Consider the following 461,373-nt stretch of genomic DNA (forward strand, 5'->3'; position numbering starts at 1 on the left):
TTGCCATATGGCTGCAGCCATTCAGACAAAGGGTTGTCAGCAGGAGATAAATACGCATCACAACAGGCTCCATAAAAAAAGCCCTGTCGTCGGCAGGGCCTGAGCGTTACAAAATGCGGCTGATAAGGCGGTCAATACGGATGCGGCGTAAGCGTCGAATAAGTTTTCGGACTTTCACCGGATAATCAGCAATGCTCTGAAGATCGCGATAATGCTGAACCACAGTCGTATGAGTGCGAATAAGCTCCAACTCACGCTCGCGTTTTGCGGCTAATTCATGCTGCGGATCGTGGATCAGGATGGCATTTTCCAGGTCCAGACGCCATGCGCGAGGGTTCAGGTTATTGCCGGTCAGCAGCATCCACTCGTCATCAACCCACATGCCTTTGAGATGGTAGCTGTTATCTTCATCTTTCCAGAGACGAACAATCAGCTGATCAGTATTCACGTAATACTGTAAACGGCTCAGGAAACGACGCAGGTTGATCTCGTAAAGATAAGGTAACGCGCCGATGATTTTGAAGGGCTGATCTTCCGGAATGAAGAAGTCGTTTGCCGTTTTATCACCAACGATGATCTCCACTTTTTTACCATTGCGCAGCAGTTGAATGATATTACGCACCAGCACAGCAGGAAGGTTGAAGTACGGCGTACAGATCGTGAGCTTCTGTTCCGCGCATGGCATCAAATGGAAGATTGTTTTGTTCAGCAGGCTTGATTTGCCTAACCCTACCAGAGGCGTAACGGATAACTCTTCGTTATTAGCGTTACCCTGGAAATGATAGACCGCGTCGCGTAATTCCTGACGGAAAGAGCGGACATCATTTTTAATTTCCGGGCTTTTGGGACGATGAAGATCGTCAAGACGGTTAACTCCGCGACCGTGTACCAGATTCTTATCAACCCAGTTAAACATAATGTCCGCCATCTGAGGATTGCGAATCAGGTGGTAGCGGTCGTAGCGGTATTTATCAAGCTGATGCAGGTAAACATCATTAATGCTCGCGCCACTATAAAGGACGCTGTCATCGATGATGAACCCTTTGAAATGCAGTACGCCGAGCGCTTCACGGGTATTTACCGGGACGCCGTAAACCGGAATATCGACACCAGGGTTCTCCTGAGCCGTGCGGCAATACCAGTCAGCATTTGTGTTTGAGGCGGCAGCGCCGATGCGGCCACGCTGTGCACGGTGCCAGTCAACCAGCACGCGAACATCCAGTTCCGGACGCTGACGTTTAGCTTCATAGAGCGCATTCAGAATTGCACGCCCACCTTCATCTTGTTCAAGATACAGTGCCACAATGCAAATGCGTCGCGTGGCGCTGGCAATCTTTTCCAGAAGCGTCTCCCGAAAATGCGCGGGGGCGTAAAAGAACTCTACATCATCAACTGACTGAGAAATCTTCGGTAGTTGAGCAAGGTGTTGTTGATGTTTATTACGCTTAAATTTTGACAACATCACAGTGCGTTTCTTCTCTGTTCATTGAAGGGTTGTCTGTACCATGCAAACAACATAAGCGGACAATGATACCACCAGTGCCGTCCAAAGTGGTTAACATTTCCAGTAGCTTACTCTTGTTTATCCGATGATGTCAGGTTGAGAGACAGGGAAACGATGCCTTCATCCAACTGGATATCAACGTCAAAACCGAGTTTTCGCGCCAGGGTTACCATGCCCCGATTGTTTGGCATAGTAATGCCATTCAGGCGCAATAATCCGTGATCGCGCGTATAACTGATGAGTTTCTCCAGCAGTCGTCTGCCCAGACCAAGACCTTTGAGATCGGAACGCACCAGCACCGCAAACTCCGCATCCACGTTATCCGGGTCAGAAATCGCGCGCGTCACGCCGAGGATTTCGTCCCCCTGATCTGAACGACGAACGGCCACAAACGCCATTTCACGATCGTAGTCGATCTGGGTCATATTGGCTAAATCATCGTGAGTAAATTCATTGATTTCGCTGAAGTAGCGATAGTAAAGATCTTCTTTGGTGACCTGCGAGATAAACATCCGCAGCTGCGGTTCATCTTCCGGCAGGATAGGGCGAAACAGCGCCCGTTCGCCATTTTTCATCTCAACCCATTCTTCAAGACGCAGAGGATAAGGACGGATGGCAAGGCGACTTTCCCTGTCCCCTTCGAAAGGCGCAATATCCAGCGTAACGTCCAGTGCCGTAAACTCATTGCCGGAAGCGAGCAGCGGGTGAATATCCAGTCGCTTTATCTCGGCGCAATCAATTATCAGGTTAGAAACCTGCACCAGGAACTGGCTTAACCCGGCAATATCGAGCGGGCGCAGGGCGCTACGGCCACGGATCTTTTTACTCTTGATAGCCTGGATAATCAGATAGCGCGCCAGGTTCATGTTAAGCGGGGGCAGCGCTACAACCGCCTGTTCCTCAGGCTGCCATTCGACGCCGCCTTCACCGAGCATGATGAGCGGGCCAAAGACCGGATCATGTTCTACAACCACCCGGAGTTCCTGCGCGCCTGCACGGTTCGCCATGCTTTGCACCAGTAACCCGTGGATTCTGGCCTGTGGCCAGGTCATTTTGACGCGATCGATAATAGCGTCAGCCGCTTGCTGTACTTCAGCTGCAGTACGCAGATACAGCATCACGCCCTGAACATCCGACTTATGCGGGATATCCGGCGAACGAAGTTTCAGCGCAACCGGATAGCCAATTTGCTCTGCGATATGAACCGCCTCGGCGCTGTCGCTGGCAATCCAGGTCGGAAGCGTTTGCATCCCATAGCACCCAAGAATGGGTTGTACCTCGTGCGTATCCAGCGAGGTTGCGCCTTCTTCAATTGCCTGCTGCAACAGTCTGTGCACATCCACTGACCTGGCTGTCAGGTTACCGGGTAGGGCAGGCGTTTCACGCAGCTGTTTCTGGTTACGGCGGTACTCCACCATATGCATAAACGCGGTAATGGTGCCCTCCGGCGTACGGTATGTCGGTAGTCCGGCTTCACTGAACAGGCGGCGAGCCTCCTGCGAGGAAAATTCACCGCACCAGTTGGTTAACAGTGTTACATATTTACCGCGAGGATGGTTGCGTACTGCCTCAATGAGCGCGCGCGCGCTTTCACTGCCTGGCGCAACCGCGCTGGGCGAATGGATGATCATCAGCGCATCGAAATCCTGGCTGTCCAGCAAAATGGAAATTGCCTTAATGTAGCGCTCGCTGCTTGCATCATCGCGCAAATCGAGCGGGTTGCCGGGAGAAACGCTGGTCGGTAGCGCCTCACGCAGACGCTGGAGTGTCTCCTCACCCAATGTCGCCAGTTTCCCGTTGCGTAACCACAGCTCATCCAGCGCCAGTGCGGCGGGAGCGGCACCGTTACTTACAATCATTAACTTCTCGCCGCGTAACGGGCGCATATGGCTTAACGTCTCGACGGCGGAAAAGAGCTCATGGGTATCCTGTACACGCAGTAAACCAGCACGCTGTATCGCCGCATCCCAGGCAGGGTCCATGCCCGAATGGGAGTGCAACAGACGCTGTGCCGCAGGGCTGCGGCCGCTTTTAATGACCAGAATAGGTTTATTGCGGGATGCACTACGTGCGGCTGTCACAAAACGGCGCGCATCACTTAAATGCTCAAGGTAGAGCAGGATAGCGCTGGTTTTGCTGTCACGAGCCAGAAAATCCAGCAGCTCATCAACGTCGATATCCAGGCTGTCACCCAGGGCGATAAAGTAGGAAAATCCCATCTCACGCTGTTGTGCCCAGTCGAGGATCGTATTTGATACCGCTGCTGACTGAGAAATAAAAGCGAGTTTGCCTTTGCTGATCGGCACCGGGGAGAAACTGGCATTCAGCCCTTGCCAGGGAGCAAGCAGCCCCAGGCTGTTTGGGCCAAGGATGCGCATTTGATAACGACTGGCGCAGGCAAGAAGCTCAGGCTGCTGTTCAGGCGGAGACGAGAGAATAATGCAGGTTTTGCATCCTTTCTGACCAAGCGACTCCAGTAATTCCAGATTTCGTTTCGCATGCGTACACAAGACGGCGAGATCCGGCACGAAAGGCAGGCTTTGTACGTCTGGCCATGCCAGCACGCCCAGCACGGCCTTGTAAGCGGGCGTAACGGGTAGCACAGGGCCATTAAATCCACCCGCCAGCAGGTTACGCATCATCAGATAACCTGCGCGATCCGGTTTCATTGAGGCACCGATAACGGCAATGGATTTAGGGCGTAGTAGCGCTTCTAACCCTCGCTGGCTCATGCAGACCTCCTGTGGATGCAAGCGACCTGATGATTTTAAACGCTTTCTGCCTCTGCTGCTGTGACGCTGCCCTTATGAACGGTTTTTCCCGCCAGGTAGCGCTCGCGAAAACAGGAAAAATGCGCCCCCAGTGCGCGGGCCGCCGCAGTATCTCCTGCCAGATCCAGCAATGCAATCGCCACTTCCGCGGTGCAATATTGCCCGTCAGCATGGGCTTCACGCAGGCGATAGGCCGAAACGCGCGAGAGATCGACGGAAATGACCGGAAGGGCGTCGAGGTAAGGGCTTTTGCGGAACATTTTTCTGGCTTCGGTCCAGGTGCCGTCCAGCATAATAAACAATGGCGGTTTACCTGACGGCGGCGCAGAAAGGACCTGACGATTTTCACCGGCATAGGAGGCAGGAAAAACGACCATCGGTTGATAAGCCGGGTTTGCGACTAAATCGAGCAATGCCTGAGGTGGCTCCGTGCGTGACCACTGGAACGCGGCGGTATCTGGCAGAATATCGGCGATAAGACGCCCCGTGTTGCTGGGTTTCATCGGCTCGGTATCGAACATGACCAAACAAAAACGGCTCTCCGCTGTACTCGGGGCAAGCGTCTCGCAGAGGCAGACCTTAAGCGGCAGCAGACAGCGTTGACAGCGGCGAATACGATTGCCACGGGCAAGAAACGGGCGCGTAGAGCGTGCAAGGCGTTCGGCGCGTAATTGAAGAACAGCGTTATCAGTCATGGGCGAAATACAGAGAAAACCCTATTTTCGCAGAGGCAGGTACGGGGCACAAGGTGTGCCCCACGATTGTTACAATGACTCGTTTAACCAGCTTTCAAAAGGCGCTTTTGGCACCGCGCCGTTGAGCATGTCGATAACCTCGCCATTTTTAAAAATCATAATGGTCGGGATACTGCGAATACGAAAACGTGCGCTCAGCTCGCGTTCGGCTTCGGTGTTCACCTTAACGAAGCGCATTTTTCCGCTGCGCTCTTCTGCCACATCTTCAAAAATTGGTGCGAAGTTGCGGCAAGGGCCACACCAGGGTGCCCAGAAATCAACAACCACCGGAAGATCGTCCTTGAGGAGTTTGTCCAGCGTAGCACCCGTCGCATTAATCACATCGCCATCAAATAATTCATGGCCACAACGCCCGCATTTCGCTCCATCATCCATCCGATCGTCCGGGATGCGATTAAGAGCCTGACAGTTGGCACATACGGTATTCATAACTAACCTCTGATAGAGCCGTGGGACAGCGGCAGAATGCCGGTAATGTTTCTGATATGTTACATATTATCGGCGAGCTTGTTTGAAACGACAATGCGTTTTATTCAATGAGAACAATAGTCACAGGCTTTTGTACGAAATTATGGCTATGAGCTTGCACATCGGGTAATCTGCGCGCTTCGCGCAGCGCTGGTGGAGAAAAGCATGAACGACGAAATGAAAAACAAAAGCGGCAAGGTCAAAGTGATGTATGTCCGCAGTGATGATGACTCTGATAAACGCACCCAAAATCCGCGTACCGGAAAAGGTGGCGGGCGTCCGGCGTCTTCTCGTGCAGACGGTGGCCGTCGCCCCGCCCGCGATGACAGAAATAACCGCGGTGATGACCGCAAACGTGATGACCGTAAGCGTGACGATCGCAAACGCGACGATTTCTCACGAGACGGAATGTCTCCGTGGCGTACCGTTTCTCGCGCACCTGGCGATGAGACGCCGGAGAAACCCGATCACGGCGGGATCAGCGGTAAAAGTTTTATCGACCCGGAAGTTCTGCGCCGTCAGCGTGCAGAAGAGACCCGCGTGTATGGTGAGAACGCTTGCCAGGCCCTGTTCCAGAGTCGCCCGGAGTGTATCGTTCGCGCATGGTTTATCCAGAGCGTCACTCCGCGCTTTAAAGAAGCGCTGCGGTGGATGGCCGCGAACCGCAAAGCCTACCACGTGGTTGATGATGCCGAGCTGACGAAAGCCTCCGGTACGGAACACCACGGCGGCGTCTGCTTCCTGATCAAAAAACGTAACGGGACTACCGTTCAGCAGTGGGTGAGCCAGGCGGATGCTGATGACTGTGTGCTGGCGCTGGAAGACGTGGGTAACCCGCATAACCTGGGCGCGATGATGCGTAGCTGCGCGCACTTTGGCGTGAAAGGTGTACTGCTGCAGGATGCCGCGCTGCTGGAATCCGGTGCTGCGATCCGTACTGCGGAAGGTGGAGCCGAGCATGTCCAGCCGATCACGGGCGACAGCGTGCTGGATGCCATTGAGCAGTTCCGTAAAGCGGGCTATTCCATTGTGACCACCTCCAGCCATGCCGGTACGCCGCTGTTTAAAGCGACGCTGCCACGTAAAATGGTGCTGGTATTAGGTCAGGAACGCGATGGTCTGTCAGATGCGGCGCTCTCCAGTGCGGATCTGAGCGTCTCTATCGACGGGACAGGCAACGTTGAAAGCCTGAATGTATCCGTTGCGACCGGCGTACTGCTGGCGGAATGGTGGCGACAGAATAAAGCATAATTTATGTGCATCTGTATGCCCGGTTCTCCGGGCATACAAAAATTACTCGCTTTCTGCCGGTAGCACAGGCATCCAGTCAATCGGCGTTTCGCCGCGTTTTTCCAGCCATTCATTCGCCAGAACAAAATGGTTACAGCCAAAGAAACCGCGATGTGCAGACAGTGGCGATGGGTGTGGCGCTTTCAGTACGTGGTGGCGCTGACGGTCAATAATCGCCCCTTTCTTCTGCGCATGCGATCCCCACAGCAAAAACACCACGCCTTCGCGATGCGCATTGATAAGGCTGATAACTTTATCCGTAAACGTTTCCCATCCCAGGCTGGCGTGGGAGTGCGCCTGCCCGGCGCGAACGGTCAGAACGGTGTTCAGTAACAGCACACCCTGGCGCGCCCAGCTTTCAAGATAACCGTGGTTCGGACGAGTAAATCCGGGCAAGGAATTTTCCAGCTCTTTATACATGTTCAAGAGAGAAGGAGGAATGGCAATGCCCGGACGCACTGAGAATGCCAGACCGTGCGCCTGGCCGGGGCCGTGGTAGGGATCTTGTCCCAGGATAACCACTTTCACATCACCCAGTTCGGTATAACGAAATGCGTTGAAAACATCTTTCTGTGGCGGGTAGATCGTCTGGCCAGACTGCCGCTCGGCAGCAACCGTGCTAAGCGTATTGATAAAGTAAGGCTGCTGTTTTTCGTCGGCCAGCACATCGTGCCATGTTAAAGGTGTCGTCATCTCGCTCTCCTGCGAATCTCATCTGCGCCTAGCTTAACCGTTAAATCCCGATGAGCAAAATTCCGTCCGGAAATTTTGTCTAACCTCTTAAATTTTATTTGAAAAGATACAGCCTTGTTTGAGCTGGCTTATGATCAAAATTGATCTAAAACAATAAAATCAAACCACAATGTTTGTGTGGTTGGTGTTTTTGTTGATTTAAGTCAATAAAGCGCCGGGGTGTGAATGATATATATACACGCAAGAAACAATGGTTTTACCAATTGGCCGCGAGAGGCCGACACCCGTTAATGTAGCCTAAGGGAGGCAACACATGATTACAGGTATCCAGATTACTAAAGCTGCAAATGACGATCTGCTCAACTCTTTCTGGCTGCTGGACAGCGAGAAAAACGAAGCGCGCTGTGTTGTAGCGAAAGCAGGTTTTGCTGAAGATGAAATCGTTCCGGTGAGCAAACTGGGCGAAATCGAATATCGTGAAATCCCAATGGAAGTGAAACCGGAAGTGCGCGTGGAAGGGGGTCAGCACCTGAACGTAAACGTCCTGCGCCGCGAAACGCTGATGGATGCCGTTGAGCACCCAGAAAAATACCCGCAGCTGACCATTCGTGTTTCTGGCTATGCGGTTCGCTTCAACTCTCTGACCCCGGAACAGCAGCGCGACGTTATCGCGCGTACGTTTACTGAAAGCCTGTAAGGGTTTTTAGCCACGGGGGTGGAATAAAAAAGCCGGGGAATTCCCCGGCTTTTTTTTACTCTTCAGTTTTCGTCTCTGGTGCCGCTGAACTTGGCTTACGACGCTTACCAATATTTTTGGTATCGCGGTGGCGCTGCTTCACGCGCGGCTTCTCTTTTTCTTTCTCTTTTCTCTCAGCGCGTTTCGCGAGTGCTTTTTTAGACGGTTTGCCCGTCATTTTTTCACTCGGTGCACGCGTGGTCGGGCGCAGGCCATCAATAATGCGGGACTTCAGCGGCTCGTCAACATAGCGGCCAATTTTCTGTAACAGCAGGTGGTCGTGGGCTTCCACCAGAGAAATCGCTGTGCCTTTGCGTCCGGCACGGCCAGTACGACCAATGCGGTGCAGGTAGGTATCTCCACTGCGCGGCATATCGAAGTTAATCACGTGGCTTACGTCGGGAATGTCGATCCCACGCGCCGCGACGTCTGTTGCAACCAGAACATTCACCCGACCATCGGTCAGACGCTTAATGCCTTCGGTACGCTTAACCTGCGCCATCTCGCCTTCGAGGTAGCAGTTGTTGATCCCGGCGTTACGCAGCATCTCAGCCAGCTCGTGCACACGCTCACGCTTACGCACAAACACGATGGTGCGGGTCGCGTCTTCCTGCTTCAGCAGGTGCTTGAGCAACTCAACCTTGTGTTCAAGGTTATCTGCACGGTAGTACCACTGGTGGATCTTTTTACGCTCACGCGTTGACGGCGTGGCGGAGACTTCCGCCGGATCTTCCAGCAGACGCTCAGCAAAGTCTTTGATCGCATCCCCTTCCAGGGTTGCAGAGAACAGCATCGTCTGGTTACGCCAGCGCGTTTCACCGGCAATATGTTCAATATCCTGTGCGAAGCCCATGTCCAGCATGCGGTCGGCTTCGTCGAGGATCAGCGTTTCAACCGCGCGGCAGTCGAAGTTCTCTTCTTTAATGTACTGCAGCAGGCGGCCCGTCGTTGCAACGACGATGTCCTGGTTTTCGCTGAACACTTCGGCGTGGTTCATATACGCAACACCGCCTGTTATGGTGGCGATATCCAGATGAGTATTCGCCGCCAGTTCGCGTGCGTGCTCGGCAACCTGCATTGCCAGCTCACGCGTCGGCGTCAGGATCAAAATGCGTGGTGGGCCTGATTTTTTACGTGGAAAATCGAGCAGATGCTGCAACACAGGCAGCAAGTAGGCTGCTGTTTTCCCCGTGCCGGTTGGCGCAGAACCGAGCACATCGCGGCCCTCAAGCGCAGGCGGAATGGCCGCGGCCTGAATGGCGGTCGGGCGTGTAAAGCCTTTGCTCTCAAGTGCTTTGAGCAGGCTTTCATCGAGTTCAAGTTCGGAAAAAGTCGTTACAGTCATGTTCTACCTCTGTGTGGGGCGCTGATTATAGACGTTACGGCTGTAATCTTCATCTGTTTGTATGGATATCGCTTTGCGACCACTTCGCTTTCCCCTATGCTACTCCAGTTTCACTTAGAAGGTTGCCCCGACATGTCTCAACTCAAAGCGCAATTGCGCCGCGATGGTTTCACCTTTAAACAGTTCTTTATTGCTCACGATCGCTGTGCGATGAAAGTCGGCACAGACGGTATTTTACTGGGTGCATGGGCACCTGTCGCAGGTGTTAAGCGAATTCTTGATATTGGCACCGGCAGCGGTCTGCTGGCGTTGATGCTGGCGCAACGCACGGAAGCGCATGTCACGATTGATGCGGTCGAGCTGGATGTGCAGGCGGCAGGGCAGGCGAGTGAAAATGCAGCCGAATCCCCGTGGGCGGACCGCGTCAGGGTAGCATGTGCCGATATACTGGAGTGGGCACCAGAGCAGACGGCGCGTTACGATCTTATCGTCAGTAACCCACCTTATTATGAACCCGGCGTGGAGTGCGGTACGCCGGAGCGTGAGCAGGCCCGTTATACCGGTTCGCTCGATCATAAGGCGCTGTTAACCAGTGCGGCAGAGTTAATTTCAGAAGAAGGTTTTTTCTGCGTTGTCCTGCCGGAAAGTACCGGTAATAACTTTATTGATCGCGCACGAGAGATCGGCTGGAATTTACGTTTGCGTACCGATATTTCAGATACCGAAGGGCGTTTGCCGCACCGTGTTTTGCTGGCACTCTCCCCGAAAGAGGGGGAATGTTTCAATGACAGGATGGTGATCCGTGGGCCAGACCAGCGTTACTCTGAAGATTACACTGCTCTGACCCAGGCGTTTTATCTGTTTATGTGAACCAGCGGGGACAATACCGACGGGCCGGATTCGGCCAGCTGGTCAGGGTAGTCCAGCGTATAGTGCAGACCACGGCTCTCTTTACGCATCATCGCACAGCGAACAATCAGCTCGGCAACCTGCACCAGGTTGCGCAGCTCCAGCAGGTTATTGGAAACGCGGAAGTTTGCGTAATATTCATCAATCTCCTGCTGCAGCATTGTAATTCGGCGTAACGCGCGCTCAAGCCGCTTTGTCGTCCGTACAATCCCCACGTAGTCCCACATGAAAAGTCTCAGCTCATGCCAGTTGTGCTGGATAACCACCAGTTCGTCCGGATTCTCCACGCGGCTCTCATCCCAGGCAGGCAAACTTTCTGTTTTGCGGGCATAAGGCATGCGTTTACTAATATCTTCCGCAGCAGACCACCCGTATACCAGACACTCCAGCAGGGAATTCGATGCCATGCGGTTAGCGCCGTGTAATCCGGTATAACTCACCTCACCGATGGCATACAGGCCATCCACGTCGGTACGGCCATAATCGTCAACCATCACGCCGCCACAGGTATAATGCGCGGCTGGTACAATGGGGACCGGATCGCGAGTCAGATCAATTCCCAGGCTCAGCAATTTTTCGTAAATCATCGGGAAATGCTGGCGAATAAACTCAGCCGGTTTATGGCTGATATCCAGATACATGCAGTCCACGCCAAGACGTTTCATCTCATGATCGATAGCACGGGCAACGATATCGCGCGGCGCAAGTTCGCCTCTGGCGTCAAAGTCCGGCATAAAGCGGGAACCGTCAGGGCGTTTCAGATAAGCGCCTTCTCCACGCAGGGCCTCGGTGAGTAAGAAGTTACGCGCCTGAGGATGGAACAGTGCCGTCGGGTGGAACTGATTAAACTCCAGATTTGCCACGCGACAACCGGCGCGCCAGGCCATTGCGATACCATCACCGGAGGCAATGTCCGGGTTCGTGGTGTACTGGTACACCTTGGAGGCTCCACCTGTAGCCAACACAACCGCGTTTGCCCGGCAGGTTTCCACCTTCTCTTTATTACGATTCCACACCCACGCCCCCACCACGCGGCGTGTTCCGGGCAGGCCAATTTTATCGGAGATAATCAGATCAACCGCATTACTGCGTTCAAGTACCCGAATATTGGGATGGCTCATCGCTTTACTGACCAGCGTGGTTTCAACCGCTTTTCCGGTGGCATCGGCAGCGTGCAGGATGCGGCGATGGCTGTGTCCACCTTCACGGGTAAGGTGATAACTTTCTTCACCGTTGGGTTGAACCTGCGTATCGAATAACACACCCTGGTCGATAAGCCACTGGACGCAGTGTCGGGCATTACTGGCGACGAATTCTGCGGCATGTTCATCCACGATCCCGGCACCGGCAATCAGGGTATCTTCAACGTGTGAGGCAATGCTGTCTGTTTCATCAAACACGGCGGCAATACCGCCTTGTGCATAGAAGGTAGAACCTTCGCTCATTGGCCCTTTACTCAGCACGATCACGTTCTGGTGTTCGGCCAGGCGCAGGGCAAGGGAGAGGCCAGCAGCACCGCTGCCGATGATCAGTACATCACAATGAAGTTCTGGCGTTGTGTTCATGATGTTTGTTTAATTTACTAAACAGTGTTTGCTCAGAATAGCATTATGACGGGAGATATCGCACGTTTTTTTTAAATGGAGTTATGGTGGCTAAACTCAACGCGAGAGGTAAATAAGAGGTAAATGAACGAAAATATTTTGCGAAGCAGATCGTTAGCTTCAGATTTTGTGGTGAAATAAAGGCTGTGTTGCGTTACTCTTCTGACGGTAAAAAGGCTGATTCTTGCCAGAAAGTGCTTACGTATCGTGAACAGACTTATAATGAGAGAAAATGAACGGTCTGCGGCGCGATGAACAAAAACAAAGGCGTGACGGAACTTATTGAAGAACAGACACTCTAAGTCGATGCTTGCTCAAGGTGCAGTGTTTTTAGAGTGGCGTTTCGATAACGCGTGGAATTTAGGTTTGGGGAGACATTACCTCGGATGAGCGAGCAGTTAACGGACCAGGTCCTGGTTGAACGGGTCCAGAAGGGGGATCAGAAAGCCTTTAACCTACTGGTGGTGCGCTACCAGCATAAGGTGGCAAGTCTGGTTTCCCGCTATGTACCGTCAGGAGATGTTCCTGATGTCGTACAAGAGTCTTTTATTAAGGCCTATCGTGCGCTGGATTCATTCCGGGGAGATAGTGCTTTTTATACCTGGCTGTATCGTATTGCAGTGAATACAGCAAAGAATTATCTGGTTGCTCAGGGCCGTCGTCCGCCTTCAAGTGATGTGGACGCTATCGACGCCGAAAACTTTGAAAGTGGCGGTGCGTTGAAAGAAATTTCGAACCCTGAGAACTTAATGTTGTCAGAAGAACTGAGACAAATCGTTTTTCGCACGATCGAGTCACTCCCGGAAGATTTACGCATGGCAATTACGCTTCGGGAGCTTGATGGTCTGAGCTATGAAGAGATAGCCGCTATCATGGATTGCCCGGTCGGTACGGTACGTTCACGAATATTCCGTGCGCGAGAAGCTATTGATAATAAAGTTCAACCGCTTATCAGGCGTTGACGATAGCGGGATACTGGAAAAGGTATTAGGCATGCAGAAAGAAAAACTTTCCGCTTTAATGGATGGGGAAACGCTGGATAGTGAGCTGCTCAATGAGCTGTCTCATTCTCCCGAAATGCAAGAGACCTGGGAGAGCTATCATCTCATCCGTGACACCCTGCGCGGTGATACCAGCGAGGTTCTCCATTTCGATATCTCAGCACGCGTGATGGCGGCTATTGAGAACGAGCCTGTTCATCAGACCACTCCGCTGATTCCTGAAGCTCAGCCCGCGCCTCATCAGTGGCAGAAAATGCCGTTCTGGAAAAAGGTGCGTCCGTGGGCCAGCCAGCTTACCCAAATGGGTGTCGCTGCCTGTGTATCGCTTGCAGTTATCGTTGGCGTCCAGCACTATAACACTCAGTCTGAAGCCAATCAGCAGCCTGAAGCGCCGGTGTTTAATACACTGCCGATGATGGGCAAAGCCAGCCCGGTAAGCCTGGGCGTTCCGGCAGATGCCTCCGCAAGTGGCGGACAGCAACAGCAGGTACAGGAGCAGCGCCGTCGCATCAATGCGATGTTGCAGGATTATGAGTTGCAGCGTCGTCTGCACTCCGAACAGCTTCAGTTTGAGCAGGCACAAACCCAGCAGGCTGCTGTGCAGGTGCCTGGAAACCAAACTTTAGGAACGCAATCGCAGTAATGAAGCAACTTTGGTTCGCCATGTCTTTGATGGCGGGTAGCCTGTTCTTCTCTGCCAACGCCTCGGCTGATGTTTCATCCGGGGCGTTGTTGCAGCAAATGAATCTGGCCAGCCAGTCACTCAATTACGAGTTGGCATTTATCAGCATCAATAAGCAGGGTGTCGAGTCGTTACGCTATCGCCATGCCCGTCTTGATAACCAGCCACTCGCCCAGCTTTTACAGATGGATGGTCCGCGTCGTGAAGTGGTTCAGCGTGGCAACGAAATTAGCTACTTCGAGCCAGGCCTGGAGCCTTTCACGCTGAATGGCGACTATATCGTTGATTCCCTGCCGTCGCTCATCTATACCGACTTTAAGCGCCTTGCACCTTACTATGATTTTATCTCCGTGGGACGCACGCGTATTGCGGACAGACTGTGTGAAGTGATCCGCGTAGTCGCCCGCGACGGCACGCGTTACAGCTATATTGTCTGGATTGATGCGGAGACCCGTCTGCCAATGCGCGTTGACCTGCTCGATCGCGACGGTGAGACGCTGGAACAATTCCGCGTAATCTCCTTCAGCGTTAACAACCAGGTGGGTAACAGCATGCAGAATCTGGCCAAAGCCAGCCTGCCTCCACTGCTTTCCGTACCTGCCGGTGATTCTGTGAATTTCAGTTGGGTGCCTTCCTGGATACCGCAAGGTTTTAGCGAAGTCTCCAGCAGTCGTCGCCAGCTACCGACCATCGAAACGCCTGTTGAATCACGTCTCTATTCCGATGGTCTGTTCAGTTTCTCGGTGAACATTAACCGCGCAACGGCGAACAGTTCTGAACAAATGCTCCGTACCGGACGCCGGACGGTCAGCACTACGGTACGTGACAACGCTGAGATCACCATTGTCGGTGAGTTACCGCCACAAACGGCGAAGCGTATTTCTGACAGCATTAAATTCAGGGCCGCACAATGATTAAAGAGTGGGCCACGGTGGTATCGTGGCAGGATGGCATTGCGCTTGTCAGTTGCGATGTTAAAGCATCATGCAATAGCTGCGCGTCCAGAGCGGGTTGCGGTAGCCGCGTGTTGAACAAGCTGGGGCCACAAACCTCGCACACGATCTCTGTCCCAAGCGAGCAACCGCTGGTGGAAGGGCAGAAAGTCGAGCTGGGGATTGCGGAAGGTAGCCTGCTCAGTTCCGCCATGCTGGTTTATCTCTCTCCGCTGGTGGGCCTGTTTGTGATGGGCGGCGTGTTCCAGATGCTGTTCGGCACCGATGTAGCTGCTATGTGCGGTGCTGCATTGGGGGGTACAGGCGGATTTTGGCTCGCCAAAGGCCTCTCTCCGAAGCTGGCCGCCCGTGAAGAGTGGCAGCCTGTTATCCTTAGCGTTGCGCTGGCACCAGACCAGCTTCGTGTAGAAACGCTCTCTTCTGAGGCCCGGTGATCCACCGGGCTTTATCATTATTTACATCTCAAAAATGAAAACGCCGTTTCTTCACGCTATACCTGGCTCTAAGTGCATTTCCAGGTGACGGAGATGTAGTGTAGAATGCTGCGTTTTCGCACTGAAAAACGTCAGGCTAAGAACAGCGGCCTCCAGGAATTCGTAAGGCATAATTATTTAACTATATGAAGAACATACGTAACTTTTCGATCATTGCTCACATTGACCACGGTAAGTCGACGCTGTCTGACCGTATTATCCAGATTTGCGGTGGCCTGTCTGATCGTGAAATGGCAGCCCAGGTACTGGACTCCATGGACCTGGAACGCGAACGCGGTATCACCATTAAAGCGCAGAGCGTGACGCTCGATTATAAAGCCTCTGATGGTGAAACCTACCAACTGAACTTTATCGACACCCCAGGCCACGTTGACTTCTCCTATGAGGTTTCACGCTCGCTGGCGGCCTGTGAAGGCGCGCTGCTGGTGGTCGATGCCGGGCAGGGCGTAGAAGCCCAGACTCTGGCGAACTGCTACACCGCGATGGAAATGGATCTTGAGGTTGTGCCGGTTCTCAACAAAATCGACCTGCCTGCCGCCGATCCTGAGCGCGTTGCGGAAGAGATTGAAGACATCGTCGGCATTGATGCGACCGATGCGGTGCGCTGCTCGGCGAAAACCGGCGTGGGCGTGCCGGATGTACTGGAACGTCTGGTGCGTGATATTCCGCCACCGGAAGGTGACCCTGATGCGCCGCTGCAGGCGCTGATCATCGACTCCTGGTTCGATAACTACCTGGGCGTTGTCTCGCTGGTGCGTATTAAAAACGGCACCATGCGTAAAGGCGACAAAATTAAAGTGATGAGTACCGGCCAGGTCTACAACGCTGACCGCCTCGGTATCTTCACGCCAAAACAGGTCGACCGTACCGAGCTGAAATGTGGTGAAGTAGGTTGGCTGGTCTGCGCCATTAAAGACATCCTCGGCGCGCCGGTGGGCGATACGCTGACGCTGGCCCGTAACCCGGCAGACAAAGCGCTGCCAGGCTTCAAAAAAGTGAAGCCGCAGGTATACGCCGGTCTGTTCCCGGTTAGCTCCGACGACTACGAAAACTTCCGTGATGCGCTTGGCAAACTGAGCCTTAACGATGCTTCCCTGTTCTATGAGCCAGAAAGCTCAACGGCGCTGGGCTTCGGCTTCCGCTGTGGCTTCCTCGGCCTGCTGCACATGGAGATCATTCAGGAACGTCTGGAGCGTGAATACGATCTGGATCTGATCACCACGGCACCAACCGTAGTGTATGAAGTTGAAACCACCTCGAAAGAAGTGATCTACGTCGATAGCCCGTCCAAGCTGCCGCCGCTGAACAATATTCAGGAGCTGCGTGAGCCAATAGCAGAGTGTCACATGCTGCTGCCGCAGGAGTTCCTCGGCAACGTCATTACGCTGTGTATTGAGAAACGTGGCGTACAGACCAACATGGTTTACCACGGTAACCAGGTGGCGCTGACCTACGAAATCCCGATGGCGGAAGTGGTACTCGACTTCTTCGACCGTCTGAAGTCGACCTCTCGTGGCTATGCGTCACTGGATTACAACTTCAAACGCTTCCAGGCTTCCAACATGGTGCGTGTGGATGTGCTGATTAACGGCGAGCGTGTCGATGCGCTGGCGCTGATTACGCACAACGACAACGCGCCGTACCGTGGTCGTGAACTGGTTGAGAAGATGAAAGAGCTGATCCCGCGTCAGCAGTTCGACATTGCGATTCAGGCGGCCATCGGTAACCATATTATCGCCCGTTCTACCGTGAAACAGCTGCGTAAAAACGTTCTGGCTAAATGCTATGGCGGTGACGTGAGCCGTAAGAAAAAGCTGCTGCAGAAGCAGAAAGAAGGTAAGAAGCGTATGAAGCAGGTCGGTAACGTTGAGCTGCCGCAGGAAGCATTCCTTGCCATTCTTCATGTTGGTAAAGACGGCAAATAACCCTTAAGGAGTTGGCATGGCGAACATGTTTGCCCTGATCCTGGTCATTGCTACCCTGGTGACAGGGCTGTTGTGGTGTCTGGATAAGTTTATTTTCGCTCCAAAACGTCGTGAACGTCAGGCAGCCGCGCAGGCCGCCACGGGCGATGGGCTTGACGCGAAAACCCTGAAGAAAGTCGGCCCGAAACCGGGCTGGCTGGAGACCGGGGCATCGGTATTTCCGGTGCTGGCGATTGTTCTGGTCGTTCGTTCGTTTATTTACGAACCGTTCCAGATCCCGTCAGGTTCAATGATGCCAACGCTGCTGATTGGCGATTTTATTCTGGTCGAGAAGTTTGCCTATGGCATTAAAGATCCGATCTACCAGAAAACGCTGATCGAAACGGGTCATCCGAAACGTGGCGACATCGTGGTGTTTAAATATCCGGAAGATCCGCGCCTGGACTACATCAAGCGCGCGGTGGGTCTGCCGGGTGATAAAGTCACCTACGATCCGGTTGCCAAAGAAGTGACCGTCCAGCCGGGCTGCAGCTCCGGTACGGCGTGCGAAAATGCACTGCCAATTACTTACTCTGACGTTGAGCCGAGTGATTTTGTGCAGACTTTTGCCCGTCGTAACGGCGGCGAAGCGACCAGCGGTTTCTTCCAGGTTCCGAAAGGCGAGACCAAAGAGAACGGTATTCGCCTGGTGGAGCGCAAAGAGACGCTGGGCGACGTAACGCACCGTATTCTGACTGTGCCTGTCGCGCAGGATCAACTGGGCATGTATTACCAGCAGCCGGGCCAGCAGCTGGCAACCTGGATTGTGCCGCCGGGACACTACTTCATGATGGGTGATAACCGCGATAACTCCGCGGACAGCCGTTACTGGGGCTTTGTGCCGGAAGCCAATCTGGTGGGTAAAGCCACTGCAATCTGGATGAGTTTTGAGAAACAGGAAGGCGAATGGCCGACCGGTGTACGCCTGAATCGTATTGGCGGAATCCATTAATTCTCAATAATTGAACGCGTAGCCGCAGTTATTTGCGGCTACGTGAATTATTTCGGCGATAAATCTCTTTGGACTAACGACATCCCCTGTCGTTGTGTATAGAATATTCCCCCGAAGTTTAAGGTTGGCCCTGCAAAGGTGCCACGGCACACGAAACCGCGTTGGTTTTCTCAGGTCGGTTTCGTGTGCTGCATTTTTGACGCATTTATTTATTGGTATCGCATGAACCCCATCGTAATTAATCGGCTTCAACGGAAGCTGGGCTACACTTTTCATCATCAGGAGTTGTTGCAACAGGCATTAACCCATCGCAGTGCCAGCAGCAAACATAATGAGCGTCTCGAGTTTTTAGGCGACTCTATTTTAAGTTTCGTGATTGCAAATGCGCTTTATCATCGTTTCCCACGCGTGGACGAAGGTGACATGAGCCGTATGCGCGCCACGCTGGTGCGGGGTAACACCCTTGCGGAAATCGCACGCGAATTTGAGCTGGGTGAATGTCTGCGTCTCGGGCCGGGTGAACTGAAAAGCGGTGGCTTCCGCCGTGAATCTATTCTTGCCGATACGGTCGAAGCCTTAATCGGTGGCGTTTTCCTGGACAGCGATATCCAGACCGTAGAAAAACTGATCCTGAACTGGTATCAGAGCCGTCTGGACGAAATCAGTCCGGGCGATAAACAAAAAGATCCGAAAACGCGTTTGCAGGAATATTTGCAGGGTCGTCATCTCCCGCTGCCATCTTATCTGGTGGTGCAGGTACGTGGCGAAGCGCACGATCAGGAATTTACCATCCATTGCCAGGTCAGTGGCCTGAGTGAACCGGTGGTTGGCACAGGTTCAAGCCGTCGTAAGGCGGAACAGGCTGCCGCCGAACAGGCGTTAAAAATGCTGGAGCTGGAATGAGCGAAGAAAAAACCTATTGCGGATTTATTGCCATCGTCGGACGTCCGAACGTTGGTAAATCCACCCTGTTGAATAACCTGCTTGGGCAGAAGATTTCAATCACCTCGCGTAAGGCGCAGACCACGCGTCACCGTATCGTGGGCATCCATACTGAGGGCGCGTATCAGGCAATTTACGTCGATACCCCAGGCCTGCATATGGAAGAAAAACGTGCGATAAACCGCCTGATGAACAAAGCGGCGAGCAGCTCCATTGGCGATGTCGAGCTGGTCATTTTCGTTGTGGAAGGCACCCGCTGGACGGCTGACGATGAAATGGTGCTGAACAAGCTGCGCGATGGTAAAGCACCGGTGATCCTCGCGGTCAACAAAGTGGACAACGTGCAGGAAAAAGCCGACCTGCTGCCGCACCTGCAGTGGCTGGGTAGCCAGATGAACTTCCTCGATATCGTCCCGCTGTCAGCCGAGACCGGTCTGAACGTCGACACCATCGCGGGCATCGTGCGCAAGCATCTGCCGGAAGCAATTCACCACTTCCCGGAAGATTACATCACCGATCGCTCCCAGCGCTTTATGGCCTCTGAAATCATCCGTGAAAAGCTGATGCGTTTCCTGGGGGCTGAACTGCCTTACTCTGTGACCGTTGAAATCGAACGTTTCCAGACCAACGAGCGTGGTGGCTACGACATCAACGGCCTGATCCTCGTTGAGCGCGAAGGGCAGAAGAAGATGGTCATTGGTAACAAAGGTACCAAGATCAAAACCATCGGTATCGAAGCCCGTAAAGACATGCAGGAGATGTTCGAAGCGCCGGTCCACCTGGAGCTGTGGGTGAAAGTGAAATCCGGCTGGGCCGATGACGAGCGCGCCCTGCGCAGTCTCGGTTATGTAGACGACCTCTGAGTTAACGCTACGTGGAGGGATGGCAACGCGCCTTTGTCCTGCACAGCCGTCCGTGGAGCGAAACCAGCCTCATGCTGGATGTCTTCACGGAAGAGTCGGGTCGCGTGCGCCTTGTTGCGAAGGGCGCACGTTCCAAACGTTCCAACCTGAAAGGTGCTTTACAGCCTTTCACGCCGCTGCTGGTACGCTTTGGCGGGCGAGGGGAAGTCAAAACCCTGCGCAGTGCTGAAGCCGTCTCTCTGGCGCTTCCTCTTTCCGGCATCACGCTTTACAGCGGTTTGTATGTCAATGAGCTCATCTCGCGCGTTCTTGAACATGAGACTCGCTTCTCTGAACTTTTCTTTGATTACCTGCACTGTATCCAGGCGCTTGCTGGCGCAACCGGCACGCCCGAACCAGCCCTGCGCCGGTTCGAGCTGGCATTGCTCGGCCATTTAGGATACGGCGTTGATTTCCTGCACTGTGCGGGGAGCGGAGATGAGGTGGAAGACACCATGACTTACCGCTACCGGGAAGAAAAAGGGTTTATTGCCAGCGTCGTCATCGATAACAACACCTTTACCGGGCGTCAGCTCAGGGCGCTGTATGAACGTGAATTCCCCGATCCTGATACTTTGCGCGCGGCAAAACGCTTTACCCGAATTGCGCTCAAGCCGTATCTTGGTGGTAAGCCCTTAAAGAGCCGCGAATTATTCAGGCAGTTTATGCCGAAGCGTTAGATTACTGTATTAAAAGAAAACCGAGGATTGTCATGGCTGAATTACTGTTAGGCGTCAACATTGATCACATTGCCACGCTGCGTAATGCGCGCGGCACGGCGTATCCTGATCCGGTTCAGGCGGCATTTATTGCCGAGCAGGCAGGTGCCGACGGCATTACCGTTCATCTGCGTGAAGATCGCCGCCACATTACTGACCGCGACGTGCGTATTTTGCGTCAGACGCTGGATACGCGCATGAATCTGGAGATGGCGGTCACCGAAGAGATGCTGACGATTGCCTGTGAGACGAAGCCACATTTCTGCTGCCTGGTGCCGGAAAAACGCCAGGAAGTGACCACTGAAGGCGGTCTGGATGTGGCTGGTCAACGCGACAAAATGCGTGATGCCTGCAAACGCCTGGCAGATGCGGGCATTCTGGTTTCTCTGTTCATTGACGCTGATTTCGAACAGATTAAAGCGGCGGCCGACGTGGGCGCACCGTACATCGAAATCCACACCGGCTGCTATGCCGATGCTGAAAACGATGCGGTTCAGGCCAAAGAGCTGGAACGTATCGCCAAAGCGGCCACCTACGCGGCAAGCCTGGGTCTCAAAGTGAATGCCGGTCACGGCCTGACGTACCACAACGTCAAAGCCATCGCCGCGCTGCCGGAAATGCATGAGCTGAACATCGGCCACGCCATCATTGGCCGTGCGGTGATGAGCGGCCTGAAAGAGGCCGTATCAGAGATGAAACGCCTGATGCTGGAAGCGCGTCAATAATGGCTATTCTGGGCTTAGGCACCGATATCGTTGAAATAGCCCGCATTGAAGCGGTGATCGCCCGCAGCGGCGATCGCCTGGCGAGACGCGTGCTGAGCGATAACGAATGGGCCATCTGGGAAGCACACCAGCAGCCGGTACGTTTTCTGGCAAAGCGTTTTGCGGTAAAAGAGGCGGCGGCCAAAGCCTTCGGGACGGGGATTCGTAACGGTCTGGCGTTTAACCAGTTTGAAGTGTTTAACGATGAACTGGGTAAACCACGCCTGCGCTTATGGGGCGAGGCGCTAAAGCTGGCAGAGAAACTCGGCGTGAATCACATGCATGTGACGCTTGCGGATGAACGCCACTACGCCTGCGCGACGGTGATCATCGAGAGTTAAAGTTTGTCTGCGTGATGCATCAGGACAAACTTGTCCCACAACTGCTCTTCGCTTTCGACGTGTGCCGGATCTTTCAGGATCGTATTGGGGATGGGGCACACTTTCTGGCAGGTCGGCGTCTCATAGTGGCCGATGCACTCGGTGCAGCGGTCGCTGTTAATCTCATAAATGCTGTCGCCCATCGAAATGGCCTGGTTAGGGCATTCGGGTTCGCACATATCGCAATTGATGCATTTTTTGGTGATTAACAGCGCCATCAGTAAATTCTCAGAAACATCACAAACAGGGCGGCATTATACGCTCATTCGTTGCTCAAACCAGTTTTTTTACCAGCTCTTCACTGTGACGAATGCGCTCCGGCGCATGCTCCAGATCCTGTTGCACCAGTGCCATAAACAGCAGATCGGTCAGCATCATTTGCGCACTGGTGGACGAGATTGCCGCACTGCGCGTGGCCTGCTCTTCAGCGATGGTATACAGGCACCGCGTTGCCCGCTGCTGCAGCGCGTTGGGTGTAAAACCGGTGATCGCCAGAATTTTACCGCCGACGCGCAGGGCTTCGTCGGTGGCCATATTGATCTCACGGCGTTCGCCGGAATAGGAGATCGCCAGCAGCAGATCGTCAGCAGTCATCGCCTGCACGGTCGCCAGCAGGGCGTGCATGTCCTGCTCAACGATCGCGTTGTAACCGATTTTCGTCAGCTTCCAGCCAAAATTACGCGCCACCAGCCCGGATGCGCCAATCCCGGTTAATACAATGCGCCGTGCAGTGCGGAGCATCGCCACGCTTTCCAGTAATTTCTCTTCGGTATTCACATCAAGCGTGGCGTGCATCGCCGCCACGTTCTCTTTGATGAGTTTTTCGCCCACCAGACGCATCGGGTCATCGCCGCGGATTTGGTTATGTACCGGCATTGATTGCGGATTGGGATTGCTCGCCAGCGCTTCGCTAATCGCCAGCTTCAGTGCCGGAAAGCCCTTAAACCCAATCTTCTGGGCAAATTTCACCACGCTGGACTGGCTAACGCCAGCTTCGCTTGCCAGCTGCTGAGAACTGAGATGGCGCGCACGATCGGGTTGGGCGAGCAAAAAGTCAGCCAGCTTCTTGTCGCTCTGAGCAAAGCCCGCGTAACGCTGGCGAATGCGGATTAAACAGTTCATACGGTCTCCTGGCGAAAATGTGATTGCCCGCGCAAATACGAATTTTGCTCGCCTGAATGAATTTTATATTCCATTATAGTGTGATTATTATGAATTAAAAATTCTTGAGGTACAAAAAATGAATCTTGGCTCACTTGTTTCTGAAACGCGTAACCCGCAAACCATGGATCTGGATGCTCTCTCCACGCTGGAGCTGGTTAACCGTTTTAATCAACAGGATACGCTGGTCGCGCAGGCAGTGAAAGAGACATTGCCAGAGGTTGCGAAGGCAGTCGATGCCGCCGCCGCCGCACTGAAGGCCGGTGGTCGCATTATTTACATGGGCGCGGGAACCAGCGGACGTCTTGGTGTTCTGGATGCGTCCGAATGTCCGCCGACCTTTGGCGTGCCGCACGGCCTGGTGGTCGGGCTGATTGCCGGTGGTCCTGGCGCGCTGCTGAAAGCGGTAGAAGGGGCGGAAGATAACAAACAGCTCGGCGAAGATGACCTGAAAGCGCTGAACCTGACCGCACAGGATCTGGTTGTCGGGCTGGCGGCATCCGGGCGCACGCCATACGTCATCGGCGGCCTGGAATACGCTAACCAGACCGGCTGCACAACCGTCGCCATCTCCTGTAACCCTGGCTCACCAATAGCGCAGGTGGCCGCTATTGCTATCTCCCCGGTCGTTGGGCCAGAAGCGCTCACCGGCTCCACGCGCCTGAAATCCGGGACTGCGCAAAAGCTGGTGCTCAACATGATCTCAACAGGCGCGATGGTGAAGTTTGGCAAGGTTTACCAGAACCTGATGGTGGATATGCAAGCGACCAACATCAAGCTGGTGGACAGGGCGTGCCGTATGGTGATGGAAGCGACAGGCGCGAGTCGTGAAGAGGCGGAAGCGGTCCTGAAACAAACCGATCACGACGTTAAACCGGCCATTCTGATGATATTAAGCGGGCTGGACGCTGCGGCTGCAAGAGCCAGACTCGATGCACATCAAGGGTTCTTGCGGGCTGCTTTAGAAAACTAGAAGAGGCGAGTATGGAAAAAACAGCAGCGCTCGCCAGCGATATCCTGCAGGGGATCGGTGGAGAAGAGAATATTCAGCGTCTGGAAAACTGCATGACGCGTGTGCGCGTTGAGGTGCATGACGACGACCGGCTTGACCTGTCGCGTCTTAAGCAACTCTCCGGTGTGAGCGGGTACGTCAAACAGGGGCAACAGCACCAGTTGATTGTCGGGCCAGGCAAGGCGGCGAAGGTCGTCGATGCCATGCGTGCGCTAATGGGCGGTGAAGCCACCGTATCGCTTAATGATGCCCAACGCACCAAAGCCGAGGCTAAAGCCAAATACAAAGCCCCGATGAGCGATGCGCTGCGACAGCTGGCGAATGTCTTTATTCCTCTGATCCCGGCGTTTATTGCCTCTGGTTTGATTACCGGGATTATCAATATCCTCAGGCGGCCGGATATCGTGGGGGATTTTGCCACGCATTATCCGAACCTGCTGGGTATTCTCGGGATCTTCGGCAGCGCTGTTTTTGCCATCATGAACATTCTGGTGGGGGTAAACACGGCGAAAGTGTTTGGTGGTTCACTGGCGATGGGCGGCGTGATGGCGGGCATTCTTTCCAGTCCGCAGCTGGCGCAAATTACGCTCTTCGGTGAGGCGCTACAGCCTGGTCGTGGTGGCGTCATCGCGGTGCTGCTGGTGGTCATCCTGATGTGCTGGGTTGAGAAAAAGCTGCGTGCCATGCTGCCTGGCTCGATTGAGCTTATCCTTAATCCGCTGCTCACGACGCTTATTACTGGCAGCGTGGCGATTGTTGCCCTGCAACCGCTGGGCGGTTGGATCTCGGAGTCGATTGCCCACGGAGCCTCTCTGGCAATCGATCGCGGTGGATTACTGGTCGGGGCGGTGCTGTCGGGGACGTTCCTGCCGCTGGTATTGACCGGGCTGCACCAGGGGATGGTGCCCATCCACGTCGAGCTGGTACAGGCGCATGGTTACAATGCCCTGCTGCCGATCCTGTCGATGGCGGGTGTGGGGCAGGTCGGTGCGGCCATTGCGGTATTGATGAAAACCCGCAACGCACGTCTGAAAAAGGTGATTAAAGGGGCGTTGCCGGTCGGATTGCTCGGCATTGGCGAACCGTTGATTTTCGGTGTCACGCTGCCGCTCGGTAAACCATTCCTGGCTGCGTGTCTGGGCGGTGCAGTAGGCGGCGCGCTCATCAGCTACTGGAAAGTTGCAACGGTCATCACCTTTGGCATTTCGGGTTTGCCGCTGGCATTAACCATCGTAACCGGAAAAGTCATGCTCTATCTGTTAGGCTATCTGGTAGCGGTGATCGCCGGGTTCCTGTTTACCTGGCTGGCAGGATTCAACGACCCAGAGGAGTAAGGTTTGGCAAATCACGAGCGTCGCGTTGTCTTTTTTGACCTGGATGGAACGCTGCATCAGCAGGATATGTTTGGTACGTTTATGCGCTACCTGTTGCGGCGTCAGCCTCTGAATGCGTTGCTCGTATTACCGCTCTTACCCGTGATTGGCATTGCGCTGCTGGTGAAAGGCCGTGCAGCGCGATGGCCCATGAGCTTGCTGCTGTGGGGATGTACCTTTGGTCACAGCGAAACACGGCTTAAACAGCTCGAACAGGATTTTGCTCACTGGTTTCGCGGTCATGTCGCCGCGTTTCCCGTGGTGCAGGAACGCCTCACCAGTTATCTCGATGCGAATGATGCTGATATCTGGTTGATTACCGGCTCGCCGCAGCCGTTGGTGGAGCAGGTCTATTTTGATACGCCGTGGTTGCCGCGCGTCAATCTCATCGCCACACAGACCGCGCGAGCCTATGGCGGCTGGGTACTGACCATGCGCTGTCTGGGCCACGAAAAAGTGGTGCAACTGGAGAAACGGATCGGCACACCGCTGCGTCTTTATAGCGGCTACAGCGACAGCAAGCAGGACAACCCGCTGCTCTATTTTTGCCAGCACCGCTGGCGCGTCACGCCGCTGGGTGAACTTCAGCAACTCGAATAGTCTTATCTGTAGTGGCTGTGTATAATGCCGCCCGCTTTTCGACTGGAGTGCCAACCCTTGTCCAACCCTGAACTCAATCATGAATACTGGATGCGCCACGCGCTCACGCTTGCTCAACGCGCCTGGGATGAGGGTGAAGTGCCCGTGGGCGCGGTGCTGGTCCATAACAATCAGGTGATTGGGGAAGGGTGGAATCGTCCGATTGGCCGTCACGACCCTACCGCACATGCTGAAATCATGGCGTTACGTCAGGGCGGGCTGGTGCTGCAAAACTATCGCCTGCTCGATACCACGCTGTATGTCACGCTGGAACCCTGCGTGATGTGCTCAGGCGCGATGGTGCACAGCCGGATTGGTACGCTGGTCTTTGGTGCGCGGGATGAAAAAACCGGTGCGGCAGGCTCACTGCTGGACGTGCTCGGTCATCCGGGCATGAATCACCAGGTGAAAACTATCGGCGGGGTACTTGCACCAGAGTGTTCGGGTCTATTGAGTGACTTCTTTCGAATGCGCCGGCAGCAGAAAAAGCAACAAAAGGCAGAATTGAAGCTGCAGGACGATTAACCTCTTCGGGAGCCACCACCGGGTAGCTCTGCGCCAGCTGTTTTGCCTCAGCCGCCTTTTTTTCCTTCTCCAGCAGATATCCGACCAGGCTAATCTGATATTTACGAATATTCTCCACGTAGGCGTAGGCTTCATGCCCGCGCGCATAGCCGTAGGTCAGTTTGTTGTACCACGGCTTCTGGCTCAACAGTGGCAGGCGCTGTTTTACGTCTGACCAGCTGTCCGGGTTGCCTTTCGTCTTTGCGGTCAATGCGCGCGCATCCAGCATATGCGCATAACCCAGGTTGTAAGCCGCCAGCGCAAACCAAATCCGTTCTTCTTCCGGCACCGTTTCCGGGACTTTTGCCATCATATCCTGCAGATATTGAGCGCCACCGCTGATGCTTTGCTCCGCATCGGTTCGGTCGTTAACGCCCAGACTCAGCGCGGTATTTTTGGTCAACATCATCAATCCACGCACGCCAGTGGGCGACGTGGCCTGGGTGTCCCAGTGCGATTCCTGATACGAGATAGCCGCCAGCAGCCGCCAGTCAATCTGTCGGGCGTATTTCTCGAACAAGGGCTGAAGGTCAGGCAGTACGCTATCTACCGCGCGCAGGAAGCTGCGGGTATCGACGTAATCGAAGTCGTCACCGTGGCCGAGATATTTCTCTTCCAGACGCGCCAGCGTGCCGTCTTCATTGATGGTGTTAAAGAAATCGAGCATCGCCGCAGAGACGGTCTGATCGTTATCTGACTGGGTAAACCAGGTGACCGGTTGTTCATCGGTGACATCCAGCGCCACGGCGATTTCAGGGTGAACACGCTGAAAAAGACTAATCGCCACCGAATCGGCAATGGTGTAGGGCAGCTTCTTGTCCTTCACCTGCTCCAGCAACGCGTTGGTGCCGAGTCTGGGATCTACCGTCCAACTGAGATCCGGGTATTTCTTCTCCTTCAACTCGCGCAGGTCGTCAATCACCACATGGCCAGGGGCGATGGTTAATTGCTGATCGGTAATTGCGGCAAGCGAGCGCGGGCGCAGGCTCCCGACGCGATACACCAGTTGCTGCGAAACGGAGTAATAGGTCGGGCCTGGTTGATAGTTCTTGCTCCGTTCGCTGTTGTACACCAGCCCGGCGGCAAGAATATCGGCATCGTTATTATCCAGGTCATCAAACAACTGGCTGATGTTCTGACGCACGGTTACTTTTAGCTTCACGCCGAGGTAGTCGGCAAACTGCTGGGCCAGTTCATAATCCAGACCGATGGTTTTGCCGTTAATATCACTGTAGATAAGCGGGGAGCTGAGGGTACTGACACGCAACTCCCCCCGCTCCTGAATGGCGGCGATACGGTTTTCGGCTTTGCCGAACCAGGGGATTGAAGGCCAGAGGGCCACTGCCAACAGCAACGTAACAATGCCGATGAGCAGATAATTAATCTTTAATTTTTTCAATTAGTTAATTCTCTGCGACGCCGGTTGCCTCAGTGTGCTGTAGCCATGATAAGAATAAGGTTTGCCATTGAATGAGCGGCATTTTGCGCAAACTTGCGCCAGTTGGCAACCAATTAGAGAGACAGGTCACATCTATTGTTAAAGGTAAACGTCGATTTTATTTCGACGCAAACGGTTTCGTCGGCGCTCAGGATTCTCTATAATGACGCCCGTTTTCCCCCCTTGCGCACACTGTAAGCGCCCCGGCGCTTCGAAGACGAGAGACTTATGATGGAAATTCTGCGTGGTTCGCCTGCACTGTCTGCCTTCCGTATTAACAAACTGCTGGCACGTTTTCAGGCTGCCGACCTTCCGGTAAGCAATATTTACGCTGAGTATGTCCATTTTGCTGACCTGAATGCTCCCCTGAATGCAGAGGAACGCGTACAGCTGGAGCGCCTGCTCAAATACGGCCCAAGCCTGAGCAGCCATACGCCGACCGGTAAACTGATTCTTGCCACGCCTCGCCCTGGCACCATCTCCCCCTGGTCTTCCAAAGCCACCGACATTGCCCATAACTGCGGTCTGAACCAGATTAACCGTCTGGAGCGCGGCGTGGCGTACTACGTGGAAGCCTCCACGCTGACCGAAGAACAGTGGCAGGCCGTTGCGGCTGAACTGCACGATCGCATGATGGAGAGCGTGTTTGCCTCTCTGGACGATGCGCAGAAACTCTTCTCTCACCACCAGCCTGCGCCGGTACAGAGCGTGGACCTGCTGGGGCAGGGCCGTCAGGCGCTGATTGACGCCAACCTGCGTCTCGGCCTGGCACTCGCAGAAGATGAAATCGACTACCTTCAGGACGCGTTCGTTAAGCTCAACCGTAACCCGAACGACATCGAGCTTTATATGTTCGCGCAGGCCAACTCCGAGCACTGCCGTCATAAGATTTTCAACGCCGACTGGATCATCGACGGTGAACAGCAGCCGAAGTCGCTGTTCAAAATGATCAAAAACACCATGGAACAAACCCCTGACCACGTGTTGTCTGCCTATAAAGACAATGCCGCGGTGATGGAAGGTTCTGAGGTGGGCCGCTTCTTCGCCGATCGCGAAGCAGGGCGCTATGACTTCCACCAGGAGCCTGCGCATATCCTGATGAAGGTTGAAACCCACAACCACCCGACGGCGATCTCCCCGTGGCCGGGGGCGGCGACCGGTTCCGGTGGTGAAATCCGTGACGAAGGGGCAACCGGGCGTGGCGCGAAACCGAAAGCGGGTCTGGTGGGTTTCTCGGTATCCAACCTGCGTATTCCTGGTTTTGAACAGCCGTGGGAAGAGGATTTCGGTAAGCCAGAACGCATTGTGACTGCGCTGGATATTATGACCGAAGGCCCGCTGGGCGGCGCAGCGTTCAACAACGAATTTGGTCGCCCTGCGCTGAACGGTTACTTCCGTACCTACGAAGAGAAAGTGGACAGCCACAACGGCGAAGAGCTGCGCGGCTACCACAAACCGATCATGCTCGCGGGTGGGATCGGCAACATCCGTGCCGATCACGTGCAGAAAGGCGAGATCGTCGTCGGCGCGAAGCTGATCGTACTGGGTGGCCCGGCGATGAATATCGGTCTGGGCGGCGGTGCCGCTTCCTCTATGGCGTCCGGCCAGTCTGACGCGGATCTCGATTTTGCTTCCGTTCAGCGCGACAACCCCGAGATGGAACGTCGTTGCCAGGAAGTGATTGACCGCTGCTGGCAACTGGGCGATGCCAACCCGATCCTTTTCATCCACGACGTGGGCGCGGGTGGCCTGTCCAACGCCATGCCGGAGCTGGTGAGCGACGGTGGCCGTGGCGGTCGTTTCAATCTGCGCGACATCCTGAGCGATGAGCCAGGCATGAGCCCGCTGGAAATCTGGTGTAACGAATCTCAGGAGCGCTACGTGCTGGCGGTTGCTGCGGATCAGCTTCCGCTGTTTGACGAGCTGTGCCGCCGCGAGCGCGCGCCGTATGCCGTCATCGGTGAAGCCACCGAAGAACAACACCTCTCCTTAAGCGACACTCACTTCGACAACCAGCCGATCGATCTGCCGCTGGACGTCCTGCTGGGCAAAACGCCGAAGATGACCCGCGACGTGCAAACCCGTAAAGCGGCGGGTAAAGCGCTGGATCGCCAGGGCATTACCGTTGCGGAAGCCGTTAATCGCGTACTGCACCTGCCTGCGGTGGCAGAGAAAACTTTCCTCGTGACCATCGGCGACCGGACCGTGACTGGTATGGTATCGCGCGATCAGATGGTTGGCCCGTGGCAGATCCCGGTGGCTAACTGCGCCGTGACCACTGCGAGCCTCGACAGCTACTATGGCGAAGCGATGGCGCTGGGCGAACGTACTCCGGTAGCGCTGCTGGACTTCGCGGCCTCTGCCCGTCTGGCGGTGGGTGAAGCGCTGACCAACATTGCCGCGACGCAGATTGGCGATATCAAACGTATCAAACTTTCCGCCAACTGGATGGCCGCAGCCGGGCATCCTGGTGAAGATGCGGGCCTGTACGAAGCCGTCAAAGCGGTGGGTGAAGAATTGTGTCCTGCGCTTGGCCTGACCATTCCGGTGGGCAAAGACTCCATGTCGATGAAAACCCGCTGGCAGGAAGGTAACGAGCAGCGCGAAATGACCTCTCCGCTATCGCTGGTGATCACCGCGTTTGCGCGTGTGGAAGACGTGCGTCACACCATCACGCCACAGCTTGCGACCGAAGATAACGCCCTGCTGCTGATTGACCTGGGTAAAGGCAACAATGCGCTTGGTGCCACCGCACTGGCGCAGGTTTACCGTCAACTGGGCGACAAACCAGCAGACGTGCGCGACGTGGCGCAGTTGAAAGGCTTCTACGATGCGATTCAGGCTCTGGTGGCGCAGCGTAAGCTGCTGGCCTACCATGACCGTTCTGACGGCGGTCTGCTGGTCACGCTGGCAGAGATGGCCTTCACTGGCCACTGTGGTGTGGAAGCGAACATTGCCAGCCTGGGCGACGATCGTCTGGCGGCGCTGTTTAACGAAGAGCTGGGCGCAGTGATTCAGGTGCGTGCGGCAGATCGCGATGCGGTTGAAGCGATCCTTGCGAAGCATGGTCTGGCTGACTGCGTTCACTATCTGGGTAAAGCCGTTCAGGGCGATCGCTTCATGATTGAAGCAGACGGCCACGCGGTGTTCAGCGAAAGCCGCACCACGCTGCGTATGTGGTGGGCAGAAACCACCTGGCAGATGCAGCGCCTGCGTGATAACCCGGAATGTGCCGATCAGGAGCACGATGCGAAGGCCAACGATAACGATCCTGGCCTGAACGTGAAGCTCTCCTTCGACATCAACGAAGATATCGCTGCACCGTACATTGCGACCGGTGCGCGTCCGAAAGTGGCCGTACTGCGTGAGCAGGGCGTTAACTCTCACGTTGAGATGGCGGCCGCCTTCCACCGTGCGGGCTTTGATGCCATTGACGTTCACATGAGCGACCTGCTGGCAGGGCGTACCGGTCTGGGCGATTTCCAGGCGCTGGTGGCCTGCGGTGGTTTCTCTTACGGCGACGTGCTGGGCGCGGGTGAAGGCTGGGCGAAATCCATTCTGTTTAACAGCCGCGTGCGCGACGAGTTCGAAACCTTCTTCCATCGCCCACAAACCCTGGCGCTGGGCGTGTGTAACGGCTGCCAGATGATGTCTAACCTGCGTGAGCTGATCCCTGGCAGTGAAGCCTGGCCGCGCTTTGTGCGTAACCAGTCTGACCGCTTTGAAGCACGTTTCAGCCTGGTGGAAGTGACGCAAAGCCCGTCTCTGCTGCTGCAGGGCATGGTGGGTTCTCAAATGCCAATCGCCGTTTCCCACGGTGAAGGGCAGGTTGAAGTACGTGATGCAGCGCATCTGGCGCAGCTTGAAAGCAAAGGTCTGGTGGCGCTGCGCTTTGTTGATAACTTCGGCAAGGTCACGGAAACCTATCCGGCTAACCCGAACGGTTCGGTGAACGGTATCACTGCGGTGACCAGCGAAAGCGGTCGTGCAACCATCATGATGCCGCACCCGGAACGTGTGTTCCGTACCGTAAGCAACTCCTGGCACCCGGAAAACTGGGGCGAGGACAGCCCGTGGATGCGCATTTTCCGCAACGCGCGTAAACAACTGGGTTAAGTTGTAGCACCATAACCCTTGTAGGCCCGGTAAGCGTGAGCGCCACCGGGCTTTTTTGTGCCTGTCGCAAAATCGCGACAATCCTCTGGTTTGGGTGTCTCTAAAAGGAGACATTTAACTTATTGATTTATATATGGCAGGACAGGTTCCCGTTAAGGTGTTGCTTAACAGCGACACTTAGCCTGAAAATCATTCAGCGCACAATTAATAGGTTAAACCAGTAAAAGTATTATATTTCAATGTGTTAATATTGTGTTTTGCATTTTGGCACGCCTGTTGCATAATATTAACCAGTGGCTCATTCACCTTCTTATGTCAGCCCCTTCGGGACGTGCTACATAAACTTCGAATGACGCACAAAAAGGTGCCTGCCGTCCAACTACTGATCATAGCGATGCTTTATCAGGCCAGGGCGAAACGTCGAGTTAGGCACCGCCTCATTCCACAACAAAGCCGGGTTTTTACCCGGCTTTGTTGTATCTGAAGGGCAGACTCAGTTACGCTCTCATCTCACCTACATTAAGAGAGTAATGTGTTGAAACGCTGGCCTGTTTTTCCTCGCTCCCTGCGACAGCTTGTTATGATGGCATTCCTGCTCATCCTGCTGCCTTTGCTGGTACTGGCATGGCAGGCATGGCAAAGCCTGAATGCGCTCAGTGCTCAGGCGGCACTGACTAACCGCACCACGCTCATTGACGCCAGACGTAGTGAAGCGATGACCAACGCTGCGCTGGAGATGGAGCGTAGCTATCGCCAGTATTGCGTACTGGATGACCGCACGCTGGAGAAGGTGTACCAGAACCAGCGTAAGCGCTACAGCGAAATGCTTGATGCCCATGCCGGCGTTTTGCCGGACGATAAACTGTATCAGGCGCTGCGTCAGGATCTGAACGATCTGGCTCAGCTTCAGTGTAAAAATAGCGGCCCGGATGCGGCGGCCGCCGCCCGTCTTGAAGCCTTTGCAAATGCCAATACGGAAATGGTTCAGTCGACACGCACGGTGATTTTCTCTCGTGGGCAACAGCTACAGCAGGAAATAGCCGAGCGCGGCCAGTTCTTTGGCTGGCAGGCGCTGGTGCTGTTTCTGGTCAGTCTGGCGCTGGTGCTGCTGTTTACCCGCATGATCATCGGCCCGGTGAAGGGCATTCAGCGGATGATTAATCGTCTGGGCGAGGGGAAGTCCCTCGGTGACACGGTGGTGTTCAAAGGCCCGCGCGAGCTGCGTTCTGTCGGCCAGCGCATTATCTGGCTTTCCGAGCGTCTGGCATGGCTGGAGTCACAGCGTCATCAGTTCCTGCGTCATATCTCCCACGAACTCAAAACGCCGCTCGCCAGTATGCGCGAAGGCACGGAACTGCTGGCAGATGAAGTGGCGGGGCCGCTGACGTCTGAACAAAAAGAGATTGTTGACATTCTGGATGCCAGCAGCCGCAATTTGCAAAAGCTGATCGAGCAACTGCTTGATTACAACCGTAAGCTGGCGGATGGTGCGGTAGTGCTGGAAAAGGTGGAGATTGAGCCGCTGGTGGATATGGTGATCTCCGCCCATAGCCTGCCAGCAAGAGCTAAAATGATGCATACCGACGTGGAACTTAATGAGCCCGCTTGTCTTGCAGAACCGATGCTGTTGATGAGCGTTCTGGATAATCTTTATTCCAATGCGGTGCACTATGGTACTGAATCCGGTAACATTTATATCCGAAGTTATACGAATGGTTCTCGGGTGTTTATTGACGTTGCAAATACGGGCACCCCGATTCCGGATGATGAAAAAGCGATGATTTTTGAGCCTTTTTTCCAGGGCAGTCATCAGCGAAAAGGTGCGGTAAAAGGAAGTGGTCTGGGGCTGAGCATTGCCCGCGACTGCATACGACGCATGCAGGGTGAGCTTAACATCACCCGTGACGATCGTTCGGATGTGTGCTTTCGTATCGAACTGCCTCTTGAGCCGGAAAAATCAATAAAATGAATCTATGTCTGGTGAGTATGTCACACGTCTTTTTCCGCGCAGTGCGCGCGGTGTTTTCCAGCAATAACGTACGCCTGAGCCTGTCATGCTTACTTCTGGCAGGGTGTGTTACCCATGCGCCCAGGAGTGCAATCAGCGAAAAACAAGAAGAAAAATGGCCTGAAAATCAGCTGGCGGATTTTCTTACCACCCCCTGTGAGGGTATCTGGCATTTATCAGGACATGAGGTAGAAACCAACCCGCTGTTCTGGCTGCGTGGCATCGATTGCGCGCAACGTCTGGCTCCCGTTGAGGCCAGGGCGCAGGCAACGATGTGGGGAGAGGATACCTGGCAGGATACCTTTAAACGCGCCATTTTGCTGGCCGATGCCAAAATCACCCCGGTTGAACGTCGTACAAATACCACGCGTCTGGACACGTTCAGTACAAACATTCCTGCGCAGGTGCGCCCGGTGTATCAACTCTGGCGGGACGGCCAGGCGTTACAGTTGCAGCTCTCCGAAGAACGCTCCCGTTACAGCAAGCTGCAGCAGTCAGCCGACAGCGAACTGGCCACGCTTCGTCAGCAGCAGGAGTATCTGCGCACCCAGCTTGATACCACAACGCGCAAACTTGAAAACCTGACCGATATTGAAAGACAGCTCTCGACACGTAAACCGGCAGGCAATTATCTTCCTGACGGATCGAAAGGCAATCCTGCCACGACGCCGGACAGCGAGACGCAGAAACAAGAGGATGTGAAGCCATGACAAGCCGCAAACCTGCTCACCTCTTACTGGTGGATGACGATCCCGGATTGCTCAAACTGTTAGGGATGCGCCTGGTCAGCGAAGGCTACAGTGTGGTGACCGCCGAAAGCGGGCAGGAAGGGCTGAAAGTGCTTTCCCGCGAGAAGATCGACCTCGTGATCAGCGACTTGCGGATGGACGAAATGGACGGGATGCAGCTGTTCACGGAGATCCAGAAACAGCAGCCTGGCATGCCGGTGATTATCCTGACGGCTCACGGGTCGATCCCGGATGCAGTCGCCGCAACCCAGCAGGGGGTTTTCAGCTTCCTGACCAAGCCGGTCGATAAAGACGCACTCTATAAGGCGATTGATAGCGCACTTGAACATGCTGCGCCTTCCGGTGATGACGCGTGGCGTGAATCTATTGTTACCCGCAGCCCGATAATGCTACGTCTGCTTGAGCAGGCGCGGATGGTTGCGCAATCTGACGTCAGCGTGTTGATTAACGGCCAGAGCGGGACCGGGAAAGAAATTCTCGCTCAGGCGATCCACAACGCCAGCCCGCGCAGCAAAAATGCGTTTATCGCCATTAACTGCGGCGCACTGCCGGAGCAATTGCTGGAGTCAGAACTGTTTGGTCATGCCCGCGGTGCCTTTACCGGCGCGGTGAGCAGCCGGGAAGGGCTGTTCCAGGCGGCGGAAGGCGGCACGCTGTTCCTGGACGAGATTGGCGACATGCCTGCGCCGTTGCAGGTCAAACTGCTACGCGTTCTGCAGGAGCGAAAAGTGCGCCCGCTTGGCAGCAACCGAGATATCGATATTAACGTGCGTATTATTTCCGCCACCCATCGTGATTTACCGAAGGTGATGGCACGCAACGAGTTCCGCGAAGATCTCTACTACCGTCTGAACGTCGTAAACCTGAAAATCCCGGCGCTGGCCGAGCGCGCGGAAGATATCCCGCTGCTGGCGAATCATCTGCTGCGCCAGTCCGCGGATCGTCACAAACCGTTTGTGCGTGCGTTTTCCACCGATGCGATGAAACGGCTGATGACGGCAAGCTGGCCGGGCAACGTGCGCCAGCTGGTGAACGTCATTGAGCAGTGCGTGGCCCTGACCTCGTCGCCAGTTATCAGCGATGCGCTGGTGGAGCAGGCGCTGGAAGGGGAAAACACGGCTTTACCCACCTTTGCCGAAGCGCGAAACCAGTTCGAACTTAACTATCTGCGCAAGCTATTGCAGATCACCAAAGGCAACGTGACGCACGCGGCGCGTATGGCCGGACGCAACCGTACCGAGTTTTACAAACTGCTGTCACGCCATGAGCTGGAAGCAAACGATTTTAAAGAGTAATGCCGTATGGTACTGTGAGCAACCGATTACGAAGCAGCTTACTGGCAAGAGTTTAAGGACCCACCATGAAAAAAATTGATGCGATTATTAAACCTTTCAAACTGGATGATGTACGTGAAGCGCTGGCAGAAGTCGGGATCACCGGGATGACAGTGACGGAAGTGAAAGGTTTTGGTCGTCAGAAGGGCCACACTGAACTTTACCGTGGCGCAGAGTACATGGTGGACTTTCTGCCGAAAGTGAAAATTGAAATCGTGGTGAGCGACGATATCGTGGATACCTGCGTCGATACCATTATCCGCACGGCGCAGACGGGTAAAATTGGCGACGGTAAAATCTTCGTCTTTGACGTGGCGCGCGTGATCCGTATCCGTACCGGCGAAGAAGACGACGCTGCGATTTAACATTCAGGCCGGGTGGCGCTGCGCTTACCCGGCCTGAAAAACCCTTCGTAGGTCCGTGCAAGCGAAGCGCCGCCGGGCGATTACAGCACCTTATGCGGGCCGAAACATTCGTAATGAATGTGGTCCTTATTTACGCCCAGCTCAACCAGCTGCTTCGCGGCATACTGCATAAACGCCACCGGTCCACAAACGTAGAACTGCATCTCCGGCGCGCTGAACGCCCCTTCATGCTGGCTTAAATTCATCAGACCTTCGCTGTCAAAACGAACCGCTGCGCGGTCGGCTTCGGTTGGCTGACGATACCAGGTATGCGCTGTAAAGCGTGGCAGACCTGCCGCCAGCGTTTTCACCTCATCCGCAAACGCGTGAACATCACCGTTTTCAGCAGCGTGGAACCAGTTTACCTGCGCGCTGTGGTTTGATTTTGCCAGCGTATCCAGCATCGCCAGCATTGGCGTTTGACCGACACCGGCGGAGATCAGCGTGACTGGCGTATTCGCTTCGACAGCCATGAAGAAGTCACCCGCTGGTGCAGCCAGATGCACCACATCACCCACGCTGGCCTCGTTATGCAGCCAGGTAGAGACCTGACCGCCGTCCTCGCGTTTCACCGCAATGCGATAGCCTTTACCGTTTGGCTTGCGGGTCAGGGAATACTGACGGATCTCCTGGTGCGGGAATCCTTCCGGCTTCAGCCACACACCCAGATACTGACCAGGCTGATAATCTGCGACGGGCTGACCGTCGACCGGCTCAAACTCAAAGCTGGTAATCAGCGCGCTGCGTGGCGTTTTCTCAACGATACGGAATGCGCGAGTGCCTTCCCAGCCGCCATTCTTGCTGGCGTTCTCGCTGTAGATCTGCGCTTCACGGTTGATAAATACGTTGGCCAGCACGCCGTAGGCTTTACCCCAGGCGTCCAGCACCTCCTGACCAGGGCTGAACATCTCATCCAGCGTCGCGAGCAGGTGGCCGCCCACAATGTTGTACTGCTCAGGCTTTATCTGGAAGCTGGTATGTTTTTGCGCAATTTTTTCTACCGCAGGCAGCAGCGCCGCCAGGTTTTCAATATTGCTGGCATAGGCCGCGATAGCGTTGAACAGGGCTTCGCGCTGATCGCCGTTACGCTGGTTGCTCATGTTGAAAATCTCTTTGAGCTCCGGGTTATGCGTGAACATGCGATCGTAAAAGTGGGCGGTGAGTTTTGGACCCGTTTCAACCAGCAGGGGGATAGTGGCTTTCACGGTAGCGATGGTTTGAGCGTCTAACATAGCAGCTTCCTTCAGATGTTACTTTAATGATGTATTTTAAATGCATCTTATAAAAAATACCCCTGTGTTGTAAATGGTTCTTTGCATCGTGAAAAATATGCATCACAAACCTGAAAAGAAATCCGTTGAAAAGGGCGAGTGCTTTATTCCTCAAACCCTTGCGTGGCGCGTAGGTAAACGTTTGCGTAAAATCGTTTGTCAAGACCTGTTATCGCAGAACTAATCAGTTATACTGTTGCGCGTTGTCCAACAGGACTGCCTTTTCAGGGCAAAATTTTATTGTTAGCTGAGTCAGGAGATGCGGATGTTAAAGCGTGAAATGAACATTGCCGATTATGATGCCGAACTGTGGCAGGCTATGGAGCAGGAAAAAGTACGTCAGGAAGAGCACATTGAACTGATCGCCTCCGAGAACTACACCAGCCCGCGCGTGATGCAGGCGCAGGGTTCTCAGCTGACCAACAAATATGCTGAAGGTTATCCGGGCAAGCGCTACTACGGCGGTTGCGAATATGTTGATATCGTTGAACAGTTGGCGATTGACCGCGCAAAAGAACTGTTTGGCGCTGACTACGCTAACGTGCAGCCGCACTCTGGCTCTCAGGCTAACTTTGCGGTCTACACCGCGCTGTTGCAGCCGGGCGATACCGTTCTGGGTATGAACCTGGCGCAGGGTGGCCACCTGACGCACGGCTCCCCGGTCAACTTCTCCGGCAAACTGTATAACATCATCCCTTACGGTATTGATGAGTCAGGTAAAATTGACTACGAAGATATGGCGAAGCAGGCCAAAGAGCACAAGCCGAAGATGATCATCGGTGGTTTCTCTGCTTACTCCGGTATCGTTGACTGGGCAAAAATGCGTGAAATCGCAGACAGCATCGGTGCGTATCTGTTCGTTGATATGGCGCACGTTGCGGGCCTGATTGCCGCAGGCGTTTACCCGAACCCGGTTCCACACGCTCACGTTGTGACCACCACCACCCACAAAACCCTGGCGGGTCCACGCGGTGGTCTGATCCTGGCGAAAGGCGGTGATGAAGAGCTGTACAAAAAACTGAACTCCGCCGTGTTCCCAAGCGCGCAGGGCGGCCCGCTGATGCACGTTATCGCGGCAAAAGCTGTGGCGCTGAAAGAAGCGATGGAGCCAGAGTTCAAGGTTTACCAGCAGCAGGTTGCCAAAAACGCCAAAGCGATGGTGGACGTGTTCCTGAACCGTGGCTACAAAGTGGTGTCTGGCGGTACTGAAAACCACCTGTTCCTGCTGGATCTGGTTGATAAAAACCTGACCGGTAAAGAAGCTGACGCTGCCCTGGGCCGCGCCAACATCACCGTGAACAAAAACAGCGTGCCAAACGATCCGAAGAGCCCGTTCGTGACCTCCGGTATCCGTATCGGTTCTCCGGCTGTGACTCGCCGCGGCTTCAAAGAAGCGGAAGTGAAAGAGCTGGCAGGCTGGATGTGTGACGTTCTGGACAACATCAATGACGAAGCGGTTATTGAGCAGGTCAAAGGTAAAGTGCTGGATATCTGCGCACGCTTCCCGGTATACGCTTAATTCCTCTGCTTTGCAGGAATAAAAAAGGCCGCGCTTGCGGCCTTTTTTATGGGCTAACGTCGGTCAAGCGATAGTGCCCCCGGCCCGACAATTGCCAGCAATAGAAATGCACCGGCAATACTGACATTTTTATAGAAGTTAATCATATTCGGCACGACTGCATCACCGGTCATATCCCAGTAATGGTGCCCTATCACTGCGGTTCCCAGAGTATAAAAAATGAAGAGCACGGCAAGAGGGCGGGTGAAAAAGCCGAGGATGATCAGAATCGCGGCGGGCACCTCCATCACCACTGCAATAATGGCGGCCAGCGTGGGCACAGGCGCGCCAAGCGACGCCATGTACTGTACGGTGCCGCTAAAGCCCGTCAGTTTCGGATAACCAAAAATAATAAACAGGACCACGATGGCGATGCGGGCAATTAACAACAGGAAAGCACGAGAGGAGCCGAAATCAAAATAACGTAGCGTGTTCATAGCAGGCTCTTTTTTGGGTGGGATCTGCTTTAAAACTAATACACAAACCGGCAGCCTGCCATTCAGCTTTTCTTCATAAAAATGCGCGTCATGATTCGCTTAGCTGTGATTCCACATATAAATAACCAATCCCCAGAATTTGCTGTGCGCGGCTGAGTTGCCCAAAACTGATATGCGTTGCTTTGATCCCTGGACCATCGTTTTTGTCGAAAGGGTTAAACCCGGTCTGCTGCGTGATGGCATTAAGCCACCTTTCACCAAATGCACAGCTGCGCCCGTAAAGCCATATCTGATTAATATTCAGGATATTCAGAAAATTATACAGACTCAGACCGATCGCATTTGCCGCATTTTCTACCCATGCCTGAACCCGAATATCTCCCTGATGCCAGGCGTGGATCAGCGCACGGGTGGTGAGTTGATCCGGTGAGAAATCAGCGCCAGGCTGTGTTTTCAACCAGACGCGAGCCTGCTTTTTCAGGGCGCTCAGCGAGGCAATGGTTTCAAGGCAACCGTATCGACCACAGTCACAGGCGATACCGTCCGGGTTTACAATGGTGTGGCCAATCTGCCCGCTCCCGTAAAGGTTACCGCGATAAATCTGATCGTTAATCACAAAAGATGAGCCAATGCCGTAGTCGACGTTGATGACGCAAAAATCCTGATCCGCCCCACGATTTTGCCACTTTTCTGCCAGCGCCAGCATCACGCAGTCATTATCTATCCTGACCTGGATTTTTAACTGCTCTTCCAGCAAGTATTTCATTTCCACCGGGGCTTTCCACTGTGCCTGCGGCATGGTTTGCGAGACGCCGGTGACCGGGTCGACCTGCCCGTGTACGCCCAGCGCCAGGTTAATGTGCTGCTCCGGATAGCGTTTGTTGTACTGCCGCCAGCAGTTTGCTATCGCACTGAGCAGCGCCTGCGGGTCGGGGGCGTGGATGGCGATATGCTGAAGTTCGCCCACTGCCAGCAGGCGGGCATCCGCAAGCTGGCACTCAATGCTGGTGGGGGAGACGGTCATGCAGAGCGTCCATGCGCCCTGCTCGGGGATCTGATAGCTGCCACTGTTGAGACCGCGCGCGCTCAATTTTTTTGCTGAATGGCTGATTCGCCCCTCATCAAGCAGCTCTTCAAGAATGTTGCTCACCGCCGGGATCGAAAGCCCCGTTAGCTGCGCCAGGCGCGATTTACTCAGCTGTTTTTCACGCCACAGATGCGACAGAAAGATCACCTTATTGGCCTGACGAACCCGTGCGTTATTTAAACCTGGTCGCAACATATACTTAACTCCCTTAACTGTATTGCGTGAACGGTGCGCATTTTAACAGCAAATTCACGCTATAAACTCGATGCATTCCAGTTTTTACTCTATTTCATTTAGTGGAGAGCGGCATGCACGGCTTAGTTAAGGTATGGCAAGAAACGGTAACACTTCCTACGTGGACGACAGGCGCTGAAGATCCTAATCCCATGTTTCTGGAGAAGCGTGTCTATCAGGGCTCTTCAGGTGCGGTCTACCCTTACGGCGTCATTGACACGCTGACCGGGGAGCGCGAAATGCGCGACTACCAGGCGGTATGGCTGGAGAATGATTTCATTCGCGTGATGCTACTACCCGAACTGGGTGGTCGTATTCATCGCGCTTACGATAAAGTGAAGCAGCGCGATTTCGTTTATTACAACGAAGTGGTTAAACCCGCACTGGTGGGGCTGCTCGGGCCGTGGATCTCCGGCGGAATTGAATTTAACTGGCCGCAGCACCATCGCCCGACCACCTTTAAGCCCGTTGATTTTACCCTTCAGGCGGGTGAAAACGGCGCGCAAACCGTCTGGTTGGGCGAGGTGGAGCCGATGCGCGGATTGCAGGTCATGACCGGGTTTACGCTTTACCCCGACCGCGCGCTTATCGAAATCACCGGTAAAGTCTTTAACGGCAACGCGACCCCGCGCCATTTCCTGTGGTGGGCTAATCCGGCAGTGAAAGGCGGTGATGCGCATCAGAGCGTCTTCCCGCCGGATGTCACGGCGGTGTTCGATCATGGCAAACGTGATGTCTCCGCTTTCCCTATTGCCACTGGCACCTACTACAAGGTGGACTACTCGGCTGGGGTCGATATTTCGCGTTACAGGAATGTACCCGTTCCCACCTCCTACATGGCAGAGAAATCGGAATACGATTTTGTCGGGGCCTACCATCATGATGAACGAGGCGGTTTGCTGCACGTTGCCGATCACCACGTTTCGCCGGGCAAAAAGCAGTGGAGCTGGGGTTACGATGATTTTGGTCAGGCGTGGGATCGCAACCTGACCGACGACAATGGCCCCTATATCGAACTGATGACCGGCGTGTTCACCGATAACCAGCCGGATTTTACCTGGCTCGCCCCGTTAGAGGAGAAGGTCTTCGTTCAGAACTTCCTTCCCTACAGCGAGCTGGGGATGGTGCAAAACGCCAGCACTCAGCTGGCAATGAAGCTGGTAAGAGCGTCGCAACAGCTGCAACTGGGGATCTACGCCATCGCGCCGCTGGACAACATTCTGGTTCAGGTGAGTACCGACCAGCAGCCGATCTTTGAAACCTCTCTGACGCTGTCGCCGGGGGAGAGCTGGCAACAACACTTGCCGGATAGCTATCCGCAGCGCTTAACCATGACGGTTAAGACCGCTGAGGGCCGGACGTTGCTGCACTACCAGGAGCATGAGGCGCAGGAAACGGTGTTACCCGATCCTGCTCGTGCCCCGGCAATGCCGGAAGAGATCGCTAACGCGGATGAGCTCTATTTTATTGGTCAGCATCTGGAACAGTACAACCATGCAAGCCGTTTTGCGGCGGACTATTACCGCCGTGCGGTAGAGCTCGATCCACACGATTATCGCAACAACGTTGCTCTGGGCACGCTGGCGTTTAACGCCGCCGACTGGACGCAGGCGGAACAGTGCGCCCGCGCCGCGCTGATGCGTGCTCATCAGCTGAATAAAAATCCGCGTGACGGTGAGGCCAGTATGCTGCTGGCCGCGTCGCTTGAGCGGCAGGGAGATGAGGCGGGCGCATGGGACAACTTCTTTAAAGCCTCCTGGAGCGGCAACTGTCGTGATGCTGCATTCTGGGCGCTGGCGCGTCTGGCGATGAAACGAGGCGATGCCAAAGAGGCGCTTGAAAAAGTTAGCGTTAGCCTGCAGGTGAACGGGACCAACCATCTGGCAATGGGGCTTAAGGCACTGGCTCTCTCCGAGTGTGGTCAACAGGAAGAGGCGCTCGACTTTATCACTCAAAGTCTGACGCATTACCCATTGAGCTATCCGCTGCACTGCGCCCGCTGGCTTATCGCACAGGATACCGCTTCAGAGGAGGCGCTGCTGCAGGTCACCGGGCGTCGTGGGATCAACGCCAGCATGCTGGCCGGGTGGCTGGTCTCTCTGGGACGCAAAGAGGCTGCCCTGAAAGCACTGAAATTGCTGGGCTGCCAGGAGACCATTCCGTTGTTATGGCAAGCGTCACTCACCGATCAGGCCGACACGCGTCAGGCCTTGCTGAGCACAGCGCAGCGTTGCCACGTCCGGCATGTCCGTTTCCCCAATACGCTTGATGAACTTCAGATGCTGGAAACCCTTAAAGATGATGCGTTTGCGGGGTATCTGCTCGGCTGTTTCTGGTACAGCAAACGGCGGTATAGCGAGGCCGTTTCATGCTGGCATAAGACCATAGCGCAACTGCCGGACTATGCCCCTGCGTACCGACTGCTCGGGATCTACGCCTGGAATAAACAGCACGACGCGGCGACCGGAATGGCCTGCCTGCAACGGGCTGTTGACGCAGAGCCGGAGAATGCGCGTTTTCTCTTTGAACTGGATTATCTCAGGAAGCTAACGGCCACGGCGGCCAGCGAGCGCCTGAGCGTGCTTGACGCTCGCCAGCAGGTCGTTCTGCGCCGTGATGATCTCACGGCGGAGCTGTTGAGCCTGTGGAATAGCCAGGGAAATTATGCCGCCGCCGCGAACATTTTGCAGACCCGGCAGTTCCATCCCTGGGAAGGGGGGGAGGGTAAGGTCACTGGTCAATACCTGCTCAACCAAATGCACCGGGCGTTAGAGGCCATCGTGGAGAATAACATCACTACGGCCACGCGCCTGCTGGAGGAGGCGCTCCATTATCCGCACAACCTGGGAGAAGGGCGTCTGCCGGGACAGACGGATAATGACATTCGCTATCTACTGGGTTTCTGTGCGGCGCAGAAAGGCGAATTGCAGCAGGCACAACTGCACTTCCAGCACGCATCGCGCGGCGGCGTGACGCTGGACGCGGGTCGCTATTATAACGATCAGCCCGCTGACTATCTCTTCTGGCAGGGTATGGCGCTTCGTGCTGGCGGTCGCGCGACCGAGGCAGAACAGCACTTCCGCCGCTTCCTGGAATGGGTTGAGCATCACCGCAACGCTATTCCCGAAGCCGATTTCTTTGCCGTATCGCTTCCGGATCTGGTGGTTCTTGATACGCCTGCGACGCTGCAGCACCAGCAGCACTGCCTGTTTATTGAGGCGCTGGGGCATTTGGGGCTGGGCGACGCCCTGGCAAGTCAAAGGGCGATGCAGCAACTTCTGACAATAAATCCTGCTCATGATAAAGCGCATCTCATTTTACACGCGCAGCGATGCGGCATCTTTGCCTGAGCCTGAACCGGGCGGGATTTTCCGCCCAAATCCTACTGTTCCCTGCGTTTCCCTTATAGAGGAATCAACATGAATAACGCGCAGACACATCTCAAAATGGGCTACGTCTGGACGATCTGTCTGGTGGCGGCCTGCGGTGGATTATTATTTGGTTACGACTGGGTAGTGATTGGCGGCGCGAAGCCGTTTTATGAAGCGTATTTCTCGATTACCGATCCTGCGCAGTCAGGCTGGGCGATGAGTTCTGCCCTGGCCGGGTGCGTCTTCGGTGCGCTGATTTCGGGCTGGTGTGCCGATCGTTACGGGCGAAAAATCCCACTTATTCTCTCAGCCATTCTTTTCAGCGCCTCGGCGCTGGGGACGGCGCTGGCAAGCAATTTCGATATGTTCGTTATCTACCGCATTGTTGGTGGGGTGGGGATTGGTCTGGCGTCGGCGTTGAGTCCACTCTATATCGCTGAAGTCAGCCCGGCGGAAAAGCGCGGACGCTTCGTTGCCGTGAACCAACTGACCATCGTGATTGGGGTTCTGGCGGCACAGCTGGTTAATCTGATGATTGCCGATCCTGTTGCCAGCGGCGCGACGCAGAACACCATCCTCAACACCTGGAATGGTCAGATGGGCTGGCGATGGATGTTTGGCGCAGAGCTACTGCCCGCCGTGGTCTTCCTGGTGCTGATGTTCCTGGTTCCTGAATCGCCGCGCTGGCTGATGAAAGCAGGCAAACCAGAGCGTGCCCGCGACACCCTTGAACGTATTGGCTCGGCTTCCTATGCCAGTCAGACCCTGAAGGAGATAGCCCAGACGCTGGTGAAAGACAACAATAAGGTCTCTTACTCAGCATTACTGGCCCCGCAGATTAAGCCCATCGTCATCATTGGGATGGTGCTGGCGGTATTCCAGCAATGGTGTGGAATCAACGTTATCTTCAACTACGCGCAGGAGATATTTGCCTCCGCCGGATTTGATATCAACGGAACGCTGAAATCGATCGTAGCCACCGGCATTATTAACCTGGTATTTACCGTCGCGGCATTACCGCTGGTGGATAAACTTGGCCGCCGCAAGCTGATGCTGCTGGGCGCGAGTGGCCTCACAGTTATCTACGTGCTGATTGCTACAGCCTATGCGCTGGGGATCATGGGCTGGCCGGTACTGGTACTGGTGCTCGCCGCTATTGCCATTTATGCCCTGACGCTGGCACCAGTGACCTGGGTGCTTCTCTCCGAGATTTTCCCCAACCGCGTGCGCGGCATGGCTATTTCGCTCGGGACCCTGGCGCTGTGGATCGCCTGTTTCCTGCTGACCTATACCTTCCCGCTGCTGAATGCCGGGCTGGGTGCGGCGGGCAGCTTCCTGCTGTACGGCATCATCTGCGCGATGGGCTTTATCTACATTCTGCGAAATGTACCGGAAACAAAAGGTGTCACTTTGGAAGCACTTGAAACTCAGCTGGCACAACGGCACGGTGTGGCGCACGGTGCTAAGCAAGAGCAGGCCCATTGATGGTGCAGGCTTTTACTCTGGAAAACGCGCATCTTCGGATGCGTGTTGATCCACATGGCGGAGCGATTGAGCAGCTGTTCTCGACGCGCTTTAGCCTTCCTGTTCTGCAGGCTCCGGACAACCAGCCATCGCTGTTCCCGATGCTGCCTCTGGCAAACCGGGTCGCCGGAAATCGATTTTTGCTGCAAGGGCGAGAGGTGGCGTTACCCCAAAGTCCACGTGATGCCACTTTTTATCTGCATGGCGACGGATGGTTCAAACAATGGCAGGTTACTTCCCGTTCCGCCACCGGATGCGTACTGCAGTTACGCAGCGTTGATCCCTGCGGGTTTAATTACCTGGCGCAATTGCATTATCAGCTTCTCGATAATGCGCTTCATGCCAGCCTGACGCTCACCCATTGTGGTCCTGAGCCGATGTTATACGGGCTGGGATTCCACCCCTGGTTCTTTTTTGAAACCGGAAACAGCGTGCAGTTCAGCGCCAGCGGCTACTGGCCGGAAGGGGAAAACCATTTACCGCTAGCGTGGCAAGGGAAATTACCGGCTCACGCCAGTTTTCATGCTCCCCAGTTTGGACGTGATGCGTGGCTGAATGTCTGTTATTCCGGCTGGAGCGGGCGGGCACACTTACGAAATAATGAGATGAAAATCACACTTTCGTCGCAAACTCCCTGGTTGATGCTGTTCAGAATGTCGGGTCAGCCATTCCTCTGTCTGGAGCCGCAAAGCCACCCGGTGAACGCCCACCACATGCCGGGACAACCTGGTTTAGTGATGCTTTCTCAGGGAGATAAAACGCATTTTTCGATGACAATTAGGGTCAATTCATCGGCAGAAAAATGTTAATTTATTGTTAATTTGAGACTTGCGTCACCCAACGTTTACCGCCAGACTATCGCCTCCATATCGGGAGGGATTCATGGTCTTGCATTCCACGCGCTGGCTGGCGCTCAGCTATTTCACCTACTTTTTTAGCTACGGTATTTTTCTGCCTTTCTGGAGCGTCTGGCTCAAAGGGGTTGGCCTGACGCCGGAAACCATCGGCGTGCTGCTGGGTGCAGGACTTGTGGCGCGCTTCCTGGGCAGCCTGCTCATCGCACCACGCGTCAGCGATCCTTCCTTATTGATTAAAGCCGTGCGTATTCTGGCGCTGCTGACCCTGGTCTTTGTCGCCTGCTTCTGGGTGAGCCATCAGTTTGCCTGGCTGATGGTCGTCATGGTCGGCTTCAACCTGTTCTTCTCGCCGCTGGTTCCGTTGACGGACGCACTGGCGAACACGTGGCAAAAGCAGATTACGATGGATTATGGCCGCGTGCGCCTGTGGGGATCGATTGCCTTTGTCATCGGTTCTGCGCTGGTGGGGAAACTGGTCAGTCTCTACGATTATCATGCCATCCTTGCGCTACTGAGTATCGGGATTGCTTCCATGCTGCTGGGGATGTTGCTACGACCATCGGTGATGCCGCAGGGCGAAAGCCGCCATCACGAAAGCGCAGGCTGGCCAGCATGGCGTTCTCTGGTGGCGCAAAGCTGGCGTTTTCTGGCGTGCGTCTGCCTGCTGCAGGGAGCACATGCGGCGTATTATGGTTTTAGCGCGATTTACTGGCAGGGGGCGGGATACTCCGCCTCTGCAGTCGGTTACCTGTGGTCGCTTGGCGTGGTCGCTGAGGTCATCATCTTCGCGCTGAGCAAAAAGCTGTTCCGCCGCTTTGGTGCGCGCGATTTGTTACTGCTTTCCGCCGTGTGTGGCGTGGTGCGCTGGGGCATTATGGGCTGGACCACTGAACTCCCGTGGCTGATCGTGGCGCAAATCCTCCACTGCGGCACCTTCACCGTGTGTCACCTGGCGGCGATGCGTTATATCTCGGCGCGTGAAGGGGGAGAGGTGATCCGCCTGCAGGCGGTTTATTCCGCCGTCGCGATGGGTGGCAGTATTGCGGTAATGACGGTTTTTGCGGGCTTCCTCTACCAGCACCTGGGCCACGGTGTGTTCTGGGTAATGGCACTGGTTGCGCTTCCGGCAATGATCGTTCGCCCTAAAGTAGCCGCCCGCGCGTAACTACGTTTCCAGCATCGCGCGGATATGTTCCTGCTGCTGCGCATTCAGTGTCTCAACGGCGTGAATGAGCGGCGGCGAGAACAGGGGCAAAATGGTGGCGTATGGCGTAATGACCAGCGCAGCCTCGCGCGGAGCCCCTTCTTTCTGGAAGGTCTCCAGCGTCAGATAGCGGATGTTGAGCGGCAGTAGCGTCAGTTCCCGTAGCTGCTGCTCAATCAACGCTTCACACGCTTTGTCTTCTCCCGTCAGTAACACCACCTGCTTTTCATGCAGGTCGGTTTCCTGCATTAGCCAGGCACCAAAAATCACGGCCACCAGGCTCATCTCTTCGTCAGAGAAACGCAGCCCAAACTCCGCTTCCAGTTCAAATAGCGCCTCTTTCGAGGTGCGCAACAGTCGCGGATAGAGGCGATGGATCTCTTCCGGCAGGCTGTTGTCGATGCCGATGTCAAACAGCGAGCGGTCCAGCGCCTGAGCGAGATGGATATATAGCTGATCGGTCAGCCCTTGCTCATCGCTAAAGTTCATCCCCGTTTGCGCCCGAAAGCGGGCAACCATGCGCACAATGGCCCGGCGCAAGCGCTGATCCTGCTGGTGTTTATCCAGCACAGGGTCGGGCGTGCGCAGCATCATAAACAGGATGGCCAGAAACAGTTGTTCATCGGCGTGGGGAGCCTGCGGGACGCGCCGCTTCCAGTGGCGCACGATTTCCTGTGCCGTAAAATATTCGCCCCTCGACTGCGCCCAGTTGCGCTGAACGTGGGTAAATTGCGGCGTATTGCCCTGATGGTGTTGGAGCAGACAATATTGCAGATACAGCTGTAAGAACAGGATGTCGCGACACTCAAACTGGCGCTGAAGTTTGCGCGAGCAGAAGTTGATCAACGCCCTCAGGTTGGTATCGTCATAAAGCGTGCGCGCAATACCGTACCGTTTAAGCGCGGTTTTTAACGCGGGGGTAAACTGATGCGAAACAAACTGCGGGCACAGCCGGAGCGCTCTGCGCAGCCAGTGCAGCAGGCATAAGCGCTGATTGAGGGCCGAGCCTTCAATTCGGTAGCAACCGTCGGGGTGCGTAACGATGTCGAGCCGGTGATAGCGCTGGATTTCATCGCGCGTCTCGGCTATATCTTGCCGTGCCATGGCGTCGTCCACGCCATTGGCAGCGATAATGCTCTGTGCGGTGACGGCAGCTTCGGGCAGGTAAAGCATCAAAAGCACCTGGCAGCGGCGCTGCGAACTGGAAAGCACAGATGGAATTTCAAGCGTCGTCATCATCTGTCGGGTATCCAGTGTGAATGTTTGATAAGAATAGCTAAAGGATGGATGCTGAAAAGCGCACCGGCAGGCCTTTCAATCAGGATTGCTGGCGAACATCACAGAATTTTTGACGTGAGGAATTGATGCAAATAGTTAAACACAGCGCGATGGCGTTATTTTTGGCGGTTTTCACCTTCACTGCCAGCGCACATCCTCACAGTTTTATCAGCCTGAAAACCGAGCTGGTAACGGACGGGACGCAGCTTAGCGGGCTGAAAATGCGCTGGACGATGGATGAAATCACCTCTGCAGACCTGCTCTATGACGCGGGAAACGCGAAGCCCGGCGACGAGATCTGGAAAAAGCTGGCAGCAGAAGTGATGGCGAACGTGCTGGGCCAGCACTACTTCACCGAGTTCTGGCATAACGGGCAAAAAGTGAAGTTCCTCAATCGCCCCACAGAATACGGCATGTCCCGCGATGGTCATCAGGCGGTGCTGACGTTTATCCTGCCGCTGGCACATCCTCAACCGCTGGCGGGGCAGACATATACGTTTTCCACGTTTGATCCGACGTATTATGTCGATATGAGTTACGCCGGGGACAGCGACGTCACGCTGCCGACAGCCCTGCAAAAAACCTGCAAGATTGCCATACACACGCCGAAACCCAGCGAAGAGATGCTGAACTTTGCGGTCTCTCTCGATAAAGCAGATGCGCCGCCAGAGGATATGGAATTGGGTAAACAGTTTGCACAACAGGTGACGTTGCAATGTCAGTGATCTCCTCGCCGGTCCGAAAATCACGCCGCTGGCTTCACCTCTGGCCGCTGGCGCTCTTTTTACTGTTAGCCGTTTGCGGCTCGTTGTGGCTGTGGTACGCCTGGCCGCAGGTGATGATGAAAAGCATCATCTGGCAGCGGGAAGTCAACCAGCAGATGAGCGGGTTGCTGAAGGCGGTGGCGGATAATCCGACCAGAGCGGGCGGCTCCCTGCTGGCGTTTAGCTTTTTCTATGGCGTGTTACATGCGCTAGGGCCGGGGCACGGCAAGATTGTGATCACCACCTGGCTGGCGACGCATCCTTCAAAACTGAAATCAAGCATTGGCCTGACGCTGGCTTCCTCTTTGCTTCAGGGGGGCGTAGCGATTGCGCTGGTGGTGATTGTGCTTTCACTTCTGCAGCTCCCGGCACGTCAACTGCATATGAGCAGCTTCTGGCTGGAGAAGGGGAGTTACGCGCTGGTCGGCGTGCTGGGGCTAATCCTCTGCTGGCGGGCGTTGAAAAAACTGCGCGTGCTGCTGCAAAAACCGAAATTCAAAACCTTTACGCCGCATCATATTCACGATGAAAACTGCGGCTGCGGGCACCAGCATCTGCCGACGCAGGAACAGTTGCAGAACGGCGACGACTGGCGGGCGCGGTTGATGATCGTTCTCTCGATGGGCATGCGACCGTGTTCGGGGGCGATCATGGTACTGCTGTTCAGTAAGGTGATTGGCGTGTTCGGCTGGGGAATGCTCTCGGCGCTGGCGATGGCGGCGGGCACGTCATTAACGATTTCTTCGCTGGCGTTACTGGTACACAGCTTCCGTCAACTGGCGGTAAAACTCAGTGGCAATAGAACGCCGGTGCTGTGGCGACAGGTCGGGTGGACCACGCTTGCGCTGGCAGGTGGGGTGATTTTGCTTGTGGCTGCAGTAACGATGTGGATGAGTGCGGTGCCGTTGGGGAGGGGATTGCGGCCTTTTTAATCGGGTGCGGTCTGATGCCCGCACCCTAACCCTCTCCCTGGGGGAGAGGGGATTACCGGGATTAACGCTTCAGCGCATCGCTCAGTTCGTCACGCATGTTGGCCAGCATGGCTTTCACAACGCGTGGGTTACCTGCCACGATGTTGCCGGTGGTCATGTAGTTGTGGCCGCCGGTGAAGTCGCAAACAATCGCGCCCGCTTCACGTGCGATCAGCTCGCCCGCCGCGAAGTCCCACGGCTTCAGAGACAGCTCGAAGTAACCGTCAACGCGGCCGGTCGCAACGTAGGCCAGATCCAGTGCAGCAGAGCCGGTGCGACGGAAGTCCGCGCATTCGGTGAACAGTTTGCCCAGGATATTCATATAGGTGGTTGCGTGCTGCTTCGCCTTGAACGGGAAGCCGGTCGCCAGGATGGTGCCATCCAGATCGCGTGCATTGCTGCAGCGCAGACGGTAGCCGTTCAGCTGTGCGCCCTGACCGCGGGTAGCGGTGAACAGTTCGTTACGCATTGGATCGTAAACCACGGCGACTTCAGTACGGCCTTTAATGCGTACTGCGATAGACACAGAGAAGTGTGGCAGGCGTTTGACGAAGTTGGTGGTGCCATCCAGTGGATCGATAACCCATTGAACATCCTGATCGGTACCTTCATGTTCACCGCTTTCTTCGGTGATGATGGTGTGCTGCGGGTAAGATTTGCGGATCGTTTCGATAATAATCGCTTCTGCGGCTTTATCGACGTTAGTCACGAAATCATTGCTGCCTTTCTGGCTGGTTTCTACGGAGTCTGGGGTTTCGTAGTGTTTGGCAATTACATTACCCGCCTTGCGCGCTGCGCGCACGGCGATGGTCAGCATCGGATGCATCGGTCTCTCTCACTGGATGTTAAAGAACAGGAAAATCGGCGCAGAGTATAGCAGCGGGATCGGAATATGTCTCTCGTTTATGATAATATGCCCGAATATTCTTCAGACACTGAATTCAGACACCTAAAAACTATGCTGCAAAACATTCGAATCGTGCTGGTCGAAACATCGCACACCGGCAATATGGGCTCTGTTGCCCGCGCTATGAAAACCATGGGCTTAACGAACCTGTGGCTGGTTAACCCACTGGTGAAACCAGACTCGCAGGCTATCGCTCTGGCGGCCGGTGCCAGCGACGTGATCGGCAACGCGCAGATCGTTGATACGCTGGACGAAGCCCTCGCCGGTTGCAGCCTGGTCGTCGGCACCAGCGCGCGCTCCCGCACGCTGCCGTGGCCGATGCTGGACCCACGCGAATGCGGCCTGAAAAGTGTTTCGGAAGCTGAGCAGGCACCCGTGGCGCTGGTGTTTGGCCGCGAGCGCGTTGGTTTGACTAACGACGAACTGCAGAAGTGTCACTACCACGTTGCGATTGCGGCAAACCCGGAGTACAGCTCGCTGAACCTGGCGATGGCAGTGCAGGTTATCGCCTACGAAGTGCGTATGGCCTGGCTGGCGACGCAGGAGCAACCGGTCGAACCGAAAGAAGAGATGGCCTACCCGCTGGTGGATGACCTTGAGCGTTTCTACGGTCATCTGGAGCAGACGCTGCTCTCAACCGGCTTTATCCGCGAAGGCCACCCAGGTCAGGTGATGAACAAGCTGCGCCGTATGTTCACCCGCGCGCGCCCTGAAAGTCAGGAACTCAACATCCTGCGCGGGATTCTGGCGTCGATTGAGCAGAAGAATAAGGAATAGTGTCGTCTGTTCGCCGGGTGGCGCTTCGCTACGCGGCCTACGACGCATTCTCCCTCTCCCTGTGGGAGAGGGGCGGGGTGAGGGCATCAGGCCGCACCTATATTATGAAGGCACAGAAGGTTAAATACCTGACTAAAACAGTCAAGTAAATAGTTGACCAATTTAGTCAGGAATGTCAGACTTGGCCCTGCTATGCAATACCCCCATTTTACAATAAAAAACCCCGGGCAGGGGCGAGTTTGAGGTTAAGTAAGACATGAGACTGACATCTAAAGGGCGTTATGCCGTGACCGCGATGCTGGACGTTGCGCTCAACTCCGAAGCGGGCCCGGTTCCGTTGGCTGATATTTCTGAACGACAAGGGATCTCCCTCTCTTATCTGGAACAGCTGTTCTCCAGACTGCGTAAAAATGGACTGGTTTCCAGCGTTCGCGGCCCAGGCGGCGGTTATCTGCTGGGTAAAGACGCCAGCAGTATTGCGGTTGGCGAAGTGATTAGCGCGGTTGACGAATCCGTTGACGCGACCCGTTGCCAGGGTAAAGGCGGCTGCCAGGGCGGCGACAAGTGCCTGACCCACGCGCTGTGGCGCGATCTGAGCGACCGTCTGACCGGCTTCCTGAACAACATCACCCTCGGTGAGCTGGTGAATAACCAGGAAGTGCTGGATGTGTCTGGTCGTCAGCACAGCCATGAATCACAACGCAGCACCCGCGCGCAAGACGCAATCGACGTTAAATTACGCGCGTAATAAAAAGATAAGTATTTCAGAATCAGGCCGGGGCGTTCACTCGCCCCGTGTACTCGGTCGTACATCCAGCCGGTTGCCTGATTCCTTGCATTGAAGCGATGTACGGAGTTTAAAGAGCAATGAAATTACCGATTTATCTCGATTACTCCGCAACCACGCCGGTGGACCCGCGTGTTGCCGAGAAAATGATGCAGTGTCTGACCCTGGACGGAAACTTTGGTAACCCAGCGTCTCGTTCACACCGTTTTGGCTGGCATGCTGAAGAGGCGGTTGATATCGCCCGTAATCAGATTGCTGACCTGGTCGGTGCCGACCCGCGTGAGATTGTTTTCACCTCCGGCGCGACCGAATCCGACAACCTGGCGATCAAAGGTGCAGCTAACTTTTATCAGAAAAAAGGCAAGCACATCATCACCAGCAAAACCGAACACAAAGCCGTGCTGGATACCTGCCGTCAGCTGGAGCGTGAAGGGTTCGAAGTGACTTACCTCGCGCCACAGAGCAACGGGATCATCGACCTCAAAGCGCTCGAAGCAGCGATGCGTGATGACACCATTCTGGTTTCCATCATGCACGTCAACAACGAAATCGGCGTCGTGCAGGACATCGCGACCATCGGCGAAATGTGCCGTGCGCGCGGTATCATTTACCACGTGGATGCGACCCAGAGTGTGGGCAAACTGCCCATCGACCTGAGCCAGCTGAAAGTGGATCTGATGTCCTTCTCCGGCCACAAAATCTATGGCCCGAAAGGGATCGGCGCACTGTACGTTCGTCGTAAGCCACGTATCCGCATCGAAGCACAGATGCACGGCGGCGGTCACGAGCGCGGCATGCGTTCCGGCACCTTGCCTGTTCACCAGATCGTGGGCATGGGCGAAGCGTACCGCATTGCGAAAGAAGAGATGGAAACCGAGATGGCGCGCCTGCGCACGCTGCGTAACCGTCTCTGGGACGGCGTGAAAGATATGGAAGAAGTGTATCTGAACGGCGATCTCGAGCAGGGCGCGCCGAACATCCTCAACGTCAGCTTCAACTATGTTGAAGGCGAATCGCTGATCATGGCCCTGAAAGACCTGGCCGTCTCTTCCGGTTCTGCCTGTACGTCCGCAAGCCTTGAGCCATCCTACGTGCTGCGCGCGCTGGGCATGACTGACGAGCTGGCACACAGCTCTATCCGTTTCTCTTTAGGTCGTTTCACTACCGAAGAAGAGATTGACTACACCATCAAGCTGGTCCGTAACTCCATCGGCCGTCTGCGCGACCTTTCTCCACTGTGGGAAATGTTCAAGCAGGGCGTGGATCTGAACAGCATTGAATGGTCACATCACTAATCGGTACATAAGGAGAATTCAATCATGGCATACAGCGAAAAAGTTATCGATCATTACGAGAACCCGCGCAACGTTGGCTCTTTTGACAACAGCGATGAATCTGTCGGTAGCGGCATGGTCGGTGCACCGGCATGTGGCGACGTGATGAAGTTGCAGATTAAAGTCAACAATGAAGGTATCATTGAAGACGCGCGCTTCAAGACCTACGGCTGCGGTTCTGCTATCGCGTCCAGCTCCCTGGTCACCGAGTGGGTGAAGGGCAAGTCTCTGGACGAAGCACAGGCAATCAAGAACACGGATATTGCTGAAGAACTCGAACTGCCGCCGGTGAAAATTCACTGCTCTATTCTGGCAGAAGACGCGATCAAAGCCGCCATTGCGGATTATAAAAGCAAACGTGAAGCAAAATAATTGAGGTTTGAGTATGTCGATTACCCTTAGCGACAGCGCTGCCGCGCGAGTAAGCTCTTTTCTGGCGAACCGTGGTAAAGGCTTTGGCCTGCGACTGGGCGTACGCACCTCCGGCTGTTCTGGTATGGCTTACGTACTGGAGTTTGTTGATGAACCGGCGTCCGACGACACCGTGTTTGAAGACAAGGGCGTGAAGGTGGTGGTCGATGGCAAAAGCCTGCAATTCCTCAACGGCACTCAGCTGGACTTCGTCAAAGAAGGCCTGAACGAAGGGTTCAAATTCACGAACCCGAACGTCAAAGACGAGTGTGGTTGCGGCGAAAGTTTCCACGTTTAACCACGCGTTATCCGAAACCCCACCGTGGCTTTGCTACGCGTGGGGTTTGTTCTGACAGGCTACCCCTGAGATTGTTATGGATTACTTCACTCTCTTCGGACTACCCGCTCAATACCCGATTGACCTCCAGTCGCTGACGATCCGTTTTCAGGATCTGCAACGTCAGTACCATCCGGACAAATTTGCCAGCGGCACACAGGCTGAACAACTGGCGGCGGTTTCGCAATCCGCGACCATCAACCAGGCCTGGCAGACGTTGCGCCATCCGCTGGCGCGTGCAGAATATCTGCTCTCGCTTCACGGCTTTGACCTGGCAAGCGAACAGCACACCGTCCGTGACACCGCGTTTCTGATGGAACAGCTGGAGCTGCGTGAAGAGCTGGATGAGATTGAACAGGCCAAAGACGAAGCGCGTCTGGAAGGCTTTATCAGGCGCGTGAAGGGTATGTTCGATACCCGCCATCAGCAGATGGTGGAGCAACTGAACAACGAGACCTGGGACGTGGCGGCAGACACTGTGCGCAAACTCCGTTTTCTCGATAAACTGCGAAGCAGTGCTGAACAACTCGAAGAAAAGCTGCTCGATTTTTAATTTCGGAAGCAATTATGGCCTTATTACAAATTAGTGAGCCTGGCTTAAGTGCCGCACCGCACCAGCGTCGTCTGGCGGTGGGTATTGATCTCGGCACCACCAATTCCCTCGTGGCGACCGTGCGTAGCGGCCAGGCGGAAACGCTGGCCGACGAGCAGGGCCGCCATCTGCTGCCTTCCGTGGTCCACTACACGCAGCAGGGCCACGCGGTCGGCTTTGATGCCCGCACCAACGCCGCGCGCGATCCGGCCAACACCATCAGCTCTGTTAAGCGCATGATGGGCCGCTCGCTGGCCGACATTCAGACCCGCTACCCGCATCTGCCGTATCAGCTCCAGGCCAGTGAAAATGGCCTGCCGATGATCGCAACGGTGGCTGGTCTGCTGAACCCGATTCGCGTTTCCGCTGACATCCTTAAAGCGCTGGCGGAGCGTGCTACGGCGACGCTTGGCGGCGATTTAGACGGCGTAGTCATCACCGTTCCGGCCTATTTTGACGATGCACAACGTCAGGGCACCAAAGACGCCGCGCGTCTGGCGGGCCTGCACGTGCTGCGCCTGCTGAACGAACCCACTGCTGCAGCGATTGCCTACGGCCTGGACTCCGGTCAGGAAGGGGTGATTGCGGTATACGATCTTGGCGGCGGCACCTTTGATATCTCCATCCTCCGCTTAAGCCGTGGCGTATTTGAAGTGCTGGCGACCGGCGGGGATTCCGCGCTGGGCGGCGATGACTTCGACCATCTGCTGGCGGATTACATCCGCGAGCAGGCGGGGATTGCCGATCGCAGCGATGCGCGCGTACAGCGTGAACTGCTGGATGCGGCTATCGAGGCCAAAATCTCCCTGAGCGATGCGCAGTCGGTAAACGTGAAGGTTGCTGGCTGGCAGGGTGATATCACCCGCGACCAGTTCAACGAACTGATTGCCCCGCTTGTTAAACGCACGCTGCTGGCCTGTCGTCGCGCATTAAAAGATGCGGGCGTCGAAGCTGACGAAGTGCTGGAAGTGGTCATGGTCGGCGGCTCAACGCGCGTACCGCTGGTGCGTGAACGTGTAGGCGAATTCTTTGGCCGCACGCCACTGACCTCCATTGACCCGGACAAAGTCGTTGCCGTGGGCGCGGCAATCCAGGCCGATATTCTGGTTGGCAACAAGCCGGACAGTGAAATGCTGCTGCTGGACGTTATTCCACTGTCTCTGGGTTTAGAAACCATGGGCGGCCTGGTGGAGAAAGTGATCCCACGTAACACCACCATTCCGGTGGCGCGTGCGCAGGAGTTCACCACCTTTAAAGACGGCCAGACGGCGATGTCCATCCATGTGATGCAGGGCGAACGCGAACTGGTGCAGGACTGCCGTTCTCTGGCGCGCTTTGCGCTGCGCGGCATTCCGGCACTGCCTGCGGGCGGGGCGCATATTCGCGTCACTTTCCAGGTGGATGCGGACGGCCTGTTGAGCGTCACGGCGATGGAAAAATCGACCGGCGTGGAATCGTCCATCCAGGTGAAGCCGTCCTACGGTCTGACCGATGGCGAAATCGCCTCCATGATTCAGGATTCAATGAGCTACGCCGAGCAGGATGTGAAGGCGCGTATGTTGGCGGAACAGAAAGTTGAAGCCGCACGCGTGCTGGAAAGCCTGAACGGCGCGCTCGCTGCCGATGCCGCGCTGTTAAGCGCCGCTGAGCGCCAGGTGATTGACGACGCTGCCGCGCACTTAAGCGCAGTCGCAGAAGGCAATGACGCTGACGCAATAGAAGAAGCCATTAAAAACGTTGATAAACAAACCCAGGACTTTGCTGCTCGCCGCATGGACAAATCTGTCCGCGTCGCGCTGAAAGGCCAGTCCGTGGACGAGGTTTAATATGCCAAAGATTGTTATTTTGCCTCATGCGGACCTCTGTCCGGATGGCGCTGTTCTGGAAGCAAAGACCGGTGAAACCATTCTCGATGTTGCCCTGCGCAACGGTATCGAGGTGGAACACGCCTGTGAGAAATCCTGTGCCTGTACCACCTGCCACTGCGTGGTGCGTGAAGGTTTTGACTCTCTCGCCGAGAGCACCGAAGACGAAGACGACATGCTGGATAAAGCATGGGGTCTGGAGCCAGACAGCCGCTTAAGCTGCCAGGCGCTGGTGACCGATGAAGATCTGGTCGTGGAATTCCCACGCTACACCATCAACCACGCACGCGAGCATTAATATGGGACTGAAGTGGACAGACAGCCGTGAAATCGGCGAAGCGCTCTACGACGCGAACCCGGATCTCGATCCGAAGACCGTACGATTCACCGATATGCATCAGTGGATCTGCGATTTAGAGGATTTCGACGACGATCCAAACGCATCCAATGAAAAAATTCTGGAGGCGATTCTGTTAGTCTGGTTAGATGAAGCAGAGTAAATCACTTAACGGGCTGCCTTCAGGCGGCCCGTTTGCTAATAAGGATAAATAAAATGACCGAAGCGATGAAGATTACGCTCTCCAACCAGCCTGCTGACGCACGCTGGGGCGAAAAAGCCACGTACAGCATCAACAACGACGGTATTACTCTGCACCTGACGGGCAACGATGATACCGGCCTGATTCAGCGCGCCGCACGCAAAATTGACGGTCTGGGCATTAAACATGTGTCTCTGGACGGCGAAGGCTGGGATACTGACCGTAGCTGGGCATTCTGGGCGGGTTACAAAGGACCAAAAGGCACCCGCAAAATTGAGTGGGCGAGCCTCGATGAAGCCGGTCAGAAAGAGCTGGAAAGCCGCCTGAAAATCATCGACTGGGTGCGCGACACCATCAACGCCCCGGCGGAAGAGTTAGGCCCGGAGCAGCTTGCGCAGCGTGCCGTTGACCTGCTGTGCGGCGTGGCGGGCGACAAGATGTCCTACCGCATTACCAAAGGTGAAGATCTGCGCGAGCAGAACTACATGGGTATCCACACCGTGGGCCGTGGTTCTGAACGCCCTCCGGTCCTGCTGGCGCTGGATTACAATCCAACCGGCGATAAAGAAGCGCCTGTCTTTGCCTGCCTGGTCGGGAAAGGCATTACCTTTGATACCGGCGGCTACAGTCTGAAGCAGAGCGCGTTCATGGACTCCATGAAGTCCGACATGGGCGGCGCGGCGACCGTTACCGGTGCGCTGGCGTTCGCTATCACTCGCGGTCTGAACAAGCGCGTGAAGCTCTACCTGTGCTGCGCGGACAACATGGTGAGCGGTAATGCCTTCAAGCTGGGCGACATCATCCGCTATCGCAACGGTAAAAACGTTGAGGTGATGAACACCGACGCGGAAGGCCGTCTGGTACTGGCCGATGGCCTGATCGATGCCTCTGCGCAGAAGCCAGAGCTGATTATCGACATGGCGACCCTGACCGGTGCGGCGAAAACCGCCCTGGGCAACGACTACCACGCCCTGTTCAGCTTCGACGATAAGCTGGCCGCTCGCCTGCTGGCAAGCGCGGCTGCGGAAAACGAGCCGTTCTGGCGTCTGCCGCTGGCCGAGTTCCACCGTAGCCAGCTGCCGTCTAACTTCGCCGAGCTGAACAACACCGCGAGCGCAGCGTACCCGGCGGGGGCAAGCACAGCGGCAGGCTTCCTGTCTCACTTCGTTGAAAATTATCACGAAGGCTGGCTGCACATTGACTGCTCCGCGACGTACCGTAAAGCGGCGGTTGAGCAGTGGTCAGCGGGCGCGACTGGCCTGGGCGTGCGTACCGTGGCGAACCTGCTGACGGCTGAGTAATCTTTTTTGCCCTCACCCTAACCCTCTCCCAGGGGGAGAGGGGATGGTTTGCTCCCTCTCCCTTGAGGGAGAGGGCCGGGGTGAGGGGGAAATGCATCATCTGGAATTGTTATGTCTGAAACCAAAAACGAATTAGAAACCCTGCTGGAGCAGGCGGCGACCGAGCCCGCCCACCGTCCGGCGTTTTTCCGCACGCTGCTGGAATCCACCGTCTGGGTGCCGGGAACCGCTGCGGAAGGCGAACAGGTTGTGGAAGACAGCGCGCTGGATCTGCTGCACTGGGAGAAAGACGATGGCACCTCGGTGATCCCGTTCTTTACCTCTCTGGAAGCATTGCAGCAAGCAGTTGAAGATGAGCAGGCGTTTGTGGTGATGCCGGTGCGTACCCTGTTTGAAATGACGCTGGGCGAAACGCTGTTCCTCAATGCCAAACTGCCGACCGGAAAAGAGTTCACCCCGCGTGAAATCAGCCATTTGATTGGCGAAGAGGGTAACCCGCTCAGCACGCAGGAAGTGCTGGAAGGGGGCGAAACGCTGCTGCTGTCTGAAGTGGCCGAACCGCCTGCGCAGATGATTGACTCGTTGACCACGCTGTTCAAAACCATCAAGCCGGTGAAACGCGCGTTCCTCTGCTCCATTAAAGAGAGCGCCGACGAGCAGCCAGTGCTGCTGATTGGTATTGAGGCTGACGGTGATATTGACGAGATCATTCAGGCAACGGGAAGCGTAGCTACCGACACGCTGCCGGGCGATGAACCGATTGATATTTGTGAGGTGAAAAAAGGCGAGAAAGGCATCAGCCACTTTATTACCGAGCACATCACGCCATTTTATGAGCGTCGCTGGGGCGGCTTCCTGCGCGATCTCAAGACCAACCGCATCATCTGATTACAGCGGGGTGGTTTCACCCCGTTGCTTCCAGCAGCAGTAAATCCATTAAAAGTACCAGGTTCGACTCAAACGACGTTACGCCTGCCGCTTCGGCGGCGTAGTGCACCGCTTCGTCATACAACGCGAAATGCAGATCCGCCATCCCCGCCAGCGTATTCGCAGAGGCGCGGGTAAAAGCGACGACCTTCATGCCGACATTTTTGGCGATCCGCGCTTTATCGAGCACCTGCTCCGTTTCACCGCTGCGGGAGACGGCAATAAATACCTGATAGCGTGCGGCGTTACTGAGGAAAATGTTCCGGCTGTCACCTGGCCCGGAGATAAATGCCGTTTTGCCCAGCACCTGCAATTTCTTGGTCAGGTACTCGGCGAAGAGATAAGAAAACCCCGCACCGTAGAGAAAAAAACTCTCTTTCTGGCGGAGCAGATCGGCAAACTGCTGACGCTTGTCTTGTGTCACCCACTGAAAAGTTTGCTGATAATTGGCGATAAACTGGCTGAACAGCGCGGGCAGTTCCGGGAGGGATTGCCCCTGGACGGCAATGTGTGGCGTGTCTGAAAGTAACTGCTTGCAGTGCCAGATAAACTCGCTAAAGCCGCTAAAACCCAGTTTCTGACATAAGCGCATGATGGTGGCGGTCGAGACAAATGTCGCCTGCGCCAGTTCGCGTACCGTGATGTTGCCCACCAGTAGCGGATGCTCCGTGAGGTGGGCGAGCACACGATACTCTGCGCGGGTCAGTGACGTCCCGCGCGTTAGCAACGTTGCCAGGCGGTTATCCATTATTTTGCGGGTTCAACCGGCAGGTCGTCGCGTGCACCCCATTCACTCCATGCGCCGTCATACAGCGACACATCGTTTGCTCCCAGCGTTGCGAGAGCCAGAATGACCACGCACGCCGTCACGCCGGAGCCGCAGCTGGCAATAATCGGACGATGCAAATCAACGCCCTGACGGACAAATATAGCGCGCAGTTCGTCGGTGGTTTTCAGTTCGCCTTCAAACACCAGATCGCCCCACGGCACGTTCAGTGCGCCCGGAATGTGGCCGCGCTTCAGCCCTGGACGTGGTTCATCCGCTTCAGCATTAAAACGTGGGGCAGGGCGGGCATCGACGATTTGCGCCGTTTTTTCATGGCTGACCACCAGTACGTCAGTCAGGCGTTTTACCACGTTCGCGTCAAATGTCGCATCGAACTCCCCTTCTGGTAGCGTCACGTCACCCTGCTGGAGCGGCAGTTCATCGCGCTTCCAGCCTGCGAGACCGCCCGCCAGAATCGAGACTTTTTCGACGCCGAAGTTTTTCAGCATCCACCACGCGCGCGGTGCGGAAAAGAGGTTACCTTCGTCGTAGATAACCAGATGTTTGTCGCGATTCACGCCAAGTTCACGCATCGCCACGGAGAAGGCTTCCGGGCGTGGCAGCATGTGCGGCAGGGGAGAGGTGTGATCGGAAAGGGCTTCGATATCAAAAAATACCGCGCCGGGCAGATGCCCTGCACGGTATTCGGCGGGAATGTCGCGATGCTCCTGCCCCGGCGGAGCCATTCGCGCGTCAATAATCTGGACTTCCGGGTCGTCACCGTGCTCAATCAGCCAGTCGGCGGCGACAAAATATGAAGTGGACATGGTTGCCTCCATTCTTTTCCGTAAAAAAGGATTGTCGGTGTTTTTTCTGACACCGACAAGCAAACCACGTTCAACTCGCGAGCAAGCCCTTATTTTTTCACCGCTTCGCCGTTTTGCCAGGCTTTTTGCAGCGCAGGCCAGTATTCCCGGTTGGCCTCGATCATCTCATCCAGAATCGCTTTCGCGTGTTCCATGGTCGGCACGGTACGGTTCAGGGTGAATGCCTGCAACGCTTTCTCATAGCTGCCTTCGATGGTCGCCTCTACCAGCAGTTGTTCGGAAGCGAGCTGCTGTTGCAGCAGTGTCTGATGGAACAGCGGCACCTGGCCCACGCGGATGGGTTCCGGCCCTTCGGAAGTGATATAGGCTGGCACTTCCACCACCGCATCGTATGGCAGGTTGGTAATTGCGCCGCGGTTTTCCACCATCACCAGATGGCGGCTCCGCAGGTTAAAGGCCAGCGAACGGGCGACATCGACAATAAACTCACCGTGTACACCCACGTGGAAGGCATCCGGCAAAATCCCGGTACGCTTGTACTCTTCGGCTGCAGCAAACAGTTTTTTCTCACGCCCGTTCATCACTTCGTTGGCACGGGTATAGTCCGGGTTCTGGTGCTCCACAATCTGGTTTGGCATCAGGTAATACTGCAGATACGGGTTCGGCAGATATTCCGGGAAGTTGTCCATGACGGGCTTAATGTTGCGCCAGGTTTTCACCCACGATGGATCGGAATGCTGCGGGTCAGTTTTCGCCGCATCTTCCGTTAGCAGACCAAACTTCGCGATATGGCGGCGCAGTTCCGGCAGTTTATCTTCGCCGTCCACCAGCACACGGGTAAACCAGCCGAAGTGGTTCAGACCAAAATAGTCCACCTCCAGCTTGTGGCGATCCACGCCCAGAATCGCCCCCATATTGCGCATCGCGGCCACCGGCATATCGCAGATGTTTAGCACACGGGCATTCGGGCGCAGGCGGCGCACGCCTTCCGCGACGATCGCCGCCGGGTTAGAGTAGTTAACGATCCAGGCTTTTTCATGCGCGTAGCGATCCACCCGATCGATAAGCTCCACCATCGGCAGGATCGTCCGCAGACCATACGCCAGCCCGCCGGGTCCGCAGGTTTCCTGGCCGACCACGCCGTGACGCAGCGGGATCTTCTCATCCTGCTCACGCATTTTGTACTGGCCGACGCGCATTTGCGCGAAAACAAAGTGCGCGCCGCTGAAGGCCACCTCCGGGTCGCTTGTCACGGAGAATTTAATGCTCTGGCTGTGGTCGCGAATGACTTTCTCAACCACCGGCGCAATGGTGTTCTGGCGCGCTTCGTCGATATCATACAGGCGAATTTCAGCGAGCGGAAAATCCTGCAGACGCACCATCAGGCTTTTCACAATACCTGGCGTGTAGGTGCTGCCGCCGCCGGCAATAGACAGAATAAACGGGGGTGTAAACATCTTTAGCTCCTTTCAGAGAAACGTCTCAACGGCTTCTCGCATTTTTTTGACATGCAGCCCGTAGACCACCTGAACGTTGTTACCTTGTTTGATAATCCCCTTCGCGCCGGTCGCCCTGAGGCGTGGCTCGTCGATGATGGCGATGTCCTTCACCGTGACGCGTAAGCGGGTGTAGCAGTTATCCACCACTTCAATATTTTCCCGGCCGCCCAGACCCACCACGATGGACTCGCCCAGCCCGTCGTTATTGCCCTTCGCCTGGTACTCCTGCTTGCTGTAGAGGCGCGTCTCCTGATCTTCATCCTCACGTCCTGGCGTTTTCATGTTGAAGTGCAGGATCAGGAAGCGGAACACCACGAAGTAGAGGGCGAACATGATCAGCCCGACCACGATGTACATCGGCCAGTTGGACTTCTCCGTGCCGAGCGGCAGGTTGTAAAGAATGAAATCAATAATCCCGTTCGCGCCGATAGCGTGAACGCCGAGCAGAGAAAAGAGCATCATGCCGATGCCGGTCAGCACCGCATGCACCACGAACAGCAACGGCGCAACGAACAGGAAGGAGAACTCAATCGGCTCGGTCACGCCCACCAGCAGGGAGGTGAGCGCCGCCGGGATCAGAATCGCTTTCGCAATAGCTTTACGCTCTGGCTTTGCGGTCATGTACATTGCCAGTGCGGCGGCGGGCAGGCCAAACATTTTGCTGATGCCGCGTGCATCCCACACTACGGTGCTGCTGAGCTGCTTCACCTCCGGGCAGGCCATCTCGGCAAAGTAGATGTTGCGTGCGCCCTGATAGGTTGCGCCGCACACCTCCTGCGTGCCGCCCAGTTCGGTATAGAGGAACGGTGTATAGACCAGATGGTGCAGGCCGGTCGGCACCAGAATACGTTCAAGGAAACCGTAGATGGCTACGCCGAACGGGCCAGAGCCTTTGATGGCGAGCGCCATCGCGCTAATACCGTGCTGGGCAAATGGCCAAAGTTCGCTCATCAGCACGCCGAGCAGCATAGAGACGGGCAGCATGACGATGGCGACAAAGCAGTGGCCGGAGTAAATCGCCATTGCGCCGTTAAACTGTACGCCGGAGTATTTGTTGTACAGGTATCCAGAAAGCGTTCCGGTCAAAATACCAGCAAAGACACCCATCTCCAGCACCTGAACGCCCAACACCATACTTTGCCCGGCGGCTTTCATCTGATCTGCGGGTGCCAGTGCACCCTGTAACTGCAGCGTGACGTTCATGGCATTGATAAACACCACAAAAGTGACCAGGCCAATCAACGCCGCGTAGCCTTTATCGCGTGCGGCCAGGCCAATCGGAATGCCAACGGCAAACACCAGCGCAAGGTTAACCAGCACCGACACGGCAGATTTGGCGATCAACTGGCCAATATGCTGAATCAGCGGATGCCCCAAAAACGGCAGATATTCAGCCAGGTTGCCGTTACCCAGCACATTACCAAAGGCGATAAACAGACCGACAATGGGTAAGATAAGTACAGGACCGTAAAGTGATTTTCCGAAATTTTGTAAGGCGTTCACGGCTCGTTTCATGGCTTTCTCTCTTTTTGAACCGCGCACTCTGCGTGCGTCTCAGGCTTAAAACTAGCAGGCAATGAGCCTGTGCATCCATCTATCTTGTTGTTTTAAAAACAAATGACCTGAAAGGTAACATGTAACGTTTAAGGGTGTGATCGGCGTAACTGGGCCGGTGTTCTTAGCGCGCGCAAGTTGCGAGAAGCATTCCAGATTCTAAAATTGGACTTTTTGTATTAATGAAACTTGCGGATAATACTTATCCGGATGACGACCAACAGGCTCCACGGGCCAGGGACAAAGGATGAAACCGTTTCGCTTAGCCGCGATTGCTCTCGCGCTACTTACCACGTTCACGCTTGTCGGCTGTGATAACAGCGATGAAAAACCTCAGGTAGCGGCTCCCGCAGCATCTACCGCCACGACGCCAAAAGCACCGGAAAAACCAGACGCAGAAAAGCTGGCAAAACTGGCCGCACAGAGTCAGGGCAAAGAGCTGACCCTGCTGGATGCCTCTGAGATTCAGCTCGACGGTGCCGCCACGCTGGTGCTGACCTTCTCTGTTCCATTGAATCCCGATCAGGATTTCGCCAAAACGGTGCATGTGGTTGATAAAAAAAGCGGCAAAGTGGACGGGGCGTGGGAACTTGCGCCAAACCTGAAAGAGCTGCGCCTGCGCCACCTGGAGCCAAACCGTAATCTGGTCGTCACCGTTGAACGTAATCTGCAGGCGCTGAACAAAGCGACTTTTGGTATTGATTACGAAAAAGCCCTGACCACAAGAGATGTTGAACCGACCGTGGGTTTCGCCAGCCGTGGCTCGCTGCTGCCGGGTAAAGTCGTTGAAGGCCTGCCGGTGATGGCGCTTAACGTCAATAATGTGGATGTGAACTTCTACCGCGTGAAGCCGGAGTCACTGGCCTCGTTTGTCAGCCAGTGGGAATACCGTAACTCCCTGACCAACTGGGAGTCTGACAATCTGCTGAAGATGGCTGAGCTGGTTTATACCGGTCGTTTTGACCTTAACCCGGCGCGCAACACGCGTGAAAAACTGCTGCTGCCGCTGCGGGATATTAAGCCGCTTCAGCAGTCTGGCGTCTACATTGCGGTGATGAACCAGGCCGGGCACTACAACTACAGTAATGCCGCCACGCTCTTTACCTTAAGTGATATTGGGTTGTCCGCTCACCGTTACCATAATCGTCTGGACATCTTCACCCAGAGCCTGGAAAACGGCGCGGCACAATCTGGTGTGACCGTTACGCTGCTGAACGATAAAGGGCAGACCCTTGCTGAGGCAAACAGCGATGCGGACGGTCATGCAAAACTCGAAACTGATAAAGAGGCGGCGTTGATTCTGGCGAGCAAGGACGGCCAGACCACGTTGCTCGACCTCAAACTCCCGGCGCTTGACCTGGCGGAGTTTGATATTGCGGGTGCGCCAGGATACAGCAAACAGTTCTTTATGTTTGGCCCGCGCGATCTCTATCGTCCGGGCGAAACGGTGATCCTCAATGGTTTACTGCGCGACAGCGACGGTAAGCCATTGCCTGCGCAGCCGATAAAACTTGATGTGCTGCGTCCGGACGGGCAGGTGGCACGCACCACCGTTATCCAGCCGGAAAACGGTCTTTATCGCTTTAACTATCCGCTCGACAGCGGGGCGCAGACCGGCATGTGGCATATCCGCGCCAATACGGGCGATAACCTGCAGCGTCTGTGGGACTTCCATGTTGAAGATTTTATGCCGGAGCGGATGGCACTGAACCTGACGGGACAAAAAGCGCCAGTTTCACCGCAGGATGATGTGGACTTTAACGTGGTGGGATATTACCTGTATGGTGCACCCGCTAACGGTAATACGCTGCAAGGCCAGCTTTTCCTGCGGCCGTTACGTGAGGCCGTCGCTGCGTTGCCGGGCTTCCAGTTTGGTGATATCGCCGAGGAGAACCTGAGCCGCAGTCTGGACGAGGTTCAGCTTACGCTGGATGATCAGGGCCGCGGCCAGGTCACAACCGAAAGTCAGTGGAAAGAGGTGCACTCCCCGCTGCAACTGATCCTGCAGGCCAGCCTGCTTGAGTCGGGCGGTCGTCCGGTGACGCGTCGCGCTGAGCAGGCTATCTGGCCCGCAACGACATTGCCAGGCATCCGTCCGCAGTTCGCCAGCAAGGCGGTTTACGACTATCGCACTGATACCACCGTCAACCAGCCTATCGTTGATGAAAACGGCAATGCCAGCTTTGACATCGTCTATGCCGATGCCAGTGGGGCTAAAAAAGCCGTTTCCGGGCTACAGGTACGTCTGATCCGCGAGCGTCGTGACTACTACTGGAACTGGTCAGAGAGCGATGGCTGGCAGTCTCAGTTTGATCAAAAAGATCTGGTTGAAGGCGAGCAGGAACTGACCCTCAAGGCCGATGAAACGGGAAAAGTCACCTTCCCGGTGGAGTGGGGCTCTTATCGCCTGGAAGTCAAAGCACCTGACGAAATGGTGAGCAGTGTGCGCTTCTGGGCTGGCTACAGTTGGCAGGATAACAGCGACGGCACGGGTGCGGCGCGTCCTGACCGCGTGACCCTGAAACTGGATAAACCGTCCTACCAGCCAGGCGACACCCTCAAACTGCATATCGCCGCTCCGGCTGCGGGTAAAGGCTACGCGATGATCGAATCCAGCGAGGGGCCGCTGTGGTGGAAAGAGATCGACGTACCGGCAAACGGCCTTGATCTGGATATTCCGGTCGATAAAACCTGGAAACGTCACGACCTCTACCTCAGCACACTGGTGGTGCGTCCTGGCGATAAATCCAAATCCGCTACGCCGAAACGTGCGGTTGGTCTGCTGCATCTGCCGATGGGCGACGAGAATCGCCGCCTGAACATCGCGCTGGAAAACCCGCAGAAGATACGTCCAAACCAGACGCTGTCCGTGAAGGTAAAAGCCAGTGTGAAAGAGGGGGCCGTACCTCAAAAAGTGAATGTGCTCGTTTCAGCGGTAGACAGCGGTGTACTGAATATTACTGATTACGTCACGCCAGATCCGTGGCAGGCGTTCTTCGGTCAGAAGCGCTACGGCGCGGATATCTACGATATCTACGGCCAGGTGATTGAAGGGCAGGGACGTATGGCTGCCCTGCGATTCGGTGGTGACGGTGACGAGCTGAAGCGCGGCGGTAAACCGCCGGTGAACCACGTCACGATCATCGCCCAGCAGGCGCAACCGGTAGCGCTGGATGCCAATGGTGAAGGCACCATTACGCTGCCGATTGGTGATTTCAATGGTGAGCTGCGTCTGATGGCGCAGGCATGGACGGAAGACGATTTCGGCAGCAGTGAGAGCAAGGTGATTGTGGCCGCACCGGTTATCACCGAACTTAACACGCCGCGCTTCCTGGCAAGTGGCGATACTTCACGGCTGACGCTTGATCTGACCAACCTGACCGACCAGCCGCAAACGCTGAACATTGCATTAACGGCGTCCGGTAAGCTGGCACTTGAAGGGGCGCAGCCCCAGCCGGTACAGCTCCCGCCTGGCGCGCGCAGTACGATGTTTATTCCTGTGCGTGCGCTGGATGGTTATGGCGACGGGGAACTTACCTCTCAGGTGACGGGCCTTCAACTGCCTGGTGAGACGTTTACACCGCAGCAGAAGAGCTGGAAAATTGGTGTGCGTCCGGCCTTCCCGGCGCAGACGGTGAATACTGGTGCCATGCTAAACCCTGGCGAGTCCTGGACCGCACCAGCACAGCATATCAACGGTTTCTCTTCGGCAACGTTGCAGGGGCAACTGTTGCTCAGCGGCAAACCGCCTCTCAATCTGGCGCGTTATATTCGCGAACTGCAGGCCTATCCTTACGGATGTCTGGAGCAAACCACCAGCGGTCTGTTCCCGTCGCTCTATACCAACGCGGCGCAGCTGGCAGCGCTTGGCATCAAAGGTGATACGGACGATAAACGTCGTGCGGCTATTGATCTCGGTATCTCCCGCCTGCTGCAAATGCAGCGTGACGACGGCGGTTTCGCGCTGTGGGATAAAAACGGCCCGGAAGAATACTGGCTGACAGCCTATGTAACAGATTTCCTCGTTCGCGCAGGAGAGCAAGGCTATAGCGTCCCCACTGATGCGGTAAACAACGCTAACAACCGACTGTTGCGCTATCTGCAGGACCCAGGCATGATGTCCATCCGCTATAGCGACGACACGCAGGCCAGTAAGTTTGCCGTGCAGGCTTATGCTGCGCTGGTGCTGGCGCGTCAGCAAAAAGCACCGCTTGGTGCATTGCGTGAGATCTGGGATCGCCACGCGCAGGCCGCTTCCGGTCTGCCGCTGATGCAACTGGGTATGGCGCTCAAATTGATGGGTGACGCACCACGCAGCCAGCAAGCGCTGGATCTGGCTCTCAAGACGCCGCGTAACGACAGCAGAAACTGGATGGCGGATTACGGCAGTCAGCTTCGCGACAACGCACTGATGCTTTCCCTTCTGGAAGAGTACAAGCTACTGCCGGATGCGCAGAACACACTGCTAAACGCCTTGTCTGAAGAGGCGTTTAGCCAGCGCTGGCTATCCACGCAGGAGAGCAATGCGCTATTCCTGGCCGGACGTTCGCTGCAAACCCTCTCAGGGGCATGGCAGGCCACAACCTCACTTTCTGATATCACCTTAAGCGGCGATAAGCCGCAGCTACAAAACCTGAACGGCGACCAGCTTGGCGCGCTGCAGGTCACCAATACTGGTGTCGCGCCGCTGTGGGTGCGCCTGGACAGCACCGGTTATCCGGAATATGCACCTCAGCCGTCTTCTAATGTCTTGCAGGTTGAACGTCATATTCTGGCGACAGACGGCAGCACGAAATCCCTCTCTTCTCTCAAGAGCGGCGAGCTGGTGCTGGTGTGGCTTGAGGTCAAAGCCAGCCAGAATGTGCCGGATGCGCTGGTGGTTGACCTGCTTCCGGCAGGGCTGGAGCTGGAAAATCAGAACCTGGCGAACAGCAGCGCCAGCCTGCAGGACAGCGGCAGCGAAGTGCAGAACCTGCTCAGCCAGATGCAGCAGGCGGATATTCAGCATATGGAATTCCGTGACGATCGCTTTGTGGCGGCAGTACCAGTCAATGAAGGTCAGCCGGTCACGCTGGTCTATCTGGCTCGTGCCGTAACGCCGGGTACCTACCAGGTGCCGGTTCCGATGGTCGAGTCCATGTATGTTCCGCAGTGGCGGGCAACGGGGGCGGCCAGTGGTCCGCTGATTGTTGTTCCTTAATATGCTTATGGCTCGTCTGATACGCTCCCGCTGGCTGTGGCTGGCGGGAGCGCTTCTCGTTTTATGGGGGCTGATAATTGCTGCTGACCGCCTGTGGCCGTTGCCCCTGAAAGAGGTCAATCCTGCGCGGGTGGTTGTGGATGAGCACGGTACGCCGCTCTGGCGCTTTGCCGACAGCGAAGGCATCTGGCGCTATCCGGTTACCATTGAAGAGGTTTCCCCGCGTTATCTTGATGCCCTGATCCAGTATGAAGATCGCTGGTTCTGGGATCACCCCGGTGTAAACCCTTTCTCCGTACTGCGTGCCGCCTGGCAGGATCTCCGTTCCAGGAAGGTCGTTTCCGGGGGAAGCACGCTCACTATGCAGGTTGCACGTCTTCTTGATCCTCATCCGCGCACTTTTGGCGGCAAAATTCGTCAGCTCTGGCGTGCTATTCAGCTGGAGTGGCACCTCTCTAAACGAGACATTCTCACGCTTTATCTCAACCGGGCCCCTTTTGGCGGCACGCTGCAGGGGGTGGGCGCGGCAAGCTGGACCTATCTGGGAAAACCGCCGTCACAACTGAGTTATTCCGAAGCAGCACTGCTGGCCGTGTTGCCGCAGGCACCAAGCCGCTTACGTCCTGACCGCTGGCCGGAACGCGCGGAAGCGGCACGTAATAAAGTTCTTGAGCGAATGGTGACCCAGGGCGTCTGGTCGGCAGAACAGGTTAAAGAATCCCGCGAGGAGCCCGTATGGCTGGCTCCACGGCAAATGCCACAGCTGGCACCACTCTTTTCACGCATGATGCTCGGTAAAAGTCGCGATACAAAAATTGTGACTACCCTTAATGCATCTCTGCAACGGCAGCTTGAAGAGCTGGCGATGAACTGGAAATCACGTCTGCCTGCGCGCAGTTCGTTAGCGATGATCGTCGTGGATCATACGGATATGAAAGTACGCGGCTGGGTTGGATCGGTGGATATCAATGATGACACGCGCTTCAGCCATGTGGATATGGTCAACGCCATTCGATCGCCGGGATCGGTACTAAAACCCTTTATTTATGGCATGGCCCAGGATGATGGCCTGATTCATCCTGCCTCATTGCTCCAGGATGTGCCGCGAAAAACAGGGGATTATCGCCCCGGTAATTTCGACAGTGGCTTTCACGGGCCGGTGAGCATGAGCGAAGCGCTGGTGCGTTCCCTCAACCTGCCTGCTGTTCAGGTGCTGGAAGCGTTCGGTCCAAAACGCTTTGCAGGGATGCTGAACAATGCAGGTTTACCCCTCATTTTGCCTGCGGGTGCGCAGCCTAATTTGTCCTTAATTCTGGGGGGCGCTGGTGCGCGACTGGCTGACATCACCGCCGCGTACAGCGCTTTTGCCCGACACGGTAAAGCCGGGCGATTACGTTTACAGCCTGGCGATCCGCTGATCGAGCGCCCTTTATTATCGCAAGGCTCTGCGTGGATTATTCGCCGTATTCTGGCTAATGAAGCGCAACCCTTGCCGGATAACGCCCTGCCGCAGGTCGCGCCGCTGGCGTGGAAAACCGGCACCAGCTACGGCTACCGCGACGCGTGGGCCATCGGGATCAACGCTCGTTACGTCATTGGCATCTGGACCGGGCGACCGGATGGTACGCCGGTGGCGGGGCAGTTTGGTTTTGCGAGCGCTGTGCCTCTGCTGAATCAGGTGAATAATATGCTTCAGTCTCGCTCAACGATTGATGAGGCGCGATTGCCACGCGATCCCCGTCCTTCAGGCGTGGGACGGGGCGTAATCTGCTGGCCTGGTGGTCAGTCGCAGCCGGAAGGGAGTGAAAACTGTCGACGCCGCCTCTCAACATGGCTGCTGGAGGGAAGTGAACCGCCGACGCTACTGCTGCCAGAGCAGGAAGGCATCCGCGGGATTCGTTTCCCGATCTGGGTGGATAAAACAGGTAAACGCGTTGCGGCAGACTGCCCGGATGCAACAGAGAAGATAGTCGATGTGTGGCCACTGCCGCTGGAGCCCTGGCTGCCCGCTGCTGAAAAAAGGGCGGCACGTCTGCCAGCCTCCTCAACCCATTGCCCGCCGCTGGACAATAACAACGTGCCGCCGTTAATACTTTCGGGTATCAGAGAGGGGGCGGTGATTAAACGTCTCCCTGGCGAGGGAAATATGACCCTTTCGGTTTCGACCAGCGGTGGAGAAGGGCAGCGATGGTGGTTTTTAAATGGAGAACCCTTAGAGAATCGAAACAGGAATTATTCTCTTCAATTGTCTTCGCCAGGCAAATATCAATTACTCGTCATGGATGAAACGGGCCAAATTGCAACGGTAACCTTTGAATTAGATCGTTGAGGATACTCCTGAAGGATTAGCTTGATAATTATCAATGTTCGTTCCTGCAAAAACACGAGAATGCATTTTTATTTGAAGGAACGAGCAATGAAAAAAATAAACAGCCAGGGAGACAGCCTGGTTCCGGCTATTTCGCGGCGTAATTTTATACAGGCGGGTTCAGCGCTGGCAGCGCTTCCGTTTATCGCGACAGCCGGGAAAGCACAGGCGAGGGTTACACCTGCAGCAGATATTATCCCCGAAGAAAAAGTGGTGCAGACGTGCAGCACCTTTGACTGCGGTGGCAAGTGTGATATTCGTGCTCATGTGAGTGAGGGTGTGGTGACCCGAATCTCCACGCGCCCGGATAATGAACTTGATCCTCAAATGCCAGTAATGCGCGCTTGTATTCGTGGACGTGCATACAGAAAATTCGTATATCATCCCGATCGACTGAAATATCCGATGAAACGCGTGGGAAAACGCGGTGAAGGAAAATTCGAACGTATTTCCTGGGATGAAGCGACCACGCTTATTGCGAATCAATTAAAAACTATTACGCAAAAATATGGCGCATCCTCACGATATGTTCATGTGGGAACAGCGGTTTCCGGTGGTACTTTTTCCGGCGATAAAATGGTTCGTCGCCTGCTCAACTTAACGGGCGGCTATCTCGAAAGCTATCACTCGGTGAGTATGGGTAATACGGCGGCTGCAACACCCTATACCTACGGAACTGCCGCCAGCGGCAGTTCTCTGGACACGTTGCTGGATACCAAACTGGTTATTCTCTGGGGGCATAACCCGACGGAAACCATTTTCGGCCACAGCAACTACTTCTACCAGAAGATGAAGCAAAACGGCACACGCTTTATCGTTGTCGATCCACGTTACTCTGATACGGTTTCCTCGCTTGCCGATCAGTGGATACCGCTGCTCCCCACCACGGACAATGCGCTGATGGATGCGATGATGTACGTGATTGTCACGGAAAATCTGCACGATCGTGACTTTATTCAGCGCTATACCCTCGGTTTTGACGAAGCCTCAATGCCGGAAGGCGTTCCGGAGAACGAATCTCTCGTCGCTTACCTGACTGGCGCGAAAGATGGTGTGGCGAAAACGCCAGAATGGGCAGAGAAAATCACCCATGTGCCAGCGCAGACGATCCGTCAACTGGCGCGTGATTACGCCACAACGAAACCTGCCGCGCTGATTCAGGGCTGGGGCCCGCAGCGTCACAACTGCGGTGAGCGTACCGCCCGTGGCTCCACCTTACTGGCGACGCTGACTGGCAACGTCGGGGTTAAAGGGGGCTGGGCGGCTGGCTATGGCGGTTGTGCAAACCGAAAATTCGCTGCCGGCCCGGAAATGCCGGATAACCCGGTGAAAGCGAAAATTTCGGTAATGAACTGGGTGCAGGCCGCTGACGACGCCTCAAAGGTGACGCCTGATGTGGGCCTGAAGGATGCCGAAAAACTGGACAGCAATATCCGTATCCTCTTCTCGCTGGCGGGTAACTATCTTGCAAACCAGAATCCCGATCTTCACCAGGCAACCCGCGTACTGGAAGACGAGTCGAAAATTCAATTTATCGTTGCAAGCGATCTGTTTATGACGCCGAGTGCCAGATACGCCGACCTCTTGTTGCCTGAAACCAGCTTTATGGAACGCTGGAATATCGGTGAAACCTGGGGAACAGCAAGCTATCTGATTCTGTCAGAGAAGCTGATCGAACCTGAATTTGAGCGCCGTTCAGATTATGACTGGCTGCGTGAAGTTGCCGCTAAACTGGGTATTGAGCGTGAGTTCAGCCAGGGTCGTGATGAAAAAGCGTGGATTGAACATATCTGGGAACAGACCCGGCTGGCGATGCCAGACGAAAATCTGCCTGACTTCGCGACGCTGCAAAAAACACGTCAGCATCTCTTCAAAAGTGCGCCTTTTATCGCCTTTGAAGACAATATTCGCGATCCGCAAAATCATCCGTTCCCGACGCCCTCAGGGAAAATTGAGATTTTCTCGAAACGTCTCTATGACATGCATCACCCGGAAATTCCGGCACTGTCGCATTACGTTCCCGCCCATGAAGGGCCAGAAGATGACCTGGCGAAAACCTTCCCGCTGCAGCTGATTACCTGGAAAGGGAAAAACCGAGCCAACTCCACCCAGTATGCCAACCCGTGGTTGATAGAGGCGCAGCAGCAAAAGCTGTGGATTAATCCACAGGACGCGCAAAAACGTGGCATTGCGCAGGGCGATACCGTGCGTATTCATAATGCCCGCGGCATTTGCGAAATCCCGGCAGAGGTTACGCCACGCATCATTCCGGGCGTGGTGGCAATGCAGGCCGGAGCCTGGTGGCAGCCGGATGAGCAGGGCGTTGATAAGGGCGGCTGTGCGAACGTGCTCAGTTCGGCCCGCATCACCGCGCTTGCGAAAGGGAATTCACATCAAACCATGCTGGTGGAGGTGGCTAAAGCATGAGTCAGTTCAAACACTACGCGCCAGTGAGCGACAAACAACTGGGCTTTTTTATCGACTCTTCCCGCTGCTCGGGCTGCAAAGCCTGTCAGGTGGCATGCAAAGATAAAAACAATCTGGAAGTCGGGCGTCGTTTTCGTCGCGTGTACGAAGTCAACGGTGGGAATTTCATCCCGACCGGGCAGGGCGGTGTGAGCAATAACGTCTTTGCCTATACGCTCTCTATTTCCTGTAACCACTGTGCGGACCCCATCTGCACCAAAAACTGCCCAACCACAGCCATGCACAAGCGTCCGGGCGACGGCATCGTGCGTGTCGATACGGATAAGTGCGTCGGCTGCGGCTATTGTGCGTGGTCATGCCCTTACGGCGCGCCTCAGCTCAATGAGCAGACGGGACAGATGTCGAAATGCGATCTCTGTGTCGATCTACAGGCGAAAGGGGAGCAGCCTGTCTGCGTGGCAACCTGTCCACTCGAAGCGATCAAATTTGGTCCGATTGATGAACTGCGGGCGAAATACGGCACGGTCTGCGATGCGAAAGGGCTGCCGGATTCATCGATAACGAAGCCGAACCTGGTGATTAAAGCGCATCAGGGTGCAGAGAAAGAGGGGAAACGTCATGCATGAGTTACCGCTGCTGATTTTCACGCTGTTCCTGCAGGGATCGGTTGGTGTAACGCTCTGGCTGGCGTTTGGTCGTCAGGCAGTGACAGGAACGGATACACCGCACCGCAGCCTGCTGATTGCCGCCGCAGGAGCCTTTGTGCTGGCCAGCCTGGGGCTTCTCGCCTCGGCGCTGCACATGGGCTACCCGCTCAATGCCCTGAACGCGCTGCGTCACGTCGCCAGCTCCTGGCTAAGCCGTGAAATCATCTTTGCCAGTCTCTATCTGGCTGCGCTTGGCCTCGCGACCCTTCTGCTGTTTGCAAAAAAACCGGGATGGAAACTGCTTCTGGTGGTGGCGGGCGTTGTCGGGCTGGTGGATGTGTTCTGTATGGCACAAATCTACATTCACACTTCGGTCGTCACCTGGCAGCACCTCAACACGCTGGTGCTGTTTATTGGCTCCGTGGGGATTATTGGTTCGGCCTGTGTGGCTCTGGCGGCGAAAACGCGACGTGCTGCAGGCGTTGCGGTAGCGATCGTCACACTGGTGGTGCTTGCTCGCCTTGTCATGCAGCCCGTCTGGCTGGCGGACATATCAGCAATGGATAACACCGTGGTGACCTTCCCTCATGCGCCGCTGCAGGTGCTTGAGCAACTGCGCATTATGCATTTGCTGAGCTGGTGTGTTTCCGTCCTGGGTATGCTCTGCTTTGCTGCGGGTGGACTGAAGAACGCGCGAGGCACGATGCTGGCAGGAAGCGCGTTGCTGATTGTCGGCGAACTGATGCTGCGCTTTGTTTTCTTTAGTATTGGCTGATGGTCACGATGACATTTGCCCCGGTGATGGACGTAACGCACGATTGCGTCCATCACCGTTTTCGCTCTGCCTCCTGCCATGCCTGCGCGGACGTGTGCCCTGCGCAGGTGTTTTCTCTGGTAGAGGGAACAATATCCGTGGACGGTTCCCGGTGTATTGAGTGCGGAGACTGCCTTTTTGTCTGCCCTGCAGAAGCCATTTCAGGTGTCACGCCACAAAAGCGTTTCCTTTGTGGCGATACGCTTGTTGGGCCATTTACCGGCCCGGCACCCACAGTTAATGAACTGTTGCTCTGGCATGCTCAACATCGTGTTCGCTTTATCAGTATCGACGTGGAGCACTCCACGGCCTGGATGATGGTGCTAGCAGGTCTTAACCTGGCTTTGCGTCGGCTCGGTGAACCGGGCTGGTCTTTCAGGCTGCTGCCAAAGAAAGAGATCAATGTTACGCGTCGAACACTTATTCATGTTCCACGTGATGATGTTAAGTCCTGTACCGTACTGCCGGGCAAACGCCAGCTGCGCAAGGCATTCTCCTGCGAGAGTGAGTCCGATATCGTCGTCGATCCAGGGAAATGTGTGTTGTGCGGTGCCTGCTGGAGAAGCTGCCAGGAAAACGCGATCCGGTTTGAGGCGGCAGCGCTGGTGGTTGAGACAGCGCGCTGTACTGGCTGCGGCGGCTGCGAGGCGGTGTGCCAGCATAAGGCGTTAAACATCATTGAAAAAGAAGAACCGGCCAAAACAGTCATCCGTCAGGCCTTTGCGGCAACCTGCCTGGCGTGTCATCGTCAGTTCTGGACATTTCATCCCGAAGAAAAACAGTGCCCTCTGTGTCGGCACCATCATCACGGGATGAGAAATCAGGCCTGTTGCTAATCTTCGTCTCATTTTAAAAAAATGTTATGTAGAACCATAGGCAATGGCGCTATTGCTCATTATAATCCGCGCCACACCATACTCAGGTATGCAAAACAACAGAACATTTGACAGAGGTTATCATGGCTATTGAACGTACTTTTTCCATCATTAAACCAAACGCGGTGGCAAAAAACGTTATTGGCAGCATCTTCGCTCGCTTTGAATCAGCAGGGTTTAAGATCGTTGGCACCAAAATGCTGCACCTGACCGTTGAACAGGCTCGCGGTTTCTACGCAGAGCACGAAGGTCGTCCATTCTTTGACGGTCTGGTTGAGTTCATGACTTCTGGCCCAATCGTGGTTTCCGTGCTGGAAGGCGAAAACGCGGTTCAGCGCCACCGTGACCTGCTGGGTGCAACCAACCCGGCTAACGCTCTGGCGGGCACTCTGCGCGCTGACTACGCTGACAGCTTCACCGAGAATGGCACCCACGGTTCCGACTCTGTTGAATCTGCTGCACGTGAAATCGCCTACTTCTTCGGCGAAGGCGAAGTGTGCCCACGCACCCGCTAATAATTTCGTAAATGCTGCGTGCAAACGTGGCATCCCTGCGCCAGACTTTGTACAATGCAACGCCCCGGACGAGCAGACTGCTTTCCGGGGTGTTTCTTTTCAACCCTCCACGGGCCATAACGTGTAACAACGAGGCCGGAAAATATTATGTCTGAATTAGTGAATACCTCCGAAGTCGCCATTCCTGCGGTTCCCAATAAAAATGGAAAAATCAACCTGCTGGATCTGAACCGTCAGCAGATGCGCGAGTTCTTTAAAGAGATGGGCGAGAAGCCGTTTCGTGCCGATCAGGTCATGAAATGGATGTACCATTATTGCAGCGACAACTTTGATGACATGACGGACATCAACAAAGTGCTGCGCAATAAGCTCAAAGAAGTGGCTGAAATCCGTGCGCCGGAAGTGGTGGAAGAACAGCGCTCATCCGATGGCACCATCAAATGGGCGATTGCCGTGGGCGATCAGCGCGTTGAAACCGTGTATATCCCGGAAGATGACCGCGCCACGCTGTGCGTCTCTTCCCAGGTCGGCTGTGCGCTGGAGTGTAAATTCTGCTCCACGGCTCAGCAGGGCTTTAACCGTAACCTGCGCGTGTCCGAAATTATCGGCCAGGTGTGGCGTGCTGCGAAAATTGTTGGCGCGGCGAAGATCACAGGAACGCGCCCGATCACCAACGTGGTGATGATGGGGATGGGTGAACCGCTGCTGAACCTGACTAACGTCGTTCCGGCAATGGAAATCATGCTCGATGACTTTGGTTTTGGTCTGTCTAAACGTCGCGTGACGCTCTCCACCTCGGGCGTAGTGCCTGCGCTGGATAAACTGGGCGACATGATTGACGTTGCGCTGGCGATCTCCCTGCATGCACCTAACGACGAAATTCGTGACGAAATTGTACCGATCAACAAAAAGTACAATATCGAAACCTTCCTCGCAGCTGTGCGTCGCTACCTGGAGAAATCCAACGCGAACCAGGGCCGCGTGACCATCGAGTACGTGATGCTCGACCACGTAAATGATGGCACCGAGCATGCGCATCAGCTTGCTGAGCTGCTGAAAGATACGCCGTGCAAGATTAACCTGATCCCATGGAACCCGTTCCCTGGTGCACCGTATGGTCGTAGCTCGAACAGCCGTATCGATCGCTTCTCAAAAGTGCTGATGGAGTATGGGTTCACCACCATCGTGCGTAAAACGCGTGGTGATGACATCGATGCCGCGTGCGGACAGCTGGCGGGTGATGTTATTGACCGTACCAAACGTACTCTGCGTAAACGCATGCAGGGTGAGTCGATTGCGGTCAAAGCTGTTTGATTATTATGCAATCACGGCGCATGATCTGCGCCGTGAAGCATAATCTTACTGAATAATCAGTCAGATTCGTGATGATTGATTAATAATTACGGTGCGTTTTATACGACTTTCGGGCAGTATGTAACGACGTAACAACAGTTTAGCTTCATGGGCAGGCCAGTGCTGTTATCTGCGGCCTGACAGTCTTATACTGTTTGTTCAAGGTTAAATTACCTGAAGTTTCGCGGTGCGGGTGGCATTGTGACTCACCGGCACCTGAACCCATTTTTTTCACGTACCAGTAGTTGTAGCGAATGAATACTGAAGCCACTCACGACCAACATGAAGCACTCTCCACTGGCGTTCGTCTTCGCAACGCCCGTGAACAACTCGGACTCAGCCAGCAAGCCGTTGCCGAACGCTTGTGCCTGAAGGTTTCCACGGTTCGCGATATTGAAGAAGATAAGGCTCCTGCCGATCTTGCTTCAACATTCCTGCGTGGTTACATCCGCTCTTACGCAAAACTGGTTCATATCCCTGAAGACGAATTACTGCCGATGATGGAGAAGCAGGCACCGGTACGTGCAGCGAAAGTTGCGCCGATGCAGACTTTCTCTCTGGGAAAACGTCGTAAAAAACGTGATGGCTGGCTGATGAGCTTTACCTGGCTGGTGCTGTTTGTGGTGGTTGGCCTGACGGGCGCATGGTGGTGGCAAAACCACAAAGCGCAGCAGGAAGAGATCACGACCATGGCCGATCAATCCTCAGCTGAGCTTAATCAATCCGGTAACGACAACGCGCAAAGCGTGCTGCTGAACACAGAGGGTGCGGCGACGACATCCAGCGAGCCACAGACAGCGGCAACGGATGCGCCTGCGACCGAACCAGCGCCAACGCCAGACGCAACAGCGAACACTGCTCCGGCAACGCAGGCGCAGGATCAGAACGCGGTGGTTTCACCTTCTCAGGCCAATGTTGATACCGCACCTGCGGACAACGCTGCTGCACCATTACCAACCGACCAGGCAGGTGTTGCAACGCCAGCAGCCGATCCCAACGCGCTGGTGATGAACTTTACTGCCGATTGCTGGCTGGAAGTGACGGATGCTACGGGTAAAAAACTGTTCAGCGGTCTGCAGCGTAAAGATGGCACGTTAAACCTAACGGGCCAGGCCCCGTATAAACTTAAAATCGGCGCTCCGGCAGCGGTACAGATCCAGTATCAAGGAAAACCTGTCGACCTGAGCCGCTTTATCAGAACTAACCAGGTTGCGCGTCTTACCGTTAATGCCGAACAATCAGCAGCACAGTAACAGACGGGCAACGCGGGAGATTTTTCATGCATAACCAGGCTCCGATTCAACGTAGAAAATCGAAACGGATCTACGTTGGGAATGTGCCAGTCGGGGACGGCGCGCCAATCGCCGTCCAGTCGATGACCAACACGCGCACCACGGACGTGGAAGCGACGGTCAACCAAATCAAAGCATTAGAACGCGTAGGCGCGGACATTGTTCGCGTCTCCGTGCCGACCATGGATGCCGCTGAGGCGTTCAAATTGATCAAGCAGCAGGTCAGCGTTCCGCTGGTTGCAGATATCCACTTCGACTACCGCATTGCGCTGAAAGTTGCTGAGTATGGCGTAGATTGCCTGCGTATTAACCCAGGTAATATCGGTAACGAAGAGCGCATTCGTATGGTTGTGGATTGCGCGCGCGACAAAAACATTCCAATCCGCATCGGCGTTAACGCTGGTTCTCTGGAAAAAGATCTTCAGGAAAAATACGGCGAGCCAACGCCACAGGCGCTGCTCGAATCTGCCATGCGTCACGTCGATCATCTGGATCGTCTTAACTTCGATCAGTTCAAAGTGAGCGTCAAAGCGTCCGATGTGTTCCTGGCAGTGGAATCGTATCGCCTGCTGGCAAAACAGATCGATCAGCCTTTGCACCTCGGGATCACCGAAGCAGGGGGGCTGCGTAGCGGTTCTGTGAAATCGGCAATTGGTCTGGGGCTGCTGCTTTCCGAAGGGATCGGTGACACCCTGCGCGTCTCGTTGGCGGCCGATCCGGTGGAAGAGATCAAAGTCGGCTTCGACATTCTGAAATCACTGCGTATCCGCGCCCGTGGGATCAACTTTATCGCTTGCCCAACCTGTTCACGTCAGGAGTTCGACGTCATCGGCACGGTGAATGCCCTCGAGCAGCGTCTGGAAGACATCATCACCCCGATGGATGTCTCTATTATCGGTTGTGTGGTGAACGGTCCGGGTGAAGCGCTGGTGTCAACGCTGGGCGTTACCGGCGGCAACAAGAAAAGTGGTCTCTATGAAGATGGTGTTCGTAAAGATCGTCTGGATAATAGTGACATGATCGACCAGCTTGAAGCCCGCATCCGTGCCAAAGCCACGATGATGGATGAATCGCAGCGCATCAGCGTGCAGCAGGTCGAAAAATAACGTGATGGGAAGCGTGCCGCTTCCCATGTATGATTGAACCCATTCTTTGGGTTCTTTTTTGTATATAGAAAGAGAATAAACGTGGCAAAAAACATTCAAGCCATCCGCGGCATGAACGATTATCTGCCTGGCGAAACCGCCATCTGGCAGCGCATTGAAGGCACACTGAAACAGGTGCTCGGCAGCTACGGTTACAGCGAAATCCGTTTGCCGATTGTAGAGCAGACCCCGTTATTCAAACGTGCGATCGGTGAAGTAACCGACGTGGTTGAAAAAGAGATGTATACCTTTGAGGACCGCAACGGCGACAGCCTGACGCTGCGTCCGGAAGGTACGGCGGGCTGCGTACGCGCCGGCATCGAACATGGTCTCCTGTACAATCAGGAGCAGCGCCTGTGGTATATCGGCCCGATGTTCCGCCACGAACGTCCACAGAAAGGGCGTTACCGCCAGTTTAACCAGCTGGGTGTGGAAGTCTTTGGTCTGCAAGGCCCGGACATCGACGCCGAACTGATTATGCTGACGGCCCGCTGGTGGCGCGCACTCGGTATTTCTGAGCACGTTTCGCTGGAGCTGAACTCCATTGGTTCTCTGGAAGCGCGCGCAAACTACCGCGATGCGCTGGTGGCGTTCCTGGAACAGCACAAAGAGAAGCTGGACGAAGACTGCAAACGCCGTATGTACAGCAACCCACTGCGCGTTCTGGATTCCAAGAACCCGGACGTGCAGGCGCTGCTGAACGATGCGCCTGCACTGGGTGACTACCTGGACGACGACTCCCGCGAACACTTTGCGGGCCTGTGCAAGCTGCTTGAAGCGGCGGGTATTGCCTATACCGTTAACCAGCGCCTGGTGCGCGGCCTGGACTACTACAACCGCACCGTGTTTGAGTGGGTCACCACCAGCCTCGGCTCGCAGGGCACCGTGTGTGCTGGCGGTCGTTATGATGGTCTGGTTGAGCAACTGGGTGGTCGTGCAGCCCCGGCGGTTGGCTTTGCGATGGGTCTTGAGCGACTTGTTTTGCTGGTTCAGGCAGTTAATCCGGAATTTAAAGCAGATTCTGTTGTCGATATATACCTGGTGGCCTCAGGCGCGGATACGCAGTCTGCGGCGATGCAGCTTGCCGAACGCGTGCGTGATGCACTGCCGGACGCTAAGCTGATGACCAACCATGGCGGCGGCAACTTCAAAAAACAGTTTGCTCGTGCCGATAAGTGGGGCGCAAGTATTGCACTGGTGCTGGGTGAGTCCGAAGTGGCTAACGGCGAAGTGGTAGTGAAAGACCTGCGCTCTGGTGAGCAAACAACGGTAACGCAGGACGGCGTTGCGGCGCACTTGCGCACTTTATTGGGCTAAGGAGAAGGACTGCGTGGAAATTTACGAGAACGAACACGACCAGGTCGACGCGATTAAACGCTTCTTTGCTGAAAACGGCAAAGCGCTGGTTGTTGGGGTTATTTTGGGTGTAGGTGCATTAGTAGGCTGGCGTTACTGGAACAACCATCAGGCTGATTCCGCACGCGGCTCTTCTCTGAACTACGAAAATACCGTTAGCGCGATTCGTGCTGACCAGCCACAAACGCTGGCAGCGGCAGAGAAATTTGCAGCTGACAATAAAAACACCTACGGTGCGCTGGCCGCGCTGGAAGTGGCTCAGCAATACGTTGATAAAAACGAACTGGACAAAGCCGCTGCGCAACTGTCTCAGGGCCTTGCTGCTGCAAGCGATGAAAACCTGAAAGCAGTGATCAACCTGCGTCTGGCACGTATCCAGGTTCAGCAGAATAAAGCCGATGATGCGCTGAAAACGCTTGATTCCATCAAAGGTGAAGGGTTTGCCGCTATTGTTGCCGATCTGCGCGGTGAAGCACTGCTGAGCAAAGGTGACAAAGCGGGCGCGCGTAAAGCGTGGCAAGCTGGCGTAGATAGCAAGGCTTCACCTGCGCTGAGTGAAATGATGCAGATGAAAATAAATAATTTGTCCGTCTGAGAGGGACCCGATGCAATTGCGTAAATTACTTCTGCCAGGACTGCTTTCTGTTACGTTATTGAGTGGCTGTTCACTGTTCAGTGGCGAAGAAGATGTTGTCAAAATGTCCCCGCTGCCGACGGTTGAAAACCAGTTTACCCCATCAACCGCATGGAGCACCTCCGTGGGTGATGGTATTGGTGATTTTTATTCCAACCTGCACCCGGCGTTTGCTGACAGTGTTATCTATGCCGCAGACCGTAAGGGTACGGTGAAAGCCGTTAACGCAGACGACGGGAAGGAAGTGTGGTCTGTTAACCTGGCGGAAAAAGACGGCTGGTTCTCCCGCAAACCGGCACTGCTTTCTGGCGGCCTGACCGTTGCCGGTGGTCATGTGTATGTGGGTAGCGAAAAAGCCCAGGTTTATGCGCTGAACACCAGTGATGGAACTATCGCATGGCAAACCACGGTTGCCGGTGAATCCCTGTCTCGTCCGGTTGTCAGCGATGGTCTGGTATTGATTCACACCAGTAACGGCCAGCTGCAGGCATTGAACGAAGCGGATGGCCTGGTGAAATGGACCGTTAACCTGGATATGCCTGCGCTCTCTCTGCGCGGTGAATCCGCACCGGCTACCGCTTTTGGGGCTGCCATTGTAGGCGGTGACAACGGCCGCGTGAGCGCGGTGCTGATGCAGCAAGGCCAGATGATTTGGCAGCAGCGTATCTCTCAGGCAACTGGCTCTACTGAGATTGACCGTCTGAGCGATGTCGATACTACGCCAGTGATTGTTGACGGTATTGTTTATGCGCTGGCTTATAACGGCAACCTGACTGCGCTGGATCTGCGCAGCGGTCAGATCATGTGGAAACGTGAGCTGGGCTCGGTGAATGATTTCATCGTTGACGGTAACCGTATCTATATGGTTGACCAGAACGACCGTCTGCTGGCGCTGAGCACCGAAGGTGGCGTGACGCTGTGGACGCAAAGCGATCTGCTGCACCGCCTGCTGACCGCACCGGCCCTGTACAACGGTAGCCTGGTGGTGGGTGACAGCGAAGGGTATATGCACTGGATTGACCCGGAAACGGGCCGCTTTACTGCACAGCAAAAAGTCGACAGTTCTGGTTTCCTGACGGAGCCGGTAGTGGCTGACGGCAAGCTGCTGATCCAGGCAAAAGACGGGACGCTGTACGCGATCACGCGTTAATTACCCGGCGGTTGTAGTATACTAAACGGCTCCTGTTCACTCAGGAGCCGTTTTGACATTTTTAAAAACGCCGCGAAAGCGACGTGATTTTGAATTTTATGAGGCTTCAAACATGGTACCTGTGGTCGCGCTTGTCGGGCGCCCTAACGTTGGAAAATCCACTCTTTTTAACCGTTTAACACGCACCCGTGATGCGCTGGTTGCGGATTTCCCAGGGCTGACGCGTGACCGTAAGTACGGTCGTGCAGAGGTGGAAGGACGCGAGTTTATCTGTATCGATACCGGTGGTATTGATGGTACGGAAGATGGTGTTGAAACCCGCATGGCGGAACAGTCTCTGCTGGCGATTGAAGAAGCAGATGTCGTTCTGTTTATGGTCGATGCCCGTGCGGGCCTGATGCCGGCGGATTCTGCTATTGCCAAACACCTGCGCTCGCGTGAAAAGCCAACCTTCCTGGTGGCGAACAAAACTGACGGCATTGATGCCGATCAGGCCGTTGCGGATTTCTGGTCCTTAGGTCTGGGTGACATTTACCCTATCGCGGCGTCGCATGGTCGTGGTGTGACCAGCCTGCTCGAAACCGTGCTGCTGCCGTGGGTTGATGAAGTGAACCCGCCGGAAGAGGTGGACGAGGACGCCGCATACTGGGCGCAATTCGAAGACGGTGAAGCGGAAGAAGAACCTGAAGAGGCATTCAACCCGCAGGATCTGCCGATCAAGCTCGCCATCGTGGGCCGTCCAAACGTAGGTAAGTCTACACTTACTAACCGTATTCTGGGCGAAGAGCGCGTGGTGGTCTACGACATGCCGGGCACCACCCGCGACAGCATCTACATCCCTATGCAGCGCGATGAGCGTGAGTACGTGCTCATCGACACCGCAGGCGTGCGTAAGCGCGGGAAAATCACCGATGTGGTGGAAAAATTCTCCGTTATCAAAACCCTGCAGGCGATTGAAGATGCCAACGTAGTATTGCTGGTCATTGACGCGCGTGAAGGTATCTCCGATCAGGACCTCTCTCTGCTCGGTTTTATCCTCAATAGTGGGCGCTCACTGGTTATCGTGGTCAACAAGTGGGATGGCCTGAGCAATGAAGTGAGAGAGCAGGTGAAAGAGACGCTGGACTTCCGTCTGGGCTTTATCGACTTTGCCCGCGTACACTTCATCTCTGCGCTGCACGGCAGCGGTGTCGGTAACCTGTTCGAGTCTGTGCGTGAAGCGTATGACAGCTCCACCCGCCGTCAGAGCACCGCCATGCTGACCCGTATCATGAATATGGCTGCAGAAGATCACCAGCCGCCGCTGGTGCGTGGTCGTCGCGTGAAGCTGAAATATGCCCATGCCGGTGGTTATAACCCGCCAATTGTGGTCATTCACGGCAACCAGGTGAAAGATCTGCCGGATTCCTACAAGCGTTATCTGATGAACTACTTCCGTAAATCGCTGGACGTGATGGGCACGCCTATCCGTATCCAGTTCAAGGAAGGGGATAACCCGTTCGCCAACAAGCGTAATACCCTGACGCCAAACCAGATGCGTAAGCGTAAACGTTTGATTAAGCACATTAAGAAAAGCAAATGATGGTTCACTAAAAATTTGCTTTCATTCCATACCAGAAGCCCGCATTGCGTCGGGCTTTTTGTTTATATAAACAGCATTTTTAGTTTAATGAATTTTGCCATACCGGAGTATCAAAAAAAGCGGATTAACAGCATATTGAAAGGACATCAAAATGGCCGTTCCTGCGTATATATGGCTCTACAATTCAACTGGAACCCTCATCCAGGGAAGTAGCAACGTACTGCTGCGTGAGGGTGCTATTGAAATGCAGAGCTTTAACCACGGCGTACACATCCCCTACGATAATACTTTTGGCAAACTCACCGGTACACGCGGCACGACCAGCTAAGTTTCACCAAAGAGCTGGACAAGGCCACTCCTTACCTGAACCGTGCAGTCTGTCAAGGCGAGACGCTCCAGCAGGCGATCATTAAGTGGTATCGGATTAATGACGCAGGTTTAGAGGAGGAATTCATGCACATCATTTTGAAAAACATCAAAGTGGTGGCAGTCACGCCGGTGATGCATAATTTTAAGAACACTGGCGGCCAGATGAACAACCCTACTGAATCGGTTTCGCTGGCGTATGAAAGTATTACCTGGCTTTATCTCGACGGAAATATTTCATACACAGACGTATGGAATCAGCGAGTGGTGGCTTGATGATCAGTTGCAGAGTCGATTTTAATCATCTCTATGACGAAGGCCGCGTGGCCCGTTTGGATGTGGGCGGCGTAGGTTCATTTCCGGTTTTTTCTGGGTTGGGTGAGCTGGTAAATAAGCCAGAATGTTCATACATGACGAATGCTACTGTGCCACCAGGTAGTTACTGGATCGTAGATCGTCCGTCAGGTGGACTGTTTTCTCATAGCCAGACATGGTTCAAACATGCTTTTACAGGGAATAACTATTACGACTGGTTTGCCTTGTTCCGCAAAGATGGCGTAGTTGATGACTATATGAATTTCGATGTCGATTCACGACACCATTACCAGCGAGGCCATTTCCGTTTACACCCACCCCGGCCAGATGGTTCTGGTATCAGTGAGGGTTGCATAACCTTCTTCCTCTCGCGTGACTTTTATGTAGTGCGATCTGCATTGTTAAAAGCCCATCGTCATCTCATTCTACAGGGGGATAAACTCTGGGTTTATGGTGATATTACGGTTATTGGTAATACCTCAGGGAGTTGTGATGTCACGCCCGGCTAAATGGTCGTTACGACTGCTGGTGTTTCTGGCCATCATGTTTGTGCTGATGCTCTCAGGGGTTTTCGACCCGCTATCCGAAAGTCTGAAATATACCGTCACGAACCTGATGAATTACATTCCAGCTGAGAAACTGGAGTCTTACCCTGATCGTGTAGAGGATAACTCTTTCACGATGTACATCGTGTTTAATGCGCTGGCGGCGGCTGTGGCTGTATTCCTCGGGGAAAAGATAGTTTGGTTGGTTCGTAATACTTAAAACAGTCAGGCGGCAATTAAGCCGCCTTTATTCCCCCATTCAAAACGCCAGCCTTCCCTGTGTGATGTCAATCACTAATCACTTTTAACCACGTTTAAATCTAAGAAAGTAGACAATCGTCGAATTTTCATCTTAAAGTTCGTGGTCTGGTACTAGACAAAACTAGCGCCGGGTTATCAAATGGTTAACTAACTTTTCGCCGCCTGTAAAAAATCGGTCAGATACGTAACTGACCGGCGTACATGCTGGTGTTTACAAGCACGACACATACCTTTTCGGGAGAATTATGCAATCCTCTGTTAATCAAAAAGAAAGCCGAACGTTCTTCGGCCATCCTTATCCGCTCGGTTCACTGTTTTTCACCGAGATGTGGGAACGTTTCTCGTTTTACGGCATCCGCCCGTTACTGATTCTGTTTATGGCGGCCACCGTTTATGACGGCGGGATGGGGCTGGCGCGTGAAAATGCCTCTGCGATTGTCGGGATCTTTGCCGGGACTATGTATCTCGCCGCGCTGCCGGGCGGCTGGCTGGCAGATAACTGGCTCGGCCAGCAGAGAGCCGTCTGGTATGGCTCTATCCTGATTGCGCTCGGACATTTGTCAATTGCGCTTTCAGCCATCATGGGCGATAACCTGTTCTTTATCGGCCTGATGTTTATCGTGCTCGGCTCTGGCCTGTTCAAAACCTGTATCTCGGTTATGGTGGGGACGCTGTACAAAAAAGGCGATGCACGTCGTGACGGCGGTTTCTCGCTGTTCTACATGGGCATCAACATGGGGTCGTTCATTGCGCCATTGATCTCCGGCTGGCTGATTAAAACCCACGGCTGGCACTGGGGCTTTGGTATCGGCGGCATCGGGATGCTGGTGGCGTTGATTATCTTCCGCGTGTTTGCCGTCCCGGCCATGAAACGTTACGACAGCGAAGTGGGTCTGGATTCCACCTGGAACAGCCCGGTCGTGAAGCGAAATGGTGTCGGCGCATGGCTATTGGCGCTGGCGGTGGGTGTCGCGGTTATCGTTACGCTGATTGCGCAGGGCGTGATTGTGATCAACCCGGTCGCGGTTGCCAGCGTGCTGGTCTATGTGATTGCGGCGTCCGTCGCGCTCTATTTTATCTACCTGTTCATTTTTGCAGGGCTGAACCGCAAAGAGCGCGCCAGACTGCTGGTCTGCTTCATCCTGCTGGTCTCCGCAGCGTTCTTCTGGTCCGCGTTCGAGCAGAAACCAACCTCGTTCAACCTGTTTGCTAACGACTACACTAACCGCATGATCGGTGATTTCGAGATCCCGGCGGTGTGGTTCCAGTCGATTAACGCCCTGTTCATCATTTTGCTGGCACCGGTGTTTAGCTGGGCATGGCCGAAACTTGCCAGCATGAACATTCGCCCGAGCAGTATCACCAAGTTTGTCATCGGTATTCTCTGTGCCGCCGCAGGCTTTGGCCTGATGATGCTGGCAGCGCAGAACGTTCTGAATAACGGCGGCGCAGGCGTGTCTCCGTTCTGGCTGGTGGGCAGCATCCTGATGTTGACGCTCGGTGAACTGTGCCTGAGCCCGATTGGTCTGGCGACCATGACACTGCTGGCCCCGGAAAGAATGCGTGGTCAGATGATGGGGCTGTGGTTCTGCGCCAGTGCGCTGGGTAACCTGGCGGCGGGCCTGATTGGTGGACACGTGAAGGCCGATCAGCTGGATATGCTGCCGGATCTCTTCGCGCGTTGCTCCATTGCGCTGTTGATCTGTGCTGCGGTACTGATCGTCCTCATTGTTCCGGTACGTCGTATGCTGGAAAATACGCAGACTAAGCCGGCCGCTAACGCCTGATAAACCTCGACTTTGCCGGGGCGGGTGCCTGCCCCGGCAATGGCTAATACGAGGTGAGGATATGCTGTTAGGGTTTGTTGGGCTTGGCGCGGTTGTTGAAACGGCATATTTGCCCGCATTACGAAACCAGTTTGGTAACTCGCTACGCTGTTCTGGATTCGATCTTCTGTCGACAAAAAGGCCCGAAGGGATAACACGTTGCGCATCACTTTCTGAACTCCTTGCTCAGCCTCTCGATACGTTGTTTATCACCACCGCATCTCTGCACCATCTTGAGGTGCTTGAACAGGCGCTTGCCTCTTCCGTCTCGCGTATTGTGGTTGAAAAACCGATTGTCGCCACGCTTTCCCAAATCGAAACGCTGAAAACATTGCTGGCGATGCCCGGTGCTGCGTCTCGTGTGCTTGCGCTCGATCACTGGATGGCGCGTATCGAAACGGCGACGCTGGCGCTGGTCAGCACTTTTTCCGATATCGTCAGAATAGAAGGGTTTTTGCAGGAGCCAAGCGGGTATAACACGGCTGGTGAACCCATCGCACTCAACTTCGCCACCGGCGAACCGGATACGCGTACGCTCCGCCATCCTGACGGCGTGATTCTGGACATCGGCACGCATGTGCTGGCGATGATGCGTGAAATGGTGCGCTATCTGGGGGGAAACAATACCCTGTCATTACAGGTGATGAGCGCTAAAGACCGACTGGGGCGCGATATTGCCAAAGGCGACCTGACGACGGCGGAAGGCGAAGCACACCTGCAGGGGCAGATGAGCGGCGTGCCGGTGGATATCTGGTTGAATAAATACGCTGGTCCGTTGGGCGGACAGAAAGGGCTACGGCTTTATCTGCGCGACGGGCGCATCATTAGCCACGATCGGCGCGGCACGGAAGATGTTATCGAGCTGATTAATGGCGACGCTATACAGCGCTGGGATCTTCCCGGTACGATTTACGAACGCTGCCTGGCCGGGCATATCCTGGGCGCAAAAAATCTGTTTGAACGCGACCCGCATGAGGTGAGCCGCACGACGCAGCGCAGGCTTGAAGAGGTCGAGCTGTTGCTGACCCTGCAACAACAGCTACGTGGTTCACATTAAGCGCATCGTGTTAATATCAATGCAGTCATGAATTCCACCCGAAGGAGTCACCATGTCGATTATCTGTCCGGATTGCCATGCAGACCTGGAGCCACAAAACGGTGTAGCCCACTGTGATAACTGCAATAAAGACATTGCGCTCGAAGCCCGTTGCCCCGAGTGTCATCAGCCACTCCAGGTCTTAAAAGCCTGTGGAGCGGTGGACTATTTCTGCCAGAACGGCCACGGCCTTATCTCTAAAAAACGCGTGGAGTTTGCTCCGGCCGAAAGTTAATCGCACACGCAGCCTTCGCCTTTTTGCCAGAGTTCGACCAGCGATTCCGGAGCTTCCTGCTCTGGCACCAGCACAATAATATCGGCGTATTGCGCCTGATTGTGCCGGGTCCAGATTATCTGGATACGAAAATAGCGCTGATCCCCACGGCCGGGTGAGGAAGGCTTTCCCGGCGGCTGACCGCGAGGAAATGCCTGCTCCAGTATGCTCACCACCCGCTGGCGTTGTGTCTCGTTGAGTGACGAGAGCGTTATTCTGCGCTGGCCGCTCAGCTTAGGAATAAAAGCGACGCCGCCTTCGCGAGCCAGCTCGACGACGGCGTCGTCCGTCAGTTCCGGAACCTGCATTTACAGCACTCCTACCTGTTCCCACGCGTGTTTAATGGCTGCCCCGACGTTACTGCCGGAGCGTTTTTCTCCATGCGCAATGGTCAGTTTTGCAAACGCCTCAAAATCCGCATCTTGCTTCAGATTGCGATCGCACACCGTGTCGTACCAGGCATAGCCCGTTTTTTCCCAGGCGTAACCGCCAACCGCGGTTGCGGCAAGATAAAACGCCCGGTTAGGAATACCGGAATTCAGGTGTACACCGCCGTTATCCTCACGTGTTTTAATAAAATCTTTCATATGCCCTGGCTGCGGATCTTTACCGAGCAGGGGATCGTCATAAGCGGTTCCGGGTTCGGACATAGAACGCAACCCTTTGCCGTTAATGCCTTTTGCCAGCAGCCCTTCACCAATCAGCCAGTCGGCGCTATCGGCAGTTTGCTTGAGGTGGTATTGCTTCACTAACGCGCCGAACACGTCTGATAACGATTCGTTCAGCGCGCCCGATTGTTCAAAGTAGATAAGCCCGGCTTCGGTTTCGGTCACGCCGTGGCTCAGCTCGTGCGCCACAACGTCGATGGCGATCGTGAAACGGTTAAAAATTTCGCCGTCACCATCGCCAAAGACCATCTGCTGGCCATTCCAGAAGGCGTTCTGGTATTCCCGGCCGTAGTGCACGGTGCCGGTCAATATCAGGCCCTTATTATCGAGCGAATCCCGCTGATAATTTTTCCAGAAAAAATCATGGGTGATCCCCAGATAATCATAGGCTTCATCTACCGCGACATCGCCATTAGAGGGCTGACCTTCATAACGTACCTGGGTGCCCGGCAGCTCCTGCGTCTGTTTTGCATCATAGATATCGCGCTCCAGTTGACCGGCTTTATTCACGTGCGGCGCGGCGGGTTTGCCCGGCATATGCGCCATCAGCGTTTGCACGTGGGTTAAGGTCTGACGAGCACAGCGCTGCTGCGGCTCTGAGCCACTCTCGATAATACGGCGAAGGATATAGGGGGGAATAACCGTGTGAAGATGGGACATGCTGCTCTCCTTATTTTGGCAAGGCCAGACAAAAGGGAATAGCAGCAGTATAGTAATTAACCGACGAAGATTTATCCGGTTTTACGCTGACGCGTCTTTTTCACCGGTTTGATATCCTTCACTTCGCTTTCTATCCAGCCGTCTGAGAGGCGGGTGGTAAGCACATCCCCGGCTTTTACCTGTTTGGTTTGCTTCAGTACTTTGCCATCTGTTGCCGTCGTCACGCTATAGCCGCGCGCCAGCGTGGAGAGCGGGCTGACCGCCTCCAGATGGGTTACCGCGTTGCCAAAGCGTTCACGCGTGCTGCTCAGGCGCGCGCGCAGGTTTTCCGCCAGGCGGTATTCAAGCTGTTGGATGCGCGTCTGCGCACGATAGATTTTTGGCTGAGGGTTTTGCTGGTTCAAACGCTGGGTGACACGCTGCTGGCGCGACACCGCACGCTTAAGCTGATTATCCAGCGCGAAATTCATTCGCTGACGCAGACGCTCCAGCACGGTTTGCTGGCGTGCCAGACGCAGCTGCGGATGCTGCTGTTGCAGGCGGTGATGAATCTGAGTAAAGCGGCGGGTACGGTTGGCAAGGAAATAATCCATCGCCATCTCCAGACGCTGCTGAGCGTTCTGAATCTGGCGCAACAGCTCCAGCTGATTGCGACTCACCACTTCCGCAGCAGCGGATGGCGTCGGGGCGCGTAAATCCGCGACAAAATCGGCGATAGTGACGTCCGTTTCGTGCCCGACGGCACTCACAATGGGGATCTGGCTGGCGAAAATCGCCCGCGCCACGCGCTCGTCGTTAAAGCTCCACAGGTCTTCCAGCGAGCCACCACCGCGCCCGACAATCAGCACGTCGCACTCCTGACGCACGTTCGCCAGTTCAATGGCGCGCACAATCTGGCCCGGCGCATCATCACCCTGAACGGCGGTCGGGTAGATAATCACGGGCAGGGAAGGGTCGCGGCGCTTCAGCACGTGCAAAATATCGTGCAGGGCTGCACCGGTTTTAGAGGTGATGACCCCAACGCAGTGCGCAGGCGAGGGCAGTGGTTTTTTGAACTGCTGATCGAACAGCCCCTCTTCAGAGAGCTTCGCTTTGAGCTGTTCGTATTTCTGCTGCAGTAAGCCTTCACCCGCAGGCTGCATGCTCTCGACGATAATCTGATAATCACCGCGCGGCTCATACAGGGTGATATTGGCGCGAACCAGAACCTGCTGGCCGTGCTGAGGGCGGAACGTTACCCGGCGGTTGCTGTTGCGGAACATCGCGCAGCGCACCTGGGCGGTGTCGTCTTTTAGCGTAAAGTACCAGTGGCCGGAGGACGGCTGCGTGAAGTTTGAGATTTCACCGCTGATCCAGACCTGTCCCATTTCCTGCTCAAGCAGCAAACGCACCGTCTGATTAAGGCGGCTGACAGTAAAAATTGAGGGGGATTGAGAGGATAACATGTGAGCGGGATCAAATTCTAAATCAGCAAGTTATTCAGTCGATAGTAACCTGCTGAGAGGGGAGTGCAAGGTTTTTTTCTAAAAAAGTGTGGATGCAATCGGTTACGCTCTGTATAATGCCACGGCAATATTTAACCACCCAGGTCAGAGATATTGCCCATGCTACGTATCGCTAAAGAAGCACTGACGTTTGACGACGTCCTCCTCGTTCCCGCTCACTCCACCGTTCTGCCGAATACTGCCGATCTCAGCACGCAGTTGACGAAAACCATTCGCCTGAACATTCCTATGCTCTCTGCGGCAATGGACACCGTGACTGAAGCGCGCCTGGCGATTGCCCTGGCACAGGAAGGTGGCATCGGCTTTATTCACAAAAACATGTCTATCGAGCGTCAGGCCGAAGAAGTTAGCCGCGTGAAGAAACATGAATCCGGCATCGTGTCCGATCCACAGACCGTACTGCCAACCACCACGCTGCACGAAGTGAAAGCCCTGACTGAGCGTAACGGCTTTGCCGGTTATCCGGTTGTGACCGAAGATAACGAACTGGTAGGCATCATCACCGGTCGCGACGTGCGCTTTGTGACCGATTTGAACCAGCCTGTCAGCGTGTATATGACGCCGAAAGAGCGTCTGGTCACCGTGCGTGAAGGTGAAACCCGCGACGTGGTGCTGGCGAAAATGCACGAAAAACGCGTTGAAAAAGCGCTGGTGGTCGACAGCAATTTCCACCTGCGCGGCATGATCACCGTTAAAGATTTCCAGAAAGCAGAACGTAAACCGAATGCCTGTAAAGACGAGCGTGGACGCCTGCGCGTTGGTGCTGCAGTTGGCGCGGGTGCGGGCAACGAAGAGCGCGTTGATGCGCTGGTTGCGGCGGGCGTTGACGTGCTGCTGATTGACTCCTCACACGGCCACTCTGAAGGCGTTTTACAGCGTATCCGTGAAACCCGTGCGAAATACCCGGACCTGCAGATCATCGGCGGTAACGTTGCGACGGGCGCTGGCGCTCGCGCGCTGGCGGAAGCCGGTTGCAGCGCAGTCAAAGTCGGTATCGGCCCTGGCTCTATTTGTACAACGCGTATCGTGACCGGCGTGGGTGTTCCACAGATCACCGCCGTGTCCGATGCGGTTGAAGCGCTGGAAGGCACCGGTATTCCGGTTATCGCTGACGGCGGTATCCGCTTCTCTGGTGACATCGCCAAAGCCATCGCCGCTGGGGCTGCTGCCGTGATGGTGGGCTCCATGCTGGCCGGTACGGAAGAATCTCCGGGTGAAATCGAGCTCTACCAGGGCCGTTCTTACAAATCTTACCGTGGTATGGGTTCCCTGGGCGCGATGTCCAAAGGTTCTTCTGATCGTTACTTCCAGACCGATAACGCGGCCGACAAACTGGTGCCGGAAGGTATCGAAGGTCGCGTGGCCTATAAAGGCCGTCTGAAAGAGATCATCCACCAGCAGATGGGCGGCCTGCGCTCCTGTATGGGTCTGACCGGCTGTGGTACCATTGACCTGCTGCGTACCAAAGCGGAATTCGTACGCATCAGCGGTGCGGGTATCCAGGAGAGCCACGTTCACGACGTGACGATCACGAAAGAGTCCCCGAATTACCGTCTGGGCTCCTGATAAGTTTCCGCGCCCGGCTCATGCCGGGCGCTCTGTTTTTGTTTCACTTGCCTCGGAATTAGCGTCAATGACGGAAAACATTCATAAACATCGCATTCTCATCCTGGATTTCGGTTCTCAGTACACTCAACTGGTGGCGCGTCGCGTGCGTGAGCTGGGCGTTTACTGTGAGCTGTGGGCGTGGGATGTCACGGAAGCACAGATTCGCGAATTCAACCCAAGCGGCATCATCCTGTCCGGCGGCCCGGAAAGTACCACCGAAGACAACAGCCCGCGCGCGCCGCAGTACGTGTTTGAAGCGGGTGTGCCGGTGTTCGGCGTTTGCTATGGTATGCAGACTATGGCGATGCAGCTGGGCGGCCACGTTGAAGGATCAAACGAGCGTGAGTTTGGCTACGCACAGGTCGAAGTCGTCAACGACAGCGCGCTGGTGCGCGGTATTGAAGACTCCCTGACCGCAGACGGTAAGCCGCTGCTGGATGTGTGGATGAGCCACGGTGACAAAGTTACCGCTATCCCGTCTGACTTCGTCACCGTTGCCAGCACCGAAAGCTGCCCGTTCGCGATCATGGCGAACGAAGAAAAACGCTTCTACGGCGTACAGTTCCACCCGGAAGTAACCCACACCCGTCAGGGGATGCGCATGCTGGAGCGCTTCGTGCGTGACATCTGCCAGTGTGAAGCCCTGTGGACACCGGCAAAAATCATCGACGACGCCGTTGAGCGTATCCGCCAGCAGGTTGGCGATGACAAAGTGATCCTCGGCCTCTCCGGTGGCGTTGACTCCTCCGTCACCGCAATGCTGCTGCACCGCGCCATCGGCAAAAACCTGACCTGCGTCTTCGTGGACAACGGTCTGCTGCGTCTGAACGAAGCCCAGCAGGTCATGGACATGTTCGGTGACCACTTCGGTCTGAACATCGTTCACGTGGAAGGCGAGCAGCGCTTCCTGGACGCGCTGAAAGGCGAGAACGATCCAGAAGCGAAACGTAAAATCATCGGCCGCGTCTTCGTTGAAGTGTTCGACGAAGAAGCGCTGAAGCTGGAAGACGTCAAGTGGCTGGCGCAGGGCACCATCTACCCGGACGTGATTGAATCCGCGGCCTCCGCAACCGGTAAAGCACACGTCATCAAATCTCACCACAACGTGGGCGGCCTGCCGAAAGAGATGAAGATGGGGCTGGTTGAACCACTGCGCGAGCTGTTCAAAGACGAAGTACGTAAGATCGGTCTGGAGCTGGGTCTGCCGTATGACATGCTCTACCGTCATCCGTTCCCTGGGCCTGGTCTGGGTGTGCGCGTGCTGGGCGAAGTGAAGAAAGAGTACTGCGACCTGCTGCGTCGCGCGGACGCGATCTTCATTGAAGAGCTGCACAAAGCTGACCTGTACAATAAAGTGAGCCAGGCGTTCACCGTGTTCCTGCCGGTTCGCTCTGTTGGCGTTATGGGCGATGGTCGTAAATACGACTGGGTTGTCTCCCTGCGCGCGGTAGAAACCATCGACTTTATGACCGCGCACTGGGCACACCTGCCGTATGACTTCCTGGGCCGCGTGTCTAACCGCATCATCAACGAAGTGAACGGTATTTCCCGCGTGGTGTATGACATCAGTGGTAAGCCACCGGCTACCATTGAGTGGGAATAATACCCCTTCGTAATCAGCAAATATAACCCTCTGTTATGCAGAGGGTTTTTTGTATCCGGAACGATAAAAAAGCGCTACACGCCCGCTGTATTAACGTTCGGATGTGTCAACATTCAGGCTGGTTTGTTGCGACTGGATTTTATCCTGGTGGTGATACCAGGCACCAATGGAGGAATAAACGAAGCGGCCAAAGAAAAACAGGAAACTGATAAGCAGTATAATGCGGGTCATCCGCGTGTTAAATCGATGTCGTTTGTGCATACGCGAGGCCTGACTCACTGTTTTTTTCCTGGGCATACCCTTTTGGGCGATACGGATATTAAGGCACAGCGGGAAGAGAGGGTCAATTCGCTGATGTGTAAAAAATCGTCAACCCTGACATTGGTTAATGATATCGAACATAAAATATACATTTACGACATTGATAATAAGGAGAAAGTTACCTCTAAAAATTGCAAGAAAGCATTATTCAAATAAATTAGTTTGATTTATGTCAACGGTTTCCCGGCGACGTTCCTTAAAATCCTTCCTCCACGATGTTTGCTCCGCGCTTTGCCGGGCGGCATATACGTCAGGTTGGATGCCTGTCTTCACTCACCCTCTGGAGCGAAAGGGGTTTAACCGGGCATCTATGAAAATTCTTCACTTCCTGAAACGAAATAAAGACCGCTGGTGGGCACTTCCCCTTATCGTGCCCGTTGTTTTGCTGCCCGTGTTTAGCATGGTGAATACCTATACTCAACTGGGTGACGGCATCGTAACGCTCTATTATCTGCCGCTCTCTTTCCTGCTTGCCCTGATGTCGTTTTTTGGGCTGGAGGCGATTCCAGGGATCGTCTTGTCGCTCTTTTTCCGGTACGCCTCATCAGTTGGACTGTTTGAAACCTGTGCTGGCATCCTTCATTTCCTTGTCCCTCTGGTGCTCAGTTGGGGCGGTTATCGCGTGTTCGCTCCCAGACGCAATATGACCGCGTACGGGGATGTGCGCCTGATGGCACAGCGTCTTTTCTGGCAGGCTTTCTGCCCAGCAACGCTGTTTCTGGTGCTGTTTCAGTTTGCGGTCTATCTCGGCGTTTATGAGAGCCGCCAGAGCCTGGCAGGGTTGAATCCACTTAATATTCGCACCCTTATCAACTATCAGGCACTGCTGGTGAGCGGGCTGACGGGCGTGCCGCTGTGCTACCTGCTGATCCGCCTGATTCGCCATCCCCGCTATATCAAAGGCTTAATTTCACAGATCCGCGCGCAGATAGACAAAAAAGTGACGCTGGTGGAGTTTCTGCTGTGGACGATGGTTCTGGCGGTGCTGCTGTCGTTATTGCTGGTTCCGATGAATGAAAACAGCTCTATTTTCAGCACCAACTACACGCTGTCATTACTGATGCCGGTGATGTTGTGGGGGGCAATGCGCTTTGGCTATAAGCTGATGTCGATTATCTGGACGCCCGTCCTGCTACTGGCGATCCACTATTTTTACCACTATATCCCGTTGCGGCCGGGCTACGACATTCAACTGGCGATTACGTCATCCAGTTACCTGGTCTTTTCATTTGTCGTGATTTACATGTCGATGCTGGCGACGCGTCAGCGGGCGATAAATATTCGCTCCCGCAGACTGGCGCTTCTCGACCCGGTGGTGCATATGCCGAACCTGCGGGCGCTGTCTCGCGCGCTTGCTAAAACACCCTGGTCGGCGCTCTGTTTGCTGCGCATTCCCGAACTGGAGGTGCTGGGCAGAAACTATGGTGTTCTGCTGCGCATCCAGTACAAACAGCAACTGGCGCAATGGATCAATGACACGCTGCAGCCTGACGAATGTGTTTATCATCTGACCGGGTGTGACCTTGCCGTCCGGCTCAATTCAGAGTCGCATCAGCAGCGCATCGACACACTTGATGCGCATATCAAACAGTTCCGTTTTGTCTGGGACGGAATGCCTTTGCAACCGCAGGTCGGCGTGAGCTACTGCTATGTGCGCTCGCCGGTTAACCATCTTTATCTGGTTTTGGGTGAACTGGGTGTGATTGCGGATCTGTCGCTCTCGACCAACCACCCGGAAAACCTTCAGCAACGGGGAGCCGTTCATTTACAGCGCAGCCTCAAAGATAAAGTCGCGATGATGAATCGCCTGCAGACGGCGCTGGAGCAGAATGCGTTTACCCTGATGGTACAGCCGGTTCGGGGCCTGCGGGGCGATTGCTATCACGAGGTACTGCTGCGCATGCCGGATGAGAACGGCATACTGCTCTCTCCGGAGCAATTCCTGCCCGTTGCGCAGGAGTTTGGGCTGTCGTCCCGTGTCGACCTGTGGGTGCTGGAACGTACATTGAGCTTCCTGTCCAGGCACCGTGAGCGGCTACCGGGGCAACGTTTTGCGATAAAGCTCGCTCCCTCAACCGTATGCCGGGCGCAATTCCCGCTCGACGTGAGTCGCCTGTTAGCAAAATATTCCGTCGAAGCGTGGCAGCTGATATTTGAAGTCACTGAAACGAGTACGTGTTGCAATGCTGAGCTGGCGGTACAGACCTTAAGGCAATTGCAAAAAATGGGCGTGCGCATTGCGATTGATGATTTCGGAACCGGCTACGCAAGCTATGCGCGGTTAAAGAGCGTGGATGCCGACATTCTGAAGATTGATGGCAGTTTTATCCGTAACATTGTCAGCAACAGTCTGGATTATCAGATTGTGGCGTCTATATGCCATCTGGCGCGGATGAAGAAAATGCTGGTAGTGGCGGAGTACGTGGAAACGGAAGAGATACGTAGCGCGGTGCTCGCGCTAGGTATCGATTATGTGCAGGGCTGCCTGATCGGAGAGCCGGTTGAGCTTGAGTCACTGGCTGAAGCAGAGACGCCGCAGGTGAGCGTCTGAGCTATTATGCTGCGACGTCTGAACTCTCTTCTTCAATCTTCAGCAGCCAGCCGGTGACCGCTTCCCAGTACTGTTGCTCTTTTTCCAGATCCAGCAGGACCAGGGCATTCTGGCTAAACCAGTCGCGCGGGAAGCTCAGCGTCCAGTGGTGGTCATCCGTTTTGAGTTTCAGCGTTGGCGGCGTGGTGGTGGCCTGACGCTGATTATTCAGTAACACACCCAGGCGCAGCAACTGAATGAGCGGCAGGAACTGCTTTTTCTTAAATAGCGTAAAGCGCGGCAGATCGTCGAGCTTGATGGCTTTGCGATGATAACGCACCAGCGTCGCCATCATGGTCTGCTGTTCCTGATTGAAGCCCGGCAAATCGCTGTTTTGCAGAATATATGCTGAATGGCGGTGCATCCCGCTGTGGTTTATGTTGAGCCCCACTTCATGCAGCATCGCGGCCCATTTTAGCAAGGCGGCAAGCTGCGGGTGCGCCAGTTTAGGGTTCTGTTCCTGCCACTGATCGTACATCTGAACCGTAGTTTCCAGCACCCGCTTTGCCTGCTCGCGGTCGATGTTGTACTGGTTTGCCAGGCTTTGTGCGGTGCGGCTACGAATATCCTGATGACGGAAGCGACCTTCCATTTCGTACAGCACGCCTTCGCGCAGAGCGCCGTCAGAGAGGCGCAGCTCTTTAATCGCCAGCGCATCAAAGACGCCGCACAGGATCGCGAGACCCGGCACAAACACCGCTTTACGTTCATCCGAAAGACCTGGCAGGCTTAGGGCGTCGAAGCTCTTGTGTTTAAGCACTTCTTCGGTGAGCATGACCAGACGCTCAGGTGTAATAAACCCGTCTTTTTCGCCCATCTCCAGCAGCACTTCATGTGCCGCTTTAATCGACCCCGAGGCACCCAGCGCGACGTTCCAGCCCTGAATACGGTACTGCCACGCCAGATTTTCCAGTTTCTGGATCGCGGCCATGCGCGCGCGCTGGAAGTTTTCGCGGGTGATCGTCCCGCCAGGGAAATACATCTGCGCGAAGCTGACGCAGCCCATACGACGGCTTTCCACCAGACGTGGCTCGAAATCTTCACCAATCACCAGCTCCGTAGAGCCACCGCCGATATCGATCACCAGTTTGCGGCCTTTTTCCGGCTGCGTATGTTCCACGCCCATAAAAATCAGGCGCGCCTCTTCGTTACCGGAGATGATCTCAATCGGGTAGGGGATGACCTTTTCCGCGCGTTTAAGAAACTCCGGTGCATTCAATGCCTGGCGCAGCGTATGGGTTCCAACGATACAGACGCTGGAGGGCGAAAAGCCCTGCAGACGTTCCGCAAACAGCGACAGGCAGTTTAACCCGCGCTCCATCGCCTCTTCGCTTAGCATGCTGCGTTCATCCAGACCATCGGCCAGGTGCACGCGCTGCTTCAGACGACCGATGATCTGCATCGCGCCATCCACCTCACGGGCGATGACCATATGGAAACTGTTAGAACCAAGATCGACCGCGGCAAATTCCTGCGGTCGTGGGGCCTTATCATCATTTATCGGCATAGGTTAATCGGGTTGCTCGAGTGATTTGATATAGTCGTAAATCGCCAGTTGTGACCGCACTTTACGGCGGTTGCCGCGCGGCACATAGCGGTTACTGAGTTCTTTGTCGATATAGCGTGCTTTCACCGTATCGCTGAATAAAATCTCGATAATATCGAGGATCTGCTGCTTCAGCCGTGGATCAAGCAACGGTGCTGCAACTTCAATTCGGTAATCGATATTGCGCGTCATCCAGTCTGCGGAAGAGAGATACACTCTCTTATCGCCCGCGTTATCGAAAATATAGATGCGATCGTGCTCCAGATAGCGGTCCACGATGCTGATCACGCGAATATTGTCGCTGATGCCTTCCAGCTCCGGGATGAGTGAGCACATACCGCGAATGAGCAGATTGACAGGCACGCCTGAGCTGGAGGCGGCATAAAGTCTGTCCACCAGTCCTTTGTCGACCAGGTTATTGAGCTTCAGCGTGATGCCGGACGACAGCCCTTTCTGCGCATTGGCGATCTCTTTATCGATCATATCGTACAGCAGGCGGCGCGAGTTCTGCGGTGAAACCAGCAGATAGTCGAAGCTCACCGGCCGGTACGGGTTTTCGATAAAGTTAAACACCCGGCGCACTTCGTTGGTGATACGCGCGTCGGCAGTGAGCAGCGAGTAGTCGGTATAAATTCGCGCGGTTTTCTCGTTAAAGTTACCGGTGCCGATGTGGGCGTAGCGCACCACGTCATCACCCTCTTTACGCGAAATCAGGAACAGCTTGGCGTGAATTTTCAGCCCCGGCGCAGAGAAGATGACGTGTACGCCCGCTTCCGTCAGACGCCGCGCCCAGTGAATATTCGCCTCTTCATCGAATCGCGCCTGTAGCTCAACCACCACGGTGACTTTTTTACCGTTATGCGCGGCGTGGATCATCGCATCGATGATGCGTGAGTCTTTCGCCACGCGGTAGATGTTGATTTTGATGGCCAGCACGTTCGGATCGAACGACGCCTGACGCAACAGTTCCAGCACGTGTTCAAAGGTGTGGTACGGATAGTAGAGCAGCACATCGCGCTCGCGGATGGCGTCGAACCCGTTGCGGAACTTATCGAACCAGATATGGCGCAGGCGCGGCAGCGGTTTGTTCACCAGATTGGCTTTGCCGACGTTCGGGAAGCCAATAAAGTCTTTAAAGTTATGGTAACGCCCGCCGGGGATAATTGAGTCGTAGCGGGAGATCGTCAGCTTCTCGCGCAGCATTTCCACCATCGCATCGGGCATATCGCGTTGATAAACGAAACGTACCGGCTCTGCTGTCAGGCGTTGCTTAAGGCTGGATGACATCAGCTCCATCAGGCTGGCTTCCATCTCGTGCACCAGATCATATTCGGCGTCACGGGTCATCTTCATCGAGTAGGCGTTTAACGCATCGTAATCGAAGAAGCCTTTAAAGATGTCGTCCAGGCAGTAGCGCAGAATGTTATCCAGCAGAATCATTGGTTTGCGTCTGCGCGGGGTTTCCGGCGGCAGGTTCACAAAACGGGGAACTTTATCGGACGGAATTTCCAGCAACGCATAGCTGATGTTCTCGCCACGAATGATTTCCACCGCCAGGTAGGTGTAATCATCTTTCAGGAACTGCACCAGATCGGTTTCCCGATTGATTAAAATGGGCGTGATGTGCTGGCGCAGATAATGTTTGAAGTAGTGGCGTAGCCAGCTTTGTTGGTTGACGGAAAGCTGACGTTCGTTGATCAGGAAGATTTGGTTACGTGCCATTTCCAGCAGCAACTCATTATAGAGACCATCAAATTCCTGATCGGCTTTCATCACGCGAGACTGTATTTTGCCCAGCAGATGGCGCGAGTGCGAGTTTAAGCCCTGTTCTTCACTGATGATGATTCGACGTTTCAGTTCGGCAAAGCGAACCTTATAGAATTCATCCAGGTTATTGGAATAAATACCTAAAAAACGCATACGTTCGATCAGCGGATTACTTTTGTCAGCCGCTTCCTGAAGTACACGTTCGTTGAATGCTAACCAGCTTAGCTCTTTCTCGATGTATAACTTTTCCTGACCCATTACAGCTCACACTCCAGTTCAATCACAGGACGTGGTAAATCCGTCTCGTCCTTATTATGGCGAGCATTTCCACGATATGTCCAACAGTGCCAGAAAAGTATGACAGTTTTTTTTCTGGGGGATTTTAGAGGGTTGGGGGAGGGCGTGTCGGGTGGCGCTGCGCTTACCCGACCTACAAAACATCGTAGGCCCGTGCAAGCGTAGCGCCGCCGGGCAATTCAAACAGACTACTCTTCGGCTGCATAACCCTGCGGGGGCAACTTCACGCCGTCCAGCCAGGCTGCGCCGTCGCGCATCTCCAGACGTCCGTCAACAAACCAGCTTACCACCAGCGGGTATATGGCGTGCTCCTGCGTCTGTACGCGCTCTGTCACGTCGTCTTCGTTGTCGCCTTCAAAAACCGGTACTTTTGCCTGAAGAATGACGGGACCACCGTCCAGCTCATCGGTGACAAAGTGTACGGAAGTACCATGCTCTTCGTCGCCGTTTTCCAGCACCTGACGGTGCGTATGCAGACCGGGATATTTTGGCAGAAGGGAAGGGTGGATATTGAGCAGACGTCCGGCATAGTGAGAAACAAATGCCGGGCTCAGAATACGCATGTACCCGGCCAGCACCACAACGTCCGGGGCGTAGGCATCAATTTCCTGCACCAGCTCGCGGTCAAACGCTTCGCGTCCAGCAAACTGGCTGGCTTCCAGCGCGTGTGCGGGAATGTTCGCTTCCCGCGCACGCTCAAGGCCGAACGCATCGGCCTTGTTGCTGAATACTGCCCGAATGGTGCCATTGATTTTCTTCTGTTTGCAGGCGTCAATTATCGCCTGCAAATTGCTTCCGTTGCCGGAAATGAGCACCACAATGTTTTTCATTCAATGACCACACGCTGTTCGGAATCGGATGCTTTGATAATACCGATTTTCCACGCGTTTTCACCTTTCTCAGTCAGCAGCTTAACCGCTTTATCCGCTTCGCTTGCGGGCAGTGCGATGACCATACCCACGCCGCAGTTAAAGGTACGGTACATTTCGTGTGAACTCACGTTGCCCGCGCTCTGCAGCCAGTTAAAGACGGAAGGCCACTGCCATGAGGATTCGTCGATCACCGCCTGGGTGTTATCCGGCAGCACGCGCGGAATGTTTTCCCAGAAGCCGCCACCGGTCAGGTGGGCAATGGCATGAACGTCAACGTTCTCGATAAGCGCCAGAATGTTTTTCACGTAGATACGGGTCGGTGCCAGCAGGTGGTCAGCCAGAGGCTTGCCATCAAGTTCGGTGGTCAGTGGGTCACAACCGCTCACCTCAAGGATTTTACGCACCAGTGAGTAGCCGTTTGAGTGCGGACCGCTGGAGCCCAGCGCAACCAGCACATCGCCGTCAGCCACTTTGCTGCCGTCGATAATTTCTGATTTTTCTACTACCCCGACGCAGAAACCTGCGACGTCATAATCTTCGCCGTGATACATGCCCGGCATCTCAGCGGTTTCGCCGCCTACCAGTGCGCAGCCAGACTGCAGACAGCCTTCGGCGATGCCGTTAATCACGCTGGCTGCGGTATCCACGTCCAGTTTGCCGGTCGCGTAATAATCAAGGAAGAACAGCGGCTCAGCGCCCTGAACTACCAGGTCGTTCACACACATCGCCACCAGATCGATACCGATCGTGTCGTGATGCTTAAGATCCATCGCCAGGCGCAGTTTGGTGCCTACACCGTCAGTCCCCGAGACCAGAACAGGTTCACGATATTTTTGCGGCAGTGCGCACAGTGCGCCGAATCCACCCAGACCCCCCATCACTTCCGGGCGGCGGGTTTTTTTCACCACACCTTTGATTCGGTCAACCAGCGCATTACCTGCGTCAATATCAACACCGGCATCTTTGTAGCTGAGAGAAGTTTTGTTGGTCACGGCTCAAGTCCCCACGCGATTGCATAGCTAGTAAGAAAAATCGGCGCAATTCTAACAGTCCAGGCAAACGTTTGCGAGCCTATTCTCGGCACGGTGATCTTTTTTTCGTACTGGCCTGTGAATGCAACCAAACTTGACTCTGTTCACGAAAATGAAACCGGTTTCGGTTAACTGCTTGCAACCCGTTCCCCCTTTGCACATCATCAAACTGAAACCGGTTTCTGTAATTGTTTTTGCAGAAAATAACGCAGAATGAGGGAAAGCGAATGTCAGGATTTAAAGCAGATTTTCTGTGGGGCGGTGCTGTTGCGGCGCACCAGCTGGAAGGCGGCTGGAAAGAGGGCGGCAAGGGCGTCAGCGTAGCCGACGTCATGACTGCGGGCGCGCACGGCGTGCCGCGTGAAATCACTAATGGCGTGCTGGAGGGGAAAAATTACCCTAATCACGAAGCCATTGATTTCTATCACCGCTATAAAGAGGACATTCAGCTCTTTGCTGAGATGGGGTTCAAGTGCTTCCGTACCTCCATTGCCTGGACGCGTATTTTCCCAAAAGGCGACGAGCGGGAGCCTAATGAAGCTGGCCTGAAATTTTATGACGACCTGTTCGACGAATGCCTGAAATACGGCATCGAACCGGTTATCACGTTGTCGCATTTCGAGATGCCGTTCCACCTGGTCACCGAGTACGGCGGCTGGCGCAACCGTAAGCTGATCGACTTCTTTGTGCGTTTTGCAAAAGTGGTTTTCGAACGCTATCAGCACAAAGTGAAGTACTGGATGACCTTTAACGAGATCAACAACCAGGCCAACTTCCACGAAGACTTCGCGCCGTTTACCAACTCCGGGCTGAAGTACGCGCCGGGTGAAGACCGCGAGCCGGTGATGTTCCAGGCGGCACACTATGAGCTGGTAGCCAGCGCCCTGGCGGTGAAAGCAGGGCGTGAGATTAACCCGTCGCTGCAGATAGGCTGCATGATTGCCATGTGTCCTATCTATCCGTTGACCTGCGCGCCGGACGACATGATGATGGCGATGAACGCGATGCATCGTCGCTACTGGTTTACCGACGTTCACGTGCGCGGCAAATACCCGCAGCACCTGCTGAACTACTTTGAGCGTCGCGGCTTCGCGCTGGATATCACCGAAGAAGATAAAGCGGCGCTGAAGCAGGGCTGCGTGGATTACATCGGCTTCAGCTATTACATGTCCTTCACCACCAAAGCGACGGCGGATAACCCGCAACTGGATTACGACGAGAGCAAGAGCCTGGTCTCCAACCCGTATGTGCAGAAGTCTGACTGGGGCTGGCAGATTGATCCGGTCGGGCTGCGTTACTCCCTGAACTGGTTCTGGGATCACTATCAGCTGCCGCTGTTTATTGTTGAGAATGGTTTTGGCGCTATCGACGTGCAGGAGAGCGACGGCACGGTGAACGACCAGTACCGCATTGATTATCTGTCTGCACACATCCGCGAGATGAAAAAAGCGGTGGTGGAAGATGGCGTGGATCTGATGGGCTACACGCCGTGGGGCTGCATCGATCTCGTTTCTGCCGGGACCGGTGAAATGAAAAAACGCTACGGCTTTATCTTTGTCGATAAAGATAATGAAGGTAACGGCACGCTGAACCGCAGTAAGAAGAAGTCGTTTGACTGGTATAAGCAGGTGATTGCGAGCAACGGCGATAACCTGTAATTGTCGGGTGGCGCTAACGTTTACCCGACCTACACTACACGTAGGCCCGCGTAAGCGTAGCGCCACCGGGCAGAACCTTGCACTTAAGCCGGAGACCTGTCTCCGGTTTTTTTGTCTTTGCTTGATCCCTGTCAAGCAAGATGGGTATGGCCTAATCCGAAAAAAGCGGTATAATCCCGCGATTTTTTTGCGGATGCCACCTCAGAGGAGAAAGAGAATGAAGATTGTGGAAGTGAAACACCCACTCGTTAAACACAAGTTGGGCCTGATGCGTGAGCATGACATCAGCACGAAGCGTTTTCGCGAACTGGCTTCTGAAGTGGGCAGCCTGCTGACCTACGAAGCGACCTCTGATCTGGAAACAGAGAAAGTGACCATCGAAGGCTGGAACGGCCCGGTACAGGTTGAGCAGATCAAAGGTAAGAAAATTACCGTGGTGCCTATCCTGCGCGCGGGTCTCGGCATGATGGAAGGCGTGCTGGAGCACGTCCCAAGCGCGCGTATCAGCGTGGTGGGTATCTACCGTAATGAAGAGACTCTGGAGCCGGTTCCGTACTTCCAGAAGCTGGTGTCTAATATCGACGAGCGTATGGCGCTGGTGGTAGACCCAATGCTGGCGACCGGCGGTTCCATGATCGCCACCATTGACCTGCTGAAAAAAGCAGGCTGCAGCAGCATTAAAGTGCTGGTTCTGGTGGCGGCACCGGAAGGTATCGCGGCGCTGGAAAAAGCGCATCCGGACGTTGAACTTTATACCGCATCTGTCGACCAGGGGCTAAACGAGCACGGGTACATTATCCCTGGGCTTGGCGATGCCGGCGATAAGATTTTTGGTACTAAGTGATCGAATAACGATAAAAAAGCCGACTTTGAGAGTCGGCTTTTTTTTGAATACAACACCAACAACAATACTCAGAGGAAAACACTATGATGCGCCGTGCTATCGGGGTGAGTGAAAGACCGCCGCTTTTACAGACAATCCCGCTTAGTTTGCAGCACCTGTTCGCCATGTTTGGCGCGACCGTGCTGGTGCCAATCCTGTTTCATATTAACCCGGCTACCGTGCTGCTGTTCAACGGCGTCGGTACGCTGCTGTACCTCTTCATCTGTAAAGGCAAAATCCCTGCCTATCTGGGATCGAGCTTTGCCTTTATCTCGCCGGTTCTGCTGTTGCTGCCGTTAGGTTACGAGGTCGCGCTGGGCGGCTTTATCATGTGCGGCGTGCTGTTCTGTCTGGTCTCTTTCATTGTGAAGAAAGCCGGTACGGGCTGGCTGGATGTGATGTTCCCACCTGCGGCAATGGGCGCAATCGTTGCCGTCATTGGTCTTGAGCTGGCGGGTGTCGCGGCGAACATGGCCGGTTTACTGCCTGCTGACGGCCAGTCACCGGATTCAAAAACCATCATCATCTCGCTGGTAACGCTGGGTGTGACGGTGTTTGGCTCCGTGCTGTTCCGCGGTTTCATGGCGATTATCCCGATCCTGATCGGTGTGCTGGCGGGCTATGCGCTCTCCTTCGCAATGGGTGTTGTCGATACCACGCCAATTGCCGAGGCGCACTGGTTTGCGCTGCCAACCTTCTATACTCCGCGTTTCGAATGGTTTGCCATCTTTACCATTCTGCCAGCCGCGCTGGTGGTTATTGCTGAACACGTCGGCCACCTGGTGGTTACGGCGAACATTGTGAAGCGTGACCTGATCCGCGATCCGGGTCTGCACCGTTCTATGTTTGCTAACGGCCTCTCCACCATTATCTCCGGTTTCTTTGGCTCCACGCCAAACACTACCTACGGTGAGAACATCGGCGTGATGGCGATTACCCGCGTCTACAGTACCTGGGTTATCGGTGGCGCGGCAATCATCGCTATTCTGCTCTCCTGTGTGGGTAAACTGGCGGCGGCGATTCAGATCATCCCTGTGCCGGTGATGGGCGGGGTTTCTCTGCTGCTGTACGGCGTGATCGGTGCCTCCGGTATCCGCGTGCTGATTGAGTCTAAAGTGGACTACAGCAAAGCGCAGAACCTGATCCTGACCTCCGTTATTCTGATCATCGGGGTGAGCGGTGCGAAGGTGCACATCGGTGCGGCAGAGCTGAAAGGCATGGCGCTGGCGACTATCGTGGGCGTCGGCCTGAGCCTCATCTTTAAGCTGATCTCTGTATTGCGTCCGGAAGAAGTGGTGCTGGATGCTGACGACAGCGAGAAAGCGTCACAGTGATCGTAAAACCGGGCGCAAGATCGCCCGGTTCTCTCCTTGCTGGTTCCGTGCTAAACTCGTTACCGATTTTATGTAAGATCTGGTTGAGGTATTTCTGAACGGACCGGCACAGCTCTCTCTGCCACTCTATCTCCCTGACGACGAAACTTTCGCGAGTTTCTGGCCGGGTGATAACCCCTCTTTACTGGCTGCACTGCAAAACGTGCTGCGTCAGGAACACAGCGGATACATCTATATCTGGTCACGCGAAGGTGCGGGGCGTAGCCACCTGTTGCATGCTGCCTGTGCGGAGCTTTCGGCGCGCGGTGATGCGGTAGGCTATGTGCCGCTGGATAAACGTACCTGGTTCGTGCCTGAAGTGCTGGAGGGAATGGAACATCTCTCACTGGTCTGCATCGATAATATCGAGTGCGTGGCGGGGGACGAGCCGTGGGAAATGGCGATCTTTAACCTCTATAACCGCATCCTGGAATCGGGCAAAACCCGGCTGCTGATCACCGGCGATCGCCCACCGCGTCAGCTCAATCTGGGGCTGCCGGATCTGGCGTCGCGCCTGGACTGGGGGCAAATTTACAAGCTGCAGCCGCTGTCGGATGAAGACAAACTCCAGGCGCTACAGTTACGCGCCAGACTGCGCGGGTTTGAACTGCCGGAAGACGTGGGGCGTTTTCTGCTCAAACGCCTGGATCGGGAAATGCGCACCCTCTTTGATACGCTCGATCAGCTTGATCGCGCGTCTATCACCGCCCAGCGCAAGCTGACCATTCCGTTTGTGAAAGATATTCTTAAGCTCTGAGTTTTTTGCCCGGTGGCGGCTATGCCTTACCGGGCCTACGAAAACCGTTATTTTCCGTACTTATTGATCATCTCCTCCATTATCAAAATATCGTATTGTAAATGCTCAACCAGAAGTGGAATCGGTCTTCCCGACGCCACGCTCTTACCGTTTTCCCGCCACAATGCCGTACCGCTAATATCCAGATGCGCCCACGGAATGGTCGGCGGGCAAAAATGGTGCAGCAGCCAGGCTGCCGACGCGCTGATCGCCGCATTGTTGGTCGGCGTGTTGCACAGATCGGCGATGGCGCTGTCGGTCTGTTTTTTCAGCCGCGCATCCAGCGGCAGGGACCACACTTCGTCGCCACTTTGTTTTCCCGCCAGCGTGAGCGCCTGACGCAGCGGCTCGTCCTGCGTCATCAATCCGCTCAGTTCGTATCCCAGCGCTTTCACCACCGCGCCAGTTAAGGTTGCCATGTCGATGATGTAGCGAGCCTGCGGATGCCGCTGGCTGGTCCAGGCGATGGCGTCCGCCAGCACCAGCCGCCCTTCGGCATCGGTATTGTTGATTTCCACCGTGGTGCCGTTGCAGGCGGTTACTACCGTGCCGGGCTGCATGGCGTCCGGGCCAATGGCGTTTTCCGCCAGCGCCAGCACGCCCATGATGCGAACGGGGAGTTTCAGCTCCGCAACGCTGAGCATCAGCCCCAGTACGTTTGCCGCACCGCACATATCGTACTTCATGGTGTACATGCCTGCGCCTTCCTTCAGCCACAGGCCGCCGGTATCGAAGGTAATGCCTTTGCCGACATAACAGCGCACCGGACCGTCGGACACGCCATTGTAATGGATTGCCAGCAGGCGCGGCGGGCAGGATGCTCCTTTGCCGACGGCATGCAGCAGCCCCAGACCGTGTTCAACAATCTGCGTTTCGTCGAGCACTTCACATTGCAGGGCAGGGAAGGCGGCACACAGTTTTTGCGCCTCCTCCACCATAAACTGCGGCGTGCAGCGATCGGAAGGGGTATCCGCCAGGCGTCGTGCAGCAACCATACCTCCGGCAATAGCCTGCTGCTGGCGGAAAAAAGTCTCCATCTTTTCCTGCTGCTCTGGCAGACAGAGGGCGGTAATGTGTTTAAGACGTACTGCCGCGTCGTCTGTTTTCTTCAGTTGCAGATCGTTGAGCGTGTGTGCCTGGTTGAAAAGAAAACGCAGCACCTGTGCCAGCACAACGTCGTCGATATGTGTGACGTCCAGTATCACATCAGAACTGACAGGGGAGGCCAGCAGTGGTCGCAGCGCGGCGAGCAATCCCCCGGTCAGCGCGTCCTGCCAGAGCGCATCCGGCAGCAGGCTGATCCGCGCAAACGGGGCACAGCCAAAGCGGGTGTCAGCGATGCTGTCCGATTCGCGCATTTCCGCGATAAGCGCAGTTTCCGGCAAATGAGCACAGGTGGCGCTGGCAATCAAATGGCTCTGCGGCTTCGCGTCTGAAAGTGTGGTAATTAACTGAAAGGTAATCATCATTGTTCCTCGATCGGCGCGCGTATCCGCGCGGCATAGGCTTGCATCCACTCCTCATCCACGGCCTGGTAATGCGTTTTTTCACGCTGACGCTCGGTACGAAACACAGTAAGTGGCTGGCGAGACGTCGCGACGACAAACGAGAAGGTTTTGATGTTGGTCGCGGCACCGAATTCGCCCTTGTTGTTCATGCACACCACGGAAAGATCGCCCACGCGGCCAAAGCGTGACATCAGCTTATCCTCCAGCTCGAACACCACCGAGTCCGCCGCCTGCTGCGGCGACATGCCTTGTGCCATGCGGCGAACGATTTCGTAGCTGGTGCAGCCTTTCATCAGGTCTTCGCCAACACCCGTGGCCGTGGCCGCGCCGGTTTCACTGTCGCAGTAAAAGCCGGAGCCGATAATCGGTGAGTCGCCAATGCGTCCGCGCTTTTTCATAAACAGGCCGCTGGTGGAGGTGGCGACGCTCATTGAGCCTTGTTTATCGAGACCGATAATGCCGACCGTATCGTGGCCGTCATACGGGCTTAAGCCCTTATCCAGCGTCTCGCGGCAGCGCTTACGGTAGTGCTGCATCGCGCGGTCGGTGAGCATAGCTTTATCGGCAAAGCCCTGGCTCAGCGCCCATTCGCGCGCGCCCTGGCCGACCAGCAGGCTGTTATAACGCTGGCGGCTGAGCGCGTGCGCCACGCGAACCGGGTTGGCGATATCCACCAGATTGCCCACGGCACCAAACGCCAGCGTGTCGCCATCCATGTAGGCGGCGTCCAGTTCGACCTCGCCGTTTTCAGTCGGTAGCCCGCCGTAGCCGACGGATTTATACAGCGGAAAGTCCTCCACGGCAGCCACGGCATCGACTACCGCGCCCGCCACCGGTTTTCCCGCAGCCAGCGCAGACGCAGACTCCGTTACGCCTTCAAGCGCCATTCGCCAGGTTGCGATAATTCCCCACATGCTTTACTCCTGTTTTGCAAGGGTGGTGTCGGTTTGCGTAACGGTGGCAATTTCCGCGGCGCGGTACTGTTTATCCACGATACGCATGAAAGGCAGATACAGCATGGCACCAATCAGCAGGTTGATGAGCTGCATGACGCTGCCGCTGAGATGCCCGGTGACGATAAAGCCGCTGATCACCGGCGGCAGCGTCCAGGGAATAAAGACGCCGGTGGTGACGGCAACCGCGCCGATTTTCATTGCGGCATACTGCACGGTGACCAGCACCAGCGGCACCAGGTTGAACGGGATGAGCATGATCGGGTTCATGATCACCGGCAGGCCAAACAGGATCGGTTCGTTGATATTAAACACCGACGCCCCCGCGCCGAGCCTCGCCACTTCGCGCATGTTTTTACTGCGCGCGAAAATCAGCATCGCAATCACCAGCGAGAGCGTAGCGCCCGCGCCACCCATCCAGATCATGTCAAAAAACTGTTCGGTGATTATGTGCGGTGGTGTCGTACCGGCCTGAATAGCGGCGATGTTATCGGTCTGGTTCTCCATCCACAGCGGGCGGATAATGCCGTTGATCATCGAACCGGAGTTAATGCCCACTGACCACAGGATGGTGATGCTGAACACCGTCATCAGGGCACCAAAGTATGAAGTGCCGTAGTGACGTACCGGCGTGGCAACCACCTCGTAAATAAACTGGTGAATGGTGTTGTAGTGGGTGTTTTCAAAGATGATGCGGATAACCAGTACCAGAATCATCACCAGCAGCGCCGGGATCAGCGCGGCGAAAGACTCTTGTACCGCTGGCGGCACGCCATCCGGCATTTTGATAACCAGATTTTTGCGCTTCAGCCAGCAGAATAACTCCGTCCAGAGCAGCGAGCCGATCATCGCCACGAACAGCCCTTTACTGCCAATCCACTCCACCGGCATCACGGTAATGCCGCCGTTTTCCGCCACTTTGATAAATGGCGTCAGGATCAGAAAGGCGACCAGCGCCAGAATGCCGCATGAAATGCGGTCTTCACCATAATGCTCGGCCAGGCGAAACGCCACCAGGAAGCTGATAAACAGCGACATGGTTGAGAACACCGCATTGAACGGGATTTCGATAATAGCGCTCCAGCTTTGACCAAAGGCCTGAGACATAAACTGCTGGTAGGTCTGGTTCGGGAACGAGGAGATCACCAGCAGAATGGAGCCGACGATGATAAACGGCATGAATGAAACGTAGGCACCACGAATGGCACCCAGATGACGCTGCTGGGCCGTTTTGGCCGCCAGCGGCATCAGTTTTGCTTCAAGAAATCCCAGAACATTGTTCATTGTGAACTCCGTACAAGATTGAGTGGCGTTGTTTATGTTATGTGTGTGGATTATCAGTGAAGCGCGGCGAGCGAAAGGTGAAATCGGTCACAAAGCATTCGCTTGTGTTATATAAATCTCATAAGATTAGTCATAAGGCTCTGCGATGGAAATTAAACTGCATGCCAATGCCACCACCACACCGCGTATTCGTCGTTATCTCCAGCAGTCTGCTAAAAGCGACAGAGAGCTGGCCGTTGAGCTGGGGATCTCCGTAACTACCGTCAGACGCTGGCGCAACCGTGAACAGGTTTCAGATAACCATACGACGCCAAAAGTGATACACAAAGCGATGAGACAAGAGCAGGTTGTGCTGGTGAATGCACTGCGTGATGCCACCGCTGCACCGCTGGATGAATTGCTGCTTCTGGTCAACGACGGGCTGGGGATCGCCGTTTCACGCGCTACTCTGAACCGCTACCTCAAACCTGCGTCTGCTGCTCAAAAAGGGGCAGCACTGCAGGGGAAAAAAGCGCTGAAGGCAGGCGTCATGCCGCAGCAGCTGGCGCTGCATCATTTGCCTTTGTCGCTACATATGGATGATGGCGGGGAGCAACATCTGCTGTGGGCGCGCGAGCCGGTAAGCGGCTGGTGCTATGCCCGGCTCTATGCGGGCTTATCGCCTCAGTTGCTCACCCGCTGGACGTGCGAGCTGCTTGAAGCCTGCCCGGTTGATATACAATCTGTTGAGACTTTTGGTTTTGAAGTGACATTGCCAGAGCGGATCGTCACCGTAAAAGTACATCCGCAAAAAAACAGCGCAGTCCAGGTGGCGGTACCGTTACGCGAAATTATTCCGCGACTGAATGTTGAGGCTGCCGGAGAGCTGTTAATTCAACTCTGTGAGTTTTACAACCGCGGAAAAACGCAGAAAAAGCTGGGGGAGAGTACGCCGCAGGCGTTTCTGGAAGCGCTGCGGCGTAAAGATTAGAGGATCTCGAGTACGTCTTCCGGTGGCCGGCCAATCCGCGCTTTGCCGTTTGCCACCACGATCGGGCGCTCAATCAGCTTCGGATTCTCAACCATTGCCTGAATTAGCTGCTCTTCAGAGAGGTGCGTGTCATCAAGATTGAGCGACGTGTAGAGATCTTCTTTCTGGCGCATCAGCTCTCTCGCACTGCCCATCCCCAGCATCTGCAGCAACTGGCGAATCGTCCTCGCGTCCGGTGGTGTTTCCAGATACAGCACCACATCGGGATCGATGCCGTTAGACTTCAGCAGGCTGAGCGTGTCGCGGCTCTTCGAGCAGCGAGGGTTATGGTAAATTTTTACCGCGTCTGTCATGACTTCTCCTTTATTACATCTTTTCGTACGGCTTGAAGCGCTGCTGCAGACCGCGTAGCTGATCGATACGCGCATCGTAGCGCGCCTGTTGCAGGCTGCCGAGTTTCACCTGCGAGCTGGCGCTGCTCAGCAACGAAATAGCCTGATCCAGACGCCCGACCAGGGCGAACCCTTCGGCACGCGCGGCCAGCTCCTGATCGCGGTTACCGAGCTGGGCTTCCGCCTGCGCCAGCAGATCCCAGCCGTTTTGATCGGCTTTATTATTAAAGGTGTAGCGGTTGAGAATGGTCGCCGCTTCCTGCGCCTGTCCACCCTGTAAGTAAGCATTCGCCAGGTTGAGCTGCAACACCGGATTAGTTCGCACATCTTTCGCGCCTTTCAGGCGGTTAATGGCGTCGGTGGCTTTTTTCTGCCCGAGGTCGATATCCGTTGCCAGATCGAGATACCAGGGATTATTAGGATCGGCGGCCAGCAGGGGCTGTAGCGCTTTGCGTGCCTCATCGTATTTACTGGCTTCCATCGCCTGCAACGCCTGACCATACTGGGCGGCGTTTTTCTCCCGCACATTGCCTTTTGCCAGCGCCTCCAGCAGGTCGCTGGTGAGCTGGTTACGCCCGGAGTTATACATGCCAAGCGTTCTGACTTTTGCCATGTAGAAATCCTGCGAGGATTGCACGACGACAGGGCGCATCTGGTTGGCGCGGTTACGCGCGTCAGAGAGGCGGCTTTCCGGCAACGGGTGGGTCAGCAGAATTTCTGGCGGGCGCGACGAGTAACGTGCCTGGTCGAGCAGTTTTTCCAGGAAGCTCGGCATGGCCTGCGGGTCAAAGCCCGAACGCTGCAGGACCTGAATCCCGATGCGGTCCGCTTCCTGCTCGTTCTGCTGGGTAAAGCTGATCATCCCCTGACGCGTTCCCGCCAGCGTGCCGGTGAGCGCCGCCATACCGGCCTGCGGGCTTGCCATCGCCAGCAGAATGGAGCCCAACGCGCCGACCCAGGTCAGCGGGGCGTTCCGTTTCTGATCTTCCATCGCGCGCGCCAGATGGCGCTGGGTCACGTGCGAAATTTCGTGCGCCATGACAGACGCCAGCTGGCTTTCGTTATCGGAGTAGCGGAATAACGCCGAGTGCAACACCACGTTCCCGCCAAAGAAGGCGAAGGCGTTGATTTCGTCATTATTGATTAAATAGAAATGGAACGGCGTTTTCACCGAATTGGCGTGTGCGACAAGCCGCATGCCCAGACCGTTAATGTACTGCACCAGCAGCGGGTCATTAATTAAGGGGGCGCTGCCACGCAACTGGCGAACATAGTAATCACCCATCTGCATCTCCTGGCCAATGGAGAGCGTGCTTCCTGCTGTGGTGCCCATATCCGGCAATGAATCGGCTGAGTCAGCGAAAGCGGGTACTGCCTGACCAACCGTCAGCGCGGCGATAAGTGTCGCAACCAGTGTTTTTCTCAACTGCCTGAACATAACCACTGTCCTGTATTTTGGATGTGCTAATTTGACCGATGAACCCGCATATCGTTCATCTCCACTGCCCTGCGAGTGTAGCCGTGTTAAGGCATGAAGAAAATCCCATTCATCTGCGTTTTGCGAATCGTTACAGTGATACAAAAAGGAAAGTCTTTTTTGTGACAGTTAGATACAATTCACCGTCTCACTCCCGCCATCCGATTCAGGGAAGGGTTGTATGCTCGAAATGTTAATGCAGTGGTATCGGCGTCGGTTTAGCGACCCGGAGGCCATTGCTTTGTTGGTCATTCTGGTTGCCGGGTTCGGTATTCTGTTTTTCTTTAGCGGCCTGCTGGCACCGCTGCTGGTCGCGATTGTACTGGCGTACCTGCTGGAATGGCCAACGGCGCGGCTGGAAAAAATCGGCTGTTCCCGCCGCTGGGCGACCAGTATTGTGCTGGTGCTGTTTGTGGGTATCTTGCTACTCATGGCGTTTGTCGTGATGCCTGTCGCCTGGCAGCAGGGGATCTACCTGATCCGCGATATGCCTGGCATGCTGAACAAATTCTCTGATTTCGCCGCCACGCTGCCGCGTCGTTATCCTGCGCTGATGGATGCCGGGATTATTGATGCGATGGCTGAAAACATGCGCGCCCGCATCATGACGATGGGCGATTCGGTGGTGAAGTATTCTCTGGCCTCGCTGGTCGGTCTGCTGACGCTGGCGGTTTACCTTGTGCTCGTGCCGTTAATGGTTTTCTTCCTGGTGAAAGATAAAGAGCAGATGTTGAATGCTGTTCGCCGTGTTCTGCCGCGTAACCGTGGTCTGGCCGGGCAGGTCTGGCAGGAGATGAACCAGCAGATCACCAACTATATCCGCGGCAAAGTGCTGGAGATGATTGTCGTGGGCGTGGCAACCTGGATCGGCTTCCTGATCTTCGGTCTGAACTATTCGTTACTGCTGGCGGTGCTGGTAGGATTTTCCGTTCTTATTCCTTATATCGGCGCGTTTGTGGTGACCATCCCGGTTATCGGTGTCGCGCTGTTCCAGTTCGGGTTGGGCACCGAGTTCTGGAGCTGCTTCGCCGTGTACCTGATTATTCAGGGGCTGGACGGTAACCTGCTGGTGCCGGTGCTGTTCTCTGAAGCGGTGAATCTGCATCCGCTGGTGATTATTCTGTCAGTGGTGATTTTTGGCGGGCTGTGGGGATTCTGGGGCGTGTTCTTTGCCATTCCGCTGGCAACGCTGATTAAAGCCGTTGTCCACGCGTGGCCGGATGTGCCTGCGGTGGAAGAGAAGTAGTTTTTGTGCGGGCTGACGCCCTCACCCCGACCCTCTCCCACAGGGAGAGGGAGCAAATACTAAAAACGGTAGCATGCGCTACCGTTTTGCATTTACCGTGTAGGTCGGGTAAGGCGAAGCCGCCACCCGACACTCACTTTCAGGCACTTTGTTTCAGCCAGTTCAGCACCACATCGTGGTGGTTGCTGGTTTTGAAGTCATCAAACACATGTTCAACTTTACCGTCAGCGTCAATCAGGAAGCTGATGCGGTGAATGCCGTCGTACGTTTTGCCCATAAAGGACTTCTCGCCCCAGACGCCAAACTGCTCGCAGACCTGGTGGTCTTCATCGGAAAGCAGCGTGAAGTTCAGCAGCTCTTTTTCAGCAAATCGTGACAGCTTTTCTGGTTTATCTGTGCTGATACCCAGCACTTCCACGCCGACTTTTTTCAACTCGTCCATGTTGTCGCGTAGACCGCAGGCCTGTACGGTACAGCCCGGCGTCATGGCTTTCGGGTAGAAATAGACCAGAACACGCTGTCCCTGGAAGTCGGTCAAATTTACTTGCTCGCCGTCTTGATCCGGTAAGCTAAATTTCGGTGCGATATCACCGGCTTTCAGTGGATTCATTACTCAACTCCATCCTGTTCATGCTGCGAATAATTGACGACGCTTATACTGCCTTGCGCGTGTAATTCTGTACAGAGGGCTTTAAACGCTTGCTCGATATTTGACGCATCCTGCGAGGCAGGGCTGTGCGCAGTAATCTGAATAAACAGCGTGGGAATGGCGTTCTCATCACCCGGCTGTGTACGGGAAACCAGTTCGGCAATATTCATCTGATGGCTGTCAAACAGCGCGGTAAAACGCTCAATCAGATGCGGTGAATCAGGCACTTCAACCTGCACCCAGACGGTGGAAGGCAGCGCCGGACGCGGACGTGCAGTGGTGCGTTTCATCACAATCAGCAAATCCAGCTCCGCGCCTTTCAGTGGCAGGGTGGATTCAATCAGCGTGATGGCATTCCATGTCCCGGACAGCAGCATAATAAACGTGAACTCTTCGCCAAGCATAGCCAGACGGCTGTCTTCGATATTACAGCCGCAGCTGCTTACGTGTCGGGTGATGGTGTTCACGATACCCGGCCTGTCAGCACCCAGCGCAGTGATAACCAGGTAATGTTGTGATGAGGTTGTCAAACCTGTTCTTCCTTTGCTTGGTTAAGTCTTCCTAAGGAAAGCATAAAAAAAACGTGCATACAACCGCCTGAGGCCCTCAGGTCGCTTGCTTTTATTACAGTTCCAAACGTACCATTGAGACTCTTGTTCGCACAGAGGATGGCTCATGTTCACGGGAAGTATTGTCGCGCTTGTTACACCGATGGATGAAAAAGGTAATGTCTGCCGCTCCAGCATGAAGAAGCTGATTGATTACCATGTCGCCAATGGAACCTCGGCGATCGTTTCGGTAGGGACTACCGGTGAATCTGCAACGCTGAGCCACGAAGAGCACGGCGATGTGGTTATGCTGACCCTTGAACTGGCTGACGGGCGTATCCCGGTCATCGCAGGCACGGGCGCTAATGCAACCGCAGAAGCTATCAGCCTGACCAAACGTTTCAACGACAGCGGCATCGTCGGCTGTCTGACCGTCACGCCTTACTACAATCGTCCCACTCAGGAAGGTTTGTTCCAGCATTTCAAAGCCATCGCGGAACATACTGACTTGCCACAAATTCTGTATAATGTGCCGTCCCGTACCGGTTGCGATATGCTGCCGGAAACCGTTGGTCGTCTCTCGAAAGTAAAAAATATTATCGGGATTAAAGAGGCGACAGGGAACTTAAGCCGCGTTCATCAGATCAAAGAGCTGGTTTCAGACGACTTTATCCTGCTGAGCGGTGATGATGCGACCGCGCTGGACTTTATGCAGCTCGGTGGTCATGGCGTGATTTCCGTAACGGCGAACGTTGCGGCTCGCGATATGGCAGAAATGTGCAAACTGGCGGCGGCCGGTCACTTTGATGACGCTCGCGTGGTTAATCAGCGTCTGATGCCGCTGCACAATAAATTATTTGTCGAACCCAATCCGATCCCAGTGAAATGGGCCTGTAAGGAGTTGGGACTTGTAGCGACCGATACGCTGCGTCTGCCAATGACACCGATTACCGACCACGGTCGTGATATCGTCAGGGCAGCGCTGAAGCATGCCGGTTTGCTGTAAAGTTTAGGGAGATTTGATGGCTTATTCAGTACAGAAGTCGCGCCTGGTGAAGGTTGCGGGTGTTTCGCTTGTTATGCTGCTCGCCGCCTGTAGCTCAGATTCGCGCTACAAGCGCCAGGTGAGCGGTGATGAATCCTATCTGGATGCAGCGCCGCTTGCTGAACTTCACGCACCTGCCGGTATGATCCTGCCGATTCAGAACGGCGATTATAATATCCCTGTGACCAATGGTAGCGGTCAGGTGGGTAAAGCGCTCGATATTCGTCCGCCAGCACAGCCGCTGGCCCTGGTGAGCGGGGCGCGTACCCAGTTTACCGGCGATACAGCGTCCCTGCTGGTTGAAAGTGCGCGCGGAACGACACTGTGGCCGCAGGTGGTCAGCGTGATTCAGGCGAAGAACTACACGATTGATAAACGCGATGACGCCAGCCAGACCTTAACCACAGACTGGATTGAATGGAGCCGTCTGGATGAAGATCAGCAGTACCGTGGTCGTTATCAAGTCTCCGTTAAACCACAGGGTTATCAGCAGGCGGTTACCGTTAAGCTGTTGAATCTGGAGCAGGCGGGTAAGCCGGTTGCCGATCCAGCCTCCATGCAGCGTTACAGCACCGAAATGTTGAACGTGATTGCCGCGGGACTGGATAAGAACGCCACCGACGCCGCTAACGCAGCGCAGAGCCGCAACGGTGTTACGTTCGACGTTCAGAGCGCCGCCGATGACACGGGTCTGCCAATGCTGGTGGTTCGTGCGCCATTTAACCAGACCTGGCAACGCCTGCCAGCGACGCTTGAAAAAGTGGGCATGAAAGTAACCGACAGCACGCGTTCAACGGGTAGCATCACGGCAACGTACAAGCCGCTGTCCGACAGCGCCTGGCAGGAACTGGGGGCACGCGATCCGCAACTGGCCTCCGGCGATTATAAAATTCAGGTCGGTGACCTCGATAACCGCAGTAGCCTGCAGTTTATCGATCCGAAAGGCCACACGCTGACCCAGTCGCAGAACGATGCGCTGGTCGCGGTCTTCCAGGCTGCATTCAGCAAATAAATACGAGGGCTGGTGAATCCAGCCCTTTTTATTTTCGTGCTACGCAAACGTGTGCGTGGCATAATATCCCCAGTTTTGAATACAAATCATCACACTAGGAGTAATGAAGATGCAGAAGCAAGCTGAGTTGTATCGTGGCAAAGCGAAGACCGTATACAGCACCGAAAACCCGGATCTGTTGGTGCTCGAATTCCGCAATGATACGTCAGCAGGGGATGGCGCACGCATTGAGCAGTTCGATCGTAAAGGCATGGTGAACAACAAGTTCAACCACTTCATTATGACCAAACTGGCCGAAGCGGGTATTCCAACCCAGATGGAAGCGTTACTGTCCGACACGGAATGTCTGGTGAAAAAACTGGATATGGTGCCGGTCGAATGTGTTATTCGTAACCGTGCCGCGGGCTCCCTGGTGAAGCGTCTTGGCATCGAAGAAGGTATCGAGCTGAATCCACCATTGTTCGACCTGTTCCTGAAAAACGACGCCATGCATGACCCGATGGTCAATGAATCTTACTGTGAAACCTTTGGCTGGGTGAGCAAAGAGAATCTGGCGCGTATGCAGGAACTGACCTACAAAGCGAATGACGTACTGAAAAAACTGTTTGATGACGCGGGTCTTATCCTGGTCGACTTCAAGCTGGAGTTCGGTCTGTTTAAAGGTGAAGTGGTGCTGGGTGATGAGTTCTCACCGGACGGCAGCCGTCTGTGGGATAAAGAAACGCTGGATAAAATGGACAAAGACCGTTTCCGTCAGAGTCTGGGTGGCCTGATTGAAGCATATGAAGCCGTTGCTCACCGTTTAGGCGTTAAGCTCGACTAATCCTCAATTGCCAAAGGATGTTCACATCCTTTGGCGTCTTACCTTTGTTTCCTATGGTAATCCTCTCATTAACCGCCTACGATCATAGCTATTGATAATGGAATAGTTCGAGGTGGTTATGCGCTGGCAAGGGCGTCGTGAAAGTGACAATGTAGAAGACAGGCGCAACAGTGGCGGCGGTGGCCCGTCAATGGGCGGCCCAGGGTTTCGTTTACCCAGTGGAAAGGGGGGAATTGTTCTGCTCATCGTCGTGCTGGTGGCAGGTTATTATGGTGTCGATTTGACCGGCCTGATGACCGGGGAGCCTCTTCAGCAACAGCCACAATCCCAGCGCTCTATCAGCCCGAATGAAGATGAAGCCGCTAAGTTTACCTCCGTTATTCTGGCAACGACCGAAGATACCTGGAGCCAGCAGTTCGAAAAAATGGGGCGGACCTATCAGCAGCCGAAACTGGTAATGTACCGTGGCGCAACGCGCACCGGTTGCGGCACCGGACAATCCGTTATGGGGCCGTTCTACTGCCCGGCTGACAGTACCGTTTATATCGATCTCTCCTTCTACGATGACATGAAACGCAAGCTCGGTGCCGACGGCGATTTTGCCCAGGGCTACGTGATTGCGCATGAAGTCGGGCACCACGTTCAAAAACTGCTCGGCATTGAGCCTAAAGTGCGTCAGCTTCAGCAAAATGCGTCTCAGGCGGAAGTGAACCGTTTGTCCGTGCGTATGGAGCTTCAGGCGGACTGCTTCGCCGGTGTCTGGGGGAAAAGTATGCAGCAACAGGGCGTGCTCGAAGCGGGCGACCTGGAAGAGGCGTTGAATGCGGCACAGGCCATCGGCGATGACCGTCTTCAGCAGCAGAGCCAGGGGCGGGTGGTACCGGACAGCTTCACACACGGTACGTCTGAACAACGTTACAGCTGGTTTAAACGCGGCTTCGACAGCGGCGACCCGGCGCAATGTAATACCTTCGGCAAAGCCATGTGATGTTGCCGTTTGAAAATCTGATCGGCCAGCTTACGCGTCAGGGCCATCGTCGGCTGGTTGTTCTTAGTGGCGATGAACAGTGGGTATACGCGCAGGCATCTGCCCTGCGTGATGCCTTGCCAGGCGACTGGTTGTGGCTGGAAGATAACGCCTCTAAAGCTATCAGCGGACTGCTGGGGCGTGAATTTCTGCATGCTATTTTTGACGCCCGCAGCGGGTTTGATGTTTCGGCCTTTGCCGCGCTCAGCGGAACGTTGCGCGCCGGAAGCCTTCTGGTGCTGCTGGTTCCGCCGCTCGCAGTCTGGCCGGAAAAACCCGACAGTGATTCCCTGCGCTGGAGCGACACTCCAGAACCGATTGCCACCCCGCATTTTGTAAATCATTTTTGCCGGACGATTGCTGCCGATCCTGACGTGATTTTGTGGCAGCAGAACCTGCCTCTATCGTTTCCCCCTTTCCCTGATGCGCCTGACTGGCAGCCTGCCAGCGGCGCGCCGCAGCGTGAGCAGGCTGAAATCCTGAATGTGCTTCAGACCATGCAGAGCGGCGTCGTGGCCGTTACGGCGGCGCGCGGGCGCGGAAAGTCCGCGATGGCGGGGATGTTACTCAGCAGCATTCAGGGCAGTGCCGTCGTTACGGCTCCAGCCAAAAGCGCAACCGACGTAATTGCCCGCTTTGCCGGAGATAACTATCACTTTATGGCTCCGGACGCGCTGCTGGCCTCTACCGTGCAGGCTGACTGGCTAATTGTCGATGAAGCGGCTGCTATCCCCGGCCCATTACTGGAAAAGCTGGTAACGCGTTTTCCCCGCACGCTGTTAACGACTACCGTTCAGGGTTACGAAGGGACGGGAAGGGGATTCTTGCTTAAATTCTGTGCCCGGTTTAGCGATTTGCAGCGGTATAGCTTATCAACGCCAGTTCGCTGGGCTGCCGGATGTCCACTTGAGCGGGTTGTCGCCAGTGCGTTGCTGTTTGACGATGCGCTTCTCGACCAGAAACCAGAAGGTGATGTGCGTATTACTTCTCTTGAGGCACAGGCGTGGGAGAGCAATCCCGTGCTCGTGGCACACGTGTATGAACTGCTATGCGCTGCGCACTACCGTACCTCGCCGCTTGATTTACGCCGTATGATGGACGCTCCCGGTCAGCACTTTTCTGTCGCACAAACCGGTTCCGCTATCGCGGGCGCGCTCTGGCTGGTGGACGAGGGCGGGTTAAGCCCGGAACTTAGCCGTGCGGTATGGGCAGGCTTTCGGCGTCCGCGCGGTAACCTGGTGGCGCAGTCTCTGGCGGCACACGGCGGTTCGCCTCTGGCGGCGACACTCAAAGGGCGACGAGTGACCCGCATTGCGGTTCATCCCCATCGCCAGCGGGAAGGTATCGGCCAGGCACTGATCCACCATGCGGGTGGTCAGGATTATCTCTCGGTGAGTTTCGGCTATACCGACGAGCTTTGGCGTTTCTGGCAGCAGTGCGGGTTCGTGCTGGTGCGGATGGGTAGCCATCGCGAAGCCAGCAGCGGCTGCTATACCGCGATGGCGCTGCTGCCGCTGAGCGAGGCGGGGCGTCAGTTGTGTGAGCAGGAGCAACGGCGTCTGTGCCGCGATGCGCGGGTATTATCGTCCTGGAATGGCGAAAAGATCCCGGTGGAAGATGGCTGGGAAGCTACCCTTAATAATGACGACTGGCTGGAGCTGGCCGGGTTTGCCTTCGCTCATCGGGCGTTTTCGACTTCCGTTGCCGCGTTAACCCGCCTGCTGTTAACCGTAGACATGCCGCTCCCGGCTTTGCGCGGAAAAATGGCGGGTAAAACGGATAGCGCCGGTCGAAAATCTCTGTTGGCTAAGCTACGCAATGAAACGGCATATGCGCTTGAAAGTCTTGATGAACAGCGCTGCCAGCAGTTGAAAGACAACATTTTGCAATGGCAATTTTTTCAATGAGTTCTTCAGTAAAGTGGCATGGTCATTACCCCCCGGAGGCGTAAAATCCAACCATCAATTAAGGAGACCGCCATGAAACATGACCATTTTGTTGTTCAAAGCCCTGACAAACCGGCAAAACAGTTACTGCTTCTGTTTCATGGCGTGGGTGATAACGCCGTCAACATGGGGCAGATTGGCAGCTGGTTTGCGCCGGTGTTTCCGGACGCGCTGATTGTCAGTATCGGCGGCGTGGAGCCGTGCGGTCCTGACGGACGGCAGTGGTTCTCTGTCCAGGGCGTGACGGAAGAGAACCGTCAGGCGCGTATTGATGCCATCATGCCCGTATTTATCGAAACGGTACGCTACTGGCAGCAGAAAAGCGGCGTTGGTGCAGATGCCACGGCGCTGATTGGCTTCTCGCAAGGATCGATTATGTCGCTGGAGAGCGTAAAAGCGCAGCCTGGCCTCGTATCCCGCGTGATTGCCTTTAACGGTCGCTTTGCCACGTTACCGCAAAGTGCCACGACGCAGACCACCATTCATCTGATCCACGGTGGTGAAGACCGGGTGATTGAGCTTTCGCATGCGGTGGCTGCCCAGGAAGCGCTGATCCGTGAAGGCGGGGATGTCACGCTGGACATTGTGGACGATCTGGGGCATGCCATTGACGATCGCAGCATGCAGTTCGCGCTCGACCATTTACGCTATACCGTGCCGAAGCACTACTTTGATGAAGCGCTCAGCGGCGGTAAGCCGAATGATGATGATATTGTAGAGTTTATGTGAATATTACCCCTCTCCCGAGCGGGGAAGGGGTAATAAATTTACTTCTTCTGGTCTTTCTTCGGCCAGTCGTCGTCATCATCCCATTTATCGTTAAAATCACGATGTGGTGGGAGATCTGGCTTGTTAGCGAGAAATTTTTTGTGGTCAACGCGCTTAAGATCTTTAATCACGTTAAGCAGCACGCCTACCAGAAACACCAGCACCAGAATCCACCAGTATTTAGCCAGCCAGTCCATTCGCTATTCCTTCTCAGAGCATTCGTCAGGCGACGAGTTGCTCCATAATACGTTGATACATACGGGCCAGCAGTTGCAAATCTGCCGCATTCACACACTCATTGATTTTGTGAATAGTGGCGTTAACCGGACCCAGTTCGACAACCTGCGCACCCATGCGGGCAATAAAGCGCCCGTCTGACGTGCCACCCGTTGTCAGCAGTTGTGGCTTAATTTCATTATAGTGTGCGATAGCGTTCACCACCGCATCCACCAGTTTTCCGCGCTGCGTCAGGAACGGCTGGCCGGAAAGCCACCAGTCAATGGTGTAGCGCAGTTCATATTTTTCCAGCAGCGCAATCACGCGTGCTTTGATCATCTCGTCAGTCAGTTCGGTGCTAAAACGGAAGTTGAACTGCACGAAGATATCGCCAGGGATCACATTGTTGCTGCCCGTACCGGCCTTCACGTTAGCAATCTGCATGCTGGTAGGCGGGAAGAACTCGTTGCCCTTGTCCCACTCAATAGCCACCAGTTCGTTCAGCATGGGGGCTGCACGATGAACCGGGTTGTCGGCGAGATGCGGATACGCGACGTGTCCCTGAACGCCGTGAATGGTCAGGTTGCAGGTAAGCGACCCACGACGACCGTTTTTCACCACATCACCGACGATTTCGGTACTCGACGGCTCACCCACCAGGCAGTAGTCCAGACGCTCGTTACGCGCCATCAGCGTCTCAACCACTTTCACGGTGCCATTGTGCGCGCTGGCTTCTTCATCGGAGGTGATCAGGAACGCGAGACGGTTTTTATGGTTCGGATGTTGGGCAACGAAACGCTCCGCCGCCACCACCATCGCCGCCAGTGAGCCTTTCATGTCTGCCGCACCGCGGCCAAACAGCATGCCGTCACGGATGGTGGGTTCGAACGGTGGGTTGATCCAGCGGTCTGCATCGCCAGCCGGAACCACATCGGTATGTCCGGCAAACGCCAGCGTTTCGCCCTGACCGCGCCATGCCCAGAAGTTCTGTGTGTCGCCAAAGTCCATTGGTTCAACGGTAAAACCAATGGCACGCAAGCGCTCAATCATTAATGCCTGACAACCTGCGTCGTCCGGGCTAAGAGAAGGACGGCGAATAAGCTGCTGAGTCAGCTCAATGACCGGGCATGACATAGACTACACCTCAACGAAAAAAGTCTGAATAAACGGTTTCACTAAAACCCAGCAGCATAGGCTGCCCTGGCTTGCAGAGCAATGGGCGTTTGATAATTGCTGGCATTTCAAGCATCAGTTTTGCCGCACTATCGGCATCGTTGATCGTCGCGCGTAGCGACTCATCCAGTTTTCGCCAGGTGGTGCCGCGGGTATTCAGCAAGGCTTCCCAGCCCAGCTCCTTGATCGCCGTATGCAAAAATGCCGCATCAAGACCATCGACACGGTAATCGTGAAAGCGGTATGCCACATCGTTGGCTTCCAGCCAGCGGCGCGCTTTTTTGATGGTGTCGCAATTTTTAATACCGTACATCACTACCATGGTGAATCCTTTTGTTCTTTTGACGGGTGAATGTTCAATTATTTCGAAGATATATCCTTAAGCGAAATATAACACAGGAATGATATCACTGGATTTACAATTCTCCTTAATTGAACGCACAACTGTAAGCTGAATATTTTTTCATCATTTAAGCATAGTTGTCCATAAAGATTAAATTTCTAATAAAGTCAGCAGGTAAAATTAAAGTCACCTGCCTGTATGGTTATTTCAAAATATTGCTGTCCGTCACATAAAATTTAAGAGGCTGCGCTCATAGTTGTCTCAAATCCTTTTCAGATGCGGGGTGTAATCACAGAAATTGGCTAAATAGTCTTCACAATGATGATACGTTTCCGTAGAATATGCATAATAATAAGAGAGGTTGTTATGATTGAACGCGAACTGGGGAACTGGAAAGATTTTATCGAAGGCATGCTTCGTAAATGACATTCAGTAAGAATTGCAAGAGCACTTAAATAAGTAAAATAACCATAGTGTGAACTCATCACACAATAAAAAGGCGGCCCTGAGAGCCGCCTTTTTTATTTCACCACACTATTCAGGCCGCTCTTTAAGCGGGAAACGGCGGCGCACCAGCACGAAGAATAACGGAACGAAATAGATCGCCAGAATCGTTGCTGAAATCATGCCACCCATCACGCCCGTACCAACCGCATGCTGGCTGCTGGAGCCTGCGCCAGAACTGGTTGCCATCGGTAATACACCAAAGACAAACGCCAGAGAGGTCATCAGGATCGGACGTAAGCGCTGGCGACAGGCGTGCAGCGTCGCGGCCATCAGGTCATGGCCTTTGGCGTTCATCTCATTGGCAAATTCGACGATCAGAATGGCGTTTTTCGCCGACAAACCGATGACGGTGAGCAGACCCACCTGGAAGTAAACATCGTTCTCCAGACCGCGCATCCAGGTCGCCAGCAGCGCACCAATGACCCCGAGCGGTACTACCAGCATGACCGAGAACGGCACCGACCAGCTTTCATACAGTGCTGCCAGGCAAAGGAACACCACCAGCAGCGAAAGCGCATAGAGCGCAGGGGCTTGCGCACCGGAGAGACGTTCCTGGTAGGACATGGCCGTCCACTCCAGGCCAAACCCGGTTGGCAACTGCTGCACCAGTTGTTCCATGATATCCATCGCCGTACCGGTACTGACGCCCGGCGCGGCTTCACCTACGATCTCCAGCGCGGAGTAGCCGTTGTAGCGTTCCAGGCGCGGTGAGCCCGTTTCCCAGCGCGAGGTGGCAAAGGCGGAGAACGGCACCATGCCGCCTGTATTGTTACGTACATACCAGCGGTTAATGTCGTCCGGCAGCATGCGGTATTTCGCGGCAGACTGAACGTAGACTTTTTTCACGCGGCCGCGATCCATAAAGTCGTTCACATAGCTGGAGCCCCACGCCGTTTGCAGCGTGTCGTTAATGTCGTCTATCGATACGCCAAGCGCCTGCGCTTTACGCTGATCGATATCCACCTGCAGCTGCGGGCTGTCGTCCAGACCGTTATGACGAACGCGGGTCAACTGCGGATCTTTACCCGCCAGGTCGAGCAGTTTGTCACGTGCAGCCATTAACGCGTCATGCCCGGCACCTGCGTGATCCTGCAGTTCCATATCAAACCCTGCCGAACTGCCAAGACCGCTGATAGCGGGAGGGCTGCTGGCGAAAACGCGCGCCTCTTTGATGTGGCTGAAGGCTTTGGTCGCCCGTTCGATAATGGCAAACGAGGAGCCTGTATCGCTGTCGCGTTGATCCCAGTCTTTCAGACGCACAAACATACGTGCCACGTTCTGCCCGTTACCGCCGGGGCCAGAGCCGACGGTGGAAAAGACGGACACAACGTTATCTTTCTCTTTAGCCTGGAAGTAGTTCTCAACCTTTTGCACCACCTTCAGCGTTTGCTGCTGCGTGGAGCCGCTCGGCAACTGAACGGAGGTGATAAACATGCCGCGGTCTTCCAGCGGCAGGAAGGAGGTCGGCAGGTGCAGGAACAGGAACACCATGCCGCCGAGCAGCAGGACGTAGACCACCATCCAGCGCACGCTGCGGTGCAATATCCTGCCCACGCCCGCTTCATAGCGCGCCGCATTACGGTTGAACATGCGGTTAAACCAGCCGAAAAAGCCTTTCTGACCGTGGTGCTCACCTTTATGCAACGGTTTGAGCAGCGTGGCGCAGAGGGCAGGGGTGAGGATCATCGCCACCAGCACCGAGAGCACCATCGCGGAGACGATAGTGATAGAGAACTGGCGGTAGATCGCGCCGGTCGTCCCACCAAAGAAGGCCATCGGGATAAACACCGCTGAGAGCACCATCGCGATACCGACCAGCGCGCCCTGAATTTGCCCCATCGATTTCCGCGTAGCTTCACGCGGTGAAAGGCCTTCCTCGCTCATGATGCGCTCAACGTTTTCCACCACCACGATGGCATCATCCACCAGCAGGCCGATCGCCAGCACCATCGCAAACATGGTTAAGGTGTTGATACTGTAACCAAAAGCGTAAAGCACCGCGAAGGTGCCGAGCAGCACCACCGGCACCGCAATCGTTGGAATAAGCGTGGCACGGAAGTTTTGCAGGAACAGGTACATCACCAGGAACACCAGCGCGATGGCTTCGAGCAGGGTTTTCACCACATCTTCAATAGAGGCTTTGACGAAGGAGGTGGTCTCGTAGGCGACTTTATATTCCAGCCCGTGCGGGAAAAAGTGCGACAGCTCATCCAGACGATCGATGACCAGTTCTGCCGTTGCCATTTCATTCGCACCGGAGGCCAGTTTGACCCCTAAACCGGATGCCTGATTACCGTTAAAGCGGCTCAGGTAGTCATATTTTTCCGCTCCCATCTCCACGGTGGCGACATCGCCCAGGCGTACTTCAGAACCGTCCTGATTGACCCGCAGGGTAATATTGCGGAACTGTTCAGGCGTCTGGAGCAGTGACTGCGAATTAATGGTGGCGTTCAGCGCCTGGTTATCCACGGATGGCGTACCGCCCAGTTGACCCACGGCAATCTGGGCGTTCTGCGATTCGATGGCATCGGTAACATCTTTCGCCGTCATCTGCACGCTGTTGAGCTTGTCAGGGTTCAGCCAGATGCGCATGGAATATTGTGAGCCATAGGCATCGATATCCCCCACGCCGTTAATACGGCTGAGCGGGTCCTGGATATTACTCGCCACGTAGTCGGCAATATCCTGTTTATCCATCGAGCCATCGGTGGAGACAAACGCAATGGTTAAAATATTGGTATCACCGGTTTTACGCACGGTGACGCCCTGGTTTTGCACAGCCTGAGGCAGCTTACGCAGGGCTGACTGCAGCTGGTTTTGTACCTGCTGTACTGCTTCATCCGGGTCCGTACCTGCCGTAAAGCTCAGGGTGACCGTCGCCTGGCCGGTCGCGCTACTCTGTGAGGACATGTACATCAGGTTATCGAGGCCCGTCATGTTCTGCTCGATGACCTGCGTGACGGTATTTTCCAGCGTCTGTGCCGAAGCGCCAGGGTAGTTAGCCGTAACACGCACGTTGGGCGGTGCCAGATCGGGGTATTGCTCAACAGGAAGTGAAGTAATGGCCAGGACACCTGTCAGACACAACAGGATGGCAAGTACCCAGGCAAAAATGGGGCGATCGATGAAAAAATTCGCCATGAAAAGGTGACCTCGTTTTGCTGCACGTCGTTATTGTCTATTGTCCGCATCACTGTAGCGGTAAGTCGAAGGTCAAACGTGGAGAAATAAAGGAGATAATGTAAATTATCATGCGCTTTTTTCAGCGTTTGCCCCTTTACCGTTATTTACCCGCCAGAGCTGCTGGTGTACGGAACGTCACGCTGACCTGCGTCCCGCCATTTGGCGGCGGGGAAAAGTGCAACGTCCCGCCGAGCCGTCCCGCGCGTTCGCGCATAATGTTCAGCCCGTAGTGTCCTGGCGGCTCGCTGGCTTCGCCAATACCAATGCCGTTGTCGCGAATGGTGACGGTGTGCGTGCCATCGGCTGACGTGATACAGCTGACAATAATTTCGCTTGCCTGAGCATGTTTAATGGCATTCAACACCGCTTCACGCACGATCTGTAACAAATGCACCTGCTTTTGCGCATCCAGCGCCAGCGAGGAGAGACGGCAGTCAAGGACCAGTTTCGCCTGCGTCTGGCTTTGCAGCCCGTCGAGGGACTCCTGCAGTGCGGCAGGAAGGTTGGCATGATTGAGCGTCAGGCGGAAGGTGGTAAGCAGTTCGCGCAGCTGCCGCCAGGCGTTGTTTAGCTCACGGGAGAAGTCCGCGATGATGGTTTGTGCCGGGAGATCCTCTTCCGGCACGGCACGTTTGAGCAGCGCAAGCTGGATGCGCAAATAGGAGAGGACCTGCGCCAGTGAGTCATGTAACTCGCGGGCAATGGTCGCGCGTTCTTCCATCAGCAGTAACTGCTGATAGTGTTTCTGCGCCTGGTTGAAATAGAGCCCGCGCCCCAGCATTGTCGCCACGCTTTCCATAAGCGGCAGCGATACGGCATGCTTCTCGCTCTGCCAGCGCAGCTCGCCATAAAGGGTATCCTGCATCAGCACCGGCAGGCTTTGCATCTGACTGTCGTTTGTCTCCGTCCCCTCACACAGCCGCCAGTCGTCGCTGGTGCGAAGTTCAAGGTAATTCATCTGCGTGTATTCATGCACAATCTGCAAAATATGCCTGAAACAGTGGCTGTCGATCTGGCCGGTATTGAGCGCCTGCGAACATTTGAACAGCATCTCAAGCTGCTGATGCGCTTCATTTAAATGGTGTGTTTTTTCCGCAACGGACTGCTCAAGTGAGAGATACAGCGTCCGCAGCTCGGCTGACATATGGTTGAACGCACGGGAAAGTTGGCCCAGTTCATTCGGCAGGGCAGTATCAGGCGCAGGCGTGTCAAATTGTCTCCGTTCAATACGTTCGCTGGCCGCCACCAGATTGTTCAGCGGCAAAACCACCTGGCGGCGGGTCTGTCGCAGCGTAAATACGGTCAGCAGCAGAATGCTCAGCCCGCCCGCCAGCGACATCAGGATAACCAGCTGAATTTTATGTTCGGTGTAGTGCTGGAGCGCCAGCACAAAGGCATCAATGCGGCCAACAAAATCCTCAATGTGGGTCTGATACCACGCCGTGTCGCCGCTGGCGATACGCTTATCCATCTCCTGCCAGGCAAGATGAAGCTGTTGGTAGCGTTGTTTGACATCTTCAGGCACATACCAGCGGTCTAATTTCTGCAGCGCCGGTGCGCTCAGCGTCTGCTGCCAGCTCTCACGGTGCTCCGCAAGTGAAGGGCTGACACGCTGCATTTCGTAGCCCAGGCGGTAGCTCTGCATGCGCAGCGAACCGGCAATATTGATCGCCTCGGCGTCACGCTGGCTGCTGGCGAGCGTCAGCAGTGCGATGGCGCTGGTCAGGACGGACAACACAATAATCGAAAAGAAAGCCCGAGCCAGGCTTCCGGAAACAGAACGTTTAACGGTCACAAAACGGCTTCCTGAATAAAATTGATCTGCCACAGGTTCACTGGAAATAGTTTGGTTTCCTGGGCATTTGAACATTGCCTGATAACGCTACGATGAGTAAATACAATATTCATATAAAGAATAAGGTTATTGAACCAAAAACAGGTGTCGTTATGAATCGTTTTATTATGGCCAACAGCCAGCAATGTATCGGATGTCGTGCCTGCGAAGTCGCCTGCGTGATGGCGCACAACGATGAACAGCATGTTCTGAGCGAGCACCATTTCCATCCCCGCATTACGGTCCTTAAATCGGGCGCAAAAAGTAGCCCCGTCACCTGCCATCACTGCGAAAATGCCCCTTGCGCGCAAAGCTGCCCGAACGGGGCCATCAGCAAGCACAGCGACAGCGTACAGGTGAATCAACAAAAATGCATTGGTTGCAAAGCCTGCATGGTGGCCTGCCCGTTTGGCACTTTGGACATTATCGTCACACCGCAGGAAAACGACAGCGTGAAGGCCACGGCGCACAAGTGCGATCTCTGCCTGACACGGTCGCAAGGCCCGGCCTGTGTCGAAAACTGCCCGGCCGATGTACTCAGGCTTGCCACTCCCGCGGTGCTGGATAACCTGGCGAAAGCGCGCCGACAGCGCACCGCCCGGCTTGAGGCGCAGCCCTGGCACGGTGAAGCGGTGCAATGTGAACAACCGCAAACCAAATTGCAGCAACTGCACAATACACCGAAGCGTGGCGAGCCGGATAAACTCACTCCCGAAGAACGCGTCGTCCATTTCAACGAAATTTATCTGCCGTTTCGGGCGGAGCAGGCTCACCGCGAAGCGTCACGCTGCCTCAAATGCGGTGAGCACAGTATCTGTGAGTGGCACTGTCCGCTACATAACCACATTCCGCAATGGATTGAACGCGTTAAGGCGGGGGATATCGCAGGCGCAGTTGCGCTTTCGCATCAGACCAACTGTTTACCTGAAATCACCGGCCGCGTCTGCCCGCAGGATCGATTATGTGAAGGAGCCTGCACAGTACGTGATGAATCGGGGTCGGTGACTATTGGCAATATTGAGCGCTATATCTCTGACCAGGCGCTGGCAATGGGCTGGACGCCGGACATGCGCGACGTTTCACCGGTGAATAAACGTGTTGCTATTATCGGGGCGGGTCCGGCCGGGCTGGCGTGCGCCGATGTGCTGGTGCGCAGCGGCGTGAGTGTCACAGTGTACGATCGCCATCCGGAAATTGGCGGTTTGCTGACGTTTGGTATTCCGGCTTTCAAGCTGGATAAATCGCTGCTGGCGCGCCGCAGAGCGATATTTACCGCGATGGGGATCACGTTCGAGCTGAACTGCGAAGTGGGTAAAGATATCTCTATGGCGCAACTGCAAAGTGACTACGATGCGCTGTTTATCGGCGTTGGAACCTATCGCTCCATGAAAGCGGGAATTCCGCATGAGGACGCGCCAGGCGTGTATGATGCGTTGCCCTTCCTCGTGGCAAACACGCGCCATATCATGGGGCTTGAGCCGACGGTCACCGAGCCGTTTATCGACACCCAGGGCTTAAATGTCGTGGTGCTTGGCGGCGGCGATACGGCGATGGACTGCGTGCGGACTGCACTGCGACACGGTGCTGCGAAAGTGACCTGTGCCTATCGGCGGGACGAAGCCAACATGCCTGGCTCGAAAAAAGAGGTCAAGAATGCCAAAGAAGAGGGCGCGACGTTTGAATTTAACGTCCAGCCCGTTGAACTGACGCGCGGCCCTGACGGGCAGGTTAACGGCATTCGGATGCTGCGTACTGAACTGGGTGAGCCGGATGCGCAGGGGCGTCGTCGGCCTGTTCCGGTGGCGGGCAGCGAATTTGTTATGCCTGCGGATGCGGTGATCATGGCGTTTGGTTTCAACCCGCATGCGATGCCGTGGCTGGAGGCTCAGGGCGTCGAAACGGATGACTGGGGACGAATCGTTGCCTCCGTGGAGAGCCGCTACCGTTACCAGACCTCAAACCCGCAAATTTTCGCCGGAGGAGATGCAGTTCGCGGCGCGGATCTGGTGGTGACGGCGATGGCCGAAGGGCGTCATGCCGCGCAGGGGATCATGGACTGGCTGGGAATAGAACCGCCAAAAATGCACTAACGCCATCGGGCGACAAAGCGGGTTTCACGGCGTAGTATTAAAAGACTCATTCTGCCGTGGAGCCCGTATGTCCCTGAAAATAGACGTCATCAAAGACATCATCCTTTCTGAAAACTATTTTGTCCTGCGTAACATCACCTATGATTTAACGCGTAATAACGGTGAAGTGATCCGCCATAAACGCGAGGTCTATGACCGTGGCAACGGGGCAACCATTCTGCTGTATAACCGTGAAAAGCAAAGCGTGGTGTTGATTCGTCAGTTTCGGGTGGCGACATGGGTGAATGGCAATCCTGACGGACGGCTGATTGAAACCTGCGCTGGCCTGCTCGACGACGATGAACCTGAAGTCTGCATCCGTAAAGAGGCCGTGGAAGAGACAGGCTTTGAAGTGGGGGAGGTGACAAAAGTCTTTGAGTTATTCATGTCGCCAGGCGGCGTAACGGAGATCATCCATTTCTTCATCGCGGAATACAACGATGCGCAGCGGACTCACCGGGGCGGCGGCGTAGAAGACGAAGATATCGAGGTGCTGGAAATTCCTTTCGCTGAGGCATTAGCCATGGTGAAAAGTGGCGAGATCAGGGACGGTAAGACGGTGATATTGCTGCAATATTTACAAACAACCGGTCTGATGAGTTCCGTTTCGGATAAATCTATCCGATAAATCCGATTGAGCAAGCCCGGATGTAACACGAAGATACGGCCCAGTTTTGCGTTTTCGTTTCCGGGATTGTGCCATCCATGCGCCACTGCGTTTTTATTCTCTTCCTGTCTTGCGTGCTGCCTGCGTCGTTGGCGTGGGCTGCGCCCGCTCAACAGTCTTTTTCAGACTGGCAGGTGACCTGCAACAACCAGAATTTTTGCATTGCGCGTAATACCGGTGAACATCACGGCCTGGTCATGACGCTCAGCCGCAGCGCCGGAGCGAAAACGGATGCAACGTTGCGTATCGACCTGGGCGGGCTCTCCCCGCCGCCGGTCAAAGAGCCTGACATTGCTCCCCGGCTTTTGCTGGATGATACGCCGTTAACACTGAACGCACAGCACTGGCAACTCACTCCCTGGCATCTGAAGACAGACGACGCAACGACCATCACCACCTTTTTGAAACACATTCAGGAGGGGCAGGCACTGACCCTGCGTGGCGGCAAACAGGTTGCCTCTCTGGACGGTCTGAAAGCGGCGTTGTTATTTATCGACGCTCAGCAGAAACGCGTCGGGAGTGAAACGGCCTGGATTAAGAAAGGTGACGAACCGCCGCTGAGCGTCCCCCCCGCACCGGCCTTAAAAAAGGTGGCGGTAGTGAACCCGACACCTACGCCGCTCACCCACGAAGAGCTGAACGATCTGCTGGATTACGGGACCTGGCGGATGAATAACAGCCAGTGCTCGCTGGACCCGAACCGTCGCGAAGTGCGCGTGACCGCATTGACCGACGACAAAGCGCTGCTGATCATCAGCTGTGAAGCCGGGGCCTATAACACCGTTGACCTGGCGTGGCTGGTGTCGCGTAAAAAACCATTTGCGGCCCGCAGCGTCAGGCTGCGTCTGCCGTTTACGCCGTCAAGCGAAAGCAGTGAAATGGAGCTGATGAACGCCAGTTTTGACGAAAAAACGCGTGAACTGACCACGCTTTCGTTAGGACGCGGTATTGCGGATTGCGGGATACAGACGCGCTGGCGTTTTGACGGCCAGCGCTTTCGTCTGGTGCGGTATGCCGAAGAGCCAAGCTGTGATAACTGGAATGGGCCAGACGCCTGGCCCACGCTGTGGATCACCCGTTAGACTTTGCCGGGTGGCGGCTTCGCCTTACCCGGCCTACAACACATTGATCCGTAGGCCCGGTAAGCGGAGCGCCACCGGGCACACAGACCGCGTTAAATCACGCTCAACGCCTTCTCTACCACGTTCTCAACGGTAAAGCCGAAGTACGGGAACAGCTTGTCGGCCGGAGCCGATTCGCCGTAACCATGCATCCCGACAATCGCCCCTTTCAGCCCGACATATTTGTACCAGTAGTCGGCAATACCCGCTTCCACCGCCACACGAGCCGCGACGTTGGATGGCAGGACCGATTCGCGGTAGGCCTCATCCTGTGCATCGAAAATATCAGTGGAAGGTAGCGAAACCACGCGCACGGCATGCCCTTCGGCGGTCAGTTTCTCTGCGGCTTTCACCGTGATTTCCACCTCTGAACCGGTGGCAATCAGGATCACGTCCGGCTTGCCGCCGCTGTCTTTCAGAATGTATCCGCCGCGGGCGATGTTTTTCACCTGTTCCGGGGTACGCTCAATCTGTGCCAGGTTCTGGCGCGACAGGATCAGCGCCGTCGGCCCGTTATGACGCTCTACGGCCAGCTTCCAGCCCACGGCCGCCTCGACCTGATCGCACGGACGCCAGGTGCTGAAGTTCGGCGTTAAACGCAGGCTCGCCAGCTGTTCAACCGCCTGGTGCGTTGGCCCATCTTCGCCCAGCCCGATGGAGTCATGGGTGTAAACCATAATCTGGCGCGCTTTCATCAGTGCCGCCATGCGCGCCGCGTTGCGGGCATATTCAACAAACATCAGGAAGGTGGCTGTGTACGGCACGAAGCCGCCGTGGTGGGCGATACCGTTGGCAATCGCGGTCATCCCGAACTCTCGCACGCCATAGTGGATGTAGTTCCCGCCGATGTCTTCTTTCAGCGATTTCGAGCCAGACCAGATGGTGAGATTACTCGGAGCCAGGTCCGCCGAGCCGCCCAGCAGTTCAGGCAGGATAGGGCCGATCGCGTTCAGGGTATTTTGCGACGCCTTACGGGTGGCGATTTTCGCCGGGTTGGATTGCAGATTTTCAATCAACGCCTGGGTTTTATCGTCCCAGTCTTCCGGCAGGCCACCGCTCATGCGGCGGGAAAACTCCGCAGCCAGCTCCGGGTGCGCTTTTTTGTAGGCGGCAAACTTCTCGTTCCATGCCTGCTGCGCCTTTTCGCCTGCTTCACGGGCATCCCAGGCTTTGTAGATCTCTTTCGGGATCTCAAACGCCGGGTATTTCCAGCCCAGTTTTTGCCGGGTCAGCGCCACTTCCTCTTCGCCCAGCGCCGCTCCGTGCGCCTCTTCTTTACCTGCTTTGTTGGGTGAACCGAAACCGATGGTGGTGCGGCAGATAATCAGCGACGGTTTATCCTTCACGCTTTGCGCTTCCTGAATCGCTTTTTTCACCGCTTCCGGGTCGTGCCCGTCAATTTCGTGTACCACGTGCCAGTGGTACGCCTCAAAGCGTTTTGCCGTGTCGTCGGTAAACCAGCCTTCGGTTTCCCCGTCGATAGAGATACCGTTGTGATCGTAGAACCCAATCAGCTTGCCGAGCCCCAGCGTGCCCGCCAGCGAGCAGACCTCGTGAGAGATCCCCTCCATCAGGCAGCCGTCGCCCATAAACACATACGTGTAGTGATCGACAATCTCATGATCTGGCTGATTAAACTGCGCCGCCAGCGTGCGTTCGGCAATCGCCAGGCCAACGGCGTTCGCTAAACCCTGACCGAGTGGGCCGGTCGTGGTTTCAACGCCCGGCGTATAGCCAATCTCCGGGTGGCCTGGCGTTTTAGAGTGTAACTGGCGGAAGTTTTTGATCTCCTCAAGCGGGAGATCGTAGCCGGACAGATGCAGCAGGCTGTAGAGCAGCATCGAGGCATGGCCGTTGGAGAGAATAAACCGGTCACGGTCGTACCAGGTGGGATCGGTCGGGTTGTGTTTCAGGAAGTCATTCCACAACACTTCGGCAATATCCGCCATCCCCATCGGTGCGCCAGGGTGGCCGGAATTGGCTTTCTGCACAGCATCCATGCTGAGGGCGCGAATGGCATTGGCAAGCTCTTTACGGGACATAGTTCACTCCATGGCAAGGTTAAAGTTTGGCGGCAAGAAGGTCTTCAAGTTTGCGCTGATCGACGGCGAACAGGCGGATGCCTTCCGCCAGCTTATCGACGGCCATTGCGTCCTGATTGTGCTCCCAACGGAACTCCGCTTCCGTCATGGCTTTGGGTTTTGGCAATACGGTGGAGGTGGGCACCAGTTTGCGGATCACCGTTGCTTCTTTCTCCTGCAACTCTTTTAGCAGGTTAGGGGAGATGGTCAGACGGTCGCAGCCTGCCAGCGCGAGGATCTGCTCGGTGCGGCGGAAGCTGGCCCCCATTACGATGGTTTCGTAACGGTGCTGTTTGTAATAGTCATAGATATTACGAACCGATTTCACACCGGGATCTTCCTCAACCACATACGGGTCCATCGGCTGTTTTGCCTGATACCAGTCGTAGATGCGCCCGACAAACGGCGACACGAGGAATACCCCCGCTTCGGCGCAGGCGCGTGCCTGTGCAAAAGAGAACAGTAGCGTCAGGTTGCAGTGGATGCCCTCTTTTTCAAGAATTTCCGCTGCACGAATGCCTTCCCATGTTGAGGCGAGTTTGATCAAAATACGGGATTTGTTGATTCCCTGCTCCTCATACAGTTCGACCAGACGGCGGGCTTTGTCAATGCTTTTTTCCCGATCGAAAGAGAGACGGGCGTCGACTTCCGTCGAGACTCGACCCGGTATGCTTTTCAGAATTTCCGCACCGAAGTTCACCGCCAGTTTGTCGCTGGCCTCGGCAACCTGTTGCTCCTGCGTTTTCCCGCGCTGTTTACCGTATGCAATCGCGTCGTCAATCAGATGACTAAAATGATCAAGCCCCGCCGCTTTGAGCAGCAGTGAAGGGTTCGTGGTCGCATCTTCCGGCTGGTAGTGCCGAATTGACTCAATATCGCCGCTGTCGGCGACCACGGTGGTGAATTGTTTGATGCCGTCTAGCTGGTTCATAAATAATTACTCCTTGGAAATAAAAGAGTTAGATGAGTGCGTTAGTTCACACTTCTGCGAAAATCATGATGGACTTAACAAAAAAGCATAGCAGACGGGGGAGGCATTGCGTTCTGAGACGGGTAACATGACTGCTATAAATTGATAACAATTTTTGCTCTGCAATGGTGAGAGTTTGGCAGCCTTCAAAGTTTAAGAGGCTGCCAGCGGCGATACTATGCGGCACTCCAGGGTGTGCATCAGGATCGTAAACATCACCCTTTTTGACCGATACGTGAAAGGAATAACAAGATGGATGATCAGTTAAAACAAAGTGCCCTCGATTTTCATGAATTTCCTGTTCCGGGCAAAATCCAGGTCTCCCCAACGAAGCCACTGGCGACGCAGCGCGATCTGGCGCTGGCTTACTCGCCGGGCGTTGCCGCCCCGTGTCTTGAAATCGAAAAAGATCCGCTGGCGGCCTATAAATACACCGCACGCGGCAACCTGGTGGCGGTGATCTCTAACGGTACGGCGGTACTGGGTTTAGGTAACATCGGCGCGCTGGCCGGTAAACCGGTGATGGAAGGGAAGGGGGTCCTGTTTAAGAAATTTGCCGGTATCGACGTGTTTGATATCGAAGTGGATGAGCTTGATCCTGATAAGTTTATCAACGTGGTGGCGGCGCTGGAGCCAACCTTCGGCGGTATCAATCTGGAAGACATCAAAGCGCCGGAATGTTTTTACATTGAGCAAAAACTGCGCGAGCGCATGAACATTCCCGTGTTCCATGACGACCAGCACGGTACGGCCATTATCAGCACCGCCGCCATTCTGAATGGCCTGCGCGTGGTGGAGAAAAACCTCTCGGACGTGCGTATGGTGGTTTCCGGTGCGGGTGCGGCGGCCATCGCCTGTATGAATCTGCTGGTGGCGCTTGGTATGCAGAAACACAACATTGTGGTCTGCGATTCCAAAGGCGTTATCTACAAAGGCCGCGAGCCAAACATGGCGGAAACCAAAGCGGCGTATGCGGTGGACGACGACGGTAAACGCACGCTTGAGGACGTGATCGACGGCGCGGATATCTTCCTCGGCTGTTCAGGCCCGAAAGTGCTGACCCAGGAGATGGTGCAGAAGATGGCGCGTGCGCCAATGATTCTGGCGCTGGCGAACCCGGAACCGGAAATTCTGCCGCCGCTGGCGAAAGCGGTGCGTGAAGATGCCATTATCTGTACTGGCCGTTCGGACTACCCGAACCAGGTCAACAACGTGCTTTGCTTCCCGTTCATCTTCCGCGGGGCGCTGGACGTGGGCGCAACGGCGATCAACGAAGAAATGAAGCTCGCGGCGGTTCACGCTATTGCTGAGCTGGCCCACGCCGAGCAGAGCGAAGTGGTCGCCTCAGCCTACGGCGATCAGGATCTGAGCTTTGGCCCGGACTACATCATTCCAAAACCGTTCGACCCGCGTCTGATTGTGAAGATCGCACCGGCGGTAGCCAAAGCGGCGATGGACTCCGGCGTGGCGACGCGTCCTATTCAGGACTTCGACGCTTACGTCGATAAGCTCACCGAGTTTGTCTACAAAACTAACCTGTTTATGAAGCCTATCTTCTCTCAGGCGCGCGCCGACGCGAAACGCGTGGTGCTGGCGGAAGGGGAAGAGGCGCGCGTGCTGCACGCGACGCAGGAGCTGATCACCTTAGGGCTGGCGAAGCCGATCCTGATTGGTCGTCCGAGCGTGATTGAGATGCGTATCCAGAAGCTGGGGCTGCAGATCACACCGGGCGTGGATTTTGAGATCGTCAATAACGAATCCGATCCGCGTTTTAAAGAGTACTGGAATGAATATTACGCGATCATGAAACGTCGCGGGATCACTCAGGAGCAGGCGCAGCGCGCGGTGATCAGCAACACCACGGTGATCGGTGCGATCATGGTCCATCGCGGTGAAGCGGATGCGCTGATCTGCGGCACTATCGGTGATTATCACGAGCATTTCAGTGTGGTGCAGGAGATCTTCGGCTATCGCGAAGGCGTGCATACCGCCGGGGCGATGAACGCGCTGCTGCTGCCAAGCGGCAACACCTTTATTGCCGACACCTACGTAAACGACGATCCGACCCCGGAAGAGCTGGCGGAGATCACCGTGATGGCGGCGGAAACCGTGCGTCGCTTCGGTATCGAGCCGAAAGTGGCACTGCTGTCGCACTCTAACTTCGGTTCCTCTAAATCTGCGGCGGCCTGCAAAATGCGCCAGACGCTGGAGCTGGTGCGCGAGCGTGCGCCGGAGCTGATGATTGACGGCGAGATGCACGGCGATGCGGCGCTGGTGGAGAGCATCCGTAACGAGCGTATGCCGGACAGCCCGCTGAGAGGCTCGGCGAACGTGCTGATTATGCCGAATGTGGAAGCCGCGCGTATCAGCTACAACCTGCTGCGCGTTTCCAGTTCTGAAGGGGTGACCGTGGGGCCGGTACTGATGGGCGTGGCGAAACCGGTGCATGTGTTAACACCGATTGCCTCCGTGCGTCGTATCGTGAACATGGTGGCGCTGGCGGTGGTTGAGGCGCAGACGCAGCCTCTGTAAGCGCTTTGTGTCGGGTGGCGCATTCGCTTACCCGACCTACGGATTAGGTAGGCCAGGCAAGCGCAGCGCCGCCCGGCATTAAACCCAGTCCCGAACCTGAATAAACTCACGCAAGGCAGCCTCCGGGCTGCCTTCTTTAGGTTCAAAGCTGTACTCCCAGCGCACCAGCGGCGGCATCGACATTAAAATCGACTCCGTTCGCCCACCGGTCTGCAGGCCGAACAGCGTCCCGCGATCCCACACCAGATTAAACTCCACGTAGCGCCCGCGGCGGTAGAGCTGGAACTCTCGCTCGCGCACGCCGTAGTCGGTGTTTTTACGACGCTCGACAATCGGCAGATAGGCATCGGTATAACCTTCGCCCACTGCACGCATAAAGCTGAACGCGGTATCAAAATCCGGCGTGTTCAGGTCGTCAAAGAACAGCCCGCCAATGCCACGCTGCTCGTCGCGATGCTTGATATAAAAATAGTCGTCGCACCACTTTTTGTATTTCGGGTAGACGTCTTCGCCGAACGGCAGGCAAAGATCCCGCGCGGTGGTGTGCCAGTGCACGGCATCCTCTTCAAAGCCGTAGAAGGGGGTTAAGTCGAAGCCGCCGCCAAACCACCACACTGGATCGGCTCCAGGCTTTTCCGCAATGAAGAAGCGCACGTTAGCGTGGCTTGTCGGTACAAACGGGTTATGCGGATGCACCACCAGCGACACGCCCATCGCCTCGAAGCTGCGGCCCGCCAGTTCAGGGCGATGCGCCGTCGCAGAAGCGGGCATGGCATCCCCGTGAACGTGGGAGAAATTGACTCCGGCCTGTTCAAAGATGCCGCCGTTACGCAGCACGCGACTGCGTCCGCCGCCACCGGCGTCACGCTGCCAGTTATCTTCCTGGAATTCACCGCCGTCAGCCGCGGCCAGCGTCTGGCAAATCTCATCCTGCAGCTGCAGCAGGAACGTTTTGACCAGTTGAGCATTGGGTTTCATCAACGTTTCCTGGAGTGCGCTTTTTGGTTATCGAACCAGTTGAAATAACTGATGATCCCGGAGGCAATAGCATTGGCGATTTTCTGCCTGAACGCGGTGGTGCCAAGCAGTCGCTCCTCTTCCGGATTGGTAATAAAGGAGGTTTCAACCAGCACCGACGGGATCGACGGTGACTTCAAGACCACAAATGCGGCCTGCTCGGTGCTTTTACTGTGCAGCCGGTGCACGGGCTTGATTCGTTTCAAAATATGCGAGCCGAGCGTCAGGCTGTTTTTAATGGTGTCCGTCTGAACGAGGTCAAACAGTACCTGCTGCAGCAGGTGGTCTTTATCGGTAGCTTTCTTCCCGGCCACTTCATCCGCGCGGTTTTCGCGGTCGGAGAGGTATTTAGCCATGGCGCTACTGGCCCCCCGGTTGGAGAGCGCAAATACCGACGCGCCCGCTGCCGAAGGGTTTGTGAAGCCGTCCGCGTGGATCGACATAAACAGATCCGCGCCGTGCTGGTGAGCGATCTCCACGCGGTCGTACAGCGGAATGAAGGTATCGCCAGAGCGTGTCAGACGGGCGTCAATACCGTTGCTGCGTAAAATCGCGCGCACATTTTTTGCAATCGCCAGCACGACGTGTTTTTCTTTCGAACCGTTTCTGCCAATGGCACCGGTGTCGATGCCGCCGTGACCGGGATCGAGCATGACCAGACGTTTTGCGCCTGCCTTCTTCGCTTTCGGTTTGCTGTGGCCGTTACTGGTTTTTAAGGCGCTTTCTTCTTTTGCCTGCGCCTGTTTTGCTATGCCCGTTAACGTTAAGGCCGCCAGCCCCGCTTTGAGAACCTGACGACGCGATGTGAGTGCTTTTAATGGTTTGAATGTGCTCATGCGGCCTGAATTGTAAAAATTGGGGTCCTGGTGTTATATCGTATCGTGTTTCCCGTTACGACAGTCCTTATTGAGAATTGTTTTACTTTTCATTTCAATACGTGACAAAGTGACATTATGCCAAATTTTGGCGAGATTTTCCCCGGTTATTGGCTTAACCCGGCGTTAAGGCCATAATCACTGTTTTAAACCCGAAAAGGCGGTAATACCATGGAGATACGCGTTTTTCGCCAGGAAGATTTCGAAGAGGTGATCACCCTTTGGGAGCGCTGCGATCTGCTGCGTCCGTGGAACGATCCGGAAATGGACATCGAACGGAAGGTGAATCACGACGTCAGTCTGTTTTTGGTTGCGGAAGTCAACGGTGAAGTCGTGGGGACGGTGATGGGCGGTTACGACGGCCATCGCGGCTCGGCCTATTATCTGGGCGTGCATCCTGAATATCGGGCACGCGGCATCGCCAATGCGTTGCTTAACCGTCTGGAAAAGAAACTGATTGCCCGCGGCTGCCCGAAGATTCAGATCATGGTGCGGGAAGATAACGACGTGGTGCTGGGCATGTATGAGCGCCTGGGCTATGAGCATTCTGACGTGCTGAGTTTAGGTAAGCGTCTGATCGAAGATGAAGAGTACTGAGTTTCATCCCGGTGACTACGATGGTCATGGCCGTTTGCGTCTGCCTTTTTTGTTCTGGTGCGTGTTGCTGTTGCAGGCGAGAACCTGGGTGCTGTTCGTGATGGCCGGTGCGTCGCGCGGGCAGGGTGATACGCTACTGAATCTCTTTTATCCCGATCACGATGCGTTCTGGCTGGGATTGCTGCCGGGGGTGCCGGCGGTGCTGGCGTTCTTATGCAGTGGGCGACGCCATCTCATCCCACGTTTTTGGGGCGCGCTTCGCTGGCTGCTGATCCTCGCACAGATTGCACTGTTGTGCTGGCAACCTGTCCTCTGGCTGTACGGTGAACCGCTGTCGGGCATTGGGATTGCGCTGGTGGTGGCAGACATTGTGGCGCTGTTGTGGCTGCTCACTAACCCGCGCCTTCGCGCCTGTTTTTCGCATGAGCTGGATTAACGCGGCACTTTTTGCTGATGCCGCACTCCAACAAGCGTTGATTTAATAAGAAAGGACGTTTCAATGAAATCGCTGCGTTTACTTTTATGCGCTCTCCCGCTGGCGTTAACCGGCTGCTCGACGCTCTCCTCCATTAACTGGTCTGCCGCGTATCCGTGGAACTGGTTTGGTTCTTCCACCGAAGTGACCGAACAGGGCGTAGGAAAAATTACCGCGTCAACCGCGCTGGATCAGGACGCCATTCAGAATGCCCTGAGCAGCGACTACCGTCTGCGTAGCGGCATGAAAACCGAAAACGGTAATATCGTCCGCTATTTTGAAGCACTCAAGGGCGACAAACTGGCGCTGGTGATCAACGGCGATAAAGGCACGGTAAACCGTATTGCGGTGATGGATGAAGATATTCCGACGGCGAGCGGTGTGAAAGTAGGCACGCCGTTTAGCGACCTCTACAAACAGGCTTTCGGCAATTGCACCAGCGCCCCGTCTGACGACAGCGTGGCGGTGGAGTGTAAGGCGGAAGGCAGCCAGCATATCAGCTACCTCTTTACCGGCACCTGGAGCGGCCCTGAAGGGTTAATGCCGTCTGACGACACCCTGAAAAACTGGACGGTGAGCAAAATTATCTGGAAGCAGTAATTTGCGCCTGAACAAACCGCCTCGCTGAAATCCGGGTATAATAGCCGCCATCAATGCCACGCTGTCGTGGCATCTTTTTTTCAGGAGGAGCGATGTCTCAGGTTCAGAGTGGCATTTTGCCAGAACATTGCCGCGCGGCGATTTGGATTGAAGCCAATCTTAAAGGGGATGTCGATGCCCTGCGTGCGGCCAGTAAAATTTTCGTTGATAAGCTGGCGACCTTCCAGGCCAAATTCCCTGACGCTCACCTGGGCGCGGTTGTCGCCTTTGGTAATAACGTCTGGCGTCAGCTGAGCGGTGGCGAAGGCGCTGACGAGCTGAAAGATTTTATTCCTTACGGTAAAGGTCTGGCTCCGGCGACGCAGTACGACGTGCTGATTCATATTCTCTCTCTGCGCCACGACGTAAACTTCTCTGTGGCCCAGGCTGCCGTTGAAGCATTTGGTGACAGCATTGACGTGCAGGAAGAGGTTCACGGATTCCGCTGGGTGGAAGAACGCGATTTGAGCGGCTTTGTCGACGGGACCGAAAACCCGGCGGGTGAAGAGACGCGCCGTGATGTGGCGGTCATCAAAGATGGCGTCGATGCGGGCGGCAGCTACGTGTTTGTGCAGCGCTGGGAACACAACCTCAAGCAGCTTAACCGCATGAGCGTGCACGACCAGGAGATGATGATTGGCCGCACCAAAGAGGCTAACGAAGAGATCGACGGCGACGACCGCCCGGTGACGTCTCACCTGACCCGCGTTGATCTGAAAGAAGAGGGCAAAGGGCTGAAGATTGTTCGCCAGAGCCTGCCATACGGCACGGCAAGCGGCACGCACGGTCTTTATTTCTGCGCCTACTGCGCGCGTCTGTATAACATCGAACAACAGCTGCTGAGTATGTTCGGCGATACTGACGGCAAGCGCGACGCCATGCTGCGCTTCACCAAACCGGTGACCGGCGGCTACTACTTCGCCCCGTCCGTGGAGCGCCTGCTGGCGCTGTAAAACCGCTCTCCATACGTAGGCCGGGTAAGCGTTAGCGCCACCCGGCAATTTTCCCCGCACCCCTTATTCCCTTTTCTGCTTGTAAATCACCAAACGGTATATAAAACCGTTACTCCTTTCGCACTCGTTATAAATATTATGACTATAAGATAGTCATCACAAATATAGGTGCGCAATGGCCGTTACTGTACTGAAAAAAGGATCGCTGGCGCTGGCGGGTTTGCTGCTGGTGGCACAAGCGCAGGCAACTGAGCTGTTGAACAGTTCCTATGATGTCTCCCGCGAGCTGTTTGCCGCCCTGAACCCGTCATTTGAACAGCAGTGGGCGAAAGAAAACAATGGCGATAAGCTGACCATCAAGCAGTCTCACGCCGGCTCGTCCAAGCAGGCGCTGGCGATCCTGCAGGGGCTAAAAGCGGACGTCGTGACCTACAACCAGGTGACGGACGTGCAGATCCTGCACGACAAAGGCAAGCTCATTCCTGCTGACTGGCAGAGCCGTTTGCCGAACAACAGCTCGCCGTTTTACTCCACCATGGGATTCCTGGTGCGTAAGGGCAACCCGAAAAATATCCACGACTGGAGCGACCTCGTGCGCTCTGACGTAAAGCTGATTTTCCCGAACCCGAAAACCTCCGGTAACGCCCGCTATACCTATCTGGCGGCGTGGGGCGCGGCAGACAAGGCTGACGGTAACGACAGAGCGAAAACCGAGCAGTTCATGACCCAGTTCCTGAAAAACGTCGAAGTGTTTGATACCGGCGGCCGTGGAGCAACGACGACCTTCGCCGAACGTGGGCTGGGCGACGTGCTGATCAGCTTTGAATCCGAAGTGAACAACATCCGCAAGCAGTACGAAGCACAGGGCTTCGAGGTCGTTATCCCGAAAACCAATATTCTGGCGGAGTTCCCGGTTGCCTGGGTGGATAAAAACGTCAAGGCCAACGGTACAGAGAAGGCGGCGAAAGCCTACCTCAACTATCTCTACAGCCCGCAGGCGCAGACGATTATCACCGATTACTATTATCGCGTGAATAACCCGGACGTGATGAGCAAACTGAAAGACAAGTTCCCGCAAACCGCGCTGTTCCGCGTGGAAGATCATTTCGGCTCCTGGCCTGAGGTGATGAAAACGCACTTTACCAGCGGCGGTGAGCTGGACAAATTGCTGGCGGCGGGGCGTAAGTAATGTTTGCAGTGTCTTCCAGACGTGTGCTGCCGGGATTTACCTTAAGTCTTGGGACCAGCCTGCTGTTCGTCTGTCTGATTTTGTTGTTACCGCTCAGCGCGCTGGTGATGCAGCTCTCTGAGATGAGCTGGTCGCAATACTGGGACGTCGTCACTAACCCGCAGGTGGTGGCGGCTTATAAAGTCACGCTGCTGTCGGCGTTTGTCGCGTCGATTTTCAACGGTGTATTTGGCCTGCTAATGGCGTGGATCTTAACCCGCTATCGCTTCCCTGGCCGCACGCTACTCGATGCGTTAATGGATCTGCCGTTTGCACTGCCAACGGCGGTGGCCGGTTTGACGCTGGCCTCGCTCTTCTCCGTAAACGGTTTTTACGGTGAGTGGCTGGCGAAGTTTGATATCAAAGTGACCTATACCTGGCTCGGCATCGCGGTGGCGATGGCGTTTACCAGTATTCCGTTTGTGGTACGTACCGTACAGCCGGTGCTGGAAGAGTTAGGCCCGGAATATGAAGAAGCGGCGGAAACGCTGGGGGCCACACGCTGGCAGAGCTTCCGCAAAGTGGTGTTGCCTGAACTGTCTCCGGCGCTGTTAGCGGGCGTTGCGCTGTCGTTTACCCGCAGCCTCGGGGAGTTCGGTGCGGTGATCTTCATTGCCGGGAACATCGCGTGGAAAACCGAAGTGACCTCGCTGATGATTTTTGTCCGTTTGCAGGAGTTTGATTATCCGGCAGCGAGTGCGATTGCCTCGGTGATCCTCGCCGCATCGTTGCTGCTGCTGTTTTCGATTAACACCCTGCAAAGTCGCTTTGGTCGGCGTGTGGTAGGTCACTGATGGCGGAAGTTACTCAATTGAAGCGCTATGACGCGCCCCGTATTAACTGGGGCAAATGGTTTCTGATTGGTACGGGCGTGCTGGTTTCAGCGTTTATTCTCGTTGTGCCAATGGTGTACATCTTTGTTCAGGCGTTCAGCAAAGGGCTGATGCCCGCGCTGGAGAACCTGACGAACCCGGACATGCTGCACGCCATCTGGCTGACTGTACTGATTGCGCTGATCACCGTCCCGGTTAACCTGGTGTTTGGTACGCTGCTGGCCTGGCTGGTAACGCGCTTTAACTTTCCTGGCCGCCAGCTATTACTGACATTGCTGGATATTCCGTTTGCCGTGTCACCGGTGGTGGCCGGCCTGGTTTACCTGCTGTTTTACGGCTCCAACGGCCCGCTCGGCGGCTGGCTGGATGAGCATGACCTGCAGATCATGTTCGCCTGGCCGGGTATGGTACTGGTCACGATTTTTGTCACCTGTCCGTTTGTGGTGCGCGAGCTGGTGCCGGTGATGTTAAGCCAGGGCAGCCATGAAGATGAGGCGGCGGTGCTGCTGGGCGCATCTGGCTGGCAGATGTTCCGCCGCGTCACGCTGCCGAATATTCGCTGGGCGCTGCTGTATGGCGTGGTGCTGACCAATGCCCGTGCGATTGGCGAATTTGGTGCGGTGTCGGTGGTCTCCGGCTCGATTCGTGGCGAAACCCTGTCGCTGCCGTTACAGATTGAGTTACTGGAACAGGACTACAACACCGTCGGTTCCTTTACTGCCGCAGCGTTGCTGACGCTGATGGCCATTTTGACCCTGTTTTTGAAGAGTGTGGTGCAGTGGCGTTTAGAGAATCAGGAAAAACGTCAGCATCAGGAGGGAAATCATGAGCATTGAGATTGCCAATATTAAGAAGTCTTTTGGTCGCACCCAGGTGCTGAATGATATCTCGCTGGATATCCCTTCCGGACAAATGGTCGCGCTGCTGGGGCCGTCCGGCTCCGGTAAAACCACGCTGCTGCGGATTATCGCCGGGCTTGAGCACCAGACCAGCGGGCACATCCGCTTCCACGGTACCGACGTGAGCCGCCTGCACGCCCGCGATCGTAAGGTGGGCTTTGTGTTCCAGCATTACGCGCTGTTCCGCCACATGACCGTGTTCGACAACATCGCCTTTGGTCTGACCGTGCTGCCGCGTCGTGAACGCCCTAATGCGGCAGCCATTAAAGCGAAAGTGACCAAACTGCTGGAGATGGTACAGCTGGCTCACCTGGCGGACCGTTTTCCGGCACAGCTTTCCGGCGGGCAGAAGCAGCGCGTGGCGCTGGCGCGCGCGCTGGCCGTTGAGCCACAAATTTTGCTGCTGGATGAACCCTTCGGCGCGCTGGATGCGCAGGTGCGCAAAGAGCTGCGCCGCTGGCTGCGTCAGCTGCATGAAGAGCTGAAATTCACCAGCGTCTTCGTGACCCACGATCAGGAAGAGGCGATGGAGGTTGCCGACCGCGTGGTAGTGATGAGCCAGGGGAATATTGAGCAGGTGGATGAGCCAGAACAGCTCTGGCGTGAACCGGCGACCCGCTTCGTGCTCGAATTTATGGGTGAAGTGAACCGACTGCAGGGCACCATTCGCGGCGGACAGTTCCACGTGGGCGCGCACCGCTGGCCGCTGGGCTATACCTCCGCGCACCAGGGGCCGGTCGATCTGTTCCTGCGTCCGTGGGAAGTGGACGTCAGCCGTCGCACCAGCCTGGATTCACCGCTGCCGGTGCAGGTGCTGGAAGCCAGCCCAAAAGGACACTACACCCAACTGGTGGTACAGCCGCTGGGCTGGTACACCGAGCCGCTGACCGTGGTCATGCGCGACGACGAGCCGCCGTACCGGGGAGAGCGCCTGTTTGTCGGCCTGCAACATGCCCGTATTTATCACGGCAACGATCGTATTGAGGCGCGCGAGGATATTGCTCTGGCGGAGACAGCCTGATAGGTTAGGATTACGTAGTTTTGCCGGGTGGCGCTGCGCTTACCCGGCCTACAAGATGACGTCCGTAGGCCCGGTAAGCGCAGCGCCACCGGGCTTTTTATTGGACAGCGATCATGAATACATTAGAACACACCATCGGCAATACTCCTCTGGTCAAACTTCAGCGCATGGGGTGTGCCAACGGCAGCGAAATCTGGGTCAAACTTGAAGGCAATAACCCTGCGGGATCGGTAAAGGACAGAGCGGCGCTGTCGATGATCGTCCAGGCGGAAAAACGCGGTGAGATTAAGCCCGGCGACGTGTTGATTGAGGCCACCAGTGGCAACACCGGTATCGCGCTGGCAATGATTGCGGCGCTGAAAGGCTACCGCATGAAGCTGCTGATGCCAGACAACATGAGCCAGGAGCGCCGCGCCGCCATGCGCGCCTACGGAGCCGAACTGATTCTTGTGACCAAAGAGCAGGGGATGGAAGGGGCGCGCGACTTAGCATTCGCGATGGCCGAGCGCGGCGAAGGCAAGCTGCTCGACCAGTTCAACAACCCGGATAACCCTTACGCGCACTACACCACCACCGGCCCGGAAATCTGGCAGCAGACCGGCGGACGCATTACGCATTTCGTTTCCAGCATGGGGACGACGGGCACCATTACCGGCGTGTCGCGGTTTCTGCGCGAGCAGGAAAAAGCGGTCACCATCGTTGGCCTGCAGCCGGAAGAGGGGAGCAGTATTCCCGGAATCCGCCGCTGGCCTGCGGAATATATGCCTGGCATCTTTAATGCGCAGCTTGTGGATCAGGTGCTGGATCTTCACCAGCGCGAGGCGGAGAATACCATGCGTGAGCTGGCCGTGCGTGAAGGTATCTTCTGCGGAGTCAGTTCGGGGGGCGCAGTAGCAGGCGCGATTCGGGTGGCGAAGGCAAACCCTGGCGCAGTGGTGGTAGCGATTATCTGCGATCGCGGCGATCGTTACCTGTCTACCGGTGTCTTTGGTGAAGAGAGTTATTCGCAGGGGGCGGGGATTTAAGCGTCATGGAGATGATTTTATTCCGGGATAAAACACGGGCGCGGCAAACCGATATTGTCGCCGTGCAGTCTCAGGTGGTGTATGGCAGCGTGGGGAATAGCATCGCGGTGCCCAATATCAGAACGCACCGGCTTAACGTTACAGCTGTGCCGACGGTGCTGTTCAGCAACACGCCGCATTACGATACGTTCTACGGTGGCGTGATCCCCGATGAGTGGTTTAGCGGCTATCTGAAAGCACTGGAAGAGCGTGAGATCTTGCGTGAGTTAAAGGCGGTAACCACTGGCTATATGGGCAGCGCCAGCCAGATCGCGCTGCTGGCCCAGTGGCTTAAGGCCATCAAAGTGCAGCATCCCGATCTGCTGGTTCTGGTCGATCCGGTTATCGGCGATATCGACAGTGGAATGTACGTAAAACCGGAGATCCCGGAAGCCTATCGTCAGCATCTGCTGCCGCTGGCCCAGGGCATTACGCCAAACGTATTTGAGCTGGAAGTGTTAAGCGGCAGGTCGTGCCGTACACCGGAAAGCGCCATTGCCGCCGCACAGGCGCTGTTGTCTGACACGCTGAAATGGGTGGCGATCACCAGTGCGCCGGTGGCTGACAATCCGGAAAATATTCACGTGGTGCTGGTCACACGAGAAGGCGTGACCGTCAGTGCTCATCCGCGTGTGGAGACGGATCTGAAAGGAACGGGCGATCTGTTCTGTTCGGAGCTGGTCAGCGGAATTGTTGAAGGCAAAACCGTTGCCGATGCCATTCGCATGGCGGGCGATCGGGTGACTGACGTGATGCTGTATACGCAGTCGAAAGGCTATGACGAGCTTATCCTCCCCGCATAAACAAAAATGGCACCCGAAGGTGCCATTTCTCTGTGCGGCAAGAATTACTTCTTGATGCGGATAACCGGGGTTTCACCCACGGTGACGCTGCCAGACAGTTTGATCAGTTCTTTGATTTCATCCATGTTGGAGATAACAACCGGAGTCAGGGTAGACTTGGCTTTTTCTTCCAGCAGTGGCAGATCAAATTCAATCACCGGGTCGCCAACTTTAACACGCTGGCCTTCTTCTGCGATACGTTTGAAGCCTTCACCTTTCAGTTCAACGGTGTCGATACCGAAGTGAACGAACAGCTCGATACCGCTATCGGATTCGATAGAGAACGCATGGTTGGTTTCAAAAATTTTACCGATGGTGCCGTCAACTGGAGCAACCATTTTGTTGCCAGTTGGTTTGATAGCAATGCCATCACCAACGATTTTCTCAGCAAACACTACATCCGGCACGTCTTCGATGTTGACGATCTCGCCGGAGAGCGGAGCAACAATCTCAATAGTTCCGGAGTCTTTCTTATCATCAGAAACCAGAGATTTCAGTTTATCGAACAAACCCATGATCTTCTCCTAAGCAGTAAATTGGGCCGCATCTCGTGGATTAGCAGATTGTTTTTTCTTCAATGAACTTGTTAACCAGCGTCATTAACTCGTCCGTTGTCGGTTGAGCAAGAGCCTGCTCTGCTAACACCTTCGCATCTTCGAAGTTCGTGTTACGGATAATCTTCTTAATGCGCGGGATGGAAATGGCGCTCATAGAGAATTCGTCCAGACCCATACCCAGCAACAGAAGTGTAGCACGTTCGTCGCCTGCAAGCTCACCACACATGCCAGTCCATTTACCTTCTGCATGAGAAGCATCAATAACTTGCTTGATCAAGTTCAGTACGGACGGTGACATTGGCTGGTAGAGATGGGAGATCATATCATTACCACGGTCAACTGCCAGGGTGTACTGCGTTAAATCATTGGTGCCAATACTAAAGAAATCAACTTCTTTGGCTAAATGACGCGCAATGGTCGCGGCCGCAGGTGTTTCCACCATCACGCCGATCTCGATTGACTCGTCAAACGCTTTACCTTCGTCACGCAGTTCCTGTTTGTAGATTTCGATCTCTTTTTTCAGTGCACGCACTTCTTCAACAGAGATGATCATCGGGAACATGATGCGCAGCTTACCGAAAGCGGAGGCACGCAGGATGGCGCGAACCTGGTCACGCAGGATCTCTTTGCGATCCATGGCGATACGCACAGCACGCCAGCCCAGGAACGGGTTCTCTTCTTTCGGGAAGTTCATGTACGGCAGCTCTTTGTCGCCACCGATGTCCATGGTACGGACGATAACTGCCTGAGAGCCACAGGCCTCAGCGACAGCTTTGTATGCAGCGAACTGTTCTTCTTCAGTTGGCAGCGCGTCGCGGTCCATGAACAGGAATTCAGTACGATACAGACCAACACCTTCCGCACCGTTGCGCTCAGCGCCATCAACGTCACGTACAGTACCGATGTTCGCGCACACTTCAACCTGGTGGCCGTCCAGCGTAATGGCTGGCAGGTCTTTCAGTTTAGCGAGTTCCGCTTTCTCGGTCGCAACCTGCTCCTGAACGGCGCGCAGTTGCTCGATCTCTTCGTTAGTTGGGTTGACGTAAACCTGGTTGTTTACGGCATCCAGAATCAGATAGTCGCCGTTTTTCACCTGAGAGGTGACGCTGCCGGTGCCCACGATCGCAGGCAGTTCCAGAGAACGCGCCATGATTGAGGTGTGGGAGGTACGGCCGCCCGCGTCGGTGATAAAACCGAGGACCTTTTTCAGGTTCAGCTGTGCGGTTTCAGACGGGGTCAGGTCAGCGGCAACCAGGATAACTTCGTCCTGAATCGCGCTCAGATCGATAATGGCCAGACCCAGGATGTTGCGCAGCAGGCGCTTACCGATGTCACGCACGTCAGCCGCACGCTCTTTCAGGTATTCATCATCCAGTTCTTCCAGGGCAGTTGCCTGACCTTCGATAACTTCATGTGCAGCCGCGTCGGCCGTCATGCCTTTATCTTTAATCAGGGCTATGATTTCCTGCTCCAGCTCCTCATCTTCGAGCAGCATGATATGCCCTTCGAAGATGGCTTCTTTTTCTTCACCGAAAGTTTCGCCAGCTTTAGTTTTGATCGCTTCCAGTTGCGCAGATGCCTTGGCACGACCGCTCAGAAAACGCTCAACTTCCTGATCAACCTTGTCGGCAGAAATTTTTTTCCGGTCAATGACGATTTCGTCTTCTTTCAGCAGCAATGCTTTGCCGAAAGCGATACCCGGAGATGCTAAAATGCCTGAAATCATAACCCTACCTTACTTGTGACTGATATTGAAAAGAACCCGGAAACTTACTCGAGTTCAGCCATCAGCTTAACCAGATGCTCAACTGCTTTCTGCTCGTCTTCACCTTCCGCAGAGATGGTGACGACGGTGCCCTGGGTCAGACCCAGAGTCTGCAGTTTAAACAGGCTTTTCGCGCTAGCGCTTTTGCCGTTGGAAGTCACAGTGATTTCAGAAGTGAAGCCTTTCGCTTCTTTAACAAACTGAGCAGCAGGGCGGGTGTGCAGACCGTTCGGAGCGGTAATGGTAACTTCTTGCTGGAACATTGTATTTCCCCAACTTATAGGTTTAGTGTTGTGGAACTAAAGTCTAGCCTGGCGACTTAACTTTAGCCTGTATTGTTAGCGCTGACGTTTCAATCGTCATTAAACATTATGCAGTGAAAGCAAGACTTGAACCAAATCATAAAATCGATTCAGCAAGGCTATTTCGTTCACTGATTAATTTCGCGCATCAAAATAATTGCTGGTTTAAATACCAGACCCAACGGGGTGAATCAATGCCAGGAGGGGCAAAACTTTGAAGCAGGCCACAAAAAAGCACCCAAAAAGGTGCTTTTTTACGCGTTTTTAACATGCTGGCATTACTGTTGCAGTTCTTTCTCTGTGAAGAGATCGGCAAACAGTGCTGTGCTTAAGTATCGCTCACCCGAGGAAGGAAGGATAACCACAATATTCTTATTGGTAAAGGCTTCATCTTCCTGAAGTTTGAGCGCAGCCGCAACGGCAGCACCGGAAGATATACCTGCCAGAATACCTTCTTCGTCCATCAGGCGACGCGCGGTAGAGATGGCTTCTTCATTGGTGATAGCCACCACTTTATCAATCAGCTTCAGATCCAGGTTACCCGGAATGAAGCCCGCGCCAATACCCTGAATTTTGTGCGGGCCTGGTTTGAGTTCTTCACCCGCCAGCGCCTGAGCGATAACCGGAGAGTCGGTGGGTTCCACGGCAACGGTGATCAGGTCTTTTTTACCTTTTGTGCCTTTTATATAGCGAGACACACCCGTCAGCGTACCGCCGGTACCCACGCCGGAGATAAACACGTCAACCTGGCCATCAGTATCTTCCCAGATTTCCGGGCCGGTGGTTTTTTCGTGAATTTCCGGGTTTGCCGGGTTGCTGAACTGCTGCAGCAGCAGATATTTCTCCGGATCGCTGGCAACGATCTCTTCGGCTTTCTGAATGGCACCTTTCATGCCTTTCGCGCCTTCGGTCAGAACCAGGTTTGCGCCCAGCGCTTTCAGCAGCTTGCGGCGTTCAATGCTCATGGTTTCAGGCATGGTCAGCGTCAGCTTGTAGCCACGCGCCGCAGCAACATAGGCCAATGCGATACCCGTGTTACCACTGGTTGGCTCCACCAGCTCAACGCCTGGCTTCAGCACGCCACGTTTTTCCGCATCCCAAATCATGTTTGCACCGATACGGCATTTTACGCTGAAGCTCGGGTTACGTGATTCGACCTTCGCCAGGATGCGTCCATTACCGATACGGTTCAGTCGAACCAGGGGCGTATGACCGATAGTCAGCGAGTTGTCTTCATAAATCTTACTCATGGCCTGTCCTTAACTGTATGAAATTGGGATACCGTCCCAGCATACCTGTTGAATAAGTATGGGGAAGTAAGGAATTCGCATATCTATATACTGCAAGGAAATAATGGGGATCAGTATGGAATAAGGGGCGGCATAAGCCACCCCTGTTTTACACATTTTTGCATTATTTCCACAACGCATGTTTAGCACGATAACAATCCACCCACATCGCCGTCGCGCCGCAGACGGCGACCGGCATGATGAACAGATTAAGGAACGGGATCATCGTGAACAGGCTCGTCAGCGCGCCGAACTGCATATTGGCGACTTTCTGCGTGCGCAGGGCCGTGCGCATCGCTTTAAACGGCACTTTGTGGTTATCAAACGGATAGTCGCAATACTGGATCGCCAGCATCCAGGCGCTGAACAGGAACCACAGTACCGGCGCGACCGTCTGGCCGATGCCGGGCACAAAATAGAGGATAAGCAGCACAATCGCGCGCGGCAGATACCAGGCAAATTTCTGCCACTCGCGTTTCATGATGCGCGGGATATCTTTCATGACGCCCAGTACGCCCGTATCCGGCGGTGTGGCACCGGTAAGACGCGCTTCTAATTGTTCTGCCAGCAGGCCGTTAAACGGCGCGGCTATCCAGTTGGCAATGGTCGAAAAGAAATAGCCGAATACCAGCAGCACGGAAATGACCACAATCGGCCACAGCACGTAGCTCAGCCACTGCAGCCAGTCAGGCACATGGCTCATAATGGCGGGAACCCAGCTTTCCAGCTTTGTGAACAACCACCAGAACGCGCCGCCCATCAAAAGAATATTAATAAGCAGTGGCAGAATAACGAAGCGGCGAATACCCGGCAGGGAGACCAGTTTCCAGCCCTGAGAAAAATACCAGACGCCGCTGCGCGGGGTGGGAGAAGATGTTGAAACCATAACCAGGCTGTACTCCTTTTTACACAACCAGTGGAATTGCCCGCCTATATTATCCAGTTACGGACCAATGACCAGTTCGGAAATGTTCGAAAAAACAGCAAAAAGCACGTTTTAGCGCATCTTTATGCTGTGAATGCTCTGCACACACTTGCACTTGACGTAAACGGCAAATACTCTTAGTGAGTAAATGTTTGCCGTGGTGGCAAGGTGTTAGAACAACAGAGAATATAATGATGCAGGATTTGCGTCTGATATTAATCATTGTTGGCGCGATCGCCATAATCGCTTTACTGGTACATGGTTTCTGGACCAGCCGTAAAGAGCGCTCTTCTATGTTTCGCGATCGCCCACTGAAGCGCATGAAGTCCAGTCGTGACGACGATGACGGTGAAGACGACATCATAGGTAGCGACGACGACGGCGTGGGTGAAGTTCGTGTTCATCGGGTCAATACTGCGCCCGGCGCAGCTCATGGGGAGCATGACGCACCCCGCGCTCCGCAGCACCAGTATCAACCGCCGTATGCTTCTGCACAGCCGCGCCAGCCTGCGCAGCCGCCTGTGGAAGAGCCGGTGCGTCAGCCGCCGCAACAGCCTGTTTCTCAGCAGCCTGCTGCACCGCAACCGGCTCAACAGCAGCCAGTCCAGCCGCAGCCGGTCCAGCAGCCTGTGCACCAGCCTCAGCCGCCGGTACAACAGCCTGCGCCACAGCCAGATCCGGCACCGCTCGTTGAGCCTGAACCTGTTGCCGAGCCTGAACCCGTTGTTGAAAAACCGCAGCGTAAAGAAGCGGTGATCATCATGAACGTGGCCGCACATCATGGCAGCCATCTGAACGGTGACGTCCTGCTTAACAGCATTCAACAGGCAGGCTTCAAGTTTGGCGATATGAATATTTTCCATCGCCACCTGAGCCCTGACGGTAGCGGCCCGGCGCTGTTCAGCCTGGCGAATATGGTCAACCCTGGCACCTTTGATCCGGATATGAGCGGTGATTTCGTGACGCCGGGTGTGACAATCTTTATGCAGGTGCCGTCTTACGGTGACGAACTGCAAAACTTCAAGCTGATGCTGCAGTCCGCTCAGCACATTGCCGACGAAGTGGGTGGTGTGGTGCTCGACGATCAGCGTCGTATGATGACGCCGCAGAAACTGCGCGAGTATCAGGACCGCATCCGCGAAGTTAAGGAAGCCAACGCATAATCGTCGCGTTTACTTCAACTCCTCCTCAACCCCCGCATGTCGGGGGTTTTTTCTCTTGATGGTGCGATATGGACTCAATCGAACAACAACTCACTGAACTGCGAACCACGCTTCGCCATCATGAATACCTCTACCACGTTATGGACGCGCCGGAAATTCCGGATGCGGAGTATGACCGCCTGATGCGTGAACTGCGCGAACTTGAGGCGCAGCACCCTGAATTAATCACGCCTGATTCCCCGACTCAGCGTGTGGGCGCAGAGCCGCTGGGGGCGTTCAGCCAGGTGCGGCATGAAGTGCCGATGCTGTCGCTGGATAACGTTTTTGATGAAGAAAGTTTCCTGGCGTTTAACAAGCGCGTGCAGGACCGGCTGAAAAGCAGTGACTCCCTGACCTGGTGCTGTGAGCTGAAGCTGGACGGCCTGGCGGTCAGTATCCTCTATGAAAATGGCGTGATGGTGCGCGCCGCTACCCGTGGTGACGGCACCACGGGTGAGGATATCACCACCAACGTGCGTACTATTCGCGCTATCCCGCTGAGGTTGCGTGGCGATAACATCCCGGCACGTCTGGAAGTGCGCGGTGAAGTGTTCCTGCCGCAGGCGGGCTTCGAAAAAATTAACGAAGAAGCGCGTCGTACCGGCGGGAAAGTATTTGCTAACCCACGTAACGCGGCGGCAGGCTCGTTGCGCCAGCTGGACCCGCGCATAACCGCGAAGCGACCGCTTACGTTCTTCTGCTATGGCGTGGGGATTCTGGAAGGCGGTGAACTGCCGGATACCCACCTCGGGCGTTTGCTGCAATTTAAGGCGTGGGGCCTGCCGGTGAGTAATCGCGTACAGCTATGCGATTCTCCGGAAGCGGTGCTGGCGTTCTACCACAAGGTTGAAGAGGACCGTCCAACGCTTGGTTTTGATATTGATGGCGTGGTGATCAAGGTTAACTCACTTGAACTTCAGGAGCAGTTAGGCTTTGTGGCTCGCGCACCGCGCTGGGCGGTGGCCTTTAAATTCCCGGCGCAGGAGCAGATGACCTTTGTCCGCGACGTGGAATTCCAGGTGGGGCGTACAGGGGCGATTACGCCAGTGGCGCGACTGGAGCCGGTTCAGGTTGCTGGCGTGCTGGTGAGCAACGCCACGCTGCACAATGCCGATGAAATTGCGCGTCTGGGTCTGCGCATTGGCGACAAAGTGGTGATTCGTCGCGCGGGTGATGTTATCCCGCAGGTGGTTAACGTCGTTGAGTCAGAACGTCCTGACGATACGCGTGCTATTGAATTCCCGTCCCACTGCCCGGTTTGCGGCTCGGACGTTGAACGTGTCGAAGGTGAAGCGGTAACGCGCTGTACGGGCGGGTTAATTTGCGGCGCGCAGCGTAAAGAGTCGCTTAAGCATTTCGTTTCCCGTCGCGCGATGGATGTCGACGGCATGGGCGATAAGATTATCGATCAGCTGGTTGAGAAAGAGTATGTCCATACGCCTGCGGATCTCTTCAGGCTGACCGCGGGAAAACTCACCGGGCTTGACCGCATGGGGCCGAAGTCAGCGCAGAATGTCGTTAACGCGCTGGAAGCCGCGAAAGAGACCACCTTTGCCCGCTTCCTCTATGCGCTGGGTATTCGTGAAGTGGGTGAAGCAACGGCAGCGGGCCTCGCGGCGTACTTTGGCACGCTGGAGGCGCTGGAAAAAGCGAGCATCGACGAGCTACAAAAAGTGCCGGATGTCGGTATTGTGGTTGCGACGCACGTCTATAATTTCTTCGCTGAAGAGAGTAACCGCGAGGTGATCGGCCAGTTACTGAAAGAAGGCATTACATGGCCTGCGCCAGTGGTGGTGAATGCGGAAGAGATAGACAGCCCGTTTGCGGGTAAAACGGTGGTCCTGACCGGTAGCCTGAGCCAGCTTTCACGTGATGATGCCAAAGCGCGTCTGGTGGCGCTGGGGGCAAAAGTGGCGGGCAGCGTGTCGAAGAAAACCGACCTGGTGATCGCCGGGGAAGCCGCCGGTTCGAAGCTGGCCAAAGCGCAGGAACTGGGCATTGAGGTTATCGACGAAGCAGAGATGATGCGCCTGCTGGGAGAGTGACGTGGAGAAAGAGCAGCTTATTGAGATCGCCAATACGGAGATGCCGTTCGGCAAATATAAAGGCCGCAGGCTGATCGATTTGCCGGAAGAGTATCTGCTGTGGTTTGCCCGTAAGGATGAGTTTCCCGCCGGGCGGCTGGGCGAGCTAATGGCAATTACGTTACTCGTTAAAACAGAAGGGCTGACCCAGCTGGTTCAGCCCCTGAAACGTCCTTAAGCCTTCGCGGCGCGGGTCTCTTCCTGCGCCAGCTTTTCGGTCTGGCGTTTGTACCGACGCGCCAGTACCGCACAGACCATAAGCTGGATCTGATGGAAAATCATCAGCGGCAGCACCATCATCCCTATCACTGAGGTCGGGAACAGAATGTTGGCCATCGGGATACCGTTCGCCAGGCTCTTTTTCGAGCCACAGAAGACAATGGTGATTTCGTCCGCTTTGTTGAAGCCGCACTTGCGGGCCACAAAAACATTCACCGCAATCACGATAGCCAGCAAAACGATACTGACCACGACGATAAACAGCAGCGATCCCACGCCGACTTTATGCCAGATGCCGTTTACTACCGCTTCGCTGAAGGCTGAGTAAACAACGAGCAGAATCGACGTCTGGTCGGTTTTTGAGATCCATTTTTTATGCTTCGCCACAAACGCACCGGTCCACGGGCGAGAAAGATGCCCGAGAACAAATGGCAATAGCAGTTGCAGACAGATTTTACCCACCTGCTCCAGATTACCTTCCGCGCCGTGCATATTCATCAGCAGCCCCACCAGAAGCGGTGAGACAAAAATACCTAGCAGGCTGGACGCTGACGCCGAACAGACGGCGGCCGCGACGTTCCCGCCCGCCAGCGAAGTGAACGCAATGGCGGACTGAACGGTCGCAGGCAGAATGCAAAGATACAGAAAGCCAGTATAGAGCGCCGGATCAACATTCACGGGTGCCCACCAGGCGAACAAAACGCCGAGGATCGGGAAGAGAATAAAGGTACTGCACATTACCCACAGATGCAGTCGCCAGTGGCTACCGCCTGCAATGATGGCTTCACGGGAAAGTTTGGCACCGTGCATAAAGAACAGCAACGCGATTGCTGCCGTGGTCAGCCCTTCAAAGAACGGAACGAAACCGCCTCGCGCAGGGAAAAAGGAGGCCAGCAAAACGGTGACAATCAGGGTAAGCGTAAACGGATCAAGGATACGAAAAAGTTTCATAATCACTCCTGAAAACAGATGCCGCTATTGTGCTTTCTTCCGTTTGAGAAATAAAATCGATTTATTGCATCCATTCATGAATTAAACAGATGAATTATTCTCTACGTCAGCTTCGCGTGTTTGTTACCGTCGCCCAGGCCCGCAGCTTTAGCCGGGCGGGGGAGATGATTGGGCTTAGCCAGTCTGCTGTCAGTCACAGTGTCAAAGAGCTTGAAAGCCAGACCGGTGTGAAACTGCTCGACAGAACCACGCGTGAAGTGGTGCTTACCGAAGCGGGGCAGCAACTGGCGACGCGCCTGGAGAGGCTGCTGGATGAACTCAACAGCACGCTCAGGGATGTGGGGCGGCTCGGGCAACAGCTTTCCGGCACCGTAAGGGTGGCGGCGAGCCAGACGATATCTGCGCATCTTATTCCCCAGTGTATTGCCGAGAGTAACCACCTCTATCCTGATATTGATTTTGTCCTGCACGACAGACCGCAGCAGTGGGTGCTGGAGAGCATTCGTCAGGGTGATGTGGATTTCGGTATTGTTATCGATCCCGGCCCGGTGAGCGATCTTGCGTGCGAAATTGTCCTTTCAGAACCGTTTCTGCTGTTGTGTCGCGATGACGATCCTCTGGCCATGTTGCCGGAGGTGAACTGGCAGTTACTCCAGGGGGCGAACCTGGTATTACAGGATTACGCGTCGGGGAGCCGACCGCTGATCGATGCTGCCCTGGTTGCGCAAGGCGTTCAGGCAACTATCGTGCAGGAGATTGGGCATCCGGCGACGCTGTTTCCTATGGTCGAAGCGGGGATTGGGATCAGCGTGCTTCCGGCGCTGGCGTTACCTCTGCCACAGGGAAGCCGTTTAACGGTGAAGCGATTTGTACCCTGCATCGAACGTCAGCTGATGCTGGTTCGGCGTAAAAATCGCTCGCTTTCGGGGGCGGCGAATGCGTGCTGGGACGTGGTGCGTATGCAGGCTCAGCGGCTAATGGAAGCCCGCACACGCGATCCGCTGTTTAGCAGTGGGGGCGATCAGATATAAATATCAATCTGATGGTCAGCGGACGGTTTGTTAACGCCTTCCGCAGCGGACTGAGTGGTGGTCTGCTTTGGCGCTGCCTCTTCTGCCTGCTGGCGCTGCAATTGCGCCAGCTGTGCCTGCAGCATGGCCAGCTGGGATTCGAGTAACTCCTGCTGCTTTTGCTTCTCTTCTGCCGTGGCATCACCCATTGCCACTTCTTTGAGCTGCTGGGTGACTTTCGTAATCTGTTTGGTCAGTCGGTTAATCTGGGAGGCAATATCGTTGCCGCCAGAACTGTTATCCACACTGCCGATTTCCATCGCTGACAGCGATACTGCCTTGAGGGTTGTCATATTGAGATCCTTTTCGCCATAAAACAGAGGTATCGGCGCGGTACGGAATAGCTTGAGTGTTGTATGCAGAAAGCGTCGCGGGAGAGTATGGGAACTGCAGATAGCAAAAAAGCGCCTTTAGGGCGCTTTTTTACATTGGTGGGTCGTGCAGGATTCGAACCTGCGACCAATTGATTAAAAGTCAACTGCTCTACCAACTGAGCTAACGACCCGAAATGGTGGGCGATGACGGGCTCGAACCGCCGACCCCCTCCGTGTAAAGGAGATGCTCTACCAACTGAGCTAATCGCCCATTTCGGAACTGCTGCGATAAGGTGAGAATGGTGGGCGATGACGGGCTCGAACCGCCGACCCCCTCCGTGTAAAGGAGATGCTCTACCAACTGAGCTAATCGCCCAATCTCAATACTTATCTACACTGCGAGCCTACTTAAAGTAGATGGTGGGTGATGACGGGCTCGAACCGCCGACCCCCTCCGTGTAAAGGAGATGCTCTACCAACTGAGCTAATCACCCCCGCTGTGTGGATTCGCATTATAGGGAGAGTTGAAAATGAGTCAACGCATTTTCTAAAGTTTTTATTCGTTCGTCGTAAAATTAAACAAAACGATCGTGAAACAGGCTGTGACGCATGATTTCTAAACAAAAATAGTAAACTCAAGCCAGATACAGGGAACAACATTGAGGATTCGCCTCACAGTGATAGAATATTGCCCATTGTTTTTTCCCCAGGATTTGCCGATTGCCGGCATCTTTATAACGTAAGGCCATTTCATGAAAATCAAAACTCGCTTCGCGCCGAGCCCGACTGGCTATTTGCACGTCGGTGGTGCACGTACTGCTCTCTATTCCTGGCTTTTTGCACGCCACAACAAAGGTGAGTTCGTGCTGCGTATTGAAGACACCGATCTTGAGCGCTCTACGCCGGAAGCAATCGAAGCCATTATGGATGGTATGAACTGGCTGAATCTGGAGTGGGACGAAGGTCCGTACTTCCAGACCAAACGTTTTGACCGTTATAACGCCGTGATTGACGAGATGCTGGTCGCAGGCACGGCATATAAGTGCTATTGCTCCAAAGAGCGTCTGGATGCCCTGCGTGAAGAGCAGATGGCAAAAGGCGAAAAACCTCGCTACGACGGCCGCTGCCGCCACGATCATAGCGAGCACGCAGCTGACGAGCCTTGCGTGGTGCGTTTTGCCAACCCGCAGGAAGGTTCAGTTATCTTTGATGACCAGATCCGCGGCCCGATCGAATTCAGCAATCAGGAGCTGGACGACCTGATCATCCGCCGTACCGACGGTTCTCCAACCTATAACTTCTGCGTTGTGGTTGACGACTGGGATATGGAAATTACCCACGTTATTCGTGGTGAAGACCATATCAACAACACTCCGCGCCAGATCAACATTCTGAAAGCCTTAAATGCGCCAGTGCCTGTGTACGCGCACGTTTCCATGATCAACGGTGATGACGGTAAAAAACTGTCCAAGCGTCATGGCGCAGTGAGCGTGATGCAATACCGTGATGATGGCTATCTGCCGGAAGCACTGCTGAACTACCTGGTGCGTCTGGGCTGGGCCCACGGTGACCAGGAGATCTTCAGCCGCGAAGAGATGATCAATCTGTTCTCTCTGAACTCCGTGAGCAAATCTGCCAGCGCGTTCAACACCGATAAGCTGCTGTGGCTGAACCACCACTACATCAATACCATGCCGCCGGAATATGTGGCGACGTATCTGCAGTGGCACATTGAGCAGGCAAATATTGATACCCGTACCGGCCCTGAGCTGGCGGAGCTGGTGAAACTGCTCGGCGAGCGTTGCAAGACGCTGAAAGAAATCGCCGAAAGCTGCCGCTACTTCTATGAAGAGTTTGACGAATTCGATGCTGACGCGGCGAAAAAACACCTGCGTCCGGTTGCGCGTCAGCCGCTGGAAGTGGTCCGTGATAAGCTGGCTGCCATTACGGAATGGACCGCTGAGAATGTGCATCATGCGATCCAGGCGACGGCGGATGAACTGGAAGTCGGGATGGGCAAAGTGGGTATGCCATTGCGCGTTGCGGTGACAGGCGCGGGTCAATCCCCGGCGCTGGATGTTACCGTACATGCCATCGGTAAATCACGCAGCGTGGCGCGTATCAATAAGGCGCTGGGCTTTATTGCCGATCGTGAAAGCCAGCAGTAATTAAACGCCAGATAAGAATAACGGCAGGGTGACCTGCCGTTTTTTATGTGTGTTATTCCGCAATCCCGAGACGCACAAGAAAGCCTTGTACACCTTCCCGCTTCAGCAATACGTGAAGGCGCTCCTGTTCGAGTGGGGTCATATTCTCCAGCGAGTCGATGATTTGCGGGAGCAGGTTCGACGATGCCGGTTCTCCATAGAGGGAAGGGGATTCAGCCAACTGGTAAATTGCCTGACGGTTACGAATGGCAGGAAGATTCATAATGTGCTCTTTGACTCGCGCATCAATATGAATCAGCCGGGCGCGTCCGCCTTTCACACCGTTAATGCCCTCTGTTTTCCATCCTTTCTGGCGTATCCAGCGGTTTACGGTTTGCCTGGCGACACCCAGACTATCAGCCAGCTCTTCCGTGGTCATTTTACTGCGTAATCTTTTCATGTCAGTTTTGGTCGCGAATCCCTAAACGTTGCAACAATCCGGTAATCCCTTCGCGCAGTAACAGAGAGGTCATCTGCTTTTGCTCATCCGGCGTCATTTCATTTGCCAGTGTCAGAAGTAAGGTATGTAGCGAGCCATCATGGTAGGCGTTATCGGGCATATCAGGTGTTTCTGATGCCCTGCGTGCACTGCGAATAAACTCCCGAACTTTTTCATTCACATGCACCAGACGCGCCTTGCCTCCCTGAACTCCTGGTTTTGGCGATGTAATCCAACCCTCTTTGCGTACCCATTTATTGATGGTCTGGCGGCTATAGCCAGTGAGCAGGGCTAACTCTTCTGGCGTCATTCGTTCCTTGATCATGCAATTTCCTGAATATTCGTGGGGTTAATTAGTGGTTCATTTTATAGCACCGTTTTACACGAAAACGTGACAGGCTTAACTCCTGACTGCGAGCAGGCTCGCAAAGTGATTCATTTGCATGATTTTTCAGCGATTGAAAGTCCGGGGCTGATTTTGCCGTTGACACTCAGCAGCGGAATTCATATTATGCCGCCCGTCAACATGACAGCTTTACGATGGGGCTATAGCTCAGCTGGGAGAGCGCCTGCATGGCATGCAGGAGGTCAGCGGTTCGATCCCGCTTAGCTCCACCAAACTCTGAACCCAACAGCGTTTGGTCGGTAAAGTAACATGTGGGGCTATAGCTCAGCTGGGAGAGCGCTTGCATGGCATGCAAGAGGTCAGCGGTTCGATCCCGCTTAGCTCCACCAAAATTTGAACCCTCGTCGAAAGACGGGGGTTTTTTTATGCCTTTGTAACAGCTTCCTGGCTTTTGGGTTATCAGGGCTGTGTTTTCTATACCTCACCTCAACCCAAATCAACAAAACGGTCTATTTGTAGACTGAAACTTGATTCGCTCAATTAATAAACCTATTATCCGTCCGGTCAATGAGACTAATGGTAGAATAGATCCTTTAACTTGATGAAAAGAAAAACTGACAATAATGTAAAGATATTTATGATTGCACTGGCGTTATGCCTCTTCGCGGTTCCTTTTTCTCGTTATATTTCTCCGCATGCAATTGTTAACGGGCATGATGTCTATTTAGCGTGGTTACCGTTAAGTGTCATGTTGGCTGTTATTTTATTGTTTGGTTACCGTGCTATTATTCCCATTTTGTTAAGTTTTACTGTCACTAATATTTACAATCTTAATTTAGCACCGCTACAACATCTCGTTTTGCTGTTTTGCCAGACCTTTCCGGTATTCGCGGCCTGTGGCATGCTCCGTCTGACGCTGGGCAAGCGCTGGCGTCATAGTGTGCCCAATAAGCACATCGGGCTTCGTATTTTCTGGCTTGGGTTTATGGTGCCGTCAGGCATTAAATTATCGATGTATCTGGCGGGTTACTTATTTGATTTCCCGGTGACGATTTCGACTTTCTTTGGGGAAGGTACGGCAATTTATAACATCGTTGATATTCAAAGCCTGATTTGCGCAGCGTTGATATTTACGATGATGTTCTATTATCCATTAAGAATGGTAACAAATCCAGGTTATGCCAGAACATTCTGGCGGCGAAGCGTGAAGCCAATTGTCCTTAATAAAAAACCTTTGTTTATATTAGGTTGGCTGATGCTTCTGATGTTTATTGTTGTAATTCTTTGCATTCCGATGCAATCAACTCTTATTGCTGGCTATTTAATGCCAGTGATTTTCATTCTTTTTACGCTGGGTATCAGCCGTCTGAGTTATGCACTTATCTCGCTGCTGTGGGCTGCATCTGCGCTTCTGCTGTTAACCTATAACTATAACTTCCTCAATGGGGTGGAGTCGGGGTACTCGCTTTCCTTTATTTTGTCGGTGCTGATCTCTTTTGCTATCTGTCTGCTTTATATGTCAAGGATCTACCAGCGAAGTGAGTGGATGAAGCAGGGCTGGCAGGAGAGGGCGCTCACCGATCCGCTGACAGGGTTACCCAACATTCGTGCGCTGGAGGTTTTCCTGAAAATCCACCCTGACGCAAAAGTGTGCTGCCTGCGGATGGACAATCTGGAATTTTTAAGCCGCCATTACGGTATTCTCATGCGGGTACATTGCAAACGGATGATTACTGCATCTCTGCAGCCATTACTCCAGCAGGATGAAAAACTTTTCCAGTTGCCCGGCAGTGAACTGGTGCTGGTACTGTTAGGTCCAGGAACCGCAGAGCGCCTGCAATATATTGTCGATCAGTTGAACAGCCGTAAGATTTTCTGGAATAACACCGGGCTGGATATTGAGTTTGGTGCCTCCTGGGGGGAAGTCGAGAATGGTGACAACTTGCACCATACCCTGGGACAACTGAGCTGGTTGTCCGAGCAGTCATGCGCGGCGCACAATGTCCTGGCATTGACCAACAGTCTTGAGGATGTTTCCGGGCAAACGACGGACAGGGTACTGATGCTGGGGCGTATCAAACGCGCTCTTGATGCTGACGGCATCCATCTTTATGCCCAGCCGATCCAGAACGCGGACGGGGAAGGGTACTACGAAATTCTTTCGCGCCTTGAAAGTGATGGCGAGATCATCACTCCCGATCGGTTTATCCCGTTAATTGCACAGTTTAACCTGAGCCATCGTTTCGACATCAGCGTGGTACAGAGCTTACTGACGTGGCTGCGTGATAATCCGTCAACGCATCCCGGAACTCGTTTTTCCGTCAATCTGATGCCGCTGACGCTGATGCAAAAAGAGATTGCCGCTGAAATTATCGCGCTGTTTGAACGCTATGGCGTACCACCACAGGCCGTGGTCATTGAGGTTACCGAAGAACAGGCTTTTTCAAATTCGGGACCGAGCATTAAAAATATCCAGCAGCTGCGGGATTACGGTTTCCGTATCGCGATTGATGATTTTGGCACAGGATACGCCAACTACGAGCGCCTCAAGCGTCTGCAGGCTGATATCATCAAGATCGATGGCTGCTTCGTGAAGGACATCTGCACAGACAACATGGATGCAATGATTGTGCAGTCTATTTGCAACCTGGCAAAAACCAAATCACTCTGCGTGGTGGCTGAATTTGTGGAAACGCCCGAGCAACGCGAGATGCTGCTCCGGTTCGGAGTGGATTATCTGCAAGGGTATCTGATAGGTAAACCCATGCCGCTCAACGTCCTGCAGGCATAAAAAAACCGGGAGCGAACAGGCTCCCGGTTTTCGTTTAGCAGTCTGAATTACAGTACCAGTGCCGCGATAGAAGCAGACAGAATGCTCACCAGCGTAGAACCGTATACCAGTTTCAGGCCGAAGCGTGAGACCACGTTACCCTGCTCTTCGTTCAGACCTTTAATCGCACCGGCGATAATACCGATGGAAGAGAAGTTTGCGAAGGAAACCAGGAATACGGACAGGATGCCTTCCGCACGTGGAGAGAGCGTGCTGGCAATTTTCTGCAGATCCATCATGGCCACGAATTCGTTAGAAACCAGTTTGGTTGCCATAATACTGCCAACCTGCAGCGCTTCGCTTGCCGGAACACCCATTACCCAGGCAATCGGGTAGAAGATGTAACCCAGGATGCCCTGGAAGGAGATACCCAGAACTGCCGCGAACAGGGCGTTCAGGGCAGCAATCAGCGCGATAAAGCCGATCAGCATCGCCGCAACGATAATCGCTACTTTGAAGCCTGCCAGAATGTATTCACCCAGCATTTCGAAGAAGCTCTGACCTTCATGCAGGTTTGACATCTGGATGTTCTCTTCGCTGGCATCAACGCGGTACGGGTTGATCAGCGACAGCACGATAAAGGTGCTGAACATGTTCAGAACCAGCGCTGCAACAACGTATTTTGGCTCCAGCATGGTCATGTATGCGCCCACGATAGACATGGACACGGTAGACATTGCAGTGGCCGCCATGGTGTACATGCGGTTGCGGGACATTTTACCGAGAATGTCTTTATAGGCGATAAAGTTCTCAGACTGGCCCAGGATCAGGGAGCTGACGGCGTTGAACGATTCCAGCTTACCCATGCCGTTCACTTTTGACAGCACAGTACCGATAGCGCGAATAATGACAGGCAGAACACGGATGTGCTGCAGAATACCGATCAGCGCAGAGATGAACACGATTGGGCACAGCACTTTCAGGAAGAAGAATGCCAGACCTTGATCGTTCATACTGCCAAAGACGAAGTTAGTCCCTTCGTTGGCGAATCCGAGCAGTTTTTCGAACATTTCGGAGAAGCCTTTTACGAAGCCGAGCCCCACGTTGGAGTTCAGGAAGAACCACGCGAGTAAAACTTCAATAACAAGAAGCTGAACAACATAGCGAATGCGGATTTTTTTACGGTCATGGCTGACCAGTAACGCAAGCGCAGTAACGACAACAAGTGCCAGGACAAAATGAAGGACGCGGTCCATATTTGCTCCAAATTTGAGGCAGGTTTAATTTCCGTGCACATTCTATGTAACGAGCGCAAAGAAAACGAGATCAAGGCCACACAATAGTTACATCCTGTGACGAGTCTCAAAAATAGTGATCAACAATACATTTTTGTTATGTTAGGTAAATGAGTGAAAAGTTAAGTTTGTGTGCTACGCTTCACAAATGACTGCGCGTTTTCATATTCTGTGAGACCGCTCAAGCGAACCCGCCTTTCTATCGTTAAAAGCTATCTGAGAAATCATTACAACCTTTACAAATGATCTTGATAATCATTCTCATTTTGATAGCATTAAACATAGCAAAGGCTATATTTCCAGAGGCAGAAATGACAAACAGTCGCGTAGAGGGTAGCAGTGGCAGGGCAGCGCGCAAGTTGCGGTTCGCATTAATGGGACCGGCGTTCATTGCTGCTATTGGCTATATCGATCCAGGGAATTTTGCGACCAATATTCAGGCCGGGGCCAGCTTCGGGTATACACTCCTGTGGGTGGTCGTCTGGGCTAACCTGATGGCGATGCTGATTCAGATGCTTTCAGCCAAGCTGGGGATTGCCACGGGCAAAAATCTGGCAGAGCAAATCCGCGACCATTATCCCCGTCCGGCCGTCTGGCTTTACTGGGTTCAGGCGGAAATCATCGCTATGGCAACCGACCTCGCTGAATTTATCGGGGCAGCTATCGGCTTCAAATTGATTCTGGGCGTGTCGTTATTACAGGGTGCTGTCCTGACCGGCATCGCCACCTTCCTTATTCTGATGCTTCAGCGTCATGGACAAAAACCGCTGGAAAAAGTGATCGGTGGTCTGCTGCTGTTTGTGGCGGCAGCCTATATTGTTGAACTGATTTTCTCGCAGCCGAATCTGGTGCAGCTCAGTAAGGGAATGGTGATCCCGAGTTTGCCGAATTCTGAAGCGGTATTCCTGGCGGCGGGTGTGCTGGGTGCGACGATTATGCCGCATGTTATCTATTTGCACTCTTCCTTAACACAGCACCTGCACGGCGGAACGCGTAAGGAGCGGTATTCAGCGACTAAATGGGATGTGGCCATTGCCATGACCATTGCCGGTTTTGTTAACCTGGCGATGATGGCGACGGCTGCTGCCGCGTTCCACTTTAATGGCCATACGGGAGTTGCCGATCTGGATCAGGCGTATTTGACGCTGGAACCGCTACTGAGCCATGCCGCCGCGACGATCTTCGGCTTGAGCCTGGTCGCTGCGGGTCTCTCTTCCACCGTCGTGGGGACCCTGGCAGGGCAGGTGGTGATGCAGGGATTCGTGCGTTTCCACATTCCGCTGTGGGTTCGCCGGTCAGTGACTATGCTGCCGTCATTTATCGTGATCCTGATGGGGCTGGACCCGACCCGAATTCTGGTGATGAGCCAGGTATTGCTGAGCTTTGGTATCGCACTTGCGCTGGTGCCGCTGCTGATATTTACCAGCAACAAAGCCCTGATGGGCGACCTGGTTAACTCGACGCTGGTGAAAAGAGCCGGGTGGGCTATTGTGGTGGTAGTGGTGGCGCTGAACCTGTGGTTGTTGATTGGTACAGTGTCAGGACTCTAAAAAGAAAAAGGAGCCGAAAGGCTCCTTTTTGGTGTTAGTGGTGATGCCCGCGGCCATGACCGCGTCCCCAACCGCCGCGACGGTCGTCACGATCGCTCCATCCTTCACGATAACCGCGTTCGTAGGCTTTACGATTATCCCAGCCACGGTGATAACCGTTATCGTGTTTCCACCAGCGGTTTTTACGCCATTCATAATGACGGTGCCAGTAATCACGGTCGCGCCAGCCACCGCCGTCCCAGTAGTTACCATAATTGTCGCGATCGCCAATTTGTAATTTTATCGATGGCAACAGGGTGATTTCGCCAGCACTGGCGACCAGCGGGGCCGAGGCCAGCAAAACCGCTGCAAGAATCAGTGACCTGAACATACTTTTCTCCTTCACGATCGGGGCCGTTGTGCGGCCTGTTAACGCAATATTACGGGGTGGTAAAGCCCCGTATCATCGCTTCAACTCCGAATTCACGAATGAGAGCACGATTTGCTAAAAATGCTTTTATTTTGCGCTATTGAGGATCGCGTCGATAGCCGTCAGTTCATCTGCAGTAAAATGACGATTCTCCAGCATCCCGACGGCATCATCTATTTGCACGGTCTTGCTCGCACCAATCAGCACGGACGTCACGGTGTCGTGGCGTAAAATCCAGGCCAGTGCCATTTGCGACAGCTTCTGCCCGCGGCTTTCTGCCATCGCGTTCAGATTACGCACTTTTTCCAGCTTCTCTTCGGTGATCTGATCAGGATTCAGGAACTTACTGCCGCTGGCTGCGCGCGAATCCGCCGGAATGCCGTTCAGATAGCGGTTGGTGAGTTGTCCGCCCGCCAGCGGGGAAAATGGAATGCATCCTACGCCTTTATCCTGCAGTACCGCCAGCAATCCCTCTTCGGGCGCGCGTTCAAACATTGAGTATTTTGGCTGATGGATAAGGCATGGTGTGCCGAGATCGTCCAGAATCTCAATGGCCTGACGCGCCCGTTCCGCCGGGTAGTTGGATAAGCCGACATACAGTGCTTTACCCTGGCGCACCAGATGGTCAAGCGCTTTCATCGTCTCCTGTAGCGGTGTTTCCGGGTCAGGGCGATGATGATAGAAGATGTCGACATACTCCAGCCCCATGCGCTTCAGGCTCTGGTCCAGGCTTGAGATCAGGTATTTACGCGAGCCCCAGTCACCGTAAGGCCCATCCCACATGGTGTAGCCCGCTTTGGTGGAGATGATCAGTTCATCACGCCACGGCAGAAAATCCTCCTGCAGAATGCGTCCGAAATTACGTTCGGCTGAACCAGGAGGCGGGCCGTAGTTATTGGCAAGGTCAAAATGGGTAATCCCCAGATCGAAGGCGCGCTGTAAAAGTTGACGGCTGTTTTCGATAAGCGTGGCGTCGCCAAAATTATGCCACAGCCCAAGAGAAATGGCGGGTAGCTTCAGCCCGCTTTGTCCGCAACGGCGGTATTGCATTGTCTGATAACGATTTTTGTCAGGCTGATAACCCATTCTCAAGACCTCTGGCGCTGGAAAGAAAATTCGGTGTATACGTTTACACTAACCCGCGAGAAAGAAGAATAGTGCAGCCTTTTTTGTAAAGCATTCTTTCCAGACCCTTCTTACTGCCAATTCTGGACAGCCATCACGCTTCTTTAATACTCAAACTGAGGTCAACGTCAGAAGGACACCTGTTATGCGAACCCCGTACTGCGTCGCTGATTACCTGCTGGACCGACTTACAGATTGTGGTGCCGACCATCTGTTTGGCGTGCCGGGCGACTATAACCTGCAGTTTCTCGACCATGTGATCGACAGCCCGGATATCTGCTGGGTGGGCTGTGCAAACGAGCTGAACGCCGCTTACGCTGCTGATGGATACGCCCGATGTAAAGGCTTTGCCGCACTGCTGACGACATTCGGCGTCGGGGAGTTAAGTGCCATGAACGGTGTGGCGGGCAGTTTTGCGGAGTATGTGCCGGTGCTGCACATTGTGGGTGCGCCAGGTATGGCGTCACAACAACGCGGGGAGCTGTTACACCACACATTAGGTGACGGTGAGTTCCGCCATTTTTACCATATGAGTGAACCCATCACCGTCGCTCAGGCGGTGCTGACTGAGCAAAACGCCTGCTACGAAATCGACCGTGTACTGACCACTATGCTGCGGGAACGCCGTCCAGGGTATCTGATGTTGCCTGCTGATGTGGCAAAAAAAGCCGCCACACCGCCTGTAAGCGCTCTCACTTATAAGCCTGCCCACGCCGACGATGCCTGTCTGAAGGCATTTCGCGACGCCGCCCAGGCCCGGCTGGCTACCAGTAAACGCACAGCGTTATTAGCGGATTTTCTGGTGCTTCGCCATGGCCTGAAACAGGCCCTTCAGAAGTGGGTAAAAGAGGTGCCAATGGCGCACGCCACCATGCTAATGGGCAAAGGAATTTTTGACGAACGGCAGGATGGTTTTTACGGCACGTACAGCGGTTCCGCGAGCGTTGCGTCGGCAAAAGAGGCAATCGAAGGCGCGGATACGGTGTTATGTATCGGAACGCGATTTACCGATACCCTGACCGCCGGGTTTACCCACCAGCTCACACCAGCCCAGACGATTGAAGTACAGCCCTATGCTGCACGCGTGGGCGATATCTGGTTTACGGGTATTCCTATGCTTCAGGCAATTGAGACGCTGGCAGAACTGTGCAAACAGCATGTGCACAATATTCCTGCTCCCTCTGCGCACCGTGGTTTTGCTTTTCCTTCTCAGGAAGGCTCGCTCACACAGGAGAGCTTCTGGAGCACGCTGCAAACCTTTATCCGGCCCGGTGATATTATCCTCGCCGATCAGGGCACGTCCGCTTTTGGCGCAATCGATCTTCATTTACCTGCGGAGGTGAATTTTATCGTCCAGCCGCTCTGGGGTTCAATTGGTTACACGCTGGCGGCGGCCTTTGGCGCGCAAACAGCCTGCCCGAACCGGCGCGTTATTGTGCTCACGGGGGACGGTGCAGCACAGCTCACCATTCAGGAAATGGGCTCCATGCTGCGCGATAAACAGCATCCTGTCATTCTGGTGCTCAATAATGAAGGGTATACGGTCGAAAGGGCGATCCACGGACCGGAACAGCGCTATAACGATATCGCGCTCTGGAACTGGACCCGCATCCCGCAGGCACTCAGCCTGGAGCCTCAGGCCGAATGCTGGCGAGTCAGTGAAACAGAACAACTGGCAGAGGTGCTGGAAAAAGTGGCGCACCATGAGCGGCTTTCGCTCATTGAGGTGATGCTGCCGAAAGCCGATATTCCGCCGCTTCTGGGGGCGATTACCAAAGCGCTGGAGGCGCGTAATAACGCCTGATTATTTATCATTTCGCCATGCCATCAACATCGGTTTGCCCGCCAGCAGAAGCCAGGCGGGCAACATCACGATGCACAGCAGCGGCAACAGCGTGGTATCAGGGACCACCACCGCCGCCATAAACAGGCTCAGCCAGGCATCACGCGTTACCACCAGTACCAGCCCCAGAATCGAGCAGGAGACGGTAATGGCCGCGGGTACAGCATCAACATGCTCATGCAGCATCAGCCCCAACGCAACGCCGACAAACACCGCCGGGAAGATGCGACCTCCACGGAAGCCACACGCCGCAGCGACTACTAAAGCTGCAAGTTTTACCAGCGCAAACAGCAGATAATCGGAGACGCTAAAGACCTGGCTGAACGCCAGCTGTTGCATCTCGTCAAGGCCTTTAAACAGCGTTACCGTTCCGCCGATCGCCCCTAAAATGCCCAGGATAAACCCCCCGACCCCCAGAATCAGCACCGGGTGTTTCATTTTATGCATCAGACGATGCAGGCGAGGGAGACACCATACCGCGACCATCCCCAGCGCGATGGCGATGGCGACCACAATCGCGCCACTGAAAATATCGGCTATCTGCATTTGGCCGTAGTGGGGAAGGGAGAGTGAAAAATGGGGATGGAAAAACAGGCTGGTGGTGAGTGAGCCTGCGGCGGCGGCCATCAGTGGCGCAAAGAGCTTGTCCCAGAGTGGCACGTCGTTATCACTGCTGAGCGTCTGGGAAAAGATCAGAGCGGCAGCAACGGGTGTGCCAAACAGCGCCCCGATGGTCCCCGCTGACGCCAGAATCGTCCAGTCCAGCGCGCCGACGCGAGGGAAAATACGCGAGCCGAGAAACACCGCGAGAGCAATATTTACCGCCATAATCGGATGCTCCGGCCCCAGGCTGACGCCTCCCGCCAGACCCACAATCAACGCGATAAGTAGCCCCGGCAGAGCTGAGGGATTAACGGGTGCGCCAATCAACGGTTCCCGCGCGGGATCGGGACCCGCATGGCCTGGGCTAAAGCGAATCACCAGGCCTACGACAACGCCGGTCAACGTCAGCATCAAAATGATCCATGCGGGAGAATCGACACTGACGCCGAGTTGTGCCGGAAGTGCAGCCCATAGCATTGTCTGCAGCACCGACGCGACTTTCATCACGACGATAAGCACCAGGCTTGAGGCAATGCCAATTATTAACGCCGGAATTGCCAGCAACAGCATGGTTCTGGCTCGCGGGTGGAGCATGATGATTTCCTTGTACAAAACGGTCTGACGTTACTTTGCACAATCAGCTTTATGGCAATAGTGCAAAAGGTGCTGAAACGGTAAAGTTATTCTGTGACGAAGATCGATAATCCTGGGGCATTCACCTTCCGGTCGTTGTTGTTATCACGCCTTGAATTTACAGTGTCCCAAAGATTTATTCTGACTTTAGCGGAGCAGTAGAAGAATGACAAAGTATGCTTTGGTAGGTGATGTGGGCGGCACCAACGCGCGTCTTGCATTATGCGATGTAAATACCGGTGAAATTTCTCAGGCGAAAACCTATTCAGGGCTGGATTACCCAAGCCTGGAAGCTGTTGTTCGTGTCTATCTGGAAGAGCATAAGGTCAGTGTCGAAGACGGCTGTATCGCGATTGCCTGCCCGATTACCGGCGACTGGGTGGCGATGACCAACCACACCTGGGCATTTTCCATTGCAGAGATGCAGAAGAATCTCTGTTTTGCGCATCTTGAGATCATTAATGACTTCACTGCGGTTTCTATGGCGATCCCGATGCTCAAGCCTGAGCACCTGATCCAGTTTGGCGGTACAGCGCCGGTTGAAGGCAAACCGATTGCTGTGTACGGTGCTGGGACGGGGCTGGGCGTATCGCATCTGGTTCATGTCGATAAGCGCTGGGTGAGCCTGCCGGGTGAGGGTGGCCACGTGGATTTTGCGCCGAACAGTGAAGAAGAAGGCATCATCCTCGAAGAGTTACGTGCTGAGATTGGCCACGTGTCTGCCGAGCGTGTACTTTCCGGTCCGGGGCTGGTGAACCTGTACCGCGCGATTGTGAAATCTGACGGCCGACTGCCGGAAAACCTGCAGCCGAAGGACGTTACCGAACGCGCGCTGGCCGATAGCTGCATCGACTGCCGTCGCGCGCTGTCTCTGTTCTGCGTGATCATGGGACGTTTCGGCGGCAACCTGGCGCTGAATCTCAGCACCTTCGGTGGCGTCTATATCGCGGGGGGCATTGTGCCGCGCTTCCTCGACTTCTTTAAAGCGTCTGGTTTCCGCGGCGGGTTCGAAGATAAAGGACGTTTCAGAAGTTACGTACAGGACATCCCGGTTTACCTGATTGTTCATGATAATCCAGGCCTGCTGGGTTCCGGCGCTCATCTTCGCCAGATGCTGGGTCAGATCCTCTGATATTCACCCCCCTCTCCTGCGGGAGGGGGGCCCTCACAGGTGCATCAACTGGCGAAACTCTTTCACTTTGCTGCGGCTGACCGGCACCTGAAAATCGAGATCCTTCAGACGCAAAATATAGGTATTGTTAAACCAGGGTTCGATCTCGCGGATCTTATTCAAATTCACGCAAAATGAGCGGTGACAGCGGAAGAAGTGTGCGGCCGGTAGTTTGCTGCAAAACTCAGTGATGTTCATCGCCATCACATAAGATTCACGACGTGTATAGACGAACGTCATTTTTTCGTGCGCTTCGGCATAGTAGATATCGTCGATGGGCGTCACGATAATCCGCTCATCTTTGACCAGATTAATGGTGTCGTTTTCACGTACTGCCGGGCTCGTGTTCACCGGGGTTGCCTGGTGCTGCCAGGCTGCCTCCAGCTTTTGCAACATGCTGACAATTCGCGACTCCTGGTAAGGTTTCAGAATATAGTCAAACGCTTCCAGCTCGAACGCTTCCACGGCGTGCTCTTTCCAGGCCGTGACGAACACAATAAACGGTTTATGGGCAAACTGGTTGATATTTTGCGCCAGCAGCACACCGTCCAGTGAAGGGATATTGATATCCAGAAAAATGGCGTCGACCCGGTTATGCTGCAGAAATTTCAGTACGTCCAGACCGTCGTCAAAGGTGCCTACAATCTCCATCTGGCTATGCGTTTTAATAAGCCAGCTCAGCTCCTGTTGAGCCAGAATTTCATCTTCTACAATGATGACTTTCATCTTTTACTCCGGCCTACGGCAATAAAGACAGAGGGGCATGAACAGAGGTTCGTTCATTCGGAACATAAAACGCAATTTCGGTTCCCGGCTCAAGGCGGTGAATATGCAGCCCGTCGCCATAGAGCAGTTTGACCCGATGGTGCACATTCAGCAGCCCAATCTTATTGCCCGGCATTTCGTTTGATTCAACGCGTTCAATGACTTTCGGGTCAATGCCATGGCCCGTATCGCGCACCGCAATGCGCACGCGGTTCCCGCTTTCGGTCACGCTGATGGTGACCACGCCTTTGCCTTTACACGGCTGAATGCCGTGAACAATCGCGTTTTCGACCAACGGCTGAATAAGCAGGCTTGGGATCACGCAGTTGACCTCTTCGTCAATATCGTAAATGACCGTGAGTTTGTCGCCAAAGCGCGCCTGCTCAATCGCGATGTAATCTTTAATCTGATAAAGCTCTTTTTTAATGTCGATCTGCTCGTCGTCTTTCAGCTCAATGTTGTAGCGCAGATAGCGCGACAGATTAAAAATCAGCTGGCGAGCGGTGTCCGGATTCAGGCGAATCGACGACGAAATGGCATTCAGCGCGTTAAACAGGAAATGGGGATTAATTTTACTTTGCAGCGCACGTAGCTCTGCCTTATTTGCCATCTCCCGCAGTTGCTCCGCGCGGGAAACTTCCAGCTGAGTAGAGATAATCTGCGACAGCCCAATGGCCATTTCCTGAAGTGACGACGTGATCTGGTGCGCGTGGCAGTAGTAAATCTTCAGCGTACCGGTCACTACGCCTTTCTCCCACAGCGGGATCACCAGCATGGAGTGGATTTCAGGCGTTCTGTAGGCTTCATCATTGTTTTTAATGATGATTTTACCGTAGTTGATAGCCTGCCTTGTGGTCGGGCTGACGGTGTCATCGTTATCGCGATAGTTATGCTCACCCACGCCAACGTAGGCCAGCACGTGGTCGATATTGGTAATGGCGACTGCGTCGGCATGAATATCGCGGCGGATAATATCGCAGACCTGGCGCAAGGATTCTGCGTTTACATGACGGAACAGCGGCAGCGTTTTGTTGGCAATATCGAGTGCCAGCTTGGCCTGACGCGCGGCGCTGGCCTCTTTTTCCCCTTCAACGCTTTGCACCAGCAGTACGATAAAACCGATACAGACGCTACCGAGGATCATCGGGATACCGATTTTGGAGACGATATCCAGGCCCAGCGCCGTGGACGGTGCCCAGAGCACCACCAGGATCATGGTCAGGGTTTCGCACACCATGCCCGCAATGATCCCTGCGCGCCAGTGCTGCTTCTTCGGGATCTTGCGGTTAATCCAGCCGGAAAGGACCCCGGCGATAATACTGGTGATAAAGCACGGGATGGCCGTTACGCCGCCGATATCAATTAAATAGCGGTGCGTGCCCGCAATCAGCCCGGTGATAACACCGACCCACGGGCCGAATAATATCCCGCCGGACATCACAGCGATAATGCGCACGTTAACCAGCGAGCCTTCTACCGGTACGCCGGACCAGGTGCTGAACAGTGCAAACATCGAAAAGATGGCTGTCACGGCCAGCAGCTCTTTTGGTGAGTGTGCAGACTTATGAAGAAGCTCGCGGAACAGGCGAATGCGAATGAGGAAGAACAAGCAGATCAGCATTAACGCCGCGCGGTCGAACACCGCCAGCAGCATATCGAATATTTCGTGCACAACAGAACCTGGGAAAGCGGGAAAAAACCATGATAAAAAACCTGACGCCGGAAGACCAGCTATCTGTCTGGATTATCAAATGAGGAAAAACCCTGCTTTTCAAAGGGGATGGTTGGCTTTTTTACTGAAAGAGGGGCAGTTTCCCTCAACCAGCGGAATGCAAGTAACTTTAATGATATCATGATGTTAAATAACGGGTGTTTTTTAATGCCTTTCAGCGTAAAGGTTCCGCTTTTAACCGCAGCACATTTCCCGTTTTAGGGTGAAATCTTTTTTTTGGTTTCCCTCTCGACAGCACCTTTTTTTTCAGGTTATTTTCTAAACACGCCACATCGGTGGCAGCGTCGCTCGGACGGTCCGGGCGCTAACGTGAATCTGAGGAATCTATGGCTGAATTCAGTCCTGAACGCCGTTTTACGCGTATCGATCGTCTCCCCCCTTATGTTTTCAATATCACTGCTGAACTGAAAATGGCTGCGCGTCGGCGCGGCGAAGACATTATCGACTTCAGCATGGGTAACCCTGACGGCCCTACACCACCGCATATCGTCGAGAAATTGTGTACGGTTGCCCAGCGTCCCGATACGCATGGCTACTCAACCTCTCGCGGCATTCCTCGTTTACGTCGTGCGATCTCTCGCTGGTATCAGGAGCGTTATCAGGTGGATATCGATCCCGAAAGCGAAGCGATTGTTACCATCGGTTCGAAAGAGGGCCTGGCCCACCTGATGCTGGCTACGCTGGATCATGGCGATACCGTGCTGGTGCCAAATCCAAGCTACCCGATCCATATTTACGGTGCGGTGATTGCCGGTGCGCAGGTTCGTTCTGTTCCGCTGGTGGAAGGCGTTGATTTCTTTAACGAACTGGAACGCGCAATTCGTGAAAGCTACCCGAAACCGAAGATGATGATCCTCGGCTTCCCGTCAAACCCGACGGCCCAGTGTGTGGAACTCGATTTCTTTGAGAAAGTGGTTGCGCTGGCAAAACGTTACGACGTGCTGGTGGTTCACGATCTCGCCTACGCCGATATTGTTTATGACGGCTGGAAAGCGCCCTCCATCATGCAGGTTCCGGGCGCGCGCGATGTGGCGGTAGAGTTCTTTACGCTCTCGAAAAGCTACAACATGGCAGGCTGGCGTATTGGTTTTATGGTCGGTAACAAAACGCTGGTGAATGCGCTGGCGCGTATTAAGAGCTATCACGACTACGGCACATTCACACCGCTGCAGGTGGCTGCAATTGCCGCCCTGGAAGGTGACCAGCAGTGTGTGAAGGATATTGCCGCACAGTATAAACGCCGTCGCGATGTTCTGGTAAAAGGGTTGCATGAAGCGGGCTGGATGGTGGAAATGCCAAAAGCATCCATGTACGTCTGGGCGAAGATCCCTGAACCTTACGCGGCAATGGGCTCACTGGAGTTTGCCAAAAAACTGCTGCAGGACGCGAAAGTGTGCGTCTCTCCGGGCATTGGCTTTGGTGATTACGGTGATACCCATGTGCGCTTTGCGCTGATTGAAAACAGCGACCGCATCCGCCAGGCGATAAGGGGAATCAAAAGCATGTTCCGCGCTGACGGGCTGCTATCGTCGTCAGCGGCGAAATCCACTGCCGAACAACCGTGACGTAAAGATCATAAAAAAACAGGCGCGAATAGCGCCTGTTTTTTTTTACTGCATATCTTTGCTAGATCATCAGGGCAAAGGTTCCGGCCCAGACTAAAACAATCACCGAAATGCCCATAAAGAAATATTTCACGTTTCATCGCTCCGCGTATCTTGTGGTACGCATAAAAAAACAGAGTCCACCTGAGTATAGAGAGTTGAAATCGCGTTAAGCGGGAAATAGGAATTGTCCCGTTACGTCACCGACTCCAGCTCAGAATTCTGTGCTTTCCTGTTGCCAGACGGCGCTAATGTACGCTTAAAAAAGAAGGGTGACAAGAGGTGATTTTTTAAATAATTTCCGAGACTTACGAGTGTCGTGGAACGGCGACAGTTTGATTTCAGGACGCAATAAATTTGCTTTGAGCGAAGGGGAGGGAAACAGTAACCCGACGTAATGACAGGTGATTGAAAAGGTTAGTTTCTTAGCGAAACTAACCTTCGGAAAGGCTTAGATATAGAGTGAGGATTCGCCAATCGGGCGAGTTTTAAAGCGGCGGTGCATCCACAGATACTGTTCAGGTGCACGCATAATTTCTGTTTCGATCACTTTGTTAATGAAGGCGGCGGCTTCGCATTCGTTTTCCGGGTAGTTCGCCATCTCAGGTGAAATGTGCAGGCGGTAACCGGATTTATCCGCTTTTCTCACCATAGTGACAGTCAGCATCGTTGCGCCGGACAGGCGTGAAATCACAAACGTGCCGTTGGTTGTGGCAACATTCTGTACCGCAAAGAAGGGGGCAAAACTGCTGCCTTTGCGCCCGTAATCCTGATCCGGTGCAAACCAGACGGCTTCGCCTTTCTTCAGGGCACCCACCATGCCGCGCAGGTTATTACGGCTGATCATCGCCTTATTGGAGCGCATACGACCGCGCGTTTGTACCCACTCCATCAGCGGACTGTTGTGCGGACGATAGGTTGCCATCATCGGCTGGCAAAGGCCCATCACGCGGCCACCCAGTTCCAGTGACATAAAGTGAACTCCGACAACCATAACGCCACGGTTTTGCATCTGGGCACGTCTCAGGTTATCCAGACCTTCAACGTCAAACCATTTACGGACACGCTCATCTGGCCAGAACCACGCCATGCCTGTTTCCAGCAGTGCCATACCGATAGATTTAAAGTTTTCTGAAATCAGCTTCTCACGCTGTTCCGCATTGTATTGCGGAAAGCAAAGCTCAAGATTTTTACGGGCTATAGATTCACGACGTTTAAGGAAGTGACGCGATGCGCTACCAAGTTTTGAACCCAGCACACGAAGCACAGGGTAGGGTAGTTGAACCAGCAGCCAAAGCACGCCAAGACCAAACCATGTAAACCAGTAACGCGGATGCAAAAATGCGCGTTCGAAATTGGATTGAGACAAAATAGTGAAACCTATGTAAAGCCGGTGAAAGTAACGCATATTGCGATACCACGTGCCAATTAGACCGTAGGACAAGGTCATGGTTGCAGGCTTTACCGATCTTTACGGCGTTACCTGGCCATTGCTGACGTTGGGTGGGCGGCATAATGTAGCACCGTTACTGATTATGTGCTATCGATCGTTTTTGACTAAAAAAGCGGCAGGTACGGAGGTGATTGATTTATAGGGTAAAAGATGAGCTTCAGAAAAGAAATTCAAGGAGTGCTGGTGTCCCCTGCAGGAATCGAACCTGCAACTAGCCCTTAGGAGGGGCTCGTTATATCCATTTAACTAAGGGGACGAGGCGGCAAGAGTATAGCGTTATTTACACTTTGCGTTAAGCGTATCGCCGCCTGACTGCTCAAAGAGTCACCATTCAGGCCGATTTTTTTGCAGCTTTATCATCACTTTCCTGTGCTTTAAGCTCGGCCTTACGCTTGTTAGACATATCGTTGCGGATCTGTGCATGGCTCAGAAGAGCGAAGATAAAGGTTCCGCCGCAAATATTCCCTGCGAGGGTAGGAAGGGCGAAAGGCCAGAAAAAATCGCTCCAGTGCAGTGTGCCGTTAAAGACCAGATACAGTATTTCAACCGTACCGACCACAATGTGTGTCGTGTCGGCCAGCGCAATTAGCCACGTCATCAAAATGATCACCACTATCTTTGCGCTGCCTGCGGAGGGGAACATCCACACCATGGTGGCAATGATCCAGCCGGAGATAATGGCATTTGAGAACATTTCGAGAGGCGTATTTTTCATCACGTCCATACCGATTTTCACAAATGCATCCCGTGTGGGTTCATCAAAAATCGGCATATATTCAAAAGCCCATGCCGCGACCCCCGTACCGATGAGATTCCCCAACAGCACGACGCTCCACAGACGCATCAGTAAACCGAAGTTTCCGAGGGTAGGGTTTTGCATGACGGGCAGAACGGCCGTCACGGTGTTTTCTGTGAACAGTTGCTGGCGGGCCATAATGACGATGATAAAGCCGAAGGTGTAGCCAAGGTTCTCCAGTAAAAATCCCCCCGGTACGCCCTCAAGCTGAACGTGAAATATCCCTTTTGCCAGCAGGGAAGCGCCCATCGACAGACCGGCTGCAATAGCGGACCACAACAGCGCCATCGCATCACGCTCCATCTCCTTTTCACCATCCTGACGAATGTGCTCATGAATGGCCATGGCACGCGAAGGGAGGCGGTCCTCATCTATTTCTATCTTCTCGCCGCGATCCTTTTCCTCACTCTCAATTTCATGTTCCTCATTCCTCTCGCCAATTTTTTCTTCGTTAACGTCTTTCATAACCACTCCGGCAGAAAATCTTTCTATTAAGCGTAGCGGCTTTTGATGGAATCCCCGTGGGGATGCTCTTAAATTGGCGTGAATGGCAACAAAGGTGATACATCTCCTTCAAAGCCATTATAAAATTGCCAGCGAAACGAATTCTTAAAGTCAGGCTATGCTGAGATCAGCGTGACGGTGTTTTCCGTCTGTAACTGTACTCATAGACATCGTGAAACGTGCTGTTACAATCACTTGCACGTTTTGAGACGGAGCGTCAGGCGCTCCGTTACGGATGGCAATCAACGATAGCCATACTGAACAGGGAGATATTTATGAAACTTCGGCTGTCGGCGCTTGCGCTGGGCGCAACGATGCTTGTGGGCTGCGCCAGCTCTGGAGAGCAAACGGGACGCTCCGATCCTCTCGAAGGATTTAACCGTTCAATGTATAGCTTCAACTATAACGTGCTGGACCCTTACGTGGTTCGTCCGGTGGCAGTTGCCTGGCGCGATTACGTTCCCCAACCTGCGCGCAACGGGCTGAGCAATTTCACCAGTAACCTGGAAGAGCCTGCGGTGATGGTGAACTTTTTCCTGCAGGGCGATCCGTATCAGGGCATGGTGCATTTCACCCGCTTCTTCCTGAACTCACTGCTGGGGATGGGCGGCTTTATTGACGTCGCCGGTATGGCGAACCCGAAACTTCAGCGTGAACAGCCGCACCGTTTCGGCAGCACGTTAGGGCACTATGGCGTGGGGTATGGCCCTTATGTACACCTGCCATTCTACGGTAGCTTCACCGTGCGTGATGACGGGGGGGATATGGTGGATACACTTTATCCGGTGCTGTCGTGGCTGACCTGGCCGCTGTCGATTGGGAAATGGACGGTGGAGGGTATCGAGACCCGAGCACAGTTGCTCGACTCCGACGGCCTGCTGCGTCAGTCTTCTGACCCGTATATCATGGTGCGTGAAGCCTACTTCCAGAACCATGACTTTATTGCCAATGGCGGCAAGCTGAAGCCGGAAGACAATCCGAACGCGAAGGCAATCGAAAACGAATTAAAAGATATCGATTCGGAATAAACAAAAAAGGTGAGCGATGCTCACCTTTTTTAATGCCCGCGTGATTAGAACGCGTAGTTGAAGTTCGTACCGAACAGCCAGGCTTTACCTTCAGAGGTAAACTCGTAAGGGCCTTCCTGGAACGTCACTTTCTGACCGTGCATATAAGAGACGCCCGCATCGATTGATGCATTCTCGTTGAAAGCGTAGGTTGCACCAGCACTCAACCAGAAGCGGTCCTGATCCGGAATGGAGATGGAACGCTTGTCAGCCGGAACCGGGCTGTCATCAAATGCGATACCGGTACGGAATGTCCAGTTATCATCCATATAGTAGGTTGTACCCAGCGCAATACGGTAGGCGTCGTGGAAACTTTCGTCCTTATAGAACAGCGTCTGGCCGTTGTTGCCAGTTGCTTTCAGCTCCTGGAACTGGCTCCAGCTGGTGTATGCCAGGCTATAGTGAATGGCCCACTGTGGCGCGACGCGGTTGTAACCGGAGACTTCCCACATTTCTGGCAGATGCAGTGACAGTGAACCTGGTACGGTTTGGCCGGACGTCCCCCATGGGATTGTCGTGCCTGCGCCTGGAACCATGCCGTTTACCGGGCTCAGGATGCCGCTTTTGTAATCGCCATCGAAATCAATTTTGACTTCTGAGCGATAGGTCAGACCCCAGCGGTTATTTTTGTCCAGCTCATAGAGAATACCTGCGTTCCAGCCGTAACCCCATTCATCGCCTTTGAGGCTGGCGATTTTACTACTGTTTTTCGGCAGTGCAGCTGTTTGTTCACCGGAATAACGCTCGATTTTTGCATCAGCGTAGACGGCATCAAAGCCCAGACCAAAGCTCCAGTTATCGTTAAGACGATACGCACCGCTCAGGTTAAGGTTCAGCGTCGTAAGATCGGTTTTACCGCCGTATTCACCCGCCGGATAGTTACTGTTGAACTCCGTAGCCAGGCCATAGTTAGAGGTTACGGAGGCACCCCAACCAAATTGCTCATTGATAGGGGCGACGAAGTGCAGGTTAGGAACCCACGCGGTTGGCGCAATATTATCCGCTTTCAGGCTTGCGCCAGTGAATGGCGACTTACCCGAAATGTTGACATCTGGATCGATATAAACAGCACCGGCGGAGAAAGTCGGGCGATCAAACATCATGATCAGTGCAGGGTTACGACTCGCGTTACCTGCATCATCAGCAATTGCACCTTCCCCGGAATACGCACGGCCAAGGCCAGAGGAAGAAAATTCGTTTAACTGGAAGCCCGCTGACCAGGCGGACGTTGAGACGATTGCCACTGCAACTGCTAACGCAGTCTTTTTGAACAGGGTTTTCTGGCTCATGACCATAACCTCATTGAGTTATTTTTATTCAATAATTGTTACATACCGTAACAGGAGCGCGAAGTGTAGGGTCTGAGGTATTACATACAAATCAGACCAGTGGCGTGAGTATAGGTCTGACCAGCTAGAATGTTGCAAGTTTGTTTATTAATATTTTCAGAGATGTTTCTTGAAACGAGATCTGGTTGGCAAAATTGTGACCATCACTGCTCACCCAAAAAGGTGAATTTTGTTTTAGATCATTTTTTAGTGTGATATTGGTCACTTATCCGATTTTGCCTCATTAACGGCTGGAGGGAGCCAGCGTCGGGGCGTAAAATATCAGCATCGTGTTTATCTCGCGCCACGCGCGAATACAGAGGAAATTGAGCTATGAGTAAATGCAGTGCTGATGAAACCCCGGTTTGCTGCTGTATGGATGTTGGCACCATTATGGACAACACCGATTGCACCGCCTCTTACAGTCGTGTGTTCACTGACCGCGCTGAAGCGGAAGAAACCCTGGCCGCGCTGAGCAAACGTGCGCGCGACGTTGAATCCGATCCGTGTGAAATCAAGTCCACCTTCACCGAAGTGGAAGGCGGTGTGAAGCTGGATATCGACTTTGTATTCGCTTGTGAAGCCGAAACGCTGATTTTCCAGCTGGGCCTGCGTTAATCCTTTTTGCCCGGCGGCGCTTCGCTTGCACGGGCCTACGATCGTGTAGGCCGGGTAAGGCAACGCCTCCACCCGGCAACAAACCGCACAAATGCCTCTGCCATGCAGGGGCATTTTCTTTTTCTTCTCTGTGTCTTAGCTCGCACTTTTTCGTTTCCCCGATTGGCTCAATGTAAAAAAATGGTTAAGACTGTTATCAGGTCAGACCACTTTATATGTGTGAAAAAATTTTACAGGGGAGTGTTATGAGTCAGGCATTACCGCTTATCACCCGACAAGGTGACCGCATTGCCATTGTTAGCGGCCTGCGCACGCCATTTGCGCGCCAGGCGACCGCCTTTCACGGCGTCCCGGCTGTCGATCTGGGGAAAATGGTGGTGGGGGAGATGCTGGCTCGCAGCGAAATACCACCAGAGGTCATTGAGCAACTGGTCTTTGGCCAGGTGGTTCAAATGCCGGAAGCGCCAAATATCGCGCGTGAAATTGTCCTCGGCACGGGAATGAATGTCCACACCGATGCCTACAGCGTCAGCCGCGCCTGTGCGACCAGCTTCCAGGCGGTGGCGAACGTAGCGGAAAGTCTGATGGCAGGCACGATCCGCGCCGGGATCGCCGGCGGGGCGGACTCCTCCTCAGTGTTGCCTATAGGCGTTAGTAAAAAGCTGGCGCGCATCCTGGTGGACGCCAACAAAGCCCGCACGACCGGACAGAAACTCAAACTCTTCTCTCGTTTACGCTTGCGCGATCTCATGCCTGTTCCCCCTGCGGTGGCTGAATATTCCACCGGCCTGCGTATGGGTGACACCGCTGAGCAGATGGCGAAAACCTACGGTATTACCCGCGAGCAGCAGGATGCACTGGCGCATCGCTCGCATCAGCTCGCCGCAAAAGCCTGGTCGGAAGGCAAACTGGCCAATGAGGTGATGACCGCCTACATTCCGCCTTATCGCGAACCGCTCGCGGAGGATAATAATATCCGCGGCACCTCGACGCTGGCAGATTACGCAAAACTGCGTCCGGCGTTTGACCGCAAGCACGGCACCGTCACGGCGGCCAACAGTACGCCACTGACGGACGGCGCTGCCGCTGTGATCCTGATGACAGAGTCCCGCGCGAAAGAGCTGGGCATCAAACCGCTGGGCTATCTGCGCAGCTACGCCTTTACGGCGATTGACGTCTGGCAGGACATGCTGTTGGGGCCTGCCTGGTCAACGCCGCTGGCGCTGGAGCGCGCGGGGCTGACCCTTTCTGATATAACCCTGATTGACATGCACGAAGCCTTTGCCGCGCAGACGCTGGCTAACCTGCAGTTGCTGGCAAGCGAACGTTTTGCGCGCGATGTTCTTGGCCGCGCTCACGCCACCGGAGAGGTGGACGAGAGCAAGTTTAACGTGCTGGGCGGCTCGATCGCCTACGGTCACCCGTTTGCAGCAACAGGCGCGCGTATGATCACGCAAACATTACACGAGTTACGTCGCCGTGGCGGCGGATTTGGTCTCGTCACCGCCTGTGCGGCGGGCGGTCTGGGCGCGGCTATGGTTCTGGAGGCTGAATAATGGATATGCCATCTGCGTTTAATTTGACGGTTCGCCTCGATAACGTTGCCGTTATCACTATTGATGTGCCGGATGAAAAGATGAATACCCTGAAGGCCGAATTTGGCGTTCAGGTGCGCGGGATGTTAAAGCAGATCCGCGAGAACAAAGCGATTCGGGGTCTGGTCTTTATCTCAGCCAAGCCGGATAACTTTATTGCCGGGGCGGACATTAACATGATCGCCCGTGCGCAAAGCGCGCAGGAAGCCGAAGATCTGGCGCGTCAGGGGCAGCAGGTGATGGCGGAGATCCATGCGCTGTCGATTCCAGTTATCGCGGCAATCCACGGCGCGTGTCTGGGCGGGGGGCTGGAGCTTGCGCTGGCCTGCCATAGCCGCATTTGTACTGACGATGCCAAAACCGTGTTGGGCTTGCCGGAAGTGCAGTTAGGGCTGTTGCCAGGCTCTGGCGGAACGCAGCGGCTGCCGCGTCTGGTGGGCGTCAGCACGGCGCTGGAGATGATCTTAACCGGTAAACAACTTCGCCCTCGTCAGGCCCTGAAAGCAGGGCTGGTTGACGAGGTGGTTCCGCATTCGATTTTGCTGGAGGCCGCCGTTGAGCTGGCGCTGAAAGGCCGTCAGGCCAAACGTCCTTTGCCGGTGCGCGAGCGCATTCTGGCCGGGCCACTGGGGCGAGCCCTGCTGTTCAGGATGGTCGGCCAAAAAACCGAACAAAAAACCAAAGGTAACTATCCGGCGGCAAAGCGAATTCTTGAGGTTATCGAAACCGGGTTATCTCAGGGCAGCAGCAGCGGTTATGCCGCAGAAGCAAAAGCCTTTGGCGAACTGGCGATGACCCCGCAGTCCCAGGCGCTGCGCAGCATTTTCTTTGCCAGCACTGAGGTGAAAAAAGATCCGGGAAGCGAAGCTGAACCTGCGCCGCTGCATGCCGTTGGGGTGCTGGGCGGGGGCTTGATGGGCGGCGGGATCGCATTTGTAACCGCCAGCAAAGGCAAGTTGCCCGTGCGAATCAAAGACATTAGCCCAAAAGGGATCAACCATGCGCTGCAGTACAGCTGGCAAAACCTTGATCAAAAGGTCAAGCGCCGCCATATCAAGGCAAGCGAACGAGATAAGACCCTGGCGATGATTACCGGCACCACGGATTACAGTGGTTTTGCACATCGCGATCTGGTTATCGAAGCGGTATTTGAAGATCTGGCGCTCAAGCAGCAGATGGTGGCGGACGTTGAACAGCACTGTGCGCCGCACACCATTTTTGCCTCAAATACGTCGTCATTACCGATTGGCGACATCGCGGCGAAAGCCGCACGACCGGAGCAGGTGATTGGCCTGCACTTCTTTAGCCCGGTCGAAAAGATGCCGCTGGTGGAAGTGATACCGCACGCCACGACCAGCCCGCGAACCGTTGCCACCGTGGTAAAGCTCGCGAAAAAGCAGGGCAAAACGCCAGTCGTGGTAGCGGACAAAGCAGGCTTTTACGTCAACCGGATTCTGGCACCGTATATCAACGAGGCGATGCGGCTGTTGACGGAAGGGGAGAAGATCGAACACGTCGATGAGGCGCTGGTAAAGTTTGGTTTCCCTGTTGGCCCAATCCAACTTTTGGATGAGGTAGGAATAGACACCGGCACTAAAATTATACCTGTGCTGGAAGCCGCTTACGGCGATCGTTTTAGCCCGCCTGCAAACATTGTTTCCGCAATTTTGAAGGACGATCGCAAAGGCAGAAAAAATGAACGCGGTTTCTATCTTTACGCTGCAAAAGGGCGTAAAAGCAAGAAACAGGTCGACCCTTCGGTTTATGGGCTTATTTCGGCCACTGGTCAGGGAAAACTGTCGGCGGTTCAGTGTGCTGAGCGCTGTGTCATGATGATGCTTAACGAGGCGGCTCGCTGCTTTGGTGAGCAGGTTGTCAAAAGCGCGCGCGACGGCGACATCGGCGCTGTGTTTGGTATTGGTTTCCCGCCGTTTCTTGGCGGCCCGTTCCGTTACATGGATTCCCTCGGGGCGGGTGAAGTGGTTGCGATCCTGCAACGTCTTGCCACGCAGTACGGTCCACGGTTTACACCGTGTGATGAATTATTGCAGATGGCGGAACGGGGCCAGACATTTTGGCCTGCAAGGGAAACTGTCCTCGTAAGCTGAGGTCAAAGAAGGGTAAATTCTGAGGTGAATGAACCTGTTCTGGCGAATTTGTAAACAGAGATTGACTATACTTACGCCATTGAGGTAAAAAACAGCGTTTCATTCACCGAATGGATCAGGCACAATGCCCGGCCATCGGGTTTTCTACCTCGCAGCGGTAAACGCAGGTCGTCAACGCCGGTGATTCTGGTTAACAAAAGCGGTGCAATATGCAAGTTTTTATCATGCGTCACGGCGACGCGGCACTCGATGCCGCCAGTGACTCAGTACGTCCTTTGACAGTCTGTGGCTGCGACGAATCCCGTCAGATGGCTACCTGGCTTAAAGGTCAAAAAGTGGACATTGAACGCGTTCTGGTGAGTCCGTTCCTGCGTGCAGAACAGACGCTGGATGTGGTCGGGGAGTGTATGAACCTGCCAGACAACGCAGATGTTCTCCCTGAACTCACCCCGTGTGGTGATGTCGGTCTTGTGAGTGCCTATCTCCAGGCGCTGTGCAACGAAGGTGTCGCTTCCGCGCTGGTTATCTCTCACCTGCCACTGGTTGGCTACCTGGTGTCTGAACTGTGCCCTGGCGAAACGCCACCGATGTTCACCACGTCCGCCATTGCCAACGTCACCCTCGACGAAACCGGCAAAGGGGTCTTCAACTGGCAAATGAGCCCATGCAACCTGAAGATGGCAAAAGCGATCTGACGTGACGTGTGATCCAGCGGGATGCAGCGATTTGCCTCCCGCTGTTCTGTCAGAGCAACTCAGGCGGCTGCCACTCCTCAACTTCAATCAACACCAGCAATGCGGCATCTCCGCCGTACTCTTTCGGTGCCTGATGAAAAGCCATCACGTGTGGATGCTGAGCCAGCCACAGCGGCGTCTGTTGCTTAAGAATATGTTTACCGTGGCCATGCATCACGCAGGCGCAAAACACATGTTCGCGGCGACAGGCGGCAATCAACGCGCCCAGCTCCTGTTTCGCCTGCATCTGCGTTAAGCCATGCAGGTCGAGAAACAGCTCTGGCGAATAATCGCCACGGCGTAACTTTTTCAGTTCGAAATGGCTGACGTCTTCCCGTACGTACTTCACGGCCCCCTGTGTGTTAAGCAGCGGCTGAAATTCGTCTGAAAAATAGTGGCTGTTATCCGCCTGCTCCTGAAGCAGACGTTTGACCGGTACTTCGGTGATTTTTTTGCGCAGCGGGCGGTGGACAATGGTGTCCTGTTTGATTTGACGCGTCCCGGTCATGAGCTGTCGGAAGAGCGCCTGATCCTCCTCGTTAAGCGTGGTTTTCTTTTTCATTAGTCCGTCTCATCTCTTATTTCCCTCAGTGTACCTGACTAAACGCATTTTTTAACCTCAAGCGGTACGCGTCATTGCTGATTTATCCCCGTCTTCATGGCAAACTAGCCGCCGAAAATTATGCGAGCATGCCCTGGAGGAAAGAGTGGATAAAATTTTTGTCGATGAAGCAGTAAACGAGCTGCATACCATACAGGACATGTTGCGCTGGTCGGTAAGCCGCTTCAGCGCCGCGAATATCTGGTACGGGCACGGTACTGATAACCCGTGGGATGAGGCGGTCCAGCTGGTGCTGCCGTCTCTCTATCTGCCGCTGGATATCCCGGAAGACATGCGCACCGCGCGCCTGACCTCCAGCGAAAAACACCGCATTGTTGAGCGCGTGATCCGCCGCGTGAACGAACGCATTCCGGTTGCCTATCTGACCAACAAAGCCTGGTTCTGCGGCCACGAGTTCTACGTCGATGAACGCGTGCTGGTGCCGCGCTCCCCGATTGGCGAGCTGATTAACAACCACTTTGAAGGCCTGATTAACCATCAGCCTCAGCACATTCTCGATATGTGTACCGGCAGCGGCTGTATCGCGATTGCCTGCGCTTACGCCTTCCCGGAAGCGGAGGTGGACGCAGTGGATATCTCTACCGATGCGCTGGCCGTGACCGAGCACAACATCGAAGAACATGGGCTGATCCACCACGTCACGCCAATCCGTTCTGACCTGTTCCGTGACTTGCCAACCCTGCAATACGATCTGATTGTGACTAATCCGCCTTACGTCGATGCGGAAGACATGTCCGATCTGCCAAACGAATATCGCCACGAGCCGGAGCTGGGGCTGGCGTCAGGGTCTGACGGCCTGAAACTGACGCGCCGTATTCTGGCCTGCGCGCCGGATTATCTGACCGATGACGGCGTTCTGATTTGTGAAGTGGGTAACAGCATGGTACATCTGATAGAGCAGTACCCGGATGTGCCGTTCACCTGGCTTGAGTTCGATAACGGCGGTGACGGCGTCTTTATGCTGACTAAAGCGCAGCTTCTCGACGCGCGCGAACACTTCAGTATCTATAAAGATTAATCCAGCGGGCTTCGGCCCGTTCACAACGCTCAAACACAAATAACGACATCGGAGCCGTGATGGCAGGAAACAGTATTGGACAAGTATTCCGCGTGACCACCTTTGGTGAGTCGCACGGGCTGGCACTGGGTTGTATCGTTGATGGCGTACCGCCTGGCATCGAACTGACCGAAGCAGATTTACAGCACGATCTCGACCGTCGTCGTCCGGGCACCTCTCGCTACACCACGCAGCGTCGCGAGCCGGACCAGGTTAAGATCCTTTCCGGCGTTTTCGAAGGCCGCACCACCGGCACCAGCATTGGTCTGCTGATTGAAAACACCGATCAGCGTTCCCAGGATTACGGTGCCATTAAAGACGTATTCCGTCCGGGCCATGCCGACTATACCTACGAGCAAAAATACGGCTTCCGCGACTATCGTGGCGGCGGACGTTCATCCGCGCGTGAAACCGCGATGCGAGTGGCGGCCGGGGCGATTGCCAAAAAATACCTGCAGCAGAAATTTGGCATCGTGATCCGCGGCTGTCTGACCCAGATGGGCGACATTCCGCTGGCGATCAAAGACTGGGACCTGGTTGAACAAAATCCGTTCTTCTGCGCTGATGCAGACAAGCTGGATGCGCTGGACGAACTGATGCGCGGCCTGAAAAAAGAGGGCGACTCCATCGGAGCCAAAGTCACCGTGGTGGCTGACGGCGTACCGCCAGGCTGGGGTGAGCCGGTATTTGACCGCCTCGACGCTGACATCGCCCACGCGCTGATGAGCATTAACGCGGTGAAGGGCGTGGAAATTGGCGACGGTTTTGACGTGGTTCAGCTTCGCGGCAGCCAGAACCGTGACGAAATCACGAAAGACGGTTTCCAGAGCAACCATGCGGGCGGCATTCTGGGTGGTATCAGCAGCGGACAGCAGATTATTGCCAACATTGCGCTGAAGCCGACCTCCAGTATAACCGTACCGGGTCATACCATTAACCGCTCTGGCGAAGAAGTTGAGATGATCACTAAAGGGCGTCACGATCCTTGCGTGGGTATCCGTGCGGTGCCGATCGCAGAAGCGATGCTGGCGATCGTGCTGATGGATCACTTCCTGCGCCAGCGCGCGCAGAATGCGGATGTGACGACCACCATTCCACGCTGGTAAACATGAAAAAAACCGTAATCGCTCTGCTGGCACTGCTTGCCAGTGGAGCCAGTCTGGCCGCCACCCCCTGGCAAAAAATCACCCACCCGGTGGCGGGAAGCGCGCAGTCTATAGGCGCTTTTTCCAACGGCTGTATTGTCGGCGCACAGGAACTTCCTTTGCAGTCTGACACTTATCAGGTGATGCGAACCGACCAGCGCCGTTATTTCGGCCACCCGGACCTGGTGCTGTTTATCCAGCGTCTGGGCAACCAGGTATATAACCTGGGGCTGGGCACGATGCTGATTGGCGATATGGGCATGCCTGCCGGAGGACGTTTTAACGGCGGGCACGCCAGCCACCAGACCGGACTGGACGTAGATATCTTCCTGCAGTTGCCGAAAGCGCGCTGGAGTTCTGCACAGCTGTTGAAACCACAGGCGCTGGATCTGGTTTCGCGCGACGGTAAACGCGTGGTGCCATCACTCTGGTCACAGGATGTGTCCAGCATGATCAAGCTGGCGGCGAAAGATAACGACGTTACGCGAATTTTTGTTAACCCGGCGATTAAGCAGCAGCTCTGTCTGGATGCCGGAACCGATCGCGACTGGCTACGCAAAGTGCGTCCGTGGTTCCAGCATCGTGCGCATATGCATGTCCGTCTGCGCTGCCCGGCGAACAGCCTTGAATGTGAAGATCAGCCACTTCCACCGCCAGGCGATGGCTGTGGTTATGAGCTGCAAAGCTGGTTTGAACCCGCCAAACCTGGAACCTCTAAGCCTGAGAAGAAGACACCGCCGCCGTTGCCGCCTTCCTGCCAGGCGCTACTGGATGAGCATGTACTTTAATGGATAATTTCGTCGATCTGTTTATGGTGTCACCGCTGCTGTTGGCGGTGCTCTTTTTTGTTGCGATGTTAGCCGGGTTTATCGATGCGCTGGCGGGCGGCGGCGGTTTACTGACCGTTCCGGCACTGCTGGCGGCGGGCATGAGTCCCGCTCAGGCGCTTGCCACCAACAAGTTGCAGGCTTGCGGTGGCTCACTCTCTGCGTCACTCTATTTTATTCGTCGCAAAGTGGTGAGCCTCGCCGATCAGAAACTCAATATCCTGATGACCTTTATCGGCTCGACCTCAGGCGCGCTGCTGGTTCAGCACGTGCAGTCTGACATTTTGCGCCAGATTTTGCCGGTGCTGGTTATCTGTATTGGCCTCTACTTTTTGCTGATGCCGCGGCTCGGTGAAGAAGACAGGCAGCGTCGTCTGCACGGTCTGCCGTTTGCGCTGATCGCTGGTGGCTGTGTCGGTTTTTACGATGGCTTCTTTGGTCCAGGTGCTGGCTCGTTCTACGCGCTGGCGTTTGTGACGCTTGCTGGTTTTAACCTCGCCAAATCCACTGCCCATGCCAAAGTGCTTAACGCCACCTCCAACGTTGGCGGCCTGCTACTGTTTATCATTGGCGGCAAAGTCATCTGGGCAACCGGGTTTGTGATGATGGCAGGACAGTTTTTGGGCGCGCGCGCGGGCTCGCGTCTGGTATTAAGTAAGGGGCAAAAGCTCATTCGCCCGATGATTGTTGTGGTCTCGGCGGTGATGAGTGCCAAACTGCTCTATGACAGCCACGGACAGGAGATCCTCCACTGGTTGGGGATGAACTAATGAACAGTACGCATAACTATGAACAGTTAATTGAGATTTTTAACGGCTGCTTTGCCGACGATTTTAATACCCGTCTGATTAAAGGCGACGACGAACCGATCTATCTTCCTGCAGATGATGAGGTTCCCTACCATCGCATCGTGTTCGCACACGGCTTCTATGCCAGTGGCTTACATGAGATTTCGCACTGGTGTATTGCGGGGAAAGCGCGTCGCGAGCTGGTGGACTTCGGTTACTGGTATTGCCCGGACGGGCGTGACGCCGCAACGCAAGGGCAGTTTGAAGATGTTGAAGTGAAACCCCAGGCGTTCGACTGGCTGTTCTGTGTGGCGGCAGGTTATCCGTTCAACGTCAGCTGTGACAACCTCGAAGGTGACTTCGAGCCAGACCGTATTGTTTTCCAGCGCCGCGTTCATGCGCAGGTGATGGAGTACCTTGAAAAGGGCATCCCGGAACGTCCGGCGCGCTTTATCAAGGCATTACAGGATTATTACCACACGCCGGAAATTACGGCGGAATGCTTCCCGTGGCCGGAAGATCTTTAACAGAGGAAAGAAGATGATCGCAGAATTTGAATCACGCATTCTGGCGTTAATTGATGACATGGTGGAACACGCCAGTGATGATGAGCTGTTCGCCAGCGGTTATCTGCGTGGTCACCTGACGCTGGCAATCGCCGAGCTGGAAGCAGGGGACGATCACTCTGCCGAAGCGGTGCACGAAGAAGTCACCCGTAGCCTGGAGAAAGCTATCCAGGCCGGTGAACTTTCTCCACGCGACCAGTCACTGGTGCTGGGCATGTGGGACAATTTGTTCCAGCAGGCTAAACGCTAAGCCATCGTATTCCGCCCGGTGGCGCTGCGCTTACCGGGCCTACGAATATCCCCTCTCCCTGTGGGAGAGGGTTAGGGTGAGGGCACCAGGCCGCACTTTACTTAACCATTTTCCCCTTCAGCAGCTTCCGCACCCACAAGCGATTCGGATTCAGTCCCGCAAGCGTAACCCTGTCCAGCGGGATCGGCTCGCCGCTCATTTGCGCGGCCAACACTTCAGCCAGCAACGGCGCTGAGCACAACCCTCGTGACCCTAATCCACCCAGCATAAACAGTTCCGGATAGACCGGTGCGCTCATTGCCGTATCCCGGTTTTCTGCAAGGGCCCGATAGGCCTCAAGCGTTGCCTCGTAGTCCGGCACATTTCCTGCCATTGGCAGGTGATCGCGGGTGGCACAGCGCACGCCACAGCGCGCTTCACCTGCGCTGATATCAACCTCTTTCGCCCAAACAGCCTGCGGGAAACAGTCAAGCAAGCGTTGACGGTTTTGCTGCTGATCCGCTTCGCTGTAATGCGTGTCCGTTTTACCGCGATGGTAACTGGCACCTATGCAGTGATGACTGTCAGACGGGTTTTGTGGCGTCAGATAGCCGTCATAACACAGCACCTGGCGAAGTTTCTCCAGCGTCGGCGCTGACGGAATATGGCTCACCTGACCGCCGACCGGATAAACCGGCAATGCCTCTGTCTGGATAAACTGGCTGACGTTATGCCCGTTCGCCAGCACCACGCAGGGATGCTGCGCTTCTTTGCCATCAGCAAAACGCAGATTCCAGCCTTCTGTCCGGCTAAGCGATTCAACTTTATGCGCGTAGTGCACCGTCAGCCCACGTGATTGTGCCAGGGCTATCGCCGCAGCCGTCAGTTTAGCCGGGGACAGCCAGCCACCGAGCGGGTACTGAATACCGCCGCAGCCGGTATCGACGCCAGTAGTTTCAGCGACCTGCTGCGCATTCACCGCGCGGGCGATCGCTTGCGGCAGACCCAGGGACAGCATTTGCGCGATTTTCTGCTGGCTTTTCTCGTCCCAGCCGAGCTGCGTCACGCCGCACCAGTCATGGTCGAAGGTCACTGGCAGCATGTCATACAGACGACGGGCGAAAGTAAACGCCGCCGGGAAGAACTGGAACAGTGCAGGATCGTGAGCGCTCAGCAGGGGATAGAGTGCCCCCTGGCGATTTCCCGACGCGCCATTCGCAGGAGCGGCGTCGGCGCAGTAGAGCGTAACCTGCCAGCCACGCTGCAACAGCGCAAGCGAAAGCAGGGCGCTGGCGATCCCTCCGCCGATTATCGCCACCTCACGTGATGTGCTGGCGCTGCGTGCAAACCAGGGAGCCTGAGCGGGGAGCGCCAGCGTCTGATCCATTCTTCCGACCAGCATCTCGCGCTTGCGGCCAAAGCCTTTGGTCTTTTGCAGGGTAAAACCGGCCTCCTGCAACCCGCGGCGGACAAAGCCTGCCGAGGTAAACGTCGCAAGTGTTGCGCCAGGACGCGCCAGACGAGCCATCGCAGTAAACAGATGCTGACTCCACATGTCCGGGTTTTTCGCAGGTGCAAAACCGTCCAGGAACCACGCGTCCACTTTCTGATTCATTGAGTCGTCGAGTTTATCGGTCAGATCGTTGATGTCCCCCAGCCATAAATCGAGGGTGACGCGCCCGCCGTCCAGCAGCAGGCGATGACAGCCGCCAATGGCCGGAGGCCACTGCGCCTGGAGTTGTTCCGCCCACGGTGCAAGTTCCGGCCAGTGCTGATGAGCAAGCCGCAGATCGTGTGCGGTGAGCGGAAATTTTTCGAAACTGATGAAATGTAATCTTTGTAGCGTAGCCTCAGGATGGGCGGAGCGAAACCGATCAAACGCCTGCCAGAGGGTCAGAAAATTCAGCCCGGTTCCGAAACCGCTTTCCGCCACGACAAAAAGACTGCGTGGATGGGTCGGAAAACGGACGCTGAGACGGTTTCCTTCAAGGAAAACATAACGGGTTTCTTCCAGTCCGTTATCATTAGAAAAGTAGACGTCATCAAAATCTCGGGAAACAGGTGTACCCTCAGCGTTGAATTCGAGGTTGGCGGGTTGTATAGCGTTTTGTTTCACGTAAGTTACTCGTCTGACAGGCAGTGGCACGATCTTAACGATGTGAGCCTGAGGGTGCAAATTTCCACAGAAAATGGCTGATCGGACTTGTTCGGCGTACAAGTGTACGCTATTGTGCGACTCGAAACTTATTATAGTGCGACTTACAGAGGTATTGAATGAAACGTGCAGTGATTACTGGCCTGGGCATTGTTTCCAGCATCGGTAATAACCAGCAGGAAGTCCTGGCATCTCTGCGTGAAGGACGCTCCGGGATCACTTTCTCTGAAGAGTTTAAAGATTCGGGAATGCGTAGCCACGTATGGGGTAACGTCAAACTGGACACCACCGGTTTGATTGACCGTAAAGTGGTTCGTTTCATGAACGATGCCTCTATCTACGCCTATCTTTCCATGCAGGAAGCGATCAAAGATGCTGGCCTGAGCGAAGACGTTTATCAGAACAACCCACGCGTGGGTCTGATTGCCGGTTCCGGCGGTTCGTCTAAAGCGCAGGTATTCGGTGCGGACGCGATGCGTAGCCCGCGCGGCCTGAAAGCGGTGGGTCCATACGTTGTGACCAAAGCGATGGGTTCAGCGGTTTCTGCCTGCCTCGCCACGCCGTTCAAAATCCACGGCGTTAACTACTCCATCAGCTCTGCGTGTGCAACGTCTGCACACTGTATCGGTAACGCGGTCGAGCAGATCCAGCTGGGTAAACAGGACATCGTGTTTGCTGGCGGCGGCGAAGAGCTGGGCTGGGAAATGGCCTGTGAGTTCGATGCGATGGGCGCACTGTCCACCAAATACAACGAAACGCCGGAAAAAGCATCCCGTACCTATGATGCACACCGTGACGGTTTCATTATCGCTGGCGGCGGCGGTATGGTTGTGGTTGAAGAGCTGGAACACGCGCTGGCACGCGGTGCACACATCTACGCTGAGATCGTGGGCTACGGCGCAACGTCCGATGGCGCTGATATGGTTGCACCATCCGGTGAAGGCGCAGTGCGTTGCATGAAGATGGCGATGCACGGTGTTGATACGCCAATCGACTACCTGAACTCTCACGGTACTTCTACTCCGGTAGGCGACGTGAAAGAGCTGGGCGCGATCCGCGAAGTGTTCGGCGACAACAGCCCGGCTATCTCTGCAACCAAAGCCATGACCGGCCACTCTCTGGGTGCGGCTGGCGTGCAGGAAGCGATTTACTCTCTGCTGATGCTGGAAAACGGCTTTATCGCGCCAAGCATCAACATCGAAGAGATGGACGAGCAGGCGGCTGGCCTGAACATCGTCACTAAACCAACGGATGCGACGCTGACTACCGTCATGTCCAACAGCTTCGGTTTCGGCGGAACTAACGCCACGCTGGTGATGCGTAAGCTGAAAGCGTAAGTTTCACGCTTTGTGAGAAAGGAGCCTGATGGCTCCTTTTTTTATGCATTGACAACCAGCTGATCTCACAGGCAAACTTCACACCTCAACATTATCCTCACGATAATGCGTAAGCGTTTAACGTCATCCAACGCACCTTAATCCTGATAGTCAGGTAGAGGGGGCGTGGCTTTTCCCCGCCTTACTCTTCATTTCGGAGTAAAGCATGACTGCAGTAATTCAAACAGAAACAACCTCTTCAGCGAACGTCTCGCTGTTTCGTATCGCGTTTGCGGTATTCCTGACCTATATGACCGTTGGCCTGCCTCTGCCGGTGATCCCGTTGTTCGTTCACCAGGAGCTGGGCTATGGCAACACCCTGGTTGGCATCGCCGTGGGTATTCAGTTTTTAGCCACGGTGTTAACCCGCGGTTATGCCGGACGCCTGGCCGATCAGCACGGGGCAAAACGCTCGGCGCTGCAGGGCATGTTCGCCTGCGGGCTGGCAGGCGGGGCGTGGCTGTTAGCCGCGTTGCTGCCGGTGGAGCCGATGTACAAATTTGCACTGCTGGTTGTGGGGCGCTTAATCCTCGGCTTTGGTGAGAGCCAGTTGCTGACCGGCACTCTGACCTGGGGAATGGGGCTGGTAGGTCCTGCGCGTTCGGGCAAAGTGATGTCCTGGAACGGCATGGCCATCTATGGCGCACTGGCAGCAGGCGCGCCGCTTGGGTTGCTCATCCACAGTCAGTTTGGGTTTGCCGCACTAGCCGGAACCACAATGGTGCTGCCGCTCCTGGCGTGGGCGTTCAACGGTTCAGTACGCAAAGTGCCGGCCCATAAAGGCGAACGTCCTTCGCTCTGGAGCGTGGTCGGCCAAATCTGGCAGCCGGGCCTTGGGCTGGCGCTGCAGGGCGTGGGTTTTGCGGTGATTGGCACCTTCGTTTCACTGTACTTTATGAGCCGCGGCTGGGCGATGGCGGGCTTTACGCTCACCGCATTTGGCGGCGCGTTCGTCATGATGCGCGTGCTGTTTGGCTGGATGCCGGATCGCTTTGGCGGCGTGAAGGTTGCTGTCGTATCCCTGATGATTGAGACGGTGGGTCTGCTGCTGCTCTGGCATGCTCCGGTGGCACCTGTTGCGCTGTTGGGGGCCGCACTGACCGGCTGCGGTTGCTCGCTGATCTTCCCGGCGCTCGGCGTTGAGGTGGTCAAACGCGTCGCGCCGCAGGTCCGCGGCACGGCGCTCGGCGGTTATGCGGCGTTTCAGGATATCTCATACGGCGTGACCGGGCCGCTGGCAGGGCTGCTGGCCACGTCGTTTGGCTACCCGTCTGTCTTCCTGGCCGGTGCGGTTTCTGCGGTGGTGGGGATCGTGGTGACGCTGGTGGCGTTTCGCAGGTCGTAGTTTTTGCCTGGTGGCGCTTCGCTTACCAGGCCTACAAACGTGCGAAGCGTAGGCCGGGTAAGGCGTAGCCGTCACCCGGCAGTTTTAAGCAACCAGCCAGAAAATCGCCAGCGCAATCATCAGCGCAATAAACATCAACCCTGGACGGGCAGACAGCGTTCTGAACGTTTCCACCACTGGCGCAAACAGCGGGCTGTAAATGGGCTGAATGTTGCGCACGTCCGGCACTCCGCCTTCCCGTTCGCTACGGCGAATAAAGATCTGATTCAGCAAATCCTGCACCTGCGCGGTAGTCAGCACCGTCTGCGGTGTGGCCTGCCACGTTTGCTGGGCATAGTCCCGAATTGCCTCAAATTCGTGCCGTTCGAGTGGCTGTTTAAGCGCCGCCTGCACCGTATGTAGCGTGGGGGAGGTCTGGGTGCTGAGCGTCTGACGTGCCTGCAGCCAGGTCACCAGATGGGTGAACTGTTTCGCCGGAATCAACTCTCCGCTTTTTACGCCAGACAATTCCAGCATCGATTGCCAGATCAGTTTTGTTGACTCGCCGGTAGCGGCGGCCAGTCTGGTCACCATCTGATTGAGCGTGTTGTGCTCCGCTGGCAGCAGCGGCCGCTCGGTCGCCGGGCGCTGTTGCGGTTGAGGAATAGAGAGTTGATTGCTTTGCAGCAGCGTCAGCACGGTTTTCAGCTGATCCGCCGTAAGCTGGCTCAGCGCGGTATGACCAAACTGTTGACGAATAAAATCACTCACCGCCTGACGGTTGTTCCCCTGACCTAACAGCTCAGTCAGCTGCGAGACTATCTGGCGGGTGGTGTGGTTTTGTTGTGCAGCGTTAATACGTTGATTCAGGTTTTGTTCAGCGGCGGGGAAGTGGCGCGACTGCAAAGGCGCATCGTTTCTGACGCCCAAATCATGCTTTACGCCCGCCCATACCTCGGCATTTTGCTGAGAGGTCAGCGCAATCAGGCGCGTGATCAGTCGCTCCAGCACGGTGCGCTGTTGCGTGGATAGCGGTTGTTCACCTGCAACGTTTGGCGTGACAGGGCCTTCACCCGGAGGGCGTGGCGGCGTACCTGAAATAGGCTGCATCGTCAAAAATCCTTAAAGTCAAAACTCAGCGTTAACCCGGCATACGTATATGCCTGGCGGCGAGATTATGGCACACTTGGCAGGTTTTCTTCCTCTCAAACAGGTACTCAGACGTGAAAATCCTCGTTGATGAAAATATGCCTTACGCCCGCGAGCTATTCAGCCGCCTGGGCGATGTTAAGGCTGTCCCTGGTCGCCCAATTCCGGTCAACGAACTGGATGATGCCGACGCGCTGATGGTGCGTTCGGTGACCAAAGTAAATGAGGCGTTGCTCGCTGGCAAAGCGATTAAGTTTGTCGGGACTGCAACGGCCGGGACCGATCATGTGGATGACAAATGGCTTAAACAGGCGGGGATTGGCTTCTCTGCTGCGCCAGGCTGTAATGCCATTGCCGTGGTGGAATATGTTTTCTCCTCGTTACTGATGCTGGCCGAGCGTGACGGCTTTGCGCTGCAAGACCGCACGGTGGGCATAGTTGGTGTGGGCAACGTAGGCGGACGCCTGCAAAAACGTCTCGAAGCTCTGGGCATTCGCACTCTGCTGTGCGATCCGCCGCGTAAAGATAACGGTGATGAAGGGGATTTCCGCGCGCTGGATGAGCTGGTTGCACAGTGCGATGTGCTCACCTTCCACACGCCGCTGTTTAAAGAGGGGCCGTATAAGTCGCTGCACCTGGCCGATGAGGCGCTGATTCGCCGTCTGAAGGCTGGCACTATTCTGATAAATGCCTGCCGCGGCCCGGTGGTGGATAACGCTGCGCTGCTGAAATGTCTGGAAGAGGGGCAGGATGTAAGCGTGGTGCTGGATGTCTGGGAGCCGGAGCCGGATCTCAACGTCTCTCTGCTTGAGAAAGTGGACATCGCCACCGCGCATATCGCTGGTTACACGCTTGAAGGTAAAGCGCGCGGTACGACGCAGGTCTTTGAGGCCTACAGCGCCTTTATCGGCCATCCGCAGCAGGTGGCGCTGGATACCTTACTCCCTGCTCCTGAGTTCGGGCGCATTACCCTGCATGGTCCGCTGGATCAGGCAACGCTGAAAAGGCTGGTGCATTTGGTGTATGATGTGCGCCGCGATGACGCGCTGCTGCGTAAATCAGCGGCTATTCCGGGTGAGTTTGATAAGCTGCGCAAGAACTACGTTGAGCGCCGCGAGTGGTCTTCCCTGTATGTGATGTGCGACGACGCAACGGCGGCGGCGCTGCTACATAAACTGGGTTTTAACGCCGTTCACCATCCGGCACGTTAATATCTTCTTAATGCTCCCTGTTGGCTATACCGACAGGGACGCTTTTTTATTTCTGGAGTAAACCACCATGTCTGAAGGCTGGAACATTGCCATTTTAGGTGCCACGGGTGCCGTGGGTGAAGCCCTGCTCGAAACCCTTGCTGAGCGTCAGTTCCCGGTGGGTGAGATTTACGCACTGGCGCGTACCGACAGCGCGGGCGAGCATCTGCGTTTTGGCGGTAAATCCGTCATGGTTCAGGACGCGGCCGAATTCGACTGGACCCAGGCGCAGCTGGCATTTTTCGCGGCGGGCGCTGAAGCTACCGCCTCTTACATTGAAGAGGCCACCAATGCGGGCAGTCTGGTGATTGATCTGAGCGGCCTGTTCTCAATGGAGCCGGATGTCCCGCTGGTGGTGCCGGACGTGAACCCGTTTGTGCTGGCTGACTATCGTAATCGTAACATCATCGCGGTGCCGAACAGCCTGACCAGCCAGTTGCTTACCGCGCTGAAACCGTTGATCGACGACGGTGGCCTGTCGCGCATTACCGTGACCAGCCTGCTGTCTGCCTCTGCCAGTGGCAAAAAAGCGGTCGACGCGCTGGCAGGGCAGAGCGCGAAACTGCTGAACGGCGTTCCGATTGACGAAGACGATTTCTTTGGCCGCCAGCTTGCGTTCAATATGTTGCCATTGCTGCCGGATCGTGAAGGATCGGTGCGTGAAGAGCGCCGCATCGTCGATGAAGCGCGTAAAATTCTGCAGGATGACGGCCTGATGATCTCCGCCAGTTGCGTGCAGTCGCCGGTGTTTTACGGTCACGCACAGATGGTGAACTTTGAAGCCTTGCGTCCGCTGGCGGCAGAAGAAGCGCGCGATGCGTTTGGCCGTGGCGAAGATATTGTGCTCTCTGAAGAGAGTGAATTCCCGACGCAGGTGGGCGATGCCACCGGCAGCGCGCATCTCTCGGTTGGCTGCGTGCGTAACGATTACGGTATGCCGGAGCAGGTTCAGTTCTGGTCGGTTGCCGATAACGTTCGCTTCGGCGGCGCGCTGATGGCAGTCAAAATTGCCGAGAAACTGGTGCAGGAGTACCTGTACTGATGTCGGAAGTAGAACAAAAGCCGGTCCATAAAATTGCCCTCGGCATTGAGTACGATGGCAGTAAATATTATGGCTGGCAGCGTCAGAATGAGGTGCGCAGCGTCCAGGAAAAGCTGGAGAAAGCGCTCTCTCAGGTGGCGAATGAGCCGATTAACGTCTTCTGCGCGGGCCGCACCGACGCCGGCGTTCACGGCACGGGGCAGGTGGTTCACTTTGAAACTACCGCCGTGCGAAAGGATGCTGCCTGGACGCTCGGCGTAAATGCGAATTTGCCTGGTGACATCGCGGTGCGTTGGGTGAAAGCTGTGCCGGATGATTTTCACGCCCGTTTCAGCGCGACCGCGCGCCGTTACCGCTATGTCATCTACAATCAGCGTTTGCGTCCGGCGGTGTTAAGCCAGGGCGTGACGCATTTTTATGAACCGCTTGATGCTGAACGCATGCATCGCGCGGCGCAGTGTTTGACTGGAGAAAATGACTTTACGTCGTTCCGTGCAGTGCAGTGTCAGTCCCGCACGCCGTGGCGTAACGTCATGCACATAAACGTCAGTCGTTTTGGCGCGTATGTGGTGGTCGATATCAAAGCCAATGCCTTTGTACATCATATGGTGCGGAATATTGTTGGCAGCCTGATGGAAGTAGGTGCCGGACACCAGCCGGAGAGCTGGATTGCAGAACTGCTGGCAGCGAAGGACAGAACGCTTGCGGCAGCAACGGCGAAAGCGGAAGGGCTGTATCTGGTCTCGGTAGATTATCCGGACCGGTTTGACCTGCCAAAACCGCCAATGGGCCCGCTGTTTTTAGCGGACTAAACAAAGGTGCAATTAAGGCTTAGACAATATGGACGTAATACGTTTTCTGATTGATTTCATCCTGCATATTGATGTTCATCTGGCAGAGCTGGTCGCGCAGTATGGCGTCTGGGTATATGCCATTCTGTTCCTCATTCTGTTTTGTGAAACCGGTCTGGTTGTTACCCCGTTCCTGCCGGGCGATTCGCTGCTGTTTGTGGCCGGTGCGCTGTCTGCATTGCCAACCAATGACCTGAATGTGCATCTGATGGTGGTGCTGATGGTCATCGCCGCGATTGTCGGTGATGCGGTCAATTACACCATCGGGCGGGTGTTCGGCGAGCGGTTATTCAGCAACCCGGACTCGAAAATTTTCCGCCGCAGCTATTTAGACAAGACTCATGCGTTCTATGAACGTCATGGCGGGAAAACCATTATCCTTGCTCGTTTTGTGCCTATTGTGCGTACATTTGCACCGTTTGTGGCGGGCATGGGGCATATGTCCTATCGTCATTTTGCGATGTACAACGTCGTCGGGGCACTGCTGTGGGTGCTGCTGTTTACCTATGCGGGCTACCTGTTTGGCGATCTGCCTGTGGTTCAGGAAAACCTTAAGTTACTGATTGTAGCGATTATTGTGCTTTCCGTTCTGCCGGGCGTCATTGAAATTATTCGTCATAAACGTGCGGCGGCAAAACAAGCGAAGTAAATGCGCACTGGCGGTTCGACCACTTTTTTATCCAAAGTTTCGGGCTGTTATGTTTTAATGTGCAACATTCATGGTCTGTTGGAGGCAAAAATGGCATTATTCGCCTCTTACAGCAAAACTGGCATACGACCAGGTTCAGGCAGAAAGGTTATCAATGAGCTGGATTGAACGAATTAAAAGCAACATTACCCCGACTCGCAAAGCGAGCATTCCTGAAGGGGTGTGGACGAAGTGTGATAGCTGCGGCCAGGTTCTGTATCGCGCGGAGCTGGAACGCAATCTTGAGGTGTGTCCGAAGTGCGACCACCACATGCGTATGTCGGCGCGTAACCGCCTGCATAGCCTGCTGGACGAAGGCTCTCTGGTAGAGCTGGGTAGCGAACTTGAGCCAAAAGACGTGCTCAAATTCCGCGATTCCAAAAAATACAAAGACCGTCTGGCCTCTGCACAAAAAGAGACTGGCGAGAAAGACGCGCTGATCGTCATGAAAGGCACCCTGCATGAGATGCCGGTTGTTGCCGCAGCGTTTGAGTTCTCCTTTATGGGCGGCTCAATGGGCTCTGTGGTCGGTGCGCGTTTCGTGCGTGCCGTAGAGCAGGCGCTGGAAGATAACTGCCCGCTGATCTGCTTCTCCGCCTCCGGTGGCGCGCGTATGCAGGAAGCGCTGATGTCCCTGATGCAGATGGCGAAAACCTCTGCAGCGCTGGCGAAAATGCAGGAGCGTGGTCTGCCGTATATCTCCGTGCTGACCGACCCAACCATGGGGGGCGTCTCTGCAAGTTTCGCGATGCTGGGCGATCTCAACATCGCTGAGCCTAAAGCACTGATCGGCTTTGCCGGTCCTCGCGTTATCGAGCAGACGGTTCGTGAAAAACTGCCGCCGGGCTTCCAGCGCAGTGAGTTCCTCATCGAGAAAGGCGCTATCGACATGATCGTCCGCCGCCCGGAAATGCGCCTGAAACTGGCAAGCATCCTGGCGAAGCTGATGAATCTGCCATCGCCAAACCCGGATGAGCCGCGCGAAGGCGTGGTCGTACCGGATCAGGAACCCGAGGCCTGATAACTGAAAAGGGCAGGGCCGGTTGGCGCTGCCCTTTTGCTTTCTAAACCGTTAATGACAACCGGGCATTATGGAAAATAAAAGCATTCCCCAAGCCACGTCGCCCCTCGCCGCGTGGCTTTCTTATCTGGAAAACCTGCACAGTAAAACCATCGATATGGGGCTTGAGCGCGTAAGCCAGGTCGCCGCGCGTCTTGATGTGCTGAAACCCGCGCCTTTCGTGTTTACCGTTGCCGGAACTAACGGCAAAGGCACCACCTGCCGCACGCTGGAATCGGTTTTGATGGCAGCCGGTTATAAGGTTGGCGTTTACAGCTCTCCGCATCTGGTGCGTTATACCGAGCGCGTGCGGGTGCAAAATACCGAACTGCCGGAATCGGCACATACTGCGTCGTTCGCGGAAATTGAAGCGGCGCGCGGTGAGATCTCCTTAACCTATTTTGAATACGGCACTTTGTCGGCGCTTTGGCTGTTCAAACAGGCGCAGCTGGACGTAGTCATTCTGGAAGTTGGCTTAGGCGGGCGTCTGGATGCCACCAATATGGTGGATGCGGACGTGGCGGTGGTCACCAGCATCGCGCTGGATCATACCGACTGGCTGGGGCCGGATCGTGAAAGCATTGGCCGTGAGAAAGCCGGTATTTTCCGCGCAGGTAAACCTGCCGTTGTGGGCGAACCGGATATGCCGCACACTATTGCAGACGTTGCAAACGAGAAGGGCGCACGTTTGCTGCGTCGCGGTGTGGACTGGCAGTATGACGTAACAGCCGATGGCTGGCGCTTTAGCGATGCGCAGGGCACGCTGGACAACCTGCCATTGCCGCAGGTGCCGCAGCCTAACGCCGCCACCGCGCTGGCAGCGCTGCGTGCCAGCAACCTTACGGTGAGCGAACAGGCGATCCGCGAGGGCATCCAGAATGCTCTCCTGCCGGGGCGTTTCCAGATTGTCAGTGAGTCTCCGCGTCTGATTCTGGACGTGGCGCATAACCCGCATGCGGCGGCGTATCTCGCAGGACGTCTCAAATCGTTACCAAAAACCGGGCGCGTGCTGGCAGTTATCGGTATGCTTCATGATAAAGATATCGGCGGCACGCTGGCCTGCATGGAGAGTGTGGTCGATAGCTGGTATTGTGCTCCTCTGGAGGGGCCGCGTGGTGCCACGGCTGAACAATTGATGGAACATCTCAGCAAAGGTGCAATCTACAATAGCGTGGCGCAGGCCTGGCATGCCGCGATGGCGGATGCTAAACCAGAAGATACCGTGCTGGTGTGTGGCTCATTCCACACGGTGGCACATGTCATGGAAGTGATGGACGCGGGGAGAACCGGTGGCGAGTAAGTTTCAGAACCGTTTAACAGGAACGATTGTGCTGGTCGCGCTCGGGGTGATTATTCTCCCCGGACTGCTCGACGGGCAGAAAAAGCATTACCAGGATGAGTTTGCGGCCATTCCGCTGGTGCCAAAACCGGGCGATCGTGACGAGCCCGATATGCTGCCCGCAGCGACGCAGGCACTTCCTGCTCAGCCGCCAGAAGGTGCAGCGGAAGAAGTCCGGGCGGGCGATGCGGCAGCGCCGTCTCTTGATCCGTCGCGTCTGGCGGCGAATAACAATATTGAGATTGATCCGGTTCCGGTAGAGCAGCCTAAACCTGTCGAAAAACCAAAGCCGGTTGAAAAGCCGCAGCCAAAACCGCAACGGGATAAAGCGGCAGAGCAGCTGGCGGCTGCGTCAGAAACGCCACCACCGGCGAAACAAGACGCGGCACCCACCGGAAAAGCCTACGTTGTGCAGCTCGGCGCACTAAAAAATGCCGATAAAGTTAATGAGGTCGTGGGTAAACTGCGCAGTGCGGGATATCGTGTTTACACTTCACCTTCCACGCCGGTGCAGGGTAAAATTACCCGCATCCTCATAGGGCCGGAAGCGTCGAAAGATAAGCTGAAAGGATCGCTTGGCGAACTGAAGCAAATCTCCGGGCTGAGCGGCGTGGTGATGAATTACAGCGCGAACTGATTAAGATCTACCCCTCACCCCGGCCCTCTCCCCAACGGGGAGAGGGTGAAAATCGCATCGAGCTTGTTTGTATCAGACTGCATCGTACAGTCCCCTCTCCCCTTTGGGGAGAGGGTTAGGGTGAGGGGGCGTTGAACATTTTTTCAGCGCCTTTTTTATTTACGCGCGGGAAGGAAATCCCTACGCAAACGTTTTCTTTTTCTGTTAGAATTCGCCCCGAACTGGATGACAGGGCGTTAAATCGTGGGACACATATGGTCTGGATTGATTACGCCATCATTGCGGTGATTGGTTTTTCCTGTCTGGTTAGCCTGATCCGTGGCTTTGTTCGTGAAGCGTTATCGCTGGTGACTTGGGGTTGTGCTTTCTTTGTTGCCAGTCATTACTACACTTACCTGTCTGTCTGGTTCACGGGCTTTGAAGATGAACTGGTCCGAAACGGAATCGCCATCGCGGTGCTGTTTATCGCGACGCTGATTGTCGGCGCTATCGTCAATTACGTGATAGGCCAGCTGGTCGAGAAAACCGGTCTGTCAGGCACGGACAGGGTGCTTGGCATCTGTTTCGGGGCGTTGCGAGGCGTGCTGATAGTGGCCGCGATACTGTTCTTCCTGGATACCTTCACCGGGTTCTCTAAAAGTGAAGACTGGCAGAAATCGCAGCTCATTCCAGAGTTCAGCTTCATCATCAGATGGTTCTTTGACTATCTGCAAAGCTCGTCAAGTTTCTTGCCCAGGGCATAAACCCTGAGATGTGGCTTAACGAGGAAAAGACGAATGTGCGGTATTGTCGGTATCGCCGGTTTCATGCCGGTAAACCAGTCGATTTATGACGCGTTAACGGTGCTTCAGCACCGTGGGCAGGATGCTGCGGGTATCATCACCATTGATGCAAACAACTGCTTCCGTTTACGTAAGGCGAACGGCCTGGTAAACGATGTGTTTGAAGCCCGCCATATGCAGCGTCTGCAAGGTAATATGGGGATCGGTCACGTTCGTTATCCTACTGCTGGCAGTTCCAGCGCCTCTGAGGCTCAGCCTTTCTACGTTAACTCCCCGTATGGCATCACGCTTGCCCACAACGGCAACCTGACCAACGCGCATGAGCTGCGTAAAAAGCTGTTCGAAGAGAAACGTCGCCACATTAACACCACTTCTGATTCTGAAATCCTGCTCAATATCTTTGCCAGTGAGCTGGATAACTTCCGTCATTATCCGCTGGAAGCCGACAACATCTTTGCCGCCGTTGCTGCAACCAATCGCCTGATCCGTGGGGCTTATGCCTGCGTGGCGATGATTATTGGCCACGGCATGGTGGCCTTCCGCGATCCAAACGGCATTCGTCCACTGGTGCTCGGCAAGCGCGATCTTGGCGATGGCCGCACCGAGTATATGGTGGCCTCCGAAAGCGTGGCGCTGGATACCCTGGGCTTTGAGTTCCTGCGTGACGTTGCGCCGGGCGAAGCGGTCTACATCACCGAGAAGGGCCAGCTGTTTACCCGTCAGTGTGCCGACAACCCGGTCAGCAACCCGTGCCTGTTTGAGTACGTATACTTCGCCCGTCCGGATTCGTTCATTGATAAGATTTCCGTCTACAGCGCGCGCGTGAACATGGGGACCAAACTGGGTGAGAAGATTGCCCGCGAATGGGACGATCTCGACATCGACGTCGTTATCCCGATCCCGGAAACCTCCTGTGATATCGCGCTGGAAATCGCCCGCATTCTGGACAAACCGTACCGTCAGGGCTTTGTGAAAAACCGCTACGTTGGGCGCACCTTTATCATGCCTGGACAGCAGCTTCGCCGTAAGTCAGTGCGTCGCAAGCTGAACGCCAACCGTGCGGAATTCCGCGACAAGAATGTCCTGCTGGTGGATGACTCTATTGTGCGTGGCACCACCTCCGAGCAAATTATCGAGATGGCGCGTGAAGCCGGTGCGAAGAAAGTGTACCTGGCCTCTGCCGCACCGGAAATTCGTTTCCCGAATGTGTACGGCATTGATATGCCGACCGCCAACGAACTGATTGCTCATGGTCGTGAAGTGGACGAAATTCGCCAGATCATCGGGGCCGACGGCCTGATTTTCCAGGATCTGAACGATCTGATCGACGCGGTACGTGCCGAGAATCCGGATATTCAGCAGTTCGAATGCTCCGTGTTTAATGGCATCTACGTGACCAAAGACGTCGACCAGCAGTATCTCGACTACCTTGACTCGCTGCGTAACGACGACGCGAAAGCCGTTCAGCTGCAAAACGATCTTGAAAGTTTAGAGATGCACAACGAAGGTTGATGCCTCTGCAAGTGAGGGTATATGCCCTCACTTGCAACTCCCCGCAAAATCCTGCACAGTCTGCCCTGAATCAGTAAGGGCGAAAATCATGAAACGACTCATTGTAGGGATCAGCGGTGCCAGCGGTGCCATTTACGGCGTCCGTTTGCTGCAGGTGCTGCGCGACGTAGCAAACGTAGAAACCCATCTGGTGATGAGCCAGGCGGCGCGTCAGACCCTTTCCCTCGAAACCGATTTCTCTCTGCGTGATGTTCAGGCGCTGGCGGATGTCGTTCACGATGCGCGTGATATCGCCGCCAGCATCTCCTCCGGCTCGTTCAAAACGGCGGGCATGGTGATTCTGCCTTGTTCGATCAAAACGCTCTCCGGCATTGTGAACAGCTATACCGACACCCTTGTGACGCGCGCGGCGGATGTCGTGCTGAAAGAGCGTCGCCCGCTGGTACTGTGCGTGCGCGAAACGCCGCTGCACCTGGGGCATCTGCGTTTAATGACCCAGGCCGCCGAGCTGGGCGCGGTTATTATGCCGCCGGTGCCGGCGTTCTATCACTGTCCGAAAACGCTGGATGATGTGATTAATCAAACGGTCAATCGTGTTCTTGATCAGTTTGATATTGACCTGCCTGAAGATCTCTTCACACGCTGGCAGGGGGCGTAATTCTGTGCACTACCGATGTGCATGAAAAGAGATGTTGCCCTGTTTCAGGGCAAAACTGCAACCGCGATCATATCCTCGACATTTAATTCGTTTTTTCCCTTTTTCTCTCTCCGGTTCGTTCGGCAGACCTGCTATCTTTCACCATTAAGGCAATATCGCAACGTTTTATTAACATATTTAACGTCGAAATTTTGACCAGACGGCAATGTGGCATAAGACCTGCAAGAGAAGCCTGCAACACAACACACAACACAAACCATAATAAAATCACGGTACTTGAGGGTAAATGTATGAAGAAGACGGTTCTGGCTCTGTCTTTACTCGTGGGATTAAGTGCAGCAGCAGGTAGCTACGCAGCGCTTCCACAGACTGTACGTATCGGTACAGACGCAACCTACGCGCCATTCTCTTCCAAGGATGCGAAAGGCGATTTTGTTGGGTTTGATATCGATCTGGGAAATGAAATGTGCAAACGCATTGCGGTGAAATGCACATGGGTGGGTAGCGACTTCGATGCGTTAATCCCGTCGCTGAAAGCCAAGAAAATTGATGCCATTATCTCCTCTCTCTCCATCACTGAAAAACGTCAGCAGGAGATTGCCTTCTCTGACAAACTTTACGCTGCGGATTCACGTCTGATTGCCGCCAAAGGCTCCCCGATCCAGCCGACCATCGACTCGCTGAAAGGCAAGCATGTGGGCGTACTTCAGGGTTCTACCCAGGAGGGCTACGCCAATGCTAACTGGCGTGAGAAGGGCGTTGATGTGGTGGCCTATCAGAACCAGGATCTGATTTACTCCGACCTTGCAGCAGGACGCCTGGATGCAGCATTCCAGGATGAAGTCGCCGCGAGCGAAGGCTTCCTGAAACAGCCTGCGGGTAAAGACTTCGCCTTTGCTGGCCCGTCCGTGAAAGATAAAAAATACTTTGGCGACGGCACCGGCATTGGCCTGCGTAAAGACGACACCGAGCTGAAAGCTGCCTTCGACAAAGCCTTTGCTGAGCTGCGTAAAGACGGCACCTACGACAAACTGGCAAAGAAATATTTTGACTTCAACGTCTACGGTGATTAATGCCTGACGGCAATGCTTCATTCTGGTGCATTGCAGGTGTGAATGATCCAATATGGTGCAGTTTGTGCACTGTATTGGATCGCTGTGTGCATAGTTAAGCACTAATAATGCAAAAAATACCGTCTGGAAGGCATTAATCTTTGCCTGGCAGAGGGGATTAATGGCACATTAACCACACCCCGTCGTCGTAAAAATCCCGTATGAAGACAGTCTGTTGAGGATAGATATGAAAAAACTGGTGTTGTCACTTTCTCTGGTTCTGGCCTTTTCCAGCGCCACCGCGGCATTCGCAGCGATTCCGCAGAAAATCCGTATTGGTACTGACCCAACCTATGCCCCGTTCGAATCGAAGAATGCGAAGGGGGAGCTGGTGGGTTTTGACATCGATCTGGCCAACGAGCTGTGCAAACGTATTAAAGTACAATGTACCTACGTTGAGAACCCGCTGGATGCGCTGATCCCGTCGCTGAAAGCGAAAAAAATCGACGTGATTATGTCCTCTCTTTCCATCACCGAAAAACGTCAGCAGGAGATTGCCTTCACCGACAAACTCTACGCAGCGGATTCTCGCCTGGTGGTGGCAAACTCCTCTGACATTCAGCCAACGATTGAATCTCTGAAAGGCAAACGCGTGGGCGTGTTGCAGGGCACCACGCAGGAAACCTACGGTAACGAGCACTGGGCACCGAAGGGGATTGAAATTGTCTCCTATCAGGGCCAGGAAAACATCTACGCTGACCTGACGGCAGGCCGTATTGATGCCGCATTCCAGGATGAAGTCGCGGCAAGCGAAGGCTTCCTGAAGCAGCCAGTGGGTAAAGATTACAAGTTCGGCGGTCCGTCCATTAAGGACGAGAAACTCTTTGGCGTCGGCACCGGTATGGGGCTGCGTAAAGAAGACAACGAACTGCGCGAGGCGCTGAATAAAGCGTTTGCTGAAATGCGCGCAGACGGCACCTACGACAAGCTGGCGAAAAAATACTTCGATTTTAATGTTTACGGTGGCTAATTGCCCCGTCAGATAACGTGCGGCCCCTCCCGCAGCGGGAGGGGAAAAGACACGGTTCTACCACTCACGACACGACAGGGCACGCGGTATGTTGTACGGATTTTCTGGCGTTATTTTACAAGGCGCGCTTGTCACCCTTGAGCTGGCTATTAGCTCCGTGGTACTGGCGGTGCTGATAGGTCTGGCGGGCGCGGGGGCGAAGCTGTCGGCCAATAAACCGCTGGCGCTCATTTTTGAAGGCTATACCACGCTGATTCGCGGTGTTCCTGACCTGGTGCTGATGCTGCTGATTTTCTACGGTCTGCAGATCGCGCTAAATAGCGTGACGGATGCCATCGGTATGGGGCAAATCGATATCGATCCGATGGTGGCCGGTATTATCACCCTCGGTTTTATCTACGGCGCATACTTCACTGAAACCTTCCGCGGCGCGTATATGGCAGTGCCGAAGGGGCACATTGAAGCGGCGACCGCCTTCGGGTTTACCGCTTCCCAGACCTTTCGCCGGATCATGTTCCCGGCCATGATGCGCTACGCGCTGCCGGGCATCGGCAACAACTGGCAGGTTATCCTCAAAGCCACGGCGCTGGTCTCGCTGCTCGGCCTGGAAGATGTGGTGAAAGCGACTCAACTGGCGGGTAAAAGTACGTGGGAGCCGTTCTACTTTGCGGTGGTGTGTGGCGTGATTTATCTGGTCTTTACGACCGTCTCCAATGGTGTGCTGCTTCTGCTCGAACGTCGCTACTCCGTGGGTGTGAAGAGGGCTGACCTGTGATTGAGATTATTCAGGAATACTGGAAATCGCTGCTGTGGACAGATGGCTACCGCTTTACCGGCGTGGCGATTACGCTCTGGCTGTTGATTTCGTCTGTGGTGATGGGCGGCATTCTGGCGGTGTTTCTCGCCATCGGCCGCGTGTCGAACAATAAATTTATCCAGTTCCCGATCTGGCTGTTTACCTATGTATTTCGCGGGACGCCGCTATACGTGCAACTGCTGGTGTTCTATTCAGGGATGTATACGCTGGAGATTGTGAAAGGCACCGAGATGCTGAACGCCTTCTTCCGCAGCGGCCTCAACTGTACGGTGCTGGCGTTGACGCTCAACACCTGCGCCTACACCACTGAAATTTTTGCCGGAGCGATTCGCTCCGTACCTTACGGTGAAATCGAAGCGGCGCGTGCGTATGGCTTCTCGTCCGTGAAGCTCTATCGCTGCATCATTCTGCCGTCGGCGCTGCGTATCGCGCTGCCTGCCTACAGCAACGAAGTGATTTTAATGTTGCACTCCACCGCGCTGGCGTTTACCGCGACGGTGCCGGACCTGCTGAAGATCGCCCGCGATATTAACTCCGCGACCTACCAGCCGTTTACCGCCTTTGGCATTGCGGCAGTGCTCTATTTGATTATCTCTTATGTTCTGATTAGCCTGTTCCGTAAGGCTGAAAAACGCTGGTTGCAGCATATAAAACCTTCGACGCACTGAGACTGATGATGGCTGAGAACAAATTAAACGTAATTGATTTGCACAAACGCTACGGCGAACATGAAGTGCTGAAAGGGGTGTCGCTGCAGGCTAATGCGGGCGATGTGATCAGTATTATTGGCTCATCCGGCTCCGGTAAAAGTACCTTCCTGCGCTGCATTAACTTCCTCGAAAAACCGAGTGAAGGCTCGATTGTGGTGAGCGGGCAGAATATCAATCTGGTGCGTGACAAAGACGGCCAGTTGAAGGTGGCAGATAAGAATCAACTCCGCCTGCTGCGCACGCGCCTGACGATGGTGTTCCAGCACTTCAACCTCTGGAGCCACATGACGGTGCTGGAGAACGTGATGGAAGCGCCGATTCAGGTGCTGGGCTTAAGCAAGCAGGAAGCCCGCGAGCGCGCGGTGAAATACCTGGCGAAAGTGGGTATTGATGAGCGCCAGCAGATTAAATATCCGGTGCATCTCTCCGGTGGTCAGCAGCAGCGTGTTTCTATTGCTCGCGCGCTGGCGATGGAACCGGAAGTCTTGCTGTTCGATGAACCGACCTCCGCGCTCGATCCAGAACTCGTCGGCGAAGTGCTGCGCATCATGCAGAAGCTGGCCGAAGAGGGCAAAACGATGGTGGTGGTGACGCACGAGATGGGCTTTGCCCGCAACGTTTCGAACCACGTTATCTTCCTGCATCAGGGAATAATCGAAGAGCAGGGGCATCCGGACGAGGTGCTGGCAAACCCGCAAAGCCCACGTTTGCAGCAGTTCCTGAAAGGCTCGTTGAAGTAAGAGGGCATCAGGTCGCAGTGCAGCCCAATCGCCCGGTGGCGCTTCGCTTACCGGGCCTGCAAAACCGTAGGCCGGGCAAACGCAGTGCCGCCCGGCATTCAGGCCGCACCGCACTCCAGCCGATACACCCAGTCGTCATAGCGCACGCCGTCAATTTCATACGCCTTTTCCAGCACCTGCGTACGCACAAATCCCGCTTTCTCCAGCACCCGCACCGACCCGCCGTTATCCGCCAGCACATAGGCGTTAATCGCCTTCACGCCCGTCTGGTTAAACGCGTAATCGCACACCGCACGCAGCGCCTCGCTGGCAATACCTTTCCCCTGCGCCGCGGGCACAACCGTGTAGCCGATATCCGCCTCTTCGCGGTTTTCGGGGCTGATTTGCAGGCCGATATCGCCGAGCGGCGTATCGTCATCCCGAAAGCGGATCACGAAGACATGCTCCGCCATTAGTCGTGCGGCAAACACGCGTCGGGTCTCTTTTTCGGGAGCAATCGCGGCCATATAGCGCATGATGTCGCGGTTTTCGCGCAGCGAGCGGAAAAACGCCCAGTCAGAGGGTTCAAATGGAGTGAGGTGAAGCCGGGGAGTGGTGATTGTTGCCATCATTACGCCATTTCATCGGGACATGGCGTATGACTGTAACATATTCACCGCACCACATCCCCCAGCGCCTCTTCTAAGTCATACCAGCGGAACGCAAACCCGGATGCTTCTAATCTTTTCGGTAGCGCGCGCTGGCCACCCAGCACCAGCACCGACGATTCCCCCATTAACAGCCGAATTGCGGTGGCCGGCACACGCAGCACCGCCGGACGATGCAGGGCATGCCCCAACGCATGGGCGAACTGCTCATTACGCACCGGGTAAGGGGAGACCATATTAAACGGCCCGCGAAGATCGTTATCCAGCAGCCAGATAATACCGTTCACCATATCTTCGATATGAATCCAGGCCAGATACTGACGACCATTGCCGATTGGGCCACCGAGACCGAGCTTAAAGGGAGGAAGCATTTTCGCCAGAATACCGCCTTTCGGCGCGAGCACGACGCCGGTTCGCAGCAGGCAGACGCGGGTGATGTCGCTCTGCGCGGCACAGGCGATGCGCTCCCACTGGGCGCAGAGTTTATGGGTAAATTCGTTGTGCGGTGGCTCTTCTTCCGTTACCACCACTTCGCCGAGATCGCCGTAATAGCCCGCAGCCGAGCCTGAAATCAGTACCGACGGCGGCGTCTGGCTGTTGCGGATAAGCTCAACCAGCTTCTCGGTGATGTTCCACCGGCTGCTGCACAAACGCTGCTTTTGCTCTTCGGTCCAGCGCTTATCGGCGATCGGTTCGCCTGCAAGGTTGATAACGGCGTCGAAGCCGTCCAGATTCTGCCGATCCGCCAGCCCTTTCCAGATATCAACGCCGGTTCCCAGCACCTGTCGGGCTTTCTCCGGGCTGCGCGTGACCACGGTGATATCGTGATGGAGTTCTTGCAGGCGAGGAATGAGATGGCGTCCGATCAGGCCCGTACCGCCGGTCAGCAGAATCTTCATACAACCTCCAGGTTTACGCCTGGCGCTGCCAGCTTAACGTCATGGAGACGGAGTCGGCGTAACGCAGGGCGTGAAGTTTATCGATCTCTACTTCAGCATATGTGACCCAGTGATGTTCGCGTGCGATATCGAGCACATCCTGAGTTAATTTTTCCAGTAAAGAGAAACGGTTGTTCTCAACGTACTGGATGATGCTTTTGGTAATGGTGCGATAGTTCAGCGCGTCATTGATATCCTCACTGGCGCGCGCCTTGTCTGCCGGGTAGTGGATCACCACATTAATAACGATATCCTGACGGTTGGCGATCTCTTCGTCTTTGATACCAATGAACGTGCGTAAGCGTAAGTTTTTTATATGAATAATAGCGTCATGCTGCGACATTGCAGGTCTTCTCCGTGTCAGTATTTCCTCCTCATAATACATGAGAGCATCACGTGCGCCCAACCGGACGCAGGCTTAAATCTCCTGGATTTTTTGCATGGCGCGTTCGGTAGCCGGACGGGTGCGAATACGCTCAAACCAGTTGTTTACCGCCGGGTAAGCGGCTAAATCGATACGGTGACGTTCGTGGGTATTCACCCAAGGCCAGCAGGCAATATCGGCAATGCTGTAATGTTCTCCTCCGAGCCACGGAGACTTCTCCAGACGCCGGTTCAGCACGCCGTAAAGCCGCTGCGTCTCCACCTGAAAACGTTCGATAGCGTAAGGGATCGGCTGAGGCGCATAGCCGGTGAAATGGTGATTTTGCCCCAGCATAGGACCGAGACCACTCGACTGCCAGAATAACCATTGCAGCGTGTGGTGGCGCTCCCGCAGTTCTCCACTTAACAATTTGCCGGTTTTCTCTGCCAGGTAGAGCAAAATCTCACCGGATTCAAACAGGCTGAGCGGTTTGCCGCCATCAGCGGGGAGGTTATCGATAATGGCCGGAATTTTATTGTTAGGCGAAATGGCCAGAAAAACAGGTCTGAACTGATCGCCTTTACTGATATCCACGCGAATAATCCGGTACTCCAGTTCAGCCTCTTCCAGAAAGAGAGTGATCTTATGGCCGTTAGGGGTAGGGGCATAATAGAGGTCTATCATTCGCAACTCCTGTCAGTGCAAATAGTGATGCCATGAAAAATCAGTATAGGTGCTTGTTGTAAATCGTGAGTTTTCATCAAGTGACAGCGAGGCAAAGAGATTATATGTTGAGTGAAAACCGATCAGCCGAAGAGGATGTTATGAGCCAGCCAGCTATCACGTTATGGTCCGATGCGAACTTCTTTTCACCCTATGTTATGAGCGCTTATGTGGCGCTGGCCGAAAAAGGGCTTTCATTTGCCCTGAAAACCGTTGACCTGGACAACGGCGAACATTTGAAACCCCAATGGCAGGGCTATGCCCTGACCCGACGTGTGCCGGTGCTGGAAATTGACGGTTTTGAGCTGAGCGAATCCTCGGCGATCGATGAGTATCTTGAAGATCGCTTTGCCCCGCCAGAGTGGGAACGCATCTACCCTCACGATCTGCAAAAACGTGCGCGCGCGCGTCAGATCCAGGCATGGCTGCGCAGCGATCTGGTGCCGATTCGCGTTGAACGCTCTACCGATGTCGTTTTTGCAGGGATCAAAAAACCAGCCCTGAGTGAAGAGGGTCTGGCGAGTGCTCAGAAGCTGATTGAAACTGCTTCAGCATTGCTGGCACACGGGAACCCGAACCTGTTTGGCGAGTGGTGTATTGCTGACGCCGATCTGGCATTGATGCTAAACCGCCTTATCCTTAATGGCGATGCCGTACCGCCGTTGCTGGTGGATTATGCCACCTTCCAGTGGCAACGCGCGTCGGTGCAGCGTTATGTGGCACTCTCAGCTAAGCGCGCGGGCTGATAAGCGCGGACGCTTCAGGTATGATAAGGGCAGTCTGTTTTCCCGAGGAGTGACTGATGAAACTGATGTTTGCGTCGGATATCCATGGATCGCTGCCCGCTACCGAGCGTGTTCTTTCTCTTTTTGCTCAAAGCGGGGCGCAGTGGCTGGTGATACTGGGGGATGTGTTAAATCATGGCCCACGAAATGCCTTGCCGGAAGGCTACGCGCCCGCGCAGGTGGCGGAAAAACTCAATCAGTCTGCCTCACGCATTATCGCCGTTCGCGGCAACTGCGACAGCGAGGTGGACCAGATGCTGCTCCATTTCCCGATAACCGCCCCCTGGCAACAGGTATTGCTGGAAAAATGCCGTCTGTTTTTAACTCATGGTCATCTTTTTAGCCCGGATAACCTTCCAGCGCTGGCTGCTGGCGATGTCCTGGTTTACGGTCATACTCATATTCCGGTGGCAGAAAAACGCGGCGAGATTTATCACTATAATCCCGGCTCGGTCAGTATCCCGAAAGGCGGATATCCGGCAAGCTACGGCATGCTTGATGAGAATACCTTAAGCGTTATCGCACTTAATGATCAGCAAGTTATTGCGCAGGTAGTGATTAATCCGTAAGTTACACCTCAACTGCAAACGCGCCGAAAGAGCGCTTAGACGAGAAGGTTTCCCGATGGTGGAGCAGAGTCATTTGGCAAGTACAGAGTGGGTTGACATTGTCAGCGAAGAGAATGAAGTGATCGCGCAGGCCAGCCGCGAACAAATGCGTGCAGAGCGTCTGCGTCACCGTGCAACGTACATCGTTGTGCATGATGGCATGGGCAAAATTCTGGTCCAGCGCCGCACGGACACCAAAGATTTTCTCCCCGGTATGCTGGATGCCACTGCAGGTGGCGTTGTTCAGGCGGATGAAGTGCTGCTGGATTCCGCGCGTCGTGAAGCGGAAGAAGAGTTAGGCATTGCCGGAGTCCCGTTTGCCGAGCACGGTCAGTTCTATTTCGAAGATGAGCACTGCCGCGTCTGGGGCGGACTGTTCAGTTGCGTTTCCCACGGGCCTTTCGCCCTGCAGGAAGAGGAAGTGAGTGAAGTGAGCTGGATGACGCCGGAAGAGATTACCGCGCGTTGCGACGAGTTCACACCGGACTCGCTGAAAGCGCTGGCGCTGTGGATGACCCGCAACGCCAAAAATGAATCCGCTAAGCCGGAAAATAAACCGGAAAAAGAAGAAGAGGCTGAATAAGCCTCAACAACTCTCCCGTAAGCACAGGCTGGACGCGATAGGTTTATGATCGCGCCAGTCTCCGTCATTCAGGCGTTCCAGTAACGCTTTTCCTGCTTCAATCCCAATCTTACGGTGCGGCACCGCCATCGTCGTCAGCGGCGGCTGGCAGACGCGGCTGACATCGCTGTTGCCAAACCCAACCACCGCAAGATCGTCCGGCACTTTAATGCGCCGACGCTGGCACTCATACAACGCGCCACAGGCCAGTTCGTCCGAGACGCACACCAGCGCATCCAGCTCCGGCCACGCCAGCAGAAATTCCGGCAACTGCGCCGCGCCGGTAGAAAAGTTCGGCGGCATGGCGGCGTTTATCACTCTGTTTGGCGACATATGGTGGCGGAGCATGGCTTTGTACCAGCCCTGCAAATGTTGCTGGAAAATCCACTGCTCCTGGTTGGCGCACAGCAGGCCGATATTCTGGTAGCCGCGCTGGATCACCATCTCCGTCAGTTCATACATGGCCGCGACGTTATCAATCCCGATATTCATATCAATCGGATCGGCGCGCATGGCTCCCATCTCCATCACCGGGATGGAGGCATTTTTCAGCCAGTGGCGCACCGTGTCAGTATGCTCAACGCTGAGCAAAATCGCTGCGGCGATATTCGACGCCAGCAGGGTTTCCAGCAATTTCTCTTCTTGTTCAAGACGATGCTGGGATTCTGCCAGCATAATCTGATATCCGGCAGGCTGCAGTATCTGCTGTAACCCCGCGAACATTTCCGAGCAACCGGCTTCGGAAAGATTGGGTACGACCATAGCAATCGTCCATGAAGAGGCCGATGCCAGTGCGCTGGCAGCGAGGTTGGGCATGTACCCCAGTTCCTGCACAGCGGCTTCAATTTTTTCACGCAGTTTATCGGAAACTTGCTCCGGCGTGCGGAGTGCTCGGGACACAGTCATCGTGCCCACACCGGCGAGCTGTGCGACATCGGCGAGTGTCACTTTGCCGGTACTGCGCCGTTTTCGGGTTAGAGACATACACCTTCCTGCTGACCAGACGCGTTCTTATTATCATCCTTCGCTTCACGTGATTGGCAGTATACGCCTTAAATCCCTTTTTTTGCTGTGATTTCGCACCACGATACTAATTTGATAGCGCTATCACACTTCTGAATGTTAGAAATTGGTAGCGCTATCTTTGTGATCCTGATCGCAGTCAATCATTGATGCGTTGAATAAAGTTTGCTCATCTTTTGCGTTATGCCGGGAGTGTAAAATGCTCAAAAAGTGGATATATGATACAACCATCACCCTGCAGGATAGCGTAGAGAGTTGGCCCCAGGCGCTGGAACTGTGCGCAAAACCATTGCTGGATCTGCAGGTGATTTCGCCGGAATACGTTACGGCTATCATCGAACAGCACCGCACCTTAGGGCCGTATTACGTGCTGGCACCAGGGCTGGCAATGCCGCATGCGCGGCCGGAAGAGGGGGCAAAAGGACTCGGGCTGTCATTATTAAAACTGAAACAGGGCGTCTCTTTTGATGCCGGAGAATTCGATCCCGTCGATGTCATTGTGATGCTGGCAGCACCGGATAAACATAGCCATATCGAAATGATCTCCGCGCTCGCTGAGTTATTTTCCAGCGACGATGATATGGCCGAATTACATCAGGCGAACACGCTGGAGGAGATAAAAAAAATTATCGACCGCTTCTGATTTAATTATTTAATCCGATTAACCACAACATTACGCGCAGGCGTGATGGGACGTACTCTACTCATAAAAGGGGATAACAATGAAAATCATGGCTATTTGCGGTTCTGGCCTCGGCAGTAGTTTTATGGTCGAAATGAATATTAAAAAGGTGCTTAAAAAACTGGAGATTGAAGCTGAGGTAGAACACTCCGACCTCTCGTCTGCCACGCCTGGCGCGGCCGATCTGTTCGTGATGGCAAAAGACATTGCGGCCAGCGCCAGCGTGCCGGAAAGCCAGCTGGTGGTGATCAACAACATCATCGACATCAACGAACTCGAAGCGCAACTGCGCGCCTGGTTCGAAAGACTTTAACCCTGATTAGGCGAGGTGGATATGTTTATCCTTGAAACGCTGAATTTCGTTGTTGATATTTTAAAAGTCCCTTCGGTACTGGTGGGTTTAATTGCCTTAATTGGCCTGGTTGCACAGAAAAAAGCATTTTCTGACGTGGTGAAAGGCACCATTAAAACCATCCTCGGTTTTATTGTGCTTGGCGGTGGTGCCACCGTGCTGGTGGGGTCATTAAATCCGTTAGGCGGTATGTTCGAACACGCCTTTAATATCCAGGGCATTATTCCAAACAATGAAGCAATTGTTTCGATTGCGCTGGAAAAATACGGTGCCTCGACTGCGTTGATTATGGCCTTCGGTATGGTGGCGAATATTATCGTCGCCCGCTTTACCCGCCTGAAATACATCTTCCTGACCGGGCATCACACCTTCTATATGGCGTGCATGATTGGCGTGATCCTGACGGTGGCGGGCTTTGAGGGCGTGGGACTGGTCTTTACGGGCTCACTGATCCTCGGTCTGGTAATGGCCTTCTTCCCGGCGATTGCGCAGCGTTATATGAAGCGCATTACCGGTAACGACGATATCGCTTTTGGCCACTTCGGGACGCTGGGCTACGTGCTGTCTGGCTGGATCGGCAGCAAGTGCGGCAAAGGTTCACGCTCAACCGAAGAGATGAACCTGCCGAAGAACCTGAGCTTCCTGCGCGACAGCTCTATCTCCATCTCCCTGACCATGATGATTATCTACCTGATCATGGCGGTGAGTGCGGGGCGTGAATATGTCGAAGCGACCTTCAGCGGCGGCCAGAACTACCTGGTTTACGCCATTATCATGGCGATCACCTTCGCGGCGGGCGTGTTCATCATCCTGCAGGGCGTGCGCCTGATTCTGGCAGAAATCGTCCCAGCCTTTACCGGCTTCTCCGAAAAACTGGTGCCGAACGCGCGCCCTGCGCTGGACTGCCCGGTGGTTTACCCGTATGCGCCAAACGCGGTGCTGATTGGTTTCCTGTTCAGCTTCCTCGGCGGGCTGGTTGGGCTGTTCATCTGCGGTCAGTTCAGTTGGGTGCTGATCCTGCCAGGCGTCGTACCGCATTTCTTTACCGGTGCGACGGCGGGCGTGTTCGGTAACGCCACCGGCGGCCGTCGAGGGGCGATGATCGGCGCATTTGCCAATGGCCTGTTGATCACCTTCCTGCCCGTTCTGCTGTTGCCTGTGCTTGGCGCAATTGGATTTGCTAACACCACCTTCTCGGACGCCGACTTCGGCGCGGTCGGGATTGTGCTGGGCAATCTGGCGCGCTTCCTGTCACCGCTTGCCATTACCGGCCTTGTTGTTGCGTTGTTCGCGCTGCTGGTGGCGTACAACGTGTTCGCTAAAAACAAATCTGCGGGAGGTAGCGCGCAGGAAAACACCGGAGCCAAATCATGAATGAGAATGAGATAACCGAACTGGCGCGCCAGATCCGCCTCGAGACGCTGAAATCACTGACGCAACTGGGCTTTGGCCACTATGGCGGCAGTATGTCAGTCGTCGAAACGCTGGCGGTACTGTACGGCGCAGTAATGAAAATCGACCCGGCTGACCCGGACTGGCCGGAGCGTGATTACTTTGTACTGTCGAAAGGACATGCAGGCCCGGCGCTTTACAGCACGCTGGCGATTAAAGGTTACTTCCCGACGGAAGAGCTGAGCACCCTCAACCAGAACGGCACGCGTCTGCCAAGCCATCCTGACCGCCTGAAAACGCGCGGCGTGGATGCCACCACCGGCTCGCTGGGACAGGGGATCTCCATTGCGGGCGGCATGGCGCTGTCGCACAAGCTGGCAGGAAGACCAAACCGGGTGTTTTGCATCGTGGGTGACGGTGAGCTGAACGAAGGCCAGTGCTGGGAAGCGTTCCAGTTTATTGCTCACCATCGTCTGAACAACCTGACGGTGTTCGTCGACTGGAACAAACAGCAGCTCGACGGTGAACTGGACGAGATCATCTGCGCGTTCGACCTGGAAGGAAAATTCCGCGCCTTTGGTTTTGACGTGGTGACGGTGAAGGGGGACGACATTCCGGCGCTGCTGGAGGTGACGTCGCCGGTGCCTGCGGCAGATGCCCGTCCGCGGGTAGTGATCCTCGACAGCATTAAAGGCCAGGGTGTGCCGTATCTGGAACAACTCAGTAATTCACACCACCTGCGTTTGACAGAGGAGAGCAAAGCGGCACTCAACGAGACGATTCGCCAACTGGAGGCTACACATGATTAAGGTTGCACCTGCAGGACAAAAAGATACCGTTGAGATGCGCAAAGTCTACGCGGGTTTCGTGGCAAAGCAGATCGAGGCCGGTAGCGAGATTATTGCTCTCGAAGCGGATCTGATGAGCTCAATGGCGATGGACGGCGTGGCGCGTGATTATCCGCAGCACGTCATCAACTGCGGCATTATGGAGGCGAACGTGATTGGCACGGCGGCGGGATTGTCGCTCACCGGGCGCAAACCGTTCGTCCATACCTTTACCGCTTTTGCCAGCCGCCGCTGTTTCGACCAGTTGTTTATGTCCCTGGACTACCAGCGCAACAACGTAAAGGTGATTGCCTCGGATGCGGGCGTTACGGCCTGTCACAACGGCGGCACGCATATGTCGTTTGAGGATATGGGCATTGTGCGCGGTCTGGCGCATTCGGTGGTACTGGAGGTGACCGACGCGGTGATGTTTGAAGATGTGCTGCGCCAGCTTATCGATCTGGAAGGCTTCTACTGGGTGCGTACCATCCGTAAGCAGGCACCGAGCATTTATGCGCCGGGCTCCACATTTACCATCGGTAAAGGCAACGTGCTGCGCGAAGGGAGTGATATTACCCTGATTGCCAACGGCATTATGGTGGCGGAAGCACTCGAAGCGGCGCGTCAGCTGGAGCAGGAAGGGGTAAGCGCGGCGGTGATTGACATGTTCACCCTGAAGCCGATCGACCGGATGCTGGTGAAAAACTACGCCGAGAAAACCGGGCGCATCGTGACCTGTGAAAACCACAGTATCCACAACGGCCTGGGGTCAGCGGTGGCGGAAGTGCTGGTGGAAACCTGTCCGGTGCCGATGCGTCGGGTTGGCGTGAAAGAACGTTACGGCCAGGTGGGTACGCAGGACTTCCTGCAGAAGGAGTATGGCCTGACGGCACATGACATTGTGTCGGCGGCGCGGGAGCTGCTGTAAATAAAAAAGGCGACCGTTAAGTGGTCGCCTTTTTGTTGCCCGGTGGCGCTGACGCTTACCGGGCCTGTAGGCCGGATAAGCGAAGCGCCATCCGGCAAGACCTTACAATTACTGCTGCTGCGAAGACTGGATCGCCGTCAGTGCGATGGTGTAGACGATATCGTCAACCAGCGCGCCACGGGACAGGTCGTTCACAGGTTTGCGCATCCCTTGCAGCATAGGCCCGATGGAGATCAGGTCTGCAGAACGCTGTACCGCTTTGTAGGTGGTGTTACCGGTGTTCAGATCCGGGAAGATGAACACGGTAGCGCGACCTGCAACCGGCGAGTTCGGCGCTTTGGATTTCGCAACGTCAGCCATAACGGCGGCGTCGTATTGCAGCGGGCCGTCGATCATCAGGTCAGGACGTTTTTCCTGAGCGATGCGGGTTGCTTCACGCACTTTCTCTACATCGCTACCTGCACCAGAAGTACCGGTGGAGTAGGAGAGCATTGCCACGCGCGGTTCGATACCGAAGGCAATCGCGGAGTCTGCGGACTGGATAGCGATTTCTGCCAGCTGCTCTGCCGTTGGGTCCGGGTTGATCGCACAGTCGCCGTAAACGTAAACCTGTTCAGGCAGCAGCATGAAGAACACGGAGGAAACCAGAGAGCTACCCGGCGCAGTTTTAATCAACTGCAGCGGCGGACGGATGGTGTTCGCGGTGGTGTGAACGGCACCGGAAACCAGGCCGTCAACTTCGTCCTGCTCCAGCATCAGCGTACCCAGCACCACGTTGTCTTCCAGCTGCTCACGCGCAACGGCTTCGGTCATGCCCTTGTTCTTACGCAGCTCAACCAGACGGGCAACGTAGCTTTCGCGAACCACTTCAGGGTCAACGATTTCGATGCCCGCGCCCAATTCAACGCCCTGAGAGGCTGCAACACGGGTGATCTCATCCGGGTTACCCAGCAGCACACAGGTCGCGATGCCGCGCTCTGCACAGATAGCTGCCGCTTTAACGGTACGTGGTTCGTCGCCTTCTGGCAGAACAACACGTTTGCCTGCTTTACGCGCCAGCTCGGTCAGCTGGTAACGGAAGGCCGGAGGAGACAGACGACGGCTGCGCTCGGACGTCGCGGTCAGGGACTCGATCCAGTCTGCGTTGATGTAGCCCGCAACGTATTCCTGCACTTTCTCGATACGCTCGTGGTCATCAACCGGTACTTCCAGGTTGAAGCTCTGCAGGCTCAGGGAGGTCTGCCAGGTGTTGGTGTTCACCATGAACACCGGCAGGCCAGTGGCGAACGCGCGTTCGCACAGCTTGCTGACACGTGGGTCCATCTCGTAAGCACCGGTCAGCAGGATGGCACCGATTTCCACGCCGTTCATCGCCGCCAGGCACGCTGCAACCAGCACGTCTGGACGATCAGCGGAGGTCACCAGCAGGGAACCAGCGCGGAAGTGTTCCAGCATGTGCGGAATGCTGCGCGCACAGAAGGTCACGGATTTCACGCGGCGGGTGTTGATATCGCCTTCGTTGATCACGGTGGCGTTCAGGTGACGCGCCATGTCGATTGCACGGGTGGCAATCAGATCGAAGCTCCACGGCACCGCGCCCAGAACAGGCAGCGGGCTGGAATCCTGCAGTTTAGCCGGGTCAACTTTAACCACTTTCGCTTTAGACGAGTCGTCGAAGATCTCAGACAGGTCAGGGCGAGTACGGCCTTGCTCATCCACTGGCGCGTTCAGTTTGTTAACGATAACGCCGGTGATGCTGGTGTTTTTCGCACCGCCGAAGCTGCTGCGCGTCAGTTCGATACGCTCTTTCAGCTGCTCTGGGGTATCCGTGCCCTGAGACATCACGAAAACGATCTCTGCGTTCAGGGTTTTCGCGATTTCGAAGTTCAGAGACTGAGCGAACTGGTGTTTGCGGGTCGGGACCAGACCTTCAACCAGTACCACTTCTGCGTCTTGCGCATTTGCGTGGTAGTTGGCGATGATCTCTTCCATCAGCACGTCTTTCTGGTTGCTGGAGAGCAGAGATTCAACGTGGCTCATCTTCAGCGGTTCAGCCGCTGGCAGATTGGAGTTCTTGCGCACGATGGTGGTGGTCTGGTCTGGCGCATCGCCACCGGCACGAGGCTGGGCGATTGGCTTAAAGACGCTCAGACGAACGCCTTTGCGCTCCATAGCACGGATCACGCCAAGGCTGACGCTGGTCAGGCCGACGCTGGTTCCGGTAGGGATCAGCATAATAGTACGGGACACGGTTTATCCTCTTTCGTTACCGCCGCCATTGGGCGGGTTACAAAACAGCACCGCCAGCTAAGCTGGCGGTGTGGAATCAGGCAGTCAGACGGCTCGCGTCTTGCGCGATGACCAGCTCTTCGTTAGTTGGGATAACGATAGCAGGGCGGGTGCCTTCTTTGTTGATGAAGCCAGACTTGCCGAAGCGGGCAGCCAGGTTACGCTCGTGATCAACCTCGAAGCCCAGAACGCCCAGTTTGCCCAGGGACAGTTCACGCACCATTGCTGCGTTCTCACCGATACCACCGGTGAAGATAACCGCGTCGAGACGACCGTCCATCAGTGCAGTGTAAGAACCGATGTACTTCGCCAGACGGTGGCAGTAAACGTCCATTGCACGTTTAGCGTCTTCTTTCTCTGCGTAGTTGTCTTCAACGTAACGGCAGTCGCTGGTGACTTCGGTCAGACCCAGCAGGCCAGACTCTTTGGTCAGCATTTTGTTGATCTGATCAACGCTCATGCCCAGGGTGTCGTGCAGGTGGAAGATGATCGCCGGGTCGATGTCACCGGAACGCGTACCCATCACCAGACCTTCCAGTGGGGTCAGACCCATGGAAGTATCAACACATTTACCGTTGCGGATAGCAGAAACAGAACCACCGTTGCCCAGATGGCAGGTGATGATGTTCACTTCTTCAACCGGCTTGTTCAGCACTTTTGCGGCTTCCTGAGTCACATAGAAGTGGCTGGTGCCGTGTGCGCCGTAACGACGCACGCCATGCTCTTTGTACAGGCTGTACGGCAGGGCATACAGGTAAGACTCTTCCGGCATAGTCTGGTGGAACGCGGTGTCGAACACGGCCACGTTTTTGTCTTTCAGTTGCGGGAAGGATTTCAGCGCTTCAGCGATACCGATCAGGTGAGCCGGGTTGTGCAGCGGCGCGAAGGACGCAGAGTCTTTGATACCCTGAATCACAGAGTCGTCGATCACGACGGAACTGGTGTATTTTTCGCCGCCGTGGACGATACGGTGACCAATCGCAGTTAACTGAGCAGACAGTTCTGGTTTTTGTGCCAGAATAGTGTTAACGATAAAGTTCAGCGCTTCACTGTGAGCGGCGCCTGCACCTAAAGCCGCTTCTTGTTTGCTGCCGTCCATCTTCCACTTGATACGTGCTTCAGGCAGATGGAAACATTCGGCCAAACCAGAGAGGTACTCGTCACCGTTGAGCGCATCGATGATGGCGAATTTCAGTGAGGAGCTACCGCAGTTCAGAACCAGTACTAACTTACTCGACATGGAAGTACCTATTATTGATACGTGGCTAAAAAAACGTCAGTGAGTCTAAAAGCGTAACGCATGCTGACCCAGACATTTATGATTAACATCATGCCAAACGAACATTCTGGCATGATGGAAGAAATACCTATGATTTTATGCCATTTTGAACATTTTTCAGACAATGGCATAATATGCGATAATTTGACAAGTTAACGATTCTCGTCTAAGGCCCCATCAGGCTGGCACAGAATACCCGATACGGGGTAGCGATGACAAAATATTTTGAACGTTGTCATAGCCTGTTGTGGTTTTGCACAAAAATTTTAATTTTTATATGTGAAGTTGAGGTACAGCCATGTCGACACCCGAAATCCCGTCCGTGAATTTTTTCAGTCTGTTTCGTCGGGGACAGCATTACGCAAAGACGTGGCCGATGGAAAAGCGCCTCGCGCCGATGTTTATTGAGAATCGCACTATCCGCGCCACGCGCTATGCGATTCGCTTTATGCCCCCTGTCGCCATCTTTACCCTCTGCTGGCAAATTGCGTTGGGCGGGCAGCTTGGCCCGGCCGTCGCCACGGCGCTTTTCGCGTTAAGCCTGCCGATGCAGGGATTGTGGTGGTTAGGTAAACGTTCGATCACGCCACTTCCGCCTTCTATTTTACACTGGTTTTATGAAGTGCGTGGAAAACTGGAGGAGGCAGGACAGGCGCTGGCACCCGTTGAAGGCAAGCCGGATTATCAGGCGCTGGCGGACACATTAAAGCGCGCTTTTAAGCAACTGGATAAAACATTCCTCGATGACTTGTGATTGATCATCGAAACGACTAACAAAAGAAGGCACAGTAACACACCGTTACCGTGTCTTTTTTTTCAAGTGCAATGCGCTACAGGAGTCGAAAGATGGAAATGACCCATGCTCAACGTCTGATTTTGTCTAACCAGTACAAGATGATGACTATGCTTGATCCCGATAACGCTGCGCGCTACAGCCGCCTGCAGACCATCGTTGAACGCGGGTTTGGTTTGCAAATGCGCGAGCTGGATCGCGAGTTTGGCGAGCTGAAAGAAGAAACCTGTCGCATCGTTATCGACATCATGGAGATGTACCATGCGCTGCATGTGTCCTGGACCAATCTGAAAGATCAGCAGTCCATTGACGAACGCCGTGTGACATTCCTGGGCTTCGATGCCGCAACCGAAGCGCGCTATCTCAGCTATGTCCGCTTTATGGTGAACACCGAAGGGCGTTATACCCATTTTGATGCGGGCACTCATGGCTTTAACGCGCAGACCCCAATGTGGGACAAATACCAGCGCATGCTGAGCGTGTGGCACTCCTGCCCACGTCAGTACCATTTAAGCAGCAACGAAATTCAACAAATCATTAATGCCTGACGGAGGTGCGTGTGCAGTGTAAAGGTTTTCTGTTTGATCTGGACGGTACGCTGGTGGATTCGCTGCCGGTTGTGGAGCGTTCCTGGTGCCATTGGGCCGACAGGCATGGCATCGACCATCAGGACGTACTGAATTTCATCCATGGCAAACAGGCCATTACCTCATTGCGGCACTTCCTCGCGGCACGTTCTGAGGACGAGATTCAGGCGGAGTTCAAATACCTTGAGCAGATCGAAGCCACCGATACGGACGGCATCACCGCGCTGCCGGGCGCGCGTGAACTGCTTGAACATCTGAACGAAGCGCAGATCCCGTGGGCGATCGTTACATCCGGTTCGATTCCAGTTGCTCATGCCCGCCACAAGGCGGCAGGCTTACCGAAGCCAGAGGTATTCATCACGGCTGAGCGCGTTACGCGCGGTAAGCCTGAACCAGATGCGTTTTTACTCGGCGCTGAACTGCTGGGCCTCGCACCGGCAGACTGCGTGGTGGTGGAAGATGCGGCGGCTGGCGTGCTGGCCGGGCTGAACGCAGGAAGCCACGTTATCGCCGTCAACGTTCCGGCGGATTCGCCCCGGCTGGACGAGGCAGATTTCGTGCTTACCACACTGACTGCCATCAACGTCTCGAAGGCCCCGGACGGCATTGTAACCGTCTCGCTAAAAGTGTAATCCCATGATTTAGCCCCACATTGCTGGGGCTTTTTTATGGCAGAATTCCTTCTCTTTTCCACTGACAAGGATAGGTTGTGAACGGTGAACTGATTTGGGTCCTGAGCCTGCTTTTAATCGCCATCATTCTTTTTGCGACGGGCAAGGTACGCATGGATGCCGTCGCCTTGTTTGTCATTGTCGCCTTTGTACTGAGCGGCACGCTCACGCTACCCGAAGCCTTTTCCGGGTTTAGCGATCCTAACGTGATTCTGATCGCTGCTCTGTTTATCATTGGCGACGGGCTGGTGCGGACCGGCGTGGCGACCATCATGGGGTCGTGGCTGGTTAACGTCGCGGGCAGCAGCGAAACCAAAATGCTGATCTACCTGATGGTCACGGTTGCCGGGCTGGGCGCATTTATGAGCTCAACGGGCGTTGTTGCGATCTTTATTCCTGTGGTGCTGAGCGTCTCCATGAGGATGCAGGTTTCACCGTCGCGCCTGATGATGCCCCTGAGCTTTGCCGGGCTTATCAGCGGCATGATGACGCTGGTGGCGACGCCGCCGAACCTGGTCGTCAACAGTGAGCTGATCCGCGAAGGGCTGGAGGGGTTTAGCTTTTTTAGCGTGACGCCGCTTGGTCTGGTGATTCTGGTGATGGGGGTTGTCTACATGCTGCTCACCCGCTTTGCGCTGAAGGGCGAAAAGCAGGATAAAACCAAAGAGGGCTGGAAGCGGCGCACATTTCGCGATTTGATTAAAGAGTACCGCCTGACAGGGCGTGCGCGCCGTCTGGCAATCCGCCCCGGTTCGCCAATGATTGGCCAGCGCCTGGACGACCTGAAGTTGCGTGAACGCTACGGTGCGAACGTGATTGGTGTGGAGCGCTGGCGTCGCTTTCGTCGGGTGATCGTGAACGTTAACGGGGTATCCGAATTCCGCGCGCGGGACGTTCTGCTGATCGATATGTCCACGGCGGATGTGGATCTGCGTGAATTTTGCAGCGAACAATTACTGGAGCCGATGGTGCTTCGCGGTGAGTATTTCTCCGACCAGGCGCTGGATGTGGGCATGGCTGAAGTCTCGCTCATTCCGGAGTCTGAACTGTTAGGTAAAACGGTGCGTGAAATCGGCTTCCGTACCCGCTATGGCCTGAATGTGGTCGGCTTAAAGCGTGACGGTGTGGCGATGGAAGGGGCGGTGGTGGATGAGCCGCTGCTGCTGGGGGATATTTTCCTGGTGGTGGGAAACTGGAAGCTGATAAGCCAGCTCGGGCAGAAAGGGCGCGATTTCGTGGTGCTCAACATGCCTGTCGAAGAGAGCGATGCTTCTCCTGCTCATAGCCAGGCTCCGCATGCTATTTTTTGCCTGGTGCTGATGGTAGCGCTGATGCTCACCGATGAGATCCCGAATCCGGTCGCGGCGATTATTGCCTGCCTGCTGATGGGGAAATTCCGCTGTATTGACGCGGAAAGCGCCTATAAAGCCATTCACTGGCCGAGCATTATTCTTATCGTAGGGATGATGCCCTTTGCGCTTGCGCTGCAGAAAACGGGCGGTGTGGATTTGATCGTGAAAGGGCTAATGGATGTCGGCGGGGGATATGGCCCGTATATGATGATGGTCTGCCTGTTTATCATGTGTGCGTCGATAGGGCTGTTTATCTCCAATACTGCGACAGCGGTGCTGATGGCTCCCATCGCGCTGGCGATGGCAAAATCCATGGGCGTGTCACCGTATCCGTTCGCGATGATGGTCGCGATGGCGGCCTCTGCGGCGTTTATGACGCCGGTCTCTTCACCGGTTAACACGCTGGTGCTGGGGCCAGGAAACTACAGATTTAGCGACTTCGTGAAGATTGGCGTGCCGTTCACTGTGCTGGTGATGGTGGTATGCGTGGTGTTAATTCCGGTTTTATTCCCGTTTTAGCATGAGCGCGGAAACGCAGGCCGGGTAAGGCGAAACCGCCACCCGGCAAAAAATTACAACGGTGAATCCTGGCTAATCTCATCCAGCGACAAATGGAAGCTCGGCACAAACACCTGCATAAAGTAATCCATCTCTTCGCTGCGGCGGGACTCCAGCGTTTTTTCCAGACGCGTTTTCGCCAGTAAAAACTCGTTGTTTCCGGCGGACAACTCTTCCAGACATTTCAGATACGCGCACAGCGCGTCAGCCTGTTTCACCAGCGATTTTTCATCTTCGGTATACTGATGTTCGTCGATCAGCGGCTCAAAGATATCGCGCAACTCTTCAGGCACCATCTCGATCAGCTTCTGCTGAGCAATCTTCTCGATGGCCTTATATTCCTGCGCAATCTGCGAATTGAAATATTTCACCGGCGTCGGCAGATCCCCGGTCAGCACTTCTGATGCGTCGTGGTACATCGCCAGCAGGGCAATGCGCTCAGCATTCACCTGCCCGTTGAACTTGCGGTTTTTGATCGCGGCCAGCGCATGAGCGACCATGGCGACCTGCAGGCTGTGTTCCGACACATTCTCAGTACGCACGTTGCGCATCAGCGGCCAGCGGTTGATGAGTTTCAGGCGGGAGAGGTGGGCAAAGAAATGACTCTGACTCATAGGTTACCTTTTGTCTTCACTGCGACAGGACTTCATTGTGCGGGGAGGGGAGGCAAGATGCAAATTTGCAGATTTTGCAGGCCGGGTAAGCGCAGCGCCACCCGGCAGAAAGGCAATATTACTGGTGGTAACCTGAGAGGAAGCGTCCGAAGCGGCTGATGGCCATTTCGAGATCGTCTTCGCGCGGCAGGGTCACAATACGCACGTGGTCCGGCCACGGCCAGTTGAACGCGGTGCCCTGAACCAGCAGCACTTTTTCCTGCAACAGGAAATCGAGCACCATTTTCTGGTCATCGTGAATATTAAAGCGCTTCGCGTCGATTTTCGGGAACATGTACAGCGCCCCGTTTGGCTTGACGCAGGAGACGCCCGGAATATCGTTGATCAACTCCCACGCGCGGTTGCGCTGTTCATACAGGCGACCGCCGGGAACGATGAACTCGCTGATGCTCTGATAGCCCCCAAGTGCCGTCTGGATCGCGTGCTGTGCCGGCACGTTGGCACAAAGACGCATCGACGCCAGCATTTCAAGCCCTTCAATGTAGCCTTTGGCGTGTTTCTTCGGTCCGTTCAGTACCATCCAGCCCTGACGGAAACCGGCCACGCGGTAGGTTTTAGACAGACCGTTAAAGGTGACGGTCAGCAGGTCCGGTGCCAGCGCGGCAATAGAGTGGTGCTGTGCCGCGTCGTACAGGATCTTGTCATAGATTTCGTCAGCAAAGATGATCAGGTTGTGCTGGCGGGCAAGCTCGACGATCTCCATCAGCAGTTCTTTTGAGTAGACCGCGCCCGTCGGGTTGTTCGGGTTGATAATCACGATACCGCGCGTGCGTGGTGTGATTTTGGCACGGATGTCATCAAGATCCGGGAACCAGTCAGAAGACTCGTCGCAGAGATAATGCACTGCTTTACCGCTGGAGAGCGAGACAGCTGCGGTCCATAGCGGATAGTCCGGTGCGGGAACCAGCATTTCGTCGCCGCTATTGAGCAGTGCCTGCATCGCCTGCACGATCAGTTCAGAGACACCGTTGCCAATATAGATATCTTCAACGGTAACATCGCGCATGCCGCGCGCCTGGTAGTGCTGCATGATGGCTTTACGTGCGGAGTAGAGTCCTTTCGAATCGCAATAGCCTTGTGCAGTGGGCAGGTTACGGATCACATCAACCAGGATTTCATCCGGCGCTTCAAAACCAAACGGCGCGGGGTTACCAATATTGAGTTTCAGAACCTTGTTGCCTTCCTCTTCGAGACGTTTTGCCTCTTTAAGAACCGGGCCGCGGATGTCGTAACAGACGTTATCTAGCTTGCTGGATTTTTCGATAGGGGACATGAACCTTAACCTTTTTGCTGTGAATGCCACTCCCTGCCGTGGAAGTCAGCACGGAACAATGTACTCCCACCTCGTTTCGTTTTGAAGGGCATGCAGTAGAAGATTTTGTGCAATGGGCTAATTCCCTGCAAATCTATCTTGCTGCCTGCAGAAGGTTTTTATGAATTAAAGTGGTGTTATGCTTCGAAATTATGGTTTATTGTGCTTTTTTGTTAGCTTAATGTTGAATATTGTTCTGATAAAAATAAAGCGAAGCGCGCCAGCAAGAGAGATGTGCTGGATGTTACCCGAAGTGACCTTTCGAAAAATCTGAATGCACATATAAACGTTGCACGAATAGCCAGCCTGAGTTAAACGTTACTCATGTGAAAATAATGTTAAGTGTTATTAATGAATAGCCTTAATCTAAATTAAACTTTATTTATTATTACCGACGAAAATGCAACTTTCGTTAATTTTAATAAAATTAGTTTAGCTGCTTATCAACACCATTAAATCCTTAATATTGCAATAATACTTATAAATAAAGTGGATTTGGGTTAAGATGTCTTTCAGGGAAACCGAGGAGAGATATGCCTGTCCTGTATATCTGTATCTGGTTTTCTAAATTAATCGATTGTTATTGTTAGAGTTATCTCTGGCTGGATTGTCTGACTCACATCTTGCTACGCTGACAGCGCTGCGATAAAGATGGCAGGGGACGTATCTTACCTTTAATGGGATTTACATAAACCTGCAAACGTCTAAATATCCTGAACGTTAAGAGAATAAAAATAGCGTCATGAAACGTGGTTTCTGACTGTTGATATACAACAGCACAATAACTATCTGTCAGGCAGTCTGCCGGGCCGGGATGCGAGGGAAACCTTCAGAGGGAATTGCTTAACTGTTACACACAGCTTCAACCCGGGCAGCTCCGCACGAGCAACCTGAAAGTGAAAAGATATGATAAATGCAAATCGTCCGATAATGAATCTCGACCTCGATCTGCTGAGAACGTTTGTTGCGGTCGCCGATCTCAACACTTTTGCAGCAGCTGCTGCCGCAGTATGCCGAACCCAGTCCGCCGTTAGCCAACAAATGCAGAGGCTTGAGCAACTGGTCGGTAAAGAGCTTTTTGCTCGCCATGGGCGTAATAAACTCTTAACTGAGCACGGTATTCAGCTACTCGGTTATGCCAGGAAAATACTTCGCTTTAATGATGAAGCATGTATGTCATTAATGTTTAGCAACCTTCAGGGGGTGTTAACATTAGGGGCATCTGATGAGTCAGCGGACACGATATTGCCATTCCTTCTCAATCGAATTAGTTCGGTTTATCCGAAACTTGCGCTGGATGTTAGCGTTAAGCGCAATGCGTTTATGATTGAGATGTTGAAAGAGAATGAGGTCGATCTGGTGGTCACCACGCACCGTCCAGGCCAGTTTGATTGCCTGACGCTGCGCACATCTCCAACGCACTGGTATTGCGCAGCGGAATATGTGCTGCAAAAAGGTGAGCCGGTGCCGCTGGTTCTGCTGGATGAGCCGAGCCCGTTCCGCGATATGGTGCTGTCGGCGTTGAATGAGGCCAACATTCCGTGGCGTCTGGCGTATGTGGCGTCTACGCTGCCAGCGGTACGTGCTGCCGTTAAAGCAGGGCTTGGCGTTACGGCCCGTCCGGTAGAGATGATGAGCCCGGATCTGCGCGTCTTAGGCAAAACCGATGGTCTTCCTGCACTGCCCGATACAGAGTATCTCCTGTGCCATAACACGGCCGGTAATAACGAACTGGCAAAAGTGGTGTTTGAGGCGATGGAAAACTACCATAACCCCTGGCAGTTTGAGCATGTTACTCCGGAAGGGGGGGATGACTCGCTGATCGTCGAAGGGGACTTCGAGTGATCAATCACTCAAAATTCTCGTAACAAAATGTAAGTGTAAAAAAAGGCCACTCACGCGCTTTTTGCGTGGAGTGGTTTTTTTTGTCCACTAATACCCTTTCTCAACGAAAGGTTTATCAGAATAGCTTTTATTTATCAATATGGTAAATGCTTTCGCTCAACCTTTGTACTTATTCCGTTCTATCCTCCTCCAATCCCTTCTTATGTTAAAAAAACAGGAAATATGTTGCCGTTTTTTTGATTGAATTAACAAAAGCGTGTCTCAGATCAAGAAAATACTCCTATTTGGGGGGAGGAATCGTTGGCAAATCCTGTCAAAATAGGAGGGTTATTTTTTTTACTTCCAAAACGGACACGATTCAACAGCATGCATTTGACGTAAAGTCATGTACCCACCAGGGTTAAAGGGCACCAAATGTTAATGAGAATCGCTCGATGTAATTTAATGTGAAGAAACCTTTGTTAAAGTTGACAAAAGGTTATAGAAAGGAGTAAAAAACCCCATCATTTTGCTGTCTATGTCTCATTTCTGACAGTTAGTGTAAGGTTATTTTGTTCCTCCCCATGAATCGATGTGATGCCCATCTGCCAGCAAGAGCAGTGTCGTCGGTATCACTTTTGATGAGTAAGCAATGAGTATGTCAACATCCACAGAAGTCATCGCTCATCACTGGGCATTCGCAATCTTTCTTATTGTAGCCATTGGCCTGTGCTGCCTGATGTTAGTCGGCGGCTGGTTCCTGGGCGGTCGCGCCCGCGCAAGGCACAAAAACACACCTTTCGAATCAGGTATTGATTCAGTAGGTTCCGCTCGCTTACGCCTGTCTGCCAAGTTCTACCTGGTAGCCATGTTCTTCGTCATCTTCGACGTGGAAGCGCTTTACCTTTTCGCATGGTCGACCTCCATCCGCGAAAGTGGTTGGGTGGGCTTTGTCGAGGCCGCAATTTTCATTTTAGTGCTACTGGCCGGTCTGGTTTATCTGGTGCGTATTGGCGCGCTTGACTGGACGCCTGCGCGTTCACGTCGTGAACACATCAACCCGGAAAACAGTATCTCTAATCGTCAGCAGTAACAGCGAGGCAATAAGATGGATTATACGCTCACCCGCATAGATCCTAACGGTGAGAATGACCGTTACCCCCTGCAAAAACAGGAGATCGTAACCGACCCCCTTGAGCAAGAAGTCAATAAAAGCGTGTACATGGGCAAGCTCGAACATGCCATGCACGATATGGTCAACTGGGGTCGTAAGAACTCCATCTGGCCATACAACTTTGGCCTTTCTTGCTGCTACGTTGAAATGGTGACGTCATTCACTGCGGTGCATGACGTTGCGCGTTTTGGGGCAGAGGTACTGCGTGCATCCCCACGTCAGGCTGACCTGATGGTGGTAGCCGGTACGTGCTTCACCAAAATGGCACCGGTTATTCAGCGTCTTTATGACCAGATGCTTGAGCCGAAATGGGTTATCTCCATGGGCGCATGTGCAAACTCTGGCGGTATGTACGACATTTATTCCGTCGTGCAGGGCGTAGATAAGTTCATTCCAGTGGATGTGTACATCCCAGGCTGTCCACCACGCCCGGAGGCTTACATGCAGGCGCTGATGCTGCTGCAGGAGTCTATCGGTAAAGAACGCCGCCCACTTTCATGGGTTGTTGGCGACCAGGGGGTGTATCGCGCCAACATGCAGTCAGAGCGCGAGCGTAAACGCGGTGAACGTATTGCAGTCACCAATCTGCGTACGCCTGACGAAATTTAATTTGCGCCTGTTGGCCTGGAGAATACCTTCGCATATCACTACTCAAATAGCGCGAAGCCAGGCTTGACAGTCACCACGGACCATTTGCAATGGTGAACAATATGACCGACTTAACCGCGCAAGAAGCCGCCTGGCAAACACGGGATCATCTGGATGACCCTGTCATTGGCGAACTGCGCAACCGTTTTGGGCCGGATGCCTTTACTGTTCAGGCCACCCGCACCGGTGTACCCGTTGTTTGGGTGAAGCGTGAGCAATTACTGGAAGTTGTCGATTTCCTCAAGAAATTGCCAAAACCTTATGTCATGCTGTTTGACTTACACGGCATGGATGAACGTCTGCGTACGCACCGCCAGGGTCTCCCTGCTGCGGATTTTTCCGTTTTCTACCACCTGATCTCAATAGACCGTAATACGGATATCATGCTCAAGGTGGCATTGTCTGAAAACGACATGCATCTGCCGACGATCACCAAACTTTTCCCGAACGCCAACTGGTACGAGCGTGAAACCTGGGAAATGTTCGGCATGACCTTCGATGGCCACCCGCACCTGACGCGCATCATGATGCCGCAGACCTGGACCGGCCACCCGCTGCGTAAAGACTACCCGGCACGTGCGACTGAGTTCGATCCGTTTGAGCTGACCAAAGCCAAGCAGGATCTGGAGATGGAAGCGCTGACCTTCAAGCCGGAAGACTGGGGTATGAAGCGCGGTACTGAAAACGAGGACTTCATGTTCCTCAACCTCGGTCCGAACCACCCGTCTGCGCACGGTGCATTCCGTATTATTCTTCAGCTTGATGGCGAAGAGATTGTCGACTGCGTACCAGACATCGGCTACCACCACCGTGGTGCTGAGAAGATGGGCGAGCGTCAGTCCTGGCACAGCTATATTCCGTATACCGACCGTATCGAGTATCTCGGCGGTTGCGTAAATGAAATGCCATACGTGCTGGCCGTTGAGAAACTCGCGGGTATTGTTACGCCGGATCGCGTTAACGTGATTCGCGTTATGCTGTCTGAACTGTTCCGTATTAACAGCCACCTGCTGTACATCTCCACGTTCATTCAGGACGTCGGCGCGATGACGCCGGTCTTTTTCGCCTTTACCGACCGTCAGAAAATCTACGATCTGGTGGAAGCGATTACCGGTTTCCGTATGCACCCGGCCTGGTTCCGTATCGGCGGTGTGGCACACGATCTGCCGCGCGGCTGGGACCGTTTGCTGCGTGAATTCCTCGACTGGATGCCGAAACGTCTGGCCTCCTACGAGAAAGCCGCACTGCGCAATACCATCCTGAAAGGCCGTTCTCAGGGCGTTGCTGCCTACGGCGCGAAAGAGGCGCTGGAGTGGGGAACAACGGGTGCTGGCCTGCGTGCGACCGGTATTGATTTCGACGTGCGTAAAGCCCGTCCTTACTCTGGCTACGAGAACTTCGACTTTGAAGTCCCGGTTGGCGGCGGTGTTTCCGACTGCTACACCCGCGTGATGCTGAAAGTGGAAGAGCTGCGCCAGAGCCTGCGCATCCTTGAGCAGTGCCTCAACAACATGCCGGAAGGCCCGTTCAAGGCGGATCACCCGCTGACGACGCCGCCACCGAAAGAGCGCACGCTGCAACATATCGAAACCCTGATCACCCACTTCCTGCAGGTTTCCTGGGGCCCGGTAATGCCGGCACAAGAGTCCTTCCAGATGGTGGAAGCAACCAAGGGTATCAACAGTTACTACCTGACCAGCGACGGCAGCACCATGAGCTACCGTACCCGTGTGCGTACGCCGAGCTTTGCGCACCTGCAGCAGATCCCGTCCGCCATTCGCGGCAGTCTGGTCTCCGACCTGATTGTGTATCTGGGTAGTATCGATTTTGTTATGTCAGATGTGGACCGCTAATTATGCACGAGAATCAACAACCACAAACCGAGGCTTTTGAGCTGAGTGAAGCAGAACGTGCCGCCATTGAGCACGAGATGCACCACTACGAAGACCCGCGTGCGGCGTCCATTGAAGCGCTGAAAATCGTACAGAAACAGCGTGGTTGGGTGCCGGATGGCGCGATCTACGAGATCGCAAACGTGCTGGGCATTCCGGCAAGTGACGTAGAAGGCGTAGCCACGTTCTACAGCCAGATCTTCCGTCAGCCGGTAGGCCGCCATGTGATCCGCTACTGTGACAGCGTTGTCTGCCACATCACCGGTTATCAGGGCATTCAGGCTGCGATTGAGAAGAAGCTCAATATCAAGCCGGGCCAGACCACGTTCGATGGTCGCTTTACTCTGCTGCCAACCTGCTGCCTGGGTAACTGCGACAAGGGGCCGACCATGATGATTGATGAGGACACTCACAGCCATCTGACGCCGGAAGCGATTCCTGACCTGCTGGAGCAGTACAAATGAAAACTGTAATTCGTACTGCTGAGACACATCCGCTGACCTGGCGTTTGCGCGATGATAAACAGCCGGTATGGCTGGACGAATACCAGAGCAAAAACGGCTATGCCGGTGCGCGTAAAGCCCTCGGCGGCATGGCACCGGATGACATTGTCAACGCGGTAAAAGACGCTGGCCTGAAAGGGCGCGGCGGTGCGGGCTTCTCCACTGGTTTGAAGTGGAGCCTGATGCCAAAAGACGAATCCATGAACATCCGTTACCTGCTGTGTAACGCCGATGAAATGGAGCCGGGCACCTATAAAGACCGCCTGTTGATGGAACAGCTGCCGCACCTGCTGGTGGAAGGCATGCTGATCTCTGCATTCGCGCTGAAAGCGTACCGTGGCTACATCTTCCTGCGCGGCGAGTACATCGAAGCGGCAGAAAACCTGCGTCGCGCGATTGCCGAAGCGACCGAAGCGGGCCTGCTGGGTAAAAACATCCTGGGCACCGGGTTTGACTTCGAACTGTTCGTGCACACCGGGGCAGGGCGTTACATCTGCGGTGAAGAGACAGCGCTGATTAATTCACTGGAAGGCCGCCGTGCGAACCCGCGTTCCAAGCCACCGTTCCCGGCAAGCTCCGGCGTGTGGGGTAAACCGACCTGTGTAAACAACGTCGAAACCCTGTGCAACGTCCCGGCTATCCTCGCGAACGGCGTGGAGTGGTATCAGGGCATCTCTTCAAGCAAAGATGCCGGTACTAAGCTGATGGGCTTCTCCGGTCGCGTGAAGAACCCTGGCGTCTGGGAACTGCCGTTCGGCACCACCGCACGTGAAATTCTTGAAGATTACGCTGGCGGCATGCGTGACGGCCTGAAATTCAAAGCCTGGCAGCCGGGCGGGGCGGGGACGGACTTCCTGACCGAAGCCCACCTTGACCTGCCAATGGAATTCGAAAGCATTGGTAAAGCAGGCAGCCGTCTGGGTACGGCGCTGGCGATGGCCGTCGACCACGAGATCGGCATGGTGTCGCTGGTGCGTAACCTGGAAGAGTTCTTCGCCCGCGAGTCCTGTGGCTGGTGTACGCCATGCCGTGATGGTCTGCCGTGGAGCGTGAAGATCCTGCGTGCTATCGAACGCGGCGAAGGCCAGCCGGGTGATATCGAGACACTTGAGCAACTGTGTCGATTCCTGGGCCCAGGTAAAACCTTCTGTGCCCACGCACCGGGTGCCGTCGAGCCGCTGCAAAGCGCGATTAAATATTTCCGCGACGAATTCGAAGCAGGTATCAAGCAGCCGTTCAGCAATACCCATGCAATCAATGGTATTCAGCCGAACCTGCTGAAAGCGCGCTGGTAAAGACAGAATTTTGATTAACGCTCGAAGCAATTCGAGCCAACTGGAAGCATGCTAATGGCTACGATTCATGTAGACGGCAAAGAATACGAAGTCAACGGGGCGGACAACCTGCTGGAAGCCTGTCTGTCGCTTGGCCTCGATATTCCGTATTTTTGCTGGCATCCGGCGCTGGGCAGCGTCGGTGCTTGCCGCCAGTGTGCGGTGAAGCAATATCAAAACGCGGAAGACACGCGTGGTCGCCTGGTGATGTCCTGTATGACGCCAGCCACCGAAGGCACTTTTATTTCGATTGAAGACGAAGAAGCCAAACAGTTCCGTGAAAGCGTGGTGGAGTGGTTGATGACCAACCACCCGCACGACTGTCCGGTTTGTGAAGAGGGCGGTAACTGCCACCTTCAGGATATGACCGTGATGACCGGTCACAGCTTCCGTCGCTATCGTTTTACCAAGCGTACCCACCGTAATCAGGATCTGGGGCCGTTCATCTCTCACGAAATGAACCGCTGCATCGCCTGCTACCGCTGCGTGCGTTACTACAAAGACTACGCAGACGGTCAGGATCTGGGCGTGTATGGCGCACATGACAACGTCTACTTCGGTCGTCCGGAAGACGGTACGCTGGAAAGCGAATTCTCCGGTAACCTGGTGGAAATCTGCCCGACCGGCGTGTTCACGGATAAAACCCACTCCGAGCGCTACAACCGTAAATGGGACATGCAGTTTGCACCGAGCATCTGCCAGCAGTGTTCCCTCGGCTGTAACACCAGCCCTGGTGAACGTTACGGCGAACTGCGTCGTATCGAAAACCGTTACAACGGTACCGTTAACCACTACTTCCTGTGTGACCGCGGTCGTTTTGGCTATGGCTATGTGAACCTGAAAGACCGTCCGCGTCAGCCGGTTCAGCGCCGTGGCGACGACCTCATCACCCTGAACGCTGAACAGGCGATGCAGGGCGCGGCGGATATTCTGCGCCAGTCGAAGAAAGTGATCGGTATCGGCTCTCCGCGCGCCAGCATCGAAAGCAACTTCGCACTGCGTGAGCTGGTTGGGGCGGAAAACTTCTATACCGGTATCGCTCAGGGCGAGCAGGAACGTCTGCAACTGGTACTGAAAGTGCTGCGTGAAGGCGGTGTACATACCCCTGCGCTGCGCGAAATCGAATCCTATGATGCAGTTCTGGTGCTGGGTGAAGATCTGACTCAGACCGGCGCACGCGCGGCTCTGGCGGTTCGTCAGGCGGTGAAGGGTAAAGCACGTGAAATGGCCGCGGCACAGAAAGTGGCTGACTGGCAGATTGCGGCAATCCTCAACATCGGCCAGCGCGCGAAGCACCCGCTGTTTGTGACTAACGTCGACAACACCCGTCTGGACGACATCGCCGCCTGGACCTACTGCGCACCGGTTGAAGATCAGGCGCGCCTCGGCTTTGCGATTGCCCACGCGCTGGACAGCAACTCTCCGGCCGTTGAACTGGATCGTGACCTGCAAAACAAGGTCGACGTGATTGTTCAGGCGCTGGCGGGTGCGAAGAAACCGCTGATTATTTCCGGTACGAACGCCGGTAGCGCCGAGATCATTCAGGCCGCAGCGAACGTTGCCAAAGCCCTGAAAGGCCGCGGTGCAGACGTCGGTGTGACCATGATTGCCCGTGCGGTCAACAGCATCGGTCTGGGTATGATTGGCGGCGGCTCTCTGGAAGAAGCGTTAAGCGAACTGGAATCCGGTGCTGCTGACGCCGTTGTGGTGCTGGAAAACGACCTGCATCGCCACGCTTCTGCAGCACGCGTTGACGCCGCACTCTCCAAAGCGCCGCTGGTGATGGTAATCGACCATCAGCGCACCGCGATCATGGACAAAGCGCACCTGGTGCTCTCTGCGGCAAGTTTCGCAGAAAGCGACGGTACGGTGATCAACAACGAAGGCCGCGCACAGCGTTTCTTCCAGGTTTATGACCCGGCCTACTACGACAGCAGCACCGTGATGCTGGAAAGCTGGCGCTGGCTGCACTCTCTGCACAGCACCGTGCAGAGCCGTGAAGTGGACTGGACGCAGCTCGATCATGTTATCGACGCAGTGGTGGAAAAACTGCCTCAGCTGGCGGGCATTAAAGATGCAGCGCCGGACGCAAGTTTCCGTATTCGCGGCCAGAAACTGGCGCGTGAGCCGCACCGCTACAGCGGTCGTACCGCGATGCGTGCCAATATCAGCGTGCACGAACCGCGTCAGCCGCAGGATAAAGACACCATGTTCGCCTTCTCCATGGAAGGGAACAACCAGCCGTCTGCCCCGCGCTCCCAGGTTCCGTTTGCATGGGCTCCGGGCTGGAACTCCCCGCAGGCATGGAACAAGTTCCAGGCTGAAGTGGGTGGCTCTCTGCGCCACGGCGATCCGGGTGTGCGTCTGATTGAAGCCTCCGAAACCGGTCTGGACTTCTTCACGACCGTTCCGGCGAGCTTCCAGGCTCAGGAAGGGAACTGGCGTATTGCGCCGTACTACCATCTGTTTGGTAGCGACGAAATGTCCCAGCGTTCACCGGTATTCCAGGCCCGTATGCCGCAGCCGTACATCAAGCTCAACCCGGCAGATGCCGCGAAACTGGGCGTGAATGCGGGCGCGAACATTGCCTTTAGCTACGACGGTCAGACAATCAGCCTGCCGCTGATCATTTCTGAAAGCCTGACAGCAGGGCAGGTCGGTCTGCCAATGGGTATGCCTGGCATCGCGCCGGTACTGGCGGGTGCGCGTCTTGATAATCTGCAGGAGGCAAAAGCATGAGTTGGTTAACGCCGGATCTTATCGACATCCTGCTGAGCATTCTGAAGGCGATTGTGATTTTGCTGGTGGTGGTCACCTGCGGCGCGTTCATGAGCTTTGGTGAACGTCGTCTGCTCGGTCTGTTCCAGAACCGTTACGGACCGAACCGCGTGGGCTGGGGTGGTTCACTCCAGCTGGTTGCGGACATGATCAAGATGTTCTTTAAAGAGGACTGGATACCGCGCTTCTCGGACCGCGTGATCTTTACTCTGGCACCGATGATCGCCTTCACCTCGCTGCTGCTGGCATTTGCTATCGTTCCCGTCAGCCCAACCTGGGTGGTGGCTGATCTGAACATCGGCATTCTGTTCTTCCTGATGATGGCAGGTCTCGCGGTTTACGCGGTGCTGTTCGCAGGCTGGTCCAGTAACAACAAATACTCGCTGCTGGGTGCGATGCGTGCGTCTGCGCAGACGCTGAGCTACGAAGTGTTCCTGGGGCTCTCCCTGATGGGCGTGGTGGCGCAGGCCGGTTCATTCAACATGACCGACATCGTCAACAACCAGGCCGACATCTGGAACGTTATCCCGCAGTTCTTTGGTTTTGTTACCTTTGCTATCGCGGGCGTGGCGGTGTGTCACCGTCACCCGTTTGACCAGCCAGAAGCCGAACAGGAACTGGCCGACGGTTACCACATTGAATATTCCGGTATGAAATTCGGTCTGTTCTTCGTGGGCGAGTACATCGGTATCGTCACCATTTCCGCGTTGATGGTAACGCTGTTCTTTGGTGGCTGGCATGGCCCGTTCTTACCGCCGTTCATCTGGTTCGCGCTGAAAACCGCGTTCTTCATGATGATGTTCATTTTGATTCGTGCGTCCTTACCGCGTCCGCGTTATGACCAGGTAATGTCCTTCGGCTGGAAAGTGTGCCTGCCGCTGACGCTCGTCAACTTGTTGGTAACGGCGGCTGTCATTCTCTGGCAGCAGCCATAAGGGGCTTTGAGATCATGACCTTAAAAGAATTATTGGTAGGCTTCGGCACTCAGGTACGCAGTATCTGGATGATCGGCCTGCACGCGTTTGCCAAACGCGAAACCCAGATGTATCCGGAAGAGCCGGTATATCTGCCGCCGCGCTACCGTGGCCGTATCGTGCTGACGCGCGACCCGGACGGTTCGGAGCGTTGCGTTGCCTGTAACCTGTGTGCGGTAGCGTGTCCGGTAGGCTGTATCTCTCTGCAAAAAGCCGAGACGGTAGATGGCCGCTGGTATCCTGAGTTCTTCCGCATCAACTTCTCACGCTGCATCTTCTGCGGTCTGTGTGAAGAAGCGTGCCCAACCACGGCGATTCAGCTGACTCCAGACTTCGAGCTGGGTGAGTACAAGCGTCAGGACCTGGTGTACGAGAAAGAGGATCTGCTGATTTCCGGTCCGGGCAAATACCCGGAATATAACTTCTACCGGATGGCGGGTATGGCAATCGACGGCAAAGATAAGGGCGAAGCAGAGAACGAAGCTAAGCCTATCGACGTCAAGAGCCTGTTACCGTAAGGAGAGGGCAATGGAATTCGCTTTTTATATCTGTGGCCTTATCGCCATCCTGGCTACGCTGCGAGTGATTACGCACACCAATCCGGTGCATGCGCTGCTGTATTTAATCATTTCGCTGCTGGCCATTTCCGGGGTGTTCTTTGCGCTGGGTGCGCACTTTGCCGGTGCGCTGGAAATCATCGTCTACGCGGGTGCCATCATGGTGCTGTTCGTGTTCGTGGTAATGATGCTGAACCTGGGTGGCTCTGAAATTGAGCAGGAACGTCAGTGGTTAAAACCGCAGGTGTGGATTGGCCCGGCGATTCTGTCGGCCATCATGCTGGCGGTAATTGTTTACGCCATTCTGGGTGTGAACGACCAGGGCATCGACGGTACGCCAATCAGCGCGAAAGCAGTGGGCATTACGCTGTTCGGCCCATACGTTCTGGCGGTTGAACTGGCCTCCATGCTGCTGCTGGCGGGCCTGGTTGTCGCCTTCCACGTTGGCCGTGAAGAGCGTGCTGGCGAGGTGCTGAGCAACCGCACTGACGACCGCGCGAAAAGAAAAACGGAGGAACGCGCATGATCCCCTTAACACATGGACTGATCCTCGCTGCGATTTTGTTCGTTCTGGGTTTAACCGGTCTGGTTATCCGCCGCAATCTGCTGTTTATGCTGATCGGTCTGGAAATCATGATCAACGCTTCCGCGCTGGCCTTTGTGGTCGCCGGGAGCTACTGGGGCCAGACCGATGGTCAGGTGATGTACATTCTCGCTATCAGCCTCGCGGCTGCCGAAGCGAGTATTGGCCTGGCGCTGTTGCTGCAGCTCCATCGTCGCCGCCAGAACCTGAACATCGATTCAGTAAGTGAGTTGCGTGGATGAACATGCTTGCCTTAACCATTATTTTTCCGCTGATTGGCTTCGTGCTGCTGGCGTTTTCTCGCGGCCGCTGGTCTGAGAATCTGTCCGCGACCGTGGGCATGGGATCTGTTGGTCTGGCTGCGCTGGTGACAGCGTATGCGGGTATCGACTTCTTTAACAACGGACGTCAGGCCTTCAGCGTGCCGCTGTGGACCTGGATGTCGGTCGGTGATTTCAACATCGGTTTCAACCTGGTGCTGGATGGTCTCTCGCTGACCATGCTCTCCGTGGTCACCGGCGTCGGCTTCCTGATCCACATGTTCGCCTCCTGGTATATGCGCGGTGAAGAGGGTTACTCCCGCTTCTTCGCCTATACCAACCTGTTTATCGCCAGCATGGTGGTTCTGGTACTGGCCGATAACCTGCTGCTGATGTATCTGGGCTGGGAAGGCGTGGGTCTGTGCTCTTACCTGCTGATCGGTTTCTATTACACCGATCCGAAGAATGGCGCAGCGGCCATGAAAGCGTTCGTCGTGACCCGTGTGGGTGACGTGTTCCTCGCTTTTGCGCTGTTCATTCTTTACAACGAACTGGGCACGCTGAACTTCCGCGAAATGGTGGAACTGGCACCGGCGCACTTCGCCGCAGGCAATAACATGCTGTGGTGGGCAACGCTGATGCTGCTGGGTGGTGCTGTGGGTAAATCCGCACAGCTGCCGTTGCAGACATGGCTGGCCGACGCGATGGCGGGTCCAACCCCTGTCTCTGCGCTGATCCACGCTGCGACCATGGTGACCGCCGGTGTCTACCTGATTGCGCGTACTCATGGCCTGTTCCTGATGACTCCGGAAATTCTGCATCTGGTGGGTATCGTCGGTGCGGTTACGCTGGTGCTGGCAGGCTTTGCCGCGCTGGTGCAGACCGACATCAAACGCGTTCTCGCGTACTCCACCATGAGCCAGATTGGTTACATGTTCCTGGCGCTGGGCGTTCAGGCGTGGGACGCGGCGATTTTCCACCTGATGACGCACGCGTTCTTTAAAGCGCTGCTGTTCCTCTCATCCGGTTCCGTGATCCTGGCCTGCCATCACGAGCAGAACATCTTCAAGATGGGCGGACTGCGTAAGTCCATCCCGCTGGTTTATGTCTGCTTCCTGGTGGGCGGCGCGGCGCTGGCGGCACTGCCGCTGATTACCGCGGGCTTCTTCAGTAAGGACGAAATCCTTGCGGGTGCCATGGCGAATGGTCATATCAATCTGATGGTTGCGGGTCTGGTCGGTGCGTTCATGACCTCCCTGTATACCTTCCGTATGATTTTCATCGTATTCCACGGTAAAGAACAAATTCACGCTCACGCAGGGAAGGGGATTACCCACCACCTGCCGCTGATTGTACTGCTGGTACTGTCCACCTTCGTTGGCGCGATGATTGTGCCACCGCTGCAGGGCGTACTGCCAGACACCACCGAGCTTGAGCACGGTCGCGTTCTGACGCTTGAAATCACCTCCGGTGTGGTCGCAATTGCGGGCATCCTGATTGCTGCATGGCTGTGGCTGGGTAAACGTGCGCTGGTCACTGCCGTGGCCAACAGTGCGCCAGGCCGTCTGCTGGGCACCTGGTGGTACAACGCGTGGGGCTTCGACTGGCTGTACGACATGATCTTCGTGAAGCCGTTCCTGGGCATTGCGTGGCTGCTGAAGCGCGATCCACTGAACAGCCTGATGAATATCCCCGCGATCCTTTCCCGCTTTGCAGGTAAAGGCCTGCTGTACAGCGAGAACGGTTACCTGCGCTGGTATGTGGCGTCCATGAGCATCGGTGCGGTTGTCGTGCTGGCGCTGCTGATGGTGTTGCGATAGTGGTTTTGCCCGGTGGCGCTGCGCTTACCGGGCCTACGAGACCGTAGGTCGGGTAAGCGTGAGCGCCACCCGACACCACAAACCGCACTAACGCGTGAATTTTGTCGAATTTGTTGAAAATCGGTCCCTTAGGGACTTTAACAAGGAATAAAAATCGCCATGTTACTACCCTGGCTAATATTAATTCCCTTCATCGGCGGCTTCCTGTGCTGGCAGACCGAACGCTTTGGCGTGAAGATGCCGCGCTGGATCGCGCTGATCACCATGGGATTGACGCTCGCGCTTGGCCTGCAACTGTGGTTGCAGGGTGGCTACTCTCTGACCCAGTCTGCGGGTATTCCGCAGTGGCAGTCTGAGTTCATCCTGCCGTGGATACCACGTTTCGGCATTACCATCCATCTGGCGATTGACGGTCTGTCACTGCTGATGGTGGTGCTGACTGGTCTGCTCGGCGTTCTGGCGGTACTGTGCTCCTGGCGAGAAATCGAAAAATACCAGGGCTTCTTCCACCTGAACCTGATGTGGATACTGGGCGGCGTAATCGGCGTGTTCCTTGCCATCGACATGTTCCTGTTCTTCTTCTTCTGGGAGATGATGCTGGTGCCGATGTACTTCCTGATCGCGCTGTGGGGCCACAAGGCATCCGACGGTAAAACGCGTATCACGGCGGCCACCAAGTTCTTCATCTACACCCAGGCGAGTGGTCTGGTGATGCTGATTGCGATCCTGGCGCTGGTGTTTGTTCACCACAATGCGACCGGCGTCTGGACCTTCAATTATGAAGATCTGCTCAAGACCCCGATGTCTCACGGTGTTGAATACCTGCTGATGCTGGGCTTCTTCATTGCCTTCGCGGTGAAAATGCCGGTGGTTCCACTGCACGGCTGGCTGCCAGATGCACACTCCCAGGCACCAACGGCGGGTTCCGTTGACCTGGCGGGCATCTTGCTGAAAACCGCGGCCTACGGTCTGCTGCGTTTCGCACTGCCGCTGTTCCCGAACGCCTCCGCAGAGTTCGCGCCGATTGCCATGTGGCTCGGTGTAATCGGTATCTTCTACGGTGCGTGGATGGCCTTCACGCAGTACGACATCAAGCGTTTGATTGCTTACACTTCCGTTTCCCACATGGGCTTCGTGCTGATTGCTATCTACACCGGCAGCCAGCTCGCCTACCAGGGCGCGGTGATCCAGATGATTGCGCATGGTCTGTCTGCAGCCGGTCTCTTCATCCTGTGTGGTCAGCTGTACGAACGTCTGCACACCCGCGACATGCGTATGATGGGCGGTCTGTGGAGCAAAATTAAGTGGCTGCCTGCGCTCTCCATGTTCTTCGCTGTGGCCACTCTGGGTATGCCGGGCACCGGTAACTTCGTCGGCGAATTTATGATTCTGTTCGGCAGTTTCAAAGTGGTGCCGACGATCACCGTCATCTCCACCTTTGGTCTGGTGTTCGCTTCCGTATACTCGCTGGCGATGCTGCACCGCGCCTACTTCGGTAAAGCGAAGAGCGAAATTGCTGCACAAGAACTGCCGGGGATGTCGCTGCGTGAGCTGTTCATCATCCTGCTGCTGGTCGTACTGCTGGTGCTGCTGGGCTTCTTCCCACAGCCGATTCTGGATACCTCGCATAGCGCGATGGGTAACATCCAGCAGTGGTTTGTTAATTCTGCTTCTACTACAAGGCCGTAATTCGCCATGACAATAACTCCACAACAACTGATCGCGCTGCTACCGCTGCTGATCGTCGGATTGACGGTGGTGGTTGTGATGCTCTCCATTGCGTGGCGACGCAATCACTTCCTGAATGCGACCCTGTCCGTTCTGGGTCTGAACGCTGCGTTAGTCTCTCTCTGGTTTGTTGGCCAGGCGGGTGCAATGGACGTCACGCCGCTGATGCGCGTTGACGGTTATGCCATGCTGTATACCGGACTGGTGCTGCTGGCGAGCCTGGCAACCTGTACCTTTGCGTATCCGTGGCTTGAAGGCTATAACGACAACAAAGAAGAGTTTTACCTGCTGGTACTGATTGCCGCACTGGGCGGCATTCTGCTGGCGAATGCGAACCATCTGGCCGCGCTGTTCCTCGGTATTGAGCTGATCTCTCTGCCGCTGTTCGGCCTGATTGGTTATGCCTTCCGCCAGAAACGCTCTCTGGAAGCGAGTATCAAGTACACGATCCTGTCTGCTGCCGCGTCGTCGTTCCTGCTGTTCGGTATCGCGCTGCTGTATGCACAGTCTGGTAACCTCTCCTTCGTGGCGCTCGGCAAGAGCCTGGGCGATGGCATGCTGCATGAGCCGCTGCTGCTGGCAGGTCTGGGCATGATGATTGTTGGCCTCGGCTTCAAACTCTCTCTGGTGCCGTTCCACCTGTGGACGCCAGACGTATACCAGGGCGCGCCAGCACCGGTGTCTACCTTCCTGGCGACGGCGAGTAAAATCGCTATCTTCGGTGTGGTGATGCGTCTGTTCCTGTACGCGCCGGTAGGTGACAGCGAAGCGGTTCGCGTGGTGCTGGGCATTATCGCGTTCGTCTCCATCATCTTCGGTAACCTGATGGCGCTGAGCCAGACCAACATCAAGCGTCTGCTGGGTTATTCATCTATCTCCCATCTGGGCTACCTGCTGGTGGCGCTGATTGCGCTGCAGAGCGGTGAGATGTCGATGGAAACCGTGGGCGTGTATCTGGCCGGTTACCTGTTCAGCAGCCTCGGCGCGTTCGGCGTGGTGAGCCTGATGTCCAGCCCGTACCGTGGGCCGGATGCCGATTCTCTGTTCTCTTACCGTGGTCTGTTCTGGCACCGTCCGATTCTGTCCGCCGTAATGACCGTGATGATGCTCTCGCTGGCGGGTATCCCGATGACGCTGGGCTTTATCGGTAAGTTCTACGTGCTGGCTGTGGGTGTGCAGGCACACCTGTGGTGGCTGACAGCGGGTGTGGTTATCGGCTCTGCGATTGGTCTGTACTACTACCTGCGTGTGGCGGTGAGTCTGTATCTGAGCGCACCTCAGCAGCTTAACCGCGATGCGCCGACCAACTGGCAGTATAGCGCCGGGGGTATTGTGGTGCTGATTTCCGCGCTGCTGGTGCTGATCTTCGGTATCTATCCGCAGCCGCTGATCGACATCGTGCAGCACGCGATGCCGCTGATGTAAGAACAAAAAACCCGCCTCGGCGGGTTTTTTATTGCCCAGCGGCGCTACGCTTGCAGGGCCTACGGGTTTTGTAGGTCGGGTAAGCGAAGCGCCACCCGACTAAGCTAACTGCTTCCGACTGATCAGCGGCCCGTCAATCTTCTTCATCGAACGGTCCAGCACTTCCTCAATCACCGACGACAGCTCGTTCAGCTCAAACTTCGCCACATACCCGTCCGCCTTCACTTTACGAATATGATCTTCGTTAGCGTTGCCAGACAGGGAAGAGTGGATCACCACCGGAATATCTTTCAGGAACGGATCGGTTTTGATTTTGCGCGTCAGCGTAAAGCCGTCCATCTCTGGCATTTCGAGGTCGGTCAGCACCAGCGCGATCTTATCGGTGATCGGCACGCCCTCAGCCTGCGCCTGTGCCGCCAGCACGCCAATTTTCTCCCACGCGTCTTTACCGGTGATATACAGCTGTGCGGGGATCTCCATCGCCTGCAGTCCTTTCTCCAGCATCGAGCGCGCTACTTTCGAATCTTCCGCGACAATCGCGACAGAGCCCGGTTTGATGTTGAATTTGGTGGTCTGCAGGTTGGTGGCGTGCAGATCGTGGTTTGCCGGAGTGATGTCATACAGGATCTGCTCAACGTCAAGCACCATCGCCAGATCGTTGGTATCGGTCTTCTCGTCCAGGCAGGCGATACTGGTAATGTAGCGCCCGCTGACGGCGGTTTCAGCGGCGTGAACCTGCTTCCAGTCGAGACGCATGATGTTCTCAACCGATTCCACAGCAAATGCCTGCACGCTGCGGGCATATTCGGTGATCAGTAGAATGTTCAGCCCGGTTGTTGGCTTGCAGCCCGCGACGGCGGCCAGGTCAATCACCGGGATCACCTGATCGCGAATGTTCACCATCCCCATCAACGGGGACTTCATCCCCGCCGGTTTGGTGAACTCCGGCATCGGCACGATTTCACGCAGCTTAAAGACGTTAATGCCAAACAGCTCGGATTTATTTTCGTTCAGAGAGGTGCCAAGACGGAACAGCAACAGTTCAAAACGGTTCGACAGGGTGAGATTCGCCCTGTCATCAATATCTTTCTGGAAATTATCCATTCTACCCTCAAGAGAAATGCTGACCTTTTAATCGTTATCGGCACTCTGAGGGAAAAATGAAGGACTAAACGCTGACCTGAGTGAAATCTTCGGCCAGCTCACAGTTTAAGAAGACCTCACGACACTCTGCCAGCAGGCGTTCACTGCCCTGGGCGTCGTAACGCGAGCTGACGTGGGTGACGATCAATTTCCCGACGCCCGCCTGACGGGCAAGCTGTGCCGCCTGATGCGTGGAGCTGTGACCCCGGCTGTTGGCCTTCTCTTCCATCGCCGCTTCCAGCGTGGCTTCGTGAACCATCACATCCACGCCATGAGCCAGCTGCAGGGCGGAAGGGCACGGGGCGGTATCGCCAAAAATCGCCAGTTTCTTGCCTGGCTGAGGTGGGGCGAGATAATCCTCTCCGTTGACCACGCGTCCGTCTTCCAGCGTGATCGTGTCGCCCTGTTTCAGACGCTGGAACAGTGGACCCGGCTTCACGCCGTCTGCGATCAGCGCAGCGGCATTCAGCGCGCCGGGTTTGTCATGCTCTTCAATGCGATAGCCGTAACACTCCACCGGATGGTTTAGCGGCTGAGCGGTGACGTTATAATCCCCATCATTGAAGACCAGACCTTCTGCAATCTCGATCACGTCCAGCGGGTAATCTGTCCACGAGCCGCTCAGTCTCAGCGTCGTTTCCACAAATTCGGCAATGCCGGCTGGCCCGTAAATCGTCAGCGGGTTGGCATTCCCGGCCATCGAACGGCTGCACAACAGACCGGGCAGGCCAAACAGATGATCGCCATGCAGATGGGTGATAAAAATTTTATCCACTTTACCCGGATGATAAGCGGTGTGTAACAACTGGTGCTGAGTGCCTTCGCCGCAGTCGAACAGCCACAACCCGCCTCGGGTAGGGTGCTGCAGATCGAGCAGTATGGCCGTCACGTTTCGTGAGCGGGTTGGCACACCGGCGGACGTACCCAGAAAAATCAGTTCCATAACGTAATCAGCCCTTTGCCGAATGGGGAGGGGTTTAGTATAACGTGATGAACCCCAGGAAGGAGACTGACATGATCCAGTGGCAAGATTTACACCATAGTGAGTTAACCGTTAATTCGCTGTATGCGCTGCTTAAACTGCGCTGCGAAGTGTTTGTGGTTGAACAGACCTGCCCGTATCAGGACATCGATGGCGATGACCTCGTCGGCGACAACCGCCATATCCTCGGCTGGAAAGACAACGCGCTGGTGGCGTATGCGAGGATTCTGAAAAGCGCGGATGATAATGAGCCTGTCGTCATCGGCCGCGTTATCGTCAGCAGTAAAGCGCGCGGTGAAAAGCTGGGCTATCAACTGATGGAGAAAACGCTGGCATCCTGTGAAAAACAGTGGCCGGACAAAGCGTTATATTTAGGTGCGCAGGCACATCTGCAATCGTTCTATGCTCATTTTGGTTTTACGCCGGTGACAGAGGTGTACGACGAAGATGGTATTCCCCATATCGGTATGGCAAGGGAAGCGAAACAGGCGTAATGGCTCGTCGTTGTCTATAGTTAGCGGACTGGTGTACTAACATGGAGAAAATTATGTCATTTCAATCCTGGGATACCCGTATCGATGACGACCTGGCTTTACTGAGCGAAACGCTGGAAGAGGTGTTACGTTCATCGGGCGACCCTGCCGACCAAAAGTATATTGAGCTGAAAGAACGTGCCGAAAAGGCACTGCATGACGTGAAATCGCGCGTCAGCCAGGCTTCCGATAATTACTACTACCGCGCCAAAAAAGCGGTTTATCGTGCTGATGATTACGTGCATGAAAAACCGTGGCAGGGCATCGGCGTCGGTGCTGCCGTGGGGCTGGTTCTTGGTCTGCTTTTGGCCCGCCGCTAATCCTGTAATAAACGGTTAACCACTCCCTGTACGCGGGTACTGCAATTTATGGTCAGTACCCCGTATAATGTGAGGTTTTTACAGGGAGAGGTTCGCGTGCATTCGATTTCCATCGCGCTGGAACATCTGCGCAGCCAGCTTGCGCAAGCGTTACCCGCTACACCTGGTTTGCGTCATTTCGACGTCTCTTTCCCGTTAAACGACGCCTTCGATCCCCTGGCCTGGCTGGGTGCTCAATATTGTTATCCGCAATTCTACTGGCAGCAGCGTAGCGGTGATGAAGAGCTTGCCGCCCTTGGTGCCGTAGCGCAATTTGATTCGCTTGCCGCCGCCTCGCAGTTTTTGCATACGCATAATGCAGCCAATGATATTCGCATCTGTGGCCTTAACGCCTTTAACCCGGCTCACGGTAGCCTGTTTTTACCGCGCCTGCTCTGGCGGCGTATCGCCGGGGGGGCCACGTTGCGCCTGCAGCTCTGGAGCGAAACCTCCCTGCAGGATGATGCCCGTCACGCGCTGCAATTTTTAGAACAGCTTAATGACGCTAAACCGATTAGCCCGCTGTCGGCGCAGCTTCTGCATGAAACGCATCATCCGCAAAAACCACAATGGCTTGATCTTATTCGCCAGGCCACGGAGACCCTCGCACGCGGTGATTTTGAAAAAGTGGTGCTTGCACGCGCAACGGATCTGCAGTTCAGCCAGCCCGTCGACGCTGTTGCGCTGATGGCTGCCAGCCGCGCCCTGAATTTAAATTGCTACCATTTCTGCATGGTGTTCGATGCCAGCAATGCGTTTCTCGGTTCCACGCCCGAACGCCTGTGGCGGCGGCGCGGAAATCTGCTGCGTACTGAAGCGCTGGCAGGGACAGTCGCCAGCCATACCGACGATAAACACGCCCAGCGTCTGGGCGAATGGCTGATGAACGACGATAAAAATCAGCGTGAAAACATGCTGGTGGTGGAAGATATCTGTCAGCGTTTACAGCACCACACGCACGCGCTGGAGGTGCTGCCAGCGCAGGTCGTTCGCTTGCGTAAGGTGCAGCACTTACGTCGCTGTATCTGGACCGAGCTAAAACAGGCCGACGACGAGCTTTGCCTGTACGCCCTGCAGCCAACAGCAGCCGTGGCAGGATTACCGCGCCAACCCGCGCGCGAATTTATCGAAAGCGTTGAGCCTTTCGATCGCGAGTGGTATGCAGGATCGGCCGGTTATCTCTCGCCCGAACAAAGCGAATTTTGCGTGGCGCTGCGTTCTGCGCGTGTTCACTATGCCGCGCTACGCCTCTATGCGGGCGCGGGCATCGTCAGCGGTTCCGACCCGGAACAGGAGTGGCAGGAGATAGAAAACAAAGCCGCCGGGCTGCGTTCTTTGCTCCTTAGGGATTAATACTGATTCGCGCAATCCCGATTCATATCAAAATTCCAACTTTTTCTATTATTTATACTGTGTCGCATTATTGATACCGGACAACCTCATGTCAGTAAGTTCTTTTAACCGGCGCTGGGCGACGGTGATCCTTGAAGCCCTGACCCGCCATGGCGTCAGGCACGTGTGTATTGCACCCGGTTCTCGTTCAACTCCGCTGACGCTGGCGGCGGCTGAAAACCGGGCACTGATTCATCACACCCATTTTGACGAGCGTGGTCTGGGCCATCTGGCATTAGGGCTGGCGAAAGTCAGCAAAGAACCCGTGGCGGTGATTGTTACCTCCGGCACGGCGGTGGCGAACCTCTATCCGGCGATCATCGAAGCCGGGTTAACCGGTGAAAAACTCATTGTGCTGACGGCGGACCGTCCACCGGAGCTAATCGACTGCGGTGCTAATCAGGCTATTCGCCAGCCGGGTATTTTCGCGTCTCACCCTTCGCAGACGGTCTCGTTACCGCGTCCAACCCAGGATATTCCGGCAAGCTGGCTGGTCTCTACGCTGGATCACGCGGTAGGCTCGCTGCGCAGTGGCGCGTTGCATATCAACTGTCCGTTTGCCGAGCCGCTGTATGGCGAACTGAACGAAACCGGTCTGGCCTGGCAGCAGCAGCTTGGCGACTGGTGGGAGAATGAAAAGCCGTGGCTGCGTGAGCACACGCATCTGGAAAGCGCAAAACAGCGCGACTGGTTCTTCTGGCGTCAGAAACGCGGCGTCATCATTGCCGGGCGCATGAGCGCTGCCGAAGGCAAACGGGTGGCGGAGTGGGCGCAAACCCTCGGCTGGCCGCTGATAGGCGACGTGCTTTCCCAGACTGGCCAGCCGCTGCCGTGTGCCGATCTCTGGCTCGGTAATGCGCAAGCGGTTACGGAACTGGCGCAGGCGCAGATTATTGTCCAGATTGGCTCAAGCCTCACCGGAAAGCGCTTACTGCAATGGCAGGCGACCTGTAAACCAGAAGAATACTGGCTGATTGACCCGCTGGAAGGGCGGCTCGATCCGGCGCATCATCGCGGTCGTCGTCTGGTCAGCGAGATTGATGCCTGGCTGGAACTGCATCCGGCTGAAAAACGCAAACCCTGGGCGGTGGCGATCCCGGAACTTTCGCGCCAGGCGTGGGACATCACCAAAACGCAGTGTGAAGGTTTTGGTGAAGCCGGGCTGGCGCACCGAATTCGCCAGTATCTGCCTGAGCAGGGGCAGCTGTTTGTCGGCAACAGCCTGGTGGTGCGCCTGATTGATGCCTTCTCTCAGCTCCCTGCAGGCTATCCGGTTTACAGCAACCGTGGCGCAAGCGGCATCGACGGTTTGATTTCGACGGCGGCAGGCGTGCAGCGTGCCAGCGCCAAATCCACCCTCGCCATCGTGGGCGATCTCTCCGCGCTGTATGACCTCAACGCGCTGGCGCTGTTGCGTCAGGCTTCTGCGCCGTTTGTGCTGATTGTGGTCAACAATAATGGCGGGCAGATTTTCTCCCTGTTGCCCACGCCGCAGAGTGAGCGCGAACGCTTCTATCTGATGCCGCAAAACGTGCAATTTGAACATGCGGCAGCGATGTTCAGCCTTAAATATCATCGCCCGGAAAACTGGGAAGAGATGGATGCGGCGCTGAGTACCGCGTGGCGACAGCCCGGTGCCACGCTTATTGAGCTGGTGGTGAATGATTCTGAGGGTGCTCAGAAGCTACAAACCCTGCTGGCGCAGGTGAGCCAGCTGTGATCCTCTCGGGCGTCCAGCAGACCGGAAAATCAGGCTACCCGTGGCTGGTTTTTCTGCACGGCTTTTCTGGTGATTGCCGTGAATGGCAGGTTGTCGGGGAGTCCCTGAATGATTATCCCCGGCTGTACCTCGATCTGCCTGGTCATGGTCATTCTGCTGATACTGGCGTATCAGGCTTCGACGAAATGAGCGATTTGCTCGCAAGAACCTTACTTAGTTACAACATACTCAACTACTGGCTGGTGGGTTACTCCCTCGGCGGCCGCATCGCGATGTTCCATGCCTGCCAGCGTCCAAAGGGGCTGTGCGGGGTGATCGTGGAAGGCGGACATCCTGGACTCCAGGATGCCGATGCGCGTGCGACACGGTTTGCATCCGATAGCCGTTGGGCGACGCGTTTTCGCACTGAGGCTCTCGAAACGGTTTTTGCCGACTGGTATCAACAGCCCGTATTTGCTTCCCTTACGGACATGCAGCGCCAGGCCCTCATCACCCTGCGCAGCCAGAACAATGGTGCGCATCTGGCGCAGATGCTTGAGGCGACGTCGCTCGGCGTACAGCCTGATTTACGTTCCGCGCTTAAGGCATGCGATTTCTATTATTTATTTGGCGAGCGTGACGAAAAGTTCGCGGCTATCGCGGCTGAACTGAATGCCGGACGCCATGTTATTCCTCACGCCGGACACAACGCCCATCGGGAAAACCCTGATGCGGTTGTCGCAAGTCTGGCTCAGATACTGCGTCTTCGAACAAAGGACACTCTATGATCTATCCTGATGAACACATGCTTTACGCGCCGGTTGAATGGCAAGACTGCTCCGAAGGCTACACCGACATTCGTTACCACAAATCGGCTGACGGCATTGCCAAAATCACCATCAACCGTCCGCAGGTGCGTAACGCGTTCCGTCCGCTGACCGTAAAAGAGATGATCCAGGCGCTGGCGGATGCGCGCTATGACGACAACATCGGCGTGATTGTCCTGACCGGTGAAGGTGACAAAGCATTCTGCTCCGGTGGCGATCAGAAAGTGCGTGGCGACTACGGTGGATACCAGGATGACGCGGGTACGCATCACCTGAACGTGCTCGATTTCCAGCGCCAGATCCGCACCTGTCCAAAACCGGTTGTCGCGATGGTGGCGGGCTATTCCATCGGTGGCGGCCACGTGCTGCACATGATGTGTGACCTGACTATTGCCGCTGAAAACGCCATCTTCGGTCAGACCGGCCCGAAAGTCGGCTCCTTTGACGGCGGCTGGGGCGCGTCCTACATGGCGCGTATCGTCGGCCAGAAAAAAGCCCGCGAAATCTGGTTCCTGTGCCGTCAGTACAATGCTCAGGAAGCGCTGGATATGGGCCTGGTCAACACCGTGGTGCCGATTGCCGATCTCGAAAAAGAGACCGTGCGCTGGTGCCGCGAAATGCTGCAAAACAGCCCGATGGCGCTGCGCTGCCTGAAAGCCGCCCTGAACGCCGACTGTGACGGTCAGGCGGGCCTGCAGGAGCTGGCGGGTAACGCCACCATGCTGTTCTACATGACCGAAGAAGGCCAGGAAGGACGCAACGCGTTTAACGAAAAACGCCAGCCAGACTTCAGTAAATACAAACGGAACCCGTAATGCGTCGCGCGCAGGTTTACCGCTGGCAGATACCGATGGACGCGGGCGTGGTGCTGCGTGAACGGCGGTTAAAAACCCGTGACGGACTCTTCGTTCATCTGCAGCAGGATGAGTGCGAAGGCTGGGGCGAAATCTCGCCCCTTCCGGGCTTCAGCCAGGAGTCGCTGGATGACGCGCAATCCGCGCTGGTGGCGTGGGCGCGCGAATGGCGCGAAGGGGCCGATCCGGCACTGCCGGAGGTGCCTTCCGCTGCGTTCGGTATCAGCTGTGCGCTGGCGGAGCTTGACGGCAGTTTGCCACAGGAAGCCAATTACCGCGCTGCACCGCTCTGTACCGGCGATCCGGACGAACTGTTCGCGCTGCTCTCCGCCATGCCCGGTGAGAAAGTGGCGAAAATCAAAGTCGGTTTGTATGAAGCGGTACGTGACGGAATGGTCGCCAACCTGCTGCTGGAAGCGATCCCCGATCTGCGTCTGCGTCTGGATGCCAACCGGGCCTGGACGCCACTTAAAGCGCAGCAGTTCGCGAAGTACGTCAATCCGGCACATCGCGACCGCATCGCGTTTCTGGAAGAGCCGTGCAAAACCCGCGATGACTCCCGCGCCTTTGCCCGTGAAACGGGTATTGCGATAGCCTGGGATGAAAGTCTGCGCGAGCCGGATTTCCAGTTTGTCGCAGAGCCCGGTGTGAGTGCGGTGATCATTAAACCGACGCTGACGGGCAGCCTTGCGAAGGTGCGGGAGCAGGTCGCGGCGGCGCATGCCTCAGGGCTGACGGCGGTGATCAGTTCCTCCATTGAGTCCAGCCTTGGGCTGACGCAACTGGCGCGCATCGCCGCCTGGCTGACGCCAGACACCCTCCCTGGCCTTGATACGCTGAACCTGATGCAAACGCAGCTGCTCCGCCAGTGGCCGGAAAGCACACTGCCGTGTCCTGGCGTTGAGGCGCTGGAGCCGGTGTTATGAACTTTACCGACTGGCCCTGGCGGCACTGGCGTGCGCAGTATGCCGATAAACCTGCATTACGCCTGAACGACGATGTTCTCACCTGGCAACAGCTGTGCGCGCGTATCGACAGCCTCGCGGCGGGTTTTCATCGTCAGGGTGTGCAGGAGGGTGACGGTGTGATGCTGCTCGCCCATAACCACCCGCAAACCCTGCTGGCGTGGCTTGCGCTGCTCCAGTGCGGCGCGCGTATTCTGCCGGTGAACCCTCAGTTACCCCGACCGCTGCTGGACGTGTTGCTCCCGCAGATGACGCTGCGCCATGCTCTGGTGCTGGACGGCGCATTTGACGGGCTCGCTTCACTTGTCCTGAGCGAACACTCCGGTAACGATGCTGCTTCGTGGCAACCGGAGCGCCTGGCCTCCATGACGCTCACCTCCGGCTCTACTGGCTTACCCAAAGCGGCTGTCCATACCTGCGCGGCGCACCTTGCCAGCGCACAGGGCGTCCTGTCGCTGATGCCCTACGGTGGTGACGATGACTGGCTGCTGTCTCTGCCGCTGTTTCATGTCTCAGGGCAGGGGATTTTATGGCGTTGGCTGCAGGCAGGCGCGCGGTTGACTGTTCGCGAGAAGCAGCCGCTGGAGCAGGCATTACAGGGCTGTACGCATGCATCGCTGGTGCCAACGCAGTTGTGGCGTCTGCTGAATTCTCAGCAAAACGTCGCGCTGAAAGCCGTTCTGCTCGGCGGGGCGGCCATTCCTGTGGAACTGACAGAGAAGGCGCGCGAGCAGGGGATTTGGACCTTCTGCGGCTATGGCCTGACCGAGTTTGCCTCTACCGTCTGCGCGAAAGAGGCGGACGGCGAGCCGGACGTCGGCGTTGCCTTGCCGGGCAGAGAGGTGCAGGTGGTTGAAGGTGAAGTCTGGATCAAGGCGCAAAGCATGGCGGCGGGTTACTGGCGAGACGGGGCGTTACTGCCGCTGACGAACGATAAGGGCTGGTTTGCCACCCGCGATCGCGGTGAGTGGCGTAACGGACGCCTGTCCATACTGGGCCGCATGGACAATCTCTTTTTCAGCGGGGGAGAAGGTATTCAGCCGGAAGCGCTGGAGCGCGTTATCGCCACGCATCCGCAGATAAGCCAGGTGTTTATCGTTCCGCTGGACGACGCCGAGTTCGGGCAACGTCCGGTGGCGGTGGTGGAGTGCGAACCGGGTACGGATATCACGCTATTTCCTGACTGGGTGCAGGGAAAACTGGCGCGTTTTGAGCAGCCGGTACACTGGCTTGCGCTGCCCGCTGAACTAAAAAATGGCGGGATTAAAATCTCCCGCCAGGCGTTGAAACAGTGGGTCAATGCACTTCTGAGAGGATAATCAGCCGATGTCCGGCTGAGGCTTGCGCTGGCGTCGACGCAGCAGACGCAGGACCGGCGGCACCACGATCACCATAATTGCCATCGCCAGCAGCACCTTCGTCACGCTGCTCTCCCACAGAATCGACATGTTACCGTTACTGATGGAGAGGGCGCGGCGCAGGTTCTGCTCCAGCATCTCACCTAACACAAAGCCCAAAATCAGCGGCGACATCGGGAAGTGCATTTTGCGCAGGATGTAGCCCAGCACGCCAAGCAGCACCATTAACACCAGGTCGAAGGTGGTGCTGTGTACGGCATACACCCCAACCGCAGAGACGGCGGCAATGGCAGGCACCAGGAACCACAGTGGAATGGTCAGCATGCGGGTGAACAGGCCGATCAGCGGGATGTTCATCACCAGCAGCATTACGTTGGCGATCAGCAGGGCCGCAATCAGACCCCAGACAATATCCGGCTGTTCGGTAAACATCGCCGGGCCAGGCGTGATGTTATAGAGCGTCAGCGCGCCCATCATCACCGCCGTGGTGCCGGAGCCCGGTACGCCAAGCGTCAGCATCGGAATGAACGAGCCGCAGGCTGAGGCATTGTTCGCTGCCTCCGGAGCCGCCACGCCGCGAATATCGCCTTTGCCGAAGCTATCACTGTTACCGCTCAGCTTTTTCTCGGTCATGTAGGTGATGGCGCTGGCAATGGTCGCCCCTGCGCCAGGCAGAACGCCGACGAAGAAACCGATCACCGACGAGCGTAACGTGGCACCTACACACTGTACCCCTTCTTTGGCATTAAAGAGCATCCGGCCGGTTTTGCGCACCAGCGTCTGCCCGCTGCTGGTATGTTCCAGCATCAGTAAAATTTCTGAGACAGAGAACAGCCCGATCACGACGACGATAAACTGTACACCGTCAGACAGGTGAACGCTGTCGAAGGTAAAGCGATAAACCCCGGTGTTGGCATCCACGCCGACGGTGGCTAACCCTAAGCCAATCAGCGCGGACAAAAACGACTTCAGTGGATTCTGCGCCATCATGCTGCCGAGGCAGGCAATGGCGAACACCATCAGAGCAAAATATTCCGCCGGACCAAACGCCAGTGACCATTGCGCCAGGGCAGGGGCAAACAAAATAATCCCGCCAATGGCAATCAGCGAACCAAAGAACGAGCTGACGGCAGAAATGGAGAGCGCCACGCCGCCGCGCCCCTGTTGCGCCATCGGATAGCCGTCGAGCGCGGTCATAATGGCGGCGGCATCGCCGGGCACGTTAAGCAGTATTGATGAAATGCGCCCGCCATACTCGCAGCCGATATAAACCGTCGCCAGCAGGATCAGCGCGGATTCCGCGGGCAGGTGCAGGGCAAAGGCCAGCGGCAGTAAAATCGCCACACCGTTGATGGGACCAAGACCGGGCAGCAGGCCGACGATCGTGCCCACGAAGCAGCCGATCAGGGCGATCACCAGGTTTTCCGGGGTCATCGCTACCGCGAACCCCTGAGAGAGATAAATCCAGGTATCCATAGCGTGCTCCGTTAGTTAAACCATGCGCCAAGGGGTAACGTCACATCCAGCAGGCGGTCGAAGGCGTACCACAGTAAAATGCCCAGTACCGCCCCTGAGAGCCCCGCCGCGGGCAGCGTGGCGTTAAACAACATGCCGATCACCATCGTCAGAATGGCGGTGGCAACCGGGAAGCCGAGCCACTCAAAACCCCATGCGTACATCAGCAGCATAATGACCATCACCAGCAGGCGTTGCAGAATGCGCCCAGGCGGCCAGTCCACGGCGTCGGGATGACGCAGTAGCAGGGCGACCGAGCAGAGCAGCATCAGGCCGACAATCCCCATCGGAAAGGGGCGCGGCCCCACGGGTTCATAGCTGTATTCGCTGTGGATCTGCCAGGCGACGAACAGCCCGCCGATGCAGAGCAACAGCCATATTCCGGCAAAAATACGATCGCTCATAGCGCCTCCGGTTATTTCGCCAGGCCAAAGGCTTTCGCCTGCTCGCGGTAGTCATTCACCTGTTTTTTGACATATTCATCCAGCTGCTTACCGTTCAGGTTGAACTCAAACAGCCCGCGCAGGTCGCGCTGCTTTTTGAATTCGTCGGTTTGCTGGAGTTTTGCGAAGGTGTCCACCCACCACTGATATTCGGCGTCGGTCACTTTCGGTCCGACGAAGAAACCGCGAATGATCGGCCAGACGAGGTTATAGCCCTGCTCTTTGGCGGTAGGGACGTTCGCCAGCTGGCCCGGCAGACGGTTTTCGGAGAAAACGGCCAGCACGCGGATTTTATCGCCACTGAGGTAAGGCACCATTTCACTGAGATCGCCGGACACCGCCTGCACGTGGTTGCCCATCAGCGCCGTGACGGGCTCACCGCCGCCCTCAAAGGCCACGTAGCGCATCTTATGCGGGTCCACTTTTGCCTGCTGCGCCAGCAGCGCGGCTTTCATCCAGTCCTGGCTGCCAATCGACGCGCCCGCGCCAATTACCACGCTGTTAGGATCTTTCTCCATGGCGGTGAGCAGATCTTTCAGCGTTTTCCATTTAGAGTCGGCGCGAACGGCAATCATGCCGTAGTCCGTACCCACGGTAGAGAGCCAGCGCACGTCATCCACCCCGTAGCGGCCAAACTTGCCCTGAGACAGGTTCAGCAGCGATCCGCCGGAGAAAGCCACCACGGTGCCCGCTTCAGCAGGGCGCTGCGCGACAATCGCGTTATAGGCGACGGCTCCCACGCCGCCCGGCATGTAGGTTACGCGCATCGGTTTTTCGATAGCGCCTGTCTCCAGCATGCTCACCTGAATGAGCTTGCAGGTCAGATCGAAACCACCGCCGGGTTTGGCTGGAGCGATGCACTCGGTGCGGGACGGGGCGTCCTGCGCCTGGACGACAGAGGCATTCAACATCAATACGCTTGCAGCAAGGGTCGAAAGTAATTGTTTTTTCATCGTTTATCCTCACGCCGGTGAACCGGGAGTACGGGTACAGGTCTTTTTTCTGATTATGTGAACCACCTTGTAGCGGTTCCGTTGCGTGATTGTTAAAACATTAACCTTTCATTTCCCTTTCACTACGACACCAACTTTACAGGATGTGATATGCGTCTCTTACTGGCGGAAGATAATCGTGAGCTGGCTCACTGGCTGGAGAAAGCGCTGGTACAGGGAGGCTTTGCCGTGGATTGCGTTCATGACGGACGCGCGGCGGATCATCTGCTACAGGGGGAAAACTACGCGGTTGCGATCCTCGATATCGGTATGCCGGGCTTCGACGGGCTGGAGGTGGTTCATCGCCTGCGAAAGCGCGGGCAGACGCTACCGGTGCTGTTTCTCACCGCCCGCAGCAACGTGGCGGACAGGGTAAAAGGGTTAAATGCCGGCGCGGATGACTATCTGCCGAAGCCGTTCGAGCTGGAGGAGCTGGATGCGCGGCTGCGTGCCTTGCTGCGCCGGAGTGAAGGACGAACCCAGGAGCGGCAGCGTCTGGGGGAGCTGGAGTACGATGACGATGGCTTCTTTCTGCTGCGCAATGAGCCGCTTTCCCTGACGCCGCGCGAGCTTTCTTTGCTGAAAGTGTTGATGCACCGCCGGACCCGTCCCGTCTCCCGGCAGCAGCTTTTTGACCAGGTGTTTAGCCTGAACGATGACGTCAGCCCGGAAAGTATCGATCTGTATATTCACCGCTTGCGCAAAAAACTCACCGGCAGCGGGGTGCGGATCACCACCCTGCGCGGGCTGGGCTACGTGCTGGAGTGCGGTGATGAAGTGGGTTAAGCCGCAGTCGCTCTACCTGCAATTACTCCTCTTTCTGGGGCTTCCGCTGCTGTTGCTGTGGGGATTATCGGCCTTTAACAGCTACGTCAGCGCACTGCAGGCGGCGACGCAGGCATACGATCGCACGCTGTTATCGTCCGCGCGAACGGTGTCGGAGCGGCTGGTGGTTCACGATGGCAAGCTGGAGGTGAATGTCCCCTGGGTGGTACTCGACAGCTTTGAACTGAATATGAACGATCGGCTGTACTACAAAGTGGTCGACCCGGACGGGCGGGTGATCTCCGGTTATGACGATCTGCCAAAGATGCCGCCTTCGACCTCGCGGACCACGCTCTACCCGGCACTGGCCTGGTTTTATCATACGGAATATCGCGGACAGGCCATCCGTGTGGCGAAGCTGCTGCAGCCTGTCAACGAGGGCAATATTGTCGGGATGGCGGAAATTTATGTCGCCGAGACCCTGCAGTCCCGCCGCTATCTCGCCAGCCAGTTGCTCTTCTCATCCTGGGTTTCTCAGGGGCTGCTGGTCCTGCTGACGCTGGTATTAACGGCCTGGCTGTTGCGCCGCGTACTGCGCCCGATGCGCCAGCTTTCATCCCTGATGGTACGCCGTGAGCCGGGGCTTTTGGCCCCGCTGCCCGAGCTGCTGCCCTGGTCGGAGACACGTCTGCTGATCGTGGCATTTAACCGCTATATCGACCGATTACGCGGAGTGCTGTCACGCCAGGAGCGCTTTAACGCCGATGCGTCTCACCAGCTCAAGACGCCGCTGGCGGTACTGAAAACGCAGGTTTCTGTTGCCCTGACGAGGGACGATCCGGCGCTGTGGCTGGAGAGTTTGCGGGCGATGAACGTGACGCTGGATAACACGATTCTGCTGACTGAACGGTTGTTACAGCTCTCGGCGGTGAAGCGTAAAGAGCAGGGTGAACGTCAGTTTGCCCCCGTCGATCTGGTGCAGATTGTGCAAAACTGCTGTTTTTCCCGGCTGACGCAGGCGCGCAGCAAAGGTATCGATCTCGGCTATGACGGGCTCCACCAGCCGGTGATGATTGAGGGGGATGACGTCTTGCTCGGTGAGCTTTGCGCTAACCTGCTGGAAAACGCAATCAAATATACGCCGGAGCAGGGCGTCGTGACGGTATTCCTGCGCACGGATAACGGTGCCGTTGAGCTGTGCGTGGAGGACAGCGGACCGGGGATTGCAGAAAATCAGATCTCTCAGGCGATGCTCCCTTTTCACCGGCTGGATAACGTGGGTGACACTGCCGGGTCAGGCATTGGCCTGGCGCTGGCGAGCGATATCGCCCGGCTGCACAGGAGCCACCTGCAGCTAACACGCAGCGAAACGCTGGGAGGGCTGAGTGTGAAAATGCGGTTTTTGCCGATGCTCTAAAAACCTGAGGGTATCAAATCGTTACAAACTAATTGTCTGACGCACACAGAGTGCATTGATCCTGAAGAGACTCAGGTTAAAATCTCGCGGTTTTGGGACAACTCTACATAAATTGTGCGGGATCACGACAATGAAAAAAGTGGCATTACTGGGCTTAGGCGGCCTGATGTTTGTTTCGGCAGCGGCAAACGCGATTTCCTTCAACGGTTCGGCGGGTGAAGATTACACCCACCTGGGTTTTGGTCTGGGCACGGAAACCTCCGGCCTGGCGATGACCGGCGGCTGGACGCATAACGATGACGACGGCGATGCCGCCAGCCTCGGCCTCGGTCTGAACATTCCGCTGGGTCCATTCCTGGCGACCGTCGGCGGTAAAGGTATCTACACCAACCCGAACGACGGTGATGAAGGCTACGCGGCGGCAGTGGGCGGCGGCCTGCAGTGGAAAATCGGCGACAGCTTTGGTCTGTTTGGCGAGTATTACTACTCCCCGGATTCGCTCTCCAGCGGAATCGACAGCTATGAAGAAGCTAACGCCGGTGCGCGCTGGACCATCATGCGTCCGATTACCATCGAAGCAGGCTACCGTTATTTGAACCTGGCGGGTAAAGAGGGCAACCGCGACAACGCGCTGGCAGACGGCCCATACGTGGGTGTGAGCGCAGGCTTCTAATCTCTCCGGCGCGGCGTTCTGTCGCGCCAGTTTCTCGTCTCCCCACATGCAATTGCGCTATAGTGTTTTGACCATCGAAGTGGGAGAACACAATGATAAACGTGGAAATGTTATCCACCGGCGACGAAGTGCTGCATGGGCAAATTATTGATACCAATGCCGCCTGGCTTGCCGATTTATTCTTTGAGCAGGGATTACCGTTAACGCGTCGCAACACGGTGGGCGACAACCTTGAGTCACTGGTCAGCATTCTGCGCGAGCGCAGCGAACAGTGCGACGTGCTGATTGTGAACGGTGGGCTGGGGCCTACCAGTGACGATCTCAGTGCGCTGGCTGCCGCGACCGCAAAAGGTGAAGGGCTGGTACTGCATGAAGCGTGGCTGGCTCAAATGGAACGCTTCTTTACAGAACGTGGCCGCGTGATGGCCCCGAGCAACCGCAAGCAGGCTGAAATTCCGGCCAGTGCGGAACTGGTCGATAATCCGGTTGGCACTGCCTGCGGGTTTGCCGTTCAGTTGAACCGCTGCCTGATGTTCTTCACGCCGGGCGTACCGTCTGAATTTAAAGTGATGGTCGAACAGCAGATCCTGCCACGCCTGCGTGAACGGTTTACTCTGCCTGAGCCGCCGGTGTGCCTGTGTCTGACCACCTTTGGCCGCTCTGAAAGCGATCTGGCTCAGAGCCTTGACCACCTGCCGCTACCGCCGGGTGTTTCGATGGGCTATCGCTCCTCAATGCCGATTATTGAGCTGAAACTGACCGGCCCGGCAACGCAGAAAGCCGCCATGCTGGCGCTGTGGCCGGAAGTGCAGCGCGTGGCGGGTGAAAGCCTAATCTTTGAAGGAACGGAAGGGTTACCTGCACAGATTTCACAGTGCCTCCAGTCTCGTCAACTAAGCATCACCTTAAGCGAGCAGTTCACCGGCGGGCTGCTGGCGCTGCAGCTTTCGCGTGCGAATGCGCCGCTGCTGGCCAGTGAAGTGGTACCTTTCCAGCAGGAGACGCTGGCGCAGACGGCGCGTTGGGCCTCAGAGCGCAGAGTGAATCATTTCGCCGGGCTGGCGCTGGCCGTTGGCGGTGTGGATGGTGAGCATCTTAATTTTGCCCTGGCGACGCCGGAAGGCACCCATGCGCTGCGGGTGAAAATGAGTATTACCCGTCATAGCCTGCCGGTGCGTCAGGAAGTGTGCGCCATGATGGCACTGAACATGCTGCGCCGCTGGCTGAACGGTAAAGAGGTCGCCAGCGAACATGGCTGGATTAATGTCGTGGAATCGCTTTTCGTGGAGTAACCGGTTTGCCGGGGATCGCCCCGGCAAAACTTAGCCCAGCGCCTTTGCCAGTAATGCTATCGGGTGTTCGCAGCGTTTACTGGTGGACATCTCAATCTGCCATTTGCAGGTTTCGCAGTCAGTCACGACCAGATCGGCACCGCTCTCCTCAATCTGGCGGAAAAATGGCGCACCAATCGCCTGCGACGTTTCGTAGTTTTCACGTTTAAAGCCGTAGGTGCCTGCGATGCCGCAGCAGCGTGAATCCAGTACCGTCAGCTCCAGCCCCGGAATAAGTCGCAGTAGCTCCAGCGTATAGAGCGACCAGCCCATTTTTTCCATATGGCACGGCGTGTGATAGACCACCTTCAGGGGCAATTTACCCAGCGGCAGCGTCTGCCCGCTATCGAGTTTGCGCCACAGAAAGCGCGTTGCCAGCTCGATGTGGTCGCGCAGGCCGGTGTTATCGACGTCCAGCAGATGTGGATACTCGTCGCGCAGCGTGAAGGTGCAGGTGGAGGAGGTCGCCAGCACCGGAATACCTTTGTCGATAATCGCCTCACGCAGCGATGTCACGTTGCTTTTGGCCTGCTTACGCGCCTTATCGGTAAAACCGTTGGCAATCAGCGGGACGCCACAGCATTTCTCCTTGCTGAGGAGCTGCACCCCCGTGCCCATCGCGTTGAGCACTTTCAGCAGATCTTTCCCTAGCTGCGGATGGTTGTAGTTCACATAGCAGCCGTGGAAAAAGGCGACCTGCCCGGCAAACTGCGCCTGTTCAGCAGCCACTGATTTGTACCAACGGCGGAAGGTGCCGTGGGAATACGTCGGCAGGCTGCGATGGTGGTCGATTTTGAGCGCTGTATCCAGCAGCTGGCGCACCGGTTTTAGCGACGTGGCGGCATTAACTAACGGGGCGAAGGGGGTCGAGACGCTGCCCATCAGGTCGGTATGGCTGAGGATAGCATCGCGCAGGGTCGGCTTTTGCGTGCTGTAGCGCGCGCGGGCACGCTGAATGATGTCACCAATTTTGACGTCAGACGGGCAGGCCACTTCGCAGCGTTTGCAGTTGATGCAGTATTTCAGCGCATCGTCGTACAGTGCACCGTCTTTCAGGCGCAGACGTTCACCGTCAGGCCCGGCCTGTTTCGGACCAGGGTAGCGCGGGTTTACGCCGCTAACCGGGCAGACCGTGGTGCAGACGGTGCATTTAATACAGCTTTCAAATCGGGTGTCGTTCATTGTTCAGCCTCCATGCGCTGGATAATCTGCTCTGCAACGTGGAGCGCCGTTACCGCGCAGACGCCACCACCACAGCCCTGAGCGATGGGATCGTAACCGCCCAGAACCGAGCCGATGGCGTAGAGATCCTCAACAGGTTTCCCGGAAAGTTGTGGGTGAAGGTGGTTATCCACGATGACGCCGAACTGCTGCCAGGGTTGCGGTGTGAAAAAATCGCTCTGATACCAGTCCGTGCGGGAGCGGCTTTGCCGGACATCCAGCCCGAGAATGGCCTCCCGAATGCCGTCCCGGCTGCTTAACAGCCCGTTGCTGAAGAAGCTGCCGCTGGCGAGCACCGTGTAACGTGCGTGAAGAGGAATATCCCCGTGGTTTCGTGTCCACACATCGCTGGCTTCACCGTTATTCAGCGTGATTTTTTTCACCTCGTCACCCGCCATCCACACGCCGCCCTGAGCAACAAACTGGCGCTGAAGCTGGGTATGCAGACGAATGCCGGGAACGGAAGGGGGAAGCGTGGGCAACAGCCAGAGGGTGCAGGGCAGACGGTCGGACAACCAGCGCCAGAGCCGATTGTCCGTTAGGCCAAAGCAGGCGGGCATAAACAGCGTATCGCACTTCTCGCCGAGTGGCCTGAGTGCTTCATACAGCAGCGGCCATCTTTCCTCGTAATCAAGAAAACGGGCAATATTCACCGCGCGAAATTCGCTCGGGTTTTCGCGCAGCACATCCAGTTCAGGAAGGTCAATCTCCGCCGTTTCAGCGTGTATACCCTGTTTGTTGAGTGAGGCTGCCGCCAGATGCGGCTGGAAATCGAGAAAACCGCTGATGCCGACCACCAGCACATGCGCGGCGTTGAAGGGCGCGACGGGTACCTCCTCCGGGCTGAGCCAGGCAGAACGCAGAGTGCCGAGCGGCGTGACCCGCTGATGGTTTTGCCTTGCGCTCCCTTTCAGACGTGCGCCGCAATTCGCCAGTAGCGCTTCGGTTTCCAGGGCAAAGCGGTCAATATTATGCGCACCTGTCAGGTGCCAGGGATGCTCCGGGGGCAGTTTATCGCGGTAATTTTCATCCATCAGATCCAGCGAGCCTGACGAGAAGTGCAGGGCACTCTGACCACGGGTGACAATCGCGCAGCGTAGCCCTTGCTGTGTGAGTTTGATGCCGCAGAGCAAACCCGCGAGCCCGCCACCGATAATCACGGTATCAAATTTCATCGTGTTGCTCCTTCTCCAGACCACAAAGCCCCTGGTAGACCCAGCGGGTAAATTCGCTTTCGCGCAGGGCATCACCCCAGGCAACAGGCTGAATACCTTTCCAGCGCTCATTTAAAAAATCGCTGAGCTGAGCAAGCGACTGGGTTGAGGTGGTGGCATGAAAACGCTGCAGCAGCCCGGCGGCGCGACAGGCGCACAGTTCACCCTGGCAGGTCCCCATGCCGACACGCGTGCGGCGGCGCAAATCGAGCAGGTTATTGACCGTCAGGTTCTCCACTGCATATTGCACTTCGCCTGCGGTTACCGCTTCACACTCGCATACCAGACTGCGGCTCAGCCGACCTTCACCCAGCCACGCTGGCGTTCTGTCGCCGTGGCGATAAATGGCGGAACCGCGCAGCGGAGCGGGCAGTGAGATAATTTTTTGCAGTGTCTTTTCGGTAGGCTGTCGCGAGCCGGGCAGGGGCTGCTCCGCCGTCACGCACGGTTCGGTGTTGCCGAGTTTGCGGCAGACGGCATCGGTTGCCCACTGCGCCATCAGGCGATAGGTCATCAGCTTGCCGCCGGTGATGGTAATAAAACCGTCCATGCCGTCGCGTTCTGCGTGGTCGAGCAGCACGATGCCACGGCTGACGTTGCGACCACTCGGATCGTTATCGCTGGCCACCAGCGGACGCACGCCAGCATAGGCGCGCAGAATGCGGGTCTGCGCCATTACCGGTGCCAGTTTTTCCCCTTCGCGCAGCAGAATATCCACCTCAGCAGCAGTTACCCTGTTGTCGTCAATCTCGCTGTAGTCGACGTGGGTTGAAGTGGTGCCGATGAGTGAAATGGTATCCCCCGGCACCAGAATGTCGGCGTCCGAGGGTTTGCGGCAGCGGTTGATCACGTGGTTATTGATGCGGTGATCGAGGATCAGCAGCGAGCCTTTCGCCGGGAACATGCGGATGGATAAGTCAGCGTACTCAGCGATACGCTGCCCCCAGATGCCTGCTGCGTTAATGACGACGGCGGCAAACAGGTCGTGAGCTTCGTTATATTGTGTGTCAAAAACCCGCACGCCGCAGACGCGATGGCCTTCACGGATAAGCCCGGTCACTGCATGCCCGGTGAGGATGCGCGCGCCATGCTCGCGGGCGTCCAGCATATTGGCAGCGGTCAGACGGAAGGGATCGACGGTGCCATCAGGGACCCTGACGGCACCCGTGAGTGTCGGGTTCACGGAAGGCTCAATACGGCGCGCCTGCGCGGGATCAATGGCCTCGGCCGGTATGCCTGCTGCTGCGCAGGCTGTAATAAACGTGTGCTGAAACGCGAGGTCATCTTCGGGAAGCGTAATGAACAGGCCGTCGGTTGGCTCAATACAGTGGCGGGCGATGCGCTTAAGGATCTGGTTTTCAGCAATACATTCGCGGGCGGATTCGCCGTCAGTCACCGCATACCGCGCGCCGCTGTGCAGCAGGCCGTGATTTCGCCCGGTCGCACCCGTTGCAATATCATGACGCTCCAGAAGCGTGACGCGTAAACCCCGCAGGGCGCAGTCACGCGCGATCCCGGCTCCGGTTGCGCCACCGCCAATGATAATCACATCGCTGTAACGAGGATCGTGAATTGTCATTGTCTTCCCTCTATGTTCGTTTTTTATCATTTAGCCACACTGAAATTGTGGTTTGTTTGATTTCGAACATAAACGAGCGTTATTCGAAAGTGAAATGTGATTCCGTGCGCCTTTTTGCGCACGCTGTCATATTTCTGTAACAATCTGTGCGTTGATTCACAGTAACAATCACCGTGATTTTTTAACATCGCCGCCTCTCTGGAGTGTGGGGCAGTAAAACCCCAGAAAATTCAATACCTGGCCACGGAGGCTGTCATGCTCAGTATCTTTAAACCTGCGCCGCATCGGGCGCGTCTGCCTGAGGCAGAAATTGATCCGCTATACCGTCGTCTGCGTTGGCAAATCTTCCTGGGGATCTTCTTCGGGTACGCGGCTTACTATCTGGTACGTAAAAACTTCGCCCTCGCTATGCCATATCTGGTGGAGCAGGGCTTTTCGCGTGGCGATCTGGGATTCGCGCTGTCGGGGATCTCTATCGCCTACGGTTTTTCGAAGTTCATTATGGGCTCGGTGTCGGACCGCTCGAATCCGCGCGTTTTCCTGCCTGCCGGTCTGATCCTCGCGGCCGCGGTGATGCTGTTTATGGGCTTTGTGCCGTGGGCAACCTCCAGCATTGCGATTATGTTCGTGCTGCTGTTCCTCTGCGGCTGGTTCCAGGGGATGGGATGGCCGCCGTGTGGACGCACCATGGTGCACTGGTGGTCGCAGAAAGAGCGTGGCGGCATTGTGTCCGTCTGGAACTGCGCGCATAACGTTGGCGGGGGGATTCCGCCACTGCTGTTCCTGCTGGGGATGGCCTGGTTCAACGACTGGCACGCGGCGCTCTACATGCCAGCCTTTGGCGCGATTCTGGTGGCTATTTTTGCTTTTGCCCTGATGCGTGACACGCCGCAGTCCTGCGGTCTGCCGCCGATTGAAGAGTACAAAAACGACTATCCGGATGATTACAGCGAGCAGCATGAAGAAGAACTGACGGCAAAGCAGATCTTCATGAAGTACGTGCTGCCAAACAAACTGCTGTGGTACATCGCGGTGGCGAACGTGTTCGTTTACCTGCTGCGCTACGGCATTCTTGACTGGTCACCAACCTACCTGAAAGAGGTGAAGCATTTCGCACTGGATAAATCCTCCTGGGCCTACTTCCTGTACGAATATGCGGGAATTCCGGGAACGCTGATCTGCGGCTGGATGTCGGATAAAGTATTTAAAGGCAACCGCGGTGCAACGGGTGTCTTCTTTATGACGCTGGTGACCATTGCTACCGTTGTTTACTGGCTTAACCCGCCGGGCAACCCAGGCGTGGATATGGCGTGTATGATCGTCATCGGCTTCCTGATCTATGGCCCGGTCATGCTGATTGGTCTGCACGCGCTGGAACTGGCACCGAAAAAAGCGGCAGGCACGGCGGCAGGCTTTACCGGTCTGTTTGGCTACCTGGGCGGCTCTGTCGCGGCGAGCGCGATTGTGGGCTATACCGTTGACTTCTTTGGCTGGGACGGCGGCTTTATGGTGATGATTGGCGGTAGCGTGCTGGCGGTACTGCTGCTGATTGTCGTGATGATCGGTGAGAAACGTCACCACGCCGAAGTGCAGGCACGTCGTCAATAAGGAGCATTGCGATGAAACTGACTCACATAGCAACGGGTCTGCTGCTGGCGGGCCTGATGACAGGCTCCGCGCTGGCGGCGGATAAAATCGTCATCGCCCATCGCGGCGCGAGCGGCTATCTGCCGGAGCACACGCTTCCGGCGAAAGCGATGGCCTATGCGCAGGGCGCGGATTATCTTGAGCAGGATTTAGTCATGACGAAGGATGACCGGTTGGTCGTCCTGCATGACCACTATCTTGACCGCGTGACGGATGTCGCGGAGCGTTTCCCGGATCGCGCCCGTAAGGATGGCCGCTACTACGCCATCGACTTCACGCTGGCGGAAATTCGCTCGCTGAAGTTTACCGAAGGTTTTGAGATTGAGAACGGCAAGAAGGTGCAGGTCTATCCGGGACGTTTCCCGATGGGCAAGTCTGACTTCCGCATTCACACTTTCGAAGAGGAGATTGAGTTTGTTCAGGGGCTGAACCACTCAACCGGGAAAAATATCGGTATCTACCCGGAAATCAAAGCACCGTGGTTCCACCACCAGGAAGGGAAGGACATAGCCGCGAAGACGCTGGAGGTGCTGAAACAGTACGGCTACACCAGCAAGCAGGACAAAGTCTACCTGCAGTGTTTTGACGCCGCTGAGCTGAAACGCATCAAAACCGAGCTGGAGCCGAAGATGGGGATGGATCTCAATCTGGTACAGCTGATTGCCTACACTGACTGGAACGAAACCCAGGAGAAACAGCCGGACGGGAAGTGGGTTAACTACAACTACGACTGGATGTTTAAGCCGGGCGCGATGAAGCAGATTGCTCGGTACGCCGACGGCATCGGGCCGGATTACCACATGCTGGTGGCGGAAGGCTCAACGCCGGGCCACGTGAAGCTGACGGCAATGGTGAAAGAGGCGCACGCCAGCAAGATGCAGGTGCATCCGTATACGGTACGAGCGGATCAGTTGCCGGAATATGCGACGGACGTGAATCAGCTTTACGACGTGCTGTATAACCAGGCGGGCGTGGATGGATTGTTTACGGATTTTCCGGATAAAGCAGTGAGTTTTTTGAAAGATAAGCGCTGAAATTGCCGGGTGGCGGCTGCGCCTTACCCGGCCTACGAACTGCGGTTTTGTAGGTCGGGTAAGCGAAGCGCCACCCGACACAATCACATCTCGATCTCAATATCGCCTTTTGCCCGGCAGCAGCAGGGCAAAATTTCCCCTTCGCTGATAAAGGCCAGCGGTTCGGTTAGCCAGTCCACCTGGCCTGCGACCAGACGGCAGCGGCAGGAGCCGCAATATCCTTCGCGACACTGGTACTCTACTTCAACCTGGTGCGCTTCAAGCGCCACCAGCAGAGAAGGGTGCTCTTCCCGACACAGCACTTCCGTGCCGGAAAGACGTAGCGTCACACGGCTCATCAGAGCTGGAAGTCACTCAGATCGTCGGTGTTGACTTCAGAATCAATCTGACCGACCAGGTAAGAGCTTACTTCCACTTCCTGCGGTGCTACCTGCACGTTATCGGACACCAGCCAGGTGTTGATCCACGGAATCGGGTTAGAGCGCGTCTGGAACGGCAGGTCGAGGCCGACAGCCTGCATACGGATGTTGGTGATGTACTCCACATACTGGCACAGGATGTCTTTGTTCAGGCCAATCATGGAGCCGTCGCGGAACAGGTAATCTGCCCACTCTTTCTCCTGCTGCGCGGCCAGCACGAACAGATCGTAACACTCCTGCTTGCACTCTTCGGCGATCTCCGCCATCTCCGGGTCGTCCACGCCGCTGCGCAGCAGGTTCAGCATATGCTGAGTGCCGGTCAGGTGCAGGGCTTCATCACGGGCGATCAGGCGAATGATTTTGGCGTTGCCTTCCATCAGTTTGCGCTCGGCAAACGCGAAGGAGCAGGCGAAGCTCACGTAGAAGCGGATCGCTTCCAGCGCGTTGACGCTCATCAGGCACAGGTACAACTGTTTCTTCAGCGCGCGCAGGTTCACGGTAACGGTTTTGCCGTTCACATTGTGGGTGCCTTCGCCCAGCAGATGCCAGTAGCTGGTCATCTCGATCAGCTCGTCGTAGTAGTGCGCAATGCCTTCCGCACGTTTCTGGATCTGTTCGTTGGTGACGATATCGTCGAACACCACCGCCGGATCGTTAACGATGTTGCGGATGATATGGGTGTATGAGCGGGAGTGGATCGTCTCAGAGAACGCCCAGGTTTCCACCCAGGTTTCCAGCTCCGGAATGGAGATCAGCGGCAGCAGCGCCACGTTAGGGCTACGTCCCTGAATGGAGTCCAGCAGCGTCTGGTACTTCAGGTTACTGATGAAGATATGTTTTTCGTGGTCCGGCAACGCCTGGAAATCGATACGGTCGCGGGAAACGTCAACCTCTTCCGGACGCCAGAAGAAGGAGAGTTGCTTTTCAATCAGCTTTTCGAAGATGTCATATTTTTGCTGATCGTAGCGTGCCACGTTGACCGGCTGGCCGAAGAACATTGGCTCTTTGAGCTGGTCGTTTTTCGTCTGTGAAAAGGTGGTGTATGCCATTAAGGTGAGTCCTGTGGTGTTATTTCCCTCACCCCGGCCCTCTCCCACAGGGAGAAGGGGAAAGAGTTCCCTCTCCCACGGGGAGAGGGTTAGGGTGAGGGGATTTATTAAATCTTACATGCGCCGCTTTCGCAGCCATCGTCCTGAATTGACGGCACCATATCGTCCTGCGCGTCTTCCGCACCATCACGGGTGTTGTGATAGTACAGGGTTTTCACGCCAAATTTATAGGCGGTGAGCAGGTCTTTCAGCAACTGCTGCATCGGAACCTTGCCAGATGGGAAGCGCGTCGGGTCGTAGTTGGTATTCGCAGAGATCGACTGGTCGATAAACTTCTGCATGATACCCACCAGCTGCAGGTAGCCGTCGTTGTTTGGCATTTCCCACAGCAGCTCGTAGTTGTCTTTCAGCAGCTCGTAGTCCGGCACTACCTGGCGCAGAATACCGTCTTTCGACGCTTTGATGCTGACGTGACCACGCGGCGGCTCGATACCGTTGGTGGCGTTGGAGATCTGCGAAGAGGTCTCAGACGGCATCAGGGCAGAGAGCGTGGAGTTACGCAGGCCGTGAGTTTTAATAGACTCACGGAGTGCTTCCCAGTCCAGACGCAGTGGTGCATTCGCAATCGCATCCAGGTCTTTCTTATAGGTGTCGATCGGCAGAATGCCCTGCGCGTAGGTGGTTTCGTTGAACCACGGACATGCACCTTGCTCTTTTGCCAGCTCGTTAGAGGCTTTCAGCAGGTAATACTGAATGGCTTCGAACGTTTCGTGGGTCAGGTTGTTTGCGCTGCCGTCAGAGTAACGCTTACCGTTTCTCGCCAGCCAGTAGGCAAAGTTGATCACGCCGATACCCAGGGTACGACGGCCCATTGCACCACGTTTTGCCGCCGGGATGGGGTAATCCTGGTAGTCCAGCAGGGCATCCAGCGCACGCACGGCCAGCACGGCCAATTCTTCCAGCTCGTCCAGGCTCTTAATCGCACCCAGGTTAAACGCAGAGAGCGTACACAGGGCGATTTCGCCGTTTTCGTCGTTGACGTCGTCCAGCGGTTTGGTCGGCAGGGCGATTTCCAGGCACAGGTTAGACTGGCGCACTGGCGCAACAACCGGGTCGAACGGGCTGTGAGTGTTGCAGTGGTCAACGTTCTGGATATAGATACGGCCCGTGGAGGCGCGTTCCTGCATCATCAGCGAGAACAGATCGACGGCTTTCACGCGCTGTTTGCGGATGCTGTCGTCTTTTTCGTATTTGGTGTACAGACGTTCGAACTCATCTTGATCGGCAAAGAATGCGTCGTACAGCCCCGGAACGTCGGATGGGCTGAACAGGGTGATCTCTTCACCTTTCAGCAGACGGGTGTACATCAGTTTGTTGATCTGCACGCCGTAGTCCATGTGGCGCACGCGGTTGCCTTCCACGCCACGGTTGTTTTTCAGTACCAGCAGGCTTTCCACTTCCAGGTGCCACATCGGATAGAACAGGGTTGCTGCACCACCACGCACGCCACCCTGCGAGCAGGACTTCACCGCGGTCTGGAAGTGTTTGTAGAAGGGAATGCAGCCAGTGTGGAACGCTTCACCGCCGCGAATCGGGCTGCCCAGAGCGCGGATGCGACCCGCGTTGATGCCGATACCGGCACGCTGGGAAACGTATTTCACAATGGCGCTGGAGGTGGCGTTGATGGAATCCAGGCTGTCACCACACTCAATCAGGACGCAGGAGCTGAACTGACGAGTCGGGGTACGCACGCCAGACATAATTGGCGTAGGCAGAGAAATCTTGAACGTCGACACCGCATCGTAGAAACGCTTCACGTATTCCAGACGCGTTTCACGCGGGTAGTTAGAGAACAGACAGGCGGCCACCAGAATATAGAGGAACTGAGCGCTCTCGTAGATTTCGCCGGTCACACGGTTCTGAACCAGGTATTTACCTTCGAGCTGCTTCACCGCCGCGTAGGAGAAGTTCATATCGCGCCAGTGATCGATAAACCCGTTCATCTGCTCGAACTCTTCTTCCGTATAGTCTTCCAGCAGATGCGTGTCGTATTTGCCCAGCTCAACCATTTTTACCACGTGATCGTAAAGTGCTGGCGGCTCAAACTGGCCGTAGGCTTTTTTACGCAGGTGGAAAATCGCCAGACGTGCAGCGAGGTACTGATAATCCGGCGCTTCACGGGAGATCAGATCCGCCGCAGCCTTGATGATGGTTTCATGGATATCAGACGTTTTAATGCCGTCGTAGAACTGGATGTGGGATCGCAGTTCAACCTGGGAGATAGATACGTTGTTCAGGCCTTCTGCTGCCCAGTCGAGAACTCGATGGATTTTGTCCAGATTGATACGCTCGGTAGTACCGTCGCGTTTTGTCACCAGCAGACTCTGATTCATGTGGGTTTTACCTGTCCGTGAAATAAAAAATATCCCCCGTTTATCCACAGATCCGCCTTGTGACTAACTCTGTGGATAAATACTACATATAGGGGGTTTGCGATAAGAAGAACGCTATATGGTGAGTATTCTAGTAAGGATTCTTTTCAGTACAAGAGTTGATTTTGAGGTTAAATTGAGGTTGTGAAAGGGTAAAAAAGGCTAAGTCCTCGTACCGTAAGGCCTGGAAGAGATGTCAATAATTAAGAAAAAAAATTCAAAATTTGATCGAGTGCTGATTTCTTCAACGAGAGGTCAGAATTGCGCAACATGATGTCGCGCAATCTTTATAAGAATAGTTTATGACGTTAGTCGTTTTTAGCGGTTGTATGCAACATATAGTTAACATCCACGCCCGGTGCGAGTTTGAATTTGTCCGTTAATGGATTGTAATGCAGTCCGGTCATGTGCTGCTCTTTGAGCCAGGTCTGATCAACCCAGCTCAGTAATTCGGCAGGCTTGATGAATTTCTTCACGTCGTGTGTGCCTTTCGGCACCATGCGCAGGACATATTCCGCCCCGACGACGGCCATCAGCCAGGCTTTTCCGTTACGGTTGATGGTGGAGAAAAAGACCTGGCCGCCCGGCTTCACCAGTTTTGCACAAGCACTCACCACGGATTGCGGATCGGGGACGTGCTCCAGCATTTCCATGCAGGTCACCACATCGTACTGGTGGGCATGTTTTGCCGCGTGTTCTTCCACGGTCTCCTGCACATACTCTACCTGCACACCGGATTCCAGCGCATGAAGGCGCGCCACCTGCAGCGGTTCGAAACCCATATCGAGGCCAGTGACCGTGGCCCCTTCGCGCGCCATGCTCTCTGCGAGGATACCGCCGCCACAGCCAACGTCGAGCACCTTCTTACCGAACAGACCGCCGGAACGCGCCGCGATATAGCCCAGACGCAGCGGATTGATGCGATGCAGAGGCTTGAACTCACCTTCGAGATCCCACCAGCGGGACGCCACCGCTTCAAATTTGGCAATCTCTTCGTGGTCAACGTTGTGAGCCACCGGGGATTTTTCGGCATTCATGGGCGCTTTTACTCCTTATTTTGCAAGACTTCGGAGTATATCAGGCTACGCGAGTGAATAAAGCGTATAGGTTTACCTCAATCACCGCGGCTGTGTTATAATTTGCGACCTTTGAATCCGGGATACAGTAGAGGGATAGCGGTTAGATGAGCGACCTTGCGAGAGAAATTACACCGGTTAACATCGAGGAAGAGCTGAAGAGCTCCTATCTGGACTATGCGATGTCGGTCATTGTTGGCCGTGCGCTGCCGGACGTCCGCGATGGCCTGAAGCCGGTACACCGTCGCGTACTATACGCCATGAACGTATTGGGCAATGACTGGAATAAAGCCTACAAAAAATCTGCCCGTGTCGTTGGTGACGTAATCGGTAAATACCATCCCCATGGTGATTCCGCGGTGTACGACACTATCGTCCGTATGGCGCAGCCTTTCTCGCTGCGTTACATGCTGGTAGATGGCCAGGGTAACTTTGGTTCTATCGACGGCGACTCCGCCGCGGCAATGCGTTATACGGAAATCCGTCTGGCGAAGATTGCCCATGAGCTGATGGCCGACCTGGAAAAAGAGACGGTTGATTTCGTTGATAACTATGACGGCACGGAAAAAATTCCTGACGTTATGCCAACGAAAATTCCTAACCTGCTGGTGAACGGCTCGTCCGGTATCGCCGTGGGTATGGCAACCAACATTCCGCCGCACAACATCACGGAAGTGATTAACGGCTGCCTGGCCTACATCGACGATGAAGACATCAGCATTGAAGGGCTGATGGAACACATTCCTGGCCCGGACTTCCCGACGGCGGCGATCATCAACGGTCGTCGTGGTATTGAAGAAGCGTACCGCACCGGTCGCGGCAAGATTTACATCCGTGCCCGCGCCGAAGTGGAAGCGGACGCCAAAACCGGCCGTGAAACCATCATTGTTCATGAGATCCCGTATCAGGTGAACAAGGCTCGTCTGATTGAAAAAATCGCCGAGCTGGTAAAAGAAAAACGTGTTGAAGGTATCAGCGCCCTGCGTGACGAGTCTGATAAAGACGGTATGCGCATTGTGATTGAAATCAAACGCGACGCAGTGGGTGAGGTTGTCCTGAACAACCTGTACTCTCAGACTCAGCTTCAGGTCTCCTTCGGTATTAACATGGTTGCGCTGCACCATGGTCAGCCGAAGATCATGAATCTGAAAGAGATCCTGAGCGCGTTTGTGCGTCACCGTCGTGAAGTGGTGACCCGTCGTACCATCTTTGAACTGCGCAAAGCGCGCGACCGTGCGCATATCCTCGAAGCACTGGCCGTTGCTCTGGCTAATATCGACCCGATCATCGAGCTGATCCGTCGCGCGCCGACGCCAGCAGAAGCGAAAGCATCCCTGATTGCCCGTCCGTGGGATCTGGGCAACGTGGCCGCGATGCTGGAACGTGCGGGCGATGACGCGGCGCGTCCTGAGTGGCTGGAGCCTGAATTCGGCGTGCGTGACGGTCAGTACTACCTGACTGAGCAGCAGGCCCAGGCGATTCTGGATCTGCGTCTGCAGAAACTGACCGGCCTTGAGCACGAAAAACTGCTCGACGAGTACAAAGAGCTGCTGGAGCAGATTGCCGAGCTGCTGCATATCCTCGGTAGCGCAGAGCGCCTGATGGAAGTGATCCGCGAAGAGCTGGAACTGGTCCGCGATCAGTTCGGCGATGAGCGCCGCACTGAAATCACTGCGAACAGCTCTGATATCAACATTGAAGATCTGATCAACCGCGAAGATGTGGTGGTCACCCTGTCTCACCAGGGCTATGTGAAGTATCAGCCGTTGACCGACTACGAAGCACAGCGTCGTGGCGGTAAAGGCAAATCTGCGGCACGTATTAAAGAAGAAGACTTTATTGACCGCCTGCTGGTGGCGAATACCCATGACACGATCCTCTGCTTCTCCAGCCGTGGTCGTCTGTACTGGATGAAGGTTTATCAGCTGCCGGAAGCGAGCCGTGGCGCGCGTGGCCGTCCAATCGTCAACCTGCTGCCGCTGGAAGCGAACGAACGTATCACCGCTATCCTGCCGGTACGCGAGTACGAAGAGGGCGTGAACGTCTTTATGGCGACCGCGAGCGGTACCGTGAAGAAAACCGCGCTGACCGAGTTCAGCCGTCCACGTTCAGCCGGTATTATCGCCGTGAACCTGAACGAAGGTGACGAACTGATCGGCGTGGATCTGACCTCCGGTTCTGATGAAGTGATGCTGTTCTCTGCGGCCGGTAAAGTGGTGCGCTTTAAAGAGAACGCGGTCCGCGCAATGGGCCGTACCGCAACGGGCGTTCGCGGTATCAAGCTGGCGGGTGAAGATTCCGTTGTTTCCCTGATTGTTCCGCGTGGTGAAGGTGCAATCCTTACCGTTACGCAGAATGGCTACGGTAAACGGACGGCGGAAAGTGAATATCCGACCAAGTCCCGTGGTACGCAGGGCGTTATCTCCATCAAAGTGACCGAGCGCAACGGTTCCGTTGTCGGCGCGGTGCAGGTCGATGATACTGACCAGATCATGATGATCACCGATGCCGGTACGCTGGTGCGTACCCGCGTTTCCGAGATCAGCGTGGTGGGTCGTAACACCCAGGGCGTGATCCTCATCCGTACTGCGGAAGATGAAAACGTGGTGGGTCTGCAGCGTGTTGCAGAGCCGGTGGATGACGAAGAACTCGACTCTATCGACGGTAGCGTCGCGGAAGGTGATGATGAAATCGCACCGGAAGCGGATACCGACGACGAAGCAGCGGATGACGCTGACGAGTAATGTCTCCTGACGCAAAAAGGGCCGGTTTCCGGCCCTTTTCTTTTGCACAAGCAGACAAGTGAACGTTGCGACAAGGCGCGTTTACCGCTACCTTAACCACATTCTTTTTGACCCCGACGGCGGAGCCTCGCCCCCTTGAAATACCTCGTCTCCTTTCGTACCACGCTGAAAGTCTCTCGCTACCTGTTTCGGGCGCTGGCACTACTGCTTTGGCTGCTGGTGGCGTTGTTCTCGGTGTTTTACATCGTTAACGCGTTACACCAGAAAGAAGCGGAGATCCGCCAGGAGTTCAATTTAAGCTCCGATCAGGCCCAGCGTTATATTCAGCGAACTTCCGACGTCATGAAGGAGCTGAAGTACATTGCCGAAAACCGGCTGACGGCGGAAAACGGCATTCTTGCCATTCGTGGGCGAAATGAAAAAACCGAAGTGCCTGATTTTGAGCCTTTGTTCCCGGACTCCGACTGTTCAACCATGGGCAATGCCTGGCGCGGTTCGCTGGAGTCGCTTGCATGGTTTATGCGCTACTGGCGTGACAATTTTTCTGCCGCCTATGATCTGAACCGCGTTTTCCTCATTGGCAGCGACAACCTCTGTATGGCGGATTTTGGCCTGCGCGACATCCCCGTTGAGCGCGATGACGCCCTGAAAAGCCTGCACGAACGGATCGTGAAATACCGTAATGCACCGCAGGAGGAGCGGGGTAACAACCTGTTCTGGATTAGCCAGGGACCGCGTATGGGCGTGGGCTACTTCTATGCTCTCACACCGGTCTATCTGGGCAATCGTCTGCAGGCGCTGCTGGGGATTGAACAGACGATCCGTATGGAAAACTTCTTCACGCCGGGCAGTTTGCCGATGGGGGTGACCATCCTTGATGAGAACGGCCATACGCTTATTTCCCTTGTCGGGCCGGAGAACCGTTTAAAAGTCGATCCACACTGGATGCAGGAGCGTTCGTGGTTTGGCTACACCTCCGGTTTCCGCGAGCTGGTGCTGAAGAAGAGTTTACCCCCTTCGTCGTTGAGTATTGTGTACTCGCTGCCTGTCGATATGGTGCTGGAGCGTATCCGCATTCTTATTCTGAACGCCATTTTGCTGAATGTGCTGGTTGGTGTGGTGTTGTTTATGCTGGCGCGGATGTATGAGCGTCGGATCTTTATCCCTGCCGAAAGTGATGCCCAGCGCCTTGAAGAACACGAGCAGTTTAATCGCAAGATTGTGGCCTCTGCGCCCGTTGGGATCTGTATCCTGCGTACCCAGGATGGCACGAATATCCTCAGTAACGAGCTGGCACATAACTACCTGAACATGCTGACGCATGAGGACAGGCAACGGCTGACGCAGATTATCTGCGGGCAGCAGGTAAACTTTGTGGATGTGCTGACCAGTACCCACACCAACCTGCAAATTAGCTTCGTGCATTCGCGCTATCGTAATGAAAACGTAGCGATTTGCGTGCTGGTGGATGTCTCTGCGCGCGTGAAGATGGAAGAGTCGCTGCAGGAGATGGCGCAGGCGGCAGAACAGGCCAGCCAGTCGAAATCGATGTTCCTGGCTACCGTCAGCCACGAATTGCGCACACCACTTTACGGGATCATCGGTAACCTCGATCTGCTGCAGACCAAAGAACTGCCGAAAGGGGTCGACCGTCTGGTCACGGCGATGAACAACTCCTCAAGCCTGCTGCTGAAAATCATCAGCGATATTCTCGACTTCTCCAAGATTGAGTCTGAGCAGTTGAAAATTGAGCCGCGTGAGTTCTCGCCGCGCGAGGTGATGAACCATATCAGCGCTAACTATTTGCCGCTGGTGGTGCGTAAACAACTGGGGCTTTACTGCTTTATTGAGCCGGATGTGCCGCTGACGTTGCACGGCGATCCGATGCGCCTGCAGCAGGTCATCTCGAACCTTCTGAGCAACGCTATCAAATTCACCGACACTGGCTGTATTGTGCTGCATGTCTGTCGGGCAGGGGACTACCTGCGCATCCGCGTGCGTGACACCGGCGTAGGTATCCCGGCGAAGGAAGTTGTCCGTCTGTTTGATCCCTTCTTCCAGGTGGGCACTGGCGTGCAGCGCAATTTCCAGGGCACCGGGCTGGGGCTGGCGATCTGTGAGAAGCTCATCAGCATGATGGACGGTGATATCTCCGTTGATACCGAACCCGGCATGGGAAGCCAGTTCACCATCCGCATTCCGCTCTATTCCGCGCAGTATCCGGCGAAAGCAACCGTTGACGGATTGAGTGATAAACGCTGTTGGCTGGCGGTGCATAATGCATCCTTACAGGATTTTCTTGCTTCACTGCTGACCAGCAGCGGTGTGCGGGTCTCGCGGTATGAAGGCCAGACGCCGGATGCTGACGATATGCTGATTACCGATGGCGAACTGGAACAGGCGTGGACGGGCAGAGGCGTCGTGACGTTCTGCCGTCGTCATATTGGGATACCCGCAGAGCGTGCGCCTGGTGAATGGGTGCACAGCGTGGCGACGCCTCATGAGCTTCTGGGGCTGCTGGCACGCATTTACAGCGTACAGCTGGAAGACAGCGATGGCACAGCGGCACTGCCGTCACCGGATGCGCTGGCACTGGCTAATGACGATATGATGATTCTGGTGGTGGACGACCATCCGATTAACCGCCGCCTGCTGGCCGATCAGCTCGGTTCGCTGGGGTATCAGTGTAAAACGGCCAATGACGGTGTGGATGCCCTGAATGTGCTGAGCAAAAACCACATTGATATTGTCCTCAGTGATGTGAACATGCCAAATATGGACGGCTACCGTCTGACCCAGCGCATTCGTCAGCTTGGTCTGACGCTCCCGGTGGTTGGGGTAACGGCAAACGCCCTGGCGGAAGAGAAGCAGCGCTGTCTCGAATCCGGTATGGACAGCTGTCTGTCGAAACCGGTGACGCTGGACGTGCTGAAGCAGACGTTATCTGTCTATGCGGATCGCGTGAGGAAAACGAGAATATAAAAAAGGCCCGAAAGGGCCTTTTTTATTTGCCCGGCGGCGCTTCGGTTGCGCGGGCCTGCGGGGAGTGCATGCCGGGTAAGCGCGAGCGCCACCCGGCATTGACAGCGGGAATCAATCCTTGTCCGTCGCGCTCAGCGTGACAGAGGAGAGATAGTTCAGCAGGGCAATATCGTTATCCACGCCCAGTTTCATCATTGCTGATTTCTTCTGGCTACTGATGGTTTTGATACTGCGGTTCAGCTTCTTGGCAATCTCAGTCACCAGGAAACCTTCAGCGAACAGGCGCAGAACTTCGCTCTCTTTTGGTGACAGGCGTTTATCGCCATAACCACCCGCACTGATTTTTTCCAGCAGACGAGAGACGCTTTCAGGCGTGAATTTCTTGCCTTTCTGCAGCGCAGCCAGCGCTTTCGGTAGATCGGTCGGCGCACCCTGTTTCAGGACAATCCCTTCGATATCCAGATCCAGTACGGCGCTCAAAATAGCCGGATTATTGTTCATGGTCAGAACAATGATCGAGATGTCCGGGAAGTGACGTTTGATGTATTTGATAAGCGTGATCCCATCACCGTATTTGTCTCCAGGCATGGAGAGATCGGTAATGAGCACGTGCGCATCAAGTTTCGGGAGGTTATTGATCAGTGCTGTAGAGTCTTCAAATTCACCGACTACATTCACCCACTCGATCTGTTCAAGCGATTTGCGAATACCGAACAGTACAATCGGATGGTCATCGGCAATAATTACGTTCATATTGTTCATGTATAAGGCTACCTTGCTACAGCAAGCTCTTGACATAGGTGTCAATGTCGCTGATGTATTTTTCAATGCCAGAGGCATCTTTCTCACGAATTAGATGTTCCAGCGTTTCACATAACTGCTTGCCGGGAACCAGATTAAGCATGGCAAACACCCCTTTAAGCCGGTGTGCTGTCTGTGCCAGCGCCGCAAAATCATTCGCAGCGGACTCAGTATACAACCGCTTAACATCATCTGGTACTGTATCAACAAAGAGTGAATAATATCCGCTGGCGTGGAGCTCGGCATTTTCATTGCCGCCTAACGGTGATTCCGCTATCTCTTCCTGCGCCAGCTGTTCTTCTATAAGTTGTAGTACAGCTTCCTGCATTGCATTACTCATATTAAAGTTTACGCGCATCTGCCCAGGGCCGATTTTTCGCACGCCTGGCTCATCATCGCTTAAAAGCAAGCCGGAGGCAGTAAGATTAGACGGATTATCAGTTAAAAACAGATCAAATTCTTGACTCGCGAGCCTTTCGTCCGGGGTGATGCAGGCCGCGCCCCAGTTTTCTAACTGACGAACCACAATATTACGGATCTCATTTGATGTCACATCCACCATCACTATCACCTCATCCAGCAGGCGTTCTTCATCTTCTTCCTGTGGATTGGCGGCCATTTTAACATGCAGTGAGTAACGGGTGCCGAGCGACTCACGCGCCTTGATATTCAGATGGCCACCGAGTTTACGCGCCAGCTGGTCGCACAGCCAGAAGGTGAGGGCATTGGCCTTGCCATAGCGATCGCTTTGGGTATCGTTCAGGAACGGGAAATGCAGGTTATCGATTTCACTCACGGTAACGCCTTCACCGGTGTCCAGAATGCGGAACGTCAGACGATCATCTGTCGATTCGTCGGTGCTGACTTCAAGCGTGATTTTGCCGATCTGCGTCGTGGTCACCGCATACTGAATGAGCATCAGCAGTATGCGACGCAGCGCTTCACGATCCCCGTGGCGTTCATCATTCGCCGGCAAATGGTTGTTGATGAGCAGTTGTAGCCCTTTGCGCTTAATGACGGGCAGGACGTCCGGAACCACTTCATCGATCAGATCCTGAATAGAGAAGAGCGTTGCAGTTCCCTTCCAGATGTCGTTTTCCAGCATGTTAGCCAGCTGGATTTCATCGACCAGACGCACCAGCGAGTCGGCCTGGTTGGTCAACTGCTGGCTTTCTGGCGTGTTCAGGCTTGCGGCCTGCGCGGCCAGCGTTTTGAGCGGCTGCTTGAAGGCATCGCCAATATTCTGCATAAACGCCGCGCGACCCTGCTGGTTTTTCTCATACAGCCTTTGCGCCTGCTTGAGTTTTTTATTCACCAGCACTTCACGGTCCTGGTCGCGGATAACAAAGATTTGCGTGCGTGACGCAACCTGGCTACGGAACTGGCGGATCTCATACAGTTCATTATTGATGGTGGCCTGAATCACGCCCTGATGCTGGTCTGCCATGCTGGTGATGTTTTGCAGGTTAAGATGCGGAAGCAGGTGGTCGGCAATCTTGTTGCTCATCACCGTACGGTTTGCTTCCTGGTCGTGAACTAACACTCCGAGTGGCAGTACGGAAATGATCTCTTCATTCAGTGCGCGCAGTACGCGTAACTCATTGCTGGTCCCGGTGGAGACAGATGTGGCGTCACTCTGACGCGAGGGCTGGAAACGGAACGTGCTGTAGCCAAACAGCGCCAGCGCCAGCAGGCCGATATTCAGCAGAAGCGGCAGCAGAATGTTTTGCAGGGTGTCGAGCAGCAACGTACCAAAAGGCACCTGCCACACCAGGCGCATGCCGGTTGAGTTCAACGATGAGGCAATCTCAATCTTCGAGCCGTTAAACGAAATAGAGACGCTTTCGGCATTCTCTTTGTCCGGCGGCGTTCGCATATTTTGTGTGCTGTTATCGGGCTCCAGACGGAAGCTGTCCAGCGGCATATCCGGCGGGATCAGATCGTTAATGGGCAGATCGAAGGCGACCACGGTAGCCAGATGTCCAGGCTGGTTAAAGGTGGTGCGCAGCGTAAAATAGTGGCCATTTTGCCAGGCCAGACGGCGCAGGGAGGAGAAACTTTCACGTTCATCAAGCGCGTTGGCCTGTTGCAACATTTCAGCCCGACGGGAATCGACAATGCTGCCCACCGTCGTCTCTTTAAAACCAGACGAGAGATCTTTAAGCGGCAGGGTAGAGATCAGGATCATGCTGTTGTCCTGACCGTTCAGGTAGTACATCGACCACGGAACCGTCTCGGCACCCCACAGGGTATCAAGATAGGCCGAAATCCGCTGCGTCATCTCAAGCGTCGCGCTGTCATGCGAGCCGAATATCAGCGCTTCTGTTTTGCGCTGCGGCTTTTCGAGGTAATAGACATCCTGCTTGAGACGGGTTTCCTGCAAACCTTCCCCGGAGGAGGTCGCGGGTGTTGCGGCGATATTGTCGTAGATTTGCCATGTTGCATAACGCCAGGTATCGATGCGTTTATGCACTGCATGAGTGATATCGACAATCTGATAGCTCTTGTCCTTAAGCCAGGCATTGACGGCACTCTGGACCATCACTCCCATCGTGACTAACAGCACAACGATCAACAGAAGAAAGAAACGGGTGATGCTCCCAGGGAGAAGGGAAAATTTGCTTGGGGCAGTAGTTTCAGTCTGACTCATTGATTTGTATAACCCGTGATGGCCGCGCTTAAAGGGGATAGGGCAGTATAAAGGGTAATAACTGAATTTCCAGCGTCCTTGTCAGTGGGCAGAATACTTTTTCTGTACCGCTGAACGTTCTCCTGGGTTGCGTTAAATGTGTACGAAATGAGAAGGAATGTACAAATAAAGGACTAACTCATGGAAAGAATAGCACGAATTAACAAGAAATTAAGTTTTTCGATGTGTGTAAACCCGGTCAGATGGAGGCAGATGAGATTTAGTTAATAGTCGTTATAATTTCCACCTGGTAGCACAAGAAAATTATAATTACGTAAAGAAAGGTAAAAAAAAACCGAATGCTGAGCATTCGGTTCAATTAGGGATAAACAGACATTCAAAGCTGAATGACGGTAATAAATAAAGTTAATGATGATAGCGAGAGTTATTTTAGTGAGATTAAGTGATTTTGTTTTGTCTTTCAGTGCTGTAACCGTTTTTGGTGTAAGTTATTGATTACATTGCAATGAAATTTTATTTTGATTATTAGTGCTATATTTTTGAACGCTTTGTGCTTTGTAAAAGTTCCTCCAAATTTACAAATTGAAACATCTTGTTGGTAGAATGAAACATCTTCAAAGTTTTAGTATCATATTCGCATTGGATTATTCTGCATTTTTGCGGAGAATGAACTTGCCGACTGGTTAAGAGGGTTAACCGGTAAGCAGTGGTAATAATAAGGCATATAACAGAGGGTTAATAAAATGAAAGTTAAAGTACTGTCCCTCCTGGTACCAGCACTGCTGGTAGCAGGCGCAGCAAATGCGGCTGAAATTTATAACAAAGACGGCAACAAATTAGATCTGTACGGTAAAGTTGATGGCCTGCACTATTTCTCCGATGACGATGGTGCGGATGGCGACCAGACCTACATGCGTCTTGGCTTCAAAGGTGAAACCCAGGTTAACGATCAGGTGACCGGCTACGGTCAGTGGGAATACCAGATTCAGGGTAACACTGACGAAAGCGATAACCAGTCCTGGACGCGTGTGGCATTCGCGGGTGTGAAATTCGCTGAAGCGGGCTCTTTCGATTACGGTCGTAACTACGGCGTCATCTACGACGTAACGTCCTGGACTGACGTTCTGCCAGAATTTGGCGGCGACACCTACGGTGCAGATAACTTCCTGCAATCCCGTGCTAACGGCGTTGCAACCTACCGTAACCAGGACTTCTTCGGTCTGGTTGATGGCCTGAACTTTGCTCTGCAGTATCAGGGCAAAAACGGCAGCGTAAGCGGTGAAAACGACACCGGCCGTAGCACCCTGAAACAAAACGGTGACGGTTACGGCGCGTCTCTGACCTACAACCTGGGCGAAGGCTTCAGCATCGGTGGTGCGATGTCCTCTTCCAAACGTACTTCAGACCAGAACAACACTGACGCGCTGGGTGATGGCGATCGCGCAGAAGTTTACTCTGGTGGTCTGAAATATGACGCCAACAATATTTACCTGGCGGCACAATACTCTCAGACCTATAACGCAACCCGTTTCGGCGACTCTCAGAGCAGCAGCGACATCTACGGTTTTGCTAACAAAGCGCAGAACTTTGAAGTGGTTGCGCAGTACCAGTTCGACTTCGGTCTGCGTCCATCCGTGGCTTACCTGCAGTCCAAAGGTAAAGACATTGAAGGTTACGGCGATCAGGATCTGCTGAAATATGTTGATGTTGGCGCGACTTACTACTTCAACAAAAACATGTCTACCTATGTTGACTACAAAATCAACCTGCTGGATGACAACACCTTCACTCGCCAGGCGGGTGTAAGCACTGATGACATCGTAGCGCTGGGTCTGGTTTACCAGTTCTAATCGCTTCACGGTATTGCTAAGGGGCCAACTGGCCCCTTTTTTATGCATTTTTTAGGGTCTTCAATTCCTGCGTTTTGGTGTACTCTTGCCGCCCTGGCATGAGGATAATAATGAATGGACATGACTTTTTTACGCGCCAGCTTTCTGGCTACCCTTTTTTTTCTGACAGCATGCGACTCTTCCACACCTCCGGCAAAAACGAACGCGCCAGCGGCGACGGTGCTGGAAGGCAAGACGATGGGCACCTTCTGGCGCGTCAGCGTGATGAATCTCGACAACGCGCGTGCTGACGAACTTCGCGGCAAAATCCAGTCACAGCTTGATGCTGACGATCAACTGCTCTCGACCTATAAAAACGACTCAGCGCTGATGCGTTTTAATCTGTCCACCAGCACGTCTCTTTGGCCGGTGAGCGAAGCGATGGCCGATATCGTTACTGAATCTCTACGTGTGGGCTATAAAACGCATGGTGCGATGGACGTCACCGTGGGCCCGCTGGTTAATCTCTGGGGGTTTGGCCCGAACAAACAGCCGGTTACGACACCTTCTCAGGCGGCTATTGATGACGCCCGCGCCCGCACAGGGTTGCAGCACCTGACCGTGATCAATCAGTACGGTCAGCAGTACCTGCAGAAAGACATTCCCGACCTGTATGTCGATCTCTCCACGGTTGGCGAGGGCTATGCTGCGGATCACCTGGCCGCGTTGATGGCTGAGGAAGGCATTTCGCGCTATCTGGTCTCTGTGGGTGGCGCGCTGGTCAGCCGGGGCATGAACGCCAGCGGTAAGCCATGGCGGGTGGCCATTCAAAAGCCCACCGATCAACAAAATGCGGTGCAGGCGATTGTGGATATCAATGGTCACGGCATTAGCACCTCCGGAAGTTACCGGAACTATTACGAACTTGAGGGCAAACGCATTTCGCATGTGATCGATCCGCAAACGGGTCGCCCGATCGCCCATAACCTGGTTTCTGTTACCGTCATTGCCCCGACAGCGCTGGAAGCCGACGCCTGGGACACCGGCCTGATGGTGCTCGGGCCGGAGAAGGCGAAAGAGGTGGTGCGCCAGGAAGGGTTGGCCGTCTATATGATCACCAAAGAAGCCGACGGGTTTAAAACCTGGAGCTCGCCGCAGTTCGACAGTTTCCTGGTCAGCGAGCAGAATTAAAAAGCAAGGTTGCGGGTTTTTGCTCACTGGCACTCAGGCAAGGTAGGAGTATGCTTGTAAGAGGAGCCAATGATGAAAAACGCAACCTTTACCACCGATGAGGATCGCTGGCTGGCTGTTCTGGCCCGCGACCCTCGTGCAGATACTCAGTTTGTCTTTGCCGTGCAGACAACCGGCATTTTTTGTCGCCCGTCCTGTCGCGCCCGCCACGCACTGCGTAAGAACGTTCTTTTTTATCCCGATGCCCGACACGCTGCGCTTGCCGGGTTTCGCCCCTGTAAGCGTTGTATGCCCGACAAACGCGATCCGCAGGAGCAGAAGGTGGCAAAAGTTGAACTGGCCTGCCGTCTGCTGGAGCAGGACCCGTCGTTGACGCTGGAGACACTCGCGCAGCAGGTTGCAACCAGTCCGTTCCATTTCCACCGCCTGTTTAAATCCGTGACCGGGATGACGCCGAAAGCCTGGCAGCAGGCGGCGCGGGAACAGCGGCTGCGCAGTGCGCTGGCGCAGGGGGATAAAATCACCGACGCCGTACTGGCAGCCGGTTTTCCGGATAGCAGCAGCTATTACCGTAAAGCCGATGGCGCACTGGGAATGACGGCGAAACAGTATCGCAAAGGGGATGTTGCGGTACGTTACGCAACCAGTGACTGTTCATTAGGCCGCTGTCTGGTAGGAGAGAGTGAACGGGGGATCTGTGCCATATTGCTGGGCGATAACGACGCGGTGTTAACTGCAGAACTGTTAGCGCTGTTTCCGAACGCTGAGCGGGAACCGATGGAAGGCGAATTTGCCCTGCGCGTTCAGCAGGTCATTGCCAGTATCGACAGTCGCGCCACGCCGCTATCGCTCCCGCTGGATATTCGCGGAACGGCCTTTCAGCAGCAAGTCTGGCAGGCACTGCGCGCCATTCCCTGTGGTGAAACGGCAAGCTACCAGCAGGTGGCTCGGGCGCTTGGTAAACCGAATGCCGTGCGTGCCGTGGCGGCTGCCTGTGCTGCTAATAAACTGGCGATTATTATTCCGTGTCACCGTGTGGTGCGTAATGACGGGGCACTTTCAGGTTATCGCTGGGGTATTGCCCGAAAAGCGCAGTTGTTGAAACGTGAGGCAAAAAACCAGGAGGGATAATGCTCGATCTTTTTGCCGATGCCGAACCCTGGCAGGAGCCGCTGGCACCAGGTGCGGTGATCTTACGCCGCTTTGCTTTGTCGCGCGCGGAAGTGCTGTTTAGCGATATTCATGCTGTGGCGGCACGCTCGCCGTTTCGCCATATGGTGACGCCGGGTGGGTACACCATGTCGGTGGCGATGACCAATTGTGGTCAGTTGGGCTGGGCGACGAACGAACGTGGCTATTTGTATGCACCGGAAGACCCCCTAACCGGCAAGCCGTGGCCACCGATACCTGCAGCTTTTCAGGCGCTGTGCCATGCTGCTGCCGTGGAAGCAGGCTATGCCGATTTTCAGCCAGATGCCTGCCTGATCAATCGCTATGCCGTGGGGGCAAAACTCTCTTTGCATCAGGATAAGGACGAGCCGGACCTGCGGGCACCGATTGTCTCTGTCTCACTCGGTCTGCCCGCCGTGTTTCAGTTTGGCGGCCTGAAGCGCAACGATCAGCTCAAACGGCTGATGCTTGAGCACGGGGATGTGGTGGTGTGGGGCAGGGAGTCGCGGCTTTATTATCATGGTGTTCAGCCGCTTAAGCCTGGCGTTCATCCGCTGACGGGTGAGTTTCGCTACAACCTGACCTTCCGGCAGGCATCGTATGGCGAATTAAAATAAGAATTATTCTTGATGTGCGCGCTGGGCAGTTTAAACTGCTGGCTGATTTTTATTGCCCGGATAGCTCTGCATGCAACTACTCATTCTTGTCTGGTGTCAGTACCGCTGGCCTTTTATCGCTGTGATGGCATTGAGCCTTGCCAGCGCCGCGTTAGGTATTGGTCTGATCGCGTTCATTAACGTGCGTTTGATCGAAATGGTCGATACGTCATTGTCCGTTCTGCCGGAATTTCTGGGTTTGCTGCTGCTGTTGATGGCGGTAACGCTCGGTTCGCAGCTGGCGCTGACCGCGCTTGGTCACCATTTTGTTTTCCGTCTGCGCAGTGAGTTTATCAAGCGCATTCTGGATACGCAGGTGGAGCGTGTGGAGCAACTCGGAAGTGCTTCTCTGCTGGCGGGGCTGACCAGTGATGTGCGCGCCATTACCATTGCTTTTGTACGTCTGCCGGAACTGGTGCAGGGCATCATCCTGACCTTTGGCTCGGCGGCTTATCTCGCCTGGCTTTCCACCAAAATGCTGGCGGTGACCGCGCTGTGGATTGTTATCACCATCTGGGGCGGGTTCCTGCTGGTGTCGCGCGTCTATAAACACATGGCGGTGTTGCGTGAAACTGAAGACAAGCTCTATAACGATTATCAGACGGTGCTGGAAGGGCGCAAAGAGCTGACCCTGAACCGCGAGCGTGCCGAGCATATTTTTAACAACCTCTATATCCCGGATGCGCGCGAATATCGCCACCATATTATTCGCGCCGACACTTTCCACCTGAGTGCGGTGAACTGGTCAAACATTATGATGCTGGGGGCCATTGGCCTGGTGTTCTGGATGGCAAACAGCCTGGGCTGGGCGGATACGAACGTCGCGGCAACCTACTCGCTGACGCTGCTGTTTTTGCGCACGCCGCTGCTCTCCGCCGTTGGTGCGTTGCCGACGCTGCTGAGCGCCCAGGTCGCGTTTAACAAGCTCAGGAAATTTGACCTTGCGCCGTTTAAAGCCGAGTTTCCGCGCCCGCAGGTATACCCGAACTGGCAAACGCTGGAGCTGCGTAACGTGACGTTCCGCTATCAGGATAATGCGTTTTCCGTCGGGCCTGTCAACCTGACGATCCACCGCGGCGAGCTGCTGTTCCTCATCGGCGGCAATGGTAGCGGAAAATCGACCCTGGCGATGTTGCTCACTGGGCTCTACCAGCCGCAATCGGGCGAAATTTTGCTGGATGGCAAAGCGCTGAGCGCTGAAAAACCTGAGGACTATCGCAAACTTTTCTCGGCGGTGTTCACCGACGTCTGGCTGTTTGATCAACTGCTGGGGCCAGAGGGACAGCAGGCTAACCCTGCGCTGGTGGAGAAGTGGCTTGCGCACCTGCAGATGTCGCACAAGCTGGAGTTACAGGATGGCAAAATCCTGAACCTCAAGCTCTCGAAAGGGCAGAAAAAACGTGTGGCGCTGCTGCTGGCGCTGGCGGAAGAGCGCGACATCATCCTGCTGGATGAGTGGGCGGCGGATCAGGACCCGCATTTCCGCCGCGAGTTTTATCAGGTGCTGTTGCCGCTGATGCAGGAGATGGGCAAAACCATCTTTGCCATTAGCCATGACGATCACTACTTTATCCACGCCGACCGTCTGCTGGAGATGCGCGACGGCAAGCTGAGCGAACTGACCGGCGACGAGCGCGATGCGGCGTCCCGTGATGCGGTGGCGCGCACGGCCTGATGCCAGTGTGCCGGGTGGCGGCTTCGCCTTACCCGGCCTACGATTTTGTAGGCCCGTGCAAGCGTAGCGCCGCCGGGCACAATGATTTGCACGATATGCCGCTTTTTTATTCATCCCGCCCCGTTGTTTATTCTTATTTACATATCTCCGCGCTATGCTTGATGTCATCTCATTTTATGGATTTATGATTGATGTCGTTATTAAGCAAAAACAGCGCAAGGCTGCGCGACCAGGAGCGTGCGCGGCTCATCTGGCTCCTGACGACCGATAAAGCGGTCACGTCTGCGTTATTGGGCAAATTGACCCTGGCTGAGCAATATGATGTCGGCACGTTATCCGACGATATTGCTGAGGTAGGTGCGCTGGTCGCCCATTTACCGCCGCCGGATCTGGCGGATACTCTCGAAGCGCTTCCCTCGGAAGAACGCCATGCGCTGTGGCGGCTGGTGCAGGATCAGGAGCGCGGACAGGTGCTGCTTGAAGCATCCGAAAACGTCTGGGACGACCTCATTGATGAGATGAGTGACCGGGATATCCTTGATGCCCTGCAAACGCTGGATATCGACGAACAGATTTACCTTGTTCAGCACCTGCCGCGAAACCTGACTGGCCGCCTGCTGGCCTCGCTGCCTGCGGATGAACGGGCACGTGTGCGCCAGGTCATGCACTACGAGAAAAACAGCGTCGGCGCGATCATGGAGTTCGGCGTCATCATGGTGCGGCCGGACGTCACGCTTGGCACGGTACAGCGCTACCTGCGCCGCCTGGGAAGTATGCCGGACAACACCGACAAACTGTTTGTCACTTCGCGAGATAAAACCCTGCTCGGCGAGCTGGAGCTAAAAACGATCCTGCTGAACAGCACCCAGCGGCGGGTGAGTGAGGTGATGGAAACCGAGCCAATGGTCTTTTCCCCGGAAGATGACGCGGAAAAAGCGGCGCGTACCTTCGAACGTGATGACCTCGTGAGCGCGGCGGTCGTGGATTCTGTCGGCAAACTGATGGGGCGTCTGACCATCGATGAGATCGTTGACGTGGTTTATGAAGAGACTGACAACGATCTGCGTGCACTCGGTGGGATCAGTGCTGAAGATGATGTTCACGCTTCCGTTGGTAAGGCGGTCAAAACTCGCTGGGCGTGGCTGGCCATTAACCTGTGTACTGCGTTTATTGCTTCACGCGTTATTGATGGCTTTGAACACACCATTTCGCAACTGGTGGCGTTAGCCTCCCTGATGCCGATTGTGGCCGGCATTGGCGGCAACACCGGTAACCAGACCATCACCATGATCGTCCGCGCGCTGGCGCTGGAAAATATCCAGCCGGGTAACTTTTCGTGGCTGATTTTCAGAGAGATGGGTGTGGCGCTGATTAACGGCCTGGTGGGGGGCGGTATTATGGGCGGTATCACCTGGTGGCTGTACGATGATATGGCACTGGGTGGGGTGATGATGCTGGCGATGGTGCTGAATTTACTGGTCGCGGCGATGATGGGCGTCATCATCCCGCTGACGATGACCAGACTGGGACGCGACCCCGCGGTGGGGTCGAGCGTGATGATCACCGCCATCACCGATACCGGCGGTTTCTTTATTTTTCTTGGGCTGGCGACGATTTTTCTTCTGTAACCCGCCGCTTAATGCGGGCGGGAAGCAGTGCCATGACGATAATCCCGCCCAGCACGCCGATTGCCAGATTACCGGTTGAAACCGTTGCGGCTACGGTGACCAGCATCACGACTGTTTCAGCAATGGGCGCGCTTTTCACCGTCGCAGGCTGAAGGCTGTGCCAGCTGAACGTTTTGATCGCGACGATCGCCATGATGCCGGCCAGCACGGCCATCGGGATTTTGGCCATTACCTCGCTCAGTGCCGTCACCAGCACCAGCAGCACAATGCCTGCCGCGACGGTTGAAATACGGCTACGGCCTCTTCCCATCTCCACGTTGACGATGGTTTGCCCAATCATCGCGCAGCCTGCAATACCACCGTAAAAACCGGCCAGGATATTGCCGACGCCCAGCCCGATGCTTTCGCGGCGTTTGCTCGACGGCGTCACGGTCAATTCATCCACCAGTTTTGCTGTCAGTAGTGATTCCAGCAGGCCGACGAAAGCAATACTCAGTGCGCACGGCCAGATAATGCTCAGCGTCGCCATATTGAGCGGCACAAGGAGCTGAGTCAGCCCTGGCAGGCCGCCGCTCATCGAACCTTCATCACCCACGGTTGGCAGAATTTGCCCGCTGGTGACGGTGAACAGAGTAAGCACCACAATCGCGATAAGCGGAGAGGGGATGCTTTTGATATAGCGCGGCACCCACAGAACAATCAGCAGCGTCAGCACAAACAGGCCAATAATCAGCGGGTTTTTGCTCCAGAAATGGGGCACCTGCGCAAAGAAAATCAAAATACCGAGAGCGTTAACAAAGCCGGTCATCACTGACTGAGGGATAAAGCGCATCAGCCGCGCCATGCCAAGTGCGCCGAAGAGAATTTGGATCATACCCGCCATGATCACGGCTGGCAGAATGTACTGCACGCCGTGCTGCTGCACCATCGGACCAATCACCAGCGCAACAGAACCCGCGGCAGCGGTCACCATCGCCGGGCGGCCTCCGAGCACGGAGAGGGAGAGACAAAGCACGACGGAGGCGATCAGGCTCACCTTCGGGTCAACGCCCGCGACCACGGAAAACGAAATGACTTCAGGGATGAGTGCAAGGGCAGTAATCACACCTGCCAGCGTTTCGCGCATCAGACGTTCTGGTGAACGTAAAACAGTGGCGACACGGCCTTCATGGGATACAGACGAGTGGGGTAATGACATAACAATTCGCAAGTAGGGGCAGGCTTCCGTGCGCGCGATCACAAAGTGCAGCATAGTAGCCAGAAAATCCCGCTATTACCAGCTGCCAGCGTAATTCCCTACAAACAATCCATCATTAAATTTCACAATTACAATAATTTCGTAACCTTTAAACAATATTTAAAAGTTGCTACCGTTCCCCCGCAGCTTTTTTCACCTGCACTTTCCATGCATCACGCACTATTAACTAAGGCATAAATTATGAAAAAAATGACTGCCATGCTCTTTTCTCTGGCCGTGGGGCTGAACACTGTCTCAATGGCGGTGAAAGCAGACACACCAAAAGAGCAGGAAACGGACGTCCTTTTAATTGGTGGCGGTATCATGAGCGCCACGCTGGGAACTTACCTTCACGAATTACAGCCGGACTGGTCGATGACCATGGTTGAGCGCCTCGATGGTGCGGCTCAGGAGAGCTCTAACGGCTGGAACAACGCCGGCACCGGGCATTCGGCACTGATGGAACTGAACTATACGCCACAGAAAAAGGACGGTTCCATTAGTATCGAAAAAGCGGTCGAGATCAACGAAGCGTTCCAGATCTCACGCCAGTTCTGGTCACACCAGGTGAACAGCGGTGTGTTACACGATCCGCACTCCTTCATTAACACCGTGCCGCACATGAGCTTTGTGTGGGGCGATCAGAACGTCAACTTCCTGCGTGCACGCTACGCTGCTCTGCAGCAGAGCACTTTGTTCCGCGGCATGAAATACTCTGAAGATCATGCGCAGATCAAAGAGTGGGCACCGCTGGTAATGGAAGGCCGTGACCCAAATCAGAAAGTAGCGGCGACACGCACTGAAATCGGTACTGACGTCAACTACGGTGAAATTACCCGTCAGCTGGTGGGTTCTCTGCAGAAGAAAGAGAACTTTAACCTGCAGCTCAACACTGAAGTGCGTGGCTTCAAACGCAACGCGGATAACAGCTGGAGCGTGACCGTTGCCGACCTGAAAAACAACGAAGCTGAGCACATCATCAAGGCGAAATTTGTCTTTATCGGTGCGGGCGGCGCGGCGCTGAAGCTGCTGCAGGAGTCTGGTATTCCTGAAGCGGACGACTACGCGGGCTTCCCGGTCGGCGGCCAGTTCCTGGTGTCAGAAAACCCGGACGTGGTGAACCGCCATCTGGCGAAAGTGTACGGTCAGGCTTCTGTGGGCGCGCCGCCGATGTCTGTTCCGCACATCGATACCCGTATGCTGGACGGTAAACGCGTGGTGCTGTTCGGGCCGTTCGCGACGTTCTCCACCAAGTTCCTGAAAAATGGCTCCCTGTGGGACCTGCTCAGTGCCACTACAACGTCTAACGTCAAGCCAATGATGGATGTGGGGCTGGATAACTTCGATCTGGTGAAGTACCTGATTAGTCAGGTGATGCTCTCCGATGAAGAACGTTTTGAAGCACTGAAAGAGTACTATCCGCAGGCGAAGAAAGAGGACTGGCGTCTGTGGCAGGCGGGCCAGCGTGTGCAGATTATCAAACGCGATCCGAAAGAGGGCGGCGTGCTGCGTCTGGGCACTGAAGTGGTGAGCGATAAAGAGGGCACTATTGCCGCACTGCTGGGCGCTTCACCGGGTGCATCCACTGCTGCGCCAATCATGCTGCACCTGATGGAAAAAGTGTTCAAAGATAAAGTCGCGAGCCCGGAATGGCAGGCGAAGCTGAAAACCATTATTCCATCCTACGGTACTAAGCTGAACGGTAACGTGGCGGCGACGGAGCAAGAGCTGGAATACACCAGCCGCGTTCTGCAACTGCAATATGTGAAACCGCAGGCTGCGGATGCTGCGCCAAAAGCGGAGCTGAAGCCTCAGAAGGAAAACAAACCGGTGGCGGATATCGCGCTGTAAAATAAAAAAGCCGGGTGGTGCTGATGCTTACCCGGCTTACGTTCGGTGTTGTTTTGTAGGTCGGGTAAGGCGAAGCCGTCACCCGACTTTTTTAACGTACTACCGCTGGACTGACAGTCTCATCTGCCTGCCACACGCGATATTTCACCTCTACGTTTTCAGGCGTATATACCACGATCGGCAGCTTGCTGTTGTAGCGCAGCAGACTGTTATCTCCCAGATACGCAGTCACAAATTTTTTCTCTTTCTTGCCGTCCGGGCAGGCCATCATGGTAGAGACCGGCGACGTCACTTTATCAAAGACGTAGTAGTCATAGCCCCAGCCTTCCAGCGTTTTGCTTTCCAGCTGGCCGCCCAGACGGTGCTGGTTGCAGTCTACTTCCAGCGTCTGCCCGATTAGCAGTTCAACTTTAAAGTTGGCTTCATTCTGCTGAGCCGGCAACTGAATAACCTGACGCTTCATTCCTTTATCCGCTTGTGGATAGGGGGCTACTTTTTCCAGTGGCTGCTCTTTTGAAGAGTCGCTCGCAAAAGCACTGGCGCTGACGCAGGCTGCGGCGATCAGGGCGATAGCAAATTTAGGTGCGTTTTTCACAGTCATTCCTTTATGTCAAAACGATCCTCACCACATTACCATAACGTAGATGAATGATTGGATTGATTTACCTACATTTTCAAAATGACTAGTGGAATGCACTGCGTTATTGCTTTGTTTGTGGTTGTTAATGCTGTCATGGAGTCAGGCGGGCGATCGTGTTATTTTAAGCGCTAAATAATGTTAGCCATCTGTAAAGGGAAGAGAGACATGATTCGCGCAAAACTGAAAACAGCTGAAGGCCGTAAGTTCTTACTGGCGCTGCTGGTTGTATTTATGATTGCCGCTGCGTGCGTCGGGCGGGCAACCATTGTCGGCGTCATCGAACAGTACAACATTCCTCTTTCTGACTGGACGACCAGCATGTTTGTGCTGCAGTCAGCGATGATCTTCGTTTACAGCCTGGTGTTTACCGTTCTGCTTGCCATTCCGCTGGGGATTTTCTTCCTGGGGAGCCGTGAAAAGCACTAAGCATTCATTTGCGATAATGAAGCCAGCCTGCGGGCTGGCTTTTTTATGTCTGATGATATTTATTCGCATTTCCAGGATATTCTGTGTCGAACGATGATGTTCGTCAAACAGCAGGAGATGCTCAATGTTATCCCGATTTGCAACGCTCAGCCGGATCCCGAAGGGCGTCTGGGTTGTGGGTGGGGTCAGTATGCTGATGGATATCTCCTCGGAGATCATTCACAGCCTGCTGCCGCTGTTTATGGTCACGACGCTGGGAGCCAGCGTGCTTTTCATCGGGCTGGTTGAAGGTCTGGCTGAAGCCACCGCGCTGTTTATCAAGGTATTTTCCGGCGCAATCAGTGACTATCTGGGCAAACGTAAAGGGCTGGCGGTACTGGGCTACGGCCTTGGCGCATTGAGTAAACCGTTGTTCGCGCTCGCCTCGTCTTCAGGTATGATTCTGGGGGCACGCTTAATCGACCGGGTAGGGAAGGGGATCCGAGGTGCGCCGCGTGATGCGTTGGTCGCTGACGTTACGCCACCGGAACTTCGCGGCGCGGCTTTTGGTTTGCGTCAGTCGATGGACACCCTCGGCGCATTTCTCGGGCCGCTGCTGGCCGTAGGCTTAATGCTGCTGTGGAACGATGATTTTCGTACTATTTTCTGGATTGCGGTGATCCCCGGCGTCTTCGCCGTTGCACTGCTTTTCTTCGGCCTGCATGAGCCGAAAAAACCTGTCGAACATAAACGAACGAATCCCATCAAAAAAGAGAACCTCAGACGCCTCGGGAAAGGCTGCTGGTGGGTCATTGGCCTGGGTACCATCTTCACGCTCGCCCGTTTCAGTGAAGCCTTTCTTGTGCTCCGCGCACAGCAGTCTGGGATGCCGCTGGCGCTGATCCCGCTGGTGATGGTGGCCATGAATCTGCTCTATTTCCTGTCTGCCTATCCGTTTGGCAAGCTATCCGACACGATGAGCCACGCCCGGCTACTGCAGTGGGGGCTGGTAGTGCTGATTGGAGCGGATATAGTGCTGGCGCTGAGTTCCCACTGGGCAGGCATTCTTTTAGGCGTTGCACTTTGGGGAATGCATATGGGGATGACGCAGGGGCTGCTGGCGGCAATGATTGCTAAAACGGCACCTGCGGATCTGCGCGGTACGGCCTACGGCATTTTTAGTCTGCTCAGCGGCGTGGGATTGTTAGTCGCCAGCCTGGGAGCCGGGGCAATATGGGAAACGTTAGGCGCGGAATATACGTTTTATGCCGGAGCGGTGATTTGTCTGGCCACGCTGATCTATCTGTGCAAAACGCCGGATGAAGTAAAATAAAAAAACCAGCCGTAAGAGGCTGGTTTTCAATAGTTCTGCCCAGGGGGATAAGCCTATTTTTTTCTCAAACTTCTGAGCGTAGGCGAACAGCCTGAAAGATAATGCGACCTTCTACCGGACAGGGTTAACCCTATTTCAGTATCTCCAGTGGCCCGGCACCCAACGGAAGGTATCTCCATCAATGGCGACATGGCACACAGACGGGAAGGAGAGGTGTGTTGCCACAAGAGATTCCCGGTTGGCGGCGAGTTCCCGTAAGAGTTGAATCCGTACGCGAGCAGCTTCTTCGGGATAATGGTCGAAGCCATTGAACCAGTCAGGATGCTGGAAGCCGACCGGAAATACCGCATCGCCAGCGAATGTTAAGCGTTCACCACGTGATGCCAGACGGACTACGCTATGACCTGGCGTATGACCGCCAATACGCGTAATGAGAACGCCAGGAGCCAACTCACTCTGGTTCTCGAAAGTTTGCAACTGGCCCTTGTATTCCTGTAAGAACCGTGTCGCCGTTTTCCTGAGTGCTTCCGGGAAGCCCGTGGGCATGGATACCTGGGAAAAATCGGGCGACTCCCAGAAGTTAACTTCAGCCTCTGCCACATGAATACGAAGATCAGGACGCAAACGTTCTTTTACACCTTTGATAAGCAACCCCCCTATATGGTCCATATGCAGATGGGTGATCGCCACGTCAGTGATGGATGCGAGATTAATACCGGCAGATTCCAGCCGCTGAACTGTCCGTCCGGCTCGTGGCAGGTCAGGGAAGGCGGCACCCATACCTGCATCGATGAGGATCGTTCTGTCACCGCTTTTTACCACCACAACATTAAGAGCCCAGTCGAGTTCGTCGTAGGGTAAAAACATCTCTTTAAACCAGGCTGATCTCACGGAAGGATCGGCATTATGGCCCAGCATTGGGCCCGGTAAAGACAGAACACCATCACTGACAACAAGCACTTCAATGTCGCCGATCTTTAGCGGGTAACGCGATGGGACTAATTCTGGTTCAGAATGAGAAACGGACACGCGATCATCTGCAGGCATCGGCTCTGCCGCAGTTTTAGATAATTCCATAATACCTCCTGACAACAGATATAGACTCCCGGCTATCGTGGTGATAACGCGGACGGATTTATGGCAAGTGGGTTAACGTTTTAAACTTCACCTATACTCTGGAGACTATTTACACTGGCGTTGCGGGCATTATCATGAATAATCATGAGGTTATACTTAAAGATACCGTCAAGGAGATGACCCGAGTATTAAAAAATCAGCCAGAATTAAGCATGACTAGCAGCAATCCCTTGTCTGTAAACTGTTATCGATGGCCACATGGGCCGCTGCACGAAACTATTGCCCCAATGGATCAACACGTTATCATCGCGCACTTCGGCAATATGCAAACCGTTGAGCGAAGAACAGGACATCAGGTGGTAAGAGATACCATCAGAGAAGGCACCATTACGACTATTCCGCGTGGCAGTTCGTCACGCTGGGATATGCCTGGCACCGTTGATGTGATTCATTTTTACATTCCTGATCAAACGTTCAACGATCTGTTATTACAAATAGATGCCCCCCTAACGGAACTCCTGTTCCGCACCGCTTATTTTGATGATACAACCGCAAAAATAATTTCAGCTCTTCATGATACCCTTTCAGATAACAATAAAATCACTCATCTCCTTTGCGAACATTTAATGCTGGCGCTGGTACTTCAACTGATACAGAATCATTCCCCTGTTAAGACACCTGTCCAACAGGCCAACTATTTTCTGTCCCCACGCGTCCTTAAAAATTCGCTGGAAATCCTGGATAGCAGCCCGATAGGGGAGGTGACTATTCAGGCTCTGGCAGCGGAGCAGGGTATGTCATCTGCACATTTTTGCCGGGCGTTTAAAAACAGTACCGGTCTTACGCCTTATGGCTGGCTCAAACAGCGTGTAATGGAACGTGCTTTTTTACAATTACAATCCACCAATAAGCAGGTTTCTGAAATTGCACTGGAAAGCGGCTACAACTCGCAAAATGCATTTACCAGTGCATTCAGAAAAATGACGGGGTTAACTCCCAGTCAGTGGCGTAAAAAGAGCCATGATGCAAAATGAAGTCCAGGAAAATAACCTCAATGCAGTGCATCAAGGACGTTGTAATTTACGGCACAATAATATAATCGGGATTGGCGACAGAGAACATTTTCTCCCGATCGGGCTCAGGGGGATAAATCCACAAGGTATTAATTTCCTGCTTAATTTTTTTAGCCTCCTCGCCCTGATACATCACCTGATGATCCCAGCCTTCAGTATAAACGGCTCCCCATTTGCCAAGATCGAGGCAGGTAACGTATTTAGGCTGGCTGTAGGGATGCAATGGCAACTCCAGCAGTTCAGCCGCCGCGTTGTGTCCAGCCACGCGCCCCAGGCTCATGGCATGTTGACAGGACATTACATTGTAATTGCCATCATTATCAGTAGGCACCTTCACCGTGTCTCCGGTAACAAAGATACCGTGGGCTTCGGGGGCGCGTAAAAAAGAATCGCCGATCACGCGTCCCAGCGAATCGTGTTCACCAGGAATGAACCGGGTTAATGGACTTGCACGCATTCCGGCGGTCCAGATGACCGTTTTACTGGGAATAAACTCACCGTTCGATAGCGTGACGCCATTCGCCTCGATGGATGACACTCTTACGCCTGTGCGTACTGCAATTCCGCTGCTGGCCAGTGCCTGATTGATAATCTCACAGGCATCCTCTCCCATTGCCTGCCCAATTTTGGGCGCATTATCAACGATGATGACCTGCGGCTGACTTTCCGCGCCAAACAGTGTATTCAAACGTTCCGGCATCTCTGTTACGGTTTCCAGACCCGTTAAGCCTCCCCCTGCAACCACGACGGTATTCCGTGCCTGCGAATCAGGTTCTGCTGCCAGCGACTGTAAATGCGCATCAAGTTCGCGGGCTTTTTCCAGCGAATTGACATCAAAACTATACTCTTTCAACCCTTTCAATTCTGGATGAAAGACCTGGCTTCCCGCCGCCAGCACAAAACTGTCAAAATTAACTCGGGTCTCTTCATCTGGCTTTTGGACGGTAATCGTTTTATTTTGTGTATCAATATCAATAACCCGTCCACGAATATATTTCACATTCGCCGCCTTAAGCACGTCAAGAATCGACGGGGCCATCTTTTCAAGAACGGCCTCATAAAGCCTTGGACGTATGGTTAACTTTGGTTCAGGCGAGACAAGAAATATATCAACCTGATTGTCAGCATTGTTTAAGTGTATAAGTCTGGCCGCGGAGATGGCCGCCCACATACCTGCAAAACCTGCACCGGCAATAATAATACGTTTATTCATATAAATACCTTTAATAAACACTGGATAGTGATGGGCCCTTCATGGCAATAAATATAGAGATAATCAGAAAAAAGAACTTCATCAAAATTGATGTCTTTTAATCATATTTGATATTATTTTTGATCCCGGTTAAATCTGCCCCATCCCGCCATCCACACAGAGGTCAATTCCCGATATAAAACGGCTTTCATCTGAGGCAAGGAAAAGCGCAGCGGCAGCAACTTCTTCTGGTTTGCCAAACCGCCCGGCAGGTATATGGCTCGCAACGTTCGTATTAAACAATTCACGGTCTGCCTCAGAAATGCCCATTTTGCTGATGATTGGCGTGGCGATGGGGCCAGGACTTATGCAGTTAACACGGATACTTCGGTTTTTAAGATCCGCTGTCCAGCTTCGTGCGAAAGAACGTAACGCAGCTTTTGTCGCTGCATAGATATTGTGTCCGTCAAGGCCCTTGTAGTGAGCAATAGATGAGGTCAATATAATCGACCCGCCTTGTGGCATCAGCGGTAGAGCCCTTTGTACGGTAAAAAAAGTTCCTTTCACATTAATATTAAACTGGTTATCAAAGTCGCTTTCGGTCGAGTCCTGAAAATCAGAAAGCAAGATAATCCCTGCATTGGCAAAGACAATATCCAGTTTACCGAAGCGTTTTTCGATGGTTGAAAAAACAGCCTCTTGATTATTTAAATCACTAATATCTGATTGTATTGCAATGGCATTCTTATCCCCCAGCTCACGCATGGCCTGGTTCAGCGTATTTTCATCTCTTCCGGTAATGATGACTTTGGCACCTTCATTAATAAATCTTTTTGCTGTTGCCAGCCCAATGCCGCTGCTGCCTCCGGTAATTAAGGCAACCTTATTTTCTAAACGTTTCATATTTCATCTCTTTCCGATAAAAATATTCATCATTCGTAAGAATGTATCCGTGCAGCGAGTGCGTTTCGACGTTCGTTGAGTAACTCAATCAGCGTATCCAGTGCTTGTAGCTTATTCCGGTGCTGTTCCAGGCACATAATAAAACGGTCATCGTCCATATCGCTGATCTGAGAGAACTTTTCCAGCTCAGCTATCTGCCTGGTACTGAATCCACATTTAATTAACGAGATTACCCACTTCACTTTTTCCGCTTCCTTCGGATCATAATCACGATATCCATTATTTAGTCGCCGTGAACGGATGAGCCCTTTCGATTCATAATGACGCAGAACTCTGTTGCTTACTCCGGTGAGTTTTGCCAGATCGGATGGTCGCATACTCTTCTCCTCGCTGTAGTGGTAATCTACAAGATTGACACTAGTGTCAATGTAAAGCGAACGGGGATGTTAAATATGTAATAAAATATTTCAGAGAACGAATGCATAGGGTGGTAGTAAAGCGCTGGCGGCCTCTAACCGATGTATATCGTTATCGGAAAGCCCTATATCTGGCACGGAGCGGGAAAGCGCAGGGAGGATGACGTCCAAAGCGGTAGCGATTCATAAGGATAAAAAAAACCAGCCCTAACAGGCTGGTTTTTAATGTGTTTTTGGTCGGCACGAGAGGATTTGAACCTCCGACCCCCGACACCCCATGACGGTGCGCTACCAGGCTGCGCTACGTGCCGACGCATAAAAGGAATACTACCCGTTTCCTTGCTGAATGCAAGGGGAAGCCGACGCTAACTGGTTTATAATTAATCAGTTAGCGATAAACCGCTTCTCATCCGTCAGAACCTGAAGGAGCAGGCTTAATTGCGGTTTCTGATCTTTCAGCTTCTCGCCCTGCAGATTATAGGTCTGATAGTTCCCGTTGCTGTTCAACACCAGCGTCAGTTCTGGCGTGGTCACCGCCAGCGTGTTACCCCCGGCAGCCGTCACCCAGTTATGACGACGCGTCGCACTAAACAGATCCTGTCCCTGCGAGTATTCGTTCGCCGGTGTGCTCACGTGCAGCAGACGTTGCATCAGCGTGGTCATAACATCTTTATGGTCGGTGAGCATATTAATGCGCTGCGCAGGCGTTCCCGGCCAGTGAATAACCAGCGGCACATGCAGATTTGGACGCGACCAGTCCATGTTCTTCGCCTCATCACCTAACGGTACGCCGTGACCCGCAGTGATAATCACCACGGTATTCTCCAGCTTACCGGATGCGCGCAAGGCAGTGAGTACGCGCGCAATCTGCGCGTCGACATCACCCGCAGCGCGGGAGTAGCGGCGCGTAAAGCCTTTCTGATTACTGTCATCAAGCGTTGTGCCATTAAAGGCAACCCAGGAGAACCAGCGGTTATCTTCCTGGGCGTAGCGCTGCAGCCAGTTAATCCACTGGTTCGCGGTTTGCGCATCGGACTGGCTCTGCGCCGCAGGCAATGAGAAATCAGACAACAATGCCTGACGATACAACGAACTATTGAAGCCGTCTGACGCGAACAGACCTAACTGATATCCCTGCTGGTTCAGCCCGGTTATCAGCGCCGCAGGAATACGTGCAGACAGAACGCCGTCCATATAGCCCGACGAGATCCCATAAAACAGACCGAAAATACCCGCATCGGTAGCGTTACCGGAGCTCATATGCTGAGTAAAGGTGACATTATTCTCGCCAAATTCGGCCAGCGCAGGCATCTGTTTTTCGTAGCGCGAATAGTTAAGGCCATCAACGGTGATAAGCAGGACGTTCTGCCCGCGACCCATATCACGATAGCGCAACTCGCTGAGCGGATACTGTACGCTGACGGCTTCCGGATTCCCTTGCTCGACCAGACGACGCTGATATTCCTGAGCATCCAGCAGGCCGTGTTTCTCAAGGAAACGGCGTGCCGTCATAGGGTATGAGAGCGGCAGGTTGGCGCGCTGCATGGTAATTGGGCGATAGAAGTTCGCATCTGCCCAGATGTACATCAGGTGCGAACCAATAAATGAAATGAAAAAGAGCGCTGCGACAGGCTTCGCGTAATGGCGGCGTCGGGTCAGGCTGCGGAGCTTTTGCCAGCTCCACGTAGCAAACAGCATCTCAATCAACAGGATCACCGGGACGCTGATAAACATCAGCTGCCAGTCCCGCGCGGTCTCGTTTTGATCCGGGTTAATCACCAGTTCCCAGACGATAGGGTTAAGGTGCAGGTGGAATCGGGTAAAGACTTCGCTGTCGATAAGCAGCAGCGTCATACCGGCTGTCGCGAGGATCGCTGACAGGAACCGCATTAAACGCTGCGACATGACGATAAACGTCAAGGGGAACAGAATCAGCAGATAGGTGGCAAATACCAGAAAACTAAAGTGACCGACAACGCTCATCCAGGAGTAAATACGCCCGGTTAACGTGGTAGGCCAGTCCGCCACAAACAGATAACGGCAGCCAATCACCATCGCCAACAGAATGTTGAACAGGGCAAACCAGTGCCCCCAGCTGACCATCTGGGAGACTTTTTCGCGGTAGCGCTGACGATTTGTCACCATAAACTGTTATTCGTTTCCCTTAATGGGCCTGGTCGTCACTCACAGAGGACTGCAGAGCCTGGGCGAAAGATTTGGCAATCGCCTGACGCTGAGCCGGAGCAACGCTGGTATTGATAAGGTTGGTGACCATATTTCCCAGAACCATCAGGGAGAGATCGGTCGGCGTTTTATGTTTTTCCAGTACGTTGACCAGCTCACCGAGCAATTGTTCAACGTGTTCGTCACTGTAGCGGGAATGTTGTGGCATAAATCAAAATCAGTTTGTTGATGAAAGGGCAACATATTACCGTAGCAACAGCTTTTTTTCCCCTTTTTTATCTCTTGTTGCACACATGCGTTGGTGGTGGTTGAATACCGCCCGGTCTAAAAGGAGAGTTTATCATGAGTCTGGAAATCAACCAGATTGCCTTGCACCAGCTTATCAAGCGTGATGAGCAAACCCTTGAAGTGGTGCTGCGCGATTCGTTACTGGAACCAACGCCTACCGTTGTTGAGATGATGGCAGAGCTGCACCGCGTCTACAGCGCGAAAAATAAAGCCTATGGCCTGTTCAGTGAAGAGAGCGAGCTGGCAGACAGCCTGCGCCTGCAGCGTCAGGGCGAAGAAGATTTCCTGGCATTCAGCCGCGCCGCCACCGGGCGTCTGCGCGACGAGCTGGCGAAATATCCGTTTGCCGATGGCGGTATTGTTCTGTTTTGCCACTATCGCTACCTGGCGGTAGAGTATTTGCTGGTCACCGTGCTGAACAACTTAAGCAGTATGCGCGTAAACGAACAGCTGGATATCAGCTCCACGCACTATCTGGATATTAACCATGCGGATATCGTGGCGCGTATTGATTTGACCGAGTGGGAAACCAATCCGGAATCAACCCGCTACCTGACCTTCCTGAAAGGTCGCGTGGGGCGCAAAGTGGCCGATTTCTTTATGGACTTCCTCGGTGCCAGTGAAGGGCTGAACGCTAAAGCGCAGAACAAAGGTTTGCTGCAGGCGGTCGACGACTTCACGGCAGAAGCGCAGCTTGATAAATCTGAACGCCAGACCGTGCGTCAGCAGGTTTACAGCTACTGCAACGAGCAATTGCAGGCCGGTGAGGAAATTGAGCTGGAGTCGCTGTCAAAAGAGCTGGCGGGCGTCAGCGAAGTCAGCTTCCAGGAATTCACCGCAGAGAAAGGCTATGAGCTTGAAGAGAGCTTCCCGGCGGATCGCAGTACGCTGCGCCAGCTCACCAAATTCGCCGGTAGCGGCGGCGGGTTAACGATTAACTTTGATGCCATGCTGCTGGGGGAACGTATTTTCTGGGACCCGGCCACCGACACGCTGACCATTAAAGGCACGCCGCCAAACCTGCGCGATCAGCTGCAGCGTCGTACCTCTGGCGGGAAATAACTGCCATAAAAAAACCCCGCAGAAGCGGGGTTTTTCTCGACAGGTTTGCGATTACGCGCGAACGAAGTCGATGTGAGTCAGTTTTGGCTTGAACGCGTGACGCTGAACAGCCTGAACTTTCACTTTTTCTTCTTTACCGCCAACAACGATGGTCAGAACTTCGCTGTAGAATTCAGCTTTGTTCTGCATGTTCCACACTTTGTCGTGATCCAGTTCGATAGCAACTGGAGCAGCTTCGCCACCGTAAACGATAGCCGGGAACTTGTTAGCGTTACGCAGGCGGCGGCTCGCACCCTTACCCTGCACGTTACGTACTTCTGCTTCGATAGTGAACATTGATTTCTCTCTGTATTTAAAACCCTACTACAGGCGACCCAGCAGCAGGTGAGTGTTCTGCTTTGCGGATGCAAAAGCGGGCGGCATTATAGCCCCCAATCTCCCGCAGGGCAATCAAAACGTATGGCTAGACAGCCGGATGCGCGTTAAGCCACTGCCGGATACGCTGCTGGCTTTCATCATCCGCCGGATTGAAAACCATCATGGTTAAATCTGGTCGCCCCTCAATGATGAAGGTTGAAAACTCCAGCGCAATATCATCCAGTTGCGGATGACGAAGATGTTTTACCCCCTCCGCATGTCCGGCGACATCGTTGCGGCTCCACAACGCGGCAAATTCCGGGCTGGTGAGTGAAAGTTCTTCGATAAGCTGTTCTGTGTTGTGAAATTTCCCCGCACGGGCAACATCGGCACGAAACGCGTTAACGACTACACTTGCCACGCTTTCCCACTCTTTCTGGATAGATCGCGCCCGGCTGTCGCTAAACATCAGTCGCAGAATATTGCGTTTCTCGCGGGGCAGGGCACCGTAATCGGTGAGTACCACCGCGGCTGCACGGTTCCAGGCAATCACATCCCATGCAACATTCTTAATAATGGCAGGGCTATCCGGCATTGCGTCCAGTACGCGCTGCAGACGCGGCGTAATGGAATCTGGCCCACGAAAATGATTTTCGGGAGGATGTCCGAATGCAAGGATAAAGAGATGCTCCCGCTCAGGGGCGGTTAAGCGTAGTCCTGAGGCGATGCGATTAAGCACCTCCTTCGACGGTGCACCACCGCGACCCTGTTCAAGCCATGTGTACCAGGTCGGGCTGATATTGGCCAGTTGCGCGACCTCTTCGCGACGTAAACCTGGCGTGCGGCGACGTCCGGTTAAAAAACCAAAAGAGGCAGGATCAAGGCGCAATCGGCAGGCCTTAAGAAATTCACCGGGCGCATTATGCTTTTCATCAGTCATGGTTAGCCTGTTAATTCTTATACCACGATAATCTCACTACTTTTATAGTATCAGGAGAGAGCGTTAACGTACCTGTGACATTTATCAGGAGGTACGTTATGCGTCTTTTTTTAACCGGAGCGACGGGATTTATCGGTTCACGTATTGCTGAAGAACTTAAGCGTAATGGGCACCAGGTGATTGGCCTTGCGCGATCGCAGGAAAGTGCAGAACGGTTACGTGAGGCAGGTATTGAGATCCACCACGGTACGATTGATGAACCCGATACCCTTTTGCCTGCTGTGGAACGTGCAGATGCGGTGATCCATACCGCGTTTGATCATGATTTCAGCCGCTTTGTGGCTAACTGTGAGAAAGATAGCCGGGTGATCGCCACGCTAAGCTCTGCGCTTGCGGGGTCTGCCCGGCCATTGATCATTACCTCCGGGACCGGTATGGGCGATCCGGAAAACGGGCAGCCTGCGACGGAGTCGATTTTTAACCGCAACCATCCTAACCCGCGTATTGCCTCTGAACTGGCGGGAAACGCGGCTCTCGAAAAAGGCGTGGATGTTCGCGTGGTGCGCCTGCCACAGGTTCATGACACGCGTCGGCAGGGGCTGATCTCTTATTACATCCAGCTCTGTCGCGAAAAAGGCAGCGCAGCCTGGATTGAAGAGGGGATGAATAGCTGGTCAGCGGCTCATGTGAATGACGTGGCCCGGCTGTATTGCCTCGTGCTGGAAAAGGGGACGCGCGGGGAACGCTATCATGCCGTTGCTGAGGAAGCTATCGCGTCCAGAATGATTGCGCAGACCGTTGCGGCTGGCATGGGGCTACCGACGCTCTCCTTGTCAAAAGAAGAGGCCGCAGACTACTTTGGCTGGTTTGCCGCTTTCGCAACGCTGGATCTTCGCGCCAGTGGAGCCTGGACACAAAAACGTCTGGGATGGCAGCCCGCCGGACCCGGCCTGATTGACGATCTGAGCGTCATGAATTACGGCGACATACCTCACTAGCGCAGTTCGTTCGCCCGGCGAAAACGGCCTTCGTAGTCAAAGACCTTTTCCCGTACCTGCCAGAACTGGCCTTTCTTACGCGCCACCACGAAATCAGGGTGGCGCAGTAATAGCTGTTGATGCACGATATCCGCAACGGTTATCCAGCGTAGCGGCACGCCTGGTGTGCGGGTATGTGGGCGGATAAAGAGCTGCTCGAAAGCCGTTCTCTGGGCAGGCGTTTGTACCCTGAACCGTTCGCTAACGTCTGCACCGTCCTCGTCGTAATAGGTAATCTTCAGCCACTCGCCTTTTTCATCCGCGCCGGGCTGCAGCGCCATGCCGGAACAGCGCAGCACCAGCGCATCTTTCAGCTTCAGCGCCGCTTTCAGCATGTCGTCCGGGTCGACCAGCACCGTGTCGCACGCCCGGCAACGGCGGGCGGCTATGTCGTTTTCGGCGTTACAGTGCGGGCAGTTTTTAAAACGGAAACGGAAATCACACTGTTCGCGATGCCCTTCATCGTCTTCAAACCAGCCCTGACAGCGGCGGCCAAAGTGTTCAATCAGCGTACCGTCGGCGGTGGTTTTGCCCCAGAAGGTGTTAGCAAACCCACAGGCGGGACAAAACACCTGAACGGGGACGTTGTCACTTTTGCCTTTCGGCGTGCCAACTTCAGGAGAGTAGAGATCGTGCGGGTTACCCGCGTAATCCAGAATCAGGCAGTCCGTTTTCCCTGGAGCCAGCCGCAGGCCGCGCCCGACAATCTGCTGATAAAGGCTGACGGATTCGGTTGGGCGCAGAATAGCAATCAGGTCGACGTGAGGGGCGTCAAAGCCGGTGGTTAACACCGAGACATTCACCAGATAGCGAAACTGTTGCGCTTTAAAAGCGTCAATCAGCGCGTCGCGCTCCGGGCCGGGCGTTTCGCCGGTGATCAGCGCCGCGTCGTCAGCGGGTAATAAGCCGGTGATTTCTCGTGCGTGTTCAACGGTGGCAGCAAAAATCATCACGCCTTTGCGCGTCTGCGCAAACTCTTCGATCTGGCTGATGATGTGCGGCGTGATGCGCTGCTGTTTTTTCAACTCCTGATTAAGGTCCGCTTCACTGAATAAGCCGTTGCTTTGCGCCTGCAGACGGCTGAAGTCGTACTGCACCACCGGCATATCCAGGCGCTCCGGGGGCGTCAGGTAGCCATGCTTAATCATGTAGCGCAGTGGAAGCTCATAAATACAGTCGCTGAACAGCGCCTTCTCGTCTCCGCGCACCATGCCGTGATAATGGAAGCGATAAATCCAGCCTTTACCCAGGCGAAAGGGCGTGGCCGTCAGGCCGAGCAGGCGTAAGTGAGGGTTCACCTCTTTCAGGTGGGTGAGGATTTGCTGATACTGGCTGTCGTCGTCATCGCTGATACGGTGGCACTCGTCGACAATCAGCAATGAGAACTCGCTGCGAAACTGTTCCAGATTGCGGGCAACCGACTGCACGCTGCCAAACACCACTTTGCCGTGGCTCTCTTTACGTTTTAGTCCGGCGGCAAAAATATCAGCCTCCAGCCCAAGCGCACAATATTTGGCGTGGTTTTGCGCCACCAGCTCTTTAACATGCGCCAGTACCAGCACGCGTCCACGTGCCAGGCGTGCCAGTTCGGCGATCACCAGGCTTTTGCCTGCACCGGTCGGGAGCACAATTGCCGCCGGTTCCCGGTGTTTACGGAACCAGGCGAGGGTCGCGTCGACGGCTTCCTGCTGATAGGGACGAAGTGTAAAAGTCATGGGTTCTCGGTTTAGTTATTTCGCATATAGTATGCCACGAAACTTTTTCCCTTGAGTGACGCAACCAGACCATTATACTGAACCGTTCCTGACTGCTTCTTTTTCGGGCGTTGCCCGCTTCCAGCACCATTAAGGCTAAAAAGATTTCATGCGACTTGATAAGTTTATCGCTCAGCAACTCGGCGTAAGCCGCGCTATTGCCGGGCGTGAAATTCGCGCCAGCCGCGTTACCGTGGATGGCGACATTGTGAAAGACACCGCGTTCAAACTCCAGCCTGAGCATCAGGTTGAGTATGACGGCAACCCGCTGACCCAGCAGCATGGCCCGCGTTACTTCATGCTTAACAAACCGGAAGGGTACGTCTGCTCAACGGACGACCCGGATCACCCGACAGTCCTCTATTTTCTCGACGAGCCGGTTGCACACAAACTGCACGCGGCAGGACGTCTGGATATCGATACCACCGGTCTGGTGCTGATGACCGATGATGGCCAATGGTCGCATCGCATTACGTCTCCACGTCATCACTGCGAGAAAACCTATCTGGTCACGCTGGAATCGCCGGTATCGGATGATACGGCTGCGCAATTCGCTAAAGGCGTTCAGTTGCACAATGAAAAAGATCTGACCAAACCGGCGGTGCTTGAGGTTATCACGCCGACGGAAGTCCGTCTGACCATCAGCGAAGGGCGCTACCACCAGGTAAAACGTATGTTTGCCGCAGTGGGTAACCACGTTACAGGTCTGCATCGTGAACGTATTGGTGCGATTGAACTCGATCCAGACCTGGAGCCTGGCGAATATCGCCCGCTGACAGAAGAAGAGATCGCCAGCGTTGGTCTGACTTCACGCTAATTTCAGGAGAACTCTGTGACCACCAGGCCACACTCGTCGTTCAAAATCGTCTTTATCCTTGGCCTGCTGGCCATGTTGATGCCGCTGTCTATCGATATGTATTTGCCTGCACTGCCGGTGATCTCCGCGCAGTTTGGCGTCCCGGCGGGCAGCGCGCAGATGACGCTCAGCACCTATATTCTCGGTTTCGCTATTGGTCAGCTATTGTACGGCCCGATGGCCGACAGCCTCGGCCGTAAACCGGTTATTCTGGGCGGTACGCTGGTCTTTGCTGGAGCAGCAGTAGCCTGTGCGCTGGCGCAGAGTATCGATCAACTGATCGTTATGCGTTTCTTCCACGGTCTGGCGGCGGCAGCGGCGAGCGTGGTGATAAACGCCCTGATGCGTGATGTTTACCCGAAGGAAGAGTTCTCTCGCATGATGTCGTTTGTCATGTTAGTGACAACCATTGCGCCGCTGGTGGCACCGATGGTCGGCGGTGCCGTACTGGTGTGGTTCAGCTGGCATGCGATTTTCTGGATACTGGCGATTGCAGCTCTGCTGGCGTCGGCAATGATCTTCTTCTTTATTGATGAGACGCTGCCCGTCGAACGCCGACAAAAATTCCACATTCGTACCACCATGGGGAACTTCGCCTCGCTGTTTCGCCATAAGCGCGTGTTGAGCTACATGCTGGCGAGCGGCTTCAGCTTTGCCGGGATGTTCTCCTTCCTCAGCGCGGGGCCGTTTGTCTACATTGAACTGAACCACGTTTCGCCTCAGCACTTTGGCTACTACTTTGCGCTGAATATCGTGTTCCTGTTTGTCATGACCATCATTAACAGCCGCTTTGTGCGCAGAGTCGGGGCGATCAACATGTTTCGTGCCGGGCTGTGGGTCCAGTTTGTGATGGCTATCTGGCTGGTCGTGAGCGCGTTTTTCGGTGTGGGCTTCTGGGCTCTGGTGGTGGGCGTTGCGGCGTTTGTCGGCTGTGTGTCGATGGTTTCATCCAATGCGATGGCGGTGATCCTCGACGAGTTCCCGCACATGGCGGGAACCGCTTCATCGCTGGCGGGGACGTTCCGCTTCGGGATTGGTGCGATCGTTGGCGCGCTGCTTTCTATGGCGACCTTTAACACGGCCTGGCCGATGCTATGGGCGATTGCATTCTGCGCAACCAGCTCCATTCTCTTCTATCTTTACGCCAGTCGGCCGCGAAAAGCGGCTAACTAAAGAACACCTGAGGCCCGAATCGGGCCTTTTTGTTGATACATATCAACCAAACCTCCGTTCGTTTACCCTGTGTTTGTTTCTTTTATGTAAAATCTATTTGTGTAAAAAGTCACATCATTGTATTTAAAAAGGTTGAGTTAGATCGCAGAAACGGGTACATATAGCGCCGACGCGAACCTGTAACGCCTGTAAAAAAGCCCTTCATAGTGCAGGTTAGCGATGATGTGTTACTATAAATGTAAATAAATTGTGAAGTAAATTTGCTTCCGGGGAACGAACGTGAATACATTACAACTCTCCATTGTCCATCGCTTGCCACAGAGCTATCGCTGGTCGGCGGGTTTTGCAGGTTCGAAGGTTGAACCGATTCCGCAAAGCGCTCCAGGTTGCGAAAATTGTCTGGTCGCGCTCAAGCTGCTGAGCCCGAGCGATGAAGATGCGTGGCCAGTAATGGAGCGCCTCAGCCAGGCGCTGACGGATATTGAAGTGGACAGCTCCGTGCTGGAGTGTGAAGGCGAGCCTTGCCTGTTTGTGAACAGCCAGGACGAGTTCGCTGCGACCTGCCGTCTGAAAAACTTTGGCGTAGCAATTGCTGAGCCGTTCTCTGGTCAATATCCTTTCTGAGCGCTAGCCGGATGTTAATAGCTGGCGCGTGTAATTCTGCGTCGGTGCAGCGAATACGCGCTGGCACTCACCCTGCTCGACTACCTCTCCCTGCCGTAACACAATCACCTGATGACACAAAGCGCGTACCACCTGGAGATCGTGGCTGATAAAGATATAGGCCAGCCGGTGTTTCGCCTGTAGCCCTTTTAATAGCGCCAGGATTTGCGCCTGGACGGTTCTGTCCAGTGACGAGGTCGGTTCATCCAGTATGATTAACTCTGGTTTCAGGATCAGCGCACGGGCAATGGCAATGCGCTGACGCTGTCCGCCGGAAAATTCGGCAGGGTAGCGGTGCCGCGTGTCGGGATCTAAACCCACTTCCACCATCACCCGCATCACTTCCTCTTCGCGCTGCTGGGCCGTGAGCGCCGGGCGGTGTACTCGTAGCCCCTCTTCAACAATCTGCAAAACGCTGAGCCGTGGATTGAGCGAGGAGTTTGGGTCCTGAAATACGACCTGCATGCGCGGGCGCACGGGAAGCATCTGGCGGCGATCCCAACTGTGCAGAGGCAAATCATCGAAAAGAATGTGCCCTTGTGAGGCAATTAAGCGCAGCAACGCCAGACCGGTCGTGCTTTTGCCCGATCCTGACTCGCCTACCAGCCCGAGTGATTCGCCGGGACGCAGGGTAAAGCTGATATTTTTCAGAACCGGGTTCTGATCAACGACGCGGCGAAAAATACCTTTGCGGATAGGAAACGAAACGGCCAGATCTTCAACGCGCAGCAACGGCGTACTGTTTTCAGACAAAGGCACTGGATCGCCAGACGGTTCACTGTCGAGCAAACGCCGCGTATACGGGTGCTGAGGGGCGCTCAGCAAGGGGGCCGCTCTGTTTTGTTCAACGCATTGCCCGTTTTGCATGACGGCCACGCTGTCCGCCAGTTTCCTGACGATGCTCAGGTTATGGGTGATGAACAGCAGGCTCATGTTGAGCTCATCGCGCAACTCGCGCAGCAACTGCAGGATCTGCGCCTGCACGGTGACGTCCAGTGCTGTTGTAGGTTCATCGGCAATCAACAGTTCAGGGCGTGTGAGCAGCGCCATCGCAATCATTACGCGCTGGCGCTCACCGCCGGAAAGCTGGTGTGGGAAATCACTCAGCCGCTTTGCTGCATTGCGTATGCCGGTACGTTCAAGACAATCCAGTATTTCGCCCCGTGCCGCCTCTTTGCGCATACCCCGGTGCAAGGAAAGCACTTCGTAGAGCTGCTTCTCAAGGGTATGCAGCGGGTTGAGCGATACCATCGGCTCCTGGAAAATCATGGCAATCTTATTGCCGCGGACCCCGCGCAGAGTCTGTTCGTCGGCATGAAGCAGTGAACTGCCGTGAAAAAGAATATCCCCTTGCGGATAACTGACCGGCGGGGAAGGGAGCAGGCGAAGCACGGAGAGCGCCGAGACGCTCTTGCCGGAGCCAGATTCACCCACCAGCGCCAGCGTTTCGCCGCGCTGGATCTGCAGCGATAAATCATTGACCACCGTGCGCGTCTCACCCTGCTTCGAAAAGGCAATGGACAGATTTTCAATACTGAGAAGGGGTTGCGTCATGTCATACCGCCTTGTTGGGATCAAAGGCATCGCGCACGGCTTCGCCAATAAAGATCAGCAGCGAGAGCAGCACTGCCACAGAAAGAAATGCGGTAATCCCCAGCCAGGGAGCCTGAAGGTTATTTTTTCCCTGTAACAGCAGTTCACCAAGCGATGGTGAACCGAGCGGTAACCCGAAACCGAGAAAATCGAGCGAGGTCAAGGTGGTGATCGAGCTGCATAAAATAAATGGCAGGAAGGTGAGGGTGGCGACCACGGCGTTAGGGAGCATATGGCGGAAGATAATTCCGCGATCGCTCACACCCAGCGCCTGAGCGGCACGGATGTAATCAAAATTTCGCGTGCGCAGAAATTCAGCGCGGACAACGCCGACCAACGCCATCCAGCCGAACAGGACGGTAATTCCCAGTAGCCACCAGAAATCAGGCTGCACTACGCTTGAAAGCAAAATGATCAGGAAAAGGGTCGGCATCCCGGACCAGACCTCAATCACGCGCTGTCCCCAGAGATCGATTTTACCGCCGTAATAGCCCTGAACGGCACCCGCCACGACGCCCATCACGCTGGAAAACAGCGTCAGCATCAGCCCGAAGAGGATAGAGATCCGCGTGCCGTAAAGAATGCGCGCCAGCACATCACCGCCGTTGGCATCTGTGCCCAGCCAGTTTTGCCGTGAGGGTGGCGACGGGAACGGAGTCTCGGTGGAATAGTTAATGCTGTTCGCGCCAAAACGAACCGGTGCCCAGAGCGCCCAGCCGTGCTGTTCAATCTGGTTGCGTAGCCACGGGTCCTGATACTCGGCCGGAGTAGCAAACGGGCCGCCAAAATCACTCTCGCTGTACTGGGTGAGTACGGGGACATACCAGCGGTCATTAAAGTGCACCAGCAGGGGCTTATCGTTGGCAATCAGTTCAGAGCATAGGCTTAATACAAACAGCACGGCAAAAATCCACAGCGACCAGTAACCGCGGCGGTTATGGCGAAAGCGAGCCCAGCGGGCCTGGTTGACGGGGCTTAAACGCGGCATTAGCGGCCCTCAAAATCGATTCGGGGATCAACCAGCGTATAGCTGATATCACTGATGATATTCAGCAGCAGGCCAATCAGGGTGAAAATGTAGAGTGTGCCAAACATGACCGGATAATCACGCGACACGGTTGCTTCATAGCCCAGCAGCCCCAGGCCGTTCAGCGAAAACATCACTTCTATCAGCAGCGAGCCGGTAAAAAACATACTGATGAACGTGGCCGGAAATCCGGCGATCACCAGCAGCATGGCGTTGCGGAAAACGTGCTTCCACATGATCTGCTTCTCACCGACGCCTTTTGCGCGCGCGGTGACGACATACTGTTTACGGATCTCATCCAGAAACGCGTTCTTGGTCAGCATGGTTAGCGCTGCGAAACCGCCAATCACGGTAGCGAGCACTGGCAGGGTAATATGCCAGAAATAGTCTGTGATTTTTTGATACCACGGCAGGGTGCTGAAATCGGCGGACACTAACCCACGCAGCGGGAAGATGTCGAAATAGCTCCCTCCGGCGAAAAAGACGATCAGCAGTACGGCAAACAGGAACGCCGGGATCGCGTAACCGATGATGATCAACGTGCTGCTCCAGATATCGAAACGGCTGCCATTGTAGACGGCTTTACGGATACCCAGCGGAATGGAAACCAGATAGATGATCAGCGTTCCCCAGAGTCCCAGCGTGATGGAGACGGGCAGGCTCTGTTTAATCAGCGTCAGGACGGATGCGCTGCGAAACAGGCTGTCGCCAAAATCGAAACGCACGTAGTCCCACAGCATGGTGAAATACCGCTCGTGGAGCGGTTTATCGAAGCCATAGCGATGGACGATCTCGGCAATGACCTCCGGGTCCAGCCCGCGGCCGCCACGGTATTGGCTCTCGCTGATATTGCCTGTGCCGGTTCGGGCATGGCTTGCACCCATACCTTCGCCCCCGCCGCCAGGCATACCGCTGGTGTTGCCAAACTCAATGGCGGCGATCGCCTGATCGACCGGGCCGCCAGGGGCGATTTGCACGATAAAAAAGTTAATGGTGATGATGGCCCACAGCGTCGGTATAACCAACAGCAGACGGCGGATCAGGTAAGCACCCATCGTAGTTCCTTAACGCCGCTCAGCGGGGAGTCTGGCGGCTTTATTGACGTCGTACCACCATGTGTCAAAGCCCAGGGTGTAAACAGGGCGCACAGATGGCTGAGAGAATTTGTCCCAGAAGGCAATGCGATCTTCGCCCATATACCACATGGGCAGCATGTAATAATTCCAGGTTAATACTCTGTCGAGCGCCCGACCCAGTGGCACAAGTTTCTCTTTATCACCTTGTGCTGCCACGATTTTGGCGATCAGCGCATCCACTGCCGGGCTTTTAACGCCCGGTGCATTGTAGGAAGAATCAATATAGCGGGAATCCCAGGTGATCTGCAGATCTGTGCCGGGCCACGGTTGCGCCGCATACAGGCGTTGCATCATGTCGTAATCCCGGCTGCGCATGCGGTTGGTGATTTGCGCGTTATCCACCTGGCGGATATTCAGGGTTATCCCCAGTCGTTCAAGATTCTGTTTAAAGGGTAGCACCCACTGGTTGTTTGCGCCTGAGGAGAGCAAAAGCTCAAAACTCAGCGGCTTACCCGTTTGCGCATTGACGCGTTTTTGATTTTTCAGCACCCAGCCTGCTTCATCCAGCAGCGTACTGGCTTTTAACAGATTATCGCGATCGAAGCCCTTGCCGTCGGACTCAGGCGGTTCAAACACGGTGGTAAACACTTCTGGCGGCAGTTCCGCTTTCAGCGGAGCCAGCAGGACCAGTTCGTCGGCGTTTGGGTAGTTGCGCGCGGCATATTCGGTATTCTGGAAATAACTGTTGGTACGGCTGTATGCCCCGTAAAACAGCGCTTTGTTCATCCATTCAAAATCAAAGGCCAGGGTGATGGCCTGACGTACCCGGCGGTCGGCAAATACCGGGCGCTGGATATTAAACGCCAGCCAGCGGGTATCCTGCGCGGACTCATTTTTATGTTCGTCTTTGACGATATAACCTTTTGTGAAATTTTTACCGATATAGCGGGTTGCCCAGTTCTTTGCGCTGTTCTCCACACGAAAATCGAAAGCTCCCGCCTTAAACGCCTCGAACGCCACGTTATCGTCGAGATAATAATCATAGCGAAGGGTGTCGAAATTCCAGCGGCCACGGTTTACCGGGAGATTGGCCGCCCAGTAATCTTTGACGCGGGAATAGATCACATACTGCCCCATGCGCCAGTCGGTGATACGGTACGGGCCACCTGCCAGTGGCGGGGTGGAGAGAGGGTCGCTGAGTTTATGGTTTTTCCAGAATGATTCCGGCATAACGGGAAGTGAGAACAGGCTCAGCATGTTCTCTTTGTTCGGTTCGCTCAGTTCGATGCGCACCGTCAGCGGCGCAATGGCTTTCACCGTTGCGCCTTTATACACCAGACGGAACTGGGGAACGCCCTCGGTCATAAATTTATGGAACGTGAACGCGATGTCGCTGGCTTTAACCGGTGTGCCATCATGAAAACGCGCCCGTGGATTAATTGAAACTTCCGCCCAGGCAAAATTATCCGCGTAGCGAACGTTGTCTGCCACCAGCGGGTAGTAGCTGCCGGGTTCATCATCAGAGGTGACAAAGAGGGTGTCGTAGAGGGATTCTGTCCTTGCTGCTGCCACGCCGCGCAGCGCGTAGCGGTTGAAGTTATCAAAGGTGCCCATCGCAGAGAGCGTGACATTTCCGCCTTTGGGCGCGGCAGGGTTCACATAATCAAAGTGGGTAAAGTTAATTGCGTACTTTGGCTCACCAATGACGGCAAACGCCGTGCTTTCTTTGATGGTCTGCGCCTGGCTGGACAGGCTTACTAATGCCAACAGCATCAACACGAAGCGCATAAACATCTTCCGGCGGCTCCCTTTTTTATCCTGACGTACTCAATTAGGGTGAATGATAATTGACGCCGCTCGCATTGTGAAATTATTCACCGGGCGTCACGTCAGGTTGCCATTTACTGAATTGCTCCAGCGGCATGGGGCGGCTGATCCAATAGCCCTGCAGGAAATTAACGCCATGCTCACGCAGCCAGACGGCCTGCTCCGGCGTCTCTACACCTTCCGCAACCGTCGACATATTCAACCGCCTTGCCAGCGTCAGTACCGCGTCAAGCACCGGTGATGTCACCGTTTCGGTGCCAATGGCGTTCACAAAGCCCCGATCGATTTTGAGGTAGTCCATTGTGAAACGTTCTAGATAAATCAGCGCGCTGTGCCCGGTGCCGAAATCATCAATCGCAATCTCAAAACCTTCGTTGTGCAGCCATTCAAACAGCGACTTGGCCTCACGTTGATTAATCATGTCACGTTCCGTTATTTCCAGTACGGTCTGGAAATGATCCTGCGGCAGGGCTGCATTAAAGGCGCGTATATCCTCTTTAAAACTTTCTGCGTGCAGGTGGCCTGGCGCAATATTAATACCGAGTTTTGCGCCTGGAGGGAGTACAGTCTGCAGCACCGGGGCATCGCGTATAATCAGATCAAAGAGATGCAATGTCAGGGGGACAATCAGTTGCTGCGCTTCGGCAAAATTGATAAAGGCATCCGGCGGGATCTCTCCCATCGTGGGGTGCTTCCAGCGCATTAAGACTTCAACGCCGCGCATTTTAAGCGCTTTTGCATCCACCACCGGTTGATAAACCACGTAAAACTGACCGAGCTTAATGGCGGTTAAAATCTCTTTTCCTGGATTCAGGCGAATGGTGAGAATGTAGTAATTAAGCGAACCGGCTGCAATGCCGCAAACCAGACCGAAAAACAGGGCAAACAGCAGTTCATCGGTCGTCCATGCTTCGGCATAGAGCTTGATGGTAAGAGGAACTCCTCTAAGCGTGGCGGTGCGGGCCGGTTTTTCGTGCAAATCTTGCGCTTTAATCAGGGCACCGGACATGGTTGTTAATGCCTGATCACCAATGATCACGGCGATGCCCGCGAACTCATCCTGGCGCGCCGTATAAAGAAGATACGGTGTTAAATTGATATTAACGGAAGTAAACACACCGCCATCTTTCACCAGCGGGTTTCGATACCAGATGGCTATCGCCGGTTTGTTGGGCAGCATTGGCGTGCCTGGCAGGAGCGCCATATCGATCGGTTTAGTGATATGAAGCTCGGGAATAAGCTCCTCCATGGGGGTGTCCATCGGGCCTGTTGCCGATGAGCAGAATGCTTTTTTATCCCGGACCAGTAAAAAGGCCCGCACGTTGATACTGAAGGCCGCGCGAGAAGTCAGCTCTGCGCTCACCTCCTGACAGTTATTCAGCGTGAGAGGCTGGAGCGTATCGATCGAGGCTTTAAGCTCCTCAAAATAGCTTTCCATGTACACGCTCAAGTCCGAAATCAGGGTATCGGACTTCACGTCTCTTTTGTGGTAGCTCCAGAAAAATTGCAACGAACCCAGGAGCAGGGCAATGAACAGGCCAGTAAAGATACTGAGGACGAGGATCTTACGGTTGCTGGAGAAGTAGCGGGTGAACATAGACGTCGTGCTTCCTGAATTGCCGCTGAATGTACTCAGTGTAACGGGCAAAAAAAAACACCGCCGGAGCAGTGCTTTTTTCATCGTATCGCCAGCCAAGGGATAACCAACGATACGACAGTAATATTAACTACGGGTCAGAACACGGCGTGCTTCGTTGTAACGCTTCTTCCAGTATGGCTCGTTCATGCTGGAGATCGTCACACCGCTGCTGGTGGACGCGTGTACGAACTGGTCGTTGCCAATATAGATGCCAACATGTCGACCTGTAGAACCTGCACGGAACAGGACTAAATCACCCGTGCGCAGCTTGGTGCGAGAAATCGACTTGCCCATTTCCTGCTGTTCATAGGTTGAACGCGGAAGATCTAACCCAAATTGCTCGCGGAAAGTACGCTGTACGAAGCCGGAACAATCAATACCTTTTTTCGTGCTGCCGCCCAGACGATAACGCACGCCTTTCCAGTCAGCATACTGGTCCATAATACGGGACTTCACGTCCAGATTACGTACCATGTTTTCAAATTCATCCTGAGAGGCTTGCAGTGAAGAGGAATCTTCCATTCCCACAACACGCGTCTCAGGATGCATATTCTTCGCGGTGTTCGTTGTACTACATGCAGAAAGCAGAACCGCCACTGCTATCGCCGGGATACCCCGCAAGATATATCTCAAAATCGGTTGAGATTTGACCATTTTGTTTATTTTCCCTTGAAGTCCTTAACGACAAATATCGTTATAAAAATGCCAACCGTGACGAGACTAAATATCTGTTCACATTGAGACAATTCTTTCTGGTCAGATTTGTGGTGTAACGCACAAATTTATTCACCACGATAATAATTATCTCAGTGAGGCAAAACGAGTCTGAGATTAACCGATTGCGTAGGGCATTGCGAGTAAAAATAACCATTTTTTTATAAGAAATTGTGATACAGAAAGTGAATAACCGGGATTGCTTAAAATGGCAGCAGATCGGGTTAAAAAGCATGCAACATGTTCATTTATATCATGAATAATGTGACGTAATGATGACAGAAAACGTGAAAAAGGCGGGAGAATGTATCAGGGATCGACAATGATCCCTGATGGATGAGGTTAATTTGAGTTAATTATTTGTTTATTGCTTGTTGCATTTTGCCGGGAAGATAGCGATCAAAAAGCGCAATAAGCCGATCGCTTAATGGCGTCATCAGGCACCACGGCAAACCAATCAACACGGCGGAAAGTGAACCAACCGCAATATCCGACAGCCAGTGAGCGCCGATCATGACGCGCGGGAATGCAAATACCACAACAATCATCAGGGCTATAGCGAACGCTTTTTTGCCGAAATAACGCAGCATGAACGCGGAAAAAATAAGCAGCATCATGCCATGATCGCCGGGGAAACTATCCTTCGAGGCGTCTTTCGTTGAAATATGCAGCAATTCGCTGACGCGGTTAATATTCGGGAAATAGAGTGAAGGGCTGGCGCGTTTTACCGGCATCAGATGTTGTGCCAGCTGGTTAACGATTACCGCGGTCAGCAGCATTACCAGACCAATAATCATAATGCGGCGGCGTCCTGACTTGTCCTCCTTCAGCCAGAAAGAGAGCATCAGGCAGCCCATCGCCAGCAGCGAGCAGCCGTCGAAGGCGCGGTTGTTGGTGATGGCTACCAGCCACAGGAACGCCTGACTCTTTACCAGCGCCTGGTTAAAGAAGTGAAAAAGCCCGGAATCCAGCGGGAACCAAAAACCGTGGTTCACCGGCAAATACCAGGAGAAGAACAGCGCCAGGCCAGCGGCGTTAAGCAGCAGAATCAAAGGAAATCGAGTTGTCATCATTCTTCAGCAAGCAGTTAAATCAGGGGCAACGTTAGCCGCCGGAAGTTAAACGAATCTTCAACAGGCTGGACTGTAATGTGTTCCAGTCGGTGTTAACCGCACTAATTAGCTCTATTCGACTATCAGGCGGCGCAACATTCTGCGTTTCAATAAAGAAATCTTCACCCTGACGATTAATACGAACCAGACCGTCCTGGGTGCGCATAATGCCTTTAACGCGATCGACGGGCGCCAGCCTCGCCCACTCAAGTATACCAATGGTGTCGAAAACCGTGTCGGCATCGAAAATCCACCCGCACGCCTGATGTCCCTGGCCGCTGTTCAGGTTTCGCCGCCAGCGCTGATGTTCCGGCAGGCTCAATGCCGCCAGACCTTGCTTTACGCCATGACTATGGTTGTGTTCTGCGCTGGATGGCAGTTCAGCCAGGTTCAGGCGAGGGCGATCCAGCAGGGCGCTGTCAATCTTCCCCTGAGTGGTCTGAATACGCTGACGCCCGTTACCTGAACGTTGCCACCAGGCATCGAACGCGGCCTGGCTTTCTGCCGTAGCGCGATCTTCTTTATTCGCCACGATGATGTCTGCAGAAGCGAGTTGATCGCGGAAGTTCTCATTATTCACCGTTTTCTCATCCAGCAACTGGCGAGGATCGAGAAGGCACAGCGTGGCTCGCAGGTCGATCCATGGCTCATAAACCGGCGCGGTCAATAAATCGAGAATTTGCTTCGGGTGGCCCAGACCGGTGGGTTCAATCAACAGACGATCGGGTTTGCCCTGGCGCAGCAGCGTGTTCAGTCCAACCTGCATGGGCAGGCCATTCACGCAGCACATACATCCGCCAGGGATCTCTTTAATCATCGCGCCGCTGTCGGCCAGCAACGCGCCATCAATACCGACTTCGCCAAATTCATTGACCAGAACGGCCCATTTCTCTGCCGGATCTTTATTTGCCAGCAGATGCAGAATCGAGGTGGTTTTACCGCTACCGAGAAAACCGGTGATCAGGTTGGTTTTGGTCACGTGCGCTCCGATAAATAATCGTGATGCTTTAACAATTATCTATCATCCTGACGAAAAAACGGTGCAATGAGAAGAGGGCGGGCGAACGGAGGGCATTTCCGTTCGCCTTAAACGCAATAATCGTTAAATATTTAACGTCTCGACAACGGCCTGACGCGCACCGTGGCGAGCAACACGCTGGTACGCCTGGCTGACGGCCTCTACGAACTCAGGAGACTGCGGCAGGTCGTGACCAAAGATTTCACTCAGCCCAAGCAGAGCATTAACACGTTCCGCATCGCTGCTGGCGTCAACAATGGCGCGGATCTTATCGCTGAGCGGGTCGCGAACATCAATGCTGTGGCCGCGTTCATCTACGCCGCTGACGTAGCGCATCCAGCCTGCGATACCCAGCGCCAGTAATGGCCACGCGGTTTTGTGCTCAAGATGCACCCGGACACCGTCCAGCATGCGCTGAGGCAGTTTCTGGCTACCATCCATCGCGATTTGCCAGGTCCGGTGCTGTAACGCCGGGTTGGCAAAACGGTCAATAAGGCTATCGGCGTAAGCAATAAGGTCGACGCCAGTGATATGCAGCGTAGGGGCTTGTTCATCCAGCATTAAACGGCGCGCGGCCTCACGGAAGCTGTCATCCTGCATACATTCATTAATATGCGCGTAGCCAGCGAGATAACCGAGGTACGCGAGGAAAGAGTGACTGCCGTTGAGCATTCGCAATTTCATTTGCTCCCAGGGTAAAACGTCCTCCACCATTTGCACACCCGCCACTTCCCAGTCCGGGCGTCCGGCGACAAACTTATCTTCCACAACCCACTGAATAAACGGTTCACTGCTGATGGCGCAAGGATCTTCAACACCCAGTTCCTGCGTGATTTCCGCCAGCGAAGCGTCGGTGGCGGCCGGGACAATCCTGTCGACCATGGTGCCAGGGAAGCTGACATGGGCATCGATCCACCCGGCAAGCGCCGGGGAACGCTTCTGAGCCATACCGAGTACGGCATTTTTTACCACGTGACCGTTATCAGGAATGTTGTCGCAGGAGAGCACGGTGAAGGCCGGCAGATTGCGATCGCGACGACGGCTGAGTGCTTCGACCAGAATACCGGGCGCGGAATGGGGTTCAGTCGGGTTTTCCAGGTCATGAAGAATACGGGCATTTTGCATATCCAGCTTGCCGGTGGCCGGGTCGATGCAATAGCCTTTTTCAGTGATGGTGAGCGAAACAATCGCCACCTGCGGTTCGCAAAATTTCTCAATAATGGCAGCCAGCGAGTCCAGTTTTGCATTCAGGCACTCATGAACAGCCCCCACGATGATCGGTTGATTTCCTTCCGCGCCTTTTTCCAGCACGGTGAAGAGGTGATCCTGCGCGCGAAGCTGGCTCATCAGGACATCGCCGCTGAACAGGCTAATCTCACATATCCCCCAGTCACCGCCTTTGGCATTGAGCACTCTGTTTGTTAACAACGCCTGATGCGCGCGGTGAAACGCACCAAACCCAAAGTGGACGATGCGCGAGCGTAATAGCGTGCGATCGTAGCGAGGCTGCTGGACATGGGCAGGAAGCGCGGTGGAGGCAATAGTCTTCATGAAGTACACACCTGATTAACCATTAATTAACAATGGCAGTGTAAAGTTATATGACAACAAATTGAATTGGTAAGCCGTAAATATCCCTGTTATGTGAGATTGATCAATCAATGCAGCGGGCTGTGTTGACCCTTTTTCGTAAACATGTATGGTAGTCGTCATCGCAGTATCACATATTGGTATAACAACTTGAGGGGTGGGTAATGGAACAAACCTGGCGTTGGTACGGGCCGAACGATCCGGTTTCTCTTGATGATGTGCGTCAGGCTGGCGCAACGGGTGTCGTTACGGCGCTGCATCACATTCCTAACGGCCAGGTATGGCCGGTAGACGAAATTAAAAAGCGCCAGGCACTGCTGGCGGAAAAAGGCTTAACCTGGTCTGTTGTTGAAAGCATTCCGGTTCATGAAGATATTAAAACCCATTCCGGCGAATATAAAACCTGGATCGCCAACTACCAGCAGAGCATTCGTAACCTCGCAGCCTGCGGTATTGATACCGTCTGCTATAACTTTATGCCGATTCTGGACTGGACGCGCACCGACCTTGAGTATCAACTTGCTGACGGCTCCAGAGCGCTGCGCTTTGACCAGATCGCTTTTGCCGCATTCGAGCTGCATATCCTGAAACGTCCTGGCGCAGAAGCGGACTACACCGCGGAAGAGCAGCAGCAGGCCCTGCAGTGGTTCAATGCAGCCAGCGAAGCGGACATCGAAAAGCTGACCCGCAACATTATCGCGGGCCTGCCGGGAGCAGAAGAAGGTTATACCCTGGATCAGTTCCGTGCGCGTCTGGCGGAGTATGGCGATATCGATAAAAATCAGTTGCGTGAAAACATGGCGTACTTCCTGCGCGCGATTGTGCCTGTTGCAGAAGAGGCGGGCGTGCGCCTGGCTATTCATCCTGACGATCCACCGCGTCCAATCCTCGGTCTGCCGCGTATCGTTTCTACCATTGAAGACATGCAGTGGCTGAAAGAGACGGTAGATAGCATTTATAACGGCTTCACCATGTGCACCGGCTCTTACGGCGTGCGGGCAGATAACGACCTGGTCCGGATGATCGAAACCTTTGGCGATCGCATTCACTTCACGCACCTGCGGGCAACCTGCCGTGAAGAGAACCCGAAAACCTTCCACGAAGCGGCGCATCTTGGCGGCGACGTGAACATGGTCGCGGTGGTGGATGCCATTCTGGCCGAAGAGCTGCGTCGTAAGCATGCGGGAGATACCCGCCCGATCCCGTTCCGTCCTGACCACGGACATCAGATGCTGGACGATCTGCGCAAGAAAACCAATCCAGGCTATTCGGCGATTGGCCGTCTGAAAGGGATGGCGGAAGTGCGCGGCGTGGAGCTGGCGCTGAAGATGACGAAGTATCCGGAGCTTCTGTAAGCTCTGTCGCCTGGTGGCGCTACGCTTAACGTGCCTACGAAAAACCGGCCTGAGAGCCGGTTTTTCGTGTTTTGTAGGTCGGGTAAGGCGAAGCCGCCATCCGACAAATGCCGCAATCAGTCAGCGCGACCCATATAACGTTTTTCTTCGATATGGATGCGGATTTTCTCGCCAGCAGACAGATACTCAGGAACCTGCACAACCAGACCGGTGGTCAGGGTAGCCGGTTTGTTGCGCGCACTTGCAGACGCGCCTTTGATGCCTGGTGCGGTTTCAACGATTTCCAGATCCACCGTCTGTGGCAGTTCCAGCGCCAGCAGCACGCCATCCCACGTCAGAACCTGCATATCCGGCATACCGCCTTCAGGAATGAACAGCAGTTCTTCTTCGATCTGATCTTTGGTGAAGATATAGGGGGTGTAATCTTCTTTATCCATGAACACGTACTCGTTGCCGTCGATGTAAGAGAAATCAACATAGCGACGGGTCAGGGTCACGGTATCAACGATATCGTCACCTTTGAAACGTTCTTCAACCTTCAGGCCGGTACGAACATCGGCGAAACGCATTTTGTACAGCGTTGCTGCACCACGGGCGCTGGGGGCCTGAATATCGATGTCTTTCACAATCAGCAGCTTGCCGTTGTAATTCAGTACCATACCTTTCTTAATTTCATTCGCTCTTGGCATTGCAGTAATCCTGTTTACGGGAGGTAAAAAATATCGCGCCAAATTACTCGCGCGCGGCCTTTCAGGCAAGCGGAATTCGTGGCTTTTGCTATCAATACATAAAAGGTGTTACTGTGCGCCCAATGCCTGACTGCGCGGGCGTTCGTCACCAATAGAGAGCATTTATGGATTGTCGTCCAGATTGTGGCGCGTGCTGTACCGCACCGTCCATTTCAAGCCCCATTCCAGGAATGCCGGAGGGCAAGCCTGCCAATACCCGTTGCGTTCAGCTCTCTGAAACCAACCTGTGCATGATCTTTGGCTCGCCCCTGCGCCCGAAGGTGTGTGCCGGGCTTCAGCCTTCAGCGGAAATGTGCGGTAACACGCGCGCCGAGGCCATGACATATCTTCTTGAGCTTGAGTCGCTCACCGCACCTTAAACGTCTTTAATCCGCGTCAGGCAGGTTATGGTCAGGACGCACATCACCAGTGCAATCCAGAACACTGAATGATAATTCCAGATCTCAGCAACGATACCCGCCATTGAGCCTGCAATAATCCAGCCTACACGGGTCGTATTAGTATAAAGGGTGGTGGCGGAGCCTGCCTGTCCTGGCATCAGATCCTGGAAGTAGAGCATGCCAATCCCGGCCAGAATGCCGATATAGATGGCGTTCAGCAGCTGTAAAGCCAGCAGCAACGCTGGCGTATGTACCGTCAGCATACCGATGTAGAACAGCAGCCCCGCGACGGCGGCAATCCGCATTAAAAAACGCTTCCCGAAACGCTTCGCGTAATAGCCTGCAATCAGCATCGTCGGGATCTCAAGCCCTGCTGCAGTGCCCATCATGATCCCCGCCAGCTTCTCCGGCAGATGCAGCTCATCAATAATAAACAGCGGCATATTAATAATGTAGAGGCTATTGGTTCCCCACATCAGCGTACAGATGATGAATAACAACAACGCATCACGGCGGTTGCGGCGCGGAGCTTCGAGCGTTCCGGTCGCGACTTTTGGCTCTTTGCGCATCGACGGGAGGAAGAACCACACCATCGCGCCGCACACCACAAACGCGACAGCCGCGCTCAGGTACATCACCGTAAAGCCAAAGCCCATCGCCAGTGCGTAAGCCAGCGGCGGACCAATCACCCATGCCAGCGACACCTGCGCGCGTAATATAGAGCTGAACATCACCGCTTCACGTCCGGTATGGTCGGCATGCTCGCGGGCAAGTGCGAACATCTGCGGGTTAGCGGTAGAGCCGAAGCTGCTCAGGAATACGCCCACAAACAGCAGAACGAAATAGTTACGGTTCCAGGCAAACAGCACACAGGCAAAGACGCCCAGTAAGCAGCAGAAGACGATCAGGCTTTTGCGGTCGCCTTTTTTGTCGGAGCGTCCGGCGAGAAACTGGCTGACCAGAATGCCGATAATGGCGCTTCCGGTAAAGAAGAAGCCGACCATCGCCGGACGGGCATGGACTTCGTTGGTCAGAAATAAACTCAGCGTTGGTGTTTGTAACGCACCGGCAATTCCGGTGAGGAAGGCAACAATCAAAAACGCCGTTGACGTCAAATCAAAGGGCTTTGGTGAGGCGGCAGCGGGGGTGTTATGCATCTTTCACGATCGGCAGTTCATAAAGAGACGCGGAGTGTACGCCGCCTGTCAGAAAATAAACAGATGCTCCGATCAATTTCGCTACGAAAAATCAAAATAGCATTTCAGGTTACGATTTCAGGCTGAACATTGCTGAAATGTGCCTGCTGAACGTCAGCAATATTAGCTGAACGATGAAGAAATGTGCTGCGTATCTAACTTCTGAAATCAGAATTGTAACTTTTCTTGCAACATATTGGAGAAAGAGCAAGACTTCTTGAAACGTTTCAGCGCTACCTTGTTTTAACTAACGGAGCAGGTTAGCGCATTTTTTCTCAATTAAGCTGAAACGATTCAATTTCAGCAGGAGAGGAGAACCATGTTCCAGTTATCTGTTCAGGATATCCACCCGGCCGCGCAGGCCGGGAATAAAGAAGAGGCTATTCGCCAGGTTGCCGCTGCCCTTGTGCAGGCGGGCAACGTGGCTGAAGGCTATGTTGATGGCATGCTGGCTCGCGAGCAGCAGACGTCGACCTTCCTTGGCAATGGCATTGCCATTCCACACGGCACGACCGACACACGCGACCAGGTGCTGATAACCGGCGTTCAGGTTTATCAGTTCCCTCAGGGTGTGGTGTGGGGCGAGGGCCAGGTGGCTTATGTGGCGATCGGTATTGCCGCCAGCAGCGACGAACATTTAGGTCTGCTGCGTCAGCTGACGCATGTGCTGAGTGATGACTCCGTGGCTGAACAGCTGAAATCCGCCACGACAGCGGAAGAGCTGCGCGCCTTGCTGATGGGTGAAAAGCAAAGCGAAGCGCTGAAACTGGATAATGAAACGTTGACGCTGGATGTCGCCGCTTCCGATCTGGTCACGCTGCAGGCACTGAATGCGGGGCGTCTGAAAGAAGCCGGTGCGGCAGATGCCAGCTTCGTGACGCGTGCGATTAATGATAAGCCGTTGAATCTGGGCCAGGGTATCTGGCTGAACGACAGTGCTGAAGGGAACCTGCGTAGCGCTATTGCCGTCAGCCGCGCGGCCACCGCGTTTGACGTTGAAGGTGAACGCGCTGCAGTGCTTGTTACCGTCGCGATGGCCGATGAACAGCCGGTTTCCGTGCTGAAGCGTCTGGGCGATCTGCTTATGAACAATAAAGCTGAAAAACTGCTGAATGCGGATGCTGCCACTCTGCTGGCCCTGCTGACCAGTGACGATGCGCTGACTGACGACGTGCTGAGTGCTGAGTTTGTGGTCCGAAATGAACACGGTCTGCATGCCCGTCCGGGCACCATGCTGGTGAACACCATCAAGCAGTTCGAAAGTGAAATCACCGTCACCAATCTGGACGGTTCTGGCAAGCCGGCCAATGGCCGTAGCCTGATGAAGGTTGTCGCGCTGGGCGTGAAGAAAGGTCACCGTCTGCGTTTTACCGCACAGGGGGCAGATGCTGAACAGGCGCTGAAAGCGATTGGCGATGCCATCGCGGCCGGTCTGGGGGAGGGCGCATAATGAGCAGACGTGTTGCGACAATCACGCTGAACCCGGCTTACGACCTGGTGGGCTTCTGCCCGGAAATTGAGCGCGGTGAAGTTAATCTCGTGCGTACCACTGGCCTGCATGCTGCGGGTAAAGGGATTAACGTAGCGAAAGTGCTTAAAGATCTGGGTATTGATGTCACCGTGGGCGGCTTCCTCGGCAAAGATAACCAGGACGGTTTCCAGCAGCTGTTCAGCGAGCTGGGTATTGCGAACCGTTTCCAGGTGGTTCAGGGCCGTACCCGTATCAACGTAAAGCTGACGGAGAAAGACGGTGAAGTGACCGATCTGAACTTCTCTGGTTTTGAAGTCACGCCGTCCGACTGGGAACGTTTTGTTAACGATTCCCTGACCTGGCTCGGACAGTTCGACATGGTGTGCGTGAGCGGCAGTCTGCCGTCCGGCGTAAGCCCTGAAGCCTTCACCGACTGGATGACGCGCCTGCGCAGCCAGTGTCCGTGCATTATCTTCGACAGCAGCCGTGATGCGCTGGTCGCAGGTCTGAAAGCCGCGCCGTGGCTGGTGAAGCCAAACCGTCGCGAACTGGAGATCTGGGCTGGCCGTAAGCTGCCAGAATTAAAAGATGTCATTGAAGCTGCTCATGCGTTGCGCGAGCAGGGTATCGCTCACGTGGTGATTTCTCTTGGTGCAGAAGGTGCGCTGTGGGTTAACGCCTCTGGCGAATGGATTGCCAAACCGCCGTCGGTCGATGTTGTCAGCACCGTTGGCGCAGGGGATTCCATGGTCGGCGGCCTGATTTACGGCCTGCTGATGCGCGAATCCAGTGAACATACGTTACGTCTTGCCACCGCCGTTGCGGCCCTGGCCGTGAGCCAGAGCAATGTCGGTATTACCGATCGTACCCAGTTAGCCGCGATGATGGCGCGCGTTGACTTAAAACCTTTTAACTAACAGCAGGAGAGGAATAATGAAAACGCTGCTGATCATTGACTCCGGTCTCGGACAGGCTCGCGCCTATATGGCGAAGACGCTGCTGGGCGCGGCGGCACAAAAAGCACACCTGGAGATTATCGATAACCCAGGTGATGCCGAGCTGGCGATTGTTCTGGGCGATAAAATCCCGGCGGACAGCGCACTGAACGGCAAAAAAGTGTGGCTGGGCGATATCAATCGCGCGGTTGCGCATCCGGAGCTGTTCCTGAGTGAAGCGAAAAGCCATGCGTCGGTCTACAGTGCCCCCGTTGCTGAGGCACCTGTTGCAGCGTCTGGCCCGAAACGCATTGTCGCCGTAACGGCTTGCCCGACGGGTGTGGCACATACCTTTATGGCTGCTGAAGCCATTGAAACCGAAGCGAAAAAGCGCGGCTGGTGGGTGAAAGTTGAAACACGTGGCTCCGTAGGTGCAGGCAATGCGATCACGCCTGAAGAGGTGGCTGAAGCCGATCTGGTGATTGTCGCAGCGGATATCGAAGTGGATCTGGCGAAGTTTGCCGGAAAACCGATGTACCGCACCTCTACCGGCCTGGCGCTGAAAAAGACGGCGCAGGAGTTTGATAAAGCGCTGGCTGAAGCCAGGCCTTATCAGGCAAGCGGCGCGGCGAAAACCGCTACCGAAGGGAAAAAAGAGTCTGCGGGCGCGTATCGCCACCTGCTGACCGGTGTCTCTTACATGCTGCCGATGGTAGTGGCAGGCGGTCTGTGCATCGCGCTTTCTTTTGCATTTGGTATTGAAGCGTTTAAAGAGCAGGGCACGCTGGCTGCTGCGTTGATGCAGATTGGTGGTGGCTCCGCGTTTGCGCTGATGGTGCCGGTGCTGGCTGGTTTTATTGCCTTCTCCATTGCTGACCGTCCTGGCCTGACGCCGGGTCTGATCGGCGGTATGCTGGCAGTAAGCACCGGTTCCGGTTTTATCGGCGGTATCATTGCGGGCTTCCTGGCGGGTTACGTCGCGAAACTGATCAGCTCAAAGCTGAAGCTGCCACAAAGTATGGAAGCGCTGAAACCGATTCTGATCATCCCGCTGCTCTCCAGTCTGGTGGTCGGTCTGGCGATGATTTACCTCATTGGCAAACCGGTTGCGGGTATTCTGGAAGGTCTGACCCACTGGCTGCAAACCATGGGGACGGCGAACGCGGTTCTGCTGGGCGCTATCCTCGGTGGCATGATGTGTACCGATATGGGTGGTCCGGTAAACAAAGCGGCATACGCGTTTGGCGTGGGCCTGCTGAGTACCCAGACCTACGCGCCAATGGCAGCGATTATGGCGGCGGGTATGGTGCCTCCATTGGCTCTCGGTCTGGCAACGATCGTTGCCCGTCGTAAGTTCGATAAAGCACAGCAGGAAGGTGGCAAAGCGGCGCTGGTGCTGGGCTTGTGCTTCATCACCGAAGGGGCGATCCCGTTCGCGGCGCGTGACCCAATGCGTGTTCTGCCTTGCTGTATCATCGGCGGTGCGGTTACGGGTGCGATTTCCATGGCGGTTGGTGCGAAACTGATGGCTCCGCACGGCGGTCTGTTCGTACTGCTGATCCCTGGCGCAATCACGCCGGTGCTGGGTTACCTGCTGGCGATTATCGCGGGTACTCTGGTGGCGGGTCTGTCATATGCGGTGCTGAAGCGTCCGGAAGCGGACGTGGTAGCGAAAGCAGCCTAAACGATGTGTCGGGTGGCGGTTACGCCTTACCCGACCTGCAAAAAAGCCGGGTCGCATTAAGCACCCGGCTTTTTTTATGCCGCGTGTTCTGCGGTTTGCTGTGCCTTCAGCCAGGCAATCTCTTCCGCCCAGATATCCGGATTAATAGTCTCAAGCACCATCGGAATACCGTCGAAGCGGGTATCCTGCATAATAAACCGGAACGCATCGTGGCCGATATTGCCTTCACCGAGGCTGTGGTGGCGGTCGACGCGGCTGCCGAACGCGCTTTTCGCATCGTTCAGGTGCATCCCGCGCAGGTACTGAAAGCCCACGATGCGCTCGAACTCATCGAAGGTATCTTTTGTTGCCTCGATGGTGCGCAGGTCATACCCGGCCGCAAACGCGTGGCAGGTATCAATACACACGCCGACGCGGGATTTGTCTTCCACACCGTCAATAATCGCCGCCAGATGTTCAAACTTAAAGCCGAGGTTGCTGCCCTGACCGGCGGTATTTTCGATGACCGCCGTGACGCCTTTGGTTTTATCCAGCGTGATGTTAATGGACTCAGCAATGCGCGCCAGACAGGCATCTTCGTCAATCTGCATCAGATGACTACCGGGATGGAAGTTCAGCAGCGTCAGCCCAAGCTGTTCGCAGCGCTGCACTTCATCGAGAAACGCCTCACGGGATTTTTCCAGCGCCTCTTCGACCGGGTGGCCGAGGTTAATCAGATAGCTGTCATGAGGGAGAATTTGGCCCGGCCCGAAGTGGTATTTCTCGCAGGCGGCTTTGAAATCATCAATCACTTCAGTGGTAAGCGCGGCAGCACGCCACTGGCGCTGGTTTTTGGTGAACAGGGCGAAAGCGGTCGCCTCGATTTCGGCGGCACGAATGGCGGCATTCGCCAGGCCACCTGCAGCGCTGACGTGCGCTCCAACGTATTTCATAAAGGGACTCCTGTTAACCCGAAATGCCTATGATAGCGGGTTAACAGGAGAAGGATGTAGTGGTTTATGCCATCAGGCTGTGAACCGCGAGGTTAATCGCGCCACCGCCAACAATCAGCCAGATAAAGAGCACCAGTGCCATCAGCAGCGGTTTCGCACCGGCTTTTTTCAGCGCACTGACGTGAGTGGTCACCCCCAGCGCCGCCATTGCCATCGCCAGCAGTACCGTATCCAGCGTGACCAGCATATCCACCAGCGCTTTTGGCAACAGATGGAAAGAGTTAAATATCGCTACCACGATAAACAGGATCGCAAACCACGGAATGGTGATTTTGCTTTTCTGGTTACCGCCTGCCGGAGCCAGCTGTTTGACTCTTGCCGCCAGGATAATCAGGAACGGGGCCAGCATCATCACGCGCAGCATTTTGGCTATCACCGCCGCGTTTTCCGCTTCCGGATTAATGGCGTGACCAGCCGCCACCACCTGCGCCACTTCATGCATGGTTGAGCCAATATACATGCCATAGGTTTCCGGGCTAAACCAGTGAGCAACCAGCGGATACATGGCCGGGTAAAGGAAAATCGCCAGCGTACCGAAGATAACGACGGTCGCTACCGCTACGGTCACTTTGCTGGATTCCGCTTTCACCACCGGTTCCGTTGCCAGCACTGCCGCCGCACCGCAGATGCTGCTGCCCGCGCCAATCAGCCAGCTGGTTTGTTTATCCAGTCCGAATACTTTCTGTCCGATAACGCACGCCAGTAAAAACGTGCTGGTCAGCGTCAGGACGTCAATGGCGATCCCGCTTACGCCGACATCCGCAATCTGCGAAAAGGTGAGACGGAAGCCGTAAAGAATGATCCCCAGGCGCAGCAAGTGCTGCTTAGCAAAAATCACGCCGCCGTCGCAGGATTTCCAGATATGCGGATAAACGGTGTTTCCAACCACCATGCCGAGCAAAATAGCCAGCGTTAAGGCACTGAATCCTGCCCCCGCGACAGCCGGAATGCTGCCGCTCCATAACGCCACGCCAGTCACCACGGCGCTGAGCGCCAGGCCCGGCACGACGTGCCACAATGTACGATGATGCTGTAAGGTGAGTTCTGACATAACCTTCTCCTTTGTCTGGCTAAAAGGTTACGGCGCGCTGGCTTAAAAATAAAATTGATTATATATTTATAATCAATCTTTATAAGTGGTAAGCAATCATGCACATTACATTGCGTCAGCTGGAAGTTTTTGCCGAGGTGCTGAAGAGCGGGTCGACGACACAGGCGTCGCAGATGCTGGCTCTCTCGCAGTCTGCGGTCAGCGCCGCGTTAACCGATCTTGAAGGGCAGCTCGGCGTGCAGCTTTTCGACAGGGTAGGGAAGCGGCTGGTGGTCAATGAACATGGCCGCCTGCTGTACCCGCGCGCACTGGCGCTGCTGGAGCAGGCGACGGAAATAGAACAATTGTTCCGCGAAGACAACGGTGCGATCCGTGTTTATGCCAGTAGTACGATTGGGAACTACATCCTGCCGGAAGTGATTGCCCGCTATCGCCGGGATTTCCCGACCCTGCCGCTGGAGATGAGTGTCGGTAATAGCCAGGATGTGATTAACGCGGTGATCGATTTCCGCGTGGATATTGGCCTGATCGAAGGGCCATGCCATAACGTGGATATCATTGCAGAGCCCTGGCTGGAAGATGAACTGGTGGTGTTCGCGTCACCGGCCTCTTCATTATTACAGGGCGAAGTCACGCTGGAGCGCCTGGCACAGGCGCAGTGGATTTTGCGTGAGCAAGGCTCCGGTACGCGTGAAATTGTCGATTACCTGCTGCTGTCGCACCTGCCGCAGTTCCAGCTTGGGATGGAACTGGGGAACTCCGAAGCCATCAAGCACGCGGTACGCCACGGTCTGGGGATCAGTTGCCTCTCTCGCCGGGTGATTGTCGAGCAGCTTGAGGCCGGCACACTGGTTGAAATCCCGATTCCGTTGCCGAAACTGGTGCGCACGCTGTGGTGCATTCATCACCGCCAGAAACATCTTTCCAGTTCTTTGCAGCGCTTTTTGCGCTATTGTGAAATCTGAAAAACTCCCCGGTGGCGCTTCGCTTTCCGGGGCTACTCGTACTTTTCACCCCGCTTTTTCTGCTTTACTTATAATCCTGGCCGAGTCATGAAGCTCTCTTATAACTGCGTATTTCTGCCAGATGGAACGCTTATCGTCTGCTACAATCGCGCCTCATTTATTAGATGGACAGCATTTTCACATGGTTTCAGAAACTAAAACCACAGAAGCGCCCGCGCTACGTCGCGAACTCAAGGCGCGTCACCTGACGATGATCGCCATCGGCGGTTCAATCGGTACAGGTCTTTTCGTTGCCTCTGGCGCAACCATTTCGGCAGCAGGCCCTGGTGGGGCACTTTTCTCTTATATCCTGATTGGCCTGATGGTCTATTTCCTGATGACCAGTCTGGGCGAACTGGCGGCATATATGCCGGTGTCGGGTTCGTTTTCAACCTACGGTCAAAAATACGTTGAAGAAGGCTTCGGTTTCGCACTGGGCTGGAACTACTGGTACAACTGGGCGGTAACCATCGCCGTTGACCTGGTCGCCGCACAGCTGGTGATGACCTGGTGGTTCCCGGATACGCCAGGCTGGATCTGGAGTGCGCTGTTCCTGGCCGTGATTTTCCTGCTGAACTACATCTCCGTTCGCGGTTTTGGTGAAGCGGAATACTGGTTCTCTTTGATTAAAGTGGCAACCGTCATCATCTTTATCGTCGTCGGTGTGGCGATGATCGTTGGTATTTTCAAAGGCACTGAACCGGCGGGCTGGAGCAACTGGACCATAGGCGATGCGCCGTTTGCCGGTGGCTTCTCGGCGATGATTGGCGTGGCAATGATTGTTGGCTTCTCCTTCCAGGGAACCGAACTGATTGGTATCGCGGCCGGTGAATCCGAAAACCCGGAGAAGAACATTCCGCGCGCGGTGCGTCAGGTGTTCTGGCGTATCCTGTTGTTCTACGTGTTCGCCATCCTGATTATCAGCCTGATCATCCCTTATACCGATCCAAGCCTGCTGCGTAATGATGTGAAAGACATCAGCGTTAGCCCGTTCACCCTGGTCTTCCAGCATGCTGGTCTGCTTTCTGCGGCGGCGGTGATGAATGCGGTTATCCTGACGGCGGTGCTCTCTGCGGGTAACTCCGGCATGTACGCGTCCACCCGTATGCTCTACACCCTAGCCTGCGACGGTAAAGCGCCGTGCATTTTCTCGAAACTGTCTCGCGGCGGCGTGCCGCGCAACGCGCTGTATGCCACTACGGTGATTGCCGGTCTGTGCTTCCTGACCTCAATGTTCGGTAATCAGACGGTGTACCTGTGGCTGCTGAATACCTCCGGGATGACGGGCTTTATCGCCTGGCTGGGCATTGCTATTAGCCACTATCGTTTCCGCCGCGGCTATGTGATGCAGGGGCATGATCTGAATGACCTGCCGTACCGTTCAGGTTTCTTCCCGCTGGGGCCGATTTTTGCCTTCGTGCTGTGCCTGATTATTACGCTTGGTCAGAATTACGAGGCGTTCTTGTCAGATACCATCGACTGGGGTGGCGTGATGGCGACCTACATTGGTATTCCGCTGTTTTTGGCTATCTGGTTTGGTTACAAACTGGTGAAAGGCACGCACTTCGTTCGCTACAGTGAAATGGATTTCCCGGAACGATTTAAACAATAACCGCACTTCCTCTCTTTAAGCCCGCTCAGTTGAGCGGGCTTTTTTGTATGAGGATCAGAAGCTGTACGTCATGCCAACAGTGTAACGACGGCCATCAAGTACGGTGTCATAGGTGTCGTAATCAATCTGCTTATCAAGCACGTTGTAAACCCCGGCAGTAACCAGCAGGTTCTTATTCGCGTTGTAGCGCAGACCAACGTCAACCTGAGTATAAGAAGGCGTGCCCTGAGACATAGAGGTACGGCTCAGGTACTCAGAGGTTTTGCCACGAAGATTCAGACGGCTCCAGAAGCCAACGTCCGGCGTTGCCTGCCAGTCCAGGGTGGTGTTGAACATATGCTTCGGCATTTTGTTCAACGGTTTGCCGGAGAACTGGCCGCTTTTCTGCTCAGATTCCGTATAGGTGTAGTTTGCCGTCCAGTTCACATCTCGCGTGATTTTCCAGCCGAAGGTGGATTCCACGCCGCGCATGTTAGCTTTATCGACGTTGACACGGTCGCTGACGAAATCATAGGTGTAGTCGCCAATAGTACACGCGGGATCGGACCTGCTGTTACAGCGGCGAACTTCGGTGATCTTGTCTTTAAAGTCGGTATTAAACAGCGTCACCCCTGCGTTCAGGTTGTCGTTGTTATCCCAGAGCAGGGCAATCTCTTCGCTCAGGCTCTTTTCGGGTTTCAAATCCGGGTTACCGACGATAATACCGTCAAGGCGTCCACCACCGGTGACCTGGCCCCAGTTCGCAGAAGACTGGCGCAGATCCGGCGCACGATAGCCCGCAGAAACCCCGCCTTTCAGCGTCCACTGATCGGCCAGATGCCACACACCGTAGCCGCGTGGCGTCCAGTTCGTACCGTAGTTCTGGTCTTTATCCATACGCAGACCGCCGGTCAGCGTGAAGGTATCGGTCATTGCCCATTCATCTTCGGCAAACAGCGCCCAGCTCCAGCGTGTCAGCTTATTCAGCCCATCGGCTGCTTCCAGCTGGTTGCCGTTATCGCGCAGTTTCTCGTAGCGATACTGTCCACCCAGCGTCAGGGTATGATCGCCCAGGAAGATCTGGTTCTGGTTGTTGAACGTGGTGTTGTAAGAACGCATTTCGCGTTCCGGGTTATTGGTCTCTTCCTGCTGGATATAGCTGGTGGTATTGAAGTCGCTGTAATAACCGCTGTGGGTTAAAGCCCAGGTCGTATGTTCGTAACGCGTTTCACTTTTGGTGTTTGGCGTACAGGTATTTCCGCGACAGGTTTCTTCCGCTTTTGACATACCCGGCGTGCTGTTCCTGTCCTGAAGTTCACGGGCAAAATCGAGGTCGAAATCATTTTGCTCGTCCGGCGTGAAGTTCAGCGTGATGCCACCGTTACGCATCTTCTGCTCGTTATAGCCGTTCTCAATTTTATCTTCTGCGCGACGTGACAGCAGCCCCGTCACTTTTGCCCCAAGCAGGCCGTCAATCAGTGGACCAGAGGCGTAGGCGTTGGTCTGGAAAATATCACCGGAATCACTGTTTTCCTGGAATGTGGCATCGCCGTGCAATGAGCCGGTCCAGGCTTTGGTATTTGATACTTTTTTGGTGATGACGTTAATTACGCCGCCCATCGCATCAGAACCATAGAGGGAAGACATTGGCCCACGAATAACCTCAATGCGCTCGATGGATTCCAGCGGCGGCAGCCAGCCCTGTTCGATACCCGAGTTGTCGCTATTCGGGCGGGTGCTTCGGGTGCTGATACGCTTACCGTTGACCAGGAAAAGCGTGTACTGGGAAGCCATGCCGCGGATGCTAATATCGCTGCTGCTGCCACCGCCGGTTACAACGACGCCCGGCACATCTTTCAGCGCATCGGTGACGTCGCGATAAGCCTTATCTTCAATCTGCTGTTTTGAAATGACGGAGATTGACGCGGGAGCATTCTGGATCTTTTGTTCAAAACCCGTCGCGGTGACGACAACGGTATCCTGATCGGCTGCGTAAACGAATGGGGGAAGTGTGGCGACGCCAATGGCGACGGCCAGTGCCTTAACGCGAGGTATAGTCATTTGTACATTCCGTATAAAAATGAAAAAACTCCATCGGGATAACCCTGAGAACTGTATGTATTTGTCTTGTAAGAACTCTTTGTGATGTGGAATTGTACAAAAGAATGTAGAATTGTAAACACAAATGATAATTGAAATCATTTGTGTTTGATTGTGTGGCGAGAAAATAGCGCGGATTCAAACGGATAGATTAATGTAAAGAATGTAAGAGGGGAGAAGGCCCGGTAAACGAAACGCCACCGGGCATAGCAGGAGGGCCTTTATCTGAACAGATGCTCCGCATGGAAGCGGAGATGATCCTCAATAAAGGACGCAATAAAGTAGTAGCTGTGATCGTAGCCGGGTTGAATACGCAGCGTCAGCGGCCAGTCTTTCTGGCGTGCTGCTTCAGCCAGTACCGCAGGCTGTAGCTGACCGGCGAGGAACTGATCTGCATCGCCCTGATCGATAAGCGTCGGAATCGCATCTTTCGCCTCGCTTGCCAGCAACAGGGCACAGCTGTCCCACGCCTGCCATTTTTCCGCATCATCACCCAGATAATTCGCGAACGCTTTCTGCCCCCACGGCACCTGCGCTGGATTCACGATCGGCGCAAAGGCTGACACGCTGGTATATTTTCCTGGGTTTTTCAGCGCCAGAATCAGCGCGCCGTGTCCGCCCATAGAATGGCCGCTGATCGCGCAGCGTTCGCTGACGTCAAACTGCGTTTGCACCAGCGCAGGCAGTTCGTCGCGAACATAGTCGTACATACGGTAATGGCTCGCCCACGGCTGACGGGTGGCGTTCAGATAGAACCCGGCACCTTTACCTAAATCATATCCGGCATCATCGGCGACATCATCCCCGCGCGGGCTGGTGTCTGGCATGACCAGTGCAATGCCCAGCTCCGCCGCAATGCGCTGCGCACCGGCTTTAGTGGTGAAATTCTCGTCGTTGCAGGTTAAACCCGACAGCCAGAACAGAACCGGAGGCTTAACGCCATCTTTGGCCGGCGGCAGAAAAATGCTGAACGTCATGGCGCAGTTCAGAACGGTGGAGTCGTGCCGCCAGCGCTGCTGTCGGCCTTCAAAACAACGATGCTCTTCGAGCAGTTCCATGCAGGGCTCCTCAGTGCGATTTGCTATTCATAAAACCCATAATACAGAGTTTTCATTTACCTGTGAGCAACTTTCACTTTCGCAAGGCGGCGAGATGCTGCATCATAAATTAACTTTTATTTAACAACTGGAGTGATCATGGCGCTGCGAATCGCGCTCAGTGGCTTTGTGGTTCTGGTGGTGGCGATGGGGATAGGGCGCTTTGCCTTTACGCCTCAGGTGCCGCTGATGATTGCTGCCGGACAACTCACGCTTACCAGCGCGGGACTGGTGGCGGCGATGAACTATCTGGGCTATCTGGTAGGGGCATGGGATGCCATGCGGGCTCATCGCTTCGTTGAAACCCGCCTCTGGCTGGGGATTTTTGGTGCGGTGGCGCTCACATTGCTCTCCGCCGTGGCGGATAACGCCCTTGTTCACGGCCTGCTGCGCTTTGTCATCGGCTGCATGAGCGGCTGGTCAATGGTATTAATTGCCGCATGGACCAACGAGCGGCTGGGGCAACTGGGTAAACCGGGGCTCAGTGCCGCCGTGTTTGCCGGGCCTGGAGCGGGTATTGCCCTGAGCGGGCTGCTCGCGGTCTATATTCAGGCGAAAGCGCTGTCGGCGGGGGCCGCATGGCAAATCTATGGCGTCCTGGCATTGGTGCTTGTTGCCGTGGTGGCGCGATATCTGCCACGCGCAGGGCAACTTCATCGGCCAGGCACTGCACCGGAGCCGCTGGTGCTGACGGCGGATCTAAAGCGTCTGGTCTGGAGCTACAGCCTGGCCGGGTTTGGTTATATCCTTCCGGCGACATTCTTATCGCAAATGGCTGCGGCCCGTTTTCCTGGCAGCCTGTTTGCCCAGTTTGTCTGGCCAATATTTGGTGCGGCATCGGTGGCAGGCATCGCTCTCAGCATTGTTTTGCGCCACACCTCAACGTCTAACCGCAGGCTGGCGATTGTCCTGTGGTTGCAGGGCGCTGGCGTGCTGGCCGCCTGGCTGTTGCCGGGGATTGGCGGTTTGCTGACGGGCGGCCTGCTGGTCGGCGGCGGATTCTTGTGTGCCGTACAGCTCTCTCTTTTATATGGTCGCGAGCTGGCACCGAGCCACACGCGCTATATGGCCGGACTGCTCACCACCGGTTATGCCATCGGCCAGCTGGTTGGCCCGGTAACCTCTGCCTTATCGACCTGGCTGACGCACCGGCTGGAGCCTGCGCTGGGGCTGGCGGGCGTGGCGCTGTTTATCGGCGGCGCATTGGTCTGGAACCGTCAGGCCGAAAGGCAACAGCAATTGCAATAATTATCGTCGTGAATACTGGATTATGTGCGCCGCCTCACGCACAATGAGCGCACACTTTTGCCACAACGAGGGCAAAAGACGCCACACCTGCAGGAGAAAATAATGTCATCACTCAGTAAAGAAGCTGCCCTGGTCCATGAAGCCCTGGTTGCACGCGGCCTTGAAACACCGCTGCGCCCGCCGGTTCAGGAGTTAGATAATGAAACCCGTAAGCGACTGATTTCCGGGCACATGACCGAGATCATGCAACTGCTGAATCTCGATCTGAGCGATGACAGTCTGATGGAGACGCCGCACCGCATCGCAAAAATGTATGTCGACGAGATCTTCTCCGGCCTCGATTACGCCAATTTCCCGAAAATCACGGTTATCGAAAATAAGATGAAGGTGGATGAGATGGTGACGGTGCGCGATATCACGCTGACCAGCACCTGCGAGCACCACTTCGTGACTATTGATGGTAAAGCGACCGTGGCTTACATTCCAAAAGATACGGTGATTGGCCTGTCCAAGATCAACCGCATCGTGCAGTTCTTCTCGCAGCGTCCACAGGTGCAGGAGCGCCTGACGCAGCAGATCCTCACCGCGTTGCAAACCCTGCTGGGCACCAATAACGTGGCGGTCTCTATCGACGCGGTTCACTATTGTGTAAAAGCGCGTGGTGTGCGTGATGCCACCAGTGCGACCACCACCACGTCGCTGGGCGGTCTGTTTAAATCCAGCCAGAACACCCGCCAGGAGTTCCTGCGCGCCGTGCGTCACCATAACTAATCAGACAGGGCAGGGACCATGGAGCGAAACGTCACGCTCGATTTTGTTCGCGGCGTCGCCATTCTCGGTATCCTGCTGCTGAATATCAGCGCCTTCGGTTTGCCGAAGGCGGCTTATCTCAATCCTGCCTGGTATGGCGACATTACCCGTAGCGATGCCTGGACGTGGGCGATCCTCGATCTCTTTGCTCAGGTCAAATTCCTCACCCTGTTTGCACTGCTGTTTGGCGCAGGTCTTCAGCTTTTGCTTAAACGCGGCACGCGCTGGATACAGTCTCGCCTGACGCTGCTGGTGATCCTCGGTTTTATTCACGGCCTGTTTTTCTGGGATGGTGATATTCTGCTCGCCTATGGGCTGGTGGGGCTGATCTGCTGGCGGCTCATCCGCGATGCGCATAGCGTAAAAAGCCTGTTTAATACCGGCGTGATGCTCTATGTCATGGGGCTTGGCGTATTACTGCTGTTGGGGCTTATCTCCGGCGATGCGACTAACCGTTCATGGATACCGGATGCGGCAAACCTTCAGTATGAACAGTTCTGGAAACTGAAAGGCGGAACAGAGGCGATCGGTAACCGTGCGGATATGCTGGGGGATAATCTTCTGGCGCTGGGTGCTCAGTACGGCTGGCAACTGGCGGGAATGATGCTGATGGGCGCGTCCCTGATGCGTACCGGCTGGTTGAAAGGCGAATTTAGCCTGCGCCACTATCGCCGCACGGGCGCAGGTCTGGTTCTGCTGGGCGTGCTGATTAACCTTCCGGCCATCATCACCCAGTGGCATATTCACTGGGACTATCGCTGGTGTGCGTTCCTGCTGCAGGTGCCACGCGAGCTGAGCGCACCGTTTCAGACCATTGGCTACGCGGCGCTCATTTATGGCTTCTGGCCGCAGCTCTCACGTCTGTGGATCGTCAGTGCCGTCGCCTGCGTCGGGCGTATGGCGTTAAGCAATTACATTTTGCAGACGCTGATTTGCACCACGCTTTTCTATCGATTCGGCCTGTTTATGAAATTCGACCGGCTTACGCTGCTGGCGTTCGTTATTCCGGTCTGGGTTGTTAACGTGGTGTTTTCCGTTATCTGGCTACGCTTTTTCCGCCAGGGGCCGCTGGAGTGGGTGTGGCGGCGATTAACCGCACATGCTTCGGGTGTATCATTGAGTAATACATCCAGATAACGATCTGGATCACAATCATTAACAAAACGGATGTAAGCGTTTTCATCCGTGTGAGCTTCTTCACGTAGTCCCTTTTCTCTCGCTGCCAAAATAGCCACCTTGCTAAACACAGGGGGTATCTGTGAGTTGCTGCAATCCTTTGAAGGATGGTGAATATGATCACCATTCGTGACGTCGCCCGTCAGGCGGGTGTTTCTGTTGCTACCGTCTCTCGCGTGCTGAACAACAGCGCGCTGGTCAGCCCTGAAACCCGTGAAACCGTAATGAAAGCCGTCACCCAGCTGGGATACCGGCCAAATGCTAATGCCCAGGCGCTCGCGACGCAGGTCAGCGACACCATTGGCGTGGTGGTGATGGACGTATCAGATGCGTTTTTTGGTGCACTGGTTAAAGCGGTGGACGTTGTCGCCCAGCAGCATCATAAGTATGTGCTGATCGGGAACAGCTATCATGAAGCGGAAAAAGAGCGTCATGCCATCGAAGTGCTGATCCGCCAGCGCTGTAACGCGTTGATTGTCCATTCGAAAGCCCTGAGCGATGAAGAACTGGCCGGGTTTATGGAGCAAATTCCCGGCATGGTGCTGATCAACCGCATTGTGCCAGGTTACGCCCATCGCTGCGTAGGGCTGGACAATGTCAGCGGCGCGATGATGGCGACGCGGATGCTGATCAATAATGGACACCAGCGCATCGGTTATCTGGCCTCCAGCCATCATATTGAAGACGACACGATGCGCCGCGAAGGGTGGCAAAATGCCCTGAAAGAGCAGGGCATCGTGCCGCTTGAGAGCTGGGTGGGAACAGGTACGCCAGATATGCAGGGCGGTGAAGCGGCAATGGTAGAGTTATTGGGCCGCAATCTGCAGTTGTCTGCGGTCTTTGCCTATAACGATAGCATGGCGGCAGGGGCACTCACGGCCCTGAAAGATAACGGTATTGCGGTGCCACAGCATTTGTCGTTGATTGGTTTCGATGACATCCCCATCGCCCGTTACACCGACCCGCAGCTCACCACAGTGCGTTACCCCATTGCTTCGATGGCAAAACTGGCAACAGAACTGGCGTTACAGGGAGCGGCAGGGCAGTTAGATCCCGGTGCAACGCACTGTTTCATGCCGACTTTAGTGCGTCGTCACTCGGTATCCATTCGACAAATTGTGGTTCCGATCACTAACTGATTACATGTGGTGATGTAACCGTTTTCAATCTGTGAGTAAATTCACAGTATCTTAACAAGCCGCTGACTATGATGTCAGCGTTTTAAGGGCTGAAACGCTATGTAACGGTGATTATTCACTTTGACTATAGCCAACGCGCCGTAAACAACCAAAAAAACGCATTTCTGGAGCGTTACCGAACACGGAAGATAGAAATTTTATAAGTGAACTTCGGCGATCAGTAACGTTTTATTAACACCTGCCCGCCGTCCGTTATTCACAAGAACTACCCTGCATAAAAAAAACCGGAGATACCATGAATAAGAAGGTGTTGACTCTGTCTGCTGTAATGGCAAGCATGCTTTTTGGTGCAGCAGCGCACGCTGCGGATACCCGTATTGGCGTGACTATCTATAAATACGACGACAACTTCATGTCTGTTGTGCGTAAAGCAATTGAGAAAGATGCTAAGGCAGCGCCAGACGTTCAGCTGCTGATGAATGACTCCCAGAACGACCAGTCCAAACAGAACGACCAGATCGATGTTCTGCTGGCAAAAGGCGTGAAAGCGCTGGCAATCAACCTGGTTGACCCGGCAGCGGCAGGCACAGTAATTGAGAAAGCACGTGGCCAGAACGTGCCAATCGTCTTCTTCAACAAAGAACCTTCGCGTAAAGCGCTGGATAGCTACGACAAAGCGTATTACGTGGGTACTGACTCCAAAGAGTCCGGTATTATCCAGGGCGATCTGATCGCTAAACACTGGGCGGCGAACCCGAACTGGGACCTGAACAAAGATGGTCAGATCCAGTTTGTTCTGCTGAAAGGCGAGCCAGGCCATCCGGATGCTGAAGCCCGTACCACTTATGTTATCAAAGAGCTGAACGACAAGGGCCTGAAAACCCAGCAGTTAGCGCTGGATACGGCAATGTGGGATACCGCTCAGGCGAAAGATAAGATGGACGCATGGCTGTCCGGCCCTAACGCCAACAAAATCGAAGTGGTTATCGCCAACAACGATGCGATGGCAATGGGTGCAGTCGAAGCGCTGAAAGCACACAACAAATCGTCCATTCCTGTATTTGGTGTGGATGCTCTGCCAGAAGCACTGGCGCTCGTTAAGTCAGGTGCGATGGCCGGTACTGTTCTGAACGATGCCAACAACCAGGCGAAAGCGACCTTTGATCTGGCGAAAAACCTGGCCGATGGCAAAGGTGCAGCTGATGGCACCAACTGGAAAATCGACAATAAAATCGTTCGCGTACCTTACGTGGGCGTAGACCAGTCCAACCTGGCTGAGTTTATCGGTAAATAAGTTAATCGACATGTCTCCACTGGGCGCAATTCGTTGCGCCCTTTTATAACGCGATATGCGAGGCCAACAAGGTATAATTATGGTCAGCACAAATACTCAGTCGTCCGGTGAATACTTGTTGGAAATGAGCGGTATCAACAAGTCTTTTCCCGGTGTTAAGGCACTCGATAATGTTAATTTAAAAGTTCGTCCCCACTCTATTCATGCCTTAATGGGTGAAAACGGGGCGGGTAAATCAACATTATTAAAATGTCTTTTTGGGATCTATCAAAAAGATTCTGGCAGCATTCTTTTTCAGGGGAAAGAGATCGATTTCCATTCAGCGAAAGAAGCGCTGGAAAACGGTATCTCAATGGTTCACCAGGAATTGAACCTGGTACTGCAACGCTCGGTTATGGATAATATGTGGCTGGGCCGTTATCCAACCAAAGGTGTCTTTGTCGATCAGGATAAAATGTATCGCGACACCAAAGCTATTTTCGATGAACTGGATATTGATATCGATCCGCGCGCCCGCGTCGGGACGTTATCCGTTTCTCAGATGCAGATGATCGAAATTGCCAAAGCGTTCTCCTATGATGCCAAAATTGTCATCATGGATGAACCGACATCATCATTAACGGAAAAAGAGGTTAACCACCTTTTTACCATTATTCGTAAGCTGAAAGATCGCGGCTGCGGCATTGTCTATATCTCGCATAAAATGGAAGAGATCTTCCAGCTGTGTGACGAAATTACCATCCTCCGTGACGGCCAGTGGATTGCCACCCAGCCGCTGGAAGGGCTGGACATGGACAAGATCATCGCCATGATGGTGGGCCGTTCCCTCAACCAGCGCTTCCCGGACAAAGAAAACAAGCCGGGTGAAGTGATTCTGGAGGTGCGTAACCTCACGTCGCTGCGCCAGCCGTCCATTCGCGATGTCTCCTTCGACCTGCACAAAGGCGAGATTCTGGGCATTGCCGGGCTGGTGGGGGCGAAACGTACCGATATTGTGGAGACCCTGTTTGGTATCCGTGAAAAATCGGGCGGTACGATTACGCTGCACGGCAAGAAAATTAATAACCACAACGCCAACGAAGCCATTAATAATGGTTTTGCGCTGGTGACGGAAGAGCGACGCTCGACCGGGATTTATGCGTATCTCGACATTAATTTTAACTCGTTAATCTCGAATATTCGCAACTATAAAAATAAAGTGGGTCTGCTGGATAATTCCCGCATGAAGAGTGATACCCAGTGGGTTATTGACGCTATGCGCGTGAAAACACCGGGCCACCGTACACAAATCGGTTCGCTTTCGGGGGGGAACCAGCAAAAGGTTATTATCGGTCGTTGGTTGTTAACCCAACCGGAAATTCTGATGCTGGATGAACCTACCCGTGGTATTGATGTAGGTGCAAAATTTGAGATTTATCAGTTGATTGCTGAGCTGGCTAAAAAGAATAAAGGGATCATTATTATTTCTTCCGAAATGCCGGAATTGTTAGGGATCACAGATCGTATTCTGGTTATGAGCAATGGTCTCGTTGCCGGTATTGTTGACACCAAAACGACAACGCAAAACGAAATTTTGCGTCTTGCGTCTTTGCACCTTTAAGATCAGGGGCTCCTCATGAGTGCGTTAAATAAAAAAAGTTTTCTCACTTATCTGAAAGAAGGCGGTATTTACGTTGTTCTTTTAGTGTTACTGGCCATTATTATTTTCCAGGACCCTACGTTCTTAAGTTTGCTGAACTTGAGTAACATTCTGACCCAGTCTTCCGTGCGTATCATCATCGCGCTGGGCGTGGCAGGGCTTATCGTCACCCAGGGGACGGACCTTTCTGCAGGGCGTCAGGTCGGTCTGGCGGCGGTTATTGCGGCAACGCTGCTGCAGTCGATGGAAAACGCTAACAAGGTGTTCCCGGAAATGGCAACCATGCCGATTTTCGTGGTGATCCTGATTGTGTGCGCTATCGGCGCGGTGATTGGTCTGATTAACGGTATTATCATTGCTTACCTGAACGTGACGCCATTCATCACCACGTTAGGTACGATGATCATCGTCTACGGGATCAACTCCCTCTATTACGACTTCGTGGGGGCATCCCCGATTTCTGGCTTCGACAGCGGCTTCTCGACCTTCACGCAGGGGTTCGTTGCGCTGGGCAGCTTCCGCCTGTCGTACATTACTTTCTATGCGCTGATTGCGGTGGCCTTCGTCTGGGTGCTGTGGAACAAAACCCGCTTCGGTAAAAACATCTTCGCTATCGGTGGCAACCCGGAAGCGGCGAAAGTCTCCGGGGTAAATGTTGCCCTGAATCTGCTGATGATTTATGCCCTGTCAGGCGTGTTCTACGCTTTCGGCGGGATGCTGGAAGCGGGACGTATCGGCTCTGCGACCAACAACCTCGGCTTTATGTACGAACTGGATGCGATTGCCGCTTGTGTGGTTGGCGGCGTCTCCTTCAGCGGCGGCGTGGGTACGGTGCTGGGTGTGGTGACCGGTGTGATCATCTTCACCGTTATCAACTACGGTCTGACCTACATCGGCGTGAACCCGTACTGGCAGTACATTATCAAAGGCGCGATTATTATCTTCGCGGTTGCGCTGGATTCACTGAAGTACGCACGTAAGAAATAAGATTCTGAATAACGAAAAAACCCGCGTGATGCGGGTTTTTTTGTGCCCCATTGCAGGAGAGGCTCCGGTGCGTAATTCTGCCCGGTGGCGCTGCGCTTACCGGGCCTACAGGACGTGTTCTGTTTTAGGTGGGGTAATGCGCCTGGCAACGCTATTTCTTCTTCTGTATATCCAGCAACTGCTCTGGCGTTACCGCCGGATAACCCTGGGCATCTTCCGGCACTTCATGCATCGCCGGAATGGGCACCAGCGGGCCTAAGAAGCGCGGTTCGCGTTTGAAGATATACAGATCTGCCAGCGCGCCAAACCGCGCGCCAAACTCACGCACACGCACGCTCAGCATATCCTTAGGCGACGGCACGGCATAGCACTGGGCCTGGATGCCCATATGCAGCGCGATAAACAGCGCGCGCTCGCAGTGGAAGCGCTGAGTAATAATAATGAAATCGTTCGTGTCGAATACTTTACGGGTACGCACGATGGAATCCAGAGTGCGGAACCCGGCATAATCCAGCACGATATCCGCTGGATCGACGCCTGCGGCAATCAGATCTTTTCGCATCGTCACGGGTTCGTTATAGCTTTGCAGCGCGTTATCGCCGCTCAGCAGCAGGTAATTTACCTTGCCACTGTTATAGGCATTCAGCGCGCCCTGAATACGGTAGCGATAATACTGGTTGATCACGCCGGTGCGGTAATACTTGGCGGTGCCAAGTACGACGCCGACCTGACGGTAGGGCAGGTCCTGAAGATCATCGAAGATATAAGGGGCCGTTTTCCAGCTCATCCACCGGTCGAGACCCAGCACGATCAACAGCAGTATGCCGACCAGGACAGACAGGCTGTAAAAAACGCGCTTTAACATGCAGATGGCTCATACCTGAGGTGAAATTTAACTCAGGCTACTTTACCCGCCTGGTTAGCGCAAGAAACAGCGAATCAACTGAAGGGTTTTTCATCAGTCGGCGGGCATTTCTGCCCGCCGGAAATTTACGCAAGCAGTACGCGGTCGATGGTCGAGCAGCCCAGCGCTTTCAGCGTGGCGGCGGTGGCGTCCCATTGAATCAGCGGCGCATCGGCTTTTTCTGCCAGAATGGCACGCTGGATATCCGGGTAGTCATAGCCGTTCAGACTCAACAGGTTCAGGGCACCCTGCAGCGGAGGCAGCGTCGGGTTAAACGCAGCGTTTTCTGCATAGCTGCCGGTGAAGATACGGCCGTCACGACACTGCAGCGCCACGCCGCTTGGCGATTTGCTGTACGGGGTATGACTTTTATTTGCGGCAGTAATGGCCGCCTGGCTCAGCTCATCACCGGACAGGGCAAAGCCGTGGTTCTGGTCGTCCATCAGCAGCGTTTTGATCTCCAGATCTTTCGGCCCGAAGGCGTCCGGCAGATAATCGCCCAGCGTATGCGGCTCGCGGCCTGGCAGATTGATGCGCAGCTGCAAACCGCTGTTCAGCTCATTCATAAACTGACGGCAGTGACCGCAGGGCGTGTAGTTTACGGTAATGGCGCTCAGCGCTTTTTCACCGCGCAGCCAGGCGTGGCTGATGGCGCTTTGTTCCGCATGGACGGTTTGCTGCATGGTCGCACCCAGGAACTCCATGTTTCCGCCGAAGTACCATGTCCCGCTCACGCCGCGTGCAATTGCGCCGACATTAAAGTGGGAGAGATCGGCGCGCGCGCAGGCGGCAGCCAGCGGCAGCAGTGCGAAAGCCAGCGCGTCTTCGTCCAGTCCCGTTGCTTGTTTAAGCGTCGCGACCTGCCCGGCCGTCAGCAGGGCGGGGAAATGCGTATCCGCCAGAACCGGAGCCAGGGCTGATTGCAAATTCTCTGCAAGCTGGGCGAAAGCAGATTGAAAACGTGGATGCATGGCGTTGCCTCTTAAAGGTTAATGGATCGGTAGTGTACGGAGCCGTTACGGCTTTATATGTGATCCACTTCTCATTGTTTATGCAACTTATGAAATCAAAATGAAATTTGCGCGACGCATCGCAAATTTTAGCCCACCACCGCCAGAATAACCGGGAACACGAACGGAGCAATCAGAGAGGTAATGATCCCGCAAATCACCAGCGCCAGCGAGCTAAATGCCCCTTCCTGATAATCTGTTTCAGCGCAACGCGCGGTGCCCAGAGCATGCGACGCCGTGCCCATTGCCAGGCCGCGCGCGGCTTTCGTGTGGATACGCATCGCATTCAGCAGGGTATGTCCAAATACCGCACCCAGAATCCCGACGAAAATCACGCACATAGCGCTTATCGCCGGAATACCGCCGATACTGCCACCCACGGCCATTGCGATAGGCGTGGTGACCGATTTTGGCAGGATGGAGGCGGCAATCTGTGGCGACGCTCCCATCAGCAGAGCCACCGATGTTCCGGTGATCATCGCCACCAGGCTGCCGACGAAACAGATAGTAATGATGGACTTCCAGCGGGCGCGGATCTGGTGCAGTTGCTCATAAAGAGGAAACGCCAGCGCCACAACGGCAGGTTGCAAAAGGTCGTTGAGAATTTTGCTCCCGGCAAAGTAACGCTCATAGGGAATGCCGGTGAGCAGCAGGAAAGGAATGATCACCACCATCGCGACCAGCAGCGGGTTCAGCAACGGCATTTTGAAGCGTACCGCAAGTTTACGAGCGGCGAAGAACACCACCAGCGTTAACGGCAGCGACCACCAGATATTGGCCATCATTGTTTTGTTCCTTTCTGCCCGACCACTTTACGTTCGCCATGTACCAGATGCGAACTCCAGCTCACCACCAGGAAAACCACCAGCGTACTGACCGCGCAGGAGACGACAATCGGGCCGAACTGCGCTTTGAGCAAATCGAAATATTGCATCACGCCCACGCCGATGGGCACGAACAGCAGCGCCATATAGCGGATGAGAACGAAGCAGCCAGGGTTAACCCATTTTGCGGGCAGAATTTGCAGCGCCAGGAGCACAAACAGGATCAACATCCCGATAATGCTGCCAGGAATGGTGATGGGCAGCAGGGTAGCAATGAAGATCCCGGCGTAAAGACAGGCATAAATCAGGACGAATGCGCGCAGATATTGCCAGAGAGTATTCAGTGATTTGCTCATGATTAAAGTCCTTGATGAAACGCATTCATCATACAATTAAACCCGGAAATGTGCCACGGATCACATCATGAATTTTGAGCATACCAGACATTCCCAAATGGAACGTCGGGTATTTCCTCATGCCTGGAGAGCAGCTACTATAGCGCGTCTTTTTTCACAGGTAATCTTATGCGTGTTTTGCTGGCCCCAATGGAAGGCGTGCTCGATTCTCTCGTGCGCGAGCTGCTGACCGAGGTGAACGATTACGATCTCTGCGTGACGGAGTTTTTGCGCGTGGTCGATATGTTGTTGCCGGTAAAGTCTTTCTACCGACTCTGCCCGGAGCTGCACCGTCAGAGCCGAACCACCTCCGGTACGCTGGTGCGCATCCAGTTATTAGGTCAGTATCCGGAGTGGCTGGCGGAAAACGCCGCCCGCGCGGTCGAGCTGGGCTCTTACGGTGTCGATCTCAACTGCGGTTGTCCGTCGAAGCTGGTCAACGGCAGCGGCGGCGGGGCAACGCTGCTGAAAGATCCTGAACTCATATACCGTGGCGCGAAGGCGATGCGTGAAGCCGTGCCGTCGCATCTGCCGGTGACGGTCAAAGTGCGCCTGGGCTGGGACAGCGACGCGCGCCAGTTTGAAATTGCCGATGCGGTGCAGCAGGCCGGGGCAACAGAGCTGGTAGTACATGGCCGCACCAAAGAAGATGGCTACAAAGCCGATCGCATTAACTGGCAGGCGATCGGTGAGATCCGCAAAAGGCTCACCATTCCGGTTATTGCCAATGGCGAAATCTGGGATTACGAAAGCGCGCAGGCGTGCCTGAAAGAGACGGGCTGCGATGCGGTGATGATAGGTCGCGGTGCGCTGAACGTGCCGAACCTCAGCCGGGTGGTGAAATATAACGCGCCGCGTATGCCGTGGCATGAGGTGGTGACACTGCTGCAAAAATACAGTCGTCTGGAAAAGCAGGGCGATACGGGTTTGTATCACGTTGCGCGTATTAAACAGTGGCTAAGTTATTTGCGTAAAGAGTACAGCGAGGCACTGGGCTTATTTCAGGAGATCCGCACGCTGCAGACGTCTGCTGATATTGCGCGCGTTATCCAGGCAAAACGCTGAAGGGGCATTTCTTTGAATTTGCCCGGTAAAGTGCCGGGCAAATAAATCAGAAAATCATCTTGAATACACCCGTCACCACTAACAGCCCTATCAGAAAAATAATTAAAATTACCCACAATAATATTTTCATTCGGCTCTCCTGCGTCTGGTTATCGATATTAAGTGTAGCAGCCCTTCACGTTAACAATTCATAATCACAATAAATGAATTTAATTAACTGATTCTTAAAGAAAATATTTTTCTGATTGTGTAAATGTATGACAAATTGCTGATTGCCACGCGTTACTAAAAAAAATAACGATATCGGGCGTAACGTGCGCCTTTATTTTTTTGGTAATGCCGTAATGAAACGTTCTCTTATTTTATCTCTGAGTGCTCCCGTTGTTTTCATTTTGTCGGCGTGCGCGCCTGAACATGCCACTGTCTCACCCGTACAAACGCAAGCCGTCGCAACGTCTGTTAATACACAATTGAGCCACACTGACTGGCCGAAAAATGAGTGGTGGAAAGCGTATAACGATCCCCAGCTTGATTCGCTGATTGCAAAAGCCCTGAATGATGCGCCGGATATGCAAATTGCGCGGCAACGCATTACCCTGGCAGAAGCACAGGCAAAAGCTGCGATGGCTGCTGACGGCCCGCAGATCGACTTTTCTGCTGACGCGGAGCGCCAGAAGATGTCGGCAGAAGGGCTGATGGGGCCGTTTGCTATCACCGATCCTGCGGCGGGAACCACCGGACCGTGGTACACCAACGGCACATTTGGACTGACGGCAGGCTGGGATCTGGATCTGTGGGGGAAAAACCGGGACCAGGTAGAAGCAAGAATCGGCAAGGTGAATGCACAAAAAGCGGAGCTGGAACAGACCCGTCAACTGCTTGCCAGCAGCGTGGCCCGGCTTTACTGGGACTGGCAAACCCAGGCCGCTGTGGGTGATGTTCTGGCAGAGATCAAACGGGAGCAGGAAAATATCATCCACGCCGACCGGGAACTGTATCAGCACGGTATTACCTCCTCCGTTGAAGGTGTCGAAACCGATATCAATGCCAGCAAGACGGATGAACAGCTGGCAGAAGTGAACGGCAAAATGAAAGCGGTGGAGGCGCGCCTGGCGGCGCTGACCCAGTCCCCGACAATGAAACTTTCGCGCCACGCACTGCCTGCTACAGAAGCGTCGTTACCGACCACGCTCGGCTATGAGTTGCTGGCTCGTCGTCCTGATTTACAGGAAGCACACTGGTATATCGAAGCCTCCATGAGCGACGTCGAGGCCGCCAGAGCAGCCTTCTACCCGGATATCAATCTGATGGCATTCTTACAACAGGATGCTCTGCATCTGAGCGACCTGTTCCGCTCTTCTGCGCAACAAATGGGCGTCACTGCCGGGTTAACGTTGCCGATTTTCGACAGCGGCAGGCTGAATGCGAACCTTGATATTGCCCAGGCTCAGAACAATCTGTCGGTAGCGAACTACAACAAAGCCGTGGTGGATGCCGTGAACCAGGTTGCGCGGACGGCCAGTGAAGTCGAAACGCTGACGGCCAAAAATCAGCAGCAACAGCAGGTGGAAAAAGATGCCGCGCGCGTGGTTGCGCTGGCACAGGCTCGCTTTAGCGCGGGAATCATTGCTGGCTCACGCGTCAGCGAAGCCAAAATTCCGGCATTAAAAGAACACATCGCCGGGATCATGCTCAAAGGGCAGTATGTGGACGCTACGCTACAGCTCACTTCTGCGCTGGGCGGCGGCTATCATCACGGGTAAAAACGGTCATTATCTATACTTACCTCTTTGATGATATTGAGGAGGTGAGTATGACCAGAGTGGCAATTGTTACCGCATCTGATTCGGGGATTGGCAAAACCACGGCGCTGATGCTGGCTGAGCGGGGTTTTGATGTCGGCGTCACCTGGCATTCTGACGAAAAAGGGGCGCTGGAGACGTGTCGCGAGGTTGAAGCGCTGGGGCAGCGGGCAGAAGCTATCCAGCTTGATTTAAGCGCGCTGCCAGAAGGCGCGAAGGCGATTGAAACGCTTATCGGGCGTTTTGGTCGGCTGGATGTGCTGGTCAATAATGCTGGCGCGATGACCAAAGCCCCATTTCTGGATATGAAGTTTGACGACTGGCGGAGCATTTTTACCGTGGATGTCGACGGCGCGTTTCTCTGTTCACAAATCGCGGCACGTCAGATGGTGAAACAAGGAGAAGGGGGCCGCATAGTGAATATCACTTCGGTGCATGAACACACGCCCCTTCCGGAGGCGAGTGCGTATACGGCAGCCAAACATGCGCTGGGAGGGTTAACCAAATCGATGGCGCTTGAACTGGTGGAGCATAAAATTCTGGTGAACGCCGTTGCCCCTGGCGCGATAGCCACCCCGATGAATGATATGGACGACAGCGAAGTAAAGGCGGGATCGATGCCAGAAATCCCGCTGGCAAGACCGGGACACACCAAAGAGATTGCCAGCCTGGTGGCATGGCTGTGTGACAACGACGCCAGTTACGCCACCGGACAGTCGTTTATTGTCGATGGCGGATTTATGCTGGCAAACCCGCAGTTTAAGCCAGCAGGGTAGAGTGAAGGGTAAGTGCGTCGCGCACTTACCCTTCATCCCGCCGCGTCTTCTCACGATGCCTGAGCCAAAGCCTTACCCCAATCACCGCCACAACCACCAGAATCAACCACGCCCAGTGTTTAATATGCTGATCAAGGTTATGTAGCCACGGGCCAATCACTTCCCCACCCACGTAGCCGAGCGTGGTAAAGATAAGCGCCCAGGCAATTGCGCCAATAATATTGAGCGGCAGAAATAGTTTGGGCGGTAAGCGGCTGGCACCAATCAGAATTGGCCCGATAATCCGAAAGCCGTACATAAAGCGGGTGCCAATGACGAAAAGGTAAGGATTACGCTGGATAAGCCGTTGCGCACGGCGGATTTTCTTTTGATGTTTCGCAAAACGCTTTAAAAGCGTGGGTCCAAAACGCAGGCCCAGAAAGTAGAGCAACTGATCGCCAATCATGCCACCGAGAGCGACCGCAGCGACCACCAGAGGAAATTTCAGCAATCCCTGATGCGCGGCGACACCGCCTAAAAGCGTAATGGTTTCACCTTCTGCCACGCTACCGATCACCAGCGCAGCGTATCCGTATTGTTCAATAAGACCGTTGATATCCATTAAGTAAGCCTAATCTCCCTACACATGCCTGCCTTAATCATATACCTCATGAATAAATATCGCGGCAATCAACGGAAATTTCCCACTGTACAGAAAATAATCTAACCTCTGCATTATACTTACACTATCGCTGACGGGCCGACAACAAGGGGGCGTTATGAACCATGTCTGGGGACTCTTCTCCCATCCCGACCGTGAAATGCAGGTCATCAGAAACGAGAATGAAACGGTCGCGCATCACTATACGCACCATGTGCTGCTGATGGCTGCGGTGCCGGTGATCTGCGCGTTTATTGGTACAACACAAATCGGCTGGAACTTTGGTGATGGCACCGTCGTTCAGCTCTCCTGGTTTACGGGTTTATACCTCGCCATTCTGTTTTATGGCCTGATGCTGGCAGGGGTGGCGGTTATGGGGCGCGTCATTTACTGGATGGCACGTAATTACCCACAACGCCCGTCGCTGGCACACTGTATGGTCTTTGCCGGATATGTCGCGACCCCGCTGTTTTTAAGCGGTATTGTTGCGCTTTATCCACTGGTCTGGTTGTGCGCGCTGATCGGTACTGTCGCTCTCTTTTACACAGGCTATCTGCTGTATCTGGGAGTACCCACCTTCCTGAATATCAATAAAGAAGAGGGCCTGAGCTTCTCCAGCTCAACGCTCGCCATCGGCGTGCTGGTCCTGGAGGCGCTACTGGCGCTGACGGTTATTCTTTGGGGTTATGGATACCGTCTCTTTTAAGCTCACTGCATTGCTGGCGTAAATGCCAGCAATGCAGCATCTGTTCACGATTATCCGCTGGCGACAACGCACGGTCACCGCTATGATGCCAAAGCCAGCCTGTGATTGTCCGTTAACACAGGCGGTGTACGTCATTACGTGCGTGAATAATTATCAGAAGTCTCACCATGCTGAAATTCCGAGTTTCATTACTTAGCCTTGCGCTTATCCTGGGGGCATCTGTTGCCGCGCCAGCGATGGCCAAAACGCCCGCGGTGACCACCGCCGCTACCCAACCGCAAATCGCTTCCGGTAGCGCGATGATTGTTGATCTAAATACCAATAAGGTGATCTACGCCAGCCACCCGGATCTGGTGCGTCCAATCGCCTCGATTACCAAATTAATGACCGCGATGGTGGTGCTTGATGCACGACTGCCGCTGGATGAAAAGCTGAAAGTGGATATCAGCCATACGCCTGAGATGAAAGGGATCTACTCTCGCGTGCGTCTGAACAGTGAAATCAGCCGTAAAAATATGCTGCTGCTGGCGCTGATGTCCTCAGAAAACCGCGCAGCGGCGAGCCTGGCTCACCACTATCCGGGCGGCTATGACGCGTTTATACGGGCGATGAACGCTAAGGCTAAATCGCTGGGTATGACTAACACGCATTACGTTGAGCCAACCGGCCTGTCGATCCATAACGTCTCTACGGCGCGGGATTTGACGAAGCTGCTGATTGCCAGCAAACAGTACCCGCTGATTGGCCAGCTCAGTACCACGCGTGAAGATATGGCGACATTCTCGAATCCTGCGTATACGCTGCCGTTTCGCAATACCAACCATCTGGTCTACCGTGAAAACTGGAATATCCAGTTAACCAAAACCGGGTTTACCAATGCGGCAGGACACTGCCTGGTGATGCGCACCGTGTTTAACGGTAAGCCGGTGGCGCTGGTGGTGATGGATGCCTTCGGCAAATATACCCATTTTGCGGATGCCAGCCGTCTGCGTACCTGGATTGAGACCGGGAAAGTGCAACCGGTTCCGGCCGCTGCGTTGACGTATAAAAAGCAGAAAGCGGAACAGATGGCGACGGCACAAAACGACTGAGTCGCCTGTCTGTGCCGGGTGGCGGCTTCGCCTTACCCGGCCTACGGCCCTAAAGCAGCCCGACACGTAGGCCCGGTAAGCGAAGCGCCACCGGGCGAAAGTGCCTACTCCGGCAGCGTCCAGTCACCATCGTTGAGTGGACGCTGCATGATCAACGTATCCCGCCAGTCCCCCTTCTTGTAGCCTACGCTGCGCAACTGACCGACAACCTCGAAGCCATGTTTTTTATGCAGCCGTAACGAGCCCGCGTTATTGTTTCCGTCACCGACCACAGCAATCATCTGCCGCCAGGGACCTTGCTCACACCGTGCAATCAGGGCATCCATCAGCGCCGTACCAAAACCGCGTCCGGTGGTGCTGGCATCCACATAAATGGACTCCTCAAGCGTATAGCGATAGGCATGACGCGGGCGATAGGGCGTGGCATAGCAATAGCCTACGACGATGCCGCGATACAGCGCAACCAGCCACGGTAAACCGCTTCCGGTCACGTTTTTCAAACGCTCACGCATTTCGTCAACGGTGGGGGGAACTTCTTCAAACGATGCGCGACCATGGAGCACATGCCAGGCATAGATGGCCGAGATGGCATGCACATCGTCAGGAAGGGCATCGCGCACTTCCACTTCGGTTTCGGATAACGCCTCTACTGCCGACATGATGTGCCTGCTCCTCATCATTGAAGGCCGGAGAAAGGTTTCTCCGGCAACAGGCAATTACTCTATTACGTTTGAGACGCGCTTAACAATCTCTTAAATATGACGGTGTGCTTCAATCAGAGGCTTGCGTATTGTGCTGCTCGGTTTCGGCACTCTCTTTCCAGTATTTCTTCCGCGTTGTTTTACCAATGCCGGGATTCATACTGTTTGTAGGGTCATTTTCGCGATAAAACCGCTTAAGTGTCTCTGGCGCTTTATACAGATGACCGACGTTATGTTCCGCAGGATATTGTGCGCCGCGCTCGCGCAGCAGGGCGAGCATTTGCTCTTTCAACTCATGCGCGTCGACGCCTTTTTTGACGATGTAATCCTGGTGGAAAACGTAGCACATAAAATGGCCGTAATAGAGCTTGTGCACCAGCTTGCTGTCGATCTCCGGCGGCAGGTGTTCAAACCATTCAGTATCGTTTCGACGCAGAGCGATATCCAGCGCCAGAATGTCTTCCACCTCTTCGGAATGAACGGCCTGATACCGAATGGCCGCACCCGCAGCCGCGAAACGGTGCAGGAAGGCTTTGCTCCCTTCTTCAGGCGTACAGGCAAAGAAATCCCCGTCGGCGGTTTTGAAGAATTCGGTCAGCCAGGTTTGCGCTTCGGCAATGCCGTCCCCGGCCATTTTCAGCAGCAGATGGTGTTCATACTTGTCGCGCCAGGTCTTCATTCGCTCCGGTAAATGTGCCGGGAAGACATTGCCCAGTTTCTGCATGAAGCGGTCAGTAAAGTGTGGCTTAAACAGCGGCACCTTATCCAGCATGGCGTCGGTGCGCCCCTTCATGGTGAAGAAGAACGGCATTTTGTCGGTGCCGAGCTTGTCGATCATCAGGAAGGTGTCTTTCCCGTAGCGTTCGGCGATGTCGTAAATGTCCCGGTGCATATACTCGCCTGCCACCGGCAGATGGGTGAATTCGCCCAGAATATGACGTCGAATTTCGGTCAGTACTTCAGGCTGGTTGGTGCCGATATAAAACACCTGCTGCTTTTTCTCGGCCGGGAAGGTATCGAGGCGCACGGCAAAGACCGCAAGTTTGCCCGCACAACCGGAGGATTCAAACAGGCGGTCCGGGTCAGCGTTATAACGCGCAGGCGTGTCCGCCTCAATATCGCGCACGCGGGTCACGTAGTCGTGGTCATGCGCGTGGCGGCCATCGTGCTGAACGTCTTCGTCCTTCACGCGGTCATCGTCGAGTTTGCTGAGGATCTGTTCTGGCGTGACGCCCAGATCGATACCCAGATGGTTCACCAGCGTCAGCTTGCCGTTTTCATCGATACGGGCGTAGAGCGACATCTCGGTGTAAGCGGGGCCGCGCTGCACCAGCGAGCCCCCGGAGTTATTGCAGATCCCGCCAATCACCGACGCACCAATGCAGGAGGAGCCGATCACAGAATGCGGTTCACGCCCCAGCGGCTTAAGCGCTTTTTCCAGCGAATAAAGCGTGGTGCCGGGGAAGGCGAGCACCTGTTCACCTTTGTCCAGCAGGTGCAGTTTGTCGAGGCGCAGGGTGCTGATGATGACAATGTCGCGATCGTAATCATTGCCGTTTGGCGTTGAACCTTCGGTCAGGCCGGTATTGGCGGCCTGCATTAAGATAATTTTATCGGCGACGACGCAGGCGCTCAGTACGCGCCACAGCTCCAGCAGCGTGCCGGGGAATACCACCGCCAGCGCGTCGCCCTGGCCGGAACGAAAGCCCTTGCGGTAACGGGCGGTTTTGGCCGGGTCGGTAAGCAGGTGAGAGTGACCAACCAGGCGCGACAGTTCGTTAATAAATGCGTTGTTATCGTCAGTTCGAACAGAAGACATCTTCCACTCCTTGTGGTGGGGCAAATTTCTCGCTGTAAAGCATAGCGCGATTAACCCTTAAGCGGTCTAATATTCATGAGAAAAATCAGAGAATAACCCTGCAACGTTCAGAGGGTTTGTGGCACACTGCGCTTTTCGCACGGTCTGGCCGAGTTCTTCCGGCGGTTATTGATGAGAGAGTAAAACGACATGAAATGGCTATGTTCTGTAGGTGTCGCCGTTAGCCTGGCGCTGCAACCTGCGCTGGCAGAGGATTTATTTGGCAATCACCCGCTCACGCCTGAAGCACGGGATGCGTTTGTCACGGAATTGCTCAAAAAGATGACGGTCGATGAGAAAATCGGCCAGTTACGCCTGATAAGCGTCGGCCCGGATAACCCGAAAGAGGCCATCCGTGAGATGATCAAAGACGGACAGGTTGGCGCGATCTTTAACACGGTCACCCGCCCGGATATCCGCAAAATGCAGGATCAGGTGATGGAACTCAGCCGCCTGAAAATTCCTCTTTTCTTCGCCTATGATGTGCTGCACGGCCAGCGTACTGTCTTCCCGATCAGCCTCGGACTCGCTTCCTCTTTTAACCTCGACGCGGTGAAAACCGTCGGGCGCGTTTCTGCCTATGAAGCAGCAGACGACGGCCTGAACATGACCTGGGCACCGATGGTGGACGTCTCCCGCGATCCGCGCTGGGGCCGTGCCTCGGAAGGCTTTGGCGAAGATACGTATTTAACCGCCACGATGGGAAAAACCATGGTGGAAGCGATGCAGGGCAAGAGCCCGGCAGATCGCTACTCGGTGATGACCAGCGTCAAACACTTCGCGGCCTACGGTGCCGTTGAAGGCGGTAAAGAGTACAACACCGTCGACATGAGCCCGCAGCGTCTGTTCAACGATTACATGCCGCCGTACAAAGCGGGGCTGGACGCGGGCAGTGGCGCGGTGATGGTCGCGCTGAACTCACTCAACGGCACACCCGCGACGTCTGACTCCTGGCTGCTGAAAGATGTGCTGCGCGACCAGTGGGGCTTTAAGGGCATCACCGTTTCTGACCACGGCGCGATTAAGGAGCTTATTAAGCACGGTACCGCCTCCGACCCGGAAGACGCGGTGCGCGTGGCGCTCAAGTCCGGCATCAACATGAGCATGAGCGACGAATACTACAGCAAATACCTGCCGGGGCTGGTGAAGAGCGGCAAGGTAACGATGGCGGAGCTGGACGACGCGACGCGCCACGTGCTGAATGTGAAATATGACATGGGGCTGTTTAACGATCCGTATAGCCACCTGGGGCCGAAAGGGTCAGACCCGGTGGATACCAACGCGGAAAGCCGACTGCACCGTAAAGAAGCCCGCGACGTGGCGCGCGAAAGTCTGGTGCTGTTGAAAAACCGCCTGGAGACGCTGCCGCTGAAGAAATCCGGCACCATTGCCGTGGTTGGCCCGCTGGCCGACAGCAAGCGTGACGTGATGGGGAGCTGGTCTGCGGCAGGCGTGGCCGACCAGTCCGTGACCGTGCTGACCGGGATTAAAAACGCGGTCGGGGAAAACGCGAAAGTGGTTTACGCCAAAGGAGCGAACGTCACTAACGATAACGATATCGTTACTTTCCTCAATCAGTACGAGGAAGCGGTGAAGGTCGATCCGCGCCCGGCGAAAGCGATGATTGACGAAGCGGTGAACGCGGCGAAGCAGTCTGACGTCGTCGTGGCCGTCGTTGGTGAAGCGCAGGGCATGGCGCACGAAGCCTCCAGCCGTACCGATATCACCCTTCCACAAAGCCAGCGTGATCTGATTGCTGCGCTGAAAGCGACCGGCAAACCGCTGGTGCTGGTGCTGATGAACGGTCGCCCGCTGGCGCTGGTGAAAGAAAACCAGCAGGCTGATGCGATTCTGGAAACCTGGTTCGCCGGGACAGAAGGCGGTAATGCCATTGCCGATGTGCTGTTTGGTGATTACAACCCGTCAGGCAAGCTGCCGATGTCCTTCCCGCGCTCCGTCGGGCAGATCCCGGTGTACTACAGCCACCTGAATACCGGCCGTCCTTACAATGCCGATAAGCCGAACAAGTACACTTCGCGCTACTTCGATGAAGCCAATGGCCCGCTGTATCCGTTTGGTTACGGCCTGAGCTACACCACCTTTAAGGTCTCTGACGTGAAAATGTCAGCGCCAACGATGAAGCGTGACGGCAAGGTCACCGCCAGTGTGGATGTGACCAACACCGGTAAACGTGAAGGGGCAACGGTGATTCAGATGTACGTTCAGGATGTGACCGCCTCCATGAGCCGTCCGGTGAAACAGCTGCGTGGTTTTGAGAAGGTGGACCTCAAGCCTGGCGAAACTAAAACCGTCAGCTTCCCGATTGACGTGGACGCACTGAAATTCTGGAACCAGCAGATGAAATACGACGCCGAGCCAGGCAAGTTTAATGTCTTTATCGGCGTGGATTCTGCCCGCGTCAATAAAGGTGAGTTCGAGCTGCTGTAACCTTTCCTTCCACTCCATCCCCCGCCAGCCGGGGGATGTGTCTTATCTTATGCTAAAAAGGCATTTTGACGGTTAAATCCGCCGTTTTAAGCTACGCTTTTCTCTCAAGCCTCTGAAAAAGGCGACAAAAAAACGAGGACAGCGGAATGACGATTAAAAAGGGGATTTTAGGTTCTGCGGCGTTACTGGCGGCGCTGAGCTTGCCTTTGAAGGCGGCAGAGCCGGTGAAAGTAGGGTCTAAAATTGATACCGAGGGGGCATTACTCGGCAATATCATTTTGCAGGTGCTCGAAAGCCACGGCGTGAAAACGGTCAATAAAGTTCAGCTTGGCACCACGCCGGTCGTGCGTGGGGCGATTACCTCCGGCGAGCTGGATATCTACCCGGAATATACCGGTAACGGGGCCTTCTTCTTCAAAGATGAAAACGATCCGGTGTGGAAAAATGCCAAAGCAGGATATGAGAAAGTCAAAAAGCTGGATGCTGAGCAGAACAAGCTGGTCTGGCTGACGCCAGCGCCTGCCAACAATACCTGGACCATTGCGGTGCGCAAGGACGTTGCCGAAAAAGGTAAGCTGACCTCGCTTGAGGATCTCAGCCGCTACATCAAAGAGAAAGGTGAGTTCAAACTTGCGGCGTCCGCTGAGTTTATCGAACGTCCTGACGCGCTGCCCGCGTTTGAAAAAGCCTACGATTTCAAACTCGACCAGGCACAGTTGCTCTCTCTGGCAGGTGGTGATACCGCGGTGACCATCAAAGCGGCGGCACAGCAAACCTCCGGCGTCAATGCGGCGATGGCCTACGGTACTGATGGCCCGGTGGCGGCGTTGGGTCTGCAGACGTTAACCGATCCGAAAGGCGTTCAGCCGATTTATGCCCCAACGCCGGTGGTGCGCGAAGCGGTGCTGAAAGCGTACCCGGATATTGCTGAATGGCTCAAACCGGTTTTTGAAAAGCTGGATGAGAAAACGCTGCAACAGCTGAATGCCAGCATTGCCGTTGAGGGACTGGATGCCAAAAAAGTGGCGGCCGACTTCCTGAAACAACAAGGGCTTGTGAAGTAACAGGACAGGGCTGTGCCAATAAAATGTCATAACCGCGTACTGCTGCTGTTGGCCTGCGTGGCCATTGCAGCGGTTGCGCTACCGTTTGTGAATGTCGCGCCTAACCGCCTGATGTCGGGCGAAGGGCGCGCGCTCTGGCAGATCTGGTCGTTTATGCCGGTGCCGTTGGGCGTAACGCTCGCTGTTGTGGTCGCCTTATCGTTCTCGTCAACGCGCGCGGCGCAATGGCTGACGCTTCTGCTCTGCGAAGTGCTCTTTATTGCGCTGTTCTGGAGCGCAGGGCAGGCGGCGACGCATATGACGTCTGTCGAAAGCCCGCTTGCGCGTACCTCTGTAGGCAGCGGCCTGTGGCTCTGGCTGGCGCTGTGTCTGCTGGCCTGTAGCGATGCGATCCGCCGCCTGATGACGGGGTCGGTCTGGCGTTGGTTACTGAACGCACAAATCTGGTGTATCCCGTTAGTGCTGCTGTTTAGCGGTGAGCTGAATAATCTTTCGCTGTTAAAAGAGTACACCAACCGCCAGGATGTGTTTGACGGTGCGCTGGTACAGCATCTGACGATCCTCTTCGGTACGCTTTTCCCCGCGCTACTGTTAGGCGTACCGCTGGGCATGTGGTGCTATCGCCATCCCGCCCGTCAGGATGGCGTCTTTACGGTTCTCAATATCATTCAGACCATTCCTTCCGTTGCGCTGTTCGGCCTGCTGATTGCACCGCTGGCAGGGCTGGTGAAATCGTTTCCTGCGCTGGGAACGATAGGCATTGCCGGGACCGGGTTAACGCCTGCGCTGATCGCCCTGGTGCTGTATGCGTTGTTACCGCTGGTGCGCGGCGTGGTGGCAGGCTTAAGCCAGGTTGCGCCGGATGTGCTGGAAAGCGCCCAGGCGATGGGAATGAGCGCGCGGCAGTGTTTCTGGAAAATTCAGCTTCCGCTTGCGCTGCCGTTACTCTTGCGTAGCCTGCGAGTGGTGACGGTGCAAACCGTGGGGATGGCGGTGATCGCGGCGTTGATCGGTGCAGGTGGCTTTGGTGCGCTGGTATTCCAGGGACTGCTCAGCAGTGCGCTGGATCTGGTGTTATTGGGCGTGGTGCCCACCATCGCGCTGGCGGTGGTGCTTGATGCGCTGTTTGCCTTATGGCTCGCGTTGCTCAGAGGGAGAGCCAATGATTGAATTTCACGATGTGAGTAAAACCTTTGCGGGCCGCCCGGCGGCGAGCCACCTGAACCTGCATTTTGCCGAGGGGGCGTTTTCCGTGCTGATTGGCACGTCCGGTTCGGGGAAATCGACCACGCTGAAGATGATCAACCGGCTGGTGGAGCACGACAGCGGGTTGATTCGTTTTGCCGGAGAAGAGATCCGTAGCCTGCCGGTACTGGAGCTGCGCCGCCGCATGGGGTATGCCATCCAGTCCATCGGCCTGTTTCCACACTGGACGGTCGCGCAAAACATCGCCACCGTGCTGCAGCTGGAAAAATGGTCACAGGCTAACATTCATGATCGGATCGACGAACTGATGGCGCTGCTGGGGTTAGAGCCTGCGTTGCGCGATCGCTACCCGCACCAGCTTTCCGGCGGGCAACAGCAGCGGGTCGGGGTGGCGCGTGCATTGGCTGCTAATCCGCAGGTGTTGCTGATGGATGAGCCGTTTGGCGCGCTGGACCCGGTCACACGTGGTGCATTGCAGACGGAGATGACGCGCATTCACCGTATTCTGGGTCGCACTATTATTCTGGTCACCCACGATATCGATGAAGCGCTGCGCCTTGCTGACCATCTGGTGCTGATGGATCACGGCGAAGTGGTCCAGCAGGGAACGCCGCTTGAGCTACTCACTCATCCGGCGAACGATTTTGTGCGCGAGTTTTTTGGTCACAGCGAGCTGGGCGTCAGGCTGCTTTCTCTGCGCACCGTGGGCGATTATATGCGTCGACAGGGTTCTCAGGTGAGTGGCGAACCACTACGGGAGCAGATGAGCTTGCGCGATGCGCTGTCGGCGTTTGTTGCGCATCAATGCGAGGAATTGCCTGTTTCTGACGAGCAGGGCACGCCATGCGGTACGCTACATTTTCGTGATTTGCTTGCCGGGGAGGTGAGGCGTGAAGTGGGTGCGTGATCCGTTACTCTGGCTGGCTGGCGTTTTTATCGCCTTACTTTTCCTGATGCCACACAGTGCGGCGCTGTTTAGCTCGCTTTTTCCTGGCCTGCCGCGTCCGGTCTACCAGCAGGAGAGTTTTATTAATCTCACGCTGGCGCACTTCTGGCTGGTGGCGCTCTCAAGCGTTATTGCCATTGCGCTGGGTGTCGGGGCGGGGATTGCGGTGACGCGTCCTTCAGGCCGTGAGTTTCGACCGCTGGTGGAAACCATTGCGGCGATCGGCCAGACATTTCCACCGGTAGCGGTGCTGGCGATTGCCGTTCCGGTGATTGGCTTTGGTCAGGAGCCCGCCATTATTGCGCTGATTTTGTACGGCGTCCTGCCCATTCTTCAGGGCACGCTGGCCGGGATTGCGGCCGTTCCTGCATCGGTATTGAGCGTGGCAGAAGGCATGGGAATGAGCGCCTGGCAGCGGCTGCGTAAAGTTGAGCTGCCTCTGGCTGCGCCCGTTATCCTGGCCGGGGTCCGTACCTCGGTGATCATTAACATCGGGACGGCGACCATTGCCTCAACGGTGGGAGCAAACACGCTGGGAACGCCAATTATTATCGGCTTAAGCGGGTTTAATACGGCTTACATTGTACAGGGGGCGATACTGGTTGCGCTGGCGGCGATTGTTGTCGATCGCCTGTTTGAGCGCCTGGCTGTGTACCTCAGCCGACACCGCCACGAACAATAAACGAGTAACCTGCCAGCATCACGCCGCCGATACCGCTGACGGCCATCAGAACAAAAAGGGTAATTACGGCCAGTTTCGTTGCCTTCATCATGTGCTCCTGTTGTTAACGGAACAATTATACGGTGAAGCGCAGCTGTTAATGAACCATTAAATGCCGTTACGGTTCATTTGGGCCAAGCGGATAAACCGGATAACCATGCTCACGCCACTCCGTCAGCAACTGTTGCTGCGACGCGGACGGGACTTCGCCACACCAGACCAGCAGCGTTTGTCCGTCAAACAACTCAGGCCTTAGCTGGGCGAGAGAGTGCGCCAGAACGTCCACGCGCCAGCCGCGCTGGGTGGCGATCCAGGCTTCAAGCCACAGACGCGTGGTGTCATGAACGTTCCAGCCGACAACCAGCGCATCTTTGCCGCTCTTGTTTCTCGCTGAAGCAAGACAGACGGAAATATAGTTAATGAGCACGCCGTCGAGCATGCTGAGCAGCGCCTGCAAGGTGGACTGCTGACACTGCAGACGGCGACGTAGCGGGATAAAAAGATGCGTGATCAAGGTTTGCGCCGGATAGTCTCGCCCTTGCTCTTTGATCCACCCACGCAGGCGCTGCAGGTTACCGGCCTGCAGGAGGCGCAGGAGGGTTTCCTGCTGTTCGCGCCAGAGATGTTGTGTGTCAGGGTCATCCTGGCTGAGCAGCGATTTCACTTTGCCGACCTGAACGCCGTTGTCAATCCAGCTTTTGATCTCACGGATTCGATCGATATCCGCATCATTGAAAAGACGGTGGCCGCCGTCCGTTCTCTGCGGTTTGAGTAGACCATACCGTCGCTGCCACGCCCGTAGCGTAACGGGATTGATATCACAAAGGAGTGCCACTTCACCTATCGTGTACAGCGCCATATTCGCCCCCTGGCTTGCGCGTCCCCAGCTTAACTGTAGACCCACTTTGCCGAACCAGGAAGAATTGTCCGTTTTTTGAACAAATAATGCGAAGTATACGTTATGTTCAGCAAAAGGTGTGATGACGGACACGATTTATACCTTTTATGGGCTGCTTCAAAGAAAGTTAAGCTCCTTCAGTGTATGTTACGCGTTTTTAGAGTGTGCGGTTTGTGAGTATGTACGAGTTTAATCTGGTACTGCTGTTGCTTCAGCAGATGTGTGTGTTTCTGGTCATCGCCTGGTTGATGAGTAAAACGCGCTTGTTTATCCCGCTAATGCAGGTCACCGTACGCCTGCCGCACAAATTCCTCTGCTACGTTGTCTTTTCCATATTCTGCATCATGGGGACCTGGTTTGGTCTTCACATTGAAGATTCTATTGCCAATACGCGCGCCATTGGCGCAGTGATGGGCGGGTTGCTCGGCGGCCCCGTCGTGGGAGGGCTTGTCGGGTTAACCGGCGGCCTGCATCGCTATTCGATGGGCGGAATGACGGCGCTAAGCTGCATGATCTCAACGATCGTCGAAGGGCTGCTGGGGGGCCTGGTCCACAGCTACATGATCAAACGTGGACGGCCGGATAAAGTCTTCAGCCCGATAACCGCAGGGGCTATTACCTTTGTGGCAGAAATGGCGCAGATGGCGATCATTCTGCTGATTGCCCGGCCGTTTGACGATGCGCTCCACCTGGTCAGCAGTATTGCCGCTCCAATGATGGTGACAAACACCGTGGGCGCGGCCCTCTTTATGCGTATTTTGCTCGATAAGCGCGCGATGTTTGAGAAATACACGTCGGCATTTTCCGCCACCGCCTTAAAAGTTGCCGCATCGACGGAAGGGATACTGCGTCAGGGCTTTAACGAAGAGAACAGCATGAAAGTGGCGCTGGTACTTTATAAAGAACTGGATATCGGCGCGGTGGCGATAACGGATCGTGAGCGGCTGCTGGCGTTTACCGGCACCGGGGACGATCACCACCTGCCGGGTAAACCGATCTCTTCTGCCTATACTCTGCGCGCCATTGAAACCGGGGAAGTGGTCTATGCCGACGGTAACGAAGTGCCGTATCGCTGTTCGCTCCATCCGCAGTGCAAACTCGGCTCGACGCTCGTGATCCCACTGCGCGGTGAAAATCAGCGGGTGATGGGCACGATCAAACTCTATGAGGCAAAAAACCGACTGTTCAGCTCCATCAACCGCACGCTGGGGGAGGGGATTGCGCAGCTGCTTTCCGCACAAATTCTGGCGGGGCAGTATGAACGGCAGAAGGCATTGCTGACGCAGTCTGAAATTAAACTCCTGCATGCTCAGGTGAATCCGCATTTCCTGTTTAACGCCCTCAATACGCTCAAAGCGGTGATTCGCCGTGACAGCGATCAGGCGGCACAGCTGGTGCAGTTCCTGTCGACCTTTTTCCGCAAGAACCTCAAGCGCCCGTCGGAAATTGTTACGCTGGCCGATGAGATAGAGCATGTAAATGCCTATCTGCAGATTGAGAAAGCGCGTTTTCAGTCGCGCCTGCAGGTGTCGCTCTCCGTTCCCGATGAACTGGCGTACCAGCATCTTCCGGCCTTTACGTTGCAGCCCATCGTGGAAAACGCCATCAAGCACGGCACGTCGCAACTGTTGGGAATGGGGGAGATCACCATTTCTGCCAGCCGGTTTAACCACCATCTGGTGCTGGATATTGAAGATAACGCCGGTCTGTATGAACAATCCGCCTCAGGTGGGTTAGGCATGAGCCTGGTGGATAAACGCCTGCGCGCGCATTTTGGTGACGACTGTGGCATCACTGTCGCCTGTGAGCCAGATCGCTTTACCCGAATTACCCTACGACTGCCGCTGGAGGAAAACGCATGTTGAGAGTGCTGATTGTTGACGATGAGCCGTTAGCACGGGAAAACCTGCGCGTTCTGTTGCAGGAGCAGCCTGACATTGAGATTGTGGGTGAGTGCGCAAACGCCATTGAGGGTATCGGCGCGGTTCATAAGCTGCGCCCGGACGTGCTGTTCCTGGATATTCAGATGCCGCGGATAAGCGGGCTGGAGATGGTCGGGATGCTTGATCCTGAGCACCGCCCTTACATCGTGTTTCTGACGGCCTTTGATGAATATGCCGTCAAAGCGTTTGAAGAACATGCGTTTGATTATCTGCTGAAGCCGATAGAAGAGAAGCGTCTGGAAAAAACGCTCACCCGTTTACGTCAGGAGCGCACCGTACAGGATATGACGCTGCTGCCGGACAATCAGCAGCCGTTGAAATTTATTCCGTGCACCGGCCATAGCCGAATTTACCTGCTGCAGATGGATGATGTCGCCTTTGTCAGCAGCCGTCTGAGCGGGGTGTATGTCACCAGCGCGGAAGGTAACGAAGGGTTTACAGAGCTGACGCTACGCACGCTGGAGAGCCGCACGCCGCTGATTCGCTGCCACCGACAGTACCTGGTAAATATGGCGCACCTGAAGGAGATCCGTCTGGAAGATAACGGCCAGGCGGAGCTGGTGCTGCGTGCCGGGCAAACCGTGCCCGTTAGCCGTCGCTATCTGAAGAGTTTGAAAGAGGCGATAGGCCTGTAAAGCTGGTACACTGCGCGGCATTGCATCATCGACAGTTAAAGGCACTCATGATTAGTAATGATATTCTTCGTAGCCTGCGCTACACCCTGAAAGCAAATAATAACGACATGGTGCGCATTCTTGCGCTTTCCGATATGGAAGCCACGTCGGCCAGCTTCGATACCTGGATGACCAAAGAAGATGAAGAGGGCTTCGTTCGCTGCCCGGACATCATTCTGTCTGGTTTTCTGAACGGCCTTATCTACGACAAGCGCGGCAAAGATGAATCTGCGCCGGAGCTGGCGCTGGAGCGTCGGGTGAACAACAACACGGTACTGAAAAAGCTGCGGATTGCGTTTTCACTGAAAACCGACGATATCCTGACGATCATGACCGAGCAGAAATACCGCGTGTCGATGCCGGAAATCACCGCCATGATGCGCGCGCCGGACCACAAAAACTACCGCGAGTGCGGCGACCAGTTTTTGCGTAATTTCCTGCGCGGGCTGACTCACCGGGTGCATCATCCGAAGGCGTGATTTAGCCGGGTGGCGGCTTCGCCTTACCCGGCCTACAAAACCCGCAGGCCCGTGCAAGCGGAGCGCCGCCGGGCAAAAAAAAGCCGGAGATTATCTCCGGCTTTTTTTTTATTTCACCTGCTGACCCGGCTTCGCGCCTTCGTCAGGGCTTAACAGGAAGATATCTTTCCCGCCAGGGCCTGCGGCCATCACCATCCCTTCAGAGATGCCGAAGCGCATTTTACGTGGTGCCAGGTTGGCAACCATCACCGTCTGACGGCCAATCAGCACCTGCGGATCAGGATACGCAGAACGGATGCCAGAGAAGACGTTACGCTTCTCGCCGCCCAGATCCAGCGTCAGACGCAGCAGTTTGTCAGAGCCTTCCACGAATTCCGCGTTTTCAATCAGCGCCACGCGCAGGTCAACTTTCGCGAAATCATCAAAGGTGATGGTCTCCTGAATCGGATCGTCCGCCAGCGGGCCGGTTACCGGTGCCGCAGCAGCCTTCACTTCTTCCTTAGAGGCTTCCACCAGCGCTTCAACCTGCTTCATTTCGATGCGGTTGTACAGCGCTTTGAAGGTGTTCACTTTGTGGCTGAGCAGCGGCTGCTGGATGGCGTCCCAGGTCAGTTCGGTGTTCAGGAACGCTTCAGCACGTTCAGCAAGCTGTGGCAGAACCGGCTTCAGCCAGGTCATCAGCACGCGGAACATGTTCAGACCCATGGTGCAGATGGCCTGCAGATCGGCATCGCGGCCTTCCTGTTTCGCGACAACCCACGGTGCCTGCTCGTCCACGTAGCGGTTAGCCACGTCGGCCAGCGCCATGATTTCACGAATCGCTTTACCGAATTCACGGCTTTCCCACGCTTCGCCAACCGCGGCGGCGGCATCGGTGAAGGTTTTATACAGCTCAGGATCGGCCAGTTCAGCAGACAGCACGCCGTCAAAGCGTTTAGCGATAAAGCCCGCATTACGGGACGCCAGGTTCACTACCTTGTTGACGATGTCCGCGTTCACGCGCTGCACGAAATCTTCCAGGTTCAGGTCGATATCGTCGATGCGGGAAGAGAGCTTCGCGGTGTAGTAGTAGCGCAGGCTGTCGGCGTCGAAGTGGTTCAGCCAGGTGCTGGCTTTGATGAACGTGCCGCGAGATTTGGACATCTTCGCGCCGTTGACCGTCACATAGCCATGAACAAACAGATTAGTCGGTTTGCGGAAGTTGCTGCCTTCCAGCATCGCTGGCCAGAACAGGCTGTGGAAGTAAACGATGTCTTTGCCGATGAAGTGGTACAGCTCGGCATCGGAATCTTTCTTCCAGTAGGCGTCAAAGCTGGTGGTGTCGCCGCGCTTGTCGCACAGGTTCTTGAAGGAGCCCATGTAGCCGATTGGCGCGTCCAGCCAGACGTAGAAATATTTGCCCGGTGCGTTCGGGATTTCAAAGCCGAAGTACGGTGCATCGCGGGAGATATCCCACTGCTGCAGGCCGGATTCGAACCACTCCTGCATCTTGTTCGCCACCTGCTCCTGCAGCGCGCCGCTGCGGGTCCACGCCTGCAGCATTTCGCTAAACGACGGCAGGTCGAAGAAGAAGTGCTCGGAGTCACGCATCACAGGCGTCGCGCCGGAGACCACGGATTTCGGCTCGATAAGCTCGGTCGGGCTGTAGGTCGCGCCGCACACTTCGCAGTTATCGCCGTACTGGTCCGGAGATTTACATTTCGGACAGGTGCCTTTGACGAAACGGTCCGGCAGGAACATGCCTTTTTCCGGATCGTACAGCTGAGAAATGGTGCGGTTTTTGATAAAACCGTTCTCTTTCAGACGGGTGTAGATCAGCTCCGACAGCTCGCGGTTTTCGTCGCTGTGCGTGGAGTGATAGTTGTCATAGCTGATGTCAAAGCCAGCAAAATCGGTCTGATGCTCCTGACTCATTTCGGCAATCATCTGCTCCGGGGAAATCCCCAGTTGCTGTGCTTTCAGCATGATCGGCGTGCCGTGGGCATCATCGGCGCAGATGAAGTTAACCTCGTGGCCGCGCATTCGCTGGTAACGGACCCAGACATCAGCCTGGATATGCTCCAGCATGTGGCCGAGGTGGATTGAGCCGTTGGCGTACGGCAGGGCGCACGTTACCAGAATTTTCTTCGCGACTTGAGTCATAGTAGGCATTACTTCTTTTAACTGTGAAAAGGGTTTTCGATATTACCAAAAGGGGCATTATTAAGTAAGCACAAACCACGGCCTTTCAGGTAAACTTGTTCATCTAAGGTCTTATTCACAAGAACAAAGGAGTCGGGATGAGTTCTCAATCCCAGGCCAAATCACCGGAAGCCTTACGAGCAATGGTCGCCGGGACGCTGGCTAATTTTCAGCATCCAACCCTGAAGCACAATCTCACCACGCTGAAAGCGCTGCACCACGTCGCCTGGCTGGACGACACGCTGCACATCGAACTGCAGATGCCGTTTGTCTGGACGAGTGCATTTGATGTGCTGAAAGAACAAACCAGCTCCGAGCTGCTGCGCATTACCGGCGCAAAAGCGATCGACTGGAAGCTGAGCCACAGCATCGCCACGCTGAAACGCGTGAAAAACCAGCCGGGCGTTAACGGTGTGAAAAACATCATCGCCGTTAGCTCGGGTAAGGGCGGGGTGGGTAAATCCTCCACCGCGGTAAACCTCGCACTGGCACTGGCTGCCGAAGGGGCGAAGGTCGGCATTCTGGATGCGGATATTTACGGCCCGTCCATTCCGAACATGCTGGGCGCAGAAAACCAGCGTCCAACTTCGCCGGACGGCACGCACATGGCACCGATCATGGCGCATGGTCTTGCGACCAACTCCATCGGTTATCTGGTCACTGACGACAACGCGATGGTCTGGCGTGGCCCGATGGCCAGCAAAGCGCTGATGCAAATGCTGCAGGAGACAATGTGGCCGGATCTCGATTATCTGGTGCTGGATATGCCGCCGGGCACCGGTGATATTCAGCTGACGCTGGCGCAGAACATTCCTGTTACCGGTGCGGTCGTGGTCACGACGCCACAGGATATCGCCCTGATCGACGCCAAAAAAGGCATCGTGATGTTCGAGAAAGTCGAAGTGCCGGTGCTCGGTATCGTCGAGAACATGAGCATGCATATCTGCAGCAACTGTGGGCACCATGAGCCGATCTTCGGTACTGGCGGTGCGGAAAAGCTGGCGGCGCAGTATCACACCCAACTGCTGGGGCAGATGCCGCTGCACATTACGCTGCGTGAAGATCTGGACAGCGGGAAACCGACGGTGGTCAGCCGTCCGGACAGCGAATTTGCGGAGATGTATCGTCAGCTGGCGGGGCGCGTTGCGGCGCAGCTTTACTGGCAGGGCGAAGTGATCCCGAGCGAAATCGCGTTCCGCGCGGTGTAACGCCTCTGCGTTTTAGTGCCGGGTGGCGGCTTCGCCTTACCCGGCCTACGAAACTACAAATGGCACCATCACGTAGGTCGGGTAAGGCGAAGCCGCCACCCGACTTTAACCCAACCGATAGTGCATCAAATAATACTCTCCTTCCGGAGAATTCCCGGATGCCTCAATATGCCAGCCGTGTCGCTGGTAAAAGGCAATCGCCCGCGTATTTTTCACCAGACACTTCAGCGCCCCCGTACTGGTAAACGTCTTCTGTACGTGCTCAAGCAACATATGCCCGACGCCCAGGCTCTGATACTGCGGGTCGACAAACAGATTGTGCAGAAAATTATCGTTCGTCCAGACTGAGGCGAAGCCAAGTCGATGCCCATCCTGCACCGCCACCCAAATCTCTTCGTCCAGAATTGCCGCGTCAAAATCTTCAAGCTGCCACGCTGCGCTGTCCAGCCATGGCCAGGCGTCACGCCGGGCGTGGAGATAGAGCGTGCGCAGGAAAGGGCGATCGCTCTCCTGCCACGGCCGGATTAACATCGCCTTAGCGGTGATAGAAGATGTCACCGTTATAGGCTTTGTAGATTTTGCCATCCGCATCGCCAATCAGGACATAGTTTTCGCCCATGTAGGTCCAGTGTGTACCTGCATCCGGCGCGGGCAGATTTCGCAGCTGATACTGTTTAATGGTGTATTCAGGGGTTTGATACAGCGCGGGAGCCGTGTCGCCGATCTTGAACTTTGTGAAATCGGCAATGAACTCTTGCTCTTCATAGGCTTTGATGCCAGAAGGCGCAGACCCCGTTTGTGGGGCGGCAGAGGCCACACTCGCCAGAGACATTACTGCACCCAGAAGCAGCCATTTACATTTAGCCATTTTTTCTCCAGTTATACCGTTACAGATACTCACAGCCTGCTGTTGCGTTGACAGCCTGGCAGGCAGACCATTCTAAGGATCAGCGCCTGGTGTGTTTGATAAAAAATGTAACAAAAGTGAACGGTTTTGTGTAGTGAAACAGGCCAGCGCTATTCTTTGTGTGAATGTATTTAGGTCGGACTATTTCACTGGGGTTATGGTTTTTTTAATTAATTCTGAAAATGCATGTTAAATATTGCTTTATCAGAAATGTGGCATGCATTTTAATGAAATAAGATATAAGATTATAAAAAATGGAATCGAATAATTCGCCTGTAGTTAATTCAATCGTCTGGTTGTTTTATTTCACGTTATGATGAAATTGTCTGTTTAATTAACTGAAAACAACTGTGTTTAATGGTGCGAATAGCTTGTGGCTGGTTGGTTGTACGTCTTTCACTCGTTCATGGATGACAAATCACTTTAAATGAAAAAAATAACAGCTCTCTCTGTAATATTCTTAACACTAAGCCAGTTGACAGGGTGCGTATTTTCTCCAGGGCAAACTATAAGCACGGGAGGAAAAAATCGAATTACGTCTACGGAAGAACTTAATTATATAGACAAACGTATGGATATTTATCCCCTTACGCCTTCGCTTGTTGAAAAACTCCGCTCTCCCGCACTGAAATCTCAGGCAAATCCTAATCTGGATGAGCAGATCAAAAACTGGGAATACCGCATTGGAACCGGTGACATTTTGACGGTGACCGTCTGGGACCACCCTGAACTGACGACGCCAGCCGGACAATACCGTAGCGCGAGTGATGCAGGTAACTGGGTCAATGCCGACGGCACACTCTTCTATCCTTACGTCGGCAAACTGCATGCGGCCGGAAAAACGGTTGCTGAGGTGCGTGATGAGATCACCGCCCGGCTGGAAAATGTTATCGAAAGCCCCCAGGTGGATGTCAGCGTCGCCGCTTTCCGTTCACAAAAAGCCTACGTCACGGGGGAGGTGGTTAAATCGGGTCAGCAGGCTATCACCAATATTCCATTAACGGTGATGGATGCCGTCAATGCTGCTGGTGGCCTCTCCGCCGATGCTGACTGGCGCAATGTTGTGCTTACGCATAATGGTCAGGACTTACGTCTCTCTCTGTATGCGCTGATGCAGCACGGCGATCTCACACAAAATAAGCTGCTCTATCCTGGCGATATTCTTTTCGTGCCGCGTAACGATGCGCTGAAAGTGTTCGTGATGGGGGAGGTGGTTAAACAGAGCACGCTGAAGATGGATCGTAGCGGCATGACGCTGGCCGAAGCCCTGGGAAGTGCAGGCGGTTTAAACCAGGACATGGCGGATGCCACCGGGATTTTTGTCATTCGTTCGGTTGCCCAATCCGGGCAGGCGGGCAAGATTGCCAACATCTACCAGCTCAATGCGAAGGATGCCTCCGCAATGGTGCTGGGAACGGAATTCCAGCTGGAACCGTATGACATCGTCTATGTCACCACGGCACCGCTGTCACGCTGGAACCGGGTGATCACACAGCTTGTGCCGACAATCAGTGGCGTACATGACCTGACAGAAACGGTCCGCTACATCAGATCGTGGCCGCAATAATGTTTAATTCCATATTAGTGGTTTGTACCGGCAATATTTGTCGCTCTCCCATCGGGGAGCGACTTTTGCGCCAGCTTTTACCGGGGAAGCAGGTCTCTTCTGCGGGTATTTGGGGGCAGGAAGGAAGCCCGGCAGATCAAGATGCCCAGGTTGTCGCGTTGCGTCACGGCATTTCACTTGACGGTCATGTGGCGCGCAAACTGACGCGTAGCCTGATGCAAAAATCCGATCTGATTCTGGTGATGGAGCCAGAGCATCTTCACTTTATTTCCGCTATGGCACCGGAGATTCGCGGCAAATCGCTGCTGTTCGGGCAATGGCTGGACCCGCAGATCATTCCCGATCCGTACCGTAAAAGCCATGAAGCATTCGAATACGTTTTCGGGCAGTTGGGTAAAGCCAGCCAGGAATGGGCACGCCGTTTAGGGCAAAAAGGAATGAAGCATTAATGTCGTCTTATTCAGCAGACAATTATGGTGCCGCAGCACCTGAAAAAAATGAAATTGATATCGTCCGTTTTCTCGGCGAGATGGTCGATCACCGCGTAATGATATTGAGCGTCACCTTCCTGTTCACGTTATTTGCGGGGATTTATGCGTTTTCCACCACGCCTGTTTATCAGGCTGATGCCCTGATACAGATTGAAGCGAAACAGAATAACAGCCTGCTGAAGAACCTGAGCCAGCTTGGCAGTGAGCTTTCACCTGATGTTGCGCCAGAGCTGTTGCTCCTTAAATCACGCATGATTCTGGGTGAGACCGTCGATGAGTTAGGGTTAACGCAGCAGGTTAAACCCCGAGTGATGCCGGTGCTGGGCTCGTTGTGGGGGCGGCTTAGGGGGGAGACGCCGGGTAAAATAACGCTTCAGTCACTGCAGATCCCCCTTCGTGAGGGGAAGCCGCAAGAGCTGGTACTGACGGTTCTGGGGCAGAGGAAATACCGCGTTGACGGGGATAACGTTCATGCTGAAGGGGTTGTCGGAAAGCTGCTCACCAAAAATGGCGTATCGTTGCAGGTCACGTCACTTGCTGCGGCAACAGGGGCGCAATTCACGTTAAAAACGTTTACGAGGCTCGACACCATAAACCGGCTGTTTAAACGCTTTATCGTTACTGAATCGTCTAAGCAGAGCGGCATGCTGGTGCTAACGTTGACGGGTGAAGATCCTGAAAAAATCCCGGCAATACTCAACAGTATCGCAGGCAATTATCTCAAGCAAAATATTGCCCGCCAGGAAGCTCAGGATGCCCGGAGCCTTGCGTTTTTAAAGCACCAGTTACCAAAAATCAGCGGTGAGCTGGATCAGGCCGAGGCGCGGCTTAATACTTACCGTGAGCAGCGCGATTCCGTCGACTTATCCCTTGAAGCCAAATCGGTTCTGGATCAGGTGGTGAATGTAGAAAACCAGTTGAACGAACTGACCTTTCGCGAAGCTGAAATCTCACAGTTTTTTAAAAAGGATCACCCTACTTATCGTGCTTTAAGAGAAAAACGCCACACACTGGAACAGCAGAGGGCGCGCCTGAATGGGCGTGTCTCAACGATGCCTTCGACGCAACAGGAAATTTTACGTCTGAGTCGGGACGTGGAATCCGGGCGGGCCATCTATTTGCAACTGCTGACGCGCCAGCAAGAGTTAAATATCTCGCGCTCCAGTGTCATCGGAAATGTGCGGATCATCGATACTGCAGTGACTCAACCAGAGCCGTTAAAGCCCAAAAAAGCGCTGATTATTCTCGTTGGCATGCTGGCGGGCATGATGGTTTCAATGGGCTATCTGCTGGTAATTGTCGCTTTGAAGCGCGGTATTATGATTTCTGAGGAGCTGGAAGCCCACGGAATTCCGGTACTCGCGACGCTGCCACACTCGGTTTGGCTATGGAAAAAAACACACCTGCGCAGGACGAATCCATTTGCTTCCCAGTGGAAACATAAAACGTCGGAAATCCCCTTCCTGCCTGTAGAGAGACCGACGGATATGTTCATTGAGGCGGTGCGGGGGCTGCGTACCAGTCTGCATTTCACCATGATGGATGCCGCAAATCGCATTGTGATGATTTCCGGCCCGACTCAGGACTGCGGAAAGACCCTGGTCAGCACATCGCTGGCAGCCATTGCGGCTCAGGCGGGGCAACGGGTGCTGTTTATTGATGCGGATATGCGCAAAGGGTATGTCCATAACATCTTTGGTCTGCGTAATCATATCGGGCTAACCAGCGTGCTCGCCGGAAAACAGGAGTGTCAGGATGTCATTCAGCGTTATGAAAAAGGCGGTATTGATGTGATGACCTGTGGCCCGGTGCTGTCTCATCCTTCACTGTTGCTGCTGAACGATCGTTTTAAGGCCGTAATGTCATGGGCTGATGAACATTATGATTTGGTTGTTCTCGACACACCGCCCGTGCTTGCCGTAACGGATGCTGCGCTGGCTGCAAAAGAGGCCGCAACAACGGTACTGGTTGCTCGCTTCGGTAAAACCACAATGAAAGAGATGGAGACCAGCCTGAAACGTTTGCATCAGGCGGGCGTGAAGGTGAGCGGCACTATTCTGAACGATATTGTGAAATCCAGAGCACTTTATTACAGCTCAGGGTGTAGTTATCAGGACTACGACTACACCCCGAAGCAAAAGTGACTGCAGGATTAGTGCTTCACTAGCGTAGCGAAGTAATACACAAGGGGGATGGCGAGAACCCAAAGTCCAACAGGGATTTCGCGCCATTTCCCGGCAATCGTCTTGATGATGATGTAAAACAGTAACCCTCCAGCAATACCCGTCCCGAAGCTATTGGCAATCAGGGTGATCATCACCATCATCAGGACCGGAAGACCTTCGGTGAAGTTCGCCAGATCAACCTTTCGCAAGCCGCTGAACATATTCAGACCGATCAGGATAAGTGCGGGCGCGGTCGCTTCTTTCGGGATCATCAGCGCGATGGGCGTGAAAAGCAGCATCAGCAGGAACATCACCGCGGCGGCCAGCGCCGTCATGCCGGTTTTGCCACCCGCTTCTGCTGCTGCCGACGACTCTATAAGCGCTGTCGCAGCCGGTATCCCTACCCACGGTCCGATGGCGGCAGCAATCGAATCGACCATAAACGGGCGGTTAATTTGCGGCATGTTGCCCTCTTCATCAAGCAAGCCAGCCTCACCGCCCACCGCCAGGGTGGTCCCCATCGTAGAAAAAAACTCAGAAGCGAAAAAGACAAACAGGAAAGGCAGGAAAGCAATATTCAGTGCGCCCAACATGTCGATGTGACCCAACACCGGCGTCAGCGAATGAGGAACGTCAATAAAGCTGGATGGCAATTTCGTCACGCCCAACGGAAGCCCGACCAGGGTCGCGAACAGGATGGCCCACAAAATCGCGCCCGGAATACGACGGGCCTGCAACGCGATTGCCAGGAACAAACCAGACAGTGCCACGAGCGCGCCGGGTGAAAGAAAATCGCCCAGCATCAGTGCATTGGTTTTAGCGTTTGCCAGCACCAGCCCGGCATTGCGAAAACCGAGGACCGCGACAAACAGACCGATGGAGGCCGTCAGCCCCAGTTTGATAGACTGAGGTACGGAACGGGTGACCACTTCGCGCAGGCCAAAACGGGTCAAGAGGAAGAACAGAATGCCGGACCAGCAGGCGATCCCCAGGCCAATTTGCCAGCCTATCCCTCCACTTCCGGCAAGGGTTACGCCGACCAGGACTGAGCCGCCAATGCCCGGTCCGACGATGAACGGCAAGTTCGCATAGAACGCCATCAGCAGCGTACCGGCAACAAACACCAGAATCGTCCCCGTGGTTGCCGCGCCTTTATCCATGCCGCCTGTCGCCAAAAGACCGGGGATCACCACCAGTAAATAGGCCGCCGCGAGAAAGCCGGTGATCCCGGCGAGACATTCAGTGCGCACCGTACTGCCGCGCGAATGCAGTGCAAAACGACGTTCGAGCCAGCTCCCTGGTGCTGGCGAATTAACGGTATTGTCGGCCATTATCCGGCTCTCCTTCGGTATTATTGTGTTGTGTCCGGGGTTTCCCGGTAAGAAATCAGCGGATCGACAATCTGGCGCGTGGTGCCATCGGTCAGCCCAAGATCGGTTAAATGTGGCCCGGCATTACAGGCAAGGCAGGTTCCCTCAATCGCTTTAAATACCCGGTACGGCGGTTCCCAGTCGGCAATCAGGCTGCTGCGTTCGCGCAGCTCCCGGAACTGGCGCGCCAGCCCGGCAGGGGGCTGGTCCGACAGCATGCCTGCAATCGGCATTTCAACATGGGCAATTAATTTGCCGTTTTGCGCCAGGGCCATGCCGCCGCCGCTCTGGATCAGCGCATTGGCGGCCAGCGCCATATCGTCAGGATCGCGGCCCAGTACCACCAGATTATGCGAATCGTGGGAGTAGCTGGTGGCGATTGCACCGCGCAGCGCTCCCCAACCTTCCAGCAGGGCAATCTGCGGTTTTGCCGCATGGCGTGCGTGACGATGCTGAACCCAGATCACACTAAAGCCCTCCGGGATCTGCACCTTTCCGTTACGCACCTGCGCGTCAGTCTCCCCCCAGCGGGTAAACCGTGCGCCGCTGATGTGGCGCAGACGGGCGACACCGTGGTGCGCACCGGCAATACGCATGTGAAAATCATCGGCGCTCAGCGAAGACAAATGCACGGTATCGCATGGCAGTGCCAGTGCGGCATCTGCAATCGGTTCAATCATCGCTCCGTCCTGAGCAATCATTTTCCCGGCCACGTAAACCTGGCGAGCCGTCAGTTTTTCAAGGGAATCGAAGACCACCAAATCGGCACGACGTCCGGCAGCAATCAGCCCCAGGTCGTTGCGCTGCAGACGAAGGGAGGCGTTCAGCGTGGCAAAGCGCAGCGCGTCCGTTGCCGGTAATCCGTGCTCAATAAGCAGATTCAGCAACGCAATAATTCCACCTTTTTCCAGCAGTATGTCCGGCGGAACATCGTCAGTACAGACCGTGATCTGCGATGAAAGATGCGGCAGGGTTTTCAGCGCCCTGACGATATCCGGCAGCAGATAGGGGTGTGAACCGCGAATTTCCAGCGTCAGCCCGGCGCGTAATTTTTCCAGCGCATCTTCGGCGGAGGTCAACTCATGATCAGAGGTCATGCCAGCCGCCAGGTAAGCCTGTAAATCTGCACCGCTGAGCCCGCGCGCATGGCCTTCAATGAGCTTACCGCTTTCAAGCCCCGCCTGCAGGATCTCCAGCATTCGCTGGCTGCCGTTAAGCACGCCGTGCATGTCCATCACCTCCGCTACGCCGCGCACTTCCGGCCAGCGGAGTAGGGTATTCATCTCGTCTCCGGCGAAATCAGCACCCGACATCTCCAGCCCCGGCGTGGAGGGGACACTTGAGGGGGCGGCCACCATCACCTGCAGCGGCAGGTTACGGCTGGCCTCGATTGCAAAACGCACGCCCTCAATACCCAGTACGTTTGCCAGCTCATGTGGGTCCCAGAACACCGCCGTGGTGCCCTGCGCCAGTACAATTTCCGCGTAGCGGGCAGGCAGGAGGTGAGAGCTTTCGAGGTGGACGTGTGTGTCCATCAGGCCTGGGGACAGGAAGTGGCCTTGCAGATCGTGCGTCTCAAGCGCATCGCTTCGGCTTCCGCGCGGATGGACGCTGGCGATCAGTTCTCCGACAATGCCGACATCGGCATTGCGGATCTCGCCTGTAGCCATATCAACAATTCGGACATGCGTGAGCAGCAGGTCGAAAGGTGTTTCGCCTCGCGCGGCCTGAACGGCGCGGCGTCGGGTTTCAGCAGTCATGCAATTAACGGTTCCAGCATTCAAACATTGACGATACTCTATGCACCCGGCAAACGTTTGCCCAGCTGATAAAATTTATCGCCCGATAACTCCGGCTTATTCTGAGAAGCGTGAAAAAGATAATGACGACGGAACCCTGGCAGCGCTTGCCCGCGCTTTCTCTTCGGCAGCTTCAGTATTTTGTCACCCTGGCGCAACTGCGTCATTTTACGGATACCGCCAGTAAGCTGGCGATCAGCCAGCCTGCGCTCAGCAGCGCACTGCGGCAAATCGAAACGGTGCTCGGTGGAAAGCTGGTGAACCGTACCGCCTCGTCCGTTACGTTGACGGAGCTGGGTAACGCCATCCTGCCGCATGCGCAGCGGGTGCTTAGCGTGGCCCAGCTCGCATTTGACGACATGCAGCAGATTGTACAGGCGGGCGGCGACGGCACGGTACGCATCGGCCTTATTCCATCCGTCAGTTCTCTGCTGTTTCCCTCGCTTCCGCAGACTCTTGCGCAGGCTTTTCCCCGCCTGAAGGTGGAATTTCACGATCAGACCAATGATGCGCTTCTGGCACAGTTGCTGAAAGGGCAGATTGATTTTGGCATTGGCGCGCTGGATAACTCGGTTCCCGATGGGCTGGAGGTCTTTCCGCTGCAGGACGATCCGTTTGTTGCGGTGATCCACTGTGACGATCCCCTGGCGGCTTCAGCACATGTGCCCTGGAAGCAGTTAGCTGGCCGGGAGATTGCTGTCTTCTCGAAAGGTAACATTCAGCGTCTGGTCGGGGCGCTTGCGGAAAGCCATCGTCTGTCGCTGCAGACGCGCTATCAGGTGGATTACATTGAAACGCTGTACGGCCTGGTGCGCTCGCGGCTGGCCGTGGCGATTTTACCGCAGCTTTACACCACGCATCTTCAGGACCCGCAGCTCAGGGTGGTTCATCTTCAACAACCGGCACTGACCCGAACAGTGGCATTAATGCGCGCGCCGCAGGCATTGCCGCCGCTGATAGAATCCTGCTTTACGCTGATGGTTGAAACCTTGCGAACAAACTGAGGGGATGGGGCAGGGGAAATACCCTCTCCCGGAAGGGAGAGGGGTAAGTCTTACTTCGCCAGAACTTCCTGCGCGGTGCGTTCCACCAGAGACAGCAGGACTTTAACATCCTCCAGCGTCACGGTTGGGTTCAGCAGGGTCAGCTTCAGGCAGGTAATACCGTTGTGCTCGGTCACGCCAACGTTGGCACGGCCGGATTCCAGCAGCGCATCACCAATTTTCTGATTCAGCAGGGCAATACCTGCATCATCCATCTGTACCTGTCCACGGAAGCGGAACAGGACGCTTGCCAGCTGCGGCTGCATCACCAGCTCAAGCGCAGGCTGCTCTTTCACGTAAGCCGCAACCTGCTGTGCCAGCGTCACGCCGTGATCGATGATCGCCGCGTATTGCTCCTGACCCAGTGCTTCCAGGCTCATCCACAGCTTCAGCGCGTCGAAGCGGCGCGTGGTCTGCAGAGATTTGGATACCAGGTTAGGCACGCCTGCCTCTTCGTCGAACTCAGAGTTCAGGTAAGCCGCCTGATAGCGCATCAGCTCATAGTGACGCGCTTCTTTCAGCAGGAACGCGCCGCAGCTGATGGTCTGGAAGAACTGCTTATGGAAGTCCAGCGTCACGGAATCCACCAGCTCAATGCCGTCCAGATAGTGACGATACTGCTCAGACATCAGCAGCGCGCCACCCCAGGCCGCATCAACGTGTACCCAGATGTTCTGCTTCGCCGCCAGCTCAGCAATCGCGCGCAGCGGATCGATAGCGCCCGCATCGGTCGTACCTGCTGTCGCCACAATCGCCAGAATCTGCTCGCCGTTGGCATTGCACTGCTCAATTTTCGCCGCCAGATCGGTCAGATCCATACGCGAGAATTCGTCCGTTTTCACCTGCACCACGGACTGATAGCCGAGGCCCATCAGCGCCATGTTTTTCTGCACGGAGAAGTGCGCATTCTCGGAGCACAGCACGCGAATTTTACGCAGATCGCCCACCAGACCGTCCTGCTGAACGGAGTGACCCTGGCGCGCAAAGAACGCATCGCGCGCCAGCATCAGACCCATCAGGTTGCTCTGGGTGCCGCCGCTGGTGAAGACACCTGCGTCGCCAGCCTGATAACCCACGCGGGTACGCAGCCATTCGATCAGTTTGATCTCGATAATGGTTGCGGACGGGCTTTGATCCCAGGAGTCCATACTCTGGTTAGTGGCGTTGATCAGCACTTCCGCCGCCTGGCTTACCACCAGGCTTGGGCAGTGCAGGTGCGCCACACACTGCGGGTGATGAACAGACAAACTGTCTTTCAGGAAAAACTCCACGGCGCGTTCAATCGCCGCTTCGTTACCCAGCCCTTTCGGGTTGAAATCCAGCTTAATACGGTCGCGCAGTTCCGCGACCGTTTTGCCCTGGTACATCTCAGGCTGTTTCAGCCACTGCATCACAGCCTGAGAGCTTTGTTCAATCGCCTGCTGGTAAGCCTCAATGCTCTGCGCAGAGGAGAACAAAATTGGGTTTGAATCAGACATCGTAATCAACAACTCCGGTTACGCCGGGCGAACGCCCGCAGCAAGCAGTGCCTGCTCAAATTTATCCAGGAAGATTTTCAGCTCATCATCGCTGATCAGCAGGGAAGGCAGCAGACGCAGCACAATGCCGTTACGACCGCCACGCTCCAGAATCAGACCGGCTTCAAAGCACTTCTTCTGAATCAGCGCAGACAGCTCACCGTCGCCAGGGAAGCAACCCATGTGGTCAGCGGCTTCATGCGGCTTAACGATCTCAATACCGATCATCATGCCCAGACCGCGAACGTGACCGATAACCGGGTAGCGTTTCGCCATCTCTTTCAGCTGGCCTTTCAGCCATTCACCCTGAGCAGCGACTTTGCCTGCGATGTTCTGGTCTTTCAGGATTTTCAGCGTCGTCAGACCGGTTGCCATCGCCAGCTGGTTGCCGCGGAAGGTGCCAGTGTGGTGACCTGGTGCCCATGCATCGAACTGCTTTTTGATACCGAGCACAGCCAGTGGCAGACCGCCGCCAACCGCTTTGGACATCACGATGATGTCTGGCTCAATGCCAGCGTGTTCAAACGCGAAGAATTTACCGGTACGGGCAAAGCCAGCCTGAACTTCGTCGAGGATCAGCAGAATGCCGTGTTCCTGAGTCACTTTACGGATGCGCTGCAGCCACTCAGCCGGAGCCGGGTTCACGCCGCCTTCACCCTGAACGGCTTCCAGGATCACCGCTGCTGGTTTACGCACGCCGCTTTCAACGTCGTTAATCAGGTTGTCGAAGTAGTAGGTCAGCGCTTTCACGCCCGCCTCACCGCCGATACCCAGTGGGCAGCGGTACTCGTGCGGGTAAGGCATGAACTGCACTTCTGGCATCATACCGTCAACGGCTTCTTTCGGAGACAGGTTGCCGGTGACGGACAGTGCGCCGTGGGTCATGCCGTGGTAACCACCAGAGAAGCTGATGATACCGCTACGGCCGGTCACTTTTTTCGCCAGCTTCAGCGCCGCTTCAACGGCGTCTGCACCGGATGGACCGGTGAACTGCAGGCAATACTCTTTGCCCTGACCAGGCAGCAGAGAGAGCAGGTATTCTGAGAACGCGTCTTTTAACGGCGTCGTCAGATCCAGGGTATGTAACGGCAAGCCGCTGGTAATGACATTTTGGATGCTTTTCAGCACATCAGGATGATTGTGACCCAGCGCGAGAGTGCCTGCGCCAGCTAAACAGTCAAGGTATTCTTTGTTATCTGCATCGGTGATCCACACGCCTTCTGCTTTAGTGATCGCTAAAGGCAGCTTGCGCGGGTAACTCCTGACGTTAGATTCAAACTCGGCCTGACGGGCCAGATAGGTTTCGTTGCTTTTATGGGCATCTACAGTGTCAATACGGACTTTATCCGTCATCATATCACTCCTACAACCGCCGCTTCGTTATGAGCCACGATTGAATAAAAAGTTAAAAAACAGATGGGGCCTGAAAAAAACGCCGCCAATATAGAGCCTTTTGCCACGGGGCTCAATGGTTAATTTGTTTACGGTTTTGTGACGCGGAGGACGGGGGCGGAAATATGCCCGTTTTGAGAAAAGAAATTGCGCTTTATGCCAAATGAAAACAGACAGTTAAGTGCAATTTGTCAGGACTGTAAAAATAGAGAAAAGTATGTGACAAATCGTGCCACAGAACGAGGATAATGAGGGCAGAACGCCCCTTTTGCCTGATTGTGTCAGCATTACCCGCCAAATACGGTAGACACGTCAGGCTGTTTTTATTCCGGGACATATCCGTAATACCGTTTTCAATAAGCCTGATTGCTATAACAACTAACATGACAGCGAGGCACCGCCATGTCTTGCATCGCGCATTGACTTCACCTGCTCCGCAAAACGAGAGTAAGTTCTTATCAATGACTCGGGGTGCCGTTCCATAAAAGCCGGGTCAATCCCGGCTTTTTTATAGCAATGTCTCAACGCTATGAAAGGGGGCTGATTCAAAGAGGTATCCTTGCAGTCCCCAAATACCAACCTCCTGTAGTCGTTCGAGATGCTGTCTACTCTCTACGCCTTCCACCACTATCTTATTGCAATACCGTTTTATATTTTTTATCAACAAGGGAAATGTGGGTTTATCAATTTGATCATTGAAGAAATGACGGTCAATCTTCACCACTTCGAAGCAGCCTCCAAGCAGGCTGGCAACTGTTGCATTTCCGGCTCCCAGGTCATCCAGCCAGAGTGAGTTAACACCCTGACACAGTGCTTTCAGTATTGGGCTTTTAAGCCCTTGCTCAAGACCGGGAAACTCTTCAGAAACTTCAAGTTTGATAAACGGCATGGAACTGACTGTTAACTGTAATAAACCGTCATGCCTTAAAAGTGTCGCCATATCGTAATCAATGTTGAGAGAGCAGAACAAGCCGTTATGCTCGAACCAGTCCTGCTTACTGGCTATGACCCCAAACTGTTCATAGAGGAAAAGGCGTTTCCGATCGAAATCCCAGCCTGAAATGACAAACTCTGGGTGAAGAGGCCGCCTGGACTCAGAGATAAACCGGGTAAGAAGCTCGACTCCTAACAGCTTACCTTCAAAGTTCATTATGGGTTCAGCAATGAATTCGGAGTGCATGTTACGTTCCAGTTGAGTGATAACTGGCTGATAATGCACCTTTAAAAATTATTGATCAATAATAACGATCAATAATCAAGTAATGATCGATAAAAACGATAAATGTATCTTTTTGATTTTTAATCATAATTTATTTTTAAGATTATTCTTGAAGCTGGTCTTTTTTTAGGGTTGAGTCTTTGGCTTCCCGCTGGCATGATCCAGAACAGGGGTTAACGGGGCGTTAATCTCAACTTTTTGATTTTGTTTTAAATGACTCGGGGTGCCCTTCTTTGTGAAGGCTGAGAAATACCCGTATTACCTGATCTGGATAATGCCAGCGTAGGGAAGTCAGATGCCTTCCCGGTCATCGCTTCTTCACGCAAGGCAGGAGCGATACCATGCAGCCTGACCAGCTCGATTTACACGTTTTACATCAGTTCCGAACCCATTCCCCGCTCACGCACTGTATGACCAACGATGTCGTGCAAACCTTTACGGCCAACGTTCTGCTGGCGCTTGGCGCTTCCCCGGCGATGGTGATTGAAGCCGAAGAAGCCGAGCAGTTTGCCGCGCTTGCGGATGCGGTGCTTATCAACGTCGGCACACTCACCGCGCCGCGCGCCCAGTCGATGCGCCGGGCGATTGAAAGCGCTGTGGCGGCAGGCAAACCCTGGACGCTCGATCCGGTTGCAGTCGGCGCGCTGACGTTTCGCACCCGTTTTTGCCATCACATTCTTTCCCTTAAACCTGCTGCCATTCGCGGCAATGCGTCTGAAATTCTCGCGCTGGCGGGGATGAGCGCGGGCGGGCGTGGCGTCGATACCACCGACACCGCCGCCACTGCGCTGCCTGCTGCCCAGGCGCTGGCACGTCAGACCAATGCCATTGTGGTGGTCACTGGCGAGGTGGATTACATCACTGACGGGCAGCGAACCCGCACGGTAACGGGTGGCGATCCGCTGATGACCCGCGTGGTGGGCACCGGTTGTGCGTTTTCGGCGGTTGTGGCAGCCAGCTGTTCACTGCCTGGCGACAGGCTGGATAACGTGGTTGCTGCCTGTGGATTTATGAAGCGCGCCGGAAGCGTTGCTACAGCACACTCCCGTGGCCCCGGCAGTTTTGCCAGCGCTTTTTTGGACGCGCTTTATAACCTGGAGGAAGAGGCATGAAACGGATTAACGCACTCACTATTGCCGGCACCGATCCAAGTGGCGGGGCGGGCATTCAGGCCGATCTGAAAACCTTCTCCGCGCTGGGCGCATACGGTTGTTCTGTGATTACGGCACTGGTGGCGCAAAATACGCGTGGTGTGCAGTCGGTTTACCGCATTGAGCCGGACTTTGTCGCCGCGCAGCTTGACTCAGTATTCAGCGATGTGCGCATTGATACCACTAAAATCGGCATGCTGGCGGAGACCGATATTGTGGAAGCCGTGGCAGAACGGCTAACGCGTTACCAGGTGCAAAATGTGGTGCTTGATACCGTGATGCTGGCAAAAAGCGGTGATCCGCTGTTATCCGCGTCCGCCGTTGAAACGCTGCGTAAAAAACTGCTGCCGCAGGTCGCGCTCATTACGCCAAATCTTCCTGAAGCTGCAGCGCTACTGGATGCGCCGCACGCGCAAAACGAACGCGAAATGAAAGAGCAGGGAAACGCGCTGCTGGCGATGGGCTGTGGCGCGGTGCTGATGAAAGGCGGGCATCTGGATGACGCGGAAAGCCCGGACTGGCTCTTCACCCGTGACGGCGAGCTGCGTTTCACTGCCCCGCGCGTGCAGACCAAAAACACCCACGGCACGGGCTGTACGCTCTCTGCCGCACTGGCGGCGCTGCGTCCACGGCATGATAACTGGGCCGATACCGTGCGCGAGGCCAAAGCCTGGCTCTCAGCCGCGCTGGCAAAAGCCGATACTCTGGAGGTTGGTCACGGTATTGGACCGGTACACCATTTTCATGCCTGGTGGTAAGCCGTATACTGGCTGGAAACATCAGGCCTGAGAAAAACAGAGATGGAACAAGCGCATACCCGGTTAATCGCTCTACTGAATGAACGGATTGCCGCGCCGGACAACACGCCGCTGTACCTGAAATTTGCTGAAACGGTAAAAAACGCGGTGCGCAGCGGCGTGCTGGAACACGGGAATATTCTGCCTGGCGAGCGGGACCTGAGTCAGTTAACTGGCGTGTCGCGCATTACCGTGCGCAAGGCAATGCAGGCGCTGGAAAAAGAGGGCGTGGTGACGCGCGCGCGCGGCTACGGAACGCAAATCAACAATATTTTTGAGTATTCGCTGAAAGAGGCGCGCGGATTTTCTCAACAGGTGGTGCTGCGCGGACAAAAGCCTAACACGCTGTGGGTCAACAAACGGGTAGTGAAATGCCCGGAAGAGGTCGCCAGCCATTTGTCGATAGAGGCGGAAAGCGACGTCTTTTTGCTTAAGCGCATCCGCTACGTTGATGATGATGCCGTATCGATTGAAGAGTCCTGGGTTCCGGTAGGCTTAATCCCCGACCCGGACGCGATTGGCATCTCGCTGTACGATTACTTCCGCAGCCAGAATATCTTCCCACAGCGCACCCGTTCGCGCGTCAGCGCCCGTATGCCGGACAGCGAGTTCCAGGCGCACATAAAGATGGATGACAAAATACCGGTGCTGGTGATCAAGCAGGTTGCGCTTGACCAACAGCACCGGCCGATTGAGTACAGCATCAGCTACTGTCGCAGCGATCTATACGTCTTTGTGTGCGAGGAGTAGTTCCTCGCGCCCAGGCGCACAGTCCCCGCCGCGGTGGCTGACCACCCATGCAGCAACCGCATTGCCCAGCAGTACCGCATCCGCCAGTGACCAGCCTGCCGCCAGCCCGGCCAGCGTACCGCCCGCATGGCTGTCGCCAGCGCCGATAGTGTCGACGACAGTTGCCGGAAACGCCGGAACGTAACCTGAAGCGTCACCGTCATACCAGGCGGCACCGTCTTTGTCGTGGCGCACAATCAGGGCTGAGCCGAATCGTTGCTGCCACTCTGCGCCCAGGTTTTCAACATTCACAGCCAGTCTTTCCGCGGCAATCTCCGCCTCCTGGCGGTTGAGCGACACAATCGGTTTGCAGGCCATGATCCGCGCCATCAGCGCGTCGGGAATATCTGCGATGCGCGGGCCGAAATCGATAAACGCAGTGACCTCCTGCAACCCTTCCATCCAGGCCGTCAGCAGCTCGCCGCAGGGGGATGCCAGCTGATAGCCGGACAGATAGACCAGGCTCTCCGCCGGGACGTTCAGCGCATCCAGCCAGCCCTGCTGCCACTGATTTTCCACACCGCTGAACGACATAAAGGTGCGCTCACCGTCAGGCTCTACCAGCGCCAGACACCAGCCGTTATCGCCCGTGTCGGCTTCCACGGCGCTGTGCAGATCCTGCTTCGCCATTGCGTTACGGATAATATCCGCCCACACGCCGTGGCCGACGGGCAGGGCGTTTTGTGCCGCAATCCCGAGCCGTTTCAGGGCGATGGCGATATTGAGCGCGCAGCCGCCGATATTCACACCCTGCTGTTTTAGCTCGATATCACAGCCGCGCCACGGCAGGGCATAAGCGTCGGCGATGACGTCAATCACCGCCGCGCCCAGCACCGTCACCGGGCGTGTGGCGTGTAATGTTGCAAGGCGTTCGGCAAAATAACTCATACGCCCTCCCGTTGCTCCCGATAGTGCAGCAGTTTCTCGCAATAATGACCAAAATCGAGCGAGTTAACGGCGTCAAGTTCCGCCTTAAGCGCCGGGTCAACGGCCTGCACACCGTGCAGCGCGCCGCAGATCGCCGTCGCCATCGCGCCGATAGTGTCCGTATCACCGCCGAGGTTAGCGCACAATATTGCGCAGCGGTTCGGGTTGGTGCCTGCCAGTTCAACCATCGCAATGGCCGCCGGAACGGATTCGATGGTGCTGGTTCCCGCCCCAACAAGCTGGTACACCTGCTCGCTGGCCGATTCAATGCCGTTGGCTTCCCGCACGGTTTTGAGTGCCAGTTCAATGCGTGCCGCCAGCGATGCGCTGAAGGTGGTGGTTTTCGCCTCCTGCGCATAGCGGGCGATACCCGGCAGGGCATCCACGATGTTCTGCCAGCTTTCTCCGTCGATGGCGCGCGATATCGCCCAGGCAATCACGACCGCACCGGCAATCGCAAGGTCAGATTTATGCGTCGGGCTGGAGGCCAGCGCCACCTGCTCAACAAAGTGCTCCAGACGAGTGGCGGGCAGCAGACAGCCTAACGGGGAGGCACGCATCGCCGCACCGTTGGTCACGCCGTTGTTCTCCAGCTCGCTCACCGGCTTGCCGTCACGAATAGCGTTGAGGGCAATTTTCGACGTCGGACCGAGCACGTTCTTATTAAACGCATCGAAATCGAGCGCCCAGCGCAGAATATGTTTGCCGATAACATCCGCGTTAATTTGTCCGTCGCACTCGATAATCGCATCGGCCAGGCACAGCGCCATTGAAGTATCGTCGGTGAACTCTGCCTGGTTGAAATAGCAGGCCGCGTTATTCTCTGCCGGACCGGGCAGGAAGCGGTCGATCCAGCCGAAGTGTGCTTTCACGCGTTTTCTCGGCCACAGTTCCGACGGCATGCCCATCGCATCCCCTAAGGCCTGCCCGTAAAGAGCACCGAGAATACGTTCTTGTTTCATTTAACTTCCCCTTGTGTCAGCGCGGTATCGCCATCAACCACCTCAATTGCGGTGATCTCTTTATCCGATTCGCGGAAAAACAGCATAAACAGTACGGCGATCACGGCAATCATGATCCCGCCAAATGTCCACATTCCGGCCCAGTTGAAGGTCAGCCCATTCACCGGCTCTTTGTAAGCGAACATTTTTTCCATCATCACGCCGCCCAGGCGGTATCCCAGCAGGCTACCAAAGCCCTGACAGCACAGCGTAATCAAGCCTTGCGCGGCGGTACGCATGTGCGCAGGTGCTTTTTTGTCCACGTAGATGTACGCGGTCACGTAATAGAAGTCGTAGCTCACGCCGTGCAGCAGAATGCCGAGGAACAGCAGGGCGTAGGTGAAGTATTGGTCTGCACCGCCGTAAACAAAGAAGCCATAGCGGATTGCTGCGGTGATAAGACCAAGCAGTAAGACCTTCTTAATACCAAAGCGTTTGGTGAAGAACGGCAGCGCCAGCATAAAGAAGATTTCGGAGAACTGGCCGAGGGTCATCCAGCCGGTGGCATTTTTCATCCCCACTTCGGTGAGGTAGCCGTTGGCGAAGATGTAATAGAACGCCAGCGGCATCGCGAACAGGAACGAGCAGAAGAAGAACACCAGGAAGTTTCTGTCGCGAAGCAGGATCAGCGCATCCAGCCCCAGCATGACTTTGAAGTCCAGCTTGCCGGTGCTCTTCGGCGGCGTATTCGGCAGGAACAGGGCGAACACGCCGAGCAGGGCTGAGCTGGCGGCGGTCAGCAGCAGCGGGATATTGGTATCCGAGATATCGCTATAGCCCATCATCTGCGGCAGGAACCCACACGCCAGGCCGGAGGCGATCCAGCCGATGGTGCCCATCACGCGGATGCGCGGGAAATCGGCCTCCACATCATCCACGTTGGCGAAGGCGATGCTGTTGGTCAGCGCGATGGTCGGCATATAGGTCAGGGAGTAGGCCAGCAGCAGCGGGAAGAAGGTACTGAACTGGGTTTGCTGGGCGGCGAAGTACATCAGCACGGCACCGGCGAACATCAGTATCGCCAGCACTTTCTGGGCGGCAAAGAAGCGGTCCGTCAGCGAGCCGACCAGGATTGGTGAGAGAATGGCGGCAATGGCGGTACAGGCATAAGACCATCCAATCTCCCCGGCGGTAAAACCGCTTTTGCTCAGCCAGAGCCACAGCGGCACAAACCACGCGCCCCAGATAAACCATTCAACAAACATCATGAACGACAGTTGGACTTTCGTTTTCATTGTTTAATCCTGCATGTCAGAGAGGGTACGCCTTTAACATACCATTCAATAATACCTTTTAAATACCTTTGAGGCGAATATATGATCAGTGTAACAAAATTGTTGTACACGAAACGAGCCAGCAGATTGTGCTTAAAAAAGTTGCAGATGGTGGAAAATCTGTTAAGTCGGTACCAGGCTTAGTCTGCCCGCAAAAATGTGGGTTTGGATTACACGCTCCGACTTAACGTCGGACTTACGGGAGCATCGCTATGACTGATATTGCGCAGTTGCTTGGCAAAGACGCCGACAGCCTTTTACAGCATCGTTGTATGACCATTCCAGCCGACCAGCTCTACCTGCCTGGCCACGACTATGTAGACCGCGTGATGGTGGATAATAACCGTCCGCCTGCCGTGCTGCGAAATATGCAGACGCTTTACAATACCGGGCGTCTGGGCGGCACCGGGTATCTCTCTATTCTGCCGGTTGACCAGGGCGTTGAGCACTCTGCGGGCGCGTCCTTTGCCGCCAACCCGCTGTACTTTGATCCGAAAAACATCGTCGAGCTGGCGATTGAAGCGGGCTGTAACTGTGTGGCGTCAACCTACGGCGTACTGGCCTCCGTGTCGCGCCGCTATGCCCATCGCATTCCGTTCCTCGTCAAACTGAACCACAACGAAACCCTCAGCTACCCAACCGAATACGACCAGACGCTGTACGCCAGCGTCGAGCAGGCGTTCAACATGGGCGCGGTGGCGGTAGGGGCGACCATCTATTTCGGTTCTGAACAGTCGCGTCGTCAAATAGAAGAAATTTCTGCTGCTTTCGAGCGTGCGCATGAGCTCGGTATGGTGACCGTGCTGTGGGCGTATCTGCGTAACAATGCATTCAAAAAAGATGGCGTGGATTACCACGTCTCCGCCGATCTGACCGGCCAGGCGAACCATCTGGCGGCGACGATTGGCGCGGATATCGTGAAGCAGAAAATGGCTGAGAATAATGGCGGTTATAAGGCGGTGAACTTCGGTTACACCGACGACCGTGTTTACAGCAAGCTGACCAGCGATAACCCAATCGATCTGGTGCGTTACCAGCTGGCGAACTGCTATATGGGCCGTGCAGGGCTGATCAACTCCGGTGGTGCGGCAGGCGGTGACACTGACCTGTCCGATGCGGTACGTACCGCGGTGATCAACAAACGTGCGGGCGGCATGGGGCTGATCCTCGGCCGTAAGGCGTTTAAGAAAACGATGGCCGACGGCGTGAAGCTGATCAATGCGGTTCAGGATGTGTATCTGGATAGTAAAGTGACGATCGCGTAACGGATTTGTGATACAGGCCGGGTAAGGCGTAGCCGCCACCCGGCAAAATGCTCAGCGCAGAAGCGGGCAGTCCGGTGGCAACCGGCACTGTAGCGCGCCTGGGATAACCTCAATGCGGAACTGCGTCCCGCTCAACGGTTCTCCGTCGAGATTAAACGTCATCCCGTGCGGAGCATTGACTTCAAACCACGCGGATTTCCCGTCAATGATATTCGGGCTCTGTTCTGGCTGTGTCAGCGTGGTAAACAGCGCTGGCAGCAGGCCATCTCCGGTGAAAATGCGTAGCTGCAATTGCCCGTCATTGATCAGCGCCTCCGGGCATAGCTGCTGCCCGCCGCCTGCCTGACGGCCATTGCCGATACCAATCACCAGCGCATCGCCCTGCCACTGAAACCCTTCGCCGCGAATTTCGCAGCGGTCAGGCTTCAGGGTGTCCATGCGCATCAGACCGTGGATCAGGTAAGAGACGCCACCCAACGCCGCCTTCAGTTTTTCAGGGGTTTCGCTGGTAATGCGCGTGCCAAAGCCGCCGGTTGCCATGTTGATAAAACACGTTTTGTCATTCACCTGAGCAATATCCACAGCGGTGGCTTTACCCAGGATTGCCAGTTGAAGCGCTTTCCCCAACTCCTCCGGAAGCCCGGCGCTGGTGGCGAAATCATTGGCGGTGCCGAGCGGCAATATGCCCATCACCGGGCGGCTGGAAGAGGGGAGGTCAATTAGCGCGCCAGCAATTTCATTAATGGTGCCATCACCACCGCCTGAAATAATGGTGTCGACGCCCAGCCTGATGCTTTCATCGATATAGCGTGCTGCGTCGCCTTTTTCCCACGTTACGCGCACGTGTATACGCGCACCCTCTTCTCGCAGATCCGTAATTGCCTGGCGCAACAGATCGTTGCCTGCACTTTTGCCGTTGAGAATCAATAAACTGTCTGGATAGGTTGCCATCCGCGCTGCTCCCTTTTTTAGCGTTAGTAAGAGTGTATCGCAGAGACGGAAAAAGCGGGTAAGAACAGGATGAAAGGGGAAAAAACGGCAAACGGGCGTTACAATACGAAAACAGGCATTAAATGACATTCCAGGAAATCGATGAGAAATAAAATACTGGTGAGCGCTTGCCTGATGGGTTTCAGGGTGCGTTATAACGGCAGTGAAAAAGCGCAGTTGAGTGCTCAACTGGCTCGCTGGGAACAGGAACAACGCCTGGTTATCCACTGCCCTGAACTTGCAGCCGGATTGTCTGTACCTCGTCCCCCTGCGGAGATTATGTCTGCTGACGGCAAAGACGTGATGCACGGGCAAGCCAGAATAATTGAAAATACCGGGCAGGATGTTACTGAGCAGTATCAGCTTGCAGCCTGGTTAGCACTGCGTGCCGCCCAGGAGTCTGGCTGTAATGCTGCGTTGTTAACTGATGGCAGTCCAACGTGCGGTAGCCAGTTTATCTATGACGGCTCTTTTAGCGGTATACGTAAAGCGGGCATGGGTGTTGCGGCATCACTACTCGCTAAGCATGGAATAGCGGTATTTTCAGAGAGTCAGATTGCAGAACTTGTTACCTGGATTGAGGAAAAAGAAGTGGGAAAAAACAAGCCAGCATAAGAGTGTTTGTAAGCCATATGAAAAGGTAAGTAAGACCACCGCTTACCCGGTGGCCTTTAATTTTTTGGCTTACTTATGAGGAGGGAAATCAATACCCCCATTAGGTGGCCGACACCGATAAATCCTCTGTAATCCCAATTTCCATCCTTTTATAAAACCGAAACGCTTTAGAGTGACTAGCGTGTATCTGGAGCAGGAAGGGGTATGGCGGCAACGATTACGAATACTCATCGGGGCATGATCACGATATATGAGCACGAAACGTATACTAAGCCATTTAAGCATTTGTAACTTCTTTTCTGAAGGTGATGACGTAATAGTGAGTCAACGTTGACTTATTTCCACCAAAGCACCCTGGCCGCTCTTCGATACCGATAGTATCAACGCGCTGGAACTCCCAACCTTCAGTGGCCCAGGCGTTAACCTCTTGCTCTAAATATGCGGCGGCAATACCATTCTTGTTGTCCTTTGCCTTAACAGAAATGTTCGGTGGTATCTGAACCATCTTATACGTGTACATAAAAAACTCCTTGTTGTTTAGGTGGATTCCGATGGTAGAGCCTAACTCCGCATCATTCAAACGGATCGGTATGGCCGCAAGGTAATATGATCATCGTTGAAACTTACCTGATACCTAACCACTCACAAGTCAGAGTGATTTTAGCCGGACCTGAAATTCTCAAACAACACGGGGAGTCAGGGAAGTGGCCTAAATCGAACGATGCGAGCAACTGGAATTAGAGTCATAGCAAAAAGTCCTGATTTACGGGATTTAAGCCTTTAATTAATAAGTGGCATCTATAAAAAATAAGCCCGCGTAAGGGAGATTACGCAGGCTAAGGAGGTGGTTCCTGGTACAGCTAGCATTTATGGGTTATGTTTTTCAGCGGAAGGGATAATACCCGTATTGAACGAAGCGGTATGTGATCCGTTTCTAAGAATTATCCCAGCGCGAAAAAATTCCCCTGCTTAACTATTTGCTGTGTGGATTACGGGTACTTTCACCGTCGAAATTACGCATCAGCAGCGCAAAATCCAGTTCAACGCCTTCCGGGACCGGCAGCCAGACGGTATGTCCGTCGCCCGGTGCAACGGTAATGGCTTCACCTTTGCCGTTTTCCAGATGCTCCAGCGTAAAGTTCATATTGCCCTGCGGGGTCATCAGCTCCAGGCTGTCGCCTTTGGTGAACTTGTTTTTCACTGCGACAGCGGCCAGTGCGCCTTTGCGCTCTCCGGTAAAGTCGCCCACAAACTGCTGGCGTTCGGACACCGAGTAACCGTGCTCGTAATTTTGATAATCATCATGAGTATGACGACGCAGGAAGCCTTCGGTATAGCCACGATGCGCCAGACCTTCCAGCGTCTCCAGCAGGCTGGTATCGAACGGTTTACCGGCAGCGGCATCGTCGATGGCTTTGCGGTATACCTGTGCGGTGCGCGCGCAGTAGTAATAAGACTTTGTGCGGCCTTCGATTTTCAGGGAGTGCACGCCCATCTGGGTCAGACGCTCAACGTGGGCGATGGCGCGCAGATCTTTCGAGTTCATGATGTAGGTGCCGTGTTCGTCTTCAAAGGCGGTCATGTACTCGCCCGGACGTTTGGCTTCTTCGATCATAAACACGCTGTCGGTTGGCGCACCGATACCCAGGGTAGGCTCAACGTTGGTGACCGGAATAGGCTCGTGTTTGTGCACGATATTCCCGATGTCATCCTCTTTACCTTCCTGGACGTTATATTCCCAGCGGCAGGCGTTGGTACAGGTGCCCTGGTTCGGGTCACGCTTGTTGATGTAGCCAGAGAGCAGGCAGCGACCGGAGTAAGCCATGCACAGCGCACCGTGGACGAAGATTTCGATTTCCATATCCGGCACCTGGGTGCGGATCTCTTCAATCTCTCCCAGGGAAAGCTCGCGGGACAGAATGACGCGGGTCAGCCCCATCTGTTTCCAGAATTTCACCGTTGCCCAGTTGACGGCGTTAGCCTGCACGGAGAGGTGAATATCCATCTCCGGGAAATGCTCCCGAACCAGCATGATTAAACCAGGGTCCGACATGATCAGCGCGTCCGGCCCCATCTCCACGACCGGCTTCAGGTCACGGATAAACGTTTTCAGCTTGGCGTTATGCGGCGCGATGTTCACCACCACGTAGAATTTTTTGCCCAGGGCATGCGCTTCATTGATGCCGAGCTGCAGGTTCTCGTGGTTGAATTCGTTGTTGCGCACGCGCAGTGAGTAGCGCGGCTGGCCCGCGTACACAGCGTCGGCACCATAAGCGAAAGCGTAACGCATATTTTGCAGCGTTCCCGCCGGGGAAAGGAGTTCCGGTTTAAACATGATTGTTCTCGTTCTGATGACAGGTCAGATCCGCGTACACCTGGTGCAGCGGTAAGGGGAGATCCCCCACATTAAGGGCGGGCATTGTAGCGCTGCGGGGCGGGGAGGTAAAGTTATTGTGCCGGGGGGCGGCTACGCCCGACCCGGCCTGAATTGAGCCGCAGCAGACTACGCAATCCTGCAGGCATCCGCTTCCCACCGATACCCCACACCGTACACCGCGCGAATAAACGACTGGTCGGCATCGAGCGCTTCCAGCTTGCGGCGCAGGTTTTTGATATGGCTGTCGATGGTGCGGTCGGTGACCACGCGATAATCGTCATACAGGTGGTTCAGCAACTGTTCGCGAGAAAAGACTTTCCCCGGCTCGTGGGAGAGGGTTTTCAGCAGGCGGAACTCAGCGGGTGTGAGATCCAGAAGTTTGCTGCGCCAGCTTGCCTGGAAGCGGCTCTCGTCGACGATAAGCGGGCTTTCCGCGTCAAGCGCCTGCAGTTCACGCTGCGGTTTACAGCGGCGCAGGATGGTTTTCACGCGGGCGACCACTTCACGCGGGCTGTACGGTTTGCAGATGTAATCGTCTGCGCCAATTTCCAGCCCCAGCAGGCGGTCGATCTCTTCGATTTTAGCGGTCACCATCACGACGGGCACGTCAGAGAAGCGACGAATTTCCCGGCACAGCGTCAGGCCGTCGGTGCCCGGCAACATTAAGTCCAGCAGGATCAGATCCGGCGGCGTCTGGCGCACATACGGCAGCACCTGATCGCCATGATTAATCAGCACAGGGGCGTAGCTTGCCGCGCGTAAATAGTCGATCAGTAACTGCCCAAGTTTAGGCTCGTCCTCCACGATCAGGATGCGTGGCGTGTTTTCGTCAATGGGTAACTCGGTCATGCTTCTCTCGATAAATCCCGTTCCAGCGGTATCTCTACTGTAATGCTAACCCCGCCAAAAGGCGAATGGGCAGCGCGGATCGTGCCGTTGTGCGCTTCGACGATGTTGACGCAAATCGCCAGCCCTAACCCGGAGCCGCCACTGGCGCGGTTGCGCGAGCCCTCGGTGCGATAAAAACGTTCAAACAGTTTTTCCAGCTGTGCATCCTGTACACCGGGGGCGGAATCCGCAAAGGTCAGGATAAAACGGCCCTCTTCCTGCCTGCCTGAGATATGCAGCCCGCCGCCGCCGTCGGTATAGCGCAGGCTGTTTTCCAGCAGGTTATTAAAGAGCTGCATCAGACGGTCTCTGTCACCAAATACCACGGCGCGGTCCGGCAAGGAGAGGTCGATTTTCAGGTTACGGCTGGCAAAACGCTCGCGGAAGGCACCGCTGGCGACTTCCAGAATGTTAATGACATCCACCGGGGCTTTCTGGTAGGCCAGTGCCCCTTCGTCGGACATAGAGAGCTGGTGCAGATCGTCCACCAGTTTGGTAAGCGTGCCGACTTCGGCTTGCAAAGAGGCGACGGATTCCGGCGTAAACTGCCGCACACCGTCCTGAATCGCCTCCAGCTCACCGCGCAGCACCGCCAGCGGCGTGCGCAGCTCGTGGGAGATGTCGGCCATAAAGTCACGGCGCATCTGCTGGTTTTTCTCCAGCGTGCTGGCGAGCTGGTTGAAGTCCTGCGCCAGCTTGCCCAGTTCGTCCTGGCTGCGGGTATCCACGCGGGTGGAGAAATCCCCGGCGGCCAGCTTGTGTGTCCCTTCCACCAGGCGTTTAACCGGTGCAAGCAGGCCGCGCGCCAGCGGGAAGGTGGCGAGGGCTGCCAATAACGTGGAGAGCGCCACAATCAGCCAACTGGTCTGGCGCTGCTGGCGGTCAAAATTGATGTCGGTATTGCGCGTGAGGCGCTCAACCGGCGAGGCGATGACCCAGCCAACGGGGGCACCGTTCACGGTGATCGCGCGCTTCATGCCATCGTGCGGTACCGGCGCACGAGGGCCGACCAGCACCCGCATGTCCTGGTCGATCACCCAGAACTGGGTACGCCAGCCGTGAGGCGGCATACCGGGGCCGGGACGATCGTCATCGGTATCGTGCTCCAGCGATCGCAGGATCTGGAAAACAAAGCGATCGTTATTGCGCAAAAAACGCCAGTTCCCGTGGAGTGCGTACTGCTCGCCCAGCGCGTCGCTTAAGCCCTGTAACCGTTGTTCGTTGCCATGTTTGATGTAGTCAATAAAACCACGTTCGAAGCTGACCCGCACCGCCCAGTGCATGGTGATCAGCAGGACGATACAGGTGGCGAAAATCGCGACAAAAAGTTTGCCGGTAATGCCGGGACGCCAGAATTTCATGGTGCACTCCTTTTGCCGCGTCGGATAACGACGTTCTTGCTCGTATCGTCCGGTACTCTGGCGAAGATGAAAGCGGGCAGGGCGATAATCACCGCCATGCTGAGATAAGTGTATAAAAAGACCTGGTGCGCGACCGGCGTGTCGACGCTGAGATGATGCTGCCCGTACATGCCGAGCAGTAATCCGGCAACGGTGACGCCGACGCTCATTGAAAGCTGCATCACCATCGACAGCAGGCTGTTACCGCTGCTTGCCAGATCATCCGGCAGGTCTTTCAGCGTCAGGGTGTTCATCGACGAGAAGCGCATGGAGTTGATGATGCCCTGGCAGAACAGCACCAGCGGCAGGACGTAATACCAGCCCATCAGCGCCACGGCCATAAACAGCAGACAGACCAGCGCCAGGCCCAGCGTGGCGGCGACCAGCACGTGGCGATAACCAAAACGGTTCACCACCTGCACCACGATGCGCTTCATGCCCATACTGCCGAGCACCATCGGGATCATCATTAACCCCGCGTGGAACGGCGAGAAGCCCATGCCAATCTGTAAAAAGACCGGCGTCATAAACGGCAGCATGCCGCTACCGATGCGCCCGGCAAAGCTGCCGAACAGACCCAGTCGGTAGGTCGCATTTTTAAGCAGTGACAGGCTAAACAGCGCTTTATCGTTGCCTCTGGCATGCCACAGATACCAGAGAATGGCGGTGATTCCGAGGGCGACCAGTAACCCCAGCGTCAGGGACGAAATTCCCAGCCCTTTTTGCCCGTCGAGCGCCAGCGTCAGCGTCGCCATACCGGCCGCCAGCAGAATAAAACCAAAGAAATCAAAGCGCCGGGTCTGCATCTTGTAGTTAGGCATTAGCATCATGGTGGCGATGGCACCGACGATGCCGACGGGCAGATTGATTAAGAAGATCCAGTGCCAGGAGGCGTACTCCACCAGGATTCCACCCAGCGCAGGCCCAAGCAGTGGCCCCACCTGGCCGGGCAGGGTGACGAAGGTCATCGCCGCCATATATTGCTCGCGCGGGACGATTTTCATCACCGTGAGACGGCCGACAGGCACCATCATTGCGCCGCCGACCCCCTGCAATACGCGCGCCATCACCAGTTGATCGAGCGTATTGGCCTGCGCGCAAAACAGGGAGCCAACGGTAAACAGCACAATGGCGGTGAAGAAGATATTCCTCACGCCCACTTTGTCCGCCAGCCAGCCGCTGGCAGGGAGCATCACCGCGACCGTCAACACGTAGGAGACAATCACCATATGCATGTGCAGGGGGCTTTCCCCCAGGCTTTTCGCCATTGAGGGGAGGGCGGTATTGACGATGGTCGTATCCAGCGACTGCATAAAGAAGCCGAAAGCGACAATCCAAAGCTGCCAGCGAACGTTATTGGGTAGGTCGGTCATTTACTCGGTCACCGTGGTTCTGGTTTTACGCGAAAAACGCAGCCGCAGGCGGTCAAAGAACAGATAGACCACCGGCGTGGTGTACAGCGTCAGCAGCTGGCTCATCACCAGCCCGCCGACAATCGTGATCCCGAGAGGCTGGCGCAGTTCGGAACCGTCGCCCCCGGAAATCACCAGCGGCAGGGCACCGAACAGCGCCGCCAGGGTAGTCATCATAATCGGGCGGAAACGCAGCAGACAGGCCTGGAATATTGCTTCCTCCGGCGTCAGGTTGCCGTTACGCTGGGCGTCCAGCGCGAAGTCGACCATCATAATGGCGTTTTTCTTCACAATGCCTATTAATAGCATGATCCCAATCAGCGCGATTAGGCTGAATGGGGCACCGAAAAGCTCCAGTGCCAGCAGCGCCCCCACGCCCGCCGACGGTAAGGTCGAGAGGATCGTCAGCGGGTGAACGTAGCTTTCATACAGCACACCGAGCACGATATAGACCGTGGCTATCGCCGCCAGGATCAAAATCACCTGTGAGTTCATCGTCTCCTGAAACACCTGCGCCGTGCCAGCAAAGCTGCCCCGCACCGTGGACGGCACGCCGAGCTGCGTCATTGCGCGGGTGATCGCATCGCTGGCCTCTGAGAGCGACGAACCGGTTGGCAGGTTAAATGAAATGGTCGATGCAGCCGAAAGCCCCTGGTGATTCACCGAGAGCGGCGCATTTGACGGCTGCCAGCTGGCGAAGTACGACAGCGGAATCGCCTTGTCGTCGTTGTTAATCACAAACATTTTGTCCAGCGCGCTGATGTCCTGGGTATAACGCGGATCAACTTCCATCACCACTTTGTACTGGTTCATCGGCTGGTAAATGGTGGAGATTTCGCGCTGACCAAAGGCGTTATTCAGCAAGCTGTTAGCCGCTTCAACGTTTATGCCTAACCGGGACATAGTTTCGCGATCGTAGGTCAGCGCCATCTCCGCGCCGTTGTTTTGGCTGTCCGAGTTGACGTCGGCCAGCGCCGGCAGGGCAGCCAGTGCTTTACGGATCTTCGGCTCCCACTCGCGCAGGGCGGCCAAATCGTCAGAGAGCAGGGTGTATTGATAGCTGGCATTAGCCTGACGCCCACCGACGCGGATATCCTGAACGGCCATCAAAAACAGATTCGCGCCCGGCTCTTTGGCGAGCTTCACGCGCAGGCGGTCAATCACCTGCTGTGCGGTTTCGTTACGCTCGTCGCGGGATTTCAGAGCAATAAACATCATCCCACTGTTAACGCGTGAGCCGCCGGTAAAGCCGGTGACATTATCCACCGCCGGATCTTCACGAATGATCTTCATAAAGTCCTGCAGCTTGCCGCGCATTGCCTGGAACGAGATGCTCTGATCCGCCTGAATGCCGCCCATCAGTACCCCGGTATCCTGCTCCGGGAAGAAGGTTTTCGGGATGGTGATATACATCCAGACGTTAAGCCCGATGGTGGCGATCAGCACCAGCCCGACGATGCGCGTGTGGTTCAGTACCCATTTCAGCGATTTTCCGTAGCCCTCCTGCATTGCCATCAGAAGACGCCCAAAGCCTTTACGGCGCGGCTGTGAGTGCGGTTTGCTGCGTTTGAGCATCCAGCCGCACATCATTGGCGTCAGCGTGAGGGATATCAGGAGTGAAATGCCAATAGCGACGGAGAGCGTGACCGCAAACTCGCGCAGCAGTCTGCCCGGCAGGCCACCCATCAGCAGCAGCGGCAGGAACACCGCCACCAGCGACAGGCTCATGGAGAGCACCGTAAAGCCCACTTCACGCGTCCCCTGAAGTGCCGCCTGCAGCGGCTTTATCCCCGCTTCAAGGTGGCGGGAGATATTCTCCAGCACCACAATGGCGTCATCCACCACAAAGCCGGTGGCGATGGTTAACGCCATTAGCGACAGGTTGTTGAGGCTAAAACCGCACAGGTACATGGCCGCAAAAGTGCCAATCAGCGACACCGGCACCGCCACGGCAGGGATCAGCGTTGCTCGTCCCGAACGCAGGAACAGGAACACCACCAGGATCACCAGTGCCACGGAGATGATCAGCGTTTGCTCCACCTCTTCGAGCGAGGCGCGGATGGTGGGGGAGCGATCCTGTGCAATCTGCAGATCAATCGCTGCCGGAATGGTCTCCTGCAGTTCCGGCAGACGTTCGCGGATGCTGTTTACCGTCTGGATGATGTTGGCTTCCGGCAGCTTGCGGATCATCAGCAAAATCGCCGGCTTCGCGTTGGTCATCCCGGCGTTACGCACGTCCTGCACCGAATCGGTGACGCTGGCCACGTCACTTAAGCGCACCGCCGCGCCGTTGTTATAGTGAATGATCAGCGGCTGATATTCGGCGGCGGTTTTCAGCTCATCGTTGGTCTGGATCTGCCAGCGATGGCTGCTGTTCTCAATCGCCCCCTGCGGCTTGCGCACGTTGGCGTTGCTGATAGCGGTACGCACGTCGTCCAGCGACACGCCCTGGTTGAACAGCGCCTGCGGGTTTAAGCCCACGCGCACGGCGGGCAGGGAGCTGCCGCCCACGTCCACGTCGCCCACGCCGTCGATCTGGGCGATGGTCTGCGCCAGTTGCGTGGAGGCAAAGTCATAAAGTTCGCCCTGAGAGTACGTATCTGAGGTGAGCGTCAGGATCATCACCGGCGCGTCTGACGGGTTGGCCTTGCGATAGGTCGGACGGCTCGGCATCCCGCTTGGCAGCAGGCTTTGCGCGGCGTTGATTGCCGCCTGCACGTCACGCGCTGCGCCGTTGATATCGCGGTCGAAGCTGAACTCCAGAATGATGCGTGTACTGCCGAGCGAACTGCTGGAGGTCATCTCGTTGACGCCCGCAATTCGCCCGAGCGAGCGTTCCAGCGGCGTAGCGACCGACGATGCCATGGTTTCCGGCGATGCGCCCGGCAGCGAGGCGCTGATCATGATCACCGGGAAATCCACCTGCGGCAGCGGGGCCACCGGTAGTAGCCGAAAGCCCAGCACGCCGCACAGGGTGATGGCGACAGAGATTAAGATTGTCGCCACCGGGCGGTAAATGAAGAGGGCAAAAAACTTCACTTACGCCTCCTCTTCACGTTTCGGGAAGCGGCTTTTGGTCCACAACGCAAGACGGTCAAACAGCAGGTAGATGACCGGCGTGGTGAACAGCGTCAGCACCTGGCTGACCAGCAGGCCGCCGACCATGCCAATCCCCAGGGGACGGCGCAGTTCAGCCCCCACACCAGTGCTCAGCATCAGCGGCAGTGCGCCCAGCAGCGCGGCCAGCGTGGTCATCAGGATCGGACGAAAACGCAGCAGGCAGGCCTGGAAGATGGCATCACGCGGCGACATGCCCTGCTCGCGCTCGGCGGCAAGGGCAAAGTCGATCATCATGATGGCGTTTTTCTTCACGATCCCGATAAGCAGGATAATGCCGATAATGGCAATGACATCCAGCTCGCTGCCCGCCAGCATCAGCGCCAGCAGCGCCCCCACACCTGCGGTCGGCAGGGTAGAGAGAATGGTGATTGGGTGGATAAAACTTTCGTACAGCACGCCGAGCACAATGTACATCGCCACCACTGCCGCCACGATCAGCCAGATGGTGTTACCCAGCGCGGCCTGGAATGCCAGGGTGCTGCCCTGGAACTGGGTCTGGATATCGGACGGGAAGCTCAGCTCTTTTTCAGCAGAGAGAATGGCTTCCACCGCTTCGCCCAGCGAGTAATTATCCGGTACGTTGAACGAAATGGTGGTGGACGGGAACTGATCCAGATGGTTTATCGACAGCGGCGTATAACGCTCTTCCACGTTAGCAATGGCGCTTAACGGCACAATACCACCGTCTTTGCTGGTCAGGCGTACCGAGTCCAGCGCGGCAAGCCCTGGCGTGTTGTCGGTGTTATGCTCCAGCACCACGCGATACTGGTTCGCCTGGGTGTAGATAGTGGAGATCAGCCGCTGGCCAAAGGCGTTATACAACGCGTTGTCGACGTCTGACATGGTAATACCCAGACGGCTGGCGGTGTCGCGGTTGACGTTCACATACGCTGCCAGGCCTTTATCCTGCCAGTCGCTACTCACATCGGAGACCTGCGGCAATGTGTTCAGCTTCGCCACCAGCTGTGGCACCCAGGTGCTGAGCGCCTCAAGGGTAGTGGCCTGCAGCGTGAACTGGTACTGGGTACGGCTCACCTGCGTATCAATGGTGAGATCCTGAATGGGCTGCAGATACAGCTCAATGCCCGGCACGCGGGCCACAGACTGTTGCAGACGTTCAATCACCGTGTTCACCCGATCGTCGCGGTCATCAAGCGGTTTGAGGTTGATCTGCAGACGTGCGCTGTTCAGCGACGGGTTAGTGCCATCGACACCCACGTAGGAGGTCAGGCTCTCCACTGCCGGATCTTTCATGATGATCTCAGATACCTGCTGCTGACGCTGGGCCATACTGGCAAATGAAACGGTTTGCGGTGCCTGCAGCGTACCCTGAATAATGCCGTTATCCTGAATCGGGAAGAAGCCTTTCGGAATGAAAATCCACAGCATCACGCTTAATGCCAGCGTCCCCAGCGCCACGCCAAGCGTCGCCCACGGGTGGTTCAGCACTTTCGCCAGCATGTGGCCGTAAGCCGCAATAATGCGTTCGAACATCCGTTCAGAAGCGCGAGAGAAGCGGTTTTGCTTGCGTAAAGACTCGTGGCTCAGCATGCGGGCGCACATCATTGGCGTCAGCGTCAGCGAGACAACCGCGGAGATCAGTATGGCGACGGCAAGCGTCACGGCAAATTCGCGGAACAGACGTCCGACGATATCGCCCATAAACAGCAGCGGGATCAGCACCGCGATCAGCGAGAAGGTCAGGGAGATGATGGTAAAGCCGATCTCTCCGGCCCCTTTCAGCGCGGCGGCTAAGGGCTTTTCACCTTTTTCGATATAGCGCGAGATGTTTTCTATCACGACGATGGCGTCGTCCACCACGAACCCGGTGGCGATGGTGAGCGCCATCAGCGTCAGGTTGTTGATCGAAAAATCCAGGAACACCATTACCGCGAAGGTGCCAACCAGAGAAAGCGGCACGGCGACGGCAGGAATGATGGTTGCCGGGACGTTACGCAGGAACAGGTAGATGATCATCACCACCAGCGCGATCGCCAGCATCAGCTCAAACTGGGTGTCGGTTACGGAAGCGCGAATATTGGTGGTGCGGTCGGAAAGCACCTTCACGCTGACCGATTTCGGCAGGCTGTCAATGAGTTGCGGGAGCATCGTGCGAATGCTGTCGGCGGTTTCGATGATGTTTGCGCCCGGCTGGCGCTGAACGTTCATTACGATCGCCTGCTGTTTGTTGGCCCACGCGCCCAGCCAGCTGTTTTCCGCACCTTGCTCAACGGTTGCTACATCGCCCAGACGGATCGGCGCGCCGTTCTGATAAGCCACAATCAGCTGACGGTATTCATCGGCAGACTGCATTTGATCGTTCGCGGAGAGCGTTACCGCACGGGTCGGGCCGTCCAGCGAGCCTTTCGCCGAGTTGACGTTGGCGCTGCTGATAGCGGTGCGGATGGTTTCGCTGGTCAGGCCGAGTGCGGCAATGGCCTGGGCGTTAAGTTTTACGCGAACCGCCGGACGTTGCCCGCCCGCCAGCGTCACCAGGCCCACGCCGGTCACCTGGGAAATCTTCTGCGCCACGCGGGTTTCGACCATGTCTTCCACCTGCGTCATTGGCATGGCGGAGGAGGTGACGGCGAGCGTCATGATCGGCGGGTCCGCCGGGTTGACTTTGCTGTAGACCGGTGGGTTAGGCAGGTCAGACGGCAGCAGGTTAGTGGCGGCGTTGATTGCAGCCTGTACCTCCTGCTCGGCGACGTCCAGCGACAGCGTCAGCTGGAACTGCAGCGTCACAACCGATGCGCCGCCCGAACTTTGTGAGGACATCTGTTTCAGGCCGGACATCTGGCCAAACTGACGTTCCAGCGGGGCGGTAATGGCGGACGTCACCACATCCGGGCTGGCACCCGGATAGAGCGTAACCACCTGAATCGTTGGGTAGTCCACCTCCGGCAGTGCGGAGACGGGCAGGAAGCGATAGCCGATAATCCCGGCAAGCAGGATCGCCACCATCAACAGCGTCGTGGCGACAGGGCGCATAATAAACAGGCGTGATGGCCCACCTGTAGAGCCTGGTGGCATCACCTGCATCAGGCTTTTGCTCCCTGTTTCTCAGGCTGTACCACTTCGACTTTGGCACCTTCGGTCAGGCGGTCGATGCCGTCGGTCACCACGCGGTCGCCCACGGAAAGCCCGGCGCAGATCACCACCGTCTGGCTGTCCTGAATCCCGGTTTTCACCAGATGCTTACTGACTTTGTCGTCGCTGTTCAGCACCCAGACGAAGTTACCTTCGCTCCCCATCTGCAGTGCTGCTGTCGGGATCACCACCGCGTTTTCTTCGGTCGCGACCAGCATCCGGGCATTCACAAACTGGTTCGGGAAAAGGGCGTCGTCCTGATTGTTAAACCGCGCTTTCAGCTTGATGGTGCCGGTAGTGGTGTCGATCTGGTTATCGAGGCTCAACAGGGAGCCTTCGCTGAGTTTCTGCTTGTTGGTGCGGTCCCAGGCCTCAACCACCAGCCCTTTCCCGGCTTTTTGCGCCTGTACTACCGTCGCAATTTCGCTTTCCGGCAGGGTAAAGACCAAATCAATCGGGTGGGTCTGGGTGATGACCACGATGCCCGTGGTATCGCCGCTGGAAATCTGGTTGCCGATATCGACCTGCTTCAGGCCGACGCGACCGTCAATCGGCGCGGTAATACGGCTCCAGTCGAGCTGCAACTGCGCGCTGGCAACGGCGGCTTCATCGGCTTTGATGGTGCCCTGAGACTCGCTGACCAGCGACTGCTGGGTATCCAGTTCCTGGCGTGACACCAGGTTGGTTTTCACCAGTTGCTGATAGCGTGCTAAATCACGCTGCGCGTTGGCGAGCGTGGCTTTGTCTTTGGCGAGCTGACCCTGTGCCTGGGCGAGGGCAACCTTAAACTGGCTTGGGTCGATTTCCGCCAGCAGATCGCCCGCTTTAACCTGCTGACCTTCCTGGAAGTGAAGCGCCATGAGCTGGCCGTCAACGCGGCTGCGCACCGTCACAGTATTAGCGGCGGTAATGGTGCCCAGACCAGAGAGATAACGCGGAACGGCTTTATTCACCGCCGTCGCCGCCTGAACCGGAGCCAGCGCACCGCCGCGCATTCCGTGACGTCCACCCCCGGTTGGGCGTTGTGACGGGCTGCTGGCACCTGCGGGTGCAGTGGAATTCGCGGATTGGCTGTGCCAGTACCAGGCGGCGGCAAGGACCACCACAATGATGCCAGCGGCGATTGCCCAGCGGGATTTGTTACTGCCTTTCATCGTTATACGTTCTCATCCTGAAACACTTCGGGGAATGATACTAGTTTAGTCAGGCAACACGGCAGAAAAATGGAGGAAATATGGAAGACTGTCTGGAATTGTCTGAGTGTAGCCGGGTGACGCTTCGCTTACCCGGCCTACTTTCGAGGGTTTTGTAGGCCGGGTAAGGCGAAGCCGCCACCCGGCACAGCGGCATTAGCCAAACATCACCTGCGCCCAGCGCGCCAGCCCGGCCGTTACGGAGCCAAAGTCATCGCCTCCGGCAATCGGAATGCCTGGCATCTGCTCTGCCAGCGCTTTCTTGATCAGCGGCGAACGGGCGCTACCGCCGGTCAGGTAAATGACATCCGGTTTCTCTTTGCCGTTCTGCAGTGCCAGCTGCACCTGCTCCAGAATGCGCTGCAGTGGCTGTGTCAGCGCCGTTTCCAGCCCTTCCTGAGAAATCGCCGTGGCGAGGTCATCGCTGATAAACGGCAACGACACCGCATGTTCAGGACGATCCGATAGCGCGATTTTACTCTCTTCGGCAGTACGCACCACGCGGTAGCTGAGACGCTGACGCCACACTTTGTACAGCAGCGCGACTTTCTCGCCATCACGGGCATCGCGCACCATGTCGTTAAGGAAGCGGCCGTTGGCGGTGCTGTAAAAATCACTCTGCGCCGGGACGTCGTTGATGGCGATAGCGTTCCACCACGGCAGAATCGGCAGAGCGATCCCTTTTTCGGTTTGCCCGCCCATGCCGAGCAGCGGCATCAGGCTCTTGAACGCCAGCGCGATATCCAGATCGTTACCGCCCACGCGGCAACCGCTGTGCCCCAGCAGGCTGTTTTCACGATCGCGACGCGGGTGCCATTGTGGGCCCATCAGCAGCAGCGAGCAGTCCGTGGTTCCCCCGCCGATATCCACGACCAGCACCCGTTTCTCTTCCGTCAGGGTGGCTTCAAAATCCAGCCCCGCCGCAACCGGCTCGTACTGGAACACGACGTCGCGGAAGCCTGCCCGGTGCGCGGCGCGCTCAAGTATCCCCTGTGCCTGCTGGTTGGCGTCGTCGCCACCCAGTCCCTGGAAGTTGATCGGGCGGCCAATTACCGCCTGCGTGATCGCCTCCGGCACCTGGCTCTGCGCCTGATTACGGATGTGCAGGATCATGGCACACACCAGATCTTCAAACAGCGCCACCTGTTGTGGCTTCAGGCCGCTGGCTCCCAGGAAGGATTTCGGTGATTTGACGAAGTAGACCTCTTCCGGATCTTCAATGTAGTGCCCGAGCGAGGCGAGGCCGAACTGTACGCTGGAAGGCGTGACGTCAATGTCTTCCTCGCGGTTAAAACTGACCGCCCGGCGTAGCAATGCCTGGGTTTCTGCTGCGGTGGCCGGGATTTGATGATGGCGAAAAAGCCATTCGCTTACCGCTTCGCGCGTTGGAGCGCAGAGCATTGACGGCAGCAGCGTGCTCTCGTTTTCCATTTTCAGGAGCTGCGGTTGCCCGTTTTGCATCACCGCAACCGAACAGTTTGCGGTGCCGTAGTCGAATCCAATAAACACATTACATCCCCATGCCGGTGAGAAGGGGCGAGACTTTAGCGAAATGTCCGCCTGGCGACAACTGGAATATGAAAGCAAGGCGAAACAAGGCCTTTCGGTTTATGCTGTGGAGAACACAGAAGGAGCAGCGATGTATACCCTGACCTGGCAACCCCCTTACGACTGGCAATGGATGTTTGGTTTTCTTGGCGCGCGTGCGGTGGCGGGGGTCGAGACCGTGACGGATGACTACTACGAGCGCAGTTTCGCCGTTGGCGGGCATCAGGGAATATGCCGCGTGACGCCGGATATCATCAACCGCACGCTGAATGTGACGCTCAGCCCAGGGTTACTTCCCGTCGCTGAAACATGCCTTGCCCGTCTCGAACGGCTGTTCGATCTCGCCTGCGATCCGCAACAAATTTCAGTCGCGCTGGGCGAACTGGGCGCGGCGCGGCCTGGCTTACGTTTGCCGGGGGCAATGGATACCTGGGAGCAGGGTGTGCGGGCTATACTCGGGCAACTGGTCAGTGTGGCGATGGCGGCGAAACTGACGTCGCGAGTCGTGGCGCTGTACGGTGAACCGGTGAAGGATTCTCCGGGCTATATGTGCTTCCCTGCACCGGAGGTGCTGGCTGTCGCCGATCCGCTGGCGTTAAAAGCACTCGGGATGCCGGTAAAACGTGCGGAGTCGATGATTTATCTGGCGCAGTCGGTGGTCGACGGGACGTTTCCCCTTTCACCGCCTGCGGACATCGACGCGGGTATGAAAGCGCTACAGCAGCGTCCCGGAATAGGGCGCTGGACCGCCAGCTATCTGGCCCTGCGCGGCTGGCAGGCGAAAGATGTTTTCCTGCCGGATGACTATCTGATTAAACAACGCTTCAGCGGCATGACGCCCGCACAGATCCGTCGCTACGCCGAACGCTGGCAGCCGTGGCGCTCTTATGCGCTTTTACACATCTGGTACACCGAGGGCTGGTCACCCTCAGTTGATGGCGAAGTAGCTGGTGTTCAGCAGTAATTCCAGCGGCTGTGGTTCGGCGATGGTGTCGCCATAAATAAAATCGATGCCGATGCCGGAGAGCGTGTCCATCATAATGGGCTGATTGCCCGGTCCGGCGATGGTTTTCATCCCCAGGCGGCGAGCGTGCCCCTGAATGATGGTGACCATCATCTCATCCATCAGATTCCCGTGGACATTACTCACGATTTCCGCGTCCAGCATCAGATAATCGGCCATGTTGGCGCTGAGGTGGTTAAAGACGCTCATGTCGCGCCCTACCTGGCTCAATATTATCCGGCAGCCCGCGTGCCGGAGTTTTTGCAGGCTTTGCTGGACGTTTTCATCCGGGTTGCTCAGCACATCGACGGCGATCATCAGATGCAACAGACGCCCCGGTAATGGGCCTTTCTCCAACAGATCCAACAGTTCATCAACCAGCGTGACGCTGGCCAGACCGGCTTCAGAGAGCGGAAGCGCAACACCCATGCCTTTCGCGGCGACCTGTGTTGCATAAGTGCGGAAAAACTCACTGAAAATACGTCTGTCGAGCGCATGCAGCAGTTCAGGCTCTGCCAGTCCGGCGCGGAAGGCGTGCTCCTCCTGAACTTCGCCCTGGCTGGTCCACAGGCGTAATGAGATCAGCCAGAAGTTGCTGCTCTCCGGGATGCGAGGGGACGCGACGCTGCGGGCTATCATCATAAGATGGTTGTCTTTAATCATATGCCACTGCTCATCAAGCGACATCATGCTGCGCGTGCTGTGGACTCTTTCCTGCTGGGGTTCATAAACCGTCACCACGCCGCGACCGCTGTTTTTCGAGGCGTAACAGGCGATATCGGCCTGGGACATCACTTCTGCTGCCTGATAATTGGTGTCGTCAATAAGGGTGATACCCGCGCTGGCACCGATACGGTGCAGGCGACCCTCCCACATAAAGTGATAATCGTTGATGGCGTGGATCAGACGACCCGCAATGTAGCGCGCGCTTTCAATATTGCAGTCCGGCAGCAGCAGGCCAAACTCATCGCCGCCGAGACGTGCCAGCACATCGCTGGAGCGCAGCATGGTGAGCATTAGCGAGGAGAGTTCACGGAGCAGGGCATCGCCTGCAGCATGGCCTGCGGTGTCGTTGACAGCCTTAAAGCGGTCGAGATCGATAAACACCAGCGCATGACGCTGACGCGTCTCCTGAACCGTCTGCAGCAGGCGTTTGAGATGGTTCTCGAAGCTCACGCGATTGGCCAGATGGGTGAGAGCATCATGCGACGCGCTGTAGCTCAACTGGCGCAGCATCTTGCGTGACTCGGTGACGTCCTGAATCACCAGAACGGAACCGATATTTTGCCCGTCCAGCGTACTGAGCGGGGTGATGCTGTAATGGATGTCAAAGCACCCGCCGTTGCGGCAGTTGAGCACCACATCCTGTTCGATATCAGCGCGGGACATATCACCGCTGTGGATATTTTCCATCAGCGGGCCTTTCTCACCAAAAGTAATGTGCAGCACTTTCAGGATGGGCTGCCCCATTGCCTCGATTTGCGTCCAGCCGCTCATTTTCTCGGCCACCGGGTTCATAAAGGTGACGTTCATGTCGATATCGGTACAGAGTACCGCTTCACCGATGGAGTCGAGGGTAATGTGCAGACGCTCTTTTTCCTGGAACAGAGCCTCGTTAAGCTGCTTAACCTCGGTCATGTCCATATTAATGCCGAGCAGACGTTCGACCTCACCCTGTTTATTCAGCACCCGATTCGCAAGCGAGCGGATATGGCGAACGCCCTCCTTCACGCGGATGCGAAATTCGAGCTTAAACGGCAGCCTCGCCATCAATGAATCCCGGAGCACCTGTTCGGCATGTGCCCGGTCTTCCGGTATTATCGCCTCGTGCCAGAGCTGCCACGTGGGTTTAATGTGCGGCGGGATCTCATACAGCTCAAACATCCGCTTATCCCAACTGATAATGTCAGGCACCAGATCCCACTCCCAGATGCCGATCCCACCCGCTTCGTTGGCGAGTGTAATTCGCTCCATCAAACGCTTGTTAACCCATTCGGTGTGCTTCAGGTCGTTAATGTCTTCAATCTGAGCAATAAAATAGAGGGGAGTGCCGTCGGCATGGCGCACAACGGAGACGGCGAGCAGCGCCCAGACCACTTCCCCGTTGCGGGTGTAGTAGCGCTTCTCAAGGCTGTAAGTGTTGATATCCCCGTTGACCAGTTGTTCAAGCTGTTCCAGATCGGTGTTCAAATCTTCCGGCCAGGTCAGCTGCTGGAAGGTGAGGGACTGTAGCTCTGCCTGGCTATAACCGAGGAAGTTACACAGGGCCTTGTTAGCCTGCAGCCACTGGCCATCAATGCCGACCAGCGCCATACCAATCGCGGAATATTCCATCGCGTTACGAAAACGCTCTTCGCTCTCGGTGATATGTTTGCGTTCTGCGCGGAAGGCGTACATCACCATCGTCATAATATTGGCGGGCAGCAGCATCATCAGGAATGGCAGCCACGGAGCATTAAACGTCACAAGAAGGTTTTGCGGCGTCACGGTTATAGGATTGCGCGCCATCATCAGTGACACCATCATCACCGTGACCAGAAACACCAGGAAGGCTTCCATCCGGGGCAGACGCACCGCGCTCCACATCAGCAGGACAATAACGCAGGTAAAGGGCCACGGCAGCCAGGTTATCGCCGCCCAGCACAGCACCAGCGTCACGGCCATGGTGACGAGGGTTTCCAGCAGCAGTTTTGGGTTGCGATGGCGCAGCAGGTAATGCGGTTTAAACAGCAGGCCTAACGGCACCAGCGCCAGCGCACCGATGGTTTCCGACAACACCCAGACAAGGAAATTACGCAGTGGGTCCGCGCTTGGAACCAGTAAATGAACCAGTACGCCGCCCACCAGCGGCGGTATCAGGGCGCTGCCTGCTGCCAGGCGAATCCAGTCGTTGAGGTTTTGCAGCGGGTTATACCAGGGTAGCAACTTGCGCAGTAATAACGCACCTATACAAGCCTCAATAACGTTTATCGAGGTATAGGTGAGGTTGATGGACTCCCAGGAAAAGAGCATCCAGGAAGCAAAAATATTGCCGAATGAACAGGCCAGTGCAATGCCGGGCCACATTTTCCCCGCATGACGGTAAAACGCCACCATCATGATCGATGTGGGGAACCATAACGGTGCCAGCAGCGTGCCAAAGCGGGTTAATTCCAGCGAGAAAAGGGTAAAAATGAAGGTGATCAGCCCCAGGCAGACAAGTCGCAATAAAGGATGGGGGGTAGTAACCAAAACCCGCTGGTATTGTTTATTCATTACCGCATTATCCAGGGACGCCATGCCGTCAGGAGCCAGGTCCGGGCGCGTGAAATTAAGAATTTGGTTTATGCTAGTACAAACAATTTACAATTCATATGCCGACTGCTCAGAATTTGACATCATAGACTTATTAAATAGTTACTCTGCAAAAAAATCCTGTTAAACGCTGAAAAAGTGGTCGTTTAAATTTCGCTAAGGGAGCAAAAAGCCACTTTTCAGGGCGTCTCGCATAACCTGCGCATTCGACTGGTATCATGCCCGCGAAATCCCTATAATTGCCGCGTTTGACGCTCCGGCGTCGTCCTTCCTTAACATCCAGGTTAATCAGGTCGCTAAATTTATGACTGATAAGTCTCATCAGTGCGTCATTATAGGCATCGCCGGCGCATCGGCTTCAGGTAAAAGTCTTATTGCCAGTACGCTTTATCGCGAACTGCGTGAACAAGTTGGTGATGAGCACATCGGCGTTATTCCCGAAGACAGCTATTACAAAGACCAATCCCATCTTTCGATGGAAGAGCGCGTAAAAACCAACTACGACCACCCAAATGCAATGGATCACAGCCTGCTGTTCCAGCATTTAGAAGCCCTTAAGAGCGGCCAGGCGATTGAATTGCCGGTCTACAGTTATGTAGAACATACCCGCACTCAGGAAACCGTGCGCATTGAGCCGAAGAAGGTCATTATCCTTGAAGGCATTCTGCTGCTGACCGACGCGCGACTGCGCGAATCAATGAACTTCTCGATTTTCGTCGATACGCCACTGGATATCTGCCTGATGCGCCGCATCAAGCGCGACGTTAACGAGCGTGGTCGTTCTATGGACTCGGTGATGGCGCAATACCAGAAAACGGTTCGCCCGATGTTCCTGCAATTTATCGAGCCTTCCAAGCAATACGCCGATATTATCGTGCCGCGCGGCGGTAAAAACCGTATCGCCATTGATATCTTAAAAGCGAAAATCAGTCAGTTTTTTGAATAAGCTGTGCGAATTGTGTACCGTTCAGAGATAACCTGGTTTTGCCCTGAGCCTGTAAAGCTGCAGGGCACGATGCACGAAAGGAGAAAGTGCCATGCGTCTTTGTGACCGCGATATAGAAGCCTGGCTGGATGAAGGCCGCCTGTCTATCACCCCGCGACCGCCCGTGGAGCGCATTAACGGCGTTACCGTTGATGTGCGTCTGGGCAATAAATTCCGCACGTTCAGCGGCCACACGGCACCGTTTATTGACCTTAGCGGGCCAAAAGATGAAGTGAGTGCCGCGCTGGATCGCGTCATGAGTGACGAAATTGTTCTCGACGATGGCGAAGCCTTTTATCTTCATCCCGGTGAGCTGGCGCTGGCTGTCACCTTTGAGTCTGTGACGCTGCCTGCGGATCTGGTTGGCTGGCTTGATGGTCGCTCCTCACTGGCGCGTCTGGGCCTGATGGTGCACGTCACCGCGCACCGCATCGATCCTGGCTGGTCGGGTCGCATTGTGCTGGAGTTCTTCAATGCCGGTAAGCTGCCGCTGGCACTGCGTCCGGGCATGATGATTGGCGCGCTGAGCTTTGAACCCCTGACGGGGCCAGCGGATCGACCTTATAACCGCCGCCAGGACGCAAAATATCGCGACCAGCAGGGTGCGGTCGCCAGTCGTATTGATAAAGACTGATTGTTAGTCCACTGAGGATGCCATGAGAAGAGTTCTGACAACGCTGATGATTTTGCTGGTGGTGCTGGTTGCTGGCCTTTCGGCGTTGGTGCTACTGGTTAACCCGAATGACTTTCGCGCGTATATGGTGCGGCAGGTTGAAGCACGCAGTGGTTATGAACTTAAGCTGGACGGGCCGCTGCGCTGGCATGTCTGGCCTCAACTTAGCATTCTTTCTGGCCGCATGTCGTTAACTGCACCAGGAGCATCCCAGCCGCTGGTGTCGGCGGACAACATGCGTCTGGATGTGGCGCTGATCCCGCTCCTCTCGCACCAGCTGCAGGTTGATCAGGTGATGCTGAAAGGGGCGGTGATCCAGCTTACGCCGCAAACGGAAGCTGTCCGTCAGGCGGACGCTCCGGTCGCCCCGCGCGAAAATACCCTGCCTGATGTGCCTTCTGATACCGGCTGGTCGTTTGATATCGGTAACCTGAAAGTCGCTGACAGCGTGCTGGTCTTCCAGCATGAGGACGACGAGCAGATCACCGTGCGCAACATCAACCTGAAGATGGAGCAGGATGCGAACCATATTGGCACGATGGAATTCTCCGGGCGGGTCAACCGCGATCAGCGCGATCTGACGTTATCGCTGAATGCCAACGTGAACGCCTCAGACTATCCGCATCAACTGACGGCGGATATCCAGCAGCTAAACTGGCAGTTGTCGGGGGCCGATCTTCCGACAAAAGGCATCGTGGGCCAGGGGGCGCTGCAGGCTGTGTGGCGCGAAGAGCAAAAACAGCTGGCGTTGAATAATCTTAACCTGCAGGCCAATGACAGCAGTCTGAAAGGACAGGCGAGCGTCTCCCTCGAAGAAAAGCCGAAATGGGTCTTTGATCTGCAGTTCGACAAGCTGAACCTGGAGAATCTGCTCCCGCCTCAACCGGTCAGTGCCGCTGACAGCGATGTTGCCCAGACCGGGCAAAGCCAGATGGCGCAGTCGCGTCCGGTTATCTCGTCTAACCTTGAACAACCTGACTACAACGGGCTGCGCGGGTTTACGGCTGACATTCTGCTGAAAGCCAACAGCGTTCGCTGGCGTGGCATTGATTTTACCGATGTCAGCAGCCAGATGTTCAACCACAATGGTCTGCTGGTTATCTCTGAACTGAGCGGCAAGATGGGGGCAGGGCATCTGTCTCTGCCGGGGACGCTGGATGTCCGTAAAGATATTTCCAGCGCTGAGTTCCAGCCGCGTCTTGAAAACGTTGAGATTGGTACGATCCTCAAAGCCTTTAATTACCCGATTGCGCTGACGGGGCAACTGACGCTGGCAGGGGACTTCTCCGGCATGAAGATTGATGCCGATGCGTTCCGTCATAACTGGCAGGGTCAGGCGCATGTCGAGCTGAAAGATACCCGCATGGAGGGGCTTAACTTCCAGCAACTGGTGCAGCAGGCTGTTGAACGCAGCAGCAATGTGAAGGCCAGTGAGAATTACGACAGCGCAACCCGTCTTGATAGCTTTACCAGCCAGCTGACGCTGGAGAAAGGGCAACTTTCTCTGGATGATATGCAGGGAACCTCATCCCTGCTGGCATTAACCGGTACGGGAACGCTTGATCTCATCAAAGAGACGGCAGATACCCGCTTTAATGTCCGCGTGCTCGGCGGCTGGAAAGGTGAGGGTGAGCTGGTGGACTTCCTGAAAGAGACACCAATTCCGCTGAACGTCTATGGAAAATGGCAGGCGCTGAATTACAGTCTGCAGGTAGACCAGATCCTGCGTAAGCATCTGCAGGATGAAGCAAAACGTCGGCTGAACAACTGGGCGGATCGCAACAAAGACTCCCAGACCGGAAAAGACGTGAAGAAGCTGTTAGACAAGCTGTGAGCCTGTGGGATGCGGCCTGATACCCTCTCCTGTGGGAGAGGGTGCAAACACTAAAAACGGCAACGGGGTTGCCGTTTTGTTTTTACCTACACTTCAAAATCCATTTCATCCTCGGTGCGTAGCGGTATCAGCTGCACCTTCTGTACGCGATGACTCTCAACCTGTAACGTTTTAATCATATATTCCCCCACCTGAACTTCTTCGCCGGGTTCCGGAATGCGTTGCAGATACTCCATCAACAAACCGGCAATCGTGTGATACTCGCGTTTATCATCCAGGGGTAGCGGCACGTACTGCACCAGATCCTCAAGCGGCATATGACCATTCGCCGTCCAGGTGCCGTCAGCGTTCTTTTGAATGTCGTGGCGGGCATCAATCTCGTCCACTTCATTCGGCAGGTTACCGGCGATGGTTTCCATCACGTCGCTCAGCGTCACCAGCCCTTCAACGGAACCAAACTCATCCACCACAAAAGCGAAGTGCGTGCGCGCGTTGCGGAACTGCTCCAGCGCGGAGAGTAACGGCAGTGCCTCCGGGAACACCAGTGGCTGGCGCACCAGCGCGCGCAAATTAAGCGGCTCGCCGTGGAGTTGCTGTTGCAGCAGGTCGATCACGTGTACCACGCCCAGCAGTTCTTCCTCCTCTTCACCACCGGTTACGACGACGCGGGTGTGCTGGTTTTTATCCAGCAGGGTTCGAATTTGCGCCTCCGGCGCGGTCAGATCGATATGTTCGATGTCGTGTCGGGAGGTCATGATGCTGCTCACCGAGCGCTGGTTCAGATTGAGCACGCGCTCAATCATCCGCCGCTCCTGCGGGTTAAAGAGCGGATTGTCACTCTGGTCGGCAAGCATCGCAGAGGATTCGGCGTCCAGCTCGGCATCCTCTTTTTGTCCGCTCAGCAGACGCATTACCGTGTCGGCGGTGCGCTGACGAAGGGTCTGATTCGCGGAGAGGAAGCGGCGGCGGTTGAAAATCGCCAGTTGATTGAGCGCTTCAATCATCACCGAGAAGCCAATCGCGGCATACAGATAGCCTTTTGGAATGTGGAAGCCAAAACCATCTGCCACCAGGCTAAAGCCGATCATCAGCAGGAAGCTCAGACACAGGATAACGATGGTCGGGTGGCCGTTTACAAAGCGTGTCAGTGCCTTGCTCGCCATGACCATCAACGTGATGGCGATGATCACTGCGGCCATCATAACGGCCAGGTGGTCCACCATCCCGACAGCGGTGATGACCGAGTCCAGCGAAAAGACGGCATCCAGCACCACGATTTGCGCCACAACCGGCCAGAACTTCGCGCCCCGGCGCTGGGTAGGGTTTTCGCTGTCTTTCCCTTCAAGCCGCTCGTTCAGTTCGACCGTTGCTTTGAAGAGCAGGAACAATCCGCCAAAAAGCATAATCAGGTCGCGGGCGCTAAAGCTGAGGCCATGAACGGCGAACAGCGGTTTGGTGAGGGTGACCAGCCAGGAGATTGAGGCCAGCAGCAGCAAACGCATCACCATCGCCAGTAATAAGCCCGTGACGCGCGCGCGGTCGCGCTGTGAAGGGGGCAGCTTTTCGGCGAGGATGGCGATAAAGACCAGATTATCGATACCGAGCACTAATTCGATGACGACCAGCGTGACCAGTCCGGCCCAGATTGATGGATCGGCAATCCATTCCATAGTAATAGCAATACCTTCTGTTATATGACTAATGTCACACTTCGATCATGGATAAAGCTGGCGGAAATTGCAATGCCGGGCTGAGATTTCTCTTAATAGATCCTGAAAAAAAGAGAGCATACTTTTGACGGTGTAAATAAGGTTAAGAGAAGGATTTAAATATTAATGGCAATATTTAGGATATATCGCAGTAAGTGGTTTTAATACCCATTTTGTCAATATAAAGAAAATCCTAAAACTTTAAAAATTTGCTCTTAATATTATTCTTAAAAACCGCGGTTCGGATGGTTGTCTCCTTGCCTGCTATTAGGTTAGCTGCAACAATTCTTCCAGCATCAAATGTTAAATATCCTTGTTGCTATTTTTGTCTCGGTCTTTAGTGACGGTAATTCATTATCAGTCAGGTATAAGAACTGGCTGATATATTTTCCAGAAGACCTTATCCAAGAGGGTGTATATCCATAACACATTGTTTAGTCAGTGGATTGGTAACTGAAAGCCAAGGGCGGTAGCGTGCCTGAAAGCGTGTGAATCAGCCTCGATTATTCTGTCAATAGCCAATGGATGAATAAGCCTTTTTTTAGGACTGATGCCAGTTATATTTCTATTTGGTTAACTGCATCCTGAATGCTAAAACGACCCGCGCTTATTTAATTGCACAGGATAATTACTCTGCCAAAGTGATAAATAATCAATGATGAAATCCAAAATGAAATTGATGCCATTATTGGTGTCTGTGACCTTGATGAGTGGTTGCACGGTCTTTCCCGGCAGCAATATGTCAACAATGGGCAAGGATGTGATCAAACAACAGGATGCTGATTTCGATCTCGACAAAATGGTGAATGTGTATCCATTGACGCCGCGTCTGGTCGAACAATTACGCCCGCGTCCGAATGTTGCCCAGCCGAATATGTCGCTGGACCAGGAAATTGCCTCTTACCAGTACCGTGTGGGGCCTGGAGACGTTATCAACGTCACCGTCTGGGATCACCCTGAACTGACCACACCTGCGGGCCAGTACCGTAGCTCAAGCGACACCGGTAACTGGGTGCAGTCTGACGGAACCATGTTCTATCCGTACATTGGCAAAGTGCATGTTGCAGGCAAAACGCTTGCCGAGATCCGTAGTGATATTACCGGCCGCTTAGCGCAGTACATCGCTGACCCGCAGGTGGACGTTAATATCGCCGCATTCCGCTCACAGAAAGCCTATATCTCCGGCCAGGTGAACAAATCTGGTCAGCAGGCCATCACCAACGTACCGCTGACTGTTCTGGATGCCATCAACGCCGCCGGCGGTTTAACCGATGGTGCCGACTGGCGCAACGTCGTTCTGACCCACGAAGGCAGAGAGCAACGAATCTCGCTGCAGGCGCTGATGCAAAACGGCGATCTGACCCAGAACCGTCTGCTCTATCCGGGCGACATCCTGTATGTACCGCGCAACGACGATCTGAAAGTGTTCGTGATGGGTGAAGTGAAGAAACAGAGCACCCTCAAGATGGACTTCAGCGGCATGACGCTGACCGAAGCGCTGGGTAATGCGGAAGGCATCGATCTGACCTCCTCGAACGCCAGCGGTATCTTCGTGATCCGTCCGCTGAAAGGCGAAGGCGCGAAAGGCAAGATTGCCAACATCTACCAGCTGGATATGTCCGATGCAACGTCGCTGGTCATGGCAACGGAGTTCCGTCTCCAGCCATACGATGTGGTCTATGTTACTACCGCGCCGGTTGCCCGCTGGAACCGTCTGATCAACCAGTTGCTGCCAACCATCAGTGGCGTTCGCTACATGACGGATACGGCGCGCGACATTCATACCTGGTAATCCGCGATGTTTAACAAAATTCTGGTGGTATGCGTGGGGAACATTTGCCGTTCCCCGACGGCTGAACGGCTGCTGAAAAATTACCAGCCTGCGTTAACGGTTGACTCCGCAGGGCTTGGCGCGCTGGTGGGCAAAGGTGCCGACGAGCGCGCGTCAAGCGTTGCAATGGAGCACAACATCTCCCTTGACGGGCACACTGCCCGTCAGGTCTCCGGCCGGATGTGCCGGGAGTATGACCTGATCCTCGCGATGGAAAAACGCCACATTCACGCACTGTGCGATATCGCGCCGGAGATGCGCGGCAAGGTGATGCTGTTTGGTCACTGGGACAATGAACGCGAAATCCCCGATCCGTATCGCAAGAGCCGTGAGGCATTTGAGGCGGTTTACACCTTACTTGACCAGTCTGCCCGTCAGTGGGCGCAGGCACTGAAAGCTCAGCAGGGATAACAATGACAGAAAAAACAAGACCTTCTGCCGCCCCGACTTCGGGCAGTGATGAAATCGATATTGGTCGCCTGGTGGGCACCGTTGTAGAGGCGAAATGGTGGGTGCTGGGCATCACTGCCGTCTTTGCACTGGCGGCCGTGGTGTACACACTCTTTGCAACGCCAATCTACAGCGCCGATGCGCTGGTGCAGATTGAGCAGAACACCGGTAATTCACTGGTGCAGGATATCGGTTCGGCGTTGGCGAATAAGCCGCCCGCATCGGAAGCGGAAATTCAGCTGATCCAGTCTCGCCTGGTGCTGGGTAAAACCGTTCACGATCTGGGGCTTGATATCGCCGTCACCAAAAATACCTTCCCGATATTTGGTGCAGGCTGGGATCGCCTGATGGGGCGCAGCAACGATACCGTTAAGGTGACAGACTTTGTGCTGCCGAAAGGCGGGGCTGAGCAGACCTTCACCCTGACCGTTCTTGGCCCGAAACAGTATCAACTGACCAGCGACGCAGGCTTTAGTGCGCGCGGTGAGGTGGGGCAGATGCTGACGAAAGACGGTGTCAGCATGATGGTCAGCGCGATCCATGCCCAGGAAGGCGGTGAGTTTACGGTCACCAAATTCTCCACCCTGGGGATGATCAACAACCTGCAAAACAACCTGACCGTGACCGAAAATGGCAAGGACACCGGTGTCCTGAGCATGACTTTTACCGGTGAAGATAAGGACAAAATTCGCGACATTCTTAACAGTATCACCCGCAACTACCTTGAGCAGAACGTTGAGCGTAAGTCGGCGGAAGCGGCGAAAAGCCTGGCCTTCCTCGCCAGACAACTGCCGGAAGTGCGCTCGCGTCTGGATACCGCCGAGAACAAGCTGAATGCCTATCGTCAGGATAAAGATTCCGTCGACCTGCCGCTGGAGGCGAAATCGGTTCTCGACTCGATGGTCAACATTGACGCGCAACTGAACGAACTGACCTTTAAAGAAGCAGAGATCTCCAAGCTCTACACCAAACGCCACCCGGCCTACCGCACGCTGCTGGAAAAACGCCAGACGCTGGAGGAAGAGAAGGCGAGGCTGAACAACCGTGTGACCGCCATGCCGAAGACGCAGCAGGAAATTGTGCGTCTGACCCGCGATGTGGAATCTGGTCAGCAGGTTTATATGCAACTGCTGAATAAACAGCAGGAGCTGAAAATCACCGAAGCCAGCACCGTGGGCGATGTGCGTATCGTTGACCCGGCGATCACCCAGCCTGGTGTGCTGAAGCCGAAGAAAGCGCTGATTATTCTCGGCAGCATTATCCTCGGCCTGATGCTCTCCATCGTGGGTGTGCTGCTGCGCTCCCTGTTCAACCGCGGTATCGAAAGCCCGCAGGTACTGGAAGAGAACGGTATCAGCGTCTACGCCAGCATTCCGCTGTCGGAGTGGCAGAAATCGCGTGACAGCGTCAAAACGGTTAAAGGCGTTAAGCGTTACAAACAGAGCCAGCTGCTGGCCGTCGGCAACCCGACAGACCTCGCTATTGAAGCGGTGCGTAGCCTGCGCACCAGCCTTCACTTCGCCATGATGCAGGCCAAAAATAACGTCCTGATGATGACCGGTGTCAGCCCGTCAATTGGTAAGACCTTTGTCTGCGCCAACCTTGCGGCGGTCGTGAGCCAGACCAATAAACGCGTGCTGCTGATCGACTGTGATATGCGTAAGGGTTACACCCACGAGCTGCTGGGCACCAACAACGTCAATGGTCTCTCGGAAATCCTGCTTGGCAAAGGGGAGATCAGCGAAAGCGCGAAACCGACGTCGATCCCGAAATTTGACCTGATCCCACGCGGTCAGGTGCCGCCGAACCCGTCGGAACTGCTGATGAGCGAGCGTTTCACCCAGTTGATTGAGTGGGCGAGTAAGCATTACGACCTGGTGCTGATCGATACGCCACCTATCCTGGCCGTCACTGACGCCGCCGTGGTAGGTCGCCACGCGGGCACTACCCTGATGGTGGCGCGCTACGCGGTGAACACGCTGAAGGAAGTGGAAACCAGCCTGAGCCGCTTTGAGCAAAACGGGATCGAGGTGAAAGGGGTCATTCTGAACTCCATCTTCCGTCGCGCGACCGGCTATCAGGATTACGGCTATTACGAGTACGAATATAAGTCTGACAGTCAATAATCGTGAGCTTTGGGGAAGACCATGACCACACAACGCCCTTTGATTTCTATCTATATGCCGACATGGAATCGTCAGCAGCTGGCGATCCGCGCGATTAAATCGGTATTACGTCAGGATTACGATAACTGGGAGCTGATCATCGTTGATGACTGTTCCTCCTCTTTCGAGCAACTGCAAAAATTCGTCGACGATCTCAACGACCCGCGGGTGGTGTATACGCACAACGCGATTAACTCCGGCGCGTGCGCGGTGCGTAATCAGGCGATTATGCAGGCGAAAGGGCAGTACCTGACCGGGATCGACGACGATGACGAATGGACGCCAAATCGTCTGTCGACCTTCCTGTCGCACAAGCATCAACTGGTCACGCACGCTTTCCTGTATGCCAACGACTATGTCTGCCAGGGCGAAGTGTACTCGCAGCCGGCGAGCCTGCCGTTGTACCCAAAGTCACCGTACTCGCGCCGCCTGTTTTACAAGCGCAACATCATTGGTAATCAGGTCTTTACCTGGGCCTGGCGCTTTAAAGAGTGCCTGTTCGATACCGAACTGAAGGCGGCGCAAGATTACGACATTTTCCTGCGCATGGTGGTGGAATACGGCGAACCGTGGAAAGTGGAAGAAGCCACGCAGATCCTGCACATCAACCACGGGGAGATGCAAATCACCTCCTCGCCGAAGAAGTTTTCAGGCTATTTCCACTTTTACCGTAAGCACAAGGACAAGTTCGACCGTGCCAGCCGTAAATATCAGCTCTTTACCCTCTATCAGATCCGCAACAAGCGCATGAACTGGCGCACGCTGCTGACGCTCTTCTCCGTGCGTAACGGCAAGCGTCTGGCTGATGGACTTCGGGGGAAATAATGTTTCTGGAAGATTGCCGCGCAAACAGCTGGAGCCTGCGCCCGTGCTGCATGGTTCTGGCGTACCGCATTGCGCACTTTTGCTCGGTGTGGCGTAAGAAAAACGTCCTGAACAATCTCTGGGCGGCACCGGTTCTGGTGCTGTACCGCATCATTACCGAATGCTTTTTCGGCTATGAAATTCAGGCTGCTGCCACCATTGGCCGCCGCTTTACCATTCACCACGGTTATGCGGTTGTCATCAACAAGTTCGTTGTCGCGGGTGATGATTTCACCATTCGCCATGCGGTGACCATCGGCAACCGTGGGCCGGACAGCCTGGCCTGCCCGGTGATCGGTAATAACGTCGAGCTGGGCGCTAACGTGGTGATGATTGGTGACATTACTGTGGGTAATAACGTCACCATCGGCGCAGGTAGCGTGGTGCTGGACAGCATCCCGGATAACGCGCTGGTGGTCGGGGAAAAAGCCCGCGTGAAGGTGATCAAATGAACATTCTGCAATTTAATGTGCGCCTCGCAGAGGGCGGGGCGGCAGGTGTTGCGCTGGATCTGCACCAGCGCGCGCTGCAAAAAGGGCTGCAGTCGCGCTTTGTCTACGGCTACGGCAAAGGCGGCAAGAAAAGCGTCAGCCATGATAATTATCCGCAGGTGCTCAAGCAGACGCCGCGTCTGACGTCGGTGGCAAATATTGCCTTGTTCCGCCTGTTTAACCGCGATCTGTTCGGTAATCTCAATAACCTCTACCGTACCGTGACCCGCACGTCCGGCCCGGTGGTGCTGCATTTTCACGTTCTGCACAGCTACTGGCTGAACCTGGAAGAGGTGGTAGCCTTTTGCGAGAAGGTGCAGGCGCACAAGCCGGACACCCGTTTTGTCTGGACGCTGCACGACCACTGGAGCGTCACCGGACGCTGTGCGTTTACGGACGGTTGTGAAGGCTGGAAGACTAACTGTCAGAAATGCCCGACCCTCACTAATTATCCGCCGGTTAAAGTGGACCGCGCGCACCAGCTGGTAGCCGGTAAACGCCAGCTGTTCCGCGATATGCTTTCGCTCGGCTGTACCTTTATCTCTCCCAGCCAGCATGTGGCAGATGCGTTCAACAGCCTGTACGGGGCAGGGCGCTGCAAAATCATCAATAACGGTATCGACGTGGCGACAGAAGAGATTCTGGCGGAACTGACCCCTGTAGCAGAAACGGCAGGCAAGCCGAAAATCGCCATTGTTGCGCACGATCTGCGCTACGACGGCAAAACTAACCAGCAGCTGGTGCGCGACATCATGGCGCTGGGCGATAAGATTGAGCTGCACACCTTCGGCAAATTTTCCCCGTTCGATGGGGCGAACGTGGTGAATCACGGCTTTGAAACCGACAAGCGCAAGCTGATGAGTGCCCTCAACGGGATGGATGCGCTGGTGTTCAGCTCGCGCGTGGACAACTACCCGCTGATCCTGTGCGAGGCGCTCTCTATCGGCGTGCCGGTGATTGCCACCCACAGTGATGCGGCCCGCGAAGTGCTGGAAAAATCGGGCGGAAAAACGTTCGCGGAGCAGGAGGTGCTGCCGCTGGTGCAGTTACCGAAGGCTGAGATCGCGCAGGCCGTTTTTGGCACTGACCTGGAATCGTTCCGCAACCGCAGCCGCAAGGCCTACAGTGGACAACAGATGCTGGAGGAATATGTCTCGTTCTATCAGAATCTGTAGTTATCTGCTGCTGCCGCTGATCTACCTGCTGGTCAACGTCAAAATTGCCCAGCTCGGCGAAAGTTTCCCGATTACCATCGTCACCTTTTTGCCCGTATTGCTACTGCTGTATGTCGACAAAATCAATCTGAAGAAGCTGATGATTGCCTTAGGGCTGGGTTTCGGCCTGACGGCATTTAACTACATCTTTGGCCAGTCGCTTGATGCCAGCAAATACGTCACCTCGACCATGCTGTTTGTTTATATTGTTATCATTATTGGCATGGTCTGGAGTATTCGCTTTAAAACTATTTCTCCGCACAATTATAGGAAAATCCTTAGATTCTTTTATATTGTTGTCGGGCTCATCGTCATGCTTGCTGCGATGGAAATGGCGCAAATTATTTTGACCGGCGGCAGCAGCCTGATGGAAATAATTTCGAAGTATCTCATTTACAGTAACAGCTATGTACTGAACTTCATTAAGTTTGGTGGTAAGCGCACAACGGCGCTCTATTTTGAACCGGCATTTTTTGCTCTGGCATTAATCTCAATTTGGCTCAGCATCAAACAGTTCGGTATCAAAACGCCCAAGACAGATGCTATGATTCTTGCAGGGATCGTTCTGTCAGGATCGTTCTCAGGGGTAATGACATTTATTCTGTTTTACCTTCTGGAGTGGGCGTTCCAGTACCTGAACAAAGATGCGATTAAGAAAAAACTGCCGCTGGCGATTATCTCCCTGACGGTATTTTTAGTGGGTGTGATATTTGCCTTCCCGTACATCTCGGAACGTCTGGGCGATTTGGGAACGGAAGGTTCGTCGTCTTATTATCGTATCATTGGGCCACTGGTGATGGTGGGTTATTCCTTAACCCATATAGATGGCGTAGTAAGATTCGGCTCACTTTACGAATATGTTGCATCATTCGGAATCTTTAACGGTGCGGATGTCGGTAAAACCATAGACAATGGCCTGTATCTGTTAATTATCTATTTTTCGTGGTTCGCCGTACTGTTGACGCTGTGGTATTTGTTTAAAGTTTTCAAAATGATGATTAACGCGTTTGGTGACAACCAGAATTTTCGCGTTCAGCTTTATCTTTTTACACCAGTGTCGTTGTTCTTTACGGGGTCAATATTTAGCCCGGAATATGCTTTCTTGATTGTCTGTCCGTTTATTTTGCGCAAAGCGCTGAATATTACGCGCGTATGACGAAATGAGGTGATTTATGTTTCTTAGCGTCATTACTGTCGCCTTTCGTAACTACGAAGGGGTGGTAAAAACCTGGCGCTCGCTGCGCAACCTGGCGCGCGATCCAAGCCTCACCTTTGAGTGGATTGTGGTCGACGGCGGTTCGAACGATGGTACGGCGGAGTTCCTGGAAAAACTCAACGGTGAGTTCAACTTACGTTATATCAGCGAGAAAGATAAAGGCATCTATGATGCGATGAATAAAGGCATTGCAATGGCGCAGGGGCGGTATGCCATCTTCCTGAATTCCGGCGATGTGTTCCATGATGATGTGGCACAGTTTGCCCGCCAGCTGGTGCGTCAGAAAGAAGAAGCCATGTTTATCGGTGATGCATTGCTGGACTTTGGTGAAGGGAATAAAGTGCTGCGCAGCGCGAAACCGGGTTGGTATATTTACCACAGTTTGCCCGCCAGCCATCAGGCCATTTTCTTCCCGGTAAAAGGCCTGAAAAAACAACCATACGATTTGCAGTATAAAGTCTCTTCAGATTATGCGCTGGCCGCCAGCTTGTACAAGTCAGGTTATCCGTTCCGTCGAATTAAAGGGCTGGTGTCTGAATTTTCGATGGGTGGGGTGTCAACCTCTAATAATCTGGAATTATGTCAGGATGCAAAAAACGTGCAGCGTAAGATATTACGTGTGCCGGGCTTCTGGGCGGAATTATCTTATTTTCTGCGTCTGAAAACGACGGGTAAAGCAAAAGCCTTATATAACAAAGCCTGAAATATAAGGAAACGTAATGCAGGATTTAAACGGATTCTCCGTGCCGAAAGGTTTTCGGGGCGGGAACGGTATTAAAGTGCAGTTGTGGTGGGCGGTTCAGGCAACATTATTTGCCTGGTCGCCACAAATACTCTACCGCTGGCGCGCTTTTTTATTGCGTCTGTTTGGCGCAAAAATCGGAAAAAACGTAGTTATTCGTCCATCGGTCAAAATTACGTATCCCTGGAAATTAACGCTTGGGGATTACGCCTGGGTAGGGGATGACGCGGTGTTATATACCCTGGGCGATATTACGATTGGCGCAAATTCGGTGATTTCACAGAAATGTTATTTGTGTACCGGCAGCCATGATTTTATGAGCCCGCATTTTGATATTACCGCTTCGCCTGTTGTGATCGGTGAAAAATGCTGGCTGGCAACAGATGTGTTTGTTGCACCGGGTGTTTCTGTTGGCGATGGCACGGTAGTCGGTGCCCGCAGCAGCGTTTTTAAATCGCTACCGGCAAATAAGATTTGCCGTGGCAACCCCGCAGTGGTGATACGCGAACGCGTAGAAACTGAAAAACTTTGATAAGTACAGAGGAAATAAATATGTCTAAAGTCGCTCTCATCACCGGCGTTACCGGACAGGATGGTTCTTACCTGGCAGAATTGCTGCTGGAAAAAGGGTATGAAGTACACGGTATTAAGCGTCGTGCTTCGTCGTTCAACACTGAACGTGTGGACCATATTTACCAGGACCCGCATGCAGCAAACCCGAAATTCCACCTGCACTATGGCGACCTGACCGATACCTCCAACCTGACCCGCATCCTGCAGGAAGTGCAGCCGGATGAAGTCTACAACCTGGGTGCGATGAGCCACGTAGCGGTCTCCTTCGAATCTCCGGAATATACCGCTGACGTGGATGCCATGGGGACGCTGCGTCTGCTGGAAGCGATTCGTTTCCTCGGCCTTGAGAAGAAAACCCGTTTCTACCAGGCGTCTACCTCTGAGCTGTACGGCCTGGTGCAGGAAATCCCGCAGAAAGAGACCACGCCGTTCTATCCGCGCTCGCCGTATGCGGTAGCAAAATTGTACGCCTACTGGATCACCGTGAACTACCGTGAATCCTATGGCATGTACGCCTGTAACGGCATTCTGTTCAACCACGAATCCCCACGCCGCGGTGAAACCTTCGTCACCCGTAAAATCACCCGTGCGATCGCCAACATCGCGCAGGGTCTGGAGTCTTGCCTGCACCTCGGCAACATGGATTCCCTGCGTGACTGGGGCCATGCGAAAGACTACGTGAAAATGCAGTGGATGATGCTGCAGCAGGACAAACCAGAAGACTTCGTGATTGCAACCGGCGTGCAGTATTCCGTGCGTCAGTTCGTGGAAATGGCTGCTGCGCAGCTGGGCATCAAACTGCGCTTCGAAGGCACCGGTGTTGAAGAAAAAGGCATTGTGGTGTCCGTGACCGGCCACGATGCACCGGGCGTGAAGCCAGGCGACGTTATCGTTCAGGTTGACCCGCGTTACTTCCGTCCTGCGGAAGTGGAAACCCTGCTGGGCGATCCAACCAAAGCGCACGAGAAACTGGGCTGGAAACCGGAAACCACGCTGCAGGAGATGGTTTCTGAGATGGTGGCCAAAGATCTTGAAGCAGCGAAAAAACACTCCCTGCTTAAGTCTCATGGCTACGAGGTTGCCATCGCGCTGGAGTCTTAAGAATGACAAAACAACGTATTTTTGTCGCCGGTCATCGCGGAATGGTGGGTTCCGCGATTGTTCGCCAGCTTGAGCAGCGCGGCGACGTGGAGGTCATTGTCCGCACGCGCGACGAGCTGAACCTGCTCGACAGCGCAGCGGTACACGACTTCTTTGCCAACGAACGTATTGACCAGGTGTATCTGGCGGCGGCGAAAGTGGGCGGCATTGTCGCTAACAACACCTATCCGGCAGATTTCATCTACGAAAATATGATGATTGAGAGCAACATCATTCACGCGGCGCATCTGCACAACGTGAACAAGCTGCTGTTCCTCGGCTCATCCTGTATCTACCCGAAAATGGCGAAGCAGCCAATCGCGGAGAGCGAACTGCTTCAGGGCACGCTGGAAGCGACCAACGAACCCTACGCGATTGCCAAGATTGCCGGGATCAAGCTGTGCGAATCCTACAACCGTCAGTATAACCGCGACTATCGCTCGGTGATGCCGACCAACCTGTACGGGCCGCACGACAACTTCCATCCGAGCAACTCGCACGTGATCCCGGCGCTGCTGCGTCGTTTTCATGAAGCGGCTGTGGAAAACGCGCCGGATGTGGTGGTGTGGGGGAGCGGCACGCCAATGCGCGAGTTCCTGCACGTGGACGACATGGCAGCCGCCAGCATTCACGTGATGGAGCTGGATCGCGAAGTGTGGCAGGAAAACACCGAGCCGATGCTGTCGCACATTAACGTTGGCACCGGCGTGGATTGCACCATTCGCGAGCTGGCGCAAACCATCGCGCAGGTGGTGGGCTACAAAGGCCGCGTGGTGTTTGACGCCACCAAGCCGGACGGCACGCCGCGCAAACTGCTGGACGTGACGCGTCTGCACCAGTTGGGCTGGTATCACGAGGTGTCACTGGAACAGGGGCTGGCCAGCACCTGGCAGTGGTTCCTCGAAAACCAGCACCGTTTCCGGGGGTAACGATGTTTTTAAGTCAGGAAGATTTTGCCACGGTAGTGCGTTCCACTCCGCTTATCTCAATTGATCTGATTGTGGAGAACGAACGCGGCGAGTTCTTGCTGGGGAAACGAACCAACCGTCCTGCACAGGGCTTCTGGTTCGTACCCGGCGGGCGCGTGCAGAAGGATGAGACGCTCACCGATGCTTTTGAGCGTCTCACTCTGGCGGAACTGGGCCTGCAACTGCCGATGGCAGCGGGCCAGTTTTACGGGGTCTGGCAGCACTTCTATGACGATAACTTTTCGGGCACCGGGTTCTCCACGCACTACATCGTGCTGGGGTTCCGCCTGAAGGTGAGTGAGGCAGACCTGCGTCTGCCTGATTCTCAGCATGACGACTACCGCTGGCAGAGGCCAGGGGCGTTGCTGGCCAGCGACAATGTGCACGACAACAGCCGTGCCTATTTCCTGGCCGATCGTCAGTCCGGAGTGCCGGGCTTATGAAAATTTTGGTGTATGGAATCAACTACTCGCCGGAGCTAACCGGTATCGGGAAATACACCGGCGAAATGGTCGAGTGGATGGCGAGCCAGGGACATGACGTGCGGGTCATTACCGCGCCGCCATACTATCCGGAGTGGAAGGTGGGCGAGCGCTACTCAAGCTGGCGCTACCGCCGTGAAGAGGGGGCCGCGACCGTATGGCGTTGCCCGCTCTACGTGCCGAAGCAGCCTTCGACGCTGAAACGTTTAATTCATCTGGGCAGCTTTGCCCTGAGCAGTTTTTTCCCGCTGATGGCGCAGCGTCGCTGGAAGCCGGATCGCATTATCGGCGTGGTGCCGACGCTGTTTTGCACGCCAGGCATGCGCCTGCTGGGCAAACTCTCCGGCGCGCGCACCCTGCTGCACATTCAGGATTATGAAGTGGATGCCATGCTCGGCCTGGGAATGGCAGGTAAAAGCAAAGGCGGCAAGGTGGCGAAGCTCGCCAGCGCTTTTGAGCGCAGCGGCCTGCATAACGTCGATTACGTTTCGACCATTTCGCGCTCGATGATGAACAAAGCCCAGGAGAAGGGCGTGGCGGCGGAGAAAGTGATCTTCTTCCCGAACTGGTCCGAAGTGGCGCGTTTTCGCGACGTGACGGACAGCGACGCGCAGGCGCTACGTGCTCAGCTCGGTTTGCCTGACGACCAAAAAATCATTCTTTACTCAGGCAACATCGGCGAAAAGCAGGGGCTGGAGAGCGTCATTGAAGCGGCACAACAGCTTAGCAAACATTCATGGATGTTTGTGATTGTCGGGCAGGGCGGCGGGAAAGCGCGGCTGGAGAAAATGGCAAGCGAACGCGGCCTGACCAACGTGAAATTCTTCCCGCTTCAGTCTTACGAGGCTTTGCCTGCGCTGCTGAAGATGGGCGACTGTCATCTGGTGGTGCAAAAGCGCGGCGCGGCGGATGCGGTGCTGCCATCGAAGCTCACCAACATTCTGGCAGTGGGCGGCAACGCGGTGATCACCGCCGAGCCTGAAACGGAATTAGGCCAGCTGTGCGACAGCTATCCCGGTATTGCCGTTTGCGTGGAACCGGAATCGGTTTCCGCACTGGTGACCGGCATTGAACAGGCACTTGCCATGCCAAAAGTGAACACGGTGGCACGTGAATATGCCGAACGCACGCTCGAAAAAGAGAACGTGCTGAGCCAATTTATTGCAGATATACGGGGATAAATCATGAGTCAAACCACTTTGTATCCGGTTGTGATGGCAGGTGGCTCTGGTAGCCGGTTGTGGCCGCTGTCCCGCGTGCTCTATCCAAAACAGTTCCTCTGCCTGAAAGGGGACCTCACCATGCTGCAAACGACGGTCAACCGTCTGCACGGCGTGGAGTGTGAAAGCCCGGTGGTGATTTGTAACGAACAGCACCGTTTTATCGTTGCCGAGCAGCTGCGCCAGCTGAACAAACTCACAGAAAATATCATTCTGGAGCCTGCCGGACGTAACACCGCCCCCGCGATTGCCCTTGCGGCGCTGGCGGCAAAACGCAGCAGCCCGGATTGCGACCCGCTGATGCTGGTGCTGGCGGCAGACCACGTGATTCAGCAGGAAGAGGCCTTCCGTGACGCGGTGCGCGCGGCGATCCCTTACGCTGAAAGCGGCAAGCTGGTGACTTTCGGCATCGTGCCGGACCTGCCGGAAACCGGCTACGGCTATATTCGTCGTGGTCCGGTGACGCCGGGTGAAGGCGACAGCGTGGCGTTTGACGTGGCGCAGTTTGTTGAAAAACCGAATCTTGAAACCGCACAGGCCTACGTCGCCAGCGGTGAATATTACTGGAACAGCGGGATGTTCCTGTTCCGCGCCGGGCGCTATCTGGAAGAGTTACAGAAATATCGTCCGGATATCTTAAGCGCCTGCGAAAAAGCGATGGATGTGACTGATCCGGATCTCGACTTTATCCGTGTCGATGAACAGGCGTTTCTGGCCTGCCCGGAAGAGTCCATTGACTACGCGGTGATGGAGCGCACTGCTGATGCTGTGGTCGTGCCGATGGATGCAGGCTGGAGCGACGTGGGCTCCTGGTCATCTCTGTGGGAGATCAGCGCGCATACCCCGGAGGGTAACGTCCACCATGGGGATGTGATCAGCCACAAAACGGAAAACAGTTACGTCTACGCTGAATCCGGCCTGGTCACCACGGTGGGCGTGAAGGATCTGGTGGTTGTACAAACCAAAGACGCCGTGCTGATTGCCGACCGTAACGCCGTACAGGACGTGAAAAAAGTCGTTGAGCAAATCAAAGCCGATGGCCGTCACGAGCACCATATCCACCGCGAAGTGTACCGTCCGTGGGGCAAATATGACTCTATCGACGCAGGCGAGCGTTACCAGGTGAAACGCATCACCGTGAAGCCGGGCGAAGGGCTGTCGGTACAGATGCATCATCACCGTGCTGAACACTGGGTGGTGGTGGCGGGAACCGCCAAAGTGACCATCGACGGTGAGGTCAAACTGCTGGGTGAGAACGAGTCTGTCTATATTCCGCTGGGGGCGACGCACTGCCTGGAAAACCCAGGAAAAATTCCTCTCGACTTAATTGAAGTGCGCTCCGGTTCGTACCTGGAAGAGGACGATATTGTCCGTTTCCAGGACCGATACGGGCGAGTGTAGCGCTCACGCATCTTGCCCGGTGGCGCTGTGCTTACCGGGCCTACGAATGACAAAAATAAATCAGGCCATTACATGGTCAGGGCCAACTGTTGCCTGAAAAAGGGGTCATCATGGAAAAATTAACCTGTTTCAAAGCCTACGATATTCGCGGCAAGCTGGGCGAAGAGCTGAATGAAGACATTGCGTGGCGTATTGGCCGCGCGTACGGCGAATATTTAAAACCTAAGACTATCGTACTGGGCGGCGACGTGCGCCTGACCAGTGAGTCCCTGAAGCTGGCGCTGGCGAAAGGGCTGCAGGACGCGGGCGTGGACGTGCTGGACATCGGCCTTTCCGGTACCGAGGAGATCTATTTCGCGACGTTCCACCTCGGCGTGGACGGCGGTATCGAAGTGACCGCCAGCCATAATCCGATGGACTACAACGGCATGAAGCTGGTGCGTAAGGGCGCGCGTCCGATCAGCGGTGACACCGGCCTGCGCGACGTGCAGCGTCTGGCGGAGGCCAATGATTTCCCGCCAGTGAACGACGCAAAACGCGGCAGCTATAAGCAGATCGACCTGCGCAGTGCGTATATCGGCCACCTGCTGGGCTACATCAACGTGGCGAACCTTAAGCCGCTGAAGCTGGTGATTAACTCCGGTAACGGTGCCGCCGGCCCGGTGGTGGATGCGCTGGAAGCGCGTTTTAAGGCGCTGAACGTGCCGGTTTCCTTCATCAAAGTCCATAACACGCCAGACGGTAACTTCCCGAACGGCATTCCTAACCCGCTGCTGCCGGAGTGCCGCGACGACACTCGTAACGCGGTAATCGAACACGGTGCGGATATGGGCATCGCCTTTGACGGCGATTTTGACCGCTGCTTCCTGTTCGACGAGAACGGCCAGTTCATCGAAGGCTACTACATTGTCGGCCTGCTGGCGGAAGCGTTCCTTGAGAAAAACCCAGGGGCAAAAATCATCCACGATCCGCGCCTCTCCTGGAACACCGTTGACGTGGTGAGTGCGGCTGGCGGTCAGCCGGTGATGTCGAAAACCGGTCACGCCTTTATCAAAGAACGTATGCGTGAAGAAGATGCGATATACGGCGGCGAGATGAGCGCCCACCACTACTTCCGTGACTTTGCCTATTGCGACAGCGGGATGATCCCGTGGCTGCTGGTGACCGAGCTGCTGTGCCTGAAAGGGCAGACCCTCGGCGAACTGGTGCGCGACCGCATGGCGGCGTTCCCGGCGAGCGGCGAAATCAACAGCAAGCTGGCGGCACCTGCCGAGGCTATCGCCCGCGTGGAGCAGCACTTTGCCCTCCACGCGCTGGAGATTGACCGTACCGACGGCATCAGCATGGCGTTCCCGCAGTGGCGCTTCAATTTACGTTCCTCTAATACTGAGCCGGTGGTGCGCCTGAACGTGGAATCCCGTGCCGACGCGGCGCTGATGGAAGCGCGAACGAAAGACATTCTGGCGCTGTTGAATCAGTAAATCTTGCCCCCCTCCCGTTGGGAGGGGGGAACCGAAAACAGGAACAACGATGACGAATCTAAAAAAGCGCGAGCGAGCGAGAACGAATGCATCGTTAATCTCTATGGTGCAGCGTTTTTCTGATATCACCATCATGGTCGGCGGATTGTGGGCGGTGTGTCGGATCAGCGGGCAATCATTCTTGTACATGCATCTGCTGATGGCGTTGATAGCGTTGGTGGTGTTTCAGATGATCGGCGGGATGACGGATTTTTACCGCTCATGGCGCGGCGTAAAAATCACCACCGAGCTGATGCTTCTCCTGCAAAACTGGACCTTAAGCCTGATTTTCAGCGCCGGGCTGGTGGCGTTTAGCCATGATTTTGATAACCGCCTCGTGACTTACCTGTGCTGGTATCTGTTGACCAGTGTCGGCATGGTGGTGTGTCGCTCCCTGATTCGCTTTGGTGCTGGGTGGCTGCGTAATCGCGGTTATAACCGCCGCTTCGTCGCCGTGGCAGGTGATTTGCCGGTCGGGCAGGTGTTGCTCGACAGCTTCCGTAAAGAGCCGTGGCTGGGTTTTGAAGTGGTGGGTATCTACCACGATGCGAAGCCAGGCGGCGTGCCTTCAGACTGGGCGGGTAACTACGAGCAGTTGATTGACGACGCGAAAGCCGGAAAAATTCACAACGTCTATATCGCCATGCAGATGAAGGATGAATCCCGCATCAAAAAACTGATGCGCGAACTGGCGGACACCACCTGCTCGGTGATCCTCATTCCGGATGTCTTTACCTTTAATATTCTTCATTCACGTATTGAAGAAGTGAACGGTGTCCCCGTTGTGCCGCTGTATGACACGCCGTTGTCGGGTATCAACCGCCTGCTGAAACGCGGCGAAGATATTGTGCTCTCCTCTCTGATCCTGCTGCTGATCTCCCCGGTGCTGTGCTGCATTGCACTGGCGGTGAAAATCAGCTCTCCCGGCCCGGTTATCTTCCGCCAGACCCGCTACGGCATGGATGGCAAGCCGATTATGGTGTGGAAATTCCGCTCCATGAAGGTAATGGAAAACGACAAGGTGGTGACTCAGGCGACGCAGAACGATCCGCGCGTGACCCGTGTGGGCAACTTCCTGCGCCGTACTTCGCTCGATGAACTGCCGCAGTTCATTAACGTGTTCACCGGTGGGATGTCGATTGTCGGGCCACGTCCACACGCCGTCGCGCATAACGAGCAGTATCGCTCGCTGATTGAAGGCTACATGTTGCGCCATAAAGTGAAGCCTGGGATTACCGGCTGGGCGCAGATTAACGGCTGGCGCGGCGAGACCGACACGCTGGAAAAAATGGAAAAACGTATTGAGTTCGACCTGGAGTACATCCGCGAGTGGAGCCTCTGGTTCGATATCAAGATTGTTTTTCTGACCATTTTCAAAGGCTTCGTGAACAAAGCGGCGTACTAAGATGAGCTTACGTGAAAAAACCATCAGCGGCGCGAAGTGGTCAGCGATGGCGACCATCGTCATCATTGGCCTCGGTCTGGTGCAGATGACGGTGCTGGCGCGCATTATCGATAACCATCAGTTCGGTCTGCTGACCGTTTCGCTGGTGATTATCGCGCTGGCCGATACGCTGTCTGACTTCGGTATTGCCAACTCAATTATCCAGCGTAAAGAGATCAGCCATCTGGAGCTGACCACGCTCTACTGGCTGAACGTCGGGTTAGGCATCTTCGTGTTTGTGCTGGTGTTTCTGCTGAGCGACACCATCGCCAGCGTGTTGCATAACCCGGATCTCGCGCCGCTTATGCGCACGCTGTCGTTTGCCTTTGTCGTGATCCCGCACGGGCAACAGTTCCGCGCGCTGATGCAAAAAGAGCTGGAGTTCAACAAGATCGGCATGATTGAGACCAGCGCGGTACTGGCTGGCTTTACCTTCACCGTGGTCAGCGCCCATTTCTGGCCGCTGGCGATGACCGCCATCCTCGGTTATCTGGTGAACTCTGCTGTGCGCACGCTGCTGTTCGGCTATTTTGGCCGCAAGATTTACCGTCCGGGGCTGCACTTCTCGCTGGCGTCCGTCTCATCCAACCTGCGTTTTGGCGCGTGGCTGACCGCCGACAGCATTATTAACTACGTCAATACCAACCTCTCGACGCTGGTGCTGGCGCGCATTCTGGGGGCGAGCGTCGCGGGGGGCTACAACCTGGCCTATAACGTCGCGGTCGTGCCGCCGATGAAGCTGAACCCGATTATCACCCGTGTGCTGTTCCCGGCCTTCGCCAAGATCCAGGACGACACCGAGAAGCTGCGCGTTAACTTCTACAAGCTGCTCTCCGTGGTGGGCATCATCAACTTCCCGGTGCTGCTGGGGCTGATGGTGGTTTCCAGTAACTTTGTGCCGCTGGTGTTCGGTGAGAAGTGGGACAGCATTGTGCCAATCCTGCAACTGCTGTGCGTGGTGGGGCTGCTGCGCTCCGTGGGTAACCCGATTGGTTCCCTGCTGATGGCAAAAGCTCGCGTCGATATCAGCTTCAAATTCAATGTGTTCAAAACCTTCCTGTTTATTCCGGCGATTATCGTCGGGGGGCATATGGCGGGGGCAATCGGCGTGACGCTCGGCTTCCTGCTGGTGCAGATCATCAACACCGTATTGAGCTACTTCGTGATGATCAAGCCGGTGCTGGGCTCCAGCTATCGGCAGTACATCCTGAGCCTGTGGCTGCCGTTCTATCTCTCGTTGCCGACCTTGGCGGTGAGCTACGGTCTGGGCATTATCCTCAGCGGGCATCTGCCGCTGGCCGCGCTGCTGGCGGTGCAGGTTGCCGCTGGCGCGCTGGCGTTCGGCGTGATGATTGTGCTGTCTCGCAATGCGCTGGTGGTGGAGATGAAGCGCCAGTTTTGCCGTAACGAAAAAATGAAAACGCTGCTTCGCGCAGGCTAGTTATTTAAGAGGCCATTATGAAATTATTAATTCTTGGCAACCATACCTGCGGCAACCGTGGCGACAGCGCCATTCTGCGCGGTTTACTGGATGCAATTAACACCCTTGAGCCTGAGACAGAAGTGGATGTGATGAGCCGTTACCCGGTCAGCTCATCCTGGTTACTGAACCGCCCGGTGATGGGCGACCCGCTCTACAGCCAGATGAAACAGCACAACAATGCCGCGGGCGTGATGGGGCGCGTGAAGAAAGTGTTGCGTCGTCGCTACCAGCACCAGGTGCTGCTTTCACGTGTGACCGATACCGGCAAGCTGCGTAACATCGCGATTGCCCAGGGCTTTACTGATTTTGTTCGTCTGTTGTCGGGGTATGACGCCATTATTCAGGTCGGCGGCTCGTTCTTCGTCGATCTCTATGGCGTGCCGCAATTTGAGCATGCGCTCTGCACCTTTATGGCGAAAAAACCGCTGTTTATGATTGGTCACAGCGTGGGGCCATTCCAGGACCCGCAGTTTAACCAACTGGCGAACTACGTATTTGGTCATTGTGATGCGCTGATCCTGCGTGAATCCGTGAGCCTTGATCTGATGAAGCGCAGCGAAATCGACACGTCAAAAGTGGAACACGGCGTGGATACCGCCTGGCTGGTGGATCACCAGGAAGAGCATTTCCAGCCGAGCTATGCGGTGCAGCACTGGCTGAACGTGGCGGCAAAACAGAAAACCGTCGCCATTACCCTGCGCGAGCTTGCGCCATTTGATAAACGTCTCGGCACCACGCAGGCGGCCTATGAGAAAGCGTTCGCCGACGTGGTGAACCGCGTGCTGGACAGCGGCTACCAGGTGCTGGCGCTCTCAACCTGTACCGGTATCGATAGCTACAACAAAGATGACCGCATGGTGGCGCTCAACCTGCGCAATCTGGTTAACGATCCGTCCCGTTATCACGTGGTGATGGACGAACTGAACGACCTTGAGATGGGCAAACTGCTCTCCGCCTGTGACCTGACCGTCGGCACGCGCCTGCACTCGGCCATTATCTCGATGAACTTTGGCACGCCAGCGATTGCCATCAACTATGAGCACAAGTCCGCCGGGATTATGCAGCAGCTTGGTATGCCGGAAATGGCCGTTGATATCCGTCATCTGCTGGATGGTTCTCTGGGGGCGATGGTGGGCGACACGCTCGGACAACTGCCTGCCATTAACGAACGCCTGGCCGTGGCGGTGAAGGCCGAGCGCGAAAAAGGCATCGGCATGGTGAAATCAGTACTCGATCGCGTCGGGGAGGGGAAATGAAGGTTGGTTTCTTCTTACTGAAATTTCCGCTGTCGTCAGAAACCTTTGTGCTGAACCAAATCACCGCGTTTATCGATATGGGATATGACGTGGAGATTATCGCCCTGCAGAAGGGCGATACACAAAACACCCATGCGGCGTATACCCAGTATGGGCTGGAAGCGAAAACCCGCTGGCTGCAGGATGAGCCTGGCGGACGGATGAACAAACTGCGCTACCGTGCCAGCCAGACATTGCGCGGGCTTCACCGCGCAGCAACGTGGCGGGCGCTGAATGTGTCCCGCTACGGCGCGGAATCCCGCAACCTGATCCTCTCCGCCATTTGCGGCCAGACCGCTCAGCCGTATCGCGCTGATGTGTTTATCGCGCATTTTGGTCCGGCGGGCGTAACGGCAGCAAAGTTACGTGAATTGGGCATGATTGAAGGGAAGATTGCGACTATTTTCCACGGCATTGATATCTCCAGCCGTGAAGTGTTGAACCACTACACGCCGGAGTATCAGCAGCTTTTCCGTCGCGGCGACATGATGCTGCCGATTAGCGAACTGTGGGCCGGACGCCTGAAAACGATGGGGTGTCCGAGTGAAAAAATTACCGTCTCGCGGATGGGGGTTGATATGGAGCGCTTCACGCTGCGCCCGGTAAAGGCCCCAGGAAAGCCTTTGCAGATCATCTCTGTGGCGCGCCTGACGGAAAAGAAAGGGCTGCATGTGGCTATTGAAGCCTGCCGTCAGTTAAAAGCGCGCGGTGTTGATTTCCACTATCGCATTCTGGGGATAGGGCCCTGGGAGCGCCGCCTGCGCACGCTTATTGAGCAGTATCAACTGGACGACGTTGTGGAAATGCCTGGCTTCAAGCCGAGCCATGAAGTGAAGGCGATGCTCGATGAAGCGGACGTCTTCCTGCTGCCGTCCGTGACCGGTGCGGATGGCGATATGGAAGGCATTCCGGTGGCGCTGATGGAAGCGATGGCGGTGGGCATTCCAGTGGTGTCCACGTTACACAGCGGTATCCCGGAACTGATCAAATCTGACTATTCCGGCTGGCTGGTGCCTGAAAACAATGCCCTGGCGCTGGCCGATCGTCTGGCGGCATTCAGTGATATTGACCAGCAGGCGCTGGCCCCTGTGCTGCGCAATGCCCGACAAAAAGTCGAGGCAGATTTTAACCAGCAGGTGATTAATCGCCAGTTAGCAAGCCTGCTGCAAACGTTGTAACGCCGAGGTTGTATGCTCAAAAAGATTACCCGACGCCGTTTTGTCTCTTCTTTATCCGTCCTGGCAGCCATGCCTCTGTTGTCGTCCCGCGTTGCGCGGGCGACGACCGGGAAGACGGTTTCTGTTAACCACTACAACAATAACGACTGGATCGCCGCCTTTAAGCAGGCGTTTAGCGAAGGTGATATTGTCGTTGTCCCTGCCGGACTAACCTGTGAAAACATCAATACGGGGATTTTTATCCCCGATGGCAAAACATTGCTGGTCCGTGGTGCATTGAAAGGCAACGGACGCGGGCGGTTTGTGCTGCAGGAAGGCAGCAAAGTCATCGGTGAGGGAGAAGGGCGCACACACAATATTACGCTGGATGTTCGCGGTTCCGGTTGCGTAATTAAAGGACTGGCGATGAGCGGCTTCGGCCCTGTCACACAAATCTATATCGGCGGCAAGAAGCCCAGAGTGATGCGGAACCTGCTTATCGATAACATTACTGTGTCTCAGGCTAACTACGCCATCCTGCGTCAGGGATTTCATAACCAGGTGGACGGCGCGCGTATTACCAACAGTAAATTCAGCCACCTGCAGGGCGATGCGATTGAGTGGAACGTGGCGATCAATGACCGCAATATTCTGATTTCTGACCATGTGATCGACAACATTAACTGTACCAACGGCAAGATCAACTGGGGCATTGGTATTGGTCTTGCTGGCAGTACCTACGACAATGACTACCCGGAAAAACAGACGGTAAAGAACTTCGTGGTGGCAAATATCACGGGCAGCAACTGTCGCCAGTTAGTCCATGTTGAAAACGGCAAACACTTTATTATTCGTAATATAAAGGCCAAAAATATCACACCAGACTTCAGTAAGAAGGCGGGAATAGACAATGCGACGGTAGCGATTTACGGCTGTGATAATTTCGTTATTGATAATGTCGATATGGTCAATAGTGCCGGAATGTTAATTGGCTACGGCGTGATTAAAGGGGACTATCTGTCGATTCCCCAGAACTTCAAACTCAACGATATTCGCCTGGATAACCGACAGCTTGCATATAAATTACGCGGAATACAGATTTCATCCGGCAATGCCACTTCGTTTGTCGCCATCACCAACGTCGAGATGCAGCGCGCAACGCTTGAGCTGCATAACAAGCCCCAGCATCTTTTCTTAAGAAATATTAATGTGATGCAGGAGGCGGCGACTGGGCCTGCACTGAAAATGAATTTCGATTTGCGTAAGGACGTTCGCGGTAAGTTCATGGCTAAAGATGAGACACTGCTGTCGCTGGCAAACATTAGGGCGGTAAATGAGAAGGGGCAAAGTTCGGTGGATATTGACCGGGTGGATCAGCAGGTGGTGAATACGGAACGGCTGAATTTTGCGCTGCCTGTAAGAAGGAAATGATAAGTCTCGCCTGTAGAGGCGACTTCTTGATCACCACTAAAATTTGTTACTGAACTCAGCGATTTTAGGGTTTATAATCCAGTGTATTATTTTGCAATATTTGTCTAGTCATTAGCGATACCTCAGGGAAGATAGCGATCGCCAGAGGTTTTCCCAACACACATAACGCATTGAGTGGTGTATGAACGATAAAGTTTTGTTTATTGGCGCGTCTGGTTTCGTTGGGACCCGTTTGATTGAAGTTTCGCAGACAGCGTTTGATGTCACTAACTTCGATAAGCAGCAAAGTCATTTCTATCCCGACATTACCGTTTCTGGCGATGTTCGTAATCAGGATCAGCTCGATCAAGCATTAGCCGGCTTCGATACAGTGGTTCTTCTCGCCGCTGAACACCGTGATGATGTAAGCCCAACGTCGCTTTACTATGATGTAAACGTGCAGGGTACGCGTAACGTACTGGAAGCAATGGAAAAAAATAATGTTAAAAATATTATTTTTACCAGTTCAGTTGCCGTGTATGGCCTCAATAAGGTGAACCCTGACGAATCTCACCCGCACGATCCCTTTAACCACTATGGCAAAAGTAAATGGCAGGCTGAAGAAGTGCTGCGCGAGTGGTTCAACAAAGCCCCACAGGATCGCTCTCTGACGATTATTCGTCCAACGGTCATCTTTGGTGAGCGTAATCGCGGTAATGTTTACAACCTCCTGAAGCAGATTGCGGGGGGTAAATTTGCTATGGTTGGCGCGGGTACTAACTATAAATCAATGGCTTACGTGGGAAATATTGTTGAATTTATCAAGTTCAAATTGACCACTGTTAAACCGGGTTACGATGTGTATAACTACGTCGACAAACCAGACCTGAATATGAATCAGCTGGTTGCTGAAGTCGAAAAAAGTCTTAACAAGAAAATCCCTTCTGTCCATCTTCCTTATCCGCTCGGTATGCTAGGTGGCTATTGCTTTGATGTTCTTAGTAAAGTGACGGGTAAAAAATACGCAATCAGCTCCGTGCGTGTGAAAAAATTCTGCGCCACCACTCAGTTCGACGCAACTAAAGTACATACTTCTGGTTTTAATGCGCCTTACACCTTATCTCAGGGACTGGACCGTACGCTGAAATATGAGTTTGTCCATGAAAAGAAAGATGACATCACGTTTGTCTCTGAATAACGTTTGATGGCTACGATTAGTCGGAAACGGGGAGTTTAGCGTTTTTCTCTGTAGGGTTTCCGACAATTCTGGGTCACACTTGAAGCGTAATGAGGTGTAGTAGGGTAAGTTTCGACTTGAAACGTGATTTGCATTAGGCGCGGTAGACTTCATTTATCAGGCATTTTTCCTGGTCAGGTCTATACTTCGTCAACCATTTTTAGGTGGAAGAGATAATGATCAATTTAAAAGCCGTCATTCCGGTAGCAGGCCTGGGCATGCATATGCTGCCAGCAACGAAAGCGATTCCTAAGGAGATGCTGCCAATCGTCGATAAACCGATGATTCAATACATTGTCGACGAAATTGTTGCTGCAGGGATCAAAGAAATCGTCCTGGTTACCCACTCTTCCAAGAATGCGGTTGAGAACCACTTCGACACCTCTTACGAACTCGAAGCGTTGCTTGAGCAGCGCGTTAAACGTCAGCTTCTGGCTGAAGTTCAGTCCATTTGTCCCCCTGGCGTCACCATCATGAACGTACGTCAGGCGCAGCCGCTGGGGTTGGGGCACTCCATTCTATGTGCTCGCCCGGTTGTGGGTGATAATCCGTTTATCGTTGTTCTGCCTGACATCATTATTGATACCGCTTCTGCCGATCCGTTGCGTTACAATCTGGCGGCGATGGTTGCGCGTTTCAATGAAACCGGTCGCAGCCAGGTACTGGCTAAGCGGATGAAGGGCGATCTTTCTGAGTATTCTGTTATTCAGACGAAAGAAGCACTCGAGACAGAAGGGCAGGTGAGCCGTATCGTTGAGTTCATTGAAAAGCCTGATCAGCCACAAACGCTGGATTCCGACCTGATGGCTGTTGGCCGTTATGTTCTGAATGCGGATATCTGGGCGGAGCTGGAGAAGACGGAGCCGGGTGCCTGGCAGCGTATTCAGTTGACCGACGCGATTGCAGAGCTGGCGAAAAAACAGTCGGTTGACGCTATGTTGATGACGGGCGAAAGCTACGACTGCGGCAAGAAAATGGGCTATATGCAGGCGTTTGTGAACTACGGGCTGCGTAACCTGAAGGAAGGGCAGAAGTTCAGAGACAGGATTCAAAAACTGCTGACTAGCGAATAACAGACGAGCTTTTCAAAAGCGGCAACACTCTTTCTGAGCAGATAAGACAGCCAGAATGAGGGGAGCCGCTTTTGTATTTATGAATAAGCTGAGATAACAAGAGGTTATCTGTATTTTTTTTGGGCTGGCTTGTAGCGATTTGTGCTTGTTTCTGTTGTTGTTTAGGACGACAATTAATGCCAGTTTTGTGATGATCTGATGACAATTTTTTGTTCAGATACATTCGGACCCTAGAAATATGACATTCAATCTTCGCTCAGTACACTGGTAGCTGTTAAGCCAGGGGCGGTAGCGTGCAAATTTCCTGAGCCAGCTGTATATGGCTGGCTCATAGCATCAATATCTCGAATATCCTTCAGACGGAATAGTTAACGTGAAAATTCTTGTTACGGGCGGTGCCGGTTTCATCGGCTCAGCGGTGGTGCGACATATTATTAAAAATACTCAGGACGAAGTCGTCAATGTTGATAAATTGACCTATGCTGGCAACCTGGAATCGCTCGTAGAAGTAAGTGATAACGTTCGTTATGCCTTTGAGCATGCAGATATTTGCGATAAAGAGGCGATGGAACGTATTTTTGCTGAGCATAAGCCAGACGCGGTGATGCATCTGGCTGCTGAAAGCCATGTCGATCGCTCAATCACTGGCCCGGCTGCGTTTATTGAAACAAATATTGTTGGTACTTATGTACTGCTGGAAGCCGCTCGTGCCTATTGGTCTGGCTTAAATGAGGCGGAAAAAAGTTCGTTCCGTTTCCACCATATTTCGACCGACGAAGTGTATGGTGACCTGCCACATCCTGACGAGCATCCTGCTTCGGCTGAGCTGCCGCTGTTTACAGAAAAGACAGCTTATGCGCCAAGTAGTCCTTATTCCGCATCCAAAGCGTCGAGTGACCATCTGGTTCGGGCATGGCTACGTACCTATGGTTTCCCGACAATTGTGACTAACTGTTCCAATAATTATGGTCCATTCCACTTCCCGGAAAAACTGATTCCACTCGTGATTCTGAACGCGCTGGATGGTAAAGCGTTGCCAATTTATGGCAAAGGCGATCAGATCCGTGACTGGCTGTATGTTGAAGATCATGCGCGCGCGTTATACACCGTGGTGACCAAAGGAAAACCCGGCGAAACCTATAATATTGGCGGACATAACGAAAAGCGGAATCTTGATGTGGTGCGAACTATTTGCGATCTGCTGGATGAAATCGTACCAAAACAAGGAACATATCGTGATCAAATCACATATGTCACAGATCGGCCGGGGCACGATCGCCGCTATGCCATTGATGCCCACAAGATCGCCGAAGAATTAGGCTGGGAACCGCAAGAGACATTCGAAAGCGGTATCCGAAAAACTATCGAATGGTATTTAAACAACGCTGAATGGTGCCGCCGCGTGCAGGATGGCAGCTATCAGCGTGAGCGCCTGGGAATCATTTAATATGAAAGGAATTATTTTAGCTGGCGGTTCGGGAACTCGTTTATACCCAATTACAATGGGGGTTTCGAAGCAATTGCTTCCGGTTTACGACAAACCGATGATTTATTATCCCCTGTCTGTGCTGATGCTGGCTGGTATAAAGGATATTCTGGTCATTACTACACCTGAAGATCAGGCTGGTTTCCAGCGTCTTCTTGGTAATGGTAACCATCTGGGCGTAGAGATTCAGTATGCAGTTCAACCGAGCCCGGATGGTTTAGCTCAGGCGTTCATTATTGGAGAACAATTCATTGGTAATGATTCTGTCTGCCTGGTTCTTGGCGATAATATATTCTTTGGGCAAGGTTTTACACCTAAATTGAAAGCAGCCGCGGAAAGAAACTCCGGCGCGACAGTCTTCGGTTATCAGGTTATGGACCCTGAACGTTTTGGGGTTGTGGCCTTTGATGAAAATTACAGGGCGATCAGCATAGAAGAGAAACCTGTTAAGCCAAAATCAAACTGGGCAGTAACAGGTCTCTATTTTTACGATAACAGTGTTATTGAAATTGCAAAAGAAATTAAGCCTTCAGCGCGTGGTGAATTAGAAATCACAGCAGTGAATGAAGTTTATTTAAAACGCAATGCTTTGAATGTTGAATTACTTGGCCGCGGATTTGCGTGGCTTGATACAGGCACTCACGACAGTCTTATTGAGGCTGGCAGTTTCGTTGAAACTGTTCAGAAAAGACAGGGCATGATGGTTGCCTGTCCAGAAGAGATTGCCTGGCGTAATGGCTGGCTAACGGATGATGAGTTATGTCATCTTGGAAAACAAATTGAGAAAAACCATTACGGTAAATATCTTATTAATCTGGTAAAGAAACATGAAAGTTGAACTGATTCCGTTACAAAAGCATGGTGATGAACGTGGCATGCTGGTGGCACTTGAGCAGACTAAAAATGTGCCGTTTGAGATTAAACGTGTTTATTACATGTTTGGTACCCAGACTAACGTTCGCAGAGGCTACCATGCTCACAAGGAATTAAGACAGCTTGCTATACCGGTAAGTGGTTCTTGTCGTTTTATGCTAGATGACGGGAAAGAGAAGGTTGATATTCTTCTGGATAATCCTGCCCTGGGATTACTCATTGAGCCTTCCATCTGGCATGAGATGTATGATTATTCCCATGATTGCATTCTTTTAGTTTTAGCCAGTGATGTCTACAACGAAAGTGACTATATCCGTAATTACGATGAGTTTGTGGAGTCTGTAGAATGAAAATCCATAAATTAAGTGACGTGCAATCCACTCAGATCGGAGAAGATACAACTATCTGGCAATATTCTGTAATTTTGCCAGGAGCAGTAATTGGAAATGAATGTAATATTTGTGCTCATACATTTATTGAAAATGATGTCAAAATAGGGAACCGCGTTACGGTAAAATCAGGGGTATTCTTGTGGGATGGCATTAATATTGAGGATGATGTTTTTATTGGTCCTTGTGTCGCATTCACTAATGATAAACATCCTCGCTCTAAACAGTACCCCGAAAAATTTCTAAAAACGACTATTAAAAAGGGTGCTTCTCTTGGTGCTAATGCAACGATTTTGCCGGGGATTACTGTTGGCGAAGGTGCAATGGTCGGTGCCGGGGCAGTAGTCACCAGGGACGTTGCACCTTTTACTGTAGTTGCAGGTAATCCGGCAAAAATTCTTAAGGAAATCAAATAATGTTGCCATTTCTGGATCTGAAAGCTATTAATCAGCAATATAAAGAAGAATTAATGCAAGCATTTGAGCGTGTGCTTGATTCTGGCTGGTATATTATGGGCAAAGAGCTTAGCACCTTTGAACAACGTTTTGCACAGTTTTGCGGTACCAGGCACTGTATTGGGGTTGCAAATGGCCTTGACGCGCTCATATTAGTATTGCGAGCATGGAAAGAACTAGGTCTGCTCAGTGAAGGTGACGAAGTGCTCGTACCTTCAAATACTTACATTGCTTCAGTGCTTGCCATTACCCAGAATAATCTTGTTCCCGTATTTGTTGAACCGGACCCTTCAACTTTTAATATTACTGCAGCTGGTATTAAAGAAAAAATAACTGAAAGAACAAAAGCTATTTTACCAGTTCATCTCTATGGCCAGCTCTGTGAGATGGCAGATATTAAAGAGCTAGCACAGCAGAAAAATCTCTTAATCCTTGAAGATTGCGCTCAGGCACATGGTGCAATGTCACAAAATGTTATGGCTGGTAACTGGGGTGATGCAGCGGGTTTTAGCTTCTATCCAGGGAAAAATATTGGCGCATTAGGTGATGCTGGTGCCATTACAACAAATGATGACAAATTAGCTGAAATATTATTAGCGCTACGTAACTATGGGTCACATAAAAAGTACGAAAATCTTTATACAGGTGTGAACAGTCGCTTAGATGAAATGCAGGCTGCGTTGTTGTCTGTTAAGCTAGATTCAGTAGAGACTGAAGTAATAAAAAGAAGAGAAATAGCAAATTTCTATTTGAGCAATATTAATAATCCATTAGTAAATCTTCCGCGTGTTGTTTCAGAGGAAATGCACGTCTGGCATCTTTTTGTGATCACTTGTGCGCACCGTGAGGCTTTAGCTAAACATTTAACAGATAAAAACATCCAAACTTTAATTCATTATCCTATCCCGCCACATAAGCAACAGGCATACAAGCAATTTGAACATATGTCTTTGCCGATTGCTGAAGAGATACATCGTACAGTTCTGTCGATTCCAATGGGACCGACAATGACATTAGACGATGCAAAAATGGTAGCCGACGCGATTAATAGTTTTGCATTATGAGGAAATTGTTAACCGTTACATTTCTCTCAGGAATGCTAACGCTCTTGCGAATGTGTTGTGGCTTTATCATCAGTAAAATTATTGCTGTCTATACAGGGCCTACTGGTTTGGCCCTGCTTGGACAATTACAAAGTTTTGCCTCTATTTGTAACGGAGTTATCAATGCTTCTGTCAGCAGTGGCATTGTTCGTTATACATCTGAGCATTCTGATGATCCCGACGAGAAATTTACCTTGTGGTGGAAGGGAGGGGTGCAGGTCGGCTTGATTATTTATGCTTGCCTTTGCCCTGCGATAATACTCCTTTCTCCATTATTGTCTAAGCTAGTATTTGATAGTAATGATTATACTGTCTATATCATACTTATTGGCTTATTTCTTCCATTCTCCTTATTAGGCACTCTTTTAAATTCTGTCCTGAACGGTTTACAACAGTATAAAAGATTTGTTTTTACTGGAATGATTTCAGTAATTGCCTCTTTCGCATTAATGTGTCTGCTCACCGTAATATATGGTGTTCAGGGGGCCCTGATGGCAGCCTCGCTACAGGCTGCGATACTCGGTGTTACACTTGGCATTAGCTGTTTGAAATTTAGCTGGTTTAAGTTAAGTAATTTCTGGGGGAAAGTAGACAAACAGCAAAGATCAGATATTAATAAATATCTTACTATGGCAATGGTATCAGCATTGACACTACCAGTAGCACAGGTGTGTATAAGGAAGATTCTCATCGCCGAAGCTGGTTGGGATATGGCTGGTCAATGGCAATCTGTCTGGAAGATTTCTGAAGTGTATCTCAGTGTTGTAACAATGGCACTTGGTACTTATTTTATGCCAAAGTTAGCGAAGCTAAAGAGTGTCGCTGAGATACAAAAAGAAATCCACAGCGTTGTTTTGGTTATACTTCCTGTAATCATTGCAATGTCTTTGTGTATTTATTTTACACGAGATTGGATTATCCAGATTCTATTCACTAATGAGTTTTCTAAAGCTCGTGATCTTTTTATGATCCAACTTGTTGGTGATGTACTTAAAATCTGGAGTTGGATATATGCGTATCCAATGCTCTCACGTGCTGCTGTGAAGTGGTATGTTTCAACAGAAATTGCTTTTGCGTTCGTGTGGGTAGCACTATCTCTATTCCTTATAAACATGATGGGAGCCCAAGGCGCTAATTTAGCCTATACACTTGCATATGGTTTTTATCTAATTTTCATGATGTTCAATATGAAAAAATTTGCGAAGTAATATGAGGGTTTATGCGAGTATTGTTGGTAGGTGAGTTCTCTGGTGTTCATCTCAATCTGATGGAGCAATTAAACAAACAAGGCATTTATTGCGATCTATTGTCGGACGGTGACGGGTGGAAAGGGTTTAATTCAACTATAACGATCCCTAAACGCCAACCAATCAAAGGCATAGGAAAATTACTTTTCCCGGTACTCGATTTTTTAGGATTAGCTGGGCTCTCATCCTATCGCGAAAACCGTAATTTGATTGACAATCTCGACAATTACGATGTCATACAATTTATTAATCCTCAGGCTATAAAGGCATTCGGCGCTATTGGGAATTTATGTTTATTCAGAAAATTATCCAGAAAAGCACCTAAGACTTTTTTATGTGCTCTTGGCGGTGATTTATGCGTAGAAACATTTTATATCATGCGGAGATTGAAATATTCCCCATGGAGCAGTTTTAAGCTCAAACGGGTTAAGTATTTTTATCAAAACATATCTTTCTTTTTCCCCGCGCATGCTGCGTTACATTTTTATGTGACACGACAGGTTAAAGCAATTATTCCGGGACTCTATGAATATAGACGCGCTTATGAGAATAATAAAAAATGC

General features: G+C 54.7%; 404 protein-coding genes, 8 tRNA genes, 1 pseudogene and 1 riboswitch (2 of these 414 only partly in view). Of the genes and pseudogenes, 259 read left to right on the top strand and 154 right to left on the bottom strand.

Annotated features, from left to right (window positions below; genetic code table 11):
- The 5 genes from ABGB15_RS06095 to trxC form a co-directional block, all read right to left on the bottom strand.
- Window positions 1–58 carry the 5' portion of a YfiM family lipoprotein gene (locus ABGB15_RS06095; protein ID WP_152081898.1) on the bottom strand. It extends 266 nt beyond the left edge of the window, so the window shows 58 of its 324 coding nt (coding positions 1–58); it begins with the start codon at window positions 56–58; its stop codon lies off the left edge, out of view.
- A gap of 48 nt (window positions 59–106) precedes the next feature.
- Entirely contained in the window at window positions 107–1,462 is a 1,356-nt protein-coding gene (gene pssA, locus ABGB15_RS06100) for a CDP-diacylglycerol--serine O-phosphatidyltransferase (RefSeq protein ID WP_152084405.1), read from the bottom strand.
- Window positions 1,463–1,572: 110 nt separating this feature from the next.
- Window positions 1,573–4,236 carry a protein lysine acetyltransferase gene (gene pat / locus ABGB15_RS06105; protein ID WP_369064144.1) on the bottom strand — a complete coding sequence of 888 codons (2,664 nt, stop codon included), beginning with the start codon at window positions 4,234–4,236 and terminating at the stop codon, window positions 1,573–1,575.
- A gap of 35 nt (window positions 4,237–4,271) precedes the next feature.
- Complete coding sequence (tapT, locus tag ABGB15_RS06110) at window positions 4,272–4,970, bottom strand: tRNA-uridine aminocarboxypropyltransferase (RefSeq protein WP_152081896.1); 699 nt, start codon at window positions 4,968–4,970, stop codon at window positions 4,272–4,274.
- A 69-nt stretch (window positions 4,971–5,039) separates the two neighbouring features.
- A complete protein-coding gene (gene trxC / locus ABGB15_RS06115; RefSeq protein ID WP_152081895.1) occupies window positions 5,040–5,459 on the bottom strand; it encodes a thioredoxin TrxC in 420 nt (139 codons plus the stop codon).
- Between the two features lie 204 nt (window positions 5,460–5,663).
- Between trxC and ABGB15_RS06120 the strand changes: the two genes are divergently transcribed.
- Window positions 5,664–6,749 (top strand): tRNA/rRNA methyltransferase, encoded by a 1,086-nt coding sequence (locus ABGB15_RS06120; RefSeq protein WP_215723675.1) that lies wholly within the window; start codon window positions 5,664–5,666, stop codon window positions 6,747–6,749.
- A gap of 42 nt (window positions 6,750–6,791) precedes the next feature.
- On the opposite strand, the gene ung is transcribed toward ABGB15_RS06120, so the two are convergent.
- Window positions 6,792–7,481, bottom strand: a complete 690-nt coding sequence (ung, locus tag ABGB15_RS06125; RefSeq protein WP_152081893.1) for a uracil-DNA glycosylase — start codon at window positions 7,479–7,481, stop codon at window positions 6,792–6,794.
- Between the two features lie 313 nt (window positions 7,482–7,794).
- Between ung and grcA the strand changes: the two genes are divergently transcribed.
- A complete protein-coding gene (gene grcA, locus ABGB15_RS06130; protein WP_008502190.1) occupies window positions 7,795–8,178 on the top strand; it encodes an autonomous glycyl radical cofactor GrcA in 384 nt (127 codons plus the stop codon).
- 55 nt (window positions 8,179–8,233) lie between these two features.
- Here grcA and srmB read toward each other — a convergent pair whose 3' ends face one another.
- Entirely contained in the window at window positions 8,234–9,562 is a 1,329-nt protein-coding gene (gene srmB / locus ABGB15_RS06135; RefSeq protein ID WP_215723674.1) for an ATP-dependent RNA helicase SrmB, read from the bottom strand.
- A gap of 132 nt (window positions 9,563–9,694) precedes the next feature.
- On the opposite strand from srmB, the gene ABGB15_RS06140 reads away from it, so the two are divergent.
- Window positions 9,695–10,432, top strand: a complete 738-nt coding sequence (locus ABGB15_RS06140; RefSeq protein ID WP_152081891.1) for a tRNA1(Val) (adenine(37)-N6)-methyltransferase — start codon at window positions 9,695–9,697, stop codon at window positions 10,430–10,432.
- Here ABGB15_RS06140 and nadB read toward each other — a convergent pair.
- The gene (gene nadB, locus ABGB15_RS06145; protein WP_152081890.1) at window positions 10,417–12,036 is read right to left on the bottom strand and encodes an L-aspartate oxidase; all 1,620 of its coding nucleotides are present in this window, start codon (window positions 12,034–12,036) and stop codon (window positions 10,417–10,419) included. The genes ABGB15_RS06140 and nadB overlap by 16 nt on opposite strands.
- A gap of 345 nt (window positions 12,037–12,381) precedes the next feature.
- Here nadB and rseD point away from each other — a divergent pair, with 345 nt between their 5' ends.
- From rseD to acpS, 12 genes are all read left to right on the top strand, one after another.
- Complete coding sequence (gene rseD, locus ABGB15_RS06150; RefSeq protein WP_232623276.1) at window positions 12,382–12,465, top strand: rpoE leader peptide RseD; 84 nt, start codon at window positions 12,382–12,384, stop codon at window positions 12,463–12,465.
- On the top strand, window positions 12,462–13,037 hold the full coding sequence (gene rpoE / locus ABGB15_RS06155; protein ID WP_006176728.1) for an RNA polymerase sigma factor RpoE: 576 nt from the start codon (window positions 12,462–12,464) through the stop codon (window positions 13,035–13,037). Before rseD ends, rpoE begins: the two co-directional genes overlap by 4 nt.
- Before the next feature lie 31 nt (window positions 13,038–13,068).
- Window positions 13,069–13,719: an anti-sigma-E factor RseA gene (rseA, locus tag ABGB15_RS06160; protein WP_152081889.1), complete on the top strand. Its 651-nt coding sequence runs from the start codon at window positions 13,069–13,071 to the stop codon at window positions 13,717–13,719.
- The gene (gene rseB, locus ABGB15_RS06165; RefSeq protein ID WP_152081888.1) at window positions 13,719–14,672 is read left to right on the top strand and encodes a sigma-E factor regulatory protein RseB; all 954 of its coding nucleotides are present in this window, start codon (window positions 13,719–13,721) and stop codon (window positions 14,670–14,672) included. Before rseA ends, rseB begins: the two co-directional genes overlap by 1 nt.
- Window positions 14,669–15,145: a SoxR-reducing system protein RseC gene (rseC, locus tag ABGB15_RS06170; protein ID WP_215723673.1), complete on the top strand. Its 477-nt coding sequence runs from the start codon at window positions 14,669–14,671 to the stop codon at window positions 15,143–15,145. The genes rseB and rseC overlap by 4 nt, the downstream gene beginning before the upstream one ends.
- A 185-nt stretch (window positions 15,146–15,330) precedes the next feature.
- On the top strand, window positions 15,331–17,130 hold the full coding sequence (gene lepA / locus ABGB15_RS06175; RefSeq protein WP_152081886.1) for a translation elongation factor 4: 1,800 nt from the start codon (window positions 15,331–15,333) through the stop codon (window positions 17,128–17,130).
- A 16-nt stretch (window positions 17,131–17,146) separates the two neighbouring features.
- Window positions 17,147–18,121 carry a signal peptidase I gene (lepB, locus tag ABGB15_RS06180; RefSeq protein WP_152081885.1) on the top strand — a complete coding sequence of 325 codons (975 nt, stop codon included), beginning with the start codon at window positions 17,147–17,149 and terminating at the stop codon, window positions 18,119–18,121.
- Between the two features lie 222 nt (window positions 18,122–18,343).
- Window positions 18,344–19,024, top strand: a complete 681-nt coding sequence (gene rnc, locus ABGB15_RS06185) for a ribonuclease III (RefSeq protein ID WP_010434072.1) — start codon at window positions 18,344–18,346, stop codon at window positions 19,022–19,024.
- The gene (era, locus tag ABGB15_RS06190) at window positions 19,021–19,926 is read left to right on the top strand and encodes a GTPase Era (RefSeq protein ID WP_152081884.1); all 906 of its coding nucleotides are present in this window, start codon (window positions 19,021–19,023) and stop codon (window positions 19,924–19,926) included. Before rnc ends, era begins: the two co-directional genes overlap by 4 nt.
- Window positions 19,927–19,937: 11 nt before the next feature.
- The gene (gene recO / locus ABGB15_RS06195) at window positions 19,938–20,645 is read left to right on the top strand and encodes a DNA repair protein RecO (RefSeq protein WP_152081883.1); all 708 of its coding nucleotides are present in this window, start codon (window positions 19,938–19,940) and stop codon (window positions 20,643–20,645) included.
- A 32-nt stretch (window positions 20,646–20,677) separates the two neighbouring features.
- A complete protein-coding gene (gene pdxJ, locus ABGB15_RS06200) occupies window positions 20,678–21,409 on the top strand; it encodes a pyridoxine 5'-phosphate synthase (protein ID WP_152081882.1) in 732 nt (243 codons plus the stop codon).
- Window positions 21,409–21,789, top strand: coding sequence for a holo-ACP synthase (acpS, locus tag ABGB15_RS06205; RefSeq protein ID WP_152081881.1), 381 nt, complete (start codon window positions 21,409–21,411; stop codon window positions 21,787–21,789). Before pdxJ ends, acpS begins: the two co-directional genes overlap by 1 nt.
- On the opposite strand, the gene ABGB15_RS06210 is transcribed toward acpS, so the two are convergent.
- Both ABGB15_RS06210 and ABGB15_RS06215 read right to left on the bottom strand, forming a co-directional pair.
- On the bottom strand, window positions 21,786–22,046 hold the full coding sequence (locus tag ABGB15_RS06210; protein WP_008502177.1) for a YfhL family 4Fe-4S dicluster ferredoxin: 261 nt from the start codon (window positions 22,044–22,046) through the stop codon (window positions 21,786–21,788). The two genes, acpS and ABGB15_RS06210, sit on opposite strands and share 4 nt — an antisense overlap.
- A gap of 55 nt (window positions 22,047–22,101) precedes the next feature.
- Window positions 22,102–22,950 carry a MurR/RpiR family transcriptional regulator gene (locus ABGB15_RS06215; protein ID WP_152081880.1) on the bottom strand — a complete coding sequence of 283 codons (849 nt, stop codon included), beginning with the start codon at window positions 22,948–22,950 and terminating at the stop codon, window positions 22,102–22,104.
- Between the two features lie 118 nt (window positions 22,951–23,068).
- On the opposite strand from ABGB15_RS06215, the gene murQ reads away from it, so the two are divergent.
- Genes murQ through tadA form a run of 4 tightly spaced genes read left to right on the top strand, consistent with a single transcriptional unit; the run spans window position 23,069 to window position 26,538 of the window.
- The gene (murQ, locus tag ABGB15_RS06220) at window positions 23,069–23,962 is read left to right on the top strand and encodes an N-acetylmuramic acid 6-phosphate etherase (protein WP_152081879.1); all 894 of its coding nucleotides are present in this window, start codon (window positions 23,069–23,071) and stop codon (window positions 23,960–23,962) included.
- 11 nt (window positions 23,963–23,973) lie between these two features.
- The gene (locus tag ABGB15_RS06225) at window positions 23,974–25,335 is read left to right on the top strand and encodes a PTS transporter subunit EIIC (RefSeq protein WP_152081878.1); all 1,362 of its coding nucleotides are present in this window, start codon (window positions 23,974–23,976) and stop codon (window positions 25,333–25,335) included.
- A gap of 3 nt (window positions 25,336–25,338) precedes the next feature.
- Window positions 25,339–25,974 carry a phosphatidylglycerophosphatase C gene (gene yfhb, locus ABGB15_RS06230; protein ID WP_152081877.1) on the top strand — a complete coding sequence of 212 codons (636 nt, stop codon included), beginning with the start codon at window positions 25,339–25,341 and terminating at the stop codon, window positions 25,972–25,974.
- 57 nt (window positions 25,975–26,031) lie between these two features.
- Window positions 26,032–26,538 (top strand): tRNA adenosine(34) deaminase TadA, encoded by a 507-nt coding sequence (tadA, locus tag ABGB15_RS06235; RefSeq protein WP_215723672.1) that lies wholly within the window; start codon window positions 26,032–26,034, stop codon window positions 26,536–26,538.
- Here the strand turns inward: tadA and mltF are convergent.
- A complete protein-coding gene (gene mltF / locus ABGB15_RS06240; RefSeq protein ID WP_152081875.1) occupies window positions 26,426–27,976 on the bottom strand; it encodes a membrane-bound lytic murein transglycosylase MltF in 1,551 nt (516 codons plus the stop codon). The two genes, tadA and mltF, sit on opposite strands and share 113 nt — an antisense overlap.
- 267 nt (window positions 27,977–28,243) lie before the next feature.
- On the opposite strand from mltF, the gene purL reads away from it, so the two are divergent.
- The 5 genes from purL (at window position 28,244) to glnB (ending at window position 36,587) form a co-directional block, all read left to right on the top strand.
- Window positions 28,244–32,131 (top strand): phosphoribosylformylglycinamidine synthase, encoded by a 3,888-nt coding sequence (purL, locus tag ABGB15_RS06245; RefSeq protein WP_215723671.1) that lies wholly within the window; start codon window positions 28,244–28,246, stop codon window positions 32,129–32,131.
- 535 nt (window positions 32,132–32,666) lie between these two features.
- Window positions 32,667–34,100, top strand: a complete 1,434-nt coding sequence (gene qseE, locus ABGB15_RS06250; RefSeq protein WP_167515558.1) for a two component system sensor histidine kinase QseE/GlrK — start codon at window positions 32,667–32,669, stop codon at window positions 34,098–34,100.
- The gene (gene qseG, locus ABGB15_RS06255; protein ID WP_369064145.1) at window positions 34,097–34,849 is read left to right on the top strand and encodes a two-component system QseEF-associated lipoprotein QseG; all 753 of its coding nucleotides are present in this window, start codon (window positions 34,097–34,099) and stop codon (window positions 34,847–34,849) included. Before qseE ends, qseG begins: the two co-directional genes overlap by 4 nt.
- Window positions 34,846–36,183: a two-component system response regulator GlrR gene (gene glrR, locus ABGB15_RS06260; RefSeq protein ID WP_215723670.1), complete on the top strand. Its 1,338-nt coding sequence runs from the start codon at window positions 34,846–34,848 to the stop codon at window positions 36,181–36,183. The genes qseG and glrR overlap by 4 nt, the downstream gene beginning before the upstream one ends.
- A gap of 65 nt (window positions 36,184–36,248) precedes the next feature.
- Window positions 36,249–36,587 carry a nitrogen regulatory protein P-II gene (gene glnB, locus ABGB15_RS06265; RefSeq protein ID WP_003860685.1) on the top strand — a complete coding sequence of 113 codons (339 nt, stop codon included), beginning with the start codon at window positions 36,249–36,251 and terminating at the stop codon, window positions 36,585–36,587.
- A gap of 80 nt (window positions 36,588–36,667) precedes the next feature.
- Here the strand turns inward: glnB and hmpA are convergent, their stop codons facing one another.
- A complete protein-coding gene (gene hmpA / locus ABGB15_RS06270) occupies window positions 36,668–37,858 on the bottom strand; it encodes an NO-inducible flavohemoprotein (RefSeq protein WP_152081869.1) in 1,191 nt (396 codons plus the stop codon).
- A gap of 304 nt (window positions 37,859–38,162) precedes the next feature.
- Between hmpA and glyA the strand changes: the two genes are divergently transcribed.
- Window positions 38,163–39,416, top strand: a complete 1,254-nt coding sequence (gene glyA / locus ABGB15_RS06275) for a serine hydroxymethyltransferase (RefSeq protein ID WP_152081868.1) — start codon at window positions 38,163–38,165, stop codon at window positions 39,414–39,416.
- A gap of 53 nt (window positions 39,417–39,469) precedes the next feature.
- Here the strand turns inward: glyA and ABGB15_RS06280 are convergent, their stop codons facing one another.
- The gene (locus tag ABGB15_RS06280; RefSeq protein WP_215723669.1) at window positions 39,470–39,892 is read right to left on the bottom strand and encodes a DoxX family protein; all 423 of its coding nucleotides are present in this window, start codon (window positions 39,890–39,892) and stop codon (window positions 39,470–39,472) included.
- Between the two features lie 88 nt (window positions 39,893–39,980).
- Window positions 39,981–41,174, bottom strand: coding sequence for an ROK family protein (locus ABGB15_RS06285; protein ID WP_369064146.1), 1,194 nt, complete (start codon window positions 41,172–41,174; stop codon window positions 39,981–39,983).
- A 113-nt stretch (window positions 41,175–41,287) separates the two neighbouring features.
- On the opposite strand from ABGB15_RS06285, the gene ABGB15_RS06290 reads away from it, so the two are divergent.
- From ABGB15_RS06290 to ABGB15_RS06305, 4 genes are all read left to right on the top strand, one after another.
- Window positions 41,288–44,563 carry a DUF5107 domain-containing protein gene (locus tag ABGB15_RS06290; protein ID WP_215723667.1) on the top strand — a complete coding sequence of 1,092 codons (3,276 nt, stop codon included), beginning with the start codon at window positions 41,288–41,290 and terminating at the stop codon, window positions 44,561–44,563.
- A 69-nt stretch (window positions 44,564–44,632) separates the two neighbouring features.
- Window positions 44,633–46,069 (top strand): sugar porter family MFS transporter, encoded by a 1,437-nt coding sequence (locus tag ABGB15_RS06295; protein ID WP_215723666.1) that lies wholly within the window; start codon window positions 44,633–44,635, stop codon window positions 46,067–46,069.
- Window positions 46,069–46,917, top strand: coding sequence for an aldose 1-epimerase (locus ABGB15_RS06300; RefSeq protein WP_215723665.1), 849 nt, complete (start codon window positions 46,069–46,071; stop codon window positions 46,915–46,917). Before ABGB15_RS06295 ends, ABGB15_RS06300 begins: the two co-directional genes overlap by 1 nt.
- 73 nt (window positions 46,918–46,990) lie before the next feature.
- Window positions 46,991–48,130: a 3-phenylpropionate MFS transporter gene (locus ABGB15_RS06305; RefSeq protein WP_152081866.1), complete on the top strand. Its 1,140-nt coding sequence runs from the start codon at window positions 46,991–46,993 to the stop codon at window positions 48,128–48,130.
- Here ABGB15_RS06305 and csiE read toward each other — a convergent pair whose 3' ends face one another.
- Complete coding sequence (gene csiE, locus ABGB15_RS06310; protein ID WP_152081865.1) at window positions 48,131–49,408, bottom strand: stationary phase inducible protein CsiE; 1,278 nt, start codon at window positions 49,406–49,408, stop codon at window positions 48,131–48,133.
- A 125-nt stretch (window positions 49,409–49,533) separates the two neighbouring features.
- Between csiE and ABGB15_RS06315 the strand changes: the two genes are divergently transcribed.
- Both ABGB15_RS06315 and ABGB15_RS06320 read left to right on the top strand, forming a co-directional pair.
- Window positions 49,534–50,172, top strand: coding sequence for a DUF1007 family protein (locus ABGB15_RS06315; protein WP_152081864.1), 639 nt, complete (start codon window positions 49,534–49,536; stop codon window positions 50,170–50,172).
- Window positions 50,163–51,143, top strand: a complete 981-nt coding sequence (locus ABGB15_RS06320; RefSeq protein ID WP_215723664.1) for a nickel/cobalt transporter — start codon at window positions 50,163–50,165, stop codon at window positions 51,141–51,143. The genes ABGB15_RS06315 and ABGB15_RS06320 overlap by 10 nt, the downstream gene beginning before the upstream one ends.
- A 61-nt stretch (window positions 51,144–51,204) precedes the next feature.
- On the opposite strand, the gene suhB is transcribed toward ABGB15_RS06320, so the two are convergent.
- The gene (gene suhB / locus ABGB15_RS06325; protein ID WP_028014077.1) at window positions 51,205–52,008 is read right to left on the bottom strand and encodes an inositol-1-monophosphatase; all 804 of its coding nucleotides are present in this window, start codon (window positions 52,006–52,008) and stop codon (window positions 51,205–51,207) included.
- Window positions 52,009–52,140: 132 nt separating this feature from the next.
- Here suhB and trmJ point away from each other — a divergent pair, with 132 nt between their 5' ends.
- The 11 genes from trmJ to sseB all read left to right on the top strand — a co-directional run bounded on the left by trmJ (window position 52,141) and on the right by sseB (window position 60,920).
- Window positions 52,141–52,866: a tRNA (cytosine(32)/uridine(32)-2'-O)-methyltransferase TrmJ gene (gene trmJ, locus ABGB15_RS06330; protein ID WP_215723663.1), complete on the top strand. Its 726-nt coding sequence runs from the start codon at window positions 52,141–52,143 to the stop codon at window positions 52,864–52,866.
- Window positions 52,867–53,122: 256 nt separating this feature from the next.
- Window positions 53,123–53,614, top strand: coding sequence for a Fe-S cluster assembly transcriptional regulator IscR (gene iscR, locus ABGB15_RS06335; RefSeq protein ID WP_014071350.1), 492 nt, complete (start codon window positions 53,123–53,125; stop codon window positions 53,612–53,614).
- Window positions 53,615–53,733: 119 nt separating this feature from the next.
- Window positions 53,734–54,948: a cysteine desulfurase gene (gene iscS / locus ABGB15_RS06340; RefSeq protein WP_148384568.1), complete on the top strand. Its 1,215-nt coding sequence runs from the start codon at window positions 53,734–53,736 to the stop codon at window positions 54,946–54,948.
- Window positions 54,949–54,972: 24 nt separating this feature from the next.
- Window positions 54,973–55,359 (top strand): Fe-S cluster assembly scaffold IscU, encoded by a 387-nt coding sequence (iscU, locus tag ABGB15_RS06345; protein WP_003860661.1) that lies wholly within the window; start codon window positions 54,973–54,975, stop codon window positions 55,357–55,359.
- 13 nt (window positions 55,360–55,372) lie between these two features.
- Window positions 55,373–55,696: an iron-sulfur cluster assembly protein IscA gene (gene iscA / locus ABGB15_RS06350; protein WP_003860659.1), complete on the top strand. Its 324-nt coding sequence runs from the start codon at window positions 55,373–55,375 to the stop codon at window positions 55,694–55,696.
- 76 nt (window positions 55,697–55,772) lie between these two features.
- The gene (gene hscB / locus ABGB15_RS06355) at window positions 55,773–56,288 is read left to right on the top strand and encodes a co-chaperone HscB (RefSeq protein WP_152081860.1); all 516 of its coding nucleotides are present in this window, start codon (window positions 55,773–55,775) and stop codon (window positions 56,286–56,288) included.
- Window positions 56,289–56,302: 14 nt separating this feature from the next.
- Window positions 56,303–58,153, top strand: a complete 1,851-nt coding sequence (gene hscA, locus ABGB15_RS06360) for a Fe-S protein assembly chaperone HscA (RefSeq protein WP_369064147.1) — start codon at window positions 56,303–56,305, stop codon at window positions 58,151–58,153.
- Window position 58,154: 1 nt separating this feature from the next.
- Window positions 58,155–58,490 carry an ISC system 2Fe-2S type ferredoxin gene (gene fdx, locus ABGB15_RS06365; protein ID WP_014071345.1) on the top strand — a complete coding sequence of 112 codons (336 nt, stop codon included), beginning with the start codon at window positions 58,155–58,157 and terminating at the stop codon, window positions 58,488–58,490.
- A 1-nt stretch (window position 58,491) separates the two neighbouring features.
- Entirely contained in the window at window positions 58,492–58,692 is a 201-nt protein-coding gene (gene iscX / locus ABGB15_RS06370; protein ID WP_003860650.1) for a Fe-S cluster assembly protein IscX, read from the top strand.
- 53 nt (window positions 58,693–58,745) lie between these two features.
- Window positions 58,746–60,032: an aminopeptidase PepB gene (pepB, locus tag ABGB15_RS06375; protein WP_215723661.1), complete on the top strand. Its 1,287-nt coding sequence runs from the start codon at window positions 58,746–58,748 to the stop codon at window positions 60,030–60,032.
- Window positions 60,033–60,143: 111 nt separating this feature from the next.
- Complete coding sequence (gene sseB, locus ABGB15_RS06380; protein WP_215723660.1) at window positions 60,144–60,920, top strand: enhanced serine sensitivity protein SseB; 777 nt, start codon at window positions 60,144–60,146, stop codon at window positions 60,918–60,920.
- Window positions 60,921–60,936: 16 nt separating this feature from the next.
- Here sseB and ABGB15_RS06385 read toward each other — a convergent pair whose 3' ends face one another.
- The 4 genes from ABGB15_RS06385 to ABGB15_RS06400 form a co-directional block, all read right to left on the bottom strand.
- Entirely contained in the window at window positions 60,937–61,707 is a 771-nt protein-coding gene (locus ABGB15_RS06385; RefSeq protein ID WP_215723659.1) for a MurR/RpiR family transcriptional regulator, read from the bottom strand.
- Complete coding sequence (gene sseA, locus ABGB15_RS06390; RefSeq protein ID WP_152081854.1) at window positions 61,707–62,552, bottom strand: 3-mercaptopyruvate sulfurtransferase; 846 nt, start codon at window positions 62,550–62,552, stop codon at window positions 61,707–61,709. The genes ABGB15_RS06385 and sseA overlap by 1 nt, the downstream gene beginning before the upstream one ends.
- Before the next feature lie 89 nt (window positions 62,553–62,641).
- The gene (locus ABGB15_RS06395) at window positions 62,642–64,009 is read right to left on the bottom strand and encodes a 6-phospho-alpha-glucosidase (protein ID WP_215723658.1); all 1,368 of its coding nucleotides are present in this window, start codon (window positions 64,007–64,009) and stop codon (window positions 62,642–62,644) included.
- A gap of 12 nt (window positions 64,010–64,021) precedes the next feature.
- A complete protein-coding gene (locus tag ABGB15_RS06400; RefSeq protein ID WP_313327554.1) occupies window positions 64,022–65,566 on the bottom strand; it encodes a PTS transporter subunit EIIC in 1,545 nt (514 codons plus the stop codon).
- Window positions 65,567–65,852: 286 nt separating this feature from the next.
- Between ABGB15_RS06400 and ABGB15_RS06405 the strand changes: the two genes are divergently transcribed.
- The 20 genes and pseudogenes from ABGB15_RS06405 (at window position 65,853) to ABGB15_RS06500 (ending at window position 91,607) form a co-directional block, all read left to right on the top strand.
- The gene (locus ABGB15_RS06405) at window positions 65,853–70,805 is read left to right on the top strand and encodes an alpha-2-macroglobulin (protein WP_313327552.1); all 4,953 of its coding nucleotides are present in this window, start codon (window positions 65,853–65,855) and stop codon (window positions 70,803–70,805) included.
- A 1-nt stretch (window position 70,806) separates the two neighbouring features.
- On the top strand, window positions 70,807–73,134 hold the full coding sequence (pbpC, locus tag ABGB15_RS06410; RefSeq protein ID WP_215723655.1) for a peptidoglycan glycosyltransferase PbpC: 2,328 nt from the start codon (window positions 70,807–70,809) through the stop codon (window positions 73,132–73,134).
- Between the two features lie 87 nt (window positions 73,135–73,221).
- On the top strand, window positions 73,222–75,600 hold the full coding sequence (locus ABGB15_RS06415; RefSeq protein WP_313327550.1) for a DMSO/selenate family reductase complex A subunit: 2,379 nt from the start codon (window positions 73,222–73,224) through the stop codon (window positions 75,598–75,600).
- Window positions 75,597–76,226, top strand: coding sequence for a DMSO/selenate family reductase complex B subunit (locus ABGB15_RS06420; protein WP_152081848.1), 630 nt, complete (start codon window positions 75,597–75,599; stop codon window positions 76,224–76,226). The genes ABGB15_RS06415 and ABGB15_RS06420 overlap by 4 nt, the downstream gene beginning before the upstream one ends.
- Entirely contained in the window at window positions 76,219–77,022 is an 804-nt protein-coding gene (locus ABGB15_RS06425) for a DmsC/YnfH family molybdoenzyme membrane anchor subunit (RefSeq protein WP_215723653.1), read from the top strand. Before ABGB15_RS06420 ends, ABGB15_RS06425 begins: the two co-directional genes overlap by 8 nt.
- Complete coding sequence (locus tag ABGB15_RS06430) at window positions 77,022–77,897, top strand: 4Fe-4S binding protein (RefSeq protein WP_313327546.1); 876 nt, start codon at window positions 77,022–77,024, stop codon at window positions 77,895–77,897. Before ABGB15_RS06425 ends, ABGB15_RS06430 begins: the two co-directional genes overlap by 1 nt.
- Before the next feature lie 122 nt (window positions 77,898–78,019).
- A complete protein-coding gene (ndk, locus tag ABGB15_RS06435; protein WP_152081845.1) occupies window positions 78,020–78,451 on the top strand; it encodes a nucleoside-diphosphate kinase in 432 nt (143 codons plus the stop codon).
- 147 nt (window positions 78,452–78,598) lie between these two features.
- A complete protein-coding gene (locus ABGB15_RS06440; RefSeq protein WP_152081844.1) occupies window positions 78,599–79,765 on the top strand; it encodes a bifunctional tRNA (adenosine(37)-C2)-methyltransferase TrmG/ribosomal RNA large subunit methyltransferase RlmN in 1,167 nt (388 codons plus the stop codon).
- 293 nt (window positions 79,766–80,058) lie between these two features.
- Window positions 80,059–81,057 (top strand): cytoskeleton protein RodZ, encoded by a 999-nt coding sequence (rodZ, locus tag ABGB15_RS06445; RefSeq protein WP_215723650.1) that lies wholly within the window; start codon window positions 80,059–80,061, stop codon window positions 81,055–81,057.
- A 26-nt stretch (window positions 81,058–81,083) separates the two neighbouring features.
- On the top strand, window positions 81,084–82,202 hold the full coding sequence (gene ispG / locus ABGB15_RS06450; protein ID WP_152081842.1) for a flavodoxin-dependent (E)-4-hydroxy-3-methylbut-2-enyl-diphosphate synthase: 1,119 nt from the start codon (window positions 81,084–81,086) through the stop codon (window positions 82,200–82,202).
- Between the two features lie 81 nt (window positions 82,203–82,283).
- Window positions 82,284–83,558, top strand: coding sequence for a histidine--tRNA ligase (gene hisS / locus ABGB15_RS06455; protein ID WP_215723649.1), 1,275 nt, complete (start codon window positions 82,284–82,286; stop codon window positions 83,556–83,558).
- A gap of 13 nt (window positions 83,559–83,571) precedes the next feature.
- Window positions 83,572–84,192 (top strand): YfgM family protein, encoded by a 621-nt coding sequence (locus tag ABGB15_RS06460; protein WP_152081840.1) that lies wholly within the window; start codon window positions 83,572–83,574, stop codon window positions 84,190–84,192.
- A 10-nt stretch (window positions 84,193–84,202) separates the two neighbouring features.
- Window positions 84,203–85,381: an outer membrane protein assembly factor BamB gene (bamB, locus tag ABGB15_RS06465; RefSeq protein WP_215723648.1), complete on the top strand. Its 1,179-nt coding sequence runs from the start codon at window positions 84,203–84,205 to the stop codon at window positions 85,379–85,381.
- A 112-nt stretch (window positions 85,382–85,493) separates the two neighbouring features.
- Complete coding sequence (gene der / locus ABGB15_RS06470) at window positions 85,494–86,963, top strand: ribosome biogenesis GTPase Der (protein ID WP_152081838.1); 1,470 nt, start codon at window positions 85,494–85,496, stop codon at window positions 86,961–86,963.
- A gap of 244 nt (window positions 86,964–87,207) precedes the next feature.
- A pseudogene (gene tssD, locus ABGB15_RS06475) lies at window positions 87,208–87,605 on the top strand (type VI secretion system tube protein TssD).
- Window positions 87,605–88,153: a DUF2778 domain-containing protein gene (locus tag ABGB15_RS06480; RefSeq protein ID WP_215723647.1), complete on the top strand. Its 549-nt coding sequence runs from the start codon at window positions 87,605–87,607 to the stop codon at window positions 88,151–88,153. The pseudogene tssD and the gene ABGB15_RS06480 overlap by 1 nt, the downstream one beginning before the upstream one ends.
- Window positions 88,137–88,409, top strand: coding sequence for a hypothetical protein (locus ABGB15_RS06485; protein ID WP_215723646.1), 273 nt, complete (start codon window positions 88,137–88,139; stop codon window positions 88,407–88,409). The genes ABGB15_RS06480 and ABGB15_RS06485 overlap by 17 nt, the downstream gene beginning before the upstream one ends.
- Before the next feature lie 286 nt (window positions 88,410–88,695).
- Window positions 88,696–90,237 carry a peptide MFS transporter gene (locus ABGB15_RS06490; protein WP_152081834.1) on the top strand — a complete coding sequence of 514 codons (1,542 nt, stop codon included), beginning with the start codon at window positions 88,696–88,698 and terminating at the stop codon, window positions 90,235–90,237.
- A gap of 61 nt (window positions 90,238–90,298) precedes the next feature.
- Window positions 90,299–91,333 (top strand): Gfo/Idh/MocA family oxidoreductase, encoded by a 1,035-nt coding sequence (locus ABGB15_RS06495; RefSeq protein WP_215723645.1) that lies wholly within the window; start codon window positions 90,299–90,301, stop codon window positions 91,331–91,333.
- 52 nt (window positions 91,334–91,385) lie between these two features.
- Entirely contained in the window at window positions 91,386–91,607 is a 222-nt protein-coding gene (locus ABGB15_RS06500) for a zinc ribbon domain-containing protein (RefSeq protein WP_152081832.1), read from the top strand.
- On the opposite strand, the gene ABGB15_RS06505 is transcribed toward ABGB15_RS06500, so the two are convergent.
- The 3 genes from ABGB15_RS06505 to xseA form a co-directional block, all read right to left on the bottom strand.
- Complete coding sequence (locus ABGB15_RS06505; RefSeq protein ID WP_215723644.1) at window positions 91,604–91,954, bottom strand: protealysin inhibitor emfourin; 351 nt, start codon at window positions 91,952–91,954, stop codon at window positions 91,604–91,606. The two genes, ABGB15_RS06500 and ABGB15_RS06505, sit on opposite strands and share 4 nt — an antisense overlap.
- Window positions 91,955–92,974: a M4 family metallopeptidase gene (locus tag ABGB15_RS06510; protein WP_215723643.1), complete on the bottom strand. Its 1,020-nt coding sequence runs from the start codon at window positions 92,972–92,974 to the stop codon at window positions 91,955–91,957.
- 71 nt (window positions 92,975–93,045) lie between these two features.
- Complete coding sequence (xseA, locus tag ABGB15_RS06515; protein ID WP_152081829.1) at window positions 93,046–94,419, bottom strand: exodeoxyribonuclease VII large subunit; 1,374 nt, start codon at window positions 94,417–94,419, stop codon at window positions 93,046–93,048.
- 159 nt (window positions 94,420–94,578) lie between these two features.
- On the opposite strand from xseA, the gene guaB reads away from it, so the two are divergent.
- Together guaB and guaA are read left to right on the top strand one after the other, a co-directional pair.
- Window positions 94,579–96,045, top strand: a complete 1,467-nt coding sequence (gene guaB, locus ABGB15_RS06520; RefSeq protein ID WP_152081828.1) for an IMP dehydrogenase — start codon at window positions 94,579–94,581, stop codon at window positions 96,043–96,045.
- Between the two features lie 67 nt (window positions 96,046–96,112).
- Window positions 96,113–97,690 (top strand): glutamine-hydrolyzing GMP synthase, encoded by a 1,578-nt coding sequence (gene guaA, locus ABGB15_RS06525; RefSeq protein ID WP_152081827.1) that lies wholly within the window; start codon window positions 96,113–96,115, stop codon window positions 97,688–97,690.
- A 90-nt stretch (window positions 97,691–97,780) separates the two neighbouring features.
- On the opposite strand, the gene ABGB15_RS06530 is transcribed toward guaA, so the two are convergent.
- The gene (locus ABGB15_RS06530) at window positions 97,781–97,951 is read right to left on the bottom strand and encodes a YfgG family protein (protein ID WP_152081826.1); all 171 of its coding nucleotides are present in this window, start codon (window positions 97,949–97,951) and stop codon (window positions 97,781–97,783) included.
- 370 nt (window positions 97,952–98,321) lie between these two features.
- Here ABGB15_RS06530 and ABGB15_RS06535 point away from each other — a divergent pair, with 370 nt between their 5' ends.
- The gene (locus ABGB15_RS06535; RefSeq protein WP_215723641.1) at window positions 98,322–100,562 is read left to right on the top strand and encodes an EAL domain-containing protein; all 2,241 of its coding nucleotides are present in this window, start codon (window positions 98,322–98,324) and stop codon (window positions 100,560–100,562) included.
- Window positions 100,563–100,566: 4 nt separating this feature from the next.
- On the opposite strand, the gene ppx is transcribed toward ABGB15_RS06535, so the two are convergent.
- From ppx to purM, 4 genes are all read right to left on the bottom strand, one after another.
- Window positions 100,567–102,108 carry an exopolyphosphatase gene (gene ppx / locus ABGB15_RS06540; RefSeq protein WP_152081824.1) on the bottom strand — a complete coding sequence of 514 codons (1,542 nt, stop codon included), beginning with the start codon at window positions 102,106–102,108 and terminating at the stop codon, window positions 100,567–100,569.
- A 3-nt stretch (window positions 102,109–102,111) separates the two neighbouring features.
- Entirely contained in the window at window positions 102,112–104,172 is a 2,061-nt protein-coding gene (ppk1, locus tag ABGB15_RS06545) for a polyphosphate kinase 1 (RefSeq protein WP_152081823.1), read from the bottom strand.
- Between the two features lie 227 nt (window positions 104,173–104,399).
- The gene (purN, locus tag ABGB15_RS06550; protein WP_152081822.1) at window positions 104,400–105,041 is read right to left on the bottom strand and encodes a phosphoribosylglycinamide formyltransferase; all 642 of its coding nucleotides are present in this window, start codon (window positions 105,039–105,041) and stop codon (window positions 104,400–104,402) included.
- On the bottom strand, window positions 105,038–106,075 hold the full coding sequence (gene purM / locus ABGB15_RS06555) for a phosphoribosylformylglycinamidine cyclo-ligase (protein ID WP_215723640.1): 1,038 nt from the start codon (window positions 106,073–106,075) through the stop codon (window positions 105,038–105,040). The genes purN and purM overlap by 4 nt, the downstream gene beginning before the upstream one ends.
- Before the next feature lie 266 nt (window positions 106,076–106,341).
- Between purM and ABGB15_RS06560 the strand changes: the two genes are divergently transcribed.
- From ABGB15_RS06560 to ABGB15_RS06575, 4 genes are all read left to right on the top strand, one after another.
- Entirely contained in the window at window positions 106,342–107,772 is a 1,431-nt protein-coding gene (locus ABGB15_RS06560) for a 6-phospho-beta-glucosidase (protein WP_152081820.1), read from the top strand.
- Window positions 107,773–107,989: 217 nt separating this feature from the next.
- Window positions 107,990–108,616 carry a uracil phosphoribosyltransferase gene (gene upp, locus ABGB15_RS06565; protein WP_003860560.1) on the top strand — a complete coding sequence of 209 codons (627 nt, stop codon included), beginning with the start codon at window positions 107,990–107,992 and terminating at the stop codon, window positions 108,614–108,616.
- 83 nt (window positions 108,617–108,699) lie between these two features.
- Entirely contained in the window at window positions 108,700–109,989 is a 1,290-nt protein-coding gene (uraA, locus tag ABGB15_RS06570; protein ID WP_369064148.1) for a uracil permease, read from the top strand.
- A gap of 94 nt (window positions 109,990–110,083) precedes the next feature.
- Window positions 110,084–110,785 (top strand): DnaA inactivator Hda, encoded by a 702-nt coding sequence (locus ABGB15_RS06575; RefSeq protein ID WP_211482948.1) that lies wholly within the window; start codon window positions 110,084–110,086, stop codon window positions 110,783–110,785.
- 47 nt (window positions 110,786–110,832) lie between these two features.
- Here the strand turns inward: ABGB15_RS06575 and ABGB15_RS06580 are convergent, their stop codons facing one another.
- Genes ABGB15_RS06580 through celB form a run of 3 tightly spaced genes read right to left on the bottom strand, consistent with a single transcriptional unit; the run spans window position 110,833 to window position 114,569 of the window.
- Entirely contained in the window at window positions 110,833–112,290 is a 1,458-nt protein-coding gene (locus ABGB15_RS06580) for a M17 family metallopeptidase (protein ID WP_215723676.1), read from the bottom strand.
- Entirely contained in the window at window positions 112,290–113,246 is a 957-nt protein-coding gene (locus ABGB15_RS06585; RefSeq protein ID WP_215723639.1) for a N(4)-(beta-N-acetylglucosaminyl)-L-asparaginase, read from the bottom strand. The genes ABGB15_RS06580 and ABGB15_RS06585 overlap by 1 nt, the downstream gene beginning before the upstream one ends.
- Window positions 113,247–113,249: 3 nt before the next feature.
- Window positions 113,250–114,569 carry a PTS cellobiose transporter subunit IIC gene (celB, locus tag ABGB15_RS06590; RefSeq protein ID WP_215723638.1) on the bottom strand — a complete coding sequence of 440 codons (1,320 nt, stop codon included), beginning with the start codon at window positions 114,567–114,569 and terminating at the stop codon, window positions 113,250–113,252.
- Window positions 114,570–114,714: 145 nt separating this feature from the next.
- On the opposite strand from celB, the gene ABGB15_RS06595 reads away from it, so the two are divergent.
- Window positions 114,715–115,539 (top strand): XRE family transcriptional regulator, encoded by an 825-nt coding sequence (locus ABGB15_RS06595; RefSeq protein ID WP_215723637.1) that lies wholly within the window; start codon window positions 114,715–114,717, stop codon window positions 115,537–115,539.
- On the opposite strand, the gene arsC is transcribed toward ABGB15_RS06595, so the two are convergent.
- Both arsC and bepA read right to left on the bottom strand, forming a co-directional pair.
- Window positions 115,536–115,892, bottom strand: coding sequence for an arsenate reductase (glutaredoxin) (gene arsC / locus ABGB15_RS06600; protein ID WP_215723636.1), 357 nt, complete (start codon window positions 115,890–115,892; stop codon window positions 115,536–115,538). The genes ABGB15_RS06595 and arsC overlap by 4 nt on opposite strands.
- 13 nt (window positions 115,893–115,905) lie before the next feature.
- Entirely contained in the window at window positions 115,906–117,369 is a 1,464-nt protein-coding gene (bepA, locus tag ABGB15_RS06605) for a beta-barrel assembly-enhancing protease (protein ID WP_215723635.1), read from the bottom strand.
- A 220-nt stretch (window positions 117,370–117,589) separates the two neighbouring features.
- On the opposite strand from bepA, the gene ABGB15_RS06610 reads away from it, so the two are divergent.
- Window positions 117,590–118,654, top strand: coding sequence for an AI-2E family transporter (locus ABGB15_RS06610; RefSeq protein WP_215723634.1), 1,065 nt, complete (start codon window positions 117,590–117,592; stop codon window positions 118,652–118,654).
- Window positions 118,655–118,793: 139 nt separating this feature from the next.
- Here the strand turns inward: ABGB15_RS06610 and bcp are convergent, their stop codons facing one another.
- Window positions 118,794–119,264: a thioredoxin-dependent thiol peroxidase gene (bcp, locus tag ABGB15_RS06615; protein ID WP_022648972.1), complete on the bottom strand. Its 471-nt coding sequence runs from the start codon at window positions 119,262–119,264 to the stop codon at window positions 118,794–118,796.
- A complete protein-coding gene (locus ABGB15_RS06620) occupies window positions 119,264–119,833 on the bottom strand; it encodes a glycine cleavage system transcriptional repressor (protein WP_152081812.1) in 570 nt (189 codons plus the stop codon). The genes bcp and ABGB15_RS06620 overlap by 1 nt, the downstream gene beginning before the upstream one ends.
- A gap of 145 nt (window positions 119,834–119,978) precedes the next feature.
- On the opposite strand from ABGB15_RS06620, the gene dapA reads away from it, so the two are divergent.
- From dapA to ypfH, 6 genes are all read left to right on the top strand, one after another.
- A complete protein-coding gene (dapA, locus tag ABGB15_RS06625; RefSeq protein WP_215723633.1) occupies window positions 119,979–120,857 on the top strand; it encodes a 4-hydroxy-tetrahydrodipicolinate synthase in 879 nt (292 codons plus the stop codon).
- Window positions 120,858–120,873: 16 nt separating this feature from the next.
- The gene (gene bamC / locus ABGB15_RS06630; protein WP_152081810.1) at window positions 120,874–121,908 is read left to right on the top strand and encodes an outer membrane protein assembly factor BamC; all 1,035 of its coding nucleotides are present in this window, start codon (window positions 120,874–120,876) and stop codon (window positions 121,906–121,908) included.
- Window positions 121,909–122,017: 109 nt separating this feature from the next.
- Entirely contained in the window at window positions 122,018–122,731 is a 714-nt protein-coding gene (gene purC / locus ABGB15_RS06635) for a phosphoribosylaminoimidazolesuccinocarboxamide synthase (RefSeq protein ID WP_023332985.1), read from the top strand.
- A gap of 118 nt (window positions 122,732–122,849) precedes the next feature.
- Window positions 122,850–123,719 (top strand): neutral zinc metallopeptidase, encoded by an 870-nt coding sequence (locus tag ABGB15_RS06640; protein WP_152081809.1) that lies wholly within the window; start codon window positions 122,850–122,852, stop codon window positions 123,717–123,719.
- Window positions 123,719–125,665 (top strand): tRNA(Met) cytidine acetyltransferase TmcA, encoded by a 1,947-nt coding sequence (locus ABGB15_RS06645; RefSeq protein ID WP_215723632.1) that lies wholly within the window; start codon window positions 123,719–123,721, stop codon window positions 125,663–125,665. The genes ABGB15_RS06640 and ABGB15_RS06645 overlap by 1 nt, the downstream gene beginning before the upstream one ends.
- A gap of 72 nt (window positions 125,666–125,737) precedes the next feature.
- Window positions 125,738–126,433, top strand: coding sequence for an esterase (gene ypfH / locus ABGB15_RS06650; protein WP_152081808.1), 696 nt, complete (start codon window positions 125,738–125,740; stop codon window positions 126,431–126,433).
- A 38-nt stretch (window positions 126,434–126,471) separates the two neighbouring features.
- Here ypfH and ABGB15_RS06655 read toward each other — a convergent pair whose 3' ends face one another.
- From ABGB15_RS06655 to ABGB15_RS06665, 3 genes are read right to left on the bottom strand one after another with little or no spacing between them, the layout of a single operon-like run.
- Window positions 126,472–126,669, bottom strand: coding sequence for a YpfN family protein (locus ABGB15_RS06655; RefSeq protein WP_013098222.1), 198 nt, complete (start codon window positions 126,667–126,669; stop codon window positions 126,472–126,474).
- A gap of 25 nt (window positions 126,670–126,694) precedes the next feature.
- Entirely contained in the window at window positions 126,695–127,822 is a 1,128-nt protein-coding gene (gene dapE / locus ABGB15_RS06660; RefSeq protein WP_152081806.1) for a succinyl-diaminopimelate desuccinylase, read from the bottom strand.
- 10 nt (window positions 127,823–127,832) lie between these two features.
- A complete protein-coding gene (locus ABGB15_RS06665; RefSeq protein ID WP_152081805.1) occupies window positions 127,833–128,183 on the bottom strand; it encodes an ArsC family reductase in 351 nt (116 codons plus the stop codon).
- 387 nt (window positions 128,184–128,570) lie between these two features.
- Between ABGB15_RS06665 and ypfM the strand changes: the two genes are divergently transcribed.
- Window positions 128,571–128,630: a protein YpfM gene (ypfM, locus tag ABGB15_RS06670; protein ID WP_015572204.1), complete on the top strand. Its 60-nt coding sequence runs from the start codon at window positions 128,571–128,573 to the stop codon at window positions 128,628–128,630.
- 108 nt (window positions 128,631–128,738) lie between these two features.
- Here ypfM and acrD read toward each other — a convergent pair whose 3' ends face one another.
- Window positions 128,739–131,852 (bottom strand): multidrug efflux RND transporter permease AcrD, encoded by a 3,114-nt coding sequence (acrD, locus tag ABGB15_RS06675; RefSeq protein WP_215723631.1) that lies wholly within the window; start codon window positions 131,850–131,852, stop codon window positions 128,739–128,741.
- Between the two features lie 142 nt (window positions 131,853–131,994).
- Window positions 131,995–133,689, bottom strand: coding sequence for a nitrate/nitrite two-component system sensor histidine kinase NarQ (narQ, locus tag ABGB15_RS06680; RefSeq protein ID WP_152084402.1), 1,695 nt, complete (start codon window positions 133,687–133,689; stop codon window positions 131,995–131,997).
- Between the two features lie 152 nt (window positions 133,690–133,841).
- On the opposite strand from narQ, the gene aegA reads away from it, so the two are divergent.
- From aegA to ABGB15_RS06695, 3 genes are all read left to right on the top strand, one after another.
- Complete coding sequence (gene aegA / locus ABGB15_RS06685; RefSeq protein ID WP_215723630.1) at window positions 133,842–135,818, top strand: formate-dependent uric acid utilization protein AegA; 1,977 nt, start codon at window positions 133,842–133,844, stop codon at window positions 135,816–135,818.
- A 67-nt stretch (window positions 135,819–135,885) separates the two neighbouring features.
- Entirely contained in the window at window positions 135,886–136,485 is a 600-nt protein-coding gene (gene nudK, locus ABGB15_RS06690) for a GDP-mannose pyrophosphatase NudK (protein ID WP_152081802.1), read from the top strand.
- Window positions 136,486–136,562: 77 nt separating this feature from the next.
- Window positions 136,563–137,606, top strand: coding sequence for a DUF1176 domain-containing protein (locus ABGB15_RS06695; protein WP_152081801.1), 1,044 nt, complete (start codon window positions 136,563–136,565; stop codon window positions 137,604–137,606).
- A 92-nt stretch (window positions 137,607–137,698) separates the two neighbouring features.
- Here ABGB15_RS06695 and tkt read toward each other — a convergent pair whose 3' ends face one another.
- On the bottom strand, window positions 137,699–139,687 hold the full coding sequence (gene tkt / locus ABGB15_RS06700; protein ID WP_152081793.1) for a transketolase: 1,989 nt from the start codon (window positions 139,685–139,687) through the stop codon (window positions 137,699–137,701).
- Window positions 139,688–139,706: 19 nt separating this feature from the next.
- Window positions 139,707–140,657: a transaldolase gene (gene tal / locus ABGB15_RS06705; RefSeq protein WP_215723629.1), complete on the bottom strand. Its 951-nt coding sequence runs from the start codon at window positions 140,655–140,657 to the stop codon at window positions 139,707–139,709.
- A 291-nt stretch (window positions 140,658–140,948) separates the two neighbouring features.
- Between tal and maeB the strand changes: the two genes are divergently transcribed.
- Complete coding sequence (maeB, locus tag ABGB15_RS06710; protein WP_215723628.1) at window positions 140,949–143,228, top strand: NADP-dependent oxaloacetate-decarboxylating malate dehydrogenase; 2,280 nt, start codon at window positions 140,949–140,951, stop codon at window positions 143,226–143,228.
- 78 nt (window positions 143,229–143,306) lie between these two features.
- Here the strand turns inward: maeB and hemF are convergent, their stop codons facing one another.
- Both hemF and amiA read right to left on the bottom strand, forming a co-directional pair.
- Window positions 143,307–144,206, bottom strand: a complete 900-nt coding sequence (gene hemF, locus ABGB15_RS06715; RefSeq protein ID WP_152081790.1) for an oxygen-dependent coproporphyrinogen oxidase — start codon at window positions 144,204–144,206, stop codon at window positions 143,307–143,309.
- Window positions 144,206–145,081, bottom strand: coding sequence for an N-acetylmuramoyl-L-alanine amidase AmiA (amiA, locus tag ABGB15_RS06720; RefSeq protein WP_152081789.1), 876 nt, complete (start codon window positions 145,079–145,081; stop codon window positions 144,206–144,208). The genes hemF and amiA overlap by 1 nt, the downstream gene beginning before the upstream one ends.
- Before the next feature lie 210 nt (window positions 145,082–145,291).
- On the opposite strand from amiA, the gene ABGB15_RS06725 reads away from it, so the two are divergent.
- From ABGB15_RS06725 to pdxK, 10 genes are all read left to right on the top strand, one after another.
- Entirely contained in the window at window positions 145,292–145,717 is a 426-nt protein-coding gene (locus ABGB15_RS06725) for a GNAT family acetyltransferase (protein ID WP_152081788.1), read from the top strand.
- Window positions 145,704–146,153, top strand: coding sequence for a DUF2919 domain-containing protein (locus ABGB15_RS06730; RefSeq protein WP_152081787.1), 450 nt, complete (start codon window positions 145,704–145,706; stop codon window positions 146,151–146,153). The genes ABGB15_RS06725 and ABGB15_RS06730 overlap by 14 nt, the downstream gene beginning before the upstream one ends.
- Window positions 146,154–146,216: 63 nt before the next feature.
- Entirely contained in the window at window positions 146,217–146,792 is a 576-nt protein-coding gene (locus ABGB15_RS06735) for an RpoE-regulated lipoprotein (RefSeq protein WP_152081786.1), read from the top strand.
- A 92-nt stretch (window positions 146,793–146,884) separates the two neighbouring features.
- Window positions 146,885–147,784, top strand: a complete 900-nt coding sequence (locus ABGB15_RS06740) for a Dyp-type peroxidase (RefSeq protein WP_215723627.1) — start codon at window positions 146,885–146,887, stop codon at window positions 147,782–147,784.
- 175 nt (window positions 147,785–147,959) lie between these two features.
- Window positions 147,960–148,973: a sulfate ABC transporter substrate-binding protein gene (locus ABGB15_RS06745; RefSeq protein WP_215723626.1), complete on the top strand. Its 1,014-nt coding sequence runs from the start codon at window positions 147,960–147,962 to the stop codon at window positions 148,971–148,973.
- On the top strand, window positions 148,973–149,806 hold the full coding sequence (gene cysT, locus ABGB15_RS06750) for a sulfate/thiosulfate ABC transporter permease CysT (RefSeq protein WP_152081783.1): 834 nt from the start codon (window positions 148,973–148,975) through the stop codon (window positions 149,804–149,806). Before ABGB15_RS06745 ends, cysT begins: the two co-directional genes overlap by 1 nt.
- Window positions 149,806–150,681 carry a sulfate/thiosulfate ABC transporter permease CysW gene (gene cysW / locus ABGB15_RS06755; RefSeq protein WP_152081782.1) on the top strand — a complete coding sequence of 292 codons (876 nt, stop codon included), beginning with the start codon at window positions 149,806–149,808 and terminating at the stop codon, window positions 150,679–150,681. Before cysT ends, cysW begins: the two co-directional genes overlap by 1 nt.
- Window positions 150,671–151,765, top strand: coding sequence for a sulfate/thiosulfate ABC transporter ATP-binding protein CysA (gene cysA, locus ABGB15_RS06760; protein WP_215723625.1), 1,095 nt, complete (start codon window positions 150,671–150,673; stop codon window positions 151,763–151,765). The genes cysW and cysA overlap by 11 nt, the downstream gene beginning before the upstream one ends.
- Window positions 151,766–151,878: 113 nt before the next feature.
- Window positions 151,879–152,790: a cysteine synthase CysM gene (cysM, locus tag ABGB15_RS06765; RefSeq protein ID WP_215723786.1), complete on the top strand. Its 912-nt coding sequence runs from the start codon at window positions 151,879–151,881 to the stop codon at window positions 152,788–152,790.
- Window positions 152,791–152,795: 5 nt separating this feature from the next.
- Entirely contained in the window at window positions 152,796–153,632 is an 837-nt protein-coding gene (gene pdxK / locus ABGB15_RS06770) for a pyridoxine/pyridoxal/pyridoxamine kinase (RefSeq protein ID WP_215723787.1), read from the top strand.
- Between the two features lie 44 nt (window positions 153,633–153,676).
- On the opposite strand, the gene crr is transcribed toward pdxK, so the two are convergent.
- From crr to cysZ, 5 genes are all read right to left on the bottom strand, one after another.
- Window positions 153,677–154,186 (bottom strand): PTS glucose transporter subunit IIA, encoded by a 510-nt coding sequence (gene crr, locus ABGB15_RS06775; protein WP_003861316.1) that lies wholly within the window; start codon window positions 154,184–154,186, stop codon window positions 153,677–153,679.
- 40 nt (window positions 154,187–154,226) lie between these two features.
- Window positions 154,227–155,954: a phosphoenolpyruvate-protein phosphotransferase PtsI gene (gene ptsI / locus ABGB15_RS06780; protein ID WP_152081778.1), complete on the bottom strand. Its 1,728-nt coding sequence runs from the start codon at window positions 155,952–155,954 to the stop codon at window positions 154,227–154,229.
- 44 nt (window positions 155,955–155,998) lie between these two features.
- Complete coding sequence (gene ptsH, locus ABGB15_RS06785) at window positions 155,999–156,256, bottom strand: phosphocarrier protein Hpr (RefSeq protein ID WP_000487600.1); 258 nt, start codon at window positions 156,254–156,256, stop codon at window positions 155,999–156,001.
- Between the two features lie 317 nt (window positions 156,257–156,573).
- On the bottom strand, window positions 156,574–157,545 hold the full coding sequence (gene cysK / locus ABGB15_RS06790) for a cysteine synthase A (protein WP_152081777.1): 972 nt from the start codon (window positions 157,543–157,545) through the stop codon (window positions 156,574–156,576).
- 163 nt (window positions 157,546–157,708) lie between these two features.
- Entirely contained in the window at window positions 157,709–158,470 is a 762-nt protein-coding gene (gene cysZ / locus ABGB15_RS06795; RefSeq protein ID WP_152081776.1) for a sulfate transporter CysZ, read from the bottom strand.
- A 230-nt stretch (window positions 158,471–158,700) separates the two neighbouring features.
- Here cysZ and zipA point away from each other — a divergent pair, with 230 nt between their 5' ends.
- From zipA to ABGB15_RS06810, 3 genes are all read left to right on the top strand, one after another.
- The gene (gene zipA, locus ABGB15_RS06800) at window positions 158,701–159,672 is read left to right on the top strand and encodes a cell division protein ZipA (RefSeq protein ID WP_215723788.1); all 972 of its coding nucleotides are present in this window, start codon (window positions 158,701–158,703) and stop codon (window positions 159,670–159,672) included.
- 68 nt (window positions 159,673–159,740) lie between these two features.
- Window positions 159,741–161,756, top strand: coding sequence for an NAD-dependent DNA ligase LigA (gene ligA / locus ABGB15_RS06805; protein ID WP_152081774.1), 2,016 nt, complete (start codon window positions 159,741–159,743; stop codon window positions 161,754–161,756).
- A 1-nt stretch (window position 161,757) separates the two neighbouring features.
- Complete coding sequence (locus ABGB15_RS06810) at window positions 161,758–161,973, top strand: DUF3820 family protein (RefSeq protein WP_152081773.1); 216 nt, start codon at window positions 161,758–161,760, stop codon at window positions 161,971–161,973.
- Here ABGB15_RS06810 and ABGB15_RS06815 read toward each other — a convergent pair.
- Window positions 161,970–162,965, bottom strand: coding sequence for a bile acid:sodium symporter family protein (locus tag ABGB15_RS06815; protein ID WP_152081772.1), 996 nt, complete (start codon window positions 162,963–162,965; stop codon window positions 161,970–161,972). The genes ABGB15_RS06810 and ABGB15_RS06815 overlap by 4 nt on opposite strands.
- A gap of 89 nt (window positions 162,966–163,054) precedes the next feature.
- Between ABGB15_RS06815 and ABGB15_RS06820 the strand changes: the two genes are divergently transcribed.
- Entirely contained in the window at window positions 163,055–163,996 is a 942-nt protein-coding gene (locus ABGB15_RS06820; RefSeq protein ID WP_215723789.1) for a LysR family transcriptional regulator, read from the top strand.
- Here the strand turns inward: ABGB15_RS06820 and ABGB15_RS06825 are convergent.
- From ABGB15_RS06825 to ABGB15_RS06845, 5 genes are all read right to left on the bottom strand, one after another.
- A complete protein-coding gene (locus tag ABGB15_RS06825; protein WP_215723790.1) occupies window positions 163,987–164,328 on the bottom strand; it encodes a FlxA-like family protein in 342 nt (113 codons plus the stop codon). The genes ABGB15_RS06820 and ABGB15_RS06825 overlap by 10 nt on opposite strands.
- A gap of 136 nt (window positions 164,329–164,464) precedes the next feature.
- Window positions 164,465–164,540: transfer RNA gene (locus ABGB15_RS06830), tRNA-Lys, on the bottom strand.
- A gap of 4 nt (window positions 164,541–164,544) precedes the next feature.
- Window positions 164,545–164,620: transfer RNA gene (locus ABGB15_RS06835), tRNA-Val, on the bottom strand.
- A 29-nt stretch (window positions 164,621–164,649) separates the two neighbouring features.
- Window positions 164,650–164,725: transfer RNA gene (locus ABGB15_RS06840), tRNA-Val, on the bottom strand.
- Between the two features lie 42 nt (window positions 164,726–164,767).
- A tRNA-Val gene (locus ABGB15_RS06845) sits at window positions 164,768–164,843 on the bottom strand.
- A gap of 258 nt (window positions 164,844–165,101) precedes the next feature.
- On the opposite strand from ABGB15_RS06845, the gene gltX reads away from it, so the two are divergent.
- Window positions 165,102–166,517, top strand: a complete 1,416-nt coding sequence (gene gltX, locus ABGB15_RS06850) for a glutamate--tRNA ligase (RefSeq protein ID WP_215723792.1) — start codon at window positions 165,102–165,104, stop codon at window positions 166,515–166,517.
- 52 nt (window positions 166,518–166,569) lie between these two features.
- On the opposite strand, the gene ABGB15_RS06855 is transcribed toward gltX, so the two are convergent.
- The gene (locus ABGB15_RS06855; RefSeq protein ID WP_152081768.1) at window positions 166,570–166,956 is read right to left on the bottom strand and encodes a YfeC-like transcriptional regulator; all 387 of its coding nucleotides are present in this window, start codon (window positions 166,954–166,956) and stop codon (window positions 166,570–166,572) included.
- A gap of 1 nt (window position 166,957) precedes the next feature.
- The gene (locus ABGB15_RS06860) at window positions 166,958–167,320 is read right to left on the bottom strand and encodes a YfeC-like transcriptional regulator (RefSeq protein WP_152081767.1); all 363 of its coding nucleotides are present in this window, start codon (window positions 167,318–167,320) and stop codon (window positions 166,958–166,960) included.
- A 217-nt stretch (window positions 167,321–167,537) separates the two neighbouring features.
- Between ABGB15_RS06860 and ABGB15_RS06865 the strand changes: the two genes are divergently transcribed.
- The 3 genes from ABGB15_RS06865 to ABGB15_RS06875 all read left to right on the top strand — a co-directional run bounded on the left by ABGB15_RS06865 (window position 167,538) and on the right by ABGB15_RS06875 (window position 170,132).
- Window positions 167,538–167,613, top strand: a tRNA-Ala gene (locus ABGB15_RS06865).
- 41 nt (window positions 167,614–167,654) lie between these two features.
- A tRNA-Ala gene (locus ABGB15_RS06870) sits at window positions 167,655–167,730 on the top strand.
- Window positions 167,731–167,942: 212 nt separating this feature from the next.
- A complete protein-coding gene (locus tag ABGB15_RS06875) occupies window positions 167,943–170,132 on the top strand; it encodes an EAL domain-containing protein (protein WP_215723793.1) in 2,190 nt (729 codons plus the stop codon).
- 47 nt (window positions 170,133–170,179) lie between these two features.
- On the opposite strand, the gene nupC is transcribed toward ABGB15_RS06875, so the two are convergent.
- Window positions 170,180–171,367 (bottom strand): nucleoside permease NupC, encoded by a 1,188-nt coding sequence (gene nupC, locus ABGB15_RS06880; protein WP_152081766.1) that lies wholly within the window; start codon window positions 171,365–171,367, stop codon window positions 170,180–170,182.
- 350 nt (window positions 171,368–171,717) lie between these two features.
- Between nupC and ABGB15_RS06885 the strand changes: the two genes are divergently transcribed.
- On the top strand, window positions 171,718–172,956 hold the full coding sequence (locus tag ABGB15_RS06885) for an Nramp family divalent metal transporter (RefSeq protein WP_152081765.1): 1,239 nt from the start codon (window positions 171,718–171,720) through the stop codon (window positions 172,954–172,956).
- A 34-nt stretch (window positions 172,957–172,990) separates the two neighbouring features.
- Here the strand turns inward: ABGB15_RS06885 and ypeC are convergent, their stop codons facing one another.
- Together ypeC and mgrA are read right to left on the bottom strand one after the other, a co-directional pair.
- Window positions 172,991–173,326, bottom strand: coding sequence for a DUF2502 domain-containing protein YpeC (gene ypeC / locus ABGB15_RS06890; RefSeq protein ID WP_152081764.1), 336 nt, complete (start codon window positions 173,324–173,326; stop codon window positions 172,991–172,993).
- A gap of 126 nt (window positions 173,327–173,452) precedes the next feature.
- On the bottom strand, window positions 173,453–174,451 hold the full coding sequence (mgrA, locus tag ABGB15_RS06895) for an L-glyceraldehyde 3-phosphate reductase (protein WP_215723794.1): 999 nt from the start codon (window positions 174,449–174,451) through the stop codon (window positions 173,453–173,455).
- 184 nt (window positions 174,452–174,635) lie between these two features.
- Between mgrA and ipdC the strand changes: the two genes are divergently transcribed.
- Window positions 174,636–176,294, top strand: coding sequence for an indolepyruvate decarboxylase (gene ipdC, locus ABGB15_RS06900; protein WP_215723795.1), 1,659 nt, complete (start codon window positions 174,636–174,638; stop codon window positions 176,292–176,294).
- Here ipdC and ABGB15_RS06905 read toward each other — a convergent pair whose 3' ends face one another.
- On the bottom strand, window positions 176,295–177,530 hold the full coding sequence (locus ABGB15_RS06905) for an ion channel protein (RefSeq protein ID WP_152081761.1): 1,236 nt from the start codon (window positions 177,528–177,530) through the stop codon (window positions 176,295–176,297). It lies immediately after the preceding gene.
- 205 nt (window positions 177,531–177,735) lie between these two features.
- Here ABGB15_RS06905 and glk point away from each other — a divergent pair, with 205 nt between their 5' ends.
- Window positions 177,736–178,701 carry a glucokinase gene (gene glk / locus ABGB15_RS06910; RefSeq protein WP_215723796.1) on the top strand — a complete coding sequence of 322 codons (966 nt, stop codon included), beginning with the start codon at window positions 177,736–177,738 and terminating at the stop codon, window positions 178,699–178,701.
- A 33-nt stretch (window positions 178,702–178,734) separates the two neighbouring features.
- Here glk and ABGB15_RS06915 read toward each other — a convergent pair whose 3' ends face one another.
- Both ABGB15_RS06915 and ABGB15_RS06920 read right to left on the bottom strand, forming a co-directional pair.
- Window positions 178,735–179,466, bottom strand: a complete 732-nt coding sequence (locus tag ABGB15_RS06915; RefSeq protein WP_152081759.1) for a LytTR family DNA-binding domain-containing protein — start codon at window positions 179,464–179,466, stop codon at window positions 178,735–178,737.
- Between the two features lie 13 nt (window positions 179,467–179,479).
- Window positions 179,480–181,177: a sensor histidine kinase gene (locus ABGB15_RS06920; protein WP_152081758.1), complete on the bottom strand. Its 1,698-nt coding sequence runs from the start codon at window positions 181,175–181,177 to the stop codon at window positions 179,480–179,482.
- Window positions 181,178–181,563: 386 nt separating this feature from the next.
- Here ABGB15_RS06920 and alaC point away from each other — a divergent pair, with 386 nt between their 5' ends.
- A complete protein-coding gene (gene alaC, locus ABGB15_RS06925; protein ID WP_215723797.1) occupies window positions 181,564–182,802 on the top strand; it encodes an alanine transaminase in 1,239 nt (412 codons plus the stop codon).
- Window positions 182,803–182,863: 61 nt separating this feature from the next.
- On the opposite strand, the gene ypdK is transcribed toward alaC, so the two are convergent.
- The 4 genes from ypdK to ABGB15_RS06945 form a co-directional block, all read right to left on the bottom strand.
- Complete coding sequence (ypdK, locus tag ABGB15_RS06930; protein WP_099458937.1) at window positions 182,864–182,935, bottom strand: membrane protein YpdK; 72 nt, start codon at window positions 182,933–182,935, stop codon at window positions 182,864–182,866.
- 357 nt (window positions 182,936–183,292) lie between these two features.
- The gene (gene lpxP, locus ABGB15_RS06935; RefSeq protein WP_152081756.1) at window positions 183,293–184,249 is read right to left on the bottom strand and encodes a kdo(2)-lipid IV(A) palmitoleoyltransferase; all 957 of its coding nucleotides are present in this window, start codon (window positions 184,247–184,249) and stop codon (window positions 183,293–183,295) included.
- Between the two features lie 226 nt (window positions 184,250–184,475).
- Window positions 184,476–184,550: transfer RNA gene (locus tag ABGB15_RS06940), tRNA-Arg, on the bottom strand.
- Window positions 184,551–184,625: 75 nt separating this feature from the next.
- On the bottom strand, window positions 184,626–185,555 hold the full coding sequence (locus tag ABGB15_RS06945; protein WP_152081755.1) for a formate/nitrite transporter family protein: 930 nt from the start codon (window positions 185,553–185,555) through the stop codon (window positions 184,626–184,628).
- Window positions 185,556–185,869: 314 nt separating this feature from the next.
- Here ABGB15_RS06945 and mlaA point away from each other — a divergent pair, with 314 nt between their 5' ends.
- Window positions 185,870–186,622, top strand: coding sequence for a phospholipid-binding lipoprotein MlaA (mlaA, locus tag ABGB15_RS06950; RefSeq protein ID WP_152081754.1), 753 nt, complete (start codon window positions 185,870–185,872; stop codon window positions 186,620–186,622).
- Between the two features lie 44 nt (window positions 186,623–186,666).
- Here the strand turns inward: mlaA and fadL are convergent, their stop codons facing one another.
- Window positions 186,667–187,950, bottom strand: coding sequence for a long-chain fatty acid transporter FadL (gene fadL / locus ABGB15_RS06955; protein ID WP_152081753.1), 1,284 nt, complete (start codon window positions 187,948–187,950; stop codon window positions 186,667–186,669).
- A 372-nt stretch (window positions 187,951–188,322) separates the two neighbouring features.
- On the opposite strand from fadL, the gene ABGB15_RS06960 reads away from it, so the two are divergent.
- From ABGB15_RS06960 to sixA, 4 genes are all read left to right on the top strand, one after another.
- Entirely contained in the window at window positions 188,323–188,607 is a 285-nt protein-coding gene (locus ABGB15_RS06960) for a YfcZ/YiiS family protein (RefSeq protein WP_215723798.1), read from the top strand.
- A 245-nt stretch (window positions 188,608–188,852) separates the two neighbouring features.
- Window positions 188,853–190,163, top strand: a complete 1,311-nt coding sequence (fadI, locus tag ABGB15_RS06965) for an acetyl-CoA C-acyltransferase FadI (protein ID WP_215723799.1) — start codon at window positions 188,853–188,855, stop codon at window positions 190,161–190,163.
- Window positions 190,163–192,310 (top strand): fatty acid oxidation complex subunit alpha FadJ, encoded by a 2,148-nt coding sequence (gene fadJ / locus ABGB15_RS06970; protein WP_152081750.1) that lies wholly within the window; start codon window positions 190,163–190,165, stop codon window positions 192,308–192,310. Before fadI ends, fadJ begins: the two co-directional genes overlap by 1 nt.
- Before the next feature lie 209 nt (window positions 192,311–192,519).
- Entirely contained in the window at window positions 192,520–193,005 is a 486-nt protein-coding gene (sixA, locus tag ABGB15_RS06975) for a phosphohistidine phosphatase SixA (protein WP_215723800.1), read from the top strand.
- A gap of 49 nt (window positions 193,006–193,054) precedes the next feature.
- Here sixA and smrB read toward each other — a convergent pair whose 3' ends face one another.
- Window positions 193,055–193,606 carry an endonuclease SmrB gene (gene smrB / locus ABGB15_RS06980; RefSeq protein ID WP_152081748.1) on the bottom strand — a complete coding sequence of 184 codons (552 nt, stop codon included), beginning with the start codon at window positions 193,604–193,606 and terminating at the stop codon, window positions 193,055–193,057.
- 145 nt (window positions 193,607–193,751) lie between these two features.
- Between smrB and prmB the strand changes: the two genes are divergently transcribed.
- The 6 genes from prmB to ABGB15_RS07010 are packed head-to-tail and all read left to right on the top strand — an operon-like array spanning window position 193,752 to window position 198,299.
- Window positions 193,752–194,684: a 50S ribosomal protein L3 N(5)-glutamine methyltransferase gene (gene prmB / locus ABGB15_RS06985; RefSeq protein ID WP_023312578.1), complete on the top strand. Its 933-nt coding sequence runs from the start codon at window positions 193,752–193,754 to the stop codon at window positions 194,682–194,684.
- A gap of 59 nt (window positions 194,685–194,743) precedes the next feature.
- The gene (aroC, locus tag ABGB15_RS06990) at window positions 194,744–195,829 is read left to right on the top strand and encodes a chorismate synthase (protein WP_152081747.1); all 1,086 of its coding nucleotides are present in this window, start codon (window positions 194,744–194,746) and stop codon (window positions 195,827–195,829) included.
- A 2-nt stretch (window positions 195,830–195,831) separates the two neighbouring features.
- A complete protein-coding gene (gene mepA / locus ABGB15_RS06995; RefSeq protein ID WP_215723801.1) occupies window positions 195,832–196,656 on the top strand; it encodes a penicillin-insensitive murein endopeptidase in 825 nt (274 codons plus the stop codon).
- Window positions 196,656–197,465: a sulfite exporter TauE/SafE family protein gene (locus ABGB15_RS07000; protein ID WP_152081745.1), complete on the top strand. Its 810-nt coding sequence runs from the start codon at window positions 196,656–196,658 to the stop codon at window positions 197,463–197,465. The genes mepA and ABGB15_RS07000 overlap by 1 nt, the downstream gene beginning before the upstream one ends.
- Window positions 197,465–198,010 (top strand): elongation factor P hydroxylase, encoded by a 546-nt coding sequence (locus ABGB15_RS07005; protein ID WP_152081744.1) that lies wholly within the window; start codon window positions 197,465–197,467, stop codon window positions 198,008–198,010. Before ABGB15_RS07000 ends, ABGB15_RS07005 begins: the two co-directional genes overlap by 1 nt.
- A gap of 13 nt (window positions 198,011–198,023) precedes the next feature.
- Window positions 198,024–198,299: a YfcL family protein gene (locus ABGB15_RS07010; protein ID WP_152081743.1), complete on the top strand. Its 276-nt coding sequence runs from the start codon at window positions 198,024–198,026 to the stop codon at window positions 198,297–198,299.
- 97 nt (window positions 198,300–198,396) lie between these two features.
- Here the strand turns inward: ABGB15_RS07010 and mnmC are convergent, their stop codons facing one another.
- A complete protein-coding gene (mnmC, locus tag ABGB15_RS07015; protein WP_215723802.1) occupies window positions 198,397–200,394 on the bottom strand; it encodes a bifunctional tRNA (5-methylaminomethyl-2-thiouridine)(34)-methyltransferase MnmD/FAD-dependent 5-carboxymethylaminomethyl-2-thiouridine(34) oxidoreductase MnmC in 1,998 nt (665 codons plus the stop codon).
- Between the two features lie 158 nt (window positions 200,395–200,552).
- On the opposite strand from mnmC, the gene fabB reads away from it, so the two are divergent.
- The gene (gene fabB, locus ABGB15_RS07020; RefSeq protein WP_152081741.1) at window positions 200,553–201,770 is read left to right on the top strand and encodes a beta-ketoacyl-ACP synthase I; all 1,218 of its coding nucleotides are present in this window, start codon (window positions 200,553–200,555) and stop codon (window positions 201,768–201,770) included.
- Between the two features lie 205 nt (window positions 201,771–201,975).
- A complete protein-coding gene (locus ABGB15_RS07025; protein WP_215723803.1) occupies window positions 201,976–203,154 on the top strand; it encodes an MFS transporter in 1,179 nt (392 codons plus the stop codon).
- Between the two features lie 84 nt (window positions 203,155–203,238).
- Here the strand turns inward: ABGB15_RS07025 and flk are convergent, their stop codons facing one another.
- The gene (gene flk, locus ABGB15_RS07030; protein ID WP_215723804.1) at window positions 203,239–204,243 is read right to left on the bottom strand and encodes a flagella biosynthesis regulator Flk; all 1,005 of its coding nucleotides are present in this window, start codon (window positions 204,241–204,243) and stop codon (window positions 203,239–203,241) included.
- A gap of 113 nt (window positions 204,244–204,356) precedes the next feature.
- Between flk and pdxB the strand changes: the two genes are divergently transcribed.
- The 15 genes from pdxB (at window position 204,357) to hisP (ending at window position 218,450) form a co-directional block, all read left to right on the top strand.
- A complete protein-coding gene (pdxB, locus tag ABGB15_RS07035) occupies window positions 204,357–205,493 on the top strand; it encodes a 4-phosphoerythronate dehydrogenase PdxB (protein ID WP_215723805.1) in 1,137 nt (378 codons plus the stop codon).
- Between the two features lie 67 nt (window positions 205,494–205,560).
- Complete coding sequence (locus ABGB15_RS07040) at window positions 205,561–206,574, top strand: aspartate-semialdehyde dehydrogenase (protein WP_152081737.1); 1,014 nt, start codon at window positions 205,561–205,563, stop codon at window positions 206,572–206,574.
- Entirely contained in the window at window positions 206,574–207,386 is an 813-nt protein-coding gene (gene truA, locus ABGB15_RS07045; RefSeq protein WP_215723806.1) for a tRNA pseudouridine(38-40) synthase TruA, read from the top strand. The genes ABGB15_RS07040 and truA overlap by 1 nt, the downstream gene beginning before the upstream one ends.
- Before the next feature lie 28 nt (window positions 207,387–207,414).
- Window positions 207,415–208,074, top strand: a complete 660-nt coding sequence (locus ABGB15_RS07050) for a DedA family protein (protein ID WP_008502599.1) — start codon at window positions 207,415–207,417, stop codon at window positions 208,072–208,074.
- Between the two features lie 154 nt (window positions 208,075–208,228).
- On the top strand, window positions 208,229–209,134 hold the full coding sequence (accD, locus tag ABGB15_RS07055; protein WP_152081735.1) for an acetyl-CoA carboxylase, carboxyltransferase subunit beta: 906 nt from the start codon (window positions 208,229–208,231) through the stop codon (window positions 209,132–209,134).
- 70 nt (window positions 209,135–209,204) lie between these two features.
- The gene (folC, locus tag ABGB15_RS07060; RefSeq protein WP_215723807.1) at window positions 209,205–210,473 is read left to right on the top strand and encodes a bifunctional tetrahydrofolate synthase/dihydrofolate synthase; all 1,269 of its coding nucleotides are present in this window, start codon (window positions 209,205–209,207) and stop codon (window positions 210,471–210,473) included.
- Entirely contained in the window at window positions 210,463–211,149 is a 687-nt protein-coding gene (dedD, locus tag ABGB15_RS07065; protein WP_215723808.1) for a cell division protein DedD, read from the top strand. The genes folC and dedD overlap by 11 nt, the downstream gene beginning before the upstream one ends.
- A 254-nt stretch (window positions 211,150–211,403) precedes the next feature.
- Window positions 211,404–211,892 carry a colicin V production protein gene (cvpA, locus tag ABGB15_RS07070; protein ID WP_000262116.1) on the top strand — a complete coding sequence of 163 codons (489 nt, stop codon included), beginning with the start codon at window positions 211,404–211,406 and terminating at the stop codon, window positions 211,890–211,892.
- 33 nt (window positions 211,893–211,925) lie between these two features.
- Complete coding sequence (gene purF / locus ABGB15_RS07075) at window positions 211,926–213,443, top strand: amidophosphoribosyltransferase (RefSeq protein WP_152081732.1); 1,518 nt, start codon at window positions 211,926–211,928, stop codon at window positions 213,441–213,443.
- Between the two features lie 88 nt (window positions 213,444–213,531).
- On the top strand, window positions 213,532–214,101 hold the full coding sequence (locus ABGB15_RS07080; protein WP_215723809.1) for a UbiX family flavin prenyltransferase: 570 nt from the start codon (window positions 213,532–213,534) through the stop codon (window positions 214,099–214,101).
- 290 nt (window positions 214,102–214,391) lie between these two features.
- On the top strand, window positions 214,392–215,174 hold the full coding sequence (gene argT / locus ABGB15_RS07085; protein ID WP_152081730.1) for a lysine/arginine/ornithine ABC transporter substrate-binding protein ArgT: 783 nt from the start codon (window positions 214,392–214,394) through the stop codon (window positions 215,172–215,174).
- Window positions 215,175–215,400: 226 nt separating this feature from the next.
- Window positions 215,401–216,183, top strand: a complete 783-nt coding sequence (hisJ, locus tag ABGB15_RS07090) for a histidine ABC transporter substrate-binding protein HisJ (RefSeq protein ID WP_152081729.1) — start codon at window positions 215,401–215,403, stop codon at window positions 216,181–216,183.
- An 88-nt stretch (window positions 216,184–216,271) separates the two neighbouring features.
- On the top strand, window positions 216,272–216,958 hold the full coding sequence (locus ABGB15_RS07095; protein ID WP_215723810.1) for a histidine ABC transporter permease HisQ: 687 nt from the start codon (window positions 216,272–216,274) through the stop codon (window positions 216,956–216,958).
- On the top strand, window positions 216,955–217,668 hold the full coding sequence (locus tag ABGB15_RS07100) for an ABC transporter permease (RefSeq protein WP_010433272.1): 714 nt from the start codon (window positions 216,955–216,957) through the stop codon (window positions 217,666–217,668). The genes ABGB15_RS07095 and ABGB15_RS07100 overlap by 4 nt, the downstream gene beginning before the upstream one ends.
- A gap of 8 nt (window positions 217,669–217,676) precedes the next feature.
- Window positions 217,677–218,450: a histidine ABC transporter ATP-binding protein HisP gene (gene hisP / locus ABGB15_RS07105; RefSeq protein WP_152081726.1), complete on the top strand. Its 774-nt coding sequence runs from the start codon at window positions 217,677–217,679 to the stop codon at window positions 218,448–218,450.
- Between the two features lie 98 nt (window positions 218,451–218,548).
- On the opposite strand, the gene ABGB15_RS07110 is transcribed toward hisP, so the two are convergent.
- From ABGB15_RS07110 to yfcG, 4 genes are all read right to left on the bottom strand, one after another.
- A complete protein-coding gene (locus ABGB15_RS07110) occupies window positions 218,549–219,058 on the bottom strand; it encodes a GNAT family N-acetyltransferase (protein WP_215723821.1) in 510 nt (169 codons plus the stop codon).
- 44 nt (window positions 219,059–219,102) lie between these two features.
- Window positions 219,103–219,996 carry a TIGR01777 family oxidoreductase gene (locus ABGB15_RS07115; protein ID WP_215723811.1) on the bottom strand — a complete coding sequence of 298 codons (894 nt, stop codon included), beginning with the start codon at window positions 219,994–219,996 and terminating at the stop codon, window positions 219,103–219,105.
- A gap of 13 nt (window positions 219,997–220,009) precedes the next feature.
- Window positions 220,010–220,378 carry a dihydroneopterin triphosphate 2'-epimerase gene (gene folX, locus ABGB15_RS07120; protein WP_215723812.1) on the bottom strand — a complete coding sequence of 123 codons (369 nt, stop codon included), beginning with the start codon at window positions 220,376–220,378 and terminating at the stop codon, window positions 220,010–220,012.
- A gap of 75 nt (window positions 220,379–220,453) precedes the next feature.
- Window positions 220,454–221,083 (bottom strand): GSH-dependent disulfide bond oxidoreductase, encoded by a 630-nt coding sequence (yfcG, locus tag ABGB15_RS07125; RefSeq protein ID WP_215723813.1) that lies wholly within the window; start codon window positions 221,081–221,083, stop codon window positions 220,454–220,456.
- Between the two features lie 140 nt (window positions 221,084–221,223).
- Between yfcG and yfcF the strand changes: the two genes are divergently transcribed.
- From yfcF to yfcD, 3 genes are read left to right on the top strand one after another with little or no spacing between them, the layout of a single operon-like run.
- Window positions 221,224–221,868 (top strand): glutathione transferase, encoded by a 645-nt coding sequence (gene yfcF, locus ABGB15_RS07130; RefSeq protein ID WP_152081722.1) that lies wholly within the window; start codon window positions 221,224–221,226, stop codon window positions 221,866–221,868.
- A 56-nt stretch (window positions 221,869–221,924) separates the two neighbouring features.
- A complete protein-coding gene (yfcE, locus tag ABGB15_RS07135) occupies window positions 221,925–222,476 on the top strand; it encodes a phosphodiesterase (protein WP_152081721.1) in 552 nt (183 codons plus the stop codon).
- Window positions 222,477–222,531: 55 nt separating this feature from the next.
- Entirely contained in the window at window positions 222,532–223,098 is a 567-nt protein-coding gene (yfcD, locus tag ABGB15_RS07140) for an NUDIX hydrolase YfcD (protein ID WP_152081720.1), read from the top strand.
- 3 nt (window positions 223,099–223,101) lie between these two features.
- Here yfcD and ABGB15_RS07145 read toward each other — a convergent pair whose 3' ends face one another.
- Window positions 223,102–224,121: a LacI family DNA-binding transcriptional regulator gene (locus ABGB15_RS07145; protein ID WP_152081719.1), complete on the bottom strand. Its 1,020-nt coding sequence runs from the start codon at window positions 224,119–224,121 to the stop codon at window positions 223,102–223,104.
- 238 nt (window positions 224,122–224,359) lie between these two features.
- On the opposite strand from ABGB15_RS07145, the gene ABGB15_RS07150 reads away from it, so the two are divergent.
- From ABGB15_RS07150 to ABGB15_RS07170, 5 genes are all read left to right on the top strand, one after another.
- Entirely contained in the window at window positions 224,360–224,803 is a 444-nt protein-coding gene (locus ABGB15_RS07150) for a PTS sugar transporter subunit IIA (protein WP_215723814.1), read from the top strand.
- A gap of 79 nt (window positions 224,804–224,882) precedes the next feature.
- Window positions 224,883–225,155 (top strand): PTS sugar transporter subunit IIB, encoded by a 273-nt coding sequence (locus ABGB15_RS07155; protein ID WP_121425262.1) that lies wholly within the window; start codon window positions 224,883–224,885, stop codon window positions 225,153–225,155.
- Window positions 225,156–225,176: 21 nt separating this feature from the next.
- Window positions 225,177–226,568 (top strand): PTS ascorbate transporter subunit IIC, encoded by a 1,392-nt coding sequence (locus ABGB15_RS07160; RefSeq protein ID WP_152081717.1) that lies wholly within the window; start codon window positions 225,177–225,179, stop codon window positions 226,566–226,568.
- Window positions 226,565–227,395: a transketolase gene (locus ABGB15_RS07165; RefSeq protein ID WP_215723815.1), complete on the top strand. Its 831-nt coding sequence runs from the start codon at window positions 226,565–226,567 to the stop codon at window positions 227,393–227,395. Before ABGB15_RS07160 ends, ABGB15_RS07165 begins: the two co-directional genes overlap by 4 nt.
- On the top strand, window positions 227,388–228,341 hold the full coding sequence (locus ABGB15_RS07170) for a transketolase family protein (protein WP_152081715.1): 954 nt from the start codon (window positions 227,388–227,390) through the stop codon (window positions 228,339–228,341). The genes ABGB15_RS07165 and ABGB15_RS07170 overlap by 8 nt, the downstream gene beginning before the upstream one ends.
- 108 nt (window positions 228,342–228,449) lie before the next feature.
- On the opposite strand, the gene pta is transcribed toward ABGB15_RS07170, so the two are convergent.
- Both pta and ackA read right to left on the bottom strand, forming a co-directional pair.
- A complete protein-coding gene (gene pta / locus ABGB15_RS07175) occupies window positions 228,450–230,591 on the bottom strand; it encodes a phosphate acetyltransferase (protein ID WP_152081714.1) in 2,142 nt (713 codons plus the stop codon).
- A 76-nt stretch (window positions 230,592–230,667) separates the two neighbouring features.
- On the bottom strand, window positions 230,668–231,870 hold the full coding sequence (ackA, locus tag ABGB15_RS07180; RefSeq protein ID WP_152081713.1) for an acetate kinase: 1,203 nt from the start codon (window positions 231,868–231,870) through the stop codon (window positions 230,668–230,670).
- A 337-nt stretch (window positions 231,871–232,207) separates the two neighbouring features.
- Between ackA and yfbV the strand changes: the two genes are divergently transcribed.
- The 4 genes from yfbV to ABGB15_RS07200 all read left to right on the top strand — a co-directional run bounded on the left by yfbV (window position 232,208) and on the right by ABGB15_RS07200 (window position 235,831).
- Window positions 232,208–232,663 (top strand): terminus macrodomain insulation protein YfbV, encoded by a 456-nt coding sequence (gene yfbV / locus ABGB15_RS07185; protein ID WP_061097539.1) that lies wholly within the window; start codon window positions 232,208–232,210, stop codon window positions 232,661–232,663.
- Window positions 232,664–232,755: 92 nt separating this feature from the next.
- The gene (locus ABGB15_RS07190; protein WP_152081712.1) at window positions 232,756–233,250 is read left to right on the top strand and encodes a YfbU family protein; all 495 of its coding nucleotides are present in this window, start codon (window positions 232,756–232,758) and stop codon (window positions 233,248–233,250) included.
- Between the two features lie 11 nt (window positions 233,251–233,261).
- Window positions 233,262–233,921, top strand: a complete 660-nt coding sequence (locus ABGB15_RS07195; protein ID WP_215723816.1) for a sugar phosphatase — start codon at window positions 233,262–233,264, stop codon at window positions 233,919–233,921.
- A 77-nt stretch (window positions 233,922–233,998) separates the two neighbouring features.
- Window positions 233,999–235,831 (top strand): SLC13 family permease, encoded by a 1,833-nt coding sequence (locus ABGB15_RS07200; protein ID WP_215723817.1) that lies wholly within the window; start codon window positions 233,999–234,001, stop codon window positions 235,829–235,831.
- A gap of 53 nt (window positions 235,832–235,884) precedes the next feature.
- Here ABGB15_RS07200 and yfbR read toward each other — a convergent pair whose 3' ends face one another.
- Window positions 235,885–236,484: a 5'-deoxynucleotidase gene (gene yfbR, locus ABGB15_RS07205; RefSeq protein ID WP_028013935.1), complete on the bottom strand. Its 600-nt coding sequence runs from the start codon at window positions 236,482–236,484 to the stop codon at window positions 235,885–235,887.
- Window positions 236,485–236,602: 118 nt separating this feature from the next.
- On the bottom strand, window positions 236,603–237,817 hold the full coding sequence (gene alaA / locus ABGB15_RS07210) for an alanine transaminase AlaA (RefSeq protein ID WP_008500204.1): 1,215 nt from the start codon (window positions 237,815–237,817) through the stop codon (window positions 236,603–236,605).
- A 945-nt stretch (window positions 237,818–238,762) separates the two neighbouring features.
- Between alaA and lrhA the strand changes: the two genes are divergently transcribed.
- From lrhA to nuoN, 14 genes are all read left to right on the top strand, one after another.
- A complete protein-coding gene (lrhA, locus tag ABGB15_RS07215) occupies window positions 238,763–239,701 on the top strand; it encodes a transcriptional regulator LrhA (protein ID WP_152081709.1) in 939 nt (312 codons plus the stop codon).
- Between the two features lie 631 nt (window positions 239,702–240,332).
- Window positions 240,333–240,773, top strand: coding sequence for an NADH-quinone oxidoreductase subunit NuoA (gene nuoA / locus ABGB15_RS07220; RefSeq protein ID WP_014171000.1), 441 nt, complete (start codon window positions 240,333–240,335; stop codon window positions 240,771–240,773).
- Window positions 240,774–240,788: 15 nt separating this feature from the next.
- Window positions 240,789–241,463: an NADH-quinone oxidoreductase subunit NuoB gene (gene nuoB / locus ABGB15_RS07225; protein WP_003861482.1), complete on the top strand. Its 675-nt coding sequence runs from the start codon at window positions 240,789–240,791 to the stop codon at window positions 241,461–241,463.
- A gap of 89 nt (window positions 241,464–241,552) precedes the next feature.
- Window positions 241,553–243,355: an NADH-quinone oxidoreductase subunit C/D gene (gene nuoC, locus ABGB15_RS07230; RefSeq protein ID WP_152081708.1), complete on the top strand. Its 1,803-nt coding sequence runs from the start codon at window positions 241,553–241,555 to the stop codon at window positions 243,353–243,355.
- Window positions 243,356–243,357: 2 nt separating this feature from the next.
- On the top strand, window positions 243,358–243,858 hold the full coding sequence (gene nuoE / locus ABGB15_RS07235; RefSeq protein WP_215723818.1) for an NADH-quinone oxidoreductase subunit NuoE: 501 nt from the start codon (window positions 243,358–243,360) through the stop codon (window positions 243,856–243,858).
- On the top strand, window positions 243,855–245,192 hold the full coding sequence (gene nuoF, locus ABGB15_RS07240) for an NADH-quinone oxidoreductase subunit NuoF (RefSeq protein ID WP_152081707.1): 1,338 nt from the start codon (window positions 243,855–243,857) through the stop codon (window positions 245,190–245,192). The genes nuoE and nuoF overlap by 4 nt, the downstream gene beginning before the upstream one ends.
- Window positions 245,193–245,246: 54 nt before the next feature.
- Window positions 245,247–247,970, top strand: a complete 2,724-nt coding sequence (nuoG, locus tag ABGB15_RS07245) for an NADH-quinone oxidoreductase subunit NuoG (protein ID WP_215723819.1) — start codon at window positions 245,247–245,249, stop codon at window positions 247,968–247,970.
- A complete protein-coding gene (gene nuoH / locus ABGB15_RS07250) occupies window positions 247,967–248,944 on the top strand; it encodes an NADH-quinone oxidoreductase subunit NuoH (protein WP_152081705.1) in 978 nt (325 codons plus the stop codon). The genes nuoG and nuoH overlap by 4 nt, the downstream gene beginning before the upstream one ends.
- A 14-nt stretch (window positions 248,945–248,958) precedes the next feature.
- Window positions 248,959–249,501: an NADH-quinone oxidoreductase subunit NuoI gene (gene nuoI / locus ABGB15_RS07255; RefSeq protein WP_010433353.1), complete on the top strand. Its 543-nt coding sequence runs from the start codon at window positions 248,959–248,961 to the stop codon at window positions 249,499–249,501.
- Window positions 249,502–249,511: 10 nt separating this feature from the next.
- Window positions 249,512–250,066, top strand: coding sequence for an NADH-quinone oxidoreductase subunit J (gene nuoJ / locus ABGB15_RS07260; protein WP_006811379.1), 555 nt, complete (start codon window positions 249,512–249,514; stop codon window positions 250,064–250,066).
- Window positions 250,063–250,365, top strand: coding sequence for an NADH-quinone oxidoreductase subunit NuoK (gene nuoK, locus ABGB15_RS07265; protein WP_003861496.1), 303 nt, complete (start codon window positions 250,063–250,065; stop codon window positions 250,363–250,365). The genes nuoJ and nuoK overlap by 4 nt, the downstream gene beginning before the upstream one ends.
- Window positions 250,362–252,203, top strand: coding sequence for an NADH-quinone oxidoreductase subunit L (gene nuoL, locus ABGB15_RS07270; protein ID WP_215723820.1), 1,842 nt, complete (start codon window positions 250,362–250,364; stop codon window positions 252,201–252,203). Before nuoK ends, nuoL begins: the two co-directional genes overlap by 4 nt.
- Window positions 252,204–252,362: 159 nt before the next feature.
- A complete protein-coding gene (gene nuoM / locus ABGB15_RS07275) occupies window positions 252,363–253,892 on the top strand; it encodes an NADH-quinone oxidoreductase subunit M (protein ID WP_152081704.1) in 1,530 nt (509 codons plus the stop codon).
- 6 nt (window positions 253,893–253,898) lie between these two features.
- On the top strand, window positions 253,899–255,356 hold the full coding sequence (nuoN, locus tag ABGB15_RS07280) for an NADH-quinone oxidoreductase subunit NuoN (RefSeq protein WP_114977649.1): 1,458 nt from the start codon (window positions 253,899–253,901) through the stop codon (window positions 255,354–255,356).
- A 99-nt stretch (window positions 255,357–255,455) separates the two neighbouring features.
- Here nuoN and ABGB15_RS07285 read toward each other — a convergent pair whose 3' ends face one another.
- Window positions 255,456–256,460 (bottom strand): chemotaxis protein, encoded by a 1,005-nt coding sequence (locus tag ABGB15_RS07285; protein WP_215722399.1) that lies wholly within the window; start codon window positions 256,458–256,460, stop codon window positions 255,456–255,458.
- Between the two features lie 64 nt (window positions 256,461–256,524).
- The gene (rnz, locus tag ABGB15_RS07290) at window positions 256,525–257,442 is read right to left on the bottom strand and encodes a ribonuclease Z (RefSeq protein ID WP_215722398.1); all 918 of its coding nucleotides are present in this window, start codon (window positions 257,440–257,442) and stop codon (window positions 256,525–256,527) included.
- Window positions 257,443–257,513: 71 nt separating this feature from the next.
- On the opposite strand from rnz, the gene ABGB15_RS07295 reads away from it, so the two are divergent.
- The 8 genes from ABGB15_RS07295 (at window position 257,514) to menE (ending at window position 265,429) form a co-directional block, all read left to right on the top strand.
- Window positions 257,514–257,975: a GNAT family N-acetyltransferase gene (locus tag ABGB15_RS07295; RefSeq protein WP_152081701.1), complete on the top strand. Its 462-nt coding sequence runs from the start codon at window positions 257,514–257,516 to the stop codon at window positions 257,973–257,975.
- Window positions 257,976–258,028: 53 nt separating this feature from the next.
- Entirely contained in the window at window positions 258,029–258,334 is a 306-nt protein-coding gene (gene elaB, locus ABGB15_RS07300; RefSeq protein ID WP_152081700.1) for a stress response protein ElaB, read from the top strand.
- A 96-nt stretch (window positions 258,335–258,430) separates the two neighbouring features.
- The gene (menF, locus tag ABGB15_RS07305) at window positions 258,431–259,726 is read left to right on the top strand and encodes an isochorismate synthase MenF (protein ID WP_215722397.1); all 1,296 of its coding nucleotides are present in this window, start codon (window positions 258,431–258,433) and stop codon (window positions 259,724–259,726) included.
- A gap of 88 nt (window positions 259,727–259,814) precedes the next feature.
- Complete coding sequence (gene menD, locus ABGB15_RS07310) at window positions 259,815–261,485, top strand: 2-succinyl-5-enolpyruvyl-6-hydroxy-3-cyclohexene-1-carboxylic-acid synthase (RefSeq protein WP_215722396.1); 1,671 nt, start codon at window positions 259,815–259,817, stop codon at window positions 261,483–261,485.
- A complete protein-coding gene (gene menH / locus ABGB15_RS07315; protein WP_152081697.1) occupies window positions 261,482–262,252 on the top strand; it encodes a 2-succinyl-6-hydroxy-2,4-cyclohexadiene-1-carboxylate synthase in 771 nt (256 codons plus the stop codon). The genes menD and menH overlap by 4 nt, the downstream gene beginning before the upstream one ends.
- Window positions 262,249–263,106 carry a 1,4-dihydroxy-2-naphthoyl-CoA synthase gene (menB, locus tag ABGB15_RS07320; protein WP_080328564.1) on the top strand — a complete coding sequence of 286 codons (858 nt, stop codon included), beginning with the start codon at window positions 262,249–262,251 and terminating at the stop codon, window positions 263,104–263,106. Before menH ends, menB begins: the two co-directional genes overlap by 4 nt.
- The gene (gene menC, locus ABGB15_RS07325; RefSeq protein WP_215722395.1) at window positions 263,106–264,071 is read left to right on the top strand and encodes an o-succinylbenzoate synthase; all 966 of its coding nucleotides are present in this window, start codon (window positions 263,106–263,108) and stop codon (window positions 264,069–264,071) included. Before menB ends, menC begins: the two co-directional genes overlap by 1 nt.
- Window positions 264,068–265,429 (top strand): o-succinylbenzoate--CoA ligase, encoded by a 1,362-nt coding sequence (gene menE / locus ABGB15_RS07330; protein WP_215722394.1) that lies wholly within the window; start codon window positions 264,068–264,070, stop codon window positions 265,427–265,429. The genes menC and menE overlap by 4 nt, the downstream gene beginning before the upstream one ends.
- Here the strand turns inward: menE and ABGB15_RS07335 are convergent, their stop codons facing one another.
- The 3 genes from ABGB15_RS07335 to ABGB15_RS07345 are packed head-to-tail and all read right to left on the bottom strand — an operon-like array spanning window position 265,430 to window position 268,379.
- A complete protein-coding gene (locus ABGB15_RS07335) occupies window positions 265,430–266,944 on the bottom strand; it encodes a tripartite tricarboxylate transporter permease (protein WP_152081694.1) in 1,515 nt (504 codons plus the stop codon).
- 11 nt (window positions 266,945–266,955) lie between these two features.
- Window positions 266,956–267,387 carry a tripartite tricarboxylate transporter TctB family protein gene (locus ABGB15_RS07340; protein ID WP_152081693.1) on the bottom strand — a complete coding sequence of 144 codons (432 nt, stop codon included), beginning with the start codon at window positions 267,385–267,387 and terminating at the stop codon, window positions 266,956–266,958.
- 11 nt (window positions 267,388–267,398) lie between these two features.
- Window positions 267,399–268,379 (bottom strand): tripartite tricarboxylate transporter substrate binding protein, encoded by a 981-nt coding sequence (locus ABGB15_RS07345; protein ID WP_152081692.1) that lies wholly within the window; start codon window positions 268,377–268,379, stop codon window positions 267,399–267,401.
- Between the two features lie 150 nt (window positions 268,380–268,529).
- Between ABGB15_RS07345 and tctD the strand changes: the two genes are divergently transcribed.
- From tctD to ABGB15_RS07365, 4 genes are all read left to right on the top strand, one after another.
- Complete coding sequence (tctD, locus tag ABGB15_RS07350) at window positions 268,530–269,204, top strand: transcriptional regulator TctD (protein ID WP_215722393.1); 675 nt, start codon at window positions 268,530–268,532, stop codon at window positions 269,202–269,204.
- Window positions 269,191–270,600 carry a sensor histidine kinase gene (locus tag ABGB15_RS07355; RefSeq protein WP_152081690.1) on the top strand — a complete coding sequence of 470 codons (1,410 nt, stop codon included), beginning with the start codon at window positions 269,191–269,193 and terminating at the stop codon, window positions 270,598–270,600. The genes tctD and ABGB15_RS07355 overlap by 14 nt, the downstream gene beginning before the upstream one ends.
- Before the next feature lie 130 nt (window positions 270,601–270,730).
- A complete protein-coding gene (locus tag ABGB15_RS07360) occupies window positions 270,731–271,273 on the top strand; it encodes a YfaZ family outer membrane protein (RefSeq protein ID WP_152081689.1) in 543 nt (180 codons plus the stop codon).
- Window positions 271,274–271,365: 92 nt separating this feature from the next.
- A complete protein-coding gene (locus tag ABGB15_RS07365; RefSeq protein ID WP_369064149.1) occupies window positions 271,366–272,565 on the top strand; it encodes a nicotinamide mononucleotide deamidase-related protein YfaY in 1,200 nt (399 codons plus the stop codon).
- Between the two features lie 30 nt (window positions 272,566–272,595).
- Here ABGB15_RS07365 and glpC read toward each other — a convergent pair whose 3' ends face one another.
- The 3 genes from glpC to glpA are packed head-to-tail and all read right to left on the bottom strand — an operon-like array spanning window position 272,596 to window position 276,618.
- The gene (gene glpC / locus ABGB15_RS07370) at window positions 272,596–273,786 is read right to left on the bottom strand and encodes an anaerobic glycerol-3-phosphate dehydrogenase subunit GlpC (RefSeq protein ID WP_215722391.1); all 1,191 of its coding nucleotides are present in this window, start codon (window positions 273,784–273,786) and stop codon (window positions 272,596–272,598) included.
- On the bottom strand, window positions 273,783–275,000 hold the full coding sequence (gene glpB, locus ABGB15_RS07375; RefSeq protein WP_215722390.1) for a glycerol-3-phosphate dehydrogenase subunit GlpB: 1,218 nt from the start codon (window positions 274,998–275,000) through the stop codon (window positions 273,783–273,785). Before glpB ends, glpC begins: the two co-directional genes overlap by 4 nt.
- Window positions 274,990–276,618, bottom strand: coding sequence for an anaerobic glycerol-3-phosphate dehydrogenase subunit A (glpA, locus tag ABGB15_RS07380; RefSeq protein ID WP_215722389.1), 1,629 nt, complete (start codon window positions 276,616–276,618; stop codon window positions 274,990–274,992). Before glpA ends, glpB begins: the two co-directional genes overlap by 11 nt.
- Before the next feature lie 255 nt (window positions 276,619–276,873).
- On the opposite strand from glpA, the gene glpT reads away from it, so the two are divergent.
- Together glpT and glpQ are read left to right on the top strand one after the other, a co-directional pair.
- The gene (glpT, locus tag ABGB15_RS07385) at window positions 276,874–278,226 is read left to right on the top strand and encodes a glycerol-3-phosphate transporter (RefSeq protein ID WP_152081684.1); all 1,353 of its coding nucleotides are present in this window, start codon (window positions 276,874–276,876) and stop codon (window positions 278,224–278,226) included.
- A gap of 11 nt (window positions 278,227–278,237) precedes the next feature.
- Window positions 278,238–279,299, top strand: a complete 1,062-nt coding sequence (glpQ, locus tag ABGB15_RS07390) for a glycerophosphodiester phosphodiesterase (RefSeq protein WP_215722388.1) — start codon at window positions 278,238–278,240, stop codon at window positions 279,297–279,299.
- An 83-nt stretch (window positions 279,300–279,382) separates the two neighbouring features.
- Here glpQ and yfaE read toward each other — a convergent pair whose 3' ends face one another.
- The 4 genes from yfaE to ubiG all read right to left on the bottom strand — a co-directional run bounded on the left by yfaE (window position 279,383) and on the right by ubiG (window position 284,236).
- Window positions 279,383–279,637 (bottom strand): class I ribonucleotide reductase maintenance protein YfaE, encoded by a 255-nt coding sequence (gene yfaE, locus ABGB15_RS07395; RefSeq protein WP_152081682.1) that lies wholly within the window; start codon window positions 279,635–279,637, stop codon window positions 279,383–279,385.
- Window positions 279,637–280,767 carry a class Ia ribonucleoside-diphosphate reductase subunit beta gene (gene nrdB, locus ABGB15_RS07400; RefSeq protein ID WP_215722387.1) on the bottom strand — a complete coding sequence of 377 codons (1,131 nt, stop codon included), beginning with the start codon at window positions 280,765–280,767 and terminating at the stop codon, window positions 279,637–279,639. Before nrdB ends, yfaE begins: the two co-directional genes overlap by 1 nt.
- Window positions 280,768–280,874: 107 nt before the next feature.
- Window positions 280,875–283,160 carry a class 1a ribonucleoside-diphosphate reductase subunit alpha gene (gene nrdA, locus ABGB15_RS07405; protein WP_152081680.1) on the bottom strand — a complete coding sequence of 762 codons (2,286 nt, stop codon included), beginning with the start codon at window positions 283,158–283,160 and terminating at the stop codon, window positions 280,875–280,877.
- A 347-nt stretch (window positions 283,161–283,507) separates the two neighbouring features.
- Window positions 283,508–284,236 carry a bifunctional 2-polyprenyl-6-hydroxyphenol methylase/3-demethylubiquinol 3-O-methyltransferase UbiG gene (gene ubiG / locus ABGB15_RS07410; RefSeq protein WP_152081679.1) on the bottom strand — a complete coding sequence of 243 codons (729 nt, stop codon included), beginning with the start codon at window positions 284,234–284,236 and terminating at the stop codon, window positions 283,508–283,510.
- 146 nt (window positions 284,237–284,382) lie between these two features.
- Between ubiG and gyrA the strand changes: the two genes are divergently transcribed.
- On the top strand, window positions 284,383–287,019 hold the full coding sequence (gene gyrA, locus ABGB15_RS07415) for a DNA topoisomerase (ATP-hydrolyzing) subunit A (RefSeq protein WP_152081678.1): 2,637 nt from the start codon (window positions 284,383–284,385) through the stop codon (window positions 287,017–287,019).
- Between the two features lie 135 nt (window positions 287,020–287,154).
- Entirely contained in the window at window positions 287,155–290,001 is a 2,847-nt protein-coding gene (gene rcsC / locus ABGB15_RS07420) for a two-component system sensor histidine kinase RcsC (RefSeq protein ID WP_152081677.1), read from the top strand.
- A gap of 111 nt (window positions 290,002–290,112) precedes the next feature.
- Here the strand turns inward: rcsC and rcsB are convergent, their stop codons facing one another.
- Together rcsB and rcsD are read right to left on the bottom strand one after the other, a co-directional pair.
- The gene (gene rcsB, locus ABGB15_RS07425; RefSeq protein WP_003859405.1) at window positions 290,113–290,763 is read right to left on the bottom strand and encodes a response regulator transcription factor RcsB; all 651 of its coding nucleotides are present in this window, start codon (window positions 290,761–290,763) and stop codon (window positions 290,113–290,115) included.
- A 16-nt stretch (window positions 290,764–290,779) separates the two neighbouring features.
- Window positions 290,780–293,452 (bottom strand): phosphotransferase RcsD, encoded by a 2,673-nt coding sequence (gene rcsD / locus ABGB15_RS07430; RefSeq protein WP_152081675.1) that lies wholly within the window; start codon window positions 293,450–293,452, stop codon window positions 290,780–290,782.
- 743 nt (window positions 293,453–294,195) lie between these two features.
- On the opposite strand from rcsD, the gene ABGB15_RS07435 reads away from it, so the two are divergent.
- The 6 genes from ABGB15_RS07435 to mgtE all read left to right on the top strand — a co-directional run bounded on the left by ABGB15_RS07435 (window position 294,196) and on the right by mgtE (window position 301,601).
- Window positions 294,196–295,302 (top strand): porin OmpC, encoded by a 1,107-nt coding sequence (locus ABGB15_RS07435; protein ID WP_215722386.1) that lies wholly within the window; start codon window positions 294,196–294,198, stop codon window positions 295,300–295,302.
- 114 nt (window positions 295,303–295,416) lie between these two features.
- Window positions 295,417–296,472, top strand: a complete 1,056-nt coding sequence (apbE, locus tag ABGB15_RS07440) for an FAD:protein FMN transferase ApbE (RefSeq protein WP_152081673.1) — start codon at window positions 295,417–295,419, stop codon at window positions 296,470–296,472.
- Between the two features lie 72 nt (window positions 296,473–296,544).
- Window positions 296,545–297,603 (top strand): bifunctional DNA-binding transcriptional regulator/O6-methylguanine-DNA methyltransferase Ada, encoded by a 1,059-nt coding sequence (gene ada / locus ABGB15_RS07445; RefSeq protein WP_152084398.1) that lies wholly within the window; start codon window positions 296,545–296,547, stop codon window positions 297,601–297,603.
- Window positions 297,603–298,259: a DNA oxidative demethylase AlkB gene (alkB, locus tag ABGB15_RS07450; protein WP_215722385.1), complete on the top strand. Its 657-nt coding sequence runs from the start codon at window positions 297,603–297,605 to the stop codon at window positions 298,257–298,259. Before ada ends, alkB begins: the two co-directional genes overlap by 1 nt.
- A 70-nt stretch (window positions 298,260–298,329) precedes the next feature.
- Entirely contained in the window at window positions 298,330–299,973 is a 1,644-nt protein-coding gene (locus ABGB15_RS07455; RefSeq protein WP_215722384.1) for a multidrug ABC transporter permease/ATP-binding protein, read from the top strand.
- A 191-nt stretch (window positions 299,974–300,164) separates the two neighbouring features.
- Window positions 300,165–301,601 (top strand): magnesium transporter, encoded by a 1,437-nt coding sequence (mgtE, locus tag ABGB15_RS07460; protein ID WP_369064150.1) that lies wholly within the window; start codon window positions 300,165–300,167, stop codon window positions 301,599–301,601.
- Here mgtE and ABGB15_RS07465 read toward each other — a convergent pair.
- Window positions 301,564–302,853, bottom strand: coding sequence for a SulP family inorganic anion transporter (locus ABGB15_RS07465; protein WP_215722382.1), 1,290 nt, complete (start codon window positions 302,851–302,853; stop codon window positions 301,564–301,566). The genes mgtE and ABGB15_RS07465 overlap by 38 nt on opposite strands.
- Before the next feature lie 186 nt (window positions 302,854–303,039).
- On the opposite strand from ABGB15_RS07465, the gene mqo reads away from it, so the two are divergent.
- Window positions 303,040–304,689, top strand: coding sequence for a malate dehydrogenase (quinone) (mqo, locus tag ABGB15_RS07470; RefSeq protein ID WP_215722381.1), 1,650 nt, complete (start codon window positions 303,040–303,042; stop codon window positions 304,687–304,689).
- 91 nt (window positions 304,690–304,780) lie between these two features.
- Here the strand turns inward: mqo and eco are convergent, their stop codons facing one another.
- Complete coding sequence (gene eco / locus ABGB15_RS07475) at window positions 304,781–305,290, bottom strand: serine protease inhibitor ecotin (protein WP_215722380.1); 510 nt, start codon at window positions 305,288–305,290, stop codon at window positions 304,781–304,783.
- Between the two features lie 204 nt (window positions 305,291–305,494).
- On the opposite strand from eco, the gene ABGB15_RS07480 reads away from it, so the two are divergent.
- Window positions 305,495–305,755: a DUF2534 family protein gene (locus ABGB15_RS07480; RefSeq protein WP_215722379.1), complete on the top strand. Its 261-nt coding sequence runs from the start codon at window positions 305,495–305,497 to the stop codon at window positions 305,753–305,755.
- A gap of 124 nt (window positions 305,756–305,879) precedes the next feature.
- A complete protein-coding gene (locus ABGB15_RS07485; RefSeq protein WP_215722378.1) occupies window positions 305,880–307,067 on the top strand; it encodes an MFS transporter in 1,188 nt (395 codons plus the stop codon).
- Window positions 307,068–307,202: 135 nt separating this feature from the next.
- On the opposite strand, the gene ABGB15_RS07490 is transcribed toward ABGB15_RS07485, so the two are convergent.
- A complete protein-coding gene (locus tag ABGB15_RS07490; protein ID WP_215722377.1) occupies window positions 307,203–308,144 on the bottom strand; it encodes an MBL fold metallo-hydrolase in 942 nt (313 codons plus the stop codon).
- Window positions 308,145–308,278: 134 nt separating this feature from the next.
- Between ABGB15_RS07490 and ABGB15_RS07495 the strand changes: the two genes are divergently transcribed.
- Window positions 308,279–309,178: an AraC family transcriptional regulator gene (locus ABGB15_RS07495; RefSeq protein ID WP_215722376.1), complete on the top strand. Its 900-nt coding sequence runs from the start codon at window positions 308,279–308,281 to the stop codon at window positions 309,176–309,178.
- 46 nt (window positions 309,179–309,224) lie between these two features.
- Here the strand turns inward: ABGB15_RS07495 and ABGB15_RS07500 are convergent, their stop codons facing one another.
- The 6 genes from ABGB15_RS07500 to ABGB15_RS07525 form a co-directional block, all read right to left on the bottom strand.
- The gene (locus ABGB15_RS07500; RefSeq protein ID WP_215722375.1) at window positions 309,225–310,430 is read right to left on the bottom strand and encodes an NAD(P)/FAD-dependent oxidoreductase; all 1,206 of its coding nucleotides are present in this window, start codon (window positions 310,428–310,430) and stop codon (window positions 309,225–309,227) included.
- Window positions 310,431–310,559: 129 nt separating this feature from the next.
- Window positions 310,560–311,312, bottom strand: a complete 753-nt coding sequence (locus tag ABGB15_RS07505; RefSeq protein WP_152081661.1) for a glucose 1-dehydrogenase — start codon at window positions 311,310–311,312, stop codon at window positions 310,560–310,562.
- A gap of 29 nt (window positions 311,313–311,341) precedes the next feature.
- The gene (locus tag ABGB15_RS07510) at window positions 311,342–311,689 is read right to left on the bottom strand and encodes a MerR family transcriptional regulator (protein ID WP_215722374.1); all 348 of its coding nucleotides are present in this window, start codon (window positions 311,687–311,689) and stop codon (window positions 311,342–311,344) included.
- Between the two features lie 273 nt (window positions 311,690–311,962).
- A tRNA-Pro gene (locus tag ABGB15_RS07515) sits at window positions 311,963–312,039 on the bottom strand.
- Window positions 312,040–312,112: 73 nt separating this feature from the next.
- Window positions 312,113–313,873, bottom strand: a complete 1,761-nt coding sequence (gene yejM / locus ABGB15_RS07520; protein ID WP_152081660.1) for an LPS biosynthesis-modulating metalloenzyme YejM — start codon at window positions 313,871–313,873, stop codon at window positions 312,113–312,115.
- 19 nt (window positions 313,874–313,892) lie between these two features.
- On the bottom strand, window positions 313,893–314,120 hold the full coding sequence (locus ABGB15_RS07525) for a YejL family protein (RefSeq protein WP_063450346.1): 228 nt from the start codon (window positions 314,118–314,120) through the stop codon (window positions 313,893–313,895).
- A gap of 134 nt (window positions 314,121–314,254) precedes the next feature.
- Between ABGB15_RS07525 and yejK the strand changes: the two genes are divergently transcribed.
- Window positions 314,255–315,262, top strand: a complete 1,008-nt coding sequence (gene yejK / locus ABGB15_RS07530; protein ID WP_017693031.1) for a nucleoid-associated protein YejK — start codon at window positions 314,255–314,257, stop codon at window positions 315,260–315,262.
- Window positions 315,263–315,313: 51 nt separating this feature from the next.
- Here the strand turns inward: yejK and rplY are convergent, their stop codons facing one another.
- Together rplY and ABGB15_RS07540 are read right to left on the bottom strand one after the other, a co-directional pair.
- Window positions 315,314–315,598, bottom strand: a complete 285-nt coding sequence (gene rplY / locus ABGB15_RS07535) for a 50S ribosomal protein L25 (RefSeq protein WP_148419877.1) — start codon at window positions 315,596–315,598, stop codon at window positions 315,314–315,316.
- A gap of 127 nt (window positions 315,599–315,725) precedes the next feature.
- Window positions 315,726–316,559, bottom strand: a complete 834-nt coding sequence (locus ABGB15_RS07540) for a helix-turn-helix transcriptional regulator (protein WP_215722373.1) — start codon at window positions 316,557–316,559, stop codon at window positions 315,726–315,728.
- Window positions 316,560–316,657: 98 nt separating this feature from the next.
- Between ABGB15_RS07540 and ABGB15_RS07545 the strand changes: the two genes are divergently transcribed.
- Window positions 316,658–317,557, top strand: coding sequence for an SDR family oxidoreductase (locus ABGB15_RS07545; RefSeq protein ID WP_215722372.1), 900 nt, complete (start codon window positions 316,658–316,660; stop codon window positions 317,555–317,557).
- Here the strand turns inward: ABGB15_RS07545 and ABGB15_RS07550 are convergent.
- Entirely contained in the window at window positions 317,554–319,311 is a 1,758-nt protein-coding gene (locus ABGB15_RS07550) for a DEAD/DEAH box helicase (protein ID WP_215722371.1), read from the bottom strand. The genes ABGB15_RS07545 and ABGB15_RS07550 overlap by 4 nt on opposite strands.
- 148 nt (window positions 319,312–319,459) lie before the next feature.
- Here ABGB15_RS07550 and rsuA point away from each other — a divergent pair, with 148 nt between their 5' ends.
- The 3 genes from rsuA to ABGB15_RS07565 all read left to right on the top strand — a co-directional run bounded on the left by rsuA (window position 319,460) and on the right by ABGB15_RS07565 (window position 322,003).
- Window positions 319,460–320,167, top strand: a complete 708-nt coding sequence (gene rsuA, locus ABGB15_RS07555; protein ID WP_152081655.1) for a 16S rRNA pseudouridine(516) synthase RsuA — start codon at window positions 319,460–319,462, stop codon at window positions 320,165–320,167.
- A 15-nt stretch (window positions 320,168–320,182) separates the two neighbouring features.
- On the top strand, window positions 320,183–321,379 hold the full coding sequence (locus ABGB15_RS07560; protein WP_152081654.1) for a Bcr/CflA family multidrug efflux MFS transporter: 1,197 nt from the start codon (window positions 320,183–320,185) through the stop codon (window positions 321,377–321,379).
- 279 nt (window positions 321,380–321,658) lie between these two features.
- Window positions 321,659–322,003 carry a YejG family protein gene (locus tag ABGB15_RS07565; protein WP_152081653.1) on the top strand — a complete coding sequence of 115 codons (345 nt, stop codon included), beginning with the start codon at window positions 321,659–321,661 and terminating at the stop codon, window positions 322,001–322,003.
- Window positions 322,004–322,006: 3 nt separating this feature from the next.
- On the opposite strand, the gene yejF is transcribed toward ABGB15_RS07565, so the two are convergent.
- From yejF to ABGB15_RS07610, 9 genes are all read right to left on the bottom strand, one after another.
- The gene (gene yejF, locus ABGB15_RS07570; protein ID WP_215722370.1) at window positions 322,007–323,596 is read right to left on the bottom strand and encodes a microcin C ABC transporter ATP-binding protein YejF; all 1,590 of its coding nucleotides are present in this window, start codon (window positions 323,594–323,596) and stop codon (window positions 322,007–322,009) included.
- A gap of 1 nt (window position 323,597) precedes the next feature.
- A complete protein-coding gene (locus ABGB15_RS07575) occupies window positions 323,598–324,623 on the bottom strand; it encodes an ABC transporter permease (RefSeq protein ID WP_152081651.1) in 1,026 nt (341 codons plus the stop codon).
- Entirely contained in the window at window positions 324,623–325,717 is a 1,095-nt protein-coding gene (locus tag ABGB15_RS07580; protein WP_152081650.1) for a microcin C ABC transporter permease YejB, read from the bottom strand. The genes ABGB15_RS07575 and ABGB15_RS07580 overlap by 1 nt, the downstream gene beginning before the upstream one ends.
- Window positions 325,718–325,726: 9 nt before the next feature.
- Window positions 325,727–327,532, bottom strand: a complete 1,806-nt coding sequence (locus tag ABGB15_RS07585) for an extracellular solute-binding protein (protein ID WP_215722369.1) — start codon at window positions 327,530–327,532, stop codon at window positions 325,727–325,729.
- Window positions 327,533–327,608: 76 nt separating this feature from the next.
- Window positions 327,609–329,162 (bottom strand): cyclic di-GMP phosphodiesterase, encoded by a 1,554-nt coding sequence (locus ABGB15_RS07590; RefSeq protein WP_152081648.1) that lies wholly within the window; start codon window positions 329,160–329,162, stop codon window positions 327,609–327,611.
- Window positions 329,163–329,288: 126 nt separating this feature from the next.
- A complete protein-coding gene (gene mepS / locus ABGB15_RS07595; protein WP_152081647.1) occupies window positions 329,289–329,858 on the bottom strand; it encodes a bifunctional murein DD-endopeptidase/murein LD-carboxypeptidase in 570 nt (189 codons plus the stop codon).
- Between the two features lie 416 nt (window positions 329,859–330,274).
- Complete coding sequence (locus tag ABGB15_RS07600) at window positions 330,275–330,988, bottom strand: phosphatase PAP2 family protein (protein ID WP_152081646.1); 714 nt, start codon at window positions 330,986–330,988, stop codon at window positions 330,275–330,277.
- Window positions 330,989–331,022: 34 nt separating this feature from the next.
- Complete coding sequence (locus ABGB15_RS07605; RefSeq protein WP_215722368.1) at window positions 331,023–332,009, bottom strand: GTP-binding protein; 987 nt, start codon at window positions 332,007–332,009, stop codon at window positions 331,023–331,025.
- Window positions 332,010–332,132: 123 nt separating this feature from the next.
- Window positions 332,133–333,599, bottom strand: a complete 1,467-nt coding sequence (locus tag ABGB15_RS07610) for a mannitol dehydrogenase family protein (protein ID WP_215722367.1) — start codon at window positions 333,597–333,599, stop codon at window positions 332,133–332,135.
- Between the two features lie 203 nt (window positions 333,600–333,802).
- Between ABGB15_RS07610 and uxuA the strand changes: the two genes are divergently transcribed.
- A complete protein-coding gene (gene uxuA / locus ABGB15_RS07615) occupies window positions 333,803–334,993 on the top strand; it encodes a mannonate dehydratase (RefSeq protein WP_152081643.1) in 1,191 nt (396 codons plus the stop codon).
- A gap of 116 nt (window positions 334,994–335,109) precedes the next feature.
- On the opposite strand, the gene yeiP is transcribed toward uxuA, so the two are convergent.
- Window positions 335,110–335,682 (bottom strand): elongation factor P-like protein YeiP, encoded by a 573-nt coding sequence (gene yeiP, locus ABGB15_RS07620; RefSeq protein ID WP_008500940.1) that lies wholly within the window; start codon window positions 335,680–335,682, stop codon window positions 335,110–335,112.
- A 164-nt stretch (window positions 335,683–335,846) separates the two neighbouring features.
- On the opposite strand from yeiP, the gene ABGB15_RS07625 reads away from it, so the two are divergent.
- Window positions 335,847–336,101 carry a YkgJ family cysteine cluster protein gene (locus ABGB15_RS07625; RefSeq protein WP_215722366.1) on the top strand — a complete coding sequence of 85 codons (255 nt, stop codon included), beginning with the start codon at window positions 335,847–335,849 and terminating at the stop codon, window positions 336,099–336,101.
- Here the strand turns inward: ABGB15_RS07625 and setB are convergent.
- Window positions 336,098–337,279 (bottom strand): sugar efflux transporter SetB, encoded by a 1,182-nt coding sequence (gene setB, locus ABGB15_RS07630; RefSeq protein WP_152081641.1) that lies wholly within the window; start codon window positions 337,277–337,279, stop codon window positions 336,098–336,100. The genes ABGB15_RS07625 and setB overlap by 4 nt on opposite strands.
- A 358-nt stretch (window positions 337,280–337,637) precedes the next feature.
- Between setB and fruB the strand changes: the two genes are divergently transcribed.
- Genes fruB through fruA form a run of 3 tightly spaced genes read left to right on the top strand, consistent with a single transcriptional unit; the run spans window position 337,638 to window position 341,408 of the window.
- Window positions 337,638–338,768: a fused PTS fructose transporter subunit IIA/HPr protein gene (gene fruB, locus ABGB15_RS07635; protein ID WP_215722365.1), complete on the top strand. Its 1,131-nt coding sequence runs from the start codon at window positions 337,638–337,640 to the stop codon at window positions 338,766–338,768.
- Window positions 338,768–339,706 carry a 1-phosphofructokinase gene (gene fruK, locus ABGB15_RS07640; RefSeq protein ID WP_152081639.1) on the top strand — a complete coding sequence of 313 codons (939 nt, stop codon included), beginning with the start codon at window positions 338,768–338,770 and terminating at the stop codon, window positions 339,704–339,706. The genes fruB and fruK overlap by 1 nt, the downstream gene beginning before the upstream one ends.
- 16 nt (window positions 339,707–339,722) lie before the next feature.
- Complete coding sequence (gene fruA / locus ABGB15_RS07645) at window positions 339,723–341,408, top strand: PTS fructose transporter subunit IIBC (protein WP_215722364.1); 1,686 nt, start codon at window positions 339,723–339,725, stop codon at window positions 341,406–341,408.
- 74 nt (window positions 341,409–341,482) lie between these two features.
- Here fruA and nfo read toward each other — a convergent pair whose 3' ends face one another.
- Together nfo and ABGB15_RS07655 are read right to left on the bottom strand one after the other, a co-directional pair.
- Window positions 341,483–342,340: a deoxyribonuclease IV gene (gene nfo / locus ABGB15_RS07650; RefSeq protein ID WP_215722363.1), complete on the bottom strand. Its 858-nt coding sequence runs from the start codon at window positions 342,338–342,340 to the stop codon at window positions 341,483–341,485.
- Between the two features lie 64 nt (window positions 342,341–342,404).
- A complete protein-coding gene (locus ABGB15_RS07655; protein WP_369064151.1) occupies window positions 342,405–343,451 on the bottom strand; it encodes a YeiH family protein in 1,047 nt (348 codons plus the stop codon).
- Between the two features lie 98 nt (window positions 343,452–343,549).
- Here ABGB15_RS07655 and yieE point away from each other — a divergent pair, with 98 nt between their 5' ends.
- Together yieE and ABGB15_RS07665 are read left to right on the top strand one after the other, a co-directional pair.
- The gene (yieE, locus tag ABGB15_RS07660) at window positions 343,550–344,416 is read left to right on the top strand and encodes a DNA-binding transcriptional regulator YeiE (RefSeq protein WP_215722361.1); all 867 of its coding nucleotides are present in this window, start codon (window positions 343,550–343,552) and stop codon (window positions 344,414–344,416) included.
- A 181-nt stretch (window positions 344,417–344,597) separates the two neighbouring features.
- Window positions 344,598–346,067 carry an amino acid permease gene (locus tag ABGB15_RS07665; RefSeq protein WP_215722360.1) on the top strand — a complete coding sequence of 490 codons (1,470 nt, stop codon included), beginning with the start codon at window positions 344,598–344,600 and terminating at the stop codon, window positions 346,065–346,067.
- 54 nt (window positions 346,068–346,121) lie between these two features.
- On the opposite strand, the gene ABGB15_RS07670 is transcribed toward ABGB15_RS07665, so the two are convergent.
- Window positions 346,122–348,107, bottom strand: a complete 1,986-nt coding sequence (locus tag ABGB15_RS07670; RefSeq protein ID WP_215722359.1) for a ligand-gated channel protein — start codon at window positions 348,105–348,107, stop codon at window positions 346,122–346,124.
- Between the two features lie 260 nt (window positions 348,108–348,367).
- Window positions 348,368–349,204: an S-formylglutathione hydrolase gene (gene fghA / locus ABGB15_RS07675; protein ID WP_215722358.1), complete on the bottom strand. Its 837-nt coding sequence runs from the start codon at window positions 349,202–349,204 to the stop codon at window positions 348,368–348,370.
- 138 nt (window positions 349,205–349,342) lie between these two features.
- Between fghA and ABGB15_RS07680 the strand changes: the two genes are divergently transcribed.
- The 7 genes from ABGB15_RS07680 (at window position 349,343) to mglC (ending at window position 357,536) form a co-directional block, all read left to right on the top strand.
- Window positions 349,343–350,491, top strand: a complete 1,149-nt coding sequence (locus ABGB15_RS07680; RefSeq protein ID WP_152081631.1) for a YbfB/YjiJ family MFS transporter — start codon at window positions 349,343–349,345, stop codon at window positions 350,489–350,491.
- A 102-nt stretch (window positions 350,492–350,593) separates the two neighbouring features.
- Window positions 350,594–351,262: a GTP cyclohydrolase I FolE gene (gene folE, locus ABGB15_RS07685; protein WP_042320272.1), complete on the top strand. Its 669-nt coding sequence runs from the start codon at window positions 350,594–350,596 to the stop codon at window positions 351,260–351,262.
- 18 nt (window positions 351,263–351,280) lie between these two features.
- Entirely contained in the window at window positions 351,281–352,438 is a 1,158-nt protein-coding gene (yeiB, locus tag ABGB15_RS07690; protein WP_152081630.1) for a DUF418 domain-containing protein YeiB, read from the top strand.
- 155 nt (window positions 352,439–352,593) lie between these two features.
- On the top strand, window positions 352,594–353,616 hold the full coding sequence (galS, locus tag ABGB15_RS07695; RefSeq protein ID WP_215722356.1) for an HTH-type transcriptional regulator GalS: 1,023 nt from the start codon (window positions 352,594–352,596) through the stop codon (window positions 353,614–353,616).
- 295 nt (window positions 353,617–353,911) lie between these two features.
- Window positions 353,912–354,910, top strand: a complete 999-nt coding sequence (gene mglB, locus ABGB15_RS07700) for a galactose/glucose ABC transporter substrate-binding protein MglB (protein ID WP_008500923.1) — start codon at window positions 353,912–353,914, stop codon at window positions 354,908–354,910.
- Window positions 354,911–354,989: 79 nt separating this feature from the next.
- A complete protein-coding gene (gene mglA / locus ABGB15_RS07705; protein ID WP_152081628.1) occupies window positions 354,990–356,510 on the top strand; it encodes a galactose/methyl galactoside ABC transporter ATP-binding protein MglA in 1,521 nt (506 codons plus the stop codon).
- A 15-nt stretch (window positions 356,511–356,525) separates the two neighbouring features.
- Window positions 356,526–357,536: a galactose/methyl galactoside ABC transporter permease MglC gene (gene mglC, locus ABGB15_RS07710; protein ID WP_152081627.1), complete on the top strand. Its 1,011-nt coding sequence runs from the start codon at window positions 356,526–356,528 to the stop codon at window positions 357,534–357,536.
- A 151-nt stretch (window positions 357,537–357,687) separates the two neighbouring features.
- On the opposite strand, the gene sanA is transcribed toward mglC, so the two are convergent.
- The 4 genes from sanA to ABGB15_RS07730 form a co-directional block, all read right to left on the bottom strand.
- Complete coding sequence (gene sanA, locus ABGB15_RS07715) at window positions 357,688–358,401, bottom strand: outer membrane permeability protein SanA (RefSeq protein ID WP_020690132.1); 714 nt, start codon at window positions 358,399–358,401, stop codon at window positions 357,688–357,690.
- Window positions 358,402–358,526: 125 nt separating this feature from the next.
- The gene (gene cdd / locus ABGB15_RS07720) at window positions 358,527–359,411 is read right to left on the bottom strand and encodes a cytidine deaminase (RefSeq protein ID WP_215722355.1); all 885 of its coding nucleotides are present in this window, start codon (window positions 359,409–359,411) and stop codon (window positions 358,527–358,529) included.
- A gap of 128 nt (window positions 359,412–359,539) precedes the next feature.
- The gene (locus ABGB15_RS07725; protein ID WP_152081624.1) at window positions 359,540–360,235 is read right to left on the bottom strand and encodes a CidB/LrgB family autolysis modulator; all 696 of its coding nucleotides are present in this window, start codon (window positions 360,233–360,235) and stop codon (window positions 359,540–359,542) included.
- On the bottom strand, window positions 360,232–360,630 hold the full coding sequence (locus tag ABGB15_RS07730) for a CidA/LrgA family protein (RefSeq protein WP_152081623.1): 399 nt from the start codon (window positions 360,628–360,630) through the stop codon (window positions 360,232–360,234). Before ABGB15_RS07730 ends, ABGB15_RS07725 begins: the two co-directional genes overlap by 4 nt.
- Before the next feature lie 168 nt (window positions 360,631–360,798).
- Here ABGB15_RS07730 and dusC point away from each other — a divergent pair, with 168 nt between their 5' ends.
- The 3 genes from dusC to ABGB15_RS07745 all read left to right on the top strand — a co-directional run bounded on the left by dusC (window position 360,799) and on the right by ABGB15_RS07745 (window position 364,312).
- The gene (gene dusC / locus ABGB15_RS07735) at window positions 360,799–361,734 is read left to right on the top strand and encodes a tRNA dihydrouridine(16) synthase DusC (protein WP_152081622.1); all 936 of its coding nucleotides are present in this window, start codon (window positions 360,799–360,801) and stop codon (window positions 361,732–361,734) included.
- A 344-nt stretch (window positions 361,735–362,078) separates the two neighbouring features.
- Window positions 362,079–363,497, top strand: a complete 1,419-nt coding sequence (mdtQ, locus tag ABGB15_RS07740; RefSeq protein WP_215722354.1) for a multidrug resistance outer membrane protein MdtQ — start codon at window positions 362,079–362,081, stop codon at window positions 363,495–363,497.
- A gap of 50 nt (window positions 363,498–363,547) precedes the next feature.
- The gene (locus tag ABGB15_RS07745; RefSeq protein WP_152081620.1) at window positions 363,548–364,312 is read left to right on the top strand and encodes an SDR family oxidoreductase; all 765 of its coding nucleotides are present in this window, start codon (window positions 363,548–363,550) and stop codon (window positions 364,310–364,312) included.
- 25 nt (window positions 364,313–364,337) lie between these two features.
- On the opposite strand, the gene ABGB15_RS07750 is transcribed toward ABGB15_RS07745, so the two are convergent.
- Entirely contained in the window at window positions 364,338–364,913 is a 576-nt protein-coding gene (locus ABGB15_RS07750) for a DedA family protein (RefSeq protein ID WP_215722353.1), read from the bottom strand.
- A 157-nt stretch (window positions 364,914–365,070) separates the two neighbouring features.
- On the opposite strand from ABGB15_RS07750, the gene ABGB15_RS07755 reads away from it, so the two are divergent.
- Window positions 365,071–365,658 (top strand): Yip1 family protein, encoded by a 588-nt coding sequence (locus tag ABGB15_RS07755; RefSeq protein ID WP_152081618.1) that lies wholly within the window; start codon window positions 365,071–365,073, stop codon window positions 365,656–365,658.
- Window positions 365,659–365,825: 167 nt separating this feature from the next.
- Complete coding sequence (gene pbpG / locus ABGB15_RS07760; protein ID WP_215722352.1) at window positions 365,826–366,749, top strand: D-alanyl-D-alanine endopeptidase; 924 nt, start codon at window positions 365,826–365,828, stop codon at window positions 366,747–366,749.
- A gap of 104 nt (window positions 366,750–366,853) precedes the next feature.
- On the opposite strand, the gene ABGB15_RS07765 is transcribed toward pbpG, so the two are convergent.
- Together ABGB15_RS07765 and dld are read right to left on the bottom strand one after the other, a co-directional pair.
- Entirely contained in the window at window positions 366,854–367,408 is a 555-nt protein-coding gene (locus ABGB15_RS07765) for a GNAT family N-acetyltransferase (RefSeq protein WP_152081616.1), read from the bottom strand.
- 112 nt (window positions 367,409–367,520) lie between these two features.
- The gene (dld, locus tag ABGB15_RS07770; RefSeq protein ID WP_215722351.1) at window positions 367,521–369,269 is read right to left on the bottom strand and encodes a D-lactate dehydrogenase; all 1,749 of its coding nucleotides are present in this window, start codon (window positions 369,267–369,269) and stop codon (window positions 367,521–367,523) included.
- A 189-nt stretch (window positions 369,270–369,458) separates the two neighbouring features.
- Between dld and bglX the strand changes: the two genes are divergently transcribed.
- The 5 genes from bglX (at window position 369,459) to ABGB15_RS07795 (ending at window position 375,654) form a co-directional block, all read left to right on the top strand.
- On the top strand, window positions 369,459–371,756 hold the full coding sequence (gene bglX, locus ABGB15_RS07775) for a beta-glucosidase BglX (protein ID WP_152081614.1): 2,298 nt from the start codon (window positions 369,459–369,461) through the stop codon (window positions 371,754–371,756).
- 146 nt (window positions 371,757–371,902) lie between these two features.
- Window positions 371,903–372,820, top strand: coding sequence for an ABC transporter substrate-binding protein (locus tag ABGB15_RS07780; RefSeq protein ID WP_215722350.1), 918 nt, complete (start codon window positions 371,903–371,905; stop codon window positions 372,818–372,820).
- Window positions 372,821–372,832: 12 nt separating this feature from the next.
- On the top strand, window positions 372,833–373,990 hold the full coding sequence (locus tag ABGB15_RS07785; protein ID WP_215722349.1) for an ABC transporter permease: 1,158 nt from the start codon (window positions 372,833–372,835) through the stop codon (window positions 373,988–373,990).
- Window positions 373,983–374,933 carry an ABC transporter ATP-binding protein gene (locus ABGB15_RS07790; RefSeq protein WP_215722348.1) on the top strand — a complete coding sequence of 317 codons (951 nt, stop codon included), beginning with the start codon at window positions 373,983–373,985 and terminating at the stop codon, window positions 374,931–374,933. Before ABGB15_RS07785 ends, ABGB15_RS07790 begins: the two co-directional genes overlap by 8 nt.
- Window positions 374,917–375,654, top strand: coding sequence for an ABC transporter permease (locus ABGB15_RS07795; RefSeq protein WP_152081610.1), 738 nt, complete (start codon window positions 374,917–374,919; stop codon window positions 375,652–375,654). Before ABGB15_RS07790 ends, ABGB15_RS07795 begins: the two co-directional genes overlap by 17 nt.
- Here ABGB15_RS07795 and ABGB15_RS07800 read toward each other — a convergent pair.
- Both ABGB15_RS07800 and mlrA read right to left on the bottom strand, forming a co-directional pair.
- Window positions 375,629–375,742, bottom strand: a complete 114-nt coding sequence (locus ABGB15_RS07800; protein WP_010433613.1) for a protein YohO — start codon at window positions 375,740–375,742, stop codon at window positions 375,629–375,631. The genes ABGB15_RS07795 and ABGB15_RS07800 overlap by 26 nt on opposite strands.
- A gap of 69 nt (window positions 375,743–375,811) precedes the next feature.
- Complete coding sequence (mlrA, locus tag ABGB15_RS07805; protein WP_152084397.1) at window positions 375,812–376,552, bottom strand: HTH-type transcriptional regulator MlrA; 741 nt, start codon at window positions 376,550–376,552, stop codon at window positions 375,812–375,814.
- A 218-nt stretch (window positions 376,553–376,770) separates the two neighbouring features.
- On the opposite strand from mlrA, the gene ABGB15_RS07810 reads away from it, so the two are divergent.
- Genes ABGB15_RS07810 through ABGB15_RS07820 form a run of 3 tightly spaced genes read left to right on the top strand, consistent with a single transcriptional unit; the run spans window position 376,771 to window position 379,687 of the window.
- Complete coding sequence (locus tag ABGB15_RS07810) at window positions 376,771–378,456, top strand: sensor histidine kinase (RefSeq protein WP_215722347.1); 1,686 nt, start codon at window positions 376,771–376,773, stop codon at window positions 378,454–378,456.
- Window positions 378,450–379,169: a two-component system response regulator BtsR gene (btsR, locus tag ABGB15_RS07815; RefSeq protein WP_152081608.1), complete on the top strand. Its 720-nt coding sequence runs from the start codon at window positions 378,450–378,452 to the stop codon at window positions 379,167–379,169. The genes ABGB15_RS07810 and btsR overlap by 7 nt, the downstream gene beginning before the upstream one ends.
- Before the next feature lie 47 nt (window positions 379,170–379,216).
- Window positions 379,217–379,687, top strand: a complete 471-nt coding sequence (locus ABGB15_RS07820) for a DUF1456 family protein (protein ID WP_152081607.1) — start codon at window positions 379,217–379,219, stop codon at window positions 379,685–379,687.
- Between the two features lie 108 nt (window positions 379,688–379,795).
- Here the strand turns inward: ABGB15_RS07820 and metG are convergent, their stop codons facing one another.
- Window positions 379,796–381,829, bottom strand: a complete 2,034-nt coding sequence (gene metG, locus ABGB15_RS07825) for a methionine--tRNA ligase (protein WP_152081606.1) — start codon at window positions 381,827–381,829, stop codon at window positions 379,796–379,798.
- A 137-nt stretch (window positions 381,830–381,966) separates the two neighbouring features.
- Here metG and apbC point away from each other — a divergent pair, with 137 nt between their 5' ends.
- Window positions 381,967–383,076: an iron-sulfur cluster carrier protein ApbC gene (apbC, locus tag ABGB15_RS07830; protein ID WP_152081605.1), complete on the top strand. Its 1,110-nt coding sequence runs from the start codon at window positions 381,967–381,969 to the stop codon at window positions 383,074–383,076.
- A 105-nt stretch (window positions 383,077–383,181) separates the two neighbouring features.
- Here apbC and ABGB15_RS07835 read toward each other — a convergent pair whose 3' ends face one another.
- Window positions 383,182–383,661, bottom strand: coding sequence for a GNAT family N-acetyltransferase (locus ABGB15_RS07835; RefSeq protein WP_215722346.1), 480 nt, complete (start codon window positions 383,659–383,661; stop codon window positions 383,182–383,184).
- On the bottom strand, window positions 383,612–383,944 hold the full coding sequence (locus tag ABGB15_RS07840) for an RcnB family protein (RefSeq protein WP_152081603.1): 333 nt from the start codon (window positions 383,942–383,944) through the stop codon (window positions 383,612–383,614). Before ABGB15_RS07840 ends, ABGB15_RS07835 begins: the two co-directional genes overlap by 50 nt.
- 466 nt (window positions 383,945–384,410) lie before the next feature.
- Here ABGB15_RS07840 and ABGB15_RS07845 point away from each other — a divergent pair, with 466 nt between their 5' ends.
- From ABGB15_RS07845 to ABGB15_RS07855, 3 genes are read left to right on the top strand one after another with little or no spacing between them, the layout of a single operon-like run.
- Window positions 384,411–385,550, top strand: a complete 1,140-nt coding sequence (locus tag ABGB15_RS07845) for a polysaccharide export protein (RefSeq protein ID WP_152081602.1) — start codon at window positions 384,411–384,413, stop codon at window positions 385,548–385,550.
- Complete coding sequence (locus ABGB15_RS07850; RefSeq protein ID WP_152081601.1) at window positions 385,550–385,999, top strand: protein tyrosine phosphatase; 450 nt, start codon at window positions 385,550–385,552, stop codon at window positions 385,997–385,999. The genes ABGB15_RS07845 and ABGB15_RS07850 overlap by 1 nt, the downstream gene beginning before the upstream one ends.
- Window positions 385,999–388,185, top strand: a complete 2,187-nt coding sequence (locus ABGB15_RS07855) for a polysaccharide biosynthesis tyrosine autokinase (protein WP_215722345.1) — start codon at window positions 385,999–386,001, stop codon at window positions 388,183–388,185. Before ABGB15_RS07850 ends, ABGB15_RS07855 begins: the two co-directional genes overlap by 1 nt.
- 8 nt (window positions 388,186–388,193) lie before the next feature.
- Here the strand turns inward: ABGB15_RS07855 and ABGB15_RS07860 are convergent, their stop codons facing one another.
- Window positions 388,194–389,537 (bottom strand): NCS2 family permease, encoded by a 1,344-nt coding sequence (locus ABGB15_RS07860; protein ID WP_215722344.1) that lies wholly within the window; start codon window positions 389,535–389,537, stop codon window positions 388,194–388,196.
- Between the two features lie 20 nt (window positions 389,538–389,557).
- On the bottom strand, window positions 389,558–391,336 hold the full coding sequence (locus tag ABGB15_RS07865) for an adenine deaminase (RefSeq protein WP_215722343.1): 1,779 nt from the start codon (window positions 391,334–391,336) through the stop codon (window positions 389,558–389,560).
- Window positions 391,337–391,458: 122 nt separating this feature from the next.
- Here ABGB15_RS07865 and ABGB15_RS07870 point away from each other — a divergent pair, with 122 nt between their 5' ends.
- Entirely contained in the window at window positions 391,459–392,379 is a 921-nt protein-coding gene (locus ABGB15_RS07870; RefSeq protein ID WP_215722342.1) for a LysR family transcriptional regulator, read from the top strand.
- A gap of 50 nt (window positions 392,380–392,429) precedes the next feature.
- Here the strand turns inward: ABGB15_RS07870 and ABGB15_RS07875 are convergent, their stop codons facing one another.
- From ABGB15_RS07875 to ABGB15_RS07885, 3 genes are all read right to left on the bottom strand, one after another.
- Window positions 392,430–393,896 (bottom strand): aspartate aminotransferase family protein, encoded by a 1,467-nt coding sequence (locus ABGB15_RS07875; protein ID WP_215722341.1) that lies wholly within the window; start codon window positions 393,894–393,896, stop codon window positions 392,430–392,432.
- Window positions 393,897–393,914: 18 nt separating this feature from the next.
- Window positions 393,915–395,291, bottom strand: a complete 1,377-nt coding sequence (locus ABGB15_RS07880) for a diaminobutyrate--2-oxoglutarate transaminase (protein WP_152081595.1) — start codon at window positions 395,289–395,291, stop codon at window positions 393,915–393,917.
- Between the two features lie 544 nt (window positions 395,292–395,835).
- Complete coding sequence (locus tag ABGB15_RS07885) at window positions 395,836–396,507, bottom strand: EAL domain-containing protein (protein WP_215722340.1); 672 nt, start codon at window positions 396,505–396,507, stop codon at window positions 395,836–395,838.
- Window positions 396,508–396,755: 248 nt separating this feature from the next.
- A riboswitch (TPP riboswitch) is annotated at window positions 396,756–396,852 on the top strand.
- 35 nt (window positions 396,853–396,887) lie between these two features.
- Between ABGB15_RS07885 and thiM the strand changes: the two genes are divergently transcribed.
- Genes thiM through ABGB15_RS07900 form a run of 3 tightly spaced genes read left to right on the top strand, consistent with a single transcriptional unit; the run spans window position 396,888 to window position 399,244 of the window.
- Window positions 396,888–397,658, top strand: coding sequence for a hydroxyethylthiazole kinase (gene thiM, locus ABGB15_RS07890; protein WP_369064154.1), 771 nt, complete (start codon window positions 396,888–396,890; stop codon window positions 397,656–397,658).
- The gene (gene thiD, locus ABGB15_RS07895) at window positions 397,655–398,455 is read left to right on the top strand and encodes a bifunctional hydroxymethylpyrimidine kinase/phosphomethylpyrimidine kinase (RefSeq protein ID WP_215722338.1); all 801 of its coding nucleotides are present in this window, start codon (window positions 397,655–397,657) and stop codon (window positions 398,453–398,455) included. The genes thiM and thiD overlap by 4 nt, the downstream gene beginning before the upstream one ends.
- A gap of 42 nt (window positions 398,456–398,497) precedes the next feature.
- Entirely contained in the window at window positions 398,498–399,244 is a 747-nt protein-coding gene (locus ABGB15_RS07900) for a GntR family transcriptional regulator (protein ID WP_152081588.1), read from the top strand.
- Here the strand turns inward: ABGB15_RS07900 and ABGB15_RS07905 are convergent.
- The 3 genes from ABGB15_RS07905 to ABGB15_RS07915 are packed head-to-tail and all read right to left on the bottom strand — an operon-like array spanning window position 399,218 to window position 402,446.
- Window positions 399,218–400,171 (bottom strand): PfkB family carbohydrate kinase, encoded by a 954-nt coding sequence (locus ABGB15_RS07905; protein ID WP_215722337.1) that lies wholly within the window; start codon window positions 400,169–400,171, stop codon window positions 399,218–399,220. The two genes, ABGB15_RS07900 and ABGB15_RS07905, sit on opposite strands and share 27 nt — an antisense overlap.
- On the bottom strand, window positions 400,168–401,172 hold the full coding sequence (locus ABGB15_RS07910; protein WP_215722336.1) for an ADP-ribosylglycohydrolase family protein: 1,005 nt from the start codon (window positions 401,170–401,172) through the stop codon (window positions 400,168–400,170). The genes ABGB15_RS07905 and ABGB15_RS07910 overlap by 4 nt, the downstream gene beginning before the upstream one ends.
- The gene (locus tag ABGB15_RS07915; protein ID WP_152081585.1) at window positions 401,169–402,446 is read right to left on the bottom strand and encodes a nucleoside permease; all 1,278 of its coding nucleotides are present in this window, start codon (window positions 402,444–402,446) and stop codon (window positions 401,169–401,171) included. The genes ABGB15_RS07910 and ABGB15_RS07915 overlap by 4 nt, the downstream gene beginning before the upstream one ends.
- 251 nt (window positions 402,447–402,697) lie before the next feature.
- On the opposite strand from ABGB15_RS07915, the gene fbaB reads away from it, so the two are divergent.
- Entirely contained in the window at window positions 402,698–403,750 is a 1,053-nt protein-coding gene (fbaB, locus tag ABGB15_RS07920) for a class I fructose-bisphosphate aldolase (RefSeq protein ID WP_010433688.1), read from the top strand.
- A 51-nt stretch (window positions 403,751–403,801) separates the two neighbouring features.
- Here fbaB and yegS read toward each other — a convergent pair whose 3' ends face one another.
- A complete protein-coding gene (gene yegS, locus ABGB15_RS07925; RefSeq protein ID WP_152081584.1) occupies window positions 403,802–404,701 on the bottom strand; it encodes a lipid kinase YegS in 900 nt (299 codons plus the stop codon).
- Window positions 404,702–404,842: 141 nt separating this feature from the next.
- Between yegS and ABGB15_RS07930 the strand changes: the two genes are divergently transcribed.
- Complete coding sequence (locus tag ABGB15_RS07930; RefSeq protein WP_215722334.1) at window positions 404,843–405,355, top strand: DUF523 domain-containing protein; 513 nt, start codon at window positions 404,843–404,845, stop codon at window positions 405,353–405,355.
- A 69-nt stretch (window positions 405,356–405,424) separates the two neighbouring features.
- On the opposite strand, the gene yidD is transcribed toward ABGB15_RS07930, so the two are convergent.
- From yidD to yegD, 10 genes are all read right to left on the bottom strand, one after another.
- Window positions 405,425–405,640: a membrane protein insertion efficiency factor YidD gene (yidD, locus tag ABGB15_RS07935; RefSeq protein ID WP_215722333.1), complete on the bottom strand. Its 216-nt coding sequence runs from the start codon at window positions 405,638–405,640 to the stop codon at window positions 405,425–405,427.
- A complete protein-coding gene (locus ABGB15_RS07940; protein ID WP_215722332.1) occupies window positions 405,633–405,875 on the bottom strand; it encodes a DUF4177 domain-containing protein in 243 nt (80 codons plus the stop codon). Before ABGB15_RS07940 ends, yidD begins: the two co-directional genes overlap by 8 nt.
- A gap of 453 nt (window positions 405,876–406,328) precedes the next feature.
- Complete coding sequence (gene yegQ, locus ABGB15_RS07945; protein ID WP_369064155.1) at window positions 406,329–407,690, bottom strand: tRNA 5-hydroxyuridine modification protein YegQ; 1,362 nt, start codon at window positions 407,688–407,690, stop codon at window positions 406,329–406,331.
- A gap of 168 nt (window positions 407,691–407,858) precedes the next feature.
- On the bottom strand, window positions 407,859–408,581 hold the full coding sequence (gene baeR / locus ABGB15_RS07950) for a two-component system response regulator BaeR (protein ID WP_152081578.1): 723 nt from the start codon (window positions 408,579–408,581) through the stop codon (window positions 407,859–407,861).
- Window positions 408,578–409,981 (bottom strand): two-component system sensor histidine kinase BaeS, encoded by a 1,404-nt coding sequence (baeS, locus tag ABGB15_RS07955; RefSeq protein WP_152081577.1) that lies wholly within the window; start codon window positions 409,979–409,981, stop codon window positions 408,578–408,580. The genes baeR and baeS overlap by 4 nt, the downstream gene beginning before the upstream one ends.
- Entirely contained in the window at window positions 409,978–411,393 is a 1,416-nt protein-coding gene (locus ABGB15_RS07960; protein ID WP_215722331.1) for an MFS transporter, read from the bottom strand. Before ABGB15_RS07960 ends, baeS begins: the two co-directional genes overlap by 4 nt.
- Window positions 411,394–414,471, bottom strand: coding sequence for a multidrug efflux RND transporter permease subunit MdtC (gene mdtC, locus ABGB15_RS07965; RefSeq protein ID WP_215722330.1), 3,078 nt, complete (start codon window positions 414,469–414,471; stop codon window positions 411,394–411,396).
- Window positions 414,472–417,594 carry an MdtB/MuxB family multidrug efflux RND transporter permease subunit gene (locus ABGB15_RS07970; protein WP_215722329.1) on the bottom strand — a complete coding sequence of 1,041 codons (3,123 nt, stop codon included), beginning with the start codon at window positions 417,592–417,594 and terminating at the stop codon, window positions 414,472–414,474.
- On the bottom strand, window positions 417,594–418,796 hold the full coding sequence (locus ABGB15_RS07975) for an MdtA/MuxA family multidrug efflux RND transporter periplasmic adaptor subunit (protein ID WP_369064156.1): 1,203 nt from the start codon (window positions 418,794–418,796) through the stop codon (window positions 417,594–417,596). Before ABGB15_RS07975 ends, ABGB15_RS07970 begins: the two co-directional genes overlap by 1 nt.
- A gap of 195 nt (window positions 418,797–418,991) precedes the next feature.
- Window positions 418,992–420,344, bottom strand: a complete 1,353-nt coding sequence (gene yegD, locus ABGB15_RS07980; RefSeq protein ID WP_215722328.1) for a molecular chaperone — start codon at window positions 420,342–420,344, stop codon at window positions 418,992–418,994.
- Window positions 420,345–420,474: 130 nt separating this feature from the next.
- Here yegD and alkA point away from each other — a divergent pair, with 130 nt between their 5' ends.
- Window positions 420,475–421,347, top strand: a complete 873-nt coding sequence (gene alkA, locus ABGB15_RS07985) for a DNA-3-methyladenine glycosylase 2 (protein ID WP_152081571.1) — start codon at window positions 420,475–420,477, stop codon at window positions 421,345–421,347.
- Here alkA and ABGB15_RS07990 read toward each other — a convergent pair.
- Complete coding sequence (locus tag ABGB15_RS07990; RefSeq protein WP_215722327.1) at window positions 421,312–424,641, bottom strand: diguanylate cyclase; 3,330 nt, start codon at window positions 424,639–424,641, stop codon at window positions 421,312–421,314. The two genes, alkA and ABGB15_RS07990, sit on opposite strands and share 36 nt — an antisense overlap.
- A gap of 343 nt (window positions 424,642–424,984) precedes the next feature.
- Between ABGB15_RS07990 and udk the strand changes: the two genes are divergently transcribed.
- From udk to asmA, 3 genes are all read left to right on the top strand, one after another.
- Entirely contained in the window at window positions 424,985–425,626 is a 642-nt protein-coding gene (udk, locus tag ABGB15_RS07995; protein ID WP_152081569.1) for a uridine kinase, read from the top strand.
- Window positions 425,627–425,717: 91 nt separating this feature from the next.
- Window positions 425,718–426,299, top strand: a complete 582-nt coding sequence (gene dcd, locus ABGB15_RS08000) for a dCTP deaminase (RefSeq protein ID WP_152081568.1) — start codon at window positions 425,718–425,720, stop codon at window positions 426,297–426,299.
- Between the two features lie 22 nt (window positions 426,300–426,321).
- Window positions 426,322–428,172, top strand: a complete 1,851-nt coding sequence (gene asmA / locus ABGB15_RS08005; protein WP_215722326.1) for an outer membrane assembly protein AsmA — start codon at window positions 426,322–426,324, stop codon at window positions 428,170–428,172.
- An 86-nt stretch (window positions 428,173–428,258) separates the two neighbouring features.
- On the opposite strand, the gene ABGB15_RS08010 is transcribed toward asmA, so the two are convergent.
- Complete coding sequence (locus ABGB15_RS08010; RefSeq protein ID WP_215722325.1) at window positions 428,259–429,842, bottom strand: TerC family protein; 1,584 nt, start codon at window positions 429,840–429,842, stop codon at window positions 428,259–428,261.
- A 694-nt stretch (window positions 429,843–430,536) separates the two neighbouring features.
- Here ABGB15_RS08010 and ABGB15_RS08015 point away from each other — a divergent pair.
- From ABGB15_RS08015 to ABGB15_RS08155, 29 genes are all read left to right on the top strand, one after another.
- Window positions 430,537–431,673, top strand: a complete 1,137-nt coding sequence (locus ABGB15_RS08015) for a polysaccharide export protein (RefSeq protein WP_152081565.1) — start codon at window positions 430,537–430,539, stop codon at window positions 431,671–431,673.
- A gap of 6 nt (window positions 431,674–431,679) precedes the next feature.
- Complete coding sequence (gene wzb / locus ABGB15_RS08020) at window positions 431,680–432,123, top strand: low molecular weight protein-tyrosine-phosphatase Wzb (RefSeq protein WP_152081564.1); 444 nt, start codon at window positions 431,680–431,682, stop codon at window positions 432,121–432,123.
- A gap of 2 nt (window positions 432,124–432,125) precedes the next feature.
- On the top strand, window positions 432,126–434,288 hold the full coding sequence (wzc, locus tag ABGB15_RS08025) for a tyrosine-protein kinase Wzc (RefSeq protein WP_152081563.1): 2,163 nt from the start codon (window positions 432,126–432,128) through the stop codon (window positions 434,286–434,288).
- A 21-nt stretch (window positions 434,289–434,309) separates the two neighbouring features.
- Window positions 434,310–435,152: a colanic acid biosynthesis glycosyltransferase WcaA gene (gene wcaA / locus ABGB15_RS08030; RefSeq protein WP_152081562.1), complete on the top strand. Its 843-nt coding sequence runs from the start codon at window positions 434,310–434,312 to the stop codon at window positions 435,150–435,152.
- On the top strand, window positions 435,152–435,643 hold the full coding sequence (wcaB, locus tag ABGB15_RS08035) for a colanic acid biosynthesis acetyltransferase WcaB (RefSeq protein ID WP_152081561.1): 492 nt from the start codon (window positions 435,152–435,154) through the stop codon (window positions 435,641–435,643). Before wcaA ends, wcaB begins: the two co-directional genes overlap by 1 nt.
- Window positions 435,640–436,857 carry a colanic acid biosynthesis glycosyltransferase WcaC gene (gene wcaC, locus ABGB15_RS08040; RefSeq protein WP_152081560.1) on the top strand — a complete coding sequence of 406 codons (1,218 nt, stop codon included), beginning with the start codon at window positions 435,640–435,642 and terminating at the stop codon, window positions 436,855–436,857. Before wcaB ends, wcaC begins: the two co-directional genes overlap by 4 nt.
- On the top strand, window positions 436,832–438,052 hold the full coding sequence (wcaD, locus tag ABGB15_RS08045) for a colanic acid polymerase WcaD (RefSeq protein ID WP_152081559.1): 1,221 nt from the start codon (window positions 436,832–436,834) through the stop codon (window positions 438,050–438,052). Before wcaC ends, wcaD begins: the two co-directional genes overlap by 26 nt.
- A gap of 16 nt (window positions 438,053–438,068) precedes the next feature.
- Window positions 438,069–438,815, top strand: coding sequence for a colanic acid biosynthesis glycosyltransferase WcaE (gene wcaE, locus ABGB15_RS08050; RefSeq protein WP_152081558.1), 747 nt, complete (start codon window positions 438,069–438,071; stop codon window positions 438,813–438,815).
- A gap of 16 nt (window positions 438,816–438,831) precedes the next feature.
- On the top strand, window positions 438,832–439,386 hold the full coding sequence (wcaF, locus tag ABGB15_RS08055) for a colanic acid biosynthesis acetyltransferase WcaF (protein ID WP_215722324.1): 555 nt from the start codon (window positions 438,832–438,834) through the stop codon (window positions 439,384–439,386).
- A gap of 20 nt (window positions 439,387–439,406) precedes the next feature.
- Window positions 439,407–440,528, top strand: coding sequence for a GDP-mannose 4,6-dehydratase (gene gmd, locus ABGB15_RS08060; protein WP_025758730.1), 1,122 nt, complete (start codon window positions 439,407–439,409; stop codon window positions 440,526–440,528).
- A gap of 2 nt (window positions 440,529–440,530) precedes the next feature.
- Window positions 440,531–441,496: a GDP-L-fucose synthase gene (locus tag ABGB15_RS08065; RefSeq protein WP_215722323.1), complete on the top strand. Its 966-nt coding sequence runs from the start codon at window positions 440,531–440,533 to the stop codon at window positions 441,494–441,496.
- A gap of 2 nt (window positions 441,497–441,498) precedes the next feature.
- Window positions 441,499–441,978, top strand: a complete 480-nt coding sequence (locus ABGB15_RS08070) for a GDP-mannose mannosyl hydrolase (protein ID WP_215722322.1) — start codon at window positions 441,499–441,501, stop codon at window positions 441,976–441,978.
- Window positions 441,975–443,198: a colanic acid biosynthesis fucosyltransferase WcaI gene (gene wcaI / locus ABGB15_RS08075; RefSeq protein WP_152081555.1), complete on the top strand. Its 1,224-nt coding sequence runs from the start codon at window positions 441,975–441,977 to the stop codon at window positions 443,196–443,198. Before ABGB15_RS08070 ends, wcaI begins: the two co-directional genes overlap by 4 nt.
- A gap of 3 nt (window positions 443,199–443,201) precedes the next feature.
- Window positions 443,202–444,638: a mannose-1-phosphate guanyltransferase gene (gene cpsB, locus ABGB15_RS08080; RefSeq protein ID WP_152081554.1), complete on the top strand. Its 1,437-nt coding sequence runs from the start codon at window positions 443,202–443,204 to the stop codon at window positions 444,636–444,638.
- A 110-nt stretch (window positions 444,639–444,748) separates the two neighbouring features.
- Window positions 444,749–446,119, top strand: a complete 1,371-nt coding sequence (gene cpsG / locus ABGB15_RS08085) for a colanic acid biosynthesis phosphomannomutase CpsG (RefSeq protein ID WP_369064157.1) — start codon at window positions 444,749–444,751, stop codon at window positions 446,117–446,119.
- 49 nt (window positions 446,120–446,168) lie between these two features.
- The gene (gene wcaJ / locus ABGB15_RS08090) at window positions 446,169–447,563 is read left to right on the top strand and encodes an undecaprenyl-phosphate glucose phosphotransferase (RefSeq protein ID WP_152081552.1); all 1,395 of its coding nucleotides are present in this window, start codon (window positions 446,169–446,171) and stop codon (window positions 447,561–447,563) included.
- 1 nt (window position 447,564) lies between these two features.
- Entirely contained in the window at window positions 447,565–449,043 is a 1,479-nt protein-coding gene (wzxC, locus tag ABGB15_RS08095) for a colanic acid undecaprenyl disphosphate flippase WzxC (protein ID WP_152081551.1), read from the top strand.
- Window positions 449,044–449,060: 17 nt separating this feature from the next.
- Window positions 449,061–450,341, top strand: a complete 1,281-nt coding sequence (gene wcaK, locus ABGB15_RS08100) for a colanic acid biosynthesis pyruvyl transferase WcaK (RefSeq protein WP_152081550.1) — start codon at window positions 449,061–449,063, stop codon at window positions 450,339–450,341.
- Window positions 450,338–451,558 carry a colanic acid biosynthesis glycosyltransferase WcaL gene (gene wcaL, locus ABGB15_RS08105; RefSeq protein WP_369064158.1) on the top strand — a complete coding sequence of 407 codons (1,221 nt, stop codon included), beginning with the start codon at window positions 450,338–450,340 and terminating at the stop codon, window positions 451,556–451,558. Before wcaK ends, wcaL begins: the two co-directional genes overlap by 4 nt.
- 12 nt (window positions 451,559–451,570) lie before the next feature.
- Window positions 451,571–452,968: a colanic acid biosynthesis protein WcaM gene (wcaM, locus tag ABGB15_RS08110; protein WP_215722321.1), complete on the top strand. Its 1,398-nt coding sequence runs from the start codon at window positions 451,571–451,573 to the stop codon at window positions 452,966–452,968.
- 181 nt (window positions 452,969–453,149) lie between these two features.
- Window positions 453,150–454,145 (top strand): NAD-dependent epimerase/dehydratase family protein, encoded by a 996-nt coding sequence (locus tag ABGB15_RS08115; protein WP_215722320.1) that lies wholly within the window; start codon window positions 453,150–453,152, stop codon window positions 454,143–454,145.
- Between the two features lie 215 nt (window positions 454,146–454,360).
- Window positions 454,361–455,257, top strand: a complete 897-nt coding sequence (gene galF, locus ABGB15_RS08120; protein ID WP_097535685.1) for a GalU regulator GalF — start codon at window positions 454,361–454,363, stop codon at window positions 455,255–455,257.
- A 373-nt stretch (window positions 455,258–455,630) separates the two neighbouring features.
- Window positions 455,631–456,704, top strand: coding sequence for a dTDP-glucose 4,6-dehydratase (rfbB, locus tag ABGB15_RS08125; protein WP_215722319.1), 1,074 nt, complete (start codon window positions 455,631–455,633; stop codon window positions 456,702–456,704).
- A gap of 1 nt (window position 456,705) precedes the next feature.
- Entirely contained in the window at window positions 456,706–457,581 is an 876-nt protein-coding gene (gene rfbA / locus ABGB15_RS08130; protein ID WP_215722318.1) for a glucose-1-phosphate thymidylyltransferase RfbA, read from the top strand.
- A complete protein-coding gene (locus tag ABGB15_RS08135) occupies window positions 457,571–457,966 on the top strand; it encodes an FdtA/QdtA family cupin domain-containing protein (RefSeq protein WP_215722317.1) in 396 nt (131 codons plus the stop codon). Before rfbA ends, ABGB15_RS08135 begins: the two co-directional genes overlap by 11 nt.
- A complete protein-coding gene (locus ABGB15_RS08140; protein WP_215722316.1) occupies window positions 457,963–458,421 on the top strand; it encodes an acyltransferase in 459 nt (152 codons plus the stop codon). The genes ABGB15_RS08135 and ABGB15_RS08140 overlap by 4 nt, the downstream gene beginning before the upstream one ends.
- Complete coding sequence (locus tag ABGB15_RS08145) at window positions 458,421–459,524, top strand: DegT/DnrJ/EryC1/StrS aminotransferase family protein (protein WP_215722315.1); 1,104 nt, start codon at window positions 458,421–458,423, stop codon at window positions 459,522–459,524. Before ABGB15_RS08140 ends, ABGB15_RS08145 begins: the two co-directional genes overlap by 1 nt.
- Window positions 459,521–460,771 (top strand): O-antigen translocase, encoded by a 1,251-nt coding sequence (locus ABGB15_RS08150; RefSeq protein ID WP_313326395.1) that lies wholly within the window; start codon window positions 459,521–459,523, stop codon window positions 460,769–460,771. Before ABGB15_RS08145 ends, ABGB15_RS08150 begins: the two co-directional genes overlap by 4 nt.
- An 11-nt stretch (window positions 460,772–460,782) precedes the next feature.
- Window positions 460,783–461,373, top strand: partial view of a glycosyltransferase gene (locus tag ABGB15_RS08155; RefSeq protein WP_215722313.1) — the 5' portion only. 543 nt of this gene lie beyond the right edge of the window; 591 of the gene's 1,134 nt are visible here — the first part of the coding sequence; it begins with the start codon at window positions 460,783–460,785; the stop codon falls past the right edge of the window.

This window comes from Enterobacter sp. MALB-1 (assembly GCF_041021625.1).
GTDB lineage: Bacteria > Pseudomonadota > Gammaproteobacteria > Enterobacterales > Enterobacteriaceae > Enterobacter > Enterobacter oligotrophicus.

Coding starts and splice junctions, on each gene's coding strand:
- pssA (WP_152084405.1), bottom strand. CDS start 1,462: ATGTTGTCAAAATTTAAGCGTAATAAACATCAACAACACCTTGCTCAA.
- pat (WP_369064144.1), bottom strand. CDS start 4,236: ATGAGCCAGCGAGGGTTAGAAGCGCTACTACGCCCTAAATCCATTGCC.
- tapT (WP_152081896.1), bottom strand. CDS start 4,970: ATGACTGATAACGCTGTTCTTCAATTACGCGCCGAACGCCTTGCACGC.
- trxC (WP_152081895.1), bottom strand. CDS start 5,459: ATGAATACCGTATGTGCCAACTGTCAGGCTCTTAATCGCATCCCGGAC.
- ABGB15_RS06120 (WP_215723675.1), top strand. CDS start 5,664: ATGAACGACGAAATGAAAAACAAAAGCGGCAAGGTCAAAGTGATGTAT.
- ung (WP_152081893.1), bottom strand. CDS start 7,481: ATGACGACACCTTTAACATGGCACGATGTGCTGGCCGACGAAAAACAG.
- grcA (WP_008502190.1), top strand. CDS start 7,795: ATGATTACAGGTATCCAGATTACTAAAGCTGCAAATGACGATCTGCTC.
- srmB (WP_215723674.1), bottom strand. CDS start 9,562: ATGACTGTAACGACTTTTTCCGAACTTGAACTCGATGAAAGCCTGCTC.
- ABGB15_RS06140 (WP_152081891.1), top strand. CDS start 9,695: ATGTCTCAACTCAAAGCGCAATTGCGCCGCGATGGTTTCACCTTTAAA.
- nadB (WP_152081890.1), bottom strand. CDS start 12,036: ATGAACACAACGCCAGAACTTCATTGTGATGTACTGATCATCGGCAGC.
- rseD (WP_232623276.1), top strand. CDS start 12,382: ATGCTTGCTCAAGGTGCAGTGTTTTTAGAGTGGCGTTTCGATAACGCG.
- rpoE (WP_006176728.1), top strand. CDS start 12,462: ATGAGCGAGCAGTTAACGGACCAGGTCCTGGTTGAACGGGTCCAGAAG.
- rseA (WP_152081889.1), top strand. CDS start 13,069: ATGCAGAAAGAAAAACTTTCCGCTTTAATGGATGGGGAAACGCTGGAT.
- rseB (WP_152081888.1), top strand. CDS start 13,719: ATGAAGCAACTTTGGTTCGCCATGTCTTTGATGGCGGGTAGCCTGTTC.
- rseC (WP_215723673.1), top strand. CDS start 14,669: ATGATTAAAGAGTGGGCCACGGTGGTATCGTGGCAGGATGGCATTGCG.
- lepA (WP_152081886.1), top strand. CDS start 15,331: ATGAAGAACATACGTAACTTTTCGATCATTGCTCACATTGACCACGGT.
- lepB (WP_152081885.1), top strand. CDS start 17,147: ATGGCGAACATGTTTGCCCTGATCCTGGTCATTGCTACCCTGGTGACA.
- rnc (WP_010434072.1), top strand. CDS start 18,344: ATGAACCCCATCGTAATTAATCGGCTTCAACGGAAGCTGGGCTACACT.
- era (WP_152081884.1), top strand. CDS start 19,021: ATGAGCGAAGAAAAAACCTATTGCGGATTTATTGCCATCGTCGGACGT.
- pdxJ (WP_152081882.1), top strand. CDS start 20,678: ATGGCTGAATTACTGTTAGGCGTCAACATTGATCACATTGCCACGCTG.
- acpS (WP_152081881.1), top strand. CDS start 21,409: ATGGCTATTCTGGGCTTAGGCACCGATATCGTTGAAATAGCCCGCATT.
- ABGB15_RS06210 (WP_008502177.1), bottom strand. CDS start 22,046: ATGGCGCTGTTAATCACCAAAAAATGCATCAATTGCGATATGTGCGAA.
- ABGB15_RS06215 (WP_152081880.1), bottom strand. CDS start 22,950: ATGAACTGTTTAATCCGCATTCGCCAGCGTTACGCGGGCTTTGCTCAG.
- murQ (WP_152081879.1), top strand. CDS start 23,069: ATGAATCTTGGCTCACTTGTTTCTGAAACGCGTAACCCGCAAACCATG.
- ABGB15_RS06225 (WP_152081878.1), top strand. CDS start 23,974: ATGGAAAAAACAGCAGCGCTCGCCAGCGATATCCTGCAGGGGATCGGT.
- purL (WP_215723671.1), top strand. CDS start 28,244: ATGATGGAAATTCTGCGTGGTTCGCCTGCACTGTCTGCCTTCCGTATT.
- qseG (WP_369064145.1), top strand. CDS start 34,097: ATGAATCTATGTCTGGTGAGTATGTCACACGTCTTTTTCCGCGCAGTG.
- glrR (WP_215723670.1), top strand. CDS start 34,846: ATGACAAGCCGCAAACCTGCTCACCTCTTACTGGTGGATGACGATCCC.
- glnB (WP_003860685.1), top strand. CDS start 36,249: ATGAAAAAAATTGATGCGATTATTAAACCTTTCAAACTGGATGATGTA.
- hmpA (WP_152081869.1), bottom strand. CDS start 37,858: ATGTTAGACGCTCAAACCATCGCTACCGTGAAAGCCACTATCCCCCTG.
- glyA (WP_152081868.1), top strand. CDS start 38,163: ATGTTAAAGCGTGAAATGAACATTGCCGATTATGATGCCGAACTGTGG.
- ABGB15_RS06280 (WP_215723669.1), bottom strand. CDS start 39,892: ATGAACACGCTACGTTATTTTGATTTCGGCTCCTCTCGTGCTTTCCTG.
- ABGB15_RS06285 (WP_369064146.1), bottom strand. CDS start 41,174: ATGTTGCGACCAGGTTTAAATAACGCACGGGTTCGTCAGGCCAATAAG.
- ABGB15_RS06290 (WP_215723667.1), top strand. CDS start 41,288: ATGCACGGCTTAGTTAAGGTATGGCAAGAAACGGTAACACTTCCTACG.
- ABGB15_RS06295 (WP_215723666.1), top strand. CDS start 44,633: ATGAATAACGCGCAGACACATCTCAAAATGGGCTACGTCTGGACGATC.
- ABGB15_RS06300 (WP_215723665.1), top strand. CDS start 46,069: ATGGTGCAGGCTTTTACTCTGGAAAACGCGCATCTTCGGATGCGTGTT.
- ABGB15_RS06305 (WP_152081866.1), top strand. CDS start 46,991: ATGGTCTTGCATTCCACGCGCTGGCTGGCGCTCAGCTATTTCACCTAC.
- csiE (WP_152081865.1), bottom strand. CDS start 49,408: ATGATGACGACGCTTGAAATTCCATCTGTGCTTTCCAGTTCGCAGCGC.
- ABGB15_RS06315 (WP_152081864.1), top strand. CDS start 49,534: ATGCAAATAGTTAAACACAGCGCGATGGCGTTATTTTTGGCGGTTTTC.
- ABGB15_RS06320 (WP_215723664.1), top strand. CDS start 50,163: ATGTCAGTGATCTCCTCGCCGGTCCGAAAATCACGCCGCTGGCTTCAC.
- suhB (WP_028014077.1), bottom strand. CDS start 52,008: ATGCATCCGATGCTGACCATCGCCGTGCGCGCAGCGCGCAAGGCGGGT.
- trmJ (WP_215723663.1), top strand. CDS start 52,141: ATGCTGCAAAACATTCGAATCGTGCTGGTCGAAACATCGCACACCGGC.
- iscR (WP_014071350.1), top strand. CDS start 53,123: ATGAGACTGACATCTAAAGGGCGTTATGCCGTGACCGCGATGCTGGAC.
- iscS (WP_148384568.1), top strand. CDS start 53,734: ATGAAATTACCGATTTATCTCGATTACTCCGCAACCACGCCGGTGGAC.
- iscU (WP_003860661.1), top strand. CDS start 54,973: ATGGCATACAGCGAAAAAGTTATCGATCATTACGAGAACCCGCGCAAC.
- iscA (WP_003860659.1), top strand. CDS start 55,373: ATGTCGATTACCCTTAGCGACAGCGCTGCCGCGCGAGTAAGCTCTTTT.
- hscB (WP_152081860.1), top strand. CDS start 55,773: ATGGATTACTTCACTCTCTTCGGACTACCCGCTCAATACCCGATTGAC.
- hscA (WP_369064147.1), top strand. CDS start 56,303: ATGGCCTTATTACAAATTAGTGAGCCTGGCTTAAGTGCCGCACCGCAC.
- fdx (WP_014071345.1), top strand. CDS start 58,155: ATGCCAAAGATTGTTATTTTGCCTCATGCGGACCTCTGTCCGGATGGC.
- iscX (WP_003860650.1), top strand. CDS start 58,492: ATGGGACTGAAGTGGACAGACAGCCGTGAAATCGGCGAAGCGCTCTAC.
- pepB (WP_215723661.1), top strand. CDS start 58,746: ATGACCGAAGCGATGAAGATTACGCTCTCCAACCAGCCTGCTGACGCA.
- sseB (WP_215723660.1), top strand. CDS start 60,144: ATGTCTGAAACCAAAAACGAATTAGAAACCCTGCTGGAGCAGGCGGCG.
- ABGB15_RS06385 (WP_215723659.1), bottom strand. CDS start 61,707: ATGGATAACCGCCTGGCAACGTTGCTAACGCGCGGGACGTCACTGACC.
- sseA (WP_152081854.1), bottom strand. CDS start 62,552: ATGTCCACTTCATATTTTGTCGCCGCCGACTGGCTGATTGAGCACGGT.
- ABGB15_RS06395 (WP_215723658.1), bottom strand. CDS start 64,009: ATGTTTACACCCCCGTTTATTCTGTCTATTGCCGGCGGCGGCAGCACC.
- ABGB15_RS06400 (WP_313327554.1), bottom strand. CDS start 65,566: ATGAAACGAGCCGTGAACGCCTTACAAAATTTCGGAAAATCACTTTAC.
- ABGB15_RS06405 (WP_313327552.1), top strand. CDS start 65,853: ATGAAACCGTTTCGCTTAGCCGCGATTGCTCTCGCGCTACTTACCACG.
- pbpC (WP_215723655.1), top strand. CDS start 70,807: ATGCTTATGGCTCGTCTGATACGCTCCCGCTGGCTGTGGCTGGCGGGA.
- ABGB15_RS06415 (WP_313327550.1), top strand. CDS start 73,222: ATGAAAAAAATAAACAGCCAGGGAGACAGCCTGGTTCCGGCTATTTCG.
- ABGB15_RS06420 (WP_152081848.1), top strand. CDS start 75,597: ATGAGTCAGTTCAAACACTACGCGCCAGTGAGCGACAAACAACTGGGC.
- ABGB15_RS06425 (WP_215723653.1), top strand. CDS start 76,219: ATGCATGAGTTACCGCTGCTGATTTTCACGCTGTTCCTGCAGGGATCG.
- ABGB15_RS06430 (WP_313327546.1), top strand. CDS start 77,022: ATGGTCACGATGACATTTGCCCCGGTGATGGACGTAACGCACGATTGC.
- ndk (WP_152081845.1), top strand. CDS start 78,020: ATGGCTATTGAACGTACTTTTTCCATCATTAAACCAAACGCGGTGGCA.
- ABGB15_RS06440 (WP_152081844.1), top strand. CDS start 78,599: ATGTCTGAATTAGTGAATACCTCCGAAGTCGCCATTCCTGCGGTTCCC.
- rodZ (WP_215723650.1), top strand. CDS start 80,059: ATGAATACTGAAGCCACTCACGACCAACATGAAGCACTCTCCACTGGC.
- ispG (WP_152081842.1), top strand. CDS start 81,084: ATGCATAACCAGGCTCCGATTCAACGTAGAAAATCGAAACGGATCTAC.
- bamB (WP_215723648.1), top strand. CDS start 84,203: ATGCAATTGCGTAAATTACTTCTGCCAGGACTGCTTTCTGTTACGTTA.
- der (WP_152081838.1), top strand. CDS start 85,494: ATGGTACCTGTGGTCGCGCTTGTCGGGCGCCCTAACGTTGGAAAATCC.
- ABGB15_RS06480 (WP_215723647.1), top strand. CDS start 87,605: ATGATCAGTTGCAGAGTCGATTTTAATCATCTCTATGACGAAGGCCGC.
- ABGB15_RS06485 (WP_215723646.1), top strand. CDS start 88,137: ATGTCACGCCCGGCTAAATGGTCGTTACGACTGCTGGTGTTTCTGGCC.
- ABGB15_RS06490 (WP_152081834.1), top strand. CDS start 88,696: ATGCAATCCTCTGTTAATCAAAAAGAAAGCCGAACGTTCTTCGGCCAT.
- ABGB15_RS06495 (WP_215723645.1), top strand. CDS start 90,299: ATGCTGTTAGGGTTTGTTGGGCTTGGCGCGGTTGTTGAAACGGCATAT.
- ABGB15_RS06500 (WP_152081832.1), top strand. CDS start 91,386: ATGTCGATTATCTGTCCGGATTGCCATGCAGACCTGGAGCCACAAAAC.
- ABGB15_RS06505 (WP_215723644.1), bottom strand. CDS start 91,954: ATGCAGGTTCCGGAACTGACGGACGACGCCGTCGTCGAGCTGGCTCGC.
- ABGB15_RS06510 (WP_215723643.1), bottom strand. CDS start 92,974: ATGTCCCATCTTCACACGGTTATTCCCCCCTATATCCTTCGCCGTATT.
- xseA (WP_152081829.1), bottom strand. CDS start 94,419: ATGTTATCCTCTCAATCCCCCTCAATTTTTACTGTCAGCCGCCTTAAT.
- guaB (WP_152081828.1), top strand. CDS start 94,579: ATGCTACGTATCGCTAAAGAAGCACTGACGTTTGACGACGTCCTCCTC.
- guaA (WP_152081827.1), top strand. CDS start 96,113: ATGACGGAAAACATTCATAAACATCGCATTCTCATCCTGGATTTCGGT.
- ABGB15_RS06530 (WP_152081826.1), bottom strand. CDS start 97,951: ATGCACAAACGACATCGATTTAACACGCGGATGACCCGCATTATACTG.
- ABGB15_RS06535 (WP_215723641.1), top strand. CDS start 98,322: ATGAAAATTCTTCACTTCCTGAAACGAAATAAAGACCGCTGGTGGGCA.
- ppx (WP_152081824.1), bottom strand. CDS start 102,108: ATGCCGATAAATGATGATAAGGCCCCACGACCGCAGGAATTTGCCGCG.
- ppk1 (WP_152081823.1), bottom strand. CDS start 104,172: ATGGGTCAGGAAAAGTTATACATCGAGAAAGAGCTAAGCTGGTTAGCA.
- purN (WP_152081822.1), bottom strand. CDS start 105,041: ATGAAAAACATTGTGGTGCTCATTTCCGGCAACGGAAGCAATTTGCAG.
- ABGB15_RS06560 (WP_152081820.1), top strand. CDS start 106,342: ATGTCAGGATTTAAAGCAGATTTTCTGTGGGGCGGTGCTGTTGCGGCG.
- upp (WP_003860560.1), top strand. CDS start 107,990: ATGAAGATTGTGGAAGTGAAACACCCACTCGTTAAACACAAGTTGGGC.
- uraA (WP_369064148.1), top strand. CDS start 108,700: ATGATGCGCCGTGCTATCGGGGTGAGTGAAAGACCGCCGCTTTTACAG.
- ABGB15_RS06580 (WP_215723676.1), bottom strand. CDS start 112,290: ATGATTACCTTTCAGTTAATTACCACACTTTCAGACGCGAAGCCGCAG.
- ABGB15_RS06585 (WP_215723639.1), bottom strand. CDS start 113,246: ATGTGGGGAATTATCGCAACCTGGCGAATGGCGCTTGAAGGCGTAACG.
- celB (WP_215723638.1), bottom strand. CDS start 114,569: ATGAACAATGTTCTGGGATTTCTTGAAGCAAAACTGATGCCGCTGGCG.
- ABGB15_RS06595 (WP_215723637.1), top strand. CDS start 114,715: ATGGAAATTAAACTGCATGCCAATGCCACCACCACACCGCGTATTCGT.
- arsC (WP_215723636.1), bottom strand. CDS start 115,892: ATGACAGACGCGGTAAAAATTTACCATAACCCTCGCTGCTCGAAGAGC.
- bepA (WP_215723635.1), bottom strand. CDS start 117,369: ATGTTCAGGCAGTTGAGAAAAACACTGGTTGCGACACTTATCGCCGCG.
- ABGB15_RS06610 (WP_215723634.1), top strand. CDS start 117,590: ATGCTCGAAATGTTAATGCAGTGGTATCGGCGTCGGTTTAGCGACCCG.
- bcp (WP_022648972.1), bottom strand. CDS start 119,264: ATGAATCCACTGAAAGCCGGTGATATCGCACCGAAATTTAGCTTACCG.
- dapA (WP_215723633.1), top strand. CDS start 119,979: ATGTTCACGGGAAGTATTGTCGCGCTTGTTACACCGATGGATGAAAAA.
- bamC (WP_152081810.1), top strand. CDS start 120,874: ATGGCTTATTCAGTACAGAAGTCGCGCCTGGTGAAGGTTGCGGGTGTT.
- purC (WP_023332985.1), top strand. CDS start 122,018: ATGCAGAAGCAAGCTGAGTTGTATCGTGGCAAAGCGAAGACCGTATAC.
- ABGB15_RS06640 (WP_152081809.1), top strand. CDS start 122,850: ATGCGCTGGCAAGGGCGTCGTGAAAGTGACAATGTAGAAGACAGGCGC.
- ABGB15_RS06645 (WP_215723632.1), top strand. CDS start 123,719: ATGTTGCCGTTTGAAAATCTGATCGGCCAGCTTACGCGTCAGGGCCAT.
- ypfH (WP_152081808.1), top strand. CDS start 125,738: ATGAAACATGACCATTTTGTTGTTCAAAGCCCTGACAAACCGGCAAAA.
- ABGB15_RS06655 (WP_013098222.1), bottom strand. CDS start 126,669: ATGGACTGGCTGGCTAAATACTGGTGGATTCTGGTGCTGGTGTTTCTG.
- dapE (WP_152081806.1), bottom strand. CDS start 127,822: ATGTCATGCCCGGTCATTGAGCTGACTCAGCAGCTTATTCGCCGTCCT.
- ABGB15_RS06665 (WP_152081805.1), bottom strand. CDS start 128,183: ATGGTAGTGATGTACGGTATTAAAAATTGCGACACCATCAAAAAAGCG.
- acrD (WP_215723631.1), bottom strand. CDS start 131,852: ATGGCGAATTTTTTCATCGATCGCCCCATTTTTGCCTGGGTACTTGCC.
- aegA (WP_215723630.1), top strand. CDS start 133,842: ATGAATCGTTTTATTATGGCCAACAGCCAGCAATGTATCGGATGTCGT.
- nudK (WP_152081802.1), top strand. CDS start 135,886: ATGTCCCTGAAAATAGACGTCATCAAAGACATCATCCTTTCTGAAAAC.
- ABGB15_RS06695 (WP_152081801.1), top strand. CDS start 136,563: ATGCGCCACTGCGTTTTTATTCTCTTCCTGTCTTGCGTGCTGCCTGCG.
- tkt (WP_152081793.1), bottom strand. CDS start 139,687: ATGTCCCGTAAAGAGCTTGCCAATGCCATTCGCGCCCTCAGCATGGAT.
- tal (WP_215723629.1), bottom strand. CDS start 140,657: ATGAACCAGCTAGACGGCATCAAACAATTCACCACCGTGGTCGCCGAC.
- maeB (WP_215723628.1), top strand. CDS start 140,949: ATGGATGATCAGTTAAAACAAAGTGCCCTCGATTTTCATGAATTTCCT.
- hemF (WP_152081790.1), bottom strand. CDS start 144,206: ATGAAACCCAATGCTCAACTGGTCAAAACGTTCCTGCTGCAGCTGCAG.
- amiA (WP_152081789.1), bottom strand. CDS start 145,081: ATGAGCACATTCAAACCATTAAAAGCACTCACATCGCGTCGTCAGGTT.
- ABGB15_RS06725 (WP_152081788.1), top strand. CDS start 145,292: ATGGAGATACGCGTTTTTCGCCAGGAAGATTTCGAAGAGGTGATCACC.
- ABGB15_RS06730 (WP_152081787.1), top strand. CDS start 145,704: ATGAAGAGTACTGAGTTTCATCCCGGTGACTACGATGGTCATGGCCGT.
- ABGB15_RS06735 (WP_152081786.1), top strand. CDS start 146,217: ATGAAATCGCTGCGTTTACTTTTATGCGCTCTCCCGCTGGCGTTAACC.
- ABGB15_RS06740 (WP_215723627.1), top strand. CDS start 146,885: ATGTCTCAGGTTCAGAGTGGCATTTTGCCAGAACATTGCCGCGCGGCG.
- ABGB15_RS06745 (WP_215723626.1), top strand. CDS start 147,960: ATGGCCGTTACTGTACTGAAAAAAGGATCGCTGGCGCTGGCGGGTTTG.
- cysT (WP_152081783.1), top strand. CDS start 148,973: ATGTTTGCAGTGTCTTCCAGACGTGTGCTGCCGGGATTTACCTTAAGT.
- cysW (WP_152081782.1), top strand. CDS start 149,806: ATGGCGGAAGTTACTCAATTGAAGCGCTATGACGCGCCCCGTATTAAC.
- cysA (WP_215723625.1), top strand. CDS start 150,671: ATGAGCATTGAGATTGCCAATATTAAGAAGTCTTTTGGTCGCACCCAG.
- cysM (WP_215723786.1), top strand. CDS start 151,879: ATGAATACATTAGAACACACCATCGGCAATACTCCTCTGGTCAAACTT.
- pdxK (WP_215723787.1), top strand. CDS start 152,796: ATGGAGATGATTTTATTCCGGGATAAAACACGGGCGCGGCAAACCGAT.
- crr (WP_003861316.1), bottom strand. CDS start 154,186: ATGGGTTTGTTCGATAAACTGAAATCTCTGGTTTCTGATGATAAGAAA.
- ptsI (WP_152081778.1), bottom strand. CDS start 155,954: ATGATTTCAGGCATTTTAGCATCTCCGGGTATCGCTTTCGGCAAAGCA.
- ptsH (WP_000487600.1), bottom strand. CDS start 156,256: ATGTTCCAGCAAGAAGTTACCATTACCGCTCCGAACGGTCTGCACACC.
- cysK (WP_152081777.1), bottom strand. CDS start 157,545: ATGAGTAAGATTTATGAAGACAACTCGCTGACTATCGGTCATACGCCC.
- cysZ (WP_152081776.1), bottom strand. CDS start 158,470: ATGGTTTCAACATCTTCTCCCACCCCGCGCAGCGGCGTCTGGTATTTT.
- zipA (WP_215723788.1), top strand. CDS start 158,701: ATGATGCAGGATTTGCGTCTGATATTAATCATTGTTGGCGCGATCGCC.
- ligA (WP_152081774.1), top strand. CDS start 159,741: ATGGACTCAATCGAACAACAACTCACTGAACTGCGAACCACGCTTCGC.
- ABGB15_RS06815 (WP_152081772.1), bottom strand. CDS start 162,965: ATGAAACTTTTTCGTATCCTTGATCCGTTTACGCTTACCCTGATTGTC.
- ABGB15_RS06820 (WP_215723789.1), top strand. CDS start 163,055: ATGAATTATTCTCTACGTCAGCTTCGCGTGTTTGTTACCGTCGCCCAG.
- ABGB15_RS06825 (WP_215723790.1), bottom strand. CDS start 164,328: ATGACAACCCTCAAGGCAGTATCGCTGTCAGCGATGGAAATCGGCAGT.
- gltX (WP_215723792.1), top strand. CDS start 165,102: ATGAAAATCAAAACTCGCTTCGCGCCGAGCCCGACTGGCTATTTGCAC.
- ABGB15_RS06855 (WP_152081768.1), bottom strand. CDS start 166,956: ATGAAAAGATTACGCAGTAAAATGACCACGGAAGAGCTGGCTGATAGT.
- ABGB15_RS06860 (WP_152081767.1), bottom strand. CDS start 167,320: ATGATCAAGGAACGAATGACGCCAGAAGAGTTAGCCCTGCTCACTGGC.
- ABGB15_RS06875 (WP_215723793.1), top strand. CDS start 167,943: ATGAAAAGAAAAACTGACAATAATGTAAAGATATTTATGATTGCACTG.
- nupC (WP_152081766.1), bottom strand. CDS start 171,367: ATGGACCGCGTCCTTCATTTTGTCCTGGCACTTGTTGTCGTTACTGCG.
- ABGB15_RS06885 (WP_152081765.1), top strand. CDS start 171,718: ATGACAAACAGTCGCGTAGAGGGTAGCAGTGGCAGGGCAGCGCGCAAG.
- ypeC (WP_152081764.1), bottom strand. CDS start 173,326: ATGTTCAGGTCACTGATTCTTGCAGCGGTTTTGCTGGCCTCGGCCCCG.
- mgrA (WP_215723794.1), bottom strand. CDS start 174,451: ATGGGTTATCAGCCTGACAAAAATCGTTATCAGACAATGCAATACCGC.
- ipdC (WP_215723795.1), top strand. CDS start 174,636: ATGCGAACCCCGTACTGCGTCGCTGATTACCTGCTGGACCGACTTACA.
- ABGB15_RS06905 (WP_152081761.1), bottom strand. CDS start 177,530: ATGCTCCACCCGCGAGCCAGAACCATGCTGTTGCTGGCAATTCCGGCG.
- glk (WP_215723796.1), top strand. CDS start 177,736: ATGACAAAGTATGCTTTGGTAGGTGATGTGGGCGGCACCAACGCGCGT.
- ABGB15_RS06915 (WP_152081759.1), bottom strand. CDS start 179,466: ATGAAAGTCATCATTGTAGAAGATGAAATTCTGGCTCAACAGGAGCTG.
- alaC (WP_215723797.1), top strand. CDS start 181,564: ATGGCTGAATTCAGTCCTGAACGCCGTTTTACGCGTATCGATCGTCTC.
- lpxP (WP_152081756.1), bottom strand. CDS start 184,249: ATGCGTTACTTTCACCGGCTTTACATAGGTTTCACTATTTTGTCTCAA.
- ABGB15_RS06945 (WP_152081755.1), bottom strand. CDS start 185,555: ATGAAAGACGTTAACGAAGAAAAAATTGGCGAGAGGAATGAGGAACAT.
- mlaA (WP_152081754.1), top strand. CDS start 185,870: ATGAAACTTCGGCTGTCGGCGCTTGCGCTGGGCGCAACGATGCTTGTG.
- fadL (WP_152081753.1), bottom strand. CDS start 187,950: ATGAGCCAGAAAACCCTGTTCAAAAAGACTGCGTTAGCAGTTGCAGTG.
- ABGB15_RS06960 (WP_215723798.1), top strand. CDS start 188,323: ATGAGTAAATGCAGTGCTGATGAAACCCCGGTTTGCTGCTGTATGGAT.
- fadI (WP_215723799.1), top strand. CDS start 188,853: ATGAGTCAGGCATTACCGCTTATCACCCGACAAGGTGACCGCATTGCC.
- fadJ (WP_152081750.1), top strand. CDS start 190,163: ATGGATATGCCATCTGCGTTTAATTTGACGGTTCGCCTCGATAACGTT.
- sixA (WP_215723800.1), top strand. CDS start 192,520: ATGCAAGTTTTTATCATGCGTCACGGCGACGCGGCACTCGATGCCGCC.
- smrB (WP_152081748.1), bottom strand. CDS start 193,606: ATGAAAAAGAAAACCACGCTTAACGAGGAGGATCAGGCGCTCTTCCGA.
- aroC (WP_152081747.1), top strand. CDS start 194,744: ATGGCAGGAAACAGTATTGGACAAGTATTCCGCGTGACCACCTTTGGT.
- mepA (WP_215723801.1), top strand. CDS start 195,832: ATGAAAAAAACCGTAATCGCTCTGCTGGCACTGCTTGCCAGTGGAGCC.
- ABGB15_RS07000 (WP_152081745.1), top strand. CDS start 196,656: ATGGATAATTTCGTCGATCTGTTTATGGTGTCACCGCTGCTGTTGGCG.
- ABGB15_RS07005 (WP_152081744.1), top strand. CDS start 197,465: ATGAACAGTACGCATAACTATGAACAGTTAATTGAGATTTTTAACGGC.
- ABGB15_RS07010 (WP_152081743.1), top strand. CDS start 198,024: ATGATCGCAGAATTTGAATCACGCATTCTGGCGTTAATTGATGACATG.
- fabB (WP_152081741.1), top strand. CDS start 200,553: ATGAAACGTGCAGTGATTACTGGCCTGGGCATTGTTTCCAGCATCGGT.
- ABGB15_RS07025 (WP_215723803.1), top strand. CDS start 201,976: ATGACTGCAGTAATTCAAACAGAAACAACCTCTTCAGCGAACGTCTCG.
- flk (WP_215723804.1), bottom strand. CDS start 204,243: ATGCAGCCTATTTCAGGTACGCCGCCACGCCCTCCGGGTGAAGGCCCT.
- ABGB15_RS07040 (WP_152081737.1), top strand. CDS start 205,561: ATGTCTGAAGGCTGGAACATTGCCATTTTAGGTGCCACGGGTGCCGTG.
- truA (WP_215723806.1), top strand. CDS start 206,574: ATGTCGGAAGTAGAACAAAAGCCGGTCCATAAAATTGCCCTCGGCATT.
- ABGB15_RS07050 (WP_008502599.1), top strand. CDS start 207,415: ATGGACGTAATACGTTTTCTGATTGATTTCATCCTGCATATTGATGTT.
- accD (WP_152081735.1), top strand. CDS start 208,229: ATGAGCTGGATTGAACGAATTAAAAGCAACATTACCCCGACTCGCAAA.
- folC (WP_215723807.1), top strand. CDS start 209,205: ATGGAAAATAAAAGCATTCCCCAAGCCACGTCGCCCCTCGCCGCGTGG.
- cvpA (WP_000262116.1), top strand. CDS start 211,404: ATGGTCTGGATTGATTACGCCATCATTGCGGTGATTGGTTTTTCCTGT.
- purF (WP_152081732.1), top strand. CDS start 211,926: ATGTGCGGTATTGTCGGTATCGCCGGTTTCATGCCGGTAAACCAGTCG.
- ABGB15_RS07080 (WP_215723809.1), top strand. CDS start 213,532: ATGAAACGACTCATTGTAGGGATCAGCGGTGCCAGCGGTGCCATTTAC.
- argT (WP_152081730.1), top strand. CDS start 214,392: ATGAAGAAGACGGTTCTGGCTCTGTCTTTACTCGTGGGATTAAGTGCA.
- hisJ (WP_152081729.1), top strand. CDS start 215,401: ATGAAAAAACTGGTGTTGTCACTTTCTCTGGTTCTGGCCTTTTCCAGC.
- ABGB15_RS07095 (WP_215723810.1), top strand. CDS start 216,272: ATGTTGTACGGATTTTCTGGCGTTATTTTACAAGGCGCGCTTGTCACC.
- hisP (WP_152081726.1), top strand. CDS start 217,677: ATGGCTGAGAACAAATTAAACGTAATTGATTTGCACAAACGCTACGGC.
- ABGB15_RS07110 (WP_215723821.1), bottom strand. CDS start 219,058: ATGGCAACAATCACCACTCCCCGGCTTCACCTCACTCCATTTGAACCC.
- ABGB15_RS07115 (WP_215723811.1), bottom strand. CDS start 219,996: ATGAAGATTCTGCTGACCGGCGGTACGGGCCTGATCGGACGCCATCTC.
- folX (WP_215723812.1), bottom strand. CDS start 220,378: ATGTCGCAGCATGACGCTATTATTCATATAAAAAACTTACGCTTACGC.
- yfcG (WP_215723813.1), bottom strand. CDS start 221,083: ATGATAGACCTCTATTATGCCCCTACCCCTAACGGCCATAAGATCACT.
- yfcF (WP_152081722.1), top strand. CDS start 221,224: ATGAGCCAGCCAGCTATCACGTTATGGTCCGATGCGAACTTCTTTTCA.
- yfcE (WP_152081721.1), top strand. CDS start 221,925: ATGAAACTGATGTTTGCGTCGGATATCCATGGATCGCTGCCCGCTACC.
- yfcD (WP_152081720.1), top strand. CDS start 222,532: ATGGTGGAGCAGAGTCATTTGGCAAGTACAGAGTGGGTTGACATTGTC.
- ABGB15_RS07145 (WP_152081719.1), bottom strand. CDS start 224,121: ATGTCTCTAACCCGAAAACGGCGCAGTACCGGCAAAGTGACACTCGCC.
- ABGB15_RS07150 (WP_215723814.1), top strand. CDS start 224,360: ATGCTCAAAAAGTGGATATATGATACAACCATCACCCTGCAGGATAGC.
- ABGB15_RS07155 (WP_121425262.1), top strand. CDS start 224,883: ATGAAAATCATGGCTATTTGCGGTTCTGGCCTCGGCAGTAGTTTTATG.
- ABGB15_RS07160 (WP_152081717.1), top strand. CDS start 225,177: ATGTTTATCCTTGAAACGCTGAATTTCGTTGTTGATATTTTAAAAGTC.
- ABGB15_RS07165 (WP_215723815.1), top strand. CDS start 226,565: ATGAATGAGAATGAGATAACCGAACTGGCGCGCCAGATCCGCCTCGAG.
- ABGB15_RS07170 (WP_152081715.1), top strand. CDS start 227,388: ATGATTAAGGTTGCACCTGCAGGACAAAAAGATACCGTTGAGATGCGC.
- ackA (WP_152081713.1), bottom strand. CDS start 231,870: ATGTCGAGTAAGTTAGTACTGGTTCTGAACTGCGGTAGCTCCTCACTG.
- yfbV (WP_061097539.1), top strand. CDS start 232,208: ATGTCGACACCCGAAATCCCGTCCGTGAATTTTTTCAGTCTGTTTCGT.
- ABGB15_RS07190 (WP_152081712.1), top strand. CDS start 232,756: ATGGAAATGACCCATGCTCAACGTCTGATTTTGTCTAACCAGTACAAG.
- yfbR (WP_028013935.1), bottom strand. CDS start 236,484: ATGAGTCAGAGTCATTTCTTTGCCCACCTCTCCCGCCTGAAACTCATC.
- alaA (WP_008500204.1), bottom strand. CDS start 237,817: ATGTCCCCTATCGAAAAATCCAGCAAGCTAGATAACGTCTGTTACGAC.
- lrhA (WP_152081709.1), top strand. CDS start 238,763: ATGATAAATGCAAATCGTCCGATAATGAATCTCGACCTCGATCTGCTG.
- nuoA (WP_014171000.1), top strand. CDS start 240,333: ATGAGTATGTCAACATCCACAGAAGTCATCGCTCATCACTGGGCATTC.
- nuoB (WP_003861482.1), top strand. CDS start 240,789: ATGGATTATACGCTCACCCGCATAGATCCTAACGGTGAGAATGACCGT.
- nuoC (WP_152081708.1), top strand. CDS start 241,553: ATGGTGAACAATATGACCGACTTAACCGCGCAAGAAGCCGCCTGGCAA.
- nuoE (WP_215723818.1), top strand. CDS start 243,358: ATGCACGAGAATCAACAACCACAAACCGAGGCTTTTGAGCTGAGTGAA.
- nuoF (WP_152081707.1), top strand. CDS start 243,855: ATGAAAACTGTAATTCGTACTGCTGAGACACATCCGCTGACCTGGCGT.
- nuoG (WP_215723819.1), top strand. CDS start 245,247: ATGGCTACGATTCATGTAGACGGCAAAGAATACGAAGTCAACGGGGCG.
- nuoH (WP_152081705.1), top strand. CDS start 247,967: ATGAGTTGGTTAACGCCGGATCTTATCGACATCCTGCTGAGCATTCTG.
- nuoI (WP_010433353.1), top strand. CDS start 248,959: ATGACCTTAAAAGAATTATTGGTAGGCTTCGGCACTCAGGTACGCAGT.
- nuoJ (WP_006811379.1), top strand. CDS start 249,512: ATGGAATTCGCTTTTTATATCTGTGGCCTTATCGCCATCCTGGCTACG.
- nuoK (WP_003861496.1), top strand. CDS start 250,063: ATGATCCCCTTAACACATGGACTGATCCTCGCTGCGATTTTGTTCGTT.
- nuoL (WP_215723820.1), top strand. CDS start 250,362: ATGAACATGCTTGCCTTAACCATTATTTTTCCGCTGATTGGCTTCGTG.
- nuoM (WP_152081704.1), top strand. CDS start 252,363: ATGTTACTACCCTGGCTAATATTAATTCCCTTCATCGGCGGCTTCCTG.
- nuoN (WP_114977649.1), top strand. CDS start 253,899: ATGACAATAACTCCACAACAACTGATCGCGCTGCTACCGCTGCTGATC.
- ABGB15_RS07285 (WP_215722399.1), bottom strand. CDS start 256,460: ATGGATAATTTCCAGAAAGATATTGATGACAGGGCGAATCTCACCCTG.
- rnz (WP_215722398.1), bottom strand. CDS start 257,442: ATGGAACTGATTTTTCTGGGTACGTCCGCCGGTGTGCCAACCCGCTCA.
- ABGB15_RS07295 (WP_152081701.1), top strand. CDS start 257,514: ATGATCCAGTGGCAAGATTTACACCATAGTGAGTTAACCGTTAATTCG.
- elaB (WP_152081700.1), top strand. CDS start 258,029: ATGTCATTTCAATCCTGGGATACCCGTATCGATGACGACCTGGCTTTA.
- menD (WP_215722396.1), top strand. CDS start 259,815: ATGTCAGTAAGTTCTTTTAACCGGCGCTGGGCGACGGTGATCCTTGAA.
- menB (WP_080328564.1), top strand. CDS start 262,249: ATGATCTATCCTGATGAACACATGCTTTACGCGCCGGTTGAATGGCAA.
- menC (WP_215722395.1), top strand. CDS start 263,106: ATGCGTCGCGCGCAGGTTTACCGCTGGCAGATACCGATGGACGCGGGC.
- menE (WP_215722394.1), top strand. CDS start 264,068: ATGAACTTTACCGACTGGCCCTGGCGGCACTGGCGTGCGCAGTATGCC.
- ABGB15_RS07335 (WP_152081694.1), bottom strand. CDS start 266,944: ATGGATACCTGGATTTATCTCTCTCAGGGGTTCGCGGTAGCGATGACC.
- ABGB15_RS07340 (WP_152081693.1), bottom strand. CDS start 267,387: ATGAGCGATCGTATTTTTGCCGGAATATGGCTGTTGCTCTGCATCGGC.
- ABGB15_RS07345 (WP_152081692.1), bottom strand. CDS start 268,379: ATGAAAAAACAATTACTTTCGACCCTTGCTGCAAGCGTATTGATGTTG.
- tctD (WP_215722393.1), top strand. CDS start 268,530: ATGCGTCTCTTACTGGCGGAAGATAATCGTGAGCTGGCTCACTGGCTG.
- ABGB15_RS07355 (WP_152081690.1), top strand. CDS start 269,191: ATGAAGTGGGTTAAGCCGCAGTCGCTCTACCTGCAATTACTCCTCTTT.
- ABGB15_RS07360 (WP_152081689.1), top strand. CDS start 270,731: ATGAAAAAAGTGGCATTACTGGGCTTAGGCGGCCTGATGTTTGTTTCG.
- ABGB15_RS07365 (WP_369064149.1), top strand. CDS start 271,366: ATGATAAACGTGGAAATGTTATCCACCGGCGACGAAGTGCTGCATGGG.
- glpC (WP_215722391.1), bottom strand. CDS start 273,786: ATGAACGACACCCGATTTGAAAGCTGTATTAAATGCACCGTCTGCACC.
- glpB (WP_215722390.1), bottom strand. CDS start 275,000: ATGAAATTTGATACCGTGATTATCGGTGGCGGGCTCGCGGGTTTGCTC.
- glpA (WP_215722389.1), bottom strand. CDS start 276,618: ATGACAATTCACGATCCTCGTTACAGCGATGTGATTATCATTGGCGGT.
- glpT (WP_152081684.1), top strand. CDS start 276,874: ATGCTCAGTATCTTTAAACCTGCGCCGCATCGGGCGCGTCTGCCTGAG.
- glpQ (WP_215722388.1), top strand. CDS start 278,238: ATGAAACTGACTCACATAGCAACGGGTCTGCTGCTGGCGGGCCTGATG.
- yfaE (WP_152081682.1), bottom strand. CDS start 279,637: ATGAGCCGTGTGACGCTACGTCTTTCCGGCACGGAAGTGCTGTGTCGG.
- nrdB (WP_215722387.1), bottom strand. CDS start 280,767: ATGGCATACACCACCTTTTCACAGACGAAAAACGACCAGCTCAAAGAG.
- nrdA (WP_152081680.1), bottom strand. CDS start 283,160: ATGAATCAGAGTCTGCTGGTGACAAAACGCGACGGTACTACCGAGCGT.
- ubiG (WP_152081679.1), bottom strand. CDS start 284,236: ATGAATGCCGAAAAATCCCCGGTGGCTCACAACGTTGACCACGAAGAG.
- gyrA (WP_152081678.1), top strand. CDS start 284,383: ATGAGCGACCTTGCGAGAGAAATTACACCGGTTAACATCGAGGAAGAG.
- rcsB (WP_003859405.1), bottom strand. CDS start 290,763: ATGAACAATATGAACGTAATTATTGCCGATGACCATCCGATTGTACTG.
- rcsD (WP_152081675.1), bottom strand. CDS start 293,452: ATGAGTCAGACTGAAACTACTGCCCCAAGCAAATTTTCCCTTCTCCCT.
- ABGB15_RS07435 (WP_215722386.1), top strand. CDS start 294,196: ATGAAAGTTAAAGTACTGTCCCTCCTGGTACCAGCACTGCTGGTAGCA.
- apbE (WP_152081673.1), top strand. CDS start 295,417: ATGGACATGACTTTTTTACGCGCCAGCTTTCTGGCTACCCTTTTTTTT.
- ada (WP_152084398.1), top strand. CDS start 296,545: ATGAAAAACGCAACCTTTACCACCGATGAGGATCGCTGGCTGGCTGTT.
- alkB (WP_215722385.1), top strand. CDS start 297,603: ATGCTCGATCTTTTTGCCGATGCCGAACCCTGGCAGGAGCCGCTGGCA.
- ABGB15_RS07455 (WP_215722384.1), top strand. CDS start 298,330: ATGCAACTACTCATTCTTGTCTGGTGTCAGTACCGCTGGCCTTTTATC.
- mgtE (WP_369064150.1), top strand. CDS start 300,165: ATGTCGTTATTAAGCAAAAACAGCGCAAGGCTGCGCGACCAGGAGCGT.
- ABGB15_RS07465 (WP_215722382.1), bottom strand. CDS start 302,853: ATGCTGCACTTTGTGATCGCGCGCACGGAAGCCTGCCCCTACTTGCGA.
- mqo (WP_215722381.1), top strand. CDS start 303,040: ATGAAAAAAATGACTGCCATGCTCTTTTCTCTGGCCGTGGGGCTGAAC.
- eco (WP_215722380.1), bottom strand. CDS start 305,290: ATGACTGTGAAAAACGCACCTAAATTTGCTATCGCCCTGATCGCCGCA.
- ABGB15_RS07480 (WP_215722379.1), top strand. CDS start 305,495: ATGATTCGCGCAAAACTGAAAACAGCTGAAGGCCGTAAGTTCTTACTG.
- ABGB15_RS07485 (WP_215722378.1), top strand. CDS start 305,880: ATGTTATCCCGATTTGCAACGCTCAGCCGGATCCCGAAGGGCGTCTGG.
- ABGB15_RS07490 (WP_215722377.1), bottom strand. CDS start 308,144: ATGGAATTATCTAAAACTGCGGCAGAGCCGATGCCTGCAGATGATCGC.
- ABGB15_RS07495 (WP_215722376.1), top strand. CDS start 308,279: ATGAATAATCATGAGGTTATACTTAAAGATACCGTCAAGGAGATGACC.
- ABGB15_RS07500 (WP_215722375.1), bottom strand. CDS start 310,430: ATGAATAAACGTATTATTATTGCCGGTGCAGGTTTTGCAGGTATGTGG.
- ABGB15_RS07505 (WP_152081661.1), bottom strand. CDS start 311,312: ATGAAACGTTTAGAAAATAAGGTTGCCTTAATTACCGGAGGCAGCAGC.
- ABGB15_RS07510 (WP_215722374.1), bottom strand. CDS start 311,689: ATGCGACCATCCGATCTGGCAAAACTCACCGGAGTAAGCAACAGAGTT.
- yejM (WP_152081660.1), bottom strand. CDS start 313,873: ATGGTGACAAATCGTCAGCGCTACCGCGAAAAAGTCTCCCAGATGGTC.
- ABGB15_RS07525 (WP_063450346.1), bottom strand. CDS start 314,120: ATGCCACAACATTCCCGCTACAGTGACGAACACGTTGAACAATTGCTC.
- yejK (WP_017693031.1), top strand. CDS start 314,255: ATGAGTCTGGAAATCAACCAGATTGCCTTGCACCAGCTTATCAAGCGT.
- rplY (WP_148419877.1), bottom strand. CDS start 315,598: ATGTTCACTATCGAAGCAGAAGTACGTAACGTGCAGGGTAAGGGTGCG.
- ABGB15_RS07540 (WP_215722373.1), bottom strand. CDS start 316,559: ATGACTGATGAAAAGCATAATGCGCCCGGTGAATTTCTTAAGGCCTGC.
- ABGB15_RS07545 (WP_215722372.1), top strand. CDS start 316,658: ATGCGTCTTTTTTTAACCGGAGCGACGGGATTTATCGGTTCACGTATT.
- ABGB15_RS07550 (WP_215722371.1), bottom strand. CDS start 319,311: ATGACTTTTACACTTCGTCCCTATCAGCAGGAAGCCGTCGACGCGACC.
- rsuA (WP_152081655.1), top strand. CDS start 319,460: ATGCGACTTGATAAGTTTATCGCTCAGCAACTCGGCGTAAGCCGCGCT.
- yejF (WP_215722370.1), bottom strand. CDS start 323,596: ATGACGCAACCCCTTCTCAGTATTGAAAATCTGTCCATTGCCTTTTCG.
- ABGB15_RS07575 (WP_152081651.1), bottom strand. CDS start 324,623: ATGCCGCGTTTAAGCCCCGTCAACCAGGCCCGCTGGGCTCGCTTTCGC.
- ABGB15_RS07580 (WP_152081650.1), bottom strand. CDS start 325,717: ATGGGTGCTTACCTGATCCGCCGTCTGCTGTTGGTTATACCGACGCTG.
- ABGB15_RS07585 (WP_215722369.1), bottom strand. CDS start 327,532: ATGTTTATGCGCTTCGTGTTGATGCTGTTGGCATTAGTAAGCCTGTCC.
- ABGB15_RS07590 (WP_152081648.1), bottom strand. CDS start 329,162: ATGTTCACCCGCTACTTCTCCAGCAACCGTAAGATCCTCGTCCTCAGT.
- mepS (WP_152081647.1), bottom strand. CDS start 329,858: ATGGTCAAATCTCAACCGATTTTGAGATATATCTTGCGGGGTATCCCG.
- ABGB15_RS07600 (WP_152081646.1), bottom strand. CDS start 330,988: ATGACAACTCGATTTCCTTTGATTCTGCTGCTTAACGCCGCTGGCCTG.
- ABGB15_RS07610 (WP_215722367.1), bottom strand. CDS start 333,599: ATGAAGACTATTGCCTCCACCGCGCTTCCTGCCCATGTCCAGCAGCCT.
- uxuA (WP_152081643.1), top strand. CDS start 333,803: ATGGAACAAACCTGGCGTTGGTACGGGCCGAACGATCCGGTTTCTCTT.
- yeiP (WP_008500940.1), bottom strand. CDS start 335,682: ATGCCAAGAGCGAATGAAATTAAGAAAGGTATGGTACTGAATTACAAC.
- ABGB15_RS07625 (WP_215722366.1), top strand. CDS start 335,847: ATGGATTGTCGTCCAGATTGTGGCGCGTGCTGTACCGCACCGTCCATT.
- setB (WP_152081641.1), bottom strand. CDS start 337,279: ATGCATAACACCCCCGCTGCCGCCTCACCAAAGCCCTTTGATTTGACG.
- fruB (WP_215722365.1), top strand. CDS start 337,638: ATGTTCCAGTTATCTGTTCAGGATATCCACCCGGCCGCGCAGGCCGGG.
- fruK (WP_152081639.1), top strand. CDS start 338,768: ATGAGCAGACGTGTTGCGACAATCACGCTGAACCCGGCTTACGACCTG.
- fruA (WP_215722364.1), top strand. CDS start 339,723: ATGAAAACGCTGCTGATCATTGACTCCGGTCTCGGACAGGCTCGCGCC.
- nfo (WP_215722363.1), bottom strand. CDS start 342,340: ATGAAATACGTTGGAGCGCACGTCAGCGCTGCAGGTGGCCTGGCGAAT.
- ABGB15_RS07655 (WP_369064151.1), bottom strand. CDS start 343,451: ATGTCAGAACTCACCTTACAGCATCATCGTACATTGTGGCACGTCGTG.
- yieE (WP_215722361.1), top strand. CDS start 343,550: ATGCACATTACATTGCGTCAGCTGGAAGTTTTTGCCGAGGTGCTGAAG.
- ABGB15_RS07665 (WP_215722360.1), top strand. CDS start 344,598: ATGGTTTCAGAAACTAAAACCACAGAAGCGCCCGCGCTACGTCGCGAA.
- ABGB15_RS07670 (WP_215722359.1), bottom strand. CDS start 348,107: ATGACTATACCTCGCGTTAAGGCACTGGCCGTCGCCATTGGCGTCGCC.
- fghA (WP_215722358.1), bottom strand. CDS start 349,204: ATGGAACTGCTCGAAGAGCATCGTTGTTTTGAAGGCCGACAGCAGCGC.
- ABGB15_RS07680 (WP_152081631.1), top strand. CDS start 349,343: ATGGCGCTGCGAATCGCGCTCAGTGGCTTTGTGGTTCTGGTGGTGGCG.
- folE (WP_042320272.1), top strand. CDS start 350,594: ATGTCATCACTCAGTAAAGAAGCTGCCCTGGTCCATGAAGCCCTGGTT.
- yeiB (WP_152081630.1), top strand. CDS start 351,281: ATGGAGCGAAACGTCACGCTCGATTTTGTTCGCGGCGTCGCCATTCTC.
- galS (WP_215722356.1), top strand. CDS start 352,594: ATGATCACCATTCGTGACGTCGCCCGTCAGGCGGGTGTTTCTGTTGCT.
- mglB (WP_008500923.1), top strand. CDS start 353,912: ATGAATAAGAAGGTGTTGACTCTGTCTGCTGTAATGGCAAGCATGCTT.
- mglA (WP_152081628.1), top strand. CDS start 354,990: ATGGTCAGCACAAATACTCAGTCGTCCGGTGAATACTTGTTGGAAATG.
- mglC (WP_152081627.1), top strand. CDS start 356,526: ATGAGTGCGTTAAATAAAAAAAGTTTTCTCACTTATCTGAAAGAAGGC.
- sanA (WP_020690132.1), bottom strand. CDS start 358,401: ATGTTAAAGCGCGTTTTTTACAGCCTGTCTGTCCTGGTCGGCATACTG.
- cdd (WP_215722355.1), bottom strand. CDS start 359,411: ATGCATCCACGTTTTCAATCTGCTTTCGCCCAGCTTGCAGAGAATTTG.
- ABGB15_RS07725 (WP_152081624.1), bottom strand. CDS start 360,235: ATGATGGCCAATATCTGGTGGTCGCTGCCGTTAACGCTGGTGGTGTTC.
- ABGB15_RS07730 (WP_152081623.1), bottom strand. CDS start 360,630: ATGAGCAAATCACTGAATACTCTCTGGCAATATCTGCGCGCATTCGTC.
- dusC (WP_152081622.1), top strand. CDS start 360,799: ATGCGTGTTTTGCTGGCCCCAATGGAAGGCGTGCTCGATTCTCTCGTG.
- mdtQ (WP_215722354.1), top strand. CDS start 362,079: ATGAAACGTTCTCTTATTTTATCTCTGAGTGCTCCCGTTGTTTTCATT.
- ABGB15_RS07745 (WP_152081620.1), top strand. CDS start 363,548: ATGACCAGAGTGGCAATTGTTACCGCATCTGATTCGGGGATTGGCAAA.
- ABGB15_RS07750 (WP_215722353.1), bottom strand. CDS start 364,913: ATGGATATCAACGGTCTTATTGAACAATACGGATACGCTGCGCTGGTG.
- ABGB15_RS07755 (WP_152081618.1), top strand. CDS start 365,071: ATGAACCATGTCTGGGGACTCTTCTCCCATCCCGACCGTGAAATGCAG.
- pbpG (WP_215722352.1), top strand. CDS start 365,826: ATGCTGAAATTCCGAGTTTCATTACTTAGCCTTGCGCTTATCCTGGGG.
- ABGB15_RS07765 (WP_152081616.1), bottom strand. CDS start 367,408: ATGTCGGCAGTAGAGGCGTTATCCGAAACCGAAGTGGAAGTGCGCGAT.
- dld (WP_215722351.1), bottom strand. CDS start 369,269: ATGTCTTCTGTTCGAACTGACGATAACAACGCATTTATTAACGAACTG.
- bglX (WP_152081614.1), top strand. CDS start 369,459: ATGAAATGGCTATGTTCTGTAGGTGTCGCCGTTAGCCTGGCGCTGCAA.
- ABGB15_RS07780 (WP_215722350.1), top strand. CDS start 371,903: ATGACGATTAAAAAGGGGATTTTAGGTTCTGCGGCGTTACTGGCGGCG.
- ABGB15_RS07790 (WP_215722348.1), top strand. CDS start 373,983: ATGATTGAATTTCACGATGTGAGTAAAACCTTTGCGGGCCGCCCGGCG.
- ABGB15_RS07800 (WP_010433613.1), bottom strand. CDS start 375,742: ATGAAGGCAACGAAACTGGCCGTAATTACCCTTTTTGTTCTGATGGCC.
- mlrA (WP_152084397.1), bottom strand. CDS start 376,552: ATGGCGCTGTACACGATAGGTGAAGTGGCACTCCTTTGTGATATCAAT.
- ABGB15_RS07810 (WP_215722347.1), top strand. CDS start 376,771: ATGTACGAGTTTAATCTGGTACTGCTGTTGCTTCAGCAGATGTGTGTG.
- btsR (WP_152081608.1), top strand. CDS start 378,450: ATGTTGAGAGTGCTGATTGTTGACGATGAGCCGTTAGCACGGGAAAAC.
- ABGB15_RS07820 (WP_152081607.1), top strand. CDS start 379,217: ATGATTAGTAATGATATTCTTCGTAGCCTGCGCTACACCCTGAAAGCA.
- metG (WP_152081606.1), bottom strand. CDS start 381,829: ATGACTCAAGTCGCGAAGAAAATTCTGGTAACGTGCGCCCTGCCGTAC.
- apbC (WP_152081605.1), top strand. CDS start 381,967: ATGAGTTCTCAATCCCAGGCCAAATCACCGGAAGCCTTACGAGCAATG.
- ABGB15_RS07835 (WP_215722346.1), bottom strand. CDS start 383,661: ATGGCAAAATCTACAAAGCCTATAACGGTGACATCTTCTATCACCGCT.
- ABGB15_RS07840 (WP_152081603.1), bottom strand. CDS start 383,944: ATGGCTAAATGTAAATGGCTGCTTCTGGGTGCAGTAATGTCTCTGGCG.
- ABGB15_RS07845 (WP_152081602.1), top strand. CDS start 384,411: ATGAAAAAAATAACAGCTCTCTCTGTAATATTCTTAACACTAAGCCAG.
- ABGB15_RS07850 (WP_152081601.1), top strand. CDS start 385,550: ATGTTTAATTCCATATTAGTGGTTTGTACCGGCAATATTTGTCGCTCT.
- ABGB15_RS07855 (WP_215722345.1), top strand. CDS start 385,999: ATGTCGTCTTATTCAGCAGACAATTATGGTGCCGCAGCACCTGAAAAA.
- ABGB15_RS07860 (WP_215722344.1), bottom strand. CDS start 389,537: ATGGCCGACAATACCGTTAATTCGCCAGCACCAGGGAGCTGGCTCGAA.
- ABGB15_RS07865 (WP_215722343.1), bottom strand. CDS start 391,336: ATGACTGCTGAAACCCGACGCCGCGCCGTTCAGGCCGCGCGAGGCGAA.
- ABGB15_RS07870 (WP_215722342.1), top strand. CDS start 391,459: ATGACGACGGAACCCTGGCAGCGCTTGCCCGCGCTTTCTCTTCGGCAG.
- ABGB15_RS07875 (WP_215722341.1), bottom strand. CDS start 393,896: ATGTCTGATTCAAACCCAATTTTGTTCTCCTCTGCGCAGAGCATTGAG.
- ABGB15_RS07880 (WP_152081595.1), bottom strand. CDS start 395,291: ATGATGACGGATAAAGTCCGTATTGACACTGTAGATGCCCATAAAAGC.
- ABGB15_RS07885 (WP_215722340.1), bottom strand. CDS start 396,507: ATGCACTCCGAATTCATTGCTGAACCCATAATGAACTTTGAAGGTAAG.
- thiM (WP_369064154.1), top strand. CDS start 396,888: ATGCAGCCTGACCAGCTCGATTTACACGTTTTACATCAGTTCCGAACC.
- thiD (WP_215722338.1), top strand. CDS start 397,655: ATGAAACGGATTAACGCACTCACTATTGCCGGCACCGATCCAAGTGGC.
- ABGB15_RS07900 (WP_152081588.1), top strand. CDS start 398,498: ATGGAACAAGCGCATACCCGGTTAATCGCTCTACTGAATGAACGGATT.
- ABGB15_RS07905 (WP_215722337.1), bottom strand. CDS start 400,171: ATGAGTTATTTTGCCGAACGCCTTGCAACATTACACGCCACACGCCCG.
- ABGB15_RS07910 (WP_215722336.1), bottom strand. CDS start 401,172: ATGAAACAAGAACGTATTCTCGGTGCTCTTTACGGGCAGGCCTTAGGG.
- ABGB15_RS07915 (WP_152081585.1), bottom strand. CDS start 402,446: ATGAAAACGAAAGTCCAACTGTCGTTCATGATGTTTGTTGAATGGTTT.
- fbaB (WP_010433688.1), top strand. CDS start 402,698: ATGACTGATATTGCGCAGTTGCTTGGCAAAGACGCCGACAGCCTTTTA.
- yegS (WP_152081584.1), bottom strand. CDS start 404,701: ATGGCAACCTATCCAGACAGTTTATTGATTCTCAACGGCAAAAGTGCA.
- ABGB15_RS07930 (WP_215722334.1), top strand. CDS start 404,843: ATGAGAAATAAAATACTGGTGAGCGCTTGCCTGATGGGTTTCAGGGTG.
- yidD (WP_215722333.1), bottom strand. CDS start 405,640: ATGCTTAAATGGCTTAGTATACGTTTCGTGCTCATATATCGTGATCAT.
- ABGB15_RS07940 (WP_215722332.1), bottom strand. CDS start 405,875: ATGTACACGTATAAGATGGTTCAGATACCACCGAACATTTCTGTTAAG.
- yegQ (WP_369064155.1), bottom strand. CDS start 407,690: ATGTTTAAACCGGAACTCCTTTCCCCGGCGGGAACGCTGCAAAATATG.
- baeR (WP_152081578.1), bottom strand. CDS start 408,581: ATGACCGAGTTACCCATTGACGAAAACACGCCACGCATCCTGATCGTG.
- baeS (WP_152081577.1), bottom strand. CDS start 409,981: ATGAAATTCTGGCGTCCCGGCATTACCGGCAAACTTTTTGTCGCGATT.
- ABGB15_RS07960 (WP_215722331.1), bottom strand. CDS start 411,393: ATGACCGACCTACCCAATAACGTTCGCTGGCAGCTTTGGATTGTCGCT.
- ABGB15_RS07970 (WP_215722329.1), bottom strand. CDS start 417,594: ATGCAGGTGATGCCACCAGGCTCTACAGGTGGGCCATCACGCCTGTTT.
- ABGB15_RS07975 (WP_369064156.1), bottom strand. CDS start 418,796: ATGAAAGGCAGTAACAAATCCCGCTGGGCAATCGCCGCTGGCATCATT.
- alkA (WP_152081571.1), top strand. CDS start 420,475: ATGTATACCCTGACCTGGCAACCCCCTTACGACTGGCAATGGATGTTT.
- ABGB15_RS07990 (WP_215722327.1), bottom strand. CDS start 424,641: ATGAATAAACAATACCAGCGGGTTTTGGTTACTACCCCCCATCCTTTA.
- udk (WP_152081569.1), top strand. CDS start 424,985: ATGACTGATAAGTCTCATCAGTGCGTCATTATAGGCATCGCCGGCGCA.
- dcd (WP_152081568.1), top strand. CDS start 425,718: ATGCGTCTTTGTGACCGCGATATAGAAGCCTGGCTGGATGAAGGCCGC.
- asmA (WP_215722326.1), top strand. CDS start 426,322: ATGAGAAGAGTTCTGACAACGCTGATGATTTTGCTGGTGGTGCTGGTT.
- ABGB15_RS08010 (WP_215722325.1), bottom strand. CDS start 429,842: ATGGAATGGATTGCCGATCCATCAATCTGGGCCGGACTGGTCACGCTG.
- ABGB15_RS08015 (WP_152081565.1), top strand. CDS start 430,537: ATGATGAAATCCAAAATGAAATTGATGCCATTATTGGTGTCTGTGACC.
- wzb (WP_152081564.1), top strand. CDS start 431,680: ATGTTTAACAAAATTCTGGTGGTATGCGTGGGGAACATTTGCCGTTCC.
- wzc (WP_152081563.1), top strand. CDS start 432,126: ATGACAGAAAAAACAAGACCTTCTGCCGCCCCGACTTCGGGCAGTGAT.
- wcaA (WP_152081562.1), top strand. CDS start 434,310: ATGACCACACAACGCCCTTTGATTTCTATCTATATGCCGACATGGAAT.
- wcaB (WP_152081561.1), top strand. CDS start 435,152: ATGTTTCTGGAAGATTGCCGCGCAAACAGCTGGAGCCTGCGCCCGTGC.
- wcaC (WP_152081560.1), top strand. CDS start 435,640: ATGAACATTCTGCAATTTAATGTGCGCCTCGCAGAGGGCGGGGCGGCA.
- wcaD (WP_152081559.1), top strand. CDS start 436,832: ATGTCTCGTTCTATCAGAATCTGTAGTTATCTGCTGCTGCCGCTGATC.
- wcaE (WP_152081558.1), top strand. CDS start 438,069: ATGTTTCTTAGCGTCATTACTGTCGCCTTTCGTAACTACGAAGGGGTG.
- wcaF (WP_215722324.1), top strand. CDS start 438,832: ATGCAGGATTTAAACGGATTCTCCGTGCCGAAAGGTTTTCGGGGCGGG.
- gmd (WP_025758730.1), top strand. CDS start 439,407: ATGTCTAAAGTCGCTCTCATCACCGGCGTTACCGGACAGGATGGTTCT.
- ABGB15_RS08065 (WP_215722323.1), top strand. CDS start 440,531: ATGACAAAACAACGTATTTTTGTCGCCGGTCATCGCGGAATGGTGGGT.
- ABGB15_RS08070 (WP_215722322.1), top strand. CDS start 441,499: ATGTTTTTAAGTCAGGAAGATTTTGCCACGGTAGTGCGTTCCACTCCG.
- wcaI (WP_152081555.1), top strand. CDS start 441,975: ATGAAAATTTTGGTGTATGGAATCAACTACTCGCCGGAGCTAACCGGT.
- cpsB (WP_152081554.1), top strand. CDS start 443,202: ATGAGTCAAACCACTTTGTATCCGGTTGTGATGGCAGGTGGCTCTGGT.
- cpsG (WP_369064157.1), top strand. CDS start 444,749: ATGGAAAAATTAACCTGTTTCAAAGCCTACGATATTCGCGGCAAGCTG.
- wcaJ (WP_152081552.1), top strand. CDS start 446,169: ATGACGAATCTAAAAAAGCGCGAGCGAGCGAGAACGAATGCATCGTTA.
- wzxC (WP_152081551.1), top strand. CDS start 447,565: ATGAGCTTACGTGAAAAAACCATCAGCGGCGCGAAGTGGTCAGCGATG.
- wcaK (WP_152081550.1), top strand. CDS start 449,061: ATGAAATTATTAATTCTTGGCAACCATACCTGCGGCAACCGTGGCGAC.
- wcaL (WP_369064158.1), top strand. CDS start 450,338: ATGAAGGTTGGTTTCTTCTTACTGAAATTTCCGCTGTCGTCAGAAACC.
- wcaM (WP_215722321.1), top strand. CDS start 451,571: ATGCTCAAAAAGATTACCCGACGCCGTTTTGTCTCTTCTTTATCCGTC.
- ABGB15_RS08115 (WP_215722320.1), top strand. CDS start 453,150: ATGAACGATAAAGTTTTGTTTATTGGCGCGTCTGGTTTCGTTGGGACC.
- galF (WP_097535685.1), top strand. CDS start 454,361: ATGATCAATTTAAAAGCCGTCATTCCGGTAGCAGGCCTGGGCATGCAT.
- rfbA (WP_215722318.1), top strand. CDS start 456,706: ATGAAAGGAATTATTTTAGCTGGCGGTTCGGGAACTCGTTTATACCCA.
- ABGB15_RS08135 (WP_215722317.1), top strand. CDS start 457,571: ATGAAAGTTGAACTGATTCCGTTACAAAAGCATGGTGATGAACGTGGC.
- ABGB15_RS08140 (WP_215722316.1), top strand. CDS start 457,963: ATGAAAATCCATAAATTAAGTGACGTGCAATCCACTCAGATCGGAGAA.
- ABGB15_RS08145 (WP_215722315.1), top strand. CDS start 458,421: ATGTTGCCATTTCTGGATCTGAAAGCTATTAATCAGCAATATAAAGAA.
- ABGB15_RS08150 (WP_313326395.1), top strand. CDS start 459,521: ATGAGGAAATTGTTAACCGTTACATTTCTCTCAGGAATGCTAACGCTC.